This is a genomic window from Streptomyces sp. JLYT201 (assembly GCF_059448825.1).
Map to the genome: position 1 here is coordinate 4,004,884 of NZ_CM182551.1, position 449,365 is coordinate 4,454,248.

The 449,365-nt window shown below is 72.1% G+C and carries 406 protein-coding genes, 4 tRNA genes, 3 rRNA genes, 6 pseudogenes and 2 riboswitches (2 of these 421 running past the window's edge); of the genes and pseudogenes, 131 read left to right on the forward strand and 288 right to left on the reverse strand.

Annotation, left to right across the window (positions count from 1 at the left end):
* The 4 genes in view from AC5WAM_RS16095 to AC5WAM_RS16110 are tightly spaced (each overlapping or abutting the next) and all read right to left on the reverse strand, a layout consistent with a single transcriptional unit that may run on beyond the window.
* Window positions 1-442 carry the beginning of a YihY/virulence factor BrkB family protein gene (locus AC5WAM_RS16095; RefSeq protein ID WP_495522972.1) on the reverse strand. The gene continues 491 nt to the left of window position 1, outside the view, so only the first 442 of its 933 coding nucleotides appear in the window; its start codon is at window positions 440-442; the stop codon falls past the left edge of the window.
* Window positions 430-927, reverse strand: coding sequence for a GtrA family protein (locus tag AC5WAM_RS16100; protein WP_366789248.1), 498 nt, complete (start codon window positions 925-927; stop codon window positions 430-432). The genes AC5WAM_RS16095 and AC5WAM_RS16100 overlap by 13 nt, the downstream gene beginning before the upstream one ends.
* Complete coding sequence (locus AC5WAM_RS16105; protein WP_495522973.1) at window positions 924-1,868, reverse strand: decaprenyl-phosphate phosphoribosyltransferase; 945 nt, start codon at window positions 1,866-1,868, stop codon at window positions 924-926. The genes AC5WAM_RS16100 and AC5WAM_RS16105 overlap by 4 nt, the downstream gene beginning before the upstream one ends.
* A complete protein-coding gene (locus AC5WAM_RS16110) occupies window positions 1,861-2,397 on the reverse strand; it encodes a phosphatase PAP2 family protein (protein WP_495522974.1) in 537 nt (178 codons plus the stop codon). Before AC5WAM_RS16110 ends, AC5WAM_RS16105 begins: the two co-directional genes overlap by 8 nt.
* Window positions 2,398-2,540: 143 nt before the next feature.
* Between AC5WAM_RS16110 and dprE1 the strand changes: the two genes are divergently transcribed.
* Together dprE1 and dprE2 are read left to right on the forward strand one after the other, a co-directional pair.
* Window positions 2,541-4,022: a decaprenylphosphoryl-beta-D-ribose oxidase gene (dprE1, locus tag AC5WAM_RS16115; RefSeq protein WP_495522975.1), complete on the forward strand. Its 1,482-nt coding sequence runs from the start codon at window positions 2,541-2,543 to the stop codon at window positions 4,020-4,022.
* 155 nt (window positions 4,023-4,177) lie between these two features.
* A complete protein-coding gene (dprE2, locus tag AC5WAM_RS16120; RefSeq protein WP_495522976.1) occupies window positions 4,178-4,933 on the forward strand; it encodes a decaprenylphospho-beta-D-erythro-pentofuranosid-2-ulose 2-reductase in 756 nt (251 codons plus the stop codon).
* A gap of 54 nt (window positions 4,934-4,987) precedes the next feature.
* Here dprE2 and AC5WAM_RS16125 read toward each other — a convergent pair whose 3' ends face one another.
* From AC5WAM_RS16125 to glyA, 3 genes are all read right to left on the reverse strand, one after another.
* A complete protein-coding gene (locus AC5WAM_RS16125) occupies window positions 4,988-5,560 on the reverse strand; it encodes a 2'-5' RNA ligase family protein (RefSeq protein ID WP_366789243.1) in 573 nt (190 codons plus the stop codon).
* A 90-nt stretch (window positions 5,561-5,650) separates the two neighbouring features.
* Window positions 5,651-6,688 carry a tryptophan--tRNA ligase gene (trpS, locus tag AC5WAM_RS16130; RefSeq protein WP_495522977.1) on the reverse strand — a complete coding sequence of 346 codons (1,038 nt, stop codon included), beginning with the start codon at window positions 6,686-6,688 and terminating at the stop codon, window positions 5,651-5,653.
* Window positions 6,689-7,088: 400 nt separating this feature from the next.
* Window positions 7,089-8,381 carry a serine hydroxymethyltransferase gene (gene glyA / locus AC5WAM_RS16135; RefSeq protein ID WP_495522978.1) on the reverse strand — a complete coding sequence of 431 codons (1,293 nt, stop codon included), beginning with the start codon at window positions 8,379-8,381 and terminating at the stop codon, window positions 7,089-7,091.
* A gap of 42 nt (window positions 8,382-8,423) precedes the next feature.
* Window positions 8,424-8,514: riboswitch (ZMP/ZTP riboswitch) on the reverse strand.
* A 172-nt stretch (window positions 8,515-8,686) separates the two neighbouring features.
* On the opposite strand from glyA, the gene rocD reads away from it, so the two are divergent.
* The 5 genes from rocD to AC5WAM_RS16160 all read left to right on the forward strand — a co-directional run bounded on the left by rocD (window position 8,687) and on the right by AC5WAM_RS16160 (window position 13,974).
* On the forward strand, window positions 8,687-9,889 hold the full coding sequence (gene rocD / locus AC5WAM_RS16140) for an ornithine--oxo-acid transaminase (RefSeq protein ID WP_495522979.1): 1,203 nt from the start codon (window positions 8,687-8,689) through the stop codon (window positions 9,887-9,889).
* A gap of 176 nt (window positions 9,890-10,065) precedes the next feature.
* Complete coding sequence (locus AC5WAM_RS16145) at window positions 10,066-10,974, forward strand: polysaccharide deacetylase family protein (protein WP_366789240.1); 909 nt, start codon at window positions 10,066-10,068, stop codon at window positions 10,972-10,974.
* A 297-nt stretch (window positions 10,975-11,271) separates the two neighbouring features.
* Window positions 11,272-11,718: a hypothetical protein gene (locus AC5WAM_RS16150; protein ID WP_366789239.1), complete on the forward strand. Its 447-nt coding sequence runs from the start codon at window positions 11,272-11,274 to the stop codon at window positions 11,716-11,718.
* Between the two features lie 140 nt (window positions 11,719-11,858).
* Complete coding sequence (locus AC5WAM_RS16155) at window positions 11,859-12,206, forward strand: hypothetical protein (RefSeq protein ID WP_495522980.1); 348 nt, start codon at window positions 11,859-11,861, stop codon at window positions 12,204-12,206.
* Window positions 12,207-12,390: 184 nt separating this feature from the next.
* Window positions 12,391-13,974 (forward strand): alpha/beta hydrolase, encoded by a 1,584-nt coding sequence (locus AC5WAM_RS16160; RefSeq protein WP_495522981.1) that lies wholly within the window; start codon window positions 12,391-12,393, stop codon window positions 13,972-13,974.
* On the opposite strand, the gene AC5WAM_RS16165 is transcribed toward AC5WAM_RS16160, so the two are convergent.
* The 3 genes from AC5WAM_RS16165 to AC5WAM_RS16175 form a co-directional block, all read right to left on the reverse strand.
* Window positions 13,971-14,594: a hypothetical protein gene (locus tag AC5WAM_RS16165; protein WP_495522982.1), complete on the reverse strand. Its 624-nt coding sequence runs from the start codon at window positions 14,592-14,594 to the stop codon at window positions 13,971-13,973. The genes AC5WAM_RS16160 and AC5WAM_RS16165 overlap by 4 nt on opposite strands.
* Window positions 14,595-14,673: 79 nt before the next feature.
* Window positions 14,674-15,702, reverse strand: coding sequence for a glutathionylspermidine synthase family protein (locus tag AC5WAM_RS16170; protein WP_495522983.1), 1,029 nt, complete (start codon window positions 15,700-15,702; stop codon window positions 14,674-14,676).
* Window positions 15,703-15,717: 15 nt separating this feature from the next.
* Window positions 15,718-15,870 (reverse strand): hypothetical protein, encoded by a 153-nt coding sequence (locus AC5WAM_RS16175; RefSeq protein ID WP_495522984.1) that lies wholly within the window; start codon window positions 15,868-15,870, stop codon window positions 15,718-15,720.
* A 147-nt stretch (window positions 15,871-16,017) separates the two neighbouring features.
* On the opposite strand from AC5WAM_RS16175, the gene AC5WAM_RS16180 reads away from it, so the two are divergent.
* Entirely contained in the window at window positions 16,018-16,839 is an 822-nt protein-coding gene (locus AC5WAM_RS16180; protein WP_366789330.1) for a DMT family protein, read from the forward strand.
* Between the two features lie 81 nt (window positions 16,840-16,920).
* On the opposite strand, the gene AC5WAM_RS16185 is transcribed toward AC5WAM_RS16180, so the two are convergent.
* Complete coding sequence (locus tag AC5WAM_RS16185; protein WP_366789233.1) at window positions 16,921-17,394, reverse strand: RrF2 family transcriptional regulator; 474 nt, start codon at window positions 17,392-17,394, stop codon at window positions 16,921-16,923.
* A gap of 117 nt (window positions 17,395-17,511) precedes the next feature.
* Between AC5WAM_RS16185 and AC5WAM_RS16190 the strand changes: the two genes are divergently transcribed.
* A complete protein-coding gene (locus AC5WAM_RS16190) occupies window positions 17,512-18,255 on the forward strand; it encodes an SDR family oxidoreductase (protein WP_495522985.1) in 744 nt (247 codons plus the stop codon).
* A gap of 46 nt (window positions 18,256-18,301) precedes the next feature.
* Here the strand turns inward: AC5WAM_RS16190 and pdxR are convergent, their stop codons facing one another.
* On the reverse strand, window positions 18,302-19,747 hold the full coding sequence (gene pdxR / locus AC5WAM_RS16195; RefSeq protein ID WP_495522986.1) for a MocR-like pyridoxine biosynthesis transcription factor PdxR: 1,446 nt from the start codon (window positions 19,745-19,747) through the stop codon (window positions 18,302-18,304).
* A gap of 46 nt (window positions 19,748-19,793) precedes the next feature.
* Here pdxR and AC5WAM_RS16200 point away from each other — a divergent pair, with 46 nt between their 5' ends.
* Both AC5WAM_RS16200 and AC5WAM_RS16205 read left to right on the forward strand, forming a co-directional pair.
* On the forward strand, window positions 19,794-20,366 hold the full coding sequence (locus AC5WAM_RS16200) for a carboxymuconolactone decarboxylase family protein (RefSeq protein WP_495522987.1): 573 nt from the start codon (window positions 19,794-19,796) through the stop codon (window positions 20,364-20,366).
* A 64-nt stretch (window positions 20,367-20,430) separates the two neighbouring features.
* Window positions 20,431-21,168 carry an isocitrate lyase/PEP mutase family protein gene (locus tag AC5WAM_RS16205; RefSeq protein ID WP_366789230.1) on the forward strand — a complete coding sequence of 246 codons (738 nt, stop codon included), beginning with the start codon at window positions 20,431-20,433 and terminating at the stop codon, window positions 21,166-21,168.
* A gap of 115 nt (window positions 21,169-21,283) precedes the next feature.
* On the opposite strand, the gene AC5WAM_RS16210 is transcribed toward AC5WAM_RS16205, so the two are convergent.
* The 5 genes from AC5WAM_RS16210 to AC5WAM_RS16230 all read right to left on the reverse strand — a co-directional run bounded on the left by AC5WAM_RS16210 (window position 21,284) and on the right by AC5WAM_RS16230 (window position 28,688).
* Window positions 21,284-22,252, reverse strand: coding sequence for an ABC transporter substrate-binding protein (locus AC5WAM_RS16210; protein WP_495522988.1), 969 nt, complete (start codon window positions 22,250-22,252; stop codon window positions 21,284-21,286).
* Window position 22,253: 1 nt separating this feature from the next.
* Window positions 22,254-24,221 (reverse strand): ABC transporter permease, encoded by a 1,968-nt coding sequence (locus tag AC5WAM_RS16215; protein ID WP_495522989.1) that lies wholly within the window; start codon window positions 24,219-24,221, stop codon window positions 22,254-22,256.
* Window positions 24,221-25,381, reverse strand: a complete 1,161-nt coding sequence (locus tag AC5WAM_RS16220) for a quaternary amine ABC transporter ATP-binding protein (RefSeq protein WP_495522990.1) — start codon at window positions 25,379-25,381, stop codon at window positions 24,221-24,223. The genes AC5WAM_RS16215 and AC5WAM_RS16220 overlap by 1 nt, the downstream gene beginning before the upstream one ends.
* 133 nt (window positions 25,382-25,514) lie before the next feature.
* Window positions 25,515-27,071, reverse strand: coding sequence for a GMC family oxidoreductase (locus tag AC5WAM_RS16225; protein ID WP_495522991.1), 1,557 nt, complete (start codon window positions 27,069-27,071; stop codon window positions 25,515-25,517).
* Window positions 27,072-27,185: 114 nt separating this feature from the next.
* Window positions 27,186-28,688 carry an aldehyde dehydrogenase family protein gene (locus tag AC5WAM_RS16230; RefSeq protein ID WP_366789225.1) on the reverse strand — a complete coding sequence of 501 codons (1,503 nt, stop codon included), beginning with the start codon at window positions 28,686-28,688 and terminating at the stop codon, window positions 27,186-27,188.
* A gap of 213 nt (window positions 28,689-28,901) precedes the next feature.
* Here AC5WAM_RS16230 and AC5WAM_RS16235 point away from each other — a divergent pair, with 213 nt between their 5' ends.
* Complete coding sequence (locus AC5WAM_RS16235) at window positions 28,902-29,666, forward strand: LolA-like protein (RefSeq protein ID WP_366789224.1); 765 nt, start codon at window positions 28,902-28,904, stop codon at window positions 29,664-29,666.
* Between the two features lie 52 nt (window positions 29,667-29,718).
* Here the strand turns inward: AC5WAM_RS16235 and AC5WAM_RS16240 are convergent, their stop codons facing one another.
* Together AC5WAM_RS16240 and AC5WAM_RS16245 are read right to left on the reverse strand one after the other, a co-directional pair.
* Complete coding sequence (locus AC5WAM_RS16240; protein WP_495522992.1) at window positions 29,719-30,258, reverse strand: hypothetical protein; 540 nt, start codon at window positions 30,256-30,258, stop codon at window positions 29,719-29,721.
* A gap of 3 nt (window positions 30,259-30,261) precedes the next feature.
* Complete coding sequence (locus tag AC5WAM_RS16245) at window positions 30,262-30,507, reverse strand: helix-turn-helix transcriptional regulator (protein WP_366789222.1); 246 nt, start codon at window positions 30,505-30,507, stop codon at window positions 30,262-30,264.
* A gap of 331 nt (window positions 30,508-30,838) precedes the next feature.
* On the opposite strand from AC5WAM_RS16245, the gene AC5WAM_RS16250 reads away from it, so the two are divergent.
* Window positions 30,839-31,333 carry a hypothetical protein gene (locus AC5WAM_RS16250; protein ID WP_366789221.1) on the forward strand — a complete coding sequence of 165 codons (495 nt, stop codon included), beginning with the start codon at window positions 30,839-30,841 and terminating at the stop codon, window positions 31,331-31,333.
* A gap of 59 nt (window positions 31,334-31,392) precedes the next feature.
* Here the strand turns inward: AC5WAM_RS16250 and AC5WAM_RS16255 are convergent, their stop codons facing one another.
* A complete protein-coding gene (locus AC5WAM_RS16255; RefSeq protein WP_366789220.1) occupies window positions 31,393-31,764 on the reverse strand; it encodes a hypothetical protein in 372 nt (123 codons plus the stop codon).
* 97 nt (window positions 31,765-31,861) lie between these two features.
* Window positions 31,862-32,818, reverse strand: coding sequence for a LysR family transcriptional regulator (locus AC5WAM_RS16260; protein WP_495522993.1), 957 nt, complete (start codon window positions 32,816-32,818; stop codon window positions 31,862-31,864).
* A 92-nt stretch (window positions 32,819-32,910) separates the two neighbouring features.
* On the opposite strand from AC5WAM_RS16260, the gene AC5WAM_RS16265 reads away from it, so the two are divergent.
* Complete coding sequence (locus AC5WAM_RS16265) at window positions 32,911-34,314, forward strand: MFS transporter (protein ID WP_495522994.1); 1,404 nt, start codon at window positions 32,911-32,913, stop codon at window positions 34,312-34,314.
* Window positions 34,315-34,327: 13 nt separating this feature from the next.
* Here AC5WAM_RS16265 and AC5WAM_RS16270 read toward each other — a convergent pair whose 3' ends face one another.
* The 5 genes from AC5WAM_RS16270 to AC5WAM_RS16290 all read right to left on the reverse strand — a co-directional run bounded on the left by AC5WAM_RS16270 (window position 34,328) and on the right by AC5WAM_RS16290 (window position 40,085).
* Window positions 34,328-35,095, reverse strand: a complete 768-nt coding sequence (locus AC5WAM_RS16270) for a serine/threonine kinase C-terminal domain-containing protein (protein WP_495522995.1) — start codon at window positions 35,093-35,095, stop codon at window positions 34,328-34,330.
* 3 nt (window positions 35,096-35,098) lie between these two features.
* Window positions 35,099-35,494, reverse strand: a complete 396-nt coding sequence (locus AC5WAM_RS16275; RefSeq protein ID WP_495522996.1) for a hypothetical protein — start codon at window positions 35,492-35,494, stop codon at window positions 35,099-35,101.
* Window positions 35,491-37,395, reverse strand: coding sequence for an AbeC-like domain-containing protein (locus tag AC5WAM_RS16280; protein ID WP_495522997.1), 1,905 nt, complete (start codon window positions 37,393-37,395; stop codon window positions 35,491-35,493). The genes AC5WAM_RS16275 and AC5WAM_RS16280 overlap by 4 nt, the downstream gene beginning before the upstream one ends.
* A gap of 217 nt (window positions 37,396-37,612) precedes the next feature.
* Window positions 37,613-38,602 (reverse strand): malate dehydrogenase, encoded by a 990-nt coding sequence (locus AC5WAM_RS16285; RefSeq protein WP_366789215.1) that lies wholly within the window; start codon window positions 38,600-38,602, stop codon window positions 37,613-37,615.
* A gap of 385 nt (window positions 38,603-38,987) precedes the next feature.
* Complete coding sequence (locus AC5WAM_RS16290; protein ID WP_495522998.1) at window positions 38,988-40,085, reverse strand: DUF1152 domain-containing protein; 1,098 nt, start codon at window positions 40,083-40,085, stop codon at window positions 38,988-38,990.
* 80 nt (window positions 40,086-40,165) lie between these two features.
* Here AC5WAM_RS16290 and AC5WAM_RS16295 point away from each other — a divergent pair, with 80 nt between their 5' ends.
* Together AC5WAM_RS16295 and AC5WAM_RS16300 are read left to right on the forward strand one after the other, a co-directional pair.
* Entirely contained in the window at window positions 40,166-40,906 is a 741-nt protein-coding gene (locus AC5WAM_RS16295; RefSeq protein ID WP_495522999.1) for a GntR family transcriptional regulator, read from the forward strand.
* A 98-nt stretch (window positions 40,907-41,004) separates the two neighbouring features.
* Window positions 41,005-41,448 (forward strand): ATP-binding protein, encoded by a 444-nt coding sequence (locus tag AC5WAM_RS16300; RefSeq protein WP_495523000.1) that lies wholly within the window; start codon window positions 41,005-41,007, stop codon window positions 41,446-41,448.
* A 1,044-nt stretch (window positions 41,449-42,492) separates the two neighbouring features.
* Here AC5WAM_RS16300 and AC5WAM_RS16305 read toward each other — a convergent pair.
* On the reverse strand, window positions 42,493-43,794 hold the full coding sequence (locus AC5WAM_RS16305) for a helix-turn-helix domain-containing protein (RefSeq protein ID WP_366789214.1): 1,302 nt from the start codon (window positions 43,792-43,794) through the stop codon (window positions 42,493-42,495).
* Window positions 43,795-44,180: 386 nt separating this feature from the next.
* Between AC5WAM_RS16305 and AC5WAM_RS16310 the strand changes: the two genes are divergently transcribed.
* On the forward strand, window positions 44,181-44,741 hold the full coding sequence (locus AC5WAM_RS16310) for a peptidoglycan-binding domain-containing protein (RefSeq protein ID WP_495523001.1): 561 nt from the start codon (window positions 44,181-44,183) through the stop codon (window positions 44,739-44,741).
* A gap of 299 nt (window positions 44,742-45,040) precedes the next feature.
* On the opposite strand, the pseudogene AC5WAM_RS16315 reads toward AC5WAM_RS16310, so the two are convergent.
* The 3 genes and pseudogenes from AC5WAM_RS16315 to AC5WAM_RS16325 form a co-directional block, all read right to left on the reverse strand.
* Window positions 45,041-45,329: pseudogene (locus AC5WAM_RS16315) on the reverse strand (helix-turn-helix domain-containing protein); the annotation flags it as partial.
* A 331-nt stretch (window positions 45,330-45,660) separates the two neighbouring features.
* Window positions 45,661-46,572, reverse strand: coding sequence for a helix-turn-helix domain-containing protein (locus tag AC5WAM_RS16320; protein ID WP_495523002.1), 912 nt, complete (start codon window positions 46,570-46,572; stop codon window positions 45,661-45,663).
* Window positions 46,569-47,375, reverse strand: a complete 807-nt coding sequence (locus tag AC5WAM_RS16325) for a peptidoglycan-binding protein (protein WP_495523003.1) — start codon at window positions 47,373-47,375, stop codon at window positions 46,569-46,571. The genes AC5WAM_RS16320 and AC5WAM_RS16325 overlap by 4 nt, the downstream gene beginning before the upstream one ends.
* Before the next feature lie 296 nt (window positions 47,376-47,671).
* Between AC5WAM_RS16325 and AC5WAM_RS16330 the strand changes: the two genes are divergently transcribed.
* Entirely contained in the window at window positions 47,672-48,064 is a 393-nt protein-coding gene (locus tag AC5WAM_RS16330; protein ID WP_495523004.1) for an alpha-amylase inhibitor, read from the forward strand.
* 76 nt (window positions 48,065-48,140) lie between these two features.
* Here AC5WAM_RS16330 and AC5WAM_RS16335 read toward each other — a convergent pair whose 3' ends face one another.
* The 4 genes from AC5WAM_RS16335 to AC5WAM_RS16350 all read right to left on the reverse strand — a co-directional run bounded on the left by AC5WAM_RS16335 (window position 48,141) and on the right by AC5WAM_RS16350 (window position 51,850).
* A complete protein-coding gene (locus AC5WAM_RS16335) occupies window positions 48,141-48,833 on the reverse strand; it encodes a response regulator (protein ID WP_172385269.1) in 693 nt (230 codons plus the stop codon).
* The gene (locus tag AC5WAM_RS16340; protein WP_495523005.1) at window positions 48,830-49,990 is read right to left on the reverse strand and encodes a sensor histidine kinase; all 1,161 of its coding nucleotides are present in this window, start codon (window positions 49,988-49,990) and stop codon (window positions 48,830-48,832) included. The genes AC5WAM_RS16335 and AC5WAM_RS16340 overlap by 4 nt, the downstream gene beginning before the upstream one ends.
* A 455-nt stretch (window positions 49,991-50,445) precedes the next feature.
* Window positions 50,446-50,976, reverse strand: a complete 531-nt coding sequence (locus AC5WAM_RS16345; protein WP_366789208.1) for a DUF3017 domain-containing protein — start codon at window positions 50,974-50,976, stop codon at window positions 50,446-50,448.
* 16 nt (window positions 50,977-50,992) lie between these two features.
* Window positions 50,993-51,850, reverse strand: coding sequence for a bifunctional methylenetetrahydrofolate dehydrogenase/methenyltetrahydrofolate cyclohydrolase (locus AC5WAM_RS16350; RefSeq protein WP_172385272.1), 858 nt, complete (start codon window positions 51,848-51,850; stop codon window positions 50,993-50,995).
* A 248-nt stretch (window positions 51,851-52,098) separates the two neighbouring features.
* Between AC5WAM_RS16350 and AC5WAM_RS16355 the strand changes: the two genes are divergently transcribed.
* Window positions 52,099-52,731, forward strand: coding sequence for an RDD family protein (locus tag AC5WAM_RS16355; protein WP_366789206.1), 633 nt, complete (start codon window positions 52,099-52,101; stop codon window positions 52,729-52,731).
* A gap of 85 nt (window positions 52,732-52,816) precedes the next feature.
* On the opposite strand, the gene purH is transcribed toward AC5WAM_RS16355, so the two are convergent.
* Window positions 52,817-54,412 carry a bifunctional phosphoribosylaminoimidazolecarboxamide formyltransferase/IMP cyclohydrolase gene (gene purH, locus AC5WAM_RS16360; RefSeq protein WP_495523006.1) on the reverse strand — a complete coding sequence of 532 codons (1,596 nt, stop codon included), beginning with the start codon at window positions 54,410-54,412 and terminating at the stop codon, window positions 52,817-52,819.
* Window positions 54,409-55,083 (reverse strand): phosphoribosylglycinamide formyltransferase, encoded by a 675-nt coding sequence (gene purN, locus AC5WAM_RS16365; protein ID WP_366789204.1) that lies wholly within the window; start codon window positions 55,081-55,083, stop codon window positions 54,409-54,411. The genes purH and purN overlap by 4 nt, the downstream gene beginning before the upstream one ends.
* A 233-nt stretch (window positions 55,084-55,316) precedes the next feature.
* Here purN and AC5WAM_RS16370 point away from each other — a divergent pair, with 233 nt between their 5' ends.
* A complete protein-coding gene (locus tag AC5WAM_RS16370) occupies window positions 55,317-56,168 on the forward strand; it encodes a hypothetical protein (protein ID WP_495523007.1) in 852 nt (283 codons plus the stop codon).
* A gap of 1,135 nt (window positions 56,169-57,303) precedes the next feature.
* On the opposite strand, the gene AC5WAM_RS16375 is transcribed toward AC5WAM_RS16370, so the two are convergent.
* Window positions 57,304-59,208, reverse strand: a complete 1,905-nt coding sequence (locus tag AC5WAM_RS16375) for a cell division protein PerM (RefSeq protein WP_495523008.1) — start codon at window positions 59,206-59,208, stop codon at window positions 57,304-57,306.
* Between the two features lie 107 nt (window positions 59,209-59,315).
* Between AC5WAM_RS16375 and AC5WAM_RS16380 the strand changes: the two genes are divergently transcribed.
* Window positions 59,316-60,446, forward strand: coding sequence for a helix-turn-helix domain-containing protein (locus tag AC5WAM_RS16380; RefSeq protein ID WP_495523009.1), 1,131 nt, complete (start codon window positions 59,316-59,318; stop codon window positions 60,444-60,446).
* Between the two features lie 69 nt (window positions 60,447-60,515).
* On the opposite strand, the gene sucD is transcribed toward AC5WAM_RS16380, so the two are convergent.
* The 5 genes from sucD to AC5WAM_RS16405 form a co-directional block, all read right to left on the reverse strand.
* Complete coding sequence (sucD, locus tag AC5WAM_RS16385; protein WP_138961382.1) at window positions 60,516-61,400, reverse strand: succinate--CoA ligase subunit alpha; 885 nt, start codon at window positions 61,398-61,400, stop codon at window positions 60,516-60,518.
* A 21-nt stretch (window positions 61,401-61,421) separates the two neighbouring features.
* Window positions 61,422-62,600 (reverse strand): ADP-forming succinate--CoA ligase subunit beta, encoded by a 1,179-nt coding sequence (gene sucC, locus AC5WAM_RS16390; protein ID WP_138961381.1) that lies wholly within the window; start codon window positions 62,598-62,600, stop codon window positions 61,422-61,424.
* A 431-nt stretch (window positions 62,601-63,031) separates the two neighbouring features.
* Complete coding sequence (locus AC5WAM_RS16395) at window positions 63,032-64,237, reverse strand: VWA domain-containing protein (protein WP_495523597.1); 1,206 nt, start codon at window positions 64,235-64,237, stop codon at window positions 63,032-63,034.
* Between the two features lie 259 nt (window positions 64,238-64,496).
* On the reverse strand, window positions 64,497-67,052 hold the full coding sequence (locus AC5WAM_RS16400; protein WP_495523010.1) for a DUF5682 family protein: 2,556 nt from the start codon (window positions 67,050-67,052) through the stop codon (window positions 64,497-64,499).
* Window positions 67,049-68,212: an ATP-binding protein gene (locus AC5WAM_RS16405; protein ID WP_366789200.1), complete on the reverse strand. Its 1,164-nt coding sequence runs from the start codon at window positions 68,210-68,212 to the stop codon at window positions 67,049-67,051. Before AC5WAM_RS16405 ends, AC5WAM_RS16400 begins: the two co-directional genes overlap by 4 nt.
* 202 nt (window positions 68,213-68,414) lie before the next feature.
* On the opposite strand from AC5WAM_RS16405, the gene AC5WAM_RS16410 reads away from it, so the two are divergent.
* Together AC5WAM_RS16410 and AC5WAM_RS16415 are read left to right on the forward strand one after the other, a co-directional pair.
* Window positions 68,415-69,860, forward strand: a complete 1,446-nt coding sequence (locus AC5WAM_RS16410; RefSeq protein WP_495523011.1) for an SWIM zinc finger family protein — start codon at window positions 68,415-68,417, stop codon at window positions 69,858-69,860.
* Between the two features lie 38 nt (window positions 69,861-69,898).
* On the forward strand, window positions 69,899-71,635 hold the full coding sequence (locus AC5WAM_RS16415; protein ID WP_495523012.1) for a DUF5691 domain-containing protein: 1,737 nt from the start codon (window positions 69,899-69,901) through the stop codon (window positions 71,633-71,635).
* Between the two features lie 152 nt (window positions 71,636-71,787).
* Here the strand turns inward: AC5WAM_RS16415 and icmB are convergent, their stop codons facing one another.
* Window positions 71,788-72,204 (reverse strand): coenzyme B12-dependent isobutyryl CoA mutase small subunit, encoded by a 417-nt coding sequence (gene icmB / locus AC5WAM_RS16420; RefSeq protein ID WP_138961378.1) that lies wholly within the window; start codon window positions 72,202-72,204, stop codon window positions 71,788-71,790.
* Window positions 72,205-72,594: 390 nt separating this feature from the next.
* On the opposite strand from icmB, the gene AC5WAM_RS16425 reads away from it, so the two are divergent.
* Complete coding sequence (locus AC5WAM_RS16425) at window positions 72,595-73,446, forward strand: esterase/lipase family protein (protein ID WP_495523013.1); 852 nt, start codon at window positions 72,595-72,597, stop codon at window positions 73,444-73,446.
* 222 nt (window positions 73,447-73,668) lie between these two features.
* The gene (locus tag AC5WAM_RS16430; protein WP_495523014.1) at window positions 73,669-75,231 is read left to right on the forward strand and encodes a M23 family metallopeptidase; all 1,563 of its coding nucleotides are present in this window, start codon (window positions 73,669-73,671) and stop codon (window positions 75,229-75,231) included.
* 62 nt (window positions 75,232-75,293) lie between these two features.
* On the opposite strand, the gene pcrA is transcribed toward AC5WAM_RS16430, so the two are convergent.
* On the reverse strand, window positions 75,294-77,756 hold the full coding sequence (gene pcrA, locus AC5WAM_RS16435; protein ID WP_495523015.1) for a DNA helicase PcrA: 2,463 nt from the start codon (window positions 77,754-77,756) through the stop codon (window positions 75,294-75,296).
* Window positions 77,757-78,049: 293 nt separating this feature from the next.
* Window positions 78,050-78,205, forward strand: a riboswitch (cyclic di-AMP (ydaO/yuaA leader).
* Between the two features lie 8 nt (window positions 78,206-78,213).
* Here pcrA and AC5WAM_RS16440 point away from each other — a divergent pair.
* The gene (locus AC5WAM_RS16440) at window positions 78,214-79,506 is read left to right on the forward strand and encodes a C40 family peptidase (RefSeq protein ID WP_495523016.1); all 1,293 of its coding nucleotides are present in this window, start codon (window positions 78,214-78,216) and stop codon (window positions 79,504-79,506) included.
* Between the two features lie 92 nt (window positions 79,507-79,598).
* Here AC5WAM_RS16440 and AC5WAM_RS16445 read toward each other — a convergent pair whose 3' ends face one another.
* A complete protein-coding gene (locus AC5WAM_RS16445; RefSeq protein ID WP_366789193.1) occupies window positions 79,599-79,952 on the reverse strand; it encodes a hypothetical protein in 354 nt (117 codons plus the stop codon).
* A 342-nt stretch (window positions 79,953-80,294) separates the two neighbouring features.
* Here AC5WAM_RS16445 and AC5WAM_RS16450 point away from each other — a divergent pair, with 342 nt between their 5' ends.
* Window positions 80,295-81,410: a C40 family peptidase gene (locus AC5WAM_RS16450; protein WP_495523017.1), complete on the forward strand. Its 1,116-nt coding sequence runs from the start codon at window positions 80,295-80,297 to the stop codon at window positions 81,408-81,410.
* A gap of 133 nt (window positions 81,411-81,543) precedes the next feature.
* Here AC5WAM_RS16450 and AC5WAM_RS16455 read toward each other — a convergent pair whose 3' ends face one another.
* Together AC5WAM_RS16455 and AC5WAM_RS16460 are read right to left on the reverse strand one after the other, a co-directional pair.
* On the reverse strand, window positions 81,544-82,278 hold the full coding sequence (locus AC5WAM_RS16455) for a LuxR C-terminal-related transcriptional regulator (protein ID WP_366789191.1): 735 nt from the start codon (window positions 82,276-82,278) through the stop codon (window positions 81,544-81,546).
* On the reverse strand, window positions 82,275-83,561 hold the full coding sequence (locus AC5WAM_RS16460) for a PspC domain-containing protein (RefSeq protein ID WP_242721310.1): 1,287 nt from the start codon (window positions 83,559-83,561) through the stop codon (window positions 82,275-82,277). Before AC5WAM_RS16460 ends, AC5WAM_RS16455 begins: the two co-directional genes overlap by 4 nt.
* A gap of 216 nt (window positions 83,562-83,777) precedes the next feature.
* Here AC5WAM_RS16460 and AC5WAM_RS16465 point away from each other — a divergent pair, with 216 nt between their 5' ends.
* Entirely contained in the window at window positions 83,778-85,106 is a 1,329-nt protein-coding gene (locus tag AC5WAM_RS16465; protein WP_495523018.1) for a PspC domain-containing protein, read from the forward strand.
* The gene (locus AC5WAM_RS16470) at window positions 85,093-85,368 is read left to right on the forward strand and encodes a hypothetical protein (protein WP_495523019.1); all 276 of its coding nucleotides are present in this window, start codon (window positions 85,093-85,095) and stop codon (window positions 85,366-85,368) included. Before AC5WAM_RS16465 ends, AC5WAM_RS16470 begins: the two co-directional genes overlap by 14 nt.
* Here the strand turns inward: AC5WAM_RS16470 and AC5WAM_RS16475 are convergent.
* The 3 genes from AC5WAM_RS16475 to AC5WAM_RS16485 all read right to left on the reverse strand — a co-directional run bounded on the left by AC5WAM_RS16475 (window position 85,365) and on the right by AC5WAM_RS16485 (window position 88,387).
* Window positions 85,365-85,892, reverse strand: coding sequence for a DoxX family protein (locus AC5WAM_RS16475; protein ID WP_495523020.1), 528 nt, complete (start codon window positions 85,890-85,892; stop codon window positions 85,365-85,367). The two genes, AC5WAM_RS16470 and AC5WAM_RS16475, sit on opposite strands and share 4 nt — an antisense overlap.
* 223 nt (window positions 85,893-86,115) lie before the next feature.
* Window positions 86,116-87,381, reverse strand: a complete 1,266-nt coding sequence (locus tag AC5WAM_RS16480; protein ID WP_366789187.1) for a hypothetical protein — start codon at window positions 87,379-87,381, stop codon at window positions 86,116-86,118.
* Window positions 87,382-87,601: 220 nt separating this feature from the next.
* The gene (locus AC5WAM_RS16485) at window positions 87,602-88,387 is read right to left on the reverse strand and encodes a class II aldolase/adducin family protein (protein ID WP_495523021.1); all 786 of its coding nucleotides are present in this window, start codon (window positions 88,385-88,387) and stop codon (window positions 87,602-87,604) included.
* Between the two features lie 163 nt (window positions 88,388-88,550).
* On the opposite strand from AC5WAM_RS16485, the gene AC5WAM_RS16490 reads away from it, so the two are divergent.
* Entirely contained in the window at window positions 88,551-89,039 is a 489-nt protein-coding gene (locus AC5WAM_RS16490; protein ID WP_495523022.1) for a pyridoxamine 5'-phosphate oxidase family protein, read from the forward strand.
* 113 nt (window positions 89,040-89,152) lie between these two features.
* Here the strand turns inward: AC5WAM_RS16490 and guaA are convergent, their stop codons facing one another.
* Window positions 89,153-90,742 carry a glutamine-hydrolyzing GMP synthase gene (guaA, locus tag AC5WAM_RS16495; protein WP_366789184.1) on the reverse strand — a complete coding sequence of 530 codons (1,590 nt, stop codon included), beginning with the start codon at window positions 90,740-90,742 and terminating at the stop codon, window positions 89,153-89,155.
* Window positions 90,743-91,387: 645 nt separating this feature from the next.
* Between guaA and AC5WAM_RS16500 the strand changes: the two genes are divergently transcribed.
* A complete protein-coding gene (locus tag AC5WAM_RS16500; RefSeq protein WP_138961362.1) occupies window positions 91,388-91,693 on the forward strand; it encodes a chorismate mutase in 306 nt (101 codons plus the stop codon).
* Between the two features lie 747 nt (window positions 91,694-92,440).
* On the opposite strand, the gene AC5WAM_RS16505 is transcribed toward AC5WAM_RS16500, so the two are convergent.
* Window positions 92,441-93,313 (reverse strand): hypothetical protein, encoded by an 873-nt coding sequence (locus AC5WAM_RS16505; protein ID WP_495523023.1) that lies wholly within the window; start codon window positions 93,311-93,313, stop codon window positions 92,441-92,443.
* 200 nt (window positions 93,314-93,513) lie between these two features.
* Entirely contained in the window at window positions 93,514-93,900 is a 387-nt protein-coding gene (locus tag AC5WAM_RS16510) for a hypothetical protein (protein WP_366789181.1), read from the reverse strand.
* A 279-nt stretch (window positions 93,901-94,179) separates the two neighbouring features.
* Here AC5WAM_RS16510 and AC5WAM_RS16515 point away from each other — a divergent pair, with 279 nt between their 5' ends.
* Window positions 94,180-95,370 carry an LPXTG cell wall anchor domain-containing protein gene (locus AC5WAM_RS16515; protein ID WP_495523024.1) on the forward strand — a complete coding sequence of 397 codons (1,191 nt, stop codon included), beginning with the start codon at window positions 94,180-94,182 and terminating at the stop codon, window positions 95,368-95,370.
* 160 nt (window positions 95,371-95,530) lie between these two features.
* On the opposite strand, the gene AC5WAM_RS16520 is transcribed toward AC5WAM_RS16515, so the two are convergent.
* The 8 genes from AC5WAM_RS16520 to AC5WAM_RS16555 all read right to left on the reverse strand — a co-directional run bounded on the left by AC5WAM_RS16520 (window position 95,531) and on the right by AC5WAM_RS16555 (window position 112,004).
* On the reverse strand, window positions 95,531-97,366 hold the full coding sequence (locus tag AC5WAM_RS16520) for a GMC family oxidoreductase N-terminal domain-containing protein (protein WP_495523025.1): 1,836 nt from the start codon (window positions 97,364-97,366) through the stop codon (window positions 95,531-95,533).
* 73 nt (window positions 97,367-97,439) lie between these two features.
* Window positions 97,440-99,056, reverse strand: coding sequence for a succinic semialdehyde dehydrogenase (locus AC5WAM_RS16525; RefSeq protein WP_495523026.1), 1,617 nt, complete (start codon window positions 99,054-99,056; stop codon window positions 97,440-97,442).
* 177 nt (window positions 99,057-99,233) lie between these two features.
* Window positions 99,234-100,958: a serine/threonine-protein kinase gene (locus tag AC5WAM_RS16530; RefSeq protein WP_495523027.1), complete on the reverse strand. Its 1,725-nt coding sequence runs from the start codon at window positions 100,956-100,958 to the stop codon at window positions 99,234-99,236.
* A gap of 102 nt (window positions 100,959-101,060) precedes the next feature.
* Window positions 101,061-102,731: a serine/threonine-protein kinase gene (locus AC5WAM_RS16535; protein ID WP_495523028.1), complete on the reverse strand. Its 1,671-nt coding sequence runs from the start codon at window positions 102,729-102,731 to the stop codon at window positions 101,061-101,063.
* Window positions 102,732-102,896: 165 nt separating this feature from the next.
* Window positions 102,897-104,471 carry a serine/threonine-protein kinase gene (locus tag AC5WAM_RS16540; RefSeq protein ID WP_495523598.1) on the reverse strand — a complete coding sequence of 525 codons (1,575 nt, stop codon included), beginning with the start codon at window positions 104,469-104,471 and terminating at the stop codon, window positions 102,897-102,899.
* Window positions 104,472-104,820: 349 nt separating this feature from the next.
* Window positions 104,821-107,568 (reverse strand): serine/threonine kinase C-terminal domain-containing protein, encoded by a 2,748-nt coding sequence (locus tag AC5WAM_RS16545; RefSeq protein ID WP_495523029.1) that lies wholly within the window; start codon window positions 107,566-107,568, stop codon window positions 104,821-104,823.
* 268 nt (window positions 107,569-107,836) lie between these two features.
* A complete protein-coding gene (locus tag AC5WAM_RS16550; protein WP_495523030.1) occupies window positions 107,837-110,068 on the reverse strand; it encodes a serine/threonine-protein kinase in 2,232 nt (743 codons plus the stop codon).
* Between the two features lie 229 nt (window positions 110,069-110,297).
* Window positions 110,298-112,004 (reverse strand): glycerol-3-phosphate dehydrogenase/oxidase, encoded by a 1,707-nt coding sequence (locus tag AC5WAM_RS16555; RefSeq protein ID WP_366789173.1) that lies wholly within the window; start codon window positions 112,002-112,004, stop codon window positions 110,298-110,300.
* A 228-nt stretch (window positions 112,005-112,232) separates the two neighbouring features.
* Here AC5WAM_RS16555 and AC5WAM_RS16560 point away from each other — a divergent pair, with 228 nt between their 5' ends.
* Window positions 112,233-113,486, forward strand: a complete 1,254-nt coding sequence (locus AC5WAM_RS16560) for a nucleotide sugar dehydrogenase (protein WP_138961352.1) — start codon at window positions 112,233-112,235, stop codon at window positions 113,484-113,486.
* Between the two features lie 103 nt (window positions 113,487-113,589).
* Entirely contained in the window at window positions 113,590-114,225 is a 636-nt protein-coding gene (locus AC5WAM_RS16565; RefSeq protein WP_495523031.1) for a hypothetical protein, read from the forward strand.
* 79 nt (window positions 114,226-114,304) lie between these two features.
* On the opposite strand, the gene AC5WAM_RS16570 is transcribed toward AC5WAM_RS16565, so the two are convergent.
* The 4 genes from AC5WAM_RS16570 to AC5WAM_RS16585 form a co-directional block, all read right to left on the reverse strand.
* The gene (locus AC5WAM_RS16570) at window positions 114,305-115,429 is read right to left on the reverse strand and encodes a GuaB3 family IMP dehydrogenase-related protein (protein WP_030681695.1); all 1,125 of its coding nucleotides are present in this window, start codon (window positions 115,427-115,429) and stop codon (window positions 114,305-114,307) included.
* A 72-nt stretch (window positions 115,430-115,501) separates the two neighbouring features.
* Window positions 115,502-117,010 (reverse strand): IMP dehydrogenase, encoded by a 1,509-nt coding sequence (gene guaB / locus AC5WAM_RS16575; protein WP_366789171.1) that lies wholly within the window; start codon window positions 117,008-117,010, stop codon window positions 115,502-115,504.
* A 323-nt stretch (window positions 117,011-117,333) separates the two neighbouring features.
* The gene (locus AC5WAM_RS16580; protein WP_366789170.1) at window positions 117,334-117,909 is read right to left on the reverse strand and encodes a sigma-70 family RNA polymerase sigma factor; all 576 of its coding nucleotides are present in this window, start codon (window positions 117,907-117,909) and stop codon (window positions 117,334-117,336) included.
* Between the two features lie 268 nt (window positions 117,910-118,177).
* A complete protein-coding gene (locus AC5WAM_RS16585) occupies window positions 118,178-118,789 on the reverse strand; it encodes a response regulator transcription factor (protein WP_003948568.1) in 612 nt (203 codons plus the stop codon).
* A gap of 378 nt (window positions 118,790-119,167) precedes the next feature.
* On the opposite strand from AC5WAM_RS16585, the gene AC5WAM_RS16590 reads away from it, so the two are divergent.
* Entirely contained in the window at window positions 119,168-119,494 is a 327-nt protein-coding gene (locus tag AC5WAM_RS16590) for a WhiB family transcriptional regulator (RefSeq protein ID WP_138961348.1), read from the forward strand.
* A gap of 122 nt (window positions 119,495-119,616) precedes the next feature.
* Here the strand turns inward: AC5WAM_RS16590 and AC5WAM_RS16595 are convergent, their stop codons facing one another.
* On the reverse strand, window positions 119,617-120,513 hold the full coding sequence (locus AC5WAM_RS16595; protein WP_366789167.1) for a LysR family transcriptional regulator: 897 nt from the start codon (window positions 120,511-120,513) through the stop codon (window positions 119,617-119,619).
* A 79-nt stretch (window positions 120,514-120,592) separates the two neighbouring features.
* Between AC5WAM_RS16595 and AC5WAM_RS16600 the strand changes: the two genes are divergently transcribed.
* Together AC5WAM_RS16600 and AC5WAM_RS16605 are read left to right on the forward strand one after the other, a co-directional pair.
* Window positions 120,593-121,261, forward strand: a complete 669-nt coding sequence (locus tag AC5WAM_RS16600) for an MOSC domain-containing protein (protein WP_366789166.1) — start codon at window positions 120,593-120,595, stop codon at window positions 121,259-121,261.
* 80 nt (window positions 121,262-121,341) lie between these two features.
* On the forward strand, window positions 121,342-122,115 hold the full coding sequence (locus tag AC5WAM_RS16605; protein WP_366789165.1) for an SDR family NAD(P)-dependent oxidoreductase: 774 nt from the start codon (window positions 121,342-121,344) through the stop codon (window positions 122,113-122,115).
* Window positions 122,116-122,324: 209 nt separating this feature from the next.
* On the opposite strand, the gene groL is transcribed toward AC5WAM_RS16605, so the two are convergent.
* From groL to AC5WAM_RS16620, 3 genes are all read right to left on the reverse strand, one after another.
* Window positions 122,325-123,953 carry a chaperonin GroEL gene (groL, locus tag AC5WAM_RS16610; RefSeq protein ID WP_366789164.1) on the reverse strand — a complete coding sequence of 543 codons (1,629 nt, stop codon included), beginning with the start codon at window positions 123,951-123,953 and terminating at the stop codon, window positions 122,325-122,327.
* A 129-nt stretch (window positions 123,954-124,082) separates the two neighbouring features.
* Window positions 124,083-124,391, reverse strand: a complete 309-nt coding sequence (gene groES / locus AC5WAM_RS16615) for a co-chaperone GroES (RefSeq protein WP_004955293.1) — start codon at window positions 124,389-124,391, stop codon at window positions 124,083-124,085.
* Between the two features lie 522 nt (window positions 124,392-124,913).
* Window positions 124,914-125,855: a polysaccharide deacetylase family protein gene (locus tag AC5WAM_RS16620; protein WP_495523032.1), complete on the reverse strand. Its 942-nt coding sequence runs from the start codon at window positions 125,853-125,855 to the stop codon at window positions 124,914-124,916.
* Between the two features lie 90 nt (window positions 125,856-125,945).
* On the opposite strand from AC5WAM_RS16620, the gene AC5WAM_RS16625 reads away from it, so the two are divergent.
* Window positions 125,946-127,151, forward strand: coding sequence for a class I SAM-dependent methyltransferase (locus AC5WAM_RS16625; protein ID WP_366789161.1), 1,206 nt, complete (start codon window positions 125,946-125,948; stop codon window positions 127,149-127,151).
* A 16-nt stretch (window positions 127,152-127,167) separates the two neighbouring features.
* Here the strand turns inward: AC5WAM_RS16625 and AC5WAM_RS16630 are convergent, their stop codons facing one another.
* From AC5WAM_RS16630 to tsaB, 4 genes are read right to left on the reverse strand one after another with little or no spacing between them, the layout of a single operon-like run.
* The gene (locus AC5WAM_RS16630; RefSeq protein WP_366789160.1) at window positions 127,168-127,422 is read right to left on the reverse strand and encodes a hypothetical protein; all 255 of its coding nucleotides are present in this window, start codon (window positions 127,420-127,422) and stop codon (window positions 127,168-127,170) included.
* Entirely contained in the window at window positions 127,419-128,534 is a 1,116-nt protein-coding gene (gene tsaD, locus AC5WAM_RS16635; protein WP_495523033.1) for a tRNA (adenosine(37)-N6)-threonylcarbamoyltransferase complex transferase subunit TsaD, read from the reverse strand. The genes AC5WAM_RS16630 and tsaD overlap by 4 nt, the downstream gene beginning before the upstream one ends.
* Window positions 128,527-129,078 (reverse strand): ribosomal protein S18-alanine N-acetyltransferase, encoded by a 552-nt coding sequence (rimI, locus tag AC5WAM_RS16640; RefSeq protein WP_366789324.1) that lies wholly within the window; start codon window positions 129,076-129,078, stop codon window positions 128,527-128,529. The genes tsaD and rimI overlap by 8 nt, the downstream gene beginning before the upstream one ends.
* 35 nt (window positions 129,079-129,113) lie before the next feature.
* Window positions 129,114-129,770, reverse strand: a complete 657-nt coding sequence (gene tsaB, locus AC5WAM_RS16645; RefSeq protein WP_366789158.1) for a tRNA (adenosine(37)-N6)-threonylcarbamoyltransferase complex dimerization subunit type 1 TsaB — start codon at window positions 129,768-129,770, stop codon at window positions 129,114-129,116.
* Window positions 129,771-129,872: 102 nt separating this feature from the next.
* Here tsaB and AC5WAM_RS16650 point away from each other — a divergent pair, with 102 nt between their 5' ends.
* Window positions 129,873-130,421, forward strand: coding sequence for a hypothetical protein (locus AC5WAM_RS16650; protein ID WP_366789157.1), 549 nt, complete (start codon window positions 129,873-129,875; stop codon window positions 130,419-130,421).
* Between the two features lie 5 nt (window positions 130,422-130,426).
* Here AC5WAM_RS16650 and AC5WAM_RS16655 read toward each other — a convergent pair whose 3' ends face one another.
* The 6 genes and pseudogenes from AC5WAM_RS16655 to AC5WAM_RS16680 all read right to left on the reverse strand — a co-directional run bounded on the left by AC5WAM_RS16655 (window position 130,427) and on the right by AC5WAM_RS16680 (window position 136,136).
* Entirely contained in the window at window positions 130,427-130,606 is a 180-nt protein-coding gene (locus tag AC5WAM_RS16655) for a hypothetical protein (protein WP_138961337.1), read from the reverse strand.
* A 343-nt stretch (window positions 130,607-130,949) separates the two neighbouring features.
* A complete protein-coding gene (tsaE, locus tag AC5WAM_RS16660) occupies window positions 130,950-131,465 on the reverse strand; it encodes a tRNA (adenosine(37)-N6)-threonylcarbamoyltransferase complex ATPase subunit type 1 TsaE (RefSeq protein ID WP_366789156.1) in 516 nt (171 codons plus the stop codon).
* A pseudogene (locus AC5WAM_RS16665) lies at window positions 131,443-132,683 on the reverse strand (alpha/beta fold hydrolase); the annotation flags it as partial. The gene tsaE and the pseudogene AC5WAM_RS16665, both read right to left, overlap by 23 nt.
* Before the next feature lie 13 nt (window positions 132,684-132,696).
* Window positions 132,697-133,854 (reverse strand): alanine racemase, encoded by a 1,158-nt coding sequence (gene alr / locus AC5WAM_RS16670; protein WP_366789154.1) that lies wholly within the window; start codon window positions 133,852-133,854, stop codon window positions 132,697-132,699.
* A gap of 355 nt (window positions 133,855-134,209) precedes the next feature.
* Window positions 134,210-135,697: an NAD(P)H-hydrate dehydratase gene (locus AC5WAM_RS16675; protein WP_495523034.1), complete on the reverse strand. Its 1,488-nt coding sequence runs from the start codon at window positions 135,695-135,697 to the stop codon at window positions 134,210-134,212.
* 70 nt (window positions 135,698-135,767) lie between these two features.
* Window positions 135,768-136,136: a holo-ACP synthase gene (locus tag AC5WAM_RS16680; RefSeq protein ID WP_495523035.1), complete on the reverse strand. Its 369-nt coding sequence runs from the start codon at window positions 136,134-136,136 to the stop codon at window positions 135,768-135,770.
* Between the two features lie 93 nt (window positions 136,137-136,229).
* Here AC5WAM_RS16680 and coaA point away from each other — a divergent pair, with 93 nt between their 5' ends.
* The gene (gene coaA, locus AC5WAM_RS16685) at window positions 136,230-137,228 is read left to right on the forward strand and encodes a type I pantothenate kinase (RefSeq protein ID WP_495523036.1); all 999 of its coding nucleotides are present in this window, start codon (window positions 136,230-136,232) and stop codon (window positions 137,226-137,228) included.
* A gap of 55 nt (window positions 137,229-137,283) precedes the next feature.
* Window positions 137,284-138,234 (forward strand): DUF389 domain-containing protein, encoded by a 951-nt coding sequence (locus tag AC5WAM_RS16690; protein ID WP_495523037.1) that lies wholly within the window; start codon window positions 137,284-137,286, stop codon window positions 138,232-138,234.
* A 10-nt stretch (window positions 138,235-138,244) separates the two neighbouring features.
* On the opposite strand, the gene glmM is transcribed toward AC5WAM_RS16690, so the two are convergent.
* The 4 genes from glmM to AC5WAM_RS16710 all read right to left on the reverse strand — a co-directional run bounded on the left by glmM (window position 138,245) and on the right by AC5WAM_RS16710 (window position 142,169).
* Window positions 138,245-139,603 (reverse strand): phosphoglucosamine mutase, encoded by a 1,359-nt coding sequence (gene glmM / locus AC5WAM_RS16695; RefSeq protein WP_366789151.1) that lies wholly within the window; start codon window positions 139,601-139,603, stop codon window positions 138,245-138,247.
* Window positions 139,604-139,731: 128 nt separating this feature from the next.
* Window positions 139,732-140,247: a 30S ribosomal protein S9 gene (rpsI, locus tag AC5WAM_RS16700; RefSeq protein ID WP_138961328.1), complete on the reverse strand. Its 516-nt coding sequence runs from the start codon at window positions 140,245-140,247 to the stop codon at window positions 139,732-139,734.
* Between the two features lie 41 nt (window positions 140,248-140,288).
* Window positions 140,289-140,732 (reverse strand): 50S ribosomal protein L13, encoded by a 444-nt coding sequence (rplM, locus tag AC5WAM_RS16705; protein ID WP_172384587.1) that lies wholly within the window; start codon window positions 140,730-140,732, stop codon window positions 140,289-140,291.
* A gap of 210 nt (window positions 140,733-140,942) precedes the next feature.
* Complete coding sequence (locus AC5WAM_RS16710; protein WP_495523038.1) at window positions 140,943-142,169, reverse strand: glycosyltransferase 87 family protein; 1,227 nt, start codon at window positions 142,167-142,169, stop codon at window positions 140,943-140,945.
* Window positions 142,170-142,243: 74 nt separating this feature from the next.
* Between AC5WAM_RS16710 and AC5WAM_RS16715 the strand changes: the two genes are divergently transcribed.
* The gene (locus AC5WAM_RS16715; RefSeq protein ID WP_366789149.1) at window positions 142,244-143,092 is read left to right on the forward strand and encodes a hypothetical protein; all 849 of its coding nucleotides are present in this window, start codon (window positions 142,244-142,246) and stop codon (window positions 143,090-143,092) included.
* A gap of 21 nt (window positions 143,093-143,113) precedes the next feature.
* Here the strand turns inward: AC5WAM_RS16715 and truA are convergent, their stop codons facing one another.
* From truA to AC5WAM_RS16955, 48 genes are all read right to left on the reverse strand, one after another.
* Window positions 143,114-143,968: a tRNA pseudouridine(38-40) synthase TruA gene (gene truA, locus AC5WAM_RS16720; protein WP_366789148.1), complete on the reverse strand. Its 855-nt coding sequence runs from the start codon at window positions 143,966-143,968 to the stop codon at window positions 143,114-143,116.
* 136 nt (window positions 143,969-144,104) lie between these two features.
* On the reverse strand, window positions 144,105-144,593 hold the full coding sequence (rplQ, locus tag AC5WAM_RS16725; RefSeq protein WP_138961324.1) for a 50S ribosomal protein L17: 489 nt from the start codon (window positions 144,591-144,593) through the stop codon (window positions 144,105-144,107).
* 137 nt (window positions 144,594-144,730) lie between these two features.
* Window positions 144,731-145,753 (reverse strand): DNA-directed RNA polymerase subunit alpha, encoded by a 1,023-nt coding sequence (locus AC5WAM_RS16730; protein ID WP_016645160.1) that lies wholly within the window; start codon window positions 145,751-145,753, stop codon window positions 144,731-144,733.
* Window positions 145,754-145,931: 178 nt separating this feature from the next.
* Window positions 145,932-146,336: a 30S ribosomal protein S11 gene (gene rpsK / locus AC5WAM_RS16735; protein WP_003948617.1), complete on the reverse strand. Its 405-nt coding sequence runs from the start codon at window positions 146,334-146,336 to the stop codon at window positions 145,932-145,934.
* A gap of 65 nt (window positions 146,337-146,401) precedes the next feature.
* A complete protein-coding gene (gene rpsM, locus AC5WAM_RS16740; protein WP_138961323.1) occupies window positions 146,402-146,782 on the reverse strand; it encodes a 30S ribosomal protein S13 in 381 nt (126 codons plus the stop codon).
* Window positions 146,783-146,972: 190 nt separating this feature from the next.
* Window positions 146,973-147,086: a 50S ribosomal protein L36 gene (rpmJ, locus tag AC5WAM_RS16745; protein ID WP_003948619.1), complete on the reverse strand. Its 114-nt coding sequence runs from the start codon at window positions 147,084-147,086 to the stop codon at window positions 146,973-146,975.
* Window positions 147,087-147,145: 59 nt separating this feature from the next.
* Entirely contained in the window at window positions 147,146-147,367 is a 222-nt protein-coding gene (gene infA, locus AC5WAM_RS16750) for a translation initiation factor IF-1 (RefSeq protein ID WP_003948620.1), read from the reverse strand.
* Between the two features lie 218 nt (window positions 147,368-147,585).
* Window positions 147,586-148,422, reverse strand: coding sequence for a type I methionyl aminopeptidase (gene map, locus AC5WAM_RS16755; RefSeq protein WP_366789147.1), 837 nt, complete (start codon window positions 148,420-148,422; stop codon window positions 147,586-147,588).
* Window positions 148,423-148,573: 151 nt separating this feature from the next.
* Window positions 148,574-149,230: an adenylate kinase gene (locus AC5WAM_RS16760; RefSeq protein ID WP_366789145.1), complete on the reverse strand. Its 657-nt coding sequence runs from the start codon at window positions 149,228-149,230 to the stop codon at window positions 148,574-148,576.
* Window positions 149,230-150,543 carry a preprotein translocase subunit SecY gene (gene secY / locus AC5WAM_RS16765; protein ID WP_138961320.1) on the reverse strand — a complete coding sequence of 438 codons (1,314 nt, stop codon included), beginning with the start codon at window positions 150,541-150,543 and terminating at the stop codon, window positions 149,230-149,232. Before secY ends, AC5WAM_RS16760 begins: the two co-directional genes overlap by 1 nt.
* A gap of 248 nt (window positions 150,544-150,791) precedes the next feature.
* Complete coding sequence (gene rplO, locus AC5WAM_RS16770; protein ID WP_366789144.1) at window positions 150,792-151,247, reverse strand: 50S ribosomal protein L15; 456 nt, start codon at window positions 151,245-151,247, stop codon at window positions 150,792-150,794.
* Between the two features lie 2 nt (window positions 151,248-151,249).
* On the reverse strand, window positions 151,250-151,429 hold the full coding sequence (rpmD, locus tag AC5WAM_RS16775) for a 50S ribosomal protein L30 (RefSeq protein WP_052580766.1): 180 nt from the start codon (window positions 151,427-151,429) through the stop codon (window positions 151,250-151,252).
* Window positions 151,429-152,034 (reverse strand): 30S ribosomal protein S5, encoded by a 606-nt coding sequence (rpsE, locus tag AC5WAM_RS16780; protein ID WP_030685449.1) that lies wholly within the window; start codon window positions 152,032-152,034, stop codon window positions 151,429-151,431. Before rpsE ends, rpmD begins: the two co-directional genes overlap by 1 nt.
* A 40-nt stretch (window positions 152,035-152,074) precedes the next feature.
* The gene (rplR, locus tag AC5WAM_RS16785) at window positions 152,075-152,458 is read right to left on the reverse strand and encodes a 50S ribosomal protein L18 (RefSeq protein ID WP_138961318.1); all 384 of its coding nucleotides are present in this window, start codon (window positions 152,456-152,458) and stop codon (window positions 152,075-152,077) included.
* 3 nt (window positions 152,459-152,461) lie between these two features.
* Window positions 152,462-153,001: a 50S ribosomal protein L6 gene (gene rplF, locus AC5WAM_RS16790; RefSeq protein ID WP_138961317.1), complete on the reverse strand. Its 540-nt coding sequence runs from the start codon at window positions 152,999-153,001 to the stop codon at window positions 152,462-152,464.
* Window positions 153,002-153,025: 24 nt separating this feature from the next.
* On the reverse strand, window positions 153,026-153,424 hold the full coding sequence (rpsH, locus tag AC5WAM_RS16795; RefSeq protein WP_018528360.1) for a 30S ribosomal protein S8: 399 nt from the start codon (window positions 153,422-153,424) through the stop codon (window positions 153,026-153,028).
* A gap of 212 nt (window positions 153,425-153,636) precedes the next feature.
* Window positions 153,637-153,822, reverse strand: a complete 186-nt coding sequence (locus AC5WAM_RS16800; protein WP_003948630.1) for a type Z 30S ribosomal protein S14 — start codon at window positions 153,820-153,822, stop codon at window positions 153,637-153,639.
* Between the two features lie 5 nt (window positions 153,823-153,827).
* A complete protein-coding gene (gene rplE / locus AC5WAM_RS16805; protein ID WP_138961315.1) occupies window positions 153,828-154,385 on the reverse strand; it encodes a 50S ribosomal protein L5 in 558 nt (185 codons plus the stop codon).
* A complete protein-coding gene (rplX, locus tag AC5WAM_RS16810; RefSeq protein ID WP_018543913.1) occupies window positions 154,385-154,708 on the reverse strand; it encodes a 50S ribosomal protein L24 in 324 nt (107 codons plus the stop codon). The genes rplE and rplX overlap by 1 nt, the downstream gene beginning before the upstream one ends.
* A gap of 2 nt (window positions 154,709-154,710) precedes the next feature.
* Window positions 154,711-155,079 (reverse strand): 50S ribosomal protein L14, encoded by a 369-nt coding sequence (gene rplN / locus AC5WAM_RS16815; RefSeq protein ID WP_003974257.1) that lies wholly within the window; start codon window positions 155,077-155,079, stop codon window positions 154,711-154,713.
* Between the two features lie 109 nt (window positions 155,080-155,188).
* Entirely contained in the window at window positions 155,189-155,476 is a 288-nt protein-coding gene (gene rpsQ, locus AC5WAM_RS16820; RefSeq protein ID WP_016434628.1) for a 30S ribosomal protein S17, read from the reverse strand.
* On the reverse strand, window positions 155,476-155,700 hold the full coding sequence (rpmC, locus tag AC5WAM_RS16825; RefSeq protein WP_010036720.1) for a 50S ribosomal protein L29: 225 nt from the start codon (window positions 155,698-155,700) through the stop codon (window positions 155,476-155,478). The genes rpsQ and rpmC overlap by 1 nt, the downstream gene beginning before the upstream one ends.
* Window positions 155,700-156,119, reverse strand: coding sequence for a 50S ribosomal protein L16 (rplP, locus tag AC5WAM_RS16830; RefSeq protein WP_366789142.1), 420 nt, complete (start codon window positions 156,117-156,119; stop codon window positions 155,700-155,702). The genes rpmC and rplP overlap by 1 nt, the downstream gene beginning before the upstream one ends.
* A 5-nt stretch (window positions 156,120-156,124) precedes the next feature.
* A complete protein-coding gene (gene rpsC / locus AC5WAM_RS16835) occupies window positions 156,125-156,964 on the reverse strand; it encodes a 30S ribosomal protein S3 (RefSeq protein WP_030567260.1) in 840 nt (279 codons plus the stop codon).
* Complete coding sequence (gene rplV / locus AC5WAM_RS16840) at window positions 156,964-157,311, reverse strand: 50S ribosomal protein L22 (protein ID WP_030685471.1); 348 nt, start codon at window positions 157,309-157,311, stop codon at window positions 156,964-156,966. The genes rpsC and rplV overlap by 1 nt, the downstream gene beginning before the upstream one ends.
* A 42-nt stretch (window positions 157,312-157,353) precedes the next feature.
* The gene (gene rpsS, locus AC5WAM_RS16845; RefSeq protein ID WP_003948639.1) at window positions 157,354-157,635 is read right to left on the reverse strand and encodes a 30S ribosomal protein S19; all 282 of its coding nucleotides are present in this window, start codon (window positions 157,633-157,635) and stop codon (window positions 157,354-157,356) included.
* A gap of 12 nt (window positions 157,636-157,647) precedes the next feature.
* Window positions 157,648-158,484 carry a 50S ribosomal protein L2 gene (gene rplB, locus AC5WAM_RS16850; RefSeq protein ID WP_138961314.1) on the reverse strand — a complete coding sequence of 279 codons (837 nt, stop codon included), beginning with the start codon at window positions 158,482-158,484 and terminating at the stop codon, window positions 157,648-157,650.
* A 38-nt stretch (window positions 158,485-158,522) separates the two neighbouring features.
* Window positions 158,523-158,939, reverse strand: a complete 417-nt coding sequence (gene rplW / locus AC5WAM_RS16855) for a 50S ribosomal protein L23 (protein WP_030685476.1) — start codon at window positions 158,937-158,939, stop codon at window positions 158,523-158,525.
* The gene (rplD, locus tag AC5WAM_RS16860; protein ID WP_030685479.1) at window positions 158,939-159,589 is read right to left on the reverse strand and encodes a 50S ribosomal protein L4; all 651 of its coding nucleotides are present in this window, start codon (window positions 159,587-159,589) and stop codon (window positions 158,939-158,941) included. Before rplD ends, rplW begins: the two co-directional genes overlap by 1 nt.
* Before the next feature lie 8 nt (window positions 159,590-159,597).
* A complete protein-coding gene (rplC, locus tag AC5WAM_RS16865) occupies window positions 159,598-160,242 on the reverse strand; it encodes a 50S ribosomal protein L3 (protein WP_138961312.1) in 645 nt (214 codons plus the stop codon).
* Between the two features lie 14 nt (window positions 160,243-160,256).
* A complete protein-coding gene (gene rpsJ, locus AC5WAM_RS16870) occupies window positions 160,257-160,565 on the reverse strand; it encodes a 30S ribosomal protein S10 (protein ID WP_003948644.1) in 309 nt (102 codons plus the stop codon).
* Window positions 160,566-161,077: 512 nt separating this feature from the next.
* The gene (gene tuf, locus AC5WAM_RS16875; protein WP_366789141.1) at window positions 161,078-162,271 is read right to left on the reverse strand and encodes an elongation factor Tu; all 1,194 of its coding nucleotides are present in this window, start codon (window positions 162,269-162,271) and stop codon (window positions 161,078-161,080) included.
* A gap of 149 nt (window positions 162,272-162,420) precedes the next feature.
* Window positions 162,421-164,547 carry an elongation factor G gene (fusA, locus tag AC5WAM_RS16880; RefSeq protein ID WP_030685487.1) on the reverse strand — a complete coding sequence of 709 codons (2,127 nt, stop codon included), beginning with the start codon at window positions 164,545-164,547 and terminating at the stop codon, window positions 162,421-162,423.
* Window positions 164,548-164,586: 39 nt separating this feature from the next.
* Entirely contained in the window at window positions 164,587-165,057 is a 471-nt protein-coding gene (gene rpsG, locus AC5WAM_RS16885) for a 30S ribosomal protein S7 (protein WP_003974303.1), read from the reverse strand.
* 2 nt (window positions 165,058-165,059) lie between these two features.
* Window positions 165,060-165,431, reverse strand: a complete 372-nt coding sequence (rpsL, locus tag AC5WAM_RS16890) for a 30S ribosomal protein S12 (protein WP_003948652.1) — start codon at window positions 165,429-165,431, stop codon at window positions 165,060-165,062.
* A 332-nt stretch (window positions 165,432-165,763) separates the two neighbouring features.
* A complete protein-coding gene (locus tag AC5WAM_RS16895; protein WP_366789140.1) occupies window positions 165,764-166,270 on the reverse strand; it encodes a DUF1707 and DUF4190 domain-containing protein in 507 nt (168 codons plus the stop codon).
* A gap of 119 nt (window positions 166,271-166,389) precedes the next feature.
* Window positions 166,390-170,289, reverse strand: coding sequence for a DNA-directed RNA polymerase subunit beta' (locus AC5WAM_RS16900; RefSeq protein WP_366789139.1), 3,900 nt, complete (start codon window positions 170,287-170,289; stop codon window positions 166,390-166,392).
* Window positions 170,290-170,383: 94 nt separating this feature from the next.
* Entirely contained in the window at window positions 170,384-173,869 is a 3,486-nt protein-coding gene (rpoB, locus tag AC5WAM_RS16905; RefSeq protein WP_366789138.1) for a DNA-directed RNA polymerase subunit beta, read from the reverse strand.
* 605 nt (window positions 173,870-174,474) lie between these two features.
* On the reverse strand, window positions 174,475-174,864 hold the full coding sequence (gene rplL, locus AC5WAM_RS16910) for a 50S ribosomal protein L7/L12 (protein WP_172384593.1): 390 nt from the start codon (window positions 174,862-174,864) through the stop codon (window positions 174,475-174,477).
* 111 nt (window positions 174,865-174,975) lie between these two features.
* Window positions 174,976-175,503, reverse strand: coding sequence for a 50S ribosomal protein L10 (gene rplJ / locus AC5WAM_RS16915; RefSeq protein WP_030685499.1), 528 nt, complete (start codon window positions 175,501-175,503; stop codon window positions 174,976-174,978).
* Between the two features lie 311 nt (window positions 175,504-175,814).
* Window positions 175,815-176,678: an SCO4651 family lipoprotein gene (locus AC5WAM_RS16920; RefSeq protein WP_366789137.1), complete on the reverse strand. Its 864-nt coding sequence runs from the start codon at window positions 176,676-176,678 to the stop codon at window positions 175,815-175,817.
* A gap of 125 nt (window positions 176,679-176,803) precedes the next feature.
* On the reverse strand, window positions 176,804-177,706 hold the full coding sequence (locus AC5WAM_RS16925) for an SCO4651 family lipoprotein (RefSeq protein ID WP_366789136.1): 903 nt from the start codon (window positions 177,704-177,706) through the stop codon (window positions 176,804-176,806).
* Window positions 177,707-177,934: 228 nt separating this feature from the next.
* Window positions 177,935-178,657, reverse strand: a complete 723-nt coding sequence (gene rplA / locus AC5WAM_RS16930) for a 50S ribosomal protein L1 (RefSeq protein WP_366789135.1) — start codon at window positions 178,655-178,657, stop codon at window positions 177,935-177,937.
* A gap of 80 nt (window positions 178,658-178,737) precedes the next feature.
* Complete coding sequence (gene rplK / locus AC5WAM_RS16935) at window positions 178,738-179,172, reverse strand: 50S ribosomal protein L11 (protein ID WP_016645192.1); 435 nt, start codon at window positions 179,170-179,172, stop codon at window positions 178,738-178,740.
* 272 nt (window positions 179,173-179,444) lie between these two features.
* Window positions 179,445-179,972 carry a hypothetical protein gene (locus AC5WAM_RS16940; protein WP_495523039.1) on the reverse strand — a complete coding sequence of 176 codons (528 nt, stop codon included), beginning with the start codon at window positions 179,970-179,972 and terminating at the stop codon, window positions 179,445-179,447.
* A gap of 285 nt (window positions 179,973-180,257) precedes the next feature.
* Window positions 180,258-181,163, reverse strand: a complete 906-nt coding sequence (nusG, locus tag AC5WAM_RS16945) for a transcription termination/antitermination protein NusG (RefSeq protein WP_495523040.1) — start codon at window positions 181,161-181,163, stop codon at window positions 180,258-180,260.
* A 77-nt stretch (window positions 181,164-181,240) separates the two neighbouring features.
* The gene (gene secE / locus AC5WAM_RS16950) at window positions 181,241-181,525 is read right to left on the reverse strand and encodes a preprotein translocase subunit SecE (protein WP_242721128.1); all 285 of its coding nucleotides are present in this window, start codon (window positions 181,523-181,525) and stop codon (window positions 181,241-181,243) included.
* A gap of 107 nt (window positions 181,526-181,632) precedes the next feature.
* Window positions 181,633-181,705: transfer RNA gene (locus AC5WAM_RS16955), tRNA-Trp, on the reverse strand.
* A 329-nt stretch (window positions 181,706-182,034) separates the two neighbouring features.
* Between AC5WAM_RS16955 and AC5WAM_RS16960 the strand changes: the two genes are divergently transcribed.
* Both AC5WAM_RS16960 and AC5WAM_RS16965 read left to right on the forward strand, forming a co-directional pair.
* Complete coding sequence (locus AC5WAM_RS16960) at window positions 182,035-183,261, forward strand: pyridoxal phosphate-dependent aminotransferase (RefSeq protein WP_495523041.1); 1,227 nt, start codon at window positions 182,035-182,037, stop codon at window positions 183,259-183,261.
* 129 nt (window positions 183,262-183,390) lie between these two features.
* Entirely contained in the window at window positions 183,391-184,410 is a 1,020-nt protein-coding gene (locus tag AC5WAM_RS16965) for an adenosine deaminase (RefSeq protein ID WP_495523042.1), read from the forward strand.
* Here AC5WAM_RS16965 and AC5WAM_RS16970 read toward each other — a convergent pair.
* Window positions 184,400-185,011, reverse strand: coding sequence for a TetR/AcrR family transcriptional regulator (locus AC5WAM_RS16970; protein WP_366789130.1), 612 nt, complete (start codon window positions 185,009-185,011; stop codon window positions 184,400-184,402). The genes AC5WAM_RS16965 and AC5WAM_RS16970 overlap by 11 nt on opposite strands.
* 83 nt (window positions 185,012-185,094) lie before the next feature.
* On the opposite strand from AC5WAM_RS16970, the gene AC5WAM_RS16975 reads away from it, so the two are divergent.
* Window positions 185,095-185,733: an NAD(P)-dependent oxidoreductase gene (locus AC5WAM_RS16975; RefSeq protein WP_495523043.1), complete on the forward strand. Its 639-nt coding sequence runs from the start codon at window positions 185,095-185,097 to the stop codon at window positions 185,731-185,733.
* Window positions 185,734-185,772: 39 nt separating this feature from the next.
* Here AC5WAM_RS16975 and AC5WAM_RS16980 read toward each other — a convergent pair whose 3' ends face one another.
* From AC5WAM_RS16980 to AC5WAM_RS17015, 8 genes are all read right to left on the reverse strand, one after another.
* A complete protein-coding gene (locus AC5WAM_RS16980) occupies window positions 185,773-186,828 on the reverse strand; it encodes a UDP-N-acetylmuramate dehydrogenase (RefSeq protein WP_366789128.1) in 1,056 nt (351 codons plus the stop codon).
* 119 nt (window positions 186,829-186,947) lie between these two features.
* Complete coding sequence (locus tag AC5WAM_RS16985; protein WP_495523044.1) at window positions 186,948-188,387, reverse strand: MFS transporter; 1,440 nt, start codon at window positions 188,385-188,387, stop codon at window positions 186,948-186,950.
* 142 nt (window positions 188,388-188,529) lie between these two features.
* Window positions 188,530-189,150, reverse strand: a complete 621-nt coding sequence (locus AC5WAM_RS16990; RefSeq protein WP_495523045.1) for a TetR/AcrR family transcriptional regulator — start codon at window positions 189,148-189,150, stop codon at window positions 188,530-188,532.
* Window positions 189,151-189,506: 356 nt separating this feature from the next.
* Complete coding sequence (locus AC5WAM_RS16995) at window positions 189,507-189,935, reverse strand: MaoC family dehydratase (RefSeq protein WP_138961296.1); 429 nt, start codon at window positions 189,933-189,935, stop codon at window positions 189,507-189,509.
* A 4-nt stretch (window positions 189,936-189,939) separates the two neighbouring features.
* The gene (locus AC5WAM_RS17000; protein ID WP_138961295.1) at window positions 189,940-190,398 is read right to left on the reverse strand and encodes a MaoC family dehydratase N-terminal domain-containing protein; all 459 of its coding nucleotides are present in this window, start codon (window positions 190,396-190,398) and stop codon (window positions 189,940-189,942) included.
* Between the two features lie 243 nt (window positions 190,399-190,641).
* Window positions 190,642-190,806 (reverse strand): 50S ribosomal protein L33, encoded by a 165-nt coding sequence (gene rpmG, locus AC5WAM_RS17005; RefSeq protein ID WP_003956487.1) that lies wholly within the window; start codon window positions 190,804-190,806, stop codon window positions 190,642-190,644.
* 88 nt (window positions 190,807-190,894) lie between these two features.
* Window positions 190,895-190,967 (reverse strand) — tRNA-Met (locus AC5WAM_RS17010).
* A gap of 47 nt (window positions 190,968-191,014) precedes the next feature.
* Window positions 191,015-191,087, reverse strand: a tRNA-Thr gene (locus AC5WAM_RS17015).
* A gap of 456 nt (window positions 191,088-191,543) precedes the next feature.
* Between AC5WAM_RS17015 and AC5WAM_RS17020 the strand changes: the two genes are divergently transcribed.
* Both AC5WAM_RS17020 and AC5WAM_RS17025 read left to right on the forward strand, forming a co-directional pair.
* Complete coding sequence (locus tag AC5WAM_RS17020) at window positions 191,544-192,776, forward strand: amidohydrolase family protein (RefSeq protein ID WP_495523046.1); 1,233 nt, start codon at window positions 191,544-191,546, stop codon at window positions 192,774-192,776.
* A 79-nt stretch (window positions 192,777-192,855) separates the two neighbouring features.
* Window positions 192,856-193,512, forward strand: coding sequence for an SDR family oxidoreductase (locus AC5WAM_RS17025; protein WP_366789124.1), 657 nt, complete (start codon window positions 192,856-192,858; stop codon window positions 193,510-193,512).
* Window positions 193,513-193,540: 28 nt separating this feature from the next.
* Here AC5WAM_RS17025 and AC5WAM_RS17030 read toward each other — a convergent pair whose 3' ends face one another.
* Together AC5WAM_RS17030 and AC5WAM_RS17035 are read right to left on the reverse strand one after the other, a co-directional pair.
* Window positions 193,541-193,762, reverse strand: coding sequence for a hypothetical protein (locus AC5WAM_RS17030; protein ID WP_138961292.1), 222 nt, complete (start codon window positions 193,760-193,762; stop codon window positions 193,541-193,543).
* 297 nt (window positions 193,763-194,059) lie between these two features.
* Window positions 194,060-194,141 (reverse strand) — tRNA-Tyr (locus AC5WAM_RS17035).
* 196 nt (window positions 194,142-194,337) lie between these two features.
* Between AC5WAM_RS17035 and AC5WAM_RS17040 the strand changes: the two genes are divergently transcribed.
* Window positions 194,338-194,826 (forward strand): YajQ family cyclic di-GMP-binding protein, encoded by a 489-nt coding sequence (locus tag AC5WAM_RS17040; protein WP_495523047.1) that lies wholly within the window; start codon window positions 194,338-194,340, stop codon window positions 194,824-194,826.
* Between the two features lie 28 nt (window positions 194,827-194,854).
* On the opposite strand, the gene AC5WAM_RS17045 is transcribed toward AC5WAM_RS17040, so the two are convergent.
* Complete coding sequence (locus AC5WAM_RS17045) at window positions 194,855-196,177, reverse strand: tyrosine-type recombinase/integrase (RefSeq protein WP_495523048.1); 1,323 nt, start codon at window positions 196,175-196,177, stop codon at window positions 194,855-194,857.
* Window positions 196,170-197,042 carry a helix-turn-helix domain-containing protein gene (locus AC5WAM_RS17050; protein ID WP_495523049.1) on the reverse strand — a complete coding sequence of 291 codons (873 nt, stop codon included), beginning with the start codon at window positions 197,040-197,042 and terminating at the stop codon, window positions 196,170-196,172. The genes AC5WAM_RS17045 and AC5WAM_RS17050 overlap by 8 nt, the downstream gene beginning before the upstream one ends.
* 94 nt (window positions 197,043-197,136) lie before the next feature.
* Here AC5WAM_RS17050 and AC5WAM_RS17055 point away from each other — a divergent pair, with 94 nt between their 5' ends.
* Genes AC5WAM_RS17055 through AC5WAM_RS17065 form a run of 3 tightly spaced genes read left to right on the forward strand, consistent with a single transcriptional unit; the run spans window position 197,137 to window position 199,984 of the window.
* Window positions 197,137-197,358, forward strand: a complete 222-nt coding sequence (locus AC5WAM_RS17055; protein ID WP_229862224.1) for a helix-turn-helix transcriptional regulator — start codon at window positions 197,137-197,139, stop codon at window positions 197,356-197,358.
* 14 nt (window positions 197,359-197,372) lie between these two features.
* Entirely contained in the window at window positions 197,373-198,416 is a 1,044-nt protein-coding gene (locus tag AC5WAM_RS17060) for a bifunctional DNA primase/polymerase (protein ID WP_495523050.1), read from the forward strand.
* On the forward strand, window positions 198,413-199,984 hold the full coding sequence (locus AC5WAM_RS17065) for an AICE element replication initiation protein (protein ID WP_495523051.1): 1,572 nt from the start codon (window positions 198,413-198,415) through the stop codon (window positions 199,982-199,984). The genes AC5WAM_RS17060 and AC5WAM_RS17065 overlap by 4 nt, the downstream gene beginning before the upstream one ends.
* A 452-nt stretch (window positions 199,985-200,436) precedes the next feature.
* Here AC5WAM_RS17065 and AC5WAM_RS17070 read toward each other — a convergent pair whose 3' ends face one another.
* The 5 genes from AC5WAM_RS17070 to AC5WAM_RS17090 all read right to left on the reverse strand — a co-directional run bounded on the left by AC5WAM_RS17070 (window position 200,437) and on the right by AC5WAM_RS17090 (window position 204,598).
* Window positions 200,437-201,243, reverse strand: coding sequence for a phosphotransferase family protein (locus AC5WAM_RS17070; RefSeq protein WP_495523052.1), 807 nt, complete (start codon window positions 201,241-201,243; stop codon window positions 200,437-200,439).
* A 101-nt stretch (window positions 201,244-201,344) separates the two neighbouring features.
* Window positions 201,345-201,815, reverse strand: coding sequence for a glycine-rich domain-containing protein (locus AC5WAM_RS17075; RefSeq protein WP_495523053.1), 471 nt, complete (start codon window positions 201,813-201,815; stop codon window positions 201,345-201,347).
* A 323-nt stretch (window positions 201,816-202,138) separates the two neighbouring features.
* Window positions 202,139-202,579, reverse strand: a complete 441-nt coding sequence (locus AC5WAM_RS17080) for a hypothetical protein (RefSeq protein WP_495523054.1) — start codon at window positions 202,577-202,579, stop codon at window positions 202,139-202,141.
* Window positions 202,580-202,635: 56 nt separating this feature from the next.
* Window positions 202,636-203,865, reverse strand: a complete 1,230-nt coding sequence (locus AC5WAM_RS17085) for a helix-turn-helix domain-containing protein (RefSeq protein ID WP_495523055.1) — start codon at window positions 203,863-203,865, stop codon at window positions 202,636-202,638.
* Between the two features lie 466 nt (window positions 203,866-204,331).
* A complete protein-coding gene (locus AC5WAM_RS17090) occupies window positions 204,332-204,598 on the reverse strand; it encodes a GlsB/YeaQ/YmgE family stress response membrane protein (RefSeq protein WP_242721098.1) in 267 nt (88 codons plus the stop codon).
* Window positions 204,599-204,696: 98 nt separating this feature from the next.
* Here AC5WAM_RS17090 and AC5WAM_RS17095 point away from each other — a divergent pair, with 98 nt between their 5' ends.
* Window positions 204,697-205,971: an APC family permease gene (locus AC5WAM_RS17095; protein ID WP_495523056.1), complete on the forward strand. Its 1,275-nt coding sequence runs from the start codon at window positions 204,697-204,699 to the stop codon at window positions 205,969-205,971.
* A 371-nt stretch (window positions 205,972-206,342) separates the two neighbouring features.
* On the opposite strand, the gene AC5WAM_RS17100 is transcribed toward AC5WAM_RS17095, so the two are convergent.
* From AC5WAM_RS17100 to AC5WAM_RS17155, 12 genes are all read right to left on the reverse strand, one after another.
* Complete coding sequence (locus tag AC5WAM_RS17100; protein ID WP_138961289.1) at window positions 206,343-206,780, reverse strand: YccF domain-containing protein; 438 nt, start codon at window positions 206,778-206,780, stop codon at window positions 206,343-206,345.
* Window positions 206,777-207,640 carry a zinc metalloprotease HtpX gene (htpX, locus tag AC5WAM_RS17105; protein ID WP_366789120.1) on the reverse strand — a complete coding sequence of 288 codons (864 nt, stop codon included), beginning with the start codon at window positions 207,638-207,640 and terminating at the stop codon, window positions 206,777-206,779. The genes AC5WAM_RS17100 and htpX overlap by 4 nt, the downstream gene beginning before the upstream one ends.
* 182 nt (window positions 207,641-207,822) lie before the next feature.
* Entirely contained in the window at window positions 207,823-209,391 is a 1,569-nt protein-coding gene (locus AC5WAM_RS17110) for an NADH-quinone oxidoreductase subunit N (RefSeq protein WP_495523057.1), read from the reverse strand.
* Complete coding sequence (locus AC5WAM_RS17115) at window positions 209,388-211,043, reverse strand: NADH-quinone oxidoreductase subunit M (RefSeq protein WP_495523058.1); 1,656 nt, start codon at window positions 211,041-211,043, stop codon at window positions 209,388-209,390. The genes AC5WAM_RS17110 and AC5WAM_RS17115 overlap by 4 nt, the downstream gene beginning before the upstream one ends.
* A gap of 6 nt (window positions 211,044-211,049) precedes the next feature.
* The gene (locus AC5WAM_RS17120; RefSeq protein ID WP_495523059.1) at window positions 211,050-213,044 is read right to left on the reverse strand and encodes an NADH-quinone oxidoreductase subunit 5 family protein; all 1,995 of its coding nucleotides are present in this window, start codon (window positions 213,042-213,044) and stop codon (window positions 211,050-211,052) included.
* The gene (gene nuoK, locus AC5WAM_RS17125; RefSeq protein WP_366789117.1) at window positions 213,041-213,475 is read right to left on the reverse strand and encodes an NADH-quinone oxidoreductase subunit NuoK; all 435 of its coding nucleotides are present in this window, start codon (window positions 213,473-213,475) and stop codon (window positions 213,041-213,043) included. Before nuoK (AC5WAM_RS17125) ends, AC5WAM_RS17120 begins: the two co-directional genes overlap by 4 nt.
* Window positions 213,475-214,113 carry an NADH-quinone oxidoreductase subunit J family protein gene (locus tag AC5WAM_RS17130; RefSeq protein WP_495523060.1) on the reverse strand — a complete coding sequence of 213 codons (639 nt, stop codon included), beginning with the start codon at window positions 214,111-214,113 and terminating at the stop codon, window positions 213,475-213,477. The genes nuoK (AC5WAM_RS17125) and AC5WAM_RS17130 overlap by 1 nt, the downstream gene beginning before the upstream one ends.
* On the reverse strand, window positions 214,110-214,676 hold the full coding sequence (locus tag AC5WAM_RS17135; RefSeq protein WP_366789115.1) for a NuoI/complex I 23 kDa subunit family protein: 567 nt from the start codon (window positions 214,674-214,676) through the stop codon (window positions 214,110-214,112). The genes AC5WAM_RS17130 and AC5WAM_RS17135 overlap by 4 nt, the downstream gene beginning before the upstream one ends.
* A gap of 56 nt (window positions 214,677-214,732) precedes the next feature.
* Complete coding sequence (locus AC5WAM_RS17140; protein WP_495523061.1) at window positions 214,733-215,701, reverse strand: complex I subunit 1/NuoH family protein; 969 nt, start codon at window positions 215,699-215,701, stop codon at window positions 214,733-214,735.
* Entirely contained in the window at window positions 215,698-216,936 is a 1,239-nt protein-coding gene (locus tag AC5WAM_RS17145; RefSeq protein WP_495523062.1) for an NADH-quinone oxidoreductase subunit C, read from the reverse strand. The genes AC5WAM_RS17140 and AC5WAM_RS17145 overlap by 4 nt, the downstream gene beginning before the upstream one ends.
* A complete protein-coding gene (locus tag AC5WAM_RS17150) occupies window positions 216,933-217,625 on the reverse strand; it encodes an NADH-quinone oxidoreductase subunit B (protein ID WP_495523063.1) in 693 nt (230 codons plus the stop codon). Before AC5WAM_RS17150 ends, AC5WAM_RS17145 begins: the two co-directional genes overlap by 4 nt.
* The gene (locus AC5WAM_RS17155; protein ID WP_030684951.1) at window positions 217,616-218,008 is read right to left on the reverse strand and encodes an NADH-quinone oxidoreductase subunit A; all 393 of its coding nucleotides are present in this window, start codon (window positions 218,006-218,008) and stop codon (window positions 217,616-217,618) included. Before AC5WAM_RS17155 ends, AC5WAM_RS17150 begins: the two co-directional genes overlap by 10 nt.
* Window positions 218,009-218,256: 248 nt before the next feature.
* Here AC5WAM_RS17155 and AC5WAM_RS17160 point away from each other — a divergent pair, with 248 nt between their 5' ends.
* From AC5WAM_RS17160 to AC5WAM_RS17180, 5 genes are all read left to right on the forward strand, one after another.
* The gene (locus AC5WAM_RS17160; protein ID WP_366789111.1) at window positions 218,257-219,438 is read left to right on the forward strand and encodes a sensor histidine kinase; all 1,182 of its coding nucleotides are present in this window, start codon (window positions 218,257-218,259) and stop codon (window positions 219,436-219,438) included.
* Window positions 219,439-219,655: 217 nt separating this feature from the next.
* Entirely contained in the window at window positions 219,656-221,047 is a 1,392-nt protein-coding gene (locus tag AC5WAM_RS17165; RefSeq protein ID WP_495523064.1) for a sensor histidine kinase, read from the forward strand.
* A gap of 327 nt (window positions 221,048-221,374) precedes the next feature.
* The gene (locus tag AC5WAM_RS17170) at window positions 221,375-222,082 is read left to right on the forward strand and encodes a response regulator transcription factor (RefSeq protein ID WP_216677688.1); all 708 of its coding nucleotides are present in this window, start codon (window positions 221,375-221,377) and stop codon (window positions 222,080-222,082) included.
* Between the two features lie 392 nt (window positions 222,083-222,474).
* Window positions 222,475-224,406 carry a 2-oxoacid:acceptor oxidoreductase subunit alpha gene (locus AC5WAM_RS17175; protein ID WP_366789109.1) on the forward strand — a complete coding sequence of 644 codons (1,932 nt, stop codon included), beginning with the start codon at window positions 222,475-222,477 and terminating at the stop codon, window positions 224,404-224,406.
* Window positions 224,399-225,481, forward strand: coding sequence for a 2-oxoacid:ferredoxin oxidoreductase subunit beta (locus AC5WAM_RS17180; protein ID WP_366789108.1), 1,083 nt, complete (start codon window positions 224,399-224,401; stop codon window positions 225,479-225,481). The genes AC5WAM_RS17175 and AC5WAM_RS17180 overlap by 8 nt, the downstream gene beginning before the upstream one ends.
* Window positions 225,482-225,555: 74 nt before the next feature.
* Here the strand turns inward: AC5WAM_RS17180 and AC5WAM_RS17185 are convergent, their stop codons facing one another.
* Complete coding sequence (locus AC5WAM_RS17185) at window positions 225,556-225,942, reverse strand: winged helix-turn-helix transcriptional regulator (protein ID WP_495523065.1); 387 nt, start codon at window positions 225,940-225,942, stop codon at window positions 225,556-225,558.
* 102 nt (window positions 225,943-226,044) lie between these two features.
* Between AC5WAM_RS17185 and AC5WAM_RS17190 the strand changes: the two genes are divergently transcribed.
* Both AC5WAM_RS17190 and rarD read left to right on the forward strand, forming a co-directional pair.
* Window positions 226,045-226,905 (forward strand): SDR family oxidoreductase, encoded by an 861-nt coding sequence (locus AC5WAM_RS17190; protein ID WP_495523066.1) that lies wholly within the window; start codon window positions 226,045-226,047, stop codon window positions 226,903-226,905.
* Between the two features lie 263 nt (window positions 226,906-227,168).
* Window positions 227,169-228,089 carry an EamA family transporter RarD gene (gene rarD, locus AC5WAM_RS17195; RefSeq protein WP_366789322.1) on the forward strand — a complete coding sequence of 307 codons (921 nt, stop codon included), beginning with the start codon at window positions 227,169-227,171 and terminating at the stop codon, window positions 228,087-228,089.
* Here the strand turns inward: rarD and AC5WAM_RS17200 are convergent.
* A complete protein-coding gene (locus AC5WAM_RS17200; protein WP_495523067.1) occupies window positions 228,043-228,909 on the reverse strand; it encodes an NmrA family NAD(P)-binding protein in 867 nt (288 codons plus the stop codon). The genes rarD and AC5WAM_RS17200 overlap by 47 nt on opposite strands.
* Window positions 228,910-229,010: 101 nt before the next feature.
* Between AC5WAM_RS17200 and AC5WAM_RS17205 the strand changes: the two genes are divergently transcribed.
* Complete coding sequence (locus AC5WAM_RS17205; RefSeq protein ID WP_495523068.1) at window positions 229,011-229,871, forward strand: AraC family transcriptional regulator; 861 nt, start codon at window positions 229,011-229,013, stop codon at window positions 229,869-229,871.
* Here the strand turns inward: AC5WAM_RS17205 and AC5WAM_RS17210 are convergent.
* Window positions 229,808-231,274 carry an MFS transporter gene (locus AC5WAM_RS17210; RefSeq protein ID WP_495523069.1) on the reverse strand — a complete coding sequence of 489 codons (1,467 nt, stop codon included), beginning with the start codon at window positions 231,272-231,274 and terminating at the stop codon, window positions 229,808-229,810. The two genes, AC5WAM_RS17205 and AC5WAM_RS17210, sit on opposite strands and share 64 nt — an antisense overlap.
* 89 nt (window positions 231,275-231,363) lie before the next feature.
* On the opposite strand from AC5WAM_RS17210, the gene AC5WAM_RS17215 reads away from it, so the two are divergent.
* Window positions 231,364-231,861 carry a winged helix-turn-helix transcriptional regulator gene (locus tag AC5WAM_RS17215; protein WP_495523070.1) on the forward strand — a complete coding sequence of 166 codons (498 nt, stop codon included), beginning with the start codon at window positions 231,364-231,366 and terminating at the stop codon, window positions 231,859-231,861.
* A 12-nt stretch (window positions 231,862-231,873) separates the two neighbouring features.
* Here the strand turns inward: AC5WAM_RS17215 and AC5WAM_RS17220 are convergent, their stop codons facing one another.
* Window positions 231,874-232,260: a cupin domain-containing protein gene (locus AC5WAM_RS17220; protein WP_366789102.1), complete on the reverse strand. Its 387-nt coding sequence runs from the start codon at window positions 232,258-232,260 to the stop codon at window positions 231,874-231,876.
* Between the two features lie 345 nt (window positions 232,261-232,605).
* On the opposite strand from AC5WAM_RS17220, the gene AC5WAM_RS17225 reads away from it, so the two are divergent.
* The gene (locus AC5WAM_RS17225; protein WP_366789101.1) at window positions 232,606-233,568 is read left to right on the forward strand and encodes a helix-turn-helix domain-containing protein; all 963 of its coding nucleotides are present in this window, start codon (window positions 232,606-232,608) and stop codon (window positions 233,566-233,568) included.
* A 685-nt stretch (window positions 233,569-234,253) separates the two neighbouring features.
* Here AC5WAM_RS17225 and AC5WAM_RS17230 read toward each other — a convergent pair.
* Entirely contained in the window at window positions 234,254-235,141 is an 888-nt protein-coding gene (locus AC5WAM_RS17230; protein ID WP_366789100.1) for a TIGR03619 family F420-dependent LLM class oxidoreductase, read from the reverse strand.
* A 147-nt stretch (window positions 235,142-235,288) separates the two neighbouring features.
* Between AC5WAM_RS17230 and AC5WAM_RS17235 the strand changes: the two genes are divergently transcribed.
* The 4 genes from AC5WAM_RS17235 to AC5WAM_RS17250 all read left to right on the forward strand — a co-directional run bounded on the left by AC5WAM_RS17235 (window position 235,289) and on the right by AC5WAM_RS17250 (window position 239,395).
* A complete protein-coding gene (locus tag AC5WAM_RS17235; RefSeq protein WP_495523071.1) occupies window positions 235,289-235,999 on the forward strand; it encodes a hemerythrin domain-containing protein in 711 nt (236 codons plus the stop codon).
* A gap of 95 nt (window positions 236,000-236,094) precedes the next feature.
* On the forward strand, window positions 236,095-237,540 hold the full coding sequence (locus AC5WAM_RS17240) for a hypothetical protein (protein ID WP_495523072.1): 1,446 nt from the start codon (window positions 236,095-236,097) through the stop codon (window positions 237,538-237,540).
* A 209-nt stretch (window positions 237,541-237,749) separates the two neighbouring features.
* Window positions 237,750-238,703, forward strand: a complete 954-nt coding sequence (locus AC5WAM_RS17245) for a M28 family metallopeptidase (protein WP_366789097.1) — start codon at window positions 237,750-237,752, stop codon at window positions 238,701-238,703.
* 95 nt (window positions 238,704-238,798) lie between these two features.
* Window positions 238,799-239,395 (forward strand): flavodoxin family protein, encoded by a 597-nt coding sequence (locus tag AC5WAM_RS17250; protein ID WP_366789096.1) that lies wholly within the window; start codon window positions 238,799-238,801, stop codon window positions 239,393-239,395.
* Here AC5WAM_RS17250 and AC5WAM_RS17255 read toward each other — a convergent pair.
* The 7 genes from AC5WAM_RS17255 to AC5WAM_RS17285 form a co-directional block, all read right to left on the reverse strand.
* Entirely contained in the window at window positions 239,374-239,532 is a 159-nt protein-coding gene (locus AC5WAM_RS17255; protein ID WP_495523073.1) for a hypothetical protein, read from the reverse strand. The two genes, AC5WAM_RS17250 and AC5WAM_RS17255, sit on opposite strands and share 22 nt — an antisense overlap.
* Complete coding sequence (locus AC5WAM_RS17260; protein ID WP_495523074.1) at window positions 239,496-240,461, reverse strand: ABC transporter permease; 966 nt, start codon at window positions 240,459-240,461, stop codon at window positions 239,496-239,498. The genes AC5WAM_RS17255 and AC5WAM_RS17260 overlap by 37 nt, the downstream gene beginning before the upstream one ends.
* Before the next feature lie 19 nt (window positions 240,462-240,480).
* Window positions 240,481-241,413 (reverse strand): ABC transporter ATP-binding protein, encoded by a 933-nt coding sequence (locus AC5WAM_RS17265; protein ID WP_242721022.1) that lies wholly within the window; start codon window positions 241,411-241,413, stop codon window positions 240,481-240,483.
* 413 nt (window positions 241,414-241,826) lie between these two features.
* Window positions 241,827-243,032 (reverse strand): LolA family protein, encoded by a 1,206-nt coding sequence (locus AC5WAM_RS17270; RefSeq protein WP_495523075.1) that lies wholly within the window; start codon window positions 243,030-243,032, stop codon window positions 241,827-241,829.
* Between the two features lie 343 nt (window positions 243,033-243,375).
* Complete coding sequence (locus tag AC5WAM_RS17275; RefSeq protein WP_495523076.1) at window positions 243,376-244,341, reverse strand: CHRD domain-containing protein; 966 nt, start codon at window positions 244,339-244,341, stop codon at window positions 243,376-243,378.
* Between the two features lie 150 nt (window positions 244,342-244,491).
* Window positions 244,492-245,502 carry a polyprenyl synthetase family protein gene (locus tag AC5WAM_RS17280; protein WP_138961261.1) on the reverse strand — a complete coding sequence of 337 codons (1,011 nt, stop codon included), beginning with the start codon at window positions 245,500-245,502 and terminating at the stop codon, window positions 244,492-244,494.
* 363 nt (window positions 245,503-245,865) lie between these two features.
* Window positions 245,866-246,711 carry an HAD family hydrolase gene (locus AC5WAM_RS17285; protein ID WP_495523077.1) on the reverse strand — a complete coding sequence of 282 codons (846 nt, stop codon included), beginning with the start codon at window positions 246,709-246,711 and terminating at the stop codon, window positions 245,866-245,868.
* Window positions 246,712-247,188: 477 nt separating this feature from the next.
* On the opposite strand from AC5WAM_RS17285, the gene AC5WAM_RS17290 reads away from it, so the two are divergent.
* Complete coding sequence (locus AC5WAM_RS17290) at window positions 247,189-247,443, forward strand: hypothetical protein (RefSeq protein ID WP_495523078.1); 255 nt, start codon at window positions 247,189-247,191, stop codon at window positions 247,441-247,443.
* A 94-nt stretch (window positions 247,444-247,537) separates the two neighbouring features.
* Here the strand turns inward: AC5WAM_RS17290 and AC5WAM_RS17295 are convergent, their stop codons facing one another.
* Both AC5WAM_RS17295 and AC5WAM_RS17300 read right to left on the reverse strand, forming a co-directional pair.
* Window positions 247,538-248,740: an FAD-dependent oxidoreductase gene (locus AC5WAM_RS17295; RefSeq protein ID WP_366789088.1), complete on the reverse strand. Its 1,203-nt coding sequence runs from the start codon at window positions 248,738-248,740 to the stop codon at window positions 247,538-247,540.
* A gap of 211 nt (window positions 248,741-248,951) precedes the next feature.
* A complete protein-coding gene (locus tag AC5WAM_RS17300; RefSeq protein WP_495523079.1) occupies window positions 248,952-250,253 on the reverse strand; it encodes a carboxylate--amine ligase in 1,302 nt (433 codons plus the stop codon).
* Window positions 250,254-250,444: 191 nt separating this feature from the next.
* Between AC5WAM_RS17300 and fahA the strand changes: the two genes are divergently transcribed.
* A complete protein-coding gene (gene fahA, locus AC5WAM_RS17305) occupies window positions 250,445-251,764 on the forward strand; it encodes a fumarylacetoacetase (RefSeq protein ID WP_495523080.1) in 1,320 nt (439 codons plus the stop codon).
* 42 nt (window positions 251,765-251,806) lie between these two features.
* Here fahA and recQ read toward each other — a convergent pair whose 3' ends face one another.
* Window positions 251,807-253,663 carry a DNA helicase RecQ gene (recQ, locus tag AC5WAM_RS17310; protein WP_495523081.1) on the reverse strand — a complete coding sequence of 619 codons (1,857 nt, stop codon included), beginning with the start codon at window positions 253,661-253,663 and terminating at the stop codon, window positions 251,807-251,809.
* Window positions 253,664-253,925: 262 nt separating this feature from the next.
* Between recQ and AC5WAM_RS17315 the strand changes: the two genes are divergently transcribed.
* A complete protein-coding gene (locus AC5WAM_RS17315) occupies window positions 253,926-254,474 on the forward strand; it encodes a hypothetical protein (protein WP_495523082.1) in 549 nt (182 codons plus the stop codon).
* A 70-nt stretch (window positions 254,475-254,544) separates the two neighbouring features.
* On the opposite strand, the gene nuoN is transcribed toward AC5WAM_RS17315, so the two are convergent.
* The 14 genes from nuoN to AC5WAM_RS17385 all read right to left on the reverse strand — a co-directional run bounded on the left by nuoN (window position 254,545) and on the right by AC5WAM_RS17385 (window position 270,713).
* Window positions 254,545-256,194, reverse strand: coding sequence for an NADH-quinone oxidoreductase subunit NuoN (gene nuoN / locus AC5WAM_RS17320; RefSeq protein WP_366789083.1), 1,650 nt, complete (start codon window positions 256,192-256,194; stop codon window positions 254,545-254,547).
* A complete protein-coding gene (locus AC5WAM_RS17325) occupies window positions 256,191-257,762 on the reverse strand; it encodes an NADH-quinone oxidoreductase subunit M (RefSeq protein WP_495523083.1) in 1,572 nt (523 codons plus the stop codon). The genes nuoN and AC5WAM_RS17325 overlap by 4 nt, the downstream gene beginning before the upstream one ends.
* A gap of 5 nt (window positions 257,763-257,767) precedes the next feature.
* Window positions 257,768-259,714, reverse strand: a complete 1,947-nt coding sequence (gene nuoL, locus AC5WAM_RS17330; protein ID WP_366789081.1) for an NADH-quinone oxidoreductase subunit L — start codon at window positions 259,712-259,714, stop codon at window positions 257,768-257,770.
* A 14-nt stretch (window positions 259,715-259,728) separates the two neighbouring features.
* Window positions 259,729-260,028, reverse strand: a complete 300-nt coding sequence (gene nuoK / locus AC5WAM_RS17335; RefSeq protein ID WP_030678055.1) for an NADH-quinone oxidoreductase subunit NuoK — start codon at window positions 260,026-260,028, stop codon at window positions 259,729-259,731.
* Window positions 260,025-260,891, reverse strand: coding sequence for an NADH-quinone oxidoreductase subunit J (locus tag AC5WAM_RS17340; protein WP_366789080.1), 867 nt, complete (start codon window positions 260,889-260,891; stop codon window positions 260,025-260,027). The genes nuoK (AC5WAM_RS17335) and AC5WAM_RS17340 overlap by 4 nt, the downstream gene beginning before the upstream one ends.
* Window positions 260,888-261,568, reverse strand: a complete 681-nt coding sequence (gene nuoI, locus AC5WAM_RS17345; protein ID WP_249401868.1) for an NADH-quinone oxidoreductase subunit NuoI — start codon at window positions 261,566-261,568, stop codon at window positions 260,888-260,890. The genes AC5WAM_RS17340 and nuoI overlap by 4 nt, the downstream gene beginning before the upstream one ends.
* Complete coding sequence (nuoH, locus tag AC5WAM_RS17350; RefSeq protein WP_495523599.1) at window positions 261,561-262,919, reverse strand: NADH-quinone oxidoreductase subunit NuoH; 1,359 nt, start codon at window positions 262,917-262,919, stop codon at window positions 261,561-261,563. The genes nuoI and nuoH overlap by 8 nt, the downstream gene beginning before the upstream one ends.
* Window positions 262,920-262,924: 5 nt before the next feature.
* On the reverse strand, window positions 262,925-265,438 hold the full coding sequence (locus AC5WAM_RS17355) for an NADH-quinone oxidoreductase subunit G (protein WP_366789079.1): 2,514 nt from the start codon (window positions 265,436-265,438) through the stop codon (window positions 262,925-262,927).
* On the reverse strand, window positions 265,435-266,796 hold the full coding sequence (nuoF, locus tag AC5WAM_RS17360) for an NADH-quinone oxidoreductase subunit NuoF (protein ID WP_366789078.1): 1,362 nt from the start codon (window positions 266,794-266,796) through the stop codon (window positions 265,435-265,437). Before nuoF ends, AC5WAM_RS17355 begins: the two co-directional genes overlap by 4 nt.
* The gene (nuoE, locus tag AC5WAM_RS17365) at window positions 266,793-267,623 is read right to left on the reverse strand and encodes an NADH-quinone oxidoreductase subunit NuoE (protein WP_495523084.1); all 831 of its coding nucleotides are present in this window, start codon (window positions 267,621-267,623) and stop codon (window positions 266,793-266,795) included. Before nuoE ends, nuoF begins: the two co-directional genes overlap by 4 nt.
* Window positions 267,624-267,649: 26 nt before the next feature.
* Window positions 267,650-268,987 (reverse strand): NADH-quinone oxidoreductase subunit D, encoded by a 1,338-nt coding sequence (locus AC5WAM_RS17370; protein WP_366789076.1) that lies wholly within the window; start codon window positions 268,985-268,987, stop codon window positions 267,650-267,652.
* Window positions 268,987-269,736, reverse strand: coding sequence for an NADH-quinone oxidoreductase subunit C (locus AC5WAM_RS17375; RefSeq protein ID WP_366789075.1), 750 nt, complete (start codon window positions 269,734-269,736; stop codon window positions 268,987-268,989). The genes AC5WAM_RS17370 and AC5WAM_RS17375 overlap by 1 nt, the downstream gene beginning before the upstream one ends.
* The gene (locus AC5WAM_RS17380) at window positions 269,733-270,287 is read right to left on the reverse strand and encodes a NuoB/complex I 20 kDa subunit family protein (protein WP_030678080.1); all 555 of its coding nucleotides are present in this window, start codon (window positions 270,285-270,287) and stop codon (window positions 269,733-269,735) included. Before AC5WAM_RS17380 ends, AC5WAM_RS17375 begins: the two co-directional genes overlap by 4 nt.
* Before the next feature lie 66 nt (window positions 270,288-270,353).
* Window positions 270,354-270,713 (reverse strand): NADH-quinone oxidoreductase subunit A, encoded by a 360-nt coding sequence (locus AC5WAM_RS17385; protein ID WP_138961244.1) that lies wholly within the window; start codon window positions 270,711-270,713, stop codon window positions 270,354-270,356.
* A gap of 963 nt (window positions 270,714-271,676) precedes the next feature.
* Between AC5WAM_RS17385 and AC5WAM_RS17390 the strand changes: the two genes are divergently transcribed.
* Complete coding sequence (locus AC5WAM_RS17390; protein ID WP_366789074.1) at window positions 271,677-272,528, forward strand: C40 family peptidase; 852 nt, start codon at window positions 271,677-271,679, stop codon at window positions 272,526-272,528.
* 128 nt (window positions 272,529-272,656) lie between these two features.
* Here AC5WAM_RS17390 and AC5WAM_RS17395 read toward each other — a convergent pair whose 3' ends face one another.
* Window positions 272,657-273,949, reverse strand: coding sequence for a geranylgeranyl reductase family protein (locus tag AC5WAM_RS17395; protein WP_495523085.1), 1,293 nt, complete (start codon window positions 273,947-273,949; stop codon window positions 272,657-272,659).
* A 97-nt stretch (window positions 273,950-274,046) separates the two neighbouring features.
* On the opposite strand from AC5WAM_RS17395, the gene AC5WAM_RS17400 reads away from it, so the two are divergent.
* Both AC5WAM_RS17400 and AC5WAM_RS17405 read left to right on the forward strand, forming a co-directional pair.
* Entirely contained in the window at window positions 274,047-274,592 is a 546-nt protein-coding gene (locus AC5WAM_RS17400; RefSeq protein WP_366789072.1) for a GNAT family N-acetyltransferase, read from the forward strand.
* A gap of 88 nt (window positions 274,593-274,680) precedes the next feature.
* Window positions 274,681-275,031 (forward strand): PASTA domain-containing protein, encoded by a 351-nt coding sequence (locus AC5WAM_RS17405; protein WP_495523086.1) that lies wholly within the window; start codon window positions 274,681-274,683, stop codon window positions 275,029-275,031.
* Window positions 275,032-275,157: 126 nt separating this feature from the next.
* Here the strand turns inward: AC5WAM_RS17405 and AC5WAM_RS17410 are convergent, their stop codons facing one another.
* The 16 genes and pseudogenes from AC5WAM_RS17410 to AC5WAM_RS17485 form a co-directional block, all read right to left on the reverse strand.
* Window positions 275,158-277,449, reverse strand: a complete 2,292-nt coding sequence (locus tag AC5WAM_RS17410; protein ID WP_495523600.1) for a serine/threonine kinase C-terminal domain-containing protein — start codon at window positions 277,447-277,449, stop codon at window positions 275,158-275,160.
* A gap of 192 nt (window positions 277,450-277,641) precedes the next feature.
* A pseudogene (locus tag AC5WAM_RS17415) lies at window positions 277,642-277,710 on the reverse strand (zinc-ribbon domain-containing protein); the annotation flags it as partial.
* Between the two features lie 174 nt (window positions 277,711-277,884).
* Entirely contained in the window at window positions 277,885-278,580 is a 696-nt protein-coding gene (locus tag AC5WAM_RS17420) for a demethylmenaquinone methyltransferase (RefSeq protein WP_242720913.1), read from the reverse strand.
* A gap of 171 nt (window positions 278,581-278,751) precedes the next feature.
* The gene (locus AC5WAM_RS17425; RefSeq protein WP_495523087.1) at window positions 278,752-279,291 is read right to left on the reverse strand and encodes an imidazolonepropionase-like domain-containing protein; all 540 of its coding nucleotides are present in this window, start codon (window positions 279,289-279,291) and stop codon (window positions 278,752-278,754) included.
* 17 nt (window positions 279,292-279,308) lie between these two features.
* Complete coding sequence (gene mqnC / locus AC5WAM_RS17430; RefSeq protein ID WP_366789069.1) at window positions 279,309-280,523, reverse strand: cyclic dehypoxanthinyl futalosine synthase; 1,215 nt, start codon at window positions 280,521-280,523, stop codon at window positions 279,309-279,311.
* 94 nt (window positions 280,524-280,617) lie between these two features.
* On the reverse strand, window positions 280,618-281,373 hold the full coding sequence (locus AC5WAM_RS17435; protein WP_366789068.1) for a prepilin peptidase: 756 nt from the start codon (window positions 281,371-281,373) through the stop codon (window positions 280,618-280,620).
* Complete coding sequence (locus tag AC5WAM_RS17440) at window positions 281,343-284,372, reverse strand: BTAD domain-containing putative transcriptional regulator (RefSeq protein ID WP_495523088.1); 3,030 nt, start codon at window positions 284,370-284,372, stop codon at window positions 281,343-281,345. The genes AC5WAM_RS17435 and AC5WAM_RS17440 overlap by 31 nt, the downstream gene beginning before the upstream one ends.
* 391 nt (window positions 284,373-284,763) lie before the next feature.
* Window positions 284,764-285,243 carry a TadE/TadG family type IV pilus assembly protein gene (locus AC5WAM_RS17445; protein ID WP_366789065.1) on the reverse strand — a complete coding sequence of 160 codons (480 nt, stop codon included), beginning with the start codon at window positions 285,241-285,243 and terminating at the stop codon, window positions 284,764-284,766.
* A complete protein-coding gene (locus AC5WAM_RS17450) occupies window positions 285,240-285,728 on the reverse strand; it encodes a TadE/TadG family type IV pilus assembly protein (protein WP_495523089.1) in 489 nt (162 codons plus the stop codon). Before AC5WAM_RS17450 ends, AC5WAM_RS17445 begins: the two co-directional genes overlap by 4 nt.
* Window positions 285,725-286,159, reverse strand: a complete 435-nt coding sequence (locus AC5WAM_RS17455; RefSeq protein ID WP_366789063.1) for a TadE family protein — start codon at window positions 286,157-286,159, stop codon at window positions 285,725-285,727. The genes AC5WAM_RS17450 and AC5WAM_RS17455 overlap by 4 nt, the downstream gene beginning before the upstream one ends.
* Window positions 286,160-286,227: 68 nt before the next feature.
* Window positions 286,228-286,479, reverse strand: a complete 252-nt coding sequence (locus tag AC5WAM_RS17460; protein WP_366789062.1) for a hypothetical protein — start codon at window positions 286,477-286,479, stop codon at window positions 286,228-286,230.
* A 76-nt stretch (window positions 286,480-286,555) separates the two neighbouring features.
* Window positions 286,556-287,485 carry a type II secretion system F family protein gene (locus AC5WAM_RS17465; protein ID WP_366789061.1) on the reverse strand — a complete coding sequence of 310 codons (930 nt, stop codon included), beginning with the start codon at window positions 287,483-287,485 and terminating at the stop codon, window positions 286,556-286,558.
* Window positions 287,482-288,477: a type II secretion system F family protein gene (locus tag AC5WAM_RS17470; RefSeq protein ID WP_495523090.1), complete on the reverse strand. Its 996-nt coding sequence runs from the start codon at window positions 288,475-288,477 to the stop codon at window positions 287,482-287,484. Before AC5WAM_RS17470 ends, AC5WAM_RS17465 begins: the two co-directional genes overlap by 4 nt.
* 4 nt (window positions 288,478-288,481) lie before the next feature.
* Window positions 288,482-289,789: a TadA family conjugal transfer-associated ATPase gene (locus AC5WAM_RS17475; protein WP_366789059.1), complete on the reverse strand. Its 1,308-nt coding sequence runs from the start codon at window positions 289,787-289,789 to the stop codon at window positions 288,482-288,484.
* Window positions 289,786-290,619: a hypothetical protein gene (locus AC5WAM_RS17480; protein ID WP_495523091.1), complete on the reverse strand. Its 834-nt coding sequence runs from the start codon at window positions 290,617-290,619 to the stop codon at window positions 289,786-289,788. Before AC5WAM_RS17480 ends, AC5WAM_RS17475 begins: the two co-directional genes overlap by 4 nt.
* A gap of 19 nt (window positions 290,620-290,638) precedes the next feature.
* The gene (locus AC5WAM_RS17485) at window positions 290,639-291,370 is read right to left on the reverse strand and encodes a hypothetical protein (RefSeq protein WP_172385760.1); all 732 of its coding nucleotides are present in this window, start codon (window positions 291,368-291,370) and stop codon (window positions 290,639-290,641) included.
* A gap of 656 nt (window positions 291,371-292,026) precedes the next feature.
* On the opposite strand from AC5WAM_RS17485, the gene AC5WAM_RS17490 reads away from it, so the two are divergent.
* Window positions 292,027-292,920, forward strand: coding sequence for a S1 family peptidase (locus tag AC5WAM_RS17490; RefSeq protein WP_366789057.1), 894 nt, complete (start codon window positions 292,027-292,029; stop codon window positions 292,918-292,920).
* Between the two features lie 176 nt (window positions 292,921-293,096).
* Here the strand turns inward: AC5WAM_RS17490 and AC5WAM_RS17495 are convergent, their stop codons facing one another.
* Window positions 293,097-293,618 carry a DinB family protein gene (locus AC5WAM_RS17495; RefSeq protein WP_366789056.1) on the reverse strand — a complete coding sequence of 174 codons (522 nt, stop codon included), beginning with the start codon at window positions 293,616-293,618 and terminating at the stop codon, window positions 293,097-293,099.
* 297 nt (window positions 293,619-293,915) lie between these two features.
* Here AC5WAM_RS17495 and AC5WAM_RS17500 point away from each other — a divergent pair, with 297 nt between their 5' ends.
* The 11 genes from AC5WAM_RS17500 (at window position 293,916) to AC5WAM_RS17550 (ending at window position 302,773) form a co-directional block, all read left to right on the forward strand.
* A complete protein-coding gene (locus tag AC5WAM_RS17500) occupies window positions 293,916-294,626 on the forward strand; it encodes a hypothetical protein (RefSeq protein WP_366789055.1) in 711 nt (236 codons plus the stop codon).
* Window positions 294,623-295,666, forward strand: a complete 1,044-nt coding sequence (locus AC5WAM_RS17505) for a hypothetical protein (RefSeq protein WP_495523092.1) — start codon at window positions 294,623-294,625, stop codon at window positions 295,664-295,666. Before AC5WAM_RS17500 ends, AC5WAM_RS17505 begins: the two co-directional genes overlap by 4 nt.
* Before the next feature lie 187 nt (window positions 295,667-295,853).
* A complete protein-coding gene (locus AC5WAM_RS17510) occupies window positions 295,854-296,162 on the forward strand; it encodes a hypothetical protein (RefSeq protein ID WP_495523093.1) in 309 nt (102 codons plus the stop codon).
* 1 nt (window position 296,163) lies between these two features.
* Window positions 296,164-297,420, forward strand: coding sequence for an enoyl-CoA hydratase/isomerase family protein (locus AC5WAM_RS17515; RefSeq protein WP_495523094.1), 1,257 nt, complete (start codon window positions 296,164-296,166; stop codon window positions 297,418-297,420).
* Between the two features lie 43 nt (window positions 297,421-297,463).
* A complete protein-coding gene (locus AC5WAM_RS17520) occupies window positions 297,464-298,351 on the forward strand; it encodes a hypothetical protein (RefSeq protein WP_495523095.1) in 888 nt (295 codons plus the stop codon).
* Window positions 298,348-299,010: a hypothetical protein gene (locus tag AC5WAM_RS17525; RefSeq protein ID WP_495523096.1), complete on the forward strand. Its 663-nt coding sequence runs from the start codon at window positions 298,348-298,350 to the stop codon at window positions 299,008-299,010. The genes AC5WAM_RS17520 and AC5WAM_RS17525 overlap by 4 nt, the downstream gene beginning before the upstream one ends.
* Window positions 299,011-299,261: 251 nt before the next feature.
* A complete protein-coding gene (locus tag AC5WAM_RS17530; protein ID WP_138961220.1) occupies window positions 299,262-299,582 on the forward strand; it encodes a hypothetical protein in 321 nt (106 codons plus the stop codon).
* Window positions 299,579-300,790: a putative T7SS-secreted protein gene (locus tag AC5WAM_RS17535; RefSeq protein ID WP_366789049.1), complete on the forward strand. Its 1,212-nt coding sequence runs from the start codon at window positions 299,579-299,581 to the stop codon at window positions 300,788-300,790. Before AC5WAM_RS17530 ends, AC5WAM_RS17535 begins: the two co-directional genes overlap by 4 nt.
* Before the next feature lie 2 nt (window positions 300,791-300,792).
* Window positions 300,793-301,452 (forward strand): hypothetical protein, encoded by a 660-nt coding sequence (locus AC5WAM_RS17540; RefSeq protein WP_495523097.1) that lies wholly within the window; start codon window positions 300,793-300,795, stop codon window positions 301,450-301,452.
* An 8-nt stretch (window positions 301,453-301,460) separates the two neighbouring features.
* Window positions 301,461-302,177 carry a hypothetical protein gene (locus AC5WAM_RS17545; protein WP_495523098.1) on the forward strand — a complete coding sequence of 239 codons (717 nt, stop codon included), beginning with the start codon at window positions 301,461-301,463 and terminating at the stop codon, window positions 302,175-302,177.
* Window positions 302,174-302,773 (forward strand): hypothetical protein, encoded by a 600-nt coding sequence (locus AC5WAM_RS17550; protein ID WP_495523099.1) that lies wholly within the window; start codon window positions 302,174-302,176, stop codon window positions 302,771-302,773. Before AC5WAM_RS17545 ends, AC5WAM_RS17550 begins: the two co-directional genes overlap by 4 nt.
* Before the next feature lie 96 nt (window positions 302,774-302,869).
* On the opposite strand, the gene AC5WAM_RS17555 is transcribed toward AC5WAM_RS17550, so the two are convergent.
* Entirely contained in the window at window positions 302,870-303,169 is a 300-nt protein-coding gene (locus tag AC5WAM_RS17555) for a WXG100 family type VII secretion target (protein WP_138961218.1), read from the reverse strand.
* A gap of 362 nt (window positions 303,170-303,531) precedes the next feature.
* Here AC5WAM_RS17555 and AC5WAM_RS17560 point away from each other — a divergent pair, with 362 nt between their 5' ends.
* Entirely contained in the window at window positions 303,532-308,121 is a 4,590-nt protein-coding gene (locus AC5WAM_RS17560) for an FtsK/SpoIIIE domain-containing protein (RefSeq protein WP_495523100.1), read from the forward strand.
* Between the two features lie 149 nt (window positions 308,122-308,270).
* Here AC5WAM_RS17560 and AC5WAM_RS17565 read toward each other — a convergent pair whose 3' ends face one another.
* Window positions 308,271-309,971, reverse strand: a complete 1,701-nt coding sequence (locus AC5WAM_RS17565) for a protein kinase domain-containing protein (protein ID WP_495523101.1) — start codon at window positions 309,969-309,971, stop codon at window positions 308,271-308,273.
* Window positions 309,972-310,116: 145 nt separating this feature from the next.
* Here AC5WAM_RS17565 and AC5WAM_RS17570 point away from each other — a divergent pair, with 145 nt between their 5' ends.
* Window positions 310,117-311,124, forward strand: coding sequence for an alpha/beta hydrolase (locus AC5WAM_RS17570; protein WP_495523102.1), 1,008 nt, complete (start codon window positions 310,117-310,119; stop codon window positions 311,122-311,124).
* Window positions 311,125-311,142: 18 nt separating this feature from the next.
* Here AC5WAM_RS17570 and AC5WAM_RS17575 read toward each other — a convergent pair whose 3' ends face one another.
* On the reverse strand, window positions 311,143-311,997 hold the full coding sequence (locus tag AC5WAM_RS17575) for a menaquinone biosynthetic enzyme MqnA/MqnD family protein (protein WP_242729058.1): 855 nt from the start codon (window positions 311,995-311,997) through the stop codon (window positions 311,143-311,145).
* Window positions 311,998-312,641: 644 nt separating this feature from the next.
* Between AC5WAM_RS17575 and AC5WAM_RS17580 the strand changes: the two genes are divergently transcribed.
* Window positions 312,642-312,845, forward strand: coding sequence for a cold-shock protein (locus tag AC5WAM_RS17580; protein ID WP_016645643.1), 204 nt, complete (start codon window positions 312,642-312,644; stop codon window positions 312,843-312,845).
* A gap of 629 nt (window positions 312,846-313,474) precedes the next feature.
* On the opposite strand, the gene AC5WAM_RS17585 is transcribed toward AC5WAM_RS17580, so the two are convergent.
* The 6 genes from AC5WAM_RS17585 to AC5WAM_RS17610 are packed head-to-tail and all read right to left on the reverse strand — an operon-like array spanning window position 313,475 to window position 319,977.
* Window positions 313,475-314,302: an ABC transporter ATP-binding protein gene (locus tag AC5WAM_RS17585; protein WP_495523103.1), complete on the reverse strand. Its 828-nt coding sequence runs from the start codon at window positions 314,300-314,302 to the stop codon at window positions 313,475-313,477.
* The gene (locus AC5WAM_RS17590; protein ID WP_495523104.1) at window positions 314,299-315,246 is read right to left on the reverse strand and encodes an ABC transporter ATP-binding protein; all 948 of its coding nucleotides are present in this window, start codon (window positions 315,244-315,246) and stop codon (window positions 314,299-314,301) included. Before AC5WAM_RS17590 ends, AC5WAM_RS17585 begins: the two co-directional genes overlap by 4 nt.
* On the reverse strand, window positions 315,246-316,094 hold the full coding sequence (locus AC5WAM_RS17595; protein ID WP_366789040.1) for an ABC transporter permease: 849 nt from the start codon (window positions 316,092-316,094) through the stop codon (window positions 315,246-315,248). Before AC5WAM_RS17595 ends, AC5WAM_RS17590 begins: the two co-directional genes overlap by 1 nt.
* Entirely contained in the window at window positions 316,091-317,050 is a 960-nt protein-coding gene (locus AC5WAM_RS17600) for an ABC transporter permease (protein ID WP_495523105.1), read from the reverse strand. The genes AC5WAM_RS17595 and AC5WAM_RS17600 overlap by 4 nt, the downstream gene beginning before the upstream one ends.
* Window positions 317,051-317,056: 6 nt before the next feature.
* Window positions 317,057-318,748, reverse strand: coding sequence for an ABC transporter substrate-binding protein (locus AC5WAM_RS17605; protein WP_366789039.1), 1,692 nt, complete (start codon window positions 318,746-318,748; stop codon window positions 317,057-317,059).
* Window positions 318,745-319,977 (reverse strand): C45 family autoproteolytic acyltransferase/hydrolase, encoded by a 1,233-nt coding sequence (locus tag AC5WAM_RS17610; RefSeq protein WP_495523106.1) that lies wholly within the window; start codon window positions 319,975-319,977, stop codon window positions 318,745-318,747. The genes AC5WAM_RS17605 and AC5WAM_RS17610 overlap by 4 nt, the downstream gene beginning before the upstream one ends.
* A 91-nt stretch (window positions 319,978-320,068) precedes the next feature.
* Here AC5WAM_RS17610 and AC5WAM_RS17615 point away from each other — a divergent pair, with 91 nt between their 5' ends.
* A complete protein-coding gene (locus AC5WAM_RS17615) occupies window positions 320,069-321,127 on the forward strand; it encodes a MurR/RpiR family transcriptional regulator (protein WP_495523107.1) in 1,059 nt (352 codons plus the stop codon).
* 26 nt (window positions 321,128-321,153) lie between these two features.
* On the opposite strand, the gene AC5WAM_RS17620 is transcribed toward AC5WAM_RS17615, so the two are convergent.
* Window positions 321,154-321,669: a helix-turn-helix domain-containing protein gene (locus tag AC5WAM_RS17620; protein WP_253916950.1), complete on the reverse strand. Its 516-nt coding sequence runs from the start codon at window positions 321,667-321,669 to the stop codon at window positions 321,154-321,156.
* 280 nt (window positions 321,670-321,949) lie between these two features.
* On the opposite strand from AC5WAM_RS17620, the gene AC5WAM_RS17625 reads away from it, so the two are divergent.
* Both AC5WAM_RS17625 and AC5WAM_RS17630 read left to right on the forward strand, forming a co-directional pair.
* Entirely contained in the window at window positions 321,950-322,684 is a 735-nt protein-coding gene (locus AC5WAM_RS17625) for an AzlC family ABC transporter permease (protein WP_495523108.1), read from the forward strand.
* Window positions 322,681-322,995 carry an AzlD domain-containing protein gene (locus AC5WAM_RS17630; protein WP_495523109.1) on the forward strand — a complete coding sequence of 105 codons (315 nt, stop codon included), beginning with the start codon at window positions 322,681-322,683 and terminating at the stop codon, window positions 322,993-322,995. Before AC5WAM_RS17625 ends, AC5WAM_RS17630 begins: the two co-directional genes overlap by 4 nt.
* Window positions 322,996-323,117: 122 nt before the next feature.
* Here the strand turns inward: AC5WAM_RS17630 and AC5WAM_RS17635 are convergent, their stop codons facing one another.
* The gene (locus AC5WAM_RS17635) at window positions 323,118-324,884 is read right to left on the reverse strand and encodes an AMP-dependent synthetase/ligase (protein ID WP_495523110.1); all 1,767 of its coding nucleotides are present in this window, start codon (window positions 324,882-324,884) and stop codon (window positions 323,118-323,120) included.
* Between the two features lie 166 nt (window positions 324,885-325,050).
* Between AC5WAM_RS17635 and AC5WAM_RS17640 the strand changes: the two genes are divergently transcribed.
* The gene (locus AC5WAM_RS17640) at window positions 325,051-326,100 is read left to right on the forward strand and encodes an AraC family transcriptional regulator (protein ID WP_366791019.1); all 1,050 of its coding nucleotides are present in this window, start codon (window positions 325,051-325,053) and stop codon (window positions 326,098-326,100) included.
* Between the two features lie 136 nt (window positions 326,101-326,236).
* Window positions 326,237-327,409 (forward strand): lipase family protein, encoded by a 1,173-nt coding sequence (locus AC5WAM_RS17645; protein WP_495523111.1) that lies wholly within the window; start codon window positions 326,237-326,239, stop codon window positions 327,407-327,409.
* An 83-nt stretch (window positions 327,410-327,492) separates the two neighbouring features.
* On the opposite strand, the gene AC5WAM_RS17650 is transcribed toward AC5WAM_RS17645, so the two are convergent.
* Window positions 327,493-328,908, reverse strand: a complete 1,416-nt coding sequence (locus AC5WAM_RS17650) for an MFS transporter (protein WP_495523112.1) — start codon at window positions 328,906-328,908, stop codon at window positions 327,493-327,495.
* 174 nt (window positions 328,909-329,082) lie between these two features.
* On the opposite strand from AC5WAM_RS17650, the gene AC5WAM_RS17655 reads away from it, so the two are divergent.
* Window positions 329,083-329,952, forward strand: coding sequence for a helix-turn-helix transcriptional regulator (locus AC5WAM_RS17655; RefSeq protein ID WP_366791016.1), 870 nt, complete (start codon window positions 329,083-329,085; stop codon window positions 329,950-329,952).
* An 87-nt stretch (window positions 329,953-330,039) separates the two neighbouring features.
* Here AC5WAM_RS17655 and AC5WAM_RS17660 read toward each other — a convergent pair whose 3' ends face one another.
* The gene (locus AC5WAM_RS17660) at window positions 330,040-331,563 is read right to left on the reverse strand and encodes an alpha/beta hydrolase (RefSeq protein ID WP_366791015.1); all 1,524 of its coding nucleotides are present in this window, start codon (window positions 331,561-331,563) and stop codon (window positions 330,040-330,042) included.
* 385 nt (window positions 331,564-331,948) lie between these two features.
* On the opposite strand from AC5WAM_RS17660, the gene AC5WAM_RS17665 reads away from it, so the two are divergent.
* On the forward strand, window positions 331,949-333,271 hold the full coding sequence (locus AC5WAM_RS17665) for a 3-oxoacyl-ACP reductase (protein ID WP_495523113.1): 1,323 nt from the start codon (window positions 331,949-331,951) through the stop codon (window positions 333,269-333,271).
* 146 nt (window positions 333,272-333,417) lie between these two features.
* Window positions 333,418-334,248: a MaoC family dehydratase gene (locus AC5WAM_RS17670; protein ID WP_495523114.1), complete on the forward strand. Its 831-nt coding sequence runs from the start codon at window positions 333,418-333,420 to the stop codon at window positions 334,246-334,248.
* Here AC5WAM_RS17670 and AC5WAM_RS17675 read toward each other — a convergent pair.
* Both AC5WAM_RS17675 and AC5WAM_RS17680 read right to left on the reverse strand, forming a co-directional pair.
* Complete coding sequence (locus AC5WAM_RS17675) at window positions 334,234-334,851, reverse strand: TetR/AcrR family transcriptional regulator (RefSeq protein WP_495523601.1); 618 nt, start codon at window positions 334,849-334,851, stop codon at window positions 334,234-334,236. The two genes, AC5WAM_RS17670 and AC5WAM_RS17675, sit on opposite strands and share 15 nt — an antisense overlap.
* Before the next feature lie 170 nt (window positions 334,852-335,021).
* A pseudogene (locus tag AC5WAM_RS17680) lies at window positions 335,022-335,171 on the reverse strand (dicarboxylate/amino acid:cation symporter); the annotation flags it as partial.
* Window positions 335,172-335,227: 56 nt separating this feature from the next.
* Between AC5WAM_RS17680 and AC5WAM_RS17685 the strand changes: the two are divergent.
* Window positions 335,228-336,673 carry a recombinase family protein gene (locus AC5WAM_RS17685; protein WP_495523115.1) on the forward strand — a complete coding sequence of 482 codons (1,446 nt, stop codon included), beginning with the start codon at window positions 335,228-335,230 and terminating at the stop codon, window positions 336,671-336,673.
* On the opposite strand, the gene AC5WAM_RS17690 is transcribed toward AC5WAM_RS17685, so the two are convergent.
* From AC5WAM_RS17690 to AC5WAM_RS17710, 5 genes are all read right to left on the reverse strand, one after another.
* Entirely contained in the window at window positions 336,633-336,806 is a 174-nt protein-coding gene (locus AC5WAM_RS17690; protein ID WP_495523116.1) for a hypothetical protein, read from the reverse strand. The two genes, AC5WAM_RS17685 and AC5WAM_RS17690, sit on opposite strands and share 41 nt — an antisense overlap.
* A complete protein-coding gene (locus AC5WAM_RS17695) occupies window positions 336,796-338,160 on the reverse strand; it encodes a replication initiator (RefSeq protein ID WP_495523602.1) in 1,365 nt (454 codons plus the stop codon). Before AC5WAM_RS17695 ends, AC5WAM_RS17690 begins: the two co-directional genes overlap by 11 nt.
* A 289-nt stretch (window positions 338,161-338,449) precedes the next feature.
* Window positions 338,450-338,647, reverse strand: a complete 198-nt coding sequence (locus AC5WAM_RS17700; RefSeq protein ID WP_495519805.1) for a hypothetical protein — start codon at window positions 338,645-338,647, stop codon at window positions 338,450-338,452.
* The gene (locus AC5WAM_RS17705; RefSeq protein WP_495523117.1) at window positions 338,644-339,945 is read right to left on the reverse strand and encodes an FtsK/SpoIIIE domain-containing protein; all 1,302 of its coding nucleotides are present in this window, start codon (window positions 339,943-339,945) and stop codon (window positions 338,644-338,646) included. The genes AC5WAM_RS17700 and AC5WAM_RS17705 overlap by 4 nt, the downstream gene beginning before the upstream one ends.
* Window positions 339,945-340,310: an SCO3933 family regulatory protein gene (locus AC5WAM_RS17710; protein WP_495523118.1), complete on the reverse strand. Its 366-nt coding sequence runs from the start codon at window positions 340,308-340,310 to the stop codon at window positions 339,945-339,947. The genes AC5WAM_RS17705 and AC5WAM_RS17710 overlap by 1 nt, the downstream gene beginning before the upstream one ends.
* Before the next feature lie 205 nt (window positions 340,311-340,515).
* Here AC5WAM_RS17710 and AC5WAM_RS17715 point away from each other — a divergent pair, with 205 nt between their 5' ends.
* Window positions 340,516-341,295, forward strand: coding sequence for a GntR family transcriptional regulator (locus tag AC5WAM_RS17715; RefSeq protein WP_495523119.1), 780 nt, complete (start codon window positions 340,516-340,518; stop codon window positions 341,293-341,295).
* 398 nt (window positions 341,296-341,693) lie between these two features.
* Here AC5WAM_RS17715 and AC5WAM_RS17720 read toward each other — a convergent pair whose 3' ends face one another.
* Both AC5WAM_RS17720 and AC5WAM_RS17725 read right to left on the reverse strand, forming a co-directional pair.
* Entirely contained in the window at window positions 341,694-341,999 is a 306-nt protein-coding gene (locus tag AC5WAM_RS17720) for a hypothetical protein (protein WP_495523603.1), read from the reverse strand.
* A 315-nt stretch (window positions 342,000-342,314) separates the two neighbouring features.
* Entirely contained in the window at window positions 342,315-342,815 is a 501-nt protein-coding gene (locus AC5WAM_RS17725) for an ATP-binding protein (RefSeq protein WP_495523120.1), read from the reverse strand.
* 249 nt (window positions 342,816-343,064) lie between these two features.
* Between AC5WAM_RS17725 and AC5WAM_RS17730 the strand changes: the two genes are divergently transcribed.
* Window positions 343,065-344,435: an NsdA family TPR-like regulatory protein gene (locus AC5WAM_RS17730; protein ID WP_495523121.1), complete on the forward strand. Its 1,371-nt coding sequence runs from the start codon at window positions 343,065-343,067 to the stop codon at window positions 344,433-344,435.
* Between the two features lie 513 nt (window positions 344,436-344,948).
* On the opposite strand, the gene AC5WAM_RS17735 is transcribed toward AC5WAM_RS17730, so the two are convergent.
* The 5 genes from AC5WAM_RS17735 to AC5WAM_RS17755 all read right to left on the reverse strand — a co-directional run bounded on the left by AC5WAM_RS17735 (window position 344,949) and on the right by AC5WAM_RS17755 (window position 349,862).
* Complete coding sequence (locus AC5WAM_RS17735; protein ID WP_495523122.1) at window positions 344,949-345,866, reverse strand: aminoglycoside phosphotransferase family protein; 918 nt, start codon at window positions 345,864-345,866, stop codon at window positions 344,949-344,951.
* A gap of 190 nt (window positions 345,867-346,056) precedes the next feature.
* A complete protein-coding gene (locus AC5WAM_RS17740; RefSeq protein ID WP_495523123.1) occupies window positions 346,057-347,388 on the reverse strand; it encodes a dicarboxylate/amino acid:cation symporter in 1,332 nt (443 codons plus the stop codon).
* Between the two features lie 353 nt (window positions 347,389-347,741).
* Entirely contained in the window at window positions 347,742-348,032 is a 291-nt protein-coding gene (locus AC5WAM_RS17745) for a DUF4229 domain-containing protein (protein WP_138961198.1), read from the reverse strand.
* A 106-nt stretch (window positions 348,033-348,138) separates the two neighbouring features.
* The gene (mqnE, locus tag AC5WAM_RS17750) at window positions 348,139-349,302 is read right to left on the reverse strand and encodes an aminofutalosine synthase MqnE (RefSeq protein WP_366791011.1); all 1,164 of its coding nucleotides are present in this window, start codon (window positions 349,300-349,302) and stop codon (window positions 348,139-348,141) included.
* Window positions 349,303-349,406: 104 nt separating this feature from the next.
* On the reverse strand, window positions 349,407-349,862 hold the full coding sequence (locus AC5WAM_RS17755) for an Lrp/AsnC family transcriptional regulator (protein WP_138961196.1): 456 nt from the start codon (window positions 349,860-349,862) through the stop codon (window positions 349,407-349,409).
* 139 nt (window positions 349,863-350,001) lie between these two features.
* On the opposite strand from AC5WAM_RS17755, the gene AC5WAM_RS17760 reads away from it, so the two are divergent.
* Window positions 350,002-350,133 (forward strand): hypothetical protein, encoded by a 132-nt coding sequence (locus AC5WAM_RS17760; protein ID WP_269078153.1) that lies wholly within the window; start codon window positions 350,002-350,004, stop codon window positions 350,131-350,133.
* 31 nt (window positions 350,134-350,164) lie between these two features.
* On the opposite strand, the gene AC5WAM_RS17765 is transcribed toward AC5WAM_RS17760, so the two are convergent.
* From AC5WAM_RS17765 to AC5WAM_RS17775, 3 genes are read right to left on the reverse strand one after another with little or no spacing between them, the layout of a single operon-like run.
* Window positions 350,165-350,839, reverse strand: a complete 675-nt coding sequence (locus AC5WAM_RS17765) for a UbiX family flavin prenyltransferase (RefSeq protein ID WP_495523124.1) — start codon at window positions 350,837-350,839, stop codon at window positions 350,165-350,167.
* Between the two features lie 35 nt (window positions 350,840-350,874).
* Window positions 350,875-351,777 (reverse strand): menaquinone biosynthesis prenyltransferase MqnP, encoded by a 903-nt coding sequence (gene mqnP / locus AC5WAM_RS17770; RefSeq protein ID WP_495523125.1) that lies wholly within the window; start codon window positions 351,775-351,777, stop codon window positions 350,875-350,877.
* Window positions 351,774-353,225 (reverse strand): menaquinone biosynthesis decarboxylase, encoded by a 1,452-nt coding sequence (locus AC5WAM_RS17775; protein WP_138961193.1) that lies wholly within the window; start codon window positions 353,223-353,225, stop codon window positions 351,774-351,776. The genes mqnP and AC5WAM_RS17775 overlap by 4 nt, the downstream gene beginning before the upstream one ends.
* A gap of 88 nt (window positions 353,226-353,313) precedes the next feature.
* On the opposite strand from AC5WAM_RS17775, the gene AC5WAM_RS17780 reads away from it, so the two are divergent.
* A complete protein-coding gene (locus AC5WAM_RS17780; RefSeq protein ID WP_366791008.1) occupies window positions 353,314-353,610 on the forward strand; it encodes a PLD nuclease N-terminal domain-containing protein in 297 nt (98 codons plus the stop codon).
* A 224-nt stretch (window positions 353,611-353,834) separates the two neighbouring features.
* Window positions 353,835-354,740 (forward strand): isopenicillin N synthase family dioxygenase, encoded by a 906-nt coding sequence (locus AC5WAM_RS17785; protein ID WP_495523126.1) that lies wholly within the window; start codon window positions 353,835-353,837, stop codon window positions 354,738-354,740.
* A gap of 20 nt (window positions 354,741-354,760) precedes the next feature.
* Here the strand turns inward: AC5WAM_RS17785 and AC5WAM_RS17790 are convergent, their stop codons facing one another.
* On the reverse strand, window positions 354,761-355,087 hold the full coding sequence (locus AC5WAM_RS17790) for an ArsR/SmtB family transcription factor (RefSeq protein WP_366791006.1): 327 nt from the start codon (window positions 355,085-355,087) through the stop codon (window positions 354,761-354,763).
* Between the two features lie 110 nt (window positions 355,088-355,197).
* Between AC5WAM_RS17790 and AC5WAM_RS17795 the strand changes: the two genes are divergently transcribed.
* Window positions 355,198-356,175, forward strand: a complete 978-nt coding sequence (locus AC5WAM_RS17795) for a quinone oxidoreductase family protein (RefSeq protein WP_366791005.1) — start codon at window positions 355,198-355,200, stop codon at window positions 356,173-356,175.
* On the opposite strand, the gene AC5WAM_RS17800 is transcribed toward AC5WAM_RS17795, so the two are convergent.
* The 10 genes and pseudogenes from AC5WAM_RS17800 to hemL form a co-directional block, all read right to left on the reverse strand.
* Window positions 356,172-356,681, reverse strand: a complete 510-nt coding sequence (locus AC5WAM_RS17800; protein ID WP_495523127.1) for an SRPBCC domain-containing protein — start codon at window positions 356,679-356,681, stop codon at window positions 356,172-356,174. The genes AC5WAM_RS17795 and AC5WAM_RS17800 overlap by 4 nt on opposite strands.
* 44 nt (window positions 356,682-356,725) lie before the next feature.
* A complete protein-coding gene (locus AC5WAM_RS17805) occupies window positions 356,726-357,679 on the reverse strand; it encodes a CU044_5270 family protein (RefSeq protein WP_495523128.1) in 954 nt (317 codons plus the stop codon).
* On the reverse strand, window positions 357,676-358,305 hold the full coding sequence (locus AC5WAM_RS17810) for an RNA polymerase sigma factor (protein WP_495523129.1): 630 nt from the start codon (window positions 358,303-358,305) through the stop codon (window positions 357,676-357,678). Before AC5WAM_RS17810 ends, AC5WAM_RS17805 begins: the two co-directional genes overlap by 4 nt.
* 85 nt (window positions 358,306-358,390) lie before the next feature.
* Complete coding sequence (ccsB, locus tag AC5WAM_RS17815) at window positions 358,391-359,512, reverse strand: c-type cytochrome biogenesis protein CcsB (protein WP_366791003.1); 1,122 nt, start codon at window positions 359,510-359,512, stop codon at window positions 358,391-358,393.
* A gap of 293 nt (window positions 359,513-359,805) precedes the next feature.
* A pseudogene (gene resB / locus AC5WAM_RS17820) lies at window positions 359,806-361,569 on the reverse strand (cytochrome c biogenesis protein ResB); the annotation flags it as partial.
* A gap of 3 nt (window positions 361,570-361,572) precedes the next feature.
* The gene (locus AC5WAM_RS17825; protein WP_138966923.1) at window positions 361,573-362,295 is read right to left on the reverse strand and encodes a cytochrome c biogenesis CcdA family protein; all 723 of its coding nucleotides are present in this window, start codon (window positions 362,293-362,295) and stop codon (window positions 361,573-361,575) included.
* 65 nt (window positions 362,296-362,360) lie between these two features.
* The gene (locus AC5WAM_RS17830; protein ID WP_495523130.1) at window positions 362,361-363,008 is read right to left on the reverse strand and encodes a TlpA family protein disulfide reductase; all 648 of its coding nucleotides are present in this window, start codon (window positions 363,006-363,008) and stop codon (window positions 362,361-362,363) included.
* A 102-nt stretch (window positions 363,009-363,110) separates the two neighbouring features.
* The gene (locus tag AC5WAM_RS17835; RefSeq protein WP_495523131.1) at window positions 363,111-364,448 is read right to left on the reverse strand and encodes a polysaccharide deacetylase family protein; all 1,338 of its coding nucleotides are present in this window, start codon (window positions 364,446-364,448) and stop codon (window positions 363,111-363,113) included.
* 337 nt (window positions 364,449-364,785) lie between these two features.
* Entirely contained in the window at window positions 364,786-365,433 is a 648-nt protein-coding gene (locus AC5WAM_RS17840; protein WP_242729048.1) for a histidine phosphatase family protein, read from the reverse strand.
* A gap of 32 nt (window positions 365,434-365,465) precedes the next feature.
* Window positions 365,466-366,791, reverse strand: coding sequence for a glutamate-1-semialdehyde 2,1-aminomutase (gene hemL / locus AC5WAM_RS17845; RefSeq protein WP_138961182.1), 1,326 nt, complete (start codon window positions 366,789-366,791; stop codon window positions 365,466-365,468).
* Between the two features lie 209 nt (window positions 366,792-367,000).
* Here hemL and AC5WAM_RS17850 point away from each other — a divergent pair, with 209 nt between their 5' ends.
* The 5 genes from AC5WAM_RS17850 (at window position 367,001) to fxsT (ending at window position 376,416) form a co-directional block, all read left to right on the forward strand.
* Window positions 367,001-367,597 (forward strand): hypothetical protein, encoded by a 597-nt coding sequence (locus AC5WAM_RS17850; RefSeq protein ID WP_366790998.1) that lies wholly within the window; start codon window positions 367,001-367,003, stop codon window positions 367,595-367,597.
* Window positions 367,598-367,757: 160 nt separating this feature from the next.
* Window positions 367,758-368,798, forward strand: coding sequence for an effector-associated domain 2-containing protein (locus tag AC5WAM_RS17855; RefSeq protein ID WP_495523132.1), 1,041 nt, complete (start codon window positions 367,758-367,760; stop codon window positions 368,796-368,798).
* Entirely contained in the window at window positions 368,795-370,414 is a 1,620-nt protein-coding gene (locus tag AC5WAM_RS17860; RefSeq protein ID WP_495523133.1) for a VMAP-C domain-containing protein, read from the forward strand. Before AC5WAM_RS17855 ends, AC5WAM_RS17860 begins: the two co-directional genes overlap by 4 nt.
* Window positions 370,415-370,420: 6 nt before the next feature.
* Complete coding sequence (locus AC5WAM_RS17865) at window positions 370,421-371,776, forward strand: AAA family ATPase (RefSeq protein ID WP_495523134.1); 1,356 nt, start codon at window positions 370,421-370,423, stop codon at window positions 371,774-371,776.
* Window positions 371,773-376,416: an FxSxx-COOH system tetratricopeptide repeat protein gene (gene fxsT, locus AC5WAM_RS17870; RefSeq protein ID WP_495523135.1), complete on the forward strand. Its 4,644-nt coding sequence runs from the start codon at window positions 371,773-371,775 to the stop codon at window positions 376,414-376,416. Before AC5WAM_RS17865 ends, fxsT begins: the two co-directional genes overlap by 4 nt.
* A gap of 42 nt (window positions 376,417-376,458) precedes the next feature.
* Here the strand turns inward: fxsT and AC5WAM_RS17875 are convergent, their stop codons facing one another.
* The gene (locus tag AC5WAM_RS17875) at window positions 376,459-378,348 is read right to left on the reverse strand and encodes an HEXXH motif domain-containing protein (RefSeq protein WP_495523136.1); all 1,890 of its coding nucleotides are present in this window, start codon (window positions 378,346-378,348) and stop codon (window positions 376,459-376,461) included.
* A complete protein-coding gene (locus tag AC5WAM_RS17880) occupies window positions 378,345-378,563 on the reverse strand; it encodes a hypothetical protein (RefSeq protein WP_366790992.1) in 219 nt (72 codons plus the stop codon). The genes AC5WAM_RS17875 and AC5WAM_RS17880 overlap by 4 nt, the downstream gene beginning before the upstream one ends.
* A 140-nt stretch (window positions 378,564-378,703) precedes the next feature.
* Between AC5WAM_RS17880 and AC5WAM_RS17885 the strand changes: the two genes are divergently transcribed.
* From AC5WAM_RS17885 to AC5WAM_RS17900, 4 genes are all read left to right on the forward strand, one after another.
* Window positions 378,704-379,255, forward strand: coding sequence for a GNAT family N-acetyltransferase (locus AC5WAM_RS17885; RefSeq protein WP_495523137.1), 552 nt, complete (start codon window positions 378,704-378,706; stop codon window positions 379,253-379,255).
* Window positions 379,256-379,453: 198 nt separating this feature from the next.
* Entirely contained in the window at window positions 379,454-379,789 is a 336-nt protein-coding gene (locus AC5WAM_RS17890) for a YnfA family protein (protein WP_495523604.1), read from the forward strand.
* 73 nt (window positions 379,790-379,862) lie between these two features.
* The gene (locus AC5WAM_RS17895) at window positions 379,863-380,651 is read left to right on the forward strand and encodes an SDR family NAD(P)-dependent oxidoreductase (protein WP_495523138.1); all 789 of its coding nucleotides are present in this window, start codon (window positions 379,863-379,865) and stop codon (window positions 380,649-380,651) included.
* Complete coding sequence (locus AC5WAM_RS17900; protein ID WP_138961172.1) at window positions 380,648-380,857, forward strand: hypothetical protein; 210 nt, start codon at window positions 380,648-380,650, stop codon at window positions 380,855-380,857. The genes AC5WAM_RS17895 and AC5WAM_RS17900 overlap by 4 nt, the downstream gene beginning before the upstream one ends.
* Window positions 380,858-380,879: 22 nt before the next feature.
* Here the strand turns inward: AC5WAM_RS17900 and AC5WAM_RS17905 are convergent, their stop codons facing one another.
* Window positions 380,880-382,073, reverse strand: coding sequence for an RtcB family protein (locus tag AC5WAM_RS17905; protein WP_495523139.1), 1,194 nt, complete (start codon window positions 382,071-382,073; stop codon window positions 380,880-380,882).
* Window positions 382,074-382,265: 192 nt separating this feature from the next.
* On the opposite strand from AC5WAM_RS17905, the gene AC5WAM_RS17910 reads away from it, so the two are divergent.
* Window positions 382,266-383,222, forward strand: a complete 957-nt coding sequence (locus AC5WAM_RS17910; protein WP_495523140.1) for a DUF3558 domain-containing protein — start codon at window positions 382,266-382,268, stop codon at window positions 383,220-383,222.
* Between the two features lie 136 nt (window positions 383,223-383,358).
* Window positions 383,359-384,270, forward strand: coding sequence for a DUF3558 domain-containing protein (locus AC5WAM_RS17915; RefSeq protein ID WP_495523141.1), 912 nt, complete (start codon window positions 383,359-383,361; stop codon window positions 384,268-384,270).
* An 86-nt stretch (window positions 384,271-384,356) separates the two neighbouring features.
* On the opposite strand, the gene AC5WAM_RS17920 is transcribed toward AC5WAM_RS17915, so the two are convergent.
* Complete coding sequence (locus AC5WAM_RS17920; RefSeq protein WP_495523142.1) at window positions 384,357-385,280, reverse strand: trypsin-like serine peptidase; 924 nt, start codon at window positions 385,278-385,280, stop codon at window positions 384,357-384,359.
* Between the two features lie 226 nt (window positions 385,281-385,506).
* Here AC5WAM_RS17920 and AC5WAM_RS17925 point away from each other — a divergent pair, with 226 nt between their 5' ends.
* A complete protein-coding gene (locus AC5WAM_RS17925) occupies window positions 385,507-387,069 on the forward strand; it encodes a DUF2637 domain-containing protein (protein WP_495523143.1) in 1,563 nt (520 codons plus the stop codon).
* A 321-nt stretch (window positions 387,070-387,390) separates the two neighbouring features.
* Here the strand turns inward: AC5WAM_RS17925 and lysS are convergent, their stop codons facing one another.
* Window positions 387,391-389,157 (reverse strand): lysine--tRNA ligase, encoded by a 1,767-nt coding sequence (gene lysS, locus AC5WAM_RS17930; protein WP_366791128.1) that lies wholly within the window; start codon window positions 389,155-389,157, stop codon window positions 387,391-387,393.
* A gap of 225 nt (window positions 389,158-389,382) precedes the next feature.
* Here lysS and argS point away from each other — a divergent pair, with 225 nt between their 5' ends.
* Entirely contained in the window at window positions 389,383-391,140 is a 1,758-nt protein-coding gene (gene argS, locus AC5WAM_RS17935; RefSeq protein ID WP_495523144.1) for an arginine--tRNA ligase, read from the forward strand.
* Window positions 391,141-391,192: 52 nt separating this feature from the next.
* Here the strand turns inward: argS and AC5WAM_RS17940 are convergent, their stop codons facing one another.
* Both AC5WAM_RS17940 and AC5WAM_RS17945 read right to left on the reverse strand, forming a co-directional pair.
* Window positions 391,193-392,401, reverse strand: coding sequence for an aminotransferase-like domain-containing protein (locus AC5WAM_RS17940; protein ID WP_495523145.1), 1,209 nt, complete (start codon window positions 392,399-392,401; stop codon window positions 391,193-391,195).
* A gap of 149 nt (window positions 392,402-392,550) precedes the next feature.
* Window positions 392,551-394,044, reverse strand: a complete 1,494-nt coding sequence (locus AC5WAM_RS17945) for a helix-turn-helix domain-containing protein (protein ID WP_495523146.1) — start codon at window positions 394,042-394,044, stop codon at window positions 392,551-392,553.
* Between the two features lie 206 nt (window positions 394,045-394,250).
* Between AC5WAM_RS17945 and AC5WAM_RS17950 the strand changes: the two genes are divergently transcribed.
* The 3 genes from AC5WAM_RS17950 (at window position 394,251) to AC5WAM_RS17960 (ending at window position 396,707) form a co-directional block, all read left to right on the forward strand.
* Window positions 394,251-394,976, forward strand: a complete 726-nt coding sequence (locus AC5WAM_RS17950) for a DUF4232 domain-containing protein (protein WP_495523147.1) — start codon at window positions 394,251-394,253, stop codon at window positions 394,974-394,976.
* A 91-nt stretch (window positions 394,977-395,067) separates the two neighbouring features.
* Window positions 395,068-395,601: a DUF4232 domain-containing protein gene (locus AC5WAM_RS17955; RefSeq protein WP_495523148.1), complete on the forward strand. Its 534-nt coding sequence runs from the start codon at window positions 395,068-395,070 to the stop codon at window positions 395,599-395,601.
* A gap of 215 nt (window positions 395,602-395,816) precedes the next feature.
* On the forward strand, window positions 395,817-396,707 hold the full coding sequence (locus AC5WAM_RS17960) for an NAD(P)-dependent oxidoreductase (protein ID WP_366790977.1): 891 nt from the start codon (window positions 395,817-395,819) through the stop codon (window positions 396,705-396,707).
* 40 nt (window positions 396,708-396,747) lie between these two features.
* On the opposite strand, the gene AC5WAM_RS17965 is transcribed toward AC5WAM_RS17960, so the two are convergent.
* From AC5WAM_RS17965 to AC5WAM_RS17995, 7 genes are all read right to left on the reverse strand, one after another.
* Entirely contained in the window at window positions 396,748-397,710 is a 963-nt protein-coding gene (locus AC5WAM_RS17965) for a zinc-binding dehydrogenase (protein WP_366790976.1), read from the reverse strand.
* A 92-nt stretch (window positions 397,711-397,802) separates the two neighbouring features.
* Window positions 397,803-398,792: a porphobilinogen synthase gene (gene hemB / locus AC5WAM_RS17970; RefSeq protein WP_242720691.1), complete on the reverse strand. Its 990-nt coding sequence runs from the start codon at window positions 398,790-398,792 to the stop codon at window positions 397,803-397,805.
* A 140-nt stretch (window positions 398,793-398,932) separates the two neighbouring features.
* Window positions 398,933-400,603, reverse strand: a complete 1,671-nt coding sequence (locus AC5WAM_RS17975; RefSeq protein ID WP_366790975.1) for a bifunctional uroporphyrinogen-III C-methyltransferase/uroporphyrinogen-III synthase — start codon at window positions 400,601-400,603, stop codon at window positions 398,933-398,935.
* Window positions 400,600-401,559, reverse strand: coding sequence for a hydroxymethylbilane synthase (gene hemC, locus AC5WAM_RS17980; RefSeq protein ID WP_366790974.1), 960 nt, complete (start codon window positions 401,557-401,559; stop codon window positions 400,600-400,602). The genes AC5WAM_RS17975 and hemC overlap by 4 nt, the downstream gene beginning before the upstream one ends.
* Window positions 401,556-403,286 carry a glutamyl-tRNA reductase gene (locus AC5WAM_RS17985; RefSeq protein WP_495523149.1) on the reverse strand — a complete coding sequence of 577 codons (1,731 nt, stop codon included), beginning with the start codon at window positions 403,284-403,286 and terminating at the stop codon, window positions 401,556-401,558. The genes hemC and AC5WAM_RS17985 overlap by 4 nt, the downstream gene beginning before the upstream one ends.
* On the reverse strand, window positions 403,283-404,038 hold the full coding sequence (locus AC5WAM_RS17990) for a redox-sensing transcriptional repressor Rex (RefSeq protein ID WP_366790972.1): 756 nt from the start codon (window positions 404,036-404,038) through the stop codon (window positions 403,283-403,285). The genes AC5WAM_RS17985 and AC5WAM_RS17990 overlap by 4 nt, the downstream gene beginning before the upstream one ends.
* 451 nt (window positions 404,039-404,489) lie before the next feature.
* The gene (locus AC5WAM_RS17995; RefSeq protein ID WP_495523150.1) at window positions 404,490-404,789 is read right to left on the reverse strand and encodes a glutaredoxin family protein; all 300 of its coding nucleotides are present in this window, start codon (window positions 404,787-404,789) and stop codon (window positions 404,490-404,492) included.
* 130 nt (window positions 404,790-404,919) lie between these two features.
* On the opposite strand from AC5WAM_RS17995, the gene AC5WAM_RS18000 reads away from it, so the two are divergent.
* The 3 genes from AC5WAM_RS18000 to AC5WAM_RS18010 all read left to right on the forward strand — a co-directional run bounded on the left by AC5WAM_RS18000 (window position 404,920) and on the right by AC5WAM_RS18010 (window position 408,819).
* Window positions 404,920-405,858 carry an HAD family hydrolase gene (locus tag AC5WAM_RS18000; protein WP_366790970.1) on the forward strand — a complete coding sequence of 313 codons (939 nt, stop codon included), beginning with the start codon at window positions 404,920-404,922 and terminating at the stop codon, window positions 405,856-405,858.
* Between the two features lie 611 nt (window positions 405,859-406,469).
* Entirely contained in the window at window positions 406,470-407,240 is a 771-nt protein-coding gene (locus tag AC5WAM_RS18005) for an ECF subfamily RNA polymerase sigma factor, BldN family (RefSeq protein ID WP_138961157.1), read from the forward strand.
* Between the two features lie 346 nt (window positions 407,241-407,586).
* On the forward strand, window positions 407,587-408,819 hold the full coding sequence (locus AC5WAM_RS18010; protein ID WP_366790969.1) for a DUF5667 domain-containing protein: 1,233 nt from the start codon (window positions 407,587-407,589) through the stop codon (window positions 408,817-408,819).
* Between the two features lie 128 nt (window positions 408,820-408,947).
* On the opposite strand, the gene AC5WAM_RS18015 is transcribed toward AC5WAM_RS18010, so the two are convergent.
* The 11 genes from AC5WAM_RS18015 to AC5WAM_RS18065 all read right to left on the reverse strand — a co-directional run bounded on the left by AC5WAM_RS18015 (window position 408,948) and on the right by AC5WAM_RS18065 (window position 421,572).
* Window positions 408,948-410,120 (reverse strand): lysophospholipid acyltransferase family protein, encoded by a 1,173-nt coding sequence (locus tag AC5WAM_RS18015; RefSeq protein WP_495523151.1) that lies wholly within the window; start codon window positions 410,118-410,120, stop codon window positions 408,948-408,950.
* Window positions 410,121-410,134: 14 nt separating this feature from the next.
* Window positions 410,135-411,238 (reverse strand): NAD-dependent epimerase/dehydratase family protein, encoded by a 1,104-nt coding sequence (locus AC5WAM_RS18020; protein WP_138961154.1) that lies wholly within the window; start codon window positions 411,236-411,238, stop codon window positions 410,135-410,137.
* Between the two features lie 348 nt (window positions 411,239-411,586).
* Window positions 411,587-411,685 carry a 30S ribosomal protein bS22 gene (locus AC5WAM_RS18025; RefSeq protein ID WP_003948845.1) on the reverse strand — a complete coding sequence of 33 codons (99 nt, stop codon included), beginning with the start codon at window positions 411,683-411,685 and terminating at the stop codon, window positions 411,587-411,589.
* Window positions 411,686-411,817: 132 nt separating this feature from the next.
* On the reverse strand, window positions 411,818-412,027 hold the full coding sequence (locus AC5WAM_RS18030) for a helix-turn-helix domain-containing protein (RefSeq protein ID WP_157164103.1): 210 nt from the start codon (window positions 412,025-412,027) through the stop codon (window positions 411,818-411,820).
* Between the two features lie 129 nt (window positions 412,028-412,156).
* Window positions 412,157-412,972, reverse strand: a complete 816-nt coding sequence (locus AC5WAM_RS18035; protein ID WP_242720672.1) for a phosphatase — start codon at window positions 412,970-412,972, stop codon at window positions 412,157-412,159.
* Between the two features lie 291 nt (window positions 412,973-413,263).
* Entirely contained in the window at window positions 413,264-414,436 is a 1,173-nt protein-coding gene (locus AC5WAM_RS18040) for an acetoin utilization protein AcuC (RefSeq protein ID WP_366790966.1), read from the reverse strand.
* A complete protein-coding gene (locus tag AC5WAM_RS18045; protein ID WP_495523152.1) occupies window positions 414,387-415,643 on the reverse strand; it encodes an MFS transporter in 1,257 nt (418 codons plus the stop codon). The genes AC5WAM_RS18040 and AC5WAM_RS18045 overlap by 50 nt, the downstream gene beginning before the upstream one ends.
* Before the next feature lie 43 nt (window positions 415,644-415,686).
* The gene (locus AC5WAM_RS18050; protein ID WP_495523153.1) at window positions 415,687-416,343 is read right to left on the reverse strand and encodes an HAD family hydrolase; all 657 of its coding nucleotides are present in this window, start codon (window positions 416,341-416,343) and stop codon (window positions 415,687-415,689) included.
* Between the two features lie 62 nt (window positions 416,344-416,405).
* A 5S ribosomal RNA gene (rrf, locus tag AC5WAM_RS18055) occupies window positions 416,406-416,522 on the reverse strand.
* Window positions 416,523-416,611: 89 nt separating this feature from the next.
* Window positions 416,612-419,734: ribosomal RNA gene (locus AC5WAM_RS18060) — 23S ribosomal RNA — on the reverse strand.
* A 312-nt stretch (window positions 419,735-420,046) separates the two neighbouring features.
* A 16S ribosomal RNA gene (locus AC5WAM_RS18065) occupies window positions 420,047-421,572 on the reverse strand.
* Together the 16S, 23S and 5S rRNA genes form the textbook arrangement of a ribosomal RNA operon.
* Window positions 421,573-422,442: 870 nt before the next feature.
* Here AC5WAM_RS18065 and trpS (AC5WAM_RS18070) point away from each other — a divergent pair.
* The gene (gene trpS / locus AC5WAM_RS18070; RefSeq protein ID WP_495523154.1) at window positions 422,443-423,480 is read left to right on the forward strand and encodes a tryptophan--tRNA ligase; all 1,038 of its coding nucleotides are present in this window, start codon (window positions 422,443-422,445) and stop codon (window positions 423,478-423,480) included.
* On the opposite strand, the gene AC5WAM_RS18075 is transcribed toward trpS (AC5WAM_RS18070), so the two are convergent.
* A complete protein-coding gene (locus AC5WAM_RS18075) occupies window positions 423,408-424,406 on the reverse strand; it encodes a GlxA family transcriptional regulator (RefSeq protein WP_495523605.1) in 999 nt (332 codons plus the stop codon). The genes trpS (AC5WAM_RS18070) and AC5WAM_RS18075 overlap by 73 nt on opposite strands.
* Window positions 424,407-424,567: 161 nt before the next feature.
* Between AC5WAM_RS18075 and AC5WAM_RS18080 the strand changes: the two genes are divergently transcribed.
* Complete coding sequence (locus AC5WAM_RS18080; protein ID WP_366796288.1) at window positions 424,568-425,185, forward strand: cysteine hydrolase family protein; 618 nt, start codon at window positions 424,568-424,570, stop codon at window positions 425,183-425,185.
* A 93-nt stretch (window positions 425,186-425,278) separates the two neighbouring features.
* On the opposite strand, the gene proC is transcribed toward AC5WAM_RS18080, so the two are convergent.
* The 4 genes from proC to AC5WAM_RS18100 all read right to left on the reverse strand — a co-directional run bounded on the left by proC (window position 425,279) and on the right by AC5WAM_RS18100 (window position 428,788).
* The gene (gene proC / locus AC5WAM_RS18085; protein ID WP_366796289.1) at window positions 425,279-426,106 is read right to left on the reverse strand and encodes a pyrroline-5-carboxylate reductase; all 828 of its coding nucleotides are present in this window, start codon (window positions 426,104-426,106) and stop codon (window positions 425,279-425,281) included.
* 101 nt (window positions 426,107-426,207) lie between these two features.
* Window positions 426,208-426,945, reverse strand: a complete 738-nt coding sequence (locus AC5WAM_RS18090) for an ABC transporter permease (RefSeq protein ID WP_138961146.1) — start codon at window positions 426,943-426,945, stop codon at window positions 426,208-426,210.
* Between the two features lie 256 nt (window positions 426,946-427,201).
* Complete coding sequence (locus AC5WAM_RS18095; RefSeq protein ID WP_495523155.1) at window positions 427,202-428,050, reverse strand: ABC transporter ATP-binding protein; 849 nt, start codon at window positions 428,048-428,050, stop codon at window positions 427,202-427,204.
* 231 nt (window positions 428,051-428,281) lie between these two features.
* On the reverse strand, window positions 428,282-428,788 hold the full coding sequence (locus AC5WAM_RS18100) for an EamA/RhaT family transporter (protein WP_495523156.1): 507 nt from the start codon (window positions 428,786-428,788) through the stop codon (window positions 428,282-428,284).
* A 172-nt stretch (window positions 428,789-428,960) separates the two neighbouring features.
* Here AC5WAM_RS18100 and AC5WAM_RS18105 point away from each other — a divergent pair, with 172 nt between their 5' ends.
* Window positions 428,961-431,192: a protein kinase domain-containing protein gene (locus tag AC5WAM_RS18105; RefSeq protein ID WP_495523157.1), complete on the forward strand. Its 2,232-nt coding sequence runs from the start codon at window positions 428,961-428,963 to the stop codon at window positions 431,190-431,192.
* A 146-nt stretch (window positions 431,193-431,338) separates the two neighbouring features.
* Here AC5WAM_RS18105 and AC5WAM_RS18110 read toward each other — a convergent pair whose 3' ends face one another.
* The 5 genes from AC5WAM_RS18110 to AC5WAM_RS18130 form a co-directional block, all read right to left on the reverse strand.
* Window positions 431,339-431,656 (reverse strand): SH3 domain-containing protein, encoded by a 318-nt coding sequence (locus tag AC5WAM_RS18110; protein WP_171075826.1) that lies wholly within the window; start codon window positions 431,654-431,656, stop codon window positions 431,339-431,341.
* A gap of 162 nt (window positions 431,657-431,818) precedes the next feature.
* Window positions 431,819-433,672 (reverse strand): dihydroxy-acid dehydratase, encoded by a 1,854-nt coding sequence (gene ilvD, locus AC5WAM_RS18115; RefSeq protein WP_366794203.1) that lies wholly within the window; start codon window positions 433,670-433,672, stop codon window positions 431,819-431,821.
* Between the two features lie 251 nt (window positions 433,673-433,923).
* The gene (locus AC5WAM_RS18120; RefSeq protein WP_138961141.1) at window positions 433,924-434,556 is read right to left on the reverse strand and encodes a TetR/AcrR family transcriptional regulator; all 633 of its coding nucleotides are present in this window, start codon (window positions 434,554-434,556) and stop codon (window positions 433,924-433,926) included.
* Entirely contained in the window at window positions 434,553-435,377 is an 825-nt protein-coding gene (locus AC5WAM_RS18125; protein ID WP_366794204.1) for a sugar phosphate isomerase/epimerase family protein, read from the reverse strand. The genes AC5WAM_RS18120 and AC5WAM_RS18125 overlap by 4 nt, the downstream gene beginning before the upstream one ends.
* 636 nt (window positions 435,378-436,013) lie before the next feature.
* A complete protein-coding gene (locus AC5WAM_RS18130; RefSeq protein WP_366794205.1) occupies window positions 436,014-436,946 on the reverse strand; it encodes a Ppx/GppA family phosphatase in 933 nt (310 codons plus the stop codon).
* 296 nt (window positions 436,947-437,242) lie between these two features.
* Here AC5WAM_RS18130 and AC5WAM_RS18135 point away from each other — a divergent pair, with 296 nt between their 5' ends.
* Window positions 437,243-438,037: a DUF3109 family protein gene (locus AC5WAM_RS18135; RefSeq protein WP_495523606.1), complete on the forward strand. Its 795-nt coding sequence runs from the start codon at window positions 437,243-437,245 to the stop codon at window positions 438,035-438,037.
* A gap of 9 nt (window positions 438,038-438,046) precedes the next feature.
* On the opposite strand, the gene AC5WAM_RS18140 is transcribed toward AC5WAM_RS18135, so the two are convergent.
* The gene (locus AC5WAM_RS18140) at window positions 438,047-439,753 is read right to left on the reverse strand and encodes a BACON domain-containing protein (protein WP_495523158.1); all 1,707 of its coding nucleotides are present in this window, start codon (window positions 439,751-439,753) and stop codon (window positions 438,047-438,049) included.
* Between the two features lie 350 nt (window positions 439,754-440,103).
* On the opposite strand from AC5WAM_RS18140, the gene radA reads away from it, so the two are divergent.
* Together radA and disA are read left to right on the forward strand one after the other, a co-directional pair.
* A complete protein-coding gene (gene radA / locus AC5WAM_RS18145) occupies window positions 440,104-441,513 on the forward strand; it encodes a DNA repair protein RadA (RefSeq protein ID WP_366794207.1) in 1,410 nt (469 codons plus the stop codon).
* A 90-nt stretch (window positions 441,514-441,603) separates the two neighbouring features.
* Entirely contained in the window at window positions 441,604-442,728 is a 1,125-nt protein-coding gene (gene disA / locus AC5WAM_RS18150) for a DNA integrity scanning diadenylate cyclase DisA (protein ID WP_138961136.1), read from the forward strand.
* Between the two features lie 82 nt (window positions 442,729-442,810).
* On the opposite strand, the gene AC5WAM_RS18155 is transcribed toward disA, so the two are convergent.
* Complete coding sequence (locus tag AC5WAM_RS18155) at window positions 442,811-443,635, reverse strand: hypothetical protein (protein WP_495523159.1); 825 nt, start codon at window positions 443,633-443,635, stop codon at window positions 442,811-442,813.
* A gap of 229 nt (window positions 443,636-443,864) precedes the next feature.
* Here AC5WAM_RS18155 and AC5WAM_RS18160 point away from each other — a divergent pair.
* A pseudogene (locus tag AC5WAM_RS18160) lies at window positions 443,865-444,494 on the forward strand (phosphatase PAP2 family protein); the annotation flags it as partial.
* A gap of 473 nt (window positions 444,495-444,967) precedes the next feature.
* Here AC5WAM_RS18160 and AC5WAM_RS18165 read toward each other — a convergent pair.
* Both AC5WAM_RS18165 and AC5WAM_RS18170 read right to left on the reverse strand, forming a co-directional pair.
* On the reverse strand, window positions 444,968-445,654 hold the full coding sequence (locus AC5WAM_RS18165) for a response regulator transcription factor (protein ID WP_495523160.1): 687 nt from the start codon (window positions 445,652-445,654) through the stop codon (window positions 444,968-444,970).
* Window positions 445,651-447,222, reverse strand: coding sequence for a sensor histidine kinase (locus AC5WAM_RS18170; RefSeq protein WP_495523161.1), 1,572 nt, complete (start codon window positions 447,220-447,222; stop codon window positions 445,651-445,653). The genes AC5WAM_RS18165 and AC5WAM_RS18170 overlap by 4 nt, the downstream gene beginning before the upstream one ends.
* 386 nt (window positions 447,223-447,608) lie before the next feature.
* Between AC5WAM_RS18170 and AC5WAM_RS18175 the strand changes: the two genes are divergently transcribed.
* The 3 genes from AC5WAM_RS18175 to AC5WAM_RS18185 all read left to right on the forward strand — a co-directional run.
* Window positions 447,609-448,541 (forward strand): HhH-GPD family protein, encoded by a 933-nt coding sequence (locus AC5WAM_RS18175; RefSeq protein ID WP_138961133.1) that lies wholly within the window; start codon window positions 447,609-447,611, stop codon window positions 448,539-448,541.
* Window positions 448,542-448,797: 256 nt separating this feature from the next.
* Window positions 448,798-449,337, forward strand: a complete 540-nt coding sequence (locus AC5WAM_RS18180; RefSeq protein ID WP_138961132.1) for a SigE family RNA polymerase sigma factor — start codon at window positions 448,798-448,800, stop codon at window positions 449,335-449,337.
* A protein-coding gene (locus AC5WAM_RS18185) for a hypothetical protein (RefSeq protein ID WP_495523162.1) crosses the window boundary here: on the forward strand, window positions 449,325-449,365 show its beginning. 646 nt of this gene lie beyond the right edge of the window; only the first 41 of its 687 coding nucleotides appear in the window; the start codon lies at window positions 449,325-449,327; the stop codon falls past the right edge of the window. The genes AC5WAM_RS18180 and AC5WAM_RS18185 overlap by 13 nt, the downstream gene beginning before the upstream one ends.

Genomic DNA, 449,365 nt, shown 5'->3' on the forward strand with positions numbered 1-449,365 from the left:
CGGCGAGCACGCCCAGGTCCTTGAGCTTGCGCAGGAACGGGTTCTCGCCGGTGTCGTCGAGCAGCCAGACCGTCCGCAGGCACTCCCTTATCGAGCCGACCCAGCCGACGCCGGTGAACAGCAGCAGGGCGCCCGCGACGAGGCCGACGGTGCCCGCGTTGGCGACGAGCGCCTCCAGGTCGAGCTGGTCGGAGATGCCGGGGACCTGCTCGGCGATCTTGTCCTCGATCTTCTGCGTCTGCTTCGCGGTGAGGGTGGCGGCGGCGATGGCCGCCGCCACCGTGATCAGCGGGAAGAGCGCGACGAAGCTGATGAAGGTCATGGCGGCGGCGAGCCTGCTCCAGTGGACCTCGTCGAGCCGTTCGTAGGAGCGCCACGCGTGGGTGCGCGTCAGCCGGTCGACGTACGGCCCGATGCCGGGCAGCTTCTTCAGCCAGTCCATGTCCTCTGCCCCGTTCCTGGTGCGGTCTGTGCGGCCCGCGCGGTCCCCGTGTCCTGCGGGATCCGTGCGGCCTGTGAGCGGAATACCAACGTCCGGGTACCCCAAAACCGCAGGACAGTGGCCAGTGCCATGCCGATTCCCGCACCGGATACCGTGTCCGCCCGGCGCGAGGTCAATCCGAGGCCGTAGTGGGAGACGGCGATGCACAGGAGCTGGACGAGGGCGCCCGCGACGTTGACGGCGCAGAAGACGGCGTACTGGCGGAGCCGCGAGGCCCCGTCGTCGGCCCGGCGGTAGGTGCCGAGGGCGTTGCCCGCGTAGGCGACCGTGCACCCGGCGACGAACGACAGGGCCTTCGCGGTCAGCGGGTCGAGCCCGGCGGGCCCGCGCAGCCACAGGAACAGACCGAGGTCGGCGGCGTACGCGCAGAGCCCGGCGGCGGCGAAGCCGAGCAGCTCGCGCGCCGCGGGGCGCCCGCGCCTCACCAGTCCGCGACCGCGAGCCCGTACATGGCGAGCCAGCCGAGCCCGATGACGGCGAGCGCGCGGTCGTGCAGGACGACGTCCTCGGGCTCGCCCGCCGTGCCCCGGTCGGCGAACACGGCGTAGCGCAGGATCGCGAGGATGAAGGCGACCATGGACAGCTGCCGCCACGGCAGCACGCCGGTGCCCGCGGTGCCGCTCTCCATGGCCCACAGGCAGTACGCGAGCACGGCGACACCGGCCGCGAGCTGCCAGACGAACCGCAGGTAGCCGGTGGTGTACTCGGTGAGGAGCGCCCGGGTCGCGCCCGCCCGGCCCGCCATCTGCACCGCCTCGGAGTACCGCTTGGCGGAGACCATGAAGAGCGCGCCGAAGCCGGTCGTGATCAGGAACCAGCGCGACAGCGGAATCCCGAGCGCGACCCCGCCGATCATCGCCCGCATCAGGAAGCCGGTGGTGACGACGGCGAGGTCGACGACGAGCACGTGCTTGAGGCTGACGCAGTACGCGAGTTGCATCACCACGTACGCGGCGAGCAGACAGGCCGTGAGCGGCGTGCACAGCGCGGCGGCCGCGAGCGGCGCGGCCACGGCGAGTGCCCCGCCCGTGGCGTACGCGACGGGCACCGGGACCGCCCCGGCCGCGACCGGTCGGCGGCACTTGGTGGGGTGGGCGCGGTCGGCGTCGGCGTCACGGGCGTCGTTGATCAGGTAGACGGCCGCCGCGGCCGCCGTGAACAGGGCGAAGACCAGCGCGAGTTGGCCGAGCGCATGGCGCGAGAACAGCTCGCCCGCGGCCGCCGGGGCCGCGACGACCAGGACGTTCTTGATCCACTGGCGGGGCCGCGCGGTCTTCAGGAGCCCGAGCGGCAGGCCGCCGGGGCCGGGCTTCGGGGCCTGCGGGGAGCGGGGCGGGACGAGCAGGGCGGTGGTGCGGTCAGCCATCGTGACGGCCTCCGATCGGGCGCGGGGCACGGGTTTCGCGCAGCCAGGGGGCGCCGGCGTACGCGGTGGCCGCGCCGAGGGCGGCGCCCACCGCCACGTCCGACGGGTAGTGCACGCCGACGACGAGCCGGGAGACGCACATCGCGGCGGCGAGCGGCGGCAGCAGCCGGGCGCCCGTGGGCCGCAGCGCGCCGTACGCCACCGCGGCCGCGACCGCCGACGTGGCGTGCGAGCTGGGGAAGGAGTGCCGCCCCGCGGTCCGTACGAGCGGGGTGACGTGCGCGGGCCGTGGACGCCGGACGAGCCGCTTCACCCCCATGCTGGCCAGGTGCGCGACGGCGGTGAGCGCGGTGGCGCGCAGCCAGGCGGGGCGCCGCTCGCGGTCGAGCGCGGCCCCGGTCAGGCCCAGGGCGAGCCACAGTGCGCCGTGCTCACCGGTGTGGGACAGGGCGCGGGCGGCGGCCGCCACGCGCGGATCGCTCCCGCGGGCGCGCAGGGCCGAGAGCAGCCGGTGGTCCATGTCGTCCATACGGACAGGCAACACCCCTCGAATTGCAGGATTGTTGGGTGACACTCTTTTAATCGCCCATTCCGGTGAGACTAAGGACGATTTAGGAAGAACAGTCCCTCATAGGGAGCAAGCGGAACATATACGGGCGATACGGTCGCGCCATGCCTGCCGTGCCCGCCGCCGCGCCCGCCGTGCCCGCTTCCTCCGCTCCGCCTGCCTCTGCTGCCGTGCCCGCCGTGCCCGCCGTGCCCGGCGGGTCCGTCGCGTCCGGCGGGTCCGTCGCGTCCGATGGGTCCGCCGCGCTCGCCGTGCCCCTGTCCGGCTGGGGCCGCACCGCTCCCACGGCCGCCCGGCTGGTGCGCCCCCGCTCCCGCGAGGAGGCCGTGGCCGCGCTGCACGCCTGCGCGGAACGCGGCGGCATCGCGCGCGGGCTCGGCCGCGCCTACGGGGACGCCGCGCAGAACGCGGGCGGCGCCGTGCTCGACATGACGGGCCTGGACCGGGTGCACACCATCGACGCCGACACGGGCACCGTCGTGTGCGACGCGGGCGTCTCGCTGCACCGTCTGATGGAGGTCCTGCTGCCGCTCGGCTGGTTCGTGCCGGTGACGCCCGGCACCCGCTACGTCACGGTCGGCGGGGCGATCGGCGCCGACATCCACGGCAAGAACCACCACGTCTCGGGCTCGTTCTCCCGCCACGTGCGCTCCTTCGACCTGCTCACGGCCGACGGCACGGTCCGCGCGGTGAAGCCCGGCAGCAAGCTCTTCAACGCCACGGCGGGCGGCATGGGCCTGACCGGTGTCATCCTCAAGGCGAAGCTGCGCTGTCTGCCGGTGGAGACCTCCTTCATGTCCGTGGACACCGAACGGGCCACGGACCTGGACGACTTGATGGCCCGCCTCACCGCGACCGACCACCGCTACCGGTACTCCGTGGCGTGGATCGACCTCCTCGCGCGCGGCGCCGCGACGGGCCGCGCCGTCCTCACGCGCGGCGACCACGCCCCTTTGGACGCCCTTCCCGAGCGCGCCCGCAGGGACCCGCTGGCCTTCCGGCCGCGGCGGCTTCCCGCCGCCCCCGCCTTCCTGCCCGAGGGCCTCCTGCACCGCACCACCGTCGGCCTCTTCAACGAGCTCTGGTACCGCAAGGCGCCGCGCTCCCGCACCGCCGAGATCCAGCGCGTCTCGTCCTTCTTCCACCCCCTGGACGGCGTCCCCCACTGGAACCGCGTGTACGGCAAGGGCGGCTTCCTCCAGTACCAGTTCGTCGTCGGCCACGGCCAGGAGGAGACGCTGCGGCGCATCGTGCGGCGCATCGCCCGGCACCGCTGCCCGTCCTTCCTCGCCGTGCTCAAACGCTTCGGCGACGCCGACCCCGGCTGGCTCTCCTTCCCCGTGCCGGGCTGGACCCTGGCCCTGGACATCCCGGCGCACCTGCCCGGCCTCGCCCGGCTCCTGGACGGACTGGACGAGGAGGTCGTCGCCGCGGGCGGCCGCGTCTACCTGGCCAAGGACTCCCGCATGCGCCCCGAGGTGCTCACGGCGATGTACCCCCAACTCCCCGCCTTCCGCGCCCTGCGCGCGGAACTGGACCCACGGAACGTCTTCCGCTCGGACCTGTCCCGCCGCCTGGACCTCTAGCCGTACCGGGGATCTTTCAGCCCGTCCGGCGATTGAGGACGAGGCGCGAAGCGCCGATAACGGGGTCCAGGGGCGGAGCCCCTGGTATCGGGAAGGGGCGGGCCTGGGGCGCACCCGCGCGGGCCCACCCGCACGCACCCCACTCAAGGAGAGCCATGAAAGACGCCTTCGGCACCCCCCAGTCCCTCCTGGTCCTCGGCGGCACCTCGGAGATCGCCCAGGCCACGGCCCACCGCCTGGTGACCCGCCGCACCCGCGACATCTGGCTGGCGGGCCGCCCGTCGCCCACCCTGGAGCGCTCCGCGCAGGCCCTGCGCGACCGGGGCGCCGACACCAGGACCGTGCCCTTCGACGCCCTGGACCCCGAGTCCCACGAGACCGCCCTCGGCAAGGTCTTCGCGGAGGGCGACGTCGACATGGTCCTGCTGGCCTTCGGCACGCTCGGCGACCAGGCCCGCGACGAGGCCGACCCGGTCGCCGCGGCCCGCGTGGCCCAGACGAACTACACCGGCGCGGTCTCCGCCGGCCTGGTCTGCGCCCGCGCCCTCCAGGCCCAGGGCCACGGCTCGCTCGTCGTGCTCTCCTCCGTCGCGGCCGAGCGCGCCCGCCGCTCGAACTTCATCTACGGCTCCAGCAAGGCGGGCCTCGACGCCTTCGCCCAGGGCCTGGGTGACGCGTTGCACGGCACCGGCGTGCACGTGATGGTCGTGCGCCCCGGCTTCGTGCGGTCGAGGATGACGGCGGGCCTGGCGGAGGCCCCCCTCGCGACGACGCCCCAGGCCGTGGCCGTGGCCATCGAGGCGGGCCTGCGCCGCCGCGCGGAGACGGTGTGGGTGCCCGGGAAGCTGCGCCTGGTGATGTCGGCCCTGCGGCACGTGCCGCGGCCGGTGTTCCGCCGCCTGCCGGTGTGACCGGCGCGGCCGGGGCCACGGTGCGGCCGGAGTGGCCGGTGCGGGCGCGGTGGGTCAGTGGGCGGGCAGGGTGTCCCGGGCCGCGGCCTGCGGCGGCACCGTGGACCCGCCGAAGGTGAACTCGCGCAGCTTGCGCCACACCCCGTCGGCCCCCTGCTCGTACAGCGCGAAGCCGGTGCACGGCCACTGGGCCTCGTAGTCGGCGAGTTCCTCGTACGCCCGGTCCATGGCCTCTTCGGCGATGCCGTGCGCCACGGTGACGTGCGGGTGGTACGGGAACTGCAGTTCGCGCGCGAGCGGCCCGGACGCGGCGCGGACCCGCTCCTGGAGCCAGGAGCAGGCGGAGCCGCCCTCCACGACCTGGACGAAGACGACGGGCGAGAGGGGCCGGAACGTGCCGGTGCCGGAGAGCCGCATCGGGAACGGCCTGCCCGCCGCCGCCACCGACACGAGGTGGTGCTCCACCGCGGGCAGCGCCGCGGCGGCCACCTCGGTGGGCGGCAGCAGCGTGACGTGCGTGGGGATGCCGTGCGCGGCGGGGTCACCGAAGCCCGCACGCAGCTCCTGGAGCTGGCTGCCGTGTGGCTCCGGGACCGCGATCGACACACCGATCGTTACGGTCCCCACGTCGTACTCCTGTCGTCGTGTGGTGGGCAGGGGGGTGCCGCCGTGCCGTGGAACGGCGGCCGTGCTGCTCGGCCTGCGCTCGGGTGGAGCTCAGTGCTTGGCGGGCAGGAAGCCCACCTTGTCGTACGCCTGGGCGAGGGTCTCCGCCGCGACGGCGCGCGCCTTCTCCGCTCCCTTGGCCAGGATCGAGTCGAGCGTCTCCGGGTCGTCCAGGAACGCCTGGGTCCGGTCCCGGAAGGGGGTGACGAACTCGACCATGGCCTCGGCGAGGTCGGTCTTGAGCGCACCGTAGCCCTTGCCGGCGTACTTCTGCTCCAGTTCCGGGATACCGGTACCGGTGAGCGTGGAGTAAATGGTGAGGAGGTTGCTGACGCCCGGCTTCTGCTCCGTGTCGTACCTGATCACCGTGTCGGTGTCGGTGACCGCGCTCTTGACCTTCTTCGCGGTGGCCTTCGGCTCGTCGAGGAGGTTGATCAGGCCCTTCGGGGTGGACGCCGACTTGCTCATCTTGATCGCCGGGTCCTGCAGGTCGTAGATCTTCGCCGTCTCCTTGAGGATGTACGGCTTGGGGACCGTGAAGGTCGCGCCGAAGCGGCCGTTGAAGCGCTCGGCCAGGTCGCGAGTGAGCTCGATGTGCTGGCGCTGGTCCTCGCCGACCGGGACCTCGTGGGCCTGGTAGAGCAGGATGTCCGCGACCTGGAGGACCGGGTACGTGAACAGGCCGACGGAGGCCCGGTCCGCGCCCTGCCTGGCCGACTTGTCCTTGAACTGCGTCATGCGGGAGGCCTCGCCGAAGCCCGTCAGGCAGTTCATGACCCAGGCGAGCTGGGCGTGCTCGGGCACGTGGCTCTGCACGAACAGGGTGCAGCGCTCCGGGTCGAGACCGGCGGCGAGCAGCTGGGCGGCGGCGAGCCGGGTGTTCGCGCGCAGCTCGGCCGGGTCCTGCGGGACGGTGATCGCGTGCAGGTCCACGACCATGTAGAACGCGTCGTGGGACTCCTGGAGGGCCACCCACTGGCGCACGGCGCCCAGGTAGTTGCCGAGGTGGAACGAGCCTGCGGTGGGCTGGATCCCGGAGAGCACACGGGGTCGGTCACCGGCGGCGGGTCGGGGACTTTCAGAGGCCATGCCCAGCATTCTCTCAGGTGCCGCCCGTTGGTCGGGAACTGGTACGTGGCGGGCCGGCCCTCTCGGTACGCTGAGTGCGGCCGCACCAGGCTGGACCGGAGGGCGCCATGCCGTACGAAGAGGTCTATGAGGTCCTGTTCACCGAGTCCGCGGCCCGTGACCGCGACCGGCTCGCCCCCGTGCGTCGCGCCTCGTTCGACTAGGCCGTCGCCCTCCTCGCCCGCGACCCGTACACCGAGCGCTCCCGGCCGGTCGGCCCCGGCGAGCAGGACCGTGAGATCCGCCTCACGTCACAGATCGTGGCCGCGTACATGGTCTCGCGCGGCCGTCTGCTCCTGGTCGTGCTGCGGATCTTCGACGACTCCGACATCCTGCTCGTCGAGGACTGACCGGGCGGGCGTCAGCCGGTCGGCAGCCCCGGCGCGGGGAACGCGGACATCAGCTCGGCCACCTCGCCGCGGATCTTCGCCAGCGCGTCCTCGTCCCCGGTCCGCGCCGCCCGCACGCCTCGGTCCACCCACTCCGCGACGGCCGCCATGTGCTCGACGCCGAGCCCGCGGGACGTCAGGGAGGGGGTCCCGATCCGCACCCCGGAGGGGTCGAAGGGCTTCCGGGTGTCGAAGGGCACCGTGTTGTAGTTGACGACGATCCCGGCCCGGTCGAGGGCCTTCGCCGCGACCTTGCCCGGCACGTCCTTGGGCGTGAGGTCCATCAGGATCAGATGGTTGTCCGTACCGCCGGAGACGAGGTCGAAGCCGCGGGCGAGCAGTGCGTCGGCGAGGGCCTCGGCGTTGGCGACGACGGCGTGGGCGTAGTCGCGGAAGGACGGCTGCGCGGCCTCGTGCAGGGCGACGGCGATCGCGGCGGTGGTCTGGTTGTGGGGCCCGCCCTGGAGCCCGGGGAAGACGGCCTTGTCGATGGCCTTGGCGTGCTCCTCGCGGGCGAGCAGCATCGCCCCGCGCGGCCCGCGCAGCGTCTTGTGCGTGGTCGTGGAGACCACGTCGGCGTGCGGGACGGGCGAGGGGTGGGCGCCGCCCGCGACGAGCCCGGCGATGTGCGCGATGTCGGCGACGAGCACGGCCCCGGCCTCGCGGGCGATCTCGGCGAAGGCGGCGAAGTCGATGGTGCGGGGCAGCGCGGTGCCGCCGCAGAAGATCAGCTTGGGCCGTTCCTTGAGGGCGAGGTCGCGGACGGCGTCGAGGTCGATGCGCCCGGTGTCCTCGCGGACGCCGTACTGCACCCCGCGGAACCAGCGGCCGGTGGCGGAGACGCCCCAGCCGTGGGTGAGGTGGCCACCCATCGGCAGGGCCATGCCCATGACGGTGTCGCCGGGCTCGGCGAAGGCGAGGTAGACGGCGAGGTTGGCCGGGGAGCCGGAGTAGGGCTGGACGTTGGCGTGCTCGGCGGAGAAGACGGCCTTGGCGCGGGCGACGGCGAGGCGCTCGACCTGGTCGATGTTCTGCTGGCCCTCGTAGTAGCGGCGGCCGGGATAGCCCTCGCTGTACTTGTTCTGGAGGACCGTGCCGGAGGCTTCGAGGACGGCGGCGGAGACGTAGTTCTCGCTGGGGATGAGGCGCAGGGTGTCGGCCTGGAGCTGTTCCTCGGCGGTGACGAGGGCGGCGAGCTCGGGGTCGGCGGCGGTGAGCGCGGGGTGCTGCGACGCGGGAGAAGGGGAAGGAGAAGGGTGACTCATGGCGTCCTCCGGGGCGAGCGGTGTTGGTGTCCGGTCGTGGTCCCGGGGTGCCCAGGCGGGCGGCACCTCGAAGGTTCTGCCTCGCGCGGCTTCCTCAGGGTCGCTTCCCTGTGCGCCAGTCGCCGCGCTGTGGAAACCAGCGTAACGGTCAGGCCACCGTGTCAGGGTTCGCTCCCGGAGCGAGCGACGATAGGTATTGGGCCACGAACCCGCTCTGTCCCCTACGACAACGCGAGAGCCTCCTTGCGCCGTTAGTAGCCGTAGGAATCGCACGACGACGTGCGAACGTGAGAAACGGAGACCCCGTGACTGCTACGGAAGACCTCATCGCCTCGGCCGAAGCGCACAGCGCGCACAATTACCACCCCCTGCCCGTCGTCGTCGCGTCGGCGCAGGGCGCGTGGATGACGGACGTCGAGGGCCGCCGGTACCTCGACATGCTCGCCGGCTATTCGGCACTCAACTTCGGCCACGGCAATCCGCGTCTCATCGAGGCCGCCAAGGAGCAGCTGGGGCGGGTGACACTGACGTCACGCGCGTTCCACCACGACCGTTTCGCGGAGTTCTGCGCCCGGCTCGCCCGGCTGTGCGGCAAGGAGATGGTGCTGCCGATGAACACGGGCGCGGAGGCCGTGGAGACGGCGGTGAAGACCGCGCGGAAGTGGGGCTACCGCGTCAAGGGCGTGCCCGAGGGCCGCGCCCGGATCGTGGTGGCGGCGAACAACTTCCACGGCCGGACGACGACGATCGTCAGCTTCTCCACGGACCCCGAGGCCCGGGCGGACTACGGCCCGTACACGCCGGGCTTCGACATCGTGCCGTTCGGTGATCTGGGGGCGCTGCGGGACGCCGTCACCGAGGACACGGTGGCGGTGCTCATCGAGCCGGTCCAGGGCGAGGCGGGCGTGCTCGTGCCGCCGCCCGGCTATCTCCCGGGCGTGCGGGAGCTGACGCGCGAGCGCGGGGTGCTGTTCGTCGCGGACGAGATCCAGTCGGGGCTCGGCCGCACGGGGCGGACGTTCGCGTGCGAGCACGAGGACGTGGTGCCGGACGTGTATCTGCTGGGCAAGGCGCTGGGCGGCGGTGTGGTGCCGGTGTCGGCGGTGGTGGCGGACGCGGACGTGCTCGGGGTGTTCCGGCCGGGTGAGCACGGCTCGACGTTCGGCGGCAATCCGCTGGCGTGCGCGGTGGCTCTGGAGGTCGTCGCGATGCTGGAGACGGGCGAGTTCCAGCAGCGGGCGACGGAGCTCGGCGAGCATCTGCACGCGGAGCTCGGGCTGCTCGCGGGCTCCGGGAAGGTGGTGGAGGTGCGCGGGCGCGGCCTGTGGGCGGGTGTCGACATCGACCCGTCGCACGGCACGGGCCGGGAGATCTCCGAGAAGCTGATGGAGCGCGGTGTCCTGGTGAAGGACACCCACGGCTCGACGATCCGGATCGCTCCCCCGCTGGTGATCAGCAAGGAGGACCTGGACTGGGGGCTCGACCAGCTCAGGGCGGTGCTGGGCTAGTCGCCGACGGTGGGGGGTGGTTCCGCCGCCCCCCACCGCCGTGACCGGCGTCACATCCAAGATCGCCTTGACCTTCACACCAGTGTGAGGGTTCGACCATGGGGTCACGCAGGCGGGAGGGAAACCCCGCAGGCGGCGGCCACAGGCCGCTCGGGCCACTTCAGAGGGTGATTGTGATGGACAACGAACTCTACGACTACAGCCCCATCGTCGAGCGCGAGCCGCTCCACTGGCCGGAAGGCAAGCGCGTCGCCTTCTACATCGGCCTGAACGTGGAGCACTTCGAGATCGGCAAGCCCTCCACGAGCGTCTACCCGGGCACTGCGGACCTCACCCCCGACCCGCTCAACCACGGCTGGCGCGACTACGGGGCGCGGGTGGGCTTCTGGCGCACCCTGGAGACCCTGGACCGGCACGGGGTGCGCGCCAGCGTCCTGCTCAACTCCGACGTCGGCGACCGCTACCCGCAGATCGTCAAGGCGGGCCGGGAGCGGGACTGGGCGTGGCTCGCGCACGGCAAGACCAACTCGGTCCTGCACACGGGCCTGACGGAGGACGAGGAGCGCGCGTCCCTCAAGGACATCGTCGAGACGATCGAGCGGACCACGGGGACGCGGCCGCGCGGCTGGATGGGCCCCGGCCTGACCGAGACCCACAACACCCCGCGGCTGCTCAAGGAGCTGGGCCTCGACTACGTACTGGACTGGACGGCCGACGACCAGCCGTTCCCCCTGAACGAGCCGGGCGTGCTGAGCGTGCCGTACACGGTGGAGCTGAACGACATCGGCCTGTTCGTCAGCAAGAACACGCCGGGCCCGGACTTCGTACAGATGCTGAAGGACCAGGTGGACCAGCTGTACGCGGAGGCGGAGGCCACGGACAGCGGGCGCGTCATGCCGCTGGCCCTGCACCCCTTCGTCATCGGTCAGGCGTTCCGCGCCAAGTACCTGGACCAGGCACTTGAGTACATCGTGAACCACCCCGGGGTGTGGGTGACGACGTCGGACGAGATCGCGGAGCACTACCGCTCGACGCGGACCGACAGCGCGAACAGCACGAACGGCACGGACAGCAAGGGCGCGTGACGGTACGCGGAAAGGGGCAGGGGGCAGGGGGCAGCAACGGGGCGTAGGGCCGGGGCAGTGCGACGGTCATCAGGGCGGCTGGGGACTTCCCGGCCGCCCTGACCCGTTTCGCCCCCGCATTGGCCGGATGGCAGTCATAGGCAATCTTTTCGCAATGAAGACCGATTGGTCCGAGCCGTCTTGAGCTTGGCGATATCTGGTGGTGTGTCAAAACCAGGTGTGCGGTGAGGGTGGGACCCGCCCCCGACGGCGTCCCGCCTCGCGGGGAAGCGGACTGCGAGAGAGGAAGTGCTGACCATGCCTCCGATCCCGATCAAGCCCGGCATCTACAAGATCCACGCCCACATCATCGGCCCGTCGGCCCTGGTGACGGCGACGGAGCACGCCGTCGACCACGGCGCCCCCGTCATCACCGACCGGCTCAACCCCCTGCCGATCGAGCAGGAGTGGCTCATCGAGCCCGCCGAGCCGGTACCGGGCGCGCCCTATGTGGTCCGCCTCGCGCAGCACGTGGATGCGGGCCTGGTGACCGCCGACGACAGGCTCTACGTCAACGCCGTGTCGCGCGAACAGCTGGCGAGGTTCACGTTCGAGACGGTCATCGGCGGCGTCAAGATCCTCTCCGACAAGGGCCTGGCCCTGCGCGCCAACCACCGCGGCGCGCAGATCACGCTGGTGGAGCCGAAACCGGAGTTCCAGGAGACGTGGACGCTGGAGTTCGTGAGCCCGGCCTTCGAGGAGTAGCACCCGGGGCGTACGAGGGCGCCGCCCGCGCGTGGTCGTGCGCGCGGGCGGCGCGTGCCGGGCCTTCCCGCTCCGCCCTCCCGGCCACCCAGGGACGTACGCCCTGGTCGCACCCGCCCCTCACGCGGAACCGTTGCCCCATGACCACCCCACGCATTGAGGCGCCGCGCCGCCGCCTGGGCCGGACGGCCCTGGTCTCGGGCGCCGCGCTCGCGCTGTTCGCCGCGCTGCCCATGAGCAGCGCCCACGCCGACGCCAGCGGCACGTTCTACTACGAGTCGGCCACGGCGGGAAGCCAGCAGATCGTCGACCCACCCCTCCACCAGTGCCTGACCCTCTTCCACGCGACCGGCGCGTCGAACCAGACCAACGCCACCGCCACGGTCTACTTCGACGGCAACTGCGCGAACGAGTGGGGCAGCCTCCAGCCCGGCCAGTACTCCAACAACTTCGGCGCCAAGCTGTACAGCGTCAGGTTCGGCAGCTAGCGCCCCCCGGATCCCCACACGACGGCGGGGCCTCCCCTTCCGGGCCCCGCCGTTTCCTCCGGCGGGCAGCCGGGTCGGAGCGCGGTTCTGCGCGCCGCCGAAGGCGGAGGTAGACCTTCCCCTACCTCCACCCCGGGTGCCCGCCGGAGTGTCCTCGGGGCGGGGCGCTTCTAGCGTCGGTCCCATGGACGACAACGCGCGGCGCGTGCCGCACCAAAAGGCCCGACGGGCGCGGCGCGCCGGGGTGTTCGGCGTCGCGGCGGCGACCCTCGCCCTCGCCGCACCGGCGGGCGCCTCGCCGGGGCCGGGCCCCGGCGGCCTCGACCGCTACTACCAGCAGCGGCTCCACTGGGGCAGCTGTGCCCGAGGGCCCGATGACGCGCGAGGGCGGGAGCTGGACGAGGCCGGGGCGCGGTGTGCCGGTGTCGCCGTGCCGCTCGACTACGCGAAGCCCGAGGGCCGGAGCATCCGCGTCGCGATCTCACGGCTGGCAGCGACCGACAGCCGTCACCGGATCGGCACGCTGCTGCTCAACAACGGCGGGCCCGGCGGGCCCACGCTCGACGCGCCGCCCGCCATCCGCAAGGCCATGAAGGAGACCGGCGCGCGCTACGACCTCATCGGCATGGACCCGCGCTTCGTCGGCCGCAGCACTCCGCTGGACTGCGGCTGGCCGGTCAGCACCGCCGTCTCCGCCGCCGGCAGGGACCGCGCGGGCTTCGAGCGCCAGGTCGCCCGGCAGAGGGACCTGGCCGACCGGTGCCGTGCCACCGACGCCGCCGTGCTGCCGCACGTCAGCACGCGCAACACCGCCCGCGACATGGACGTCATCAGGGGCGCCCTCGGGGAGGCGAAGCTGTCGTACCTCGGGTACTCGTACGGCACGTACCTCGGCACCGTCTACACGCAGATGTTCCCCGGCCGCTACGACCGCGTGGTCCTGGACGGCGCCCTCGACACCCCGCGCTACCAGCCCCGGATCCTCAGGGGCGCCGAGCCCGAGAACGAGCGGGCCCTCGCCGGCTGGGCCGCCTGGGCGGCGCGGCGGCACGGTACGTACGGTCTCGGCCGCACCCGCGCCCAGGTGCTCGCCGCCGTCGACCGGATCGTCGCGAGGTCCGCGCGCGGGCTGACGCTCGGCACCGGGGCGGAGGTCTTCCGCATCGACGACTCCCACGTGCCGTTCCTGCTCGTGGAGGGCCTCGCGGACGACTCCGGCACGGCCCGCGCGGCGCTCGGCGAGACGGTGTCCGCGCTCGCCGGGGCCGCCGCGGGCAGGCCCGTCCGGCTGCCGGAGCGCCTCGCCGCCCTGCTGCGGTACGCGACCACCGGTGTGGACTCCGCCACGGGCAGCGTGCAGACCGCGATCCTCTGCGGCGACGTGGCCGCCCCGCGCGACCCGGAGAGCTACTGGCGCGACATCCAGCGCAGCCGCGCCCGGCATCCGCTGCTCGCCCCGCTGACCCGCAACATCAGCCCGTGCGCCTTCTGGGACCGCCCGCGCGAGCGGCCCACGCGGGTGCTGCGCGACGCCCCGGCGCTGATCGTGGCCGCCACCGGCGACCCCCGCACCCCGTACAAGGGCAGCGTGGCCCTGCGGCACCGCCTGCCCGGCTCCAGGCTGCTCACCCTGAAGGGCGCGGGCCGCCACGGGCTGTACGCCGAGTACGGCAACACCTGTGTGGACGACCACGTCAACGCCTATCTGGCGACGGGCGAGCTGCCCGCCGAGGACCGCGTCTGCCGCGCGCGGACCCGACCGGACTAGCGGAGCGCCCACTTGAGGGGCTCCTTGTAGAAGCCCTGCGAGTAGGTCACCGACTTGACCGTGGCGTCGGCCGGGATCAGATAGGGCTCGCACACCGTGCGCTCCTCGCCCTTCTTCCAGACGTCCTCGCGGCCGAGTTCCCGCTTGCCGTCGTTGCCCACGCAGTCCTCGGGCTGGCTGGAGAGGGCGCCGATGAGGATGAACCTGGTGGCCGGGCTGCCGTCGGCGGTCTCGGCGCTGACGTTGCCCATCACCATCGGCTGCTTCACCGGGGACCCGCCGACCAGCTTCGCCTTGACGTAGATCCAGGCGACCTTCTTGCCCTTGTACTTCTTCTCGTCGTCCAGCTCCTTGAGGTCCGCGGGCTTGCCGACGGTGACCTTCGTGGGCGTGATCGAGAACTTGCCGGTCTTGTCGTACCGGGTGATCTCCTGCACGGGGCCCGCCTGGCCGACCTTCAGGTCCTTCGGTGTCTCACCGGCCCGCGCGCCGGACTTGCCGTCCTTGCCCCGGTCGGAGTCGTCCGAGCCGCCGCACGCGGTCAGGGTGACGGCGGTGGCGGCCGCGACGGCCACGAGGCCGAGGCGCCGACGGTACTGGGGTGCTCGCTGAGTGCTCATGTGCTGTGCTTTCTGCTCTGTGCTGATGAGGGGGATGAAGGGGGCGTGAGGGGCGTGACGGGTGTGAGGGGCATCGGGGTCAGAGGATGACGTGCGGCACGAAGCGCGTGCGCTCGCCCGCGGCCCGGTCCGGCGACTCGCGGATGCCGAGGCCCGCCGCCTCGTTCCGCACGACCCAGGCGTCGAGCACGACGCGGTCGCCGCCGGCGTCCCCGGCCTGCTCGCGGGGGCCGTCCAGGTGGGCGGGCAGCAGGTTCGGGTGGCCCGGGTACAGCTCCCAGAGGACCGCGAGGAGCTCCTTGCGGGACAGGAGCATCTTCCACACGGGCTCGATCCACCGCGTGCTGCCCGTGCCGCCGCCGTTGTCGAGGGTCTCCAGTACGTACGGGGCGAAGCGGTCCGTCGTCAGCCACTCCCAGGGGTAGAGCTTGAAGCAGGAGCGGATGAAGCGCAGGCGCGTGTCGACGAAGCGGCGCGAGAGGCGGTCCAGGGCGATGTCCTGCACGGAGACGGACTCCGTGGCGAGCCCCGCCCGCTCGGCCGTCTCCCGCAGGTACGCGACCGTCCGCAGGTCCGCGCCGGACCCGTCGCCCGCCGCGTGCGCGAAGTGGACGGGGCTGTCGCGCGGGAGCAGCCGGGCCTGCTCGCGCCAGGCGTCGACGAGCCGCTCGTGCAGGGAGTTCCACTGGTCCGCGCCCGGGAACCGGTCCCGCACCCAGTGCCGCTGCGGGAGCGCCGCCTCGACCAGGGAGGTGGGCGTGTCCGCGTGGTACTCCAGGAGCCTGGCCGGGCCCGAGCCGTCGTAGCGCAGGTCGAACCGGCCGTACAGGGACGGCAGTTCGGCCCTGCGGTGCCAGGCCTCCGTCACCAGGGCGGCCAGGCGCGGGTCCGTGATGCCGAGGTCGGCGAGGCGGTCGTGCTCGACCAGGTGCCCGGCCGCCGCCAGGCACATGGCGTGCAGCTCCTCGACCGCCTCCGCCAGGGCCTCGACCTCGGGCCGGGAGAAGACGTAGTACGCGGACTCATCCCCGTGCGGCGGGCCGGTGCGGCCCCGGCCCTCGACGGCCCGGTGCCGTCCGGGGCGGGGGGCGATGGTGCGGCGTTCCACGGTGGCCGGGCCCGCTCAGGCGCGGCCGCCGCCCGAGCGGCCGAGGCCGTCCCGGGCGGCGGACCCGCGGTGGCTGACGGTGTGGCGGCCGGGGCGCACCGGCATCCGCACCGCTATCCGCTCCTGCGGCGGGGCTTGCGGCAGGGCTCGCGGCGTGCCTGGTGGCATGACGGACTGCATGGCTGACGGACACTCCCCCGTGTCGGTATGCGAAACGGCGGTCAGCCTAGAGAGCCGCTGCTCCGCGCCCTCAACCGGGCTCCCGCCTGCGCACCCGCAAACCCCCTCCCCTACAGTCACTTCGTGACTCTTGGGATGATTTGCGCGCTCGGTTCGGCGGTCTGCTTCGGCATGGCCTCGGTGTTGCAGGCGGTCGCGGCGCGCTCGACCGCGCCCGGGACGGGGTCCGGCGTCGATCCCGCGCTGCTGCTGCGCGCCGTGCGGCAGTGGCGGTACGTGGCCGGACTCGCCCTGGACGGGGTCGGGTTCCTGCTCCAGATCGTGGCCCTGCGGTCCGTGCCCATCTACGCGGTGGGCGCCGCGCTCGCCGCCTCCCTCGCCGTGACGGCCGTGACCGCGGCGCGGCTCCTCGGGGTGCGGCTCAGCGGTACGGAGTGGGGCGCGATCGGCGTGGTCTGCGCGGGGCTCGCCCTGCTCGGCCTCGCGTCCGGCGAGGAGGGCGACAAGGGCGGGTCCACGGGGCTGCGGTTCGCGATGCTGGGCGTCGCCCTGGCCGTGCTCCTGCTCGGGGCCGTGGCCGGACGCCTTCCGGACCGGGCGCGGGCGGTGGCCCTCGGCCTCGGGGCGGGCTGCGGCTTCGGCGTGGTCGAGGTGACCGTGCGCCTCATCGACGACGTCTCGCCGGGGGCGCTCGTCGCCAACCCCGCCGCGTACGCGCTGCTGATCGGCGGCGGCGCCGCGTTCCTCCTCCTCACCTCCGCCCTCCAGCGCGGCTCGGTCACCGCCGCCACGGCGGGCATGGTCATCGGTGAGACCATCGGCCCCGCCCTGGTGGGCGTGGTCTGGCTCGGCGACCGCACCCGCGAGGGACTCGGCTGGCTGGCCGTCCTCGGCTTCGCGGTGGCGGTGGCGGGAGCCCTGGCCCTGGCCCGCTTCGGCGAGGCCCCGACCGACTGAGACCCGCCCCCCGGGAACAGGGGCGCGCAGACGGGGGCGGGGCGCGGAGACAGGGGACGCGGAGACAGGAGCGCGGAGCCGCTACCCCGCGCCCACGAGGAGACGCCGGGTGCGCTCCGGGGCCCACTCCGGGAGTTCGGTGAGGAGGTCGGCCAGGGTGACCGCGGCGAGGCTGGTGCGCCAGGCGGTGTGGGCCGTGGCCATCTTCGCCGCGATGGGGCAGACGGCGCGGCAGTCCTCGGCGGGCAGCGCGCCCCGGCCCCGCTGGCGGATCTCCCGGCACTCGTAGGGGGACGCCGCGCCGTCCACCGCCTCGACGATGTCGAGCAGCGTGATGTCCGCGACCGGGCGGGCCAGCCGGAAGCCGCCCCTGGGGCCCGTCGTCGCGGCCAGGACACCGGCCTTGACCAGCGGCTGGAGCTGCTTGGCGAGATAGGCCTGCGGCACGTCGAAGTACCCCGCGAGCTGTCCGGCCGACGCGGTGGCGCCCGGCTCCAGCTGCGCCAGCGACGTGGCGCAGTGCAACACCCACTCCGTACTCACAGGCAGCTTCATGCCGTCGAGTCTATCCCGGACATCCGGGATCCGGGATATTGCGGATACATTTAGTCCGAGATACGGTTCGGGTACCGAACGAGGCACCAAGGGACACACGGACCAGGGGAGATCGTCATGCGCATCGCCGTCGCCGGAGCCACCGGGAGCATCGGGGCCCGCACCGTCGCCGTACTGGAGAAGGCGGGCCACGACGTCGTGCGCGTCAGCCGCTCGCTGGGCGTGGACCTGACCACCGGCGAGGGGCTCGACGCCGCCCTCGTCGGGGTGGACACGGTCGTGGACACCACCAACTGCACCGCCAGTGACCCCGCGGAGACCGTCGCGTACTTCGGCACCACCACGCGGACCCTGCTCGCCGCCGAGGAGAAGGCCGGGGTCAAGCACCACGTCCTGCTGTCCATCGCGGGCATGGACCGCGTGGAGGGCAACGCGCACTACGTGGGCAAGCGCGAGCAGGAGCGCCTGGTCGCCGCGGGCCCGGTGCCGTGGAGCATCGTCCCGGCCACGCAGTTCCACGACTTCGCCGCCATGGTCGCGGCCTGGACCGAGCAGGACGGCGTCGCCACCGTCGCGCCGCTGCTCCTCCAGCCGGTCGCGCCCGACGACGTGGCGAGCGTCCTCGCCGAGGTCGCGGCCGGCGCACCCCTGGGCCGGCATCAGGACGTGGCCGGGCCCGACCCGCAGGACATGGTCGACATGGCCCGGCGCACGCTCCAGGCCCAGGGCCGCACGGTGAAGCTGGTCCCGACCTGGTCGGGCCTCTTCGGCCCGGACATGGCGGGCGACGTCCTGCTGCCCGGCGCCGACGCCCGCATCATGCCCACCACCTTCGAGGAGTGGCTGGCCACGCAGGGCTAGTCCGCGGCGCCCCGGGCCCGGCGCACGGCCGGGCCCCGGCCCGCGGTCACGGCAGCGAGCGGCACAGTGCGTCGAGGGCCTCGGCCCAGGTGTGGTCGGCGGGCGTGCCGTAGCCGACCACCAGCGCGTCCCGGCGGTCCGCTTCCGCCCCGGGGTGCCGGAAGCGGGACAGGCCCTGGACCGCGAGCCGCTGCCAGCTCGCGGACTGCACCACCACCTGCTCGGTGCCGGGCGGCAGTTGGAGCACCGCGTGCAGGCCCGCCGCGATGCCGGTGACGCGGACGTCGGGCGCGCGCTCGGCCAGGGCGGCCACCAGCTGGTCGCGGCGGCGCCGGTAGCGAAGCCGCACCGAGCGCACATGGCGGTCGTACGCCCCGGACGTCAGGAACTCCGCGAGCGTCAGCTGGTCGATGGCGCCGCCCGACGCCCCCGCCCGGTCCTTCAGCTCGGCCACCTCCGAGGCCAGCGCGGCCGGGAGCACCATCCACGCGATCCGCAGGCCCGGCGCGAGGGACTTGCTGGCCGTGCCCAGGTACACCACCCGGTCGGGGTCGAGGCCCTGGAGCGCGCCGACCGCCTGCCGGTCGTAGCGGAACTCGCCGTCGTAGTCGTCCTCCAGGATCAGCCCGTCCGACCGCCGCGCCCACTGCACGGCCCGCGCCCGCCGGTCGGGGTGCAGCGGTACGCCGACGGGGAACTGGTGGGCGGGCGTCAGCAGGACCGCCCGGTGCGCGGCCAACCCGTCGGTGCGCGTGCCGAGTTCGTCGAGCCCGAGCGGCCGGGTCGCGAGGCCCGTCCGCTCAAGGCGGTCCCAGTGCAGATCGAGACCGTACGACTCGACCGCGATCTCCCGCAGGCCGCGCGCGCCGAGCAGTTCGCCGAGCAGCGTCAGGCCGTGCACGAAGCCGGGCACGACGACGATCCGGTCCGGTTCGGCGTGTACGCCCCGGGCCCGGGAGAGATACGCGGCGAGGGCCGTGCGCAGCTCGATCCTGCCGCGCGGATCGCCGTAGCCGAGCGCGTCGTTCGGAGCCGCGGCAAGGGCGCGCCGCGCCGCCTTCAGCCACTCCCCGCGCGGGAAGGACGCGACGTCCGGCCTGCCCGGCGTCAGGTCGTGGACCGGGGCGCCACCGCTGCGGGGCGGGCGCGCGGGCGCCACCGGGCGCGGCACGTCACGGGCGGCGACCCGGGTGCCCGAGCCCTGCCGGGCGGTCAGCCAGCCCTCCGCGACGAGGTCCGCGTACGCGTCGGCGACCGTGTTGCGCGCGACGCCGAGGTCGGCGGCGAGCGTACGGGACGACGGCAGGCGCGTGCCCGGCGCGAGACGGCCGCCGCGGACCGCCTCGCGCAGCGCGTCGGTGAGGCTGCGGCGCACCCCGGAGCGGGAGCCCTTGCCGGGTGCGTCGAGATGGAGGTCCACGCTCCAGCCGCCGTGGGGGCCCGAGGGGCCGGAGGTGTCCGCTTCGCCGGAAGTGGCCCAAGATTTCTCCATGGGAATGGACCATACCGGTGGGCAAATCGCCTCGTAGGTTCGAGCCATGACGCACCCGACGCAGACCGCCACCGCCCCGCACGCGCACACCACCGCGCACGCCCACGCCGCCGCGCCCGCCCACGACGAGCGGCTGCCCGAGCACACGCCCCGCCTCAACATGGCCGAGCTGGCTCCGGAGGCGTACAAGGCCATGATCCGGTTCGCCGCGGCCGCCAAGCGCGGGGTCGACCCGGTCCTCTTCGAGCTCATACAGATCCGGGCCTCGCAGCTCAACCACTGCGCGTTCTGCCTCGACATGCACACCAAGGACGCCCTCGCGGCCGGTGAGAGCGTCGAGCGGATCGTGCAGCTGTCCACCTGGGAGGAGTCCAAGCACTTCTACACGGCCCGGGAGATCGCCGCCATCGAGCTGACGGAGGCCGTGACCGTCCTCACCGACGGCTTCGTCCCCGACGCGGTGTACGAGCGCGCCGCGCGCCACTTCGACGACACGGAGCTGGCCCACCTCATCGCCGCGATCACCCTGATCAACGGCTGGAACCGGTTCGCCGTGACCACGCGCATGGTGCCCGGGCACTACACGCCCGGGTCCACCGCGCACCGGCCCGCCGAGTAGCACCGGCAGCACGTCGCGCGCGCGGCGCGCGTCCCCGCAAGCCCCGAGAGGATGAGCACCACCCATGAGCAAGCGCACTGCCGAGGCGTTCGGCGCCCTGCACCACGGACGGGCGCCGGGCGACCCGCTCGTCCTGCCCGGGCCGTGGGACGCGGCCAGCGCCCGCGTCTTCGAGGAGGCCGGGTTCCCCGCGCTCGCCACGCCCAGCGCGGGCGTCGCCGCCGCCCTCGGCCACGCCGACGGGTCCGTGCCGCCGCACGAGATGTTCGAGGCGGTCGCGCGGGTGGCGCGGGCCGTGTCCGTGCCGGTCAGCGCGGACGTCGAGGACGGGTACGGGCTGCCCGCGCGCCAGCTGGTGGAGCGGCTGCTCGGCGCCGGAGCCGTCGGCTGCAACCTGGAGGACTCCTGGGGCCGCGAAGGCGCGCCGCCCGGCACCCTCAAGGACCCCGGGGAGCAGGCGGACTACCTCGCGGCGGTGCGGGAGGCGGCCGGGCGCGAGCTGTTCGTCAACGCGCGCGTCGACACGTACGTGCGCGGGGGTGCGGACTTCGAGGAGACCGTGGCTCGGGCGCGGCTCTATGTCGAGGCCGGGGCGGACTGCGTCTACGTCATCAAGGCGCCCGTGGAGGTGCTGCCCGCGCTGCGCGCCGCGATCGGGGCTCCGCTGAACGTGATCGGGCTGCCCGGTGGGCCCTCTCCGCGGGAGCTGGGGCGGCTCGGCGCGACGCGGGTCACCTTCGGGCCGGGGCTGCACCAGCAGGCCATGGGGGCCCTGCGCGACCTCGCGAAGCAGCTGCTCTAGCCCACGCGGGGCGCCCCAGGCCCGCCCCTTCCCGAACAAGGGGGCTCCGCCCCCTTGGACCCCCGTTTGCCGGCGTTTGAGGAGCCGGGGGTCTGGGGGCGGAGCCCCCAGGTCACTACCCGCGGGGGAGCCACCCGCGCCACTTGGACTCGTTATCCGCGAGCCAGCGCTCCGCCGCGTCCTCGGGGGACATCTTCTTGTCGGCGATCATCAGGGAGACCTCGTTCTGGTCGGCCTCCGTCCACTTGAAGCGCTTCAGGAAGGCCGCCGCGTCGCCGCCGTTCTTGGCGAAGTCCGCGTTGAAGTACTTCTGGAGCGGCGTGTGCGGGTAGGCACACTTGATCCTCGCGGGGTCGGCGTCGCAGCCCTCCTTGTACGCGGGCAGCTTGACCTCCGTCATCGGCACCTTCTCGAACAGCCACTGGGGCTTGTACCAGTAGGTGAGGAAGGGCTTCTGCTGCTTGGCGAACTGTTCGATCTGGGTGATCTGGGCCGCCTCGGAGCCCGCGAAGACGACCTTGTAGTCCAGGTCGAGGTTCTCCACGAGGGCCTTGTCGTTGGTGACGTAGGACGGGGAGCCGTCCATGAGCTGGCCCTTGCCGCCGGACTCCGGGGTGCGGAAGTCCTTCGCGTACTTGTTGAGGTTCTTCCAGTCGGTGACGTCGGGGTGCTTCTTCGCGAAGTACGTGGGGACGTACCAGCCGATGTGACCGGTCACGCCGACGTCGCCGCCGGGGACGATGGTCTTCTTGTCCTTGATGTAGCGCTGTTCCTGGTCCGGGTGGCCCCAGTCCTCCAGGATCGCGTCGACGCGGCCCTGGCTGAGCGCGTCCCAGGCCGGGATCTCGTCGATCTGGACCTTGTCGACGCGGTAGCCGAGCTCGTGCTTGAGCAGGTACTCGGCGACGGCGACGTCGGCCTGCGCGCCCACCCAGGACTGCACGGACAGCGTCACGGTCTTGGCGCCCGCCGCGTTGGCGTACGGGGAGGCCTGCTTGCTCATGTCGGCCTTGCCGCAGCCGGAGAGGGCGAGCAGGGCCGCCCCCGCACCGGCCGCGGCGATGACGCGGGTACGCGTCCGCATGTCAGGCTCCCTTCTTCGCGCGGCGTTCCGTCGGCTGCGTGACCCGGTCGAGCATCAGGCCGAGGCAGACGATGGCGATGCCGCCGACCAGGCCGGTCGCCAGGTCGCCGCGGGCGAGACCGGCGAGGACGTCGTAGCCGAGCGCGCCACCGCCGACCAGGCCGCCGATGACGACGACGGCGAGGACAAGCACGACGCCCTGGTTGAGGGCGAGCAGCAGCGCCGGGCGGGCGAGCGGCAGCTGGACCTGGCGCAGGACCTGCCAGTTGGTGGCGCCGAGGGACTTCGCGGACTCCATCGCGGCGGGGCTGACCTGCCGCAGGCCCTGCGTGGTGATGCGCACGACGGCGGGCAGCGCGTACACGACGGCGGCGAAGACCGCCGGGGCGCGGCCGACGCCGAAGAGCGCGACGACCGGGATCAGGTACACGAACTGCGGCATCGTCTGGAAGACGTCGAGGACGGGCCGCAGCAGGCGTTCCAGGCGTCGGCTGCGGGAGGCCGCCACGCCGATCGCGAAGCCGAGGACCAGGGTCACGGCGACGCCCGCGAGGACCTGCGAGAGCGTGTCGAGGGAGGCGTTCCACACGTCGAGCACGCCGATCGCCGCCATCGCGAGGACGGCCGTGAGCGCGGTCTGCCAGGTGCCGATCACCCAGGCGAGGGCCGCGACGACGAGCAGCAGCGACCACCAGGGCATGCCCTGGAGTCCGTCGCGCACGGGGTCGAGCACGTACGTGGTGAAGTGCGCGGCCCAGTCGGCGGTGCCGCCCACCACGGGCACGCCCGTGTAGAGGTGGTCGACCATCCAGTCCTTGGCGGTGTTGACCGGCTCGGCGATCTGCACGACCCAGCTCGTCGGCCACTCCAGGCGGTCGGCGAAGCGGGCGGCGAGCGCGCAGGCGAGGGTCACGGCGGCGGCCAGGGACCAGCCGCGCCAGCCGCGCAGCGCCGAGGTGTCCTCGGTCTGGGCGCCGAGGCGTTCGCCCGCGGCACCGGTGACGCGGTCCAGGACGACGGCGAGCAGCACGATGGGGATGCCCGCGGCGAGCGCCTGGCCGACGTCGACGGAGGCGAGCGCCTGGTAGACGCGGTCACCGAGGCCGCCCGCGCCGATCACGGACGCGATGACGGCCATGGAGAGCGCCATCATGATCGTCTGGTTGAGGCCGAGCAGGAGCTCCTTGCGGGCCAGCGGAAGGCGGGCGGAGAGCAGCCGCTGGCGGCCGGTCGCGCCGAGCGAGGCCACGGCCTCCATCACGCCGCCGTCGGCGCCGCGCAGGCCGAGCGCCGTGAGGCGGGCCATCGGCGGGGCCGCGTAGACGACCGTCGCGAAGACGGCGGCGGGCACGCCGATCCCGAAGACCAGGACGACCGGGAGGAGGTAGGCGAAGGCCGGGAGCACCTGCATGGTGTCGAGGACCGGCCGCATCATGCGGAAGACCCGGTCGTTCAGCCCGGCGGCGAGGCCGAGCAGCGCGCCGAGGAGCACGGACGCCAGGACCGCGACGGTCATCAGGGCGAGCGTCTGCATCGTCGGCACCCACATGCCGAGCAGGCCGCACACGCCGAACGCGGCGGCGGCCACCGCGGCGAGCCGCACGCCCGCCACGCGCCAGGCGATGACCCCCGCGGCGGCGGTGACGCCCGCCCAGCCCGCGGCGAGCAGCACCAGGTAGACGCCGCGCACGGACAGCACGACGGCGTTGGAGACGTGGCCGAGGAAGTAGACGAACAGCGGGTGGCTGTCGCGGTTGTCGATGATCCAGTCGCTGGCCCTGCCGAGCGGCTCGGACAGGTCGACGGTGAGCGCGTCCGGCCAGGCGCCGGAGGCCCACTTGGCGCTGACGATCGGCACGGTGACCGCCGCCGCGAGGGCGAGCAGCAGGAGCTTGTGCACGGCACGGTGCCGGAGCAGGGCGCCGAGTCCGGTATCTCGTACGGGCGTGGACGCGGTGGCGGATGCCATCAGGCGCTCACCTCGCCCGGTACGGCGTCCGCGGGCGCGGCGGGCACGGCCTTCGGGGCGGCGGGCGCGGCCTTGGGGGCCGTCGTGGTCCGCACGCCCGCGACCACGCCGAGCAGGTGCTCCTGGTCGACGACGCCGAGGCAGCGCCCGTCGTCCATCACGCGGGCCGGGAAGCCGGAGCGGGCCACGGCCTCGATGGCCTCGGACACGGTGGCGTCGGGCGCGACCGCCGGGCCGCGCTCGTCCCGGTCGGACGCCGGGTCGAGGGGCCGCATGGCGCTGCGGACGGTGATGACCTGCTCGCGCGGCACGTCCCGGACGAAGTCGCGGACGTAGTCGTCGGCCGGGGAGCCGACGATCTCCTCGGGCGTGCCGAGCTGGACGACGCGGCCGTCGCGCATCAGGGCGATGCGGTCGCCGAGCTTGAGTGCCTCGCTGAGGTCGTGGGTGATGAAGACCATCGTGCGGCCCTCCTCGCGGTGCAGGCGCACGACCTCCTCCTGCATGTCGCGGCGGATCAGCGGGTCGAGGGCGCTGAACGGCTCGTCGAAGAGCAGGACCTCGGGGTCGGCGGCGAGCGCGCGGGCCAGGCCGACGCGCTGCTGCTGGCCGCCGGAGAGCTGGCCGGGCTTGCGCGCCTCCAGGCCTTCGAGGCCCACCTTGGCGACGACCTCGGCGGCCCGCCCGCGCCGCTCGGCCTTGCCGACGCCCTGGATCTCCAGGCCGTAGGCGACGTTGTCGAGGACGGTGCGGTGCGGGAGCAGGCCGAAGTGCTGGAAGACCATGGACGCGCGGTGGCGGCGCAGTTCGCGCAGGCGCGCCTTGTCCATGGCGAGGACGTCCTCGCCGTCGATGGCGACGGAGCCGGAGGTGGGCTCGATGAGGCGGGTCAGACAGCGCACGAGGGTGGACTTGCCGGAGCCCGACAGGCCCATGACGACGAAGACCTCGCCCTTGTTGACCTCGAAGGACACGTCCCGCACGGCGGCGGTGCAGCCGGTGCGCTCGCGCAGCTCGGCGGGGTCGAGGGCGGTCAGCTCCGGATCGCCGGGGACCCGCTCGCACTTCGGCCCGAAGACCTTCCACAGGTTCCGGACGGCGAAGACGGGGCTGTCCGCCGCGGCGGGCTCGGTCGTGGTCGTGGTGGCGGTTTCGCTCATCGGGTCTCACCTCGGCGCGTGGCGACGGCCGCGGTCACGGGCGTCTCGACGGTCACAGGCGTCGTGGCGGCAGGGCGCCCACCCGCGGTCACGGTCTTCGCTGTGCTCCCCGCCAGGGGTATCGCGGCTTCACTCATCGGCCGTCACCCCCGAGGAGCTCGGCACATTTCTCCCCGACCATGAGCACTCCGATCATCGGGTTCACGGCGGGCATCGTCGGGAAGACGGATGCGTCCGCGATACGGATTCCGGACAGGCCCCGGATCTGCAACTCCGGGTCCACCACGGCGAGTTCATCAGTGGAAGCACCCATTCGGCAGGTTCCCGCCGGATGGTAGACGGTGTGCGCGGCCTTGCGGACCAGCTCGCTGATCTCGGCGTCGTCGGTGATGTGCGGGCCGGGGAAGACCTCCCGCTTGAGCCACTTCTTGAACGGCTCGGCCTCGGCGACCTTGCGGGCCAGCTTGATGCCGTCGACGAGCGTCCGCCCGTCGTAGTCGTCCTCGTCCTCGAAGTACTTGAAGTCGAGGGCGGGCTTGACCTCCGGGTCCGCCGACGTCAGGTAGAGACGGCCGCGGGCACGGGACTTGGGGATGTTCGGCGTCATCGACACGCCGTGCTCGGGGCGTTCGTAGCCGAGGCGCTCCGGGTTGTCCGTGAACGGGATCTGGTAGAAGTGGAACATCAGGTCCGGGCCCTTGTGGGCCGGGTCCCGCTTCACGAACAGGCCCGCGTCGGAGTCCATCGCGGAGTTGCCCGGGATCGGTCCTTCGGTCTCCCAGACGATGACCGACTCGGGGTGGTCGATGAGGTTCTCGCCGACGCCCGGCAGGTCGTGCACGACCGGGATGCCGAGGGCCTCCAGGTCCTTCTTGGGGCCGATGCCCGAGTGCATCAGCAGCCGCGGCGTGTCCACGGCACCCGCGCAGACGAGCACCTCGCGGCGGGCGGTGAGCAGCTTCTCCGCGCCGTCCTTGGTGCGGACGTGCACACCGCGCGCGGTCTTCCCGTCAAGCTCCAGCTTGTACGCCCAGGTCTCCAGGAACAGGTGGAGGTTCGGGCGGTCACCGGCCTCCATGTGCGGGTGGAGGTAGGCGACGGACGCCGAGGAGCGCTTGTTGTTCTCCGGGTGGTACGCCAGGTCGAAGAAGCCGACGCCCTCGTCGAAGGGCCGGTCGTTGAAGCCGACGACCTCGGGGACGTCCAGGGCTTCCTTGACGGCCTCGATCCAGTCGCTGGCGATCTGGTTCTGGTCCTTCTTGGCGACGCGCACGACGTTGTTGCGCAGCCTGCCGAAGTAGGGGTCCATGGCCCGGGCGTTCCAGCCGGTGGCCCCGGCCTCCTCCCACTCGTCCCAGTCGGACGGCAGCGGCTTGAAGGAGATCAGCGTGTTGTGCGAGGAGCAGCCGCCGAGGACCTTGGCGCGGCTGTGCAGGATGTGTGAGTTGCCGCGCGGCTGCTCGGTGGTCGTGTACTCGTAGTCGAGCTCGCCGCCGAGCAGGCCGAGCCACTTGCGCAGCGTCAGGACGTCCTCGCGGTCGATGTCGCTCGGGCCGCCCTCGATCACCGCGACGGTGACGTCGGGGTTCTCGGTGAGCCGGGATGCGATCACCGAGCCCGCGGTGCCGCCGCCGACGATCACGTAGTCGAACTCGGCCGGGGCCTGGGGGTTTTCAGACGTTCCAGTCATGGGGGTACTGCTCCTCGTCGCTGCCAAGGTGCTTGCGCGTAAGGGGGATGGCGTACGTACGGGCCGGGGGGCGGGGCCCGGGCCGCGGGGGTCGCGGGCGCGGGCCCCGGGGCCTCAGCCCTTGAACCAGCGGACCGGCGCGGGCGCCAGGTTCTCGTAGACGTGCTTGGCCTCGCGGTACTCGGCGAGTCCGGCCGGGCCGAGCTCGCGGCCGACGCCGCTCTTGCCGAAGCCGCCCCACTCCGCCTGCGGCAGGTAGGGGTGGAAGTCGTTGATCCAGATGGTGCCGTGGCGCATCCGCCGGGCCATGCGCCGGGCGCGGCCGGAGTCGGTGGTCCACACGGCGCCCGCGAGGCCGTACTCGGTGTCGTTGGCGAGGGCCAGGGCCTCGTCCTCGGTGCGGAAGGTCTCCACGGTCAGGACCGGGCCGAAGACCTCCTCGCGCACGACCTTCATCTCGCGGTGGCACCGGTCGAGCACGGTCGGCTCGTAGAAGTAGCCGGTGGCGGGCCGGGTGTCGCTCGGCTCGGGGCGCTTGCCGCCGCAGCGCAGGGCGGCGCCCTCGGCCAGGGCGGAGGCCACGTACGCCTCGGTCTTCTCGCGCTGTTCCTTGGAGACGAGCGGGCCGACCTCGACGCCGTCCTCGGTGCCGCGGCCCAGCTTGATCTTCTCGGCGCGGCGGGCGAGTTCGGCCACGAAGCGCTCGCGCACGGACTCCTCGACGATGAGCCGGCCGCCCGCCGAGCAGACCTGGCCGCTGTGGATGAACGCGGCGTTGAGCGCCTGGTCGACGGCCGTGTCGAAGCCCTCGTCGGTGGCGCAGGCGTCGGCGAAGACGACGTTGGGGTTCTTGCCGCCGAGTTCGAGGGCGACCTTCTTCACGCCGAGGGCCGCGGCCTGGGCGACCTTGGTGCCGGAGACGAGCCCGCCGGTGAAGGACACCAGGTCCACGTCGGGGTGGTCGGCGAGCCGGGCGCCGACGGTGTGGCCGGGCCCGGTGACGATGTTGGCGACGCCCTCGGGGAGGCCGGCCTCGACGAGCAGCTCGATGAGCGCGACCGTCGTGAGGGGCGTGATCTCGCTGGGCTTGATGACGAAGGTGTTCCCGGCCGCGAGGGCGGGCGCGATCTTCCAACTGGCCTGGAGCAGCGGGTAGTTCCAGGGCGTGATCATCGAGCAGACGCCGATGGGCTCGTGCACGACGACGCTGTGGACGTCGTCGGACCCGGCGTCGACGACGCGGCCCGCGCCCTCGCCGATCACGAGGTCGGCGAAGTACCGGAAGGCGTCGGCCACGCAGTCGACGTCGACGCGGCCCTCCTCCAGGGTCTTGCCCGCGTCCCGGCTCTCCAGGAGCCCGATCTCCTCGCGGTCGCGGACCAGCAGGTCGGCGACGCGGCGCAGGAGCGCGGCGCGCTCGGCGACGGGCGTGCCCGGCCAGGGGCCCTCGTCGAAGGCCCGGCGGGCGGCGGCGATCGCGGCGTCCGCGTCCTCGGCGCCGCCCTCGGCGATGAGGGCGAAGGGCTTGGCGTCCGCCGGGTCGATGATCTCGCGCGTTGCGCCGTTCGCGGCCGCGCGCCATTCGCCGCCGACGTGGATGGTCTGTTGTGCGGACACGTCCCTGTTGCCTTCCGTTCCTGGCACTTTCCTGCCTTGCGCCCCACCTGGTCACTCGTGGTAGCCGGGTGCACCTGCCCTGGCCCCGGGAAAGCATGCGCATTCGATGGCCGAAAGTGCGCTGTGTCACTGCGTATGCGGGTACGCGAGGGGAAACGTACGCTCGAAGCACGTTCTGTCACCGGAGGTGACTCTATGAGGCGAATGTCTCTTATGTCAGCACGGACCGCTACCGGGGTCTGTGCGGCGGCGGCCCTGGCACTGCTCGTCCCGGCATGTTCGTCGGACGACGACAAGAAGGACAAGACCTCGGACCTCAGCGCCCGGGAAATCTCGGACAAGGCGAAGCAGGAGCTGCTGGACGCCAAGTCGGTGCACCTCACGCTGGCGGAGAAGAGCACCGACGCCGAGAAGGACGAACCGGCGGCGATGGACCTGACGCTCGACCGCGACGGCAACTGCACGGGCAAGCTGACCTTCGCCGCGGGCGGCGGCTCCGCCGACCTGGTCAAGCGGGGCGACAAGGTGTGGATGAGGCCCGACAGCGCGTTCTGGCGCCACCAGGTGCCGGGCGGCGACGGCGCGGCCGCCGCCGAGCTGTTCAAGAACCGCTACATCCACGGCAGCACGAGCGACCCGCTGCTCAAGGGCCTGTCCGAGGTCTGCGACCTCAAGAAGCTCCAGAAGACGGTCGACGAGGACTCCGACGACGACACGGACAAGCTGAAGAAGGGCGACGTCACCACGGTCGACGGCACCAAGGTCGTGCCGCTCACGTCCACCGAGGACGGCAAGAAGAAGACGCTGTACGTGGCGTCCGAGGGAAAGCCCTATCTGATCCGCGCCACGGAGAAGGGCGACGGCGAGGACAAGACAACCACGCTGAGTGACTACGGCGAGCCCGTGCCCACGAAGACGCCCTCCGCCGACGAGTCCGTGGACATCGCCAAGCTCCAGGACCAGCTCCGGCGGACGTGAGGCCGAGGCCGACCGGTCCGCCGCCCCCGGGGCGCACCCCGGGGGGGCACGCTCAGGCGGCGGCCGGAGCCGCGAAGTCGTCGGCCTCGTCGGCGGGCTCGTCCCGGGCCGTCAGGCCCGCCACCCACAGCGGCATCAGCCAGTGCGCGACGAAGGCGCAGAGGGTCACCTGGAACACCAGCGCCTTCACGTCCGCCCCGGCGAACCCGGCGACGCCCGTGCCGGCCGCGGCCGCGAGCAGCAGCCAGGTCATGACCTGGTGGGCGCGGGCCCGCACCCGGTCGCGCTCGGCGCGCTGGCGCTCGTCGAGGGCGCGCGGGCGCAGCTCAAGGAGGCCGCGCGTGGCGCCGTTGATGATCCCGGTGGCGACGCACCAGGGCAGCAGCAGGCCGAGCATCACCCACACCGCCCAGGCCGACTCGCCGACGACCGTGCCGAGCCAGGCGGCGACGGCGGCCACGGACAGCGCGATGTGCGCGCCGACGACGGCGCGCCGCCGCCCGGCCGTGCGGTACAGCGGCTCCCCCTCGGTGCGGTTCATCAGGGCCCGCATCCGCCGGTCGTACGAGGTCAACTGCTCCTGCTGTGCCATGACTTACCGGTCCCTCCCGTACAGCTCGTCCGTGAGCGGGCGAAAAGGCTCCAAGGAGAACAGCGCCTCGACCGGCAGCCCGAAGTACCGCGCGATCTTCAGGGCGAGGTCGAGGCTCGGGTTGTACTGCCCGCGCTCGATGTAGCCGATGGTCTGGTAGTGGACGCCCACGGCCTCGGCCAGGCTCTGGCGCGACACCTTCCGCTCGGCGCGCACCACGGCCAACCTGTTGTGGACTTGCTCGCTCATGTATAAGAAGTACTACATCCAGCAGTAGGTGGGCAACAGCGGACGGCCGCTTTCCGGACGGGGGCCCGAAGATCACGCCGTGCTACGAGCCCCCGGCGCGAATCGTCCGGAAGCCGGATTGACGCCCCGCGGCGCACGCCGGAGCCCGCCCTCGACCTCGTACGCGCGCGGGCGTGGGGCGGATGAAACGCGAACCATGTCTTGTATCGCCTCCCTCACCCCCTCTCTCCGGTTTGTCGTGATGTGCGGCTACCCAGAAGGCCCGGCCGGTACGAGGGTGACGACCAGGCACCCAGAGCGAAGCCAAGCCCGAGAGAAAGGTGAGACAGGGATGTCAACGTTCGCGCCCGTCGGTCTCGGCGGCATCGGCACCGCGCCGCAGCAGCACGGGCAGTCGCAGTTCCCGCAGCAGCAGGGCCAGGGGCAGGGCCAGTCCCAACTGCCGCCCCAGCTGCAGCAGCAGCTCCAGCAGTTCGGCCAGCAGCAGCCCTTCCAGGGCCTGCTCCAGCAGATGGGCCAGCAGCCCGGAACGCAGCCGCAGACCCAGTTCCAGGTCGGCTACGCGCAGGCCGTACGCGCCCCCGTCGTCCCGTTCCCTGGCTATGAGAGGGCCCTGGTCCTGCTGGTCGACGGCCGCCCCGTGCAGCTGCTCGACCCGAGCGAGTTCGCGATCCAGTCCATCGTCTTCGCGATCCAGACCGGCCAGGCCGTCCGCGTCGCCTACGACGACCGGATGCTGGTCCGCGGCGTGGAGATCGAGGTGCCCAGGGGCGCCATCCAGCAGCACCCGCAGCAGATCCAGCAGTCACAGCAACCGCAGTTCTAGCAGGCCCCACCCCCTCCGCGTGGAACCCCGACCCGGGCCGCCCCCCAGCGGCCCGGGTCTCAGCCGTCGCCCTGGCGCAGCCACACCAGGACGGAGACGACGAACAGCGCGGCCGTGAACGCCTTCACGGTCAGCCAGGTCAGCACGCAGCCCGCCGCCGCGAGGCCCACGCGCACCCCGCGCGCCTCCCGCGTCCGCGGCGTGAACCAGCTCCCGAAGACCAGCAGGAAGCCCGGCGTGTAGGTCAACGCGAGCCAGAAGAAGGGCAGTTCGGTGCCCCTGAGCCGCAGGAACGCACACAGCAGCGCGAGCGCCGTGGCTGCGGTCGGGCCGAGCCACCACCACTCGTCCCGCTCCGGGGTCCGGACGGCGTACCACGGCCGCTCCGGCGCCCGGACGGCGTACCACCGCGTGTCCTGGGTCTGTCGCATGCGTCGAGTCCACCGCACGCACGGGGGCCGGGACAGAGCACGCGTACTCAGACCACGTACTCAGACCGCCCGCGCGGGCGCGTACGGACGCGGCCGCTCAGTCGCGGCGCACCAGCTCGCGCACGCAGCCGCGCAGCCACGCGTGGGCCGGGTCGGCGTCGTGGCGCGGGTGCCAGGCCATGGCGAGGCGCAGCGGCGGCAGCTCCAGGGGGATCGGAAAGCCGACGAGGCCGAGCTCCTCGGCCAGCGGCCGCATCCAGCCGGTGATGAGCCCCACCAGGTCCGTGCGCAACAGGATGAACAGCGACGCGGTGTACGTGCCCACGTTGCCGACCACCCGGCGCCGCAGGCCCAGTTCGGCGAGGGCCGTGTCCAGCGGGCCCGTCATCCGGCCCTTGCGGGACACCGTGAGGTGGTCCGCCGCGGCGAACCGGCCGGGCGTCAACTCGCCGTCGAGGAGCGGATGCCCGGGCCTGACCAGGCCCTTCATCGTGTCCTCCAGGAAGTGTTCGATCCGCACCTCGGGCGCCACCGTGTCGATCACGCCGACTTCCAGGTCCGCGACGCCCTCGCGCAGCACGGGCGCGTCCAGATGGCTCTCCGGCAGGAAGCGGAGCCGCACCCCGGGCGCCTCGGCGGCGGCGCGGGCGAAGAGCGCCGGGGCGTAGGTCGCGGCCAGCGAGTCCTGGCCCACGATCGTCAGCGTCCGCTCGACCGTGCGCAGGTCCTGGGCGCCGGGCCCGGCGAACACCGCGCGGGCCCGCTCCACCACCGCGCCGACCTCCGCCCGCACCGCGAGCGCGTACGGCGTGGGCACCAGGTGCCGTCCCGCCCGCACCAGGACCGGGTCGCCGAGCGCCTTGCGGACGCGGCCGAGCGTACGGCTCATCGCGGGCTCGGAGAGGTGCAGCCGCCGGGCGGCGCCGCGCACGCTGCCCTCGTCGAGCAGCGCGTCGAGGGCGATCAGCAGATTGAGGTCGACGTCGGGGCGGGACGGCACACCGGCACCGGTCCGGTGCGGCGGCGCGGGCTCACCGGATTGCGTCACACGCAATCACTCCTTGCAGAGATTGCACTGGAAAGCAGATACGGGGCGAGCCTACGGTGACGGTGCATCCCCCACCACACCGCTCCCGAGGAGGAGCCTTGCCTTCCCCTGCCCTCAGCGAAGCGCCGGCCGAGGCCGCGCCGACGCCGCGTCCGGCCGCCCTCAAGGCCACCACCCTCGTCGTCCTGTGCGCCTGCGTCCTCGTGGCCCAGAGCATGGTCGCGGCCATCAACCTGCTGCTCCCCCAGCTCACCTCGTCGTCGCTGCGGCCCGACGCGAGCGAACTGCTCTGGACCGTCGACGCCTACACGATCGTCTTCGCGGGCCTGCTGATCCCGGCGGGCGCGCTCGGCGACCGCTACGGCCGCAAGGGCGCCCTCCTCACCGGGCTCGGTCTGTTCGGCGCGGGCGCCACGGTGAGCGCGCTCGCCACCACGCCCGCCCTCCTCATCGCCGGACGCGGCGTCTCCGGCGCCGGGGCCGCGCTGATCATGCCCGCGACCCTGTCGATCCTGATGCGCGTCGCGACGCCGCGGGAGAAGCCGCGCGTCCTCGCGTCCTGGGCGCTCTCGGCGGGCCTCGGGGGCCTCGCGGGCAACGTCGGCGGCGGCCTCATCGGGGAACACCTCTCGTGGCGCGCCCTGTTCTGGGTCATGCTCCCGCTCGGCGCGCTGCTCGCCCTCGCGGTGGCCCGTACGACACCGCGCACCCCCGTCGCCCAGGAGGCACCGGCCCTCGACCCGCTCGGCACGCTGCTGCTCATCGCCGGTCTGGTCGCGGTCCTCTTCGGCATCATCGAAAGCCCGCTGTACGGCTGGACGTCGGCCCGCATCCTGTCCGCCTTCGCGGTGGGCGCGGCCCTGATCGCCGCCTTCGCCGGGCACGCGCTGCGCTCGCGGGCGCCGCTGTTCGACCCGCGCGTCTTCCGCTCCCCGCGGCTGCGCGCGGCGACCCTCGGCACGGCCGCCGGCTTCTTCGGCCTCTTCTCGCTCTTCTTCGTCAACTCCCAGTACCTGCAGTACGTGAAGGGGTACGGGGCCGCGCGGGCGGGCTTCGCCATCGTGCCACTGACCGTCGGCATGGTGCTCGTCCCCCGGCTCGCGGCGCGCTGGTCCGGCGTGCCGCGCCCCGTCGTCGGCGGGGGCCTGTTCCTCATCGGCGCGGGCCTGCTCGCCACGTCGACGGCCGACGCCTCGACCCCGTACGCCCTGTACGCCTGCTGGCTCCTCGTCATCTCGGCGGGCACCGGCCTGTGCATGCCCGCCCTGACCCTGGGCGTCGTCGCCTCCCTGCCCCCGCACCAGGCGGGCCTCGGCTCCGGCCTCAGCACGTCGTCGCGGGAGATCGGCGCGGCACTCGGCGTGGCCGTCACGGGCACGGTCCTCGCCCACCACGGCGGCGACTTCGCCGGCGGCATGGAGGCCGCGCTGCGGGTGGTGGGCGTGGCCGTGGTCGTCGTCGCCGCGGTGGTCACCCCGGGCATCGGCCGTACGCGCGACTAGGGCCGCGCGGCCGTCAGTCGGGGTCCACGCAGACCGAGCCCGGCGGGCAGAACCAGGCCCGGGCGTTGCTGACGAGCTGCCGCACCTGCGCCCGGTCCGTCGCGGCGGACCCGTACCCCACCAGCGCGTACAGCTTGCCGTCGGCGGCCATGAAGCGGTCGTCCACGACGTACCACGGCTCGACGGCGGGCTCGTCGTCGATGTGGCCCGTGACGTAGGTGAGCCGCTGCCCCTCGGTGATGGGCTCCAGGGACAGCTTCCGGAACGCGGAGGACTTCGGCACCTTGGTGTCGTCCAGGAAGTCCCGGAACGACGCCTCCGGGGTCGGCTCGCTCACCTCGTACACCTGGAGCCGCTGCGTACTGCCGAAGTTGCGGTAGTTGACGACGCCTATGCCGCCCTGCCCGGGCGCCGCGGTGCGGCTCCAGCCGATCAGCACGGCCACCCGGAAGCCCCGGGCGTCGGTCACGGTCTCGTAGCCGCGCGGCAGGGATCCGGCCGCCGTGGACGGGCCGTCCGACGGCGAGGGCTGCGACGGCGTGTCGCCCGTGTCCGCGCTGGTGGCCGAGGACAGCGGCGCGAGCAGGGACGCCGTCGGCTCCGGCTCGTCCTTCCAGCCGAGCGCCCACGTGCCGAAGGCGAGCCCGCACACCGCGAGCACCGTGACGGCCCCGCGCCAGGCGGTCCGCTGGCGCGCAGCGTCCCGGTCGTGGAGCGCCACGGCCTGCCGCTCCTGCTCGTGCCCCACCCACTCCTGGCGGTCCTCGTCGAAGACGCGCACGTCTCAGCCCGGAAGCTGGGGCAGCTGGGCGAGCGCCTGGAGCACCGCCGTCACGGACGCGGCCGTCGTGGCGGCGGGCGCGTACTCCGCCAGGCGGGCGCGCACCCGGGCGAGCGGCCCGGCGCCGGAGCGGCCCGTGCGGGCGATCTCGCCCTCCACATCGGCCAGTTCGGCGTCGAGGACCTCGTCGTCGGCCGCCCGCTCGCTGCGCTCCAGGTCGCGGCGCAGCCGCCGTACGGACGTGAGGAGGTCCGCGTACTGCGGACTCGCCACGACCGTGGTGTAGTTGGTGGACTCGGCGGTGCCGTGGTCGCCGAAGGACTGCGAGCCGCCGCTGATCGTGTTGATGTGGACCGTCGCCCCGCCGCCTGTGCTCGCGGGTTTCGTGTCGTCGCTCATACCGTGGTCTTCTCCGTGTGGGTGGCTTGGCCGTGGGTGCCGGTGGCGAGGGCGCCGCCGGACATCTCGTTGATGTAGACGCCGCTGTTGTTGATCTGCGTGATGTTCTGCTCAAGGCGGTCGGTGCGGTAGCCGCTGGCCTGGAGCGCGTCGCGGACGCCTTCGCCGATGCGGTCCTGGAGGGTCTTCGTGTACCGGGCGACGTCCATCTCCTGGAACAGGGACAGCTCGTCGGTGGCGGCGAGTTCGCGCAGGGAGACCAGCGGGGCGTCCGGGGGCGCGGTGCGCACGGGCAGGAGCCGGGCGCCGACGACGCGCAGGAACCGTACGGCGCGCGCCGCCGCCGTCACCGGGGGCCGCGCCCCGGCGTGCCGCCGCCCGCCCTTGCCCACCGGGGCCGGCGCGTCGGGCCCGGCGCCCGGCCCGGTCCCGGCCGCGCACCAGTGCCGGGCCGCCGCGCCGAGCGACGACAGCGCCCGCAGCGCGCCGATGCCGAGCGCCACGCCGAACGCGGGCCCGTCCACGCAGGCCCGCAGGGCGTCCCGCAGCGGCCCCTCCGGCTCGCCCGCCGCGACCGCGTCGGCCGCGCGGAACTCCGGCAGGACCGGGCCCAGGACGTGCGGCACCACCTCAAGGACGAGCATGCCGCCCTGCGTGTGCACCCGGACCAGGAGCGAGACGACGACCTGCTCGTTCCAGGAGCCGACGCGCAGCCGCAGGAAGTGCCGCCGGGCCTCGCCGCCCTCGCCCACCGACTCGGCGAGGTGCCGCCGCACCGCGTTCGCGTCGTACACCCGCGCGGTCTCGTCGCCGTTGCCCGTGTACAGCTCCTCGTCGCGGCCCGCGCCCGACGGCAGGTACACGAACTCCTTGATCTCCAGGTCCCGCAGCCGGTCCTTGCTCGTCTCGCCCGCGGACCTGCGCAGCCCCTTGAGCCGGGGCTCGATCATGGCGATGACGTCCCGGGCGGTCAGCGGCCCGCGGGGGCGCTGCGACGGTACGCCGCCGTTCGCGCCCGTGCGGTCGTCGGGCTTCAGCTCCAGGACGACCGACCACGGCTTGCGGGGCTTTCCCGCGCCCACGAAGGGGCGGTTGACGTCGTAGAGAGTCAGCGGGGCCGCCTGCTCCCTGAGCACGCACTCGGCGATCCCCGCGTACCGCACGGGGAGTTCGGGCTGGTCGGTCTCGGCGAAGACCTGCCGGGCCAGCTGGGTGCGCAGCACGCGCTTGGCGCGGAACTGATGGCGCCACACCACGACCGTGACGAGCAGCGGGAAGATCACCGGATACGGCGTGTCGGTGATCACGCCGAACGCCGCGATCCAGTACGTGAGGGCGAACACCCAGGCGGCGACGGTCACCAGCCAGCCGAACCGCGACCGCAGCCAGGCGAGCACCGCGGGCAGCCGCACCGGTCGCAGCGGCTGCCCGGCGCCCGTGTCCCGGCCGGAGACGATCCGCCCGCACCACAGCAGGAGCACGACCGCCCCGTACCAGAGGGCCCAGCCGCCGGGCAGCAGGCCCGTGGCCTCGGCCCCGGATCCCGCCGCGCCGTCGCCGTTGAAGGCGAGCAGCAGGGTGTCGCCGAGGGAGAGGCCCGCGTCGCCGCCCACGGCCCGGTCGTTCGCCGCGTCCCAGGCCATCACCGTGTCGGTGGCCAGGAACCCCACCCACACGGCGAACAGCAGGGCCGCGCTGACGACCTCCTCGCGCCGGGCGCGCAGCGCGTGCGCGAGCACCGGGATGACGTCGGTGCCGAGCGGCGGTGCGACCGGGCGCTCGGCGTGCCCGACGAGCTCGCCGATGACGCGCCGTCGGAAGTCCGCGTTCTGGCGCGCTCCGACGCTCAGCAGGCGGGTGGATTCGGTGTACTGGTGCTCGCGTGGCGTGTCCCCTCGCATGGCGCGAAACCGTAGTGGCCGGGCGGCGGGGCTGTCCGGGAAACCGGCGCACGCCCCTCAAAACAGTGAAGGAAGGGACGGTTGCGCTCCGTGGAACGGCGAACGCCCCCGGGGGCCGTGGTGCACGGCCGCCGGGGGCGGGATGTCGCGTCGGTTCCGCCGGGCCTGTGGCTCGGCCGGGACCGCTGAGCCTGACGGCTCGGCTGGGCCCGGTGGCTCAGATCAGGCCGAGGGCGCGGACCGCCTCGCGCTCCTCCGCCAGCTCCTGGACGGAGGCGTCGATGCGGGCGCGGGAGAACTCGTTGATCTCCAGGCCCTGGACGATCTCGTACTTTCCGTCCTTGGTGGTGACGGGGAAGGAGGAGATGATCCCCTCCGGAACGCCGTACGAGCCGTCGGACGGAATGCCCATGGAGGTCCAGTCACCGGCGGCGGTGCCGTTCACCCAGGTGTGGACGTGGTCGATCGCGGCGTTCGCGGCCGAGGCGGCCGAGGACGCGCCGCGGGCCTCGATGATCGCGGCGCCGCGCTTGGCGACGGTCGGGATGAAGGTGTCGGCCAGCCACTGCTCGTCGCCCACGACCTCGGCGGCGTTCTTGCCCGCGATCTCCGCGTGGAAGATGTCCGGGTACTGGGTCGCCGAGTGGTTGCCCCAGATGGTGAGGCGCTTGATGTCGGAGACGGCCGCGCCGGTCTTCTTCGCGAGCTGCGAGATCGCGCGGTTGTGGTCGAGCCGGGTCATCGCGGTGAAGCGCTCCGCCGGGACGTCCGGGGCGGCGGCCTGCGCGATGAGCGCGTTGGTGTTGGCCGGGTTGCCCACGACGAGGACCTTGATGTCGTCCGCGGCGTGGTCGTTGATGGCCTTGCCCTGCGGCTTGAAGATGCCGCCGTTGGCCTCCAGGAGGTCACCGCGCTCCATGCCCTTCGTGCGCGGGCGGGCGCCGACGAGCAGGGCGACGTTGGCACCGTCGAAGGCCACGTTCGGGTCGTCGCTGATCTCGATCGAGTTCAGCAGCGGGAAGGCGCAGTCGTCGAGCTCCATCGCGGTGCCCTCGGCGGCCTTCAGGGCCGGAGTGATCTCCAGCAGGCGCAGGTTGACCGGCACGTCCGCGCCGAGCAGGTGGCCGGACGCGATGCGGAACAGCAGCGCGTAGCCGATCTGGCCGGCCGCGCCGGTGACGGTGACATTCACGGGAGTGCGGGTCATGGCGATCTCCGTAAGACAGCTGGCGGTGGGGGTCCCTGCCCCATGTGCTGGATCCCCACCGACGCCCTCGATGATCGATCTCTTGGCATCAAGAGAGATCCGCGGTCAGGCTATCGCGCCGGTTCTCGCCGGGGGCGCCAGGGCGGTGTGGCTCACCCCACATGGTGGGGTCGGGGCTTTGGCGGGGCTCGACCGGGGCCTTGGCCGGGCTGGGCGGGGCCTCCTGGCCGACCTGGAGGTACTTATCGTCAGCCTGACATGTTGGGCGGGTGTGCGGTGCAGCTTCGGCACAGGCCGGAGTGGCCCTTCCTACGGGAGCGGCGGCCTCGGTAAGGGGCCCTGCACAGGTCGTACGCCCTTCTCCCCCTCCTGTGGGTCCTGCGACTCACCTGCGCTGAAGCTTCCACACAGTTGCAGGGAGGTGGCTGGTGCGCGGGGCGTTGAGTCGGGCGAGGTGCTGGAGTGCTGCACCGGTGAGGCCCAGCGCCTCGGCGAGGCGGCGGACGGTTGTGTGTGTGGCCCCTCGGGTGAGGGCGGCTTGTTCGAAGCCCTTGATCTGAGCCGGAAGATCGTGCGGTGCGGCGGGGGCCTGCATCTGCCGGCTCAGGCGTTGCGCCTTGGTTCGTTCGTAGTCGATCTCGGAGGCGCCGCAGACAGCGCGGCAGCGCTCCTCCACTGCGTCGAGCGTGGTCGTGTCGGCGATGGCCTGGGCGAGGCGGTTGTGGGAGAACGCGGCTGCCAGGTCGACCTGGTGGATGGTGGGGCCTTCGGCGGTGAGGGGGACGGGGAGTCCGGCGTCGCGGACCTCGCAGAGGCCTCGGGCGCCCAGTGCCGTGGCGGCGAGGAGTGCTGTTGCTTCGGAGGGGTGCCAGTTCAGGACTGAGGTGATGGCTTGGGCGTGTTCGGGTGTGAAGGTGGTGAGCAGGGGGCCGAGGCGGGGGCGGAGGGTGTCTGCGGGGAGTTCGCCGTCCAGGCCTGGGCCGGCGACCAGGAGGCGGATGTGGGCGGCCGCCTGGGCGCTGGCGCAGGCGGCGAGGGTGAGGGCGTCGGCCAGGGGGCTGCGCAGGGTGGATTCGTCGCCGTGGGCCAGGATGTCGCCGCCGACGTCCAGGAGGTCGATGGTCTGCGGGGTGAAGTGGGTGGTCAGTTCGTCGAGTTGGCGGGCGATGCCTTCCGCCCCGGCGTAGGGGTCGATGAGGGCGAAGGTGTGCGGGAGTTCGGCGGCCAGGCGCGGAAGGGTGGCCGCGTGCGGCGGCTTCAGGGTCGCGGCGCCGGGGACTGCCCACACGTGTGGGGTGAGTTGGTGCAGGCCGGTGAAGTCGGCCGGGGCACGGGGGCCCGGGACGGGGTCGATGATCAGGCGGTCCCAGGAGTAGGTGAGGATCAAGGCCGGTTCGTCGTCGGCCGCGTACAGGGCGGCGTGGAGCATCGCTGCCGCCACCGCGTCGCCACCGCCTCCGGCCGCCACGATGAGTCGCTTCACGGCAGCAGCGTAGAGGGGCCACTCCCTCCCGCCCACCTATAGTGGCCCGTGGCCTTAGCCAGTTGACGAGGGGATGTCGCGTGCCCGAGATCGCTGAAGCGCTGCCCAAGTACCTGCAGATCGCGCAGTACATCCGCGATCGGATCCTGCGCGGTGATCTGCAGCCCGGTGACGAGGTGCCATCGGAGCGGCAGTTGGCCGCGGACTGGAACGTCTCCCGGCCGACGTCGGCCCGCGCGCTGGAGGCGCTGCGGCATCAAGGGCTGGTCGAGAAGCGGCAGGGTTCGGGGACCTACGTACGTGCTCAGCAGGTGCACCGGCGCGCCCGCGAGCGGTACGGGCGGGCCCGCCAGACCGGGCGGATCTACGGTCCGGGCGAGTACGCGGTCATCGCCTGCGCCGGGTACGCCGACGCGCCGGACCACGTGGCCGAGGCCCTCGAACTGGGCAAGGACCGCCGGGCGATCCAGCGGCGCAGAGTGACCAACTCCGGTGAGCAGCCAGTCGAGGTGTCCACGTCGTGGTTCCCGGCCGAGCTGGGGCGCCGCGCGCCCAAGCTCCTGGAGCCGGAGCGGATCCGCCAGGGCACGGTCCTGTACGTCGAGGAAGCGACCGGCCGCCGTGGCAGCTACGGCGAGGACCGGGTCTGCGCCCGCCTGGCCGACCCGGAGGAGGCAGCCGAGCTGAGGCTCGAACTGCCCGCAGCCGTCCTCGTCGTACATCACGTCGTGTACGACCTCCAGGACCGGCCGCTGGAGTTCGCCGAGGCCGTCTATCCGCCAGGACGCTGGGCGTTCGAGCAGGGTTACCCGTTGGGCTGAGTCGGGGGCGCAGCTTCGGCCGAACCGCTTGCCGTCAGAAGTGGCCAATGCCACTATCCGGTAAGTGGCTAAGTCCACTTACCGGAAGGGGAAGCGCAATGACGCGCACCTACGGCACCTCCCACGACGGCCCCACCCCCGAGCCCCTCGGCGGCATGACCCTCCACCCCGTCCCGGAGTCGGTGGGCCACGCACGCCGCTGGTTCCGCAAGTTCACCGCCCCACACCAGCTCACGTGCTCCGTGGACGACTGCTTACTCATGGTCTCGGAGCTGGTCACCAACGCCATCCTCTACGGGAAGGCCGACGAGCCCTGGCACGTACGCATCCACTGGTACCGCGTGGGCCAAGCCCTGCGCGTCGAGGTCCACAATCCCGGCTGCCCCGCCCACGTCCGCCTGCGCACACCCGAAGCCACCGAAGCCCACGGCCGCGGACTCCTCCTCATCGACGGGCTCGCCGACGAGTGGTGGGCCGGTCCGAGCCGGCACGGCGGGACACTCGTCGCGTTCGTCATGCACCGCGCCTTCAATCCCGGCTAAGGAGCTGCCCCTCGCCGTGCCCCCTGCCGGGTTCGGACTCGCGCCCTTGGCCGGGCGCGGCTGGGGCCCCTGGCCAGGGTCGGCTCGCGCCCCTGGCTGGAGTCGGCCGCCTTGCCGGATCTCCCTGGCCGGGGCCGACTGTCTTGGCCCGGTGGCCGGGTGGGGTCCAGCGGGGATTCCGACCGGCCTCGCTGCGGTGCTTCCGGCGGGCGGCATGTTGCCCTTGGGCGGGGGCGCCCGTGCGGTGGGCTGAGGGGTGGCGGCCGCCACCTCGGGAGAGGGGGGGTGGCGGCCGCCGTGGGGGTGTGACCACTCCCGTGGGGGTACGGTGCGCCTTCCCGGTGCGGGGGCCTGCATTCCCCTTCGGGCTCCTTCAATTTCCGGCTGCCGCGGCGGGGGCTCTCCCACCCGCCCACCCGGCACTCCCCGGCCTTGCCGGGCCGGGCCCCGACGCGGAGCGCTACCGCCCCGTGGGCCCGTACCGCCGCTACCGCGACGGGCTTTCCCACCCGCCCACCCGAAACTCCCCAGCCCTGCCAGGCCCGGCCCCGACGCGAAGCGCCACCGCCCGGTGGGTGCTTCCGCCGCTACCGCGGCGGGCTTCCCCACCCACCCACCCGAAACTCCCCCGCTTCGCCAGCCGAGGCCCCAGGCACCGCGCCCCCAGCCCCAACACCCCGGCGGGGGCGGGCGGCGGGCCCACCCCCGGCAACACGCCACCCGGCTCCGCCAAGCCCACCTACGCACCCTGCCTCACCCGGCGGGGGCGGGCGGCGGGCCCACCCCACACCACCCAACTCCGACAGCACCCCTGTGGGCAATCGTCCCGCAGGGCGGGACGGGTGGGCACAGCCCCAGGCACCGAGCAACCGATCAACAAAGGCCAGCTACAGCAAAGCCAAACCCCAGCCAGGGCCACAGGGCTGAGCCCCGCCAGGCGAGGGCAGGCGGGCGGGACCAACCCCGCGGCGCGACGCCGGGGCGCAAGGCCAGGCTCTGCCGGGAGGCGCCGCCCGGCCCAAGCCCCCGTTCAGCCAGCAGCAGCTACCGCGTGCAGGCCCGCTCCCCCGAAGCAAGCGTCGCGCAGGCCTTGGCCTGCGTACCCGACTTGACCGCCACCATGGGCGTGTACGCGTCCACGTCCGCGGCCCCGGCCACCGTCCCGCTCTGCCGCCCCGCGGCCCCCGCGTCCGCCCCCTTGATCTGCACCTTGTCCCCGGGCTTCGCCTGGGTGATCCGCGCCCACGCGGCCCCGCAGGTCTTGCTGTAACGCACCTCGACGAGGGTCTTCGTGCCGACGGTCACCCGGGCCGTCGTCCTGGCGAACTCGCCGCCGCAGCCCATGTTCTCGGGGTCCTTGCCCGCGCACGCGGCCCCGCTGCACTCGACCCCGGCGGGCAGGTCGGCCGTGGCCGTCGTGGGGGTCGGGGACGGCTTGGCCTGGTCGTCGTCCTTGTCGCCCCTGCCGACGCCGGTGAGGAACGCGGCCGCTCCTATGACGACGAGCGCGCCGACGACGCCCGCGAGGAACATCGTCAGCTTCCGCTTGCGCCGCTGACCGTCGGGCGACTTCCCGTCGGGGCCCGCGGGGGCCGTGGTCACGCCCCGCGCCCCGCCGCCGTACGACGTGGCGGCCGAGGCGTGCGCGGAGGCGGCCGCCGTGGGGGGTGTCGCCGAGGCCTCGTACGAGGACGGGGCGGAGGACGGCGACGAGGCGGACGCGGAGGGAGCGGGGTACGCGACGGAAGCCGCGGACGCGGAAGGCGCAGACGGCACGGAAGACGCGGACGGCGCAGAAGGCGCCGAAGAGGCAGCGGGCGCCGACGACACGGCGGGGCCTGCGCCCGCCCCGGGCTGCGCCGCCGTCCGGGCCCCGTACCGCGCGCTCTCCTGGCGCGGCGGCACCGTCGGGGACACCCCGGCGGGGCCCGCCACACCGGTGACCGCGCCGACGCCGCCCCGGGACTTGCCGGAGCCGCCCTTGCCCTTGGGCGGGTCGGGCGTGCCGAGCTCACCGAGGGCCGCGCGGGCCTGGGAGATGCGGATGGCCTGCATCGTCATGTCGTGCCGCATCTCGGAACGGCTCCAGGCGCGCTCCGCGAGCTCCCACAGGGTGACGAGGTGCACGGCGGGCGTGCCGGTGACTTCGGCGAGCGCGACGACGGCGCCCTTGGGGGCGAGCAGCCGCCCGTTCAGATAGCGCTCCCAGGACGTCTTGCTGTAGCCGGTCCTGTCCGCGACGGCGGCAATGCTGAGCCCGCTGTTGTCGACGAGTCTGCGCAGCTGGCTCGCGAACTCCCTGACCTGTGGGTCGAGGTCGTCCGGCAGCGCTTTCCAACGAGGCATCGCTCCCCCAATCCCCCCGTGCGTGCAAGTACTCCACGCATCGTGCTCCCTGGCCCAGTGCCCCGTACCAGCCCCGAACGCTCCGGATCTGGACTACCCAGAGAGATGCGCCAAGCCAGGATGACAGTTCCCGGATTGGGGGCGCACGGGAGCATATGGGCCAGATGCGCCCCGTCGCACGCTCCGCGGTCGACGCACAGTGTCCCATCGACATCCCGTTGCACGATGCGGAACCCCAGGTCCCGAGCCGGGACGTCCCGGAACCGTCCCGGATGCGCCACTTGACCCTTTTGCAGAGCGCCTCCGTAACGAAGGATCGAACGCGGCACATCCGTGCCGGACCCGGCCGAAACAGGCCGAACCAGAACACACCACGGGGGACTTCCATGCACCGCACCACGACCACCGGCGGCCGGAGGGCCCGGCGGCTGCTCACCGCCGCCGTCACCGCGGCCGCGGGCGCCGGCGTCGCGCTCGCCACCACCGCCCCGCTCGCCACCGCCGCCGCGCCGCGCGTCATCGACGGCAGCGGTTACGCGTACAACGACTGGGGCGACGAGGGCACCCTGTCCATCGACAGCCACAGCACCAACAGCGACGCCACCGCCCTGTGGCAGACCGTCCTGTACGCGGACGGCGCCAAGTGGCGCGACAGCAACGGCGAGCTGCGCACCTTCAGGAAGTCGGACATCACCGGACACTTCGAGGAGCGCACCGAGTCCGCGACCCGCTGGTGGCAGAAGCACGAGGACCTGGAGGACGTCGACGGCGTCGTCGGCAAGGAGACGTTCGGCGACGCCGACAACTCCCTGTCCGGGCCGGAGCCGGACGGCACCGTCCTGTTCATGGGCTACCGGCACACCGTCGCCTTCAAGCGCCTCCAGGGGACGTACTACGTGAAGGTCCACGGCGAGTGGCGGAAGGCCGCGTACAAGTCGTTCGACTGATGCCCACGGCGGCCGCCCGGGCCCCGCGGGCCCGGGACTCCCCCGGCCGTCGCGGTCCTCGCCCCGGGCGGCCGTCAGCTGCGAGACGACCCACAGCAGGGTCACGAGCAGCAGCACGGCCACGGCGAGGGCGGAGCAGGCCACCAGGCGCCAGGAGGGCGCCGCCGCGCGCCGCACGGGGACCGGCACCCGGGCAGCCGACGACTCCGGCGCCGGTGACGGTGACGGTGACGGTGACGGTGACGACGCTGGCGCCAGTGCCGGAGCCGGAGCCTTCCGTTCCGTGCCGGGCGCGAGGGCCGCGCCGTCGCGCGGCCACCTCCGCACCGCGAGGTCCCGGGCCGCGAGCAGCCGGGCGGCGTCCGCGCCCGCGACCCGGCACAGGGCGAGCACGGCCTGCCGGGGCGGGGGCTGGCGGGCGTTGAGGTAACGCTGCCAGGAGGACTTGCTGTATGAGGTCCGCTCGCCGAGCCCGACGAGGCTCAGCCCCGTGCGGTCCTTGAGCAGCCGCAGCCGCTCCACGAAGTCCTTCACCTCCGACGGCAGTTCGTCCGGCAGCGGCTGCCAGGCGCTCGCGCGCGCACCCATCGTCCATCCCTCCTCGCGCGCCCTGGTTCTCCGATATCCGGTTTGTCACGTGACGGGGGAACAGCCCTGTTTGGTTCCTGCGTCGCGGGCCTTGTCGCCCAGGTCGTCGCGCAGCCGTTGCGGGCCCCGCACACCGTTGCGGAATGGTCACTTCCGTGCCACAGGGAACCGGCCTCCCTTGAAGCGAAGATGGCGTGTCCACGACGCTTGAGGCACACGGCGAGCGCGCATCCCGCTCCCGGACGTACGGCGGCGCCCGTCCTCCCACGGGGGAGAGGACGGGCGCCGTCCTGCGTCACAGGAATGGCTCTGAGCTGGGACTCCTTGGCGCTCAGCCGGAGAAGCAGGTCTTCTTCGCGGTGCTCGCGAACGTCACGCACACCCTCGTCGACGCCGGGTCGGCGCCCTTGAGCGCCGTCATGGACGTGGCCAGATACCGATGGGTGTCCCCGGCCTTGTCCGCCCGCAGCTCCTTCGCCCGCGCGCCCGGCAGCGAGACCACCACGCGGTCCCCCGGAAGGAGTCCGGTCGCCCGCGCCCACACCGCGTTGCACGCCTTGCCCACGCGCAGTTCGACCCGGCGCCCCGGGGCGAAGGAGCGGGTGGCGAGCGACACCACCTGCCCCGGGCCGCCGCAGCCCATCCGCTGCGGCTGCTCGCCCTCACAGGCCGCGCCGACGCAGCGCGGCTCGTACGGGCCGGGCGCGGCCCCGGTCTCCACATGGGCGCCCCGGTCGCGGTCGCCCGTGGCGGCGAGCCCCGCCGTCACGCCGCCCGCGGCCACCGCGACGGCGGCGATCCCGAGCGCGAGCGCGGTCCAGCGGCGCCGCCCGCCCTCGGCCCCGCCCGCCGCGGCTCCGGCCGGACTGGCAGGTCCCGCCGGCCCGAGGAGCGTGCCGGGGCCGTCCGCCGCCCGCCCTTCGGCGCGCCGGTCCCCCTCGCCCGCCTCGTCCCCCCGCGCCGACCGCCCGCTCCACGCCGCGTCCGCGAGGTCCCACAGCGCGAGCAGGCGCCCCGGCGGTTCGTCGGCGAGCGCGCACAGCGCGACGACGGCCTTGCGCGGCACGGGCTTCTTGCCGTTGAGGTACCGCTCCCAGGACGACTTGCTGTACGCGGTCCTGCGGCCGAGGGCCTCCAGGCTCAGCCCCGTGCGCTCCCGCAGCTCCCGCAGGGCCTCGGCCAGCGGCAGACACGCGGGCGGCGGCGCCGACGGCGGCCCGCCCCGTTCCCCGCGCCCCTTCACTTGCGCAGCGCTCCCCAGGTGTCCGGGCCGACGATCCCGTCGGCCACCAGGTCCCGCGCGCGCTGGAAGCGCTTGACGGCGGCCTTCGTCCCGTCGCCGTACGCCCCGTCGACCTTCCCGGCGCCGAAGCCGTGTGCCCGCAGCAGGCACTGCGCCTCGACGACCTCCCAGCCGCTGCTCCCCCGGTCGAGGATCGCGGTGGCCGTCGTCGCGTACCCGGCGTACCGCACGCCGTCGGCGCGGCCGTCCTCGCACGCGTACGTCCGCTTCTGCGCGTACGAGAACACGCCGCGCCCCGTGTCGCCCTCGCCCCCCGTGAACGCCCGCCCGGCGAGCAGGCCGCCCGTGAACGCGACGGCCACCGCGAGCGCCAGGGCGGCGAGCGCGGACCGCAGCCGCACGGTGCGGCCCGCGGACGGTGCGGCCGCAGGCGGTCCGGGCGGGCCGACCGGTCCGGGCGGCTCACTCGCACGTGTCACCGACCCGGTAGCGGCCGCGGGCTCCGCCGCCTCGGCCCCGCCGTCCCGCGGCTCCCCGGGCCCCTCCGCCGCCCGTGCCACCTCGTGCAGGACGAGCAGCCGGGTCGGATCCGCGCCGCACACCTGCGCCAGCTCCTCGACCGCCACCCGCGGCACGGGCTTCTTGCCGTTCAGATACCGCTCCCACGAGGAGCCGCTGTACGACGTCTTGGCGCCGAGCGACGCCAGGCTGAGCCCACTGTGGTCCTTCAACCGCCGTAACTGCACGAGGAGCTGGCGCTCCTCCTCGCCCAGCTGCGCGGGCAGCTCTTTCCAACGCGGCATGGTGTCCCCCGGACGCGTCGCAAGGTTCCCCGGGCGCATCGCCCCTTGTGTGACGAAAGACGCCGGATGCACCAATTCCGGTTCCCCGGCGGCCTTCTCACACGTCCGAACAAGCCACTTCCGCCGCGTCCCATGTCCCACGCCCGCGCCCACGGCCGGAGCTCCCCCGCAGCTCAGCGGGTGGGACATCCCAAGGACACCCACCGGGACCAGCCGCTCTGGCTGTTGACCGATTCCGCTCGGCACAGTCGAGAACGCCGCATCTCGCGGCACCGCATCCACGGGGGAGAACACCCATGACCAGCACCTCACACATGCCGTCCGACACCCCGGACACCGGCTGGGGCCGCAGGGCCCGCGGCCGCTTTCGAGCCGCCGCCTTCGGCCTCGCCGCGAGCGCCCTCCTGGGCGGCGGCCTCGCCCTCGGCCCGGACGCGGCCGCCGCGCCCGACCGGGGCCCGGCCGCCGTCGTCCGGTCCGAGGCCGCGCCGCAGGGCACCGCGCCCGCCTGCGTCCAGCGGTCCGTCACCGGGCGCTCCGCCACCGCCACCAACAACTGCGGCCGCGTCATGCGCGTGAAGATCGTCGTCAAGCACGGCCCCGACTCGCGCTGCCGCTCGCTCAAGCACCGCGCCTGGGTGCGCCACAGCTGGCCCTTCGGCTCCTACGACAAGACCGTGACCTGCTGAACGGCCGGTCCCCCAGCAGCGGTCCGCCCTCCCGGGGGAGAGGGCGGGCCGCCCCGCCCCCGCGCGGTCCGGCGGGTCAGAGGTCCTGGTCGCCCGGGGTGACCAGGCCCGACTCATAGGCCATCACGACGGCCTGGGCCCTGCTGTCGATGTCCAGCTTGTTCATCGTGCGGTTCAGATGCGTCTTGACGGTCGCCTCGCTGATGTACAGGCGGTCCGCTATGTCGGCGTTCGACAGGCCGCGCGCTATCAGCCTGAGCACCTCCAGCTCCCGGCCCGTCAGGGACTCCAGGCCCGGCGGCGACTCGGCACCCGCCAGCGGGGTGCTCCCGGGCCGGGAGGCGAACGCCTCCACCAGACGGCGCGTGACGCTCGGCGCGAACAGCGCGTCGCCGCTGCCGACCGCCGCCACCGCGGCGAGCAGCCGCTCCGGCCCCGAGTCCTTGAGCAGGAACCCGGACGCGCCCGCGCGCAGCGCCCCGTACACGTACTCGTCGAGGTCGAAGGTGGTCAGGACCAGGACGCGCGGCGCCGGGTCGGGGGCCGCGGCCAGGATGCGCTCGGTGGCCGTGATGCCGTTCATGCCGGGCATCCGGATGTCCATGAGGATCACGTCGGGCCGGGTCGCCGCGGCCAGCTCCACGGCCTCCGCGCCGTCGCCCGCCTCCCCGACGACCTCGATGCCGGAAGCGGCCCGCAGCACACCGACGAGCCCGGCACGGATGAGGAACTGGTCGTCCACGACAAGCACCCTGATGTGTGGGGTCATTCGGTGGCGTCGTCTCCCGGCGGCGCGGCCCGCGCGGACGTGGGCAGAGTAAGCCTGACGGCGAACCCCCCGGTGCTGCGCGGCCCTATGCTGATCGTTCCGCCGTAGAGCTTGGCCCGCTCACGCATGCCGATCAAGCCATGTCCCCGCCCTCTTCCCACTCTGGCCGGAATCACCCCCTCTCCGTCGTCGGTGACCGAGACCTCGATGTGGTCGTGGTGATAGTGCAGTTCGACGACGGCGCTCGCCTGCCGCGCGTGCTTCAGGACGTTCGTGAGCGCCTCCTGCACCACCCGGTACGCGCACAGCTCCACGCCGGGCGCGATGGGCCGGGGCGTCCCGACGACCCGGAACTCCACGGGCACGCCGCCCGCCCTGACCCGCTCCGTCATCTCCCCGAGGCGGGCGAGCCCCGGCATCGGGGCGTCCGGCGCCTCCTCGCCGTCCTCCTGCGCCCGCAGCACCCGCAGCATGCGCCGCATCTCCTCCAGCGCCTCGGCGCTGGTGCCGGATATGGTGCCGAGCGCGGAGCGCGCCGTCTTCGCGTCGGAGTCGAAGACGAACTTCGCGAGGCCAGCCTGCACGGAGATCACCGACATGTGGTGGGCGACCACGTCGTGCAGCTCCCGCGCGATGCGGCCGCGCTCCTCCACCACGGCGTGGCGGGCCTTCTCCTGGTGCTCGGCGCGCGTCCTGCGGGCGAGCTCGGCGGAGCGGCGCGCCAGATAGCCCATGCGCCACACCATGCCGTTGAAGCAGATGCACTGGGCCACCACGGAAGGGATGAAGGAGTCGTCCATGGTCAGCAGGGAGCCGAAGGCCCACAGGGCGGCGAGCAGGACCGCGAGCACACCGGAGACGCGCGTCGGCCGCAGCAGGGAGACCGTGTAGAGGCACAGCAGCGGCCCGAAGGACGTCACGACGGGCCAGTAGCCCTCGATGATGTAGACGACCCAGACGCAGTACGTCACCAGGCAGACCGTGATCGGCGCCTTGGAGCGGGCCAGCGTCGGCAGGATGACGAGCACCCCGAGCCCGTAGCCCCGCGCGTCGAGCGGAGTGAACCCTATGCCGTTCGCGCTCGGTCCGATCAGCACCAGCGCCACGACCTGCCCGAGCGCGAGCAGGAGGTCGGCGGTGAACGGGCGGAGTCGCATCGCCGCAGCGTAACGCGCGTCTCGCGAAGCCACGTCAACCCGTCGCCGTACCGCGGAAGTTGTAGCTGACGGGCAGCTGCGCCCTGCGGCGTAGCCGAACGTCAACCTGGGACAGGACGACGCGGAGCACCCGCCGCCCGTAGTTTCTTGCCTCAGCACCACCGCCCGAGTCGCCCAGACGACACGGCGCGCACGGGGGAAGGAGGCGCGGACCTGCTGGCGGGGGGAACCAGCGGGCAGGTCCGCACCTCACCACAGCACACCACGGCAGCAGCCACAACGGCAGCGACACAGACCACTGAGGTCGAGGCTTCGTGCGCGGGGGCGCGCACGGGGGAACGGGCCCTCGGCCGCGAGCACCACCCTGCCCCACGGCCGACGGCCCGTACTCTCCTGGCGAGTACGGGCCGTTGGTGTGTCCGCGGCCGCGCGGCCGGAGCGCCGCGCGCGCCCGGCTAGCTGCTGATCGTGAAGTGCAGCGTGTCGTCCAGGAACGGGATGACCAGCCACGGGTCGGGCTGCGCCATCATCGCGAGCAGCACGATGGCGAGGCCGAGGACCCCGTACGTCACCATGTCGGTGAACCGCGAGCGCACCGCCAGCATGCCGACGCCCGGCAGCGTCCAGCGCATCACGGCGCCCGCGAGCAGCCCGAGCCCGACCAGTATCGTCCCCACCCGGAAGACGTCGAACGCGGTCAGGAGCAGCCCGAGGGCGACCACCGACACGACCACGAGCAGCGGCCACTGCCGCGCGGGCGCGGGCGCGTCCCCCGGCGCGGCCCGGCCGCCGCCCTCGGGCCGCGCGGTGTCCCGGGTGAACAGCGGGAAGCGCCGCGACGACTTGCGCGGCACCCCGTCGGGCCCGGGGGCGCTCACGGCGCCCTTGGCGGTGGGCTCCTCCGAAGGCTCCCCCGCGACTCCCGCGGCCCCGGCCCCCGGCGGCTCGGTTCCGGTCCCGGTCCCGTCCTTGGCGTCAGCACTCATGGCGGCCACTCCCGGCTCAGCCCGCGGCACCGCGCTCGGCGGCCTCGACCACGTTCACCAGGAGCTGGGCGCGCGTCATCGGGCCCACGCCGCCCGGGTTGGGCGACAGCCAGCCGGCGACCTCGGCGACGCCGGGGTGCACATCGCCGACGATCTTCCCGCTCTCGTCCCGGGACACGCCGACGTCGAGCACGGCCGCGCCGGGCTTCACGTCCTCCGGCTTGACCAGGTGCGGCACGCCCGCGGCGGCCACGATGATGTCGGCCCGGCGCAGGTGCGAGGCCAGGTCGCGGGTGCCGGTGTGGCACTGCGTCACCGTGGCGTTCTCCGACTTGCGGGTCAGGAGCAGCGGCATCGGCCGGCCGATGGTGACGCCGCGGCCGACGACCACGACCTCCGCGCCCTTGATCTCCACGTCGTGCTGACGCAGCAGCCGGATGATCCCGTACGGCGTGCACGGCAGCGGCGCCGGCTCGTTCAGGACGAGGCGGCCCAGGTTCGTGGGGTGCAGTCCGTCCGCGTCCTTGGCCGGGTCCATCAGCTCCAGGACGCGGTTCTCGTCGATGCCCTTGGGCAGCGGGAGCTGCACGATGTAGCCGGTGCACGCCGGGTCCTCGTTCAGCTCCCGGACCACCGCCTCGATCTCCTCCTGCGAGGCGGTCGCGGGCAGTTCGCGCTGGATGGAGGCGATGCCCACCTGCGCGCAGTCGCGGTGCTTGCCCGCGACGTACTTCTGGCTGCCGGGGTCCTCGCCGACGAGGATGGTGCCGAGTCCGGGCGTGACGCCCTTTTCCTTCAGGGCCGCCACACGGGCGGCCAGTTCGGACTTGATCGCTGCTGCGGTGGCCTTGCCATCGAGAATCTGGGCGGTCATGCTCCCATCCTCCCGGATGAGCACGCCCGCGTACCAATCCGGGGCACCCGGACGCCGCCGCGTTCGCAGTCGCATTGCACTCGCACAACGCTCGGCGAACGCGGCTGGACAAACAAGCGGGCGCTGAAGAACGATGAGCAGCACAGTGCCGCGGCCGGTGTCGGGGGGACCGACGCATCTGTGAACGTTCCTCCGTGCGTGCCGTGACGTCCCCGCACTCCCCGCTCCGACCGGAGGAACACCCCAGCATGAGCACGCCGCCGCCCAACCCCTACGGCCAGCAGCCCCAGCAGCCCGGCTACGGCCCCGGATACGGCTACCCGCAGCAGACCCCCCAGGGCGTCCCGCCGCAGCAGGGCGGCTACCCCGGGCAGCACTACGCCCCGTACCCGCAGCCCCAGCCCGGCCAGGCGCCGTACGGCGCCTACCCGCAGCAGGCGGGGTACGGCATGGGGCCCGACGGCCGCCCGGAGCTGGCGCACTGGGGCCTGCGCGTGGGCGCGACCCTGCTGGACGGCCTGATCACGATCGTGCCGCTGTACCTGATCGTGGGGCTCACCGTCGGCATCGGCGGCGAGGACATGACCGCGGGCGCCTCCCTCATCGCGGTGGCCGCCCTCGCCTACACGATCTTCATGGGCTTCTACCAGATCCACCTCGAGGGCAAGACCGGCCAGACGATCGGCAAGCGCGTCGTCGGCATCCGCGTCCTGCGCGAGACCGACGGCAGCTTCCTCGGCTTCGGCATGGCCTTCGTCCGCAAGCTCGCGCACTTCCTCGACAGCATCCCCTGCTACATCGGCTACCTGTGGCCGCTGTGGGACGACAAGAAGCAGTGCTTCGCCGACAAGGTGTGCAGCACGGTCGTCATCAAGGGCTGATCCGGAACGCGTACGGCGCGGGCGCCGCACCCCTTCCGAGGGGGTGCGGCGCCCGCGCCGTTCGTGCTCCGCCGCCGGCCGCGGCTCAGTGGAAGAAGTGCCGCGTGCCCGTGAAGTACATCGTCACGCCGGCCTTCTTCGCCGCCTCGACCACCAGCTCGTCGCGGACCGAACCGCCCGGCTGGACCACGGCCTTGACGCCCGCGGCCGTCAGGACCTCCAGACCGTCGGGGAAGGGGAAGAAGGCGTCGGACGCGGCGTACGCGCCCCGGGCGCGCTCCTCGCCCGCGCGCTCGACCGCGAGCTTCGCGGAGTCGACGCGGTTGACCTGGCCCATGCCGACGCCGACGGAGGCGCCGTCCTTGGCGAGCAGGATCGCGTTGGACTTCACCGCCCGGCAGGCGCGCCAGGCGAAGGCGAGCTCGGCCAGCTCGCCCGGGGACAGCGCGTCCCCGGTCGCGAGGGTCCAGCTCGCGGGGTTGTCGCCGTCGGCCTGGAGGCGGTCGGTGACCTGGAGCAGCGCGCCGCCGTCGATCGGCTTGACCTCGACGGGCGCGGCGGGCGCCTGCGGGGCGCGCAGGACGCGGATGTTCTTCTTCTTGGTCAGGGCCTCGAGCGCGCCGTCCTCGTAGTCCGGCGCCACGATGACCTCGGTGAAGATGTCGGCGACCTGCTCCGCCATCTCCTTGGTCACCGGCCGGTTGACGGCGATGACGCCGCCGAACGCGGACAGCGGGTCGCAGGCGTGCGCCTTGCGGTGCGCCTCGGCGACGTTGCCGCCGATCGCGATGCCGCACGGGTTGGCGTGCTTGATGATCGCCACGCACGGGTCGTCGTGGTCGTACGCGGCCCGGCGCGCGGCGTCGGTGTCCGTGTAGTTGTTGTACGACATCTCCTTGCCGTGCAGCTGCTCCGCCTCGGCGAGGCCGCCGCGGCCGTCCGTGTACAGGGCGGCGTTCTGGTGCGGGTTCTCGCCGTAGCGCAGCTGGTTCTTCAGGTCGAAGGCGGCGCCCACGAAGGCCGGGAAGCGCTCGCCCGCGCCCTCCTCCGTCTCCAGGAACCAGTTGGCGACCGCGATGTCGTACGCGGCGGTGTGCTGGAACGCCTCGGCGGCGAGCGCGCGGCGCGTCGCGAAGTCGAAGCCGCCCGCGCGGACCGCGGCGAGCAGGTCGCCGTACCGGGAGGGGCTCGTCACCACGGCGACCGACGGGTGGTTCTTGGCGGCGGCGCGGACCATCGAGGGGCCGCCGATGTCGATCTGCTCGACGCACTCATCGACGCTCGCGCCGGAGGCCACGGTCTCGCGGAACGGGTAGAGGTTCACCACGACCAGGCCGAACGGCTCCACGCCCAGCTCCTGGAGCTGCTTGCGGTGCGCCTCCAGGCGCAGGTCGGCGAGGATGCCCGCGTGCACGCGCGGGTGCAGCGTCTTGACCCGGCCGTCCAGGCACTCGGGGAAGCCCGTCAGCTCCTCGACCTTGGTGACGGGCACGCCGGCGGCGGCGATCCGCGCGGCGGTCGACCCGGTCGACACCAGCTCGACGCCGGCCTCGTGCAGGCCGCGCGCGAGGCCTTCCAGGCCGGTCTTGTCGTACACGCTGATCAGCGCGCGGCGGATGGGCCGCTGATCGGCCCCCGCGGTGCTGGGGGGTGTCTGGGGCGTCGTACCTTCGGCGGTCACGGGATAACTACCTTTCGTCCCTCGATGCTGTAGCCGTCGCGGGCGAGGCGTCCCACGACGTCGACGAGCAGGCTTCGCTCGATGTCCTTGATGCGCTCGTGCAGAGCGCTCTCGTCGTCCTCGTCCCTGACCTCCACCACGCCCTGCGCGATGATCGGGCCGGTGTCGACGCCGTCGTCGACGAAGTGGACGGTGCAGCCGGTGACCTTGGCGCCGTACGCGAGCGCGTCGCGGACGCCGTGGGCCCCCGGAAAACTGGGCAGCAGCGCGGGGTGGGTGTTCACCGTGCGCCCGCCGAAGCGGGCCAGGAACTCCTTGCCCACGATCTTCATGAAACCGGCGGAGATCACCAGGTCCGGCGCGTACGCGGCCGTCGCCTCGGCGAGCGCGGCGTCCCAGGCCTCCCGGGTCCCGTGGTCCTTCACCCGGCACACGAACGTCGGCAGGCCCGCGCGCTCGGCGCGCTCCAGACCCGCGATGCCGGTGCGGTCGGCGCCCACGGCCACGACCTCGGCGCCGTAGGCGTCCGCTCCGTGCTCCGCGATGGCGTCGAGCAGTGCCTGGAGATTCGTACCTGATCCGGAGACCAGCACGACGAGGCGCTTGGCCTTGGCCACGACGGGGCCCTTTCTCGGGAGTGCTCTTTGTACGGTCGTACGAAGGCTTCGCATCCCCCGATACGGGGAACTCTACGAAGCGGCCGACCGTCAGCAACGATACCGGCACACCCGGCGGCCCCTCACGGGACGGGGGCGCGGCCGGAAGGTAGCGTCTGTGGGGGCAGCCGCCCGAACGCCGAGTTGCCTAGCTCCACCACCGAGTTGCCCGGCTCCGCACAGCCGGGCCGCAGAGCACCGCCAGCGCTCTGTGCCAGAGCTCTATACAAGGGGAAGACGCACACCTGATGCCGGACCGCAGCCTCCGCCTCACGCCACCCTTCGCGTCCGCGTACGGACCGACGCACGACGGGCGCCACGGCTCGACACCCGGCCCGGGTGCGGTGCTGCTCCGGGAGGGGCGGCCCGGCCCCTCGTCCTCGGCGCCGGAGGAGGAGCGCGACGGCCGGGGCTCCGGCGGGCAGGGCTCCGCGCAGGAGGACAACCCGTTCGCGCCGCCGCCCGAGGGCGCGCCCGAGCAGCCCTGGCGCCCCCGGCGTCCGGGCGGCTCCGGCTCCGGCTCCGGCTCCGGCTCCGACGAGCAGGGCTCCGGCGGCCAGGGCGGCTCCCCCTGGGGCAGCCAGTGGAGCGACCAGCAGCCCGGCCGCTCCTCCGGCGGCTTCGGCGACCGGCCGCGCGGCCAGGGCCAGGACGGCTCCGGCGGGCAGAACGGCCAGGGCCTGCGCTGGGACCCGACCGACCCCGCCCAGCGTCGCGCGCGCTACGCGCTGCTCTCCGGCATGTGGGCCTTCTTCTTCGCCCTCTTCGGCTGGGACTACGTGGCGCTGCTGCTCGGCGCGCTCGGCATGTACTGGGCCATCAGCGCGCTGCGGGCCAAGCCGCGGCGCCCCGACCCGACCGCCGCGGCCGCGCCCGAGCCGCAGGGCCGCGGGTCGTCGCGGCCCCAGACCACGGCGGCGATCAGCGGCCTGGTGACGGCGTCGCTGGCGCTGGTCATGGTCCTCGCGACGTTCGGGGCGCAGCTGATCTACCGGGACTACTACACCTGTCGGGACGACGCGCTCACCGGGGCCTCGCAGCAGGCCTGCGAAGACCTCCTCCCGAAGCAACTCCGCCCCCTCCTCACCGACCGCGACTAACCCCGGCCCTCGCCCCGGCCCTCACCCTCAGCCCGGCCCTCGCCTCAGCCCCACCTGCCCCTCGGCCTGACCCTCGCCTCAGCCCGGCCTCCGCCACCCGGCCCTCAGCCCGGCTCCGCCCTCAGCCCGGCCTCCGCTCGCCGCCCTCAGCCCGGCCCTCGCCGCAGCCCCGCCCTCGCCTCAGCCCCGCCCGCCCCTCAACCCGGCCCTCGCCTCAGTCCGGCCTCCGCTCGCCGCCCTCAGCCCGGCTTCCCTCAGCCCTCAGCCTGGCCTGCGCCCGCCCCGGCTCCCGCCAGGCCCTCGCTCCGGCCTGCCTCCGGCCCTGCCCACCTCCAGGACCGGCCCCGACGCGTGGAGGCCCTGCGCTTGCGGGCCGGGGCCCGGCGCTGCCGCGGCGGGGGCTCTCCCACCCGCCCACCCGGCGCTCCCCGGCCTTGCCGGGCCGAACCCCGACGCGGAGCGCTGCCGCCCCGTGGGCCCGTACCGCCGCTACCGCGACGGGCTTCCCCACCGCCCGCCCAGCACTCCCCGGCCTCGCCCGGCCCGGCCCGGCCCCGACGCGAAGCGCCACCGCCCGGTGGGTGCTTCCGCCGCTACCGCGACGGACTTCCCCACCCACCCACCCGAAACTCCCCCGCTTCGCCAGCCGAGGCCCCGAGCACCGTGCCCCGAACCCAACACCCCGGCGGGGGCGGGCGGCGGGCCCACCCCACACCACATCAACTCCGCCCAGCCCAAGGCCCACCCCGACAGCACCCCTGTGGGCAATCGTCCCGCAGGGCGGGACGGGCGGGCACAGCCCCAGGCACCGAGCAACCGATCAACAAAGGCCAGCTACAGCAAAGCCAAACCCCAGCCAGGGCCACAGGGCTGAGCCCCGCCGGGCGAGGGCGAGCGGGTGGGACCGAGCCGGTGGGCGCGCAGAGGACCCGGGCGCCGGGGCCGCGGGCGAGCGGCCCACACCGAGGAGAGGCCACACCGGGCACAGCCAACCATTCAGCAGGGCCCGCCCCCTGACGGCACGGAACAGACCAGGCCAGGCGAAACCGAACCCGACGCGGACCGCAGGCCTGAGCCCCGCCAGGCAGGGGCGGGCGGGTGGGACCGGCCCCGCGGCGCGGCGCCAGCCCCCGGCTCAGGTTCCCGTTCCGGTTCCACTTCCGCCCGGAGCCCCCTCATCCCGCTCCGGCAGGAAGTCGTACGGCTCGAAGAGCGACGGCACCCCCGGAGGCTCCTCCGCCAAGGGCTCAAAGGGCTCCAGTGGCTCAGGAAGCTCGAAGGATCCGGAAGACACGGAAGCCTCCGAACCGGACGGCTCAGCCCCGGAGAACTCGACCGCGGAGAGCCCAGAAACGGAATCCCCAGGCAAGGAAGGCCCCGCCGAGGAGCCCCCAGGGGCCGAAGGCCCAGAAGGAAAGGCCCCAGGAAGGGAAGTCCCGGGACGGGAGGTCCCTGGGAGGGAGGCCCCGGGCAGCGAACTCCCAGGGAGCGAAGCCCCGGGCAGCGAGGCCCCCGGCTGGAAAGCTCCTGGCAGCAAGGGCCCCGGCTGGGAAGCCCCCGGCAGCGGGGCCCCAGGCTGGGAAGCCCCCGGCAGTGAGACCCCCGGCTCAGAGGGCGCGGAGGGCGCGGCCCGGCGGGGCCAAGGGCGGAGGCGGCCCGCCAGGCGAGCGGCCCACCCGGCCCGAGGCCCCCGTACCCACCCGGCCCGAGGCCCCCGCACCCGCCCAGCCCGAGGCTCCCGCACCCGCCACCCCCGCACCCCCAACGCAACCGGCACCCCCACCACCCCCACCCAAGCGCCCGCCGCAACCCCCGTGAGCCACCCCACAGGCCCGAACTCCGCAAGCCCCCCCACCCCCATCGCGCCCCCGGCCGCCCCCGCCAGGACTCCGCAGGCGCCCCCGCACCCCACCGCCGCCCCCAGCACCACGAGCACCGTCCGCCCCGCGGGCCACGCCTCCTCCCGCTCCCCGTACGCCGGGGCCGCCGCCCCCGCCACGAACCACCCCACCGCGCCCCCGGCCACCACCGGCACCGCCCCCGCCGCCCAGGTGAACGGCGACCCGCCCCCGGCCCCCGGCACCGCCGCGAGCAGCGGGAACTCCGGCAGCAGCGGCGCCGCCCCCGCACCCAGGGGCCCGACCACGGTCCCCGTACCGAGCACGAACCCGGGCCCGAGCCCGTACGCCGCGCCCCACACCGCCGCGTTCGGCAGCAGCGCGAGTGCGAGCAGGAGCACCGCGAACCGCCCCGACCACACCCCGGTCAGCTCGAGGAACGACTCCCGCACCAGCGGGCCGTGCAGCACGAGCGACACCCCGACGAGCAGCGCGCCCCCGCCCACGAGCAACACCGTCCCGGCCGCCGCGGCCCGGCAGGCAGCCCGCACCCGGTCCCGTACGAAGAGGCGCCGGACCCCGGCGGGAAGCCGCTCCCCCGCGCGCGTCACCACCCCGGGCAGCGGCCCCCGCGGCCGCCCGTGCGCCGTCCACACACCCGAGCCCGCCGCCGCCACCGCGAGCACCGGCACGTGCCACACCGCGCTCGGCCACGACGGCCGCAGCTCACCGCCCGCCGCGTACAGCGTCGCCGCGAGCCCCACCAGGAGGTAGCCCGCGACCACGCCCCACCACGCCGCCCGCACTCCCATCGCACGCCCCTGCGGGTCCGCCGCGTCCCGCGCGGCCCGGTGCAGCAGCCAGCACGGCAGGGCGAGCAGCAGCAGCGGGGTCACGCCGACCGGCGCGGGCGCCCCGGACAGGGTCTCGGTGCGGATCAGCTCCGTGCCGTGCGCGAGCAGCCACAGCGACGCGGCGACGTGCAGCGCCCCGTCGGGCCCGCTGTCCGGGTACGGCGAGCTGATCCACAGGACCATCACCAGGACCGCGAACGCGCCGAGGCCGAGCCCCGCCGCGATCGCCCCGCCCAGCACCCCCGTGGCGAGCCCTGACGAACCGTCATGCGTCCGCCCCGTCACGGCGGACGCGTTCGGCTGTTCCTGCGGCGGCGGCCAGGAGCCGGAGTCGGTGAGGTGGGTCACCCCGCCATGCTCCCAACGACACGCGCTTTCACGGCGTAACAGGCGAATACCGGATGTGTCGCCCAAGATACGTTTATGTTCTTTTTCGTACGGCGGGACGGCGAGCCATGACCCAGAGCCCGGCCTCCCCCAAGCTCGCGGCCTCGCCCGAGCAGGGGGGACCCCCTTCGCTGCCGCCCCCCGAGGAACGCCGCAGGCTGCGCGAGACGAAGCCGCTGAGCCAGGCCCAGCTCGCCGCCCTCGTGGGCGTCACCCGCGAGACCGTCCGCTCCTGGGAGTCCGGCCGCACCGAGCCGCGCGGCAGCAGACGCGCGGCCTACGCGAAGCTCCTGGAATCCCTCGCGGAAGCGGCGGCCCCGCCCCCCGACGCCCCGACTCCCGATGCCCCGGCCCCCGCTCCGCCCCTCGACGAGCAGGCCGAACCCGCGCCCCCGGCCACCGCCGAAGAGGCCTTCGACGCCCTCTGCGCCCGTACGGCCCCGGCCCTGCTCCGCCAGACCTACGCCCTCACCGGCCACCGCGCCCTCGCCACCGAGTCCGTGGAGCGCGCCTTCCAGCTCGCCTGGCAGCGCTGGCCCGAGGTCGCCGTGGACCGCGACCCGGCGGGCTGGGTCCGCGCGGCCGCCCACGAGTACGCGCTGTCCCCCTGGCACCGCTTCCGCCCCGGCCTGCGGCACCCGGACACGCCGCCCGCCGACGCGTCCGACCGCGCCGTCCTCGACGCCCTGCTCGGCCTGCCGCCCGCGCAGCGCCGCACCCTGATGCTCTACGACGGCGTCGGGCTCGACCTGCCCGAGACCGCCGCCGAGACGGAGGCCAGCACCCCGACCGCGGCGGGCCGGCTGCTCAGCGCCCGCGGGACGGTGGCCGCGCACCTGCCCGGCCTCGACCTCGCCGACCGGCCCGAGGACCTGGCCGAGCGGCTGACCGCGCTGGGCGGCGCGGAGCGCCTCGTCGTCCCGCGCCCCGCCCGCGTCCGTACCGCGAGCGAACGCCGCGCCCGGCTGTGGACCCGCGCCGCCATCGCCTTCACCGCGCTGATCGTCACCGCCACCGCCCTGACCCTGCGCACGGCCCCCACCCGCTACGAGCCGCCCGTGCCCTCCGGCAAGGCCATCAGCGGCGTCCCGCCGCGCATGGGCCCGGGCCCGCTGACCCCCGAGGACGAGACCCTCAAGCAGAAGCTGCGGTCGGCGCCCCACCCCGGCCCGGAGCGCCTCACCCCGGAGGCGTCCTAGCCCCGGGAGCACAGAAGCGGGCCCGCACCCCCGTCAGGGGTGCGGGCCCGCTTCTGTGGACCGTGGAGGTCAGCCGGCCAGGATCGCCCGGGCCAGCTTCGCCGTCTCGGTGGGGGTCTTGCCGACCTTCACCCCGGCGGCCTCGAGGGCCTCCTTCTTCGCGGCGGCCGTGCCGGAGGAGCCGGAGACGATGGCGCCGGCGTGGCCCATCGTCTTGCCCTCGGGCGCGGTGAAGCCCGCGACGTAGCCGACGACCGGCTTGGTCACGTTGGCCTTGATGTAGTCCGCCGCGCGCTCCTCGGCGTCGCCGCCGATCTCACCGATCATCACGATCAGGTCGGTGTCGGGGTCGGCCTCGAACGCGGCCAGGGCGTCGATGTGCGTCGTACCGATGACCGGGTCGCCACCGATGCCGACGGCCGACGAGAAGCCGATGTCCCGCAGCTCGTACATCATCTGGTACGTGAGCGTGCCGGACTTCGAGACCAGGCCGATGCGGCCCGGCTTCGTGATGTCGCCCGGGATGATGCCCGCGTTCGACTGGCCGGGGGTGATCAGACCCGGGCAGTTCGGGCCGATGAGCCGCGTCTTGTTGCCCTTCTCCACGGCGTACGCGTAGAACGCGGCGGAGTCGTGGACGGCGATGCCCTCGGTGATGACGACCGCGAGCGGGATCTCGGCGTCGATGGCCTCGACGACGGCGGCCTTGGCGAAGGCCGGCGGCACGAAGAGGACGGAGACGTTGGCGCCCGTCTTCTCCATCGCCTCGGCGACGGTGCCGAAGACCGGGATCTCGGTGCCGTCGATGTCGACCGTGGTGCCCGCCTTGCGCGGGTTCACGCCGCCGACGACGTTCGTGCCGTCACCCAGCATGAGCTTGGTGTGCTTCATGCCCGTGGCACCGGTCATGCCCTGGACGATGACCTTGGAGTCCTTGTTGAGGAAGATAGCCATGGCTGTTTGGTCCCTCGTCCCTTACTTCGCAGCCGCGAGCTCGGCGGCCTTGTCGGCCGCGCCGTCCATGGTGTCCACGCGCTGCACCAGCGGGTGGTTGGCGTCGGAGAGGATCTTGCGACCCAGCTCGGCGTTGTTGCCGTCGAGGCGGACGACGAGCGGCTTCTCGACCTTCTCGCCCTTCTCCTCGAGGAGCGCGAGCGCCTGGACGATGCCGTTGGCGACCTCGTCACAGGCGGTGATGCCGCCGAAGACGTTGACGAAGACGGACTTGACGGCCGGGTCGCCGAGGATGATCTCCAGGCCGTTCGCCATCACCTGGGCGGAGGCGCCGCCACCGATGTCCAGGAAGTTGGCGGGCTTGACGCCGCCGTGGTTCTCACCGGCGTAGGCGACGACGTCGAGGGTCGACATGACCAGACCCGCGCCGTTGCCGATGATGCCGACCTCGCCGTCGAGCTTGACGTAGTTGAGGTCCTTGGCCTTGGCGGCAGCCTCGAGCGGGTCGGCTGCCTCCTTGTCCTCAAGGGCCTCGTGCTCCGGCTGGCGGAAGTCGGCGTTGGCGTCCAGGGACACCTTGCCGTCCAGGGCCAGGATGTCGCCGGAGGCGACCTTGGCCAGCGGGTTGACCTCGACGAGGAGGGCGTCCTCCTTGACGAAGGTGTCCCACAGCGTCACCAGGACGTCGGCGACCTTGTCCGCGACCTCGGCCGGGAACTTGGCGGCCTCGACGATCTCCCGCGCCTTCTCCGGGGTCACGCCCTTGTTGGCGTCGATCGGGGTCTTGGCGACGGCCTCCGGGCGGGTGGCCGCCACCTCCTCGATGTCCATGCCGCCCTCGACGGAGGCGATGGAGAGGAAGGTGCGGTTGGTGCGGTCCAGGAGGAAGGAGACGTAGTACTCCTCCACGATCTCCGGGGCCGTCTCGGCGATCATCACCTTGTGGACCGTGTGGCCCTTGATGTCCATGCCGAGGATGTCCGTGGCGCGAGCGACGGCCTCGTCCGGCGTCGCCGCCAGCTTCACGCCGCCGGCCTTGCCGCGGCCGCCCACCTTCACCTGCGCCTTCACTACCGACTTGCCGCCAAGGCGCTCAGTCGCCGCGCGCGCCGCCTCAGGCGTGTCGATGACTTCACCGGCCAGCACCGGTACACCGTGCTTGGCGAAGAGGTCCCTCGCCTGGTACTCGAACAGGTCCACGCGCGTCCGTCCCTTTTCAGTGATCTCGCGCCGCTGTCGCTAGCGGCTTCAGTCTCTGCGTGCTCTGCGTGGGCGTGCCGCGAAGGGCAACGTGACTGCGCTGTCACAAGGGAGGCGTAGCCGAAGAGTCCGGTACGCGGCATGTCCGTCTCGCAGGTTATCGCCGTGGGACGTGCGTCCCTAAATCGCAGATCACATTTGCGCGGTGATGACGGTCACAGATCGTGCCCGGCGTGGTAGGCGGGCGGGCCGCGAGCGGCCCCTCGGCGCGGCCCCTCACGGCCTCCGGGCCCGGGCGGGCCCCGCCGGTGACGCTCCCGACGGACCCCGCCCGTTCGCTCCCGCGACCAGCCGCCGCACGGCGCGCCGCCCTCGCGAGGGCCCGGACACCGCCGCTCGCCGTCCCGCCCGCGAACAGCCGCACGACCCCGTTACCGACGAGTACTGCTCCGGTCCGGTACGGGCAGCGGTCGGCGCTCGATCGCCGCGGCCATCACGTCGGGGAAGTGGTCGGGGGTGCAGGCGAACGCCGGCGCGCCGAGGGCGGCGAGCGCGGCCGCGTGGTCGTGGTCGTACGCGGGCGCCCCCTCGTCGGACAGCGCGAGCAGCGTCACGAACTGCACGCCGGAGGCCTTCATGGCCGCGACCCGCTTCAGCATCTCGTTCCGTATCCCGCCCTCGTACAGGTCCGAGATCAGGACCACGACCGTGTCGGCCGGGCGGGCTATCCGGGACTGGCAGTACGCGAGCGCCCGGTTGATGTCGGTGCCGCCGCCGAGCTGGGTGCCGAAGAGCACCTCCACGGGGTCGTCGAGCTGGTCCGTCAGATCGACCACGCTGGTGTCGAACACCACGAGCCGCGTGCTGATCGACCGCATGGACGCGAGGACCGCGCCGAACACCGAGGCGTAGACGACGGACGCCGCCATCGAACCCGACTGGTCGATGCAGAGGATGACGTCCTTCTTCACCGCCTGTGAGGCCCGCCCGTACCCGACGAGCCGCTCGGGGACCACGGTCCTGTACTCGGGCAGGTAGTTCTTGAGGTTGGCCGCGATGGTGCGGTTCCAGTCGATGTCGTGATGGCGCGGCCTGCGCACCCGCGCGCTGCGGTCGAGCGCGCCGGTGAGCGTGGCCCGGGCACGGGTGGCGAGCCGCTTCTCCAGGTCCTCGACGACCTTCCGCACGACCGCTCGCGCGGTGGCCTTCGTCTCCTCCGGCATCGCGTGGTTCAGCGAGAGCAGCGTGCCGACCAGATGGACGTCCGCGTCCACCGCCTCCAGCATCTCCGGCTCCAGGAGCAGCGCGGACAGGCCGAGGCGGTCGATCGCGTCGCGCTGCATGACCTGCACGACGGACGACGGGAAGTACGTCCGGATGTCACCGAGCCAGCGCGCCACCGCGGGCGCCGACGCCCCGAGCCCCGCCGAACGCCCCTGCCCCCGGTCCTTCTTCCGTCCCCCGCCCCCGTACAACGACGACAGCGCCCCGTCCATCGCGACGTCCCGCCCCGCCAACGCACACCCCGTCCCGTCCGCCCCACCCCCGCCCAGCACAAGCCGCCACCGCCGCAACCGCTCACCCTCCGTACCACCGCCCACGCCCTCACCACCGCCCGTTTCCTCCGTGGCTTCCATGACGTCCATGCCCTCCGTGGCCTCAGCGTCATCCGTGGCCCGCACGACTTCCGCGCCACCTGCTCGCGCCGTGTCCTCCGCGCCATCCGCGACCTGCACGGCCGCCACCTCGCCCGCGCTCTCCATGACCTCCATCGCTTCCGTGCCTTTCACGCCGTCCACGCCCTCCGTGGCCTCCTCGACCGCCGCGCCACTCGTGACTTCCACAGGCCCAGCGCCCCCCGCGGCCCCCGCGGGGGCGTGGCCTCCGCAGGGGTCATCAGGCCGCCCCCACAAGGCCGTTGTCCCGTACGGCCGTGGCGCGGCCGCTGCCGGAGCCGCTGCCTCGGCCGTCGCCCCGGCCGCCGCCCCAGCCCGTGTCACCGTCACCGTCGTCCGCGCTTGCGTACACGTCGCCACCGCCCTTGAGTCGATCGTCCGCGTCCCCGAACCCGTCTCCACCCAGCCCCAACAGCAGCCCCACCACCGGCAGGACCGCGTCAGCCCGCTCCCGGTCCAGCTCCTGGGCGAACCCGGGCACCCCGGCGGCGGCCGCCGCGGAAGTGCCCCGGCCGGGCCCCCGCCGCACCAGCTCGCCCAGCGTGCGCCGCACCCCCTCCTCGTACGCGGAGAAGGTCCGCCGCAGCAGCGGCAGGACGTCGACGAATGCCTCGGCCGACACTCCCGTGAGCCACTGGTCGACGAGCCCGAGCAGCCGCTCGTCGTGCACGAGCAGCATTCCGCCGCCCGCGCCCCCGCCGACGAAGCCCTCGATCCACGCGGCCGCCTCACCGGGCTCGCTCCCCCGGGACAGGGCGAGTCCCATCAACCGCGCGGCCTCCCCCTCCGGCAGCGCCCCGTCATCCATCAACAACCGAGCACACCGCCCCCGGACGACCCCCACGACCCGCTCCCCACCAGCGAGCCCCCGCAACACCCCAAGCCACCGCGCACGCACACCGGCCCCCGCCGGGGGCGCCTCAGCTCCCGCTGTGGGCGGCCGGGCCCCCGGGCCGGAAGGGCGGGCGCGGCCTCCGCCGCCCGGCACCGCGTCCGCGGGGCCCGGCTCAGGCGCGGCCGAAGCCGCCAGCGACCCCAGCAGCCCCACGGCCCCGTGCACCGCGTCCACGCGCCCCCGCATCCCCTCGGCCGCCTCCGCGTCGAGCCCCACACAGGCCGACGGCAGCCCCACGCACACCCGCTCCACGAGCCCGAGGGCCACCTCTCCCAGCGCCCCGGTGTCCGTGCCCCGCACGTCCCCGTACCGCAGCGACCGCACCAGCGCGGGCAACGCCTCCGCCAGGTGCCCCACGTCCGCGTCCAGGGCCGCCCGGTCGGCGAGCACGCGCATCGCCACCGGCAGGGCCGACGGCAGCTCGGCCAGCAGGCACCGCTCCGCCAGAGCGGTGACGTCGGCGAGGGTCTCCGCGCCCACCGCGTCCGCCTCCGCCTTGGCGGTCGCGGCGCCCGCCACGGTCGTGCCCCACACCCCCGCCTCGGCGACCCGCACCGACAGCTCCGGCTCCCACCGCAGCCGCCAGGTCTCCCGGAACGTCCCGGTGCTGCCGCGCGACCGCACCGGCTCGCCCCAGTCGACGCCGAGCAGCCGCAGCCGGTGCAGCAGCCTGCTGCGCGCCGCGTCGGTCTCCTTGCGCAGGTCGAGCTCCACCTCCCGCTCCAGCGCCTCCGGCCTGAGCCGCAGCTTGCGCTGGAGGCGGCTGAGGTCCCGCTGCAGGGGCACGGCCGGGGCGGACTCCGGCACCTCGCCGAGCACGTCGCCGACGACGAGCCGGTCGTGCACCAGGGCGAGCGGCACGTCCGAGCCGTCGCACATCACGGCCCGTACCGCGTCGGTCGTCTCGGCGAGCCCGGCCAGCGGCCGCCCGCGCATCGCGGCGAGCGTGCCGGCGAGCCGCACCGCCTCGATGACGTGGGCGGACGACACGATCCTGCCCTCTTCCCTGAGCAGTCCCGCGACCTTGGTCAGCCAGCGCTCGACGGGCCGGTCGGGCGCGCCGAACAGATGGCCGTACCAGCCGGGCGAGTCGATGCCCGCGCCGTACCCGCTCCTGCGGGCCAGGCGGCGGTGCGTCCAGGGCACCCACGTCATGTCGACCTTGACCTTCGGCAGGCCCTTGAGCAGCGCCCGGTCCGCGGCCACGGTCGTCCGGTGCCGCAGCGCGGGCACATGCCACGCCCCGCAGACCACGGCGACGCCCTCCGCCCCGAACTCCCGCTGTGCCGACCGCACTTGCAGCCGCATGTACGCCTCGCGCAGCAGGTCCCGGGGCTCGCCGCCGCTGCCCGGTGTCTCGCGCAGCGCCCCCATGGCCTCGCCGAGCGCCTCGAACGGAGCGAACGGGTCGGCGCCAGCACCGCGGTGCTCGACGACGTCCTCCCACCAGCGCTCCGGGTCGTCGTACCCCGCGGCGTCGGCGAGCGTGCCGAGGGGGTCCCCCCTGCCGGGAACCGGCCCGCCCGGCTCCTCATCGCGGTGCGCGAGCGTGTGGGCGGCCGGGAGGTCCATGAACCGCACCGGCACTTCCCGCCGCACGGCCCACTGGATCGCCACCCACTCCGGCGAGAACTCCGCGAGCGGCCAGAACGCCGACCGGCCCGGCTCGTCCACCACGTGCGCGAGCAGTGCCACCGGCGGCCGCATGTCCTCGTCCGCGGCCAGCCGTACGAGGTCGTCGGCCTCCGGCGGGCCCTCGATCAGGACCACGCCCGGCGCCGCCGCGTCGAGCGCGGCCCCCACCGCGCGCGCGGAGCCGGGGCCGTGGTGCCGCACCCCGAGCAGCAGCGGCCCGCCGGCCCGTGCCGTGGCGGTGCTCACGCGCTCACCTCGCGGCACGCGCGGTAGAAGTCCTTCCACCCGTCGCGCTCGCGCACGACCGCTTCCAGGTACTCCTGCCAGACCACCGCGTCCGCCGCCGGGTCCCGTACGACCGCGCCGAGGATGCCCGCGGCGACGTCACCGGGGCGCAGCACGCCGTCTCCGAAGTGCGCGGCGAGCGCGAGGCCGTTGGTGACCACGGAGATCGCCTCGGCCGTCGAGAGCGTGCCGCTCGGCGACTTCACCTTCGTACGGCCGTCCGCCGTGACGCCGTCGCGCAGCTCGCGGAAGACGGTGACGACGCGGCGGATCTCGTCGATGCCGTCGGGCGCGGCGGGCAGGTCGAGGGAGCGCCCGATCTGGTCGACGCGGCGCGCGACGATGTCGACCTCGGCGTCGGCGCTCTCCGGCAGCGGAAGCACCACCGTGTTGAAGCGGCGTCGCAGCGCGCTGGACAGGTCGTTGACCCCGCGGTCGCGGTCGTTCGCCGTGGCGATCAGGTTGAAGCCGCGGACGGCCTGCACCTCCTCGCCCAACTCCGGTATGGGCAGGGTCTTCTCCGACAGGATCGTGATCAGCGTGTCCTGGACGTCCGCGGGGATGCGGGTCAGCTCCTCGACCCGGGCCGTCATGCCCTCGGCCATGGCGCGCATGACGGGGCTGGGCACGAGCGCGTCGCGGCTGGGGCCGTGGGCGAGCAGCCGGGCGTAGTTCCACCCGTAGCGAATGGCTTCCTCGGGCGTGCCCGCCGTGCCCTGCACCAGGAGCGTCGAGTCGCCGCTGACCGCCGCGGCGAGGTGCTCGGACACCCAGGTCTTCGCGGTGCCGGGCACGCCGAGCAGCAGCAGGGCGCGGTCGGTGGCGAGCGTGGTGACGGCGACCTCGACGATGCGGCGCGGGCCCACGTACTTGGGCGTGATGACGGTTCCGTCCGGCAGCGTGCCGCCCTGCAGATACGTGGCCACGGCCCAGGGCGAGAGCCGCCAGCGGGCCGGGCGCGGCCGGTCGTCCTGCGCGGCGAGCGCCGCGAGTTCGGCGGCGAAGGCGTCCTCGGCGTGCGGCCGCAGCTCCTGCGTCGCACGCTCCCCGCCGCCCTCCGCGGGCCTCGCGGGCGTGGCGGACGTGGCGCGTCCGCCGGTCGGTTCCACGGAAACGGTCATGGTGGTCCCCCCTCGAGCTCGGGCATGCGCGAGCCACCCGAAGCGCGCATGCGTCGGCAACGACGCGGCCTCGCCGACGGCTCGGCCGCGATGTGGTTCCACGGTGCACCACGCCACTGACAATCGACCCCCGCACGCCTGTGACCTGCACGGTTGTCGCCATCGCGGCTGATTGTCAGTGGCGGGACCTACCGTCGACGACATGACTCAGCAGGGGGTGCGCTGGACGGCGGACCAGGTGCTGGCACTGGCACCTGACGCATCGTCACGCAAGGCGGGAAGCAGGCTCGGCGGCGCCGGGCCGTGGTCGCAGACGGGCAGTTCGGGCGAGGGGGCGGTGTGGGGACTGTGCAAGGGCAGCGGCAGCAAGCCGTACCGGACGGTGATAGACGTGGCGGACGCGGCGGGCCCCGCGTACAAGTGCAGCTGCCCGAGCCGCAAGTTCCCCTGCAAGCACGCGCTCGGCCTGCTGCTGCTCTGGGCGGGCCCGGGCGGCACGGCGAGCCCTGAGAGCTCGGCGGACGCGGTGCAGGACGGCGCCCCGCCGCCGGACTGGGCGCGGCAGTGGCTGGACTCGCGGCGCGCGAGAGCGGAGACGAAGCGGAGTCCGAGCGCGGCGCCGGAGCGGACGGCCGCCGACCCGGAGGCGGCGCGCAAGCGGGCGGAGCGCCGGGCCGAGCGCGTGACGGCGGGCGCGACCGAGCTGGAGCGCCGCCTGGCCGACCTGCTGCGCGGCGGCCTGGCCACCGCCGAGCAGTCGGGGTACGGCCTGTGGGAGGAGACGGCCGCCCGCATGGTCGACGCCCAGGCCCCGGGACTGGCCGCGCGGGTGCGGGAGTTGGGTGCCATACCCTCCTCCGGATCCGGCTGGCCCGCCCGGCTCCTGGAGGAGTGCGCCCTGCTGCACCTGCTGGCCTCGGGCTGGCTGCACCGCGACCGGCTGCCCGCCCCGCTGGCGGCCACGGTCCGCTCCCGCGTCGGCCTGCCCGCGCCGGCCCGGGGCGCGCCGGTCCGGGACGTGTGGCAGGTCCTCGCGCAGTACGACACGGCGGACAGCAAGCTCACCACGCGCCGCGTGTGGGTGTACGGCGAGCGGTCCGGGCGCACGGCCCTGCTCCTGTCGTACGGGGCTGCGGGCCGCGCCCCCGCCCTCAGCCTGCCGGTCGGCCTGGCCCTGGACGCCGAGCTGGTTCCGTACGCGGCCGATCCGGCGGCACAGGGGCTCCGCGCCGACCTGGGCGAGCAGTTCAGCGCCCCGGCCCCCGCCACGGGCCGCCCGCCGGGCCTGACCCCGGCAGCGGCGACGGCCCGCTACGGCGAGGCGCTGCGCGACGACCCATGGGTGGACGCGTGGCCGACGACCCTGGCCCGGGTGATACCGGTCCCGGCCCACGCCTCTGCCTCCGACTCCAGCACCGGCTTTGGCTCCGGCTCCGGCTCCGGCTCCGGTGCGGAATGGCAACTGGCCGACGCGGACGGCGACTCGGCCCTGCCCATCTCCCCGTCCGCCGCGTCCCGCTCCGGCCTCTGGCGCCTGGTCGCCCTCTCCGGAGGCGCCCCGCTCACCGTCTTCGGCGAATGCGGCCACCAGGGCTTCACCCCGCTGGCGGCCTGGGCGGACGGCTCGACGGAGACCGTACGGCTGTGAACGGAGACCGTACGGCTGTGACAGGAGAGGGAGCGAAGATGACGACACCCGCCACGCGCGCGCGGACGACGCGCGCGCCCCGTACGGAGCCGACCGCCCCGCGACCCCCCGCACCCGCGGCGGAGACCCGGCCCGGCTCCTCCCGCCCGCAGACACCGGCCGACCCGCTCCCCGCCCGAGCGGCGGCGGCCTTCACCCGCATCCCTTGGGAAGAGCTCGTCACGACGGCGCTCCTGGGCACGGACCGGCGCACCCCGCCCCTGGACGCGCCCGGCAAGGAGGCCCCCGTCGCCCTCCTGGACGCGGCGGCCGTCCAGACGGTGCACCGCAGGGCGGGCCTGCGCCCCGCGCCCGCCGCCGCGCGCCCCGAGCCCGCTCCCGAGGACCCCCGGCCCGTCGTGCCGCCCGCGGCCCGGCGCCGCCTCGCGAGCCTGCTCGCCGACCATCCGACGGCGGGCGGCGGCCGCCGGGGCACCGCGCCCGACCTGATGGAACTGCTGCCCCAGTGGCTGACCCTGGCCATCGACCGAGGTTTCGCCGCCCCGCCGGAGCTGCTGCCCGCGCTGTTGACGGCGGCCCGCGGCCGCACCGACCTGCGCCCCCAGGCCCTGGCCTTCGCGGGCCCGCGCGCCCGGTGGCTCGCGGGGCTCAACCCGGACTGGAAGTTCGCGCTGCGCGCCGCCCCGCACCGCGCCGCGGCCACCGGCGCACAAGGCCGGGCGGAAATCGAACGCCGCTGGCAGGAGGGCCTGTTCGCGGAGCGCGTCGCACTCCTCACCACCCTCCGGGACCACGACCCCACCGCCGCGCGCGAGCTCCTGGCCGACACCTGGACCACGGAGCGGGCCGAGGACCGGCTGATGTTCCTCGACTCGCTGCGCACGGGCCTGGGCCCGGCCGACGAGCCGTTCCTGGAGCAGGCCCTAGCCGACCGCAGCCGCAACGTCCGCGCGACGGCCGCCGAGCTCCTGTCCGCCCTGCCGGCCTCGGCGCTCGCCGCCCGCATGGCCGACCGCGCCTCCTCCTGCGTGGCGCTCGACCGCACCGCGAGCACCCCGACGCTCACCGTGGAGGCCCCGCACGAGTGCGACGCGGGCATGGAGCGCGACGGGGTCGCCCCCAAACCGCCCGCGGGCCGGGGCGAGCGCTCCTGGTGGCTCGGCCAGCTGGTGGAGGCCGCACCCCTCGCGACCTGGCAGCACAGACTCGGCGGCCGCGCCCCGGCCGACATCGTGGCGCTCCCCGTCGCGGACGACTGGCGCGGCGAGCTGCACGCCGCGTGGTGCCGGGCCGCCGTCCGCCAGCGCGACGCGATCTGGTCACGGGCGCTGCTGGGCGCCCCGTCGGCGCCCGACGCGGCGGGCCCGGGCGCGGTGTCCCTGGCGGAGCGCGCCAAGCTCCTGGCCGCCCTGCCCGCGCCCGAGCGGGCCACGTGGGTGGCGGGCTTCATCGACGCGCACGGCCTGTCCGAGGCCTTCCAACTGCTCGGCGGGTGCGCCGTGCCCTGGGCCCCCGACCTCGGCCGCGCGGTGGTGGACGCGCTGAACATCGCGCGCGACGCGGGCAGTTACCCCTGGAGCTTCAGCGGCGTCATGGGGCTGGCGGAGCGCTGCCTCGACCCGGCCGAGGCCGTGCGGCTCGACGCCCTCACCGCCGTGCCGGACGAGCGCGAGGACGCCGCGCCCGGCGCCGGAGGCTACTGGTCGGAGGCCTTCCAGCGTCTGGTCACCACCCTGCGCCTGCGCGCGGAGATGCGGGAGGAACTCACCCCTTGAAGCACGTCCCCACCCGGCCCGGGGCCCGGGAAGCCCGGCCCAGAGGAGCCGCCCGGCCCAGGGAAGCCCGGCCCAGGGAAGCCCGGCCCGAAGAAGCCGCCCGGCCCGGAGAGGCCCTCAGGGCCCGGCCCCACGGAGCGCCGCGCGCCGGTCTACGCCTCGGTGGGCTGCCGCACGTTCGCCCGGACCCACTCCACGATCGCCGTGGTCGTCGCCCCGGGCGTGAAGATCTCCGCGACGCCCATCTCCTTGAGCGGCGGGATGTCCTCCTCGGGGATGATGCCGCCGCCGAAGACCTGGATGTCCGCCGCGTCGCGTTCCTTCAGGAGCTCGATGACGCGGGCGAACAGCGTCATGTGCGCCCCGGACAGGATGGACAGGCCGATCGCGTCGGCGTCCTCCTGGATGGCCGTGTCGACGACCTGCTCGGGCGTCTGGTGCAGGCCGGTGTAGATGACCTCCATGCCGGCGTCGCGCAGCGCCCGCGCGATCACCTTGGCCCCGCGATCGTGGCCGTCGAGGCCCGGCTTGGCGACCACCACGCGGATCGGACCGGCTCCCACACCCATCACTGCCTCCATGTACCGACGTCCATGTACGGAAATACCGCTGTCCCAGCACGGATACCCCGCGCCGCACCGGCCGGGTAGGTGAACGAACGTTATCTCCAGCATCCCGCAGCACGCAGTTTCGTGGTGGAGAGGGAGGGGGAAATCACACGGTGGGACACGTTCGCTGCGCGCCGTCCCCGTTTCACGGGGCGAGAGCCGGGGGCCGCGCGAGGGGAGCCGCCGCGAGGCCGCCGCCGCGCCCCCGTGCCGTCAGCCGCACGGCACGGGGGCGGCGGGGCTTCGTCCGTGGTGCGACGCATCGTGGTTCGTCATGCCTCGGTCACGGCTTCCCATGAGAGGCACACGGGGGACAAGGGTGTCTGCCCATGTGCCGACCGGGAGGTCGACATGACGGTCACCAGGATCCACCCCTTTCGCCTCTGCGCCGCGCTGCTGCCCGCGCGCCTGGCGGGACTCCCCTTCGCCCTGCTGAAGGCGACAGCCCTGGAGCTCGCGATCCTCGCCGGGCACCTGCTGCTGTACCCCTCGGGCATCGTCCAGGAGCGGCGCCCGGCGCCGCAGCCACCGCCGCCCGACGCCCCGCGGCTGCCGGACCGCGACAAACCCCCGGTCCTGCTCCTGCACGGCTTCATCGACAACCGCTCCGTCTTCGTCCTGCTGCGCCGCAGCCTCGCCCAGCACGGCAGGCAGCACCTCGAATCCCTCAACTACTCGCCGCTGACCTGCGACATCCGCCAGGCCGCCGAGCTGCTCGGCCGCCACGTGGCGGAGATCTGCGAGCGCACGGGACACGAGCGCGTGGACATCGTCGGCCACAGCCTCGGCGGCCTCATCGCCCGCTACTACACGCAGCGGCTCGGCGGCGACGCCCGCGTCCGCACGCTGGTCACGCTCGGCACCCCGCACACGGGCACCCGCGTCGTGCCGCTCGCGGACGCGCACCCGATCGTCCGCCAGATGCGGCCGGGCTCGGACGTCATCGAGGAGCTGCGGGAGCCCGCGCCGGGCTGCCGTACGCAGTTCGTGAGCTTCTGGAGCGAGCTGGACCAGGTGATGGACCCGGTCGAGACGGCCTGCGTCGACCACCCCGACCTGAGCGCGCAGAACGTCCGCGTCTCCGGCATCGGGCACCTCGCCCTGCCGGTGCACCCCGCCGTCGCCTCGGCGATCCGGCAGGCGCTCGACCTCGCGGCCCCGGCCGCCGACACCCCGGCGTCGACCGACGGACTGACGGCCTGACGGTCCCAGAGCCGCACGCCGCGAAGGCCCCTGACCTCGAATGACCTCGAACATTCCTCGAACGCAAGGCCAAGCCTGTGCCCACAGTCCGCCGAAAGGCGGCCGAATGCCCGTTTCCTGCGAACGCGGAACCTGCCGAAGATTGTCGCGCCCGCATACCGCCGGGTACAGTCGCGGCACTGCGCTGCCAGCCCCCATGCTGTCGAGGCGAAAGAGAAGTTGGTGAACGACCGTCACCCGCCGGGGACCCCCACTCCGGCCCCGGCACCCGACGCCGACTACGCTCCCTACGGTTCCTACGACCAGAGCGCGCAGCACGTCGGCTACGGGTACGACGGCTACGCCACCGGCACCTTCGCCGCCACCGGGTTCAACGCCCCAGGTGGCTATGACGGCACGGGCGTCTTCGACACTTCCGGCTCCGGATTCGCGGTCGGCGGAGGCTTCCCCTCCGACCCGCTCTTCGGCGAGCTCCCCGGCCAGGCCTACGACACCGGCCAGTGGGCCACCACGGGCCGCCAGCCCCTGGGTCACGACGGGTTCAGCGCCCCGCAGGGCCTCTCCCCGTACGACACGGGCAGCCACGACACCACGGGCATGTGGGACACCGGCGGGTATCAGCAGCTCGCGGACATCCCGTCACAGCCGGGCCCCGACGCCACCGCCACCTGGGACGTCGGCACCTGGGCCGACGCCCAGCAGACCGGCCAGTGGGCCACCCAGGTCTTCGACACCGGCGCGTACGACGCCACCGCCTGGAACGCGGACGGCGGCCACGAGCCGTACGGCGCGACACCCGAGACGTACGGCGCCGAGGCCACGGACGGGACCGCCGCGGCAGCCCCCGACGCGGGCGACGCCTACGAGAACGGCGACTCCCTGTCCGACGGGTACGGCCAACCGGCCACCGGCGAGCACGAGTTCACGGCCGACGACACGCCCGGCGACGCACCCGGCGGCATCGAAGCGGATGCGAACCTCGGCGAGCACGCCCCCGCCGAGCGCCCTCGCTCCGCGCGCGCCGCCGCCCCGCGCACCCGCACCCGGTCGCGCCGCTCCCCCGCCAAGCGTTCCGCGCTGCTCACCGTCGCCGTGCCGTCGGCATGTGTGATGGGCGTCGCGGGAGTGGCCGCCGCCTCGGTGGGCGGCCTCAGCGGAGGCGACGACGACACCAAGGAGACGCGGGCGGCCTCCGCCCCGGACACCGCGTCCGTGCAGCCGTCCGCCGCGAACAACAAGCTCGACACCCAGCTGGCCAACCTCTCGGCCGACGCGGGCGACTTCGCCGACCGCGCGAGCCGTACGCAGGAACGTATTGACCTCAAGGCCGCCAAGGACGCCGCGCACAGGAAGGCGGTCGCCGAGGCCGCGCGCAAGGAGCGGCTGCGCCCGAAGTTCGCGCTCCCCGTCGCCCAGCACGGCCTGAGCGCGTACTACGGCCAGGCGGGCATCAACTGGATGTCGCAGCACTCCGGCATCGACTTCCCGGTGTCGTACGGCACGCCCGTGATGGCCGCGACCGACGGAGTCGTCTCCACGAAGTGGAACAGCGCCTACGGAAACATGGCGATCGTGACCGCCAAGGACGGCACGGAGACGTGGTACTGCCACCTCTCCACGCACAAGATCTCCAACGGCCCCGTGAAGGCGGGCGACACCATCGCCTTCTCCGGGAACTCCGGCAACTCCACCGGCCCCCATCTGCACTTCGAGGTGCGCCCCGGCGGCGGCTCGGCGATAGACCCCCTGCCGTGGCTGCGCAGCCACGGCCTGGACCCGACGTAGGCGGACGCGAGCACCGCCGCCCTCTTCGTGGAGGCGGCCGGGACCCCTCCACGAAGAGTCGCTCAGAGCTTCTCGACCGGCGCGTACCGCAGCAGCAGGCGCTTCGGCTTCTCCCCGCCGAAGTCCACCGTCGCCTCGGCGTTCGCCCCACTGCCCTTCACACCGACCACCGTGCCGAGGCCGAACTGGTCGTGCGTGACGCGGTCGCCCACGGCGAGCGAGACCACCGGCTTCTCCGCCGCCCGGCGCGTGGCAAAGCCCTGCGCGCCCCCCGCGCGCGAGCGCGACGACGACAGCGAGGACGCCACTCCCCCGGCGGGCCCCGACGAGGCGGGTGCGCCGACGGAACCCGTCCGCTTCCACTCCAGGTGAGCCGCCGGGATCTCCTCCAGGAAGCGCGACGGCGGGTTGTACGAAGGCTGGCCCCAGGCGCTGCGCATCGAGGACCGCGTGAGGTAGAGCCGCTCCCGCGCGCGCGTGATGCCGACGTACGCGAGGCGGCGCTCCTCCTCCAGCTCCTTGGTCTGGCCGAGGGCGCGCATGTGCGGGAACACGCCGTCCTCCATGCCCGTCAGGAACACGACGGGGAATTCGAGGCCCTTGGCGGTGTGCAGCGTCATCAGCGTGATGACGCCCGAGCCGTCGTCCTCCTCGTCGGGGATCTGGTCGGAGTCGGCGACGAGCGCCACCCGCTCCAGGAAGTCGGACAGCGACCCCGCTTCGCCCTCCTGGCGCTCCTGCTCGAACTCCAGGGCCACGGCGGCCAGTTCCTGGAGGTTCTCGATGCGCGTCTCGTCCTGCGGGTCCGTGGAGGACTGCAACTCGGCCAGGTACCCGGTCCGTTCGAGCACAGCCTCCAGGACGACCGCCGGGCCCGCGCCCGACTCGACGACGGTGCGCAGCTCCTCCATGAGGGCGTTGAACCGCTTGACGGCGTTCACCGAGCGGGCCGCCATGCCGTACGCCTCGTCCACGCGGCGCAGGGCCTGCGGGAAGGAGATCTTCTCGCGCTGCGCGAGCGCGTCGATCATGGCTTCGGCGCGGTCGCCGATGCCGCGCTTCGGCACGTTCAGAATGCGGCGCATCGGTACGCCGTCCTCCGGGTTGGCGAGGACCCGCAGGTAGGCCAGGACGTCGCGGACTTCCTTGCGCTCGTAGAAGCGGACGCCGCCGACGACCTTGTAGGGCAGGCCGACGCGGATGAAGATCTCTTCGAAGACACGCGACTGCGCGTTCGTCCGGTAGAAGATCGCCACGTCGCCGGCCTTCGCGTCGCCCGCGTCCGTGAGGCGGTCGATCTCGTCGGCGACGAACTGCGCCTCGTCGTGCTCGGTGTCGGCGACGTAGCCGGTGATGCCGGCGCCCGCGCCCGCGTTCGTCCACAGGTTCTTGGGGCGGCGGCTCTCGTTGCGCTCGATGACCGCGTTGGCGGCGCTGAGGATCGTCTGCGTGGAGCGGTAGTTCTGCTCCAGGAGGATCGTGGTGGCGTCCGCGTAGTCCTCCTCGAACTGGAGGATGTTGCGGATCGTGGCGCCGCGGAAGGCGTAGATGGACTGGTCGGCGTCACCGACCACGCACAGCTCGCCGGGCGCCTCGCCTTCCTCGCCCTCCGCCGGAGCGGGGCCGACCAGCTCGCGCACCAGCGCGTACTGCGCGTGGTTCGTGTCCTGGTACTCGTCGACCATGACGTGCCGGAAGCGGCGGCGGTAGTGCTCGGCGACGTCCGGGAAGGCGCGCAGGAGGTGCACCGTCGTCATGATCAGGTCGTCGAAGTCCAGGGCGTTGGCCTCGCGGAGGCGCGACTGGTACATCGCGTACGCCTGGGCGAGGGTCTTCTCGAAGCCGTCGGCGGCCTGGGCGGCGAAGTCCTCCTCGTCGATCAGCTCGTTCTTCAGGTTCGAGATCTTGGCGCTGAAGGACTTCGGCGGGAACTTCTTCGGATCCAGGTCCAGGTCCCGGCAGACCAGGGCCATCAGGCGCTTGGAGTCCGCGGCGTCGTAGATCGAGAACGAGGACGTGAAGCCCAGCTTCTTGTACTCGCGGCGCAGGATGCGCACGCACGCGCTGTGGAACGTCGACACCCACATCGCGCCCGCGCGCGGGCCGACGAGCTGCTCGACGCGCTCCTTCATCTCGCCCGCGGCCTTGTTCGTGAACGTGATCGCGAGGATCTGGCCGGGGTGCACCCCGCGCTCGGCGAGCAGGTACGCGATGCGGTGGGTCAGTACGCGGGTCTTGCCGGAGCCCGCGCCCGCGACGATGAGCAGGGGGGATCCCGCGTGCACGACGGCCGCGCGCTGATTCTCGTTCAGCCCGTCGAGGAGCGCCGCCGGGTCGAGGGCCGGACGGGGGGCGCCGTCCCGGTAGTACCCGTCCCGGGGTGCGGGCGCGTCGAACTTCCCGTCGAACAGGTCGTCCGGAATCGGCTCCGGAGCGCTGTCCTCGGGCGGCGGCGGGGGCTCCTCCTCAGCGCCCTGCGAGGGCTTGAGGTCCGCCAGGAAGCTGTCGTCAAAGAGGCTGCTCATCGCCTCCCGAGTCTAGGCGGCCCCACTGACAAACCACCCCGGGTTCCGGCCACCACCGCGGCCGCCCGGCGCCGTCCACGGGGTGCCACCGGACGGTCACGCCGGGCCACGCCGCAGGTGAGCCGCGTCGCGGCGGCGCCGGGGAGGGCACGGGGGTGCGGAAAGTCACGAAAACGTATCGGGCATATCGAACATCAATCTTCCCCCGCGCCACAGGAGTTGGCTAGCGTGCTCCGCGGGCCGCACGTCCCCCCAAACCGGCGAACCACGCCGGGCCGCGCGGCCTCCGCCGAGTCCGACGCGCGCCGATCCCGACGTGTCCGGAGCCGGGGACCCACCATGATCCTGGGGTGAATCCGTCCCGCTGCGCCTCGCACGGGCCGGTAGGGCAGCCCTTCCGAACCGCCCGAACCCGACAGCTAACCCGGTAGGCGGTCCACGGAAGGAGTCGCCTCCCTTGGCGTCGCACCGCAAGCCGCGCACCCGCTCCCCCCTGGCACGCAGCGCCCCCGCACTCGGCATCACGACGGCCGCGCTGACCTCCGTAGCGCTCTTGTCACAGAGCGCGAACGCGGCACCGTCCGCCCCCGCGAAGCCCACCAGGCCCGCCGAACCGAGTCTCGAAGAGGTGCAGAAGAAGGTCGACGACCTCTACCACCAGGCGGGCGTGGCCACCCAGAAGTACAACTCGGCCAAGGAACGCACCGACAAGCAGCGCAAGCACGTCGACAAGCTCCTGGACGACGTCGCCGAGCGCACGGACGACCTGAACGAGGCCCGTCGGCAGCTCGGCTCCTTCGCGGCCGCCCAGTACCGCACCGGCGCCGTCTCCGAGACCGCCGCCCTGATGCTCGCCGACGACCCGAAGGGCTTCTTCGACCAGAACCACCTCGCGGACCGGCTCACCCACCGCCAGAAGAAGGCCGTCGACGACTACCAGACCCAGCAGGTGGCGGCCACCAAGCAGCGCGCGAAGGCCGCGAAGAGCCTGAAGACGCTCAGTGACTCCCGTGACGAGCTGAAGGCGAGCAAGCGGACCGTCCAGAGCAAGCTCGGCGAGGCCCGCACCCTCCTGTCGAAGCTGACCGCCGAGGAGAAGGCGCGGCTCGCCGCGATCGAGAAGCGGAAGGAGGAGGCGGCTCGGCGCAAGGCCGCCGAGCTGGCGCGCGAGCAGGCGGAGGAGGAGCGCAAGCGGAAGGCCGAGGAGGCCCGGAAGGAGCGGGAGCAGGGCTCCGGCGGCGGCTCGGGGACGGGAGCCGGGTCGGGCGCCGACACCGGGTCCGGCACCGGCACCGGCACCGGCACCGGCTCGGGATCGGGCACGGGATCCGACTCTGATTCCGGTTCGGGTTCCGGTTCTGGTTCGGGTTCGGGTTCCGGGAACACGGACGGCGGGTACGCCGCGAAGGCCGAGAAGGTGATCGGCTTCGCCGAGAAGCAGATCGGCAAGCCCTACGTATGGGGCGCCACGGGCCCCGGCTCCTACGACTGCTCCGGGCTCACGCAGGCCGCGTGGAAGACCGCCGGAATCTCGCTGCCCCGCACCACCTGGGACCAGGTGAAGGTCGGCACGACGGTGTCCACGTCCAGCGCCAAACGCGGTGACCTGGTCTTCTTCTACGACGACATCAGCCACGTAGGGATCTACATAGGCAACGGCAAGATGATCCACGCCCCCAAGCCGGGCGCGAACGTACGCGTCGAGTCGATCTACTACATGCCGATCCACAGCGTGGTCCGGCCCGCCTGACCCGTCTCCGTAGGAGGGCGACACGTTTTCGGCCCTCTCCGTAGAGGTGTCGCTCTTCTACGGAGAGGGCCGAAAACGTGGGCAGCGGGCGGTTACGTCCACAGGACGGCGATGAAGATGTTCGCCGTCGTCAGCGCGCCGACCGCGCCGAACATCGCCTTGTCGACCTTCTCCTCGTCGCGCTTCAGGTACACGAGCCCGAGGATCACGACGAGGACCGCCATCTTGATGCCGATCTTGAGGTTGTTGACCTCGTTGTCGTCGGCCTGGTTCAGGCCGACCAGGGCCACGCCCGTGATCAGCATGGTGAGCGCGCCGTGCAGCATCGGGGGGCTGAAGCGGGCCGTGCCGTCACCCATCGCCTTCATCTGGGTCAGGAAGCCGCCCAGGAGCGAGGCGATGCCGATGATGTGCAGGCCGACGAAGAGATGGATGAGTACGTCCATGGGGCGGAGCCTAACCGGGCCCGTATCACCCCCCTCCAGGCAGGTGGACCACAAACACCACATCGGTCACAGGAACGGGTGAAGCGGGCGCCGACCGGCCGCCGGAGCGGTCGCGCCCGGTCACGAGCGGGCCGCGGGCGCCACTTCCGCACAACAGGTCACGACCCGGTGACGGCGAGGTTTAGCGTCCATGACCGGTGACCGGCTCCCCACCGTCGTCCGGACCAGGGACGGCAGCCGGACATCACCGCCGAGAAGTCCGGCGGCGCCCCGTTCCCCCTGTGCGCGGCGCCGCCGGACCCGTACCCGGACCTGGCCACTGTGGAAGGACGTGAAGCCTCCGTGGCACAGCACCGCAAGCCGAAGCAGCGCTCGCTCAGCGGCCATACGGCCCGTACCGCCGCCACTCTCGCCCTCGCGTCGGCCGCCACGGCGACCGCCTTCGAGGGCACCGGGCACGCCGAACCACGGCTCTCCCTCGGCGAGGTGCGAGCCAAGGTCGACCGGCTCTACCGCGAGGCCGAGGTCGCCACCGAGAAGTACAACGGCGCCAAGGAGAAGGCCGACCGGGCCGAGGAGACCCTGCGGGACCTGCGCGACGAGGCCGCCCGCAAGACGGAGCGGCTCAACTCGGCGCGCCAGGGCCTGGGCTCACTGGCCACCGCCCAGTACCGCGCCGGAGCCGTCGACCCGTCCGTCCAGCTCGCGCTCTCCGCCGACCCGGACGCCTTCCTCGACCGGGCCACCCGCGCCGACCACGCGGGTCGGCGCCAGGCCGCCGAGGTCGCCGACGTACGGCGCCAGGTCAGGGAGCTCGACCAGCTCCACACCGAGGCGGACGACACGCTCGGGGACCTCAAGTCCCGCCAGGCGGAGCTGAGGAAGCACAAGAAGACCGTGACCGGGAAGCTCGGCGAGGCCAAGCGGCTGCTCGCCCGGCTGACCGCCGACGAACGAACGCGCCTCGCCCGCGCCGAGCGCGCCGAGCGCGGTGAAGGCGGCCACGGCACAGCGGGCTCCGACGGCCCCGACGGCCCCGACAGCTCCGGCCGGGCCTCCCGGGACGACGCGCGCGGCGCGGCCCCGGCGGGCGCCGTGAAGGCTCCCGACTCCCGCGCCGCGAAGGCCGTCTCGTACGCCTACAAGGCGCTCGGCAGCCCCTACGTCTGGGGCGCCACGGGCCCGAACGCCTTCGACTGCTCCGGCCTCACCCAGGCCGCCTACCGCGCGGCGGGCGTCTCGCTGCCGCGCACGACCTACGCCCAGATCGACGCGGGCCGCCGCGTCGGACGCTCCGAACTCCGGCCGGGCGACCTGGTGTTCTTCTACTCCGGCATCAGCCACGTCGGCCTCTACGTGGGCAACGGCCAGATGATCCACGCCCCCAACCCCAGCGCTCCGGTCCGGCTGGCCCCCATCGACCAGATGCCGTTCGCGGGGGCCACACGGGTGGCGTGAGGGCCGCACGGAAGCAGGACGGGCGGGAGAAGCCACCGGACGGTCGCGGGGCGGGCAGAGCGTCGGCACGGGACGGGCGAGACGCCGGGGCAGGGCGGGCGAGACGCCAGGGCGGGGCGGGGCCGGGGGCCCGTCAGACGAGCCGTCGGGCCGTCGCCCACCTCGTCAGCTCGTGCCGGTTCGACAGCTGGAGCTTCCTCAGGACCGCCGACACATGCGACTCGACCGTCTTCACGGAGATGTACAGCTGCTTGGCGATCTCCTTGTACGCGTACCCGCGCGCGATGAGGCGCAGGACCTCGCGCTCGCGCTGGGTGAGGCGGTCCAGGTCCTCGTCTACCGGCGCCGCGTCCGTCGAGGCGAAGGCGTCCAGGACGAACCCGGCGAGGCGCGGCGAGAACACCGCGTCGCCCTCCTGCACCCGGAAGATCGAGTCGACCAGGTCGGTGCCGGTGATGGTCTTGGTGACATAGCCGCGGGCGCCGCCCCGGATGACGCCGATGACGTCCTCGGCTGCGTCCGAGACGGAGAGCGCGAGGAACCGCACCGGGTTCTCCGCGTCCGCCATCAACGGCGCGCAGCGGCGCAGGACTTCCACCCCTCCGCCGCCCGGCAGGTGCACGTCGAGCAGCACGACCTCGGGCCGGGTCGCCGTGATCACGGTGACCGCCTGGTCGACGTCCGCGGCCTCGCCGATGACCTCGACGCCCGTGCGCTCGGTCTGGCCGATCTCCGCCTGCACTCCCGTGCGGAACATCCGGTGGTCGTCGACCAGGACGACCTTCACCCGCCGTGCGGCGCCGGTCCCGGCCTCCGCTGCCCCGGCGGCCGGATCCACGGGCCCGCTCGCTTCGGTCGCGTCGCTCATGTCGCCGCCGTCCTCTCCATCTCCAGCTCGACTTCCGTGCCGCCGCCCGGCACCGTGCGCAGCCGCGCCGTACCGCCGTTGCGCTGCATGCGGCCGATGATCGATTCTCGTACGCCCATGCGGTCGTCCGGTACCGCGTCCAGGTCGAAGCCCGGGCCGCGGTCGCGGACGGACACGAAGACCGTCTCCCCCTCGACCTCGGCGAAGACCTGCACCGCGCCGCCCTCGCCACCGTACTTGGCGGCGTTCACCATCGCTTCTCTCGCGGCCTGCATCTGTGCCGTCAGGCGCTCGTCGAGCGGGCAGTCGCCGACGACGACGACCTCGATGGGGACGCCGTGCTTGTCCTCGACCTCCGCGGCGTTGCGCCGGACCGCCTCGGCGAGGGTGTCGGGCTCCTCCGCCTCCTCCTTGCCGGTGCCCTCCGGCTTGTACAGCCAGGCGCGCAGGTCGCGCTCCTGGGCGCGGGCGAGGCGGCGGACCTCGCCGGGACTGTCCGCGTTGCGCTGGATGAGCGTCAGGGTGTGGAGCACCGAGTCGTGCACGTGGGCGGCGACCTCGGCGCGCTCCTGGGCGCGGATGCGCATCAGCCGCTCCTCGGAGAGGTCCTGCGTCATCCGCACGAGATAGGGGCCCGCGAGCAGCGCTATGCCGACGAGCACGGCGAGCGCCGCCTGCAGGGCCGCGCCCAGGTCGGACGCGGAGCCGCGCAGCACGAAGATGCCGGACACGCCGACGCCGACGAGGAGCACACCGGCCGCGGTCCGGGCGATCGTCAGGGTGCGGCGCTTGCGGCCGACCTCCATCCAACGGGCCCGCCGGGCGTTGTCCGCCTGGCGCCAGACGAGGGCGACACCGGCGGCGACGAGCAGGGTCGGCCAGAGGTACGCCTTCGTCGGGCCGCCGAGGTCCACGCTGCCGACGAAGACCATGGCGACGGCGAGCATCGCGAGGAGCGCGACGATCTGGCCCTTGTCCGGCTTGCGGGCGACGAGTCTGCGGCGGCCGTCCGCTGCCGTCTCCGTGGTGACCACGGCGGCGCGCTGGGCGCCGACGCCGCCGACGCCGAGCGGGACGAAGAACCAGAACGCCGCGTAGAGCAGGGCACCGAGGCCGTTCGCCGTGAAGAGTCCGATGAAGATGAGCCGGACCCAGATGACGGGCAGGCCGAGGTGGCCCGCGAGGCCGCGCGCGACCCCGCCGAGCAGGCGGCCCTCACCGCTGCGATAGAGCTTCCGCAGCGGCCGCTCGTCTTCGATGGGTACAGCTGCGGCGTCTGGCATGCCACCGATGGTCACACGGGGGCGGGGCCGGGGGCATCAGGGTCGATCCCCGAGACTCCCCTGATCTCGGGGCCGGTCACGGGGCCGAGGCGGGGCGGTCTCCGGGCGTGGGGCCGGCGTCAGGGGTGCGGCTCCGGGGTCGTCAGGGGCGATATCAGGGTTCGGCCAGGGTTGTCCCGACTGCCGCGGGCGGGGCGGGGCCGTCACCATGGACTCATGACAGATCAGCAGCCCGCGCCGGGTCCACAGGCCCCGCCGCGCGATCATCCGTCCGCGACGGCCGAGGTGCCGGGCGGTCCGGAGGTCGCGCGCGAGCGGAAGTTCCGCCGCGACCCCCGGCACCGCAAGCTGGGCGGCGTGTGCGCGGGCCTCGGCCGGCACTGCGACATGGACCCGGTGATCTTCCGCATCGGCCTGGCCGTGCTCGCGGTCACCAGCGGTCTCGGCCTGGTCTTCTACGGCTTCGCCTGGCTGCTCATCCCTTACGAGGGAGAGGAGGAGAACGAGGCGCGACGGCTGCTGACCGCCCGCGTGGACGGCCACGCCCTGACCGCCGTCCTCTTCGCCCTCGTCGGCTGCGGCGTGTTCCTGACCTTGATCGGCAACAGCGGGGCGCTGACCTTCGCGGCCGTCCTCGGCGTCCTCCTCGCGGGCGCGGGGTACTGGTCGCGCCAGCGCGGCACCCCGGACCCCGACCCCGCGGCCGCCCAGGCCGTCGCGGACGCCCCGCCGGAGACGAAGGCGCCGCCCGTCACCGGGGCCCCGTCATGGTGGCGCACCCCCGTCGGCGAGGAGGGCCCGCCGAAGTACTTCTGGGGCCCCGAGCCGGTCGCGGTGGAGTATCAGCCGCCCCCGGGGCACACCTCGGCGTGGGGCGCGCCTCCCTTGGACAAGGAGCCGCCGGGGCGCCGCGGGCCGCGCTGGATCGGTGGCTGGGTGTTTCTGGCCGCCCTGCTCGCGGCCGGCCTCGGCACGAGCCTGACCTGGGAGGACCAGCCGCTCGTCACCAGCCTGGAGACCGGGTTCGCCTGTGCGCTCGGCGTGCTCGGCCTCGGCATCGCGATCAGCTCGTTCCTGGGGCGCACGGGTGCGGGCTCCCTCGTGCTCGCGGTGATCACCGCCGCGCTCGTCGCCACCTCCGCGGCCCTGCCGAAGAACATCACGGCGGACTGGATACGCAAGGACTGGACCCCGGCCACGGCCTCGGACATCCGCCCTCGGTACGAACTGGGGACGGGCGTCGCCACCCTGGACCTGAGCCGGGTCGACCTCCGCAAGGACCAGACGGTGCGCACGCGGGCGGAGGTGGGCGCCGGAAAGCTGAAGGTGATCGTGCCCGAGGACGCCAAGGTGGACGTGAGGATCGAGGTGGGTGTCGGAGACATCCAGCTGCCGAGCGACGACAGCCAGGACGTGGACATCGCCCCCGGCAAGCAGAAGACGGTGACGTTGGACCCGCCCGCGGGCGTCAAGGGCGAAGGCACGCTCGACCTGCGGCTCGAGGTCGGCGTCGGACAGGCGGAGGTGGCACGTGCTGCGTCATGAGTTCCAGCCGGGCCGGCTGGTCGCGGGCTTCTTCGTGACGCTCGCCGGGCTCGTCTACGCGGGCGACGCGGGCGGTCTGTGGGACACGCCCTGGTTCGTGATCATCCCGATCGTGACGGGAGGTCTGTGCCTCGCGGGCGCCACGGCGACCGTGGCCCACGGCATACGCAAGGGCCGCCGGGCCCGCGCCCCAGGCCGCGAGGACGGGACGCGTGCCATGGGACCGGGCGAGACGCACCCGAGCGGGTCGGGCCGGGGCTAGCGCAGCCGTAGACCGGAGGCGTCGCGGCGCCGGGCGATCCAGGCGTCGACGGAGAGGAAGGACGCCCCGGCGAGCACGAGAGGCAGCCAGGCCATCAGATAGGCGAGGTCGTTGCCGTAGTAGTAGGGCTCGGCGGACCAGCTCATGGTCAGCCAGAGGCTGAGCGAGATCAGCGCGCCGCCGAGCGCGGCGATCCGGGCGAGCAGGCCGATCAGGGTGCCGATGCCGACGGCCAGTTCGCCGAGGGCGATGGCGTAGCCGAAGCCGACGGGGCTCTTCAGGGCGAGGTCGACGAGTTCGGGGAGGGCGGAGATGTCGCGGATGTTGTGCATCTGCTCGCCGATCGAGCCGGGGCCGCTCTCCTGCATGAAGGCGCTGTCGGTGAGCTTGTCCAGGCCCGCGTAGATGAAGGTGACACCGAGGAAGATCCTCAACGGGAGCAGGGCGTAGCGGGTGGCGGTGTCCCGCCAGCCGGTCCGCCGGGCATAGCCGGTGTGGGTGTCCGTGCGCATGCCGTGAACCATGGCTGTCCGCCGCCTCTCCCGTTGAGCCGTCAACTGACGATACGTAGGAAAGGGAGCCGCCGCTCAGTGGCGTGCGGCGGATCGCGCGAGGTGTGCCCGGAAACCACGAGGGGTTGGCGGTTCCGGGCACGCGGGAGGGGGAGCACATGCGTCCATTCGGCGCGGTGCGGGCTGCCGGGCGGTGGGTCGCGCGGTCCGTGCGGAAGCGGGTGCGGCGGGGCGGTCAGTCCGTCACGTCGATGGTGCAGCGGTTGGTCTCGACACCCGCCGCCGTGATCACTTGGACGTCGACGCGGCCGGGTTCGACGTCGACGGGCACGGGCACGGTCAGGACGGTGTCGGACGGGTTGGTGAAGCCCCCGGCGACCGGCACGAGCGGCACGTGGACGTGGACCGCGCCGATGCGGACGGCCATCCGGGCGAGACGGTCCGCGTTCTGCGCGCCGGGGGGCACGAAGCCCGCGCCGCGGATCTCGATGTCGTCGCCGGTGCGGATCGGCGCGTCCAGATCGCCCGCCTCCCGGGCCCGGACGACGGACAGGATCACGGGTCGGCCGCCCTCGGAGTACTTGCCCGCCACGTATGTGGCGGCCGATACGAGCACGAGGAGGGCGAGCCCCCACGGCAGGTCGGGCAGCTGCTCGGGGCGGCGGGCCAGCCGGACGGCGACGAAGACGACGGCGGCGGTGCTGACGAGGAGGTACTGGGCGTCCGCGAAGTGGCCGCGGCCCGAGTCGTCGGTGAGGAGATCGGCGGCCCTGGGCCGGTCGGCGCGCACCTTCTGCAGCTTCTGCGCGAGGACCCTGAGGCCCACGACCCGCCGCACGAGCACGGCGACGGCGCAGACGACGGCGAGGACGGTCACCAGACCGGCGACGCGGTCGAGTTGGAGGCCGTCGATGAGGGCGTCGCGCTCGTCGTCACCGGTGGCCGCGGCGAGTTCACCCGCGAGGACGAGCACGGCGAAGACGACGAGCAACACCCAGGAGGCGGCGACGGCACGCGAGGTGGACAGACGGTTGTCCTCACCGATGACGGGCGCGAGCACGCCGCCGCGCGCGCGGTGCAGATACGCGGCACCGGACAGCAGGAAGGCCACGGCGAGCGCCGCGAGCAGTCCGGCCGTGCGCGTGTCCGTCCAGCCGCTGCCGACGGCCGTGAGCGCCTGGACGAGCAGCAGCGCGACGACGCCCGTCCAGACGGCGACGAGGGTGTACCGCCACAGCCGGGTGAGCCAGGCCGCGCCCTCGGCGCGCCCGCGTTCGGCGACGGCCCTTGCGGACTGGGTCAGCTCGTCCGACACCCACTGGCGGGACGCGCCCGCCGAGTGCACGACGGCCGCGGGCACCCCGTGCCCGGCCGCCAACTCGTCGCGCTTGGCGAGGAACGCGGCCACGGCGCGCCGGTGCCCCTCGCGTGCGCCGTGCGGGCAGTCGCCGCACGTGCAGCCACCCCCGTGCGTACTCTGCCTGACTTCCTGCACCGCCACCGCGTACCCCGCCTTCCCCGCCCTCGGCCGAGGCCGTGATCGAACTCGTGACCGGCTCTGCCGCCGCCCACGCGCTCGCGAACTACCTTGCAATGACTGGGAATTGTGCCGTACGGACGCCTGTGCGCGTTCCGCGGGTCAGGTCAGCGGGGGTGGTCGGAGGTCACGCGTGTTGACGTGGGGTCCGGTCGGGCCCGGCCGGGCGGTGGCTGCGGCGGGTTCAGGCGAGCAGATCGGGTTCGGAGCGGCTGATGTCCTGCCACAGGGACTGGTAGTTGATCCAGGCCACGAGGTCGCCGCCGAGCTGCTCCCGGGTCCGTACGGCCTCCTCGTGGGCGATGGGCACCGGGCGGCCCGCGGCCCGGGCGGCGAGCTGGACCTGGCTGCACCGTTCCATGGAGATGAACCACCAGGCGGCGGCGTCGACGGAGCCGCCCACGGTGAGCAGGCCGTGATTGCGCAGGATGAGTGCCTTGTGGTCTCCGAGGGCGGCGGCGACGCGGCGGCATTCGACGGCGTCCACGGCGACGCCCGTGTAGGTGCCATAGAGGGCATGGCTCTCGTAGAAGGCGCAGGACTCCTGGGTGATCGGCTCCAGGAGTTCACCGAGGGCGGCGAGGGCACGGCCGTGGACGGAGTGGCAGTGCGCGACGGCGACGGCGTCGGGCCGGGCCCTGTGGACCTCGGCGTGGACGGCGAACGCGGCCTGGTTGACGTGGTGACGCCCTTCCACGACCTGCCCCGCCGCGTTGGCGAGGACCAGGTCGCTGACGGTGATGTGCTTGAAGGGCATGCCGAAGGGGTTCACCCAGAAGCAGTCCGGGTGTTCGGGGTCACGCGCGGTGATGTGGCCGGAGACGCCGTCCTCGTAGCCGAGGCGGCCGAAGACGCGCAGGGCACCGGCGAGCCGTTCCTTGCGGTGGCGCCGTTCGTCCTCCGGCCTGTCGTGCACCGGGGGCATGGCGAACTGGAGCCGCTCGACGGGTATGGGTGTGGGCGCCCGCATCTGTCCTCCGTTCCTGGTCGTACGGAGCGGAAGTTACCGCCGGTCAGCGAAGGGCGACAGGGGCCTTCTGTGAAGAGAGTCTGGAGCCGGGTGTGCCGGACGGTAGCGCGGCGGCCGGGAAAAGGAGACAGAAGCTGTCTGGTATCGGTGTCAGGCTGTCGGTATGACAGACAGGACAGACAACTGGAAGGCCTTCGCGACCGCGGAACCCGAGCTGGCCCGCACGGTCGAGGAGCGGTTCGGGGCGTTCACGCACCACATCCTGGCGACGCTGCGCAAGGACGGGTCGCCGCGTACGTCGGGACTGGAAGTCAGGTTCCTGAACGGCGAGTTGTGGCTCGGGATGATGCCGGGTTCGCTCAAGGCGCTCGACCTGCGGCGCGATCCGCGGTGCACGCTCCAGGCGAACCCGGGGTCGGGCACGGAGATGGGCGGCGGGGACGTGCGGATCTCCGGCCGGGCGGTGGAGGTGCGGGACCCGGAGACCGTGAAGCGGTACGCGGACGAGGTGCGGCCGCCGGACCCGTCGGCGTTCCACCTGTTCCGGGTGGAGCTGACGGAGGTCGTGCGGACGGCCATCGAGGACGAGAAGTACCTGGCCGTGCAGCTGTGGAAGCCGGGGCAGCCGGTGCGCACGACACGGCGGACGTGAGAACGCCGGTGCCGCCGTCCCCGGCGGGGGCGGCGGCACCGGCGTTCAGGCGTGGGCGCGCGGGCGGGCCGTGCGGCCCGGACCGGCCGTGGGGCGGGGCCCCGACGGTCGGGTCACTCCCACTCGATGGTGCCCGGCGGCTTGCTGGTCACGTCGAGGACGACGCGGTTGACGTCGGCGACCTCGTTCGTGATGCGGGTCGAGATGCGGGCGAGCACGTCGTACGGCAGGCGGGACCAGTCGGCCGTCATCGCGTCCTCGGAGGAGACGGGGCGCAGCACGATCGGGTGGCCGTAGGTGCGGCCGTCGCCCTGGACGCCCACGGAGCGGACGTCGGCGAGGAGCACCACGGGGCACTGCCAGATCTCGCGGTCGAGACCGGCGGCGGTGAGCTCCTCGCGGGCGATGGCGTCGGCCTCGCGCAGCAGGTCGAGGCGGTCCTTGGTGACCTCGCCGACGATGCGGATGCCGAGGCCGGGGCCCGGGAAGGGCTGGCGCTGGACGATCTCGTCGGGCAGGCCGAGCTCCTGGCCGACCATGCGCACCTCGTCCTTGAAGAGCTGGCGCAGCGGCTCGACGAGCTCGAACTCCAGGTCCTCGGGGAGGCCGCCCACGTTGTGGTGAGACTTGATGTTGGCGGTGCCGGTGCCGCCGCCGGACTCGACGATGTCCGGGTAGAGCGTGCCCTGGACGAGGAAGGCGACCTCTTCGCCGTCGGCGGCGCCCTCGGCGATGATGTCGGCCTGCGCCTGCTCGAAGACGCGGATGAACTCACGGCCGATGATCTTGCGCTTGGTCTCCGGGTCGGAGACGCCGGCGAGGGCGGTGAGGAACCGCTCCTGGGCGTCGACGACCTTCAGCTGCACGCCGGTGGCGGCCACGAAGTCCTTCTCGACCTGCTCGGTCTCGCCCTTGCGCATCAGGCCGTGGTCGACGTACACGCAGGTCAGCTGGGAGCCGATGGCCTTCTGCACCAGGGCGGCGGCCACGGCGGAGTCGACGCCGCCGGACAGGCCGCAGATGGCGCGCTTGGTGCCGACCTGGGCGCGGATGGCGGCGACCTGCTCGTCGATGACGCTGCCGGTGGTCCAGGTCGGCTTCAGGCCCGCGCCGCGGTAGAGGAAGTGCTCCAGGACCTGCTGGCCGTGCGTGGAGTGCATGACCTCCGGGTGGTACTGGACGCCGTAGAGCTTCTTCTCGTCGTTCTCGAAGGCGGCGACGGGGACGACGTCCGTGGAGGCGGTGACGGCGAAGCCCTCGGGGGCGGCGCTGCACGCGTCGCCGTGCGACATCCACACGGACTGCTCGGCCGGAGTGCCCTCGAAGAGGGTGGAGCCGGGCTTGGAGACGCTGAGCGGGGTGCGGCCGTACTCACGGGCACCGGTGTTGTCGACGGTGCCGCCGAGGGTGGTGGCCATCAGCTGGAAGCCGTAGCACATGCCGAAGACGGGGACGCCCGCCTCGAACAGGGCGCGGTCGACCGAGGGGGCCTCCTCCGCGTACACCGAAGACGGGCCGCCGGAGAGGATGATCGCCGCAGGGTTCTTGGCGAGCATCTCGGAGACCGGCATGGTGCTCGGCACGATCTCGCTGTAGACCCGGGCTTCGCGGACGCGGCGGGCGATGAGCTGGGCGTACTGCGCTCCGAAGTCGACGACCAGGACGGTGTCGGGAGCGGCGGCAGCGGGAGTCGCTGAGGACACGGCGGCGGCCTTCCGGCGTTGAGCGTGCGCAGGAGGTTCGTGAGCGGAAGGGTGCACGAGGGGTGCGCGCGCGGTTGGAGCTGGGGTTCGTTTTGTCGATTCTAACGGGCCCGGCCGTGGCGCCTTCGTCGTATCCGACGGACGACGGGCCCGCGGCCCCGGTGGCGGGGCCCCTCCGCGGCAGCCCCCGGCCCCGCTCCGGGACCCGCTCCACCCCGGCACGGGGTCCGCTGGAGGCCGGGCCGAGGGCTGCCGCGGCAAGGGAGAGGGCGGGCAGCGGGCGCGGCGGCGGGGCCCGCCCTGCGCCCACCCGTTCCGCCCTCCTGGGCCGTCCTCCTGGGCGGAGGGGCCGCCCCCGGGAGAGCAGGAGTGCCGTGGCCGAGCGGGCGTCTCAGCATGCGAGCCAGCTCACACCCGGTTTGACCCGCCGCGCACGCCTGGGGGCATACTGGCTCCGTGAACAAGCACCTCGGCTTCCTCTTTACCTATGGCAACCGGCCCGCCGGCTGCCATGGTCGAGCTGCTTGATCTCCTGACAAGCGACTTCCCAGGCGCCCCGGGCCGAAAGGCCCGGGGCGTCCTGTCGTTTCCGGGCCTTTCGCCCCGGGGCACCCCCGCCAGACCACTCCAGCGAGGAGCCCCGCCATGACCGCCACCACGCAGCAGCCCACCACCCCCGCCGAGCGGACGGGAGCCCGTACGCCCGAAGCCGCCGAGCTGATCGGCGGCGCCCGCGAACGGATCGACGCGCTCGATGACCGGATCATTGGTCTGGTCCAGGAGCGGATGGCGGTCTCCGCGGTGATCCAGGAGGCCCGCATCAGTTCGGGCGGGCGGCGGGTGAACCTCTCGCGCGAGATGGAGATCCTCGCCCACTACCGGGACGCGCTCGGCAAGCCCGGCACCGCGCTCGCGATGACGCTTCTGGAGCTGTGCCGCGGCCGCGTCTGAGACCACGCGGCACCGCACGGCCGCCATGCCACAGCCCCACCGCGGCCCGCCGCGGCCCACCACAGCCGCGCCGCAAGGGCCACCGCGGCCCACCGCAAGGGGTGTCCGGCGCGGGCACGTGCGCACGCGGAACCGCTGCGCCACGGACCTGAGTTCGGACGCCTTCTCACCCGTACGGCGCGTGACCGGTTCCCGACGGGCTTCGTTGGTCCCGGTGTCCGTGCCAGCCAGGGGCGGGCGGCCCGAAAGAACCACGCGTGGCTCCTCCGCTGGGGCGATGAGGCGTACGGATCGTTCGTACGCCGTGGGACCTCGCCCCAGAGATGTGACCGGACGGCAGGGGACAGCAGCCCGGTCACCCAGGGAACGGTCGGCTCCGGGGACGCCCGGAGCCGACCGGCCTCCAGCTCTCCCGCCCAGGTGTTCCCCTAGGGCACAAGTGGATGTAGTCGAAACGGTTGCGCAGAGAACCGGCCATCCTCCACGATGCGTAGAGGGAGAGCGGGCAGCCGCCCCTTGCAGAACTTCATTGCCATTGGTCTAAACCAGCCGTGCGCCGCTTGCGCGCCGGGTCGGCCACCGGCACACGAACCAGCGGCGTACTCCCCCCGGCGCCGCCCCGAAGCACCGACGCTGCCCTGACGTCGGTGCTGACAGCCAAGGGCCCCGCGGATCCGTCCCGCGGGGCCCTTCGCTCGTTCGGCGGGTGGCGTCGCCGGGGAAGCCCGAGGACGCCACCCGCGTCCGCTACTTCACCTTGGCCAGTTGCGCGTCCATGACCGCCGCCGGAACCTTCGGCTGGGCGTCCGCCCTGTCCGCCGTCGGCCGGTCGGGCCCGCCGTCCTCCCGGCTCTCGTCGTCGCGCGCCACGCTCTGGGGGTCGTACAGGCTCGACGCGGCGAAGGACACGAGCGTGGATCCCTTGCGCACGACGGTGACCGTCCAGCGCTTCACGAACTCGCCCTGACGGACGCCGAGGCGGTAGCCGACGGCCTCGTCGCCCTTGTCCGGCGCGGTCAGCGCCTTGACGCCCGAGTAGCGCAGGTCGCCGGTGCGGAAGGTCGCGCACTTCTCGGCCTTGGTCGCCGCGCGCAGATCCGCGAGGGCCCGCTCGGCCGCGCCCTCGTCGTCGTACGCGTACAGCTCGACGTCCGTCGTCGACAGGTCGCGGGTGCTCTTGCCGGTGACCGTGCGGCCGACGTGCCCCTTCGCCCCAGGCGGCGTGGCGGACGTCAGGAGGTCCGCCAGCGGGGCGCAGGCGGCCGGGGAGGCCGCCGCACCGGCCCATGCGGCCTCCAGCTTGTTCGGCTTGCGCGGCGTCACGTCGTGGCCGCGGACGTCGCCCTTGGCCAGGGAGGCGGCCGTCAGCTTCGCCGGCGCGCCGCCACCGCCCGAGGAGCCGTCCGACGCACCGCTCGACGAGCCGGCCGACCCACCGTCTCCGTCAGCCGCGCCGGTCCCGCCCGACTCGCCGCCACCCGACCCCTTCGGCTTCGCCTGCTCCGTCGACGACTTGGCCCCGTCGCGGCCGCCGCCGTCACCGCCGCCGCACGCCGCGGTCAGGCCCAGCGTCGCCACGACCGAGGCGGCCACCACCACACGCGACACAGCTGACTTCACGTTCCCCCACTTTCACCCTTGCTCGCCCCCGCGGGCTTGCGGACCCATCGCCCCCGCGGACTCGTCTCGCCCCCGCGGAGCCCTGCCCGTCCCCACGGAGCCTTGCGTGCGGAGTCACCCGCACCCCTTCTACGACCGAAGATCGCCGCGGGCGGTTCCACGGATCGGCATCGAATTGCAAACGGTCAGCCGAGCCAGGGTCAGAACCGGTACGGGCTCAGGAGCAGGATCGCGAGGATCATGAAGCCCGCGACGATCACCACGCTGCGGACCTGGCGCCACCGTCCGGAACCGGCACCGCCGCGGCCCGGTCCCACGGGCGCGGACCGCCAGCCGTCCGGGCGCCAGGGCTCCGCGGCCGCCTCCTTGCGCTTGCGGCGCTTGCGCCCCACCGTGCCCTCGGCCTGCTGCCGGGCCGCCTCGGCGTCCAGTTTGCGCAGCCGCTCGGCCACCATGCGCGCCCGCGCCGACGGCTCCTTGGGCGCCGACGCGCGGATCTCGCGCTCACTGTCCTCCGCGAACCTCCGCCACACCTCGTCGGGTATGGGCGCCTCGTCATCGGGCTCGCGCGGCGACTGTACGGACACTGTGCCCCCTCCCCCGCCCGTTGCCCGGCGGCAGGTTCCATCTCGCTTGCAAACGGGGGAAGTTCTATGCCACCCCATGAGGGCCGCACAAGCCCGAGCTCTTCACATCCTCCAGAGATGTGACCCAAAGCACATAAAGTTTCCGTGAGTTCGGATGCAACCATTCACAGGAAACACAAGTCATGCATGCGTAACTACGGCCACTTCCGTGCCCCGGCGCGGAGGCCCCAGCTTCGTGCCACGCGGGACGCGCGGTACGCCGGACTCACCGAGGTCTTCATGAAGCTCCGCCGTGCCCTGGCCACCGCGGCCGCGACTGCCGCGCTCGCCCCGCTCGCGCTGCTCTCGGCCCCGGCCGCGCTCGCGACCGAGGGCGATGCCGTGACGCCGGGCACGAGCGTGAGCGAGACCCCGGAGACCTCCGGCACGCCCGCACCGGGAACGCAGGAGCCGACGGAGAAGCCCGGCGAGCCCGGTGACCCCGACGACGGCGCCGGGCCGGACGGCCCGGGCGACAAGCCCGGTGAGCCCGGCGGCAAGCCCGGCGACGCCCAGAAGCCCGGCGAGAAGCCGGGCACCGGCGAAGAGCCGGGTGACGAGCCTGGTGAAAAGCCCGGCGACGAGCCCGGCGAGGACCCCGGCGGCAAGCCCGGTGACGGCGCCACCAAGCCCGGCGGCGATGAGGGCGACAAGCCCCCGTCCCGGGGCAAGGACCACGAGAAGGACCCCGCGCCGGAGCCCTGCGAGGTCGACGACGAGACCGGCGACGACCTCGAGAGCCGCCTCGAACTGAGCCTCCAAGGCCTGCCCCGCAAGATCGCCGCGGGCAGCGGCTGGCACGCGTTCACGCTGACCGCCGCCAACTCCAGCGACGACGAGCTCGGCGAGGTCAACTGGCTCGCGGCCGTGGACAACTTCTCCAACAGCGAGCACGAGCGGAACTGGCTGAGCACGTACGCGCGCATCCAGTACCTCGACCCGGCGGCCGGTGGCTGGAAGTCGATCGTCGACGAGGTCTCGGACGGCAGCTACTTCGGGAAGACCACGCTCGGCGCCCACGAGCAGATCGAGCTCAAACTCCGCCTCGACATCAGCGCCAAGGCCCCGGCGGGCCCGGGCTACGCGCTCGGCCTCGGCGGCTACACGGACGCCGAACTCGACTGCACGCACAGCTCGTTCGACTTCTTCGAGTTCACGGTCCTGAAGCCGGGCAGCGACATCGACTACCCGGGCGAGGCCATCGAGCTGCCGGACCGGCCCGCCCCGCGCCCCGCCCCCAAGCCGCAGGGCGGCGCCAAGCCCATCAAGCACACCACCGTCACGACGACCCCGAGGCCCAGCGGCAGCCTCGCCGCGACCGGGTCGAGCTCCGCGCTGCCGACCATCGGCATCGTCGGCGGCGTCGCCGTCGTCGCGGGTGCGGGCGCCGTGTTCGTCGTGCGCCGCCGTGGTAACTCGGACGCCGCATAGCGCGCTCCACGCGCGCGTGTGACCACGAGGCCACCTCAAGACGCGAAGGACCTGCACTCGGAGGGGGGTGCAGGTCCTTTCGCTGTCCGGACTCCGAAAGTAGCCGTCGGGAGCCCTGAGGCCCCCTGGACATCGCGGGAGCCCTGAAACCCGGTCGCCCCTAAGGCGCCGCGGATCCTCCCTTGGGCGGCACCACCGGCACCCCGAGGAACGGCAGCCGCAGCGCCCCGAACGCGTCCGCCGGGACCGCCGGGGACTTCGGCTCGACCGGCGCGAGACGCACGTACGCCGCGCCCTGCGCGGGGCGCGGATCGGTGCCGCCCTTGTTCGGCCAGAACGACATGGCGCGCTCCGCCTGCGCGGTGATCGTCAGCGACGGGTTCACGCCGAGGTTCGCGGACACCGCCGAGCCGTCGACCACGGAGATCCCCGGGTGCCCGTACAGCCGGTGGTAGGGGTCGATGACACCTGTCCGGGGGGAGTCGCCGATCGGGCAGCCGCCCAGGAAGTGCGCGGTGAGCGGGGTGCCCATCAGCTCGCCGACGTTCGAGCCGGGGAAGCCGTTGATCTCCTGGGCGATGAGGGTCGCGGCGCGCGTGGCCTCCGGGATCTGGTCCGGGTTGGGCGCGCCGTGGCCCTGCCGGGCCGTCAGCAGGCCCTTGCCGAGGCCCTTCTCCTTGCGGTACGTGGTCAGCGAGTTGTCCAGGGTCTGCATGACCAGGCCGATGATGGTCCGCTCCGACCAGCGGCGGTTCGACAGGGAGCGCAGCGTGAGCACCGGGTGCCGGGCGGAGTTGGCGAGCCAGCCCGCGACCCGCGCCTTGCCGCCCTTGGCGGTGTACGGCACCTGGAGCAGGGTCAGGCTGCCCATGGCGTTGGACTTCTTGCCGTAGCGGACGGGCTCGATGTGGGTGGTGCCGTTCGGATGGATGGACGAGGTGATGGCCACGCCCCGGCTGAAGTCCACCCGCCCGCCCGGGGCGCCCCCGTGGCGCTTGCGGTAGCGGCGGTCGGAGGTCTGCGCGCCCACCAGGGCCTCCGAGTTGGTGCGGGTCAGCTCGCCGAGGCGGCCGGAGACGCGCGGCAGCAGATGGCTGTCCTTCATGCGGTGCAGCAGCGTCTGGGTGCCGTAGGTGCCCGCGGCCAGGACCACGTGGCGGGCCCGGAACGTGTGGCCCTTGCCCTTGCGCTTGTTGTCGGTGGGCAGCGTGGCCACGGCGTAGCCACCGCGCGAGTCCTCGGTGAGGGTGACGACGGTCGTCATGGGGTGGATGACCGCGCCGGCCTTCTCGGCGAGGTACAGGTAGTTCTCGGTGAGCGTGTTCTTCGCGCCGTGGCGGCAGCCCGTCATGCACTCGCCGCACTCGGTGCAGGCCCGGCGCGCGGGGCCCGCGCCGCCGAAGTACGGGTCGGGAACTTCCCCGCCGGGCCCGGCCGTTGACTCACCGGTGGCGTCCCGCCCGTCACCGAAGAAGACACCGACCGGTGCCATGTGGAAGCTGTCGCCCACCCCCATGGCCTCGGCGGCTGCCTTGAGATGGACGTCGGAAGGAGTCGTCGTCGGATTGAGCCGCACCCCGAGCATGCGCTCGGCCTGCTCGTAGTACGGACGCAGCTCGTCCTGCCAGTCCGTGATGTCCTTCCACTGCGGATCGTCGAAGAACGCCGCAGGCGGCACGTAGAGCGTGTTCGCGTAGTTCAGCGATCCGCCGCCCACGCCCGCGCCCGCCAGGACCATCACGTTGCCGAGCAGATGGATGCGTTGGATGCCGTACAGGCCGAGGGCCGGGGCCCAGAGGTAGTTCTTCAGGTCCCAGGAGTTCTTCGGCAGCGTGGCGCGGGTGAAGCGGCGGCCCGCTTCCAGGACGCCGACGCGGTAGCCCTTCTCGGTGAGCCTCAGCGCGGCCACGGAGCCTCCGAAGCCGGAGCCTATGACGATGACGTCGTAGTCGTGGCCCGCGCCGTCCTCGCTCTGGACGGAGTTCTCCTGCGGCATTGGGGTCTCCTCGCATCTGCGGGCTCGTCGTGGCTGGTCGCGCAGTTCCCCGCGCCCCTTCGGGGCGCTCCCGTCAACGCAGCCGCAAGGCCTTCATCACCTTCAGGCTCCTCGTCATGAACGCCGCGTACTTCTCGTCGTCCATGCCGAAGGACGGTGCGAGCGGGATGAGGCGCTGGTGGGCCACGGTCTGTGCCTCGGTGTACTTGAGGATGCCCTCGGAGCCGTGGCGGCGGCCGAGGCCCGAGTCCTTCATGCCGCCCATCGGCGACTGCACGCTGCCGTAGGCGGGCGCGAAGCCCTCGTTGACGTTGACGGTGCCGGTGCGCAGGCGGGCGGCGACGGCGCGGCCGCGCTTGCCGTCCTTCGTCCACACCGAGGAGTTCAGGCCGTAGGGCGTCGCGTTGGCGAGCTCCACCACCTCGTTCTCGTCGGTGAAGCGGTAGATCGAGACGACCGGGCCGAAGGTCTCCTCCGTGCACACGGCCATCGGCGCCTCGACGCCGTCGAGGATGGTGGGCTCGTAGAAGTACGGGCCTATGTCGGGCCGGGCCGTGCCGCCCGCGACGAGGGTGGCGCCCTTGGCGACGGCCTCGTCGACGTGCCGCCGGGTGGTCTCCAGCTGCCGCTCGCCGGCCAGCGAGCCCATCTCGGCGCCGTACGCGAGCGAGCGCCCGAGCCGCATCGCCCTGGTGCGCGCGGCGAACCGCTCGACGAAGGCGTCCGCGACCGACTCGTGGACGTACAACCGCTCGATGGAGATGCACAGTTGGCCCGCGGAGGAGAAGCAGGCGCGGACCGCGCCCGCGGCGGCCTTGTCCAGGTCGGCGTCGTGCAGGACCAGCATGGCGTTCTTGCCGCCGAGTTCGAGGGAGACGCCGACCAGCCGGGCGGCGGCGCCCGTGGCGACCTCGCGCCCGGTGCGCGTCGAGCCGGTGAAGGAGACGTAGTCGGCGTGCTTGACGATTTCGGGGCCCACGACGGGACCGTCGCCGAGCACGACCTGGAACGCCTCGGCGGGCAGACCCGCCTCGACGATGAGGTCCCGGGCCCACAGCGCGGTCAGCGCGGTCTCCGTGTCCGGCTTCATGACCAGCGCGTTGCCCGCGACGAGCGCGGGCAGGGCGTCACCGATGGACAGCTCCAGGGGGTAGTTCCAGGGCGCGATCTGGCCGACGACGCCGCGCGGCTGGCGCAGCTCGGTGACCTTCGTCAGGGCCGGTACGACACCGGTGTGGCGCTTGGGGTTCAGATAGGCGGGCGCGCGGCGGCCGTAGTGGCGGGCCGCGACGACGACGGCCTGGATCTCCTCGTGCGCGTGCAGCCGTGCCTTGCCGGTCTCCAGCTGGATCAGGTCGAGCGCCTCGCCCTGGCGCTGGAGCAGCAGGTCGTGGAAGCGCAGGAGCACCGCGGCGCGCCGGCGCACGGGCGTGCGCGCCCAGGCGATCTGCGCGGTACGGGCCCGCTCGAAGGCGGTGGCGACGTCCTCGGGCGTGGACTCGGGCAGCTCGGCGAGCCGCTCGCCGGTGAACGGCGTGTGGTTGGCCGTGCGGCCCGAGCCGAGCACATCGCGGGTGAGCTGGGCGACCAGTCCGGGCGTGACCACGTCGGCGGCGGTGCGGGCGCCGCGCGGGGCCTGGGCGATCGGGTTCGTACCGAGGGGTGCCGCGGGGGCCTGCGAGTCCGTCATGACGGTGAGCGTATGCCTGGGCGGACGCTTTGGGTACCCATGGGTAACGAGCTTTCACCGGTCTCGCACGCGGGCCCAACGGCCGCCTGACACCGCGCCAGTGGCTGCTGGCAGCAAAGACGCTGATCAGCGCGTTAGTCCACGCCGGTCATGCCCTTGCGCGCGCTCAACACCCCATCAGGGCTTGCTGATCTTCAGGTCCTCGATGGCCTTCCGCGCCACCTCACGGCCGCGCTCGGTGAAGTCGCTCTTGGCCGGGTAGTCGATCCACAGCTTGTACATGTCCCCGGACTTGGTCCGGTAGTAGAAGATCGTGGCCTCGCGCGGGTACTCCGTCTCGCTCTCCTTGTTCGTGTACGGAATGAGGTTCTCCGCGGACTGGCTGCCCTGGTACTCGCTCTGCGTGGTCTTCCTGCCCGGCCGCAGCTCGTCCGGGCTCAGCGACGAGCCGAGCACCGAACTGCCCTGGTCCAGGTCCTTCATGTCCTCGTACGCCTCGGCCATGGAGGTGCCTGCGATGTAGTTGAGGTCGTCCTCGGACTTCTTGTCCAGGGTCAGCGTCACCGAGATCTGGCCGCTGGAGTCCCGGAACGAGACCCAGTGCTCCTTCGGTGGCGCGTCGTCGCCGGGCACCCATCTGCCGTACCCCTCGGGTGCCGAGACGGTGGCGCCGAGCTTCTTCTCGGCGTGCTCCTGCCACGGCCCGGCGTCCGACGAGCCGTCGCCGAACGGGTTCACCGCGACGAGCACGCCCGCCACCACCGCCGCGGCCACCGCGGCGCCGGTCACCACGAGCGCCTTGCGGCTGAGGAAGACGCCCTTGCCGCGCGGCCCGCTCTGGTCGCCCGCGACCGTGACCACCTGCGTCGGCGGGGGCTGCGGCGGCCGCACGGCCTCCTCCAGGAGCGCCCGCACCCGCCCCGCGTTCGGGCGGTGCGCAGGGTCCTTGTGCAGCAGGCCGTTGATGGCGTCGGCGAGCGGCCCCTGCGCGGAGGCGGGCGCCGCGGGCGTGGCGTTCAGAACGGACTGCAGGGTCGCGGGCGTGTTGTTGCGGCGGAACGGCGACACGCCCTCCGTCGCCGCGTACAGGACGACGCCGAGCGACCACAGGTCGGACGCCGGGCCGGGGCGCTGGCCGAGGACGCGCTCGGGGGCGATGAACTCGGGCGAGCCGACGAAGCCGCCGGTGTCCGTCAGATTCGTCTCGCCCTCGATCTGGGCGATGCCGAAGTCGGTGAGGACGACGCGGTCGTGGTCGCCGAGCAGCACGTTGTCCGGCTTCACGTCGCGGTGCAGGATGCCCGCCGCGTGCGCCGCCTCCAGGGCACCGAGCACTTCGAGGCCGACGCGCGCCGCCTCCCGCGCGCCGAGGGTGCCCTCGCGCAGCGCGGCGCCGAGCGAGCGCCCCCGTACGAACTCCATGACGATCCACGGCTGGTCGTCCTCGACGACGACGTCGTGGACGTTCACGACCGCCGGGTGGTCGAGGCGGGCGGCGGCGCGGGCCTCGCGGCGCATCCGCTCGAAGGCGTTGGCGCGCTCGCGGTCGGGCAGGTGGTCGGGCAGGCGCGGCTCCTTGACGGCCACCTCGCGGTCGACGGTCTCGTCCTTGGCGCGCCAGACCGTGCCCATGCCGCCGTGCCCGAGCTTGGAGAGCAGCCGGTAGCGGCCGCCCACGAGCCGCCCCGCGCCCGGGTCGGACCGGGTGGGCCGCGCGGACGGCGCCTGCGGTACGGACGGCGTCCGCCCGCCGTGCGGCGCCTGCCGGCCCGGAACGACCTGCGCCGGTTCCGCGTACGGACGGGGGTGCGGCGTCCCGCCCGGCTCGGGGGGCCGTGGTGGCTGCAGCCCGTAACTGGTGGTGTCCTGCGGGCCCTGCCCGGCTCCCCCGTCGTTGCTCATGGACCCATGACTACCTTGCCTGACGTGTCTGATTCCAGCCGGGGTCCCTACTTGTGACCGGGGTGATGCACGGCCCGGGAACTCACGCCCCCGCCGGGCCCGTCAGCGGCGTACGAACGTGTCGACCGCGGTGTCGAAGTACCGCCGCCCCCGCCCGGATTCGGGCAGCGGAGCCGACACCCACACGTCGTACATCCGCCCGCCCTCCTCCCAGCACAGGTCGTAGGTGCGGAGCGGGCCGTCCCGGGTGAACTGCCACAGCGCGGCGGGGCGGCCGTTGCGGGTGGTCTCGGTGACCTGCCCGTCGCTGTAGCCGGGGACGCGCTCGGAGCCCGCCGCGTGCGCGCGGCGCTGGACCGCGGACGGGCCGCCGGGCACCGGGGCCGCGGCCTCGATGCCGACGCGGAAGGCGCCGTCCGGGGAGGTGTAGTAGGTGCGCGGCCCGGCCGTGGTGCGCCGGTAGCCCGTGGGCACGGCGAGCGTGAAGCCGCGCGGGTCCTTCGCGAGGCGGTAGCCGCGCGGGGCGTCGGGCGTGGAGGGCCGCACGGAGTCCGGCGTCTTGGTGACCGTGGAGGTGGCCGTGGGCCGGGGAGCGCCGGTGGCCGCGGTGCCGGGCCCGTCCCGCGTGGCCGACGTGGCCGGATTTCCCCCCTCCCCTTCGCCGTCGCGGCCGAGCAGGAGCGCGGCGGCCGAGACCGCGCCGCCCGCCACGGCGGCGACCAGGACGGCGGCGATGAGCATGGTGCGGCCCTGCCGCCGGTTCAGCCGCTGCCGGGCGGCGGGTCCGGGCCCGTAGGGGTCCGCCGGCAGCGGCAGCAGCACCGCGGCCCTGGTCCGCTGGTATCGGGGCAGGTCACGAGGGGCGGACGGATGGCGGCCCGGCCATAACGCGGCGGGCAGCAGACCGGAGCCCGACCGGTCCCCGTCGAGCCTCGGCATCGTGCCGGTCACGACGTACGTCCGCAGCAGCCGCTCCGCCGAGGCCGCGTCGAGCCGTCGCTCCGGGTCGCGTTCGAGCAGCCCGAGGACGACGGGCGCGAGCGGCGCCGCGGCGGGCGGCGGGCGTATCTCGTCGAAGACGACGGCGTGCAGCACCCCGCCGATCGAGTCGCGGCGGAACGGCGACTCGCCGGTGACCGCCGCGACGAGCAGCGCCCCGAGCGACCACAGGTCGGACGCGGGCCCGGTGCGCTCGCCGGACATCCGCTCGGGCGCGGTGTACTCCGGCGAGCCGACGAACGACCCGCTCTCGGTGAGCGTCGTAGCCCCGCTGACCTGCGCGATCCCGAAGTCCGTGAGGACGACGCGGCCGGTGGCCTCCTCGATGAGCACGTTCGCGGGCTTCAGGTCGCGGTGCAGGATCCCGGCGGCGTGCGCGGTGCGCAGCGCGCCGAGCAGATCGAGGCCGACCCGGGCCGCCGCGTGCGGGGCGAGCGGCCCCGAGCGGGCGATGCGCCGCGCGAGCGACACGCCGTCGACGTACTCCATGACGAGGTACGCGTGACCGTCCTGGACCACCACGTCGTGCACGACCACGATGTGCGGATGGCTCAGCCGCGCCACCGCGCGCGCCTCGTGCAGGGTGCGCTCGCGCTGCCGGGCGGCCTCGTCCTCGGAGAGGGTCTCGTCGACCGCGAGTTCCTTGACGGCGACCCGGCGGCCGAGGAGCTGGTCACTGGCCCGCCACACGACACCCATGCCGCCCCGGCCGAGCCGCGCTTCGATGCGGTAACGACCGGCGATCACACGGGTGCTGTCACCCAGGCTCCCCATGCGGCCATCATGCCCCAGAGGTGTGGCCGTCGATCCGGACCACCGCAGGTGGGGCCGGAGACCGGCCAGTTCAGGCCGCCCGCGCGGGGCCAGTCGCGCGGTACCGCTTCAGGCCGCCAGGGCGGGGTCAGTCGCGCAGCCCCGCTTCAGGCCGTCGGCGCGGGCTCAGTCGCGCCAGCCGCGCAGCACCGCGTCGAACTGCTCCCGCGTGGTGTCCCAGCTCGCCTCGGGACCCGACATGTAGATCATGTACTCGACACCGTCACCGTTGATGTACCCCTGCTCGATGGCGTGCCGGGGGCCCTTGGTGGTGTCACTCGAACCCGCCGTCCAGCGGAACTCCCACAGCGCGCCGGGGTGGTCGCGGAAGTTGTTGGAGTTCAGGTGCAGGCGCTGGTAGTTCGGCAGCTTGAGCTGCCGCTCCAGGTCGATCTGGTGGGCGTAGGGGCTGTCGAAGTCCGGGCTGCGGTCGATGGCGATGCGCACGAAGTGGCGGCCGTTGTCCGGCGTGTAGTCGATCTGGTTGCCGTCGACGCGTCGCGACCAGCCCTTGGGCAGCATCAGGCTGAAGCCCTCGGCGTCGCGCACCCGCTCCCAGTCGGCGGGGATGCCGCCGACGATCCGGTCGCCGTCCTTGCCGTCCTTGCCGTCCTTGGTTCCCGTCCCCTCGCTGGCCTCGGCGCGGGCGCGGTCGCCGTTGTCACCGCCGAACTGCAGGTATCCGAACACCGCGCCGCCGCCGAGCAGCGCCGCCGCGGCGACCAGCGCGAGCCGTCTGACCCAGCGGCCCCTGCCGGGCGCCGCGGGGGGTGTGAAGGGCGTGGGGGTCGCGGGGGCAGTCTGCGGCGCGGTCGCGGGCTGGGCCACGGGCGGCGGCGGCAGCTGGTTGGTCCGCGTCGGTACGTACGCCTGCGCGGTGCTGGGCCTGCGCCCCTCCGCGGCCTCGGCGAGCATCTGCTCCGCCTCGTCCGCGCTCGGCCGCGCGGTCGGGTCCTTGCGCAGCAGCGCGTCGATGACCGGGCCGAGGGCTCCGGCGTGCGCGGCCGCCGCGGGCTCCTCCGTCACCACGGCTTGCATGGTGCCGAGCGGCGAGGTGCGGCGGAACGGCGAGTTGCCCTCCACCGCCGTGTACAGCGTGGCGCCGAGCGCCCACAGGTCGGCCGCGGGGCCGGGGTTGGCGCCGCTGACCCGCTCGGGCGCCAGATAGTCGACGGAGCCCACCACTTCGCCGGTGCGCGTGATGGTCTTGTCGCCCTCGATCGCCGCGATGCCGAAGTCGGTGAGCAGCACCCGGCCGTCGTCCGACAGCAGGACGTTGCCCGGTTTGATGTCGCGGTGCAGGACCCCGGCGGTGTGCGCGGCCCGCAGGGCGCGCAGCACCCACAGGCCGATGCGGGCGACCTCGCGCGCCTCGACGCGGCCCCGCTCCTTGACCGCGTCGGCGAGCGAGCAGCCCTCGACGAGTTCCATCACGATCCACGGCCGGTCGTCGTACTCGAGTACGTCGTGGACGGTGACGACGGCGGAGTGGTTGATCTGCGCCTGGGCCCGCGCCTCCGTCTGGGTGCGCGTCAGCAGGACCGCGCGGTCGGCCTCCTGCACCCACTGGGCGGCCGTCAGCTCCTTGACGGCGACGGCCCGGTGCAGCACCTCGTCCCGCGCGCGCCATACCCGCCCCATGCCACCGCTGCCGATGGACTCACCCAGCCGGTAGCGGCCGGCGAGGAGCAGGCCCTGCATCTGATTCACGTTCCCCCGCAGTTGGTCTTGACAGGGCCCAGGTTCTGACAGAGCCAAGGGTAAGGAGGCGTGGGAAGGCAGGGAACGGGAGGGGGTGGCCGGAAGCCGCACTGTGACGGATGCGGCCCCGGTTCTTCGCCGTTCCACCGTGAATCCCCGCATTACCCCCGCGTACGGAGGGGGTACTTCCAGTTCTGCCCGGCGCCGACGAAGACGTGGGCTGGGGCGGTTCGGTTCTGTCCGCCGTCGGTCCACCGTCAGTCCGTCGTCGATGCGGTGCGGTCCGGCGCGCTTCCGGCGCGGGTTCCGGCGCGGTCGTGCACCCTCTGGCCGCCGACTCCGGGGAACGTCAGCCCGTGGCCTGGTACGACTTCGACGCCTGCTCGTACAGCCGGTCCACCTCGTCCCGTTCGGCCTCCGGGCCGCGCACCTGCACCACGTGGTACTTGCCGTCCACGATCAGCGCCAGATTGCGCACGAAGACCTCCGTGCCGTCCGACCCCTGCCAGGTGAACTGGCCCTCCGCCATGGCGCGGCCGCCCACGTCGACCCGGCGCATCCCACTGGACGTGGCCCAGGAGGAGTCCCGGAACGGCTGGAGCTCGCGCTCGTCCTCCTTCTGGTACTTCATCGGGTCCGTGCCGTAGTCCCCGGTGCTGTCCCGGCCCGGGACGACGAGGAGCTCGAACCTGCCGTGGGTGTAGAGCACTTGCTCCCGGCCGTTCATCGCCTGGCGCTGCCAGCCACTGGCCACGGCGACGCGGAAGCCCTCCGTGTCCTTGCGCAGCGTGAAGCCGGGCGCCAGGTCGGGCGCGGTGGTCTGCGGCTGCTGCGAGCCGGGCGTCTTCTCGCCGTCGGGCGTCTTCCCCGGCTTGCCGCCCTGGCCCTCGCCCTTGTCGTCGGTGTCGCCGCCTCGGCCCGGCTTGCCGTTGCCCGCGGGGCGGTCGTCCGGGGCGGTGCTGGACTCACCCGCGTTGCCCGTGCGCCCCGCGCCCTCGTTCTCATCGGCCTTGGGCATGAACAGCATCGCGTACGTGACCGCCGCCACGAGCCCCGCGAGGATCACCAGGAGCAGCACCCGGCCGAGTGAACGCGGCCCCTGTGCGGGACGCGGCTCCCGCTCCGGGCGGGGTGCCCGCACCGGCTTGGTGTCCCGGGTGTGCTCCCGGCCGCGCTTGTGACGGCCGTGGCCGGTGCCCGTGGCGACCGGCGCGGGCGGGCGCCGCTTGCGCACGACCTCGCCGCGGTGGCGCACGACGGGCAGCCTGCCGCCGTCGTACGGCGGTGCCGGGACCACGTGCGTGCCCGCGTCCGGCTCCGGCGCCGATCGCACCAGGGAGCGCAGCCAGCCGCTCAGCTCCTCGAAGTCGATGCGCTCGGTCGGGTCCTGACGCAGCAGCGACTCCACGACCGGCCGCAGCGGCCCGCACTCCTCGGCGAACGCGGGCGGCTCCGCGCACACCATCTGCACCAGCTCGGCGGTGCTCTCCTCCGGGTAGGGCGCATGGCCCTGGACGGCGCGGAAGAGCAGCGCGCCGAGCGCCCACAGGTCGGTTGCGGGGCCGATGGGCGCGGCGAGCTGCCAGTTCTCGTGCACGGGACCGGCCTGCTCGGGGGCCCAGCGCTCGGTGACCGCGCCCACGACCGTCATCCGCGCGTGCCGGGCCCGCTCGGCGGCGAGCGCGGTGGCGGGGCCGCGCCGGGGGCGCCGCTCGGCCGCGGGGTCGTCCCAACGGCCGCTGAGCGCACGGCCGTCCGGCTCGGAGCCCTCGTACTCGGCGGCCTCCTGGGCCTCCTCCGCCGAGGCGCCGTACCTGTCGTGCCCGTCGTGCCCGTCGTAGGCGTCGCGCGGGTCGTACGTGTCGCGCGTGTCGTACCTGTCGTACGCGTCGTCGTCCAGCGGGGCCTGCCGCTGCGGCGGCGCGGACCGCTTGGCCAGGCTCGGGGCCAGGGCGTCGCCCTGCGCGGGCACTCCGGCCCGGGGCACGGCGCCGTGCCACTGCTTGCGCCCGCCGCCGTTCCAGCTCTCCCGCGCGCCGTTGCCGTGGGCCTCGCGAGCTCCGCGCACTCCGTACGGGTCCGCGATCCGGCCGCTGGCGCCACCGGTGTCGGCCTCGCTGACCTGGGCCGCCGCCCGGGCCGCGCCCGCGCGGTACGCGGCGATCGCACCGGCGCGCGCCGCCCGCAGGTCGGATGCGTAGTCGGGCCCGGTCCGGGCGTCCGGCTCGGGGGCGGACTCGGTCTCGTACGCGGCGCCCGGCTCGTACGCGTCGGGTGCATACGCGTCGGAGCCGTCGGGCCCGTCGGACTCGTAGGTCTCGTACGGCGGGTCGGGCTCGTACGCGGGCTCCGGGACCGCCGCCACGCCGCGGGCCTCTCCGTCCGCGAGGGCGCCCGCGGGCTCCGTGAAGCCGGAGAAGTCCTCGCCCTCGGGCCGCGGGTCGTACCCGCACAGGGCCTCCTCCGCCGCGCCCGCCGCGAGCCCCGTGAGAAGCACGCGCCCGTCGTCGCAGACGAGCACCGTGCGCGCGGTGATGTTCCGGTGGACCCAGCCGTGCGCGTGCAGCACGCGCAGCGCGGTCACGACGTCGGCCGCGACCTCCGCCGCGCGGAACGGATTCAGGGGCTTGTCGGCGAGCAGCGCCGCGAGCGGCCGGGCCGCCACCAGTTCACTGACTATCCACAGCGAGCCGTCCTCCGCGAACACGTCGAAGACCTGGTCCAGACGCGGATGGTCGGGGATGCGCGCGGCGGCCTGCGCGGCCTCTATGGCCCGGCGCACCGCGGGGTCGCTGGGCCTGCGCGTGGCCCGCGCGCCGGGGCGCCTGGGGGTCCGCGCGCCCCGCGCGCCGGAGCCCGCGCTCCTGAAGCCCTCGGGCAGCCCGCCGGGCAGGACGTCGCTCAGGTCGCCGTCGCCGTAGCCCTCGTCGCCGACCACTTCCGCCTCGACGACCTCCGGCAAGGGGACCTGCCTGACCAGGACTTCCTGGCCGCTGTAGGTGTCGAAGGCGCGGGTCTCGGCGAACTCGTACTCATCGGCCGGCGGCAGCGGCAGGCGGTAGCGGTCGGCGAGCACCCGTCCCGCATAGTCGTCCACGATGCCTCCCCCAACCGCCCGGTGGTCAATTCCGTTCGTTTTACGGCTCGTTGCGCTTGCTTACCCTCCGCAAGCACTCACGATACGTCTCCAGGCCGGACCGTATTGACGGGATGCCAGATCTCACCGGATCGTCAACCACCGGTTCCGGCTCTTCTCGGGGCCCGTTCGCGGATCATCCGCGGGGCCACCTCCCGGGTCTTCGCCCGGCCCGCTCCTCGAACCACTCCTAGGATCCCCCTCAGATCCCCCTCAGATCACTCCCGCGTCACTTCTTGGGCTCGAACGTGCGCGTGAACGTCCGCCAGGTGTCCCGGCGCTGGTCATCGTCCCAGCGGTCGGCCTTCGACGTGTACATCAGTCCGTAGCCGAGACCGCCGTTGACCACGAAGCCGCGGTCGACCGAGCGGTACTTGGTGCCGCCGTCGACGTAGGTGAACTCCCAGTCGGCCGTGAGCCAGCCGCGGAAGTCCACCTTCTCTATTCGGATCCGCTTGTACGCCGCCCGGCGCATGCCCGACTCCTGGTTCTTCCAGTCGGCCACCGGGTCGTCCTTGGGCGTGGTGGTCCAGCCGACGAGCAGCCGCTGGTCGTCCGGCCCCGTGAAGCGCGCGCCCGCGCGGTCCGTGCTCTTGAAGGACCAGCCCTTGGGCAGGCCGATCGAGAAGCCCTGCGGGTGCTTGTGCGTCGTCTCGGCGCCGTCGCCCCTGCCCTTGCCCTTCTCCTTGCCGTCCCCGCCGATGGGCGCGCCCTGGCCCGCGCCGTCGTCCTTGCCGGAGTCCTGGCCATCGCCCCGGTCGCCCTCGCCCCGGTCGCCCTTGCCGGAACCGGACCCGCCGGACTTCTCGTCGTCCGCGTCCTTGCCCTTGCCCTCGCCGCCCGCGCTCGCGCCGCTGGAGGCGGAGGTGCCGGAGCCCTTGCCGCCCTTGTCGCCCTCGTCGCCGTTGAGCGCGAAGGCGAGCACCGTGCCGAGCACGGCGAGCACGACGACCACCGCGATGATCACCAGCGTGCGCCGGGGCACCACGTCCGTGAGCGGCGCCCGGGCGGGCGGTCTGGGCGGTGTGCCGGGCGGCGTCCCGGGCTGGGCGGGCACATGGGCGCCGTGCGGGGAACCGCCCCCCGCGGCGGCGGAGTTCATCCCGGCGCCGACACCGGCACCGGAGCCGACACCGGAACCAGCACCGGCGCCGAGGCCGGTGGCCGTGCCCGCGCCGGAGCCCACCGCGGTGGCACGCGTCGCCGCCGGGCCGGTCGTGGGCCGTACCGGAACACCCGCGCCGGTGCTCGTGCCCGCCGTACGGTTCCCCGAAGCGATCGCTCCGGCCGCCGGGGTTGCGGGCGGGGCTCCGGCAGGGGAACCCGTCGCGGGCGCGCCGCTGCCCGTGCCCCGGTCCGTGGCGGAACCGCCGAGCGCCGTGGCACTACCACCGGCCGCCGCGGCTCCCGCGCTCCGGGACGTCGCCGCCGCGGCCGCCTTCTTGCGCACCGAACGGAACGCGCCCTTCAGCCGCTCCGCCGCCTCCTCGCCCTTACGGCCGCCGGAGGTCCCGGGACCCTGTGCGGGCACCGGAGGCACCGGCGGCAGGGGTACGACCTTCGTGGCGTCCGCCGGGTCCTCGGGGCGCCTGTCGGCCGCGCCGTCCGGGGAGTTGATCACTTCCTGGAGCAGGGCCCGCGCGCTCGCGTCGTCGAGCCGCTGCTCGGGGTCCTTGGCGAGCAGGCCGTAGATGACCTTCTCCAGCAGCGGACCGGCGTTCTCCGGAGGGTCGACCGCCTCCGTCATGACGGCGGTGAGCGTGGCGATGGCCGAGCCCTTGTCGTACGGCGGCACGCCCTCCACCGCCGCGTAGATCAACCCGCCGAGCGACCACATGTCGGCCGCTGGGCCGGGCTTGTGGCCGCGCGCCCGCTCCGGCGAGATGTACGAGGGAGCGCCGACGAGCATGCCCGTCGAGGTGATGGACGGGTCGCCCTCGACCTGGGCGATGCCGAAGTCGGTGAGGACCACCCGGCCGTCCTCGGCGATGAGGACGTTGGACGGCTTCACGTCGCGGTGCAGGATGCCCTCGCGGTGCGCGGAGCGCAGCACGTCGAGCACGGCGAGCCCGACCTCGGCCGCGCGCCGCGGCGTGAGCAGCCCGTCCTCGCGGACGGCCTCGGCGAGGGACTTGCCCTCGACGAGCTCCATCACGATCCACGGCCGGTCGTCCTCGTCGACCACGTCATAGACCGTCACCGCGCCGGTGTTGCGGATCCGGGCGATCGCCTTGGCCTCGCGGAGGGTGCGGGTGATGAGGCGCCGCTTCTCCTCGTCGTCGATGCTGGAAGGGAAGCGCAGCTCCTTCACGGCGACCGTGCGGCCCAGCGTCTCGTCCTTCGCCCGCCAGACCGTGCCCATGCCGCCCCGGCCGAGCACGTCACCGAGCCGGTACCGGCCCGCGAGGAGACGCGCGCTCTGATCCTGACGGGCCCCGCCCGTCTGCTCCGCCTCCGACATGCGTCCCCTCAGCTACCCGCACAACCCGCCCTGACAGAGCCTTCATTGTCCCTCACCCGAGGACCGGTCAACGCCGCGGGTCGGATGTCCCACATGGTGGACTTCGTCGCCTCGCGAACCCCTGCGCACCACCCCAAACCCCCCTGCTCATACCCTCCTTGGCCACCCCGCTCCGGTCAAACCGCCCGATCTCTGGCGTGTCCTTCCTTGACAACCCCGCACTCGGCCTCTAAAGGGGCACGATGTCCGGCGCCCCGAGGCGGGCCGCGTCCGCCGTCAGGTCGTCGGGCTGGCGCTGGGACTCGCGCTCGGCCTCCACCCGCTTCTCGTAGTGCTGGACCTCGCGCTCGACTTGGTCCTTGTCCCAGCCGAGCACGGGCGCCATCAGCTCGGCGCACTCGCGGGCGCTGCGCGTGCCCCGGTCGAAGGTCTCGATGGAGATGCGGGTGCGGCGGGTCAGCACGTCGTCCAGGTGCCGGGCGCCCTCGTGCGAGGCCGCGTAGACGACTTCGGCGCGCAGATAGTCCTCGGCCGCGTGCAGCGGGGCGCCGAGCGAGGCGTCGCCCTCGATCAGCTCGATGACCTCTTCGGCCAGCGAGCCGTAGCGGTTCAACAGGTGCTCGACGCGCACCACGTGCAGGCCGGTGCGCGCGGCGATGCCCGCGCGGGCGTTCCACAGCGCGCGATAGCCCTCGGCGCCGACCAGGGGGATGTCCTCGGTGACGCACTCCGCGACGCGCTGGTCCAGGCCGTGCACCGCCTCGTCCACGGCGTCCTTGGCCATGACGCGGTACGTCGTGTACTTGCCGCCCGCCACCACGACCAGGCCGGGCGCGGGGTGCGCGACCGTGTGCTCCCGGGAGAGCTTGCTCGTGGCGTCCGACTCCCCGGCGAGCAGCGGGCGCAGGCCCGCGTACACCCCCTGGACGTCGTCGCGGGAGAGGGGGACCGCGAGGACCGAGTTCACATGCTCCAGGAGGTAGTCGATGTCCGCGCTGGAGGCCGCAGGGTGGGCCTTGTCCAGGTCCCAGTCCGTGTCGGTGGTGCCGACGATCCAGTGCCTGCCCCAGGGGATGACGAACAGGACGCTCTTCTCCGTGCGCAGGATCAGACCCGACGTCGAATTGATCCGGTCCTTCGGTACGACCAAATGGATGCCCTTGGACGCCCGGACGTGGAACTGGCCGCGCTCGCCGACCATCGCCTGGGTGTCGTCGGTCCACACCCCGGTGGCGTTGACGATCTGCTTCGCGCGGATCTCGTACTCCCCGCCCGCCTCGACGTCCTGGACGCGGGCGCCGACGACCCGCTCGCCCTCGCGGAGGAAGCCGGTCACCCGCGCGCGGTTGGCCGTCCGGGCGCCATAGGCCGCCGCGGTGCGCACGAGGGTGGCCACATAGCGGGCGTCGTCCATCTGCGCGTCGTAGTACTGGAGGGCCCCGACGAGGGCGTCCCGCTTCAGACAGGGGGCCACGCGCAGGGCGTGACGCCGGGTCAGGTGGCGGTGCATGGGCAGGCCCCGGCCGTGGCCGCGCGCCATCGACATCGCGTCGTACAGCGCGACGCCCGATCCGGCGTACAGCCGCTCCCAGCCCTGGTGCTGGAGGGGATACAGGAACGGCACCGGCTTCACCAGGTGCGGGGCGAGGCGCTCCAGCAGCAGGCCGCGCTCCTTCAGGGCCTCTCTGACCAGCGCGAAGTCCAGCATCTCCAGATAGCGCAAGCCACCGTGGATGAGCTTGCTCGACCGGCTCGACGTGCCCGACGCCCAGTCCCTGGCCTCCACCAGGCCCGTGCTCAGGCCGCGCGTCACGGCGTCGAGCGCGGTGCCCGCGCCCACCACACCGCCGCCCACGACGAGAATGTCCAGCTCGCGCTCGGCCATGCCCGCGAGTGACTCGGCACGCTCCGCCGGCCCCAGAGTCGCTGTCCTCACCGCTGCCTCCCGTGGTCGTCGGGTGTGGTCGCGCTCACATCATGCCCAGATTCTTGTCGCGCTCGCCGAGTTCAGCCACCGCCTGTGGACAACACTCCGACGACGGGCGGGGCCCAATGCCGCAAATCGGTCATATTTACTCCTAGTCTGACATTGCGCTGGCCCATCTTGTCCACAGGGCTTGCGCCCTCGTCCCGCTCCGGCTATTGGGAAGGACGGCTCACCGCCATGCCAGCAGACCTCGCCGTCATCGGCCTCGGCCACCTCGGCCTGCCCCTGGCCCAGGCCGCCGCCCACAGCGGCATCGCCACCATCGGCTACGACCCCGCCCGCGCACCCGAGCTCGCGAGCGGCCGCCTTCCCGGCGACGGCGCGGAGGGCACCCTCACCGCCGCCGACGTCCGCCGCATGCTCGCGGGCGGCTTCCGCCCGACCACCGACCCGGCCGAGCTCGGCCGGGTCCGCACCGCCGTCATCTGCGCGCCCACGCCGCAGGCGGCCGACCGCACGCTCGACCTCGGCCCGGTGGCCGAGGCCGCCCGCGCCCTGGCCGCACGCCTGCGCCCGCACACCACGGTCATCCTCGAATCGCCCGCCTACCCGGGAACCACGGAGGAATTCCTCCGCCCCCTCCTCGAAGAGGGCTCGGGCCTGCGCGCCGGACGCGACTTCCACCTGGCCTACTCCCCCGGCCGCCTCGACCCCGGCAGCCGCACCCACGGCTACGCCGGCACCCCCAAGGTCATCGGCGGCCTCACCCCCGCCTGCACCGAGTCCGCGGCCGCCTTCTACGGCCGCCTCACCGACAAGGTCGTACGCGCGCGTGGGCCACGGGAAGCCGAAACCGTGCACCTCCTGGAGACCAACTACCGCCACGTGAACATGGCATTGGTCAACGAGATGGCCGTGCTCTGCCACGACCTCGGGATCGACCTCTGGGACGTCATCCGCTGTGCCGAGACCAAGCCGTTCGGCTTCCAGGCCTTCCGCCCCGGCCCCGGCGTCGGCGGCCACGGCGCGCCCCTGGAAGTGCCGGGCCCGGCCCACGGGGCCCGCCCCCTGCGCATGGTCGAGCTCGCCCAGCAGGTCAACGACCGCATGCCCGGCTACGTCATCCAGCGCGCCGCGACCCTGCTCAACGAACACGGCAAGTCCGCCCGCGGCGCGCGCGTGCTGCTGCTCGGCGTCACGTACAAGCCGGACGTCGCCGACCAGCAGGGCGCTCCCGCCCAGGAGATCGCGGTCCGTCTCATGCAGCTCGGCGCCGCCGTCAGCTACCACGACCCGTACGTGGCCCACTGGAACGTTCTCGGCCATCCCGTCCCGCGCGCGGACAGCCTCTACGAAGCGGCCGCCGACGCCGATCTGACGATCCTGCTCCAGCAGCACCGCACCTACGACCTCCAGGGCCTGGCCGTGAAGGCCCAACTCCTGCTCGACACCCGGGGCGCGACCCCGGCGGGCGCCGCCCACCGCCTCTGACCCCTCGTCCGACCCCCTGGGGCATGCCCGCCGCTGCTGCTACCGTGCGGATCCAGCCATTTACCGCACACCAGTGCACCCATATGTCCCAGGGGGAAACCACATGACGCAGCCCACGCCTCCAGGCCAGCCCGGCTACCCGTACGGCCAGGGCGGAGCCGATCCGTACGGCCAGGGCGGCGCTCAGCAACCGTACGGCCAGCCGGGTTACGGCTACCCCCAGCAGCCGCAGCAGCCCTACGGCCAGCCGCAGCCCCAGCAGCCGTACGCCCCGTTCCCGCAGCAGCAGAACGGCTTCCAGCCCCCGTACACGGTGCCCGCGCCGCCCGCCCCCGCCCGGGGCAACGCGGGCCTCGGCATCGTCGTCGCCGTCGTGACCGCCCTCGTCGCGGCCGGGGTCTACGGAGCCGTCATCGGCGCCACGGAGCACGAGATCGGCTGGGCCGCCGTGGGCGTCGGCTTCGTCGTGGGCCTCGCCACGGGCAAGGTCGGCGGCCGCAACCCCGCCCTCGCGGTGATCTCGGCCGCCCTGTCCCTCGGCGCCGTCTACCTGGGCCAGCTGGTCGGCGAGGCGATGATCGCCGCGGACAAGACGTCGTTCACCTTCTCGGAGATCTTCATCGACCACTTCGACCTCCTCCAGGAGGCGTGGAAGAAGGATGCCGACGCGATGACGTTCGTGTTCTTCGCGATAGCCGCGGTGGCCGCCTTCGGCGGTGCCAAGCGCGCCGCGCAGTAGAGCGCACGCACACGCGCAGGGGCCCGGCCCGCCTGATGGCGGGCCGGGCCCCTGCGCGCTGCTCAAGCGCGGTGCGACGTCACCGCTTGTGCTGGGAGTCCGCCACCGTCACCTCGACGCGCTGGAACTCCTTGAGCTCGCTGTAGCCCGTCGTGGCCATGGCGCGGCGCAGGGCGCCGAAGAAGTTCATCGAGCCGTCCGGGATGTGCGACGGGCCCGTGAGGATCTCCTCAGTGGTGCCGACGGTGCCCAGGTCGACCTTCTTGCCGCGCGGCACGTCCTCGTGGACGGCCTCCATGCCCCAGTGGTGGCCCTTGCCCGGCGCGTCCGTGGCACGGGCGAGCGGGGAGCCCATCATCACGGCGTCCGCGCCGCAGGCGATGGCCTTGGGCAGGTCGCCCGACCAGCCCACGCCGCCGTCCGCGATGACGTGCACGTAGCGGCCGCCGGACTCGTCCATGTAGTCGCGGCGGGCGGCGGCGACGTCGGCCACGGCGGTGGCCATCGGGACCTGGATGCCCAGGACGTTGCGCGTGGTGTGGGCGGCGCCGCCGCCGAAGCCGACGAGGACACCGGCCGCGCCGGTGCGCATCAGGTGCAGGGCGGCCGTGTACGTGGCGCAGCCGCCGACGATGACCGGGACGTCCAGCTCGTAGATGAACTGCTTCAGGTTCAGCGGCTCGGCGGCGCCGGAGACGTGCTCGGCCGAGACCGTCGTACCGCGGATCACGAAGATGTCCACGCCCGCGTCCACGACGGCCTTGGAGAACTGCGCGGTGCGCTGCGGGGAGAGCGCGGCGGCGGTGACGACGCCCGCGTCGCGGACCTCCTTGATGCGCTGCCCGATCAGCTCTTCCTTGATGGGGGCGGCGTAGATCTCCTGGAGGCGGCGGGTGGCGGCCTCGGCGGGCAGCTCACCGATCTCGTCGAGCAGCGGCTGCGGGTCCTCGTACCGCGTCCACAGGCCTTCCAGGTTCAGCACGCCGAGGCCGCCGAGCTCGCCGATGCGGATGGCGGTCGACGGCGACACCACGGAGTCCATGGGGGCCGCGAGGAAGGGCAGCTCGAAGCGGTAGGCGTCGATCTGCCAGGCGATCGAGACCTCCTTCGGGTCGCGGGTGCGCCGACTCGGTACGACGGCGATGTCGTCGAAGGCGTACGCCCGGCGGCCGCGCTTGCCGCGCCCGATCTCGATCTCAGTCACGTGTGTGGCCCTTCAGCTTTCCTACGGCACTCCGTATGCCGTTCCAGTATCCCCGACACGCGCGCGTGGCCGCTACTTGTTGCGGCTGTAGTTCGGTGCCTCGACGGTCATCTGGATGTCGTGCGGGTGGCTCTCCTTGAGGCCCGCCGACGTGATCCGCACGAAGCGGCCGTTGGCCTGGAGCTCGGGCACCGTACGGCCGCCCACGTAGAACATCGACTGGCGCAGACCGCCCACCAGCTGGTGCACGACCGCGGACAGCGGGCCGCGGTAGGGAACCTGGCCCTCGATGCCCTCGGGCACCAGCTTCTCGTCGGAGGCGACGCCCTCCTGGAAGTACCGGTCCTTGGAGAAGGAGCGCTGGTCACCACGGGACTGCATGGCGCCGAGGGAGCCCATGCCGCGGTACGACTTGAACTGCTTGCCGTTGATGAAGAGCAGCTCGCCCGGGGACTCCTCGCAGCCCGCGAGCAGCGAGCCGAGCATGACCGTGTCCGCGCCGGCGACGAGCGCCTTGGCGATGTCTCCGGAGTACTGCAGGCCGCCGTCGCCGATGACCGGGACACCGGCCTCCTTGGCGGCGAGCGACGCTTCGTAGATGGCCGTTACCTGCGGTACGCCGATGCCGGCGACGACGCGGGTCGTGCAGATGGAGCCCGGGCCGACGCCGACCTTGATGCCGTCGACACCGGCGTCGATGAGGGCCTTCGCGCCGTCACGGGTGGCGATGTTGCCGCCGATGACGTCGACGCCGCTGGAGTTCGACTTGATCTTGGCGACCATGTCGCCGACCAGGCGGGAGTGGCCGTGCGCGGTGTCGACGACGATGAAGTCGACACCCGCCTCGATCAGCGCCTGGGCGCGGTCGAAGGCGTCACCGGCGACGCCGACGGCGGCACCGACGATCAGGCGGCCCTCGGCGTCCTTCGCGGCGTTCGGGTACTTCTCGGCCTTCACGAAGTCCTTGACCGTGATGAGGCCCTTGAGGACGCCGCTGTCGTCGACCAGCGGCAGCTTCTCGATCTTGTGGCGGCGCAGCAGCTCCATGGCGTCCACGCCCGAGATGCCGACCTTGCCGGTGACCAGGGGCATCGGCGTCATGACCTCGCGCACCTGACGGGAGCGGTCCGCCTCGAAGGCCATGTCGCGGTTGGTGACGATGCCGAGCAGCTTGCCCGCGCCGTCGGTCACCGGGACGCCGCTGATGCGGAACTTGGCGCAGATCGCGTCGGCCTCGGCGAGCGTGGCGTCCGGGTGCACGGTGATGGGGTCCGTCACCATGCCGGACTCGGAGCGCTTGACCAGGTCGACCTGGTTCGCCTGGTCGGCGATCGACAGGTTCCGGTGCAGTACGCCGACGCCGCCCTGGCGGGCCATGGCGATGGCCATGCGGGACTCGGTGACCTTGTCCATCGCGGCCGAGAGCAGCGGGACGTTCACCCGGACGTTCTTCGAGACGTGCGAGGCGGTGTCGATGTCACCGGGCGCCATGTCCGACGCGCCCGGCAGCAGCAGCACGTCGTCGTAGGTCAGCCCGAGTGTCGCGAATTTCTCGGGCACTCCGTCGACGTTTGCAGTCATGACACCTTCCCCAAATGGCCTTGATCGGTGCGGATGTCCATGCTAACGGGAAGCGTGGCTCTCTCATTCCACAGTTCCGGGTGCCCTACGGCTTCGTAGGTTCACACAGAGTCTCCGCGGGGCCCTCGTCGGCCGGGTCGTGCCCGGTACGGCCGGAGTGCGCCGCTTCGCGACGGGCCGTCGCGGCGGAAAAGAGATCCTGGCCACAGGGGCCGGAATGAAGTGGGGGTCCGCGGCTCGGGAGGAACCGGAACGGGGCGCGAACCGCCGCCCGGGAGGAACCGGAACGGGGCGCGATCCGCCGCCCCGGCGCGGGGCGGGCCCTACTGCTCGGCCAGGGCTCGCAGACGGCTCAGCGCCCGGTGCTGCGCCACCCGGACCGCGCCGGGCGACATGCCCAGCATCTGCCCGGTCTCCTCGGCCGTGAGGCCGACGGCGATGCGCAACAGCAGCAGCTCGCGCTGGTTCTCGGGGAGGTTCGCCAGGAGCTTCTTGGCCCATTCCGCGTCGCTGCTGAGCAGCGCGCGCTCCTCGGGCCCGAGGGAGTCGTCGGGCCGCTCGGGCATCTCGTCCGAGGGCACGGCGGTCGATCCGGGGTGGCGCATCGCCGCCCGCTGGAGGTCCGCGACCTTGTGCGCGGCGATGGCGAAGACGAAGGCCTCGAAGGGCCGCCCGGTGTCGCGGTAGCGCGGCAGGGCGAGCAGGACCGCGACGCAGACCTCCTGCGCGAGGTCCTCCACGAAGTGGCGGGCGTCACCCGGGAGTCGGGAGAGCCGGGTGCGGCAGTAGCGGATGGCGAGGGGGTGCACATGGGCCAGGAGGTCGTGCGTGGCCTGCTCGTCACCCTCGACAGCGCGAAGGACGAGGGCACCGATCACCGTCGTCTTGTCCTCGCGCATCGGTCCATGGTGCCTCGGCGCTGACTGATCTGTGGCACCGCGTCCATAGTTGTGCACCGAAGCGTTATGAGCAGGTGCGCCGAAACTCATCTCCCGCACCCTCCCCTTGCGCTCGGCCGACTCGTCCCCAAGGAACTCCACACCTTCAAGGATGCGGCATCGGCGACGAAGCGCCACAAGCCGCTCCCGCGGCGGGCGACTGCGGGCACCCATGGCCCCGCCCGCCGCACGGCGGGCGGGGATCGCCATGCCCCCCGCGACAACCCGTCTAGCGAACCAGGCCCCAGCGGAAGCCGAGCGCCACCGCGTGCGCCCGGTCCGAGGCGCCGAGCTTCTTGAAGAGGCGCCTGGCGTGCGTCTTCACCGTGTCCTCGGAGAGGAAGAGCTCGCGCCCGATCTCCGCGTTGGACCGGCCGTGGCTCATGCCCTCCAGGACCTGGATCTCCCGCGCGGTGAGCGTGGGCGCGGCCCCCATCTCGGCCGACCTCAGCCGCCGCGGCGCGAGCCGCCAGGTCGGGTCGGCGAGGGCCTGGGTGACGGTCGCGCGCAGCTCGGCGCGCGAGGCGTCCTTGTGCAGATAGCCGCGGGCGCCCGCGGCGACCGCGAGCGCGACCCCGTCCAGGTCCTCGGCGACGGTGAGCATGATGATGCGCGCCCCGGGGTCGGCGGAGAGCAGCCGCCGCACGGTCTCGACGCCGCCCAGTCCGGGCATGCGTACGTCCATCAGGATCAGGTCCGAGCGGTCGGCGCCCCAGCGGCGGAGGACTTCCTCGCCGTTGGCCGCTGTCGTCACGCGCTCCACGCCGGGCACGGTCGCGACCGCGCGGCGCAGCGCCTCTCGGGCGAGCGGGGAGTCGTCGCAGACGAGGACGGATGTCATGGCCGTCCTCCGCAGCTGATGCGCGTCACCTTGAGCCTCCAGGCTGGTACAAGTCGTCACCTGTGCGGTTGACGCTCTCGGACACCTGCCCGAGCGCTTGTTGTTTCAACCGCCTCCGCACTCTCAACGATGGTCACTCGAAAGAGTTACGGGTCGGACTGCCGCCTTCGGCACTCTACGTGAGGGCGCGGACACGGCACAGGCGGCATGAAACCGCACATACCCGGTTGAGGGCTATGCCCCATTTAGCGGCTTTTCTTCCCTTTTCCCGGTGTCTGTGGCTAGATTCGCAATGAGTCATATTTTCATCTCCTTAGACAGTAGATGTACGGTCATGGGCACCGTATCCGCGTCACGACGGCTACCAGGAGACACGCAATGGCAGATTTCTCCCGCCTCCCCGGACCGAACGCAGATCTGTGGGACTGGCAGCTCCTCGCGGCCTGCCGCGGGGTGGACAGCTCGCTCTTCTTCCACCCGGAGGGCGAGCGCGGCGCGGCACGGAGCGCGCGCGAGAACTCGGCCAAAGAGGTCTGCATGCGCTGCCCGGTGCGCGCGGAGTGCGCCGCACACGCGCTCGCCGTACGGGAGCCGTACGGCGTGTGGGGCGGCCTCACCGAGGACGAACGGGAAGAGCTGATGGGGCGCGCGCGCAACCGGCTGGTCGCGGCGTCGGCCGGGGGCGGAGGCGCCGCTTCCCCCTGACACCGTGCGGGCCCGGCACAGCGAAGGAACGTTTCCTCTCCCCCGTGCGCGGGCCGGGCGCAGGCTGAGCGCCCGGCGTGTCACCGGGCGCTCGGCGGCGCGCTCAGCGCTCGGTGGCACGCTCAGCGCTCGGCGGCGCGGGCCAGTCGGTCGAGGGTGGCCGCGACCGCCGGCACCTGGGCCAGGTCCGGCAGCGTGAGCGCGACGATCTCCCGGCGCACGGCGGGCTCCACCACCACCGCGCGGGCTCCCTTGGGACGCACCGACTCCAGGGCGAGCTCGGGCAGGACCGCGACGCCGAGGCCCGCGCCGACCAGGCCGATCACCGCCGGGTAGTCGTCGGTCGCGAAGTCGATGCGGGGCTCGAAGCCCGCGCCGCGGCAGACCTCGACGAGCTGGCGGCGGCAGCGCGGGCAGCCCGCGATCCACGACTCGTCGGCCAGCTCGCCGATGGTGACGGCGTCCGCCTTCGCCAGGCGGTGCCCCTCCGGGACCAGGCCGACGAGCCGGTCGGCGAGCAGGGGCCGTACGACGAGGTCGTCCCACTCCTCGGCGGCGCCCGCCCCCTCGTACCGGAAGGCGAGGGCCACGTCGCAGTCGCCCTCACGGAGCATCTCCACCGAGCGCGGCGGCTCGGCCTCCTCCAGGGAGACGCGGGTGCCGGGGTGGGCGGCGCGCAGGGCGGCGAGTGCGCCGGGGACGAGCGTGGAGGAGCCGCTGGGGAAGGAGACGAGCCGGACCCGGCCCGCGCGCAGGCCCGCGATCGCGGCGACCTCCTCCTCGGCCGCGGTCAGCCCGGCGAGGATGCCCGCGGCATGCCTGACCAGGGCCTCGCCCGCCTGCGTGAGGCGCATCTCGCGGCCCGTACGGATGAGCAGCGGGGTGCCCGTGGACGCCTCCAGGGCCTTCATCTGCTGGCTCACGGCGGGCTGGGTGCAGCCGAGCTCGCGGGCCGCGGCCGAGAAGGAGCCGGTGGCGGCCACGGCGCGCAGGACACGGAGATGACGGGCCTCGATCATGCATCGAGCATAAGCGACCCTTGGGAGGAACGCACAATATTGTGTAGCTGCTTTGAGCACGCTCCCTTAGCCTGACCGCATGAAGCTTCTCTCCGTGAATGTGGGCCGTCTGAAGTCCGTCCCGTACACCAGCGCCCCCAGCAGCCTCACCGGGATCGACAAACAGCCCGTGGACGAGCCCGTTCGGGTGACGGCGCCCGGCCCCAAGGGCACCGGCGGCAGCGGACTCGCGGGCGACTCGATCGGCGAACTGCGCCACCACGGCGGGAACGACCAGGCGGTGTACGCCTTCGCGCGCGAGGACCTCGACACCTGGGGGCGCCGGCTCGGCCGCGAGCTCCCCAACGGCGTGTTCGGCGAGAACCTCACCACGACCGGCGTCGACGTGAACGGCGCGCTGATCGGGGAGCGTTGGCGCGTCGGCGCGGACCTGCTCCTGGAGGTCACCTCGTCCCGCATCCCGTGCCGTACGTTCCAGGGCCACTTGGGTGAGCAGGCCTGGGTGCGGCGGTTCACCGAGGCGTTGCTGCCCGGCGCGTATCTGCGGGTGCTCGAACCGGGCGTGATCCAGGCGGGCGACACGGTCGAGATCGCGCACCGCCCTGACCACGACGTCACCGTCGCGCTGCAGTTCAGGGCGGTGACCTCGGAGCGCTCGCTGCTGCCGAGGCTGCTCGCGGCCGGGGACGCGCTGCACCCCGAGGCGACGGAGAAGGCCCTCAAGTACGTGGAGAAGCACGGCGGTTGACGCGCGCCGGGGCGCCCGCGCCGGCCCGGTGAGCGGGGCACGTGGCGCGGGGGCGCCCGTGGCCTCACTAGCCTTGGTCCATGACTACGGCTCTCATCACGGGTGCGACCTCGGGCATCGGTGCCGCCTTCGCACGGCGCCTGGCCACCGACGGCCACAACCTCGTCCTGGTGGCACGTGACACGAAGCGGCTGCGGGAGCAGGCGACCGAGTTGCACGACCGGCACGGGAACGAGGTGGAGGTACTGACGGCGGACCTCTCCACGGACGACGGGATCGCGGCCGTCGAACAGCGGCTCGCGAACCGGCGCGACCCGGTCGACCTGCTCGTCAACAACGCGGGCTTCGCCAACAAGGGCCGCTATCTGGAAGTCCCCATGGCCGACGAGCTGACGATGCTGAAGGTGCACTGCGAGGCGGTGCTCCGGCTGACGTCGGCGGCGGTCGAGGTGATGCGGGAGCGAGGGCGCGGGGGCGTGGTGAACGTGGCGTCGGTGGCCGCCTTCGTGCCGCGCGGCACCTACGGGGCGTCGAAGGCGTGGATCGCGCAGTTCACCCAGGGCGCGGCGCGGGACCTCGCCGGATCCGGGGTGCGGCTGATGGCCCTGTGCCCCGGCTTCGTGCGCACCGAGTTCCACGAGCGGGCGGGCATGGGCACGGACAACATCCCCAAGTGGCTCTGGCTGGACGTGGACAAGCTCGTCGCCACCGCCCTCACCGACCTGGCCCGCGGCAAGTCCCTCTCCGTGCCGGACCCCCGCTACAAGGCGATGATGGGCGTGGTGAAGGTGACGCCGCGCGCCCTGCTCGGCGGGGTGACGTCGAGGACCGGCCGCAAGTACGGGCCGCGGTAGCGGGCGCCTCCGAAGGGGCGCGGGGCTGTATACGTTTGCGGCTTCGCCGCGTGGGCGCGAGCAGCCACCGACACCCCGCGGCCGACGGGACGGCGCACCCCGGCAGACGCACAGCCGCACGGCAGGGCGGACAGCGCGAAGGCCCGGTATCCCGCGACGGGATACCGGGCCTTCGTCGGTCCTGGCCGACCGCTCGGCTCAGGTCATGCTCAGTGGGAGTGACCGTGGCCGTGGCCGTGACCGGCGTCGGCCTCTTCCTCGGCCGGCTTCTCGACGACCAGGGTCTCGGTCGTGAGCAGCAGGGAGGCGATGGAGGCCGCGTTCTCCAGGGCGGAGCGCGTGACCTTCACGGGGTCGATGACGCCGGCCTTGACCAGGTCGACGTACTCGCCGGTCGCGGCGTTGAAGCCCTGGCCCTTCTCCAGCTCCGCCACCTTGGTGGTGATGACGTAGCCCTCGAGGCCGGCGTTCTCGGCGATCCAGCGCAGCGGCTCGACGACGGCGCCACGGACGACGGCGACACCGGTGGCCTCGTCGCCCTCCTTGCCGAGGCCGCCCTCGAGCACCTTGGCGGCGTGGACGAGCGCGGAGCCACCACCGGAGACGATGCCCTCCTCGACCGCGGCGCGGGTCGCGGAGATGGCGTCCTCCAGACGGTGCTTCTTCTCCTTCAGCTCCACCTCGGTGGCGGCGCCGACCTTGATCACGCACACGCCGCCGGCCAGCTTCGCGAGGCGCTCCTGGAGCTTCTCGCGGTCCCAGTCGGAGTCGGTGGTCTCGATCTCGGCCTTGATCTGGGCGACGCGGGCCTCGACGTCACCGGCGTTGCCGCCGCCGTCGACGATGGTGGTGTCGTCCTTGGTGATCGTCACGCGGCGGGCGGTGCCGAGCACGTCGAGACCGACCTGGTCGAGCTTGAGGCCGACCTCTTCGGCGATGACGGTGCCGCCGGTGAGGGTGGCCATGTCGCCGAGCATCGCCTTGCGGCGGTCGCCGAAGCCGGGGGCCTTCACCGCGACGGCGTTGAAGGTGCCGCGGATCTTGTTCACGACGAGGGTGGAGAGGGCCTCGCCCTCGACGTCCTCGGCGATGATCAGGAGCGGCTTCGAGGAGCCGGCCTGGATGACCTTCTCCAGGAGCGGCAGCAGGTCCTGGATGGAGGCGATCTTGCCCTGGTGGATGAGGATGTACGGGTCCTCGAGGACGGCCTCCATGCGCTCCTGGTCCGTCACGAAGTACGGCGACAGGTAGCCCTTGTCGAAGGCCATGCCCTCGGTGAAGTCCAGCTCGAGACCGAAGGTGTTGGACTCCTCGACGGTGATGACACCGTCCTTGCCGACCTTGTCCATCGCCTCGGCGATGAGCTCGCCGACCTGCTGGTCCTGGGCGGAGAGCCCGGCCACGGCGGCGATGTCGGACTTGTCGTCGATCGGCCGCGCGGTGGCGAGCAGTTCGTCGGAGACGGCCTTGACGGCGGCGTCGATGCCCTTCTTCAGGGCGGCCGGGGAGGCACCGGCGGCAACGTTGCGCAGGCCTTCCTTGACCAGGGCCTGGGCGAGCACGGTGGCGGTGGTGGTGCCGTCGCCAGCGATGTCGTTGGTCTTGGTCGCCACCTCCTTCACCAGCTGGGCGCCGAGGTTCTCGTACGGGTCCTCGACCTCGACCTCACGGGCGATGGTGACGCCGTCGTTGGTGATGGTCGGGGCGCCGAACTTCTTGTCGATGACGACGTTGCGGCCGCGGGGGCCGATCGTCACCTTGACGGTGTCGGCAAGCTTGTTGACGCCGCGCTCAAGGGCGCGACGGGCGTCCTCGTCGAACTTCAGGATCTTCGCCATGGGAGCGATTCAGCCCTCTCGGAAACTCGGGTGAACGAACTGCGCCCCTCGCCGCCCGGCAATCAGCGGGGTGACCAGGGGCGCAGCGCGAAACAAATCTGCTGGGTGAAGCAGGTGACTAGCGCTCGATCACTTCTCGATGATCGCGAGCACGTCGCGGGCGGAGAGCACCAGGTACTCGTCGCCGTTGTACTTCACCTCGGTGCCGCCGTACTTGCTGTAGAGCACGACGTCGCCGACCTTCACGTCGAGCGGCAGGCGCTCGCCGTTCTCGAAGCGGCCCGGGCCCACGGCGAGGACGGCGCCCTCCTGGGGCTTCTCCTTCGCGGTGTCCGGAATAACCAGGCCAGAGGCCGTGGTCTGCTCGGCGTCGAGCGGCTGGACCACGATGCGGTCCTCGAGCGGCTTGATGGCAACCTTGGAGCTGGCGGTCGTCACGATCCGACCTCCCCCTTCGGAGATCTCGCGGGGTTAACTGATCTAGAGGTGGCGACCAGGTCGATCCGTCGTCGCGGGTGCCGGACCTGCCCGTCGCTTCTGGCACTCTCCAGGTGGGAGTGCCAGGCCCGAGACTAGGACGGCGATTAGCACTCGGTCAAGCGGAGTGCCAATCGACTGCCGCCGGCTTGGCAGGTTTCCCCCTCTTCGAGGGGCGGGCGAGGGGCTAGCGCGGGGCTCCGGGCGGGGCCTCCTTCGGGCAACGTTTCGCGTGCGGGGTGGGTTCCGCGCGGGGCGCGGGGGCGCTGGGGCTCCGCCCGGAGGGGGGCCTCTCCGCCTGGGGCCCTGCCAACGGCTGCTCGGCACCGGGGGCCGTGCCCCGTTCCGCCGTGCGGAACGATTGCCCACAGCGAGGAGACATGCGTTCGGCCGCTTTTCGACCCAGGCGTTCGATCGGGTCCACCGACTGGGCGCAGCCCGTCAGCAGGAGGAGCAGGAGGGTCACCGCGGTGGCGGCGCGCCTCACAGGTAGTCCTCCAGGCGGGCCACCGCGTACCCCCTGTCGGTGACCGTCTTCAGGACCGTGCGGACCATGTCGGGCATCGTGCCCTTCCAGTCCTCGCGGCCCCGGAAGTGCGTGAGGATGATGTCGCCGGGGTGCAGGTCCTTGTCCCATTCGCGCCACTCCATGTGGTCGGCGAAGCCCTCGGACGCCCACAGCGGCACCGCCTTGACGCCGCAGGACTTGGCGGCGCGCAGGGTGTCGCGGTTGTAGTTGCCGTACGGCGGCCGGAAGAGCTCGGGGCGCTTGCCGTACCGCCGCTCGATGACGTCCTGCATGCCGCAGATCTCGTGCCGCTGGGCCTCGTACGACAGGCCGGGCAGATAGCGGTGGTTGAGGGTGTGGTTGTTCAGCGCGACGCCGTGGTCCCGCATCCGCTTGAAGTAGCCGTAGTCCTCCTTGACCAGGTAGTCGCTGAGGAACGCGGTGTACGGGATCTTCAGGTCGCTCATCATCCGCAGGAAGGCCGGATCCTTCTCGGCGCCGTCGTCGACGGTCAGGAAGACGACCTTGTCCTTGGTCGGCACCGTGGTGAACACCGGCGGCAGCTCCGCCTGCCCCCGCACCTCGAAGCCCTTGCGCGTGGCGGGACGCGCCTTGGCGGCGGGCGCGGCGGGCGCCGTGAGCGGGACCTCGGCGAGCCCCCAGCGCTTCGCGGCGGCGGCCCGCGCGGCCTGGCTCGCGCGCAGCCGCTGGGCGTACTCGCGCAGGGCCTGGGCGGGCGGGGCGAGGCGCGGCTGCTGGCCGTGGGCGGCGGGCGCCCCGTGCTCGCGCCCCGCACCGGCGTCCGGGTCCGACACGCAGCCGGAGGCGACCGCGCCGACGCCGAGCGCGGCAAGGACGAGCAGCGCCCGGCCCCTCACCGTTCGTACCCATTCTCCATTTTGTCGTACTAGTCGCATGGCGCCGGATCCTCGCAGTTCAGAGCCCTGCCAAGGGCTCGACACCGCCGCCGGACGCGCACCTTCCACCGACTGGCCCACAATGGGCCGGTGAACGCTCCGCACGATCCGCAGCCCTCCACGACGGCCTTCGCCGCGCTCCTCACCGCCGAGGGCACCGCCCTCCTCGACGCCGTACGGGATGTCGAACCGGCCGCGGAGCTCGCAGTCGCGACCCGGCTGCGCCGCGACCACCCCGCCGACCTGGTCTCGGCGGCGCTCGCCCAGGCGCGGCTGCGACAGCGGGCGGTGGCGAAGTTCGGCGCCGGGGACGCCGCGCGGATGTTCTTCACGCCGAACGGCGTCGAGCAGTCCACGCGCACGTCCGTCGCGACGTACCGGGCGGAGCGGTTCAAGGAGCTCGGTGTGCGGCGGATCGCCGATCTGTGCGGCGGCATCGGCGGCGACGCGCTCGCGCTCGCGCGCGCCGGGATCGAGGTCCTCGCCGTCGACCGCGACCCGCTGACCTGCGCGGTCGCCCGTGCGAACGCCGCCGCCCTCGGCCTGGAGGACCTCATCGAGGTCCGCGAGGCGGATGTCACGGAGGTGGACACGGCCGGGTACGACGCGGTCTTCGTGGACCCCGCGCGGCGCGGCGGGCGCGGCCGGATCTTTGACCCTGAGGCGTACTCGCCCCCGCTGTCCTGGGCGGTGGCGGCCGCGCGGAAGGCCCCGCGCGCGGCCCTGAAGATCGCCCCCGGCATCCCGCACGAGGCGGTGCCCGAGGAGGCGGAGGCCGAGTGGATCTCGGACGGCGGGGACGTGAAGGAGGCGGTGCTGTGGTTCGGCACGGACGCGCCCGGCTCGCACCGGGCGACCCTCCTGCCCTCACGCGCCACTTTGTGCGCGGGGCGCGCGACCATGCTTCCGGACCCGGATGTGCGCCCCGTCGGCCGCTATCTGTACGAGCCGGACGGCGCCGTCATCCGCGCCCACCTCGTCGCGGAGGTCGCCGCGCGGGTCGAGGGCGGGCTCGTCGACGAGACGATCGCCTACGTCACCTCCGACGTGGCCCGTACGACGCCGTACGCCAGCGCGTACGAGATCACGGATCAGCTGCCGTTCAACGTGAAGAAGCTCAAAGCGCTGCTGCGGGAGCGTGAAGTCGGCGTGCTCACGGTCAAGAAGCGGGGCTCGGCCGTGGAGCCGGAGGAGCTCCGCCGCAAGGTGAAGCCCCGGGGCCCCCGCTCCGCCACGGTCTTCCTCACCCGGGTCGCGGGCGCGCCCACCATGCTCGTGGGGCACCCGGCCCCCTGACCCCGCCCAGGGGCCGCTAGGAGTCGACGGGCTCGAAGCGCCAGCGGTGCGGCGGGCGGGCCACCAGGTCCCCGGGCGGCGCGGGCAGCTCCGGCAGCTCGGCGTCGTACGCGGCGTCCCACCAGGTGATGACGAGGACGCGGTCCTGGGGCGCGCGGAAGGTCTCCCGGCGCACCGGCGCGACCGCCAGGTCCTGGGCGCGCGCCCAGGCGAGCAGCTCGGGCCCGCGCCCCTCGGCGGCGCGGGCCTCCCACATCAGCGCGACGCTCATGAGTAGAGGTTGTCCTTGCTGACCTCGTGCACGTGGTCGTGATCGTGGGTGTGGGCGTGCGCGCCCGGCACGTGCGGCTCGGTCACCGGCAGGGAGGAGTCCGCCGAGAGCCCGAGGTCGGACGGCTGCCTGCCCCGTGCCACCATCTCCGCGCCGAGCGCGGCGACCATCGCGCCGTTGTCCGTGCACAGCTTGGGCCGCGGCACCCGCAGCCGGATGCCCGCGCGCTCGCACCGCTCTTCGGCGAGCGCCCGCAGCCGGGTGTTGGCCGCCACGCCGCCGCCGATCATGAGGTGGTCGACGCCCTCGTCCTTGCAGGCCCTGACGGCCTTGCGGGTGAGCACGTCGACGACCGCCTCCTGGAAGGACGCGGACACGTCCCGCACCGGCACGTCCTCGCCCGCGGCCCGCTTGGCCTCGATCCAGCGCGCCACGGCCGTCTTCAGGCCGGAGAAGGAGAAGTCGTACGCGGGGTCGCGCGGGCCGGTCAGACCGCGCGGGAAGGCGATCGCCTCGGGGTCGCCCTCGCGGGCGTACCGGTCGATGACGGGGCCGCCGGGGAAGCCGAGGTTCAGCACCCGCGCGATCTTGTCGAAGGCCTCGCCCGCCGCGTCGTCGATGGTGGCGCCGAGGGGCCGGACGTCGGAGGTGATGTCCGTGGACAGCAGCAGCGAGGAGTGCCCGCCGGACACGAGGAGCGCCATCGTCGGCTCGGGCAGCGCGCCGTGCTCCAGCTGGTCCACGCAGATGTGCGAGGCCAGGTGGTTCACGCCGTACAGCGGCTTGCCGAGCGCGTACGCGTACGCCTTCGCGGCCGAGACGCCGACGAGCAGCGCGCCCGCGAGGCCGGGCCCCGCGGTGACGGCGATCCCGTCGAGGTCGGAGGCGGCGACGCCAGCGTCCTTCAGGGCGCGCTGGATCGTCGGGACCATCGCCTCCAGGTGCGCGCGCGAGGCGACCTCGGGCACGACGCCGCCGAAGCGCGCGTGCTCGTCGACGCTGGAGGCGACGGCGTCGGCGAGCAGCGTGGTGCCGCGCACGATGCCGACGCCGGTCTCGTCGCAGGAGGTCTCGATGCCGAGGACGAGGGGCTCGTCGCGGAGGTCAGCCATGGATCTCGGTTCCTTGTACGCCGTTCACGGGGCCGTCGGCCCGGCCGTTCGGGGAGGGGTGCGGGGTCTGCGGCAGGGCGGAGGGGTCCGAGAGGCGCATCACCAGCGCGTCCACGTTCCCCGGCTGGTAGTAGCCGCGGCGGAAGCCGATCGGCTCGAACCCGAAGCGCTCGTACAGCTTCTGCGCCCGGGTGTTGTCCACGCGCACCTCGAGCATCACCTCGGTGGCCTCGAAGGCGGTCGCGTGCCGCAGGAGTTCGGTGAGCAGCCGCGCGCCGAGCCCGGTGCCCCACTGGTCCCGGGCCACGGCGATGGTCTGCACGTCGGCGGCCAGCGCGTCGCCGCCGTCGGAGTCGGTGCCCGCCACCGCGAGCCCGCCGTAGCCGACCAGGCGCGCGCCGTCGTACGCCACCAGATAGCGGCGCGTCGAGCCCGGTCCGCGCGCGTGCGCGAGCTCGGACCAGAACATGCCGCGCGACCAGGCGTCCTCCGGGAAGAGCTCCTTCTCGAGGGCGAGGACGGGATCGATGTCCCACCAGCGCATCTCGCGCAGCACGGCGGCGTGGGTCGTCACGGTGGTCACTGGGGGGTGACCACCTTGTAGTTCTTGGGCACCTGCGCGTCCGGGCGGCGCAGGTACAGCGGGCGCGGCTCCAGGAGCTCCTCGCCCGCGGCCAGCCTCTCGGCGGCGAGCGCGGCCAGGGCCGCGGCCGCCACGTGCTCGGGCCCGCGGGCGTCGGGGAAGGTCTCCGGGTAGAGCGCGGCGCCCGCGCCGACGGCCGGAAGTCCGGCGACCTGCTCGGCGATGTCGGCGGGCCGGTCCACGGCGGGCCCCGCGACGCGCGTGCGCGGGTCCTCGTACCGGGCCCAGTAGACCTCCTTGCGGCGCGCGTCCGTGGCCACGACGAAGGGGCCGTCCTCGATCCCGGAGGCGTACGCCAGACCGTCGAGCGTGCACACCCCGTACACGGGCACGCCGAGCGCGAGGCCGAAGGTGTCGGCCGTCATCAGACCCACCCGCAGACCGGTGTACGGACCGGGGCCCACCCCGGTGACGACGGCGGTGACCGCGTCGAGTCTCACGCCCGCGTCGGCGAGGACGCGGTCGACGGCGGGCAGCAGCAGCTCACCGTGACGGCGCGCGTCGACCTGACTCGACTCGGCGACGACGGAGGTGCCGTCGTGCAGCGCGACGGTGACGGCGGGGGTTGCGGTATCCAGAGCGAGCAAGAGCACGCGAACAGCCTACGGCTCCGAGGCCCCGCGCACGGCCGCACCGGCCAGGGGTGCGCCTGCTGCTACCGTCACTCCATAGCCGTACGTAGGGAAGGTGGCTCAGTGTCCAGGACCAGCTCGGGATTCGTGGCCGGGCTCACCGCCGCCGCCCTCGCCGTGGTCGGATTCCTCGCCTACCAGGCCTCCGCGAGCGCGCCGGACGATCTGAACGCGCGGCCGGACAAGTCCCCCACGACCCCCACGAAGTCCCCCAAGGGCAAGGGCGGCTCGCTGGCCCTTCCGGACCGCTCGGGCACCGGCAAGCGGGTCGTGTACTCGCTGGAGGGCGACCGGGTCTGGCTGGTCGGCGACTCCGGCAAGGCGAAGCGCACGTACAAGGTCACGCCGAGCACCGTCGACCCCGAGCCCGGCACCTACGAGGTCACCTCGCGCCAGGGCCAGGTCACCGGTTCGGACGGCAGGCAGATCGAGCACGTCGTGCGCTTCACGACGGTCGACGGCATAACGGTCGGGTTCAGCGCGGCGCTCAACGGCTCCACGGAGAAGCCGGACCCGGCGAAGAAGACCGGCGGCATCCGCTCCTCCCGCGAGGACGGCAACGCGATGTGGGACTTCGCGACCATCGAGACGACGGTCGTCGTCGTCAAGTGACCCCGTTACGCGGCGTCGCGCCGCGGTTCGTCCACGGGGGCTTCCTGGGGCACAGGGGCGGCCGGAGGCGTGGAGACGGCGCTCGCGGCGGCGCACGACGCGAGCAGCTCGCGCATCGAGCAACTGGACGGCTGTGCCGTCAGCCCCTGCGGCCGGGGCTGTACGTCTCGTTCTGAAGCCGGCATGGACGCCTCCTGGGGCTTCGGGAGCAGACGTGGTTAGGTAGACCTAACCAGTACCGGTATCCATGTGAACACGCCCGGCACCCGCCACGCAACATCTTACCGACGCCTTGTCGGAAAATGTGGACGGCAACAATCCCCGGCCGGGCGGCATGGACGAACGACCGGGGCGGCGAGAACGAACCGAGCGGCCGGAGAACGACTCAGACGGCCCGGGGGGGGGTACGAACGGCCCGGAGAGACGCCCCCGGACGGCCAGGCAGGACGCCCCCAGACGGCCGAGCGGAACACAGCCTCGCGGGACGTCCCCAGACGGCCGGGCGGGACACGGCCGGGCGGGAAGGCCTCAGACGGCCAGGACGCTCAGATCGGCGTCCTGCCAGCGCGCCCCGATCCCGTGCACGGCGATCTCGCGTCCCTCGTCCGTGGTGTCTCCCACGGCCCGGTGGATGACCAGGTGCAGCCGGTCGTCCGACAGCTCCTCGACCTTGCCGTCGCCCCACTCGACGACGACCACGGAGTCGGGGAGGGACACGTCCAGGTCCAGGTCCTCCATCTCGTCGAGCCCGCCGCCCAGGCGGTACGCGTCGACGTGCACCAGGGCGGGGCCGTCGCCGAGCGGCGGGTGGACGCGGGCGATGACGAACGTCGGGGAGGTGACGGCACCGCGCACGCCGAGGCCCTCGCCGAGGCCGCGCGTCAGTGTCGTCTTGCCCGCGCCGAGCTCGCCGGTGAGCATGACGAGATCACCCGGGCGCAGGATCTTGGCCAGGCGGCGGCCCAACTCGCCCATCTGCTCCGGGGAGTTGACGGTGATCTTCAGGGTGGCGGCGGGGACGGCCGGGCTGTGCGGTGCTTCCATGGGCCCCACGGTAACCGGTCAGCCGGTGCCGACCGCGCCCGTCCGGGCCAGCAGGTCCGCCAGGCGGTCGGTGACCACCTCCGGGTGCTCCAGCATGACCAGGTGACCGGCGTCCGGCACCAGGACGAGCTCCGCGTCCGGCAGCAGATCGGCCATCACCTCGCTGTGCTCGCTCGGCGTGACCAGGTCCTTGTCCCCGGCGAGCACGAGCACGGGCAGCTCGGCGAAGTGCTTGAGGGCGTCCGCCTTGTCGTGCTCGGTGAACGCCGGGTAGAACTCCGCGACCACGTCGATCGGCGTGGACTCGATCATCCGCTCCGCGAACCGCGCGACCGCCGGGTCGACGTCCTTCGACGAGAACGAGTACCGCTTGATGATGCCCGCGAACAGGTCGGACGTGGCCCGCCGCCCGCGCTCCACCAGCTCGGCCTGCGAGCCGAGGGCCCGCAGGACGCCGGGCAGCACGCGCCGCACGGCGTTCACCCCCGCCACCGGGAGCCCGAAGTTGACTTCCCCGAGCCCGCCGGCGGACGTACCGACGAGTGCGACGCCGACCACGCGCTCGCGGATCAGCTCCGGGAACTGGTCGGCGAGGGCCATCGTCGTCATGCCGCCCATGGAGTGCCCGACGAGGACCAGCGGCCCCTCGGGCGCGGCCGCGTCGATGACGGCCTTCAGGTCCCGGCCGAGCCGGTCGATGGTGACCGGCTCGCGGTCGCGCAGCCGGGCCGCGCCGCGCCCCGAGCGCCCGTGGCTGCGCTGGTCCCAGTACACGGCCCGGACGACGCCCCGCAGGGCGGCGCGCTGGAAGTGCCAGGAGTCCTGGCTGAGGCAGTAGCCGTGGCTGAACACGACGGTGACGGGAGCGGGCGCCCGCCGCCCGAACAGCCGGCGCCGCCGAGCGGCCTGGGGACCCTCCGCACCCACCTCGTCGACTTCGAAGGCGAGCTCCGTGCCGTCGTCGGCGTACGCCTTGCCGGGCGTGCCGCGCAGTGAGCCGTACGGCCCCGAGGCGTCGAGGGCGAGGCGGGCCTTCTTGCGCATGCCGCGCCCGACCGTGAGCCGCTCGATGGCGACCCCGGCCGCGGCGCCCGCCGCGATGACTCCTATGGCGGCGCCCGCGACCCCGGCCCGCCGCCACGTCGTCACCGCGCCGCCCGGCCGTCCCGCCACCGCCTCGACCACCTCGGCGGCCGCCCCCGCGCTGCCCTCGCCCACGTGCCGCTCCTCTTCAGTCGCCGGTGCCCGGCCGCTCGTTCACATAGACGCGCGGGACGCGCGCGCCGATGCGCGTCACGATCTCGTACGCGATGGTGCCCGCGGCCCGCGCCCAGTCCTCGGCAGTGGGCTCCCCGCGGTCGCCGGGCCCGAAGAGCACCGCCTCCGCGCCGACCTCGGGCTCGTCGCCGCCGAGGTCCACCACGAACTGGTCCATGGCGATGCGTCCGGCGACGGTCCGCCACTTGCCGCCGACGAGCACCGGACCCGTGCCGGAGGCGTGCCGCGGGATGCCGTCCCCGTAGCCCGCGGGCACCAGGCCCAGGGTCGTCTCGCCCGCCGTGGTGTAGAGGTGCCCGTAGCTCACCCCGTGCCCCGCCGGGGCGCGCTTCACATGGGCCAGGGCCGCGGCGACCGTCATCACCGGACGCAGCCCGAAGTCCTCGGGCGTCCCGATCTCGGGGCTGGGCGAGACCCCGTACATGGCGATGCCGGGCCGCACCAGGTCGAAGTGCGTCTCGGGCAGGGTGAGCGTGGCCGGGGAGTTGGCTATGTGCCGCACCTCGGGGCGGAGTCCCGCCTCCTCGGCGTACCCGACCATGGCGCGGAACGTGTCCAGCTGCGGCGCGATCGACGGATGCCCCGGCTCGTCGGCGCAGGCGAAGTGCGACCACAGGCCCGTGACCTTCACCAGGCCCTCGGCCTCCGCGCGCAGGGCCTCGCCCACGAGCTCCGGCCAGTCGTCGGGCATGCACCCGTTGCGCCCGAGACCGGTGTCGGCCTTGAGCTGCACCCGGGCCGTACGCCCGGCGGCCCGCGCGGCGGCGACGACCTCGGCCAGGGCCTGCACCCGGCTCACCGACACGTCGATGTCCGCCTCGACGGCCTCCCGCCAGGGCGACCCCGGCGTCCACAGCCAGCACATCAAGCGCCCGCCGACACCCGCGGCCCGCAGCGCGAGCGCCTCCTCCGGCGTGGCGGTGCCGACCCAGTCGGCCCCCGCGTCCAACGCGGCCTTGGCGCACGGCACCATTCCGTGCCCGTACCCGTCCGCCTTCACGACGGCCATGAACGCGGCCCCGGGCGCGTGGGCACGAAGCGCCCGCACGTTGGCCCGAAGGGCAGCGAGGTCGATCTCAGCGCGCACACGCGGCAGTGCAGTATCAGTCATCGTCGAACAGTCTCTCAGAGCGGCGGAGAAGGACGACGGCACGGGATCCCACCGAGCAAGCCACCACGCACGGAAAGCCGCCGACGCACGCAGGGAGGGAGGGAGCGCCCGGTCCACCGGCGGAAAGCCGCCGACGAAACGTGAGGGGACGCACCGGTATGTCCGCCCGGAGCACCCCGAGTACACCGCGTCGGGCGGGGAAGCCGTCCCGCGCAGATGACGGCGAGGACGGACATACCGGGGCGGCCCCGCCCCACCACGGCCGGACGGCACACCCCGACGCGCCCGCGGCCGGACGGCACACCCCCGAGAACGGACGGACGGACGACACACCCCAGAAAGGCGGCGCCCCGCGCTAGCCCCGCCGCACATCCCGCCAGGCCGCAGGAACGGCCTCCGCCACGTCCTGCGCGCCCACCGGCGCCCCCTCCGCCGCGAACCGCCCCGCGAGCCCGTGCAGAAACGCCCCCACGGCCCCCGCGTCCCGAGCCCCGAGCCCCGCCGCGAGCAGCGCCCCGGCCAGCCCCGACAGCACGTCCCCGCTCCCCGCGGTGGCCAGCCACCCGGTGCCCGTCGGATTGACCCGTACGACGCCCCCGCCGGCCCCGGCGACCAGCGTCGTGGACCCCTTGAGCAGCACCGTGGCCCCGTACCGCCCGGCCAGCTCCCGCACCGCGTCGAGCCGGGCCGCCTCGACCTCCGCCCGCCCCACCCCGAGCAGCGCGGCCGCCTCCCCCGCGTGCGGCGTGAGCAGCGTCGGCGCGCCCCGCTTCCGCACGGCCGAGGCGTCCGCGAGCCGCAGCCCGTCCGCGTCGATGAGCACGGGCACCTCCGCGGCGACCACGTCCCGCAGCCGCTCCCCCGCGTCCCCGTGCCCGTCCCCGAGCCCCGGCCCCACCACCCAGGCCTGCACGCGCCCGGCCCGGGGCACCGGCCCGGCCGACACCAGCGTCTCGGGGAAGCGGGCGATGACGGCGTCCGCGGCGGGCCCCACGTACCGCACGGCCCCGGCGCCCCCGCGCAGCGCTCCGGCGACGGTGAGGACGGCCGCGCCCGGGTAGCGGGCGGACCCGGCGACGACCCCGAGGACCCCGCGCCGGTACTTGTCGCTCTCGGCCCCCGGCACCGGAAGAAGCCGCTCCACATCGGCGTACTGCAAGGCCTCCACCGCGGGCGCGTACGCGGAGAGTTCACCGCCGAGCCCGATGTCCACGAGCCGCAGGGCCCCGGCGTACTCCCGGGCGGGATCGACGAGGAGCCCCGGCTTGTACGCCCCGAACGTCACGGTCGCGTCCGCGCGCACGGCCGGGCCGCGCACTTCGCCGGTGTCGGCGTCGACCCCGCTCGGCAGGTCGACGGCCACGACCAGGGCCCCGGACTCCTCGGCGGCACGGGCGAGTTCGGCGGCGCCGGGCCGCAGGCCGCCCTTGCCGCCGATGCCCACGATCCCGTCGACGACGAGATCGGCACCCGAGAGGGAAGCGAACGCGGCGTCGGCCGCGGCACCAGAGCCGGAACCGGCCCCCGAGCCGTCGACGACCCGCCCCCCGGCCCCCCGCAACGCCGCGAGCCCGCCCGCATGGGCCCGCTCGGGCGAGAGCAGCACGGCCGTCACCCCGGCCCCGCGCCGAGCGAGCCGCGCCCCGGCGTAGAGCGCGTCACCGCCGTTGTCGCCGCTGCCGACCAGGAGCGCGACACGCGCCCCGTACACCTTCCCGAGCAACTGCCCGCAGGCCACAGCGAGCCCCGCCGCGGCCCGCTGCATCAACGCCCCTTCGGGAACCCGCGCCATCAGCGCGCGCTCGGCCGACCGTACGTCCTCCACGCGATACGCAGTACGCATCCACCAAGTCTCGCGCACACCGCGCACACCGGCAGCACCGCGGAACGAGGGCGGCGGAGCGCGGCCCGGGCTACCCCTCGGCGACGACGACCGCGGAGGCCACCCCCGCGTCATGGCTCAGGGAGACGTGCCACCCGCGCACCCCCAGGGCCTCGGCCCGCGCGGCCACGGTCCCGGAGACCCGAAGCCGGGGCTGCCCGGACTCCTCCACGTACACCTCGGCGTCGGTCCAGCGCAGCCCGGGCGGCGCACCCAGGGCCTTGGCCAAAGCCTCCTTGGCGGCGAACCGGGCGGCGAGCGAGGCGACGCCGCGCCGCTCCCCGCCGGACAGATACAACTCCCGCTCCACGAAGAGCCGTTCCCGCATCCCCGGCGTCCGCTCCAGGGAGGCCGCGAACCGATCGATCTCGGCCACGTCGATGCCCACACCAATAATCACGGCGGCAGCTAATCACGGCGCCCCGGCGCCGGAGCCGCACGGGGGTGACACACCCCACCCGCACGGACGTTCAAACTGCCGTAACAATGGACTGTGATCTCTTTGGTCTCCTCGCCGCCACGGGGCGCCAACCGGCACAAGCCGGAGGCGACCCCTTACGTCGACCTCACCCGTTCCGAGTGGAGCGCGCTGCGCGAAAAGACGCCGCTGCCCCTGACCGCCGCCGAGCTGGAGAAGCTGCGCGGCCTCGGCGACGTCATCGACCTCGATGAGGTGCGGGACATCTACCTCCCGCTCTCCCGCCTCCTCAACCTCTACGTGGGCGCCACCGACGGCCTGCGCGGAGCGCTCAACACCTTCCTGGGCGACACCGGTGAGAAGGGCTCCCAGTCGGGCACGCCCTTCGTCATAGGGGTCGCGGGCTCCGTCGCCGTGGGCAAGTCGACGGTGGCGCGGCTGCTCCAGGCCCTGCTCTCGCGCTGGCCCGAGCACCCGCGCGTGGAGCTGGTGACCACGGACGGCTTCCTGCTGCCCACCAAGGAGCTCCAGGCGCGCGGCCTGATGTCGCGCAAGGGCTTCCCCGAGTCGTACGACCGCAGGGCGCTGACCCGCTTCGTCGCCGACATCAAGGCGGGCAAGGACGAGGTGACGGCGCCGGTCTACTCCCACCTGATCTACGACATCGTGCCCGGCCGGCGCCTGACGGTCCGCCGCCCGGACATCCTCATCGTCGAGGGGCTGAACGTGCTCCAGCCCGCCCTGCCCGGCAAGGACGGCCGCACCCGCGTGGGCCTGGCCGACTACTTCGACTTCAGCGTGTACGTCGACGCCCGCGCCGAGGACATCGAGCGCTGGTACCTGAACCGGTTCCGCAAGCTGCGCGAGACGGCCTTCCAGAACCCGTCGTCGTACTTCCGGAAGTACACCCAGGTCTCCGAGGAGGAGGCCCTCGACTACGCCCGCACCACCTGGCGGACCATCAACAAGCCGAACCTGGTGGAGAACGTGGCGCCCACGCGCGGCCGCGCCACGCTCATCATCCGCAAGGGCCCCGACCACAAGGTGCGACGGCTCAGCCTGCGCAAGCTCTGAACCGGCCCGCGCCCACTCTGAAGGGGACGCGTCAGCGGGGCGTTAAGGTGCGGGCATGCTCCATCTGCGCCTGATCACCCCGGCGGACCGGACGGACGCCGTGGTGCGTCTGATCGAGAAGACGCCCGGCACGACCCACCTCGCCGTCGTGCCGGGCGCGGCCCGCAACCCGTCGGGTGACATCGTGATGTGCGACGTGGCCCGGGAGGCGGGCGACGAACTGCTCGGCGGCCTGCGCGCCCTGGAGATCGACAAGCACGGCTCGATCGCCCTGGAGAACATCGACCTGTCGCTGTCCCTGCGCGCCGACAAGGCGGAGGACGAGGCGCCGGGCGAGGGCGCGGACGCGGTCCTGTGGGAGCACCTGGCGGACGCCACGCACGAGGAGTCCACGCTCTCCGTCACGTACGTCGCCTTCATCACGCTCGCCACGATGATCGCCGCCTGCGGCGTCGTCCTCGACAACGCGATCCTCATCGTGGGCGCGATGGCGGTGGGCCCGGAGTTCGGCCCGCTCGCGGGCTTCTGCACGGCGCTCGTGCAGCGCGCCCCGCGCCTGGTGCTGCGCTCCCTGATCGCGCTGATCGCGGGCTTCGCGATCGCCATGGCGGTCACGGTGGCCTTCAGCTTCTTCATGGACGCGGTCGATCTCTTCGACCGGGCGGCGCTGGAGGCCAAGCGCCCCAACACCAACTTCATCTACCGGCCCGACTGGTTCTCCTTCGTCGTGGCCGTCCTCGCGGGCGCGGCGGGCACCCTCTCGCTGACGTCGGCGAAGTCGGGCGCGCTCGTGGGCGTCGCCATCTCGGTGACGACGGTCCCGGCGGCGGCGAACGCCGCGGTGGCCTTCAGCTACGACGAGTACCGCCAGGCCTGGGGCTCCACCGAGCAGCTCCTGCTCAATCTGCTCGGCATCGTCCTCGCCGGTACGTTCACGCTGCTCGCCCAGAAGCTGCTCTGGGCCCGGCAGCGCGAACGCACCGCGAAGAAGTTCGGCCTTCCCTAGCCGGCCTTCCCTAGCCGAGCGCGGACTTCACCACGTCCGCGAGGCGCCCGGCCACCGAGCGGGCCTGCTCGATGTCGGCGGCCTCCACCATCACGCGCACCAGCGGCTCGGTGCCGGAGGGGCGCAGCAGCACCCGGCCGGTCTCGCCGAGCTCGCGCTCGGCGTCGGCGACCGCGGTGGCCAGCTCCGTCGAGGTCCCCACCCGGGCCCGGTCCACGTCCGGCACGTTGATGAGGACCTGCGGCAGGCGCTCCATGACGGCGGCCAGGTCCTTGAGGCTGCGGCCGGTCTCGGCGACGCGGGCCGCGAGCAGCAGGCCGGTGAGGGTGCCGTCGCCGGTGGTGGCGTGGTCCAGGGCGATGACGTGCCCGGACTGCTCGCCGCCGAGCGCGTAGCCGCTGGCCTTCATCTCCTCCAGGACGTACCGGTCGCCGACGGCGGTCTGGACGAACTTCAGGCCCTCGCGCTCCATGGCGAGCTTGAAGCCCAGGTTCGACATGACCGTGGCGACAACGGTGTCGCGGCGCAGCACCCCGCGCTCGCGCATGCCGAGCGCGAGCACGGCGAGGATCTGGTCGCCGTCGACCTCGGCGCCCGTGTGGTCCACGGCGAGGCAGCGGTCGGCGTCGCCGTCGTGCGCGATGCCCAGGTCGGCGCCGTGCTCGACGACGGCAGCCCGGAGCAGCTCCAGATGGGTCGAGCCGCAGCCCTCGTTGATGTTCAGGCCGTCGGGGGACGCGCCGATGGTGACGATCTCGGCGCCCGCGCGCGCGAAGGCCTCCGGGGAGACCCGGGCGGCGGCGCCGTGCGCCTCGTCCAGGACGATCCGCAGCCCGTCGAGGCGGTTCGGCAGCACGCCGATCAGATGCGCCACGTACTGGTCGAGCCCCTGGTCGTACGAGGTGACCCGGCCGACCCCGGCACCGGTGGGCCGCTCCCAGGGAGCGCCGGTGCGGTGCTCCTCGTAGACGGACTCGATGCGGTCCTCCAGGTCGTCGGCCAGCTTGTGGCCGCCGCGCGCGAAGAACTTGATGCCGTTGTCGGGCATGGCGTTGTGGCTGGCGGACAGCATCACGCCGAGGTCGGCGCCGAGCGCGGCGGTGAGATGGGCCACCGCGGGGGTGGGCAGCACACCGACGCGCAGGACGTCCACGCCCGCGCTCGCCAGGCCCGCGACGACCGCGGCCTCCAGGAACTCCCCGGACGCGCGCGGGTCACGCCCCACCACCGCTGTCGGGCGATGGCCCTCGAAGGTGCCCGCTTCGGCGAGCACGTGCGCCGCGGCGACCGAGAGACCGAGCGCGAGCTCCGCCGTCAGATCGGCGTTGGCGACACCGCGCACACCGTCCGTGCCGAAGAGTCGTCCCACTGCTGTCCTCCGAACATTCCGACATTCCGAGCGTCCACCCCGGATCGACGGGGCGCTGATAAACGAAACGCCCCGGCAGCACACAGGGTGCCGCCGAGGCGTTCGTGAGTACTAGCAGGCAGCGATGTTTAGCGCTTGCTGTACTGCGGGGCCTTGCGGGCCTTCTTGAGACCGGCCTTCTTGCGCTCGACCGCACGGTCGTCGCGCTTGAGGAAGCCGGCCTTCTTGAGGGCGCCGCGGTTGTTGTCCACGTCGGCCTCGTTCAGGGCACGGGCCACGCCGAGGCGCAGGGCGCCGGCCTGACCGGAGACACCGCCACCCGCGATGCGGGCGACGACGTCGTAGCGGCCCTCGAGCTCGAGGACCTTGAACGGCTCGTTGACTTCCTGCTGGTGCACCTTGTTGGGGAAGTAGTCCTCAAGGGTGCGACCGTTGATCTTCCACTTGCCGGTGCCCGGGACGATCCGGACGCGGGCGATCGCGTTCTTGCGACGGCCCAGGCCGGCGGCCGGCTGCGGGTCGCCGAAGCGCGCGGCGTTCGACTCCGAGGTGTACTCGCCCTCGACGGGCGCCTCGGACTCGGTGGTGTAGTGCTCGATGTCGACAGTCTCGTCGATCGGCTGCTCGGCGGTGGTCTCGGCCACGATGCTCCTCAGATTCTTTCAGGCTTAGGGGGTGGCCGGACTTACTGCGCGACCTGGGTGATCTCGAACGGCTGCGGCTGCTGCGCGCCGTGCGGGTGCTGGTCACCCTTGTAGACCTTCAGCTTCGAGAGCATCTGACGGCCCAGCGAGTTCTTCGGGAGCATGCCCTTGACGGCCTTCTCGACGGCCTTCTCGGGGTTCTTCTCGAGCAGCTCGTCGTAGCGCACCGAACGGAGGCCGCCCGGGTAGCCGGAGTGGCGGTACGCCATCTTCTGGGTCTTCTTGTTGCCGGACAGGTGCACCTTGTCGGCGTTGATGATGATGACGAAGTCACCGGTGTCAACGTGGGGCGCGTAGATCGGCTTGTGCTTGCCGCGCAGGAGAGAGGCGGCGGTGGTCGCCAGACGTCCCAGGACGATGTCCTGGGCGTCGATGACGTGCCACTGACGGGTCACGTCGCCGGGCTTGGGGCTGTACGTACGCACTTCGTAGCCTTCGCTTCTTCAGTGGATGGGGTCCAGACACACGGCACCCAGGAAGCGATCATGCAGCTGGGGCTCACAATGCCGGGGACGCTGCCCGTATGCGAGCCACTGGTAACTGCTCCAGGGAACCTACGTATGGGCCCTTTCGCGTGAGAACGAGGAAGCCAATACGTATCAGTCCCCGAGACTACCCGCGCCGCCCCGTATGGGTCAAAACGCGGCCCTGGATGCCGGCACCGGCGACTCCACCGCCTCGGGCGGTCCTGCCGGTCCTGCGTCATCCACAGTAACCGCCCTCGGCCGCAGACAGCACCGCGCGACCGCGAAGGCCAGCACACAGAGCGTGACGCAATCCTTGAAGGCCCGCCGCACCCCCGGTTCAAGACCCACCCACGCGAACCCGGGCACCTGCGGCACGAGGGCCACCCAGAACCCGGCCCCCCGCACCACGGCCCCCGCCTCCCCCGCCCCCGCGAGCAGCAGCGGCACCACGACCAGCAGATAGTGGTCGTACGAGGGCCGGGACACCAGGAACGCCGCCAGCATCAGGGCCACGGCCGTCTCCACCACCCGCCCGGCCCCCGCGTCCCCGCGCGCCCACCGCCGCCACGCACACGCCACCCCCACCACGGCCCCGAGCCCCGCCACCAGCGAAGCCGCGGCACCCGGCACCCCCAGGCGCGGAAGCACGGCCGCGGGCGAGGCCTCGTAGAGCCGTACGAAGCTGTCGCCGCCGCGCAGGAGGAAGGGGAGCGTACGGGTGAGGAAGCCCGCCGGGTCGGGCAGCAGGAGCGCCGCGGCGGCGGAGACCGCGACCGGCACCCCCACGGCGATCCCCAGCTCCCGCCACCGCCGCGCGAAGACGAAGAGGAGCAGCACCGGCACCAGGAGCGGCTTCACGGCCACCGCGACCCCGAGCACCGCCCCCGCCCGCCCCCACCGGCCCCGGCACACGCACAGCAGCGCCAGCGGCAGCGCGGCCGCCGACGCCACGGTCCAGTTCCCGAGCTCCACCAGGTGTCCGAAGGGCGCGAAGCCCAGGGCGAGGCCGAGCAGGCCGAAGACCGCGAGGCGGCTCCTGAACGGCACCCCGTGGATACGCAGCGCGGCCGCCCAGCCGCCCGCGAGGGCCCCCACCACCCCCAGCGGCACGAGGAACCGCACCACCCCCTGCGGAAGGACGGCCTGCGGCGCCGCCGCGAGCACGGCCCCCGGGAGGTACAGGAAGTGCCGGTCCGCGTACGGAGAGCGCCCCTCCAGCCAGGCCCCGGCCGCCCGCACCACGATCCCGTTGTCCATGCCGCCGTCCGGCACGCGGCAGGCGACGCGCAGCACGAGCGCGCCGAGGACCACCCCGAGCACCGCCCACGCCTGCCATGCGGCGGGCCGCAGCCACCACCCCGTACCACCGGAAACATCACATTTGCCCGCGTTCATGCGGCTCAGGCTAGGGCGAGAACCCGCCCCGGCCCCGGCTCAACATCCCCACCGCCCCGTCTAAGATGCCGCGCATGAGCTTTGGGCAAGGGGGACCTCAGTGGGGTCCGGGGGGCTCACCGACCCCGGACTGGGCGGCACTGGCCGAAGCGTCCGAGAAGCGCGCCCGCCGCCGCAAATGGCTCCTCCTGGGCGGCGGTGCCCTCGCCACCGTCGGCGTCGCCACGGCCGTGGCCGTCGCCGTCGTCTCCGCGAACGGCGACGACGCCGCAGCCTCCAACAAGCCCGCGAGCGAGCTGCCCTCGTCCCCGGACATCCCCGGCGCCTCCTCGGCACCGGAGCCGTCCTTCGAGGCGACCACTCCCCCGCCCCCGCCGGACCCGAAGGACTACATCTCCGACGCGGACAAGGACAAGGCGCCCCTGAGCGCCGCGATCCTCTTCCCCGGCACGAAGCTGACCTCCGGCGACAAGGTCTACAAGAAGGGCGCCACCGCCGACACCAAGCACTGCGCCTCGGTGACCCAGCCGGTCCTCGGCCGGATCCTCACCACGAACAAGTGCACCCGGCTGATGCGCGTCACCTACGCCCGCCGCGGCATCGCCGTCACCGTCGGCGTGGCCGTCTTCGACACCGAGGCCCGGGCCGCCAAGGTCAAGAAGCAGGCCGACGAGGGCCTGGTCACCTCGCTGCCCGGCAAGGGCATCGCCACGTTCTGCCGCACGGCCGTCTGCCGCGGCACGTACAACGCGTACGGCCGCTACGCGTACTTCACGACGACCGGCTTCCTCGGCGGCAAGGACGTCACGGAGAAGGACCGCAAGGCGTACGAGGTCGGCGACGACCTCGCCCGCTTCGCGTTCAACCAGATCAACCGCCGGGGCGAGGCGCAGGCGTCGGCCGCCGCCAACAACCCCGAGTAGAACGAACGCTCTATCCAGAGCTCAGCAACAACCCGCCGACGGCAGCGACCGCTTGTTCCGCGCCTCCGCGCTGCGCGCCGCGAGCAGCTCGTCCGCCGGATAGCCGACCTCTTCGAGCGTGAGCCCGTGCGGCCGCACCACGTGCACCGCCGAATCCCGCACCCCGGCCGCGAGCACCTTGCCCGGCCAGTCCGGCGGCCGGTGCCCGTCCCCCACGAACAGCATGGCCCCCACCAGGGACCGCACCATGTTGTGGCAGAAGGCGTCCGCCCGCACGGTCGCTTCGAGGATCCCGTCGGGGCGCCGCTCCCAGCGCAGCTCCTGGAGCGTGCGGATGGTCGTCGCGCCCTCGCGCCGCTTGCAGTACGCGGCGAAGTCGTGCTCGCCGACGAGCGCCTGCGCGGCCTCGTTCATCGCGTCCAGGTCCAGCGTCCAGTCGTGCCACAGGACGTGGCCGCGCAGCAGCGGATCGACGCCGCCGGGGTGATCGGTCACGCGGTACGCGTACCGCCGCCAGATCGCCGAGAACCGCGCGTTGAACCCGGCCGGGGCCTTCTCCGCCCGCCAGATCCGCACGTCGTGCGGCAGCCGTCCGGCGAGCCGCCGCAGCAGCTTCTCGCGGTGCTCGGCCCACAGGCTCTCCGGCAGGTCGACGTGCGCGACCTGGCCGCGCGCGTGCACCCCGCTGTCGGTCCGCCCCGCCACGGTCAGCTCGTACGTCTCGCTCGACCGCGTGACCGTGCGCAGCGCGTCCTCGATCTCGCCCTGGACGGTCCGCTGGCCTTCGCGCTGCTTCGCCCACCCGGAAAAGTCCCGGCCGTCGTACGACAGGTCAAGCCGCACCCGGACGAACCCGGGCTTCACTTCCTCACTCACACCGCAATCCTCTCAGGCACACGAAAGCGGGCCCGCCCCGAAGGGGACGGGCCCGCGGCGCCCTGAAGGGGCGCGGGGAACTGCGCGACCAGCCACGACGGGGCCGCAGCCGACGACGCGCAGTACCCGAGAACGCTTACGCGTCCTTCGACTCCTCGGCAGCCTCTTCGCCCTTGGTCGTGTCGACCTTGGCGTCAGAAACCTCGGCGTCCTTAGCGGCGCGCTTCGTGGCCGCCTCGGCCTCACCGGTGGCCTGCTGGGCCACGGTCAGGGCCTCCACCAGCTCGATGACGGCCATGGGCGCGTTGTCGCCACGGCGGTTACCGATCTTGGTGATACGGGTGTAGCCACCCGGGCGGTTCTCGTAGCGCGGGCCGATCTCGGCGAAGAGCGTGTGGACGACGCTCTTGTCCGTGATGACCTGGAGCACCTGACGGCGGTTGTGAAGGTCGCCCTTCTTCGCCTTGGTGACCAGACGCTCCGCGAACGGGCGCAGGCGGCGGGCCTTCGCCTCGGTCGTGGTGATGCGGCCGTGCTCGAAGAGATCCTTGGCGAGGTTCGCCAGCATCAGCTTCTCGTGCGCGGCGCTGCCGCCCAGACGGGCACCCTTGGTGGGCTTCGGCATGGTGTTTCTCCTAGTGATCTGCCCCGGCCGTATCAGGTACCGGGGTCAGCGGCACCCGCGCCCCGTAAGGGGCGCGGGGAACTGCGCGAGCAACCACAACGCGCGCGCAGCCGAAATCAGACCGTCGGGCCCGAGCGCTAGTACTGCTCGGTCTCGACGAACCCGGCGTCCGCGTCGTCGTCGGCGCCGAAGGCGTCGGCCGCGGCGGTCGGGTCGAATCCGGGCGGGCTGTCCTTGAGGGCCAGACCCATCCCGTTGAGCTTCATCTTGACCTCGTCGATGGACTTCGCACCGAAGTTGCGGATGTCCAGGAGGTCGGCCTCGGAGCGGGCGACGAGCTCACCCACGGAGTGGATGCCCTCACGCTTGAGGCAGTTGTAGGAGCGGACCGTGAGCTCCAGCTCCTCGATCGGCAGCGCCAGGTCGGCGGCGAGCGCGGCGTCCGTCGGGGACGGACCCATGTCGATGCCCTCGGCGTCGATGTTGAGCTCGCGGGCCAGACCGAACAGCTCGACCAGGGTCTTGCCGGCGGACGCCATGGCGTCGCGCGGGCGCATGGCCTGCTTGGTCTCGACGTCGACGATCAGCTTGTCGAAGTCGGTGCGCTGCTCGACTCGGGTGGCCTCGACCTTGTAGGTCACCTTGAGGACCGGCGAGTAGATGGAGTCGACCGGGATGCGGCCGATCTCCTGGCCGACCTGCTTGTTCTGCACGGCGGAGACGTAGCCGCGACCGCGCTCGACGGTCAGCTCCATCTCCAGCTTGCCCTTGCCGTTGAGCGTGGCGAGGACGAGGTCGGGGTTGTGCACCTCGACACCGGCCGGCGGCGCGATGTCGGCGGCGGTGACCAGACCCGGGCCCTGCTTGCGCAGGTACATCACGACCGGCTCGTCGTGCTCCGAGGAGACGACCAGCTGCTTGATGTTGAGGATGAGGTCGGTGACGTCCTCCTTGACGCCCGGCACGGTGGTGAACTCGTGCAGGACACCGTCGATGCGGATGGACGTGACCGCCGCACCCGGGATCGAGGAGAGGAGCGTACGACGCAGGGAGTTGCCGAGGGTGTAACCGAAGCCCGGCTCCAGCGGCTCGATGACGAACCGGGAACGGAACTCGTCGACGACCTCTTCGGTCAACGAGGGACGCTGAGCGATCAGCATGAAGCGATTCCTTCAGTCAGGGGCACCCACTATTTGATGCCCTGAGTAGTACAAGGGTACGGGCGGTACGGCCCGAAAGAGCCGTACCGCCCGAAAACCTCAAGTCAAGCGACGTATGAACGTCAGACGCGACGGCGCGGGTCACCTCCGCTCGCGCGGAGAGCGCCGTCACACAGCGTCAGACGCGACGGCGCTTGGGCGGACGGCAGCCGTTGTGCGGGGTCGGCGTGACGTCCTGGATCGAACCGACCTCGAGGCCCGTGGCCTGGAGGGAGCGGATCGCGGTCTCGCGGCCGGAGCCCGGACCCTTCACGAAGACGTCGACCTTGCGCATGCCGTGCTCCTGCGCGCGACGCGCGGCCGACTCGGCGGCCATCTGCGCGGCGAACGGGGTGGACTTGCGCGAGCCCTTGAAGCCGACGTGGCCGGCGGAGGCCCAGGAGATCACGTTGCCGGTCGGGTCCGTGATGGACACGATCGTGTTGTTGAACGTGCTCTTGATGTGCGCGTGGCCGTGAGCGACGTTCTTCTTTTCCTTGCGGCGCACCTTCTTGGCAGCGCCCTGACGACCCTTGGGGGGCATCTTTAACTCCTACGGGAGGTGGTCGGTCCTGCAGCGTCAGCTGTCGATAGACCGCTGAGCGAGGACTACTTCTTGCCCGGCTTCTTCTTACCGGCGATGGCGCGACGCGGGCCCTTGCGGGTGCGAGCGTTGGTGCTGGTGCGCTGACCGCGGACGGGCAGGCCACGACGGTGGCGCAGACCCTGGTAGCAGCCGATCTCGACCTTGCGGCGGATGTCGGCCTGGATCTCGCGACGGAGGTCACCCTCGGTCTTGACGTTCTGGTCCACGTACTCGCGGATCTTGACGAGGTCTTCCTCGGTCAGGTCGCGAACACGGGTGTTGCGGTCGACACCAGTGGCGTCCAGCGTCTGCTGGGACAGCGTCCGGCCGATGCCGAACACGTAGGTGAGGGCGACCTCGATGCGCTTGTCGCGCGGGAGGTCAACACCTTCAACGCGTGCCATTCATGGCTCCTGTGAATCTACGGAGGTCTTCAGCAGAACCGCTCCCAGCCGCCGTATGAGGTACGTACTGGGTCCCCGGCCTCCGACCGGGGGTGTCGCCCTCCATTACCTGATGGACCTAGAGAGGGACGGGTCCTGCATATGTGCTGTTACGTGCGTCGCGCGAAAATCTGCGAGTGCAGTAGGTGCGTCAGCCCTGGCGCTGCTTGTGGCGCGGGTTGTCGCAAATGATCATGACCCGGCCGTGACGGCGGATCACCCTGCACTTGTCGCAGATCTTCTTGACGCTCGGCTTGACCTTCATGGGTGTGAGGTTCTCCGGGTCAGTGCCACCACCCCGCCGGAGCGGGATACAGGCAAGATCTACTTGTACCGGTAGACGATCCGGCCACGCGTCAGGTCGTACGGAGACAACTCCACCACGACCCGGTCGTCAGGGAGGATGCGGATGTAGTGCATGCGCATCTTGCCGCTGATGTGTGCCAGGACCTGGTGGCCGTTCTGGAGCTCGACCTTGAACATGGCGTTCGGCAGAGACTCGACGACAGTGCCCTCGATCTCGATGGCACCTTGCTTCTTGGCCACGCTTCGCCCTTCGAATCGACTACCTTGATCGACTCTCTGCGGAGACGCAGACATGCGGATGCACGAGAGCCGACGCGTCAGTCTACGTCAGTGCACCCGGAAAGACGAATCGAGAAAGAATGCCCGCCCGGGAAGATCCTTAAGCGGCACCGCGGCAGCCCTCACCCACTGTGCCCAGAGGCCGCACACACGTGGACCGGGCCGCGGCGCGGCAGGGTCTAGCCCAGCGGGTCGGGCGCGGCGGTGACGCCGTACTCGGCGAGCTTCGCCTTGCCGCCGTCGGGCGCGGTGAGGACCAGCGGCCCCTGCTCGGTCAGCGCGACCGAGTGCTCCCAGTGCGAGGACCAGGTGCCGTCCGTGGTGATGACCGTCCAGTCGTCCGACAGGGTCTCGGTCTTCGGCGTGCCGAGCGACACCATCGGCTCGATCGCGAGGCAGAACCCGGGCACCAGCTTGGGCCCGCGCCCGCGGCGCCGCTCCACGTAGTTCAGCACGTGCGGGTCCATGTGCATCTCGGTGCCGATGCCGTGGCCGCCGTAGTCCTCGATGATCCCGTACTTGCCGGACGCGGGCCGCGGCTGGCGGCGGATGTACGTCTCGATGGCGCGGGAGACGTCGACGAGGCGGTTGCCCGGCTTCATGGCCGCGATGCCCGCCCACATCGACTCCTCGGTCACCCGGGACAGCTCGACCAGCTCCGGAGCGTGACCGCCGCCCACGAACGCGGTGAACGCGGCGTCGCCGTGCCAGCCGTCCACGATCGCGCCCGCGTCGATGGAGATGATGTCGCCGTCTTCGAGAACGACCTCGTCGCTCGGGATGCCGTGCACGACGACCTCGTTCTTCGAGGTGCAGATGGTCGCGGGGAAGCCGCCGTACCCGAGGAAGTTCGACTTGGCACCGTGCTCGGCGATCACCTTGCGCGCCACGTCGTCCAGGTCCTTGGTGGTGGCGCCCGGCACGGCCGCCGCCCGCGTGGCCTGGTGGATGGCGGCGACGACAAGTCCCGCCGCGCGCATCTTGGCGATCTGCTCGGGAGTCTTGATCTGCACCATGTCCGGGCCTGAGCCTTTCTGAACCTACGACTACGACGTACGACATACGAGGAGCACTCACCACGATACGGCCGTGGGAGTGCCCCTCGCGCCCCGCCCACGGCTGGGCCGCGGCACCCGCCCGGGGTGCCGCGGCCCAGTCACATCCGTGTCAGGCGCTCTCGCTCTGGAGGGCGGACATCGCGCGCTGCGTGACCTCGTCCACCTTGCCGAGGGCCGAGATCGTGACGACCAGGCCCTGGGCCTTGTAGTGGTCGATGATCGGCTCGGTCTCGCGGTGGTAGACGTCGAGCCGCTTGCGCACGGTCTCTTCCTTGTCGTCGCCGCGCTGGTAGAGCTCGCCGCCGCAGACGTCGCAGACGTCCTGCTGCTTCGGCGGGCTGTACGTCACGTGGAAGACGTGGCTGGAGTCGTTGCGGCAGATGCGGCGGCCCGCGATGCGCTTGACCACCTCGTCCTCGGGGACCTCCAGGTCGAGGACCGCGTCCAGCTTCTGGCCGTCGGCCTTGAGGGCCTCGTCCAGGGCCTCGGCCTGCGACACGTTGCGCGGGAAGCCGTCGAGCAGGAAGCCGTTCTCCGCGTCGGGCTGCGCCATGCGGTCCTTGGCCATGCCGATGGTCACCTCGTCGGGGACGAGGTTGCCGGCGTCCATGTAGGACTTGGCCAGCTTGCCGAGCTCCGTCTGCTGGCTGATGTTGGCGCGGAAGAGGTCGCCCGTGGAGATGTGCGGGATCGACAGGTTCTTGGCAAGGAACGCGGCCTGCGTTCCCTTGCCGGCACCGGGCGGCCCGACGAGGACGATTCGCATCAGCGGAGGAACCCTTCGTAGTTGCGCTGCTGGAGCTGGCTCTCGATCTGCTTCACGGTCTCCAGGCCCACACCCACGATGATGAGGATGCTCGTTCCACCGAAGGGGAAGTTCTGGTTGGCCCCGAAGCCCACCAACGCCATCGTTGGCACAAGAGCGATCAGACCCAGATACAGCGAGCCCGGCCAGGTGATCCGGTTGAGTACGTAGCTCAGGTACTCAGCGGTCGGTCGGCCAGCCCGGATGCCCGGGATGAAGCCACCATACTTCTTCATGTTGTCCGCGACTTCCTCCGGGTTGAAGGAGATCGCCACGTAGAAGAAGGCGAAGAAGACGATCAGGACGAAGTAGGTGACGATGTAAATCGGGTGGTCACCCTTGGTCAGGTTCTGCTCGATCCACGTCTTCCAGCTGGACTGGCCGCCGGCGAACTGGGCCACGAGCGCCGGAATGTAGAGCAGCGACGAGGCGAAGATCACAGGGATGATGCCCGCCTGGTTGACCTTCAGCGGGATGTACGTCGACGTGCCGCCGTAGGACCTGCGGCCGATCATGCGCTTCGCGTACTGCACCGGGATGCGGCGCTGCGCCTGCTCCACGAAGACCACCAGGCCGACCATGAACAGGCCGACGAGGATGACGGTGCCGAACTCGATCCAGCCGCCGGCCAGGTCGCCCTGCTTCTTGATGCCCCAGAGGGCGGCCGGGAAGGTCGCGGCGATCGAGATGAACATCAGGATCGACATGCCGTTGCCGATGCCGCGGTCGGTGATGAGCTCACCGAGCCACATGACGGTGGCCGTACCGGCGGTCATGGTGATGACCATCGTGATGGTGACGAAGATCGACTGGTCGGGAACGATCTCCGAGGCGACCGGGCAGCCCTGGAACAGGGTGCCGGTGCGGGCGGTGGCCACCAGGCCGGTGCCCTGCAGGATGGCCAGCGCGATGGTCAGGTAGCGGGTGTACTGCGTGATCTTGGCCGTGCCCGCCTGGCCCTCTTTCTTGAGGGCTTCCAGACGCGGGATCACCACGGTCAACAGCTGCAGGATGATGCTCGCCGTGATGTACGGCATGATGCCGAGCGCGAAGATCGTGATCTGCAGGAGCGCGCCGCCACTGAACATGTTGACCAGACCGAACAGGCCCTGGTTGGCATTGGCCGCGTCGATACAGGTCTGGACGTTCTTGTAGTCGATGCCCGGGATCGGGATGTGCGTCCCGAGCCGGTAGATCACGATGATGCCGAGCGTGAAGAGCAGCTTCTTGCGCAGGTCGGGCGTCTTGAACGCCCGGGCGAACGCGGTGAGCACGGTGCCTCCTGCGACCCCCGCGCTACTGCGTCAGAGGTGACGGTGGTGTGTCCGACGGATAAGTACGTGTGTGTCTAACTGAAAGCCAAGAACCGCCCGGCCGGTCGCGAGGACAGACCGCGCGGAAAGTAACAGTGCACGCCACCTTACCGGCGACCGTGCCCCCCTTGGAACGACCAACCGGGGATGCCCCTTTTGTGGGGCATCCCCGGTCGGGATCGCTCAAGTCATCGAGACGCCTGAAAACTTCAGACGAGCTCGGTGACGGTACCGCCGGCGGCGGTGATCTTCTCCTTGGCGGAGCCGGAGACGGCGTCAACCGTCACCTGCAGCGCCACGGAGACCTCGCCCTGGCCGAGGACCTTGACAAGGCTGTTCTTGCGAACGGCGCCCTTGGCGACCAGGTCGGCCACCGTGACCTCGCCACCCTCGGGGTAGAGGGCGGTGAGCTTGTCCAGGTTGACGACCTGGTACTCGGTCTTGAACGGGTTCTTGAAGCCCTTCAGCTTCGGGAGACGCATGTGGAGGGGCATCTGGCCACCCTCGAAGCGCTCCGGAACCTGGTAACGGGCCTTCGTGCCCTTGGTACCACGACCGGCCGTCTTACCCTTCGACGCCTCACCACGACCGACACGGGTCTTGGCGGTCTTGGCGCCGGGAGCCGGACGGAGGTTGTGGATCTTCAGCGGGTTGTTCTCCGCCATGATCAGACCTCCTCAACCGTCACGAGGTGGCGGACGGTGTGCACCATGCCGCGGAACTCGGGGCGGTCCTCCTTGACGACCTGCGTGTTGATGCCCTTGAGACCAAGGGAACGCAGAGTGTCACGGTGGTTCTGCTTGCTGCCGATGTACGACTTCACCTGCGTGATCTTGAGCTGCGCCATTACGCACCAGCCCCGGCACGCGCACGCAGCAGAGCGGCGGGAGCGACGTCCTCGAGCGGCAGACCACGGCGGGCCGCGATCTCCTCGGGACGCTGCAGACCCTTGAGGGCCGCCACGGTCGCGTGCACGATGTTGATCGCGTTGTCGGAGCCCAGGGACTTCGACAGGATGTCGTGAACACCGGCGCACTCGAGCACGGCACGCACGGGACCACCGGCGATAACACCGGTACCCGGCGAAGCCGGCTTGAGCAGGACGATGCCCGCGGCCTTTTCACCCTGAATCGGGTGCGGGATGGTACCGGCGATACGCGGGACCTTGAAGAAGTGCTTCTTGGCCTCCTCAACGCCCTTGGCGATGGCGGCCGGCACCTCCTTGGCCTTGCCGTAACCGACACCCACGGTGCCGTCGCCATCGCCCACCACGACCAGCGCGGTGAAGCTGAAGCGACGACCACCCTTCACAACCTTGGCGACGCGGTTGATCGCGACAACGCGCTCAACGTACGCGGTCTTCTCGGCGGCAGCTGCGCCGCCGTCACGGCCCTTCCGGTCCCGCCGCTCGCCGCCACCGGCACCGCTGCCGCGGCGCTGGGGTCCAGCCATTGGATTTACCTCTCTCTTTTCCGCTAGCTACGCAGCGAGCTCAGAACTTGAGCCCGGCCTCGCGGGCGGCGTCGGCCAGGGCCGCGATGCGACCCGCGTACCGGTTACCGCCACGGTCGAACACGACAGCCTCGACACCGGCGGCCTTGGCACGCTCGGCGACCAGGGCGCCGACCTTGCCGGCCTGCGCCGACTTGTCGTCCGAGCCACCACGGATGGACGCGTCCAGGGTCGACGCCGACGCCAGGGTGTGACCCTGGATGTCGTCGATGACCTGGGCCACGATGTGGCGGTTGGAGCGCGTCACGACCAGGCGCGGACGCTCAGCCGTACCCGAGATGTGCTTACGGATCCGGATGTGACGACGCTTGATGGCAGCACGCTTGTAAGCGTCGCCCTTAGCAATCTTGACACCGTATGCCATGGCTTACTTACCCGCCTTTCCGACCTTGCGGCGGATGACTTCGCCCTCGTACTTGACGCCCTTGGCCTTGTACGGGTCAGGCTTGCGCAGCTTGCGGATGTTGGCCGCAACCTCGCCGACCTTCTGCTTGTCGATGCCCTCGACCGAGAACTTGGTCGGCGACTCGACCTTGAACGAGATGCCCTCGGGCGCCTCGATCAGGATCGGGTGGCTGTAGCCGAGCGAGAACTCCAGGTTGGAGCCCTTCGCCAGGACGCGGTAACCGACACCGCTGATCTCGAGCTTCTTCACGTAACCCTGGGTCACACCGGTGATCATGTTCGCCACCAGCGTGCGGGACAGGCCGTGCAGGGCCTTGTTCTGACGCTCGTCGTTCGGGCGGGTGACGTTCAGAACGCCGTCCTCACCCTTAGCGATCTCGATCGGCGACACGACGGTGTGGCTCAGGGTGCCCTTGGGACCCTTCACCTGGACCGTCTGGCCGTCGATGGTGACGTCCACGCCGGCGGGAACCGTGATGGGGAGCTTGCCAATACGCGACATAGCTGTTTCCTCCGTTCCCTTCCGCTACCAGACGTAGGCGAGGACTTCCCCACCCACGCCCTTCTTGCCCGCCTGCTGGCCGGTGAGCAGACCGTGCGACGTGGAGATGATGGCCACGCCCAGGCCGCCGAGCACCTTCGGCAGGTTGGTGGACTTCGCGTAAACACGCAGACCAGGCTTCGAGATCCGCTTGATGCCCGCGATGGAGCGCTCACGGTTCGGCCCGAACTTGAGCTCGAGAACGAGGTTCTTGCCGACCTCGGCGTCCTCGACCTTCCAGCCCGTGATGAAACCCTCCTGCTGGAGGATCTCCGCGATGTGCGACTTGATCTTGCTGTGCGGCATCGCCACGGTGTCGTGGTATGCCGAGTTCGCGTTCCGCAGACGCGTAAGCATGTCTGCGATCGGATCAGTCATGGTCATGAATTGGCCTTCGGCCTCTCTCGCCGGGGTTTCCTGTCTGCGCCATCCCTCTCCCCACTCATGGGCGGGACGGGTGCGGCGCGGGGACCTACGGCGTAGTAAGTCGTACGAGGGCGGCAGGGCGCCCAACCACACAAGCCTAAGGCATGCGCGGCCGGGCCCCCACCGACCTCATTGCTTACCGAGAGACTCCGGTCATCCCAACTGGGGGATTACCAGGAGCTCTTGGTCACGCCCGGCAGCTCGCCACGGTGAGCCATCTCACGAAGGCACACGCGGCACAGGCCGAACTTGCGGTACACGGAGTGCGGGCGGCCGCAGCGCTGGCAGCGGGTGTAGCCACGCACACCGAACTTGGGCTTGCGAGCAGCCTTAGCGATCAGAGCCTTCTTCGCCATCTCGCTCACGCCTCCTTGAACGGGAAGCCGAGGTGACGAAGGAGCGCGCGGCCCTCAGCGTCGTTGGTCGCCGTGGTCACCACGGTGATGTCCATACCCCGGACACGGTCGATCTTGTCCTGGTCGATCTCGTGGAACATGACCTGCTCCGTGAGACCGAAGGTGTAGTTGCCACGGCCGTCGAACTGCTTGGGGGACAGACCACGGAAGTCGCGGATACGCGGCAGCGCGAGCGACAGGGTGCGGTCCAGGAACTCCCACATGCGGTCGCCACGGAGGGTGACGTGGGCACCGATCGGCTGACCCTCACGCAGCTTGAACTGCGCGATGGACTTGCGGGCCTTGGTGATGGCCGGCTTCTGACCGGTGATCGTGGTCAGGTCACGGACGGCACCGTCCATGAGCTTGGAGTCACGGGCGGCGTCGCCGACACCCATGTTGACCACGATCTTCACGAGGCCGGGGATCTGCATGACGTTCTCGTACGAGAACTCCTCCTGCAGCTTGCCCTTGATCTCCTCGCGGTACTTCGTCTTGAGGCGCGGAGTGGTGGTGGTCGTCATCAGATGTCCTCACCCGTCCGCTTGGCAACGCGGATCTTGTTGCCCTCGTCGTCGAAGCGGTAGCCGACGCGCGTGACGACCTTGTTGCCGTCCTTCTCAACGACCAGCTGGACGTTGGAGACGTGGATCGGCGCCTCGGTCGTGACGATGCCACCGGCCTGGGAGCCGGAGGCCGTGGGGCCGGCCTTCGTGTGCTTCTTGACCCGGTTGACACCCTCGACCAGGACGCGCTCGTCGCGCGGGTAAGCGGCAATGACCTTGCCCTGCTTGCCCTTGTCCTTGCCGGTGATGACCTGGACCAGGTCGCCCTTCTTGATCTTCATGCTTACAGCACCTCCGGCGCGAGCGAGATGATCTTCATGAACTTCTTCTCGCGCAGCTCACGGCCCACCGGGCCGAAGATACGGGTGCCGCGAGGGTCGCCGTCGTTCTTCAGAATGACGGCGGCGTTCTCGTCGAAGCGGATGTACGAGCCGTCCGGACGGCGGCGCTCCTTGACGGTGCGAACGATGACCGCCTTGACGACGTCACCCTTCTTCACGTTGCCACCGGGGATCGCGTCCTTGACGGTGGCGACGATGACGTCACCGATGCCCGCGTAGCGGCGACCCGAGCCACCGAGAACACGGATGGTGAGGATTTCCTTCGCACCCGTGTTGTCGGCGACGCGAAGTCGCGACTCCTGCTGGATCACGTCTATCTCCTGTTTGTCTGCCGGTTCCCGGCAGGGGCCTCGTCCCTAGCGGGAGTGGGGCCCCTGCCGAGCCTGGCGGAACTGAACCTGAAGGAAACCCTTCAGGTAATTACTTGGCCTTCTCGAGGATCTCGACGACGCGCCAGCGCTTCGTCGCGGACAGCGGCCGGGTCTCCGCGAGGAGGACACGGTCGCCGACGCCCGCGGCGTTCTGCTCGTCGTGCGCCTTGAGCTTGTTCGTACGGCGGATGACCTTGCCGTACAGCGCGTGCTTGACGCGGTCCTCGACTGCGACGACGACGGTCTTGTCCATCTTGTCGCTGACGACCAGACCCTCGCGGGTCTTGCGGAAGCCGCGCGCGGCCTTCGTCTCTTCAGTCACGTTGCTCTCGCTCATCAGGCGCTCTCCACCGTCTCGATGCCCAGCTCGCGCTCACGCATCAGGGTGTAGATCCGCGCGATGTCCTTACGGACGGCCTTGAGCCGACCGTGGTTCTCGAGCTGACCCGTCGCCGCCTGGAAGCGGAGGTTGAACAGCTCTTCCTTGGCCTCGCGGAGCTTGTTCAGGAGCTCCTCGTTGCCCAGCTCGCGCAGCTCGGACGCCTTGGTACCGGCCGACATCACGCTTCACCTGCCTCGCGCTTGACGATCCGGCACTTCATCGGCAGCTTGTGGGCCGCACGGGTCAGCGCCTCACGGGCGATCTTCTCGTTGGGGTACGACAGCTCGAACATGACGCGTCCGGGCTTGACGTTGGCGATCCACCACTCCGGCGAACCCTTACCGGAACCCATGCGGGTCTCGGCAGGCTTCTTGGTGAGGGGACGGTCCGGGTAGATGTTGATCCAGACCTTGCCGCCACGCTTGATGTGGCGGGTCATCGCGATACGCGCGGCCTCGATCTGACGGTTGGTGACGTACGCCGGGCCCAGGGCCTGGATGCCGTACTCACCGAACGCAACCTGCGTGCCACCCTTGCTCATGCCCGAGCGCTTGGGGTGGTGCTGCTTGCGGTGCTTGACCCTACGGGGGATCAGCATGTCGGTCAGGCCTCCGTTCCGGTGCTCTCAGCAGCCGGAGCGGCAGCGGCGGGAGCCTCGGCCTTGGGGGCCTCGGCAGCCGGCGCGGACTGCTGCTGCGGCTTGCGGCCGCGGCCGCCACGCTCGCCACCACGGCCACCGCGGGCCGGGCGGTCGTTGCCACCACGGGCCGGGCGGTTGCCGGCGCGGGCAGCGGCGTTCTCGGCGCGGACCTCGGCGATGTTCTTGACGTCGCCCTTGTAGATCCAGACCTTCACGCCGATGCGGCCGAAGGTCGTCTTGGCCTCGAAGAAGCCGTAGTCCACGTTGGCGCGGAGCGTGTGCAGGGGCACACGGCCCTCGCGGTAGAACTCCGAACGGGACATCTCGGCACCGCCGAGACGACCGCCACACTGGATCTTGATGCCCTTGGCGCCCGCCTTCATCGCCGACTGCATGCTCTTGCGCATGGCACGGCGGAAGGAGACGCGGGAGGACAGCTGCTCGGCAACGGCCTGGGCCACGAGCTGAGCGTCCGTCTCGGGGTTCTTGACCTCGAGGATGTTCAGCTGGACCTGCTTGCCCGTGAGCTTCTCGAGGTCACCGCGGATGCGGTCGGCCTCGGCGCCACGGCGGCCGATGACGATGCCGGGACGAGCGGTGTGGATGTCCACACGCACGCGGTCACGGGTGCGCTCGATCTCCACCTTCGAGATGCCGGCGCGCTCCATGCCGGACGTCATCATCCGACGGATGGCGACGTCTTCCTTGACGTAGTCCTTGTACAGCTTGTCGGCGTACCAACGCGACTTGAAGTCGGTCGTGACACCGAGCCGGAACCCGTGCGGGTTTACCTTCTGGCCCATTACCGGGTTCCTTCCTTGCTGCTGACGACCACGGTGATGTGGCTGGTCCGCTTACGGATCCGGTAGGCACGGCCCTGGGCACGCGGACGGAACCGCTTCAGGGTCGGGCCCTCGTCCACGTACGCCTCGCTGATGTACAGCGACGAGGCGTCCGTGTGGTCGTAGTTGTGCGCGGCGTTGGCGATGGCGCTGTCCAGCACCTTGCCGACCGGCACGCTGGCGGCCTGCGGGGCGAAACGCAGGACCGCCTGAGCCTCCGTGGCATCCATGCCACGGATGAGGTCCACCACGCGGCGGGCCTTCATGGGCGTGACGCGGATGTACCGCGCCTGGGCCCTGGCTTCCATGGTTGTCCCTTCGGTGTTAGTCATAGTCGATTCCACCCCGCCTTAGCGGCGCTTCGACTTCCGGTCGTCCTTGACGTGACCCCGGAAGGTGCGCGTCGGCGAGAACTCGCCGAGCTTGTGGCCGACCATCGACTCGGTGACGAACACCGGGATGTGGGTCTTGCCGTTGTGCACCGCGATCGTGTGGCCGAGCATGGCCGGGACGATCATCGAGCGGCGGGACCAGGTCTTGATGACGTTCTTGGTGCCGGCTTCGTTCTGGACATCCACCTTCTTGATCAGGTGGTCGTCGACGAAGGGCCCCTTCTTCAGGCTACGAGGCATCTCAACCCGTCCTTAGCGCTTCTTGTTCGTCTTGCGGCGGCGGACGATGTACTTGTTCGACGCCTTCTTGGGCGAACGAGTACGGCCTTCCTTCTTGCCCCAGGGCGAGACCGGGTGACGACCACCGGAGGTCTTGCCCTCACCACCACCGTGCGGGTGGTCAACCGGGTTCATCACGACACCGCGAACGGTGGGACGGACGCCCAGCCAGCGCTTGCGGCCGGCCTTGCCCCAGTTGATGTTCGACTGCTCGGCGTTGCCGACCTCACCGATGGTGGCGCGGCAGCGGACGTCGACCAGACGGATCTCGCCCGACGGCATGCGCAGGTGGGCCATCGAGCCCTCCTTCGCGAGCAGCTGCACCGAGGCACCCGCGGAGCGGGCGAACTTGGCGCCGCCGCCCGGACGGAGCTCGATCGCGTGGATCGTGGTACCGACCGGGATGTTGCGCAGGGCAAGGTTGTTGCCGGGCTTGATGTCGGCGCCAGGGCCGTTCTCCACCCGGTCACCCTGCGCCAGGTTGCGCGGAGCGATGATGTAGCGCTTCTCGCCGTCTGCGTAGTGCAGCAGGGCGATGCGCGCGGTGCGGTTCGGGTCGTACTCGATGTGCGCGACCTTGGCCGGCACGCCGTCCTTGTCGTGACGACGGAAGTCGATCACACGGTAGGCGCGCTTGTGTCCGCCACCCTGGTGGCGAACGGTCACACGACCGGCGTTGTTACGGCCGCCCTTGCTGTGCAGGGGGCGGACCAGCGACTTCTCCGGCGTGGACCGCGTGACCTCGACGAAGTCGGCGACGGAGGAGCCACGGCGGCCCGGCGTCGTCGGCTTGTACTTGCGGATTCCCATTTCTCAGTCCTCGTCCGATATTCGGACCAGGGTCTCCGTTAGGAGGCCTGGCCGAAGATGTCGATACGGTCGCCCTCAGCAAGGGTCACGATCGCGCGCTTGGAGTCGGCACGCTTGCCGAAGCCCGTACGAGTGCGCTTGCGCTTGCCCTGGCGGTTGAGCGTGTTGACGCCGGTGACCTTGACCGAGAAGACCGCCTCGACGGCCTGCTTGATCTGGGTCTTGTTGGCGCCGGGCGCGACGACGAAGGTGTACTTGCCCTCGTCGAGCAGCGCGTAGCTCTTCTCCGAGACGACCGGCTTGAGGAGCACGTCACGGGGGTCCGTGAAGCTCTTGCTCAGCGGCGTCTCGACGGTGTTCTTGCCCTCGGTGGCGTGGCGCTTCGCCTTGGCGACGCGCGCGGCCTTGGCGGCCTTGGCGGCCTTCGAGGCGATAGCGGGGTGACGGATAGCCATCAGGCCTCGCTCCCTTCGGTGTCATTGGCCTTCGGGCCCGACACGAAGGACTCGAACGCGGCCTGGGTGAAGACCACGTCGTCCGAGACGAGAACGTCGTACGTGTTCAGCTGGCCCGGCTCCAGGATGTGGACCTGGGGCAGGTTGCGGGCGGACAGCACAGCCTTCTCGTTCTCGCGCTCGACGACCAGGAGCACGTTCTTGCGCTCGCTGATCTTGCCGAGGAGAGCCTTGACGGCCTTCGTGGAGATGTCGCCCTCGACCACGTCGGAGACGACGTGGATGCGGCTGTTGCGGGCCCGGTCGGTGAGGGCACCGCGCAGGGCGGCGGCCTTCATCTTCTTCGGGGTCCGCTGCGAGTAGTCACGCGGCACGGGACCGTGCACGACGCCACCACCGGCGAACTGCGGCGCGCGGGTCGAACCCTGGCGGGCGCGGCCGGTGCCCTTCTGGCGGTACGGCTTCTTGCCGCCACCACGGACCTCGCCGCGCGTCTTGGTCTTGTGCGTGCCCTGGCGGGCAGCGGCCAGCTGCGCGACAACGACCTGGTGGATCAGCGGGATGCTGACCTTCGCGTCGAAGATCTCCGCGGGGAGCTCGACGGTACCGGCCTTGTCGCCTGCCGGCGAAAGGATCTCAACAGTGCTCATCGGTTACCTCAGGCCCCCTTGGCCGCGGTGCGGACCAGGACGAGGCCGCCGTTCGGACCGGGAACCGCGCCCTTGATGAGCAGCAGACCCTTCTCCGCGTCAACGGCGTGGACGGTCAGGTTCTGGGTGGTGACCCGCTCGTTGCCCATGCGGCCCGCCATGCGGAGGCCCTTGAACACGCGGCCCGGGGTGGCGCAGCCACCGATGGAGCCGGGCGAGCGGTGCTTGCGCTGGGTGCCGTGGCTGGAGCCGAGGCCACCGAAGTTGTGGCGCTTCATGACACCGGCGAAGCCCTTGCCCTTGCTCTTGCCGGTCACGTCGACCTTGACGCCCGACTCGAAGGTCTCGGCGGTGAGCTCCTGGCCGAGGGTGTACTCGGACGCGTCCGAGGTACGGATCTCGACGAGGTGGCGACGGGGGGTCACGTCGGCCTTGGCGAAGTGGCCCTTGAGGGGCTTGTTCACCTTGCGCGGGTCGATCTCGCCGAAGGCGATCTGGACCGACTCGTAGCCGTCGCTGTCATTCGTACGGACCTGGGTAACAACGCAGGGCCCGGCCTTGACCACGGTCACGGGGACGACACGGTTGTTCTCGTCCCAGACCTGGGTCATGCCGAGCTTCTCGCCCAGGATGCCCTTGATCTGCTTGGTCATCTCTTCCGTGCCTCTCAGAGCTTGATCTCGATGTCAACGCCGGCCGGAAGGTCCAGGCGCATCAGCGAGTCAACGGTCTTGGGCGTCGGGTCGAGGATGTCGATCAGGCGCTTGTGCGTGCGCATCTCGAAGTGCTCGCGCGAGTCCTTGTACTTGTGCGGCGACTTGATGACGCAGTACACGTTCTTCTCAGTGGGCAGCGGCACCGGGCCCGCGACCGACGCACCAGTACGCGTCACCGTCTCGACGATCTTCTTCGCCGAGGAGTCGATGACCTCGTGGTCGTAGGCCTTGAGCCGGATGCGGATCTTCTGTCCCGCCATGGCTACTTAGTAGTCCTTCGTCTCGAACGCTCTGGCCCCCGGAAGGCCCGTTTTTCTACTTCCTCCGACCCACGCGGTCGGGCGTGTCGCAGTCCCGCTCACACAGATCTCCCGAAGGATTTCCCTGCTAGGGGCTGCGGCCCTGCATGACCGCGGGTCCGGGGGAAGAAACCCACCGGGCGCCTGGCCGAGCCACCGCACCGCACTTCCCGAAAGATTCCCGTACGTCCGCCACAGCGCTGCCTTACGACAGATGGGGCGACGAGTACTGTGGGACTCGCTTTCAGTCCTCCCGGCGGGAGGCGCACAGCATCGGCACTCAACCGAGCAACCTGAACAGTGTGCCACACCTGGGACGACGAAGGCCAATCGAGCTGATTGTCAAGCGGCACGGCCGCCCGCGGCGCGCCCCGGAACGGCAAAAGGCCCCGCCCGCCGTAATGGCGAGCGGGGCCTCTTGCTGCGCTCAGTTCAGAGCAGCCGGGTCACCCCGACCAGCAAGCAAGCGGAGCTTACTTGTTGATCTTGACGACCTGGCCGGCGCCGACGGTCCGGCCACCCTCACGGATGGCGAACTTCAGGCCCTCTTCCATGGCGACGGGCTGGATGAGCTCCACCTTCATCTCGGTGTTGTCACCCGGCATGACCATCTCGGTGCCCTCGGGGAGGGTCACGACGCCGGTCACGTCCGTCGTACGGAAGTAGAACTGCGGGCGGTAGTTGTTGAAGAACGGGGTGTGACGGCCACCCTCGTCCTTCGACAGGATGTACGCCTGCGCCTCGAACTCGGTGTGCGGGGTGACCGAGCCCGGCTTGATGATGACCTGGCCGCGCTCGACGTCCTCGCGCTTGATGCCGCGGAGCAGCAGACCGACGTTCTCACCGGCCTGGCCCTCGTCGAGCAGCTTGCGGAACATCTCGATGCCGGTGACCGTGGTGGTGGTCTTCTCGGTCTTGATGCCGATGATGTCGACGGTCTCGTTGACCTTGAGGACACCACGCTCGATACGACCGGTGACGACGGTGCCACGACCGGTGATCGTGAAGACGTCCTCGATCGGCATCAGGAACGGCTTGTCGACGTCACGCTCGGGCTGCGGGATGGCCTCGTCGACGGCCTTCATCAGGTCGAGGACGGACTTGCCCCACTCGGCGTCGCCCTCGAGCGCCTTGAGCGCCGAGACCTTGACGACCGGGACGTCGTCGCCCGGGAACTCGTACTCGGAGAGGAGCTCACGGACCTCGAGCTCGACGAGCTCCAGGATCTCCTCGTCGTCCACCATGTCGGCCTTGTTCAGGGCGACGACGATGTACGGAACGCCGACCTGGCGGGCCAGGAGCACGTGCTCCTTGGTCTGCGGCATCGGGCCGTCGGTGGCGGCGACCACGAGGATGGCGCCGTCCATCTGCGCGGCACCCGTGATCATGTTCTTGATGTAGTCCGCGTGACCGGGGCAGTCGACGTGGGCGTAGTGACGCGTCTCCGTCTGGTACTCGACGTGCGCGATGGAGATGGTGATACCGCGCTGGCGCTCCTCGGGAGCCTTGTCGATCTGGTCGAAGGCCGAGGCCTCGTTCAGGTCGGGGTACGCGTCGTGCAGCACCTTGGTAATGGCGGCCGTGAGGGTCGTCTTACCGTGGTCAATGTGACCGATGGTGCCGATGTTGACGTGCGGCTTAGTCCGCTCGAACTTCGCCTTCGCCACTGGGGTCCTCCTGTGGAGTGGTTCTGTACGCCTTACTTCATCGGCGCCAGGTGATCTTTGCTGGGGTGCCGACCGCCGGGGCATTCCTCACGGATCGCGGGGTTTGCCCCGGCCGACGGTGTCAAGCCTAAAGCGTGTGCTCGGGTGAGCTACTCGCCCTTGGCCTTCGCGATGATCTCCTCGGCGACGTTCCGCGGAACCTCGGCGTAGGAGTCGAACTGCATCGAGTAGCTTGCGCGACCCGACGTCTTGCTGCGGAGGTCTCCGACGTAGCCGAACATCTCCGACAGCGGAACCAGGCCCTTGACGACCCGGGCGCCACTGCGCTCCTCCATGGCCTGGATCTGGCCACGGCGGGAGTTGATGTCGCCGATGACGTCGCCCATGTAGTCCTCGGGCGTGGTGACCTCGACGGCCATCATCGGCTCGAGCAGCACGGGCTTGGCCTGCCGCGCGGCCTCCTTGAAGGCCTGCGAACCGGCGATCTTGAAGGCGAGCTCGGAGGAGTCGACCTCGTGGTAGGCACCGTCGAGCAGCGTGACGCGGACGCCCGTCATCTCGTAGCCCGCCAGGATGCCGAACTGCATGGCCTCCTGCGCACCCGCGTCCACCGACGGGATGTACTCCCGCGGGATGCGGCCACCGGTGACCTTGTTCACGAACTCGTACGAGGCGTCGCCGTCGACGATGGGCTCGATCGCGATCTGCACCTTGGCGAACTGACCGGTACCACCGGTCTGCTTCTTGTGGGTGTAGTCCACGCGCTCGACGGCCCGACGGATCGTCTCGCGGTACGCGACCTGCGGCTTGCCGACGTTCGCCTCGACGCGGAACTCGCGCTTCATGCGGTCGACGAGCACCTCGAGGTGAAGCTCGCCCATACCACCGATGATGGTCTGGCCGGTCTCCTCGTCCGAGTGGACCTGGAAGGAGGGGTCCTCCTCCGAGAGGCGCTGGATGGCGACACCCAGCTTCTCCTGGTCGCCCTTGGACTTCGGCTCGATGGCGACCTGGATGACCGGCGCCGGGAAGTCCATGGACTCCAGGATGACCGGGGCCTTGTCGTCACAGAGCGTCTCGCCCGTGGTGGTCTGCTTCAGACCCATGACGGCGACGATGTCACCGGCGCCCACCGACTCGATCTCCTCACGCTTGTTCGCGTGCATGCGGTAGATCTTGCCGATGCGCTCCTTCTTGCCCTTGACGGAGTTCAGCACGGCGGTGCCGGAGTCAAGGCGACCGGAGTAGATCCGGACGAAGGTGAGCTTGCCGAGGTGCGGGTCGCTCGCGATCTTGAACGCGAGGGCCGCGAGCGGCTCGTCGTCGGACGGCTTGCGCTTGACGATCTCCTCCGGGTCCTTGGTGCCGTGGCCCTCGATGGCCTCGACGTCCAGGGGGGAGGGGAGGTAGCGCACGACCGCGTCGAGCAGGGGCTGGACGCCCTTGTTCTTGAACGCGGTGCCGCAGAACACGGGGGTGACGGTGGTGTCGCCGCCCTTGCCCGAGGCGATGGTGATGCGACGGATCGCCGCGTACAGCTGCTCCTCGGTGGGCTCCTGGCCCTCGAGGTACAGCTCCATCATCTGCTCGTCGTTCTCGGCGACGGCCTCGAGGAGCTTGCCGCGCCACTCGTCGGCGGCCTCGGTGTGCGTGGCCGGGATGTCGACGATGTCGTAGGCCTCGCCCATCTTGGTCTCGGCGGACCAGACGAAGGCCTTCATCGTGACGAGGTCGACGACGCCCTTGAAGTCAGCCTCCGCGCCGATGGGCAGCTGCATGACGATCGGGGTCGCACCGAGGCGGTCGACGATCATGTCGACGCAGCGGTGGAACTCGGCACCCGTACGGTCGAGCTTGTTGACGAAGCAGATGCGCGGGACGCCGTAGCGGTCCGCCTGACGCCACACGGTCTCGGACTGGGGCTCGACACCGGCGACGCCGTCGAACACCGTCACGGCACCGTCGAGCACGCGCAGGGAGCGCTCCACCTCGACGGTGAAGTCGACGTGCCCGGGGGTGTCGATGATGTTGATCGTGTGGTCGACGTCGTTCAGCGGCCAGTGACAGGTGGTCGCAGCAGAGGTGATCGTGATGCCACGCTCCTGCTCCTGCTCCATCCAGTCCATCGTGGCGGCACCGTCGTGGACCTCACCGATCTTGTACGAGACACCGGTGTAGAACAGGATCCGCTCGGTGGTCGTCGTCTTGCCCGCGTCGATGTGAGCCATGATGCCGATGTTGCGCACCTTGGCCAGGTCAAGTGAAGTGGTAGCCATATCGGCTCAGTCTTCTCTCGGTCTCGATGGGGGTAGCGACTACCAGCGGTAGTGCGCGAAGGCCTTGTTGGACTCGGCCATCTTGTGGGTGTCCTCGCGCTTCTTCACAGCGGCGCCCAGGCCGTTGGAGGCGTCGAGGAGCTCGTTGAGCAGACGCTCGGTCATGGTCTTCTCGCGACGGGCGCGGGAGTAGCCCACCAGCCAGCGCAGGGCCAGCGTGTTGGCGCGACCGGGCTTGACCTCGATCGGCACCTGGTAGGTCGCACCACCGACGCGGCGGGACTTGACCTCGAGGGTCGGCTTGATGTTCTCCAGCGCGCGCTTCAGCGTGATGACCGGGTCGTTGCCGGTCTTCTCACGCAGACCCTCCATGGCGCCGTAGACGATGCGCTCGGCGGTGGAGCGCTTGCCGTTCAGCAGCACCTTGTTGATGAGGGAGGTCACCAGAGGAGAGCCGTACACCGGGTCGATGATGACCGGGCGCTTCGGGGCGGGGCCCTTACGAGGCATTCTTACTTCTCCTTCTTGGCGCCGTAGCGGCTGCGGGCCTGCTTGCGGTTCTTGACACCCTGGGTGTCGAGGGAGCCGCGGATGATCTTGTAGCGAACACCCGGCAGGTCCTTCACACGGCCGCCGCGCACGAGCACGATGGAGTGCTCCTGCAGGTTGTGTCCCTCACCCGGGATGTAGGCCGTGACCTCGATACCGGAGGTCAGACGCACACGCGCGACCTTCCGGAGCGCCGAGTTCGGCTTCTTCGGGGTGGTCGTGAACACACGCGTGCAGACGCCACGGCGCTGGGGCGAACCCTCGAGTGCGGGCGTCTTGTTCTTCTCGACCTTGTCCTGCCGGCCCTTCCGGACCAGCTGCTGGATCGTAGGCACTACTTCTCCGGTTTCTGTGTGCCGAATAGTAAAGCTAACCTGGAACGTTGCCGACCCACGCGGTCGGGTGTGTCGAATGCTGCAGACCCCCGCTAAAAGCGAGAAGGGCGCAGATTGCGGTGGCCGGATCAGACTCACGATGCGGTTGAAGACACGCGCGCGAGCCCAGGCACACCCCAGGCACAAGGTCTGAGCGTACCTACCTCATTGGCTGCGGTCAAAACAAATACCCCGCACCCCGGACACGCCGGGCGCCTCGGGCGCCGTGAGCCGGTCATCGGCCTTCGGCCTCGTCCTCAGGCGCCGGACGGGCCGGACGGGCGCCCGTCGGCTCACTTGGCCGCCGCTACGACCAGGAGCAGGAGCAGGGCCCACCCGGCGATCCACACCCAGCCCAGGGCCAGGCCCGCCACCGCCTGGCCGTCGCCGCTCTCGTGGCTGCGACGGATCTCACCGCGGGCGATGTGGCCGAGAACGACCGCGGGCAGCGCCGAGGCGCCGAAGGTGAAGAACGTCGCGATCCCGCACACCAGGGCAGCGGTGGCCTTGCCGTTCGTGGGCGGGGCCGCCATGAACGTGTGCGGCACCGCGGGCGGGGCCTGGGGGAAGCCCGAGGGGCCCTGCGGCAGGTCGGCGACCAGGAGGCCGAGCTCCCCCACCGTACGCGCCTGGTAGGCCCGCTCGACGCGGCGCTCGTACTCGTCCTGCTGGAGGCGGCCCTCGGCGAAGCCCGCGCGCAGCACGTCGACCGCGCGCTCCCGGTCGGAGTGGCCCGCCAGCATCGACGGCTGCCCCTGCTGTCCCGGCCACGGCGCCGGCTGCCCCCACGGACTGGTCACGATACGCACGCTCCCCCACACGATGTGTGTCCTCCATCATGCGGCAAAGCGCCGCAGGGCGGCCACCCGGCTCTCGTCGGGTGACCGCCCTGCGGTGTGTCTCGCTCTGGAGGCGAGGACTACTGGTTGTAGGGACCGTAGTCGTAGTCCTCCAGCGGAACGGCCTGGCCGGAGCCCGTGCCGAACGGCGAGTAGTCGATGTCGTCGTAGCCGACGGCCGAGTACATCGCGGCCTTGGCCTCCTCGGTCGGCTCGACCCGGATGTTGCGGTAGCGGGACAGACCCGTACCGGCCGGGATGAGCTTACCGATGATGACGTTCTCCTTGAGGCCGATGAGGCTGTCGGACTTGGCGTTGATCGCCGCATCCGTCAGGACTCGGGTCGTCTCCTGGAAGGAGGCGGCCGACAGCCAGGACTCCGTCGCCAGCGAGGCCTTGGTGATACCCATCAGCTGCGGACGGCCGGAGGCGGGGTGACCGCCCTCGGTGACCACACGACGGTTCTCGGTCTCGAACTTCGAGCGCTCGACGAGCTCGCCCGGCAGCAGCTCCGCGTCGCCGGACTCGATGATCGTCACGCGGCGCAGCATCTGCCGGATGATGATCTCGATGTGCTTGTCGTGGATCGACACGCCCTGCGAGTTGTAGACCTTCTGGACTTCGCCGACCAGGTGGACCTGGACCGCGCGCTGGCCGAGGATGCGCAGCACGTCGTGCGGGTTGGTGGCACCCACGGTGAGCTTCTGGCCCACCTCGACGTGGTCGCCCTCGCCCACGAGCAGACGGGCACGCTTCGAGATCGGGAACGCCGTCTCGTCGCTGCCGTCGTCCGGGGTGACGACGAGCTTCTTGGTCTTCTCGGTCTCCTCGATGCGGACGCGGCCCGCGGCCTCGGAGATCGGGGCGACACCCTTCGGCGTACGGGCCTCGAAGAGCTCGACGACACGGGGCAGACCCTGGGTGATGTCGTCACCGGCCACACCACCGGTGTGGAAGGTACGCATCGTCAGCTGGGTACCGGGCTCACCGATGGACTGGGCGGCGATGATGCCGACCGCCTCACCGATGTCGACCAGCTTGCCGGTGGCCAGCGAACGGCCGTAGCAGAAGGCACAGGTGCCGACCGCGGACTCACAGGTCAGGACCGAGCGGGTCTTGACCTCCTCGACGCCGTTGGCGACCAGGGCGTCGATCAGGACGTCACCCAGGTCGACGTTGGCCGGCGCGATGACCTTGCCGTCGATGACGACGTCCTCGGCCAGCATGCGGGCGTACACGGACGTCTCGACGTTCTCCGTCTTGCGGAGCACGCCGTCCTCGCCACGGACCGCGATCTTCAGCTTCAGGCCGCGCTCGGTGCCGCAGTCCTCCTCGCGAATGATGACGTCCTGGGAGACGTCGACCAGACGACGGGTGAGGTAACCGGAGTCGGCGGTACGCAGAGCGGTGTCCGCCAGACCCTTACGGGCACCGTGGGTCGAGATGAAGTACTCGAGCACGGAGAGGCCCTCGCGGAACGAGGCCTTGATGGGACGCGGGATGGTCTCGTTCTTCGCGTTCGACACCAGACCACGCATACCGGCGATCTGCCGCATCTGCATCATGTTTCCTCGGGCACCCGAGTCAACCATCATGAAGATGGGGTTGGTCTTGGGGAAGTTCGCGTTCATCGCCTCGGCGACCTCGTTGGTCGCCTTGGTCCAGATCGCGATGAGCTCCTGCGTGCGCTCTTCCTTGGTGATCAGACCGCGCTCGTACTGCTTCTGGACCTTCTCGTCCTGGGCCTCGTAGCCCGCGACGATCTCCTTCTTCGCCTCAGGCACGACGACGTCGGAGATGGCCACGGTGACGCCGGAACGGGTCGCCCAGTAGAAGCCGGCCGCCTTCAGGTTGTCGAGCGTCGCCGCCACGATGACCTTGGGGTAGCGCTCGGCGAGGTCGTTGACGATCTCGGAGAGCTGCTTCTTGCCGACCTCGTAGTCGACGAACGGGTAGTCCTCGGGCAGCAGCTCGTTGAAGAGCGCGCGGCCCAGGGTCGTCCGCAGCCGGAAGCTGTCGCCCTGCTGGTACTCCTGCTCGCCCTCTTCGGCGACCGGCGGGGTCCAGCCGCGCGGCGGGATGGTGCCGACCGGGAAGCGGATGTCGACCTTCGACTGGAGCGAGAGCTCGCCCGCGTCGAACGCCATGATCGCCTCGGCGGTGGAGCCGAACGCGCGCTCCTCGCCCTTGACCCCGCGGCCCTCGCCGTCGGTGGTGAGGAAGAACAGACCCAGGACCATGTCCTGCGTCGGCATCGTCACCGGCCGGCCGTCGGCGGGCTTGAGGATGTTGTTCGAGGACAGCATCAGGATGCGGGCCTCGGCCTGCGCCTCCGCGGAGAGCGGCAGGTGCACGGCCATCTGGTCACCGTCGAAGTCCGCGTTGAACGCGGTGCAGACGAGCGGGTGGATCTGGATGGCCTTGCCCTCGACCAGCTGCGGCTCGAAGGCCTGGATGCCGAGGCGGTGCAGCGTCGGCGCACGGTTCAGCAGGACCGGGTGCTCGGCGATGACCTCTTCGAGGACGTCGTACACGACCGTGCGGCCGCGCTCGACCATCCGCTTGGCGCTCTTGATGTTCTGCGCGTGGTTCAGGTCGACCAGGCGCTTCATCACGAACGGCTTGAAGAGCTCCAGGGCCATGGCCTTGGGCAGACCGCACTGGTGCAGCTTCAGCTGCGGACCGACGACGATCACGGAACGCGCGGAGTAGTCCACGCGCTTGCCGAGGAGGTTCTGACGGAAGCGACCCTGCTTGCCCTTCAGCATGTCGCTGAGGGACTTCAGGGGACGGTTGCCGGGACCGGTGACCGGGCGACCGCGGCGGCCGTTGTCGAACAGCGCGTCGACGGCCTCCTGGAGCATGCGCTTCTCGTTGTTCACGATGATCTCGGGCGCACCGAGATCGAGAAGGCGCTTCAGGCGGTTGTTGCGGTTGATCACGCGGCGGTACAGGTCGTTCAGGTCGGAGGTCGCGAAGCGGCCACCGTCCAGCTGCACCATCGGACGCAGGTCCGGCGGGATGACCGGGACGCAGTCGAGGACCATGCCCTTGGGGCTGTTGGAGGTCTGCAGGAAGGCAGACACGACCTTCAGCCGCTTCAGCGCACGGGTCTTCTTCTGGCCCTTGCCGGTGCGGATGATCTCGCGGAGGCGCTCGGCCTCCTCGTCGAGGTCGAAGGACTCCAGGCGCTTCTGCAGCGCCGCGGCACCCATCGAGCCGTCGAAGTACGTGCCGAAGCGGTCACGCAGCTCGCGGTAGAGCAGCTCGTCGCCCTCGAGGTCCTGGACCTTGAGGTTCTTGAAGCGCGACCAGACCTCGTCCAGACGGTCGATCTCGCGCTGCGCGCGGTCGCGCAGCTGCTTCATCTCGCGCTCGGCGCCCTCGCGCACCTTGCGGCGCACGTCGGCCTTGGCGCCCTCGGCCTCGAGCTCGGCCAGGTCGGTCTCGAGCTTCTTGGCGCGGGCCTCGAGGTCGGCGTCGCGGCGGTTCTCGATCTGCTGACGCTCCACGGAGACGTGCGCCTCCAGGGAGGGCAGGTCGCGCGTGCGGCGCTCCTCGTCCACAAACGTGATCATGTACGCGGCGAAGTAGATGACCTTCTCGAGGTCCTTCGGCGCGAGGTCGAGCAGGTAGCCCAGACGCGACGGGACACCCTTGAAGTACCAGATGTGCGTGACGGGCGCGGCCAGCTCGATGTGGCCCATCCGCTCACGACGCACCTTGGCGCGAGTGACCTCGACGCCGCAGCGCTCGCAGATGATGCCCTTGAAGCGGACACGCTTGTACTTGCCGCAGTAGCACTCCCAGTCCCGGGTCGGACCGAAGATCTTCTCGCAGAAGAGTCCGTCCTTCTCGGGCTTGAGGGTGCGGTAGTTGATGGTCTCGGGCTTCTTGACCTCGCCGTGGCTCCACTGACGGATGTCGTCCGCGGTGGCCAGGCCGATCCGGAGCTCGTCGAAGAAGTTGACGTCGAGCACTATGCGTCAATCCCTCTCAGGGTCGTGTCTCAATCAATGGTCTGTCGGGGTCCGGGGGCCCGCCACCCCGGTGTCAGGGGTGGCGGGGGACCCGTCAGACCTCTTCGACGCTGCTCGGCTCGCGCCGGGACAGGTCGATACCGAGCTCCTCCGCGGCGCGGAAGACGTCCTCGTCCGTGTCGCGCATCTCGATGGACATGCCGTCCGAGGACAGCACCTCCACGTTGAGGCACAGGGACTGCATTTCCTTGATGAGCACCTTGAAGGACTCGGGAATGCCGGGTTCGGGAATGTTCTCGCCCTTGACGATGGCCTCGTAGACCTTCACGCGACCGGTGACGTCGTCGGACTTGATCGTCAGCAGCTCCTGGAGGGCGTACGCGGCGCCGTAAGCCTCCAGCGCCCACACCTCCATCTCACCGAAGCGCTGACCACCGAACTGAGCCTTACCACCCAGCGGCTGCTGGGTGATCATGGAGTACGGACCGGTCGAGCGGGCGTGCAGCTTGTCGTCGACCAGGTGGTGCAGCTTGAGGATGTACATGTACCCGACCGAGATCGGGTCCGGGAACGGCTCGCCGGAGCGGCCGTCGAACAGGCGCGCCTTGCCGGACGGGAGCACCATGCGCTCGCCGTCGCGGTTCGGGATGGTGTGCTGGAGCAGACCGGCCAGCTCGTCCTCGCGGGCGCCGTCGAAGACCGGCGTGGCGACGTTGGTGCCCGGGGCGACCGAGTCGGCGCCGATCGCCTGGAGCCGCTCCGCCCACTCGTCGGCGAGGCCGGAGACGTCCCAGCCGCGGCTGGCGAGCCAGCCGAGGTGGATCTCCAGGACCTGTCCCGGGTTCATTCGGGACGGCACACCCAGCGGGTTGAGGATGATGTCGACCGGAGTTCCGTCCTCGAGGAACGGCATGTCCTCGATCGGAAGGATCTTCGAGATGACACCCTTGTTGCCGTGACGGCCGGCGAGCTTGTCACCGTCGGTGATCTTGCGCTTCTGGGCCACGTAGACGCGGACCAGCTGGTTCACGCCCGGCGGGAGCTCGTCGCCCTCTTCGCGGTCGAAGACGCGGACGCCGATGACCTTGCCGATCTCACCGTGCGGCACCTTCAGGGAGGTGTCACGGACCTCGCGGGCCTTCTCACCGAAGATCGCGCGGAGCAGGCGCTCCTCCGGCGTCAGCTCGGTCTCGCCCTTGGGCGTGACCTTGCCGACGAGGATGTCACCGGCGACGACCTCGGCACCGATGCGGATGATGCCGCGCTCGTCGAGGTCGGCGAGGACCTCCTCGGAGACGTTCGGGATGTCCCGGGTGATCTCCTCGGGGCCCAGCTTGGTGTCACGGGCGTCGACCTCGTGCTCCTCGATGTGGATCGAGGAGAGGACGTCGTCCTGCACGAGGCGCTGCGACAGGATGATCGCGTCCTCGTAGTTGTGGCCCTCCCACGGCATGAAGGCCACGAGCAGGTTCTTGCCCAGGGCCATCTCGCCTTCCTGGGTGGCGGGACCGTCGGCGAGGACCTGGCCCTCGATGACGCGCGCGCCTTCCTCGACGATGACCTTCTGGTTCACCGAGGTGCCCTGGTTCGAGCGGGAGAACTTCGCGACGCGGTACGTGGTGTACGTGCCGTCGTCGTTCGTGACGGTGATGTAGTCCGCGGAGACCTCCTGGACCACACCCGCCTTCTCGGCCTTGATGACGTCACCGGCGTCGACGGCGCAGCGGTACTCCATGCCCGTACCGACGAGGGGGGCCTCGGCGGTGATCAGCGGCACGGCCTGGCGCATCATGTTCGCGCCCATGAGCGCGCGGTTGGCGTCGTCGTGCTCGAGGAAGGGGATCATCGCGGTCGCGACCGACACCATCTGGCGCGGCGAGACGTCCATGTAGTCCACGTCCGTCGGCGCGACGTAGTCGACCTCGCCGCCGCGGCGGCGGACCAGGACGCGGGCCTCGGCGAACCGGAGCTCGTCGGTCAGCGGCGCGTTGGCCTGGGCGATGACGAATCGGTCCTCTTCGTCAGCGGTCAGGTAGTCGACCTCGTCGGTGACCTGGCCCTCGACGACCTTGCGGTACGGCGTCTCGATGAAGCCGAACGGGTTGATGCGGCCGTACGAGGCGAGCGAACCGATCAGACCGATGTTCGGGCCTTCGGGCGTCTCGATCGGGCACATGCGGCCGTAGTGCGAGGGGTGCACGTCACGGACCTCGAAGCCCGCCCGCTCACGGGAGAGACCACCCGGGCCGAGCGAGTTCAGACGCCGCTTGTGGGTGATGCCCGACAGCGGGTTGTTCTGGTCCATGAACTGGGACAGCTGGCTGGTGCCGAAGAACTCCTTGATGGAGGCGACGACCGGCCGGATGTTGATCAGGGTCTGCGGCGTGATCGCCTCGACGTCCTGGGTGGTCATGCGCTCGCGCACGACGCGCTCCATACGGGCGAGACCCGTACGGACCTGGTTCTGGATCAGCTCGCCGACGTTGCGGATGCGGCGGTTGCCGAAGTGGTCGATGTCGTCGGTCTCGACGACGATGGACGCACCGCTGTCGCCCACGGTCTCGGTCTCACCGGCGTGCAGCTTCACCAGGTACTTGATCGAGGCGATGATGTCCTCGACCGTGAGGACGCCGGCCTCGAGCGGGGCGTCCGCGCCCAGCTTCTTGTTCACCTTGTAGCGGCCGACCTTCGCGAGGTCGTAGCGCTTCGGGTTGAAGTACAGGTTCTCGAGCAGCGTCTGCGCGGCCTCGCGGGTCGGCGGCTCGCCCGGACGGAGCTTGCGGTAGATGTCGAGCAGCGCGTCGTCCTGGCCCTGGGTGTGGTCCTTCTCCAGGGTGGCGCGCATGGACTCGTACTCGCCGAACTCCTCGAGGATCTGCTCGGTCGTCCAGCCGAGGGCCTTGAGCAGCACGGTGATCGACTGCTTGCGCTTGCGGTCGATGCGCACGCCGACCATGTCGCGCTTGTCGATCTCCATCTCCAGCCAGGCACCCCGGGACGGGATGATCTTGACCGAGAAGATGTCCTTGTCGGACGTCTTGTCGATGGAGGAGTCGAAGTAGACGCCGGGCGAACGGACGAGCTGCGACACCACGACACGCTCGGTGCCGTTGATGACGAAGGTGCCCTTGTTCGTCATGAGCGGGAAGTCGCCCATGAAGACCGTCTGGGACTTGATCTCGCCGGTCTCGTTGTTGGTGAACTCAGCGGTGACGAAGAGCGGGGCGGCGAAGGTGAAGTCGCGCTCCTTGCACTCGTCGATGGAGTTCTTCGGGGGCTCGAAGCGGTGGTCCCGGAACGTCAGGGACATCGACCCGGAGAAGTCCTCGATCGGGGAGATCTCCTCGAAGATCTCCTCCAGACCGGACTTGGTGGGGACGTCCTGTCCGGACTCCAGAGCCGCCTCGACACGAGCCTTCCACGCGTCGTTGCCGAGCAGCCAGTCGAAGCTCTCGGTTTGCAGCGCAAGAAGGTTCGGAACCTCGAGGGGCTCCTTGATCTTTGCAAAGGAGATGCGCAGCGGGGCGGTGCTGGCGCCGTTGTTCGTATTCGCGGTCGAGGCAGTGCGCGAGGCGGCCAAGAGGGGGTCCTTCCGAGGGCTCGGACTCACTACGCGCGTACCGGTCCCAGCCTTGGCACGGAGGAGAGACGGTCCCGAAGTGGCCAAAAGGCCAGGTCAGAGCGGTTTCAACCCACGATGCTCACGGATGGGCATGCCCCTGGTGACGGGCAGGAGGCAGCTAACAGGCAGCGCAAAGGGTCAGTGTAGCCACCTGGCCCACTGATGTCCAGTGCGGGTTTCTGAAGACCCTCTGTGTTCTCAACACCTGCGGCAAGCCACGTCCTCAACGCACATCGATACTGCCCTCTTCGCCGCCGATCCATGCCTCGGATGCGGATCCTTGTGACGACGCGTCCTGAGAATTGCGCGCTGCGTGCGGTTCGTCAAGGCCCCCCTCCCCTGACAGGCTCCGATTCAGGAACGTTCGGAGTCCGCTCGGAGGCACAACGAAGATCACCATACTCGCCGGTGCCGACAGTGCAAGGCAGCCGTCACGGGAACGCCGAAGGGCGACCACCCAACTGGGTGATCGCCCTTCAGTGTGTGCGCGTTACAGCGCGGGAGCCGTGTGGTCCCTCACAGGACCACGAGGCTCGAGGAGTCGCGTACGACCCCGTGAGGTGTTACTTGACCTCGACGGAGGCGCCGGCGCCCTTGAGGGCCTCGGCGGCCTTCTCCGCGGCGTCCTTGGCGACCTTCTCGAGGACCGGCTTCGGGGTGCCGTCGACGAGGTCCTTGGCCTCCTTCAGGCCCAGGGAGGTCAGCTCACGCACGACCTTGATGACCTGGATCTTCTTGTCGCCGGCGCCGGTGAGGATGACGTCGAACTCGTCCTTCTCCTCCTCGGCAGCGGCGGCGGCGCCACCAGCGGCACCACCGGCGACGACGACCGGCGCGGCAGCGGCGGCGGTGACGTCGAACTTCTCCTCGAAGGCCTTCACGAACTCGGAGAGCTCGATGAGGGTCATCTCCTCGAACTGCGCGAGCAGCTCGTCCTGGGTGAGCTTCGCCATGATGGCGGTCCTTCCACTAATTCGGCAGGTGCCGGATGTACTGGTGTGGCGGGCGTACGTCTGGCCCGCTGTGACCGTCGCCGTCAGGCGGCGGTCAATGTGCGAGCCGAGTTACTCGGCACCGCCCTGCTCGTCCTGCTTGGCACGGAGCGCGTCCACGGTGCGGACGAGCTTCGACGGCAGCGCCTGGAAGACAGAGGCAGCCTGAGACTGCTTGCCCTTGAAGGCACCGGCCAGCTTGGAGAGCAGAACCTCGCGGGACTCGAGGTCCGCAAGCTTCTTGATGTCGTCGGCGGACAGCGCCTTGCCGTCCAGAACGCCACCCTTGATGACAAGAGCGGGGTTCTCCTTGGCGAAGTCACGCAGACCCTTCGCCGCCTCGACCGGGTCACCGGTCACGAAGGCGACAGCGGTCGAGCCCTTGAGGTGCTCGTCCAGCTGAATCCCGGCCTCGTTGGCCGCGATCTTGGTCAGCGTGTTCTTCACCACACGGTACTGAGCGTTGTCGCCGAGAGAACGACGGAGCTGCTTGAGCTGCGCCACGCTCAGTCCGGTGTAAGAAGTCACAACAGCAGCGTTGGAGTCGCGCAGCTTCTGCGTGATCTCCTCGACGGCTGCGACCTTGTCGGACGTCGCCATGAGCCTCGGCCTCCTTCCGGGGTGATGATCCTCGACTGACCCTTCTCGATCAGCCGTGTCGCCGGACCGCCTGAATCAGGCACAAGGAAGGGGCTCTGCACAAAACGAAACGCCCCGGCGCAGGCGCACGGGGCGTGAGCTCGACCGGACACGAACGCGTCCAGGAGCACTTCCTCGGTCACCTGCGCGGGTCGTCCGCAGTTCAGCGGATCCTTCGGCCGCCGCGCACTCTCACGAGCACACGACAACGACCAGCGGTCTTTGGCTTCTCCGGAAGGCTACGCGAACGGGGCCGCGTCAGGCAAATCGGGTCAGCCCTTGCCGCCCGCGTCCTTCATCATCTGGGCGAGGTCCATGACCTGGCTCTTCGGCGGCGCCGTGACCGTGACGGGCTTGTTCACGTCGAAGAACGTGATCGTCATGTCGAACTTGCCCTTGTCGCCCTTGCCCTGGGTGCGGAACTGCTTCGCCCGGTCGTCCCCGTCGATCCACATGTCCATCGAGAGCTTCTCGATGCCCATGGACTCGAACTTCTCGATGTTCTTCGTCCGGCTCGCCCGCGTCTTCGCGTCCTCGTCCTTCAGGTCCGCGCGCAGGTCGGCCAGGGTGACCGTGCCCTGGTAGCGGGTGGTCTCGACACCGTCGACCGACTCCTCACCGACCTTCTTGACGTCCTTGGAGCCGGTCAGGAAGGCGGCCTCCTGGGCCGGGTTCTTCTCGGCCTGGCTGGACATGGAGGACCCCGCGGGCTTGCCCGCGCCCTGCTTCTCCATGGCCTTGGCGTCGAACTTCATCCAGCTCTTGCCGTCCGTCTCGGCGGTGGGCTTGCCGCCGCCGAGGTACAGGCCGCCGTCGACGAGCCGGATCTCGGCCTTCTGACCCCCCTGGTCGAGCGAGGTCATCTTCATCCGCATGGCGAGCGGCTCCGCCGTCATCGACGCCTCGGCCTTCACGCGCCCGTCGCCGGGCACCTGGCCCTTCATGCGGAAGCTGAACGACTTGAGCCGCTCGCTGTTCTTCGCGGCCTTCTTGACGGCCGCGGCGGGCGAGAGGTCGTCCCCCGCGCCGTCCGACTTCTTCTCCGTGCCGCAGCCCACCGCACCACCGGCGAGCAGCAGGGCCGCCACGGCGGCCCCCGCCGCCCTCTTGCGACCCTTACGTACGGAAACGATCATTACCCCACCCCTAGGAACATTTGATCCATTTATTGCGGTGGGCTGAGGTTACCTGACGGACGCGCGCGGAGGCTCGGGGATATCTTCCGAGGTCAGACCGAGATCGGGCCGCTATCGGACCGAGATCAGGTGGTGGGCTGACGGTTCATCAGGTCCTTGAAGTCGGCGGTGTCGGCCGCGGGCGGCTCCTCGGCGGAGACCGCGGTGCCGTAGTCGCTGTAGTACGCGGTCGCGGCCAGCTCGCCGGTCTTCATCTGGCCCTTTTCGACCTTCTTGACCAGCAGGTTCTCGTCGTTGACCCAGATGTCGACGGTCTCGGTGGTGACGCCCGCCTGCTCCAGCTGCTTCTTCATGTCGGAGAGCTGGGAGGCGCTGAGGCCGGAGGACTTCTCCGCGAGCTCGGCGACGTCGACGGTGCCCGAGTAGTGCGTGGTGTTCACGCCCCGGACCTTCTCCTCGCCGACCTTCTTCACGTCACCGGAGGCGAGCAGCATCTTCACCGACTGGTGCGGCGTGCTGTTCTGCATCGCGTCCTTCATGTACGCGCCCGAGCCGCCGCCGACCCGCTCCAGGTCGTCGTACGCGTACTTCACCCAGTGCTTGCCGTCGGCCTGCGCGGCGAAGCGGTCGCCCATCTTCGCGTAGTACGCGTCAGGCAGATAGCGCGCCTCCATCGAGGTGCTGCCCGTCTGGCGCATCGTTTCCGCGAGCTGGCCGCCGGTGTACGTGATCGTCATGTTGCCGGTGAGGCCGTCCTCCCAGCCGAGGACGCCGCTGGCCTTCATGGACATCACGGAGCCCATGGTGGTCTCGGACTCCACCTTGGCCGAGTCCGCCTTGTCGGTGGACTTCTCGATGGTGCGCAGGGCGGCTATCGGACTGGCGCCGAGGCCGCCGCCCCCGCCCTTCTTGGAGGAACCCTCGGAGTCGCTGTCCGAGCCGTTCGACGAGCCACAGGCGGTGATGCCGGTCAGTGCCGTCGCGGCCGCGATCGCCAGCGCCACGCGGCGCGCTGTCGTGCCGTTCATGTCGTCCCACCCCTTGCGTCCATGGAGAGCCAGCACGCTAGCGCGGCCCGCCCCCCGGCGTCCTCCGTACGTAGTGGACATCACGTACGGCGAAGTCACTTGCGGAGAAAGCTCGTTCACTGGAAAACCCGTTCCCCCAGCGTCTACCCGTACAACGGGACGGGTCCCGCACCACGAATGGTTGCGGGACCCGTCGGATACGCGCCAGACGCGCGGCTGCCGTCAGTGTCAGACGGCGGCCGGGTCCTCCTCGACGAGGAGGTTGCGGGTGCGGTTGGAGTCGACCGGAATGCCGGGGCCCATCGTGGTGGTGATGGCGGCCTTCTTGATGTAGCGACCCTTGGCGGCCGACGGCTTCAGACGGAGGATCTCCTCCAGGGCCGCGGCGTAGTTCTCCACCAGCTTGGTGTCGTCGAAGGACACCTTGCCGATGATGAAGTGCAGGTTCGAGTGCTTGTCGACGCGGAACTCGATCTTGCCGCCCTTGATGTCGTTGACAGCCTTGACGACATCGGGGGTCACGGTGCCGGTCTTCGGGTTCGGCATCAGACCACGCGGACCGAGCACGCGGCCGAGGCGGCCGACCTTGCCCATGAGGTCCGGCGTGGCGACGACGGCGTCGAAGTCCAGGCGGCCCTTGGAGACCTCGTCGATGAGCTCGTCGGCGCCGACGATGTCGGCCCCGGCGGCTTCCGCGGCCGCAGCACGGTCACCGGTCGCGAAGACCAGGACCCGGGCGGTCTTACCGGTGCCGTGCGGGAGGTTCACGGTGCCGCGGACCATCTGGTCGGCCTTGCGCGGGTCGACACCCAGACGGAAGGCGACCTCGACGGTGCCGTCGAACTTGGTCGTGGAGGTCTCCTTGGCGAGACGGACGGCCTCGAGCGGGGCGTACAGCTTCTCCCGGTCGATCTTGGCGTCCGCAGCGCGGAGAGTCTTGCTGCGCTTCACTTCGTACTCCTGAGGTTCAGGTTTGGAGTTCGTGGTCCGGGCCAGCGCTGGCCCTGCCACTCAAGGTCAAACGGGGAGGATCAGCCCTCGACCGTGATGCCCATGGAACGGGCGGTGCCAGCGATGATCTTCGACGCGGCGTCCAGGTCGTTCGCGTTGAGGTCGGGCATCTTGGTGGTGGCGATCTCGCGGACCTGCGCCTCGGTGATCTTGGCGACCTTGGTCTTGTGCGGCTCGCCGGAGCCCTTCTCCACGCCCGCGGCCTTGAGGATCATCTTCGCGGCCGGCGGGGTCTTGGTGATGAAGGTGAAGGAGCGGTCTTCGTAGACCGTGATCTCCACCGGGATCACCCAGCCACGCTGCGACTCGGTCGCGGCGTTGTAGGCCTTGCAGAACTCCATGATGTTCACGCCGTGCTGGCCCAGCGCGGGGCCGACAGGCGGGGCCGGGTTGGCGGCGCCGGCCTGGATCTGGAGCTTGATCAGCCCCGTGACCTTCTTCTTCTTGGGAGGCATTGCTCTCTCCGGGTCCTAGTGAGAGTGTTGAGCAGCCCCCTCCGACATGATCCAGCGGCGTTCCGCGACGACCGTCACACGATCGTCTGGATCATTTGGATGGAGGCATACCGCCCTACGATAACGGGTAACGCCCCGGGGCCCAAACCGGCCCCCGAGCAGGCCCGTGGGCCCGCCCCCGTGTGACGGGCCCACGGACGTATCGGTGGCCCCGCTCGACGAGGGCCGGGAGGGCGGCCCCCGCCGAGCGAGCATGGGGAGCGCGGCTCGGCTCAGCAGCGCTTGGACGTCAGCGCCTGGCCCGGCAGCGGGTCGCCGGGGGCGCGCAGCTGGCCGATCGCCGCGGTGCACTCGGCGGCGGTGGCGGCGGGCAGCGACCAGAACTCCGCGCTGTTGGTGCCGTTCCACCAGTCCTGGCCGAGGATCTCGTCCCGGGAGTAGCTGTAGACGCCGGTGCTGACGTCGTAGTCCTTGGTCTTGTCGCGGAAGCTCTTCCACACCCACACGTAGCCGTAGTTCTTCTTGCACGAGGGCGAGTAGAACTGCTTGACCGATGCCGCGTGCGCGCCGCCCCGGTCGATGTAGGCGGTGGTCCCGATCTGGTACGCGTCGGCACAGACCCCCGCGGCCTGTGCCTTGGCGCTCCTCGGGTTGCCGTCGGCGGAGGGCGCCGTCGACTGGGGCGCGGCCCCGCGGGCGCCGGGTGCGGGGGCGGGGCCGGTGCCGGCGAGCGCGGAGCCGCCGCCGAGCAGGACGAAGGCACAGGCAGAGGCGGCGATCGCGGTCTTGCGAGCTCTCATGAGGTGTCCCCTTGCTCGTGGTGAGTGAGCCCATCCGGCCATACCGCAGCAGAGCACCACAAATCGCCGCGCCAGGGTCGCAGGGATCCCGTTGGGCGTGGGTGGTGCGTCGTGGAGAGCGGCGGGAGGCCGGAAGGTTCCGTCTACCAGGTCAGACAGCCCGAGCCGCCCGATGGTTGTGGTGCGGACCACATGTGTTCGGGCCGGGTTCGTGCCGGGGCATGCGACAGGGCCCCCGCCCGGCGGAAATCCGCTGGTCGGGGGCCCTGTGGGAAGAGCTTGGCGTCAGTTCTTCTGGATCTGGTCGAAGCTGAGCTCGACCGGGGTCTCGCGGCCGAAGATCTCGACGAGGCCCTTGACCTTCTTCGAGTCGGCGTTGATCTCGTTGATCGTGGCCTGGAGGGTGGCGAAGGGGCCGTCGGTGACGGTGACCGAGTCGCCGACCTCGAAGTCCAGGACCTGGACCTCGACCTTGCGCTGCGGGGCGGGCTTGCCCTCGGCCTCGGCGGCCTCGCGGGCGGCCTTCTCCTCGGCCTCCGGGGCGAGCATCTTGACGATCTCGTCCAGGGTCAGCGGGTACGGGTCGTAGGCGTTGCCCACGAAGCCGGTGACGCCGGGGGTGTTCCGGACGACGCCCCAGGACTCGTTCGTCAGGTCCATGCGGACCAGGACGTAGCCGGGGAGCTTGTTCTGGCGGATCGTCTTGCGGTCGCCGTTCTTGATCTGGACGACCTCTTCCTGGGGCACCTCGGCCTGGAAGATGTAGTCCTCGACGTTCAGCGAGACGGCGCGCTGCTCGAGGTTGGTCTTCACGCGGTTCTCGTAACCGGCGTAGGTGTGGATGACGTACCACTCGCCGGGCAGGCCGCGCAGCTCGTCACGGAGGGCGGCGACGGGGTCGACCGGCTCGGCGGGCTCCGCCTCCTCGGCCTCGGCGTCGTCCTCGACGGACTCGGCGGCAGCGGCGTCCTCGTCGAGCTCGGCGACGGCGGCGGCGTCCTCGTCGGTCTCCGCGACGGCCTCGGCCTCGTCGTCCTCGTGCACAGCGGCCTCTTCGGCAGCCTCACCGGCGGCGGCGTCGGCAGCCTCGACCTCGTCCGGGTCCACGGCGTCCGCCGCCTCGACGATGTCGATCTGGTCCTCCACGGACTCCGCCGACTCGATGGCGTCGTTCAGGTTCGGGTCAGACACGGTGGCTGCTTCTTCCTGGATGCATGGGGGTGGAACACGCGAAAGGGGCGCCTGGTGCGGCGCCCTTCGCTTTCGGCCTAGCCGAAGACGTACTTGATGAGGTGGCTGAAGCCGTAGTCAATCACGGTCACCAGACCGATCATGATGACGACGAAGACGATCACGACGGTGGTGTACGTCGTGAGCTGGTTCCGGGTGGGCCAGACGACCTTGCGGAGCTCGGCGACGATCTGGCGGTAGAAGAGCGCGAGACGGCCCAGGGGGCCCTTCTTGCCGCGCTTGCCGCCCTTGCGGCTCTTCTTGGACTCCGGCGCCTCGTCCTGGGCATCAGGCATGTCGATGGAGCCCACGGCGTCCGTCACTCGTCCTCACCTGATTCCGGGTCGTGGCCGTGCCGCGCCCGGTTGAGCCGCACGGCGGTGCAATGCAGTACGTACATGCGCACACATCCTGGCGAAGGAGTGTGTAGCAGGGCCGGAGGGACTTGAACCCCCAACCGCTGGTTTTGGAGACCAGTGCTCTACCAATTGAGCTACGACCCTTTGGCTTCCCCCAACCTACCGCATCCGACCAGGTGCACGGAGTGCGGTGGAAGGAGCGGCCGGTGAGGGCCAACGACGAGTGAGTGTACGTGGTCCGGAGCGCCCCGTCGAACAGCTGGGGTTCCGCCGGTCGTTCCGGGGGCGCTCGCGGGTCCGGCGGGCGCCCCTGCGAGCGGCCGGACCAGGGGCGGGCCGGGGCCGGGGGCGAGGGGGACCCGGGGCCGGGGGCGGGGTGGCGCGGACGCCGGGAGCGGGGTGGGGCGGAGGCCCGGCGGGCCGTCCGGCAAACCCGTGTGCCCGGGCCCCTCGGGGTCTGGAACGATGGGCGCATGAGCGCTGTCACTCCACCCACCGAGCGCCGGGTCTCCGCCCGAGTCGGCGCGATCTCCGAGTCCGCGACCCTCGCCGTCGACGCCAAGGCCAAGGCCCTCAAGGCCGCCGGGCGCCCGGTGATCGGTTTCGGCGCGGGCGAGCCCGACTTCCCGACCCCGGACTACATCGTCGAGGCGGCCGTCGAGGCCTGCAAGAACCCGAAGTACCACCGGTACACCCCGGCGGGCGGCCTGCCCGAGCTGAAGGCCGCGATCGCCGCGAAGACGCTGCGCGACTCCGGCTACGAGCCCGAGGCCGCCCAGATCCTCGTCACCAACGGCGGCAAGCAGGCCATCTACGAGGCCTTCGCCGCGATCCTCGACCCGGGCGACGAGGTCATCGTCCCGGCGCCGTACTGGACGACGTACCCGGAGTCGATCCGTCTCGCGGGCGGCGTCCCGGTCGACGTCGTCGCCGACGAGACCACCGGCTACCGCGTCTCGGTCGAGCAGCTGGAGGCCGCGCGCACGGAGAAGACCAAGGTCGTCCTCTTCGTGTCGCCGTCGAACCCGACGGGCGCGGTCTACAGCCGCGAGGACGCGGAGGCCATCGGCCGCTGGGCGCACGAGCACGGCCTGTGGGTGATGACCGACGAGATCTACGAGCACCTGGTCTACGGGGACGCGGAGTTCACGTCCCTGCCCGCGCTCCTGCCCGAGCTGCGCGACAAGTGCATCGTGGTGAACGGCGTCGCGAAGACGTACGCGATGACCGGCTGGCGCGTGGGGTGGATCATCGGCCCGAAGGACGTGGTGAAGGCCGCGACGAACCTCCAGTCGCACGCCACCTCCAACGTCTCCAACGTCGCGCAGGCCGCCGCCATCGCCGCGGTCTCCGGCGATCTGACCGCCGTCGCGAAGATGCGCGAGGCCTTCGACCGCCGCCGCAAGACGATCGTGCGGATGCTGAACGAGATCGACGGCGTGGTCTGCCCCGAGCCCGAGGGCGCCTTCTACGCGTACCCGTCGGTGAAGGGCCTCATCGGCAAGGAGATCCGCGGCAAGCGCCCGCAGGACTCCGTCGAGCTGGCCGCGCTGATCCTGGACGAGGTCGAGGTCGCGGTCGTCCCGGGCGAGGCCTTCGGCACGCCGGGCTATCTGCGCCTGTCGTACGCCCTCGGTGACGAGGACCTCGTCGAGGGCGTCTCGCGGATCCAGAAGCTCCTCGCGGAGGCGCGGGACTGACCCCCGCCGCCCCGAAGGAACGGGCCCTGCGCGTCACGTGACGCGCAGGGCCCGTTCCTTCGTTCGGTGACGTACCTCATGGGAAGAAGCGGCTACCGGGACCGGGGGTGCGTACGGCAAGATCCTGGAATGGAGCGTGTACGAGACGTCAGCGAGCTGCCCAAAGCCCATCTGCACCTGCACTTCACCGGGTCGATGCGGCCCTCCACCCTCCTGGAGCTCGCCGACAAGTACGGCGTCCACCTGCCCGCCGCGCTGACCGGCGGGACCCCGCCGAAGCTGCGCGCCACCGACGAGCGCGGCTGGTTCCGCTTCCAGCGGCTCTACGACATCGCGCGGTCCTGTCTGCGCGAGCCCGAGGACATCCAGCGGCTGGTGCGGGAGGCCGCGCAGGAGGACCTCAAGGACGGTTCCGGCTGGCTGGAGATCCAGGTCGACCCGACGTCGTACGCGCCCCGGCTCGGCGGGCTCATCCCGGCCCTGGAAGTCATCCTGGACGCCGTCGACAGCGCCTCGCGCGAGACCGGCCTGGGGATGCGCGTCCTGGTCGCCGCGAACCGCATGAAGCACCCGCTGGACGCGCGCACGCTGGCCCGGCTCGCGGTCCGGTACGCCGACCGCGGCATCGTCGGCTTCGGCCTGTCCAACGACGAGCGGCGCGGCATGGCCCGGGACTTCGACCGGGCCTTCGCGATCGCGCGGGAGGGCGGCCTGCTCGCGGCCCCGCACGGCGGTGAGCTGACGGGCCCCGCCTCGGTGCGCGACTGCCTCGACGACCTGCACGCGCGGCGCATCGGCCACGGCGTGCGCGCGGCCGAGGACCCGCGGCTCCTGAAGAAGCTCGCGGAGCGCGGGGTGACCTGCGAGGTGTGCCCGGCGTCGAACGTGGCCCTCGGCGTCTACGAGAAGCCCGAGGACGTGCCGCTGCGCACGCTGTTCGACGCCGGGGTGCCCATGGCGCTCGGGGCCGACGACCCGCTCCTGTTCGGCTCGCGGCTCGCCGCGCAGTACGAGATCGCGCGGCGCCACCACGGCTTCGACGACGCCGAGCTCGCCGAGCTCGCGCGCCAGTCGGTGCGCGGCTCGGCCGCCCCCGCCGACGTGCAGAAGAAGCTGCTGGCCGGGATCGACGGGTGGATCAGCGGCTGACGCCGGCCAGGAGCGTGCGGGCGAGCCCCGCGGCGAAGGCGTCGACGGACCGCGGGGGCCGCTTGCCGACCGTGGCGTCGTAGGCGAAGGCGCGCTGGGCGCAGGCGCCCAGGAGCAGTGAGGCCGCGGCGAAGGTGTCGGCGCCGGGGTCGATGCGGCCCGCGTCGCGCTCGGCGCGCAGATAGGCGTCCAGGGCCTCGATGGGCATGTGGGGGCCCATGCCGCGCTCGCGCATGGCGTCGTCGTGGCGGCGCTTGAGTTTGGTCTCCGCGTACAGGGAGGCGGCGACCGGGAAGCTCTGTGCGTAGAACTCGCAGGCCAGGACGGCGATCTCGGTGAGGTTCTGCTCGACGGTGCGCTCCCCCGGCTCCTCGATGAGGCGGCGCAGGAGCGGTCCGAGGCGCGGCAGCCGCTCCTGGAGGACGCCGACGAACAGGTCCTCCTTGCTCGTGAAGTGCTTGTAGAGCGCGGCTTCGGAGCAGCCCGCGGCCTTCGCGATCTCCTTGGTGGTGGCCCGGGCGAGACCGAGCGTGACCATGAGTTCGTGGGCCGCGTCGAGGATGCGTTCGCGCGTGGGCCGCTGGGGTGCCTGCCGTTCCATGAACCGTCCAAACGGGCTTGACGACGGGGTGAGTGCGTACTCACCCTAGTGGTGAGTGAATACTTACCCACCTGGAGGGCGCGATGAGGATCACGGTGTTCGGAGCGAGCGGGGGCATCGGCGGGGAGATCGTCCGGCAGGGCCTCGCGGCGGGGCACGAGGTCACGGCGGTGGTGCGCGACCCGGCGCGCCTGACGGCGACCGGGGAGCGCCTGGAGGTGGTCAGGGCCGACCTCACGGACGCGGAGGAGCTGCGCGGGGCCGTGGCGGGGCGGGACGCGGTGCTCTCCGGTCTGGGGGCGCGCGGACGTGAGGACGCGCGCGCGGGCATCGCGACGCGCCTCACCGTGTCGGTGCTGCGCGCCATGGAGGCGGAGGGCGTGCGCCGTCTGCTGGTGGTGAGCGCGGCGCCGCTGGCCCCGGTGGCGGAGCGCGAGCCGCTCGCCGACCGCGCCATGATGGCCGTGGTCAGCAGGGTGCTCAAGCCGGTGTACGAGGATCTGCGCGTCCTGGAGGACGAGCTGGCGCGCAGCGCGACGGACTGGACGTCCGTCCGCCCGCCGCGGCTCCTCGACAAGCCGCTGACGGGCGTCTACCGCACGGCGGTCGGGCGCAATCCGCGCAGCGCCCGGCAGATCGGCAGGGCCGACGTGGCGCACGCCATGCTGACGATGATCGACGACCCGGCGACGGTGAAGCAGGGCGTGGGCGTGGCGTACTGAACGCGCCCGGCGGGGCCTGCGACCTCCTTGGGGGCGGCGCTACAGGCTGACGCCCACCGTCACCGGCTCGTTGACGAGCGTGACTCCGAAGGCGTCCCGTACGCCCGCGACGACCTCGCGCGCCAGGTCGAGCAGGTCCTGCGTGGTGGCGCCGCCGCGGTTGGTGAGGGCCAGCGTGTGCTTGGTGGAGATGCGGGCGGGGCCCTGGCCGTAGCCCTTGGGGAAGCCGGCCTTGTCGATGAGCCAGGCGGCGGAGGTCTTCACGTGGCCGTCGCCCGCGGGGAAGGCGGGCGGGGCGACGTCCGGGCCGAGCCGGTCGGCCACGCGCGCGTGGAAGGCGGCGAACTCCGCGTCGGTGAGGATCGGGTTGGTGAAGAACGACCCGGCCGACCAGCTGTCGTGGTCCTCGGCGTCGAGCACCATGCCTTTACCCGCGCGCAGCTTCAGGACGGTCTCGCGGGCGACGGCCGCCGGGACGCGGTCGCCGACCTCGACGCCGAGCGTGCGGGCCGTCTCCGCGTACCGGATCGGGGCGCTCATGCCGTCCGCGTCCTCCAGCGCGAAGCGCACGCGCAGGACCACATAGCGCTCGGGGTCGGCCTTGAAGCGGCTGTGGCGGTACGAGAACACGCACTCCTCGTTCGAGAGGGTGACCGTCTCATCGGTCCTGCGGTCGTAGGCGACCACTTCGGTGATGGTCTGGGAGACCTCCTGGCCGTACGCGCCCACGTTCTGGATGGGGGTCGCGCCCGCGGAGCCGGGGATCCCGGCGAGGCACTCGACGCCCGCGAGGCCGGCCGCGACGGTCCGCTCCACGGCGTCCGTCCACACCTCGCCCGCCGCGAGCTCCAGCGCGGTGCCGTCGAGCGCGAAGCCGGTGGTGGCGATGCGCAGCGCGGTCCCGGCGAAGCCCTTGTCGCCGATGACCAGGTTGCTGCCGCCGCCGATGAGCAGCAGCGGCGTACCGGATGCGTCGGCCTCGCGGACGGCGGCGACCACCTCGGCGTCGGTCGTCGCGGTGATCAGCCGGTCGGCGGGGCCGCCGAGCCGGAAGGTGGTCAGCGGGGCGAGGGGGGCGTCGTCAAGTACCTGCACGCACACCAGGGTATGCGGGCCCGCTCCCCCGCCCGGGCGCCGGGCCTCCGGGGCGCCGGGCGGGCAAGGGCGAACCCACCCGCCCGGGACGGGCGGGTGGGTCGCTGGGCGCGAGGGCCTCACGCGCCGACCGGCACCCGGTCCTCCGTCGCCGGAGCGGCGGCGGAACCGTCGGCCTGTCCGGCCCGCCGGCCCGGCAGCAGCGCCGCGGCGGCGGCCGCCAGGGCGACGATTCCGGCGCCGACCCACAGCGCGGGCTCGAGGCCGTCCACGAACGCCCGCGGCGACTCGTACCCGCCCTGCGCGGAGAAGACCGAGGCGAGGACGGCGATGCCGAGCGCGCCGCCCACCTCGCGCAGCGCGTTGTTCGCTCCGGAGGCGATGCCCTGCTCGGCGGGGCGGACGCTGGACATGACCAGGCTCGCGGCCGGGGCGAAGTACAGGGCCATGCCGATCCCGCTGATGATCAGGGCGGGCAGCTGGGCGGCGTACGACACGTCCGGGGAGACGATCATGGCGAACCAGGCGAGGCCCACGGCCTGGAACGCGAGGCCCGCGGTGACGACCGGGCGGCCGCCGATGCGGTCGGAGAGGTACCCGGCGATGGGCGCGACGATCATCGGCATGCCGGTCCAGGGCAGCATCCGCAGCCCCGCCTCGGTCGGCGAGTAGCCGAGGACGCCCTGGAGGAACTGGCTGAGCAGGAAGATCGAGCCGAACATCCCGACGAACATCAGCAGGCTGGCGGCGTTGATAGCGGAGAAGGCACGGTTGCGGAACAGCCGCATGGGCAGCATCGGGGCAGCGTTGTGGATGCCGTGGTGCACGAACCCGGCGAGCAGCGCGCCGCCCGCGATCAGGCCGGTCAGGACGGGCGCGCTGGTCCAGCCGTCGACGTTGCCGCGGATCAGGGCGTAGACGATGCCGAAGAGACCGCCGCTGGCGAGCAGGGTGCCGGGGGCGTCGAGCCGGGCGCCGGTGCCGTAGGACTCGGTGAGGCGGAGGCGGGCGAGCGGCAGCAGGGCGATGCCCAGCGGAACGTTCAGCCAGAAGATCCACTGCCAGGACACGTGTTCGGTCAGGGCGCCGCCGATGAGCGGCCCGCTGGCGACCGCGAGGCCGTTGACGGCCCCCCAGATCCCGTACGCCATGCCGCGCTTGGCCGCGGGCACGGCGGCCGTGAGCAGGGTGAGGGTGAGCGGCATCATGATGGCCGCGCCGACGCCCTGCACCGCGCGGGCCGCGATCAGCTCCTCCAGGCCGGGCGCGAGGGCGGCGGCCGCGGAGGCCGCGGTGAAGACGGCGAGGCCCGCCCCGAAGAGCTTGCGGCGCCCGAACCGGTCCCCCAGGGCCGCGCCGAACATCAGGAGCACGGCGAAGGTGAGGGTGTAGGCGCTCACCGTCCACTCCAGGTCCTCGAGGCCGCCGCCGAGGTCCTCCCGGATGGAGGGCAGCGCGGTCGTGACGACGAGGTTGTCCAGGGCCGCCATGAACCCGGCGACGCTGGTGATGACGAGGGCCCACACGACTCCCCCGCGCGGTGCTGCTTGCTGTGACATCGCTCCCCCAGACACTGTTTGTGCAGACACTTTGTGCAGACGCTGCTCTGGCAGACACTGCTTTGGTTAGTAATTGATGACTAACTTCCGTGGGCAGAAGAATGCCCGGGCACCGGGCGATTCCACCGGGGCCGGACGCCCTCTACGGGGACTGCCCCGCGCCTCGCGCCGCCTCGGGCCCCTTCACGAGCTGGGGCCTCTTCGCCCCCTCCGGAGGGCGCGCCGAGGCGTAGAACCCCTCCCACACCCGGTGCTCAGGCGGAAAACCCATGGCCGACAGGGCGTTGAGCAGCATCCCGTAGGCCAGGAAAGTCGTCGTTTCGTCCACGTCGGCGCCGAGCGGCAGGTGCACGGTCTCCCAGAGCTCCATCCAGCCGGCACGCACCATCTCGCCGAACTCGTAGTCCCCGGCCGCCTCGGCGGCGGCCACGGCCACGTACGTCTGGAGCTGCATGTGCAGCTTGTCGGGGTCCTCCATGATGAGGCCGTGGTACGCCTGCGCCATGGAGTGCAGGGCCTCTTCGCCTTCGAGCCCCTCACTCGCGGTCTCGAACACCTTCCGGACCTCCTCGCAGCAGCGCGCCGACGCCGCGAGGAAGATCGCCTTCTTGCCGGGGAAGAGGCGGAAGAGATACGGCTGCGAGACCCCGACGCGCTTGGCGATCGCCTCGGTGGACGTCCCGTGATACCCGCCTCGGGCGAACTCGCTCATCGCCGCCCGGATGACGCTCTCGCGTCGCTCCTCCGCGCTCATCCTGACCATGCGAGTAAGTTAGTACTCAATCACTAACTACGTCAAGGGGGTTGGGTGAGGGGCTCCGGAGGGGCTGGGGGCTGAGGGGTCTTGAGGCTGAGGGTGCCTGGGGTACCTGGGCGGCCTGGGAGGGGCCTGGGAGCCTTCCGAGTGGAACCTCGCCCTTGCGTGGAGCGTTGGTCAGGCCGGGGGGCCGCAACGCGTAAGGGGCGCCCCGCAATGGAGAACGCCCCTTACTTCGCCTACTTCGTCGCCCTGCCCTCGTGACCTCGCGACCTGGTGGCCTCGCGGCCCGGTGGCTCGCGGTCCCGTGGCTCACGGCCCCGTGGCTCGCGGTCGCGGGCGGCCTCCTCGGGCCTCGAACCTCAGGCCAGCCGCACGACCGCGCGCGACATCCCGAGGACCTTCTGCCCGGCGCTGGTCGCCAGCAGGTCCACGCGGACCTTGTTGTCGTCGAGCTTGGCCGCGACCTTGGCGCTGACCTCGATCGTCGCGCCCTCGTCGTCGTTCGGGACCACGACGGGCTTGGTGAAGCGCACGCCGTACTCGACGACGGCGGCCGGGTCGCCGGTCCAGTCCGTCACGACGCGGATGGCCTCGGCCATGGTGAACATGCCGTGCGCGATGACGTCCGGCAGGCCGACCTCCACCGCGAACTTCTCGTTCCAGTGGATGGGGTTGAAGTCCCCGGAAGCGCCCGCGTACCGCACCAGCGTGGCGCGCGTCACGGGGAAGGTCTGGGCCGGCAGCTCCGTGCCGACCTCGACGTCGTCGTATGCGATCTTCTCTGCCATCGCCTTACGCCTCCTCGGTCCCGGCCGCGCGCGCGACGAGCTTGGTCCACGCGGTCACGACGTGCTCGCCCGCCTCGTCGTGGACCTCGCCGCGGATGTCCAGGATGTCGTTGCCCGCCATCGACTTGATCGCCTCGATGGTCGAGGTGACGGTGAGCCGGTCGCCCGCGTACACGGGGCGCGTGTACGCGAACTTCTGGTCGCCGTGCACGACGCGGCTGTAGTCGAGCCCCAGCTGCGGGTCCTCAATGACCTGGCCCGCGGCCTTGAACGTGATCGCGAACACAAAGGTCGGCGGGGCGATGACATCCCGGTGGCCGAGCGCCTTGGCGGCCTCCGGGTCGGCGTACGCCGGGTTGGCGTCGCCCACCGCGACCGCGAACTCGCGGATCTTCTCGCGGCCGACCTCGTACGGGTCGGTGGGCGGGTAGGTCCGCCCGACGAAGGACTGGTCGAGCGCCATGGCTCGGCACCTCCTGCAGCTGGGTTCCAATGAGCTCGGATTCTCGCGAGCCCGGTGCCGCCGGTGGCGCGCCCGCACGGAGCCGCAGACCGGGATACGGACTGGGCGAGAGATCGAGCAAGAGACGCTACCGGCGATCCGTAAAGACTGGGTCCACCAGATCTCTTCTGGATCTACTGGATCTACAAACGACTAGAGGCCGCCCCCGAAACAACGGGGACGGCCTCTAGTTCCAGCCTGTGTTTATCGCGTCTCGCGGTGCGCGGTGTGCGAGTTGCAACGCGGGCAGTGCTTCTTCATCTCAAGACGGTCCGGGTTGTTACGCCGGTTCTTCTTGGTGATGTAGTTCCGCTCCTTGCACTCCACGCAGGCCAGCGTGATCTTCGGGCGGACGTCGGTGGCAGCCACGTGAGTGCTCCTATGACGGACGGATGGACGGATGAACGCATAAAGAGTAGCCGATCGAAGGACCGACCCCGCAATCGGCTACTGTGTGTAGCGGTGACCGGACTTGAACCGGTGACACAGCGATTATGAGCCGCTTGCTCTACCGACTGAGCTACACCGCTGCGATGTGATGCAGCTCCTCGCCGAGGCGAGGAACCCTTCACATCAGAGCCCCAAAACGGAATCGAACCGTTGACCTTCTCCTTACCATGGAGACGCTCTACCGACTGAGCTATTGGGGCGAGCGATGAAGACATTACACGCTCGGCAGCCGTTCGCCCAAATCCGTTTCGCGAGGCCCGTCCGGGGTCATGCCAGGCGCCCCGATCGGCCCGTCCCGCACGCGTCGCAGCGCCTCGCGAGCCATCACCGCGCACGCGCGCCACACCGGTACGGGCACTCCCTGGCGCCACATCGGCACGTGGGCCCACCGACGCCGCACCGGCACACCTGAGCGCGCCCGCACCACGGCGGTACGACTCGGCACGGCGGCCGCACGGCTCCGCACCACGGCCGTACGACTCCGCACGACGGCCGTACGGCTCCGCACGACAGCGGTACGACACCCGCACCACAGCGGTACGACTATTGCGCTCCTCCGCGAAGCGGGGCCGCCGCCGTCCTAGGCTCGCCTCACGCTGCGTGATCTTGCGCGCCTCGAAGCCGCGTCCGCGCCGCCACCGAGCCCCAGGAGCGCGATGCCCGACAGTCAGCCGCAGCAGCCCCACTCCGCCGAGCCCGACGCCACGTCCGGGGCCCTGCTGCTCTGTGGCGCGCGGCTCGTGGACGGCAGGGCGGTGGACGTCCGGGTCGGCGCCGGGCGCATCGAGGCCGTCGGCACGGCGGGCAGCCTCAGCGCGCACGGCGCGCGCGTGGACCTGAGCGGCTTCCTGCTGCTGCCTGCCGCCGCCGAGCCGCACGCCCATGGCGACACGGCACTGTCCGCGCTCCGCGAGGGGCCTGTGTCGTGCGACGCGCAGGACGTCCAACGTCGTACCACCGAGGCGGCGTTGTTGCAGCTCGGGCACGGGGCGACGGCGCTGCGCGCGCACGTACGCGTGGGGGACGTGCAGGGGTTGGGCTCCCTGGAGGCGGTGCTCCAGGCGCGCCGGTCGCTGCGCGGGCTCGTCGACCTGTCCGTCGTCGCGGTGCCGCGGCTCCTGACGGGCGCGGCCGGGGCCGACGGGCTCGCGATGCTGCGGGACGCGGTGCGGATGGGGGCCTCCGTAGTGGGCGGTTGCCCGGATCTGGACCCCGATCCGACGGGGTACGCGGAGGCGGTGCTCGACCTCGCGGCGGAGTACGGCCGCCCTGTCGACCTGCACACGGACGGCGGCGACCCGGTGCGCCTCGGCCGGCTCGCCGCCGTGGCGGGGGGCCTGCGGCCCGGTGTGGCGGTCGGCCCCTGCGGCGGCTTGGGGCGGCTGCCCTCCGACGTGGCGGCGCGCGCGGCGGAGCAACTCGCGGCGGCCGGGGTGACGGTGGTGTGCCTGCCGCAGGGCGGCTGCGCGACGCTGCCGGGCGGTGTCGGCACGCCTCCGGTACGCCTGCTGCGGGCCGCCGGGGTGCGGGTGGCGGCGGGCAGCGGCGCGCTGCGCGACGTCGCGAACCCCGTGGGCCGCGGGGATCCGCTGGAGGCGGCGTACCTCCTGGCCTCGCGCGGCGGGCTGCGCCCCGATGAGGCGTACGCCGCGGTGAGTTCGGCCGCCCGTGCGGCCATGGGCCTGCCGCCGGTCAGGATCGAGGCGGGCTTCCCCGCCGAACTCCTCGCCGTGCGCGGCGACAGCCTCGAAGGCGCGCTGTCCTTGGCGTACAGCCGTGTGGTGGTGCATCGGGGGCGCGTGGTGGCACGGACGAGCGCGGTGCGCGAGTACTGCGACTCCGCGGCCGCGGTGGCGCTCGGTCTGCCGCGGCAGGGGCGGGGGGCGTGACGGCGTACGCCTGCGGGGACTGGGGCGTCGCGGGTGCTGTCCGAGGCCGAGCGGGCGGATCTGCCGTACCGTCGGAGGCATGCGCATTGTCATCGCTGGAGGCCATGGACAGATCGCCCTGCGTCTGGAGCGGCTGCTCGCCGCGCGCGGGGACGAAGCCGTTGGAATCATCCGCAATTCGGCGCACGAGTCGGACCTGCGGGACGCCGGTGCCGAGCCGGTGCTGTGCGACCTGGAGTCGGCGTCCGTCGAGGAGGTCGCGGGGCATCTGGAGGGCGCGGACGCGGTGGTGTTCGCCGCGGGCGCGGGCCCCGGAAGCGGCGCCGCCCGGAAGGACTCCGTGGACCGCGCGGCCGCCGTCCTGTTCGCGGACGCGGCGGAGCGGGCCGGTGTGCGGCGGTACGTGGTGGTGTCGTCGATGGGCGCGGACCCGCAGCACGCGGGGGACGAGATCTTCGACGCGTATCTGCGCGCCAAGGGCGAGGCCGACGCGGCCGTACGCGGCCGTGCGGCCCTCGACTGGACGATCCTGCGCCCGGGGATGCTCACGGACGACGCGGGCACGGGCCTCGTGCGCCTGGAGGCGTCGACGGGGCGCGGTCCCGTCCCTCGCGACGACGTGGCCGCGGTGCTCGCCGAGCTCCTGGAGACCCCGGCGACGGCGGGCCTGACCCTCGAACTGGTCAGCGGTTCCGTGCCGGTGTCGGTGGCGGTGAAGTCGGTCGCCGGGAACTGACCCGCACGCCGCCGAGCGCGGCCGGGGCTCAGAACAGGGGCAACTGCCCGGGAAATTCAGGCACTACGTAGCCGTCGAGCGCGGGCTGCGCGGCACCGATCTGGGCGTGCCGACGCGAGCCGGGGCACGAGACCAGGTCCTCCCCGCCGCGCGGCCCCGGCGGATCGTGCCGGGCGAACCGCCCGCCGACGACGGCGATTTCACGCCGACACTCCGGGCAGTGCCTGCGACGCGCTGAACTGGACGACATGTCACCAGTGTGCCCACGGCGCCCGCGTGCGTCGCGCACCCGCTTCCGCGTCGGCGCCACTCCGCCCGCGAAGGGGCAGCCGCTCCGGCGGCCGGGCCTCCCCCGCACGCCCCGGGGGCCTCGGCTAGCGGCACCGTGCGACCAGAGCACGGGCACGACCGGAACAATGTGAGGCAGATCACCCATTTTCGGTCTGCTTCTCGATGGGTGCAAGTGATCGCTGGATGCCCCTTCAGGGAAACGCAAAGACCCTCTCCGACCTGCGTAAACGTAGGTCGGAGAGGGTCTCTCTCAGCGTGGCGGCGCCAGGATTCGAACCTGGGAAGGCTGAGCCGGCAGATTTACAGTCTGCTCCCTTTGGCCGCTCGGGCACACCGCCGGGGTTGCTGCCTGGCCCCGCTCTCGCGGTGCTCCGTGGCAACGACGTAAACGATACCTGATGCCCAGGGGTGCTTCGCCACCCGATTGATCGGCACCCGGCGCGGGGGCAGTGGCTAGGCTTTGCGGATGCGGTCGGCGACTGAAGGCCGTGTACCCGCTGAGTACGCAGATACCGATACAAGGAGCCACAGGACATGGCCGACTCCAGTTTCGACATCGTCTCGAAGGTCGAGCGGCAGGAGGTCGACAACGCCCTCAACCAGACCGCCAAGGAGATCTCGCAGCGCTACGACTTCAAGGGCACGGGCGCCTCGATCTCGTGGTCCGGCGAGAAGATCCTGATGGAGGCGAACGGCGAGGACCGCGTGAAGGCGATCCTCGACGTGTTCCAGTCCAAGCTGATCAAGCGGGGCATCTCGCTGAAGTCGCTGGACGCGGGCGAGCCGCAGCTGTCCGGCAAGGAGTACAAGATCTTCGCGTCGATCGAGGAGGGCATCTCCCAGGACAACGCGAAGACGGTGGCGAAGATCATCCGCGACGAGGGCCCCAAGGGCATCAAGGCACAGGTGCAGGGCGAGGAGCTGCGCGTCAGCTCGAAGAGCCGTGACGACCTCCAGGCCGTGATCGCCCTCCTGAAGGGCAAGGACTTCGACTTCGCGCTGCAGTTCGTGAACTACCGGTAATCAACCGGTCTGACCTGCACGAACGCCGCTAGGCGGACTTCACAGGGCACAACGGGGGCACATCGCCGAGGACAGCCTCGACGGCGGCCCGCGTTGTGTCCTCGTCGTCTGGCCACAGGTGCGTGTACGTGTCGAGCGTGATCGACGGCTTGGAGTGGCCGAGGCGCTTCTGGACCGTCTTGACGTTCTCGCGGTGCTTGATCAGGAGCGAGGCGTAGAAGTGACGCAGGTCGTGCAGGCTGGCGCCCTTCGGGATGTCCACTCGGGCGGGTTCGCCGCCCTCGGGCTTGCCGCTGCGGACCCATGCCGCGTGCGCGGTGTCGTACGCCTCGGCCAGTGCCTTGTTCGCGTCGCGGTGCGACCTCCCCCAGACCTGCGACCAGGCCCCGCGACGTACCACCTCGCGGTACTGGTTCACGAACAGCAGGCGCGCCGTACGCTCGCGCGGCTTGCGGGGGTCGGTCCGGTCCTCGATCTCCACCTCGGGCGCGGGGAACTGCTCAAGGTGCGCGGCGAGCGCGTCCACCGCCGCCTTGGTGAGCGGCACCGTGCGGTAGCTCTCGTGCGTCTTGGGCTCGCCGAGGTACGGCACGCCGTCGTCGGGGTCGATGAGCTGCTGACGCACCTTCACTTCACGGCGCAGGAAGTCGACGCAGTCGACCTCTAGGCCGAACAGCTCCCCTTGGCGGAGCCCGGAGGACGCAGCGAGCAGGTACAGGGCGCGGAACCTCGGCGCCGCAGCGTCTATGAGCGCCCGCACCGCTCGCTCGTGCAGCGGCAGCACCTCGGGCTTCCGCTGGCGCGGTAACCGGATGCCGTCGCAGGGGTTGCTCGCGATGATCCGGTCCCGGACCGCCGTCCGCAGCGGCGTGATCAGGTAGGCGTACGTAACTTCCAGGGTCGACGGCGCGAGTACCTGCGCACGGTCCTTGATCCACGCCTGTACGTCCGACGCGCGGATGCTCGCGACGGGTCGGTCCCCGAAGGTCGGGTACACGTGGTTGCGCAGCCCTCGCTCGACGCGTGACGCCGTGGTGGAGCGGTGCACGGCCGAGGTGCGCCACCGCTCGGCAACGGCCCGGAAGCTCTCCTTGCCCGCTGCGGGGTCGACGTACAGCCCGCGGTCGAGGTCTGCCTTCACTGTGGCCGCGCGGGTCTCCGCGTCGGCCTTCTTGTCGAAGTTCTCCTTGCGCTGCTTCCCGCTCGCGTCACGCCAACGGACTTGCCAGCGCTTCCCCTGGCCGTGCTCGCCGCTCGGGATGAGCTTGCGCGTCTTGCTGGTGTGCTCGGCGCAGGGCTTGTCGTCCTTGCCCGCGCGGGACTTGTGCCATCTGTCGTAGACCTCAGCCATCCGTTTCCTTCCCCTGTCTCATCACCTTCAAGGGCCCGAGGTCCGCGGGGTCGAGCTGCTTCGACTCGCCGCGCCGCTCCTCGTACGCCCTCACGACGGGTTCCAGCTCGGCCAGGAGCGCACGGGTGATGTGGCCGCGCGCGGACTGGAGGGCCCGCTTCTCTTCTGGCAGTTCGCCGCGCTCGCGCAGGCGGGCCTCGCGCTCTGCGGCGAGGCCGTGTCCCCAGGTCTCGCGTGCGGCGTACGCGACGTAGTGCGGGGTGGTGCCGAGGCGCTTGGCTGCTTTGGTCTCGGCCTCATCCGGCTTGCCCTGGACGACGTGGCTGCCGGTGGCGCCTGTCGGCCAGGGGTCGCGCTCGGCCCGAGCCGCCGACCACTGGGCCACGCTCCGTACGACCTCGTCCCCGTCCAGGTCACTCCATCCCTTGAGGTGCCAGCCGCCCGGCGCACGCAGCGCGCGCGGGTGCGGGATGTAGTCGCCGCCGAGCACGCGGCGCAGCTCCCGCCCGTAGACGCGGACCTTGGGCGTGAGCCAGACGGTCTCCTCTTCCCGGATCACGTCGGCCAGCCGGACCCGGTAGACGAGGGGAAGCATCATCAACTCGGCAGCGGAGAGTGCCCGCTTGCCCTGCTCGATCTGCCGCACCGTGGGCCGGTGCCACGACAGGCCGTAGTGCCGCGCGTCCTGCGCGACGTCTTCCGCCGTGCGCTTCTGCTCCTCTCGCACCTCCTGCAACCGCTGCCCAAGCACCTCCCCGAACGGGCGTGCTTCCTCCAACTCCCGCGCCCAACGCTTCTGCGCGTCGTCGCCATCGGCCTCGGAGCCCTTGGTGAGGTCTCGCTCGTTGCCATCGCTTGCCGTCATGGAGCGCAACGATACCTTTCGCTGGACAGCAGTGCCAGGGATCACTAAATTTCGAGGGAACGAAATTCGTCCGCTTCAAATCGAAGGAGTGTCCTTGTCCAGCGCCCGCCTCCCCCAGCACCCCCAACCGGCTCGCCGGAAGCTCGCCACCGCCCGCGAACTCGCCGAGTACTGCGGCGTGCCGCTCGCCACCGTCTACCAGTGGAGCCACCGAGGGGGCGGCCCCCGCATGATCAAGGTCGGCCGCCACCTGCGCGCCAGATGGGAAGACGTCGAGCGGTGGCTCGACGAGCAGACCATCGACGGCGCCGCATGAGGGGCGGTGAACACGTGTCTCCGACCCCCAACCCGCTGGACGTCGCCCTGTGGCTGGCCTCGCAGGGCTACGCCGTGCACCCGCTCGCCCCAGGCGGGAAGAAGCCCGTACGCGGCTGCGACCGCTGCTCACGCGGCGACTCCGACCGCCCCAACCCCGCCTACGTCGAGCACGACAAGCACGCCTGCCCCTGCCACTCCGAGGGCCGCCCCTGCCACGGAGTGCTCGCCGCGACCACCGACGCCGACCGCATCACCGCCTGGTGGGCGAGCACGCCCGCCGCCGGGGTTGGCGTGGCCGCCGGGCCGTCGGGCCTGGTGATCCTCGACGTCGACTGTCACGGCAACGACGTGCCCACCGACCCCGAGCACTTACTGCCCGGGGTCGAGCTGCCCGCCGACATCGCCCCGGGCAGCGTCGCCGACGGCCGCGACGTCCTCGCCCTACTCGTCGAGGCACGCCGCGCCACGCTGCCCGGCTGCGCCCCGGAAACGCTGACTGTGCGCACGCCCTCGGGTGGACTGCACTACTGGTTCCGTGCGCCCGCCGGGACGCAGTGGCGTCCGCAGGCGGGGGCGCTCGGCTGGCAGCTCGACGTGCGCGCCGGGTCGTCGTACGCCGTCGCCCCGGGCACGGTCACCCGCGCTGGCGCGTACACCGCACTCGGGGACTGCCGCACGGCCGCCGATCTGCCTGTGTGGCTCGCCCGCGACCTCGACCGCACCGGGCACCGCGTACGCCCCCAACGGCCCCGCGTGGCCCTGCCCTGGCGCCCGCGTCGCACGGGCAGCGGGTACGTGGCCGCCGCCGTCGAGGACGAGCTGCGTGCCGTCGCCGAGGCACAGCCCGGTACCCGCAACAGCACCCTGAACCGCGCCGCGTTCGCCCTCGGCACCCTGTGCGGGGCGGGCCGCCTCGACCTCGACCGGGTCGCCGATGTCCTCGCCGAGGCTGCTCGGCACGTCGGGCTGCCCGAGCGCGAGGCCGCCGCTGCGATCCGCTCGGGACTGACCGCAGGCGAACGTCACCCGCGCACGCCTACCGGAGCCGCCGCGTGACCGAAGCCCTCGCGTTCGACCCAACGGCCGCCGCACGCAACCTCGTCCCGTTCCCCCGACAGGAAGCCGACGCGGAGCCGCAGCGTGCCCCGAAGCAGGAACGCCAGCCCCCGCAGGCCGAAGCCCTGCGCGTGCTCGGGCAGAACCGCTTCCGCTACCTGCACCACAACGGCGCCCCCTACGCCGTGCCGTACGACGGCCCGCCCGTCGCCGTGCCGCTGCGCGCCACCGCCCACAGCGGCACGGGCAGCCTGCGCCAACACCTCATCTGCGCCTACGTGTCCGAGTGCGACCGCACCCCCTCGCAGTCCGCGCTCGCCGACGCCCTCGCGGCCCTCGACGCGCTTGCCGGCCACGCCCCCCAAGTCGAGCTGCCCCTGCGCGTCGCTGCCGACCCCGACGACCCCGACGTGACGTGGCTCGACCTCGGCCGCCCCGACGGCGAGTCGGTGTGCCTCACCCCAGGCGGATGGGCGCTCGCTCACCCCGACCCCGAGACCGGGCCCGTATGGCGACGCACCAAGCTCGTGCGCCCCCTGCCGCGCCCGGACCGGGCCCCGGGCGGCTGGCGCGCGGGCATGGAGGAGTTCGCCGCGCTGCTGCCCTTCACCGCCGAGACGCTGCCGCTGGCCGTCGGCTGGCTGCTTGCCGCCCTGCGCCCGAGCATCCCGCGCCCCATCGCCTACCTCACCGGCGAGCAGGGCACGGGCAAGAGCACGTCGGGGCAGATGCTCGCCGGAGTCATCGAGGGCGCCCGCGCCCCGCTGCGCCAGGCGCCAGACAACCTGCGCGATCTGGGGCCGACCACCGCCGCCGAATGGGTCCTCGCCCTCGACAACCTCTCGGGCATGCCCGCGTGGCTGTCGGATGCCTTGTGCCGCATCGTCACGGGCGACGCGCAGGTGACGCGCGCCCTGTACACGGACGACGACGTGAACGTTCTGACGTACCAGCGGCCCGTTCTGCTGACCGGTATCGACCTCGGCGCCCTACGCAACGACCTCGCCGAGCGCATGCTGCCGCTCGAACTCCAACCCATCCCCCGCCACAAGCGGCGCACCGCAGCTGCCCTGTGGGCCTCGTACGAGCAGGCGCACCCCCGCATCCTCGGCGCCCTGCTCGACCTCGCCGCCGCCGTCTGGGCCGACCTCCCGCACGCCGCCGCCGAGTTGACCGAACGCCCCCGCCTCGCCGACTTTGCCGAGCTGCTGCACGCCCTCGACCGCGTCACCGGCTGGCACAGCCTCGACGCCTTCAACGGCTCGCAGGACGCCCTCAACGACGCCGTCCTCGACAGCCATCCGGTCGCCACCGCCCTGCGCGAGTGGACCACCTCGTACTCGTTTCCGCACCAGGGCTGGCAAGGAACCATGGCCGAACTGCACCACACCCTCAGCCGCGACGGCCGCGGCCTGGTCGACGGCTGGCCCAAGACCCCCGGCGTCCTCAGCGCCCGCATCCGCCAGGTCGCCCCTGCGCTGCGTGCCCGCGGTATTCACGTGGCTCGCGTCTCGGCCAGCAACAAGCACGGCAAGGTCTGGGCCGTCACCTGCGCCCCGCCGACGTGACCCGCCACCCGCCACCCAACGCGCCCCGGAACGGCACCCGCCGACCGGGGCGCCACTATGCCCGGGGGACGCACGGGGGACGTCCCGAGGACGACAGGGGACGCACCCCGCCGCCTGCCGCTTCCCCCACAGCGGCCCGCTTCACCGCAGGCACGCGCGCCTCACGTGCCGTGGGGGACGCGGGGGACGCTTCCCAACCCCTTCCCCTCTGTCTTCACCGGAGAAGGAAGGAGAGGGGCAGAGGGGAAGCCGGGAACAGCGTCCCCCGCGTCCCCGCCGTCCCCCGGCTACGCGAGGCGCGACCGGTCGCTCTCGCGCGCGGGCGCGCGAGCACTGCGGCCCGCTGGCAGCGGAACCGGTTCCGCCCCGCCCCGCGCGCGTGAAGGACGTACCGCCGCCGCGCGACCGGTCGCACCCCACCCACGCGCGCGCGAGGAACGGCGCCCGCCCCCTCATGCCCTAATCGGCCCGCGGTGGGAGGCCCACACCCGAGCCACTGCCGTGAGCGCGGCTCTGTGCGGAAGCGGGTCTGCGCGTTCCATGCTTTGCCACGCGGCAAGCACGGTGCGTGCGAACGTCCCGACGTCGGATGGGTCGGCATGTCGGTACGCAGGCACCTGCCGGGCGACGGTCTCGGCCTGCTCAGGGGTATGTCCGGCGGAGATGAGCCGCAAGACGGCGAACGCCGTGTCGGCCCACGCTGGAGCAGGACAAGCGAGGGCCCAATCCAACAGGCGCAGTCGGCCGTCGACGGTGACCAGCATGTTCAGTGGGGACATGTCCGTGTGCCCCAGGAAGCGCCCTTGCAGCCCGGCCGGAACGCCGTCGGGCAGGAACTCGACCCACCGCGTGTGAAGCGGCCTCTTCCGCAGGGCTTCGGGCCATGGCACCTCGGACACGGCGGCGAGCGTACGGACAAGCGAGCTGACGTCGGGCGAACCAGGCGAGAGGTCCGGGTGTCGGCCGTCGACGTACTCGTATCCGACGAGCAGCCACCCGGCTGCCTCGACCTCCCAGAGCACCCGGGGCGCGAGCGGGGCGTGCCGCGTCACCTGCGCCTCGTGCCGGTACACCCACGCCGACGGGTCGTCGAGCAGCGTGCCCTTCACGAACAGTCGTCCAGCGCGGGTGTGCACCGTGCAGGCGAGGCGGGACATCACCCCGTGGCTGGCCGTCTCGGCCCGCTCGACCTGTCCCGTATGGCTCTCGACGGCACGCCGTGCAGCGGGCGGCAGGTCATGCCATGAGATGCGGTCCACCCCGCGTTCCCTCCTCGGGCACGTCGGACAAACGGAGACCGGCCCCCGGTCCGGCCACAGAGTGGCACAGACCGGAGACCGGCGCGGGGATCTACCGAGCGTCAGACCGTCTTCGGGCTGTTCGGGCTGTCGCTGCAACTCGCGTGGCACTGCGAGCACTCAGCGAGTTTCAGCTCGGGCCAGAACTCCATGTCGATTTCGTACCCGGCGAACGTGATCGCGTCCACGGTGCGCTCGCGCAGGGCCATGCCGCCGCCGTGCTCGTCCTTGTCGAGGAAGCCCGGTTGGTGGTGCACGAACTTGCCGAACGCCTGCTCGCAGAAGTCCTGATACGCCTTGGTGTGAAGCAAGAAGGCGTGCCAGAAGTCGTCCACCAGGGGCGAGGGACTGAGCGGCCTGTCGGCGTGGGCGCTCGCCGCGACGAACGCGAGCATCTGCCCAACCCCGCGGTCAGCCTTCTCCTCGGTCAGTTCGGGGAACCTGCCGCGCATGTTGGCGACAAGGGTCGCCCGCAGATCAGCGCTGATCAGCCTCCGCGCGTCGATCGTGGCGCGCTCTTGGATGGTGGTCACGTTCCTTGCCTCCTTGGGTTGGTGGTGCAACGGACGTGGGTGGTACGCCTCCCCGGCCGTGCGCTGCGGCGCCATCCGGGGAAGCCCCCGCCCGCCGCGGGGCTGTCCGGTCACTCGGCGGGCGGGGAGTCCTTGTCGTCAGACGGACGGAGAGTCGGGCATGGAGAGCGCGGGTCCTGCCGCGTCGTGGCCGTCGAGGCTGTCGCTGATGAGGAAGCCAAGGCAGGAGAACCCTGCGGCCATTCCCAGGGCCCACAGCCACCCCAGGACACGCCCCAAGGGGTCAGCGCGAAGCGGTACGCGTGCGGACGCACGGTGCGCAGTCACTGCTCGGCCCCGTGCTTCCCGTTGCGCTGATCGATGAGGCGCCCGACCTGGTAGGCGCAAACCTCCATCTGATCAGGGGTGAGGATGAGCGTGGCCTCGCTTGCTCCGCCATCCTCGTAGTGAACCTGAACGGGCAGGGAGCCTTGTTGTGCACGCGAGTCGTAGACCGCATCGCGCCGTATCGGCGTGACGTGGGTGACCCGGGCGGGGACGGGGCGCAGGGTCGTGCCGTCGGCGGGGGCGGACCAGTCGTTGCCACCGCCGGGCGGGCGCAGGTGGTAGGTGCGCCGTTCCTCGTCGGGCAGGGCGACGACGACGCCGATCCGTCCGTCGCGGGCAGTGTCCCGGGCAAGGTCGCCGAGTCGAGGCAGGAAGGGGGCCGCTGCGCCTAACTCCCCACCCTGGGAAGGGAGATGAGGTGTTGGTCGTGGCGTCATGCCCCTGACGCTAGGAGCGCGTCAGGGGCTCAATATGAGGGCGAGGAATACGACCCTCATCCGTCCAGGTGGAAGCGGTCGGACATGCGGCGCAGCTTCTCGCGCGTGGCGGCGCGCTCGGCGTACACGATGCTCCGGAGCGTCGAGCGGGCAATGGGGTGGTTGCGTACAAGCTGCGGCGCGATCCGCTCGGCGGTCTCCAACTCGGCGAGCGCCGTGTCCCGGTTGCCGTCCCACAGCCACGCCCGGGCAAGGTCCATGTGGTGGTGCCCCTGGCGGGAGTTGGGCAGAGCCGCGACCAGCTCAGGGCTGGTGCGGCGGTTTATGGCGAGCGCCTTGGCCTGCTCCCCTGTCTCCAGGGCCACGCTGATCGCGTGAATCTGCACGTTGCCGGGCGAGAAGGTGACCGAGTGGCGGTCGTAGACCGGTGGCCCCTGGTAGTCGCGCATGCGGTCGGCGGCAGCGCGCGCGTGGCTGATGCGGTCGTCGGCCTCGGACGGCCGTCCCGCCCGCGCTGCCGATACGGCGGCTCGGAGCTGGAGCGAGCCCCACATGCGCAGGGCGAGCGGGCCGCCCCGGTCGTAGTCCTCCTGGAGGCTGGCGAGTGCCTTGTCGGACAGGGCGAGGGAGTCGGCCCAGTCTGCCGTTGCCCACATGTCCCAGACCCGCATCCAGTCGGCGAGCGAGGGCATGACGGGGTCGCCGGAGAGGCGAGCGGACCACGCGGCGCGCTCGGCGGCCATGGCGATCAGTTCGGCGTGGCCGAGGGCGTGCGCGGCAGTGTGGACGAACTTGCAGGCGACCGCGTAGACCGCGTACGCCTCTTCGCGCTCGTGCCCCGTGGTGGCCTCGGCGAGCGCGCGGGCCTCGCGCAGCAAGTCGGGCAGGACACGCAGGATCGCGACGTTGGCCGCAGCGTCCCGCAGGCGGTGCAAGCGGGTCATGTCCCGCCACAGCTCGCTCGACGGTCGAGGCGTGCCGTCGAATACGGGGGCAAGGTCATAGCGGCGCAGCTCCCGCATGATCGATGCCGCGGCCACCTGCCACTGGTTCTCGGCGGGACTGCTCGTGTACGGCCGCCCGATCAGGTCGTTGGGATGGACGTGCAACTCGGCGGCGATGGCGTTGAGGAGTCCCACGCGATCGAGTTCGATCTGCCCGCGCTCCATCTTGGATACCCATCCCTGGGTCTTCCCCAGTGCGGCGGCGAGGTCCGCCTGCGGCATCCCCAGGCGCAGGCGCGCCCGGCGTACGCGACGGCCGATCTCCTCGGCTTCCTCCAGCATCAGCGCACCCTCCAGACTGCGGCGGGCCCCATGCGCTCATGCCGTCGGCAGGGCGTTGGGGCACCATCCGTTCGGGCCTGTCCCTCAGCAAGGTACCCATGCCCGTGGCGGGGCGAGGAAGTACCCGTATCCCGGTCTCGCACTGCGGAACGCGGAGCACGCAGGATCGCGCCCCGAGGGCACACCCAGGGCACAAGGCCGAGAAAGGGCCCGGAAAGCGGCGGCAACTACTGGAGGTAGTTTCCGCAGCTCACGGGCCCTTTCGGGGCAAGCTCGCAGGTCAGACGATCACCCGGGAAGTTCGTGAACTACCGGTAGGTGGTCCAGCACGCGGTCGAGTCGTCCGCACGCCGTGGGACATGAGGGGGCGGGCACCCGGATCGGGTGCCCGCCCTTGCTGCTGGCTGCGGTCTGTGTGGGGAACGCGTAGGAGCCTCGTGGGGACGTCCGTGGCCGTCCGGCGGAGTCAGCGCCGGGAGTGGCCGAAGAGGATGCGGTAGGCGATGAGCAGGACGAGCGAGCCGCCGATGGCCGCCGTCCAGGTCGCGCCGTCGAAGAAGTGCTCGGCTATGGGCCGGTCGAGGAAGCGCGCGGAGATCCAGCCGCCCACGAAGGCGCCCGCGATGCCGATCACCGTTGTGCCGACGAAGCCGCCCGGGTCGCGGCCCGGGAGCAGGATCTTGGCGGTGGCACCGGCGAGGAGGCCCAGAATGATCCAGCTGATGACACCCATGCGGTGACCTGACCTTTCGTGCCTTTTCGTGCGTTGTTGTCCTGTGGGACGTCACCAGGGGCGGTGGCGGTTCCCTCGGGTCGCTAGGGTGCGGGCCCATGACAGGGCGGACGGGACGGCGGGGGCCTGGCGAGGCCGGTGAGCTGCGGCGGACCCTCGGGGTCCGCGACGCCGTGGTGATCGGGCTCGGCGCGATGGTGGGGGCCGGGATCTTCGCGATCCTCGGGCCCGCGGCCGACGCGGCCGGGTCGGGGCTGCTGATCGCGCTCGCGGTCGCCGCCGTGGTCGCGTACTGCAATGCCGTGGCCTCGGCCCGGCTCGCGGCGCGCTACCCCGAGTCCGGCGGGACGTACGTGTACGGGCGGGAGCGGCTCGGGGAGTTCTGGGGCTATCTGGCGGGCTGGGCGTTCGTCGTCGGCAAGACGGCCTCCTGCGCGGCCATGGCGCTGACGGTGGGGGCGTACGCGTGGCCCGGGCAGGCGCACGCCGTCGCAGTGGCCGCCGTGGTGGCCCTGACGGCTGTGAACTACCTGGGCGTGCGGAAGTCGCTGTGGCTGACCCGGGTGATCGTGGCCGGGGTGCTCGCGGTTCTCGTACTCGTCGTCGCGGTCTGTCTGGGCTCCGCGGAGGCCGAGGCGGGCCGCGTGGACGTGGGGCTCTCCGGCAGCGGCTTCGGCGGGGTCCTGGAGGGGGCGGGGCTGCTGTTCTTCGCCTTCGCCGGGTACGCGCGCGTGGCGACGCTGGGCGAGGAGGTACGCGATCCGGCGCGCACGATTCCGCGCGCGGTTCCGCTGGCCCTCGGCATCGCGCTCGCGGTGTACGCGTGCGTGGCCGTGGCGGTGCTCGCCGTGCTGGGGACGGGCGGGCTCGCGGAGGCTTCGGCTCCGCTGACGGACGCCGTACGGGCCGCGGGGGCGCCGGGCCTGGTGCCTGTGGTGCGGGTGGGGGCGGCCGTGGCGGCGCTCGGGTCGTTGCTGGCGCTGATCCTGGGCGTGTCGCGGACGACGCTGGCCATGGCGCGCGACCGCCATCTGCCGGGGGCGCTCGCCGCCGTGCACCCGCGCTTCCAGGTGCCGCACCGGGCGGAGCTCGCCGTGGGCGCGGTGGTGGCCCTGCTGGCCGCGACGGCGGACGTGCGCGGCGCGGTGGGCTTCTCGTCGTTCGGGGTGCTCGTGTACTACGCGATCGCCAACGCGTCGGCGTGGACGTTGAGTCGGGCGCCCCTCGCGCGCGTGGGGCCGGTGGTGGGCGCCACGGGGTGTGTGGTGCTGGCGTTCGCGCTGCCGGGGGTTTCGGTGGTGGCGGGTGCGGGGGTGGTGGCGGTGGGGGCCGTGGCCTACGGGGTGCGGCGGCGGATCGGGGGGCGGGGCTGACGTGGCGCCGGGGGCAGGTCCGGCGGGGCGTCAGTTCCCGGCGGGGGCAGGCGATCCTCTCCCGGCGGGGGGCCAGGCGGTCCTCGGCCGGGGCGGACGGCCCCCGGTTGGTGGTCGCAGCCGGTCCCCCGGCTGTGGGGCGCTTCCCTCGGCCATGGGGGCGCGGCCTCGTCCGTGAGTGAGCCCCTGCTGCCAGGGTGCGCCGCGCTGGGGGCTGCCGGTGCGCCGCGCTCGGGAAGGTACCGCAGGGCCTGGGCCCGGGCGCGCCTTCGCCGCCGGGCCTGGGCGCCTTCACCGCCGGGGCGCTGCCCCGTCCTCGCGAGCCCTCGGCCGGAACTACGCCTCTTCGAAGCGGTCCTCGCCGAAGCGGGTCACCACCCCTGGTTCTGCGGGTGTCCGGCGGGTGCCGGGCGTACCGACGCCGCGCCGAACGGCTCGTCCGTAGGCACGATTTCGCGGCCCAGGGGCATCAGGGAGATCGGGATCATCTTGAAGTTGGCGAGGCCCAGCGGGATGCCGATGATCGTGAGGCACAGCAGGACGCCGGTGATGATGTGGCCGATGGTCAGCCACCAGCCCGCGAGGATCAGCCACACCACGTTGCCGATCAGGGACGGGGCGCCCGCGTCGGACCGCTCGACGGCCTTGCGGCCGAAGGGCCACAGGGCGAAGAGGCCGATGCGGAAGGCGGCGAGGCCGAGCGGGATGCCGATGATCGTGATGCACAGGACCACGCCGGCGACCAGGTAGGCGAAGCACATCCACAGGCCGCACAGGACGAGCCAGATGAGGTTCAGGATTACTTTCATCGCGGGCGACCTGCCATCTTTTCGAGCCGGGCGATGCGCTCCGCCATCGGCGGGTGGGTGGAGAACATCTTCGACATACCCTGGCCCGGCCGGAACGGGTTCGCGATCATCATGTGACTCGCCGTTTCCAGCCGCGGCTCGGGAGGGAGCGGCAACTGCTTCGTACCGGCGTCGAGTTTACGCAAAGCGCTCGCGAGGGCCAGGGGGTCGCCGGTGAGCTGAGCGCCGGACGCGTCGGCCTCGTACTCCCTGGAGCGGCTGATGGCGAGCTGGATGATGGAGGCCGCCAGCGGGCCGAGCAGCATGATCAGGAGCATGCCGAAGATGCCGGGGCCCTCGTTGTCGTTCGACCGGCCGACGGGAATCAGCCAGGCGAAATTGACCAGAAACATGATGACCGAGGCGAGGGCGCCGGCGACCGAGGAGATCAGGATGTCCCGGTTGTAGACATGGCTCAGCTCGTGGCCGATGACGCCGCGCAGCTCGCGCTGGTCGAGGATGCGCAGGATGCCCTCCGTGCAGCAGACGGCGGCGTTGCGCGGATTGCGGCCCGTCGCGAAGGCGTTCGGCGCCTCGGTGGGCGAGATGTACAGCCGGGGCATGGGCTGGCGGGCCTGGGTGGAGAGCTCGCGCACCATGCGGTACAGCTCGGGGGCCTCGAATTCGCTGACCGGGCGGGCGCGCATGGCGCGCAGGGCCAGCTTGTCGCTGTTCCAGTACGCGTACGCGTTCGTCCCGATGGCTACGAAGAGCGCGACGATCAGGCCCGTACGCCCGAAGAAACTGCCGATGACGAGGATGAGTGCCGACAGTCCCCCGAGGAGTACGGCGGTTTTCAGCCCGTTGGTTCGGCGGTGCACGGTACGCCCTCCTGGTGGTGCGCGGGGGAACCCTCTGCTTGCTGGTCTTCCACTGTTCAGTGGACCCTCCCTTCCTGGTCAACGCCAGGCGGGAGGAGCTAGTTCCCTTGTGCGCGCCGGAGCCGCTGTGGGCCGCCCGGGTGACGCGGTCGTCTTCGGGGCGGAGCGGCTTCAGGAAGGCGTCAGAACGGGCTGGTCCCGGTGAACCTCAGGACGAGCTGGGGCGCTCCGGAGAGGGCGATTCCGAGCACCGCGGTCGCGGCGATGGCCGCGGTGAGCGGGGCGGGGACGCGGTGCCTGGCGGGCTCGCCCTCGGGGGCGCGGAACAGCAGCGCCGTCCACTGGAGGTAGTAGTACAGGGCGATCACCACGTTGACGGCCATGATCACGGCGAGCCAGCCGAGGCCCGCGTCGACGGCCGCCGAGAAGACGGTGACCTTCGCGAAGAGGCCGATGATGCCGGGGGGCAGGCCCGCGAGGCAGAGCAGGAAGAAGGCCAGGGTGAGGGCGGACAGCGGGCTCTTGGCGTACAGGCCCCGGTAGTCGCTGACCCGGTTCTTGCGCCGGGTGCGGCCGACGAGCGCGGCGACGGCGAAGGCCCCCAGGTTCACGACGGCGTACATCAGGGCGTAGGCGACGGTGGCGCCGACGGCGTCCGTGGGGGCGTCCTCGCCGCGCCCGTTGTCGAATCCGGCCGACGCGATGGGGACCAGGAGGTAGCCCGCCTGGGCGACCGACGACCAGGCGAGCAGCCGGACCGCGCTGTACGCGCGCGTGGCCTGCTGTCTGAGGGCGGCGACGTTGCCCGCCGTCATGGTGAGCGCGGCCAGTGCGGCGATGGCCGGGCCCCACACGTCGTCGTACGACCGGAAGCCGACGACGGTGACGAGGATGAGCCCGGTGAAGCCGACCGCCTTGCCGACGACCGAGAGGTACGCGGCGACGGGCAGGGGCGCGCCTACGTAGGCGTCGGGTACCCAGAAGTGGAACGGGACGGCCGCCACCTTGAAGGCGAATCCGACGAGGGTCAGCACGACACCGGCCTGGGCGAGCGTCTCCAGCTGCCCGTCGACCTGCCCGAGCTCCTCGTCCAGCTCGGTGAGGTAGAGGGTGCCCGTGGCCGCGTACACGAAGCTGACGCCCAGGAGGGTCACCGCGGTGGCGACCACCGAGGAGAGGAAGAACTTCAGGGCGGCCTCGGAGGACCGCTTGTCCCCGCGCTTGAGGCCGACCAGGGCGAAGGCGGGCAGGGAGGCGACTTCGAGGGCGACGACGAGCGTGGCCAGGTCGCGGGAGGCGGGCAGCAGGACGGCGCCCGCGACCGACGACAGGAGCAGGAACCAGAACTCCCCTTCGGGGAGCTCCCTCTTGGCGGCCCGCGCGTCCTTGAGGGTGCTCAGGGACAGCAGACCGGCGAGCAGTGCCCCGCCGAGGACGAGGAGCTGGATGGCGAGGGTGAACTCGTCGACCGTGTAGCTGCACACGGTGCCGCCCGTGCCGACCACGCAGAAGGTGTCGCGGTGGTGGGAGTCGGCGATCGGCAGCATGGAGAGCGCGGCGGCGGCCAGGCCCGCGAGGGAGATCCAGCCGAGGAGCGCCTTGCGGTGCTCCCCTACGAAGAGGTCGATCACGAGCACGGCGAGCGCGACGACGGCCGTGATGGTGGGCGGCAGGATCGCGGGCCAGTCGACGCTCTGGACGACGCCGGCCGCGCTCTCGACGAAGGCGCTGTCGGTGGGGGCCACGGTCACGACTTTCCTCCCGCGAGGAGCTGCTGCACGGCCGGGTCGGTGAGGCCGAGGAGGGCCGCGGGCCAGAGACCGGCGAGGACGGTGAGGGCGACGAGCGGGGTCCAGGCGGCGAACTCGTAGGCGTGGACGTCGGCGAGCCGGGGCGCGTCCGCTCCGGCGGCCGGGCCCATGCACACGCGGCGGACGACGATGAGCATGTACGCGGCCGTCAGGAGGGTGCCGAAGGCGGCGACCGCCATGAACGTGAGGTACGCCGGGCGGCTGAGGCCGTCGGCGGGCTTGAACGCGCCGAACAGCGCGAGCATCTCGCCCCAGAACCCGGCGAGGCCCGGCAGCCCGAGCGAGGCGACGGCCCCGAAGGCGAGCAGGCCGCCGAGGCGCGGGGCCTTGCCGTAGAGGGCGGCGCCGGACGGGAAGGGATCCGGCGCGGCGGAGCCGCTCGCTGAGGGGCGGTGGTCGGGCGACGGGCGGGTGAGGGCGTCGAGGTCGCTGGTGCCGGTGCGGTCCTTGAGGGCGCCGACGAGGAAGAACAGCAGGCCGGTGATCAGGCCGTGGGCGATGTTCGCGAACAGGGCGCCGTTCACGCCGGTCGGGCTCATCGTGGAGATGCCGAGCAGCACGAAGCCCATGTGGCCGACGGACGAGTACGCGATGAGGCGCTTGAGGTCGCCCTTCGCGCCGGGCCGCGCGAGCGCGAGGCAGGCGAGCGAGCCGTAGATGATCCCGACGACGGCGAACACGGCGAGGTAGGGCGCGAAGGTCCGCATGCCGTCCGGCGCGATCGGCAGCAGGATCCGGACGAACCCGTACGTACCCATCTTCAGCAGGACACCGGCCAGCAGGACCGAGCCGACGGTCGGGGCGGCGGTGTGGGCGTCCGGCAGCCAGCTGTGCAGCGGCCACATCGGCGTCTTGACCGCGAGCCCGATCCCGATCGCCAGAACGGCGATGACCTGCACGGACTTGGTGAGCCCGGGGTGATTGTCAGTGGCGAGTGCCACCATGTCGAACGTGCCGGACCTGAGACCGATGAGGAGGAGGCCGAGCAGCATCACGACGGAGCCGAGCAGCGTGTACAGGATGAACTTCCAGGCGGCCTGAGCGCGTTGGGCCCCGCCCCAGCGGGCGATGAGGAAGTACATCGGGATGAGGACCATCTCGAACGCGAGGAAGAACAGCAGCAGGTCGAGGACGGCGAAGGTCGCGAGGGTGCCGGACTCGAGCACGAGCACCAGCGCCACGAACGCCTTGGGTGACGGGTCCTCGGCCCGCGGCGTCGGCTGCTGATGCTGCTGCTTGAAGTAGCTGTACAGAGCGCAGAGGAAGGTCAGCAGCGCGGTCAGGACCAGAAGGGGGAGGGAGATGCCGTCGATGCCGAGGTGGATGCGCACGTCGAGCGCGGGGATCCAGCTGATGTCGGTCGTGGCCTGCATCTTCGACGGGTGGTCGTGGTCGAAGCCGAGGGCGAGGACGATCGCGGCGAGCAGGACCGCGCCGGTCACGGTCACGCCGTGGCGCAGCACGGCCTGGTCGGGCGACTTCCCCTTCAGCCCGGGCGGCGCCGGGAGGAGGGCGGCCACGGCGCCGACGAGCGGACCGACCACGATCAACGCGAGAAGGAACTGCATCACGGACTCACTGATACCGATCACTGCTGCTCACGCTCCGGCGGTGGCGACGAGGACGGCGGCGACCGCCAGGACGACGGTGCCCGCGAGCAGCGCGCTCAGATAGGTCTGCACGTTGCCCGTCTGCGCGCGCCGGACGGCCGCGCCGAGCAGGCGGGGGGCGGCGCCCGCACCGCGGACGTACGTGTCGATGACCTCGCGGTCGAGGAAGCGGACGAGGCGGGCGCCCGCCCGCACGGGACGGACGAACAGGGCGGCGTAGACGGCGTCCAGGTGGAAGCCGACGGCGGCGTGGCGGTGCAGCGGGCCGAGCAGCAGACGGCCGGGGTCCGCCGGGTCGGGGGCGCTCGCGACGTCGCCGTACGCGGGGGCGTGGGTGGCGATGGCCTCCGCCTCGACCTCGCCCCCGTCGGCCTCGGGGTGGACGGCGACGGCGCCGATCGGCACGCGGGCCGCGAGGGCCGTGGTGTGCCGCCAGGCGCCGTAGGTGACGAGGGCGCCGACCAGGGCGAGGCCGGTGCCGAGGACGGAGGTGGTGAGCTTCGGGGCGAGCGCGTGGCCGTCGAACCAGTCCGGCAGGGTGCCGACGGCGAGGCCGAAGGCGAGTGAGGGGACGGCGAGCACCCAGAGCACGGCGGTCATCGTGACGGGCTGACGGCCGTGGTCGGGGGCTTCCGCTCCCTGCCCGTTGAAGGCGAGCAGCCACAGGCGGGCGGCGTAGGCGGCGGTGAGGAGGGCGCTGAGCAGGCCTGCGACGAGGACGATCCAGCCCGCCGCTCCGGGGACGGCGTCGGCGTGCCCGGTGGCCGCGTGCTCGGCCGCGCCGAGCACCGCCTCCTTGGAGAAGAAACCGCTGAACGGCGGGATCGAGGCGAGCGCGAGGAGCGCCACGGTCATCGTCCAGTAGGCGTCGGGGACGCGGGCGCGCAGGTTCCGCATGCGGGACATCGCGGCCAGGGAGTTGGTGCCCGCCGCGTGGATGACCACGCCGGCGGCGAGGAAGAGGAGCGCCTTGAAGGCGCCGTGGGACAGGAGGTGGAAGACGGCGGCACCTCGGTCGCCGACGGCGAGCGCGCCGGTCATGTAGCCGAGCTGACCGATCGTCGAGTACGCGAGGACGCGCTTGATGTCGTCCTGGGCGAGCGCGGCCAGGGCGGAACCGGCCATGGTGACGGCGGCCATGACGGCGAGGACGACCAGGGCAGCCGAGGAGGCGGCGAAGACGGGAAGGAGCCGGGCGACGAAGTAGACACCGGCGGCGACCATCGTCGCGGCGTGGATCAGCGCGGAGACGGGGGTCGGGCCCGCCATCGCGTCGGGCAGCCAGGTGTGCAGCGGGAACTGCGCGGACTTGCCCGCCACGCCCGCGAGCAGCAGCAGGGCGATCAGCGTCGGGTGGTCGAGGCCGCCGTCCGCGACCGTCGCGAGGACGGTGGTGATCCGGAACGAGCCGGCGTCGACGGCGAGCGCGAACAGGCCGATCAGGAAGGGGACGTCACCGAGCTTGGTGACCAGGAAGGCCTTCAGGGAGGCGGCGCGGGCCTCGGGGGTCTCCCAGTAGTGGCCGACGAGGAAGTACGAGCAGATGCCCATGACCTCCCAGCCGACCAGGAGCACCATCAGGTCGCCGGAGTAGACGACGAGCAGCATCGCGGAGGTGAACAGCGACACGAGGGCGGCGTACGAGGGGTAGCGCGGGTCGTCGCGCAGATAGCCCGTCGAGTAGATCTGCACGCAGGAGGCGACGACGCCGACGAGGACGGCGACGAGCGCGGCGAAGCCGTCGATGTGCAGGGCGAGGTCGATCGGCACCGAGCCGGTGGGCGTGAGCTGGGTGGCCGCGTCCACGGCGGAGTCGCCGCCCTGGCGGGCGGCCACGACGGCGGCGAGGACCAGCGACGTCAGGGTGGGCAGCACCGCGAGGGGCCGCACCAGGCCGGGGACGGTGCGGCCGAGCAGCAGGCCCGCGGCGGCGCCGAGGAACGGCAGGAGGGGGACGAGGACGGCGAGGGTGGTCGTGGTCACGCGGTGGCCTCGGCCTTCTGCGACTGCTGAGACGTCTGGGACTGCTGGGCCGCCTCGTCGGGGGCGGGCCCGGGCTCGTCGAGGGCGGCGCCGTCCGGGTCGTCGCCGTCGTCGTCGCCGTCGGGGTGTTCGGCGGTGTCGCGGAGGTCGTCGACGGCGGAGGTGCCCCGGTTGCGGTAGACGGCCAGGACGATCGCGAGGCCGATGCCGATCTCGGCGGCGGCGATGGCGATGGTGAAGAGCGTCAGGGCCTGGCCGGAGTGGAGCGTGTCGCGCAGCCAGACGTCGAAGGCGACGAGGTTGAGGTTGACGGCGTTGAGCATGAGCTCGACGGACATCAGGACCAGGATCGCGTTGCGGCGGGCGAGCACGCCGTACAGGCCGACGCAGAAGAGGAGGACGGCGAGGACGGCGGGATAGGCGAGGTGCATCAGCGGGTCCTCTCCTGCTGGGCCGTCGCGCCCTTCGGGGGCTGCGGGCCGCTCCGGCTCTTCGGGCCCCTCGGGGGCTTGCCGCCGGGGTCCTCCTTGGACTTGCGGGACAGCACGATCGCGCCGACGAGCGCGGCGAGGAGCAGCACGGACAGCGCCTCGAAGGGCAGCACCCAGTTCCGGAAGAGGAAGGCGCCGGTCACCTCGGTGGAGCCCTGCGGGGCGCCGTCCAGGTCGATCCACTGCGTGCGGAACGCGTCCACGACGACCCACACCAGGGCGGTGGCGGCGGCGAGGGCCACGGCGAGCGCGACCCAGCGGTTGCCGGAGTCGGCGTCCGGGGAGCGGCCGATGGGGGCCCTGGTGAGCATCAGGCCGAAGAGGAGGAGGACCACGACGGAACCGACGTAGATGAGGACCTGCACCCAGGCGATGAACTCGGCGCTCAGGAGCAGGTACTCGACGGCGAGCCCGCCGAGCGCCACGACCAGCCAGAGCGCGGCGTGCACGAGCTGTTTGGTGGTGACGGTGACGATCGCGGCGCCGAGGGTGACGAGGCCGACGAGGAGGAAGGCGACCTCGACGCCGGTCGGGGACAGGAAGCCGTGCGGGGCCGCGGCGGCGACGTGGAGGTTCACGCGTCCCCCTCGGGCTCGGTGGCCTGCTGTTCGGCGGCGGCCCGCTCGGCGGCGAGCTTGTCGGCGGCCTTGCGGGCGGCGGCCAGTTCCTTGGGTTCCTCGGCGGCGGGGTCGAGGGCGGGCGGGGCCGGGACGGTCCACATCCACTCGCGGAGCTTGTCGCGCTCGTGGGTGAGCTCGCGGATGTCGGTCTCGGCGTACTCGAACTCCGGGGACCAGAACAACGCGTCGAAGGGGCAGACCTCGATGCAGATGCCGCAGTACATGCAGAGGGAGAAGTCGATGGCGAAGCGGTCGAGGACGTTGCGGCTGCGCTCGCGGCCGCCGGGCGCGGCGGCCGGGACCGTCTCCTTGTGGGAGTCGATGTAGATGCACCAGTCGGGGCACTCGCGGGCGCAGAGCATGCAGACCGTGCAGTTCTCCTCGAACAGGCCGATGACGCCGCGGGTGCGGGGCGCCAGGTCGGGCTGGACGTCGGGGTACTGCTCGGTGACGGACTTCCGCGTCATCGTGCGGAGGGTGACGGCGAGGCCCTTGGCCAGGCCGGATCCGGGGACGGACATGCGGGGCCGCCCGGAGGGCGTCGTTGAGGGGCGGTGGTCGGGTGACGGGCGGGCCATTAGTCGATCGCCACCTTCACGATTCCGGTGAGCGCGATCTGCGCCAGGGCGAGCGGGACGAGGAGGGTCCAGGAGAGCTTCTGGAGCTGGTCCTCGCGGAGCCGGGGGTAGGTGACGCGCAGCCAGATGACGACGAAGGCGAGGAGGCCGGTCTTCAGGAGGGTCCACACCCAGCCGAGGCCGTCGGCGCCCCCGGGGCCGTGCCAGCCGCCGAGGAAGAGGACGGTGGTGAGGCCGCACAGGACGACGATCCCGGCATACTCGGCGAGGAGGAACAGCGCGAAGCGCAGTCCGGTGTACTCGGTGTACGCGCCGAAGATGATCTCGGAGTCGGCGACCGGCATGTCGAAGGGCGGGCGCTGGAGTTCGGCGAGCCCGGCCACGAAGAAGACCACGGCGCCGACGATCTGCCAGGGCAGCCACCACCACTCGAAGGCGTTGAGGATGCCGGGCAGCGAGACCGTGCCCGCGGCCATCGCGACGGAGGCGGCGGCGAGCAGCATCGGCAGTTCGTACGCCAGCAGCTGGGCCGCGGTGCGCAGGCCGCCGAGCAGGGAGAACTTGTTGGCCGAGGCCCAGCCCGCCATCAGCGAGCCCAGGACGCCGACGCCCATCACGGCGAGGACGAAGAAGATGCCCGCGTCGACGACCTGGCCGACGGCGCCCTCCTGTGGGCCGATGGGGATGGCGACGAGGACCAGGAGGTAGGGCAGCAGGGCGACGGCCGGGGCGAGCTGGAAGATGCGGCGGTCCGCGTCGGCGGGGACGACGTCTTCCTTCTGCGCGAACTTCACGCCGTCGGCGACGAGCTGGGCCCAGCCGTGGAAGCCGCCCGCGTACATGGGGCCGAGGCGGCCCTGCATGTGGGCCATCACCTTGTGCTCGGTCTGGCCGACGATCAGGGGCAGGGCGAGGAAGGCGACGAAGACGACGAGGAGTCGCAGGGTGACGTCGAGGGCGTCGTTCACTGCGTGCCTCCTTCGGTGCCGGTGTCCGGGGCGGTCCCGGTGTCCCGGGTGACCCCTGTGTCTCGGGCGGTCCCTGTCTCCCGGGCGTTGCCGGTTTCCCCGTTGCCTCCGGTGGTCCCGGAGTCCTCTTCGTTCGCCGTGTTCTCTGTGGTCTCTGCGTTCTCTGTGGTCCCTGCCGGTGCCCGGGTCTCTGCCGGGGCCGGGGGCTCCGCCGGTGCCGGGGGCTCTGCCGGGGCCGGAGGCTCCTCCGGGGCCGTACGAGGTTTCCGCTCGGGTTCCCGCTTCGGTGTGTCGAAGGCCGGGCGGGCGTGGTGCCACGGGGCGTCGGAGGCGCGCGGCGCGGGCTGCGGCTTGTCCGGGGGCTGGGCGGCCGGGGCGGGGGCCTCGGAGGCAGGGGCCTCGGGGGGCTGGGCCGCGTCCGCCGGAGCGGGGGTCTGCGCAGCCGTGCGCTGCGACGCCGACCCCTGGCTCACGCTGCGCGCGCGGCGCGGCGGCCGGGCGGGTGCGGGGGCCTGGTCGGCGGCCGGGGCGCCGGTCGCCGGAGCGTCGGCGGCCGGCGCGGGGCTCTGGCTGGCCGAACCCGCGCTCGCCGTCCGCGTGCGCCGTGCGGGGCGCTCCCCCGCGGTCGCGGCACGGCCCGCGCCGCGTGCGGGGCGCGCCGGGGCGGCGGGCAGCTGGCCCTTCAGCGGGCCCCACTCGTTCGGGTCGGGGACGCCGGGCGGGAGCATCTGGCGCCGCTTGGGGCCGCCGTGCTCGGACTCCCCCGGTTCCTTCGCGCCGGGCCACGCCTTGGCCACGCGGGCCGCGAGCACGAAGTCCTTGCGCAGGGGGTGGCCTTCGAAGTTCTCCGGAAGCAGGAGCGGGGCCAGGTGCGGATGGCCCTCGAAGCGGACGCCGAACATCTCGTGGGTCTCGCGCTCGTGCCAGGCAGCGCCCGCGTAGACGTCGACCGCGGAGGGCAGGACGGGCGCCTCGTGCGGAACCGTCGTACGGACGAGGAGGCGCCGCACCGGGGACAGCGCCACCACGTGGCAGCTCACGCGGAAGCCGGTGCCGGGTTCGTCGACGGCGCTGAGCCAGTCGAAGTACGTGCAGCCGAGGGTGGACCGGGCGGTCCGCAGGGCTTCGGGCCAGGACGCGGACGGCACGTCCACGGTCAGGAGGTCGTACGACTCCTCGGCGGTCGCCTCCGCGCCGAACAGTTCCTCCACGGGGGCGGACAGCCAGCCGGTCATCTGCCGTCCTCCCCCGCCGAGGGCGCGGACTGCGCGGAGGGCCCGGACTGCGCGGAGGGCGCGGAGGGCGCCGGGGGCTCGGAAGGGGCCGGGGGCGCCGGCGGAGCCACCGGGCCGCTGCGCAGCGCGGCCGTGGACGGGCGCGCCCCGTTCGCGGCGTACCGCTCGCCGAGGGACTCCCGGGCGATCTTCTCCTGGAGCTTGAGGATGCCCTGGAGCAGCGCCTCGGGCCGGGGCGGGCAGCCGGGGACGTACACGTCGACCGGGATGATCTGGTCGACGCCCTTGGTGACGGAGTACGAGTCCCAGTACGGGCCGCCGCAGTTGGAGCAGGCGCCGAAGGAGATGACGTACTTGGGCTCCGGCATCTGCTCGTACAGGCGCTTCACGGCGGGCGCCATCTTGTCCGTGACCGTGCCGGAGACGACCATCAGGTCGGCCTGGCGCGGGCCCGGTGCGAACGGGATGACGCCGAGCCGGATGAAGTCGTGGCGGGCCATGGAGGCCGCGATGAACTCGATGGCGCAGCAGGCGAGCCCGAAGTTGAAGACCCACAGGCTGTAGCGGCGGCCCCAGTTCAGGACCACCTTCATCGGCTCGGGGGCGAGCCGGGACAGGACGCCCAGCTTCTTCGGCTCCGGGAGGAGCACGGGCTCGGCCGGCCCCGCGGGCTCCTGGTTCACGTCCATGTGAGGACGCCCTTCTTGTAGGCGTACAGCAGTCCCACGGCGAGGAAGCCGAGGAAGATGAACATCTCGACGAGGGTCGTCGCGCCGTAGCCGGACTCGGCGAAGACCGTCGCCCACGGGAAGAGGAAGATCGAGTCGACGGCGAAGATCACGTAGAGGAAGGCGTACACGTAGTAGCGCACCTGGGTGTGCGCCCAGCCCTCGCCGACCGGGTCCACGCCGCACTCGTACGTGAGGAGCTTCTCGGGGGTCGGCACCACGGGCCGCAGCAGCCGTCCGGCGCCGAAGGCGACGGCGACGAACAGCACGCCGACCACGGCGAGCAGTCCGACGACGGAGTACGACTCGTAGTAGCTCGCCGCGACGTACGTCGTCCCTGGCACGTCAGCCCCTCGCTCCCTGCACTCCGTGACTCGCCCTGTTCGACGATCTGTACGCACGGGAGTCTAGGGCCTGCTAAAGGCGAGGTAAGCAGACCGTCACGGAACGTCCGTCCGCGGGTCCGTCATCGGCCGGATCCGCCGGATCGGTCCGCCGGATGCACCACGGCGATCTGGTGGGGTTATCCAGAGTCCCGTTCGGCGGCCCCCCTCATGGCGCGGGCGGCCACACGCCGGGCACTCTTGCTCATATGACCCCACGTTCCACGTCTTCGCAGGCCACACCGGAGCCACTGCCGCCTGCCCGGTTCGCGTACGACGCGCACACCTGGAAGGAGATCCTGCACCTCCTGCTGAATCTCCCGGCGGGCCTGGTCGGTTTCACGTATGTGGTGACGGCGTGCTTCATCGGCGGATTCCTGTCGTTCACGGTCATCGGTCTGCCGCTGCTCGCGCTCGCGCTGTACGGGGCGCGGCTCTTCGGCAAGTTCGAGCGGGCGCGGGCCCGGACGCTGCTCGGCGTGCACATCGACGAGCCGAGCCCCATGCCGCTGAAGTCGAAGCGCGGCGGCGGGGTCCTCGCCTGGCTGTGGTCGACGCTGAAGGACCCGGTGGGCTGGCGGGCCGTGCTGTACGGGTTCATACGCCTGCCGTGGGGCATCGCGACGTTCACGCTGGTGCTGTGCGGCCTGTTCCTGCTCTGGCCGGTGCTGCCGTTCGTGGTGCGGGCGCTCGCCAACGCCGACCGGGCGATGGCCCGCGGACTGCTCTCGCCGTCGGACGAGCTGGAGCGGCGCATCGCGGAGCTGGAGTCGGACCGCGGTGTGGTCGTGGACACCGCGGCGGCGGACCTGCGGCGCATCGAGCGGGACCTGCACGACGGCGCGCAGGCCCGGCTCGTCGCGCTCGCCATGGGGCTCGGCCTCGCCAAGGAGAAGCTCCTGGAGGACCCGGACGCGGCGGCGGCCATGGTCGACGAGGCGCACGGCGAGGTGAAGCTCGCCCTCCAGGAGCTGCGCGACCTGGCCCGGGGCATCCACCCCGCGGTCCTCACCGACCGCGGCCTCAGCGCGGCGCTGTCCTCGGTGGCCGCCCGGTGCACGGTGCCGGTGAAGGTGACGGCCGATCTGCCCGCGCGCCCGGCGGCGGCGATCGAGGGCATCGCGTACTTCACGGTCTCCGAGCTCTTGCAGAACGTGTCCAAGCACAGCGGCGCCCGCACCGCGGGCGTCGAGGTGTGGCGCTCGGACCAGCGGCTGCTCATCCAGGTGCGCGACGACGGGCGCGGCGGGGCCAGCCTGGACGGCGGCACGGGCATGGCGGGCCTCTCCGAGCGGCTCGGCGCGGTCGACGGCCTGTTCATCATCGACTCGCCGCAGGGCGGCCCGACGACGATCACGGCGGAGCTGCCGTGGCGTGACCGGACGGAGTGAGGCGGGCGCGGCGCGGGAACCGCACCGGAGCGCGCCCTTCCGCCGACGGGGCCCACATCCCCCCGGAGGGTAGGGAAAACCCCCGGCCGAAGAGGCCGACGTGCTCCATGGTCCACCGCACGCCCCGGAGCGCACTCTGGGAGTACGACAAGAGGGAGCCCGCGCCGGTCACGGAGGGCCGGGAACCGCGCGGGACGAAGAGAAACGGACGGCAGCGATGGCCACGGACTACGGACAGGGGTACGGACGCCTCATGAGGAGCGACCTCGACGGCCGCTGGGCCGAGGACCACGGGGGCGACAGGGGCGACGGGGCTCGGACGGCCCGCCACCACCGCCTGCCGGTCTGGCTGCGGGCGCCCTTCGAGGGGCGCACCCTGCGGGAGTTCGTGTACGTGCTGCTCTCGATGCCCCTCAGCGTCATCGGCTTCTCCTTCGCGGTGACGACGCTCACGCTCGGCGTGGGCCTGCTGATCACGTTCATCGGCGTCCCCGTCCTCGCCCTGGCGCTGACCGCCTGCCGCGGCTTCGGGTCGCTGGAGCGGGCGCGGGCGCGGGCGCTGCTCGGCGTCGACGTGAAGGACCCGCACCCGCTCCAGCCGCGCGGCTCGGGGCCGCTGGCGTGGATGGGTGCCGTCCTGAAGAGCGGCGTCTCCTGGCGGCACGCGGTGTACGCCGTCATCCACATGCCGTGGGCGATCTTCGCCTTCGTGGTGGCGCTGGTCCTCTGGACGTACGGCTGGGCGATGCTCACGTACCCGCTGTGGTTCTGGATCTTCCCGGCGTACGTGGGCCAGGGCGGCATCCAGCTCTACGGTGACGCCACGCACCACATCTATCTGGACAACCCCTTCGAGATCGGGCTCACCGCGCTCACCGGTCTGCTGATCACGCTGGCCACGCCCTGGATCATCCGTGCCCTGACCACCGTCGACCGCGTCCTGGTCTTCGGGCTCCTCGGCCCCTCCCGCCTGGTGTCGCGCGTCGCGGAGCTGGAGTCGGACCGCGGTGTGGTCGTGGACACCGCGGCGGCGGACCTGCGGCGCATCGAGCGGGACCTGCACGACGGCGCGCAGGCCCGGCTCGTCGCCCTGGCCATGGACCTCGGCCTGGCCAAGGAGAAGCTCGCGGAGGACCCGGAGGCGGCGGCCCGGATGGTCGACGAGGCGCACGGCGAGGTGAAGGTGGCCCTCCAGGAGCTGCGCGACCTCGCGCGGGGCATCCACCCCGCCGTGCTCACCGACCGGGGGCTCGACGCGGCCCTGTCCTCCCTCGCCGCGCGGTGCACCGTGCCGGTGGACGTGGAGGTCGACCTGCCCGCGCGGCCCGCCGCGGCGATCGAGGGCATCGCGTACTTCACGGTCTCCGAGCTCCTGCAGAACATCAGCAAGCACAGCGGGGCCTCGCGGGCGTCCGTGGACGTGTGGCGGGCGGCGGACCGGCTGATGCTCCAGGTGACCGACGACGGGCGGGGCGGGGCCGACGTGGAAGCGGGGTCCGGGCTCGCGGGGCTCGCTGAGCGGTTGGACGCGGTGGACGGGATCCTCGTGGTGGAGTCCCCCGTCGGCGGCCCGACCCTGGTGACGGCGGAGCTCCCCTGGCGGGGCTAGCCCCCGGCCCCGGGCGCCATTCGGCGCGCCCCGAGCCTCGGCCCCGGGCCCCATCCGGCGCGCACCCCGAGCCCCGACCGGCGCACCCGCCCCACCCGCGCGCCCCGGCGGCCTGACCGGCGCGCCCCGGGCCTCGGCCTCCCCCGGGCCCCGGTGCCCCCCGGACCGGCGCGCCCCCGCGCCCCGCGCCTCCCCCTCGCACACCGGAGCGGCCGGAAAGCCACGCCCCGGACGGGCTTGATCTGCCCGTTCGGGGCGTGCGGCTGTTCGGACGTGGCCGGAGTCGGTCCCATGAGGGTCCGGATGCTGGGATGCTGGGGTCTGTCAATGGGGTGGGGACAGGCTGTGGGGGGCCGGAACATCGTGGAGGACAAGGTGCGGGTGGTCATCGCCGAGGATTCAGTGCTGCTCAGGGAGGGGCTGACCCGGCTGCTGACCGACCGCGGACACGACGTGGTCGCGGGCGTGGGGGACGCGGACGCGCTGATCAAGACGATCACGGAGCTCGCGGCCCAGGACGAGCTGCCGGACGTCGTGGTCGCGGACGTGCGGATGCCGCCGACGCACACGGACGAAGGGGTGCGCGCGGCCGTGAAGCTGCGCAAGAGCCATCCGGGTCTCGGCGTGCTCGTGCTGTCCCAGTACGTGGAGGAGCAGTACGCGACGGAGCTGCTCGCGGGGTCGAGCCGGGGCGTGGGCTATCTGCTCAAGGACCGGGTCGCGGAGGTCCGCGAGTTCGTGGACGCGGTGGTGCGGGTGGCACAGGGCGGGACCGCGCTCGACCCGGAGGTCGTGGCGCAGCTGCTCGGGCGCAGCCGCAAGCAGGACGTCCTCGCGGGGCTCACCCCGCGCGAGCGGGAGGTCCTGGGCCTGATGGCCGAGGGGCGGACCAACTCGGCGATCGCGCGTCAGCTGGTCGTCAGCGACGGGGCCGTGGAAAAGCACGTCAGCAATATCTTCTTGAAGCTCGGACTTTCCCAGAGCGACGGCGATCACCGAAGGGTGCTTGCCGTGCTCACATATCTGAATTCCTAATTCCGTATTTCCGGTGTCCTTCCGGAAACGTCCGGCCCCATTCCGGGGCGTTCGGGATTCACCATCCACCCACCGCACTGACATCGTGTCAGGGGTGCCGGACGAGGTACTCCGACCAGGGCGGGGACGTCCCGGCAGCGGGACAGCGCCCAGCACAGGAGGGCGCCGGTCCTAGATCCGGCGCCCTAGAACCAAAGGATGAGCGGAGAGCGTCTTCATGAGAGGCCGGGGGGCGAGGCAGAACGTGATAAATCAGGGCATCAAGCTGTCTCAAAGGTGCGTCCACCATGCGAGCGGCCCCAGGAAGGTACCCCTTACAGACGTAGGGTGGGCAGCGGGAGGGCAGGGCTGCCTGCGATCCCGCACAGTCGCCTCGAGGGAGGTCCAGTTCAGTGACCAGCCAGGTCAGTAGCCCGGCCGAGCAGGCCGACGAAGCCGTAGTCGGGGAACAGCGCAGGCCCGCGGGCGAGAAGGACGTACGCCGTCTCGACCGAGTGATCATTCGTTTCGCGGGTGACTCCGGTGACGGCATGCAGCTCACCGGTGACCGGTTCACCTCCGAAACGGCGTCCTTCGGCAACGACCTGTCGACGCTGCCGAACTTCCCCGCCGAAATCCGTGCCCCCGCCGGCACGCTGCCGGGCGTCTCCAGCTTCCAGCTGCACTTCGCCGATCACGACATCCTCACCCCGGGCGACGCGCCGAACGTATTGGTCGCGATGAACCCGGCCGCCCTCAAGGCGAACATCGGTGACGTGCCGCGCGGCGCCGAGATCATCGTCAACACGGATGAATTCACCAAGCGGGCCATGCAGAAGGTGGGGTACGAGACCTCACCGCTGGAGGACGGCTCGCTCGACGGGTTCCAGGTCCACCCGGTGCCGCTGACCACGCTGACGGTCGAGGCGCTGAAGGACTTCGACCTGTCCCGCAAGGACGCGGGCCGCAGCAAGAACATGTTCGCGCTCGGCCTGCTCTCGTGGATGTACCACCGGCCGACCGAGGGGACCGAGCGGTTCCTGCGGACGAAGTTCGCCAAGAAGCCGGACATCGCGGAGGCGAACATCACCGCGTTCCGCGCGGGCTGGAACTTCGGCGAGACGACCGAGGACTTCGCGGTCTCCTACGAGGTGGCGCCCGCGGCGACCGCGTTCCCGCCGGGCACCTACCGGAACATCTCCGGCAACCTCGCCCTCGCCTACGGCCTGATCGCCGCCTCACGCCAGGCCGACCTGCCGCTGTATCTGGGCTCGTACCCGATCACGCCCGCCTCGGACATCCTGCACGAGCTGAGCAAGCACAAGAACTTCGGCGTGCGCACCTTCCAGGCCGAGGACGAGATCGCGGGCATCGGCGCCGCCCTCGGCGCTGCTTTCGGCGGCTCGCTCGCGGTGACCACGACGTCGGGGCCCGGCGTGGCCCTGAAGTCGGAGACGATCGGCCTCGCGGTGAGCCTGGAGCTGCCGCTCGTGGTCGTGGACATCCAGCGCGGCGGGCCCTCCACCGGCCTGCCCACCAAGACCGAGCAGGCCGACCTGCTCCAGGCGATGTACGGCCGCAACGGCGAGGCGCCGGTGCCGGTGGTCGCCCCGCGCACCCCGGCGGACTGCTTCGACGCCGCCCTGGAGGCGGCCCGGATCGCGCTGACGTACCGCACGCCCGTCTTCCTGCTGAGCGACGGCTACCTGGCCAACGGCTCCGAGCCGTGGCGCATCCCGGAGTCGGACGAACTGCCGGACCTGCGCGTGCAGTTCGCCTCCGGGCCGAACCACACCCTGGCGGACGGCACCGACGTCTTCTGGCCGTTTAAGCGGGACCCGAAGACCCTCGCCCGGCCGTGGGCGATCCCCGGCACTCCGGGCCTTGAGCACCGCATCGGCGGCATCGAGAAGCAGGACGGCACGGGCAACATCTCGTACGACCCGGCCAACCACGACTTCATGGTCCGCACCCGCCAGGCCAAGGTCGACGGCATCGCCGTGCCGGACCTCGAGGTCGACGACGCGACCGGCGACGCGAGACTCCTGGTCCTCGGCTGGGGGTCCACGTACGGGCCGATCACCGCCGCCGTGCGCCGGCTGCGCGCCGCGGGGCAGAGCGTCGCGCAGGCCCATCTGCGCCACCTCAACCCCTTCCCGCGGAACCTGGGCGACGTCCTGAAGCGTTACGACAAGGTGGTGATCCCCGAGATGAACCTCGGCCAGCTCGCCACACTGATCCGCGCCGAGTACCTCGTGGACGCGGTCTCCTACAACCAGGTCAACGGAATGCCGTTCAAGGCCGAGCAGCTCGCCACGGCTCTCAAGGAGGCCATCGATGGCTGACACCACGATCGAGGGGCCCACCGGCTCCGAGACGCTGCTGAAGCTCGTGCCCAAGGCCGAGGCCAAGCAGTCGATGAAGGACTTCAAGTCCGACCAGGAAGTGCGCTGGTGTCCCGGCTGCGGAGACTACGCGGTCCTGGCGGCCGTCCAGGGCTTCATGCCCGAGCTCGGCCTGGCCAAGGAGAACATCGTCTTCGTCTCCGGCATCGGGTGCAGCTCCCGCTTCCCGTACTACATGAACACGTACGGGATGCACTCCATCCACGGCCGCGCCCCCGCCATCGCCACGGGCCTGGCCTCCTCGCGGCGCGACCTGAGCGTCTGGGTCGTCACCGGTGACGGCGACGCCCTGTCCATCGGCGGCAACCACCTGATCCACGCCCTGCGGCGCAATGTGAACCTGAAGATCCTGCTGTTCAACAACAGGATCTACGGCCTCACCAAGGGCCAGTACTCCCCCACCTCCGAGGTCGGGAAGATCACCAAGTCGACGCCGATGGGCTCGCTCGACGCGCCCTTCAACCCGGTGTCCCTCGCGATCGGCGCCGAGGCCTCCTTCGTCGCCCGCACGGTGGACTCCGACCGCAAGCACCTGACCGAGGTCCTCCGCCAGGCCGCCGACCACCCGGGCACGGCCCTCGTGGAGATCTACCAGAACTGCAACATCTTCAACGACGGCGCCTTCGAGGTCCTCAAGGACAAGCAGCAGGCCGAGGAGGCCGTGATCCGCCTGGAGCACGGCGCGCCGATCCGCTTCGGCACCGACGGGTCCAAGGGCGTCGTGCGCGACCCGGCCACCGGCGACCTCAAGGTCGTCCCCGTGACCGCGGAGAACGAGAGCGACGTCCTCGTCCACGACGCCCGCGCCGCGTCCCCGACCACGGCCTTCGCGCTCTCGCGCCTGGCCGACCCGGACACGCTGCACCACACCCCGATCGGCGTGTTCCGGAGCGTGCAGCGGCCGGTGTACGACACGCTCATGGCCGACCAGCTCGACACGGCCGTCGAGCAGCACGGCAAGGGCGACCTCGCAGCGCTGCTCGCCGGCGGCGACACCTGGACGGTCGTCGGCTAGCCGCCACCGCCCGCGTACGGAGAGGCCCGGTCCTGAAAGGTCAGGACCGGGCCTCTCCGCATGCGCGCCGCGCGTCAGGCGCGGGCCGCGTCGTACCGCTCGCGCGCCTTCAGTACGTCGTCCATGCGCCGGTCCGTCCAGGCGGCGAGGGCCCTGACCTGCTCGGCGGCCTCGCGCCCCAGGCCGGTGAGGGAGTAGTCGACGTGCGGCGGGATGACCGGCCTGGCCTCGCGGAGCACCAGGCCGTCCCGCTCCAGGGTCTGGAGGGTCTGGGCCAGCATCTTCTCGCTGACGGTCCTGCCGGTCCTGCTGACCTCGCGGCGCAGCTCGCTGAAGCGGTACGAGCGCTCGGCGAGCGCGATCAGGACGAGGACGCCCCAGCGGCTCGTGACGTGCTCCAGGACGAGGCGGTGGGGGCACAGCTGCTCGGCGTCCGGCGTCCCACTATTGCTTACGGCCATGCCAGTACCTTACTTCAAAGTGGGTACTTACGGATGGTTAGTGCCCTAGCTAGGGTGAGTGCCATACCTCATCCCAACGGTACGTACAGGGAGCAATCACCCATGAGCATCGTCGTCACCGGAGCCACCGGACACCTCGGCCGCCTCGTCGTCGAAGGGCTGCTCGACGCGGGCGTGCCCGCCGACCGGGTCGTGGCCGTCGTACGGAACAAGGAGAAGGCCGCCGACCTCGCCGCGCGCGGCGTCGAGCTGCGGATCGCGGACTACAACGCGCCCGAGACCCTCGCGGGCGCCTTCGCGGCGGGCGACAAGGTCCTGCTCGTGTCCGGCAGCGAGATCGGGCGCCGGGTGCCGCAGCACCGGGCCGTCATCGACGCGGCGCGGGCCGCCGGGGTCGCGCACCTGGTGTACACGGGCGTCCTCGGCGGGCCCGACGCCGACTTCGACCTCGCCGCCGAGCACAAGGAGACCGAGCGGGCGGTGCTCGCGTCGGGCCTGCCGCACACGTTCCTGCGCAACGGCTGGTACCACGAGAACTACACCGAGCACCTCGCCCCCGTCCTGGAGCACGGGGCCGTCGTCGGCAGCGCCGGACCCTCGGGCCGCGTCGCCTCCGCCGCCCGCGCCGACTACGCCGCCGCGGCCGTCGCCGTCCTGACCGGCGAGGGCCACGAGGGGCGCGCGTACGAGCTGAGCGGCGACGTGGCGTGGAGCTTCCCCGAGTACGCGGCGGAGGTCGCGAAGGCCTCCGGCAAGGCCGTGTCCTACGCCGAGGTGTCGCCCGCGGAGCACCTGGCGGTGCTGGTGGGGGCGGGGCTGCCGGAGCCGGTGGCGGCGGTGCTGGTGGATGTGGACGCGGCGATTCGCCGGGGGCGGCTCGCGGGGACGAGCGGGGACCTTGCCCGGCTGATCGGGCGGCCCACGACTCCGCTTGCCTCGGCTGTTGCTGCCGCCCTGGCCTGACCGTCTCGTTTGCGGGTGCGGGCCGACGGGCGGGCTGTGCCCACCCGTTCCGCCCCTGGGCGGACCAGCTGCCCACAGCGGGGGGGAGGCAGGCGGGGGCCTGTCATGACCGTATGGCGATACGGGCATGACAGGCGGCGGCCGTGGGCGCTACCTTCGGAAGGCAGCGTGGGGCTGCCGGGTACGGAGGAGGAACTGTGGGACCTGCGCAGGCGAAGGGGGAAGCCCGCACAGGCCTCCTGAACGGCATCGCCGCCTACGGCATGTGGGGCCTCGTGCCCCTCTTCTGGCCGCTCCTCAAGCCCGCGGGCGCGGGCGAGATCCTGGCCCACCGCATGGCCTGGTCCCTCGTGGTCGTCGCCGTCGCGCTGCTCTTCGTACGCCGCTGGGCCTGGGCCGGTGAACTGCTGCGCCAGCCCCGCAAACTGGGCCTCGTCGCCGTCGCCGCGTCCGTCATCACCGTCAACTGGGGCATCTACATCTGGGCCGTGAACACCGGCCACGTCGTCGAGGCCTCCCTCGGCTACTTCATCAACCCCCTGGTCACCATCGCGATCGGCGTCCTGCTGCTCGGCGAGCGGCTGCGGCCCGTGCAGTGGGCCGCCGTCGCCGTGGGCCTGGCCGCCGTGCTCGTCCTCGCCATCGGCTACGGCAGGCCGCCGTGGATCTCGCTGTGCCTGGCCTTCACCTTCGCGACGTACGGCCTGGTGAAGAAGAAGGTCAACCTCGGCGGTCTGGAGTCCCTGGCCGCCGAGACCGCCGTGCAGTTCCTGCCCGCCGTCGCCTATCTGGTGTGGCTCGGCACCCAGGGCGACCTCGTGTTCGGCACGGAGGGCGCCGGGCACGCCGCGCTGCTCGCCGCGACCGGCGTGGTGACGGCGGCGCCGCTGGTCTGCTTCGGCGCCGCCGCGATCCGCGTGCCGCTGTCCACGCTGGGGCTGCTGCAGTACCTGGCGCCCGTGTTCCAGTTCCTGCTCGGCATCCTGTACTTCCACGAGGAGATGCCGCCGGAGCGGTGGGCCGGGTTCGCCCTGGTGTGGCTGGCGCTCGCGCTGCTGACCTTCGACGCGTTCCGCTTCGCGCGGCGCAACGCGGCCCGGGTGGCCGCCGCGCGGCAGGCCGTCCCGGCTCCCGCCGTCAGGCCCACGCACCCCGCGCCGCCGCCGACTTCACGTACGCGCTGAAGTCCCTCGGCGCCCGGCCGAGTACGTCCTGGACTCCCGTCGCGAGCGGCGAGAGGTGGCCCTCGGCCGTGAAGGTGAAGATGGCGGCCAGTTCGCGCGCCAGCGCCTCGGGGACCTCCGCCGCGCGGAGCTCCCCGAGGAACTGCTCCTCCGTGACCGCCTCGAAGCGCATCGGGCGGCCCGACGCCGCCGCGATCTCCGCGACCGCCTCGGCGTAGGTGAGGGCGCGCGGGCCCGAGAGCTCGTACACGCGGCCGGAGTGGCCCTCCTCGGTGAGCAGCGCGGCCGCGACCTCCGCGATGTCCTCGACGTCGACGAACGGCTCGGCCACAGCGCCGACCGGCAGGGCGAGGCGGCCCGCGAGCAGCGGCGCGTGGGCGAAGTCCTCGTCGAAGTTCTGCGCGAAGTTGTTGGCGCGGATCACCGTCCAGTCGACGTCCGTCTCGCGCACCACGCGGTCCGCCCGCGCCATGCCCGCGAGGAAGGACTCGCCGGACACCTCGATGCCGCGCCCGGACAGGACCACGAAGCGGCGCACGCCCGCCGCCACGGCCTGGGCCACGAAGTCGGCGACGGGCTCCGGCTCCTCCGGCGCGACCAAGTAGAGGGCGGACACGCCGTCCAACGCCGCCGCCCAGGTAGAGCGTTCGTTCCAGTCGAAACGGGTCTCGCCGGAGCGGGAAGCCGCGCGCACGGCGTGGCCCGCCGCGCGCAGCCGGGGCACGAGCCTGCGCCCGGTCTTGCCGGTGGCGCCGAGCACGAGGATCAGGTCGTCGGTACGCGGTGCCTTCTGGGGTGTCTGCTGGGGTGTCGTCGTCATGCGTCCAGCCAACCCCGGTGCCGCTCCCGGTGACATGGGCGTCCGTCTCGGCCCCATAGGCATCCGTCTTACCGGCCCGGACGGCCGTCTACGGTGGGGGCATGGACGCTCTGGGGGATCTGCTGCGCGGCATCCGCGCGGACGGCGCGCTGTTCGCTCGTACGGTGCTGCGCGGGGCGTGGGAGCCGGAGCGGACGGAGCCCGCCGCGCTGACCCTGGCCATGGTGTGGCGCGGGCAGGCACACGTCACGAGCCCGGGCGGGACGCGCACCCTGGGCCCGGGCTGCGCCGCCGTGCGCACCTCGGGCCCCTTCGGCATCACCGCCGCGGGCGACGCGGAGACGGAGCTGGTCACCGGCACCTACCAGTGGGACGGCAGCGGCGGGCGGCGGCTGCTCAGCGCGCTGCCGCCGGTGCTCGTGGTGCCCGGCGGCGAGGAGTGCCTGACGATCATCGGCCTGATCGCGGACGAGGTCGCGGCCGACCGGGCGGGACGCCAGTACGTGATGGACCGGATGCTCGACTGGCTGCTCGCCTGCACCCTGCGGGAGTGGTTCGACCTGCCCGAGTCCTGCCCGCCCGCCTGGTACCGGGCGCTGGGCGACGACGTGGTCGGCCCGGCCCTGCGCGCCATGCACGAGGAGCCGGGCCGGGCCTGGACGGTGGCGGCGCTCGCCGCGCGCGCCCGGGTCTCACGCGCGGCCTTCGCCCGCCACTTCACCGATCTCGTCGGGCAGCCGCCGATGGCGTACCTCACCGAGTGGCGCATGAGGCTGGCCGCCGAGCTGCTCGCCGAGCCGGGTGCGACGGTGGCGTCCGTGGCCGGACGGGTCGGGTACGCCGACGGGTTCGGCTTCAGCGACGCCTTCAAGCGGATCCGGGGCATCACCCCGAGCGGTCACCGCGCCTCGCTGGTCACGGGCAGGGCGGCGGCCGGCTCGGCGCTGCGGGCCGTCGGCTGACGCGGCCGCCCGCCGCGCACCACCCCGGCCAGGGCGACGGCCACGCCCACCAGGGCGAGGGCCACCGGCACCACGAGGGCCGCGCGGAAGGCGTCGAGCGAGTGCCCGGCCCCGGCCGTGCCGCCGTGGCCCCCGGCGACGAGCCCGTACACCGCCGTCACGCCCGAGACCCCGATCGCCGCCCCGAACTGCGTGGCGGTGTGCAGGATTCCGCCCGCGAGGCCCTGCTCCCGCGCGGCGACGCCGTCGGTCGCCGCGATCATCAGCGGCCCGTACGCGAGGGCGAAGGCCGTGCCCGCGATGAGCAGCGTCGGGAACATCGCCGCGTACGTCCAGTCCCTGCCGACCGGCAGGAACAGCGCGTACGCGAGGGCCGCGAGCAGGAAGCCGCCGAGGATCACGCGGGCGTGGCCGTAGCGGTTCACCAGGCGGGGCGTGAGGGTCGGGGCGAGCACCACGTCGCAGCCCATCACGACGAGGGCGATCGCCGTCTGCCACGACGACCAGCCGCGCAGCTCCTGCAAGTACAGCGTGAGCACGAACTGGAAGCCCATGAAGGCGCCGAGGAACAGCAGCGCGCCGAGCCCGGCCCGCACCACCGTGCCGGTGCGGAAGATGCCGAGGCGCACGAGCGGCACGGCCGCGCGGCGCTCGATGCCGACGAACGCCGCGCCGAGCAGCAGCCCGCCGAGGGCCGCGCCGAGCGTCAACGGCCAGCCGTCGAGGCCGTGTTCGAGCCGTACGACGCCGTAGGCGAGCAGCAGCATGGCGCCGGCGGCCGCCGCCGCGCCCGGCAGGTCGAAGCCGCCCGAGCGCAGGGTCGCCGACGCCTTCGCCGCGGGCGCGTCGGCCGCGGGCACGAGCCGGACGGCGGCGGCGAGGATCGCGGCGGCGAGGACGACCGGGGCGAAGAACACCCACTGCCAGCCGAGTTCGGTGAGCAGCCCGCCGATGACCAGGCCGAGCGAGAAGCCGCCCGCCGAGGTGCCCGCGAACACGAGCAGCGCCTTGTTGCGCTCGGGGCCCTCCGCGTACGAGGTGGTGATGATGGACATCGCGGCGGGCGTCATGAACGCGGCGGCCACGCCGGTCACGAACCGGGCCACGATCAGCATCCAGCCCTCGGTCGCGAGACCGCCGAGCCCGGAGAAGACCAGGAAGACGCCGAGCCAGGTCAGGAACATCCGCCGCCTGCCGAGCAGGTCGGCCGCGCGGCCGCCGAGCAGCGTGAAGCCCGCGTAGCCGAGGACGTACGAGCTGATCACCCAGGCCGCGGTGGCCGTCGACAGGTCCAGGTCGGACCTGATCGTGGGGATCGCGATCGCGAGCATCGCGATGTCGGCGCCCTCCAGGAAGATCGTGCCGCAGAGGACGAGCAGCAGTGCCCACGCGCGGGCGCCCATGGTGACTCCTCGATTCAACCCGTTGGTTACCCAACTGATGGCCGGTTCCTTCTTGTAACCAAGGCCAGCGTGCGGCAGCATCGACGGGCATGGAAGAAGGCACTTTGAAGTCACCGAGTAACTCCGGGAGCACCGTGCCTCACGACGCCGCCCGGGAGTACGGGAACGGGCTGGACTACGGGGACGCCGACCCCTTCCAGTGGGACACCCGCGAGGACTGCCAGGTGCGGCAGATCCTCGACCGGATCGCCGACAAGTGGTCACTCCTGGTGATCGCGCTCCTCGACCGGCGCCGCCTGCGCTTCACCGAGCTGCGGCGCGAGATCGACGGCATCAGCCAGCGGATGCTCACCGTCACCCTGCGTCAGCTGGAGCGCGACGGCCTCGTGCAGCGCACGGTCCACCCGGTGGTGCCGCCCCGCGTCGAGTACGAGCTGACGCCGCTGGGCGGCACCCTGCACCACACCATCCAGTCCCTCGTCACCTGGACCGAGGAGCACCAGAACGAGATCGCGGCGGCGCGGTCGTCGTACGACGCGCGGGCGGCGGACGCCGGGGCCGGGGGCGGCGCCGAAGCCGGGGCCTGAGGTGCTGGAGGGCTAGACGTCGAGGGCGTGGCCCGTGGTCACGTCCACGTGGCCGGGGACCTCGTCGTGGCGGTCCCCGACCGTCAGCGTGCCCGTGGGCTCGAAGAGCAGGATCCGGGTGCCGGGGCGCGCGGTCGGCTTGTGCTCGGTGCCGCGCGGGACGGTGAAGACCGAGCCCTTCGGCAGGGTCACCGTGCGCTCCCCCGCGGGCTCGCGCAGGGCGATGTCCAACTCCCCCTCCAGGACGAGGAAGAACTCGTCGGTGTCATCGTGCACGTGCCACACGTGCTCGCCCTCGACCTTGGTGACGCGTACGTCGTAGTCGTTGACGTGCGTGACGATACGGGGGCTCCAGTGCTCGTCGAAGGAGTCGAGTGCCTCGTCGAGAGCAATCGGCATACGCCTCTGAACTGCGGTTTCCATGGTCATGAGGCCATCGTGAACCTTGGCCCGCGCGGCCACGAGTGCTAGAAATCGCATATGGCGCAAGAAAACTCGCAGGGGCCCGGGGGCGGGCCGGGGCCTGGGGGCGGGGGCGGGCGGGCCGAGGGCGAAGCCGGGCGGCCGGGGGCCGGGGCCGGACGGCCTGGAGCCGGAGGCGGGCGACCCGGGGGCGAGGCTGGACGGCCCGAGGCCGAAACCGGGCGACCCGGGGCCGAGGCCAGGCGGCCGGGGCCCGGAGGCGGGCGACCCGGGGGCGAGGCCGGGTGGTCGGCAGCCGGAGCCGGGCGGGCCGGGGGCCGTGTGGGGCGGGGGCATCGGGTTGTTGTCATCGTCGACGAGAACTCCAATCCCTTCGAACTCGGCTGCGTCACCGAGGTCTTCGGGCTCCAGCGGCCCGAACTCGGCCGCGAGCGGCCCGCCCTGTACGACTTCGCGCTGTGCTCGCCCGAGCCGCGCACCCTCATGCGCGACGGCTTCTTCACCCTCACCGGGGTGGCCGGGATCGAGGCCGCCGACACCGCCGACACGCTGATCGTCCCCAACCGGCCCGACACCGAGGTGCCGCGCCGCCCCGCCGTCCTGGACGCCGTACGGCGCGCGCACGCGCGCGGGGCCCGGCTCGTCGGCTTCTGCAGCGGCGCGTTCACGCTCGCCGAGGCCGGGGTCCTCGACGGACGCCGCGCCACCGCGCACTGGCAGTGGGCCGACGACTTCCGGGCCCGCTTCCCCGCCGTCCGGCTCGAACCCGACGTCCTCTTCGTCGACGACGGCGACATCCTCACCGCCGCGGGCAGCGCCGCCGCGCTCGACCTCGGCCTGCACATCGTGCGCCGCGACTTCGGCGCGGAGGTCGCCGTGTCCGTGTCCCGGCGGCTCGTCTTCGCCGCCCACCGCGACGGCGGACAGCGGCAGTTCGTGGAACGGCCCGTCCCCGACGTCCCCGACGAGTCCCTCGCGCCGCTCCTCGCCTGGGCCCAGGAACGGCTCGACGAACCCCTCACCGTGGGCGGGCTCGCCGCGCGGGCCGCCGTCAGCCCCGCCACGCTGCACCGGCGGTTCCGGGCGCAGTTGGGTACGACGCCGCTGGCCTGGCTGAACGGGGAGCGGGTCGGGCTCGCGTGCCGGCTCATCGAGCGCGGGGAGGAACGGCTCGACGTGGTGGCCCGGCGCAGTGGGCTCGGGTCCGCGGCCAACCTCCGGGCGCGGCTGCGGCGGGCCACGGGGCTCAGCCCCTCCGCGTACCGCCGCCGCTTCGGCCCCTGACGGGTAGGTTCCCCTCCCCTTGGCGCGGCCCGCCTTCGCCGGGCGGGCCGCTACGCGGGGCCCCGCGTCCCCCGCCGCTACCGCGGCGGGTTTCCTCCCACCCACCCACCCGTTGCACCTGGCTTCGCCAGACCGGCCCCGACGCGGAGCGCCGCGGGTGCGTGACCGCCCGACACGGCCCCTGCCCGGGCGGGGGCGGGGGGCGGGACTACGCCGCGCGGGGCGCGGGGCCGGGGCGGAGGCAGAGCCTCAACGGGCCCGGGCGGGGGCGGGGGGCGGGACCACGCCGCGCGGAGGCGCAAGGCCGGGTGCGGGCAGGCCCTCGCCCGCGCCCCGGTGGGGACGGTGGGGCCACCAGGGCCGATGCGAGGGCCGAGCCCTCTCCCGTGCCCGGGCGGGGGCGGTGGGCGGGTCCGCGCCGCGCGGGGCGTAGGGCCGGGGTGGAGGCAAAGCCTCACCCTGCCCGGGCGGGGGCGGGGGGTGTGGGTCCACGCCGCGCGGGGCGAAGCCGCGGCGCACCCCAACACAGCAGGGCCCCAGCACGGGCGCGGGCCGAAGCGAAGGCACGGCGCACCCCAGCGCAGCGGGGCCCCAGCGCAGGCGCGGACCCCGCCGAAGGCCCAGCCCAGCCCCTGCGGAGCAGGGTCAGCCCCCGTGGAGCGGGGTCAGCCCCTGCGCAGCGGGGTCAGCCCCTGTGGAGCAGGGCCAGTACTCGGGCGCCCAGTTCCAGCGCCGCCCCCGGCTCCCGTACGCACTGCTGCAAGTCCACAAAACACCCGTCCACCCCGGCCCCCCGGACCCCGCGCAGCACCTCCGCGATCTCCTCCGCCGAAGCCCCCGGCTTCGGGTTGTGGCGGATCTCGCGGCGCAGCGCGTCGGGGTCGCGCCCGGCGGCCTCCGCGGCGGCGCGGGCGATGGACCACAGGCCCGCCAGCGCCTCGGGCGGCAGCGTGACGCCGACCCAGCCCGCGGCGCGGCGGCCGACGCGCGTCATCGCGGCGGGGCTGAAGCCGCCCAGGTACACCGGCGGGCCGGCCTGCTGGACGGGCCGCAGGCCGACGTAGGAGCGGGGGATCCGCCAGTGCGGCCCCTCGTGCTCGAAGGTCTCCTCGGTCCAGATGCCCTCCAGGACGTCCAGGATCTCGTCGAGGCGCGCCCCGCGCTTGCCGAAGTCCGCGTTCACGGCCGTGTACTCGTCGCGCAGCCAGCCGATGCCGAGCCCCGCGTCGAGGCGGCCCCCGCTGACGCGGTCGAGGGTGGTCAGGGTGCGGGCGAGCAGCAGCGGCGGGTACCAGGGGGCGTTGAGGGTGCTGGTGCCGAGCCGGACCCGGGTGGTCGCCGCGGCGGCGACGGTGAGGACCGTCAGGGGGTCCATGAAGGTCTTGTACTCCGGTGGGTACGGGTTGTCCGGGGTGTGCCCGGGGTACAGATCGCTGGGCGCGACCGGCGTGAGCGAGCGGTCCCCGACCCACAGCGAGTCGAACCCGGCGGCCTCCGCGTCCCTGGCGAACGGCGCGATGGACTCTTCCCGGGCGTGGGTGCCGTACTGCGGCAGGGCGATACCTATGTGCATGGGCCCATCCTGCGTGCGGGGACGGCCCCGGACCGCGTAGCTCCACGTGTGAGCCGCGCCACCCGCACGCGGCGCGGACCGGGCCGCAGGACCGGCCGTTTAACGGCCGTTGACCGGTTCTGTACCTGCCCCCTCCACAGTCTCTCCATGACCAACCACACCCTGGCCCCCGCACCCGACCTGACCGGCATCCGCCTCGCCCACCGCGCGATCACCGGCGACGTCGAGCGCTTGGCCGCGCTGGTCGAGGGCATCGCCACGTCCGGCCGCCCGGTGACCGGCGCGTGGGCCCAGTCCATCGCCGCGTACGTGCACCGCTACAACGTCGGCGTGCGGCACCACCACGACAACGAGGACGCCGTCCTGTGGCCGGTGATCGCCGCCGCCGTCGAACAGGCCCTGACGGACGGCTCCTTCGTGGAGGGCCTCTCCCCCGAGGGCGTCGCCGACCTCGCCTCGCTCACCGAGGACCACACCGCCCTCGACCCGCTCCAGGACGCCTGCGACTGGGCGGCCACCCTGTTCGGCGAGGCCCCCGCGCGGCACGCCCGCCGTCTCGCCGACGCGCTCGCCGCGCAGCACGCGGCCCTCGTACGGCACATCGCGGCTGAGGGGCGGGAGCTGTTCCCGGTCATCACGCGGCACGTCACCGCCGAGGACTACGCCGCCGCCGAGGCCAGGATCCGCGCGGCCACCCCCGTCGACCACGCGCCGTGGCTGCGGGCCTGGCTGATGTCGTGGGCCACGGCCGACGACCTGCGCGTGCTCGCCCCGCCCGGCGGGGAGTCGCCCGTGGCCGACACGGTGTTCCGGGCCTACGCCGAGCACGAGGTGGAGGTCTTCGGCCCGGCCTCCTGACGGCCCGGCGAAGGGGCCGCGTTCACGACAGCGCGTGCCACGCCCGGCAGCAGGCGTACTCCCGTCGTCATGCCCGTGTTCCTTACGGTTGTCGGGTGGCGCTCGACTTGCGGAACCAGGAAGCGCGACGCTCCGTGCGTCGCGACCGCGAACAGCGCGCTCACCGGCTTCTGCTCGCCGTCTGCGCGTTGTTCGCCCTCACCTCGCTCGCCCTCGTGCCGCTCGGTCTGCGGCTCGGCTGGGACGAGCTCGTCTACGCGAGCCGCTTCGGACCGTTCGCGGGCCCGGGCGCCGGGGTGCCCTTCAGCGCGCCCCGCACCCGGGGCGTGCCGCTGCTCCTCGCGCCCGTCGCCACCTGGAGCGACTCGGCCGTGCTGCTGCGCGCCTGGCTGACGCTCCTGGCGAGCGCCGCGCTCTACCTCGGCTTCCGCCCCTGGGTGCGGGCCGCGCCGGACCGCCCCGAGGCCGCTCCGGTGGCCGCCGGCCTGTACGGCAGCCTGTGGATCGCCCTGTTCTACGCGAACGCCGCGATGCCGAACCACTACACCGCCATGGGCGCCACCGGCGCCGTCGGGCTCTTCCTGCACCGCCGCCCCACGGCCCGCACCTGCGCGGGCGTCGCGGGCGGCCTCGCCCTCGCCACCCTGATGCGGCCCAACGACGGGGCCGCCGTCGCCGGGCCGCTGCTGCTCGCCACGGCCCTGGTGCCGAGGTGGCGCTCGGGCGCCCGCGCCGCCGCGGTCCTCACCGGCTTCGCGGCGGGCTTCCTGCCCTGGGCGATCGAGGCGTACGTTCGCTTCGGTGGCGTACGCGAACGGCTCAGCTCCGCGAGCGAGGTGCAGGGCGGCCTTCGGCTCACCGACTCCGCGCTGCATCTGTTCACCGCCGTCGACGGGCCGCTGCTCTGCCGCCCGTGCTCCGGCGACGGGGTGCGCCCGACCGCCCTGGGGTGGTGGCTGCTGCTCGCCGTCCTGGTGCCGCTCGGCCTGTGGTCGGTGCGCGGGCTGTGGCGCACGGCCGCCGGGGGGCTGCTGGCCGTGGCCGTCGCGGTCTCGGCCGCGCTGCCGTACGTGCTGGTGGTGCCGTACACCGCGCCGAGGTTCCTGCTGCCCGCGCACGCGCTGCTCGCCGTGCCCGCCGCATTCGGGGTGCTCGCGGCGGTCCGTGCGGCGCGGCGCGCGCGGCTGCGGAAGGCGGCGGTGGGCGCCCTCGCCCTGGTCCTCGCGGCCCATCTGACCGCGCAGCTCACCCTGGTCTCCTCCACCTACCGCGTCCAGGAGTCCGCCAGGCGCGACTGGGTGCGGGTCGCCGCCGTCCTGCACGAGCGGGGCGTACGCGCGCCCTGTCTGCTGGGCGGCAACACGTCGGTGATTCCGCTTGCCTATGCCGCGGGCTGCGAGCCCTCGCCCCGCGGCGCCGGGCGACACCCCAACGCCCTGGTCATGCGGGGCGCACCGCCTCCGGCATGGGCCCGGTCCTGGACCCGGGCTCCGGTTCCGGATACCTATGCGCCGGGCTGGGTCGTGTACGTACGGCCCTGAGGCGGCCGCCCTGCCGCACCCCGCGCGGATCCCCCCACACGCGTACGAAGAGCGCACGGTATGCGGAACTACGCGTCCGGATCCCGCTCTTGACGTGAACTCAACACGCCTCCACCATCGGGCACTCCGGGCTCATTCGACGTTCAACTCGGGATGTGAGCCCCGGGAATCCACCCGGAATTCACCACACAGAAGCCGGAGCCCCCCACATGAGACTCTCCGCTCCCGGACGCACCGCGACCGCGGCCGCCATCGCCGTCGCCGCGCTCCTGACGACCAGCGCGATATCCACCGCGGCCACCGGGACGACGGCGCCGACGCGTGCCGCCGCCCCCGACATCCCCGTGGCCAACGTCAAGGCGCACCTCTCGCAGCTGCAGTCCATCGCCTCGGCCAACGGCGGCAACCGCGCGCACGGCAGCGCGGGCTACAAGGCCTCGATCGACTACATCAAGGGCAAGCTGGACGCCGCCGGATACACCACGACCGTCCAGCAGTTCACGTCCAGCGGCCGGACCGGCTACAACCTGATCGCCGACTGGCCCGGCGGCGACCCCAACCAGGTCATCATGTCGGGCTCCCACCTCGACAGCGTCAGCCGCGGCGCGGGCATCAACGACAACGGCTCGGGCTCGTCGGCCGTCCTGGAGACGGCGCTCGCCGTGTCCCGTGAGCAGTACAAGCCCACCAAGCACCTGCGGTTCGCCTGGTGGGGCGCGGAGGAGCTGGGCCTCGTCGGCTCCTCGTACCACGTGCGGAACCTGCCCGCCGCGGAGCGCACGAAGATCAAGGGCTATCTGAACTTCGACATGATCGGCTCGCCGAACCCCGGCTACTTCGTCTACGACGACGACCCCACCATCGAGCGGACCTTCAAGACCTACTACTCGGGCCTGAACATCAGCACCGAGCCGGAGCGCGAGGGCGACGGCCGCTCCGACCACACCCCGTTCAAGAACGCGGGCGTCCCGGTCGGCGGCATCTTCACCGGTGCGAGCACCGCCAAGACCTCGGCCCAGGCCCAGAAGTGGGGCGGCACCGCGGGCCAGGCCTTCGACCGCTGCTACCACTCGTCGTGCGACACCTCGGCGAACATCAACAACACGGCGCTCGACCGCAACAGCGACGCGATCGCGTACGCGGTCTGGGGCCTGTCGCAGTAACGGCCGGGGCAGCGGGCGATCACCCTGGACGGAGATCCTTGCGCGTGCATATAGTGCACGCGCAAGGATCCACCGAGCACCGCCCAGGGAGCGTCATGACCCGGAAATTCCTGTTCGTCCTCGGCAGCGCCCGCTCCGACGGCAACACCGAGATCCTGGCCCGCAAGGCCGCCGAGCAGCTTCCCCCGGACGTCGAGCAGCGCTGGCTCAGCCTGGCCGACCACCAGGTCCCCGACCTGGAGGACCTGCGCCACCACCCGTCGTTCGGCCGCGCCCGCCCGCTGCCCGTCGGCGACAACGAGGCGCTGCTCCTGGAGGCCACCCTCGACGCCACGGACATCGTCATCGTGTCGCCGCTGTACTGGTACTCGGTCTCGGCCTCCGTCAAGCGTTACCTCGACTACTGGGACGCCTGGCTGGAGGTCCCGGAGCTCGGCTTCCAGGAGGCCATGAAGAGCCGCACCCTGTGGGGCGTGACGGCGCTCGCGCACCGCGAACAGGAGGTGGCGGAGCCGCTGATCGGCACGCTGCGCTACTCGGCGGCGTACTTCCCGATGCGCTTCGGCGGCGTCCTGCTCGGCAACGGCACCCGGCCCGGGCAGGTGCTCGACGACACCGAGGCGCTGACCCGCGCCAAGACGTTCTTCGCCCAGGAGCCGCCGCTCGCGCGCTATCCGTACGACACCGAGTGACCGGCGGCCGCCCGCTCAGCTCCCGTCGGCTCGATGCCCGCCCGCTCGACGCCCGCCCGCTCGACGCCCGTCTGCTCGGCGGCCGTCAGCTCGGCGGCCGTCAGCTCGCGATGTCCTTCGCCCCGAACCGCGCCCACGCCGCCGAGCCGAACACGCCCGCGTACAGCGCCTGGAGGCCCAGGTTCCGCACCAGGTCGTCCCAGTAGACCGGGTCGCGCACGAGGTCGGCGAAGGACAGCCAGTAGTGCGGGAACAAGTACGGGTGGACCGCGTGCAGCTGCGGGATCTGGTCGACGATCTGGACGGTGATGAGCAGGCCCACCGTCGTCGCCATCGCGGCGATGCCGCTGCTCGTCAGCGTCGACACGAAGAGCCCGAGCGCCGCCACGCCGATCAGTGAGGCGGCGACGACGAGCGCGATGAGCAGCGCGCGCAGCAGTCCGTCGGCGAAGCTGATGCGCGTCCCGGAGATCGTCGTGACCTCGCCGAGCGGGAACAACAAGGCACCGACCGCGAGCGCCGACGCGGCCACGACCAGGGTCGCGACCACGCAGAAGACCAGCGTGGTCGCGTACTTGGCGAGCAGCAGCCGGGTGCGGCCCGCGGGCGCCACCAGGAGATAGCGCAGCGTGCCCGCGCTGGCCTCGCCCGCGATCGCGTCGCCCGCGACGACGCCGACCGCCATCGGCAGGAAGAACGGCAGCGTCGCGGCGAGCGCCGTGAAGACCAGGAACAGACCGTTGTTGGTGACCTGCGCGATGAACGCGGGGCCCTCGCCGTCCGGGCCGCCCGCGCTCACCGAACCGCCGTCGCTGGTCTCGATCTTCACGGCGATGCCCACGAGGATCGGCACGGCGGCCAGGACGGCGAGCAGCGCGAGCGTGCGCCAGCGCCGGAACGTCACGGACAGCTCGCTGCGGAACAGACCGAGGCTCCACAGGAGGCTCGGCGTGCGGGGCGCGCCGCCGACCGCCCTCTCCGCGGAGCGCTTCTCCGCAGAGAGCTTCTCCGCGGAGCCCTTGTCCGTCACGCCCGTCCCGTCTTTCACGCCCGCCTCGTCCGTCATGCCGGTCCCTGGTGTCACTTCAGCCCGCGACATCGAACCCCTCTCCCGTCAGCGCCACGAACGCGTCCTCCAGGGAGGCCCGTTCGACGCCGAAGCCGCGGACGCGGACGCCCGCCCCGACCAGTGCGGCGGTCACGTCGGCGAGGTCGGGCACGCGGTCCGGGCCCGGCGGCTCGCCCGTCACGCGGTCCTCCTCGACGACGACGTCCGCGACGCCCTGCTCCTTCAGGACCCGGGCGGCGTCGGCGGTGTCCGGCGTCGTCACGACGAGCCGCCCCCGCGCGCCCGCGGCGAGCTCGGCCACCGGGCCCTGGGTGATCAGCCGGCCCTGCGCCATCACCGCGGCGTGCGTGCACACCTGCTCGATCTCGTCGAGCAGGTGGGAGGAGAGGAAGACCGTCGTGCCGTCGGACGCCAGCTCCCGCACCAGGGAGCGGATCTCCCGCATGCCCTGCGGGTCGAGGCCGTTCGTCGGCTCGTCGAGCACGAGCAGCTCGCGCGGCTGGAGCAGCGCCGTGGCCAGGCCCAGGCGCTGCTTCATCCCGAGCGAGTACGCCTTGGCCTTCTTGCCCGCGGCGGCGGTCAGGCCGACCCGGTCGAGCGCGGCCTCGGCGCGGGCGCGGCGGGTGCGGGGGTCGGCCGTCGGATCGGCGGCGTCGTACCGGCGGAGGTTCTCGCGGCCGGAGAGGAAGCCGTAGAGGGCGGGGCCCTCGATGAGCGCGCCCACGCGCGGGAGCACGGTGCGCTGTGCGCGCGGCATGGGGCGGCCGAGCACCGACGCCCGGCCGGACGTCGGTTCGATCAGGCCCATCAGCATGCGGATGGTGGTGGTCTTGCCCGAGCCGTTGGGCCCGAGGAAGCCGAAGACGCTGCCGCGGGGCACGACGAGGCTCAGCCGGTCCACGGCGACGTGTTTGCCGTACCGCTTCGTCAGCGCGGAGGTCTCGATCACGCTGTCTCCGCGCGCACGGCCTCCGCGCGCGCCGTCTCCGGGTGCGCGGCCTTCGTGTGCAGCGTCTCCGCGTGCGCGGCCCTCGTGTGCGCCGTCCTCACGTGCGCGGCCCTCGCGTGCGCCGTCTCCGCGTGCGCCGTCCTCACGTGCGCGGCCCTCGCGTGCGCCGTCTCCGCGTGCGCCGTCCTCACGTGCGCGGCCCTCGCGTGCGCCGTCTCCGCGTGCGCCGTCCTCGCGTGCGCTGCCGCGCGGGTCCCCGTCGGTGCTCGGCACCCGTTCCTCCTGTCGTCCGGCCGGCGGCCGGTGGTGGTGCTGGTCCCGCCGTCGCCGGTAGGGGCCGGGGCCGAGCGCCGTCGCGGCGGACCGGGGGTGTGCCCCGGTCCGCCGCCCGGTCGCCCGTCGGCGGCCCCGCGCTAGCGGTTCGCCGCCTCGACAAGGGCGTCCTTCGTCACCGCGCCCACGTACACCTTGCCGTCGTCGGTGACCAGGGCGTTGATCAGCCGGGTCTTGAAGACCGTGCCCGAGCCGAACTTGCCGCTGACCTTGTCCCCGAGGGAGTCAAGGAACCGCTGGGCGTCCGCCGGTACGTCGGCGGAGCCGGACGTGGGCAGGCCCTGGCCGCCGGGCAGTTCCAGCTCGGCGACGGACGTCCAGCCCTCGCCGATCACGTTGACCGCGGGCTCCGCGCCCTTGAAGCCGCCGGACCCGTGCCGGGCGGACCCGCCGTCCTCCTCGGTGACCTTCGTGCCCTTCGCGGGCTTGAAGTCGAAGGTGGACGCGGACGGCTCGGCGAAGTCGACCTTCGTGAAGCCGACGTCGACGACCGCCGCGCCGCCGCTCGCCGGGGTGAGCGTGAACTTCAGCGGCGTACCCGTCTTCGCGTCGACCGCGATGGTGATCTGGCCGACCGTGGTGCCCGCGTCCTTCGGCTTGAGCACCAGGCGGTACGCGTCGCGGCCCGCGACCTTCGCGCTGCCGTCGACCTTCACCGACGTCGTCTTGCCGGCCGCCTTCAGGGCCTGGCGCGCGAACTCCTCGGGCGTGGCCGGGACGTCCTTCGGCAGGTCGCCCTTCTCGCCGGACCCGTGACCGGACTTGCCGGTGTCCTTGGTGTGGTACGCCTCGTTCGTCGCGCTGTCGTACGCCCATACGTCGTCGCCGTTGTGGATCACGCTGTACTCGGCGGCGTCGTCCAGGACGGAGACCTTCTGCTTGTCGGGACCGTCCGCCGCGACGCGCAGCGTGTGCGAGCCGGACGCCAGCTCCAGCAGCTTGGCCGCCGGGTCGGCGGCCGAGCCCTTGTCGTCCTCGCCGCCACCGCCGCCCGGCGCGAAGGCGCCGGCGCCGCCGCCGAACGACGGCAGGCCCAGATCCGTGTTGATCTTCACGGTGCCGGACAGCTGCTCGGTGTCCGACGAGGCGATCTTCTCGATGAGTTCCTGTGCGGTCAGCTCGGGCAGGTCCGGGTCGCCGCCGGACGCGAGCGCCGGGACCAGCCCGATGGTCGCCGCCGCCACCCCCGCCACGGCGACCGGGACGAGGTAGCGCGCCGCCTTGCGGCGGCCCGCGCTCAGCTCCTCGGCGTCGGTCGTGCCCTGCTCCGGTTCGTACGGTGCCATTGTGTGCCTTACCTCCGTGGTCGGCGGCGGCTTTCCGTTTCGTACACGCGCTCGTCCACCCCGCGCCGCCATTCTCACCCGAATTGGTCAGGAGTGGTGGTCAGTGTTCGCTTTCGACTGTCTCCATCCGACCAAATCGGCCAGCGGGAAGCGTCAGACCCCGGGAGCAACTCCGCGTACTGCTACGGGATGACAAAAGGGGGCGGCGCCTCCCCCGTCCCGTAAGGGGTGGCGCCGCCCCTGAGGTGACGACCGGCCCGCCGGGGGTCTGCCGGGTCGGTCATCCGCACAGTGGCTCGGTGGGCCGCGCGCGCCGCCGCAGCGGGCGCGCGGGCCTGTTCGGTCAGCGCTGGACGAACACGTAGTCCGCCGCGTACGGCACGGAGGCGATCGCGCCGGGCCTGCACGCGCCCGCGGGCTGGACGCCGCCCACCGTGTTCAGGCGCAGGATCTCGGCGGTGTGCGCGAGGAGTCCGGTGTGCCGCCCGGCCTGCTCGGCCCTGAGGTCGAGCTCGGGGATGTTCTTCGCGCCGTTCGGCGTCTTGGAGATCAGCTTGCCGGTGACGGCGCTGCGGTCCGGCGCCCGCCAGCGCGGCGTACCGGAGTTCGGGGCGACGAAGTCGTGTGCGATCCGGCCGCCGAGCGTCGCGCGCACGTCGCGCTGCGCGAAGGCGTACGTCCCGTCCGGGCGCTTGGCGCACTGGTAGATCTGCTCGCCCTTGACGACCGAGGCCTGGAAGCCGCGGGCGGTCCCGACGGTGACCTGGTGGAGCTGGCCGCGCACGGCTCCGCCGGGGAACTGGGCGGTGTGCAGGTTGGCGTAGAAGGCCGTCGGCTTCGTCTTCAGGCGCTTGAGCAGGGCCGCGTCGTGCACCGTGACCGTGCCGGTGACCCGCCGGTGCTCGGCGCGCGCCAGGAGCCCGGTGAAGTCGACCTTGACGCCGCCGTTCGTCCCCTTCCCGCCCTCGTGGATGTGGAGCGCGGTGGGCCGGGCCGTGCCGCGCCACGTGGCGGTGACGGTGACCTTGTCGCCCTTGATCCGTACGAACTGGAGGGCGGCGCCGTCCTTGTCGCCGACGGCGGGGCCGCCGGGCACGGGCACCTCGTTGGCGCCGTTCAGGCTCGCCACGAGGAGGGCGGCACCGGTGCTGGTGCCGGTACCGGTGACTTCCGCGGTCGGTACCGTCGCGGCTGTCGCGGTTGTCGCCGGAAGCACGGCCGCGGCCAGGGCGCCCGCGGTGGCCACCGCGATCCCGGAGGCGAGCAGTGCCCGACGGCGGTTCTTCGCAGATGTGGTGAGAGCGCCCATGGTGTGAAATCTCCCCGTTCCGTAGCCAACGCCCCCTGCGTCGGCTTCTGGGCATGAGTACGGAACGGATCTGAGCCTGGACTCAATCCAGGCTCAGCATTTCCCTGTGACGCGCGCCACACCTTCACGTGTGGAGCCGGGCGCCCGGGATCACCCCGCCCGGTGCACCACCAGGTCGCAGAGCTCGACGAGGGCGGCCTTGGCGTCCCCCTCCGCCAGCGGCGCCAGCGTGGCGCGCGCCTCCTCCGCGTACCGCACGGTGTCCCGTCGCGCCTGCTCAAGGGCGGGATGGGCCCGCAGCAGCGAGAGCGCCTCGGCGTGCCGGGCGTCGTCCGTGAGGTCGGAGTCGAGCAGCTCGCTGAGCGCGATGTCCTCCGCGAGCCCGAGCCGCTCCACCCGCTCGCGCAGCCGCAGCACCGGCAGGGTGGGAATGCCCTCGCGCAGGTCCGTGCCGGGCGTCTTGCCGGACTCGGTGGAGTCGGACGCGATGTCGAGCACGTCGTCGGCGAGCTGGAAGGCGACCCCGAGGCGCTCCCCGTACTGCGTCAGGACGTCCACGACCGTCTCGTCCGCGCCGGACATCATCGCGCCGAAGCGGCCCGCCACGGCGATCAGCGAGCCGGTCTTGCCACCGATGACGTCCAGGTAGTGCTCGACCGGGTCGCGTCCGTCGCGCGGCCCCGCCGTCTCCAGGATCTGCCCGGTGACGAGGCGCTCGAAGGCCTCGGCCTGGATGCGTACGGCCTCGGGGCCGAGGTCGGCCAGGATGTGCGAGGCGCGCGCGAAGAGGAAGTCGCCGGTGAGGACGGCCACGGAGTTGCCCCAGCGCTGGTTGGCGCTGGGCACGCCACGACGCACATCGGCCTCGTCCATCACGTCGTCGTGGTAGAGCGTCGCGAGGTGCGTGAGCTCCACGACCACGGCGGACGGCACGATGCCGGGCGCGTAGGGGTCGCCGAACTGGGCCGCCAGCATCACCAGGAGTGGCCGAAAACGTTTGCCCCCCGCGCGGACGAGGTGCTGTGCCGCCTCGGTGATGAACGGCACTTCGCTCTTGGTGGCCTCGAGCAGGCCCTCCTCGACAGCCGCCAATCCTGCCTGGACATCGGCTTCGAGAGCCTGGTCCCGCACGCTCAGCCCGAAGGGCCCGACGACGGTCACGAGGGGTTCTCCTGTCTGCTGACGATCACAAGTCGATCACTCGGTCGATCACTCGTCGATGACACGGTTTGTCGATGTGTCGCTGCCATCACTCAAGTCAGCGTATCCGGTCGCCTTTCGATCACAGCGAGCACCTGCCCGACCAGAGGGGGCCAGCCTGCCCGATAGACATGAAATGACCGCTTTGCCGCCCGACGGGCGATGCGCCCCACATGCCGAGCACCCTCCGCACGGCCGTGCCGCCGCCCGGCGGCACGGCCCGCGAGGGCCGCGCCCCGCGCCCGGGACCGCGCCGCGGAGCGGCCCGCGCCGCCGGGCCACGCTGAGTGATCCGACAGGCACACGGCACCCTGCCGGGTGCCCTCACGTGCGATGTCCGCCACCCACCGCTTTCCGGCCATCGGCGCACAGCATCCGCTCCAGGACCACGGCGATCCCGTCCTCCTCGTTGGAGAGCGTCAATTCGTCCGCCACCGCCTTCAGTTCGTGGTGGGCGTTGGCCATCGCCACGCCGTGGGCCGCCCAGGCGAACATCGGGATGTCGTTCGGCATGTCACCGAACGCGATCGTGTCGGCCGCCCGCAGGCCGAGGCGCTCCGCCGCGAGGGCGAGCCCGGTCGCCTTGGTGACCCCGCAGGGCTGGAGTTCCACCGTGCCGGGCCCGGACATCGTCACCGTGGCGAGCGAGCCCACGACCCCCCGGGCGACCTGGGCCAACTCGTCGTCCGCCAGCGTCGGGTGCCGCAGGAGCACCTTGCTGATCGGCTCCTCCCAGAGCACGTCACGGCCGGGCACCCGCATCGCGGGCAGCGTCGGGTGCGGCATCTCGTACCCGGGCTCGATCAGGGTCAGGCCCTCGGCCCCGTCCTGGTCGACCGCCGCGAAGACCTGGCCGACCTCCGCCTCGATCTTGCCGAGCGCCACCTCCGCGAGCTCCCGGTCCAGGGTGACCGACCACACCATGCGGTCGGCCCCGGCGTCGTACAGCTGCGCGCCCTGCCCGCACACGGCGAGCCCGTCGTACCCGAGGTCGTCGAAGAGCGGGCGCACGCGGGGCGCGGGGCGTCCGGTGACGACGAGGTGCCGCGCTCCGCCCTCGCTCGCGGCGGCCAGCGCCCGGCGGGAGCGGTCGGAGACCGTGTCGTCGCCGCGCAGCAGCGTTCCGTCCAGGTCGGTAGCGATGAGGGAATATGCGAGGGGAGCGGCCATGATCCGAAGAATACGGATCTGAGCCCGGCCGGTAAGCCGTGTGGCAGGACCTGTGACGCTTTGGGTGCGCCCGGCGCACTCCCGGCATGCACCAGGTCGTGCGGCCAACGCCCCCTGCCCGTACGCGCCGGGGGCGCAGAAGCGCGCCGGGCGTGACCGCCCGCTCCCGGTTCACCGGAACGAGGCGGGCCGTGCGGCGGCCGCGGCGACGGGGGTGCCGGTTCGCCCCGCGGCCCGCCGTCCGTCCCGGGCGCCCCGGGCCGCCGCCGGACGCCCGTGCGCACACCCGCGCGCCCTGCCCTCGAACTCCCCTGTGAACGCGAGGGCTTCGCCGCGCCCCGTGAGCACTCCTCCCGAACTCGCGCAGGTGACGGAACCTCTCGGCGCCCGGCCACGTCACAGGACGAGACCGGCACGGCCCGAGATGCACCGGCACGGCCGAGAAGCACCGGCACGACCCGAGAAGCAAGGAACGACATGTCCCTCCCGCAGCACCGCAAGCTCGCCCTCGCCACCGCGACCGCCCTCGCCCTGCTCACCGCGGGCCTCGCCTGGCAGGCCTCGGCCGATGACGGCGGTGGGCGCCCGGCCTCGCCCGGGGCGGGGGCGACGTCGGACACCGTGCGCAGCGAGCGCGTCGAGCACGGTCCTGGCGCGGCCGAGGACTACTGGACGCCGGAGCGCATGCGCGCCGCCGAGCCCGCCCCGATGCCGGTGGTTCCTGGCGAGTGATCGGCAGCGCCCGGAAGGGGCGCGGGGAACTGCGCGACCAGCCACGGGGGCCCCGCGGACAACAGCGGCCCAGCACCGCGCCCAAGCCCGGCGCTCAGCCGTACGCGGCAGCCAGATGCCGGGCCAGGCGCGGTGACGCGAACTCCGTGCCGCACACGAACCGCATCACGGGCCCGTACGACGACCCGGCCAGCATGCCCGTGAAGTACAGGCCCGGGACCGAGGAGGCATAGCCCTCGCCGAGCCTGGGCGTGCCGCGGCTGACCGCCATGCGGGCGCGCAGGCCGTGCCCGAGGAAGCTGAGGGCGGCGAGGTCGACGCGGTAGCCCGTGGCGGCGATGACGTGGTCGGCGGTGAGCTCCCGCGTCCGGCCGCCGAGCGACTCCACGGTGAGGAGGGGACGGCCGTCGTGGATCTCGGCCCGCACCACGCGCCGTATCTCCCGGGCGTCGACCCGCTCCTGGAACCGCTCGCGCAGCCACCAGGCGCCGAGCGGACCGAGGACCCGGCGGACGAGGAAGTGCCGGGCGTGCGGCGGGAGATGGCGGTACAGCTCGGCGTGGTAGCTCAGCGCGTACAGCGACCAGGCGCGGCCGAAGGGCGACTCCGGGCGCAGCCTGGGCTGCTGCCAGGGGGGCGCGCCGAAGCCGATGGCACCCCTGCCGCGGGCCACGAGCCGGACCCGGGCGCCCGCCTCGGCGGCGAGCACGGCCGTCTCCAGGGCGGACTGGCCCGCGCCGACGACGAGCAGGTCGGTGTCCGCGTACCGCGACAGGTCGTGGTGCTGGGAGCTGTGCGAGTAGGGGCTCGCGGGCGAGGGCCCGTCGGGCACGGCGGCGGCCAGGGCGGGCGGGAGCTGTGCGAGGCCCGTCAGTCCGCTGGCGACGACGACCGCGGGGGCCGTGAACTGCTCCCCCGAGTCGAGCTTGAGCTCGAAGCCGCCGCGCTCGCCGCGTTCGACGGACACCACCCGCACCCGCTCCAGGCCGGGCACGAGCTTCTCCTGGAACCACTGTCCGTACCGGACGAACGTGTCGGCCGGGATGATGTCCTCGTCCGTGACCAGGCGCGGGATGCCCGCCGCCGCGCAGTAGTCGGTGAGGGTGTGGCCGGGCTGCGGGGCGTCGATGTTCGACGCCGCCGGGGTCGACTTCAGGAGCATTCCCGCGGGCATGTGGGAACGCCAGCTGACCATGGGGTCGCCGAAGACGCGGACGCGGACGCCGCGCGCGCGGAGATGTGCTGCGGTGGACAGGCCGTAGGGGCCTGCCCCGATGACTGCTACTGGTTGCTTCACGAAGTCCCTCCCCAGGACACCGCGTGCACCGTGCCGTCGCACGGCACACCGTCTTACTTCGCGGATCTTCCGCTTGTCCCCCGTTGCTGCTTCTCCCGTCACGACGCCTGCCGTGACGGCGTCCCCCGTTGCTGCGTCCCCCATGACGGCGTTCCCCCGGACACCGCGTCCCCCGTCACCGCTGCCGTGCCCCTGGTCGGGCGGGCGGCGGTCATCTCGCGGTCGTGCCGCTCCGTGGGCCGGTGGCGGGCCTGCTGCCGCGTCGGCCGGTCCGCCACAGCTGATAGAGGTGGATCGCGCCCGGCCGGATGAAGCGCGCCAGCATCGTGAAGAACGGCTTCATGTCGTCGGCGGCGAGCCAGGCGAGTTCCGTACCGCTGGCCCGGGCGGGGGCGTGCGGCGTGACGTATCCACTGCGGCGGTAGGCGATGAGGGCGGGCAGGTCGATGTTCTCCACCACATAGCGGTGGCCGGCGCGCTGGTCGCCCTCCGGGACCTCGCGGCCCGTCAGGTGCAAATGCATGGCCCGCACGACGTCGATGCCCGTCTCGCTTTCGAAGAGACGGAACTGGGCGCCCATGCGGGGGTTGAAGTCGAGCAGTTTGTACTGACCGTCGCGGCGGTCGAAGCGCAGGTCCAGGTCGATGATTCCGGTGAAGCCGATCTCTTTGATGAAACGCGCGGCGAGGTCGGCGAGTTCCGGATTGTCGACGACGTACGCGTGGGCCGTCATGCCCGCGTGCGGCGGCCAGGAGCGGACCTTCACCCCGGTGAACAGCGCGAGGGGCGAGGAGTTGTCGTCGAAATAGGCGTGCACCACCCAGTCCTCGGCATCCTCGCGCGGCAGATACTCCTGGAGGATCACCCCGGGCCGCTCGCCCCAGTCCCGGGCCAGCTCGCGCAGGCCCTGCGCGGTGTCGATGCGGGTGGTGCCGTTCACCGCGGGCCGTTCGCGGCGCTGGAACGCCTCGCGGTTCTTCGCGACCACCGGGAAGGCCGCCGTCGCCGCGAACTTCTCGATGTCGTCCTGGCTCTGCGGGCACGCCGACGCGGGCGAGCTGAGGCCGTGCTCCACGCACAGCTCGTGCAGGCCCTCCTTGCTGGCGAGGCGGCGCGGCAGGGCGGCGTCGACGCGCGGGAAGAGGAAGCCCCCGAAGTCCGCTTCGGCCAGCTCCCGCTGGTGCTCGGCGATGAGCACGGCCGCTTCCTCGTCGGTCGGTATGAGCACCGCGGGCCTGCCGATGCGCCGTCCGATGCGCAGCAGCCCGTCGATCAGATAGCCCGGGTCCTCCACCCCGGTGGTCCGCCAGGGGAAGGCGCCGGTGAGATAGCGGGACGCGGCGGCGGGCGTGTGCCGGTCCTCCGTGATCGCGTACATCGGTACGCCGACGCGGCCGAGGCTCCGGATCGCCCCCACGCCGCCGTGGTGCAGTGGATAGTCGCCGAACTTCACGATGAGTCCGGGTACTTCGCGGTCGGGTGTACACGGCACACCACCGCTGGAATTGGTCACGGGTCCCCCCACGCGTCCCCTTCGCACCGACCCGGACCCAGCCCGTCCGCGTCCCCCCGAGGAACCTAAGCCGGAACTGAACCCTCCATGCGTGGTTTATCCGGACATTGCTAACTCTTTAGGCACTGCCCGAATACAGGGCTTCCACGTAACGTGTGGGGCACCCAGATTGGAAAGCGAGGCAGGAACGCATGTCCGAGCAGAATCCGCTCGACCTCCCCGAGGGCGACCCCTTCGGCCCGCACAATCTTCCGTACGGTGTCTTCTCCCCGGCCGGATCCGCCGACCCCGGGTCCGGTTCCGCTTCCGGCTCCGCGCCTGGGTCGGCGCCCGTCACCGAGGGCCGTCGCGTCGGTGTCCGGCTCGGCTCCCACGTCCTCGACGCGGGCGCCGCCGCGGCCGCCCTCGGCTCGGCCCATGTGTCCCTGCTCGCCCAGCCCACGCTGAACCCGCTGCTCGCCGCGGGCCGCCGGACGTGGAGCGACGTCCGCCGGGACCTGACCTCCTGGGTGACGGACCCCGCGCACCGCGACGCGATCCTGCCGCTGCTCCACCCCCTCTCCGACGTCACCCTGCACCTGCCCTTCGACGTCGCCGACTACGTGGACTTCTACGCCTCCGAGCACCACGCGTCGAACCTGGGCCGCATGTTCCGCCCCGACGCGCCGGCCCCGCTCACCCCCAACTGGAAGCACCTGCCCATCGGCTACCACGGCCGCTCGGGCACCGTCGTGGTCTCCGGCACGGAGGTGATCCGCCCCGCCGGGCAGCGCAAGACGCCCGCCGACGCCGCCCCGGTCTTCGGCCCGTCCGCCAAGCTCGACATCGAGGCGGAGGTCGGCTTCGTCGTCGGCAAGCCCTCCACGCTCGGCACGCCGGTGCCCCTTGCCGACTTCCGCGAGCACGTCTTCGGCCTGTGCCTCCTCAACGACTGGTCGGCCCGTGACATCCAGGCCTGGGAGTACGTGCCGCTCGGCCCGTTCCTCGGCAAGTCCTTCGCCACCTCCGTCTCGGCGTGGGTCACGCCGCTCGAAGCCCTGGACGCGGCGCGGGTCGCCCCGCCGGAGCGCACCGAGCCGCTCCTGCCGTACCTGGACGACACGGCCGACGCGGCCGACGCCACCGACGCGGCCGGGTCCGCGTCCGACGGGCCCGGCGGCTACGACCTGCGCATCACCGTCACCCTGAACGGCGAGGTCATCTCCAACCCGCCCTTCTCCACCGTCTACTGGACCGCCGCCCAGCAGCTCGCCCATATGACGGTCAACGGCGCCTCCCTGCGCACCGGTGACCTCTACGGCTCCGGCACCGTCAGCGGGCCCTCGCCCGACCAGTTCGGCTCCCTGATCGAGCTCACCTGGAACGGCCGCGACCCCCTCGAACTCCCCTCCGGCAAGCGGACGTTCCTGGAGGACGGCGACGTGGTGACCCTCTCGGCCTGGGCACCGGGTCCGGGCGGCACCCGGGTGGGCCTGGGAGAGGTGACGGGCCGGGTGGCCCCGCCGCGCTGACGCGGCTCCCCGGCGCGAGGGCCGGGGCGCCGCCCGCGAGGGCTACGCCCCGGCCTCCGCCAGGACCTCGAGCACCCCTTCCCCATACGTCGCCAGTTTCTTCTCGCCGACCCCGCTGATCCCGCCGAGGTCCGCGACGGACGCGGGCCGCGCGGCCGCGATCTCCCGCAGCGTCGCGTCGTGGAAGATCACATACGCGGGCACGCCCTGCTCCCGCGCCTGCGCCGCCCGCCAGGCCCGCAGCGCCTCGAAGACCGGCACGGCCTCCTCCGGCAGCTCGGCCACGGCCGCCGCGGCCTTGGCCTTGCGCTCCCCGCGCTGCGCGGACCGCGCCGACCCCGCGGGCTTCTTCGGCTCCTTGCGCAGCGGCACCTCCCGCTGCCGGCCGAGGACGGCGGCGCTCTCCTCGGTGAGCACGAGCGTGCCGTACTCCCCCTCGACGGCGAGGAGGCCCTGCGCCAGCAACTGCCGCACCACACCCCGCCACTCGGCCTCGCTCAGCTCCTCACCGATGCCGAAGACGGACAGCTGGTCGTGGTCGAACTGGATGACCTTGGCGGTCTTGCGGCCGAGCAGGATGTCGACGATCTGGCCCGTGCCGAACTTCTGGCCGCGCTCCCGCTTCAGGCGCACCACGGCGGAGAGGACCTTCTGCGCGGCGACCGTGCCGTCCCAGGTCTCCGGGGGTGTCAGACACGTGTCGCAGTTCCCGCAGCCGGTGGCCGCCGGGTCCTGGCCGAAGTACCGCAGGAGCTGGGCGCGGCGGCAGGAGGCCGCCTCGCACAGCGCCAGCATGGCGTCCAGATGGGCCGCCGAGCGGCGCCGGAACGCCTCGTCGCCCTCGCCGGACTGGATGAGCTTGCGCTGCTGCACGACGTCCTGGAGGCCGTACGCCATCCAGGCCGTCGAGGGGAGGCCGTCGCGGCCCGCCCGGCCCGTTTCCTGGTAGTACCCCTCCACCGACTTGGGCAGGTCGAGGTGGGCGACGAAGCGGACGTCCGGCTTGTCGATGCCCATGCCGAAGGCGATCGTGGCGACCACGACCAGGCCGTCCTCGCGCAGGAAGCGCGACTGGTGCCGGGCGCGGGTGCCGCTGTCCAGGCCCGCGTGGTACGGCACCGCCTCGACTCCGTGGGCGCTGAGGAAGTCGGCGATCTGCTCGACCGACTTGCGCGAGAGGCAGTAGACGATGCCCGCGTCGCCGTCGTGCTCCTCCTTCAGGAAGGTGAGGAGCTGCTTCTTCGGGTCGGACTTCGGCACGATCCGGTACTGGATGTTCGGCCGGTCGAAGCTGGCGACGAAGTGCTTGGCGTCCGGCATGGCCAGGCGCTCGGTGATCTCGCGGTGCGTGGCGTCCGTCGCCGTGGCCGTCAGCGCGATGCGCGGGACGTCCGGCCAGCGCTCGCCGAGGACGGAGAGGGCCAGGTAGTCCGGCCGGAAGTCGTGGCCCCACTGGGCCACGCAGTGCGCCTCGTCGATCGCGAAGACGGAGATCTTCGCCCGGGAGAGCAGATTGAGCGTGGAGTCCAGGCGCAGCCGCTCCGGTGCCAGATACAGCACGTCCAGCTCGCCCGAGAGCAGCTCGGCCTCGACGAGGCGGCGCTCGTCGAAGTCCTGCGTCGAGTTCATGAACCCGGCGCGCACGCCGAGGGCCCGCAGCGCGTCGACCTGGTCCTGCATGAGGGCGATCAGCGGCGACACCACGACGCCCGTACCCGGTCTGACCAGGGCCGGGATCTGATAGCACAGGGACTTTCCGCCGCCGGTCGGCATGAGGACGACCGCGTCGCCGCCCGCCACCACGTGCTCGATGATCGCTTCTTGCTCGCCCCGGAAAGCGTCGTACCCGAACACCCGGTGGAGCGTCCGCAGCGCGTCGCTCTCCACCACCTCTGTCATGCCGACCCCACTGCTCCCGCTCATCGCCGTGCCCCCGCCTGTCGCACCTCGACCACTGCCTCCACGATAGGCGCCCGCGCCGACACCCCGGGAAGTTATCCACAGGCCGGTCGGGCGCCTTCTCGGTCAGTCCAATGGCCCAGGCGTTCTGGCCGCCGCATCCGCCCCGGGTGATCCTGCTCCTTGTGGCGGCTCGGGGGCTGAGCCCGCCCCAGGTCATGGCGCGCCCGCCGCGCGCCTCGCCCTTCCGAGGAGCCCCTCCATGCGTCTGCCCCGTACCGCCCAGGCCGCCCTCTCGTTGGCTGCGGTCTCCTGCCTGGCCCTGTCCGCGGCGCCCGCGCGAGCGGCCGCGCCGACGCCTCCGCCGCCCCCGCAGCAGGCCGCCTTCGCCAAGGTCTACGCCGCGACCGCCAAGTACGCGTACGAGCCGCTCGCGATCAAGGCGGGCTTCGCCCGCACCGACGAGTGCGTCGCCGACCCGGACCTCGGCGGGATGGGTTACCACTACGTCAACCCGGCGAACTTCGGCTCCGTCGATCCGGCGAAGCCCGCCGCGCTGCTCTACGAGGAGACGGCCGACGGCAAGCGCAAGCTCATAGCCGTCGAGTGGATCGTCATCGACGCCGACCAGGACAAGAGCACCGACGACGACCGCCCGGTCCTGTTCGGGCGGCCCTTCGACGGGCCGATGGACGGGCACGTCCCCGGCATGCCGATCCACTACGACCTGCACGCCTGGCTCTACAAGGACAACCCGAGCGGCAGGCTCTCCCCCTGGAACCCGGACGTCCGCTGCCCCGCGCAGCCCTGACGGCGCACGCGAAGGGCCCCGGCCTCCCGAAGGAGGGCCGGGGCCCCGCGCGCGCCGGCGGACGACCGGGTCAGCGCACGAACACGCCCGCCTGGTTCGCCAGGTCCAGGAAGTACTGCGGCGCCACACCGAGCACCAGCGTCACGGCGACGCCGATGCCGATGGCCGCCGTCGTCAGCGGTGACGGCACGGCGACCGACGGGCCGTCCGCCTTGGGCTCGCTGAAGAACATCAGCACGATCACCCGGATGTAGAAGAACGCCGCGATCGCCGACGAGATCACACCGACCACCACGAGCGCGCCCGCGCCGCCCTCGGCCGCCGCCTTGAACACGGCGAACTTCCCGGAGAACCCGGAGGTCAGCGGGATGCCCGCGAAGGCGAGCAGGAACACCGCGAAGACCGCGGCGACCAGCGGCGAGCGGCGCCCGAGCCCCGCCCACTTCGACAGGTGCGTCGCCTCGCCGCCCGCGTCCCGCACCAGCGTCACGACGGCGAACGCCCCGATGGTCACGAACGAGTACGCGCCCAGGTAGAAGAGCACCGACGAGACGCCCTCCTCCGTGGTGGCGATGACGCCGGCGAGGATGAAGCCCGCGTGGGCGATCGACGAGTAGGCGAGGAGCCGCTTGATGTCGGTCTGCGTGATCGCGACGATCGCGCCGCCCAGCATCGTGATGATCGCGACGCCCCACATCACCGGCCGCCAGTCCCAGCGCAGGCCCGGAAGGACCACGTACAGCAGCCGCAGGAGCGCGCCGAACGCGGCGACCTTCGTGGCCGCCGCCATGAAGCCGGTGACCGGTGTGGGCGCGCCCTGGTAGACGTCCGGCGTCCACATGTGGAACGGCACCGCGCCCACCTTGAACAGCAGGCCCATGAGGATCATCGCGGCGCCGATCAGGAGCAGCGCGTCGTTGCCCATGGTGTTCGCGAGGGCCGGGTCGACCGTCTTGACCGTGCCGTCGACGACGTCGGCGATGGTGCCGTACGACACCGAGCCCGCGTAGCCGTAGATCAGCGCGATGCCGAAGAGGGTGAACGCGGACGCGAAGGCGCCGAGCAGGAAGTACTTCACGGCCGCTTCCTGCGACATGAGGCGCTTGCGGCGGGCGAGCGCGCACAGCAGGTAGAGCGGGAGCGAGAAGACCTCCAGGGCGACGAACAACGTCAGGAGGTCGTTCGCCGCAGGGAAGACGAGCATGCCGCCGATCGCGAAGAGGGCGAGCGGGAACACCTCCGTGGTGGTGAACCCGGCCTTCACCGCGGCCTGTTCGCCCGCGCCGCCGGGCACGGCTCCGGCCTGGGCCACGAAGGAGTCGACGCGGTTGCCGTGCGCCTCCGGGTCGAGGCGCCGCTCCGCGAAGGTGAAGATCGCGACCAGGCCCGCGAGGAGAATGGTGCCCTGGAGGAACAGCGCGGGCCCGTCGACCGCGATGGCTCCCATCGCGGCGATGCGCGCCTTCGTGGTGCCGTACCCGCCGGAGGCGAGCGCGACGACCGCGGCGAAGGCGGCGGCGAGCGCCACGACCGACACGAACAGCTGGGCGTAGTAACGGGACTTGCGCGGCACGAAGGCTTCGATGAGCACTCCGATGACGGCGGCACCGATGACGATGAGCGTCGGCGCGAGCTGGCCGTACTCGATCTTCGGCGCGTCGATCTTGTCGATCGGCTCGGCCGCCACTGTCCACAGGCTGTGGACGGCTGTCGCACTCACTTGGCGGCCTCCACCTCGGGCTCGGGATCTTTCTTCTGTACGTCGGACATGGTGTGCTCCACCGCCGGGTTCACCAGGTCGGCCACCGGCTTCGGGTACACCCCGAGGCCGATGAGGAGCACGATCAGCGGGGCCACCACGACCAGCTCACGGACCCGCAGGTCGGGCATCTTCGCCAGCTCGGGCTTCACCGGGCCCGTCATCGTCCGCTGGTAGAGGACGAGGGTGTAGAGCGCGGCGAGCACGATGCCGAGCGTCGCGATGATCCCGACCGCCGGATAGCGCGCGAACGCGCCGACCAGGACCAGGAACTCGCTGACGAACGGCGCGAGCCCCGGCAGCGAGAGCGTGGCGAGACCGCCGACCAGGAAGGTGCCCGCGAGCACCGGGGCGACCTTCTGCACCCCTCCGTAGTCCGCGATCAGACGCGAGCCGCGGCGCGAGATCAGGAAGCCCGCGACCAGCATCAGGGCGGCCGTCGACAGGCCGTGGTTGACCATGTAGAGCGTCGCGCCGGACTGCCCCTGGGAGGTCATCGCGAAGATGCCGAGGACGATGAACCCGAAGTGCGAGATCGACGCGTAGGCCACCAGGCGCTTGATGTCGCGCTGGCCGACGGCGAGCAGCGCGCCGTAGATGATGCTGATCAGGGCGAGGACCAGGATGACCGGCGTCGCCCACTTCGAGGCCTCCGGGAACAGCTGGAGGCAGAAGCGCAGCATCGCGAACGTGCCGACCTTGTCGACCACCGCCGTGATCAGCACGGCGACCGGGGCGGTGGCCTCTCCCATCGCGTTCGGCAGCCAGGTGTGCAGCGGCCACAGCGGGGCCTTCACCGCGAAGGCGAAGAAGAAGCCGAGGAAGAGCAGTCGCTCGGTGTTGGTCGCCATGTCCAGCGAGCCGTCGGCCCGGGCGGCGGCGATCTCCTGGACGGAGAAGTTGCCCGCGACCACATGGAGACCGATCACGGCGGCGAGCATGATCAGACCGCCGACCAGGTTGTAGAGCAGGAACTTCACGGCCGCGTACGAGCGCTGCGCCGAGGCGTTCTCGTCGCTGCCCGCGTGGGCGCGGTCCCCGAAGCCGCCGATGAGGAAGTACATCGGGATGAGCATGGCTTCGAAGAAGATGTAGAACAGGAAGACGTCGGTGGCCTCGAAGGAGATGATCACCATCGCCTCGACGGCGAGGATGAGGGCGAAGAAGCCCTGAGTCGGGCGCCAGCGCGACGACTTGGTCTCGAGGGGATCGGCGTCGTGCCAGCCCGCCAGGATGATGAAGGGCAGCAGCAGGGCGGTCAGCGCGATCAAGGAGACCGCGATGCCGTCCACGCCCAGCTCGTACCGCACCCCGAAGTCCTTGATCCAGGAGTGCGACTCGGTCAGTTGGTACCGGTCGCCGTCCGGGTCGAACCGGACGGCCGCCGTGATGGCGAGGGCGAGCGTCGCCAGCGAGAAGAGCAGCGCGAGCCATTTGGCGGCGGTGCGCCGGGCGGCCGGGACGGCCGCCGTGGCGATCGCGCCCACTGCGGGCACCACGGCCGTCGCTGTCAGCAGAGGAAAGGACATCGGTATCAGACCGCCCTCATCAGCAGCGTCGCGGCGATGAGGACCGCCGCGCCGCCGAACATCGAGACCGCGTAGCTACGGGCGTAGCCGTTCTGGAGCCTGCGCAGGCGCCCGGAGAGCCCGCCGACCGAGGCCGCCGTGCCGTTGACCACGCCGTCGACCAGGGTGTGGTCGACGTACACCAGGGAGCGCGTGAGGTGCTCGCCGCCGCGCACCAGGACCACGTGGTTGAAGTCGTCCTGGAGCAGGTCGCGGCGGGCCGCGCGGGTGAGCAGGGAGCCGCGCGGGGCGACCACCGGGACCGGCCTGCGCCCGTACTGCGCCCAGGCCAGGGCCACGCCGACGACCAGGACGGCCACGGTGGCGCCGGTGACCGTGGCGGCGCTCAGCGGGGAGTCGCCGTGGTCGTGGTGCGTGACCGGCTCCAGCCAGTTCAGGAAGCGGTCGCCGATGCTGAAGAAGCCGCCGGCGAACACCGACCCGAAGGCCAGCAGGATCATCGGGATCGTCATGGTCTTCGGGGACTCGTGCGGGTGCGGCTCGGCGTGCTCGCCCTGCGTCTGTGCGGCGGGCTCCGCACTCGGCTCCTTCGGGGAGGCCGTCTTCCGGTGGCGCCAGCGCTCCTCGCCGAAGAAGGTCAGGAGCATCACGCGCGTCATGTAGTACGCCGTGATGGCCGCGCCGAGCAGGGCCACCGAGCCGAGGATCCAGCCCTCCGTGCCGCCCTTGGCGAACGCCGCCTCGATGATCTTGTCCTTGGAGAAGAAGCCGGAGAGACCCGGGAAGCCGATGATCGCGAGGTAGCCGAGCCCGAAGGTCACGAACGTCACCGGCATGTACTTCCTGAGGCCGCCGTACTTCCGCATGTCCACCTCGTCGTTCATGCCGTGCATGACCGAACCGGCGCCGAGGAAGAGCCCGGCCTTGAAGAAGCCGTGCGTCACCAGGTGCATGATCGCGAAGACGTAGCCGATCGGGCCGAGGCCCGCGGCCAGGATCATGTAGCCGATCTGCGACATCGTGGACCCGGCGAGGGCCTTCTTGATGTCGTCCTTCGCGCAACCGACGATCGCACCGAAGATCAGCGTGACCGCGCCGACCACCGCGACGGCCAGCTGCGCGTCCGGCGCGGCGTTGAAGATCTCCCCGGAGCGCACGATCAGATACACGCCCGCGGTGACCATCGTCGCCGCGTGGATCAGGGCGGAGACCGGGGTCGGGCCCTCCATCGCGTCCCCGAGCCAGGACTGCAGCGGCACCTGTGCGGACTTGCCGCACGCCGCGAGCAGCAGCATCAGGCCGATCGCCGTGAGCTTGCCCTCGCCCGTCTGGTCCGTGGACTCCAGGACGGGCCCGAAGGCGAACGTCCCGAAGGTGGTGAACATCAGCATGATCGCGATCGAGAGACCCATGTCGCCGACGCGGTTGACCAGGAAGGCCTTCTTCGCCGCGGTGGCCGCGCTGGGCTTGTGCTGCCAGAACCCGATCAGGAGGTACGAGGCGAGGCCGACGCCCTCCCAGCCGACGTACAGGAGCAGGTAGTTGTCGGCGAGGACGAGGAGCAGCATCGCCGCGAGGAACAGGTTCAGATAGCCGAAGAAGCGGCGGCGGCGCTCGTCGTGCTCCATGTACCCGACCGAGTACAGATGGATCAGCGTGCCGACGCTGGTGATCAGCAGGACGAACGTCATCGACAGCTGGTCGAGCTGGAAGGCGACGTCGGCCTTGAAGCCCTCGACCGGGATCCAGCTGAACAGGTGCTGGTGCAGGCCGCGGTCCTCCGCGTCCTTGCCGAGCATGTCGGTGAAGAGCACCGCGGCGAAGACGAAGGAGACGGCCGAGAGCAAGGTGCCGAGCCAGTGGCCGACGCGGTCGAGCAGGCGCCCGCCGCACAGCAGGACGGCCGCTCCGAGCAGAGGCGCCGCGACGAGCAGCGCAATCAGTTTCTCCACGATTCAGCGACCCCTTACAGCTTCATCAGACTGGCGTCATCGACCGAGGCCGAGTGGCGGGAGCGGAACAGCGACACGATGATCGCGAGCCCGACCACGACCTCGGCCGCGGCGACGACCATCGTGAAGAAGGCGATGATCTGGCCGTCGAGATTGCCGTGCAGCCGGGAGAACGCGACGAACGCCAGGTTGCAGGCGTTGAGCATCAGCTCGATGCACATGAAGACCACGATCACGTTCCGCCTGATCAGGACGCCGGTGGCGCCGATGGCGAACAACAGGGCCGCCAGATAGAGGTAGTTGACCGGATTCACTTCGACGCCTCCTCGGTCTGCTCGGCCCGCTCGCCGCCCGCGCCGCGCCCGGGATCCGTGCGGCGCAGGTCGGGCCGTTCGAGGCGGTCGGTGGAGCGCTGCTCCAGGGCCCGCAGGTCCTCCAGGGCCTCACTGGAGACGTCGCGGATCTGACCGCGCTCCCGGAGCGTCTTGTTGACCGTGAGCTCCGAGGGCGTGCCGTCGGGCAGCAGGCCCGCGATGTCCACGGCGTTGTGCCGGGCGTAGACGCCCGGGGCCGGGAGCGGCGGCAGGTGCTTGCCCGCGCGCACCCGCTCCTCGGCGAGCTCGCGCTGGGTCTTGGCGCGCTCGGTGCGCTCGCGGTGGGTGAGCACCATCGCGCCGACGGTCGCCGTGATCAGCAGGGCGCCGGTGATCTCGAAGGCGAAGACGTACTTCGTGAAGATGAGGGCGGCGAGGCCCTCCACGTTGCCGCCCTCATTGGCCTTGCCCAGGCCGTTGAAGTCCTTCACCGAGGCGTTGCCGATGCCCGCGAACAGCAGGACCGCGAAGCCGACGCCGCACAGGGCGGCCAGCCAGCGCTGCCCCTTGATGGTCTCCTTCAGGGAGTCCGCGGCGGTGACGCCGACGAGCATCACGACGAACAGGAAGAGCATCATGATCGCGCCGGTGTAGACGACGATCTGGACGATGCCCAGGAAGTACGCGCCGTTGGCCAGGTAGAAGACCGCCAGGATGATCATGGTCCCGGCCAGGCAGAGGGCGCTGTGCACCGCCCTCTTCATGAGGATCGTGCTCAGCGCGCCGATCACGGCGACCGTGCCGAGCACCCAGAACTGGAAGGCCTCGCCCGTGGAGGTGGTGTAGGCCGCGACGGAGGTCACGCGTCCACCCCCTCGGCCCGGGGCTCCGGCTCCCGCTCGCCCTTGGAGACGGCGACCTGGCGCTCCGTGCCGGGCGCGGCCCGCGTCACCAGACCGCGGTAGTAGTCCCCCTCGTCCGTGCCGGGGTAGATCGCGTGGGGCGCTTCGACCATGCCCTCGTCGAGGCCCGCGAGGAGCTGCTCCTTGGTGAAGATCAGGTTCTGGCGGCTGCTGTCGGCGAGTTCGAACTCGTTCGTCATCGTCAGCGCGCGCGTGGGGCACGCCTCGATGCACAGGCCGCAGAAGATGCAGCGGGCGTAGTTGATCTGGTAGACGCGGCCGTAGCGCTCGCCCGGGGAGTAGCGCTCCTCCTCGGTGTTGTCCGCGCCCTCCACATAGATGGCGTCCGCCGGGCAGGCCCAGGCGCACAGCTCGCAGCCGACGCACTTCTCCAGGCCGTCCGGATGGCGGTTGAGCTGGTGCCTGCCGTGGAAGCGGGGAGCGGTGGTCTTCTGCTGCTCCGGATACTGCTCGGTCAGCCGCTTCTTGAACATGGCCTTGAAGGTCACGGCGAAGCCCGCGACGGGGTTCTGGAACCCCTGATCCGACTGGTTCGCCTGCGCTGCTTCCTGGCCCCCCGGCCGCTCGGGCGGCTGCCCGCGCCGCGGCCGGTCCGGCGTGTTCGACTGCTCAGCCATCGGACGCCTCCTTTCCGTCACTTTGAGTATCCGGGCCACCACTGAAAATCAACTCCCGCTCATGGCGCGGGCGGCGGCGCGGCACGGGCGGCAGGGTCTGGCCGGGCAGCGGCGGCACCGGGAAGCCGCCCGCCATCGGGTCGAAGGCGCCGGCCTCGGCGGGCTCGGCGGCGACCGCGGCCTCCTTCTCGCGCTTGTCCCGGAACAGGTCGACCAGGACGGAGAGCAGGAGCAGCGCGATGACTCCGCCCCCTACGTAGAGGGCGATCTCGCTGAAGTCGTAGTCCTCGTTGCGCAGCGCGCGGACGGTGGCGACGAGCATCAGCCACACCACCGACACCGGGATGAGGACCTTCCAGCCGAGCTTCATCAGCTGGTCGTAGCGGACGCGGGGCAGCGTGCCGCGCAGCCAGATGAAGAAGAACAGCAGCAGCTGCACCTTGAGCGTGAACCAGGCCATCGGCCACCAGCCGTGGTTGGCGCCCTCCCAGAAGCCGCTGATGGGCCAGGGAGCCCGCCAGCCGCCGAGGAAGAGCGTCGCGGACACGGCCGAGACGGTGATCATGTTGATGTACTCGGCGAGCATGAAGATCGCGAACTTGATGGACGAGTACTCGGTGTTGAAGCCGCCGACGAGGTCGCCCTCGGACTCCGGCATGTCGAACGGCGCGCGGTTGGTCTCGCCGACCATCGTCACGATGTAGATCAGGAACGACACCGGCAGGAGCACCACGTACCAGCGCTCCTGCTGCGCCTCCACGATCGCCGACGTGGACATCGACCCGGAGTACAGGAAGACCGACGCGAACGCGGCGCCCATCGCGATCTCGTACGAGATCATCTGCGCGCACGAGCGCAGACCGCCCAGGAGCGGATAGGTGGAGCCGGAGCTCCAGCCCGCGAGCACGATGCCGTAGATGCCGACCGAGGCGACCGCGAGGATGTAGAGCATCGCGATCGGCAGGTCGGTGAGCTGCATCGTGGTGCGGTGCCCGAAGATCGAGACCTCGTTGCCCGCGGGCCCGAAGGGGATCACCGCGATCGCCATGAAGGCGGGGATGGCCGCGACCACCGGCGCCAGGATGTAGACCACCTTGTCGGCGCGCTTGACGATCAGGTCTTCCTTGAGCATCAGCTTGATGCCGTCCGCGAGGGACTGCAGGAAGCCCCAGGGGCCGTTGCGGTTGGGGCCGATGCGCAGCTGCATCCAGGCCACGACCTTGCGTTCCCACACGATGGCGAAGAGCACGGACACCACGAGGAACGCGAAGCAGAAGACCGCCTTGACGGCGACCAGCCACCACGGGTCGCGGCCGAACATGGAGAGGTCTTCGGCGGCGAGCTGGGTCATGGGGCTCACGACTGCACCTCCTGGGCGCCCTGGGCGGGCTCGACGCGGACAGCGGGGCCGATCCTGACCAGCGCGCCCGGCCGCGCCCCCGTGTCGGAGGCGACGCCGCCGCCCACGGAGTTCAGCGGCAGCCACACCACGCGGTCGGGCATCTCCGTGACCGCGAGGGGGAGTTCGACCCGGCCCGCGGTGCCGGTGACGGCGAGCGTGTCGCCGTCCTTGACACCGGCCTCGGCCGCGGTGGCCGCCGAGAGCCGGGCCACCGCCGCGTGCCGCGTCCCGGCGAGCGCGTCGTCGCCCTCCTGGAGGCGGCCCCGGTCGAGCAGGAGCCGGTGCCCGGCGAGCACGGCCTCCCCCGCGGCGGGCCGCGGCAGCTGGACCGCGGTCTCCAGGGGTTCGGTCGCGCGCGGCCCGTCCCAGCCGCCGAGCCGGTCGAGCTCGCGCCGGACGGTCAGCAGGTCGGGCAGGCCGAGGTGCACGTCGCCCGCGTCGGCCAGCATGTGCAGGACACGCGCGTCGGTGGGTGCCAGGCGGCGCGTCATCTGGTCCGGCTTGAGCGCGGCCTCGAAAAGCCGGGCCCTGCCTTCCCAGTTGAGGAAGGTGCCCGGCTTCTCGGCGACGGCGGCCACCGGGAGGACCACGTCGGCGCGCTCGGTCACCTCGCTCGGCCGCTGCTCCAGCGACACCAGGAAGCCGACCGCGTCGAGCGCCTCACGCGCGCGTGGCGGATCGGGCAGGTCGGCGACCTCGACGCCGCCCACCAGGAGGGCGCTCAGCTCGCCGGTCGCGGCGGCCTCGACGATCTGGCCGGTGTCGCGGCCGTAGCGGTGCGGGAGTTCGGCCACGCCCCAGGCGGCCGCGACCTCGTCCCGCGCGCGCGGGTCGGTGGCCGGGCGGCCTCCCGGAAGCAGCGACGGCACCGCGCCGGCCTCGACGGCACCGCGCTCGCCCGCGCGGCGCGGGATCCACACCAGGGCCGCGCCGGTCGCGGACGCGGCCCGCACGGCGGCGGTGAGCGCCCCCGGCACGGCCGCGAGCCGCTCCCCCACGACGATGACCGCGCCCTCGGCGCGCAGTGCCTCGGCGGCCTTCTCGCCGTCGTCCTCCAGGCCGACCCCGGCGGCGAGCGCGTCCAGCCACTCGGTCTCCGTGCCGGGCGCCGCGGCGAGGAGCGTGCCACCCGCCTTCTCCAGGCCCCGCGTGGCGTGCGTGGCGACGGCGTACGTGCGCTGGCCGTGCTTGCGCCAGGCCTTGCGCAGCCGCAGGAAGACACCGGGCGCCTCCTCCTCGGCCTCGATGCCGACGAGCAGCACGGCGGGCGCCTTCTCCAGCGTGGTGTACGTGACACCGGTGCCGTCGAGGTCCCGGCCGCGCCCGGCGACACGTGCCGCCAGGAAGTCGGCCTCCTCGCTGGAGTGCACCCGCGCGCGGAAGTCGATGTCGTTCGTGTCGAGCGCCACGCGCGCGTACTTGCTGTACGCGTAGGCGTCCTCCACGGTGAGGCGACCGCCGGTCAGGACGCCGGCCCGCCCGCGCGCCGCGGCCAGGCCGCGTGCGGCCGCCGCCAACGCCTCGGGCCAGCTGGCCGGTTCGAGCTCGCCCGAGGACGCGCTGCGCACCAGCGGCGTGGTCAGCCGGTCGGGCTTCTGCGCGTACCGGAAGCCGAACCGGCCCTTGTCGCAGATCCACTCCTCGTTGACCTCGGGGTCGTCCTGGGCGAGCCGCCGCATGACCTTGCCGCGCCGGTGGTCGGTGCGGGTCGCGCAGCCGCCCGCGCAGTGCTCGCACACCGACGGCGACGACACCAGGTCGAAGGGGCGCGACCGGAAGCGGTAGGCGTGCGAGGTGAGCGCTCCCACCGGGCAGATCTGGATGGTGTTCCCGGAGAAGTACGACTCGAAGGGGTCGCCCTCCCCGGTGCCCACCTGCTGGAGCGCGCCCCGCTCGACCAGCTCGATCATGGGGTCGCCCGCGATCTGGTTCGAGAAGCGGGTGCAGCGGGCGCACAGCACGCACCGCTCGCGGTCGAGCAGCACCTGGGTGGAGATCGGCACCGGCTTCTCGTAGGTGCGCTTGCTGCCCTCGAAGCGGGACTCGGCGTTGCCGTGCGACATGGCCTGGTTCTGCAGCGGGCACTCGCCGCCCTTGTCGCAGACCGGGCAGTCCAGGGGATGGTTGATGAGCAGCAGTTCCATCACGCCGTGCTGGGCCTTCTCGGCGACCGGCGACGTCAGCTGCGACTTGACGACCATGCCGTCGGTGCAGGTGATCGTGCAGGACGCCATCGGCTTGCGCTGGCCCTCGACCTCGACGATGCACTGGCGGCAGGCGCCCGCGGGGTCGAGCAGCGGGTGGTCGCAGAAGCGCGGGATCTCGATGCCGAGGAGCTCGGCGGCCCGGATGACCAGGGTCCCCTTGGGGACGCTGATCTCGATGCCGTCGATCGTCAGCGTGACCAGGTCTTCCGGCGGCACCGCCGCCTCTCCGCCCCCGGAGGGAGCGCTAGTGGTCACTGTCATGCGTTCACCTCCGTGCTCTCCAGGGGCCGGTCGGCCCAGAGCGTCGACTTGGCGGGGTCGAAGGGGCAGCCCCTGCCGGTGATGTGCTCCTCGTACTCCGCGCGGAAGTACTGGAGCGAGGAGAAGATCGGCGAGGCGGCGCCGTCGCCCAGGGCGCAGAAGGACTTGCCGTTGATGTTGTCGGCGATGTCGTTCAGCTTGTCGAGGTCGGCCATCACGCCCTTGCCCGCCTCGATGTCGCGCAGCAACTGGACGAGCCAGTACGTCCCTTCGCGGCAGGGCGTGCACTTGCCGCAGGACTCGTGGGCGTAGAACTCGGTCCAGCGCGTCACCGCGCGGACGACGCACGTGGTCTCGTCGAAGCACTGCAGCGCCTTGGTGCCGAGCATGGACCCGGCGGCGCTGACGCCCTCGTAGTCGAGCGGGACGTCGAGGTGCTCGTCGGTGAACATCGGCGTCGAAGAGCCGCCCGGAGTCCAGAACTTGAGGCGGTGCCCGGGCCGCATGCCGCCGCTCATGTCGAGCAGCTGGCGCAGCGTGATGCCGAGGGGTCCCTCGTACTGGCCGGGCGAGGCGACGTGCCCGCTGAGGGAGTACAGCGTGAAGCCGGGTGACTTCTCGCTGCCCATCGAGGTGAACCAGTCCTTGCCGCGCTGCAGGATCGCGGGAACCGATGCGATGGACTCGACGTTGTTGACAACAGTGGGGCACGCGTAGAGGCCCGCGACCGCAGGGAAGGGGGGACGCAGTCGCGGCTGGCCACGGCGGCCTTCGAGCGAGTCGAGCAGCGCGGTCTCCTCACCGCAGATGTACGCGCCCGCGCCCGCGTGCACGGTGAGTTCGAGGTCGAGTCCGCTGCCCAGGACGTTCTTGCCGAGGTAGCCCGCCGCGTACGCCTCGCGCACGGCCTCGTGCAGCCGCCGCAGTACGGGGACGACCTCACCACGCAGATAGATGAAGGCATGCGACGAACGGATCGCGTAGCAGGCGATCACGATGCCCTCGATGAGGGAATGCGGGTTCGCGAAGAGGAGCGGGATGTCCTTGCAGGTCCCGGGCTCCGACTCGTCGGCGTTGACAACTAGATAGTGCGGCTTGCCGTCGCCCTGCGGAATGAACTGCCACTTCATCCCGGTGGGGAAGCCCGCGCCGCCGCGGCCGCGGAGCCCGGAGGCCTTCACATAGGCGATGAGGTCGTCCGGCTCCATCGCGAGGGCCTTGCGCAGGCCCTCGTAGCCTTCGTGGCGCCGGTAGACGTCAAGGGTCCAGGACTTCTCCTGGTCCCAGAAGGCCGAGAGGACCGGGGCGAGCAGCTTCTCCGGGCTGGTCTCGTTGATCTCGGCGGCCAAGGTCATCACTCTCCCTCCTCACGGCCCTCGCCGACCGGGCCCGCGGGGTGCGAGGGGTCGGATGCCGAGGTCCTCTGCGGCGCGTCGTGCGAGCTCAGGTGGTCGCTGGGCGACGGGTCGTGCGGCTGTGCGCCCTCCGGCCTGCCCGTGCGCGGATGGACCACGCGCGCGGGGGGCACCTCGCCCTTGGCCAGGCGAAGGCCGATCAGCGAGGCCGGGCCCGCGCCGCCGGTGGCCTCGACGGCTCCGGGGCGCTCGTCGGGGAAGCCCGCGAGGATGCGGGCCGTCTCCTTGAAGGTGCACAGCGGGGCGCCGCGGGTCGGCTCGGCCTGGACGCCCGCGCGCAGGTCGTCGACGAGGCGCTTGGCGCTCTGCGGGGTCTGGTTGTCGAAGAACTCCCAGTTGACCATCACGACGGGCGCGAAGTCGCAGGCGGCGTTGCACTCGATGTGTTCGAGCGTCACCTTGCCGTCCTCGGTGGTCCCGCCGTTGCCGACGCCCAGGTGCTCCTGGAGGGCCTCGAAGATGGCGTCGCCACCCATGACGGCGCACAGCGTGTTGGTGCACACGCCGACCTGGTAGTCACCGGACGGCTTGCGCCGGTACATGGTGTAGAAGGTCGCGACGGCCGTGACCTCGGCGGTGGTCAGGTCGAGCACCTCCGCGCAGAACCGCATCCCGGTGCGTGTCACGTACCCCTCTTCCGACTGCACGAGGTGCAGCAGCGGCAGCAGGGCGGAGCGGGAGTCCGGATAGCGGGCGATGACCTCCTTGGCGTCCGCTTCGAGCCGGGCCCGTACGTCGGCCGGGTAGTCGGGGGCGGGGAGTCGGGGCATCCCCAGGCTCGTCGGCGATGCGTCTGTCACCGGTCGACGCCTCCCATCACGGGGTCGATGGACGCGACGGCGACGATGACGTCGGCGACCTGGCCGCCCTCGCACATCGCCGCCATGGCCTGCAGGTTGGTGAAGGACGGATCGCGGAAGTGCACCCGGTAGGGGCGGGTGCCGCCGTCGGAGACGACGTGCACGCCGAGTTCGCCCTTGGGCGACTCCACAGCGGTGTAGACCTGGCCGGGCGGCACCCGGAAGCCCTCCGTCACCAGCTTGAAGTGGTGGATCAGGGCCTCCATGGAGGTGCCCATGATCTTCTTGATGTGGTCGAGCGAGTTGCCGAGGCCGTCGGGGCCGAGCGAGAGCTGGGCGGGCCAGGCGATCTTCTTGTCGGCGACCATGACCGGGCCGGGCCGCAGCCGGTCCAGGCACTGCTCGATGATCCGCAGCGACTGGCGCATCTCCTCCAGGCGGATGAGGAAGCGCCCGTAGGAGTCGCACGTGTCGGCGGTCGGGACCTCGAAGTCGTAGGTCTCGTAGCCGCAGTACGGCTGGCTCTTGCGCAGGTCGTGCGGGAGCCCGGCGGAGCGCAGGATGGGGCCGGTGGCGCCGAGGGCCATGCAGCCGGTCAGATCGAGGTAGCCGACGTCCTGCATGCGGGCCTTGAAGATGGGGTTCCCGGTGGCGAGCTTGTCGTACTCGGGGAGGTTCTTCTTCATCTTCTTCACGAACTCGCGGATCTGGTCCACCGCGCCGGGCGGCAGGTCCTGGGCGAGTCCGCCGGGCCGGATGTACGCGTGGTTCATGCGCAGGCCGGTGATCAGCTCGTAGATGTCGAGGATGAGCTCACGATCGCGGAAGCCGTAGATCATGATCGTGGTGGCGCCCAGCTCCATGCCACCGGTGGCGATGCACACCAGGTGCGAGGACATCCGGTTCAGCTCCATCAGGAGCACGCGGATGAGGGTGGCGCGGTCGGGGATCTGGTCCTCGATGCCGAGGAGCTTCTCGACGCCCAGGCAGTACGCCGCCTCGTTGAAGAACGGCGTCAGATAGTCCATGCGCGTGACGAACGTGGTGCCCTGGGTCCAGGTGCGGTACTCGAGGTTCTTCTCGATGCCCGTGTGGAGGTAGCCGATGCCGCAGCGGGCCTCGGAGACCGTCTCGCCCTCGATCTCCAGGATGAGCCGGAGCACGCCGTGCGTGGAGGGGTGCTGCGGGCCCATGTTCACGACGATGCGCTCGTCGTCGGCCTCGACGGCGGACTTGGCGACCTCGTCCCAGTCGCCACCGGTGACCGTGTAGACGGTGCCCTCGGTGGTCTCGCGCGCGGAGGCGGAGGAAGCGGATGCAGAAGGAGTGCTCATCAGCTGTACGACCTCCGCTGGTCCGGAGCCGGGATCTGGGCGCCCTTGTACTCGACGGGAATGCCTCCGAGCGGGTAGTCCTTCCGCTGCGGGAAGCCCTGCCAGTCGTCCGGCATCATGATGCGCGTGAGCGCGGGGTGGCCGTCGAAGACGAGGCCGAAGAAGTCATAGGTCTCGCGCTCGTGCCAGTCGTTCGTCGGGTAGACCGCGACGAGGGACGGCACGTGCGGATCGGCGTCCGGGGCGCTGACCTCCAGGCGGAGCAGCCGGTTGTGGGTGAGCGAGCGCAGGTGGTAGACGGCGTGCAGCTCGCGGCCCTTGTCGCCGGGGAAGTGCACGCCGGACACGCCGGTGCACAGCTCGAAGCGCAGCGCCGGGTCGTCCCGCAGGGTCCGGGCGACGCGGACGAGGTGCTCGCGCGCGATGTGGAAGGTGAGCTCGCCGCGGTCGACGACCGTCTTCTCGATGGCGTTCTCGGGGACGAGGCCCTGTTCCTCCAGGGCGCCTTCGAGTTCGTCGGCCACCTCGTCGAACCAGCCGCCGTAGGGCCGGTTGGCCGCGCCCGGGAGCCGGATGGAGCGGATCAGGCCGCCGTAGCCGGAGGTGTCGCCGCCGTTGTTCGCGCCGAACATGCCGCGCTGGACGCGGACCTCCTCGCCGCGCTCGCCGCGCTGGCCGGGGAGGTTGGAGGCGCTGAGGTCCTTCTCGGGGTTGACCCCGTTGCTCGCGCTGTCGTGGGCGTCGGTCACCGCAGCAGCCCCTTCATCTCGATGGTGGGGAGGGCCTTGAGGGCCGCTTCCTCCGCCTCGCGGGCCGCTTCCTCCGCGTTCACACCGAGCTTGGTGTTCTGGATCTTGTGGTGCAGCTTGAGGATCGCGTCCAACAGCATCTCGGGCCGGGGCGGGCAGCCGGGCAGATAGATGTCGACCGGGACGACATGATCAACGCCCTGGACAATCGCGTAGTTGTTGAACATTCCGCCAGAAGACGCGCAAACCCCCATGGAGATCACCCACTTGGGGTTGGGCATCTGGTCATAGACCTGTCGCAGGACGGGCGCCATCTTCTGGCTCACGCGCCCGGCCACGATCATCAGGTCCGCCTGCCGCGGCGAGCCGCGGAAGACCTCCATGCCGAAGCGCGCCAGGTCGTAGCGCCCGGCGCCGGTCGTCATCATCTCGATGGCGCAGCACGCGAGGCCGAACGTGGCGGGAAAGACGGATGCCTTGCGCACCCACCCGGCGGCCTGCTCGACGGTGGTCAGCAGGAATCCGCTCGGCAGTTTCTCTTCGAGTCCCATGCTCAGTGGCTCCTCTGTCCCCTTCCGGGGCTCAGTCCCATATCGGGGGTCAGTCCCTTGCCGGGGTCAGTCCCATTCCAGGCCGCCGCGCCGCCATACGTACGCGTACGCGACGAAGACGGTGAGCACGAAGAGCAGCATCTCCACGAGCCCGAAAATCCCCAGGGCGTCGAAGCTCACGGCCCAGGGGTAGAGAAAGACGATCTCGATGTCGAAGACGATGAAGAGCATCGCCGTCAGGTAGTACTTGATGGGAAAGCGCCCGCCGCCGGCCGGCGTGGGGGTCGGCTCGATTCCGCACTCGTAGGCCTCGAGCTTCGCGCGGTTGTAGCGCTTGGGGCCGACAAGCGTGGCCATGACCACGGAGAAAATCGCAAAGCCTGCCCCGAGGGCTCCCAGTACGAGGATGGGCGCATACGCGTTCACCGCTCCTCGCTCCTCTCAGTCGGCACTGACTGCTGGCGGTTGCGTCGGACCCGCTCGCCGCCCCGCCCGTATGCGATCCCCGGGCCTTCGGAGCTCCCCGAAGATCGCTTACATGTGAAGCAGGTCACAAGCCCAACTGCCCCGCATCTTATGCCCGCCGGTCTGTGATCTGCGACACGGGGTACGGCAACGGCTTTGTGATCTCCACCACCTGACGAAGGATCATGAAGTCGGATGAGCGGTGATCTTCGTACGCGAAGCACCTGAGTGATCACCAGAGGTGACATCTTGACGCGTCCGGGCAGGTCGGGGCGGTGTTGCATTATCAAGAGGTGTCCACTACAGGCAAATTGGCGCTGGACGTGATCACTTGATAGAGGGGCGCGTTCACACTTTGGCGGCAGGCGTGTGGACGGCAGTGGACGCGTTCGCGCGGAGGCGTCGGGAGGGGTGGGCGACTCCGCCGTGTGCACACGTTCACGAGGCCCCTCGTCGAAGTGGGGCATTCCGTCCGTCATGTGCTCATTCCACCGGCCGGTCGCGCGCTCCACCGCCGAAGTCGGGGGGCGTCGGGCGCGCGCCGCCCGCAGGGAGTCGATGGAGGAGGGGCGGAAGGAGTACGAAGGGGCCCGGCGGGAACCCGCGAGATACCCGGGAGATATCGGCCAGATCTCAGCCAGGTCTCAGGCGACACTCATGGGCCCCAGAACGTGACCTGCGCCACACTCGAACCCCGGGTCGAACAACCGGGCTTGGCCAACGGCCTGAACACGTGTTAGACCACGGGCAATTCGGACGTAACTCGGAAAACCCATGATCACAGGCGTGATCACCACTGTCCGCATTGCCCTTTACGGCGTCAATAAGATGCGACACGCCCGGGATTCACGCCCGCGCGGGGCAACTGTGGCGCAGCACACGTTTCTTGAAGGGAACCCCTACTCCTTGATAGCGGTTGTTCCCATGTCCCACACCGCTCACATACCCAGCCACCGGAAGCCCCGTCGCAGCGCGTCGAAGATGGCTCTGCGCGCCGGAGTTGCCGGTGGCGTCCTCAGCACCCTGGCCGTGGCCGGCGCCGCCGGTACGGCGAACGCCGCCGAGCCGGTGACCGAGACGATCGAGCTGCCCACCCTCACCGCCGATCTGTCCGCCCAGATCGCGCAGTCCGCGGACGCCACCCAGCAGACCGCCGACAGCTACGAGGCGCGTGCGCAGCAGGAAGCCGCCGCCGTCAAGGCCGCCAAGCAGGCCAGCAAGGACCAGAAGGCCGCTGAGAAGAAGGCGGAGGCCGAGAAGAAGGCCAAGGCCGCGGCCGAGGCCGAGCGCGAGAAGGAGGCCAAGGAGCGCGCTGCGCGGGCCACCGAGCGCACGCAGCTCAGCACCAACTCCGCCCCCGCGGGCGGCTCCGGCGGCGGCTCCTCCGCCTCCGACTCCTCGAAGGTCTCCGCGCCCTCCGGCGGCAGCGTGGCGACCGTCATCAGCTTCCTCAAGGCCCAGCTGGGCGACGCGTATGTGATGGGCGCCTCCGGCCCCAACGCGTGGGACTGCTCCAGCCTCGTGCAGGCCGCCTTCAAGCAGGTCAACGTGGACCTGCCGCGCGTCTCGCAGGCGCAGTCGACCGCGGGCACCCCGGTCTCGCTCTCCAACATCCAGCCGGGCGACATCCTGTACTGGGGCGGCGCGGGCTCCGCGTACCACGTCGGTGTCTACATCGGCAACGGCCAGTACCTGGACGCCGCGAACCCGAGCAAGGGCGTCGTGATCCAGGACCTGTCGGGCTACCCGGCCTCCGGAGCCGTACGAGTGCTCTGAGCTTGAACGCACGAAAGGGCCGCCGCTCCTGTCAGGAGCGGCGGCCCTTTCGTGCGTTCGACTACGGCGCCGTCGTGGCTGGTCGTGCCCGCGCGGCGGAGCCGCGAACCGGCATCGCCCCGCGCCCCTCAGGCCTTGGGAGCCACCCGGCTCAGGCCGTTGATGATGCGGTCCATCGCGTCGCCGCCCGTCGGGTCCGTCAGGTTGGCGAGCATCTTGAGGGTGAACCTCATCAGCATCGGGTGCGTGAGGCCGCGCTGGGCGGCGATCTGCATGACCTTCGGGTTGCCGATGAGCTTCACGAAGGCGCGGCCGAGCGTGTAGTAGCCGCCGTAGGTGTCCTTGAGGACCTTCGGGTAGCGCTGGAGGGCCAGTTCGCGCTGGGCGGGCGTGGCGCGGGCGACGGCCTGCACGATGACGTCGGCGGCGATCTGCCCGGACTCCATGGCGTAGGCGATGCCCTCGCCGTTGAACGGGTTGACGAGACCGCCCGCGTCACCGGCGAGCAGCAGGCCGCGAGTGTAGTGCGGCTGGCGGTTGAAGGCCATCGGCAGGGCTGCGCCGCGGATCGGGCCCGTCATGTTCTCCGGGGTGTAGCCCCAGTCCTCGGGCATGGAGGCGCACCAGGCCTTGAGGATCTCTCGCCAGTCGAGCTCCTTGAAGGCGGCGGAGGTGTTCAGGACGCCGAGGCCGACGTTCGACGTGCCGTCGCCCATGCCGAAGATCCAGCCGTAGCCGGGGAGCAGCCGGTCCTGGGCGCCGCGGCGGTCCCACAGCTCAAGCCAGGACTCCAGGTAGTCGTCGTCGTGGCGCGGCGAGGTGAAGTACGTGCGCACCGCGACGCCCATCGGGCGGTCCTCGCGGCGGTGCAGGCCCATCGCGAGGGACAGACGCGTGGAGTTGCCGTCGGCGGCGACCACCAGCGGCGCGTGGAAGGTGACCGGCGTCTTGTCCTCGCCGAGCTTGGCCTCCACGCCGGTGATGCGGCCGGTGCGGTCGTCGACGATGGGGGCGCCCACATTGCACCGCTCGTACAGGCGCGCGCCCGCCTTCTGGGCCTGGCGGGCGAGCTGCTCGTCGAAGTCGTCGCGCTTCCGGACCAGCCCGTAGTCGGGGTAAGAGGCGAGATCCGGCCAATCCAGCTGGAGGCGCACACCGCCCCCGATGATGCGGAGGCCTTTGTTCCGCAGCCAGCCGGCCTCTTCGGAGATGTCGATGCCCATGGACACCAACTGCTTCGTGGCGCGCGGAGTCAGGCCGTCGCCGCAGACCTTCTCCCTCGGGAACGCGGTCTTCTCCAGGAGCAGCACGTCGAGCCCGGCCTTCGCCAGGTAGTAGGCGGTGGTCGAACCGGCCGGACCGGCGCCGACGACGATGACGTCCGCGGAGTTGGCGGTGGTGTCGGAGAGCGGCTCGGTCACGGCGGGTTCTCCCCAAGGCTCGAAATCAGTGTGCCGACCGGCACGGGATAGGGGCAGTCTATGAGGCGGTACTGATCAATCACCCGAAGGGCCACTTGTGAGCGACGTGAGCGAGCTGGACGACGCCCCCCACCGGACCCGCACCGCCCCCGCCGTCGGTCTGCGCGTGCCGACCCACGAGGACGCCTTCGTCTGGCACCGGCTCTTCGACGACCCGCAGGTCATGGAGTACGTGGGCGGCGGTGTGTCCAGCGAGCTCTCCGTGTACGAGGAGCTGACCGCGCGCCAGCGCCGCCACGACGCGGAACTGGGCTTCTGCCTGTGGACGTTGCTGGACCCGGACGGCGAGCCCGTCGGCCTCGCCGGGGCCCAGCCGTGGCCGCGGGAGTGGGGGCCCACGGGCGAGATCGAGATCGGCTGGCGGATCGCCCGCCGGGCGTGGGGGAACGGCTACGCGACGGCGGCGGCCCGCGCGGCCCTGGACCGGCTGCGGGCGGCGGGCGTGCCGTCGGTGGTCGCCGTGATCGACGTGCGCAACGAACGGTCCATGGCGGTGGCCGCGCGCCTCGGCATGGAGCGCCAGGAGACGTACGACGTGCCCGGCGCGAACCGCCGGGCCTGCTGCTACCGCGTGGGGTTGTAGTCCGGCCCGGCCGGGCTACCCTTCCCCTACCGCCGGGGCCTCCCCTACCGCTGGGGGTTCGCGCCCCTGCCGCTGAGGGGTGACGCCTGTGCCGAGGACTCCGGGGGACGCCGGGCCGCTGGAAGTGCGCGTGCCGCGCTTCGTGGGCCTGATGGCGATGGACGCGCGCAAGAGGGCCGTCGAGCGCGGCGTGCGCCTGGTGGCGGGCGACCGTTCCGAACTCGACGACGTGGTCCTCGAGTACGTCGTGCGCCAGTACCCGCTGCCGGAGGTCGAGGTTCCGCGGGGTGCCGTCGTGACCGTGTGGTTCGACCTCGGCCCCGATGAGGGCGAGGGCGGCGCCGGGGTGCGCGAGCCGCGGCTGCCCGGCCCGTCGGACGACGGCCTCCAGCGGGAACTGGCCGAGCCGGGGCAGCCGGAGGTCGGCGTCGGGGGCTGAGGCGTCGGAGGCTGAGGCGTCGGGAGCTGAGGCGGGGGGCCGAGGTCTCCGGGGGTCCGGCCCGGCCGGCGCCGCGGCCGTGCGGGCCGCCGCCGGGCCCGGCCGCCCGAGGTCGGCCCGCTGCCGTCAGCCCGTGGTCCGCCAGGTGTCGAGCGCCGTCCGGTGCGTCCGCGTGCCGCGCGCCGTCGACCACACCTTCGCGCGCCAGGACAGCTGGATCGCGTACTCGGTGCCGTCGGCGGTGACGTAGCTCTGGTCGATCGCGTGGATCTTGCGCCCCGACTTGTCGGTGTACGTGTACTCCCACACCGCGCCCGCGCGCCCCTGGAAGGTGTTGTCCTCCAGGCGGATGCGCCGGTAGTCGGACTTGTCGGGGTCCTTCTCTGCGTGCTCCTCCATGTTCGTGAGGTTCTCGTACGAGGTGTAGCCCGCGTCCGGGATCACGCCGACGAGGAAGTTCTCCGCCCCGCTCGCGCCCGCGTACGTGGACTGCGTGGGGTTGTCCCCGGCCCGGCTGCTCCAGCCCTCGGGTGCCGCGAACGAGAACCCCTTCGGATCGGCGACGCGCTCGGAGCCCGGCGGCACCGCGGCGTCTCCCGCCGCCTCGCCGCCGCCGCTCTCCCCGTCCGAGGGCCGCGCGGGTTCGGTCGGCGGGGCCTGGCTCGGCTCGTCGGTGCGGCTGACGGCCGGGCCGTCGTTCTTGCCGTCGTCGTCGGAGCCGGTGCCGGTCCCGGCGGCGTCCTGGCCCGCCTTGTCGGATGTGCCCGCGTCGTCGGACGTGCTCTGGTTCTCCTGCCAGACGACGATGCCCGCCGTCGTGCCGCCGCCGACGAGGAGGGCGACGGCCAGCGTGAGCGCCCAGACCCCGGCGCGGCCGCGCTGCCGCGCCGGGGCGGGCGGCGACGCCAGGACGCCCTGGGTGGGGGCCGCGCTGGGGTCGTACGGGCCGGGGACGGCGTACGCCGCGGGCGCGCCGGGGCCCGCCGCGCCGGGCGGCGGCAGCTGCCCCGGCGGCATCCCCGGCGGAACCGGTGGTACCCCGCTGCCGCGCGTGGTGAACACCGCCGCCACGAGCACCGCTCCGGCCACCCACAGCAGCCCGAACAGCAAGAGGTCCGGCATGCTCACGCCCGCGTCGAACGAGCCGCTCGACGTCTCGCCGCCGAGCCCGCGCTGCCGGGCGGAGGTCTCCACGCCGACGCCGCCGACGGCGGCGAGCAGCAGGATCAGTCCGAAGGAGAGCCCCGCGGCCAGGATCTGCTCGCCGCGGCGGGCGCAGCGGCGCGCGCCCACGAACGCGATCACGAGGGCGCACACCAGGCCGAGCGCCAACGCGCCCACGACCGCTCCGGAGTTGACCAGGTCGCCGAGTTTCGACAGGCCGAACGACTCGCTCTCGCCGCTGTCGCCGTAGCCGCCGGACCGCGAGCCCCTGCTCGCCTCGGACTTCAGGGGCGCGCCCCAGCCGAGGCCGAGCGCGTGCAGACCGAGGTTCGGCAGGAGCATCAGGGCGACGAGGTGGGGCGAGACCCGGTCGTCCGAGACGTCGGAGCCCGGCACCTCGGAGTCGCCGTTGAAGGCGTCGATCTGCGTGACGCTGAGGTACGCCGTGACGGAGCTGAGGACGAGCACGAGAGCGAGGGCGCGCAGGGATGCGCCCAGGGCGCGGGTGAAGAACTGCGCGCCGGGGCGGGTGGCGAGCCAGGGGGCCGCGCCGTCGCGGTGCAGCACGGCGGCCGAGACCCCGAGGGCGAGCGCGAGCGCGCCGAGCATCGCGAGGAGCGGCCCGGACGACACCTCGACGCGCTGGATCTCGGGCTGCCCGAAGAGGGCGAGCACCAGGACGCCGAGCGCGGTGAGCAGCCCGACGCGGACGGCCGCTTCGAGGCCCGCCGTGCTCCCCGGCAGGCTCTGCCCGCGCAGCCGGAGGCGGTTCCTGAGGATGCGCGCGCCGATGACGAGCCCGCCGATGAACAGAGCCGTCACCGTGAGCGGCACCAGGTGCACGCCGAAGGTGCCCTCGACCACCCGCTCCGATGCCGAGCCGTCGAAGCCGGTCCCCTCCTCGGTGCCCGAGAACTCCAGGCGTCCGCCCACCGCCTGGAGGACGAAGGCGAGGGCGATCCGCAGCCGGTCGGCGAAGCCGACGACTTCCTCGTCGCCCTGTCCGTACGTCGGCACGGCGCACACGAGCGCGGAGAGCAGCAGCGCCGCGAGCGGCCACAGCGCGGCCTGTACGGATCCGGCCCAGTCACCGCGCGCGGTCCGCCCGAGGAAGGCGCCGACGGGCGTGGGCGCGGCGGGGGCCGGGGCGTACGCGGGCGCGACGGGGTGCGGGAGCGCCGCTGGGGCCGGGGCCGCCATGGGGGCCGGGGCCGCCATGGGGGCCGGGGCCGCCACGGGGGTGGGTGGGGCCATCGGGGCTGCCGGGGCGGGCGGTGTCGGTGGGGTCGGTGGTGCTGTCGGGGGCGGTGTGGCCACCGGGGCAGGGGGAACCACCAGCGTCTCGGGGTGACTTGGGGCTGCCGCGGGGGCGGCGGGGGCGCTCTCAGGGGCGTCCTGGGGCGCGGCGTCCGAGGCCTCCCCCGTCGGCTCCGGGAGGCGTTCGCGCCCGCACTTCATGCAGAAACGGGCCTCGTCCGGGGATGGCGCCCCGCAGTGCGGGCAATACGACGACATCGGAACGCTCCGTCTTGAGGAGATCGTCAGGGGGACGGGTCGGTGAGCGCCGACCGTTATGCTCCGGCCACGTGGAGTGGCCGGTACATATCAACTGACACATCTTCCCCGGCGTGTGGTTCCCGTCAACCGCCGCGTCCGAAAGGACCGTTCGACCGTTATCGAGGCCGCCGTTCAGCCCTTCTTGAAACCCCGGTGGAGCGCCACCACGCCACCCGTCAGGTTCCGGTACGCCACCTTGGACCAGCCCGCGTCGGCCAGGCGCGCCGCGAGCTGCGGCTGGTTCGGCCAGGAGCGGATGGACTCGGCGAGGTAGACGTACGCGTCCGGGTTCGAGCACACCGTGCGGGCGACCGGCGGCAGCGCGCGCATCAGGTACTCGATGTAGACCGTACGGAAGGGGCCCCACGTCGGCTCGGAGAACTCGCAGATCACCACGCGCCCGCCGGGCCGGGTCACGCGGAACATCTCGCGCAGCGCGGCGTCGGTGTCCTGCACGTTGCGCAGGCCGAAGGAGATGGTGACGGCGTCGAAGGTGTCGTCCTTGAACGGCAGCTTCGTGGCGTCCCCCGCGGTGAACGGCATCCACGGGTGGCGCTGCTTGCCGACCCGCAGCATGCCGAGCGAGAAGTCGCAGGGCACCACGTACGCGCCCGCCTGCGCGAAGGGCTGCGAGGACGTGGCCGTCCCGGCGGCGAGGTCGAGGATCTTCTGCGCGGGCCGCGCGTCGACGGCCCTGGCGACCTCCTTGCGCCACAGCCGGGCCTGGCCGAGCGAGATCACGTCGTTCGTGAGGTCGTACCGTTCCGCGACGTCGTCGAACATCGAGGCGACTTCGTGCGGCTGCTTGTCCAGGGATGCGCGGGTCACCCGGCCTATTGTGTCAGGCCGGTCTTCTCCCTCGGCCGGGGGTCTCTTCGCCTGCGTCGCGCCTGCGGCGGGCTGGGCGCCCTCGCGTCTGCCCTCTTCCCTCGTCCGGCGGGTGCGGCGTCACCGTGGTTGCTCGCGCAGTTCCCCGCGCCCCTTTCGGGGGCGCACCCCTCAACGGCGGCGGAACAGGAGGCGGCCCTCGATGGCTGTCGCCACGCAGGTTCCGCCCTCGGTGAAGATCGCGAAGTCCGCGGAGGCCGCCGGGGCCAACGGCGCTTCGGGCGGGGCGGCCGTGACGACCTTGATGCCTGAACGGGTGACGGCCGTGCGGACCGAAGGGTGGGTGAAGGGGCCCGCCAGGGTGGTGGTGCCGGTGGCCAGGAGGCGCTGGAGGCCGCGGCGGGCGCTGTGGCCCCAGCGGGTGTCCGTCATGCCGAGCCGGTCCAGGGCCGCCCCGGTCAGCGGGTCCGTGCCGAGCTCGTCGGCCTCGCGCGGGTCGGGCCAGTACGCGGATTCCAGGAGGGCCGCGGCGTCGGGCTCGTAGCGGCCGGGGGTCAGGACGCCGTCCCAGCGCCGGACCCGGGCGTGCCCGTACGCCGCGTACAGCTCCGCGTACGGGCCGACGGCCGCGATCCGGGCGCCGTCGACGACGACGGCGTCCGCCCCATCGGGAGCGGGCCGGACCGCGGCCACCTGGTGCAGTGTCAGCAACTGGCCCTCACGCGGCCCTAGTTGGAGGTGAGGAGCTTCAGCTCCGGGTGGGCCGTGCCGCCCTCGATGGCGGTGGAGGAGATGTGCGAGGCGACGCGCTCGTCGACCGGGTCGTTCGCCGGGTCGTCGTGCACGACCAGGTGCTCGTACGTCGTGGCGCGCTGCGCGGGCACACGGTCGGCGGAGCGGATCATGTCGATCATCTCGCGCAGGTTGGAGCGGTGCTTGGCGCCCGCGGAGGAGACCACGTTCTCCTCCAGCATCACCGAGCCGAGGTCGTCCGCGCCGTAGTGCAGCGTGAGCTGACCGGCCTCCTTGCCGGTGGTCAGCCAGGAGCCCTGGATGTGCGCCACGTTGTCCAGGAAGATCCGCGCGATCGCGATCATGCGGACGTACTCGAAGATCGAGGCCTGGGTGCGGCCCTTGAGGTGGTTGTTCTCCGGCTGGTACGTGTACGGGATGAAGGCCCGGAAGCCGCCCGTCCGGTCCTGTACGTCGCGGATCATGCGCAGGTGCTCGATGCGCTCGGCGTTCGTCTCGCCGGTGCCCATGAGCATCGTGGAGGTGGACTCCACGCCCAGCCTGTGGGCGGTCTCCATGATCTCCAGCCAGCGCTCGCCGGACTCCTTCAGCGGGGCGATGGCCTTGCGCGGCCGCTCCGGGAGCAGCTCGGCGCCCGCGCCCGCGAAGGAGTCGAGCCCGGCGGCGTTGATCCGCTGGATGGCCTCCTCGACGGAGACCTTCGAGATCCGGGCCATGTGCTCGACCTCGCTCGCCCCCAGGCTGTGGATGACGAGCTGCGGGAACTCCTTCTTGATGGCCGCGAAGTGCTTCTCGTAGTACTCCACGCCGAAGTCCGGGTGGTGGCCGCCCTGGAACATGATCTGCGTGCCGCCGAGCTCCACGGTCTCCGCGCAGCGGCGCAGGATGTCGTCGAGGTCCCGGGTCCAGCCCTTCTTGGTGTCCTTCGGGGCGGCGTAGAACGCGCAGAACTTGCACGCCGTCACGCAGACGTTCGTGTAGTTGATGTTCCGCTCGATGATGTACGTCGCGATGTGCTCGGTGCCCGCGTACCGGCGGCGGCGCACGGCGTCGGCGGCCGCGCCGAGCGCGTGCAGCGGAGCGTCCCGGTACAGGGCGAGCGCCTCTTCGGCACTGATCCGTCCGCCCGCCGCGGCACGGTCGAGGACGGCTGTGACATCAGAGGACGTGAGGTCGGCCTTCTCGGTCACCGGGGCGTCCCTTCCGTAAGGGGGTTGGACAGATCGCTCTTCAGCGTACGCCAGGGCTCCGGGGCCCCGGCGTCCGGTGGGCCGCGCCCCGGCGTCAGGCCGCGTACGCGCCGAGCAGGACGCCCGCGAGCCCCCCGGCCAGCAGGAACGGGCCGAAGGCTATCGCCGTCCTGCGCCCCGCCCCGCGCACCACGACGAGCCAGCCGCCGTACAGCGCGGCGCACACGAACCCGGTGAACGTGCCGAGCACCAGCGCGCCCCAGCCGTACCAGCCCAGGACCGCGCCGAGCGCGAGCGCGAGCTTCACGTCGCCGAACGCCATCCCGTTCGGATTGATCAGGAACAGCACGAAATAGCCGCCGCTGAGCATGAGCGCGCCGAGGACCGCCTGCGTCCAGTCGCCGCCGTGTCCGGGCAGCGCGGCCGCCACGCCGAGGAGCGCGAGCGCGGCCGCGGCGAGCGGCAGCGTCAGCACGTCCGGCAGACGCATGACGGCACGGTCGACGCAGGCGAGGACGAGGGCGGGCGGCACGCACAGCAGCCACACCACGAGCTCTGGGCGCGGGCCCGTCGCCAGGCCGAGCAGGGCGCACACCACCGCCGCGACGACGGCGAGGGCGGGGGCACCGGGGCCGTACCGCTCCCCGTCGGAGCAGCGGCCCGGGCCCAGCCAGCCCCGCACCTCGTGCGCGCCGCTCGGGCAGCGGTCGCGCCAGGGCTCACCGGCCGGGGCCGAGAAGCGGTACACCGCGCGCGGCAGCGCGAGCCCTGCCAGGGCGCCCCACAGGGCACCGCCGAGCACGAGCAGCAGCTCCACGGTCACCCCACCGCCGTCAGTCCGTCGCGCCACGCCGGGAGCACCTCGTCGAGCAGCGCCTCCGTGCGCGGCGGCAGACCGCGCGCGCCGCTGCGGGCGACCAGGTCGGCGGCCAGGGCCCGGAGCCGGTCCTGGTCGCCCGTGGCGTGCGTGGCCCGCAGCAGTTCGTTCCACAGGCGCTCGTCGGCGGGGGCCGAGGCGCGGGCGGCGGTCAGCGCCTCGATGGCCTGCTCGGCCCGGCCCTTCTCCAGGTGGAACTCGCTGAGGGCGAGCCCGATGTCCGCGACGAGCAGCGGCAGCTGCGCGTCGACGATCTCGTGCGTCAGCCAGCCGTAGCGCCCCTGGGGGCGGTCCGCGAGCAGCGGGCCGCGGACCAGGACGAGCGCGTCCGTGAGCAGGCGGCCGCGCACCGCGCGGTTGGCCGCCCCGCGCCCCTGCGTCGCCTCGTGGTACAGCGAGCGCAGCACGTCCAGGTCACAGACCACGGACGGGGCGAGCGTGAGCCGGCCCGACGCGTCGGCGCGCAGCCGGGGCGTGCCGTCCGGGTCGCTGCCGAGCCACGCGCGGATCCGGTCGACGAGCGCGTCCCGCACGTCCTCGGTCACGCCGCGCGGCCACAGCGCGGAGGCGAGCACGCGCGGGTGCACCCCTTCGCGGTGGAGCAGCAGCAGCGCGAGCGCCTCGTGCAGCAGCGGGCTGCGCTCGCCGTCGGGCGTCTCCAGGCCGATGATCTCGTACGTCCCGACCAGGCGCGCGTACACCGCGGGGCGGCCCTGCTCGCTGACGTCGACGAGGAAGGGGGGCGCGGCCGCGCCGCCGGTGGAGTCGTCGTCGCCGTCCCCGCCGTCGGGGTCTGCCGCGGTGAACAGCTCGACCACCGCCTGCTGGAGCGCGTCCGGCAGCTGCTGGGCCGCAAGCTCCAGGCCGAGCAGCGGGGCCAGGAGCCTGCCGTCGCCGGTGATCTCCATCTCCCAGGCGGCACCGGGCAGTTCGCCGGAGTCCGTGCCGACGAGATAGCCGATGCCGAGGCGGCCGGCGTCGGCGGCGAGCTCGGCCAGCTCGACCGCCTCGTCCGCGGTGGGCCCGGCCGCGAGCAGCACCAGGTGCGGCGCCCAGCGGGTGTGCCGGGCGGGGCCGGTGCGGCCGGTGAGGACCGAGTCGTGCCCGGCGGCGCCGAGCGCGCCGCGCCGCTGCCGCGTTTCGGCCTTCATGGTCTCGATGAGCGCTTCGACGCCCTCCAGGTGCCGCAGCCTGTTCGGCGCGAGCGGGGTGAGGTCCCGGCCGAAGCCGACGAGCGTGATCGTCATGCGGTCCGACCAGCCGTTGGTGGCCAGCTCGGCGGCGACGGAGGCGAACACGGCGGCCCGGTCGGCGGCGGCGCCGTTCAGCGAGACGATGCCCGGCACCGCTTCCAGGTTGAGCAGCAGGCGCGAGTCGTCCATCGTGCCGAGGCAGACCAGGCCGGGGTAGGGCGCCGCCGCGTCCACGTCCTCGTACGCCTCGGCGTCGGCGCGGGTCAGCATCCAGAACGTCTGGTCCTGCCCCAACTGCCAGGGCGCGGGCGGCCGTCCCGCGGGCTGGGCGAGCTGGAGGTGCAGATCGCCGTGGCTCAGCCAGGCCGCGTACACCGTCGGCAGGGGGCGGGACTCCGCGGTGAGCGCGGCGGCCAGGCCGCGCAGGGCGCGGTCCAGGAGCCGCACGCCCTCGGGGTCGGCGCCGACGAGCAGCGCGTCCTGCGCGTCGGCCGCGGTGCCGGTCGGCGTGGGCGGCTCCATGCCGCGGCGCCCGCCGACAGCTCCCATCGCCGACTGCCACAGGGCGTGCCGACGGCGCCTGCCGAGCGCGCCGAGCAGCCCGGCGGCGAGCAGCGGCGCCCCGACGAGGGCCTCGGGCAGCCCGAAGGAGAAGCCGTCGGACGCGGCCTCGGTGCCCCGCCCGGGCGCGGCGGGCGCGGCCGGTTCGCCATTGCCCCGGGCGTCACCCCGGCCGCCGTTCCGCTCCTCGCCGCCGCCCGGGCGCTGCTCGGGGATCGTGATGTGCGCCGTGTCCCGGTCGACGGATCCGCCGCCCTCGCGGTCGCCGCCCTGCTGTGCGCCGCCGCCCCTGTGCCCGTCCCCGGTCTTCGCGTAGTCGGAGATCTGCTCGCGGACCTTCTCGGGCACCTTGGGCGCCTCGACGGGCATCTCGACGAGCTCGCCGCCGTGGGCGTCGGCGGGCATCTCCATGATCCAGCCGGGCCGGATCAGGCTGGCCTCGGAGAGGCGGGAGCCGTCGGGCTGCTCGCGGTCCTTGTTGAGCTGGTAGATCTCCTTGTACCTGCGGCCGTCGCCCAGGTGCCGCTCCGCTATCTCCCACAGCGAGTCGTGGTGGCGGCCCTCGGGCGGCTGGATGCGGTAGAACTTCGTGTCGCCGTCCCTGGCGGTGCCCGCGCGGTCGGCGGCCCGCGCGGCCTGCTCCGCGACCGCGTCCGCCGCGGCCGCCGCGCCCCGCTGCTCCTGCGCGAAGAGCCCCGGCGTCCGCTGGGCCGCCGCGGCGGCGGGCCTCTCGTTCCCCTCGGGGGACTGCCCGAACTGCGAGAGCCCCGGCGCGAAGCCGGCCGCCGTGGCGCCGATGAGCAGCAGCGCGGCGACCAACTGCCGCGCGAGCACCTGGCTCGGCCCCGCGCCCGGCACCCGCCCCGGCATCCCGACCCCGGAGAGGGCGGCCTTCGCCTCGACGAGCACGCAGGCGGTGAACTGGGCCCAGGCCAGCCACACGACCACCGTCAGCACCTTGACGAACGTGCCGACCGTGACTTCCTGCTGGAGCCAGTCGAGGGACGGCGCCCCGTCCGGCAGCGGCCAGCCCACGAAGTACGCGAGCGCGCCGGGCACGCCGACGAGCAGCACGGCGAGGGCGACGAAGGCGAGGAACGCCTTGACGAAGTCCCCGGCCGAACGCCGACGCGCCGGCAGCGGCTGCGGCGTCCTGTTCCGCGGCGCCGCCGCGCTGTCCGGCGAGCCGTTCGAGGAGCGGGTGTTGCGTCGCGCCATGGCGGGTGTCCTGGTCCTCGTCCTGTAGATACCTGTGGTGTCTGGATGGTGGAGTGTCGGGATGGCGTGGTGCCTGGATGCCGGTGAGGTCGGATGCCTGAGGTGACGGATGCCTGGGTGTCGGATGCCGGTGAGGCCGGAGTCCTGCGGTGTCGGATGCCTGGGTGTCGGATGCCTGCGGTGTCGGATGAACGTACTGCTGGCCGTATGAACGCGATCGTACGGAAGGCGTCTCCGGCCGGGAGCGCCCTGTGGACAACTCCCGGTCTGTGGACAACTTCCGCAGAGCCGCGCCCCCGGCGCACCGCCTCCTCCGCACCGCGCCTCCTCCGCACCGCCCCCCGCCGAGCCGGACCCCACCGAGCCGCGCCCCCGCCACGCCGAACCCGCCTCACCCCACTTGGTTCTCCGCCGTCGCCCGCCCGTGCACCACGACGTCCCCGCCGTAGAACAGGCCGGTGAAGACCGGGCTGTACGTCATCTGGACCTCGACCTCCACCTGCCGGGCGTCGGCGCTCACGCAGTGGGTGGCCGCCACGTCCGCGCCGCGCAGGCCCATCTCCTGGGCGAACTTCCGTACGCGGGCACCGCAGTTCTCGTAGCGGATGGGTGCCTCCTCGCCCGCGTACAGCCCCTCCCTGTCGATGTCCTGCGCCGCGTAGCGCGCCGCCTGCTCCGCGATGTCCGCGGCACGCTCCCGCTTCGAGATGGACATGCCGCCGTCGATCACGAACGCGGCCAGGGTCAGGAAGACGAGTGCGAAGACGATGACCGCGCCCGCGCCCGACCCCCGGTCGTCCAGGCGGGCGCGGCGGGCATCGAGCCAGGGCCTGGTCCGTGCCGCGTCCGCGCGTGCCGCTCCCGTCCTCATGTCCCGGCCCTCCGCAGCGGATCGAGCGGCGAGCTGAACGTGGACTTCAGCGTGGTCGGCACGTCGAGGCCGAGCATCCCGAGACCCCGCACCCGGCAGCTCACTTCGACCGTGAAGAGGGAGTCGGGGCGGAACCCCGCGCTCTTCTGCACGACGTTCACGGGGCCGGAGCAGACGTCCTCCAGGTTCGCCGCCGCGGCCCTGCGCGCCTCGGTCATCGCCGTGCCCAGGTCCTTCTGGATGGAGCCCGCGCGGGCCGCGTCGCGCGCCGCCCCGTCGACGGCGCCGCGCCCGTCCACGAGCTGCCCGAAGGCCACCAGGACGAGGACGAACAGGATCATCACGGGCGCGAGGATGACGACTTCGACCGTGGAGAGGCCGCCGTCCCCGGACCGGTGCGCGGCCGGTGGCCAGGACCGGCCCACGAGCCGGGCCGCACCCGGAAGGCGCCGTCGGAGTCGGCGGCCTGGTTCGGGCCGTCTCATCCGTCCTCCTCCACGAACCGCTCCACCGGGCCCGCCGACCGCGCGTGCACGGTCAGGTCGAGGCCCGGGAACACCGACGGCACCTTGGCGGTGATCTCCACGCCGACGGTGTTCTGTTCGGGCCGGATCGTCTTGACGTCGGGGCCGAGCACCAGCTCGGGCCCCAGCTGGCTGATGTAGTCCTCGACGACGTCGTTCGCCTCGCCGCGCCAGCCGCCCGGGTTCTCGTCGGCCGTGGCCCGGGCCTTGCGCGCGCCCGCCTGGGCCGCGGCCTGGGCGACGTGGTCCGCGAAGAAGTACAGCGCGAACTGCACCGTCGCGAAGATCATGAAGAACAGCACCGGGGTGAGCAGCACGAACTCGATCGCGGTCATGCCGGACTCGCCGCGGGTGGAGGCGGCCTCCACGCGACGGCGTACGCATCCGGGCATCCGGTCGCGGTGCGGCGCGGCTGCGCCCCGGCCCCCGTGGCCCCACATGGTCGTAGGTGTTCCGGCGCTCAGCAGGTCTTGCCCGCGTCGGCGCCCTCGATGCAGTCGCCGACCTTGTCGGCACCGCCCTTGAGGGCGTTGTTGATGATCGCGGCGACCACGCCGACGATCGCCACGACGACCGCCGAGATGATCACCCACTCGACCGCCGACGCGCCCCGGTCCAGCTCGCCGGAGCGCGCGCGGCGCACCCGGGTGTGCAGGAAGGTCACGAGGAAGTCGACCGCGGGGATGCCGGTGCTGACGTTCCGTCCGTTCATGGTGAGGTGTCCTCTCGGGAAGCAGGATGGGGGGCTCGTAGGGACCCGCCCGTGGAGTGGGGCCGGAGGGTGGGGTTCAGACCTGGAACACGCGCATCGCCGCCGGGAAGATGAGGAAGACCAGGAACCCCGCGCACAGCAGCAGCTGGGCCACCAGCATCGACTGGGACTTCTCGCCCGCGCTGCCCTCGATCTCGGCGAGTTCGCGGTGCCGCATCGTCTCGGCGCGGGAGGCGAGCGACTCGCGCACCTTCGCGCCGTCGTCGGCCACGAGCGCCAGGGACGCGGAGAGGTCCTTGAGCTCCTCGACGCCCAGTTCCTCGCCGAGCGAACCGAGCGCCTGCCACTGGCTGATGCCGGTGATGCGGGCGTCCGCCAGGGCGTTCCTGATGCGCTGGGTCGCCCATCCGTCGGAGACCTCGGCGGCGGCCATGAGCGCCTCGGGCAGGCCGCGGCCGCCCGCCAGGCTCATGGACACCAGGTCCAGATAGGCGCCGATCACGCGGCGCAGGTCGCGGCGCTTCTCCTGCGCGTCCCGCCGCACCTCCAGGTCCGGCAGGAAGAAGAAGAGCACCCCGAACATCAGGGCCAGCCAGACCGGGATGACCGGGCCGCTGCCGAAGCCGAGCGTCCAGACGACGGCGAAGAGGAAGGGGCCGAAGAACACGCCCGCCACCGCGAGCAGCACCTTCGTCGCGAGGAACCTCTCCCAGCCGCGGTCGAGCACCGCGAGGTCGGCCCGCAGGGAGCGCAGTTCCCAGCCCTGCTGGACGTAGAACGCGGCGACCCGGGCGCCCACCCGCGCGCGCAGCGTGCCGAAGCGCCCCGTGGCGTCCGCGTCCGCCGTGCGGTGCGCGGACTCGTACGCGGCGCCGCGCGCCCGCATCGCGTCGATCCGGGCGACCGTGGCGACGGCGCTGCGTCTGCTCGGCAGCAGCGCCCGGACCAGGGCGAAGACGCCGAGGCCGAGGGTGGCGCCGATGAGGATCGGCCAGGTCAGGCTCATCGGCGTACCCCCTCGGTGGGCGTGTTCGGGTGCGGCGGCAGCGTCTGGGGCCCGCCCGGGGCGCCCTCGCCGCCCGCGGTCCGGGGGCGCACGAAGCGCACGCCCGGCTCGTCGCGGACGAGGAACCGGTCCGGCGTCTCGACCGTCGACAGCTTGCGCAGCCACCAGAAGCCGAGCGCGAACAGGCCGCACACGCAGGCGAGGACGAGCTGGCCGACGGCCGTGCCGTACGGCGAGACGAACTCGCGGTTGAAGATCGAAAGGCCCAGGACGAAGGCGATCGAGACGGCGACGACGATCTGTACGGAGCGGCGCGTGGACGCGCGCTGCGCCATCACGCGCTGGCGCATGTCGACCTCCTCGCGCGCCGACTTGGCGAGCGCGCCGAGGACCTGGCGCAGACCGGGGCCGCGCAGGCGGGCGTTGAGGATCAGCACGGCGACGATGATGTCGGCGGAGGCGTCGTCGATCTCGTCGGCGAGCACCTGGAGGGCGTCCGGCAGCGGCGTCCGCGCGCGCAACCGGTCCACGAGCGCGTCCAGATGCGGCCTGAGCACCGGCGCTGCGGCCCGCGCGGAGGCCGGAATGGCCTGCTCCAGGCCGACGGCGCCCGCGATGGTGTCGCGCAGCGACTCGGTCCAGGCGGCGAGCGCCTCGACCCGCTTCATCTGCGCCCGCTCCTCGGCGGCCCCGCCGAACAGCTTGTCCCAGAAGAAGACGAGGACGCCGGAGGCGATGCCCGCGACCGCCCACCGGGTGAGCAGCAGCACGACGAGGCCGACGCCGACCGCGAGCGAGCCGCGCCGACCGGCGAACCGGACGAGCTCGCTCATCCGCCGGCTGGCCCGCTGCCGCTCGTGCTCCGGCTTGGCGGGCAGCCCGCGCAGCGCGACGGCCAGCAGGGCGAGCCCGCCGCCGACGGCGACGCCGCACGCGAGGCCGTACAGCACGTTCAGCGAGAACAGGCCGCCCGAGGATCCCAGCGCGTTCATGTGCTCACCCCCATGGGCCCGCGGGCCGGTAGCCGTACGCGACGAGGTCGTCCAGGCACGCGATCGGGGCGTGGGCGAGGACGCGGCCGTCCGGGGCCTGGGCGAACACCTCGCTGGACAGCACCCGGCCGTCGACGCCGTTGACCTCGCGGACGGAGGTCACCGCGCGCTGCAGCTTGCCGCCGGTCCGGTAGGCGTTGCGCCGCTGGATGAAGACGACGAAGTTCACCGCGCCCGCGACGAGCATCTGGCTCGCCTCGATCGGCAGCCGCTCGGTGGCCTGGAGCGCGTACGTGGAGATCCTGTTGAAGACCTCGCTGGAGCTGTTGGCGTGGATCGTGGACAGTGAGCCGTCGTTGCCCTGCGACATGGCGTTGAGCATGGTGACGATCTCGTCGCCGAGGACCTCGCCGACGATGACGCGCGAGGGGTTCATGCGCAGCGAGCGCCGCACCAGCTCGGCCATGCCGATGGCGCCCTGGCCCTCGGAGTTGGGCAGGCGCTCCTCGAAGGCCACGACGTTCGGGTGCAGATCGGCGAAGGTGTCGAGGCCCAGCTCCAGGGCGCGTTCGACGGTGATGAGGCGCTCGTGCGGCGGGATCTCGTTGGCGAGGGCGCGCAGGAGCGTGGTCTTCCCGGCGTTGGTGGCGCCCGCGATCATGATGTTCTTGCGCGCCCGCACGGCACAGGCCAGGAAGTGCGCGACGTCGGGCGTGAGCGTGCCGTTGCCGACGAGGTCGGACAGGAACACCTTGCCCATGCGGGCGCGGCGGATGGACAGGGCGGGCCGCCGGGCCACGTCCATGACGGCCGAGAGCCTCGACCCGTCGGGAAGGCGCAGGTCGAGCTGGGGGTTGGCCGAGTCGAAGGGGCGCGACGACAGGCCGGAGTAGGCGCCGAGCACCTGGATGAGCTCGATCAGTTCCTCGTCGGTCTCGGCGACCGGCTCCGCGGTGACCTCGCGCCCGTCGGCGTATCCGACGAAGACCTGGTCGCAGCCGTTGATGTCGATGTTCTCGACCTCGGGGTCGTCGAGCAGCGGCTGGAGCCGGCCGACGCCGAAGAGCGCGGCGTGCACGGCGGCCGCGTACTGCTCCTCGGTCTCCGCGTCCAGGGGGGTGCGCCCGGCGTTGATCTCCGTGCGGGCGTGCTCCTCCAGTATCTGCGCGATGACGGCGCGGGCGTACTGCCGCTCGTCCTCGTTCGACATCGGTGTGACGCCGGAGACCTGGTCGAGGCGGCGCTGTTCGGCGATGCGGTCGCCCGCGTCCTGCCGGAACCGCTTGACCAGCTGGTGGTCGACCGCGCTCACCGCCCGGCCCCCGCTGTGGCGGCGGGGCCCGACCAGGCGGCGCCGTAGCTCTGGTGGAGGTCGGCGGCCACCTTGCGCGCGGAGCGGATGAGCATCGACTTGTCGAGCCGCCCGCGTCGGCGTCCGGCCAGCTGGTCGGCGCCCGCGGGGTCGTCGGCGAGCGTGCCAACGACGCGGGCGCCGGTCTGCCCCGCCACCAGCATGTCGTTGACCTGGTGGACGAGCTTGGCGGAGTGCGCGGGGTCGGCGACGAGGACGACGCCGATGAGCGGCGTCGCGAGCGGGGCGGCCCCGCGCGGCCCGCCGTGCAGCCTGGCGGCCAGGGCGGCGGCGCGGTCCCGTACACGGGCGAGCGACTCCGGCTCCGCGCGCGCCACCAGGAGCACGAGCGCGGCCTGCGGGAACATCTCGACCACCGGGCTGTCGCCGCTGATCCGGCCGCAGTCGGCGATGACGTCGGCGGGCGCCTGCGGCGAGTCGGCGAGCTGGGCGAAGGCCCGGCCGAGCGTCGGCCAGATCCCGGCGAGCCCGGCGGCCTGCTCGGCGATGCCGAGGCCCACGAGGACGTCGAGGCCGCCCGAGAGCGGCTGGGTGTGGTCCCACAGCTGGTCGGGGACGAGGCCGCGGCGCGCGGTCGCGGCGATCGACAGCATGCCGGTGTTCGGGTTGAGGGGCCCGCCGTGCGCGGCGGCGCTGCGGTAGACCAGGTCGCCGCCCGCGGGATCGGTCTCCGCGACGAGCACGCGCCGCGGCCAGACGGCGGCGAGCGCGACGGACGCGGTGGTGACGCCGGGCGACCCCTTGTCGGCGGCGAGGGCGATGAGAGCCATGGGTGGTCTTCTCGCCCTTCTAGTTCTCGGCGGTGCCGGCGCGGCCGGGCACGACGACCAGGGAGACCTCGCCCGCGGACGCGGCGGCGGTGAGGGACGCGGCGTCGTCGGCGTCCACGAGGAGGGTGACGCTGAGGTTTCCCGTGCTGATGGTCGAGTCGTTCTTGCTGGCGACCGTGTTCACGCGCGCGTCGGCGACGATCGGCGTGCTGCCGCCCGCGCCGCCGCGCTCCGTGCCCTTGCCGCCGGAGCCATTGGCGGTCACGCGGTACGCGGCGACGGTGTCGCCCTGCTTCAGGGTCGAGGGGTACTGCCCCTCCTTGAGCGAGAGGCCGACCGTGGACTTGCCCGACGGGACGCCGCCGTCCACGGCGAACATCTGGCCCACGGCGACGGAGCCCGCCGGGATGGTGCTCTTGGCCTTGTAGTCCTCGAGCGTCTTGCGCTGGGACCACTTCACGTACTTGATGCCGGTGTCCTCGGCGACCAGGACGGGCGAGATGTTCACGCCCTCCTTCGGGGACTCCCCGGCGGGGATCTCCTTGGTGACCTTCACGACCTCGATCCGGTCACCGGCGCGCAGCACGAGCACGGTGGCGCCGAGCGCGCCCACGAGGATCAGCAGGACCGCCAGCGCGGCCAGCGCCGGTTTGCGCTCGCGAGGTGCGGTGGGAAGTCGCTCGCCGACCCCGGCCTGAGCCGATACGCCGGTACGGTTTCCGCCCGCCCCCGTACGCTCTTGGATCTTCACGCAACCGCTCCCCGTACACCCAAGAAAAAACCGTCATTTGGACACCATCGAGGCACTTCGGCCCCACCTCGGCCGGGGTTCCCTTGGTCCGTCAGCCACAGGTGCCGCGTCAAGCCACCGCACCGTATCAGCAGCACATAAGCCCCTCAAGGCGCGTTTTGCATCGCGAAGCTCATGCGATCCGTCGTTATTCACGCGCAATACGAGGTGCGCGGTTCCCCTTTTGGGACCACGTCTTGCAACACCCCCAGATGTGCACATGCGAACCAAACCCCCACCTTGGGGGCGGGAGTTCGCGTCGGGGCGGCAGGGGCGTCCCGCGAACCGTCAGCCGCACGGGGGACGCGGTGCACCAGGACGACGGTTCCCCTGATGCGCGCGGGAATCCCGTTCCCTGGGTCGGGGATGTCAGAAGTGTCCGCATTGGGGCGGGTGTTGCACGCGAAGCCGCTGGTCGGAGAGTGAACCACGGGTGTCCGTACGACATCTGACACATCGGCGCGCGGCTTCCGGGCGCCGATCTGCCGGAGGGGCGCGCGGCTTCCGTGCACCGGTCCGCCAGGTGGGCGCGCGACTTCCGGGCGCCGATGCTCCACGGCTCAACAGGTCAATAGTTCAACGGTTCCATAGTTCAACGAAAGAGAAATTCGACCCCCATGAGACTTTCCTTTCCCTCCCGCGCCTCCCGGACCTCCGGCCCGAAGCGCGCCGCGGCCGCCGGTCTCGCCGGTGCCGCCGCCCTCGCGATGGTCGCCACCGGCGCCCCCGCCGCCCACGCCATCGTCGGCGGCACCGAGGTCTCCAACGACGCGTACCCGTTCATGGTCGCCGTCCTCGACAAGGGCCCCGGCCCCGTCAAGGACCGCCAGTTCTGCGGCGGCAGCCTGATCGCGCCGGACACCGTGATGACGGCCGCGCACTGCCTGGTCGACGACTCCCGCAAGCCGGTCAAGCCGAAGAGCATCCAGACGGCCGTCGGCCGCACGGTCCTCTCCAACTCCCGGCAGGGCCAGATACGCGACGTGGCCAAGGGCGGCATCCTCGTCCACCCCCGCTACCTCCAGGGCAAGGACGCCTACGACGTGGCGTTCATCCAGCTCAGCAAGCCCGTGCGCGGCATCAGCGCGGTCAAGCTCCCCACCCAGGGCACCGACTCCCTGCTGCGCCCCGGCCAGAAGGCCACCGTGGCGGGCTGGGGCAACACGGACACCGAGCTGACGCACCAGCCGGACCGGCTGCGCCAGGTCCGCGTGCCGATCCTGTCGCACGCCGAGTGCAAGACGAGCTACGGCGAGTACGACACCAAGCTCAACTTCTGCGCCGGGGTCGAGGGCAAGGACTCCTGCCAGGGCGACAGCGGCGGCCCCATCTTCCGCAAGGTCCCCGGCCGCGAGGCGCCCATCCTGATCGGCGTGGTCTCGTACGGCGAGGGCTGCGGCGACCAGGGCGCCCCCGGCGTCTACACGTCGACGAGCTCGGCGAAGCTGTGGAAGACGCTGGGTGACTCGGCCGAGGCCAAGCGCGTCAAGCGCAGCCTGCACCGCGGCTAATCCGACGCCGCGCCGCTGACACGGCGTGCCGGTGCCCTTGCGGCAGGGGGCACCGGCACGCCGTATCGTTTCGGCTCGCTTCGGGACCGGGCCGCCGGACCGCCGGGGCCGAAGGGGGCTGGGGCTGTGGGCAGCCGGGCCGAGGGCGCCGGGGCCGGGGGCGCCGGGGGCGGAGGCTACTCCCCCGTGACCCCGTCGATCCGCTCCCGCAGCAGATCGGCCTGCCCGTTGTGCCGGGCGTACTCCTCGATCATGTGGATCAGGATGTGCCGCAGCGAGTACGCCGTGCCCTCGCGCTCGCCGGTGACCTCCAGGGAGGTCGCGGCCGCCACCGTCGCCCGGGAGCGGTCGCACTCCGCGCGCCAGACGCGGAACGCCTCGTCAGGGTCGGCGACGTCGACGTCCCACGCCGCGGATCCGTCGTCCACGGGCCCCGTCCAGTGCGGCTTGTCCGGCTCCCCCAGGAACACGCACCGGAACCAGCCGCGCTCGACCTCGGCGAGGTGCCGCACCAGGCCGAGCAGGCTCAACGAAGAGGGGGGAACGGCCCACCGCCGGAGCCGGTCCGGGGTCAGGCCCGCGCACTTGAGGGCGAGGGTCTCGCGCTGGTAGTCGAGGAAGGCACTGAGCATCGCGCGTTCGTCGGCGACACCGGGCGGCTCAGTCCGGGCATCTGTGTGACCGTCATCACTGGGCATCGCCCCATCATGCCGAGTCCGCACCGACCCCACCAGAGCCCGCGCACGCCCCCGTGCCCCGGGTCCCGCCCGGCCCGACCGCACGCCCGCGAAGCTGGTCAGGGCCGGGTCGAGGATCTCGTACGCGGTCTGCGTCGAGCCACCGCAGAAGGGCCCGTCGAGCCGGCGGAACCCGGGGCCGGGGAGCCGGGGCGGAATTGCGTCGGAGGACGCTGCAATTCCGCCCGCTTTCTCTGCATTGCGCCCCGCTGTAGGACAGTTCACTCTGGCGAAACCACACGCCCCACCGTTAGCGTCATGCCCCCTGACAGCACGTCCGCCTCATTCGGGGAGAAGACCGTGAAGCGCCGCACTGTGCCCCTCGCCACCGCATTCGCCGTCACCGCGGCTCTGCTCCTGACGGCTTGCGGCGGGGACGAAAGCTCCGACGGCGCCAAGGACGGCGGGAAAATCGCAGGGGCGGACGAGGGCGGCGGCAAGAAGAAGGACGCGCCGTCGCCGACCGCGCCCCAGGACGGCCCCGCCGACCGCCCCGCGGCCGATCTCCCGGCCGACGTGAAGAACGTCTTCGAGAGCTGGAAGACCGGCGATCCGGTCAAGGACGCCGCGCTCGCCGACGCGCGGCGGCGCATCGACGCGACCGACGCGGCCATCGTCGACGGCGCGACCGCATCCGAGGCCATTCCCTTCTACTACAAGGGAGAAGCCCTCGTCGGAGCCGCCGAGTGGATCTCCGGATTCAAGAAGGACGGCCTGTCCATTACCGGCACCACGCGCTATTACGCACCCCAGGTCACACCCCACGGAAAAGCCGCCGTCGGCATTCAGTACTGCGCCGACGAAAGCAAGGCGTACACCAAGAGCCGAAAGACCGGAAAGACCGACAAGACGCCTGTCACCGACAAGTCGTACGTGCTCTACAACACCCGTCTCGACAAGAACAAGCAAGGCGTCTGGCAGACCACGATGCTCAGCTCGCAGAGAGGGAACGCGAAGTGCACGCCATGATCACACGCAGGTCGTGGGCGGTGGCCGGGCTGACGGCCGCCGCCACGCTGCTGCTGGTGCCGGGCCCCGCGCACGCGGACAAGTCCCCCGGCAGCGGCTCCCAGGGGAACGCCGACTCGGGCGGGGGCCGCGAGGGGCAGGACATCGTGTCCGTCATCCGCTTCTCGGGCGCGACGCGCGGCGGCGGGGGCGGGGGCGGCGGCGCCCTCAAGCCCGTCGGCGACTGGTCGCCGCCCGCCTGCTGGTACGAGCCGCGCACCGCCGAGCAGTTCCGCGACCAGGTCGAGCGGAACTACGAGAGCACCGTGAACTTCCCCGGTCAGCACAGCTACGCGAAGGCCGCCGTCGCACAGTTCCGCACCAAGTACAAGGACGGCGAGTACAAGAACTACAACCTCAAGGAGAAGGACAAGGGCAATTGGTGGGTGGCCGTGCGCGACCCGGACCGATGGCTGGAGGACGCGGCGCAGAAGTGCGACAAGGATCCCTTCTGGGTCGAGAACGGCGACCCGCCGCCGGTGGCGAACGCCCTCACCCCCGAGCTCCTCGCCGAGCTCGCCTACAACCGCCTTCGCCTTCCCGACACGAAGGTCAGCCTCGCGCCCGAGGACACCACCAAGGTCAACCTGCCCACGTGGGCGTGGCTGGACGAGGCCGAGTTCAAGCCGGTGTCCGTCACGGCCTCCGTCGACGTGCCCGGCCTCGACCTGCGGGCCACCACCACGGCCCGGCCCGACGCCCTGCGGCTCGACCCCGGCACGCCCGACGCGCGCACGCACCCCGCGTCCGGCGAGTGCGCGCCCCACGGCGACGGCTCCATCGGCACGCCCTACCGCAAGGGCAGGGCCGACGAGACCCCGCCGTGCGGCCTCACCTATCTGCGCTCCTCCGGCAAGGGGACGTTCAAGCTCCAGGCCACGATCACCTGGAAGGTCAGCTGGACGGGGACGGGCAACGCGGGTCCCAACGGGCTGCCGAGCGGCTCGTTCGGGTCGGATCAGCCGGTGGCGGTGGAGGAGGTCCAGTCGGTCAACCGCTGAGGCGGCGGGGGCGCGTGCTGCCACGGAACGGAATCCCGGCGCCCTTCCGGCCCCGGACATACCCTGCCCCTCCCCCTAGTTGACGTACGTGGACTCCAACTGCCGCCGTGCGTGCCGATGTTCACTTCAGCGAATCCGCTGATAACGTCGGATGCTCCACACCGGCTGAAGGGGCCCGCAGCGAAGCATGAGCGACATACGCCTGGACGGCACGGTCTTCGAGGACCTGAGGAAGACCTTCACCACGATCAGCGACCGGATGGACGCGGCCCGCCGCGTCCTCCACGGCACCGACGCGACGGCCGTCGGCGCGGGGCGGCTCGTCGAGGAGGTCCGCGACTTCGCCGACGAGTGGGGTTACGGCATCAAACAGCTCCGCAAGCACACCGGCGGCGCGGTCAGGATGATCGACAAGATCGACGAGGAGTTCGGCAAGCTGGACCTGGCGCTCGCCGCGTCCCTGAAGTCCGCCCGGTCGCCGCGGCGGGACCGCTGACGTGTCCGGCAGACGCCCCGCCTTCCCGCACATCGGCTGGGACCCGACGCCCGGCGACGTCCAGGACACCCGCGACCTCGCCCGGAAGCTCGGCGGCCTGGCCCGTGAACTCGGCACGTCCGTACGGGAGCTGGAGCGCATCGAGTGCGGTGCCTGGAAGGGCGAAGCCGCGCGCGCGTTCGTCGAGTACGTCGGCGCGGACGTGGCCCCGCTCATCCGCAAGAGCCACGAGTCCTTCAGCAAGGCCTCGCGGGCGCTGTACCGGTGGGCCCGGGAGCTCCAGGAGTTCCAGGACGAGGCCGACCGCCTCGAGAAGGCCGCCGGGGACAAGCTGGAGGCCCGCGGCAAGGCCGAGGCGCGGGCCGACGGCAAGGGCAGCAAGGCCCTGGCCGAGGCCTCCGGCGACGTCACCCCCGTCACCGGCCAGGTCCACGACCTGGAGGACCGCTACGCGCGCGCCGCCGACGCCATCGCCCGGGAACTCGACAAGGCCGGCGACATCGCCCCCGACGAGCCCGGCTTCTGGGACCGGCTCACCAAGGGGCTCGCGGACGCGTGGGACGCCACGGGGAAGTGGCTGAAGGACCACGCGGACACCGTCAAGCTGATCGGGGACCTGCTGAGTGACCTCAGCGGTGTGCTGGGCATGCTCGCCATCATCACCGCGCCCTTCGAACCGGTGGGCGCCATCTTCGCGACGGCCGCGGTGCTGACGAGCGGGCTCGCGCTGGTGACTCACCTCACGGCCAAAGCCGCGGGTGCAGAGGTGAACTGGCTGTCCATCGGGTTCGACGCCCTGGGGACGATCCCCGGAGTCGGCGCCTTCACCAAGGGCGTCAAGGTGGCCAGCCGCACACAGGCGACGGCACGTGCCGCACAGCTCGGCCGGGGTTTCCACAGCGAGGAGACCGTCGGACGGAACATCGTGGGCATGGGTGACAACGTCATCGGTGGGATGACACGCACCATCCGAGGGCGGCAGATCACGATCGGCGGCCTCAAGCTCGGGGCTGTGGTCAAGACCGAGGGTGGCCTCATGAACCGGATGAACCTGCTGACCGAGCAGACGATCCGCGGCGGGCAGCTGATCGGCACCAAGGGAATTCCGGGTCTACGGAACATCGACTCCATGAGCACCTTGGGCAGGGGCATCGACGCCGGGATCAAGATCGGCCTCAAGGCGGTTCCCCTGTCCCTTCACACCCAAGAGCTGATGAACCCCGGTGACCGGCTTGAGGAATCAGCGAAGGCACACTGAGAGGACAGCTGCTGTGGACTGGCAACTGCCGCACGGAGAATCCGTGCACACCCGGCACGACATCGCCTTCGCCACGGGGGTGGCCCCGAAGGTCGCCGGGCTGCGTTCTTTCCGGGGCCCCGACGGGCAGGACATCGAAGCGGAGCTGACCGGCGCCGGATGGCCGCCCGGCCCCGGCTTCCAGCGCCGGAACAAGGGCGAGCAGTCCGGCGTCCGAGTCCTGGACGTCGTCCTGCTCGGGGTCCCGCGGCTCATCAACGCGATCTCGAATGCCGCTGGTCCCGGCGGCTCCCTGGTGAAGGAGCCCAAGGGCCTGGGGCAGTCGCAGGAACCGCATCTTGAAGTGGACGACTTTCCCGTGGTGTACGCCGGTCCGGACGCTGTGGCGCGCACTCTTCCCTGGCAACTCGACCCCGCACGGCGGCCGAAGGGGTACCGCACCGACCTTTTGCTGACCGACCGGCGTCTGGTGATTCTCGGCCTCCCCGCCGGAAGTGATCCGACTTCGGCGCAGGAGCTGTGGAGCCTGCCCCGGAGCAGGGTGGCCGGTGCCGAACTGATGACGTTCTCCCAAGGGCCGTCCGATGTCCGGCTGCGTTTCACCGACGAGTCCTGGACCCGCTGGCGCGTCCGTGATGCTGCCCGGCTCGTGAGTCATGTCCGCGGAGAGAGAAGACCTGTCACGCGTGATCGCCTCACGCCTCAACAGCGTTCACGGGTCGCCGAATTGATGGCCCACCCGCCCCTTGAAGCGGGACGGTCCCTCGGCAAGGTGCACCCCGTCGAGGAGGAACCACAACTGGAACTTCTTTCCGGCGGAGTCGTCGCCGTCCACCTCCAGGTTCCGCTCTCGAACGGCGGCCGCATCCCGCTCACCGAACATCTGGACCCCTGCGGCTCCGACGTAGTTCCGGAGGGAGAGAATCCATGACCTCGGCATCGCGGCCGACGGGCGAGGAACTCGCTCCGGTCCTACTTCCCCCGCTGACCTTCGTGGTGCCGGACGGATTCCACGACGTTCCCGTCGACGCCTCAGCAGACGAACGCCACTCCTCCACCGCCGCGTTCGTACGCGGCCTCTATCCGGCGGGGGATGCCGAACTCCTGGAGTCGGCCACCCCGTACTACGAGCGGATCGCCACGCTGCTGTCGACCGCCGGGCTGCTCTACTCCGGCCTGGGAATCTTCGGTCTGGGTGCGGAGGGGGTGGCCCACTGCTCCTTGTCGGTGGCCGTCTGCGCATCGCGGCACGACGATACGGAGACGGCCGCTCAAGGAATGCTGGCCGTGCTCTCCGGCGACCCCCTGAATGACGCACGCTGGCTCGATCTGCCGTGCGGTCCGGCCATTTCGTGCGTATCGATGCGCGAACTCTCCGTGGACGCCGAGCAGACGACGGCGTCCGAGGAACAGCCGAAGATCATAACGGGGCAGATCCAGGTATACCTGCCCTTCCCCACCGGTCCCTACATGGCGGTCTTCACCCTCAGCACCGCGTCCATGCAGTGTTGGGGAGAGTTCTGCGACATGCTCACCGCAATCCTCCAGACGGTCTCGTTCACCGATCCCGACGCCCCCGACCACGCCTGAGCGACGCGCCAGCGGCTTCCCCGGACGTCGGCGGAATTGTCCGTCTCCCTCCCCCAGAACGAAACAAATTGGCGACAGCCCTGTCCGCTTGGGGTGGCTAAGTCAGGGCATATGGCGCCCTGTTGCCGGTGGTGTGTCTGGCGAGATCTCGATGGTCGCCGTTACCTTATTCCCTCTTGTCCGGGCCCTCGTAGCACCGCTCGGTGCGGAGGTCCGTCAGGCGTACGGGACGAGCAGGCACGGGGGAACCGATGAGTGACAGGACGAGGGCGGATCTCGGGATGATCCGGGACTGCTCGGACGCGTTGTTCCGGATTCACCGGGAGTTCAAGGAGAACAGCAACCCGGCCGACGAGTACGGCGACGCGCTCGGCAGCAAGAAGCTCCGGGACGTCTTCGACGACTTCTCCGGCACGTGGAAGAAGACGCGGAAGAAGCTGATGGCGGACATCGAGAAGCTCGCCAAGTTCACCGACTCCGCGGCCGACACGTACGACAAGGTCGACCACGAGCTGGCCGAGGCCCTCCGCAACGCCCGCAAGGAAGCCAAGGAAGCCAAGGGGAAGAAGTGACGCGCCCGACCGACTGGGAGCCGCTGCACGACGGCGACCCCGTTCCCGGTGATCCGTACGAGGTCGCGCGGCTCGGCAAGGAGCTGCGGAACATGGCCGACGAGATAGACAAGCAGGCCCGCAACATCAAGGCCCTCTCGTCGGTGGAGAGCTGGGACAGCGACGCCGGGCGCGCCTTCCACGAGATCGCGGACGGCACGTCGGGCCGGCTGAAGCGTTCCTTCGAGCGGTACGACGAGGCCGCGAAGGCCCTGGGCACGAAGGTCGTCGAGGGCGACACCGAGTCCAAGGAGTACGCCAGCGAGCTGTACCGCGCGCAGAAGGTGGCCGACAAGGCCCTGGAGAAGTACCGCGCGGCGCGGTCCGACCAGCAGACCGCGGTCGGCGACCTGGACAAGTACAAGGGCACCGTGCCGAGCAAGGACGACATCGGGGACCGCACGCGCCTGGAGAAGCAGCGCGACGAGGCGATGAGCGTCATCCGTGACTGCCACGGCGAGATCGCGCGCGCGAAGAGCATCCGCGACGACGCCGCGAGCGCGGCCGCCAAGCACATCAAGAACATCATCCACCACGACGGCGTCCGCGACCCGGGCGGCTTCATGAACTGGCTGGCCGACTGGGCCGACCGGTTCTCGAACCTGTCGGCGATCTTCGCGATCCTGGCGGTGATCTGTACGTTCGTGCCGCCGCTGCAAGTGCTCGCCCCGGTCTTCGCCGCCCTGTCCGTGGTGTGCAGCGCGGCGGCGCTCGCGGGGCACGCGTACGACATGTTCAAGCGGGGCGGGAAGCTCAACCTCCTGAAACTGGGCCTGGACGTGCTCGGCGTCATGCCGGGCCTCGGCGCCCTGAAGGGGTTCAGCGCGCTCAAGGGCCTCAAGGGCCTGGCGAAGCTGCGCGGGGTGCGCTTCAGCGGTCTGGGCGCGCTCAAGGGCGTGGGGTTCAAGTTCAACAACGGCATCGCCGTGAACCTCACCAACAAGATCCTCACCAAGGCGAAGCAGCTGCCCATCGCGGGCGAGAAGATCACCGCGGGCATCAAGACGGCCGGGTTCGGCAGCGCCCTGTACAAGATCTTCACCGGCAAGGACGGCGCCCGCACCGGCGACCCGGGCGACCCGGTGAAGCCGGCGAACCTGCCGCGGCCCTCGCCGCGCCCGGCGCCCACGCCCTCGCCGACGCCGTTCCGCACCGCGATGGCGCAGTAGCCGTGTCCGCGCCCTTCGACGAGCGGCCCCTGGGGCCCGGCGAGTACCGGGCCCGGGGGGACCTCGTCCGGTCGCTGGTCCCGGGCGCCGTGCTCGCCGCGGTGCCCGCGGCGCGCGCGGCCGCCGAGGCCGAGGGGCACCGGCTGCGGTTCGACTTCCTCGACGACGCGGCGGTCCTGGAGCTGCTGCGCCTTCGCCACCTCGACGAGGCGGCGCTGCACCGGGCCGGAGTGCGCCTCGGCGTCCCGACCGCGCTCGCCGCCTTCGCGCTGTTCGCGGGCTGGGGCGCGTACGTGCAGCACTGGGAGCCGGGCCGGGACCAGTACCTGTACTACGGCCTGTGCGGCGCGGCCTGCGTCCTCGTCGTCGTCCTGTACGCCGTCACGCTGACCCGGCACTGGGGCAGCCGCCCGCGCCGGCGGGTGCGGGCGCGGGCCGCCGCGTACCGCAGGATCGCGCACCTCGCCCGCGACGGCGGGGCCCGGCTGCCGGACGCGTACCCGCACTACGGCCCGTATCCCTTCGCGGCCCGCTTCCACCCCGAAGCCGAAGACGAAGCCGCCGACGGCGCCGACGACGGCGCCGCGGACGACGACCTGGACATGCCCACAGACCGGCGCGGAGATCCGCCCGGCGCGCCCGATGGGAAAGGCCCCCGATGAGTTCCGTGGTGTCCGAGACGACCGGGGTCGCGACCGCGGCCGGCGGCGAGCTGTTCCACGTCCGGTGGATCATGCCGGAAGGGTTCTTCGAACTCCCCACGGAGGCCGAGGACATCGACGAGCTCGCCGACAAGCTCATCGACCTGGCCCGGGAGATCCAGCCCAGGTCCACGCCAGAGATGCAGTACCTGTGGGCCGCGATGGTCGGGTCCACGTACGACGAACTGGTCGACGCCGGGGTGCAGTACGCCGGGTTCGTCGTCACCGAGGTCGACGACGTCCGCTGCACGGCCAACGTGTCCGTCGCGCTCGCCGACCTGCCGGACGAGGCCCGCTTCAGCCCGGTGGAGGGCACCGCGCGGGCGCTGCGCGCGCTCGGCCGGGGCGAGGTGGAGGAGCTGTCCCTGCCGTGCGGGCCCGGCGTGTCCTGGATCGGCTCGCGGCGGGCCGCCGTCGACGGGTCGCTCACGCCGTCCGGCGAGGAGGAGCCGTTCTGGACGTCCTTCATCAACGTCCAGGTGCCGCTGTCCAACGGCACCGCCGTGGTCCTGGAGATGTCCACGCCGACGATGGAGGGCTGGGACGTCTTCTCCAGCATGTTCGCGGGCGTCTGCCGGAGCCTGCAGCTCTTCGACGCCGCCGGGAACCCGGTGGACAGCAAGGGCCGACCCGTCGAGATAGCCGACATGGCCGACCTGGCCGACACAGGAGAGAGCGCGGAGTGACTGCCACGGATCCGCGGACGGAGCGCGTCGGAGCGGACGCACCGGAGCAGGTCGGGGCCGACGTACCGCCGGAGGACTACCGGCTGCTCGTCCCCCGCGACTGGTTCCGCATCGACCTCACGCTCGACCGCTGGCGGCCCCAGCTCAAGACGTTCGCCGACCGGCAGGCGGCCCGGCGCGGCATGTCCGCGCAGGCCGCGCGGGGGCTGTGGGCCACCCTGCGCAACACCGCGGAGAGCGGGGCGGCCCAGGGCGCCATCGAGCTGTTCCTGCGCTCGGAGATCAGCGACACGGGCGCGACCCCGGCCACGCTGCTCGTGTCCCTGCTGCCGATGTCCGGCGCGCTGTACGTCACCCCGCAGGAGCTGGCGCGGGGCGTCACCGAGCACCGGGGCGCGGGCACGGAGGTGTCCGTGACGCGGCTTCCCGCGGGCGAGACGGTCCGCGTGACGACGGCGACGACGCTGGACCTGTACGTCAACATGCCCGGAAGGGCGGGGTATTTGCTGCTCGCCTTCTCCGTGCCGCTGAGCGGTGTCGAGAGCTCCCTGGGCGGCCTGTGCGAGGCGATCGCGTCGTCGCTGCGCTGGGTCTGAGGCCGAAGGGACGGGCGGCCGGACAAAGGGGGCGGGGCGAGGGGAAGTTGTCCCTCGCCCCGCCCCTGCCGCTGCTGCCGTCGCCGGGCCCGGGGGCTAGCCCCGCGCGGCCTTGCCCAGCTCGTCGTCGATCTGCTCGAACTTGTCCGCGGCGGTCGTCAGGTAGTCGCCCATGCCGTCGAGGCCGTCGAGCATGTCCTTGGCGCCGCGCACGAACTCGTCGAAGTTCTCGTCGAACGCCTTCGAGGAGCTCTTGGTGACGTAGCCCGTCTCGACGAGGTTCGCGATGTACTTGCGGAGGCCGTCGAGCTTCTCCTTGAGCTTGTCCTTCTCCTTGACGACGTGCTTGGCCGCATCCCGCATGTCCTGGTATGTGACATCAAGGTCCTTGGACATGAAGCCCACTCCCTCCAACGCGCCGCAGGGCCAGCCCCCGTGGCTCCACTGATTGGTGCGAATCGCACCTGAAACGGCGCGAATCACGCTGTCGGCACGGCAGTTGCGCCCGAACGCACCCGGTGCGCCCCTCCGCCAGTGCGCCAGCAGCTTACGGGTGTGGTCATGGAGGGAATACCCCCGTTGAGTCACAGCTCTGCTATGAGCGCGTGCCGGGGTGGAAGTGCGGCGACTGCCGGGCGTTGCCGGTGGAAAGCGTGTGCCGACAACCCGTTGCCCCCGGCCGGGAGTGAGCGGTTATCGTCGCTTCCACTGTGGGCCGTGGTCCGGAAGCGGTCACGGGGGGCCGTGGGAGGACGAGCGTGCGTCTGACACTGACCGTCGTCGATCCGATCGGCGGCGGCTCCGCCGACGTCGTGCTCGACGCCGATCCCGACTCCTCCGTCAGGGACATAGCCGCCGAACTGGCCCGTACGGCGGGCCGGAGCGGCGCCCGGGTCATCCCCCTCGGCCAGCACCAGCCGACGCCCGACGGCGCGCCGGTGCTCTACGTCGACGGGTACGCCGTCGACCCCGGCGCCACGGTCGTCACCTCGCCGCTGCGCGAAGGCGCCGTCGTCAGCCTCCACGACCCCGCGGGCTGCGTGCCCGGCGAGCCGACCGGCCTGGTCGAGCTGCGCGTGGCGGGCGGCCCGGCCGCGGGCGCCGTGCACCGGCTCGGCATCGGCCGGTACGACATCGGCAGCGGCCCGGCGGCGTACGTGCGCGTCGACGACCCCGAACTCGCCGCCCGCGCCCTGACGTTGTCGGTCGCCACGGACGGCACCTGCCAGGTGGCCGTGCACGGCAGCGAGGAGCAGAGGGCCGAAGTCACTCTCGACGGAGTGAAGTTCACCGACGCCGAGGACGGCGCCTGGCCCCTCGGCGCGCAGATCGCCGCCGGAAACACCCTGTTCGAGCTCGTGCGGTACGCGCCGCCCGACGCGGCCCTCAAGTGGTCCGAGGACGGCGCGGGCCTCGACTACAACCGGCCGCCGCGGCTGCGCCCGCCCGAGCGGCAGACCACGTTCCGCCTGCCGTCCCCGCCACGCGACTTCGAGGCCCGGCCGCTGCCGTGGCTGATGGCCCTGTTCCCGCTGGTCGGCGCCGTGATCGCGGCGATGATCTTCAACCGCTGGTACTACCTCGTCATCGCCGGGCTGAGCCCGATCATGCTGTTCGGCAACTACTTCCTGGACAAGAAGCACGGCCGCAAGTCCCACGCCAAGCAGGTCAAGGAGTACAAGGAGACCAAGGCGCGGATCGAGAAGGACGCGCAGGACGCCCTGGTCGCCGAGCGGCTCGACCGGCGCCACGCGGTCCCCGACCCGGCGACCGTCCTCACCCTCGGCACCGGCCCGCGCACCCGTCTGTGGGAGCGGCGCCGCACCGACGCCGACCATCTGCTGCTGCGCTTCGGCACCGGCACGCTGCCGTCCGACGTCGTCCTCGACGACCCGGAGCAGGACGAGCACAAGCGCCAGGTCACCTGGACCATCGAGGACGCCCCGGTGGCCCTCGGCCTGAAGCAGCTCGGCGTCATCGGCCTGGCCGGGCCCGGCGACTCGGCGGCGGCCCTCGGCCGCTGGGCGGTGGCGCAGACCGCCGCGCTGCACAGCCCGATGGACGTCCAGTTCTACGTCCTGACCGAGAACTCCGCCCGGGAGTCCTGGGACTGGCTGCGCTGGCTGCCGCACGCCCGCCCCGGCAGCGGCCAGGACGTCAACGTGCTGATCGGCACGGACGCCGAGACCGTCGGCGCCCGCGTCGGCGAGCTGACGCAGGTCCTCGACGCCCGCGAGAAGGTCAAGCAGGAGACGCGGGGCCAGACCGGCGGGTTCACCGACCCGGACATCGTCGTCGTCTGGGACGGCTCGCGGCGCCTCCGCTCGCTGCCCGGCGTCGTCCGGATCCTGCGCGACGGCCCGGCCGTGGGCGTCTACGCGCTCTGCCTCGACACCGAGCAGCGGTTCCTGCCCGGCGAGTGCCAGGCCTTCGTCGTGGCCGAGCCCCGGGCGCGGGAGCTCGCGGACCCGGCCGCCGGGGCCGCGCCCGTGGCGGGCGGCATCCCGCCCCGGCCCGCCACCGCCCCGGCGGGCGGCGGCTTCCCCTCCTTCCACGCCTGGCACACCGCGGATGCCGAGGCCGACCGGGCGGGGACCGCCGACGAGCTGCGGCTGCGCGTCGAGCAGACCGGCACCCGGCGCCTGCTCGACGTACGCCCCGACTTCGTCTCGCCCGCCTGGTGCCTGCGCCTCGCGCGCGCCGTGTCGCCGCTGCGCGACATCAGCGGCGAGACCGAGGACTCGGCGCTGCCCGGCGCCAGCCGGCTGCTCGACGTGCTCCAGCTGGAGCCGCCGTCCCGTGAGGCCATCACCGCCCGCTGGCAGTCCGGCGGACAGTCCACGACGGCCGTCATCGGCGAGTCGTACGACGGTCCGTTCGGCATCGACCTGCGCAAGGACGGGCCGCACGGCCTGATCGCGGGCACCACCGGATCCGGCAAGTCGGAGCTCCTGCAGACCATCGTGGCCGCGCTCGCCGTGGCCAACACGCCAGAGAACATGACGTTCGTCCTCGTCGACTACAAGGGCGGCTCCGCGTTCAAGGACTGTGTGCAGCTGCCGCACACCGTCGGCATGGTCACCGACCTCGACGCGCACCTCGTCGAACGCGCCCTGGAGTCGCTCGGCGCCGAGCTGAAGCGGCGCGAGCACATCCTCGCCGACGCCGACGCCAAGGACATCGAGGACTACCAGGACCTGGTGCGCCGCGACCCCACGCGCGCGCCGGTGCCCCGGCTCCTCATCGTCATCGACGAGTTCGCCTCCATGGTCCGTGACCTGCCCGACTTCGTCACCGGCCTGGTCAACATCGCCCAGCGGGGCCGCTCCCTCGGCATCCACCTGCTCCTCGCCACGCAGCGGCCGAGCGGCGTCGTGTCGCCCGAGATCCGCGCCAACACCAATCTGCGCATCGCCCTGCGCGTCACCGACGGCGGCGAGTCGTCGGACGTCATCGACGCGCCCGACGCCGGGCACATCTCCAAGAACACGCCCGGCCGCGCCTACGTCCGCCTCGGCCACGCGTCCCTGGTGCCCTTCCAGTCCGGTCGCGTCGGCGGCCGTCGCCCCGGCGCCGCGGACCCGCAGGCGCTCGCGCCCTGGGCCGACGAACTCACCTGGCCGGGTCTAGGGCGCGCCACGGCCGCCCGGCCCGCGGCCCGGGCCCGCGAGGACGCGGAGATCACCGACCTGAAGGTCCTCGTCGACGCGGTCCGCGAGGCCACCGCGGCCCTCGCCATCCCCGCCCAGCACAGCCCCTGGCTGCCCGCCCTCGACGAGACGCTGCTGCTCGACGCCATCGCGTCGCCGCCCGCCCCCGCCGGTGCGCTGTCGCCCGCTCCGTACGGCGTCGAGGACCTGCCCGCCGACCAGGCGCGCCGCCCCGTCGTAGTGGACTTCGCGACCTTCGGGCACCTGATGATCGGCGGCGCCCCGCGCAGCGGCCGCTCCCAGGTGCTCCGCACGATCGCGGGCTCCCTCGCGCGCACGCACTCGTGCGCCGACGTCCACCTGTACGGCATCGACTGCGGCAACGGCGCGCTCAACGCGCTGACCCGGCTGCCGCACTGCGGCGCCGTCGTCAGCCGCAACCAGACCGAGCGCGTGGTCCGCCTCGTCAACCGGCTCAAGGGCGAACTCGGCCGCCGCCAGGACCTCCTAGCCGAGAAGGGCTACGCCGACATCGGCGAGCAGCGGGCCGGTGCCGCGGCCGACGAGCGCCTGCCGCACCTCGTGGTCCTCCTCGACCGCTGGGAGGGCTGGCTGCCCACGCTCGGCGAGATCGACCACGGCAGCCTGACCGACGAGGTCACCGCGCTGCTGCGGGAGGGCGCGAGCGTGGGCATCCACCTGGTCCTCACCGGCGACCGGCAGCTCCTCGTCGGCCGCGTCTCGTCCCTCACCGAGGACAAGTACGGCCTGCGGCTGGCCGACCGCTCCGACTTCTCCCTGCTCGGCATCCCCTCCCGCAAGGTGCCCGAGGAGATCCCCCCGGGCCGCGCCTTCCGCAACGAGAGCGGTACGGAGACGCAGTTCGCCCTGCTCTGCGAGGACGCCACCGGGCAGGGCCAGGCCGCCGCGCTGGCCGCCATCGGCGAGGCCGCCGCGGTCCGCGACGCCGACGTGCCGCGTCGGCTGCGCCCGTTCCGCGTCGACACGCTGCCCGGCCGGATCTCCTTCGACGAGGCCTGGGAGCTGCGGGACCCCGAGGCCTCGCGCTCGAAGCTGTGGGCCCTGATCGGCGTCGGCGGCGACGAACTCACGGGCCACGGGCCCGATCTGGCCGAGGGCGTGCCCGCCTTCGTCATCGCGGGCCCCGCCAAGTCCGGCCGCTCCACCGTCCTGATGAACGCCGCCCGCTCCTTCCTCGCGCAGGGCGTACGCCTCGTCGTCGCCGCGCCCCGCCAGTCCCCGCTGCGCGGGCTCGACGGCACCGAGGGCGTCCTGAAGGTCTTCACCGGCGACGACATCGACGAGGACGACCTGGAGGAGGCCATCGACTCGGCGACCCTCCGGTCGCCGATCGCCGTCCTCGTCGACGACGGCGAGATCCTGGAGGACTGCGACGCCGCGAGCCAGTTCAAGCGGATCATCCAGCGAGGGGCCGACGAGGGCCTCGCCCTCGTGCTCGCCGGGGACGAGGAGGACGTGTGCAGCGGCTTCTCCGGGTGGCAGGTCGACGCGAAGAAGGGGCGGCGGGGCATCCTGCTCTCCCCGCAGGACTCGTCCAGCGGCGACCTCATCGGCGTCCGCGTCTCCCGCAGCGTGGTCGGCGGCCCCGTGACCCCCGGCAAGGGCCTCCTCCACCTGGGCACGGGCGAAGCGGCGACGGTGACGACTCCGTTGTAACAGGGGCCAGTTCCAGCCCGTCCGGCGTTTGAGGACGAGGCGCGAAGCGCCAAAAAGGGGCAGGGGCACGGGGGCGGCAGCCCCCGGTTCGGGAAGGGGCGCCCGCGTGCGGAGCGCGCTCATGGGCACAGCGGGGCGCCCCGCGAGGGTCAGCCCCGGACGCGCCGCAGCCGCGCCTCCGGGTCACCCGCCTTGGGATCCTCGGAGGTGTACTGGAGCTCCGTGCCCACGGGCCGCAGCCACACCGTGTGGGCGGTCTGCGAGCACCCCCCGCCGTTGGACTTCGCCCCGACCGCCTTCGCGGTCAGCTGCTTCTCCGTGGCCGACGTGAGCGTGAGGACGTCGACGCACGTACCGCCGATGAGGTCCGTCTGCGTCACCGTGCCGACCCGCTCCCCCGCCTTCGCCACCTGCCCGATGGTCACGTCGAAGGTGCCCAGGGCGACGAGGCCGTCCTGCGCGGCGGCCTTGCCGCGCCACTTGCCCAGATAGCTCTTGGGTACGAGGCCGTCGGCGGCGGGGGCGTCACCGGTGGCGGCGGGCGGCCGCTTCCCGGCGCTGCCGTCGCCGTCGCCGCCCGCGCCGGAACCGGGCAGCACGTCGAAGAGGAACACCGAGCCCACAAGGACCGCCGCGAGCGCCCCGGCCACGGCGAGGGCCACCGTGCAACTCACCCTCCGCCCACGGCCGTCCGGCGTCCCGGGCGCGGTCGTTGCCGCGACGGAGAGGGAGACCTTGCCGGGCGGGGTCGCGGCGGGCGGAGCCGCGGCGGGCGAGGACGGCACCGGGGACGGTCGCGCGTCGGCGGGGCCGCCGCGCGGAAGCGGAGCCGAAGACACCGCCGCTCCCGCCCCACCCGCCCCGTACGACGCGTCCGGCGGCCCGAACACCCCCACCGCGGGTCCCGCGAACGACACCGGCCCCGACGCCGCCGCACCCCCGGCGCCGTCCTCCTCGGCCTCCAGGTCGAGCAGCCGTACCGCGCTACGGCTCACGCGCTCCACCAGCGGACCCGGCAGCCAGCCCGCGGCCACCAGCGGGGCCGCCCCCTCGGGGGCGAGGCGGCGGGCGACCTCGGCCGGGGCGGGCCGCGCCGCCGCGTCCTTGGCCAGGCAGGCCGCGGCCAGATCCCGCAACTCGCCATCCAGAGAACCCAGTTCGGGCTCCTCGTGGACGACCTTGTAGAGCAGCGCAGCCGACGTGTCGCCGGCGAAGGGCGGCTCGCCCGTCGCCGCGTACACGAGTGAGGCGCCGAGCGAGAAGACGTCCGCCGCGCCCGTGGCGCCCTTGCCGAGGATCTGCTCCGGCGCCATGTAGCCGGGGGAGCCGATGGACACGCCGGTGGACGTGAGCGAGGCCGTGCCGTCCGTCGCGCGGGCGATGCCGAAGTCGATCAGACGCGGGCCGTCCAGGGTCAGCAGGACGTTGGAGGGCTTCACGTCGCGGTGGACGAGGCCGAGGGCGTGGACGTGCGCGAGCGCCTCCGCGAGGCCCGCGCCGAGGACGCGCGCGGAGTGCACGGGCAGCGGGCCCGCGTCCCGCACGGCCTCCGTCAGGGACGGGCCCGCCGCGTATCCGGTCGCGACCCAGGGCAGCGCGGCCTCGGGGTCGGCGTCCAGGACCGGGGCCGTCCACTGGCCGCCGACCCGCCGGGCCGCGTCGACCTCGCGGCGGAAGCGGGCGCGGAACTCCTCGTCGAGGGCGAAGTGCGGATGCACGACCTTCACCGCGACCGTGCGGCCGCCCGCGCTGCGGCCCACGTAGACACGGCCCATGCCGCCGGAGCCCAGCCGGCCGAGCAGTCGATAGGGCCCGACGGCCGCGGGTTCGTCCGGTTCGAGCGGGTGCATCGCGAAGGCCTCCCCCTGGTGCGCCGTACGCGGACCACTGCCACGGATCAGCCTACGACCCGGGGAACCCGCGCCCGGGTTTCTCCCTCTACCCAGAAGGAATTGACCGTATTGCCGTCCTTGTCCCCAGGTTCGTCGAGGTCGTATGAACATCCGCCGCACCACCGTCGCCCTGACCGCCGCGCTCGCCGCCGCCGCTGCCCTCCTCACCGGCTGCTCGTCCGACGGGGGCGAGCCCATGCGCTTCGACAGCGCCTCCGCCCCGGCCCCCGCCAAGGGCCACGGGAGCGAGCACGCGGGCATCCGGCTCCCCACCGGGCCCCGCGCCTCCTTCACCACCGAGAGCACCCTCGACGACGGCACCAAGATCGGCGTCACCACGCTGCACGGCAAGAAGTCGGGCTTCACCGGAAAGGTCTGGGTCTGGGCGCCGAAACAGTACTTCGACCCGAAGTACTCCCGCAGCGGCTTTCCCGTACTCATCGCGCTGCCCGGCGGCCCCGGTTACCCCAATAACTACTGGATGGGCACGGACCTGAAGCTGGAGAGCTCCATCGCCAAGTGGTCGCGGGAGGGAAAGAGCCAGCCGTTCATCGTGGTGATGCCCGTGCTCAATCCCGACGACAAGTTCTATTACGACGGCAGTGACATACCGGGCCAGCCGAAAATGGGCACCTGGATGACCGAGGACGTACCGGATTTCGTCAAGGCGAATTTCCGCACCTTCACGTCCCGCGACGGGTGGGGCTTCATGGGGTCCTCCTCGGGCGGTTTCGTGGGCCTGAAGTCCGTCCTGAAGCACCCGGAGAAGTTCAGGGCCGTGATCGCGTCGGGCCCGGACACCGTGCCGGACTCGCCGCTCTGGCGCGGACACGAGCCGCAGCGGCTCGCCAACGACCCGGGGCGCCTGGCCGAGCGCCTCATCCGGCGCGGCGGACCCGAGGTCGACATCGCCTTCCAGGTCGGCACCGCGGAGTCCGGGCAGCCGAACCTGCGGGCGTTCATGCAGAAGTACGGCAAGGGGCCGGTCAAGACCCGGCTCAACGTCATCCAGGGCGGCACCCACAGCGCCCGCTCGTACGTCCCCGCCATGGACGACGGGCCGATCCAGTGGATCAGCAGGAAGATGAAGGGCCCGGTCCCCAACGGCTGAGGTCCGGGCCCGGCGCGGCTACGGCCGCAGCAGCTCCACCTTCACGTCCCCGGGGAAGCCCGTCGTCGGCCCCACCCGGCGCGCGAACTCCGTGACGCCCTCCAGCTGCGCGCCGCCGAAGCGGAAGTCGAGCGTCGTGAAGTACCGCTCCAGGACGCCCGCGTCGAAGGACTCCCAGCGCGAGGCCTGCTCCGCGACCTTCGCGACCTCCTCCAGGGACAGGTCACGGGAGGCCAGGAACGCCTTGTGCACCTCGCGGACCACCTCGGGCTCGCGCGCGAGGTAGTCGCGGCGTGCCGCCCACACCGCGAAGACGAACGGCAGGCCCGTCCAGTCCTTCCACATCTGCCCGAGGTCGTGCACCTCCAGGCCGAGCTTGGGGGCGTCGATCAGGTTCGCGCGCAGCGCCGCGTCCCCGATCAGGACGGCCGCGTCCGCCTCCTGCATCATCAGGCCGAGGTCGGGCGGGCAGGTGTAGTACTCGGGGCGCACGCCGTGGCGCTCGGCGAGCAGCAGCTGCGCCAGGCGCACGGAGGTGCGCGAGGTGGAGCCGAGCGCCACCCGCGCCCCGTCCAGGCGGTCGAGCGGCACCTGCGAGACGATCACGCACGACATGACCGGGCCGTCGCAGCCCACGGCCAGGTCGGGGAAGGCCACCAGGTCGTCGGCGTTGCGCAGGAACTCGACCAGGGTGACGGGGCCGACGTCGAGGTCGCCGCGCACGAGCTGCTCGCTGAGCTTCTCCGGGGTGTCCTTGGTGAGCTCGAAGTCGAGGAGGGTGCCGGTCCGCGCGAGGCCCCAGTACAGGGGCATGCAGTTCAGGAACTGGATGTGGCCGACGCGCGGCCGGGCGGTGCGGCGGGAGCTGGGGATGGGGTACCCCCTGCCCGAGCGCGACCGAGGGCTTGGGGAGGGGTCGGCGTCGACCGCCCCGCCCGAGGTGTCAGCGGGAGAATTGTCCACATCCGTGAGGCTAGCCCTCGTGCACCACGGAGCGAGCGCCGGGTCCCGCGGGGGCCGGGGCCGCGCTTCTCCGCGCCCCGCCCCGCGCCGTCGCCGGGGCCCGACCGGGGGGCGCTCCGAGGGCCGCCCCGGCGCCCTCTCCGGGTCCACCCCGGGGGCCTGCCCCGCGCCCGTCCGGGGTCTGCCCTGGGGGCCACCCGGCCTCCTTCCAGGGGGCCCGCCCGGCGCTCGGCCGAGGGGCTGCCCGACGCCCTGCTGTAGGCCCGCACTGGGGGCTCACCTCGCGCTTTCGCCGCGGCTCCCGCCAAGGCCTCGACGGGCCCGTGTCAACCCGGCGCGAGGGGCCGTCAAACCTCCGAGTGACGTGATCTTGATCCCTATTGCTTCCGGGTGCCTGCGTGCTAAGCTCGCCGCAAGTTGCAGTTTGGTTTCCCTTGCAGTACAGAGCCTGCGGAGCATGTAACCCGCAGGCTCTCGTCGTTTTCAGACTTTTGCAGTTGTTTCAACAATCGCAGGTTCTGGAGCAGGGCAACCCTTTGGCCCAAGGAGGGCTTATGGCTACCGGAACCGTGAAGTGGTTCAACGCCGAAAAGGGCTTTGGATTCATCGCCCAGGAAGGCGGCGGCCCCGACGTCTTCGTTCACTACTCCGCGATCAACGCCAGCGGTTTCCGTTCCCTCGAGGAGAACCAGGCCGTGACCTTCGACGTCACGCAGGGCCCGAAGGGCCCGCAGGCGGAGAACGTCACCCCTGCCTAGGGGCGGCTTGAACCTCCCGTAAGGGTGGCTTGATCCAACGGAAGCAGTACCCAAGGGGCCCCGCGCCCTCGCTTCGGCGAGGCACCGGGGCCCCTGCCTTTTTCTGGCGGGGGCGCCTTGGGCCGGGGGCTCCCTCGGGCAGGGTGGGCCTCCTCCCGGCGCGGGCCCATCGGCCTGCGGCCTCGTCCTCAAACGCCGGACGGGCTGAATCCTCCCTGCGGCGCCGTCGTCGCTGCCCAACGCGCTGACGCGCTTGTCCTCAAACGCCGGACGGGCTGGATCTTCTCTGCACGGGCTGAATGTTCTCTGCGGCGCCATCGCCGTTCATCGCGCTGACGCGCTCGTCCTCGAACGCCGGACGGGCTGAGGGGGGGCGGCCGGTGTGCGCTGGATCTCGTCTGCGGGCCCCCCGGAGGGCGGCGGCTGCTGAGGCTCCGCGCCGGATCCCGCCTGCGGGCTGCCCCGCCGGATCCCGGTACGGACCCGCACAGGACCTCCGGGCGCGACCGGCGACCATCTCAGCCCGTCCGGCGTTTGAGGACGAGGCGCGAAGCGCCGACAAGGGCAGGGGCCCGGGGGCGGCAGCCCCCGGTTCGGGAAGGGGCGGGCCTGGGGCGCCCCGCGAGGGATCAGCCCGTGGCCAGGGCCTCCCGCGTACGGGCCACCGCCGCCGGGTCCCAGTTCTCCCCGGGCACACTGGCCAGGAGCAGCCGCGTGTAGGCGTGCTCCGGGTCCGCGAGGACCCGGCCCGTCGGCCCCTGCTCCACCACCTCGCCCCGCCGCATCACCAGCACCTCGTCCGTCACGTGCCGCACCACCGCCAGGTCATGGCTGACGAAGACGAGCGCCACCCCCGTCTCCTCCCGGATCTCCCGCAGGAGCTGGAGGATCTGCGCCTGGATCGACACGTCGAGCGCGGCGACGGCCTCGTCGAGCACCAGGACCCGGGGGTCGACCGCCAGCGCCCGGGCGATCGCGAGGCGCTGGCGCTGCCCGCCGGACAGGTCCCGGGGCCGCGCGTCCGCCTCGCGCGCGCCCAGACCGACGCGGTCCAGGAGGTCGCGGGCGGCCGCCCCGCCCTTCTCGTCCTTGCCGTGCAGGCGCAGTGCCGTACGGAGGCACTGGGTGGCGGTGAGCCTCGGGTCCAGGGAGACGTACGGGTCCTGGAAGACCATCTGGATCTCCCTGGCCCTGGCGAGACGGCCCCGGGAGGTGCGCGGGGTGCGGGGCTCGCGGCGGCGGCCCGCCACGGTGATCTCCCCCCGGTCCGGGGGGACGAGGCCCACCAGCATGCGGGCCACGGTCGTCTTGCCGGAGCCCGATTCGCCGACGATGCCGAGGGAACCGCCCTCGGGAACCGTGAAGCCCACGTCGTGCGCGGCCCGGTGGCTGCCGCCGCCGGGCAGGGGGTAGGTCTTGCTCAGCCCGGTGGCCCGGAGCAGGGCGGTCTTCGTCACTGCTGCACCTCGATCTCGGCAGGGGAGCCCGCGGCGAGGCAGGCGGACGTGCCCCCGTCGGGCAGGGGCACCGGCTTCGGGGCCCACGTCCCGCACTCCGGCCGCGCCTGACCGCACCGCTCCACGAACGCGCACCCGTCGAACACGTCCGCGAGGGACGGCGGACGGCCCGGGATCGGGCGCAGCGGAGCCTCCAGGGCGTCCAGGGTCGGGGAGCAGGACAGCAGGCCGCGGGTGTAGGGGTGGGAGGGGGAGCTGAACAGGGACTTCGCCGTGCGCTCCTCCACCACCCGGCCCGCGTACATCACGTACACGCGGTCGCTGTACGCCGCCGCCAGGTGCAGGTCGTGGGTGATGAACAGCAGGCCCAGGCCGTGCTCGGCGCGCAGGGTGCGCAGCAGGGCGAGGATGTCGGCCTGGGTGGTGACGTCCAGGGCGCTGGTGGCCTCGTCGGCCAGGAGGAGGCGGGGGCGGGCGGCGAGGGCGCCCGCGATGACGACCCGCTGGAGCATGCCGCCGGACAGCTCGTGCGGGCGCTGGCGCACGCGGCGCTCGGGGTCGGGCAGGCCGACGGAGGCGAGCAGCGCGACGGCCTCGGCGCGGGTGGCGCCCCGCTCGGTGAGGAAGTCACCGACGCGGCGCACCGGGTTGAGGGCCGCGCGCGGGTCCTGGTGGACCAGGGCGACCGACCCCGCGCGGTGGGCGCGCAGCCTCTCGCCGGTCAGGGTGAGGACCTCGGTGCCGTCGAAGCGCACAGAACCGGAGCTGCCCGCCCCGTCCGGCAGCAGGCCGAGGGCCGTCCGCGCGGTCGTCGACTTGCCCGAGCCGGACTCGCCGACCAGGGCCACCACCTCGCCCTCGGCGACCCGCAGGGACACGGAGTCCAGGAGCGGGCGGGCGGCGCCCGGCACGGTCACGGTCACGTCGTCGATGTCGAGCAGCATCACTGCCTCCCCAGGCGGTCGGCGGCCCAGACGCCGACGACGTTGAAACAGACCACGACCAGGGCGATCGCAGTGCCGGGCACCAGGGCGGGGAGCATCGCGCCCTGGACGATCGCCGCCTGCCCCTCCTGCACCATCAGGCCCCAGTCGCAGGACGGGGGCTGGGCGCCGAAGCCCAGGTAGGAGAGGGTCGCCAGGGACATCAGGGCCTCGCCGAAGAGGACCACGAGATAGCCGAGGACGGACCGGCCCAGGTTCGGTATCAGATGGCGGGCGCAGATGCGGGCGCCGCCCATGCCCTGCACGCGGTACGCGTCGACGTACGGCTTGCGGGCCTCGGACAGGGCCAGGGAGCGGGTGTACTTGGCGATGGTCGGTGTGAAGGCCAGGCCGAGGGCGAGGACGGACGTCGTCGTGCCGGTGCCGAAGACGGCGATGATCAGGACGGTGAACAGCAGGCCCGGGAAGGCGTACATCACGTCCGTGAGGCGGGAGACGAGCGTGTCCACCCAGCCGCCGCGCCAGGCGGCGAGCACCCCGAGCGTGACGCCGAGCACCCCGGCGACGGCGAGCAGCAGGAGCGGCGCGACCAGGCTGGTCCGCGCGCCGTACAGGGCGCGGGAGAGCAGGTCCTGGCCGGAGGAGTCGGTGCCGAGGAGGTGCTCGCGGCCGGTGCCCACCAGGGAGGAGGACAGGTCGATGGCGTCCGGGGCGTAGGGCGCGAGGAGGGGGGCGAGGGCGGCCGCGAGGACGACGAGGCCGAGGAGCCCGCCCGCGATCAGGACGCCGACCGGGCGCCGCGGCCCGGCCGCCTTCACGGCGTTCGTACCGCCGAGGGTCAGGGTCATGAGCGCACCTCCTTCACGCGCGGGTCGAGCAGCGGGTGGACGGCGTCCACGGCCGTGGTGACGACGATGTAGCCGGTGACCATCAGGAGCAGGACGGCCTGCGCCACGGGGAAGTCATGGGTGTTGATGGCGCCGACGAGCAGGGAGCCGATGCCGCTGAGGCCGAAGGCGGTCTCGACGACGACGGTGCCGGCGAGCATGCCCGCCATGACCAGGCCGCACATGGTGACGATGGGCCCCAGTGCGTTGCGCAGGACGTGGCGGCGGACTATCTCCCGCTCGGGCACGCCGGACGCGCGGGCCGCCGCCACGTGGTCGGAGGCCGCCGCGTCCACCATCGCCTGCCGGGTCACGCGGCTGACCAGGGCGAGCGCGCCGAGCGCCAACGACAGGGCGGGCAGCGTGAGGTGGTGCACGGTGCCGAGGAAGCCCTCGCCGCTGCCGGTCACCGGGAACCAGCCGAGCCGGACGCCGAAGAACGACGCCAGGGCGATCGCCGCGACGAACGACGGCACCGACGCGGCGAGCGTGGTGACCCCGACCACCGCCGAGTCCACCCAGGTGGACCGCTTCACGGCGGCGAGGACTCCGGCGCCCACGCCGAGGACGACGAACAGGGCGGTGGCGTACAGGACGAGTTGGAGCGTCGTCGGGAAGCGGGCCGCCACCAGGTCGGACACCTGGTCGCTGTACTTGAACGACCGGCCGAGGTCGAGGTGCAGGCAGTCCCACAGCCAGCGGCCGTACTGGGCGGCCAGCGGCTCGTCCAGGTGGTACTCGGCGCGCACCTGGGCCAGGCGCTCGGGGGTCAGCTTGTCGCGGCCGCCCGCGAGGAAGACGGCGGGGTCGCCGGGCGCGGCGTACACGGCGGCGAAGATGACGAACGACGCGGCGAGGAGCGTGGCGAGCACGCCCGCGAGGCGCCGTACGAGACGGACGGCGATGCCCTTTCCCATGGCGGCCTAGCCTTTCCGCGCGCCCAGCCGGGCGGCCCACGGGTAGTAGAGGTACGACTGGGAGGAGGGCGGTCCGGTCAGCCGGTCGCTGAGGACGAGCGCCGTCGGCACCTGGGCGACGGGGATCCACACGGCGGCGTCGACGAACCGCCGCTGCGCCTCGGTCGTGAGCCGGGCGCGCTCGGTGTCGTCGAGCGTGGCGAGGGCCTTGTGGACGAGGCGGTCGTACGCCGGGTCCTTGAAGCCGACCCAGTTGTTGGAGGAGTCGGACAGGCCGTTGTCGTAGAAGCCCATGGGGTCGGCCTTGGAGATGTACCAGTCGCCGACGAGGACGTCGATGCCGTCGCGGGCCTGGGGGTCGCTGTAGAACTCCTCGAACTGCGCGGGCGGCACGGTCTTGATCTGCGCCCGCACCCCGATCCGCTGGAGCGCGGCGCGGGTGGCGTTGGCGACGACGGTGCGGCCCTGGCTGCTGTCGGTGCCGATGACGACGGGGTCGTCGGGGGCGCCTGCCTCCTTGACCAGCTTCTTGGCCTCGGCGAGGTCGTCGGCGGTCGGGGTCGCGGGGGCGGCGGCGCCCAGCTTCTTCTGGGCGGCGGCGAACCGGGGCCGCTCATAGCCCCAGGCCCCCGCGCCGACGGGGGCGGCCCAGGGCTGCACGAGGCCGCCGTAGCCGGAGTTGGCGATGCCCTTGCGGTCCAGGGAGAGGGACAGGGCGCGGCGGATCGCGGGGTCCTTGAGGCCGCCGCGCGCGGTGGGGATGAGCACGAGCGAGGCGGTGGAGGGGCCGTAGTACTGCCGCAGGTTCTTGGCGCGGCGCAGGGCCGCGGCCGTGTTCGGCGACTCGGCGTACGTGCCGTCGGCCGCGCCCGTCCGCAGGGCGTTGACCAGGGCGCTGTCGGAGGCCCAGCGGAAGACGACGCGGCGGGTCAGGGGCTTGGTGCCCCAATAGTCCTCGTCCGCCTCGATGGTGAGGGAGTCGCCGGACTTCCACTCCTTGAGGCGGTAGGGGCCCGAGCAGGCGTCGGCCTGGCCGGGGGTGCCGAACTCCTTGCCCGCGGCGGTGACTCGGCGGGGGTTCCACACGATGCCCGCGTCTCCGGCGAGGGCCTTGGTGAACAGGGCGTCGGGCTCCTTGAAGCGGATCGTCAGCTCGCGGGGGCCCGTCCTGCGCATCGAGGACACGTTCCCGAACTCGTCCGACTGCTCCATGTCCTTCGCGGCGTGCCGCTTGAGGCTCCACAGGACGTCGGCGGCGGTGAGCCTGGAGCCGTCGTGGAAGGTGACGCCGTCGCGGACGGTCAGGACGAGCGTGCGGTCGTCCGGCGTGCGGGCCTTCTCGGCGAGGAACGGCTCGACGCTCATGTCGGGCTGGAGCTGATACAGCCGCTCGCAGATGTTGGTGAGGACGACGCGGCCCGCGCTGCCGCCCTGGCGGTCCAGGTCGAGGGAGTCGGGCTCGTCCTCCAGGAGCCAGTCGGCGCGGTCGAGGCGGCCCTGCGCGGGCGGGGTGGTGGCGCGCAGGGTCAGCTCGGCGGCGTCGGCGGGGGCGCCGCCGAGGGCGTTGGTGTCCGCCCCGGCGCAGCCCGCCGCGAGCAGGGACACCGCGGCGAGCCCGGCGGCGGCGCGCGCGGCCCGCCGCGGCGCGGCCTGGGCCGGGCCCGTCGGGCTCGATGGTCGCGTCGGTGGGTGCGTCATCTGGCGTCTCCGAACGGGCCGTCGTACAGGTTCCAGGGAAGGTGCTGGTAGTCGCGGTCGCAGGGGGTGCCCGCCGTGACGCGGTAGTCGCCGGTGGTGAGGTCGACGCAGGAGGAGACGAGCGTGGCCCAGCGCCGCAGCTCGGGGCGGCGCGGGTCCGGGTGGGTGCACAGGGACTCGGGGTGCCCCAGGTGGTCGGACATCGCCTGCTTGATGATCTTGATCGACTCGTCGGGTCCCGTGGCGTCGCGCAGCGCGGCCAGGCCCTCCTCCGCGCGCGGGACGCGGACCAGGGAATCCGGGGACAGGGGGCGGTAGCCGGGGGCCAGGGCGGCGGGCACACCTGCCTGGTAGTGGTTGCCGTGCACGAGCAGGCCGTCCTTCGGATACATCCAGCCGTGGCCCGCGGGGGTCGTCTCCAGGTCGATGGCGAAGCCTTCGCGGCAGGTCAGCAGCGCGTTCGATGCGATGTGGGCGCGGGTGCGGCAGAGCACGTCCACGGCGTCGGTGACGGCGTGCTGGTCGAGCACGCTGCGGCGCACCACGGTCTGCGGCAGGCCCACCGCGTCGCTGAAGCGCCCGCCCAGGCCGTTCGCATTGAGCGCGATGCCCGCCGAATTGGCTCCCTGGCGGCCGATCTGGCCCGCCTCGACCTGCATGATCAGGGTGGGCCTCGGGGGCTGCACGACGCGCAGCATCACCACGGTGTCGGCCACTCCGGCGCGCCAGTCCCAGTTCTGCCCCGCGTACACATGGCCGTCGCCGCTGGCCGGGCCGTACGCCGCGAAGGAGGTGCAGCCGTCGGCGGCTTCGGCGGAGGCGTCAGCCGCGGTGGAGGCGTCAGCCGCGGCTTCGGCGGCCGCGCCCGCCGCCCCCTCGGGGGCCGCCATCCGCTTGAAGGATCTGTCGTAGATCACCTCACCGCGCGCGTTCAACGCGAGGACGTCGAGGAGGTCCACCCCCGCGCCCTCCGCTATGCCCGCCATCTCCTCCTCCAGATGCGGCGCGTACTCCCGGACGGGCTTGAGCCAGCGGGCGGCGCGGGCGGTCACCTGGTCCCAGGTCAGCCCCGCGGACTGGCCGAACGCGGCCGCGTAGTACCCGAGGGCCGCGTGCAGTTGGGGGCGGACGGCCTCGCCGTACTGCCGGCCGCGCTCGGTCGGCGTGCCGGAGATCTCGACCACGGGGAGGACCCGGTCGGATCGGTCGGAGGTGGTGCGCGGGGCCATTCTTCTCCTGTAACGTCGGTTACGAAAGGCTCGATGCTTGGAACGTGCCATCCAGCATGTAACGTCCATCACACGGGAGTCAAGACCTGTAATGAAGATTTCAGAGCCGCCGGAGGGCGGAGCGGCGGACGGGCCGGACAGAACGGCGGGCACGGCGGACGGGACCGGCACCCCGGGCGGACCGCCGACGGCATCGATGGACGCAACGACGGATGCATCTACGGACGCATCTACGGGCGGACCGGCAGGCGGGCCCACCGACGGGCCGGACGACGCGGGCGGTGCCGCGCGGCTGCGCACCGCCGTGCGCGGGCAGTGGGAGACCCTGTCCGCCTCCGAGCGCGCCGTCGCCCAGTACCTGGCGAGCGTGCCCGCCGAGTCCCTCCTCTTCGCCTCCGCCCAGGAGCTCGGCTCGGCCAGCGGGACCAGCAACGCCACCGTGGTCCGCGCCCTCCAGCGCCTCGGCTACGCGGGCCTGCCCGCGCTCAAGCGCGACCTCGCCACGGACTTCACGGCGGCGGTCGCCCCCGAGGTGCGGCTCGCCAAGCGCATCGCGCACGTCGGCCGGGACCTCGGCGGCATCTGGGACGAGGTCTTCGACGAGGCGCAGGAGCGCATCGAGCACGCCCGCCGCCTCACCCCCGACGACGCGCTGCGCACGGCCGTCGGCGTCCTCGCCGACGCGGGCGAGATCCACGCGTACGGAGTCGCCGCGTCCGAGCTGGCCGCCCGCCATCTGGCCCTCACCCTGGGCCGCGTCGGCCGGCGCGCGCGATACGTCGGCGCGACCGGCTTCGCGCTCGCCGACCACCTGCTCGCGCTGCGCCAGGGCGACGCCGTGGTGATCTTCCAGCCGGGCCGGGACCTGGCGGAGCTCTCCGTCCTCATCGAGCGGGCGCGGGCGGTGGGGGCGCGGGTCCTGCTGGTCACGGACGAGCTCGCCGAGCGGTACGGAGGGCGCGTGGATGCGGTGCTCACCGCCCCGCACACGCCCACGGGCATCACCACCGAGGCGTTGACCGCCCTGGTCGTGGCGGACGTCCTGCTCCTCGCGCTGACCACGCTCGACGAGGCGAGGGCCGTGGACACGTCCCACCAGCTGACGGCCCTGCGCGAGCAGCTCCTTGCACCCCGGCCGCGCAGGGGATAGCGCCCCGCCCGGACCCCGGGCCCGCCCTACACGTGCTGCATGACCAGCACGAACGTCGTCCCCGGCACCAGCGCTTCGTACGCGTGCGGCACATCGCCCCGGTACGCCATGTAGTCGCCGGGCAGCAGCTCCACCGGCTCGTCGCGGGGGCCCGCAAGGAGGCGGCCGGTGGAGACGATCAGGTGCTCCACGGTGCCGGGGTTGTGCGGGTCGGACTCGCGCGCCGGGCCGGGCTCCATGGCGCCGTGGTAGATGTCGCGGCGCAGGCCGGACGGGCCCCTGGAGAGCAGCGTGCCCGCGTACGAGGAGCGCTCCGCGTGCATGGTCGGGCCCTCCCCCGCACGGATCACGGTGACGGCGGGGGCGGGCGACTCCATGAGCGCGCTGAACGGCACGCCGAGCGCCACGGCGAGCGCCCAGACCGTCTCGATGCCCGGGTTGCCGGTTGCCGCCTCCAGCTGGGACAGCGTGGACTTGGCGATTCCGGCGCGCTTGGCCAGCTCGGAGAGGGAGAGCCCGGCGCGTGCGCGCTCCCTACGCAGAGCCTGCGCGACCCATTCGCGCGGGGCGCGAGGGGCGTGAGGCGCCTGCGGGGTGCGTGGGGCCTCCGCGCGGCCTGCGGCACCTTCCGCCCTGCCCGCACCGCCCGCACCGCCTGCGCCACCCGCACCGCCTGCGCCACCTGCGCCGTCTGCGCCACCTGCGCCGTCTGCGCCTTCCGCGTTGCGATCCGTCCTCACCGTTACGACTCCCGACTGTTCGGCATGCCAGTCCATTCGTTCGCCTTGACGAACATGATCCCTCTGGACCATCCTACGGCGCATGCGTTCGACACAGCGAACAGATGACCCGACAGAACGAACAGCCGGGTTCGTCCGCTTCTCCGACCTGCCCTCCGACGTGCTCCGCGACATCGCCCTCGTCCTGCTCGCCGACCTCGTCGTCGGCGTGTCCTTCGGCGCGATCGCCGTCGCGGGCGGCCTGCCGGTGTGGGTGCCCGTCACCATGTCGCTGCTCGTGTACGCGGGCTCCGCCCAGTTCAGCGCGGTCGCCGTGCTCACCTCGGGCGGCGGCGCGGCGGCCGCCGCCGCGACCGGGCTGCTGCTCAACACCCGCACCGCGGCCTTCAGCCTGGCCGTGGCCGACAGCCTGGGCCGCTCCTGGGCGGCGCGGCTCGTGGGCGCGCACCTGGTCACCGACGAGACGGCGGCGTTCGTCCTGGCCCAGCCCGACGCGCGGCGGCGCAGGGCCGCGTTCTGGATATCCGGGCTCGGCCTGTTCGTCGCGTGGAACGCGAGCGTGCTCGCGGGCGCCCTCGCCGGCTCCGCGCTCGGCGACACCGCCCGGTTCGGGCTCGACGCGGCCTTCCCCGCCGTGCTGGTGGCCCTCGTCCTGCCCGTCCTGCGCGCCGCCGACGGCGGCGCGCGCCGGGCCGCCGCCCTCGGCGCGGTGCTCGCCGTGGCGGCGGCTCCGGTGCTGCCCGCGGGCCTGCCCGTGCTGCTCGCGCTCCTCGGCCTGCTCGCGACGGGCCGCCGTCCCGCCGGAGGTGCGGCATGAACGCCCAGCTCGTCTGCGTCCTGGCCCTGGCCGCCGGAACCTATGCCTTCCGGCTCGCCGGGCCGCTGCTCCACGGCCGGGTCGAACTGCCCGCACGGGTCCAGGAGTTGCTGGCGGTCGCGGCCACCGTGATCCTCGTCGCGCTCCTCGCGACCGGTACCTTCACCGAGGGGCACGCCTTCGCGGGCTGGTCGCGCCCGGCGGGCGTGCTCGTCGGGGTGGCGCTCGCCTGGCGCCGCGCGCCGTTCGTGATGGTGGTCGTGGGAGCGGCGGGCGCCACGGCCCTGCTGCGCCTCGCGGGCCTGTCGTAGACCGCCGGACGGCGCCCACCGCGCCTCGCCGGTCCGGCACAGGCAGCTCCGGCACAGGCAGCTCTCGCCGCGCCCCGCCGGTCCCGTACGGGCCGTCCCCGCCGGTCCCGCACAGGCCCCCGCTACCCCTCGCCGCCCCGCCGCAGCCCGCCGTACAGCTCCTCCACGACCGGCCCGTACCGCTCCGCCACCGCCCGCCGCCGCACCTTCAGGCTCGGCGTCAGGAGCCCCGACTCCACCGTGAAGTCCTCCTCCAGGACGGCGAAGCCGCGGATCCGCGCCGGGCGCGACACCCGCGCGTTGGCCTCGTCGACCGCCTCCTTGACCAGGGCGCGGACCGTCGGGTCGGCCGCGAGCGGCTCGGTGAGGGTGACGCCCGCGCGCCCCGCCCACCCCGTGACCTCCTCCGCGTCGAGCGTGATCAGCGCGACGGGGTAGGGCCGCCGGTCGCCGACGAGGACCGCGCGGGAGACGAACCGCGAGGCCTGGACGGCGAGTTCGGTCAGCGAAGGCGTCAGGTTCTTGCCGCCCGAGGTGATGATGAGGTCCTTCTTGCGCCCGGTGAGGGTGAGATAGCCGTCCTCGTCGAGGGCGCCCAGGTCGCCGGTGTGCAGCCAGCCGTCGGCGTCGAGGGCCGCGCGGGTCGCGGCCGGGTCGCCGTGGTAGCCGGGGAACACGTTGGGCCCGCGCGCGAGGACCTCCCCGTCGTCCGCGATCCGCACCTCGCAGCCCGCGATGGGCCGCCCCACCGTGCCGTACTTGACCGCGCCGGGGTGGTTCAGGCTGATGACGCCGCCGGACTCGGTCATCCCGTACCCCTCGAAGACCTGGATGCCGCAGGCCCGCAGGAAGTCCAGGACGTGCGGGGCGATCGGCGCGCCGCCGGTGAGGGCCCAGCGCACCCGGCCCCCGAGCGCCTGTCTGACCGGCGCGAACAGCGCCTCGTCCGCGGCCTCGTACGCCTCCTGGAGCTCCGGCGGCAGCGCCCCGTCCGCCGCGAGGACGCCGACGCGCACCGCCTCCGCGAAGCGCTCGCGACCGCCCTCCCGGGACTCCGCGAGGGAGAGGACCGTCGAGTACACCTTCTCGAACAGGCGCGGCACCGACGGCAGATGCGTCGGCCGGGCCTCGGCCAGCTCGGCGACGACGTCCTCGATCCGGCCGCCGAAGTACACGACCGTGCCGCCCTCGATGAGGGTCGTGACCTCGATGAGCTGCGCGAGCAGGTGCGCGAGCGGCAGATACAGGTACGTCGCGTCGCCGGGGCCGCCCTCGATGAGCGGCAGCGAGGCGTCCTGCACGGCCCCGAGGTTGCCGAGGGTGAGGACACAGCCCTTGGGCGGTCCGGTGGTGCCGGAGGTGTAGATGACGGTCGCGGGGTCCGCGGGGCCGCGGCCGCCCGCCCGGTCGAGCAGCGCCTCGTCCGTGACCGTGCCGGCGTCCGCGTACGCCCGCGGGTCCGTCATCGACACGAGCCCGCGCAGCCCCGGCAGTTCGCCGCGCAGCCGCTCCACCTCGGCGACGCGGTCCGCGTCCTCGCACAGCACCACCGAGGCACCGGAGTCCCCGAGGACCCAGGCCAGTTCCTCGGCGCCCGCCGTCGGATACACGGGCACGAGGACCGCGCCCGCCGCGAGCACGCCGAGGTGCGCGTACGTCCACTCGGGGCGGGTCTCGGCGAGCACCGCGACCCGGTCGCCGGGCGCCACGCCCATGCCGACGAGCGCCCGGCCCACCCGCCGCGCCTCGGCGCGCAGTTCCTCGTACGACACCTCCCGCCACTGCCCCGCGCGCTTGAACCGCAGGGCGGGCAGCGTGCCGTGGCGGTCCGCAGCCCACTCCGCGAGCACGGACAGGGTCGGGGGCCGGAGCGTCGGCTGATCCGTCATGCGTCGACGCTAGGGAAGCGGACCGGCCGCGCGGCATGACGCGAAACGTCACCACGGCTGACCCGGGCGCTCACCACCGCGCGCCCCCGCCGTGAATCGGCCAACCCCGCGCACGCCGGCGGGCACACCCTTCTTGAGCAGGTGCCCTGCGGCTAACGTCATGGTCATGGCGAGGCGGACGATCACCGTGCACCACGTGCGGGCCGTGCTGCGCGGCGTGGAGCGGCGCGGCATCGACACCGTGCCCCTGCTCCAGACCGCCCAGATCCCGCCCCTGCTGCTCGGCGACGACCGGGCCCGGATCACCGCGCCCCAGTTCGCCCGGCTCTTCCGGGAGCTGTACCGCACGACGCACGACGAGTTCCTCGGCCTCGGCTCCTCACCCAGCAGGCCCGGCACCTTCGCGATGATGTGCTACGCCGCGCTCGGCTGCCGCGACCTGGGCGCGGCCATGGAGCGCGGGGTCACCTTCTACGGGCTCTTCCCCGGCGGCCCCGACCTCGTCCTCACCCGCACCCCGGACGCCGCCGTCTTCACCGTGCGCAACGACCTGGAGCAGGACTTCTTCCTCGCCGAGTGCCTCGTCATCATCTGGCACCGGCTGTGCAGCTGGCTGATCGGCCGCCGCATCCCGCTGCGCTGGGCCGACTTCGGGCATCCGCCGCCCCCGCACAAGGACGAGTACGAGCTGCTCTTCGGCTGCCCCGTGCGCTTCGGCGCCGAGCGCACCGGCGCCGGACTCGCCCCGCACTGGCTGAACGCGCCGCTCGTGCGCGACGAGGACGCCCTCGCGGCGATGCTGCGCCGCGCCCCCTTCGACCTGCTCTCGCGGCGCGACTACGGCACCACGGTCGCCGAGCAGGTGCGCAGGACCCTCGCCACCGCGCTGCGCGCCTCGCCGCGCCTGCCCTCGCTCGGCGAGATCGCGGCGCGCCTCGCGCTCAGCCCGTCGACGCTGCGCCGCCGCCTCGCGCAGGAGTCCACGTCGTACCAGGAGCTGAAGGACGCGGTGCGGCGGGACGCGGCGATCGCCGGGCTCGCGGAGGGCCGGGAGCCGATCGCGGACCTCGCGGCGCGGCTCGGCTTCTCCGAGGACACGGCGTTCCACCGGGCGTTCCGGCGGTGGACGGGGACGACGCCGGGCGCGTACCGGTACGCGTACCGCGACGGACGCGGCCCGGCGTACGGCGATGGTCCCGGCGGTCAACGAAGCTGAGCGTTCGCGTCAGCCCCGTACTTACTCACAAGTCACTACGGTCGTCGGCATCGGACCACCCGAACGACGAAGCCCCCGCACCACTCGGCACGACCCAGCCCCCACGCACAGTCGGGAGAGCCGCATGCACCCACGTATGTCCTTGAGATGGCTGGCGGTGACGGCGGCGGCGGGCCTGGCCGCCGCGACGCTCGCCACCACCCCCGCCCACGCGGACGACACCGGCGCCCCCGGGGGCGCGGCCGCCCCCGGCGACATCGTCAAGACCGAGCCCAGCGCCTTCCACCCGCTGCCCGGCCAGCCCACGAACACCAGGGCCTGGAAGATCCACTACCGCTCGACGACGGCGAAGGGCGAGCCGAACACGGTCTCCGGCACGGTCATCGTCCCGCAGGACGGGCGCCCGGGGCCCCGCCCGCTGATCACGTACGCCGTCGGCACGGTCGGCGTCGGCGACCAGTGCGCGCCGAGCGCGGGCTTCCCGCGCGGCACCGCCCTCGAAGCCAACCTCATCCAGCAGCTCACCCTGCGCGGCTGGGCCGTCGTCGTCACCGACTACGAGGGCCTCGGCACGCCCGGCGACCACACGTACACGGTCGGCCGCTCCGCGGGCCACGCCGTGCTCGACGCGGCCCGGGCCGCGATCCGGCTGCCCGAGGCGGGCCTCGCGGGCGTGTCGGCGGATTCCCCGGTCGGCATCATGGGCTACTCCCAGGGCGGCCAGGCCACTTCCTGGGCGGCGGAGCTGCACGGCAGTTACGCCCCCGAGCTGAAGGTGAAGGGCACGGCGACCGGCGGCGTGCCCGGCGACCTGCGGAAGGTGGCCGCCTTCAACGACGGCTCGTACGGCGCGGGCCTGATCTTCATGGCGGCGATCGGCCAGAACGCGGCGTTCCCCGAGCTGGACCTGGAGTCGTACCTCAACCCGCTCGGCACGTCCCTCATCGGCGCGCTGCGCACCAGCTGCGTGGCGGACGGCTCGGTCCTCGGCGCCTTCAAGAAGATCAGCGACGTGACCACCGAGAACCCCCTGGAGCAGCCCGACTGGCGCCAGCGCCTGCGCGAGTCCCAGGTCGGCACGCGCGCTCCCGACGCGCCGGTGTACCTCTACCACGCGCTCGCCGACGAACTGATCCCGTACGGGGTCGGCAAGCAGGTCCGCGAGGACTGGTGCGCGCAGGGCGCGCGGGTCGAGTGGCACACGATCCCGCTCGGCGAACACGTCAGCGGCGTCATCACCCAGTCCCCCCTGGCGGCCCAGTGGCTGGCCGACCGCTTCGCCGGCAGGCCCGCCCCCGGCAACTGCTAGCCCCGCCCCTCCGGCACACGGGCCGCGCGGGCCCGGACCCCGCCCGCGCGGCACCCTCGCGACGGCGCGCGGGCGGCGGGGCCTCAGCGCGCGCCGCCCCTCGGCAGCCGCCACACCGAGAGCGCCGCCGTGCCCAGCAGCACCAGGCCCACCACCACGAGCCCCTGCCGCATGCCGCTCAGCGAGAAGCCGCCGCCGCTGCCGATGAGCGCCCCGAACAGCGCCACCGAGAGCGCGCCGCCCGTCTGCCGCAGCGAGTTGAGCAGGCCGGAGGCCGTGCCCGCGCGGTGGCCGGGGACCGTGTCCATCAGCAGGGCCGTCAGCGCGGGCACGGCGAGCGCGCCGCCGATGCCGGTCGGTACGAGCAGGACGAGGACCAGCCACATCGGGGTGTCCGCCGCGAGCGGAAGCAGCGCGAACATGGCCGCGGCCAGGATCAGTTGTCCGGTCACGATCACCGGGCGGCGGCCCACCCGCTCCGCGACCCGGGGCGAGACGAGGTTCGTCGAGGTGATGAGCACCGCGAGCGGCACGAACGTCAGGCCCGCCGCCACCGCCGACATGCCCCGCAGCTGCTGGAGGTACAGGCCGAGCAGGAACACCACCCCGTAGAAGCCCGCGTTGACCGCGAAGCCGACCGCCAGCGACGCGCTGACCTCGCCCTTGCGCAGCAGGGACAGCGGCACCATGGGCGCCGGGTGGCGCCGTTCGGCGGCGCGGAAGGCGAAGGCCGCGGCCACCGCGAGCCCCGCAGCGAGCAGCACCGAGGGGCTGGTCGGCCCCGCGTGCCCGCCCTCGATGACGGCGTACGCGAGCGCGCCGAGGCCGAGCACGGCCGTGAGCTGGCCGGGCACGTCCAGCGGCGCCGGGCGGCGCGGCGACGGCGCGGTGCGGGCGAGCAGCGCCAGGATCAGGGCGCCCAGCGGCAGGTTGAGCAGGAAGACGGCACGCCAGCCGACCGTCTGGGTCAGGACGCCGCCGAGCACCGGGCCCGCGGCCATCGCGGCGGAGCCGCCCACCGTCCACAGCGCGATGGCGCGGGCGCGGCGCTTCGGGTCGTCGTACGCCTGCCGGATCAACGCGAGCGAGGCGGGCATCACGACGGCGGCCGCGGCCCCCTGCGCGACCCGGGCGGCGATCAGCGCGCCGATGCCGGGCGCGAGGGCGCAGGCCAGCGAGGCGAGCGTGAACAGGGCGGCGCCCCAGGCGTAGGCGCGCCGCGCCCCGGCCCGGTCGGCGAGCGCCCCCGCGGAGATCATCAGCGCCGCGAACATCAGCGTGTACGCGTCCACGACCCACTGCAGGCCCGTCATGCCGCCGTGCAGGGAGGAGCCGATGTCCGGCAGGGCGATGTTGACGGCGGAGACGTCGACGGTGATGACGGTGAAGCCGAGGAGGGAGGCGAGGAGGGCGATGGCGGCTCGGGGGGCTGATGGGGCTGGTGGCGCTGGTGAGGCCGTGGGGGCGAGCGGTGCGTGGAGCGTTGCGGTGGCGGCCATGGGGAGGGTCCTCTCTCGGGGCCGGCGCGGAGCGGTGAAGGCCCGGCGCGGAGCGGCGGTGGCAGGAACAGCCTCCGCCCCGGCCGCCGCCCCCGGCAGACCGCCGTGTTCCTGGCCCTGACACGGCCCCCCACCGGCCTCCCGCCGCGCCCCGGGGCCGGGGACAATGAACGTATGAACAGCAACGGCGGGACCGAGCTCGGCCGCTATCTGCGGGCGCGCCGCGCCCAGGTCCGCCCCGAGGACGCGGGGCTCCCCGCGGGGACGGGCATCCGGCGGACGCCGGGTCTGCGCCGCGAGGAGCTGGCGACCCTCGCCGGGGTGAGCGTCGACTACTACACGCGCCTGGAGCGCGGCCGCGAGTCCAACCCGTCACCGGCCGTGGTCGACGCCCTGGCACGCGCCCTGCGCCTGCGCGGCGACGCCCACGAGCGGCTGCACGAGCTGGCGGAGCTGGCCTCGGGCCGCCTCTCCGAACCGCGTCCCACCGACGAGTTCACCGTCCGCGAATCCGTGCACCGGATGCTGGAGGCGCTGCGCCCGCTGCCCGCGTACGTGGTGAGCCCGCACAGCGACATGCTCGCCGCGAACGCGCCGGGCCGCCGCCTCCTGCCGGGCCTGTGGGACTGGCCCGCGCAGGAGCGCAACCTCGTGCGCTACCTCTTCCTGCACCCCGTGGGCCGCACCCTCTACGTACCGTGGGAGGAGACGGTCGCCCTGTCCATCGCGCATCTGCGCGCGGTCGGCGGCCGCGACCCGGACTCGCCGCGCCTGACCGCCCTCGTGGGCGAGCTGATGCTCAAGTCCCCCGACTTCGCCCGCCTCTGGGACCGCTACGAGGTCTGCGAGCGCGGCGGCGGCGTCAAGTCCTTCGCGCACCCCAAGGCCGGCCCGATGACCCTCACGTACGAGGTCATGTCCCTGGCCCGCACCGGCGGCCAGCGCCTGGTCACCTACCAGGCCGAGCCGGGCACGCCCGACGAGGCGGCGCTCCTTCGCCTGGACTCCGCGGCCCGCACGACGGCCCCGCCGAGGACGCGCTAGGGCCGGGCCCGCGGGAGGTCACTCCGGCGGGAGGTCACTCCGGCGGGAGGTCACGGCGGGGGCACGGCGGGAGGCCACGGCTGGAGGTCACTCCCGCCACTCCACCGAGCACGAACTCCCGTTCTTCGGCAGCTCCTTGTACAGCAGGAACCCGTCCACCTTCGCCTTCACGCACTTGGAGCCGAAGTACCCGGTGTGCCCGTCGCCCTTGTTGTCGAGCACGACCGCGGCGGAGCCGAGCCGCTCCGCGGTCTCCACCGTCCAGCGGTACGGCGTCGCCGGGTCGCCCCGCGTCCCGACGAGCAGCAGCTTCGGCGTGTCGACGTCCCGTACGTCCTTACGGATGTACGAGGTGCCCGCGGGCCAGCCGAAGCACATCAGGACGAGCGCCAGGTTGTGCTCGCCGAAGACCGGCGAGGCCTCCTTGAACTCCCGCTGGAGCCGCCCGATCTCCTTCTCCACCTGGTGCGCGTCCGGCCGGTCGGGGTCGTCGGCGCAGTTCACCGCGGCGAGCGCGGCGCTCTCGTTGTCCTGCGGCACGTCCTGGCGCCCCATGCCCCCGGCGCCGCCGACGCGCAGCAGCGCCCGCGGGTCGCCGTCGGCGAGCAGCGCGCCGAGCGCCTGCGACAGGGCGGGCCAGGCCTGTCGGCTGTACAGGGCGGAGCCGATCACGCTCACCACGTCCTGCCCGGTGAACTTCTCGCCGTCCGTGGAGCGCAGCGGCATGGCGTCGAGGTCCTCGATGACCTTCACCATGGTCTCCCGGGCCCGGCGCGAGTCGTTGCCGAACACGCACCCGGCGTTCTTCGTGCACCACAGCAGGAAGTTGTCGAGCGCGGTCTGCTGTCCCTCGGCGGACACGAGCCCCTGCTCGTCGACGGGCTCCGTCAGCGTGTCCACGCCGTCGAGCACCATGCGCCCGACCTTCTTCGGGAACTGCGCCGCGTACACCGCGCCGAGCCGCGTCCCGTACGAGAAGCCCAGGTAGTTGAGCTTCTTGTCGCCGAGGGCCGCGCGCATGACGTCCATGTCGCGCGAGACGTTCACGGTGCCGATGTGTTCGAGGACGGGGCCCGACTCCTTGGCGCAGCGCTCGGCGGTCCTGCGCAGCTGCTCCAGGACGGCCGCCGCGTCGTCGGGGTTGTCGAGCCCCTCGGGCTCCGGTTCGTCACCGCAGCTCACGGGCTCGCTCAGACCCACCCCGCGCGGGTCGAAGCCCACCACGTCATAGCGCTTGCCGAGGTCCCCGAAGCCCTTCAGATCGGCCCCGAGCCCGGCCACTCCGGGGCCGCCGGGGCCGCCGAAGTTCACCAGGAGCGAGCCGCGCTTCTTGCCGCTCGCCTTCACCTTCAGCATGGCCAGGTCGACGGTGCCGGAGCCCGGCCGCGCGTAGTCGAGCGGCACGGTGAGCGTGCCGCAGCGGACGTCCCCGTTCTCTGTGACCGTCTCCGGGAGGTTCTGCTTCTCCGGCGTGCAGGCGGCCCACTTGACCTTCTGGGCGTAGAAGCGCTTGAGGTCCGGCCGTGGGGGCGCGGCCCCGGTCGTGGTGGCGGGCAGGGCCGTGAGGGCCAGGGCGAGGGCGGTGACGCCCGTGAGCGCCGGTATGCGCACGGCGGCCTCCAAGAGGTGCGGTCCCCTTCCGCAAGGCTAGGCGCCCCGGCCGCACCCCGCCCCTCCAGCACGGCTACGCCCCGTGATCGCCCCTGCTCAGGGTGGATGCAGGAGGGCGGCCATCCCCGCCCTGGCTGCGATCCCGGCCGGGATGCGGCCCGGCCCCGGCCGCGGCTGCCGCCAGGATTCGGCCCGGCCCTCGCCACCGCCCCCGCCGGGATTCGGCGGTATCCCTCGACCAGCTCCTGACCCTTGAGTAACCTTACCGAAGGGTAAATTGCAGCAGCCGCACGCCCCTTGAGAAGCGCCCCTCGGGAAGCGCCCCTCGGGAAGCGGGCGGACACCTGCTCGCCCCGCCGAGACCGACCGAGCTGGGAGCTGGGCCATGGCCGACCGCTATCTGACGTTCACCCGCACCGCCCCCGGCCGCTTCCTCACCCGCAGGCTCGGCCTGCCCCGGCCCGTGCCGCTGCGCCGCTGGTCGCCCGAACACCCCACGCTCCAAGGCCCGTTGCTGCACCTCACGGCGGGTGACGTACCGCTGCCCGGCCTGCACGAGGCGCTCACCCGCACCGGACTGCCGCCGCACACCGGGCCGTTGGGCACCCGGCGCCCCGCCGCCGTCGTCCTGGACGCGACCGGAGTCGCCACCGTCACCGCCCTCGTGGACGTGCACGCCACGCTGCACCCCGTGGTGCGGTCGCTCGCGGACTGCGGCCGCGTCGTCGTCCTCGGCGCGCCGCCCTCCCCCGCCGACCACCACCAGGCCGCCGCGCAGCAGGCCCTCGACGGGTTCGTCCGCTCCCTCGCGAAGGAGCTCGGCCGGGGCGGCACCGCGACGCTCGTCCGCACCACCTCCGCGCCCGCCACCGAGCCCACCCTGCGCTTCCTGCTCTCCCCCAAGTCCGCGTACGTCAACGGCCAGACCATCGAGGTCGACCGGAGCGCCCACGACGAGGGCGCGCCCGAACTCCTCGATCCCGCGCGTCCGTTGGCGGGCCGCACCGCACTCGTCACCGGCGCGGCCCGCGGCATAGGCGAGGCGGTCGCCCAGGTCCTGGCCCGCGACGGCGCCCACGTCGTCGCCCTCGACGTGCCCGCCGCGCGCACCGGTCTCGTACGCGTCGCCGAGCGCGTCGGCGGCACCCCGCTGACCCTCGACATCACCGCCGACGACGCGGGCGAGCGGATCGCCGCCGCCCTGCCCGACGGCCTCGACGTCCTCGTCCACAACGCGGGCATCACCCGGGACCGGCGCCTCGCCAACATGGCCGCCGACCGCTGGAGTTCGGTCCTCGACGTCAATCTGGGCAGCGTCCTGCGCACCACGGACTTCCTCCTGAAGTCCGGCACGCTGCGGCGCGGCGGCAGCGTCGTCGCCACCGCGTCCATCGCGGGGCTCGCGGGCAACGCCGGGCAGACCAACTACGCCGCCAGCAAGGCGGGCGTCACCGGCCTGGTCCGGTCCCTCGCGCCCCGGGCCCTCGCCGAACACGGCATCGCCGTCAACGCGGTGGCCCCCGGCTTCATCGAGACCCGCATGACCGCGGCCGTGCCCCTCCTCATCCGCGAGGCCGGACGCCGCATGAACTCCCTCGCGCAGGCAGGGCAGCCCGTCGACGTCGCCGAAACAGTGGCGTGGCTGGCCCAGGGCGGAGTCAACGGCCAGGTCATACGCGTCTGCGGCCAGAGCCTCCTGGGCGCGTGACGCCACCGCCGCGCCCCAGCCGCGCCCTCCCCGCGCCGCCTCGGCCGCACGAGGCCCCCCCGGCGGCTGCGCGGCTGTGGGCCATCGCCCCGCACCGCCCCAAGGTGCCGAGCAACCGTCGAGCCCGCCCCCGCGAAAGGCCCCCCATGCCCCCGGCCCCACTCCCCCTCACCCTCCTCAAGGGCGCCCTCCTCTCCCCCTTCAAGCGCCCGGGCACCGGGCATCCCGGCCCGCCGGGCCTGCGGGGCCGCGCCCGGATCTCGCCCGCCCGCGTGGACGCGTACCGCCGGGTCTGCGGGTTCGCCCCCGCCGGGGACACCGTCCCCCTGCCCTACCCCCACGTCCTCGCGTTCCCCCTCACCACCCGCCTCCTGGCCGCCCGGGCCTTCCCGCTGCCCCTGCTCGGCCTGGTGCACACCTCCGTCGAGGTCGTACAGCGCGGAGTCCTCCGGCTCACGGACGACCTCGACTTCACGGCGTACGTGGAGAAGCTGACGCCGCACCGCCGCGGCACGGAGGCCACCCTCGCCGTGGAGGCGGCCGTCGACGGGACGGCCGTCTGGGAGTCCCGCAGCACCTACCTCGCCCGCCACCGCACCACCACGGCGGCGCCCGTGCGGAGCCCCGGCGAGGAGCCCCCGCTGCCCGCCGGCCCGCGGTGGCGGCTCGCGGCCGGTCTGGGCCGCCGCTACGGCGCCGTCTCCGGCGACCGCAACCCCATCCACCTGCACCCGCTCACGGCCCGCCCCTTCGGCTTCCCGCGTGCGATCGCCCACGGCATGTGGACGTTCGCCCGCTGCCTGGCGGAGTACGGGCTCGACGACACCGGGCCGGTCCGCGTGACCGCCGAGTTCCGGGCCCCCGTACTGCTGCCCGCGACCGTCACGTACGGCCGCCGGGGGCAGGACTTCGAGCTGCGCGACAGCGCGGGGCGCCCGCACCTGCGCGGCCGGGTGGAGCCGCTAGCGGGGCGGTGACCAGGAACGCCCCTCCATCAGGCCCCCGAGCCCCGCCCAGGCGAAGTCCATGAGCGTGGCCGCGGCCTCCTTGGCGGCGACGGACGGCTCCGCGTTGGCCCACCCGGCGAGCGACTCCGCGGCCCCGACCAGGGCGTACGCGAGCCCCGCGACCTCGCGGTCGGGCAGCGACGGATCCCGGTGCGCGGCCCGCGCCGCCGCGCCGATGAGCGCGGTCACGAAGGAGACGATCTCCGCGCGCAGCGCGTTCACCTCGGCGGCGAACGGCTCACCGACCGTGCGCGCCTGGCTGTGCAGCACCGCCCAGGCGTCCGGGTGGCGCGCGGTGTGCTCGAAGAACGCCCGCAGGCCGTCCCAGAGCTGCTGGTCCGCGGGCGCCTCGGGGCTCACGGCCGAGCGCACGGCCCGGACGAGCGCGGCGGCCTCCCGCCGGATGCAGGCGGTGAACAGGTCTTCCTTGGAGTTCAGATACAGATACACCAGAGGCTTGGAGACCCCCGCCGACTCCGCTATCTCGTCCATGGACGCGGCCCGGTACCCCCGCTGCCCGAAGGTGGCCACCGCCGCGTCGAGCATCTGCCGCTCCCGCACGGCCCGCGGCATCCGCTTGCGCCGCCGCTCCCCGGCCTCGCCCCCGCCCCTCACGGCACCCGCCCTTCCCCGCCGACCGTCCACGGATCAGCGTACGACCCGCCCCCGGCACTCCTGCGTACGGCCGTGCCCCGCACCGGAGTTCCGGGTGCGGGGCACGGCCGTACGGGGCGGACGCCCGCCTACGCGGCGGCGGGCAGCGGCCCGTCGTCCAGCGGGTCGTCGAGCGGCGAGGCCGACGCGTGCTCGTACGCCTCGCGGTCGAGGATGTTCTCGCGGGCCGCGACCACGACGGGGACCAGGGCCTGGCCCGCGACGTTCGTAACCGTACGTTGTGTATGTACGTTCATCAGTGCGCAGGTACGTCGTCCGCTACCAGAGGTGGGACATGGCCAAGCCGAAGCGCGTGGGGATCTACGTCCGGATCAGCAAGGACCGCAAAGGTCAGGAACTCGGCATCCAGCGCCAGGAGAAGGCGTGCCGCGAGCTGTGCGAACGCATGGGATGGGGTGTCTTCAAGGTCTACCCGGAGAACGACATCTCGGCGTCGACCACGAGCAAGAAGCGTCGTCCTCAGTACGCAGACATGATGCGGGACGCCCGTGAAGGAATCATCGACGGCATCGTCGTGTACTCGATCGACCGTCTCACGCGCCGGATCAGCGAGTTGACCAGCTTCCTGGAGGAGCAGAAGGAGCAAGGGTTCGCGTTCGCCACAACGGAGGGCGAGGACACGCAGACCGCGAACGGCCGGATGATCCTGACCATCAAGGGCGCGGTGGCCCAGCAGGAGACCGAGCGCATGTCGGAGCGCGTGAACAACTCGCTTCTCCAACGCCGGGAGCAGGGCAAGCCACACGCAGGCGGGAAGCGCCAGTTCGGCTTCAAGGCCGACACGCACTTCCAGGAGATCGACGAGGAGGAGAAGCGGCTCATCGTCGCCGGATACGAGATGCTCATGAGCAGGTCCCCCAAGACGCCCGGTGACGTGGCGCGCCTCTGGAACGCGGAGGGGTCGAGGACACCGCAGGGCGGCGCGTGGACGCTGAACGCCGTGAAGCGGGTATTCCGCGCCGAGCGGACCGGCGGGATCATCACCTACAAGGGCCGCGACATAGGTGACAGTGTCTACGGCGCTCCGCTCACCCGCGAGCAGTGGGAGAACATCCAGGCTGTTCTGGACGGCCGCGCCACACCGGCCGCACAGGGCCAGGGCAAGCGCAAACACGTGTACTCCGGCTTCCTTCGGTGCGCGTACTGCCAGTCGAAACTGCGCGTCCAGTGGGCGACCATCCAAGGCCGTACGTTCCGCCGGGCGTTCTGCCACTCGGGCCAGCGGAGGGGCGACGGGCAGGGGCTTGGCTGCGGAAAGGTGAGCCGCAAGTACGAGTGGATCGAGGAGCGCCTGAACGAAGTCGTGGAGGCCGCATTGGCGAAGCGGAAGCCACAGCAGCCGCCAGCGCCGACCGAAGATCTCAGCGGCGAGATCAGCCTGTTGGAAGACCGCATCCGAGCGATGCGCAGCCGGTGGAAGGCAGGCCAGATGGAAGACGAGGACTACTTCGACTCTCTGGCCCACCTCCGCGACGAACTCCAGACGCTGCGCACGCGCGAGGCCGCGACGGTCGTACGGCAGTCCCGCGCCGAGATCGATGTCTGGGCCGTTTGGCGGGACGACAGCATCGAGAACATCGAGCGACGCCGGGCAATAGTCGCCAGTGTGATCGACAAAGTCGAGGTCTTCACGGTCGGGCGTGGCCGACGGAAGCCACCCGAGATCAGCTCAATCGAGATCACGCCGGTCGGCGCAGCGGAGCCGGGCTCTGCGGACTGACGGTCTCGACGTGGTCGGTTCGGTATCCGTCGACAAGGGCCGACAGGCGGACGTCGTAGTCCTCGGGCGGGACCCAGCGGTCGAGGACTTCGGCGATCCAGTCCGGCAGAGGTTGCGAGGGGTCACCTTTCATAGGCGCCTCGCTGTTCCACACGATCCGCCCGCGCCAGAGCCAGATCCTCAGCGATTCCGGCGGCGATGAGGGCGGCGCCGGGGGTGTGGCCGGAGTCGAGGTAGCGCCAGTGCGCGTCGGTGGTGGTGCCGGGTGGCTCGTCGAGGGTGGCGCCCTGGTGTTGCGCGCGCTCGGCGCGTAGGGCTGCGTAGGTGGTGGAGTAGGCGCGGGATTTGGTGAGGGTGTGGCCGCGGTAGCCGAGGGTGTGGGTCCAGGCGCGCAGCCGTAGCGGCTTGTACTCGGGCAGTCCGCCGAGGCGCCAGCAGGTGCGCATGAGGGTGCGGACGTGGGCGGTGGCCGGGGCGTGGGTGATGTCGTCCCAGGTGGTGAGCCTGTGGTCGGTGCCGGCTCCGGTCTCGCTGGCGCCCTTGGAGACGTACTTGGCGATGTAGGCGGCCACCGCGTCGTCGTCGGGGCCGTGGCCGTGGCCGTCGGAGTGGAGGGGGCGGGTGTCGAGTTGGGTGCCCCAGCGCAGGGCGAGTTCGCCGACGGCGGGGCTGTAGGGGGTGTGGACGACGACGCGGCTCGCGGCGGCGTGCACGGTGTCGGCGAGGAGATCTGTGGTGGCCCAGGGCGGGGGTTCGTCGCGGGGTCCGGCGGGGCCGTCGAGGCGGATGACGGCGTGGAGGTGGATGGCGGCGCGACGCTGGTACTCGGCGACGCGGGCGAACGACAGGCGCGCATGCTGAGAGAAGCGCGACTGTACGAGGCCGACGGCCGAGGCGAGGCGGCGGCGTACGTCGATGACGAAGCGGTCCCAGAGCAGGCCTGCGTGGGCGTGCCAGAGGGCGTGGGCGGTGTAGTCGTAGCAGTCGGCGCACAGCGGCTGGCCGACTAGGGGAGATTCCGGAGCGTGGGCGGCGCCGCAGCCGAGGGGGCGACCGTGTGCGCATAAGCCGCCGTCGCGTCGGGGGCGACAGCGTTCCGCAGCCCGGTGGACCGGCCCGAAGGACGGTGCGGTGAGGGTGGCGAAGAGCCGGGGCCGGTCGCGGACGGTGGTGGGGATGTTCTTGCCGCCGAGGATGCCTGCGCGGACGAGGTGGTAGGTGTCGCCTGCGTGGAGGCGGGAGCAGGGGGCGCAGACGGTGGCGCGTCGGTTGCGGCAGCGGACCAGGAGGCGTTCGCCGGGTTCGTCGCGGGTGTCGTAGTGGCGGAGCACCTGGCCGGTCGTGGCCTCGTACGTGGTGGTCGTGCCGGACAGGTGGATGGGGTGGGTGCAGCCGCCGGTGGCGGTGATCTGGTCCAGCCAGCGGGCGAACTGCGGGTCTTGGGCGATGCGGATGGCGTCGCGGTCTGCTTCGGGGAGTTGGCGCAGGCGCGCCGCGCGGTCGAGGACGGCGCGCCTGCCAGCCGAGGTGGACTCGGGGGTGATGGTGGTGACCTTCCGGGGTGGGCCGCCGCAGCGGCACGGATGGGGGTGGGTGGCGCGGTGTGGTCCATGGGCTTCGCTCCTTGGTTGTGGTGGTCGGTTAGGTCAGCGGATGACGCCTGCGCCCCGGCAGTAGCGGCAGCGGTGGCGGTGGCCGGTCCAGGTGGGGCGGGTGCCTTCGCCCTTGCAGTGGGGGCACTTCACGCGGCTCATGGGCATGACGAGTCCTTCCGGATCAGTGCTGGGAGAAGCCGTTGGTGAGCCAGGTGATGAGTTCGTGGACGCTCAGGGCCACGGGGGTCTGGCCGAGGTAGACCCCGAGCAGGACGGCGCAGATGGCGTGGTGGACACGCATGTCCCGGGAGCGGACGAGGAAGACGGTGATGACGCCGAAGATCAGCGAGAGGGAGAGGGCAGTGCCTTCGGTGATCACGAGGTGCCTCCCTGGACTGCGGCCAGAGCGTGATCCAGCGCCGGGAGGAACGGGGTCAGTCCGGCGTGTCTGTCAGCGATGCTGCGGGCTTCCTCGGTGGTGGTCAGGTGGGAGCGGGCGCGGCTCCAGCCGCCGTCAGGGCCGGTGCACACGGCCACGCCCTTCTCTTCCGGGGTGATCGACTGTGCAACGGTCACGGCGTCCTTGTTCAGGTCGCCCAGGGCCATTTCGGCGGTGCCGGGGTCGTGGACGCGGTGACAGATGCGGCCGCCGAGCTGGGCGCGCAGGGCGGTCACGCCGGAGCCGAGGTCGGAGCCGACGCGCTGCCCGGCAACGACCAGGTGCATCCCGAGCGCGGCCCCCAGTTGGGCCAGGCGCAGCAGCAGGGTCGAGCATTGCTCGGTCTCCGCCCGGCTTTCGCGGGTGCCGTCGGAGAGGTAGAGCTCCGCCAGCTCGTCGACGATCACGACGACGGGGACCGGCCGGAGTTTGTCGGGCAGTTCCCAGATCGAGCGGACGCCCGCGGCGCGGCACTCGTCCATGCGGTCGCGCATTTCGATGGCGAGGGCGCCGAGGACGGCCACGGCCTCGCGCCTGCACGTCGTCAGCGCCGACAGGCGGCGGGCGAACAGGCCCAGTTCCATGCCGCCCTTGCAGTCGATCCCGACCAGCGCGACGTCCTGCGGGGCAAGTTCGGTGATCAGCCGGGCAAGGAGTGTCGACTTGCCCGAGCGGGTGGCCCCGGCGATCAGCCAGTGCGGGACCAGCCGCAGGTCCATCACCCACGCCCCGCCGCTCTCCAGCACACCCACGACAGCCGCGAGATGCGAAGCCGGGGCAGAGGCCAGACCGGGGTGTTCCAGAGGGTCGCTGGCCGTCGCCGCCAGGACCACCAGACCGCGCTCCGGGGAGGTGACGCGGACCGCGTGCATCTTCCAGGCATGGGCGAAGGCGTCCGCCGCCTTCAGATACGGCGCCGGGGTCTGCCCCGCGTGCAGCCGCACCGCCACCCGCAGGCCCATGCGATGGGCGCGGGGCAAGGAGATGCGCGGGGCCACCGGCCGCAGCGGATCACCCTTGACCACCAGGTCCCCGAGCAGCCCGCGGGCCGGGTGCTTGGAGACGGCCAGGTCGTTGAGGATGGCGACCCGGCGCCAGGTGCACAGCACCCGGCACGCCGCGACGGGGTAGCCGGTGAGATACCAGTGCCAGTGCGGGCGCAGCCGCCGCACATGGTCGCCGATGACCAGCAGCCAGGCCAGCACGGCTAACGCGAGGGCGAGCAGGACGGCATCCATCAGGCACCACCGCCCGTCTTCTCGGTCCGGGGCATCTGGGGTGCGGTGGTGCCGGGCATGGGCGTGATCGCCTCCGCGCGGAAGCTGACGCCGTGGCGGTCGCCCATCGCCCAGGCGAACGCCGTCAGTCCGGTGAGCTTGACGATCTGCCCTTCCTCCAGGCCCTTGGGCTCGCCGGAGACGGCGATCTCGATCACCGAGATGCGGCGCCCGTCCTGGCGGACGATGACGGCCACGGTGTAGACGGTGTTGCCGTCGCGGTCCTTCTTGACCTCTCCGGTCTCGGAGTTGCTGATCTTCGCTTCGGGCGTGATGGCGCACCGCAGTACGCCGAGCCGCGCCGTGTCCACGGGTATGGACTGCATTGCGTGGGCCTCCTTGGCCACTTGAAGCGCGTCAGAAACTCTTCCTGACGTCACTTGTCCTTACGAGTGATGAGCATGGAGCTCTTCCCGGTCGGGGGGCAACTACTTATGCTGACGAGTGATGTCGCGCGTGCGACGTGACGATGACTGAGAAGCCGATGACCTAGACGCCGATGCTCTAGACGCCGATGACGAAGGTGCCCAGATGACGGAGATCCACCGCCCCGGAGCGCTCTACCAGCAGGTCGCCGCCGCCATCCGCGAAGCGATCCTCTCCGGCGAGTTCGCCCCCGACAGCCTGCTCCCGTCCGAGGCCCAGCTCATGACCCGCTACCAGGTCTCCCGCCCCACCGTCCGCAACGCCATCGCCGCCCTGCGAGCAGAAGGCCTGATCGACGTACGGCACGGCAAGGGCAGCTTCGTCCGCTCCAACGGCCAACCCGCCCTGACCATGGAGCGCCGCATCACCCAGACCCGGGGAGGCGGCTTCACGCTGCCCGACGGGACCGAGTGGGACGAGGCCGAGACGCCGAGCGCGTACCGGTCGCACACCACGAAGGAGACCGGCCCACTCCTCCAACTCGACGAAGAGGAAGCCCTCTTCTGCTGCGACCGCCTGCTCACCGACCCCGCAACCGGCACCCGCGCCATGCACCGGACGTCGATCCCCTTCGAGGTCGCCGACGCCATCCCGGACCTGGCCGAGAGCCCGGATCAGCAGCCGGTTGCGATCTACGGTCTGCTCGCCGAGGCCGGGCACAAGCTGACCTGGTCCGAGACGGTGCGCGCCCGCATGCCCTTGCCCGACGAGCGCACGGCCCTGAAGCTCCCGGACGCGACACCGCTGCTGCACCTGGCCCGCATCACCCACGGCACCGACGACCGCCCGTTGCTCCTCGAAGAGCTTCACGTGGGCGCGGACCGTGCCGAACTCGCCTACCGGATCACCGCCGACAAGCAGCCCGTACACCGCGCCCGCGCCTGAGGGCAGCGCACCTGTCGAAACTTCCTTCACTTCCTCAAGGGCGCGCCTGCGGCGCGCCGGGGCGCCCGTGCGCCCCGGCCGGGCATGCGGCGTGCCCGCCGGTCCCGGCCGGACGCCCAGCGCCCCACACCACGGCCCGCACAGCGAAGCAGCGCGTCGACCCGCAGCCGCAGACCAAGACAGACGTGGCTGGGGGTCGGCAGTCTGAGGCTTTAGGCAGCCACTTTGGCGCGAGCCTCGAAGATCATGGCCCCACATCGGGCACTTGCGGGCAGGCCAGGAGCCAGCCCGATCCGCGGGCGAGCGTAAGGGGCCATGATCACTCGCGCCAAAGCAGCTCCCGCCCAAAGCCCCAGCCCGCCGACGTGCCCACGCCCGCCACCCACGGGAACCACCCGTCATGCCGCACCACCGCCACCGTGCCCGGCCGACTCCAGGAGCCCGGCGAGCCGCTCCACGACACCCGGGGCACCCGCCAGCCGCACGAGCCCGCGGCCGTCCTGATCAGCCGAGGCAACGCACCGCACCTCCGACAGCTCGAAGCCCGCACCGAGAAGCGCACGATTCAACCGGTCGGCCACCTCACGCGCCGCACGCCAGCCCGCCAGGTAGTCGACACCCTGAACCCACATGCCGAAGTCCCCGCCCGCAACGCCCAGACCCTCGCCCAGCCAGTCCTCACCCGACCCAGCCACTTTGCCCACCTTCACCTTGATCGAGGTAACGGATCGTCAACTCACTTGCACCAAGGTCGAGATGCAGCACAGCGACCCCGGTACCATCGGGCACCGGGGGCCGCTGAGTCCCCAGCCGGGCCACCCTTCGCTTTCCACGGCAGACGGGGTGGCCCGGTCTCGGTATGAGGTTGTGAAGCGCGGCCCCTTCCCAGGAGGGGAACTCCGGAGTCATCCAAGGAGCCGCGCCCCTTGCGGCCGAGAGGTCAGCTCAGGCCGCACCCCCGGCTCGTCGCCAACACTCCCGATCGCGTGGGAGCGCCCAGGCGGGCGACGAGCCGGAGCTCATTCCGTGTGTTCGTCGGTGTCGAAGCGGCACCACACGGTCTTGCCGCCCGGCTCCTCCGGCGACCACCAGACCGAGTCTGCGAGCCGTTGCACGATCATCAGCCCGCGCCCACGCTCCGGCAGCAACGCTTCCGGGAAGTCGCCCGCGAGCTCAGGCGACAGTCGATCGCCCACCGGGAGGTCCGGCGGAGCGGAGTCCTCATCGGTTACGCCGATGCACAGCAGTCCCGGCCAGGTCATCACCGAGATGTCGATACGCCGCCTGGCACCGGGCCGCGCCAGGCAGTCGTCCGGCACGGCATGCTGCACGACGTTGCTGACGAGTTCGGAGACAACGAGCCGGGCATCATCGCTGATTCGCCCAAGTCCCCAGTCCTGGAGGGACCCTCGAACCATTTCCCGTGCGGCGCGAACCGCGTCCCGGGAATCCGCAGAGAGCGTCAGCGCCCGGTGATGACCAGCCGACGAATCGGCAGCATCAGCTCGCCGGACTGCCACGCTTGGAGTGTTCGCTCTGCGTTTACTCGGACGAGCTCCCATCACGTCCCCTCCTGACTGCCGACGGGCGGCGTACCCGGTCGTTCCGTGCCGAACAGTGAACGACAGGAGCCGACGAGTCGGGAGCGTTCACAGGGGGGTTCGCGTGAACACCGGCAAAGGCAAAGGGGGTTCACCAATGAACCCCCCGAGCCCTGTGAGCTGTGACACCATGAACACTCGCCGTCATTCTCGGGTTGGCAGGGGAGCATGGACCGAGATCCGAACGCGCACCTCATCTCCCTGATGGAAGAGGCCGGAGTCTCGAACAAGGGCCTCGCGAAGCGCATGTGCGACCGGGCGAAGCAACGCGGCACACCTCTCGGAACCACCCACGTGTCCGTCCAGCGCTGGCGGGACGGCGCAGGCATCAAACCGCAGACGGCAGCGATCATGGCGGACGTGCTCAGCGCCAAGCTGAGTCGCCGCGTCACGCCGGGCGATCTTGGATTCTTCGGCGAGCCGGCCCCGCCCGCATCGCAGCCGATCGGCTACCCGGCCACCGTGCCCGACGTACTGGCCACGCTCGACACCCTCGCCCAGGAGCGCGCCGAGAGTTCCGCACCCAGCCGCCTGGCCGTCGCGGACGCCGACATCGACTCGGCGGTCCTGTCCTGGATGATCGCCCGCCCCGACGGCATCCAACCCGACAGGCCCGTGCACCAGCGCATCGGCATGCGCGACGTACGCGCCATCCGGGATGCGGCGAGCACGTTCATGCAGCTCGACTTCAAGTACGGCGGAGGCCACGGTCACCGGGCGCTGCGGCACTACTTCCGCCACGAGGTCCTGCCGCTGCTCAGCGCCAGCTACAGCGAGAGGGTCGGCACCGCGTTGTACAGCGCAGCCTCCGAGGTCGCCCAGTTGCTCGCGTGGACCGCGTACGACGCTGGAAACCACCGACTCGCACACCGGTACCTCACGTCGACCCTGCGGCTGTCCCAGGTCAACGGCGACCGCATGTTCGGCGCCCGCATCCTGACCAACCTCAGCCATCAGGCGAACTACCTCGGCAACCACGCCCAAGCGATCCAACTCGCTCGCGCGTCAGTCGAAGGCGGCAAGGGCCAGTCGACCCCACGAGCCCTGGCGATCTTCTCCGCCCACGAGGCCCGCGCCCTCGCCAACGCCGGTGACGCCCGCGGCGCAGGCCGCGCCATGAACGAAGCCGAGCGCTACTTCGAGCGCGCCGACACAGCCGAAGACCCCGACTGGCTCCACTACGTCGACGCCGCAGAGATCCAGGGCGAAATCTGCCACTGCCTACGCGACCTCAAACAGTGCCGCGAGGCCTTGGACCACGCCCAACGCGCCGTCGACAGCACAGACCCGCAGTACGCCCGCACTCTGGGGTTCTGCCGCATGGTGCTGGCCCAAAGTCATTTACTGAGCGGCGAGTTGGAGGCAGCAGTCACGACAGCGAGCCTGGCAGTCGACGCAGGCGACACCCTCCAGTCCGCCCGCTTCCAGCGGTACGTCACAGACTTCCAGGCAGAGGTCAGCAGGCACGCCGCAATCCCAGCCGTGGCAGCATTCAACGAAAAGGTTCGCGACGCCCTCGCCCGTTTGGACGATGAATGAACCACCACAGGCACGCCAAGCACGAATCCTCAGCCGAGCCGAACAGCGAAGAATTTGCAGGTGGCTTCACCGCGATAGCCCAGCGCTGAGCCGCCCTTATCCATTTCATGCGAGATCGTGGGACTTTCTACCAAATGACCACACTGCCGGTCTCTCAAGAAGTAAGCAAAAACTCCTCGACTGCCTGGCAAATCCCCAGGTCACGACCTGTGGTCCCCGCGCGCGGGGGTGGTCCCGGACGCCGAGTGAAGAAGATTCACGGAGCGTGGTGGTCCCCGCGCGTGCGGGGGTGGTCCCGACCCCACGAACGTGTGGGCCATCTACCGCTAGTGGTCCCCGCGCGTGCGGGGGTGGTCCCTCAGCGGGCCGGGGGTCTTGTTCCTCACCGCTGGGTGGTCCCCGCGCGTGCGGGGGTCCCATCGCAAGGCTCAGTCCATCCACAGGCAGGCCGTAGCCGGGGCCACACGCACCCCACGTTCCTTCAACAGCGGATTCCGCCAGGCCTCCTCGTACCTACCAAGGCCGCCAATCCCGAGGCCCATCGTCATCCCGCAGGGCCGCGATCCGGCGCCGGTACTCGTCCGCCACCCGCTCGCTCACCCGCACGTTCTGCATGAGCCACGTCGTCATGTTGAACTCCTGCAGCCCGCGGAGCGTCCCGTAGCCCTCCCAGTCGTACAGGTCCCGCCCGTACGCGCCCACGAAGTCGGCGTACTGCTCGTCGGTCTGCCAGCCGAGGCTGTGGTGTTCCACAGACGTGACCATGAGGTCCCACTCCGGGTGGTCGTAGCAGAAGACTTCGAAGTCGATGAGGATCACGCGGCCTTGGACGTCCACCATGAGGTTCTGGACGTGGGCGTCCCCATGCACGGGCCCCTTCGACGTCTCGAACTTCAGCTCGGCGCACTTGTCCTGGAGCTCCCGTGCCCGCTTCCGCAAGAAGGCCTTGTCGTCGTCCGGGATCACGGCCTTGTCGAGCCGTACGTCCGACTTGTCGAACGGCTCGTACGACGGCAGGTGAAGGCCCTCCGGCACGGTCAGGGAGTGCAGGTCCCGCAGAACGCCGCCCAACTCCCCGTACGTGGCCTTGCGGTCCGCCTCCACGATCAGGTGCCAGAACGTCACGGGGTGGCCGTCGATCACGAGCGGCTGCTCCAGGTCCTCGACGGCTCGCGTCGCGGGGAACCCCTCGCCCGTCAGCCAGCGCGAGACCGCGACCTCGTTGCGCGCCTTGGTCAGCCACTCCGGCCCGCGCGCGACACGGACGATCACCGGTGCCGCGGCCAGCCGGAAGAGCGCGTTCTCTCCGATACGGATCAGCTTCGCGTCTCTGTCGTCAAGGCCCGCCGTCCGGCACGCGGCCGTCATGACCCGCGTCGCCTCCCCCTCCGTGAACCCCGTCTCCGACCCTTGAGCAGCGTCAGCCGCCATGCCCGAACCAGCTCCCCTAGTCGCGCGCGATCAACCGGCGCACGCCCACGGGTGACCAACCCGACGCACGCCAGACACGCCATCGACCGTACAGACCAGATCGCTTCGCCACGAGAGGGGGCCAGGACGACAAGAACGAGCCCCACGCCAGAGTGTCGGCGTGAGGCTCGTTGTGGGGTGCCTAGGAACGTCAGGCGGCGGCAGGCGCCGTCTCTGGCCCGTCGATGGGCGACGCCGACACCGCGTTGTACGCCTCGCGGTCGAGGATGTTCTCCCGCGCGGCCACAATCAACGGCGCTACGACTTGCCCGGCGACGTTGGTGGCGGTGCGCATCATGTCGAGGACCGGGTCGATGGCGAGGAGCAGGCCGACGCCCTCCATGGGCAGGCCGAGCGTGGACAGGGTCAGGGTCAGCATGACCGTGGCGCCCGTGAGGCCGGCGGTGGCGGCGGAGCCCACGACGGACACGAAGGCGATCAGCAGGTACTCCTTGATGCCCATGTTCACGTCGAAGATCTGCGCGACGAAGATCGCGGCGATCGCCGGGTAGATCGCGGCGCAGCCGTCCATCTTGGTGGTGGCGCCGAACGGCACCGCGAAGGACGTGTACTCCTTCGGCACGCCGAGGCGCTCGGTGACCTTCTGCGTGACCGGCATCGTGCCGACCGAGGAGCGGGAGACGAAGGCCAGCTGGATGGCGGGCCAGGCGCCCTTGAAGAACTGGAGCGGGTTGACCTTGGCGACGAACGCGAGCAGCAGCGGGTAGACGCCGAACATCACCAGGGCGCAGCCGATGTAGATGTCCGCGGTGAACGTGGCGTACTTGCTGATCAGGTTCCAGCCGTAGTCGGCGATGGCGAAGCCGATGAGGCCGACGGTGCCGATCGGGGAGAGCTTGATGACCCACCACAGGGCCTTCTGGAGCAGCGCGAGGACGGACTCGCTGAGGTCCAGGAGGGGCTTGGCCCTCTCGTCGCCGATCTTGAGGATGGCGATGCCCGCGACGGCGGCCATGAAGACGATCTGCAGGACGTTCAGCTCGGTGAACGGCGTGATGACGTCGGTCGGGATGATGCCGGTGAGGAAGTCGATCCAGGAGCCCTGGTGCTCGGGCTTGGCGCCGTCCTTCGGGGTCAGGCCCGTGCCCGCGCCGGGGTTGGTGACCAGGCCGATGACGAGGCCGATGACGACCGCGATCAGCGACGTGATCATGAACCAGAGGAGGGTCCGGGTCGCCAGGCGCGCGGCGTTGTTGACCTTCCGCAGATTGGTGATCGAGATCAGGATGGCGAAGAACACCAGCGGGGCGACGGCCAGCTTGAGCAGGCCGATGAAGGTGTCGCCGACCTTGGAGAGGGTGGTGACGAGCCAGCCGATGTCCTGGCTGCGGGCGAGCCAGCCGAGCAGGACGCCGAGGACGAGGCCGCCGAGGATCTGGGCCCAGAAGGGCACCTTGAGGAACCTGGGTATCCGGAAACCGGATCGGGGCTCGTCGGCGGGGGACGCGGAATTCGCGGACACGGACACACTCCGGGTAATGACGGGGGACGTGAGGAGCGGCGGCCCGAAGGGGTCACGGGCGCCGCTGCAGTGCAGATGTCGAAGTCGTTCAGATGACGCGACAGGCCGCGGACATGCAGCGGCAGAGATCGACATGCAGGCGCGCCACGAGCGGGACGCTCATGGCGTTGCGGTGCGCGGCTGCTGTCTTCATGTCGAACACGTTAACACTTGAACTTTGAGTACATCAAAGCCCTTGTTTGAGGTAGGAGGGGTCCCAAGGGTCCCAGAAACGGCAGAACCCCGGTAGCGGAGCGGCGTGCTCCGGTACCGGGGTTCGCTGTGTGGCGCGTGCGGTGTGACGAACCTGACGACTACTGCGCGGTGCGGGCGGCGTCGTCGGCGCCGTCCTCCTGGGTGCGGTTGCGCTCCAGGTTGGCCTTGACGTTGTCGACCTTCGCGACGACCTTCTCCGAGGCCCGGTCGCGCTCCTTGCGCAGGAGGACGAAGCTGATGGGCGCGGAGACCACCAGGGAGAGCAGCGCCACCCACAGGAGGTTGGAGCCGCCGAGCCCGCGCGGCACGATGCCGGAGTAGACGAGGCCCCAGACGACCAAGAAGCAGCCCGCGAAGACCCCGAGGCGCATCAGCGTGTAGCGGAGCATGTCAATCCACTCTTCCGTTCCGACTGAGGCCCGAGCATCCCGAATCAGCCCGAGCCGGACGAGCCCCTCCAGTGAAGCACGGCGATGCGCCCCCGCAGGAGGCGGGTCAGAACCGCATCGGCTGCGGCGACTCGCGCAGCTCCCGGTCGGGCCCTGCGAACTCGCGGATGATCTCGTAGCGCGTGTTGCGCTCCACCGGGCGGAACCCGGCCTCGCGGATCAGGTCGAGCAGGTCGTCGCGGGTCAGCTTGTTGGGCGTGCCGAAGTTGTCCGCGTCGTGGGTGATCTTGTACTCGACGACGGAGCCGTCCATGTCGTCCGCGCCGTGCTGGAGCGCGAGCTGCGCGGTGGCGAGGCCGTGCATGACCCAGAAGACCTTGACGTGCGGCACGTTGTCGAAGAGCAGCCGGGAGACGGCGAAGGTCTTGAGGGCCTCGATGCCGGAGGCCATCTTCGTGCGGGCCTGGAGCCGGTTGCGGACCTTGCCGTCCTGCACGTCCACGAAGTCGTGCTGGTAGCGCAGCGGGATGAAGACCTGGAAGCCGCCGGTCTCGTCCTGGAGCTCACGCAGCCGCAGCACGTGGTCGACGCGGTGCCGGGGCTCCTCGATGTGCCCGTACAGCATCGTCGCGGGGGTCTTCAGCCCCTTCTCGTGCGCCAGGCGGTGGATGCGGGACCAGTCCTCCCAGTGGGTCCTGTGGTCCACGATGTGCTGGCGGACCTCCCAGTCGAAGATCTCGGCGCCGCCGCCGGTCAGCGACTCCAGACCGGCGTCGATCAGCTCGTCGAGGATCTCGGAGGCGGACAGGCCGGAGATGGTCTCGAAGTGGTGGATCTCGGTGGCCGTGAAGGCCTTCAGGGAGACGTTCGGCAGCGCGGCCTTCAGCTCCCGCAGCGAGCGCGGGTAGTAGCGCCAGGGGAGGTTCGGGTGCAGGCCGTTGACGATGTGCAGCTCGGTGAGGTTGTCGGCCTCCATCGCCTTGGCGAGCCGGACGGCCTCCTCGATGCGCATCGTGTACGCGTCCTTCTCGCCCGGCTTGCGCTGGAAGGAGCAGTACGCACAGGAGGCCGTGCACACGTTGGTCATGTTGAGGTGCCGGTTGACGTTGAAGTGCACCACGTCGCCGTTCTTGCGGGTGCGCACCTCGTGGGCGAGACCGCCGAGCCAGGCCAGGTCGTCGGACTCGTACAGGGCGATGCCGTCCTCGCGGGACAGCCGCTCCCCGGAGCGGACCTTCTGCTCAAGGTCGCGCTTGAGCCCTGCGTCCATGTGCCGTACCTCTAACTTTCCGACGACCGACGACCTGTGACAGACCCGCCAACGGTACTCCCCCGCCCTCGGGACGGGAGGCGCCCCCTCACGGCGCCGCGCGCCTAGACCTCTTCCGGGAGCTCCCCGACCCGGTTCTCCCACTTGGTGGAGAGGACGATCGTCGTCCGCGTCCGCGAGACGCCCTTGGTGCCGCTGAGGCGGCGGATGGTCTTCTCCAGGCCGTCCACGTCGTTGGCGCGGACCTTGAGCATGTACGAGTCGTCGCCCGCGATGAACCAGCAGTCCTCGATCTCGTGCAGGTCGCGCAGGCGCCGGGCGACGTCCTCGTGGTCGGCGGCGTCGGACAGCGAGATGCCGATCAGCGCGGTGACGCCGAGGCCGAGGGACGCGGAGTCGACCGTCGCGCGGTAGCCGGTGATGACGCCGGCCGCCTCCAGGCGGTTGATGCGGTCGGTGACGCTGGGCCCGGAGAGACCGACGAGGCGCCCGAGCTCGGCGTAGGAGGCACGGCCGTTCTCGCGCAGAGCCTGGATGAGCTGCCTGTCCACGGCATCCATAGGTCGAAGCCTTTCATTATTTAGCGTTTTCGCGAGTCTACGTGTAGAATCTAAGGCGTAACAGGGTCCAGACCCTGCGAATCTTCCGGATGTTCAGCCGATCAACGACGATCCTTCGAATTCTTCAGGAGTGTTCCCCGTGTACACGATCGAGATGGCCTACGCCCGTATGCGCGAGCTTCAGGACCTGGCCAACCGCTCGCGTGCCCACCAGTCCGTCACGGCGGCCCGCAAGGCCGCCAAGAAGTCGCGGGGCGCGAAGAAGCGCTAGCCCCGCCCCGGAGCGTTCCCTTCCGGGGCGCTCAGGCCTCACGGGAGCCGCCTCCTAGCTCCCCTTTCCAGCGGCGGTACAGCTGGTGCGGCACCCCTGCCGCGTCCAGCGTCCGCCCCGCGACGAAGTCCACCAGATCCTGGATGTGCGTCGCCCCCGCGTAGAACGCCGGGGAGGCGGGCAGCACGATCGCGCCCGCCTCGTCCAGGCTCACCAGGTGCCGCAGCGTCTGCCCGTTCAACGGGGTCTCCCGTACGCAGACCACGAGCCGCCGCCCCTCCTTGAGCGTCACGCTCGCCGCGCGCTGCAACAGGTCCTTCGAGAGCCCCAGCGCCACCCCGGCCACGCACGCCGTGGACGCGGGCACGATCAGCATCCCCTTCGTCGCGTACGAACCCGACGACGGTCCCGCCGCCAGGTCACCGGCCGGCCAGTAGCGCACGCCCCGCGTGTCCACCCCGAACGTGCCCGGCTTGCCGTCCGCGCCCCGCGCCAGCCACTCCTGAAGGTCCTCGCGCCAGTGCGCGTCCCGGAACGAGATGCCGGTCTCGTCGAGCAGCGTCAGGCGCGAGGCCCGCGAGACCACCAGGTCCACGCTCTCCCCGGCCGCGAGCAGCGCCCGCAGGACCGCCGCGGCGTACGGGGTGCCGGAAGCGCCCGACACCCCCACGACCCAGGGCCTACGCTCCGTATCTCCCGCGTTCACGCCCCGCAGCCTATCCACGGGCCCGCCGCCTCCCGTCATACCGTGAGCCCGCGCACCAGCAGGTCGAGCAGCGCGCACACGAACAGCGCGATGCCGATGAAGCCGTTGACCTGGAAGAAGGCGCGGTTGAGACGGGACAGGTCGTGCGGTCGCACGATGGAGTGCTCGTACAGGAACGCACCCGCGACGATGAGCAGGCCGAGCCAGAAGAACGCGCCCGCGCCGGTGGCCAGGGCGTACCAGACGAACAGCGCCGTCGTGACGGCGTGGCAGCCGCGCGCGCCCCAGATGGCGGCCGGGATGCCGAACCGCGCGGGCACCGACATCACGCCGACCTCCCGGTCGGTCTCCACGTCCTGGCAGGCGTAGATCAGGTCGAAGCCGCCGATCCACACGCCCACCGCGAGGCCCAGGATCGCCGCGGTCCAGGACCACTCGCCGCTGATCGCGAGCCAGGCGCCGACGGGCCCGATGGCCTGCGCGAGACCGAGGATGGCCTGCGGGAAGTTGGTGAACCGCTTGCCGTACGGATAGACCACCATCGGGATCACGGCGACCGGCGCGAGCGCCAGGCACAGCGGGTTGAGCAGCGCGGCGGAGCCCAGGAAGACCACGACGGCGATGAGCGCGCCGGTCCACGCGGACTTCACCGTGACGGCGCCGGTGACCAGCTCGCGGTGGGCGGTGCGCGGGTTACGGGCGTCGATCTCGCGGTCGATGATGCGGTTCGCGGCCATCGCGAAGGTGCGCAGCCCCACCATGCAGATGGTGACCAGGAGCAGCCGCCCCCAGTGGATGTTCTTGTCCCACTCGTACATCGCCGTCAGGGAGGCGATGTAGGCGAAGGGCAGCGCGAACACCGAGTGCTCGATCATGACGAGCCGCAGGAAGGCCTTCGTACGTCCCGGCTGCGGCAGCGCGGCGGAAGCGGAGCTCACAGGCCGTACTCCCGCCAGCGACGGTCCACCAGCGCCGCGGTGTCCGGGTCCGACTCGACCATGTCCGGCCAGCCCCCGTCGCGCGTGTAGCCCTCCTCGGGCCACTTCTTCGTCGCGTCGATGCCCGCCTTGCCGCCCCAGAACTGCTGGTAGGAGGCGTGGTCGAGATGGTCGACCGGTCCTTCGACGACGGTCAGGTCACGGGCGTAGTCGGTGTTGCCGAGCGCCCGCCACGACACCTCGTGGAGGTCGTGCACGTCGCAGTCGGAGTCCACGACCACGATCAGCTTGGTCAGGGACATCATGTGCGCGCCCCAGATGGCGTGCATGACCTTCTGCGCGTGCTTGGGGTACTTCTTGTCGATCGAGACGATCGCGCAGTTGTGGAAGCCGCCCGACTCCGGCAGGTGGTAGTCCACGATGTCCGGCACGATGATCTTCAACAGCGGCAGGAAGAACCGCTCGGTGGCCCGGCCGAGCGGGCCGTCCTCGGTCGGCGGGCGCCCCACCACGATCGACTGGAGCAGCGGCCGCTTGCGCATCGTCACGCAGTCGATCGTCAGCGCGGGGAACGGCTCCTGCGGCGTGTAGAAGCCGGTGTGGTCGCCGAAGGGCCCCTCGGGGAGCATCTCGCCCGGCTCCAGCCAGCCCTCGATGACGACCTCGGCCTGCGCGGGCACCTGGAGCGGCACGGTCTTGCAGTCGACCATCTCGATCCGCTTGCCCTGGAGGAAGCCCGCGAAGAGGTACTCGTCGATGTCGCCGGGCAGCGGCGCGGTGGACGCGTACGTCACGGCGGGCGGGCATCCGAAGGCGATGGCGACCGGGAGGCGCTCGCCCCGCCGCGCCGCCACCTGGTAGTGGTTGCGGCTGTCCTTGTGGATCTGCCAGTGCATGCCGATGGTGCGCCGGTCGTGGCGCTGGAGCCGGTAGAGCCCGAGGTTGCGGACGCCGCTCTCCGGGTCCTTCGTGTGGGTGAGCCCCAGGTTGAAGAAGGACCCGCCGTCCTTGGGCCAGGTGAACAGGGCCGGGAGCCGGTCCAGGTCCACGTCGTCGCCCCGGAGCACGACCTCCTGGACCGGCGCGTCCTTGACCTTCTTCGGCGGCACGTGCGTCATCGCGCCGAGCTTCCCGAAGGCCTCGCGCACACCGACGAAGCCCTGCGGCAGCTCCGGCCTGAGCAGCCCGCCGATCTTCTCGCTGATCTCGCCGTACGACTTCAGGCCGAGGGCCTTCAGGAGGCGCCGGTCGGTCCCGAACACGTTCATCGCGAGGGGCATGTCACTGCCCTTGACGTTCTCGAAGAGGAGCGCCGGGCCGCCGGACTTCTGGACGCGGTCGACGATCTCGCCGACCTCCAGATACGGGTCGACCTCGGCCTTGATCCGCTTCAGATCGCCCTCGCGCTCCAGTGCCCTCAGCAGAGAGCGGAGATCGTCATAAGCCATGCGGTCAAGTATCGGTCACCGGCTACCCTGGCCCCGTCACCGGGTACGCCCGGCGCCCGCACTCCGCTCTCTGGGGGATCTCCGACACATGCTCAGGTATCTGCCGTTCCTGCTGGTCCTGGCCGTGTGGATCTACGCCTTCATCGATGTGCTCAACACGCCCGAGAAGGAAGTGCGCCATCTGCCGAAGGTGGTGTGGGTCATCATCGTGCTCCTCTTCGGCGAGGTGCTCCTCGGCCCGATCGCCTGGTTCGTCACCGGCAAGAAACGCCACCCCGCCGCGGGTGGCCCCCGTAGGTCCGGTGGCTGGGTCGCCCCCGACGACAACCCGGAGTTCTTGAAGAACCTGAACAAGGACCTGGACGACAAACGCGACGAGGCCTGAGCGCCCTTGCCGGGGGCTTCCTCCCCGATCCCGCCCCTTCCCGCTTCCTGGGGGCTCCGCCCCCAGACCCCCGCTCCTCAAACGCCGGAGGGGCTACTTGTAGCCCCTCCGGCGTTTGAGGACGAGGCGCGGAGCGCCGATAAGGCGGGGGTCCAGGGGGCGGCAGCCCCCTGGTTTCGGGAAAGGGGCGGGACTGGGGCGTCCCACGCGGGCAACATCCCCCCATGACGATCCCCACCGTCGACCTGCGCACCTGGCGCACCGAGCCCAACGCCACCACAGCCGTCGACGAAGCCCTCCGCACCGCGGGCTTCCTCCTGGTCACCGGCCACGGAGTGGCCGAGGAACTACGGGCCGAGATCCGCGCGCAGGCCCGCGCCTTCTTCCGCCTCCCGCCCACCACCAAGCAGCGGTACGCCGTGCGGGTCGGCGCCCGCGGCTGGCTGGGCCCCGGCGCGGAGGCCAACAGCTACGCGGAGGGCACCCCGTCCCCGCCGGACCTGAAGGAGTCGCTGTCCTTCGCCGCCGACGAGCCGACCGGCGACCCGGCCGTCGACACGGAGTGGTTCGCGCCCAACACCTGGCCCGCCGAGACCCCGGGCCTGCGCACCCCCGTGGAGACGTACCTGTCGCTGATGCGCGCGCTCTCCGACCAGCTCCTCGCGCTGCTCGCGGCCGCGCTCGGCGAGCCCGAGGACTTCTTCACCCGGCACACCGGCCACCCCACCTGGGGTTTCAACATCAACTGGTATCCGGGCCGGGACACGGTCGGCACCCCCGAGCCGGGCCAGTTCCGCATCGGCCCGCACACCGACTTCGGCACGGTCACCGTCCTTGACCGGCAGGCGGGCCGGGGCGGGCTCCAGGTGTTCACGGACGCCGACGGCTGGCAGGACGCGCCCTGGGACCCGGCGGCGTTCACGATCAACATCGGCGATCTGATGGCGCGCTGGACCGGCGGCCGCTGGCGCTCCGGCCGCCACCGCGTCCTGCCGCCCCCGGCCGAGGCGCCCGCAGAGGAGCTGATGTCGCTGGTGTACTTCTACGAGTGCGACCCGGGCACGGACGTGCGCGGCATCGACTCGCACACCTATCTGCGCGCCCAGCTGGACGCGATCGCCTCCGACTGAGGCCCGGCGGCGGGGCCGGGTCAGTCCCCGCGCAGCACCAGGGCGAGCAGCCCCGGGAAGCGCGCGTCGAACTCCTCGCGCCGCAGCCGGTTCACCCGCCGCGGGCCCTCGTCGCGCTGCTCGACGACGCCCGCGGCCCGCAGCGTCGCGAAGTGGTGGCTCAGCGCGGCCTTGCCGACGGGCACGTCGAAGCTGCCGCAGGCCCGCGACCAGTCCGGCGAGCCCGCGAGCTCCCGTACCAGACCCATCCGCACGGGGTCGGCGAGCGCGGCGAGGGCCTCCTGCACGGTGACATCCTCCAGGCGCGCGTGCACGGGTGCCGCGCGGTGGCTGGTGCGTGGGGCCACGGGCCCGCCTCCTCGTTCCGTGAGGGTCAGGGACTTGCCGAGTGTTCGATGAAAACCATACAGTCCCGAGTGTTCAATGCAGATCGAACACCAAGCACCGGGAGACACCCATGCGCGCAGTCCAGCTCCGCGAGTTCGGCGGGCCCGAGGTCCTTGAGGCCGTCGAGACCGACGCCCCCGAGCCCGGCCCCGGCCAGGTCGCCGTCGACGTCGCGTACACCGGCGTGAACTTCGCCGACCTCAAGGCCCGCGCCGAGGGCTACCGCGTGCCGGGCCTGCCCTTCGTCCCCGGCCTGGAGGTGGCGGGGCGGGTGCGCGCGGTGGGCGCGGGCGTCGAGGGCGTCGAGGCGGGCCAGGAGGTCGCCGCGCTCACCGCGGGCGGCGCCTACGCCGAGGTGGCCGTCGCCGACGCCGCCACCGTCTTCCCGGTCCCCGCGGGCGTCGACCTGCGGACGGCCGCCACGCTGCCCACCGTGCTGCCCACCGCCCACGCCCTGCTGCACGAGGTCGGCCGGCTGCGCGCGGGCGAGACCGTGCTCGTGCAGGGCGCGGCGGGCGGGGTCGGCACCGTCGTCGGCCAGCTGGCGAAGGCCGCGGGGGCCACGGTGTTCGGCGTGGTGTCGAGCGCGGCCAAGGCGGAGTACGCGGGCCGGTACGGCTACGACGAGGTGTTCGTCGACAGCGGGGCCGGTTTCGCCGCCGCGGCCCGCGCGGCCACCGGCGGGCGCGGCGTCGACCTCGCCCTCGACCCGGTCGGCGGCGACGCCTTCCGCGCGGGCCTCGACGCGCTCGCCACCTTCGGCCGCCTGGTGTCGTACGGCAACGCGAGCTCGGCCGAGCCGTGGCGCGTGGGCCAGGCCGAGCTGTTCCCGGGCACGCGGTCCGTGGCGGGCTTCTCCATCCTGACCCTGGCCAAGGAGGACCCGCGGGCGCTGCGCGCGATCGCCGAGCGCGCCTTCGAGGCGGTCGCCGACGGCACGGTCACGCTGCCCGTCACCGCCGAGTTCGCGCTCGCGGAGGCCGCGCGGGCCCACGAGCTGATGGGCGGCCGCACCACGACGGGCAAGCTGCTGCTGCGCGTGGGCTAGGCGTAGGTCTCGCGCAGCTCGCGCCACCGGTCCAGGTTCCACGTCGACCAGTCCTTCGGCCGTCCGTCGAGCGCGTCCGCCAGGAACTCGAAGTGGTCGTGCCATCCGGCGAGGCAGTCGAGCCGGAAGGCGTCGTCGCCGGTGAACTCGTTGGTGAAGCGCAGCGTCGTGCCCGCGTCCCCGGCGGGCTCCAGATGGAACCGGCAGCGCCCGTGCAGGTCGATCGTGTACTCGGCGACGACGTCCGGGTCCCAGGCGGTGATGTGCCCGGAGTGGACCGCGGCGGCCGGGGTCTCGTTGTTGAGCCAGCGCAGGCTCACGGCGCCGCCGAGGCGCGGTTCGAACACCTCGGCGGCGGCGAGCCACCCCGGAAGTCCCTCCGGAGTGGCCACCGCCCTCCACACCTCCGCCACCGGATGCGGCAGGCGCAGCACCCAGTGGAGCGTGTGCGTGTCCCCTTCGGTCCGGCTCGTCCCCCGCTCGATGATTCCGCTGACATCGCTCATGGGGTCAAGCCTCACGCACACGGTCCCCCGGGTCACGCACCCCGCTAGGGGCGTTCGCCCGCCTTGTCGACGACCGCGCGCTCCAGGACGGCGGTGTGGGCGGTCACCGTGCCCTTCTTGAAGCCGGTCGGCAGGTCCTCGACCGCCACCTGGCGCTCGCCGAGGAACCGCTTGCTCTTCCTGTCGAAGATCAGCTCCTGCCGCTCGCCGTCGTCCACGCGGGCGATCGCCACGCCGTGCCGACCGGCCGCGTCCACCGCGTCGTCGATCAGCTCGACGCCGGGGATCTTCGTCGCGGCGAGGAAGAGGGCGGCCGCCTGCTTCGGCGGCACCAGACCGCCGCAGAGTTCGCTGACGTACACGAAGGCGTTCTGGTCGTCGCTCTCGCCCCCGGTCGCCACCCGGTACAGCCAGTCCTTCATGTTGACCGGATCGGTCGGCAGCTTCTCCAGGCTGCGGTAGTTCGTGGAGCCCTCCACCAGGGGCAGGTCCGGCGGCATCCGCTCGTGGTCGCGCTTCCTGAAGGGGACGTGCGACATCCCCGTGTGCTTGCCGTCGACCGACGCCCAGCCCTCCGCCAGGTGCAGGGGCTCCAGGCGGGCCTTCACGCCGCCGCCCGTCTGCATGTACCTCTCCTTCACCTTGGTGTACACGAACTGGTCGTCCCGCAGCCCCTTTGGCCCGGGCTGCCGCTTCGCTGCCTCCGCGATCTCCTTCAGCATCGCCACCGTCTCCTTCGACGGCGGCCCCGCCTGTGCCGGCTCCCCTCCGAAGGGCTGGGCGACCACCAGGCCCGCGGCGACCGCGGCGGCCACCGCGCCCGCGATCAGCGAGGGCCGCAGCCAGCCCCTGCCCTTGGTGTTCCACCCAGTGTCGGTACCGGCGTTCTCCTGCCGTATCTCGCTCAACAGATGCTCCTTCAGACGCAGGTGACGGCCCCGCGGAAGGTCCCGCTCCGGTGGGGACGGGAAGTCAGCGCTGTCTTCGGGTGACTTCATCGGACGCTCTCCTCGATAGGCCCGACCGCTGAGCCGCGGTCACCTTTCACCTGTTCGCGCCCTTCAGGCGGTTCCATGCTTTTCGCGAGTTTCTTCCGGGCCCGGGAGAGGCGGGACCGCACCGTCCCGACCGGTATCCCGAGCGCGCGCGCCGCCGCCTCGTAGCCGAGCCCCGACCACACGCACAGCGCGAGGACCTCGCGCTCGGCGCGGCGCAGTCCGGCGAGTGCCCGCGTGACGAGCGCGAGCCGCTCCGCGTCGTCCACGCGCGCGGCGACCTCGTCGGCGATGTCGGCGACGGCCTCGGCGCGCGGCAGCCGAGCCACGGCGGCGGCGTGGCGGCGGGTCGCGCGCCGCTGGTTGCGGCTGACGTTCGTGGCGATGCCGAGCAGCCACGGCCGCAGCGAGCCGCCGTCCGCATCGACCTTGCCGCGCAGCCGCCACGCCTCCAGGAAGGTCAGGGACACGAGGTCCTCGGCCGTCGACCAGTCGCCGGTCAGGCGGTAGGCGTGGTTGTAGACGGAGCGGGCGTAGGCGTCGAAGAGCTCTCCGAACGCGTCGGGGTCGGAGCCCCTGATCCGTACGCGTAACCGCCGTCGCTCCGCCGCGCGTTCCCCCTCATTCATCTCCACGCCCTGTTGTCTGTCCGTACGGCGAAGGCCGGTTCCCATGACCTGGGTCACGGGAACCGGCCTTCGGGGCCGTGCGGGATCAGACCCCGGCGTAGGAGTGCTTGCCGCTGACGAAGATGTTCACGCCGTAGTAGTTGAACAGCCAGCAGCCGAAGGCGATGAGCGCCAGGTAGGCGGCCTTGCGGCCCTTCCAGCCCGCGGTGGCGCGCGCGTGCAGATAGCAGGCGTACGCGACCCAGGTGATGAAGGACCAGACCTCCTTGGGGTCCCAGCCCCAGTAGCGGCCCCAGGCGTCGCCCGCCCAGATCGCGCCCGCGATGATCGTGAACGTCCACAGCGGGAAGATCGCGGCGTTCATGCGGTACGTGAACTTGTCGAGCGAGGCCGACGCAGGCAGCCGCTCCATGACGGAGGTCGCGAACCGGCCGGGCGTGCCGCCGCTCTGCAGCTTGGCCTCGTAGCTGTCCTTGAACAGGTACGCCGCCGTGGACACCGCGCCGACGTAGAAGGCGGCGCCGCAGAAGATCGCGGTGGAGACGTGGATCCACAGCCAGTACGAGTGCAGCGCGGGAACCAGCTGGTCGCTGTCGGTGTACAGGACGGTGACGGCCAGGCCCAGGTCGAGCAGGACCGTGGTGATCAGCGGCAGACCGATCCAGCGGACGTTCTTCTTCAGGGCGAGCAGCGCCAGGAAGACACCGATCGCGACCGTGGAGAAGGTGATGTTGAACTCGTACATGTTGCCCCACGGCGCGCGCCGCACCGAGAGCGCGCGGGTGAGGACACCACCGGCCTCGACGAGGAAGCCGAGAGCGATCATGGAGACGGCGATGCGGCCGTAGAGGTCGCCCTGCTCGTCACCGGCGGCGGCACCCGGGCCGTCCGGCACGTCGCGGCTGCCCGCGGCGGCGCGGGTGACGACCTTGGGCGCGGCCTCGGTCCGCTCCAGGGTGGCCGTGCCGCCCTTGGCCCGCACCGTGACGGCGGGTGCGGCGGCCTTGGCGGCGGCCGCCTCGGCCCCGCCGCTCGCGGTGAGCGCGGCGGCGGTGCGGGCGACCTTGCTGCGGCTGCCGAACAGCCACTCCGCCATGAGCGCGAAGAAGGCGAGGAGGTAGACGGCCATCGCGGAGTAGATCAGCACATTGCTGATGTGCGCGAGGTTCTCGTTGGTTTCGGCGGCGAGGGTGGTGGCGAGCGTCACTTCTCAGCCCCTTCGGCAGGAACAGCGGGGGTGGGGTGGGGGTCGTCGGTGTCCGGGGTGTCCTTGCCCGGGGTGTCCTTGTCCGGGGTGTCCTTGTCCGGGGTGTCGGGGGCCGGGGTTTCTTCGGTGTCCGAGGTTGCTTCGGTGTCCGAGGTCTCGTCGGTGTCCGGGGTCTCGGGGGCTGGGGTCTCGGGGGCCGCGGTCTCTTCGGTGTCCGAGGCTTCTTCGGCGCCCGGGCCGCCCGCGTCCTTGCCGGACGGCACGTCGTTAACGGACGGCATGTCCTTGCCGGATGGTGCGGCGGCCTCAGCGGCCTCAGCGGTGTCCGCCGCGTCGGCGGCGTCCGCGGTGTCGGCCGTGTCCGCCGCGTCGGCGGTATCGGCGGCCTCCGGTTCCGGCGCGCTCGGTGCCTGCTCGTGCAGCCTCTCCGCGAGGGCGGCCAGCTCCTCGGGCACCTTGGCGGACTCGCTGCGGCCGAGGCCCGCCATCTCGACGACCGTGACGCCGTCGGCACCCCGCACCGCCCGGACCCAGACGCGGCGGCGCTGGATGAACAGCGAACCGGCGAGGCCCGCGATCGCGGCGATCGCGCCGCCCAGCGCCCAGCCGCTGCCCGGCTCCTGGGAGATCTGGAAGGTCGCCCACTGCTTGAGCTCCTTCTCGAAGGTGATCGACCCGGCGCCGTTCGGCAGCTTCATGGTCTCGCCGATCTTGAGCCGCTTCTTCAGCAGCTCGCCCTTGGCGTCCTTGAACTTCTGCATCTTGCGCGTGTCCAGCTGGTACACGTTCTGCGGGATGCCGGAGTCCACGCCGAGGCTGCCGTGGTACGCGGAGAGCGCGAGCCGCGGATTGAAGGGCGCGGGGAACTGGGAGAACATCTGGCCGTTGCCCTCGCCCGCGAACGTCGGCACGAAGAAGGCGTTGAAGCCGAGCTGCTCCTTCTTGCCGTTCTTGTCGCGGTAGCCGTCGAGGACCTTGATGGCGCCGGTGGCCGTGCCCATGGAGTCGATGGGCAGCAGCGGCACGGAGACGCGGGAGACGACCTTGCCCCGGCCGTCGCGGACGGTGACCGTGGGCGCGTAGCCGTGGCCGATCAGATAGACCTTCGTGCCGCCCACCTCAAGGGGCTTGTTGACCTCGATGGCCTTCTGCTTCTCCGGCCCGTCGGCGCCCTCGGTGTAGCTCACGTGCGCCTTGTAGGTGCGGGCCGTGCCGCGCTGGGGTCCCGACGTCTCGTACGTGCCCTCGAAGCTGCGCAGCCTGAAGCTGAACGGCTCCAGTTCGTCGGTGCTGAACAGGCTGCCGGACTTGAAGTCGTCGTACTGCGTGAGCGTGTTGGAGAAGCCGTCGCCCTCCATGATCAGCTTGCCGCCCTCGGACTTGAAGAGCTGTCCGGCGGCGAAGGCGAGCAGGAGCACGATCAGGGCGATGTGGAAGGCCAGGTTCCCGGCCTCGCGCAGATAGCCCTTCTCGGCGGCGACGGCCCCGCCCACCTGGTGGGAGCGGAAGCGCCGCTGCTTGAGCAGCGCGAGCGCGGCCTCGTTGACCTGCTCGGGCGAGGCGTCGGTGCGCCAGGTGGTGTACGCGGGCAGCCGGGTGAGCCGCTTGGGCGCGGCCGGCGGGCGGCCGCGGAGCTGGCCGACGAACTGCCAGGTGCGCGGCACGATGCAGCCGATGAGCGAGACGAAGAGCAGGATGTAGATCGCGGAGAACCACACCGAGCTGTAGACGTGGAACAGGCCGAGCTTCTCGTAGATCGGCGCGAGCGTGGTGTGGGTGTCCTTGAAGTCCTGGACCTTGAGCTCGTCGGTGCCCTGCTGCGGGATGAGCGAGCCGGGGATCGCGCCGAGCGACAGCAGGAGCAGCAGGAGCAGCGCGACCCGCATGGAGGTGAGCTGCCGCCAGATCCACCGGAACCAGCCGATGACGCCGAGCGCGGGCAGGTTCGGGCCGCCGCCGGTGACCTCGTCGAGGGGAGCGGTGGACAGCTGCGCGCCGGCCGCCCCGAGCTCGTCCTGGGCGGCGGACGCGTCCCGGGTGGTCGTGGTCTTGCTCATGGATCAGATCCCCACCGAGTAGCTGTTCGACCAGACCTGCATCTGCTGCATGACGCTGTCCCAGACGCCGGTCAGCATCAGCAGCCCGGTCACGATCATCATGCCGCCGCCGATCCGCATCACCCAGGCATAGTGCCGCTTCACCCAGCCGAACGCGCCGAGCGCCTTGCGGAACGCGACGGCCGCGAGGATGAACGGGATGCCGAGGCCCAGGCAGTACGCGACGCCGAGGAGCGCGCCGCGCTGCGGGTCGGCGCCCTCGAAGGACAGGACGTTGACGGCCGCGAGCGTCGGGCCGATGCACGGCGTCCACCCTACGGCGAACAGGGCGCCCAGTATCGGGGCCCCGACGAGCCCGGTGGCGGGCCGCTTGTGGAAGCGGAACTCGCGCTGGGTGAGCCAGGGCATGAGGCCCATGAAGAAGAGCCCGAGCAGGAGCATCACCACGCCGAGCACGTTCGTGACGGTGCTCTGGTGCTCCTTCAGGGTCTGCCCGAGCGCCCCGACGAACATCCCGGCGGGCACGAAGATCGCGGTGAAGCCGAGCACGAAGAGCCCGGCCCCCGCGACCATCCGGCCCCGCTTGGCCTCCTCCAGGTCCTGCCCGGTCACACCGGTCACGTACGAGAGGTAGCCCGGCACCAGCGGCAGGACGCACGGGGAGAAGAACGAGACGAGGCCGCCGAGCACCGCGACGGGGATCGCGAGCAGCAGCGCTCCGCTCATGACGGTCTGGTTCGGCCCGGACGCGGCGAGCGTGTGGGCGGCGGCGATGGCGGTCGACACGTCGGTCACTTCTCCGCGACCACGGGGTCGATCATCTTGCGCAGCTTCTCCTCGCTGAGGGGCTGCTGCGAACGCGCCGCGATCTTCCCGTCCTTGTCGATGACGAGGGTGGAGGGGATGAAGTTCGGGTTGAGCGTGCCCCGCGGGAAGCGCAGCATCAGCTTGCCCATCGGGTCGTACAGGCTCGGGTACGGCACGCCCTTGTCCTTCTCGAAGGCGATGGCCGGGCCCTTCTCGGGGTCGCGGGCGTTGATGCCCACGAACTCCACGCCCTTGGCCTTGGTCTCCTTGGCGACCTTCGCGAAGCTCGGCGCCTCGGCGCGGCACGGCGGGCACCAGGAGCCCCAGACGTTGACGACGAGGACCTTGCCCTTGTAGTCGCCGAGGCTGAGCTCGTCGCCGTCGAGGGTCTTCCCGTCGAGGTCCGGCGCGTCGTGCCGGTCGGCCTTCTTCACGGTGGAGATGCCGTCGGAGCCGACGACGAAGTTCGTGTTGCCGGAACCACCCGAGGTGCCGCCGGAACTGCAGGCCGTCAGGGTGAGCGCGGCGGCCGCCGCGGCCGCCGCCAGCGCCGACGCGCGACTGCGACGGCGGCCGGCACGGCGGTCGAGACTGCGGTTCTGGCTGCGGGGGGCGCGGCAGGCGGCACTCATGTGAAAAGTTTCGCATGCCCGATTCGGGGATCTTCGACGCCCCCCGCGGTAGCGGAAAGTCCCATTTCAGACAGGGTTTCCGCGTGTTTTCCAGCCGGTGTTTCAGGCGGCGTCGCCGGTGTCCTTCTCGGCGTCCTTGCGGCTGCCGCCGGAGCCCGCGTCGGACAGGAAGCTCTTCCAGCCGCCGGTGGGCTTCTGACCGACCTCCAGGCTGCGCAGCTTGGCGAGCACCTCGGGCTTCTGCACGTCGAGCCAGTCCACGAACTGCCGGAAGGAGACCAGGCGTACGTCCTTCTTCCCGGCGATGCCCTTGATCGCGGCCTCGACGGCGTCCATGTAGATGCCGCCGTTCCACTCCTCGAAGTGGTTGCCGATGAAGAAGGGGGCGCGGTTGGACTCGTAGGCGCGCTTGAAGCCCGCGAGGTAGGCCTCGGTGGCCTGCTTGCGCCAGCCCGGGTAGTTGGCCGGCGGGGCCTTCGTGGAGTTCTTCGACTGGTTGGCGAGGATGTTGTAGTCCATCGACAGGACCTCGAAGGAGTGCCCCGGGAACGGGATCTGCTGCAGCGGCAGGTCCCAGATGCCCAGCTTCTTCTCGGGCCACTTCTGGCGGCCGCCGGGCGAGGACGCGTCGTAGCGCCAGCCGAGCTTCTTGGCGGTCGGCAGCAGGTTGTTCTGGCCGAGCAGGCACGGCGTGCGGCCGCCGACCAGCTCCTTCTCGTAGTCGAACGGCAGCGACGGCAGATCCGTCCAGCCCGTGTTCGTCCGCCACTTCTTCACGAAGGACTTGGCCTGGTCGATCTCGCTCTGCCACTGGGCGGGCGTCCAGTTGCCCACGGTGCCGGTGCCCGCGCAGAAGTGGCCGTTGAAGTGCGTGCCGATCTCGTGGCCCTCCAGCCACGCCTGGCGGACGTACTTCAGGGTCTCCTTGATGTGGCCGTCCGTGAGGTAGCCGATGTCGGAGGCGCCGACGGCGTTGTTCGGCGGGCGGTAGAGCCGCTTCTTCGACTCGGGCAGCAGATAGAGCCCGGAGAGGAAGAACGTCATCCCCGCGTCGTGTTCCTTCGCGAGCTTCAGGAAGCGCGGGAACAGGCCGTTGCCGACCTCGCCCGCGCCGTCCCAGGAGAAGATCACGAACTGCGGCGGCGTCTCCCCCGGCTCCAGCGGGCGGGGCGCCTCCGGCTGATTGGGCTGCTTCCCGGTGAACGCCGTGGAGCCGTCACCGATCGGCTTGGCCGGGCGCTCCGGCTCGGCGCCGCCGCCCTTGCCCTTGTCGGCGGCGGCGGAGCCCGAGTCCCCGGAGCCGGAGCCGCAGGCGGTGAGCCCGAGGGCCGCCGCGGTGCCTATGCCCAGGCCTATCGCGCCCCGCCGGCTCAGCGCACCTCGGCTCGCGGCCGGTGCTCCGCCGCCCAGGTCCGTTTCCGTCCGGCTGTCGTCGCGCATTCCATCCCCATTCGTCGCGCCCTCGGTTGTGCAAAGGACAACCACTTAGAGGGCACGACGCCGGGACGGGTTCCGGCCAAGCCGGACCTATTCGGGGCCTATTACAGAGAACAGACATTCCACGCCATAGGGTGGCCACCCCATTACCCGCCGCGCACAGCAACCTCATAGCCCCCGCACAGCAGCGCCCCACGGGGAGCGCCCCGCACAGGAGCGCCCCGAAGGGGCGCGGGGAACTGCGCGCCCGGCCACGGACAACCCGCGCAAGACGGGCGGCAAGCGGCAGCGGTCGGCCCGGCCCCGCAGGGGCCGGCCCTGCTCAAGCCCAGCGCACCGGCTACGCCCCGAAGGCCTTGGCCTTCCCCTTCACCGGCTTGGCCCCTGCCAGGAGGTGCTTCGGCACGAGATCCCGCGCCGGCTCCGAGTACCCCACCGACACGATCTTGTCGCCGCGGTACGTGAACGACGTGAGCGAGGCCAGCGTGCACTGCCGCTTGCGCGGGTCGTGCCACAGCCGCCGCTTCTCCACGAAGCTGCGCACGATCCAGATCGGCAGCTGGTGGCTGACGCACACCGCCTCGTGCCCGCGCGCCGCGTCCCGCGCCGCGTCGAGCGCGCCCATCATCCGCACGACCTGCTCGACGTACGGCTCGCCCCAGGACGGCTTGAAGGGGTTGACCAGGTGCTTCCAGTTCTCCGGGTTCTTCAGGGCACCGTCGCCGACGCCGAAGGTCTTGCCCTCGAAGACGTTGCCGGCCTCGATGAGGCGCCCGTCCGTCGCGAGGTCGAGGCCGTGCGCCTTGGCGATCGGCGTGGCCGTCTCCTGCGCCCGGTCGAGCGGCGAGGCGACGACGTGCGTGACGTCCCGCGACGACAGGTGCTCGGCGACCCGGTCGGCCATCTGCCGCCCGAGCTCGGAGAGGTGGTAGTCGGGCAGCCGCCCGTACAGGATGCCGTCCGGGTTGTGCACCTCGCCGTGGCGCATCAGATGGACGACGGTCAGCTCATCGGCCCCGCTCACGCGCTGACCTCCTCGGCCTCGGCGGCGGCGCGCGCGGCCGCCGGAAGGGCCGCCGCGATCTTCTCGACCGCACGCTCGTCATGGGTGGTGGACACGAACCAGGACTCGAAGGCCGACGGCGGCAGATACACGCCCTGCGACAGCATCGAGTGGAAGAACGCGGTGAAGCGGAACGACTCCTGCGCCTTCGCGCCCTCGTAGTCGCGCACCTCGCGGTCCGTGAAGAACACGGAGAACATGTTGGAGGCGTTCTGCACGCGGTGCGCCACGCCCTCCTTGGTGAGCGCCTCGCTCACCAGGCCGCGGATCCGCTCGGAGACCGCGTCGACCTTCGCGTACGCGGCGTCGTCGAGCAGCCGCAGCTGCGCGAGGCCCGCGGCGGTCGCGACCGGGTTGCCGGAGAGCGTGCCCGCCTGGTAGACGGGGCCCGCCGGAGCGAGGTGCGCCATCACGTCGGCGCGGCCGCCGAACGCCGCCGCGGGGAAGCCGCCGCCCATGACCTTGCCGAAGGTCATCAGGTCGGGCACGACCCCGTCCACGCCGAACCAGCCGGCCCTGCTCGTCCGGAAGCCGGTCATGACCTCGTCGGAGATGAACAGGGCGCCGTTCTTCTCGCACGCGGCCTTCAGGCCCTCGTTGAAGCCGGGTCCCGGCGGCACCACGCCCATGTTGCCCGGCGAGGCCTCCGTGATCACACAGGCGATCTGGCCCGGGTGGTTGTGGAAGGCCTCGTGCACGGCCTCGATGTCGTTGTACGGCAGGACGATGGTGTCGCCCGCCTGGGCGCCCGTGACCCCGGGCGTGTCCGGCAGGCCGAGGGTCGCGACGCCGGACCCGGCCGCGGCGAGGAGCGCGTCCACATGGCCGTGGTAGCACCCGGCGAACTTGATCACCTTGGCGCGCCCGGTGAACCCGCGGGCGAGGCGGATGGCGGACATCGTCGCCTCGGTGCCGCTGGACACCAGACGGACCTGCTCGACGGGGGCGATCCGGGCCACGATCTCCTCGGCCAGGGCCACCTCGCCCTCACCCGGCGTGCCGAAGGACGTGCCGCGCGCGACGGCCTCCTGGACGGCCGCGGTCACCTCGGGGTGGGCGTGGCCGAGGATCATGGGCCCCCACGAACACACGAGGTCGACGTACTCGCGACCGTCGGCGTCCGTGAGGTACGGACCGGTACCGGACACCATGAAGCGGGGCGTACCACCCACCGCGCGGAAGGCGCGCACGGGCGAGTTCACACCGCCGGGCGTCACGGCCGCCGCACGGTCGAAAAGAGTCTGCGAAACTGGGGCGCTATACGGGAAGCTCACATGAACCATGGTGTCAGAGGGTCCGGACGGCGCGCCGGGGCCTCCTGCGCGCCGGCTTTCCGGCCGCACCGCCTTCCCTCGGGGCGGGTGGTGCGGAGATCCTGTGGACTGGTGTTTCACCCCACGTTTCGGCGGGTGACCGTGGGGGAGGTCACTGACACGATGATCGGGTTGCGCGGCAAGGCCCGCGCGCCCTGGAAAAGCAGTCGGGTGGAGATATGCAGCGCGGTGGTGGACTGGGCGAGGGGACCGACGGCCTGGGTCCCCGGCGTGCCCGGCGGGGCAAGCACCGGCGAGATGCGGAGGCGGCCCCGGCCCCCGAGCAGCGGGCGCCGGACAGGGCGAGGCGTGACCGTACGGGAAGCAGGAGCGGCGGGGTGGGGGTGACCTACAAGTACTTCGGGGCCCCGGACGGCGCGACCGCGGCCCGGGTACCGATCTCGATGCGGCCCGAGGAGCTCGGCGGCGACGAGCTGGGCATGGGCGGCATGTTCACGAAGATCAAGCCGGAGACGATGGCCGCGATGGTCCTCACCGGCATCGAGGGCATACCCCTGCACAAGGTCCCCCCGCTGGAACTGGTCGTCCTCCACCCCGACTACGCGGTCGTGAAGCTCCCCATGACGGTCGTCGACCCGCTGCGCGGCGTCGGCGAGGAGTCGGTCGGCGCCGCCGCCTTCATCTGGTCCACGGTCCCGGACCGCGGCGGCCCCCGCGACGCGTTCAACGTCTACCAACTCCTGCACGAGTGGCAGGACTTCAGCCACCGCCTGCACGACGCGGGACACCAGGCGTACTGCCTGGTCTGGCCGTGAACGTCCGGTTCCCTGGGTAGTCACCGGGGAACCGGCGGTTACGGACCCGGGACACTCCGGTGCGCGCAGCGCCGGTGCGCGGAGCGTGCGTCCTTCGTACGCTGGCTCCGTACCGGGAAGTGCGCGCCGTCGGATCCGTGCCGGGGGAAGGGGCGGGGCAGTGGCCGAGGGGGATGGGCAGAGCACGCCCGCGGCGGGGCGCGTGCGCGTCCTCACGCCGGCGGGCGACTTACGGGGCGCCGGCATCATGGTGGCTCCCTGCTACGTACTGACCTGCGCGCACGTGGTCGCGGGCGCCCTGCGCCGGACGAGCCTCGACGCTCCCGCCGAGGCGGTCCGCGTGGACGTCGGCGGCCACCCGGAGGTGCTGCCCGGCGAGGCCACGGTCGTGCCCGGCGGCTGGTTCCCCGGACCGGAGGACGGGGTCGGCGACCTCGCGGTCCTCACCACCACCTGGCGGCCGCCCCCCGACGTCGGCTTCGCGCGGCTCGGCCCCTGCGGCGAACCCGACCGGCGCGAGGTGAGCGTGTACGGCCACCCCGCCCGCGCGCCCGACGGGCTGTGGTCCAGAGCGAGCCTCGCGGGCCGCGGCGGGCCGCACCTGGGCTGGGTGCAGCTCGACGGGCTCGACTCCGCGAGCGCCTGGATCGAGCCGGGCTTCAGCGGCGCGGGCGTCTGGGACCCCGCCACGCGCAGGGTGGTCGGCATGCTCACGGCCGCGCTCGGCGACCGGCGCACCAGGGCGGCGTGGATGCTCCCCATGGAGGCGGTGGCCCGGCTGTGCCCCGCCCTCGCCCCCGCGGTCGACGGCGGCGGGAACGGCACCGCGGGCCCGGCGGAGCCCCCGGGCCACGGCACCGCGACGCAGCCGCGCGCCGAGCGCCCGCCGCCCCGACTCCCCACCGACCGCGACCAGTTCGCCCTCGCCGACGCCCTCCTTGCGGTGCACCTGGTCGAGGAGGACCGCGCGGCCACGCTGCGGCGGCTGCTTCCCCCGCACATCCGGCACGGCGTCCGGGACCACCCCAGACCGCGCCTCCAGGTCTTCCACGTCGTGCAGGCCTGCGTCGACCACCGCGACGGCAGGGAGGCGCTCGTGGCCGCGCTGCGCCTGCTTGACGAGTCGTCAGAACCGGCGCGGGCAGCGCTCGCACTGTTCGACGAGGTGTGGCCGCAGGCGCCGGGCGGCGATGCCCCGTGACGCAGTCCTGGGGCCCGCCCAAGATCGTGCTCGACGCCCTCGACGGCGTACCGGCCTTCGACGAGACGGCCACCCTTCGCGAGTGCACCCGCATGGTGGGCCGGGCCCTCGGCGCCACGGTCGCGGTGCCGGACAGCGCCCGGCGGCGGACGTACCTCTCCTCGCTCCTCATGGCGGTCCTTGAGTACGCCGACGGCCTCCAGGTCCTCGGCGGCGTCGTCGAACTCCTCGAAGGCAACACGCGCTACACCGAGCGCGTGCGGACCGCGATCGCCGTGGCGGAGGTGCCCTTGTTCCCGCCGGAGGACTGGTCCCGTCTGATGGAGGCGCTCGGCGGCCTCGAAGTGCTCGACATCGCGGGCGCGTACCAGGAGGTCATGCGGTACCGCGCGGACCCGCTGCCCGCCCACTGCACCGAGCCGTGGCTCGCCGTCGTGCACGCCGCGACGCTCAACGCCCGGCCCGGCGAACTGCCGCCCTGCGTCCTGCTCGTCGAGCACCTCGCCCGCTACGCCAAGGGCCAGCGTCAACAGGACCTGCTCGACTGGGCGATGGAGCACCGCGCCCGCCCCGAGCCGTACGACGACGGGCCCCCGCGGCCCGCCGCCCGCCGGGGCGAGCGGGGCCGGGGCCGCCCGCCGCGGGCCGAGAACGTGCCCGTCGTACCGGTCGAGAGCGGCGATCCCGCCCTGCCCGTGGCGGCGGGGGCGGAATCCGGCCTTCTTGGGCGCGGCGTCCGCGCGGCGGCCCCCACCCCCGCGCCCCCGGTGCGCGCCGTCGGCCAGGAGCCGGTGTGGGCGCCGAGCGCCTGTCTGCTGATCCGGCTGCGCCCCCTGCCCGACCCCGACCACGCGGACGAGCGGCTGCTCTCGTACTGGTGGCAGATCGAGGGGCCCGAGCCCTATCCGGTGCGCGGCGGGGATCTGCGCGTCGACGTGGCCGAGCTGCCCGAGCAGGTGAAGTCCCTGGTGGAGGAGGCGGAGACGGGCTGGGCCTACTTCTGCAAGGAGGACCTCACGCTGGAGTTCGTGCTGCCCAGGGAGCTGTTGGGGCTGCCGGTCGAGCGGTGGGCCAAGAAGGGCTTCCACGGCGCGGACGGCAGCCTCGGGGAGGACCACCCGGTGCTCCTGCGCAGCCTCGAAAGGATGGAGCGCACGGACACCCACGGCCGCTGGGCGCGCCGCTGGGACGCGCTCCTCACCGGCCGAGCGGGGCCCGTGCACTGGTTTCCCGACGACGGCCGCTCCCGGCTGCTCTCGGACCCCCGGCGCGTCATGGTGGTCCTCAGCGACCCGCCGGGCCGCGCCGGCGGAAGCGGTTCCGGTGTCGACGAGTTGGCCGAGTCGCTGCGCGCCGGGGTGCCCATCGTGGTGTGGGACAGACGGGGCGGCATAGATCCGGTGTTCCGCGGCGAGCTGGCCGACTTGGCCGCTCGCACAGGAATCCATCAACTACCCGATGCCGTCCGGTCGTTGCGCATAGAGGCAAAAGCCGGGGATGCTGCTGAGGGCGACTCTACGCTCGGTCGCCACGCAGCACTGCTCTGGGACGATCCGTACCGCCTTCCAGGAGGGGGCGGCGCCATGGCGGATTCTTCCGCACAGGGGGGAGGGTAGGACGCGATGCTTCCCGAGGACGGCGTGCCTCAAGGGATCCGCCCGGTCGGCGCGGCGGGCGCCGAGGACGTCCGGTCACAGGACAAGACTCCTGACACGGACACGGCGACACCCGCGGAGACGGCGGACCCGTCGGCCGCGGGCCCCGGCCCCGTCGAGGCCGGACCCGACCCCGGATCCGGCCCTTCCGGTGCCTCCGGTGCCTCCGACTCCCCCAACTCCCCTGCGCCTGCCGGACCTTCCGGTTCCGCCAGCCAGAACCGCTGGTGGATCTACCGGGGTTCGGGACAGCCCCTGTACGACACGACCCTGCGCGAGCTGCTGCCCGATCCACCGCCCTGGCGCCGGTTCACCGGCGGGCCCGTGGTGCCGCCGCCCCCCGCCGACGACGACGAGGTCGCGCGCAGGCTCGGCAGGCCGTCCGGGCGCTCCCCGGCCTCCGAGCAGCTGCGGCGCGAGGCCGACATGGTCAATGCTGCTTTGCTTCTGCGACGCCCGCTCCTCGTGACGGGCCGGCCCGGCACGGGCAAGAGCAGCCTCGCCTACCGCATCAGCCGCGAGCTGCGGCTCGGCCGGGTGCTGCGCTGGCACATCACCAGCAGGACGACCCTGCGCTCGGGCCTGTACGAGTACGACGCGATCGGCCGCGTCCAGGACTCCGCCGCACTGCGCGCGCTGCACACGGCGGAGGACTCCCCCGCCGCACCCCGGACGGCCGACGGCCCGGCGGCGGCGAGCGACGAGCAGCTCCCCGGGATCGGCGACTACGTCCAACTCGGCCCCTTGGGAACGGCGTTGCTCCCGTACGAGACGCCGCGCGTGCTGCTGATCGACGAGCTGGACAAGAGCGACCAGGACCTGGCCAACGACCTGCTGAGCGTCTTCGAAGAGGGCCAGTTCCCCATCTCCGAGCTGCTGCGGGCCCGGCGGCGCCATCCGCGCGTGACCGTCCTGACCGACGACCCGGAGGGCGCCGCGGAGATCACCGGCGGCGTCGTCCGCTGCCGCGCCTTCCCGATCGTGGTCATCACGTCCAACGGCGAACGCGAGTTCCCGCCCGCCTTCTTACGTCGCTGTTTGCGCCTGCATATGTCGGATCCGGATCGTACGCAGCTCGTCGACATGGTGACGGCACACCTCGCCGAAGGCGCGGCCACTCGCGCCGGGGACGGCGGCGACCTGATCGAGCGGTTCCTCCGGCGCAGCCGGGAGCGCGGCGGCCTCGCCATCGACCAGCTGCTGAACTCCGTGTACTTGACAACCTCGGGACGCCTACCCGCCGACGCGGGGGCGCTCGACGAACTGGTCGACGCCCTGTGGCACCGGCTCGACGGGGCGGGGGCGGAATCGAGGCCGGGATGACGGTCGCCGCCGCGGAGCCGCCGCCCGAGGCCGCACGGGAGTCCGCGCGCGCCGGGCAGGCCCCGGACACCCCGAATCCGGACGGACCCACGTGGACCGAGCTCGCGGACGCCGTGTACCTGGCCGCCTGCCGGGACGCGGCGCTGCCGGTGTTCCCGCCGCAGCAGGCGGCGCGCGGCACGATCGCGCCGGGGCGCCCCGCCCCTGCCGCCGCCGACGCGCCCGACGCCCCTGACGCCCCTGACGCCCCGGGCGAGCGCACGCACGAACACCCGCAGGAACGTCCCCAGGAACACCCCCGGCAGCGCCCGCAGGAGCGCGCCCAGCAACACCCCCAGGAGCAGCCGCGGGCCGCCCACGAGAAGGCTCCCCCCGTCGCCGCCGCCCCCGTCAGGCCGCTCGTCGGCCTGCGCGGCGGCTTCGGCGGCGCCCCGGGGGCCGAGCAGGCCGCCCGCGCCGAGGGCCCGCGGCTCGACTCCCTCGCCCTCGGCCGCGCCCTGCGCCCGCTGCGCCTGTTCTGGTCCTCGCCGTACGACACGGCCCTCGACGAGGAGGCCACCGCCGAGCAGGCCGCCGTGGACGGCCTGTGGACGCCGGTGTGCCGCTCGCTGCCGGAGCGGCGGCAGGACCTGCTGCTGCTCGTGGACGACGGCCCCTCGATGGCCCTGTGGCACCGCACGGCCCGCCAGATCGTCGCGCTGATGGAGCAGACGGCGGCGTTCCGCACGGTGCGGCGGCTGCGCTGGAGCCCGCACGGGGCCCCGCCCGCCGCCCTGTCCCCGAGCGCGCGCCAACTGGTCCTCGTCGTCACGGACGGCGGCCACGACGCCTGGCGCGACGGCAGCGCCGCCGCGTTCCTGCACCGCCTCGCGGGCACCTCCCCCACCGCCGTCCTGAACGTGCTGCCCCAGCACCTGTGGGACCTCACCCTGCCCACGGTCACGCCCACCCGGCTGCGCACCGCGTCCCCGGCCGAGCCCAACCGCCGCTACGACGCCGAGACCTGCTCCCCGGAAGCCGACGCCCTGGCGCCCCACGCCGTTCCCGAGCCGGGCCCCGCGGACGCCATCGCCGTCCCGGTCGTGGAGCTGCGGCCGGAGTCCCTCGGCCGTTGGGCCCGCCTGGTGGCCGCGGCCGACACCAGCCAGTGGCACCGCATCGCCGCGCTCCTGACGGCACCGGCCGGGGACCTGCGCGCGCAGGCGGTCGGCCCGGTGCCCGAGCGCCTCGCCAACGTGCTCCTGGACGGCCTCGACGCGACCGACGAGCCGCGCCGGGGCGCCGCGCCCGAGCCGTCGCCGGAGCGGGACCGCGCCGAGCGGGCGGCGGCCATGGTGCGCCGGTTCCGCGCCACCGCCTCGCCCGCCGCCTTCGCCCTGGCCAAGCGCCTGGCGGCGGTGCCCCTGAACCTGCCGGTCATGCGGCTGCTCCAACAGGCCCTGCCGGGCACCCGGTTCTGGAACCTGGCCGAGATCGTGCTGCTCGGCCTGGTGCGCCGCGGCGACGACAGCGCCGACGTCGAGGACGCGTACACCGTGTCGTACGACTTCGTGGAGGGCGTGCGCGAGGAGCTGCTCGCGCTCGGGCGGCGCGCCGACACCATCGGGGCGCTGCGGCAGGTCCAAGGGTTCCTGGGGCCCCGGCTCGAAGCGCTCTGGGAGGGCGGCGGCGCCCTGGTCGCGCCGGACGGCGACCCCGCGGACCCGCCGATCACGGACCGGACGCGCCCTTTCGTGGCCCATCTCTACACCGCGCTCTGCGCCCTTTCGGGGCCCTATCTCGCCCGCGCCAATCACCTGGGAAGGCTGTTGCAAAGCCATGCGGCAGGCCCGCGCGCCCTGACGGAAGCCGAAGCCTTTACATCAGGACATAAGCATTCATTACAGTACTCAAAGGCTGATAGCGGGTCAAACTTGAAAAAGAGCCATCAAACTGCGATACGGTACCGGCCGCAAGCCCCGGCGAACACCCCGGACCGCGAGGGCTTTTCGGCGCCGCCCCCATCCCGGGCCGCGTCCCCCACCGCCCCACCCCCCACTGCTCCCAGCCCCACCGCCACCACCCCACCCCCCACCCCCTCAGCTCCCCCTCGCTCCCTTTCTGGAGGCCCCGCCGTGTCTGCCGGTCTGCCGGTTGCCCCGGGCCCGCGCGGCCCGCACGACCCGCCCCGAATCTGGGGGAACGTACCGCAGCGGAACAGGAACTTCACCGGCCGCCAAACCCTGCTCGAACAACTGCAGGACCGCCTCGGCACCGGCGTCACCGCGGTGCTCCCCGAGGCACTGCACGGCATGGGCGGCGTGGGGAAGTCACAGATCGCCGTCGAATACGTGTACCGGCACAGCCGCGACTACCGGCTCATCTGGTGGGTGGCCTCCGAGCAGGAGAACCAGATCGTCCAGTCCCTCATCGAACTGGGCGAACAGATGGGGCTCCAGGCCGGCTCCGAGATCTCCGCGGTGCCGGCCGTCCTCGACGCGCTGCGCAGGGGCGAGCCCTACAGCGATTGGCTCCTGGTGTTCGACAACGCCGAAGACCCCAAAGAAGTACGCAAGTACTTCCCCAGTGACGGCCCCGGACGAATCCTCGTCACCTCCCGCAACGTCCAGTGGTCCAGCACCGCGAGTTCCCTGGAGGTCGACGTGTTCGCCCGCGAGGAGAGCGTCTCGCTGCTGCGCCGCCGCAGCCCCGAACTCCCCGACGAGGCCGTCAACCACCTCGCCGCCTCCCTCGGCGACCTCCCCCTGGCCGTCGAACAGGCCTCCGTCTGGCTGGCCGAGACGGGCATGCCCGTCCAGCAGTACCTGGAACTCTTCGAACGCAAATGGGCCGAGCTCCTCCAGTCCGACCCGCCGCCCGACTACGAGATGCCGGTCGCCGCCGCCTGGAACGTGTCCCTGGAACGCCTCCGCGAGGACCGCCCCGACGCCCTCCAACTCCTCCAGGTCTGCGCCTTCTTCGCCCCCGAACCCATCTCCTGGGACCTCTTCTCCGCCGTCCGCGGCATCTCCGTGCCCCAGGAACTCCAGGCCGCGCTCGACGACCCCGTCAAACTCGGCCGCGCCGTCCGCGAGATCGGCCGCTACGCCCTCGCCCGCATCGACCACCGCCAGTCGACCGTCCAGCTGCACCGCCTGGTCCAGCGCGTCCTCGTCGAGCAGATGAACCCCCAGGAGCGGGCCCAGATGCGGCACGCCGCCCACCAGCTCCTCTCCAACGCGGACCCCAGGAACCCCCAGCGCGCCACCTTCTGGCCGCGCTACTCCTCCCTCCTCACCCACCTGCGGGCCTCCAACGCCGTCGAATGCGAAGAGGGCTGGACCCGCCGCCTCGTCCTCAACGAGGTGTGGTTCCTACGGGCCAGGGGGGACTACGCCGCCGCCCTCAACCTCGGGGAGCGGGCGGCGGAGATCTGGCGCCAGCGACTCGGCGACGAGCACGAGGAAGTCCTCGGCATCGACCAGCAGATCGCCGAGACCCTGCGCGAGCAGAACCTCGACCTCGACCGCGCCTTCCACATGCAGGCCGAACTCGTCGAGCGCTACCGCAGGGTCCTCGGCGACGCCCACGAGAACACCCTCCAGGCCCAGAGCTTCATGGCGGGCAACCACCGCATCCGCGGCAACTTCTACGAAGCCCGCGAGATCGACCAGCGCGTCTACGAGACGAGCCTCGCGGAATTCGGCCCCGACGACCCCGCCACCCTCCTCACCGCCCACAACTACGCGGTGAGCCTGCGCCTCGCGGGCTCACCGGAGAAGGCCCGGGAGCTGGACCACGACACGTGGCAACGCCGCGTCGAGGTCCTCGGCGAGGACCACCTCTACACCCTGACCACCTACAACGCCTACCTGCTCGACCTCCAGGAAGTGGGCCGGTACGAGGAGTCCCTCGAAGGCTACGAACAACTCGCCGAGGACCTGCGCGAACAGCTCGGCGGCGACCACTGGTTCACCGTCCAGGTCGTCCGCAACCTGTGCGTGACCCGCCGCAAGAAGGGCGACCACGAAGGCGCGTACGAACTCTCCACCCCCTACATCTCCCTGGTGCGCAACCGCTTCGGGGAGCGCAGCCGCCAGTACCTGCAGATGGCCATCAGCCACGCCAACGACCTGCGCCAGGTCGGCAAGCTGCAAGAGGCCAGGCAGCTGACCGAACAGGCCCTGGAGGAGCACCGCGGGCTCTACGGCCGCGAACACCCGCACAGCCACGCCATGGCCATGAACCTCGCCGTGACCCTGCGCCTGCTCGGCGAGAACGACGGCGCCCTCGCCCTGGACCAGGAGATCGTCGACGGGCTGACCCGCACGCTCTCGGCCGAGCACCCGCGCACCCTGCTCGCCCGGATGAACCTGGCCAGCGACCACTTCGCACTCGGCCGCCCCGACCGGGCCTACGAGATCGACGCGGCCGTCGCCGAGGAGGCCGCCCGGCTGCGCGAACGGCACCCCGCGAACCTCGCCGTCCAGCTGAACCTCAGCCACGACCTCAAGGCCCTGGGCCGGACGGAGGAGAGCAGCCAGATCCTCGAAGAGGCACTGTCCACCTACCGGACCATCCTGGGCCCGTCCCACCCCGCGACCCGCGACGCCGAGAAGGGACTCAGGGCCAATGCGGACATCGACCTGATCTCGCTCTAGCCACGCCAGTCGCTGTCGTCGCCACCTGCTGTCGCCGCCGCTCTACCTGCTGTCGCCACTGGCGCCGCCGGGCACGGCGACAGCGCCGCGCAGCCACTCGGCGAGCTCCAACGGGCCCGGCGGCTCCACCCCTTCGGCCGCCACCGCCCGGCGCACCGCCGCCACGGCCTCCGGGCGGCCGAGCAACAGCTCCCCGGCCGCCGAGCGGCCCCGTTCCGCGAGCACCGCGCCGATCCACGCCTCCGCGTCACCCGGTTCGGCCGCGGCCCACGCCGCGTAACGGCGCGCGGCGCCCTCGGCGTCCCCGGCCACCGCCGCGCACTCGGCGCCGATCACCGCGTCCCCCGCCGCGTCGGCCTTTTCCCAGCAGCGGACGAACTCGTCCGGCGCCCCCAGGTAGAGCCGGACCACATGCCCGAAGGTGTCCGTACGGATCGCGTCCGGGCGCGGCCGCAGCCACGACCCCGGCAGCGGCGGAGCGGCCTCACCCGCCGCCCGCGCGGCAGCGGCCCGCCGCGCCACCGCCCCGTCGAACTCCAGGTGCCGCGCCCGCCACACCGCCCGCCGCAACGCGCAGTAGTGCGCGGCCAGCCGCGCGGGCTCGGCCATGACGTCCTCCTTCGCCCACCGCTCGGCCGCCCCCGCGATCTCCTCCACGAACAGCCGCCCTGCCGCGGTGAGTTCCGCGCCGGCCAACAGAACGGCGGCCACCTCCCGCACCTGGTCCCGGAACACGGCGAACTCGAAGTCGGCACGCCGCGCCTCGTCCCCCGTGACGAACTCCCGGTGCAGCCGCCAGAATCGCGTCACCCCCGCGAACGCGAACACCCCGTGCAACAGGCCGTGCACCGGCCGTGGATCGCTGCGCCAAGGCGCGTAGTGCAGCGGCCCCTGCCCGCCCCCGTCCGGCTCCCGCACCAGCGGTACGAGGCTGAGCAGCGCGTTCAACTGCTGATGGCGGGTCTCGTGCACCAGCGTGGCGGCCATCTGCGCCTCGTCGTACGGCAGCGAAAGGGTGACCGCACCGAAGGCGTCCGGCGAGGAGGAACTGGCCACCTGCCCCCGCGTGGACGCGGCGAAGGCCCGGGGCACCAGAACCCGCACCAGCGCCGCAAGGCGCACCGTGTCCGCCGGGGACTCCCGGGCCAGCAGGGCGCACGCACCGGCGACCCGCTCCCGCCACAGCCCGAACCGCCGCTCCGCCATCCGCGCCGGAGCCCGCGGGGACACCACGAAGTCGCGGTACGGCGTCACCGTGTCGAAGCAGAGCGCGGCCCCCGGCTCACCGGACCAGGGCGCCGCGTCCCACAGCACCGGAAGCGGATGCCACCCGGGCGCGGACTCCCCCAGGTCCCGGGGCAACCGCACCTCCCCGCCCTCCCCCCGAACGACGGCGTCGTGCGCGGCCACCCGGACCTCGGCCCCGCTCCACCTGCGCGCCGACAGCGGCCCCACGACGCCGGCACCGGGCACCCACACCACGCCCCGGTGGGCCGGCACGCCCACCACGGCGTCCCGCCCGGCACGCAGTGCCGCCGCCGCTGCCAGCGCGTACAACTGGCCGACATCCGCCCACAGCGGCGCCGCCGAAGAAGCGGCACCCCGCCCGACGCCGCGCAGCCGCCGCAGCAGCCGCATGGCCCAGGCCATCACCATGGGATCCGCGAGCACCGCGTCGACCGCGCCCGGGTCACTGCGCTGCACGGCCGCGAGCAGGCGCCAGGCCGACTCCGCCGACGCCACCGCGCCGACGCGGGGCGGCCGGGCCCGCGCCACACCGCTGTGGTCGACCAGCGACCTCAGCACGAGCAGCAGGTGGCTGCGCTGGGCGGAGCGCAGCAGCCGCAGCTCCGGAACCCGGGCGTCACCTGCGGCGATGGACCTCAACGACTCCTCGGGGAGCCGATACAGGTCCAACCGCCCGTCGGTCACCTCCGGCGCCTCGGCCGGTCCCCGCGCAGCAGTGTCATTTCCTCACTGTTCTGCTCGTCCAGCGTGCCGGCGAACACGCTCGCCCGGCGCGCGGCCCGGTGCAGTGCCCGCCGCAGCGCCGGATCGTCACCGGCGTGCAGCTCCGCCAAGGAGACCAAGGAGACCCCGGACAGATCGACCAAGTCGGAACAGAAGTCCTTCGCAGACTCCGCCATACCGTGGTTCCCCCTGACGTAACGGTTCCGCGACTCAGAATCCGCTTCCATGGTGGCTGCAATGGCACGCCAGCGGAAGACTGGCGCTGGTCATCCCGTGCCAGGGCGGCGTTGTCAGACCCTCCCCCTACCGTGAGGACATGGAGCGCACACCCACCACGGCACAGCCGCCACCGGTCCGCCTCGTCCCGTACGGCGAGGGTGACTTCGCGCAGCTCGTCCGGCACAACACCCCCGCGATGACGGAGCACTTGGGCGGCCCCGAGCCGGAGGAGAAGCTCCGCGACCGCCACCACAGATATCTGAACCTGGGCGGCACGGGCCGGATGTTCAAGATCGTGACGCCGGACGCGGAAGAGGCCGCGGGCCTCGTCGGGTACTGGGAGGCGATCCACGCCGGGCAGACGATCTGGGAGACGGGCTGGGGCGTCCTGCCGGCGTTCCAGGGCCGGGGCCTCGCCGTGACCGCCACCCTCCTGGCCGTCGAGGACGCCCGCGCGGCCGCCCGCCACGGCTCGCTGCACGCCTTCCCCGCCGCGACGAACGCCCCGTCCAACGCGGTCTGCCGCAAGGCGGGCTTCACCCTCGTGGGCGCGGGCGACTTCGAGTACCCCAAGGGCCGCTGGAGCCGGTGCAACGACTGGGCGCTGGACCTGAGGGGAGGCGCAGCGCGGGAGGCCGGGACCGGCTGACGCCGGGGGCGGGACGCGCGACACGGACGCGACGGACCGGCCCCCGCGGCAGCGCGGCAGCGGCAGCGGCAGCGAAACCGCAGAGACCGCACGGCAGCGCGACAGCGAAACCGCGGAGGCGGCACGGCGGCCCGACACAGCACCCTCGACCAGGGCCGCGGACCGGCCGTCGCCGTGGCCCGTGACACCCTGGGCGCCATGCTCGTCGCCCGCTCTGCCGCCCTCTTCTCCCTCGCCGCGCTCTTCGAGATCGGCGGCGCCTGGCTCGTCTGGCAAGGCGTGCGGGAGCACCGGGGCTGGGTGTGGATCGGCGCGGGCGTCCTCGCCCTCGGCCTCTACGGCTTCGTCGCGACGCTCCAGCCCGACGCCGAGTTCGGCCGCATCCTGGCGGCGTACGGCGGCGTCTTCGTGGCCGGGTCGCTCGCCTGGGGCGCGGTCGCGGACGGCTACCGGCCCGACCGGTGGGACGTCATCGGCGCCCTGGTGTGCCTCGCGGGCATGGCCCTGATCATGTACGCGCCGCGAGGCGAGTGAGGCACCCCGCCTATCCTGGCTGCCGGAGCGAGAGAACGCCCGTACGAGCCCCGCACCCGAGGGAGCAGCCCCCATGCCGTCCACGCCGCACGCCGACACCCCCCGCAAGCCCGGCATCGCCGTCGTCACCGGCGCCAGCGGCGGCATCGGCGCCGCGACGGCGCGCGGCCTCGCCGAGGCCGGATACCGCGTCGTCCTGACGGCCCGCCGCAAGGACCGCGTCGAGGCGCTCGCGGCGGAGCTGACGGCGGCGGGCCACAGCGCGACGGCGTACGGCCTCGACGTCACCGACCGCGCGGCCGTCGACACCTTCGCCACGGCCTTCCAGAAGATCGCCGTCCTGGTGAACAACGCGGGCGGCGCGCTCGGCGCCGACCCGGTCGCCACCGGCGACCCGGCCGACTGGCGGCAGATGTACGAGACGAACGTCATCGGCACCCTGAACGTCACCCAGGCCCTGCTGCCCGCCCTCACCGCGAGCGGCGACGGCACGGTGGTCGTCGTCTCCTCCACCGCGGGCCACGCCACGTACGAGGGCGGCGCGGGCTACGTGGCCGCCAAGCACGGCGCCCACGTCCTCGCCGAGACCCTCCGCCTGGAGATCGTCGGCACCCCCGTGCGCGTCATCGAGATCGCCCCCGGCATGGTCAGGACCGAGGGCTTCGCCCTCACCCGCTTCGGCGGCGACGCGGAGAAGGCCGCGAAGGTCTACGCGGGCGTGGCCGAGCCCCTGACCGCCGAGGACGTCGCCGACACGATCACCTGGGCGGTCACCCGCCCGCCGCACGTCAACGTCGACCTGCTGGTGGTCCGCCCCCGCGCCCAGGCCTCCAACACGAAGGTCCACCGGGAACAGCCGTGACCTACGCCGCCGACGACCCCGGCACCCCCGGCGGTTCCCCCGACTCCACGGACCCCCTCGACCGCCTCCGCTACGAGCAGGAGTCCCGCCGCCTGGCCGAGGAGAAGAAGAACGAACGCATGGTGTGGTGGTACCTCGCGTACTTCCTCTTCGGCATCCACATCGTGGCCTTCGTCATGATCTACGCGGTCTCCCACGCGAAGTAGCCCCGAACGCGGATGGGGGGTGTCAGCCCTTCACGCACACCACTTGCTTGAGCTTCGCCACGACGGCGACCAGGTCGGTCTGCTGGTCGATGACCTTCTCGATCGGCTTGTACGCGCCGGGGATCTCGTCCACGACGCCCGCGTCCTTGCGGCACTCCACGCCCCGCGTCTGCTCCTCCAGGTCCTGCGTGGAGAAGCGCTTCTTCGCGGCGTTCCGGCTCATCCTGCGGCCCGCGCCGTGCGAGGCCGAGTTGAACGACGCCTCGTTGCCGAGGCCCTTCACGATGTACGAGCCGGTGCCCATGGAACCCGGGATGATGCCGTAGTCGCCGGAGCCCGCGCGGATCGCGCCCTTGCGGGTGACGAGCAGGTCCATGCCGTCGTACCGCTCCTCCGCCACGTAGTTGTGGTGGCAGGAGATCTCCTGCTCGAACGTCGGCCTGGCCTTCTTGAACTCCTTGCGGACGACGTCCTTCAGGAGCGCCATCATGATCGCGCGGTTGTACTTCGCGTACTCCTGGGCCCAGAAGAGGTCGTTGCGGTACGCCGCCATCTGCGGGGTATCGGCGACGAAGACCGCCAGGTCGCGGTCCACCAGGCCCTGGTTGTGCGGCAGGTCGCGGGCCACGCCGATGTGGTGGTCGGCCAGCTCCTTGCCGATGTTGCGGGAGCCGGAGTGCAGCATCAACCAAACAGAACCCGACACATCCGTGCAAACTTCAACAAAGTGGTTCCCGCTTCCGAGCGTTCCCATCTGCTTGATGGCACGTTCCTGACGGAATTTGACCGTTTCAGCCACCCCCTCGAACCGCCCCCAGAACCCGTCCCACCCCGCCGTGGCGAAGCCGTGGAAGGCGCCCGGGTCGACCGGCGAGTCGTGCATCCCGCGGCCCACCGGAATGGCCTGCTCGATCTTCGAGCGGAGGCGGGACAGGTCACCGGGGAGGTCGTTCGCGGTGAGGGACGTGCGGACGGCGGACATGCCGCAGCCGATGTCGACGCCGACCGCCGCCGGGCACACCGCGTCCTTCATGGCGATCACGGAGCCGACCGTCGCCCCCTTGCCGAAGTGGACGTCCGGCATGACGGCCAGGCCCTTGATCCACGGCAGCGTGGCCACGTTCCGCAGCTGCTGCATCGCGACGTCCTCGACCGTGCCGGGGTCGGCCCACATCCGGATCGGCACCTGCGCGCCCGGAACCTCTACGTACGACATACCGTCCTCATTCCCCCGGAACCAAATCAAAAGCACTGGAGCGCAAATACCGGCGCCAAGGTCAACGAATGGGAAAACGGACCGGCGTCCACGGCAGCGCGTGCGATACACATTGTGTCCACCGGCCGCCCGCCGGCGGCAACCCAATAACCAGGCCGGACGGACCGGACAGGACCGAGAGGAGCCAGCACGGTGCAGCGGAGGAAGGTCTACGTACCGGGCGCCGCGGTCCTCCTCGTGGCACTGCTCGCCGGCTGCACCGGCGGCTCGGGCCACGACGACGGCGGCGACGGCAAGTCCGGTGACGCGAGCGGCTCGACGACGGCCGCCGAGCCCGGCAGGTACCGCACGCTGCCCGAGCCCTGCGGCGCGGTCGACAACTCGACGCTCGACGCGATGCTGCCCGGCATCGAGGAGATCGAGGACGCCGACCAGCGCGAGAAGGCCTACGGGGGCTCCCCCACGGTCACCTACGACACCGACCGCCGCGTGGGCTGCCGCTGGAAGGTCGAGTCGCCCGACGCCACGCACCACCTGCTCGTCGACTTCGAGCGCGTCGTCTCCTACGACGGGGCCGTGAGCGACGACGCCCGCGCGCAGGAGGTCTACCGGACGAAGCTCCGCGAGGCGGACCTCCCGGAGCCGTCGGCCTCGGGGTCCGAGGAGGAGTCCCCGTCCCCGTCCGGATCCGAAGGGTCGGACGAGTCCGACGAGCCCGGGGGGTCGAAGGGGTCGAAGGGGTCGAAGGATCCCGAGGCGTCCGAGGAGCCCACGGGGTCCGGGAAGCCCGAGGGATCCGCAGGGACCCAGGTCGCCGCCAGGGCGCAGGGCGGCGCGGCCGCCGAGGTCGGGAAGGGCGACGGGGCCGAGCCCGGGGACACCCTCGACCCCGAGGCCACCCCCGAGGGCCTGGAGTCCCGCTCCCTGGACGACCTGGGCGACGAGGCGTTCCTCGCGGACGTGCTCAGCACCGCCGCGTCGGCGAGCCGCCACCGGACCGTGACTGTGGTGTTCCGCACGTCGAACGTCGTCGTCACCGTCGAGTACGACGAGCAGCCCGCCCGCCGCACCGAGGTCCCGGACTCCAAGGAAATGCAGGACAACGCGCGCGAACTGGCCGAAAACCTCACCGACAGGTTCAACGGCTGACGGGTCCGGGAGGCCGGTCCGGGCTCCCGGGAAGCCGGGTCACCCGCGTCGCTCACCGCGTACGGTGGCCCAACGGACCCTGTGGGTCCCTGCGCACCCGGCACGGACGCCACGAGCGAACACGAGTGAAGGAACCATGCACCGACCCGCACAGCGACAGCGACAGCGACTCACCCGCGTTCTGGTGGGCGCGGCCGCCGCACCGGTGATCCTCTTCGCCGCCGCCTGCAGCGGCGACGACTCCGGCTCCGGCTCGGACGGCGGCAAGAAGGACTCCGCGGACAAGCCCTCCGCCTCGGCGTCGAAGGGCTCCGGCGGTGAGGCCGCGACCGTCGAGAAGGCCGCGTACGGCAAGCTTCCCGAGCCCTGCAGGACGCTCTCGAAGAAGACCCTCGGCGGCCTCGTGCCGTCCGCCAAGGACAAGGCGGGCAAGACGGGCACGTCGGACGACGTGTCGACGCGTGGCAACTGCACCTGGGAGAGCCTGGAGGACAACGGCGTCGACGGCTCCCAGTTCCGCTGGCTGCGGGTCTCCCTGAACCGCTTCGAGTCCGACCAGTCCCTGGGCAGCGGCGCCAAGCGCGCACAGGCCAACTTCGCCAAGCAGGTCGCGGACGCGCAGGCGGTCAAGGGCGCGAAGAGCGTGAAGACCACTCCGGTGCCGGGCACGGGCGACCAGGCGACGCTGGTCAGCTACGACGTGACCAAGGACAAGGAGACCTTCAAGCAGCAGACCCTGGTGACGCGCGTGGAGAACGCCGTCGTCACGGTCGACTACAACGGCGCGGGCCTCGCGGGCGACAAGCAGCCGAACGCCGCGGACCTCGGCAAGGCCACGCAGAAGGCCGCGAAGGAGGCCGCCGCGTCGGTCGTGGCGGCGAACAAGGCGGGCGGCCCGGCGACTTCGGACAAGCCGAAGGGCGACGCCAAGGGCGACACGAAGGACGGCGCGAAGGACAGCGCCGATGACGGCGCGAAGAGCGACGCCAAGGACAAGCCGAAGGCCGGTGACGGCAAGGGCTCGGCCCTCGACGGCGCCAAGCACTAGAGCGGGCCCGCCGGACGGGCGGACACGCGGGCAGACAGGCCCGGAAAAGCCCGGCCGCGGTGCGCGGCCGGGCTTCCGGTTCTTCGTCAGCGGCCCTGCGCCCGGTCGTAGACCTTCCGGGCCGTGGCCTTCCACACCTCTCCGTACATCTTGGTCGGGGTCAGCGAGTCCAGCGCGCTGTTGACCGAGATCAGGACGCCGCCCTTGCCCGTGGTGGCGTTGAATCCGGCCAGCCACGGGCCGCCGCTGGAACCGCCGCTCATGTCACAGGAGATGGCCTGCTGGCCGTGTTCCTTCTTGGCCGTACCGGTGCAGCGCAGGAGTTCCTCGCCGCGCTGCGGGCGGGTGGCGGGGTAGCCGAAGGCGGAGACGGTGCCGCCCACCGGGCGGTCGAAGGCGATGGCCTGGCCGCCCACGACGTCGGTGACCTTCCTGCCGTTCCTGTCGGCGTCGACGGTCAGCGCGGACATGTCGTTGACGGAGTCCTTCTCCCAGGTGCGCGGGGTCGCGGCCTGCCGGACGGCGAACGCGCCGTACGGCGTCCTGCCCTGGTGGTAGGCGGGGGCGAACACCATGGCGGTGTTGGTGTTGTACGGCGATGAGCCCCGGCGCACGCAGTGGGCCGCGGTCATCACGGCGGAGCGGTTGGCGCTCTTCACGGCCGTGGCGGTGCACCAGGTGTCGGCGCCGCCTGCGTTGACGAAGAAGAGCCGCCCGACGGTCTTCAGCGCGGGGCCCCGCCACGGCTTGGCCTTCGGGCCCGTCGGGCCGAGGTCCACGGACTTCCCGACGGCCTTCATCCGGGCGGGCGTCCAGTAGGCGAGGGCGTCCTTGCGCTCCTTGGCGGTGTACTTCAGGACGGAGACCGGGTCGGCCGCCGCGGCCGCGCCCTGCCCCGCCAGGGCCGTCGCCGAGGCCGGGACGGCGAGGACGAGGGCCGTACCTGCGACGGCGAGCGCCGTGGCCCGGCGCCGGAAGGTGCGGATTCCGGCGGTGGCGGTCTCGGTCATGGCGGGGGTCTCCTCGGCTGGTGCGGGCGGCGGACGGGGGCTTTCCGTCCGTACTGCAAGAGAGCGGAACTTCTCGTTCGGTTGGTGCTGTTGACGACCTGTGACACGCGGTCCGGACGGTGTGCCGACGCCCGGGCCAGCGGTACCGGCTCACGCTCGGCCGCACACATGTGCCACGCTGTCGCTCGCAACAGCCGGAATAGGGAGGGGTTCGCGGGTGGCCGCGATGCAGCTGACACGCATGCACCGGATACTCATCGGGGTCGTCGTCTTCGGTGCGCTCGTCATCGCCGGTATCGGCTTCGCCGGTTCGTACGCGGCCGTGCGCGAGCTCGCCGAGAAGAAGGGCTTCGGCACCTTCTCGGTGGTGTTCCCCATCGGCATCGACGCGGGCATCTGTGTGCTCCTCGCGCTCGACCTGCTCCTCACCTGGATCCGCATTCCGTTTCCGCTGCTCCGCCAGACGGCGTGGCTCCTGACGGCGGCGACGATCGCGTTCAACGGCGCGGCGGCGTGGCCGGATCCGCTGGGCGTGGGCATGCACGCCGTGATCCCGGTGCTGTTCGTGGTGGCGGTGGAGGCCGCGCGGCACGCGGTCGGGCGGATCGCGGACATCACGGCCGACAAGCACATGGAGGGCGTGCGCCTGACGCGCTGGCTGCTCTCCCCGCTGCCCACGTTCCTGCTCTGGCGCCGGATGAAGCTGTGGGAGCTGCGCAGTTACGACCAGGTCATCAAGCTGGAGCAGGAGCGGCTCGTCTACCAGGCGCGGCTGCGCTCCCGCTTCGGGCGGCGCTGGCGCACCAAGGCTCCGGTGGAGTCGCTGATGCCGCTGCGGCTCGCCCGTTACGGTGTGCCGCTGGCGGAGACCGCTCCGGCGGGGCTGGCCGCGGCGGGCATCGAGCCGGCGCTGCTGCCGCCCGTGCCCGCGCCCGCCGTCGTGCCCGTGGTCGCGCCGGCCGCCCAGCAGCCGGAGCTGACCCCGGCGCCCGGCCCGGCGGCGGCCGCCCCCGAACCGGAGCGGCCCGAGCGGCCCGAGCAGCCCGTGGACCTCCACAAGCCCCAGCGGCCTCAGCAGCCCATGGAGGTCGAACAGGTCGAGCAGGTCGAGCAGGTCGAGCAGGTCGAGCAGGCTGAGCAGGTCGAGGATCAGCGGGCGCCCGGGCAGCACGGCAGCCCGTGGTTCGCGGCGCCGCAGCAGCAGCGCGCCCAGGGCGAGGCGCCGCTCCCGTACGACCCGGAGGGCCCGTACGAGGAGTGGTACGACGAGCAGGCGGCGTACGAGGAGCAGCAGGCGTACGAAGAGCGGCAGGCGTACGAGGCCTACGAGACGTTCGAGGACGCGCGGCCGTACGCGCAGCAGGTTCCGGTCGCCGCTCCGGAGCCGGCGGAGGCTGCGGACCCGCCCGGGTTCCGCGTCCCGTCGGGGCCCGGCCGCACCCGCCCGCTGGCGAACGGCCAGCTGATCCCGAACCCGCGCGCCGAGCGGTCCCCCGAGGAGCCGCAGCCCGAGGCGGAACCGGAGCCGCTGCCCGAGCCCGTCGAGGGCGGTCCGGGCCTGCCGGACGACATGACGCGCGAGGAGGCGTACTTCAACGCCTTCCGCAAGTACGTGAGCGAGATGGGGGACTATCCGAACGCCCGGCAGTTCAGCCTGTACCTGATGGACCTGTACGGCATCACGGGCCAGGCCGGCGGCCCCCTCGCGGAGAGCACGCTCCGCCCCTACCTGCGCGGCTTCCGGGACCGCTACCAGCAGGACCTGGACGCCGAGGAACACATCGCCTGACCGAGCGCGGCTGAACGGGTTCCCTCTCCCACCCACCCACCCGCAACACCCGGCTTCCCCCGCCCGCCCCCGACGCCCCGCGCCACGGCCAGGTGGGTCGCCCCCACGCCGAACCCCGGGCGGGGACGGGTGGTGGGACCGCCCCGCGCACGCGGCGCCGCCCCGCCCTCTCCGCTGTGGGCAATCGTCCCGCAGGGCGGGACGGGTGGGCACAGCCGCAGCTGCCGAGCAACCGTGTCGCCTGGGCCCGGGCGTTACGGCTCGGCGGGGGCCACAGCGCTCGCGCGCGGCGCGGCCCCCGTGCAAGGCCCAGGGGCCAGGTCAGGCTCCGAGGAGCTTGCGCACCCGCTCCGCCCCGACCGCGAGCAGCAGCGTGGGCAGCCGCGGCCCGGTCTCCCGGGTGACCAGGAGGCGGTACAGGAGCGCGAAGAAGGTGCGCTGCGCCACCTTGATCTCCGGCGGCAGCTCCTTGGCCGTGGCGTCGGCCGAGAACCCGGCCCGCACCTTCGGCACGCCGTACACGAGGTGCGTCAGACCGTCCAGGGACCAGTGCGAGTCCAGGCCCTCCAGGAGGAGCCGCAGCGATGCGCGGGCCTCGTCGTCCAGGGAGGACAGGAGCTCCGCGTCCGGCTCGGACCGCACGATGGTGCGGGCGTCGGCGGGGACCTGCGTGGTGATCCAGTTCTCGGCGCGGTCGAGCCGGGGCCGGACCTCGTCGAGGGAGGCGAGCGGCTCCGACGGGTCGAGGTCGCTCAGGATCCGCAGGGTCTGGTCCTCGGCCCCGGCGGTGATGTCGGCGACGGAGGCCAGCGTGCGGTAGGGCAGCGGGCGCGGGGTCCGCGGCAGCTCGCCCGCGGCGGTGCGCACGGCGCGGGCGTGCGCGGCGGCGTCGGCGGGCAGCGCGCTGCCGTCGGCGACCTTGGCCTCCAGCTTGTCCCACTCGTCGTAGAGCCGCTGGATCTCCTGGTCGAAGGCGATCTTGAAGGACTGGTTGGGCTTGCGGCGCGCGTACAGCCAGCGGAGCAGCGGCGCTTCCATGATCTTCAGCGCGTCGGCGGGCGTGGGCACGCCGCCGCGGGAGGAGGACATCTTGGCCATGCCGCTGATGCCGACGAAGGCGTACATGGGGCCGATGGGCTGCACGCCGTCGAAGATCTGCCGGACGATCTGGCCGCCGACGACGAACGAGGAGCCGGGGGACGAGTGGTCCACGCCGCTCGGCTCGAAGACCACGCCCTCGTAGGCCCAGCGCATGGGCCAGTCGACCTTCCAGACGAGCTTGCCGCGGTTGAACTCGCTCAGCAGGACGGTCTCGTCGAAGCCGCACGCGGTGCAGACGTAGGCCAGCTCGGTGGTGGCGTCGTCGTAGGAGGTGACGGTGGTGAGGTCCTTCTCGCAGCGGCCGCAGTACGGCTTGTACGGGAAGTACCCGGCGGAGCCGCCGCTGCCGTCGTCCTCGCCCGCGGCGCCGGAGCCCTCCGCGGCCTCGAGCTCGGCCTCGTCGACGGGCTTCTGGGCCTGCTTCTTGCCCTTGGCGGGGTCCTTCTTGGTGCGGTACTGGTCGAGGATCGCGTCGATGTCGGCGCGGTGCTTCATCGCGTGCAGGATCTGCTCGCGGTACGTCCCCGAGGTGTACTGCTCGGTCTGGCTGATCCCGTCGAACTCGACGCCCAGTTCGCGCAGGGAGGCGATCATCGCGGACTTGAAGTGCTCGGCCCAGTTCGGGTGCGCGGATCCGGCGGGGGCGGGCACCGAGGTCAGCGGCTTGCCGATGTGCTCGGCCCAGGACTCGTCGACGCCGGGGACACCGGCCGGGACCTTGCGGTAGCGGTCGTAGTCGTCCCAGGAGATCAGGTGGCGCACCGTGTGGCCGCGGCGGCGGATCTCGTCGGCGACCAGGTGCGGGGTCATGACCTCGCGCAGGTTGCCCAGGTGGATGGGGCCGGAGGGGGACAGGCCCGAGGCCACCACGATCGCCGGTGCGGCGGTGGCGGATTTCGCGCCCGCGGCACGACGCTCCGACTCGGCGATGACCTCGTCCGCGTAGCGGGAGACCCAGTCGGTGGTATCGGTGCTCTGAGCCACGATCGGCGCCCTTCTTTTCCTGCCTCGATGCCGGTACGTACGGGCGTACCGCTGGACCGCACCATTCTCCCAGGTCGCCCCGCAAGCGCGAAAACGCCTTTCCGTTCCGCCCGCCACCTGCGGTGGAGCGCCGGTGTGCGGGCCCGTCGCGACCGCGAAATCCGCTGGACGCCCCGTGGGATACTGACCAGGTCTACCCACACCCTCGAGGAGAACGGCACCCACTCCATGGCCTCGGTCCAGTCCCTCACCGCCTCCGTCCACCAGCGCCTCGCGGACGCCCTCTCGGCAGCCCTGCCGGAGGCCGCCCCCGCCGACCCGCTGCTGCGACGCAGTGACAGGGCCGACTTCCAGGCCAACGGGATCCTCGCGCTCGCCAAGAAGCAGAAGGCCAACCCGCGTGACCTGGCGACGCGGGTCGTCGAGTCGATCGACGCCCCGGAGCTCCTGAAGGACGTCGAGGTCTCCGGTCCCGGCTTCCTGAACATCACGGTCACGGACCGGGCGATCACCGAGACGCTCGCGGCCCGCGCGGCCGACGGCGACCGCCTCGGCGTGCCCGTGAAGGCCGAGCCGGGCACCACGGTCGTCGACTACGCCCAGCCGAACGTGGCGAAGGAGATGCACGTCGGCCACCTGCGCTCGGCGGTCATCGGTGACGCGCTGCGCGGCATGCTCGACTTCACCGGCGAGCGGACGGTCGGCCGGCACCACATCGGCGACTGGGGCACCCAGTTCGGCATGCTCATCCAGTACCTGATCGAGAACCCGGGCGAGCTTGCCGGGGAGACCGACACGGACGGCCAGCAGGCCATGTCGAACCTGAACCGGGTCTACAAGGCCTCGCGCGCGGTCTTCGACGCCGACGAGGACTTCAAGGAGCGGGCCCGCAAGCGGGTCGTCGCCCTCCAGTCAGGCGACAAGGAGACCCTGGAGCTGTGGCAGCGGTTCGTGGACGAGTCGAAGGTCTACTTCTACTCGGTCTTCGAGAAGCTGGACATGCGGATCCGCGACGAGGAGATCGTCGGGGAGTCCGCGTACAACGACATGATGGCCGAGACGGCCCGCATGCTGGAGGAGTCGGGCGTCGCCGTCCGCTCCGAGGGCGCGCTCGTCGTCTTCTTCGACGACATCAAGGGCAAGGACGACAAGCCGGTCCCGCTGATCGTGCAGAAGGCCGACGGCGGCTTCGGCTACGCGGCCTCCGACCTGTCGGCGATCCGCGACCGCGTCTTCGGCCTGCACGCGACGACGCTCCTGTACGTGGTGGACGTGCGCCAGTCCCTGCACTTCCGGATGGTCTTCGAGACGGCCCGGCGGGCCGGGTGGCTGAACGACGACGTCACCGCGCACAACATGGGCTACGGCACGGTGCTCGGCGCGGACGGCAAGCCGTTCAAGACGCGTGAGGGCGAGACCGTGCGGCTTGAGGACCTCCTCGACGAGGCGGTGCAGCGCGCCGCCGAGGTCGTGCGCGAGAAGGCGCAGGACCTCACCGAGGACGAGATCCAGGAGCGGGCCGCGCAGGTCGGCATCGGCGCGGTGAAGTACGCGGACCTGTCCACGTCGCCGAGCCGCGACTACAAGTTCGACCTGGACCAGATGGTCTCGCTCAACGGCGACACCTCCGTCTACCTCCAGTACGCGTACGCCCGCATCCAGTCGATCCTGCGCAAGGCGGGCGAGACCCGGCCGGCCGCGCACCCCGAGCTGGAGCTGTCCCCGGCGGAGCGCGCCCTCGGCCTGCACCTGGACGCGTTCGGCGACACGGTCTTCGAGGCCGCCGCCGAGTACGCCCCGCACAAGCTGGCGGCCTACCTCTACCAGCTGGCGTCCCTGTACACGACGTTCTACGACAAGTGCCCGGTCCTGAAGGCGGACACCCCGGCCCAGGTCGAGAACCGCCTGTTCCTCTGCGACCTGACGGCCCGCACCCTCCACCAGGGCATGGCCCTCCTGGGCATCAGGACGCCTGAGCGGCTCTGATCCCGTCGCGGAACGCGGGGGCTCCGGTGCCGGGGCCCCCGCGTTCCGCCGCTCAGCCGACGAGTCCCGTGCGGAGTCTGCGCAGGCCCTCGGTGATCTCGTCCGGGGTCTGGGTGACGAAGCACAGGCGGAGGGTGGCGGGGTCCGGGGTGCCCGCGTAGAAGGGGGCTCCGGGGACGTAGGCCACGTCGTGGGTGATCACCTCGCGGAGGCGGGCCGTCGCGTCGTGGCCGGAGGGCAGGCGGGCCCACAGGAACATGCCGCCCTCGGGGCGGTTCCACGTGGATCCTTCGGGGAGGGCTGCCGCCAGGCCCGCGAGCATCGCGTCCCGCCGCTCGCGGTAGGCCCCGGCGACCTTCGCCACGTGCGCGTCCAGGTCGTAGCGCTCCAAGTACCAGGCGGCGGCGAGCTGGTTGACGGTGGGCGTGTGCAGATCGGCGGCCTGCTTGGCGATGGCGCAGGCGCGCCGCAGCGCGGCGGGGGCCCGCAGCCAGCCGAGCCGGAGGCCGGGCGCCATCACCTTCGAGAAGCTGCCGAGCAGCGCGGTCCGGTCCTCGGCCCCGGCGTGGGCGGCGATCCACGGCAGGCGCTCGCCCTCGAAGCGCAGCTCCCCGTAGGGGTCGTCCTCGACGATCCAGAGGCCGCGCCGGCCGGCCACGGCGGCGACGGCGGCGCGCCGCCCGGCGGACATGGTGCGCCCGGTCGGGTTCTGGAACGTGGGCACGGTGTACAGGAGTTTCGGCCGGTGCTCGGCGATCAGGGACTCCAGGGCGCCGGGGTCGATGCCCTCCTCGTCGCCGGGCACGGCGACGACGCGCGCGCCCGCGAAGGCGAACACCTGGAGTGCCGCGAGGTAGCAGGGGTTCTCGACGAGCACGGTGTCCCCGGGCTCGACGAGCGCCGTGGCGAGCAGCGAGAGGGCCTGCTGGGAGCCGGTGGTGACGAGGACGTCGTCGGCGTCGGTGGCGAGCCCGCCGTCGGTGTACCGCCCGGCTATGCGGGCGCGCAGCGCGGGCTCCCCCTCGGTCGTCGAGTACTGGAGGGCCTGCCCGGGCCGCGCGGTGAGGACGGCCTGGTAGGCGGCGGCGACGCCCTCGCTGTCGAAGAACTCGGGCGCGGGCAGGCCGCCCGCGAAGTTGATGACCTCAGGGCGTGCGGTGACCGCGAGGATGTCCCGTACGGGCGAGCCGCCGACGGCGGCGGCGCGGGCGGCGAGGGCCGGAACGGGGGCGGTGCTGGGCGCGGGTGCGGTGGCGGTCATCGGCTGCTCCTTCGGTTGCCGAGCAGCCTAGGCTGATCAGTGGCCCTTACAGGAGTCGTTTCTCGCGATGCGGACGCGCACGCCCCGGGCGGGCCCCGGGCGCGCCCGGGGCCCGCCTGCCCGGCTCCGCCCGCCCGGCCCCGCCGCCGCTAGCTGCCCTCCCAGTCGTACCCGTCCTCCCCGTTGGGGCGGCGCCACGCCTTCACCCACTCCTTGTTGTCGAGGGTGTAGCCGTAGATGCGGTTCTTCGGGGCGCCGCTCGTGCGGAACGGCTTGCCCTCGTCGTCGATGACGACCGTCCCGTGCCGGGAGCCGCTGGACCACTCCAGCTCCAGGTACCAGCGCACGTAGCGGGTCCTGCTGGTGGCGAAGACGTAGAAGGTCTCGGGGTCGTTCTCGCTGACCTTGTACGGGAATGCGTCGCCCTGGGAGACGAGGGCGGCCCGTCCCCTGTCGAGCTGTACGTCGAAGGAGTGCTTGGGGATGCCGCTGCCGCAGCCCACTCCGAGGTAGCCCATGAGGTACATGTTCCGGGCGAGCGGTTCGCTCTTGCCGACGACGCGGACGTTCAGGGACTCCAGGACGACGGTCTCCTTGCCGGTCCCCTGGACGGTGAACTTCACGTCGTGCTGCTCGGCAGCGACCCCGTCGAACGCGGACACCCAGCCCGGGGCGTCCTGCGAGGTGGGCGGCGCGGGCAGCCGGCCCGGTGCGCGGCTGATGAGGTACGGGCGTCCGCAGTCGGACTGCCAGTACTGGGGGTTGGTGGACACGGTGATGGGGGCGCGGGCCGAGGAGCTCGTGGGCGCCGTGCCCCCGGCGCCGGAAGCACGGCCCTCGCTGCCTTCCCCGCCGTCCTCGGGGCCGCCCTTCGGGCCGCCGCCGTCCTTCTTGTCCGCGTCCTTCTCGGGGGGCTTGGCCGAGGAGGTGACGGAGGGCTTGCCGGACGGCTCCTTCTTGTCCGGCGTGCCGAACGGCGAACGCTCGGCCCCGGCGCCGGGGCCCTTGTCCGCGGCGGCGTTCTTGCCGTCGCCGCCGGAGCTGCCGGACGCCGAGTGCACGGCGAGGGCGGTGCCGCCGAGGGCGAGCACGACGCCGACGGCGGCGAGGGCGACGAGCCGCTGCCGCTTGCCGCGCGGGATGCGGAGCGTCTTGCGGGGGTGCGGCCGAGGGGGCGGCAGGGGGTGGCGCCGCAGTTCGATCTCCGGTTCCGGCTCCCGGCCGGGGCCCGGTTCGGGTTCCGGTTCCGGTTCCCGTACGGCTTCCGGTTCCGGCCGGGGCGCGGGTGTGCCGGCGACGCTCGCGGGCTCCGGCTCCGGCCCGGAAGCGGGCTCGGGATCCGGTACGGGCTCGGCATCCGGTACGGCCCGGGTGGCCGTCTCGGCCGCCGGCTCCGCCTTACGCCCGCGCGTCGCGTCGGCGACGATCCACCTGCGGTGGACCTCCACCAGCTCCTCCGGAGTGGCCCTGCACAGCCGGGCGAGGCGCTCCACCGGGGCGAACTCCGTGGGCACGGCGGTGCCGTTCACATAGCGGTGGAGCGTCGACGTGCTGACGTGCAGTCTCTTGGCGAGGGCTCCGTAGCTGAGCCCGGACCGCCCCTTCAGTTCTCGCAACAGCTCCGCGAGATCGCCCGCCCCCACGTGTTCTCCTTCCCGTGCCGCCGTTCCAGGCGACACCTATTCCCCCAGCTCAGGGCCGGTACGAACATTCCAGCGTCCCGAACACCGCGGTACGGCTAACGGCTGGGACGAAACCCCGCACAAGCTGTCGGTCATCCAAGCACGCCGCTCGTCACGGCCCGGCCGAGCGGCACGCGTCTACCCCGTCACACGAGAAGAGACCAGCCATGCGTGCGCCCGCCCGACGTCCCCGTACCCGCTTGCTCGCCGCCGCGACGATCGCGGTCGCCGCGCTCTCGCTGACGGCGTGCGACGACGAAGACGGCACTCGGGACGAGGGCGCCGCGAAGTCCACGCAGTCGTCCACGGACCGTTCGTCACAGGAGTCCGACGCCGCACGGCAGCCCGAGAAGTCGGACGACGTTTCAGAGGGCAACGGTTCCGGCGGGAGCGGCGGAAGCAAGGGCTCCGGCGGCTCCTCCGGGAGCGGCAAGGGCTCGTCCGGGGCGTCGGGCGGCACGGATTCCGACCCGTACGACCCGGCGAACCGGGTGCCCTGTTCCGCCGCCAACACCTCGATCACCGCGACCCCGGTGCAGCGGCCCCTCAACTACATGCTCATCACGGTCACCAACACCGGCTCCACGATGTGCGACCTGAAGGGCTACCCGCGGCTCAAGTTCGAGAACGCGCAGTCCGTGCCGCCGGTCATGGAGAACACCAAGCCGCAGGCCGTCACCTCGCTCAAGCCGGGTGCCAAGGGCTACGCCGGGGCGATCCTGTCCGCCGGGGACGGCAGCGGCGGCGAGGGCCACACCGCGCAGAGCCTGGAGGTCGGCTTCGAGGGCAGCGACCGGATGGCCGAGGCCGCGCTCCAGGCGAAGGGCGTCCACGTGGACGACAAGCTGCGCGTCACGTACTGGCTGACCAGCTCGACCGACGCGCTCAACTGACCACCCGCGTCCGGCCGCCCGGCCGGACCGCACCCGGCGGCCGCTACCACCGCCGTGACCGAACCACACGAGAAAAGAGACGGATCCGACCATGCGCACGAACCGCCGCACCACGGCCGCCCTCGTCACCCTCACCGCCGCGCTCTCCCTGAGCACCCTCGCCGGGACGGCGGCGACGGCCGCCGCGCCCGCCAAGGCCGCCGCGCCGGTCGCCTGCTCCGCCGCCACCACCAAGGTCACGGTCAAGGAGGTCCAGCGCCCGATCAACCACCTGCTCCTGACCGCCAAGAACACGGGCACCAAGACCTGCTACGCGTACAACGCCCCGTTCCTGCGCTTCGACGAGGCGCAGGCCCCCACCCGCGTCCTCCGGGACAGCGTCCCGCAGGCGGTCGTCACGCTGAAGCCGGGCCAGTCCGCGTACGCGGGCATCGGCACCTCGTCGCCGGAGGGCGAGGACGGCTACGACGCCAAGAAGCTCGGCGTCCTCTTCTCCAACCGCGCGGCGAACGGCAGCGTGGGCACCACGGCGCACCCGAAGCTCCCGGGCGGCAGCGTGTACGTGGACAGCTCCGCCTTCGTCACCTACTGGCAGTCGACGGCCGCGGACGCCCTCTCCTGGTAGCTCCCTACCGGTAGGGCCGCAGGACCCGTACGACTCGCCCCGGCCGCGCCCGCGCACCTCCCCCTGGTGCGCGGGCGCGGCACCTTCCCCGACCGGACCTCCACTGACCGAACCGTAAGTACGCACTAAAAAGTCGGTACTTGTCCGAAGGATCGTGGGACCGGAGGATCGAGGCATCACCTCGATCCCCCCCTTCCTTACTCCAAGGAGCCCCCATGTCCTCCGCGTCCTCAGCGTCCGCCAAGCCGTCCGTGTCCGTCCTGGGGCTCGGCAACATGGGCAGCGCCCTGGCGGCCGCCCTGCTCAAGGCGGGCCACCCCACCACGGTCTGGAACCGTACGGCCGCGAAGACGGGACCCCTCGCGGCCCAGGGCGCGACCCCCGCGGAGACGCCCCTGGCCGCGGTCGCCGCCAGTCCCCTGGTGATCGCCTGCCTCACGCTCAACGACCACGTCCGTGACGTCTTCGAGCCGCTCGCCGAGGAACTGCGCGGCAAGACCCTGGTGAACACCACGAACGGCACCCCGGCGCAGGCCCGCGAGCTCGCGGCCTGGGCGGCGAAGCACGACATCGCGTACGTCGACGCCGGGATCATGGCGATCCCTCCGATGATCGCGACGCCGGGCGCCTACATCCTCTACAGCGGCGACGAGAAGGCGTTCCAGGAGCACCGCGGGACACTGGCCGCGCTGGCCGACACCAAGTGGGTCGGCCAGGACGCGGGCCTGGCCGCGCTGTGGGACCTGTCGCTGCTCACCGGCATGTACGGGATGATCGTGGGCGTGGCGCAGGCGTTCGCCCTGACGGGCAGGGCGGGGGTGCCGCCGCAGGAGTTCGCGCCGCTCCTGGCCGACTGGATCACCGCCATGACGCGGGGCCTCGTGCCCGGCACCGCCGCCGCGCTGGAGTCCGGGCAGCACCTGACGGACGTCTCCAGCCTGGAGGTCAACCAGGCTGCGTTCCCGAACCTGCTCGCGGCGTTCGCGGAGGCGGGCGTCAGCGACGAGCTGTTCGCGGGCGTGCAGCCCCTGCTCGACCGCGCGGTCGAGCAGGGCCACGGCGCGGACGGCCTGTCCCGGCTCGCCGAACTCCTCCAGCGGGGCTAGGCGTTCGCCCTCAGGGCGCGAGCCTTCGGGGCGCGAGCCCTCAGGGCACGAGCACGACCTTGCCGGTGGTCTCCCGGCGTTCCAGGGCGGCGTGCACCTCGGCCGCGTGGGACAGCGGGAAGGACTGCACGGCGGGCACGAGGTCGCCGCGCGCGCCCGCGTCCAGGGCGCGGCGCTCGTAGCCGGGCCGGTCCCCGGGCCGGGCCAGGAGGTCGAGCAGCGCGTCGACGTGGGCGACCCGGTCGGACGCGGGGGTGAAGCCGACCTGTGAGGCGGCCCCGATGGACACGAACCGGCCACCGTCACCGATGAGTTCGAAGGCGGTGGCGGCCAGGGTGCCGCCGACCCCGTCCAGGACGACGGTCACCGGCCGGTCGGCGCCGAGCAGGCGGCGGACGGTGTCGTCCCAGCCGTCCTCGCGGTAGTCGACGGCCTCGGCGCCGAGCTTGCGCACGGCCTCGGCCTTGGCGGGGCCGCCCGCAGCGCCGACCACGGTGGCGCCCGCGGCGAGCGCGTGCTGGACGACGAGGCGGCCGACGCCCCCGGCCGCGGAGGTCACGAGGACCACGTCGTCGGCGGTGATCCCGGCGATGTCGAGCAGCCCCACGGCGGTGGCGCCGGTGACGACCATGGCGACGGCGTCCTGGAACCCGAGCCCCTCCGGCAGGGGGTAGACCTGTTCCACCCCGGCGACGGCCAGCTCGGCGTACCCGCCGGGCGCCCCGTAGGCGGTCACCACGGCCCGGCCGAGCCAGGAGGCGTCGACCCCGGGGCCGACCGCGTCGACGACCCCGGCGACCTCGCCGCCGAGGATCGCGGGCAGCTCGGGCAGCGGAGGCGCCAGGTCACTGGCGGCTCCCGCCCGCATCACGGTCTCGATGAAGTGGACCCCGGCCGCCCGTACGGCGATCCGGACCTGGCCGGGCCCCGGCTCGGGGTCCGGCACGGTCTCGTAGCGGAGGTTCTCCGCGGATCCGAATTCGCGCAGTACGACGGCGTGCATCTGTGGTCCTCCCGGGCGGGCGACGAACGACCTGACACACACCACTCTGGAACCTCAACTTACGTTGAGGTCAAGCGCGGCCGGGAGACGGCTCAGAGCTGCCGGGCCACCTCGGTCGCCCAGTAGGTGAGGATCAGATTGGCCCCGGCCCGCCGGATTCCGGTGAGCGACTCCATGATCGCCTTGTCCCGGTCGATCCAGCCGCGTTCGGCGGCGGCCTCGATCATCGCGTACTCACCGGAGATCTGGTACGCGGCCACGGGCACGTCCACGCGCTCGGCGACCTTGGCCAGAACGTCGAGGTAGGGCCCGGCGGGCTTCACCATCACCATGTCGGCGCCCTCCTCCAGGTCGAGCGCCAGCTCCCGCAGGGACTCGCGGAGGTTGGCCGGATCCTGCTGGTAGGTCTTGCGGTCGCCCTTCAGCGAGGACCCCACGGCCTCCCGGAAGGGGCCGTAGAACGCGGACGAGTACTTGGCGGTGTACGCGAGGACCGCCACGTCCTCGTGCCCGGTCTGGTCGAGGGCGTCCCGGATGACGCCGACCTGGCCGTCCATCATGCCGCTCGGCCCGACCACGTGCGCGCCCGCGTCGGCCTGCACCTGCGCCATCTCGGCGTACCGCTCCAGGGTGGCGTCGTTGTCCACGCGGCCCTCGCTGTCGAGGACTCCGCAGTGCCCGTGGTCCGTCGTCTCGTCCAGACAGAGGTCGGACATCACGATGAGGTCGTCGCCGACCTCGGCCCGCACGTCGCGGATCGCGACCTGGAGGATGCCCTCCGGGTCGGTGCCCGGCGTGCCCAGGGCGTCCTTCTTGGACTCCTCCGGCACCCCGAACAGCATGATCCCGGAGACGCCCGCCTCCAGCGCCTCGACGGCGGCCTTCTTCAGGGTGTCCCGCGTGTGCTGGACGACGCCCGGCATCGCGTCGATCGCCACGGGCTCGTCGATGCCCTCCCGCACGAAGGCGGGCAGGATCAGATCGGCCGGGTGCAGCCGCGTCTCGGCGACCATCCGCCGCATCGCGGGGGTGGTGCGCAGCCGCCGGGGCCGCGAGCCGGGAAACGAACCGTAGGTGCTCACTCTTGACTCCCTTCCGGCGGGCTGACCCAGCCCGTCCGGCGTCTCAGGACGAGGCCGAAGGCCGATGAACGGAGGTCCCGGAGGGCAGCGCCCTCCGGTCCGGGAAGGGGCGGGCCCGGGGCACGCCCCGCGAGGGCACCTTACGGCGCCGCGGCCCGCCGCCTCCGCGCTCCTGGCCGACGCTCGCTGGGCCTGGTCACCGGGTCCCCCGCCGCCAGCGCGGCCGCGCGGCGACGCTGGCCGAACTCCGCGAGCGCGGCGGCCAGCTGGTGCACGGACGGCTCGGGAGCCATCACGTCCACGCGCAGGCCGTGCTCCTCCGCGGTCTTCGCCGTGGCGGGACCGATGCAGGCGATGACGGTCACGTTGTGCGGCTTGCCGGCGATGCCGACCAGGTTGCGCACCGTGCTGCTGGACGTGAAGAGCACGGCGTCGAAGCCGCCGCCCTTGATGGCCTCACGGGTCTCCGCGGGCGGCGGCGAGGCCCGCACGGTCCGGTAGGCGGTGACGTCGTCGACCTCCCACCCGAGGTCGATGAGCCCGGCGACCAGCGTCTCCGTGGCGATGTCGGCCCGGGGCAGGAACACCCGGTCGATCGGGTCGAAGACGGGGTCGTACGGCGGCCAGTCCTCCAGGAGGCCCGCGGCGGACTGCTCGCCGCTGGGCACCAGGTCCGGCTTCACACCGAAGGCGATCAGCGCGGCCGCCGTCTGCTCGCCCACGGCCGCGACCTTGATGCCCGCGAAGGCACGGGCGTCGAGCCCGTACTCCTCGAACTTCTCGCGCACCGCCTTGACGGCGTTCACCGAGGTGAAGGCGATCCACTCGTAGCGCCCGGTCACGAGCCCCTTGACGGCCCGCTCCATCTGCTGGGGCGTGCGCGGCGGCTCGACGGCGATCGTCGGCACCTCGTGCGGCACCGCGCCGTACGAACGCAGCTGGTCGGAGAGCGACGCCGCCTGCTCCTTCGTGCGCGGCACGAGCACTCGCCACCCGAAGAGCGGCTTCGACTCGAACCACGACAGCTGGTCGCGCTGGGCGGCGGCGGAACGCTCACCGACCACGGCTATGACGGGCCGGCCCCCGTCCGGCGACGGGAGGACCTTCCCCTGCTTGAAGACCTGCGCGATGGTGCCGAGCGTCGCGGTCCAGGTGCGCTGGCGCGTCGTCGTACCGGCGACGGTCACCGTGATCGGCGTGTCGGGCTTGCGCCCGGCGGCCACCAGCTCACCGGCGGCCGCAGCCACCGAGTCCAGGGCCGTCGAGACCACCACGGTCCCGTCCGAGGCGCCGACCTCGCTCCAGCAGCGGTCGGACGCGGTGCGCGCGTCGACGAAGCGCACGTCGGTGCCCTGCGCGTCCCGCAGCGGCACCCCCGCGTAGGCGGGCACGCCCACCGCGGCCGCGATGCCCGGCACCACCTCGAAGGGGATGCCCTCGGCGGCGCAGGCGAGCATCTCGTCCGCGGCGTCCGTGTCCAGGCCGGGATCGCCGGTCACCGCACGCACGACCCGCCTGCCGCCCCGCGCCGCCTCCATGACAAGATTGGCCGCAGCCCGATCCGGTACAGCCGTCGGCGCCTGAGCGCCCTCTGACGTGCCGTCAGCGGTCTGCTGCAGGGGTGTGTCCACACCCCCTCGGGCATGCACACGTACGACATCGAGAACATCCGGCTCGGCGATCAGCACATCCGCTCGGGCCAGCGCCTCGACGGCGCGCAGAGTCAGCAGTCCCGGATCTCCGGGTCCGGCACCGAGAAAGGTGACGTGCCCGTGTGCGGGAAGGCCGGGAAGGTTCGAGGTGGGGCTCAAAGTGCTCGCTCCCCCATCAGACCGGCCGCGCCCTTGGCGAGCATCTCGGCGGCGAGTTCCCGCCCGAGCGCCATCGCCTGGTCTTCCGTCTCGGGCACGGGACCGGTGGTGGTCAGCTGCACCAGCGACGAGCCGTCGGTGGCACCGACGACGCCGCGCAGGCGCATTTCCTTGACAACCTGTCCGTCGGCCAGCAGGTCGGCCAGCGCTCCCACGGGTGCGCTGCAGCCGGCCTCCAGGGCGGCGAGCAGGGATCGCTCGGCGGTCACGGCGACCCGTGTGTACGGGTCGTCGAGCTCGGCGAGCGCGGCGACGAGGGCCGCGTTGGACGCGGCACACTCGATCGCCAGTGCCCCCTGGCCGGGGGCGGGCAGAACCATGTCGACCGACAGGAAGTCGGTCACCTCGTCGAGCCTGCCGACGCGGCTGAGTCCGGCGGCGGCGAGGACGACGGCGTCGAGCCGCCCGTCGTGCACGTATCCGATCCGGGAGTCGACGTTGCCGCGGATCGGCACGGTCTCGATGGTCAGACCGTGAGCGCGGGCGTACGCGTTGAGCTGCGCCATGCGGCGCGGCGAGCCGGTGCCCACCCGGGCGCCGTCGGGCAGCTGCGCGAAGGTCAGGCCGTCGCGCGCGATCAGCACGTCCCGCGGGTCCTCGCGCACCGGCAGCGCGGCGAGCGTGAACTCCTCGGGCTGCGCGGTCGGCAGGTCCTTCAGGGAGTGCACGGCGAAGTCGACCTCGCCGTCGCGCAGCGCGTCGCGCAGCGCGGTCGCGAACACACCGGTGCCGCCGATCTGCGCGAGGTGCTCGCGCGAGGTGTCGCCGTACGTGGTGATCTCGACCAGCTCGACGGGACGCCCCGTCAGCTGCCTGACCTCCTCGGCCACCTGGCCGGACTGGGCCATCGCCAGCTTGCTGCGCCTGGTCCCGAGCCTGAGGGCCCTCTCGGTCATGCCCGGCCTCGCTTCGGGTCGTCGTTCTGGTGGTGCTGGTCCTGCTGGCCCGCCTGCGCGCCGGGGGCGTCCCGCAGGTGGTCGGCCCGGGAGACGGCCGCGACCGTCTCCGGGTCCAGGTCGAAGAGGGTGCGCAGCGCGTCCGCGTACCCGGCGCCGCCGGGCTCGCTGGCCAGCTGCTTCACCCGCACCGTCGGCGCGTGCAGCAGCTTGTCCACGACGCGGCGCACGGTCTGCGTGATCTCGGCCCGCTCCTTGTCGCCGAGCCCCGGAAGGCGCCCGTCGAGCCGGGCGATCTCGCCGCTGACGACGTCGGCGGCCATGGTGCGCAGGGCGACCACGGTGGGCGTGATGTGCGCGGCCCGCTGGGCGGCGCCGAACGCGGCCACCTCGTCGGACACGATCGTGCGCACGGCGTCCACGTCGGCGGCCATCGGCGCGTCGGCGGAGGCCTCCGCGAGCGACTCGATGTCGACGAGCCGAACGCCCTCGACGCGGTGCACGGCCGCGTCGATGTCCCGCGGCATGGCCAGGTCGAGCAGCGCGAGCGCGACGGTGCGGGCGGGGGCGGCGACCTGCGCACGGGCCAGGGCCGTCGCGGTCCGCGCCGCGGCGCCGCCGCCGACGGAGGGGCTGTTGTCGACGAGCGCGCCGTGCTGCTCGTACGCGTGGGCGTCGCCGATGTGCGGCCCGGAGTCCGGGCCGTCGGTGCCGTCGGTGCCATCGAGGACGTCAGTGCCGTCAGGGCTCTCGGTGCCGTCGCCGGGCGTGACGAGGCAGGTGTCGTCCGCGCAGGCCCGGTCCGCGTCACCGGTGGCCGCGGGCGTGCCCGCCTGGCCGGGGAGCGTCACCGCGGGCGTGCCCGTCCGGCCGGAGACCGCCGCCGCGACATCGGCGCCCGTGAGCACGAGGCCCGTCGCGCCGGTACAGGAAACGGCCACGTCGGCACGTGTCAGCTCGGCCGCCACCGCGTCCATCCGGACCGCTCGGGCGCGCACGCCGGTGCCGCCCTCGGCCAGGCTGTTTGCATTTCGCTCTTCGAGCAGGAGCGCGAGCCGCTCGGCCCGCTCCAGGGTGCGGTTGGCGATCACGACCTCGTCGACGCCGGAGCGCGCGAGGGTCGCCGCCGCGAGGGACGACATGGAGCCCGCGCCGATCACCAGGGCGCGCTTGCCCTTGGCCCACGCCTCCACCGGCTCGCGCCCGGCGAGCTGCTCCAGGCCGAAGGTCACCAGGGACTGCCCGGCCCGGTCGATGCCGGTCTCGGAGTGCGCCCGCTTGCCGACGCGCAGGGCCTGCTGGAACAGGTCGTTGAGCAGCCGCCCCGCGGTGTGCAGGTCCTGCGCCCGCGCCAGGGCGTCCTTGATCTGGCCGAGGATCTGCCCCTCGCCCACGACCATCGAGTCGAGGCCGCACGCCACCGAGAACAGGTGGTGCACCGCCCGGTCCTCGTAGTGCACGTACAGATAAGGGGTGAGCTCTTCGAGACCCACGCCGCTGTGCCGGGCGAGCAGCGTCGACAGCTCGGCCACGCCCGCGTGGAACTTGTCCACGTCCGCGTACAGCTCGATGCGGTTGCAGGTGGCGAGCACGGCGGCCTCGGCCGCGGGCTCGGCGGCCACCGTGTCGTGCAGCAGCTTGGCCTGCGCGTCGACGGTGAGCGCGGCCCGCTCCAGGACGCTCACCGGAGCGCTCCGGTGGCTGAGGCCAACGACGAGGAGACTCATGCCGGCATCACCGCGGGGACGTCCCCGTCGGGTCCCTTCCGGTGCTCCTGGGAGGCGGCGGGCACGGCGGTGCCGTCGCCCGCCCCTTCCTCGCCGGCCTTGCGCTGCTCGTGGAAGGCGAGGATCTGCAACTCGATGGAGAGGTCGACCTTGCGCACGTCGACGCCGTCCGGGACGGTCAGGACGGTCGGCGCGAAGTTAAGGATGGAGGTGACGCCGGCGGCGACCAGACGGTCGCAGACCTGCTGGGCGGCGCCCGCGGGGGTCGCGATCACGCCGATCGAGACACCGTTGTCCGTGATGATCTTCTCGAGGTCGTCGGTGTGCTGCACCGGCATGCCCGCGACGGGCTTGCCCGCCATCGCCGGGTCGGCGTCAATGAGGGCGGCCACGCGGAACCCGCGCGAGGCGAACCCGCCGTAATTGGCCAGGGCGGCGCCGAGGTTACCGATGCCGACGATGACAACCGGCCAGTCCTGGGTCAGCCCGAGCTCGCGCGAGATCTGGTAGACGAGGTACTCGACGTCGTAGCCGACGCCCCGCGTTCCGTACGAACCGAGGTACGAGAAGTCCTTGCGCAGCTTCGCGGAGTTGACCCCCGCGGCGGCCGCGAGCTCCTCGGAGGAGACCGTGGGCACGGAGCGCTCCGACAGTGCGGTCAGCGCCCTCAGGTACAGCGGAAGCCTGGCGACGGTGGCCTCGGGGATCCCTCGGCTACGGGTCGCCGGTCGGTGAGTTCGGCCAGTTGCCACGGTGCTCCTGCGGGTAGAGCGGGGCTGCGGGCGGCCCCACGTCCCCAGACCGCCCCGTCGAATGCAGGCTATGTCTTTGTGAACGCGTGCACAAAGATGGTGTCCGATTTGCCCGCCCAACGTGACCGGGGTCACGCGCCCCTGGCGCACTTTCGTGGAACCGGCGCACGGCCAGGAACGACACTCACCTGACGGGGGCAAAGCCGCACACACTCCTCATGATCATCGCCCCCGAGACCTCACAACCGCACCCGATGCTAAACGACTTTCCGGACAGCTCAGGACGTCATAACCAGCCATCGGCGCGCACGGCCCCCGCCGCACCCGTGCTATGCGACCGGCCACCGCCCGCCCTTCCGTCCGCCGCTCCGCCGTGCGTTCCGTTACTCCGTACGTTCCGTTATTCCGTGCGTTCCGCTACTCCGTGCGTTCCGCTACTCCGTGCGTTCCGCTACTCCGTGAGCACTCGCCGCAGCCGCCCGGCGTCGACCTTCCAGAAGGTGTGCTGCTCCCCGTCCACGAGCACCACCGGAATCTGCTCCCAGTACTCCCGGTGCAGCACCTCGTCCTCGGTGATGTCCTTCTTCTCCCAGGCGACGCCGAGCTCGCCGCACACCTGCTCGACGACGGCCTCGGCGTCCTCGCACAGATGGCACCCGGGCTTGCCGACCAGCGTCACCAGCCGGTCCCCGGGTGCCTTCGCGGCGCTCCTGGCCGCCTGCTTCGCCGTCCTACGAAAAATCGGGCTCATGCCTCCAGCTTCCTACGCGCTCCCGCACCCCGGGCGCACCTCGCGCTGTGACCAGCGCGACACAGCGAGTTGACGGGTTCGCATCCTCACCTTCACGGGACAACCGAACAGAGTGGCTATGCTCGACGGCATGGCCGCTCTCGGTTGGCTCCACCCCCGTAGGCGCTCCGCCACCGCGCGCAGCGTCCTGGCAGGCGAGGCCTCGGCGGAGGCCGCTCGCAAGACCTCGCAGGAGCTGGAGGACCTCGCGCGGACCCCGGCGCCCGACGAGGCCGAGGGCCCCGAGTTCCCGGTGGCCGGCGACGACAAGGCCGCCGCCTTCTTCGACCTCGACAACACCGTGCTGCAGGGCGCCGCGCTCTTCTACTTCGGCCGCGGCCTGTACCAGCGCAAATTCTTCCAGCGCCGCGAGCTCACCCGGTTCGTCTGGCAGCAGGCCTGGTTCCGGCTCGCGGGCGAGGACCCCGAGCACCTCCAGGACGCCCGCGAGAGCGCCCTGTCCATCGTCAAGGGCCACCGCGTCGCCGAGCTGATCTCCATCGGCGAGGCCGTGTACGACGACTATCTGGCCGACCGCATCTGGGCCGGCACCCGCGCCCTCGCCCAGGCCCACCTCGACGCGGGCCAGAAGGTCTGGCTGGTCACCGCGGCGCCGGTGGAGATGGCCACGATCATCGCCCGCCGCCTCGGCCTGACCGGCGCCCTCGGCACGGTCGCCGAGTCCGTGAACGGCATCTATACGGGCAAGCTCGTCGGCGAGCCCCTGCACGGCCCCGCCAAGGCCGAGGCGGTGCGCGCCCTGGCCGCCGCCGAGGGCCTCGACCTGGCCCGCTGCGCCGCCTACAGCGACTCCCACAACGACATCCCGATGCTGTCCCTCGTCGGCCACCCCTACGCGATCAACCCCGACGCCAAGCTGCGCAAGCACGCCCGCGCCCGCGACTGGCGGCTGCGGGACTACCGCACGGGGCGCAAGGCCGCGAAGGTCGGCATCCCGGCCGCCGCCGGGGTCGGGGCGCTGGCCGGGGCCACGGCGGCGGCTGTGGCGCTGCACCGTCGCCGCCGGTGAGCCCTCGGGGCGCGTGAGCCGTTCCTCGGCGCTGCGCGCCTCGTCCTCAAGCGCCGGACCGGCTTCCCCGTCGCGCTGCGCGCTCGTCCTCAAACGCCGGACGGGCTTCCTTGTCGCGCCGCGCCTCTCGTCCCCGAGCGCCGGACCGGCTTCCCTGCCGCGCCGCGCCTCTCGTCGTTGAGCGCCGGACGGGCCTTTCGTCGCGCTGTGCCCCGAGCCTCGGGTGCCGGGCCGGCTTTCCTTCCGTGCCGCTCGATTGTGTGTGCGGCTCGGCCGGTCGCCACGTACCGTCACCTGTGCGAAAACGGCGGTAATCGTTCTCTCTTACCCGTCGGGCCTCCCGCCAGTCCCGTTCGTTCAACTCGGCCACAACACGCCCCCCGCTCAGCCGGAATGCGCGCCGTTTCGATCAACAAGCGTTCAATAACCGGTACTTGTCCGACCGCTGATCGGTATGAGAAGCGACGTAATCGATGATTTGAGCAACTGGGTGTAGCGCTGCCTGTACGAAGCGTTATTCTCCTCAGACGCATGACAGGACCTTGCACGTCGCTACGACGGGTGAACGGTCCCGCACTGCACGTGATGGAAGCTCTGCCTCTGGGAGTCCCGTGTACCCACACGTCGGGGTTGACGCCTCGGGCCTGGCTACGCTGCGCGCAACGGTCCTCGACCGCCTGCGCGGCTTCGTCCCCACCGCGTACGCCGTCCCCGCCTTCGCCGTCCCGGCACCCGCCGGGCCGTGCTACGCCTTGGCGGACGGCGGTGCCGCGGTCAGCAGACGGTCGCGCTCCGGCGCCGCCACCACCACCCGCCGCCCCGCCGCGGACAGTGACAGCGCCCGCATGATGGACCTCGTCGAACGCGCCCAGGCGGGCGAGGCCGACGCGTTCGGCCGCCTCTACGACCAGTACAGCGACACGGTCTACCGCTACATCTACTACCGCGTCGGCGGCAAGGCGACCGCGGAGGACCTCACCAGTGAGACCTTTCTGCGCGCCCTGCGCCGCATCGGCACCTTCACCTGGCAGGGCCGCGACTTCGGCGCCTGGCTGGTCACCATCGCCCGCAACCTCGTCGCGGACCACTTCAAGTCGAGCCGCTTCCGCCTCGAAGTGACCACCGGCGAAATGCTCGACGCCAACGAGGTCGAGCGCAGCCCCGAGGACTCCGTCCTCGAATCCCTGTCGAACGCCGCGCTCCTGGACGCGGTCCGGCGCCTCAACCCGCAGCAGCAGGAGTGCGTGACCCTGCGCTTCCTCCAGGGCCTCTCCGTCGCCGAGACCGCGCGCGTGATGGGCAAGAACGAAGGCGCGATCAAGACCCTCCAGTACCGAGCGGTCCGTACGCTCGCCCGACTCCTCCCGGACGACGCCCGCTGACCGGCCGCACCCCGGCCGCGACGCGGTCACCCAGCGGCCACCGACCCGGCCCGACCCTCGCCCCGACACCCTCGGCGACGGCCAACTCACCGTCCGTGGCGGCCAGATGGCCGTCGCGGCGCCTCCCCATTCTCCGGCGGTCCGATCATCCTCCGTCCGTAACCCAAGTGCCGCGACGCTCGTTGTGCGGGATGCAGGCTCCCTGTGGTCGCATCCTGACCTCCCCCGAGCTCCGAAAGAGCAGGGGGACGCTCCATTCGCTCACCCGATCGTGTGGAAGCGCTCAGGACCTGCAACCCTCAGGACCCCTGGGGAGTCGACGTCATGACGAGAGGAGGTGCCGCCAGTGATCGCGAACGTATCGGCCCACCGGCGGGCGAACGCCTTCGCCCAGGCCCTGGAGGAGCACTCCGGCCAGGACCCGGCGGCCGAGCAGCCCGAAGAACCCGCCGACCCCACGGTCGCCCGCACCGACACCGCGGCCCCCGGACCGGCCGAGCGCGACCGCCTGCTGGCGCTCGCCGACGGCCTGGCCCAGCTCCCCAGGCCGGAGCTGGATCCGGAGGTCAAGGTGGTGCAGCGGGCCCAGCTCGTGGCGGCCATGGAGGCCATGCTGGCGGAAGGCACCACGGGCGATACCGCCTCCGTGCCGCGCCAGCGCTCCCGCAAGGGCGCCCACCGCGCGCTGCGAAAGCTCAAGCCGCGCTCCCGCCTGTCCAAAGGCATCGCCGCCGGCGGACTCACCGTGGGCGTGGCCGCCGGGGCCTTCGGCGGCATCGCCGCCGCGAGCAACGACGCCCTGCCGGGCGACTCGCTCTACGGCCTCAAGCGCGGCATGGAAGACCTCAAGCTCGGCATGGCCGACAGCGACACCGACCGCGGCCAGATCTACCTCGACCAGGCCTCCACCAGGCTCAGCGAGGCCCGCCGCCTGATGGAGCGCACCCGCGCGGGCGAACTCGACCACGAGTCCCTCGGCGAGGTCCGCCGCGCCCTGTCCGGCATGCGCCACGACGCCTCCGAGGGCCACCGCCTGCTCCGCCAGGCCTACGAGCGCGACGGTTCCCTCGGCCCCATCCAGGCGCTCTCCTCCTTCGCCAAGGCCCACAGCGCCAGCTGGCGCGACCTGCGCGCCCAGCTCCCCGTCCAGCTCGGTGACGTGGGCGAAGAGGTCACCTCGGTCTTCGACGCCATAGAGCAGCAAGTCGACCCGCTGCGCTCCCTGCTCCCCCGCACCCCCGGAAAGCACCGCGCACCGGACGACCGCCCCCGCCAGGACGCCCCCGACACGCCCCGCAGGGAGCGCCCCTCCCCGCACGCCTCGGACGACTCCCAGCCCCACCGCGCCCCGGGCAGGCCACAGGCCCCCGCCCCCTCCCACAAGGAGAGCGACGGCCTCCTCCCCGGAGTCACGGACGGGCTGATCGAGCCCCCCAAGCCCCACACCCCGCCCCCCTCGCACAACACCTCCGAGAAGCCCCACAGCAGCCTCACTCCCGCGAAGCCGGAAGTGACGCTCCCGCCCCTCATCCCCGGCCTCCTCCCGGAACTGGGAATCGAGGACGAGGAACAGAAGTAACGCTCGACGCCTCCGCCCACTCGTTCCCGGAAAAGGGGATGCGAGTGGGCGGAGGCGTCTGCGCAAAGGGCCGGGGGCGACAGCCCCCTCTCGGACTCACAGGAACAGCGGCCCGGAAGAACGGCGGCTCAGAAGAACACCGACCTCCGCTGCACCAACAACTTGTACAGCGTGTGCTGAATCTGCTCCCGCACCTGATCCGTGAGGTTGAACATCAGCATCGGATCCTCGGCGGCCTCCGGCGGATACCCGTCCGTGGGAATCGGCTCACCGAACTGAATGGTCCACTTCGTCGGCAGCGGCACCATTCCCAAAGGACCCAGCCAGGGAAACGTAGGAGTCAGCGGAAAGTACGGAATGCCCAACACCCGGGCCACCGTCTTCGCGTTGCCCACCATCGGGTAGATCTCCTCCGCCCCCACGATGGAGCAGGGCACGATCGGCGACCCGGTCCGCAGCGCCGTGGACACGAAGCCGCCCCGCCCGAACCGCTGCAACTTGTACCGCTCCCCGAAGGGCTTCCCGATCCCCTTGAACCCCTCGGGCATCACCCCGACGAGCTCCCCCCGCTCCAGGAGCGCCCCCGCGTCCTCCGCGCAGGCCAGGGTATGCCCGGCCTTGCGCGCCAGCTCGTTCACCACCGGCAGCATGAACACCAAGTCGGCCGCGAGCAGCCGCAGATGCCGCTGCTGCGGATGGTGGTCGTGCACGGCGACCTGCATCATCAGGCCGTCCCACGGCAGCGTCCCCGAGTGGTTGGCGACGATCAGGGCCCCGCCGTCACCGGGCACGTTCTCGATGCCCTTGACCTCGACCCGGAAGTACTTGTCGTAGACCGGCCTGAGCAGCGACATCAGCACCTGGTCGGTGAGCTCCGCGTCGTACCCGAACTCGTCGACCTCGTAGTCCCCCGTGAGCCGCCGCCGCAGGAAGGCCAGGCCGCCGGCGATCCGCCGGTCCCAGCCGCCCCCGCCTCCTCCGCGCGGCTCGGGCACGGGGGGCGCCACCGCCTCCTGCTCCCCGGTGGAGGCGGACCCGGCGCGGGAGACCCCGGCGCGGGCCCGGCCGTCCCGCCGCGGCCGCCGCCCCGACGGCTCGGGGGCGGACCCGCCCGCGATCCCCGGCTCCGCCTCCTCGACCACCGGGACGTCACCGTCCCGCCCGGTGGGCACCGCCTTGACCTCGCGCACCTTCACCGCGTCGCCCTTGCGGCGCGACACGGTGGTCCGGCGGCGCGGCGGCCGCTGGCCGGCCCCACGCGACCGGTCGTCGTCGAACGGAATGACCTTGGCGTCCGCCATCGTTGACGATCTCCTCAGTTGGCGCTGTGGTGGGCACTGTCGTCGGCTTCGCGTCCGGCGCCCACGGGGGCGCCGCGCTCCGTACCGCCGCCCGCGAACGGCAGTGCCGCGACCCGGTCGACGGCCGCCGCGAGCGCGTCCGGAGGCAGCAGCCCGGGCCCCCGGCCGCGTACGAAGTCCGCGAAGGTCTCCGCGGTCGTGTACTTCGGCTTGAACCCCAGTGTCTCGCGCATCTGCCGTGTCGCCACGACCCGGCCGTGGGTGAGCAGCCGGATCTGCTCGCGCGAGAAGTCCGTGACGCCGAGCGTGCGCAGCGCGGTGCCCACCCAGGTGACGGCGGGCAGCAGCACCGGCAGCGTCGGACGGCCGAGACGGCGCGCGCACTGCGAGAGCAGCAGCAGACCGTCCCCCGCGATGTTGAAGGTGCCGCTGTTGAGGGTGGACCGCGCAGGTTCGTGCGAGGCGAGCCGCAGCACCTCGATCACGTCGTCCTCGTGGACGAACTGCAGGCGCGGGTCGTAGCCGAAGACCGTCGGCAGGACCGGCAGCGAGAAGTACTCGGCGAGCGGCGAGTCCGCGGCCGGGCCGAGGATGTTCGCGAACCGCAGGACGCACACCGCGACGTCCGGGCGGCGCCGCGCGAAGCCCCGCACATAGCCCTCGACCTCGACGGTGTCCTTGGCGAAGCCGCCGCTCGGCAGCGACTTGGGCGGCGTGGTCTCGGTGAAGACCGCCGGGTCGCGCGGCGCCGAGCCGTACACGTTCGTACTCGACTTCACCACCAGGCGCTTGACCGTCGGCGACTTCTGGCAGGCGCCGAGCAGCTGCATGGTGCCGATGACGTTGGTCTCCTTGACCGAGCCGCGGCTGCCGCCGGCGAGCGCGGTGCCCGTGACGTCCATGTGCACGACCGTGTCCACGGCGTGCTCGGCGAGCACCCGGGTGATCGTCGGCTGCCGGATGTCGGCCTGTACGAAGTCGGCGCCGCCCAGATGGTGCTCGGGCGGGATCGCGTCCACGGCGACCACCCGCTCGACCTCGGGGTCGCGCTGAACGCGCCGGACGAACCTGCCGCCTAGCTGCCGGGCCACCCCGGTCACGAGCACGACCTTGCCCAAGATCAGCGCCGCCTTTCCCCAGCCCCGCGTTGCCTCGGTTGTTGCGGACCGCGTACCGCGCTTCGGCCTCTTCAGACCTCGCGGTGCGTCGGGCCTCGCGTTACGTGCGTGGCCAACGCTAGCGGGTCGATGTTGCGCTGTGATGACTGCGAGCTGCGTGAAGTGACGACGGCCACACGACTTCGTAGAGATCAAGCCGTTCGCCCGCCTTTGAACAGTTGAACCCCATATGAGAGCGCCCTCAACGATTCCGGGGTCGTTCCGAGGGCCCCGGAACGCACCGAAGCCCTCCCGTCGGACGACGGGAGGGCTTCAGTACGTGCGCTGGCTCGCTCGCTCAGCTGCCGCTTACTTCTTGTTGCGGCGCTGAACGCGCGTGCGCTTCAGCAGCTTGCGGTGCTTCTTCTTGGCCATCCGCTTACGCCGCTTCTTGATAACAGAGCCCACGACTACCCTCGCTCACTTCTCGGATCACCCCCGCGTCAGCGGGGATATCGGTGCGGGGCGTCTGGGCCCACACGACCTACGTCGGCCTAGCCTACCCGCCCGTTCGCCGAGCCTGTAATCGAGAGCTGTCGCTCAGGCTGTCTCCACCCCCACGTATGAGTCGCGAAGGTACTCGTGAACCGCGTTCTCGGGCACCCGGAAGGACCTTCCGACCCGGATTGCGGGCAGATGACCGCTGTGCACCAGCCGGTACACGGTCATCTTCGAGACTCGCATCACCGCGGCGACCTCCGCCACGGTCAGGAACGCAACCTCGCTGAGAGGCCTCTGGTCAGCAGCCATGACACACCTGAACCTTCCGCACATGACGCGCACCGGCTTCCCCTTCCGGTGACTCCTCGTCGCTGTGCGCTCACTCCCCAGAGTAGGGGCGGGTGATGCGAGTGGGGAAGAGGAGCTGCCATCGGCCGTTTACTGTGACAGACACGCTCGATTGAGTACATAGCGAGTAAGCGGTCGGTAGTAATCAGACCGCACAGCGTCATCAAGCGGAACGACGACGGACACTCGCCCCTCCGCCTCTCCGACGAACAGGGCAGGATCGTCCGTATCCGCCAGACCGATCGCCTCAAACCCCAGCTGACCTGCTCCGCAGACCCATCCGTGGTCCCCGATGACCAGCTCGGGCAGGGGGCCACCGGACTCCGCCTGGACCCCGAGAGCCCGTCGAACCGGCAAGGGCGAATGGCTGTGTGCGCCGGTCTCACTCCCGGTGGGACGCACGCCGGGTTCGCGCACCAGCGCGACACCTTGTACGTAGTCAAGGTTGTACGTGCGTAGGCCGAACCGGGTCGTTATGTCGACACGGCAACCCTGCGCGGGAGTGAGGATCTGGCAGCCCGCCGCCGACAGGGCATCGGCCAACGCGGCGTAGAAGCCAAGGAGTCGGTGCGGGTGCCCCGTCCCGAGCAGCACGGGAACCCTCCTGCGGGCCGCCTCCCGAAGCCGCTCGGCGAACGCGTCGAGAGCCGCCAACGTCCGCTCGGGGTCGATGACATCGGCCCCCGTAGTGTGCCTCGGATCGCCGGACACCCCGCACTTGTCGGCCATGAGCCGCAGCAAGTCGCCGGTGCCCCAGGTCCATTCGGGATCGAGCCCGAGCAGTATCCGCGGGTCCCGGGCGGCGAAGAGCCGGTAGCTCCGCAGGCTCTCCTCCCGCGACGTGGCCACGGGCCCGGCGAGCCGGGCCGCCAGCAGATGCGCGCGCAACGCTCCGGTGCTCAACACGCCCCGATGCTGCCGCAGCCGTCCCGCCCCCACCCCGAAAACACCGAAAACACCGCACAGTTGGGCTAACAGTCCTACGCTCGGGCACTCCGGCGGCGCCCTCCGGCCCGTCCGCCGGGTGAGGACGAGACGCGGAGCGCCGGTCGCGGGGTCCGGGCCCTGGTCAGGGAAGGGGTGCCCCGCGCGCGGGGCACGCTGACGGACACGACACGGACACACGGCCCTGGCTGACACACAGCTCTGCCGGGCGCACAGTCCTGCCGGGCACAGCGGGGAGCACCCGTGAGGGCCTCAGGCGAGCAGCCCCCGCAGCGGAAACACCGCTCGCCGAGCCGCCAACACGGCCTGATCCACACGGTCGGCGGGGTCGTACCCCTCGTCCCACCCCCGCCACCGCACCGGCCACCGCCCGTCCGTCATCCGCCCGGGCGCGAGAACCCGCGCCCGCGCGAACACCTCCCGCCCCCACTCCTCCGGCACACCCGCCGACGGGTCGACCTCCTGCCCCGCCACCACGCCCACCAGGTGCGTCCAGGACCGCGGCACCACGTCCACCACCGCGTACCCGCCCCCGCCGAGGGCCACCCAGCGCCCTTCCGCGTACTCATGAGCCAGGTCATGACAGGCGACCTGCACCGCCCGCTGCGCGTCCAGCGACACCGCCAGGTGCGCCAACGGGTCCTCGAAGTGCGTATCGGCGCCGTGCTGCGTCACCAGGACCTGCGGGCGGAACTCCGCGAGCAGCTCCGGCACCACGGCGTGGAACGCCCGCACCCAGCCCTCGTCCCCGGTGCCCGCGGGCAGCGCCACGTTCACCGCACTGCCCGGCGCCGCCTCGCCTCCCGTCTCCTCCGGCCACCCGGTCTGCGGGAACAACGTCCGGGGGTGCTCGTGCAGGGAGATCGTCAGGACCCGTGGGTCGTCCCAGAACGCGGCCTGCACCCCGTCTCCGTGGTGCACGTCCACATCCACATAGGCGACGCGCTCGGCCCCCAGCTCCAGGAGGCGCGCGATGGCCAGCGCGGCGTCGTTGTACACGCAGAAGCCCGATGCCGCGCCCGGCATGGCGTGGTGCAGCCCGCCCGCGAAGTTCACCGCGTGCAGCGCCTGGCCGTGCCAGACCGCCTCGGCGGCACCGACCGACTGCCCGGCGATCAACGCGGACACGTCATGCATCCCGGCGAACGCGGGCACGTCCATCGTGCCCAGTCCGTACTCCTCCCGCGCCGAAGCGGGGTCGGCTGAGGCGGCCTTCACCGCCGCCACATAGTCCTCGCGGTGGACGAGGCCCAGCGTCGACTCACCGGCACGCTTCGCCGCGACGACGTCCAGCTCCCGGTCGAGCCCGAAGGCACCGATCAGGCTCCTGGTCAGCGCGAGCCGGACCGGGTCCATGGGGTGCTCTGGACCGAAGTCATAGCCCGTTACCGCCTCGTCCCACATCAGCTGTGCGCGCCCGCTCATGTCCGTCACCGTATCGGTCCGGTCCGGGGGCGAACGACCGGGCGTACCGCAGGATCACGAGCACCAACACCAAGGGAACGACCATCGCGCCGCGGTAGTTCCACCCGTCCCCCAGCGCCCCCACCAGCGGCGAACCGACCAGGAACCCCACATAGTTGAAGATGTTGAGCCGCGCGACGGCCGCGTCCGAGGCTCCGGGGAACAGCCGCCCCGCCGCCGCGAAGGTCTGCGGCACGATCACGCACAACCCGAGTCCCAGCAGCGTGAACCCACCGATCCCCACCCAGGCCCCGGGAGCCACAGCCACCACACCGAACCCGGCCGCGCCCAGCACCGCTCCGGCCCGCACCACGGCCACCGCCCCGAAGCGCCGCACCCCCAGGTCCCCAACTCCCCGCCCCACCAGGGCCGTCACCATGTACACGTTGTACGGGACCGTCGACAGCTGCTCCGAACTGCCCAGCACGTCCTGGAGGTACTTGGCACCCCAGTTGGAGACCGTCGAGTCCCCGATGTACACGAACGCCATCACCAGGCACAGCGGCAACAGCGTCCGAAAAACGACCACGCCGTCCTCGGCGTTCCGGCCACCGTCCGCGCCTTCCGGCCCCTCCGGGGTGCCTTCCGTCCCGTCGCCCCCGCGGCCGCGCGCGTCGTCGACGTACCACCGGCTCCCCAGGAACGCGGCGGGCAGCAGCACCACGACCACCGGCAGGTACAGCACGAACAGCGACAGGTCCCAGTGCGCGCCGGCCCACGCCAGGGAGGCCCCCACGATGCCGCCCAGGCTGTACGCGGCGTGGAAGCCGAGCATGATGCTGCGCCCGTAGGCCCGCTGGAGGCTCACCCCGAGCATGTTCATCGAGGCGTCGAGCGCCCCCACCGCGACCCCGAAGGCCGCGAGGGCCACGGCGATCTCCCACATCGCGTCGCCCGCTCCCGCGCCGAGCAGCGCGAGCAGCACCGCGGGCTGCGACCACCGCATGACCCGGCTGGGCCGCACTCGACTCACCAGCCGCTCGGCCCCCACGCTTCCCGCGCCGGCCAGGATGGGCACAGCCGCCAGGAAGACCGGCAGCAGCCCGTCGGATATCCCGTACTGGTCCTGTAGCGCCGGTATCCGCGTCACCAGGAGCGCGAACGCGACGCCCTGCGCCAGGAAGCCGAACGCGAGCGAGGTCCTGCCCCGCCGCAGCGTCTCCGTCATGACGGCGAAGCGTAGGCCCGGGCGCTACCGCTGGGTAGATAGATCACCCATCAACTTCGGTGAGAAGGCTGGTCAGCTCTCTCAGGTCCGCGAAGAGCCGGGTGGCTCCGGTCAGCCGCTCTGCCGGGGTCATGCCCGTGAAGCCGTAGACGTCCATCCCGGCCGCCCTCGCGGCCTGTACCCCGAGAGGGCTGTCCTCCACCACGACGCACCGCTCGGGCGCGACCCCCATCCGCTCGGCGGCGTACAGGAAGAGGTCCGGCGCCGGCTTGCCCCGCCCCACGTCCTGCGAGCTGAAGACGCGCTCCTTCCCGAACCACTTGTCGAGCCCGGTCTTCCGGTGCCCGACCCGAATGCGCTCATGGCTCCCGGAGGAAGCGAGACAGTAGGCGACTCCGTCGGCGGTCAGCTTCTCCAGCACTTCGAAGGCCCCGGCCATGGGTTCCAGTTCCCGTTCGAAGGCTGCGAAGACCTTGCTGTGGAAGATGTCGTCGAAGTCTTCCGGCAGCCGCTGCCCCGACCGCTGGAGAACGGTGTCGTGTACGCGGTGGAGCGCGGCGCCCATGTAGTCGCGCAGCGAGTCCTCGTAAGTGGTGGGGTGCCCGAGCTGGGTGAGATATCCGGCGAGGATCGTATTGGAGAGCGGTTCACTGTCCACCAGGACACCGTCGTTGTCGAAGATGACAAGGTCATAGCGCATGGTTCGACCCTAAACGCAGAAAACCCCCGTGCCGAATGGCACGGGGGTCTCCTTCACAATTTGTTCGGCGGCGTCCTACTCTCCCACAGGGTCCCCCCTGCAGTACCATCGGCGCTGTAAGGCTTAGCTTCCGGGTTCGGAATGTAACCGGGCGTTTCCCTCACGCTATGACCACCGAAACACTATGAAACTGTGAACTACCGCACCACACCCTACGGGCATGGGGTTGTTCGTGGTTTCAGAACCAACACAGTGAACGCGAGCAACTGAGGACAAGCCCTCGGCCTATTAGTACCAGTCAACTCCACCCGTTACCAGGCTTCCATATCTGGCCTATCAACCCAGTCGTCTACTGGGAGCCTTACCCCATCAAGTGGGTGGGAATACTCATCTCGAAGCAGGCTTCCCGCTTAGATGCTTTCAGCGGTTATCCCTCCCGAACGTAGCCAACCAGCCATGCCCTTGGCAGAACAACTGGCACACCAGAGGTTCGTCCGTCCCGGTCCTCTCGTACTAGGGACAGCCCTTCTCAATATTCCTACGCGCACAGCGGATAGGGACCGAACTGTCTCACGACGTTCTAAACCCAGCTCGCGTACCGCTTTAATGGGCGAACAGCCCAACCCTTGGGACCGACTCCAGCCCCAGGATGCGACGAGCCGACATCGAGGTGCCAAACCATCCCGTCGATATGGACTCTTGGGGAAGATCAGCCTGTTATCCCCGGGGTACCTTTTATCCGTTGAGCGACGGCGCTTCCACAAGCCACCGCCGGATCACTAGTCCCGACTTTCGTCCCTGCTCGACCCGTCAGTCTCACAGTCAAGCTCCCTTGTGCACTTACACTCAACACCTGATTACCAACCAGGCTGAGGGAACCTTTGGGCGCCTCCGTTACCCTTTGGGAGGCAACCGCCCCAGTTAAACTACCCATCAGACACTGTCCCTGATCCGGATCACGGACCCAGGTTAGACATCCAGCACGACCAGAGTGGTATTTCAACGGCGACTCCCCCGATACTGGCGTACCGGGTTCACAGTCTCCCACCTATCCTACACAAGCCGAACCGAACACCAATATCAAACTGTAGTAAAGGTCCCGGGGTCTTTCCGTCCTGCTGCGCGAAACGAGCATCTTTACTCGTAGTGCAATTTCACCGGGCCTATGGTTGAGACAGTCGAGAAGTCGTTACGCCATTCGTGCAGGTCGGAACTTACCCGACAAGGAATTTCGCTACCTTAGGATGGTTATAGTTACCACCGCCGTTTACTGGCGCTTAAGTTCTCAGCTTCGCCACCCCGAAGAGTGACTAACCGGTCCCCTTAACGTTCCAGCACCGGGCAGGCGTCAGTCCGTATACATCGCCTTACGGCTTCGCACGGACCTGTGTTTTTAGTAAACAGTCGCTTCTCGCTGGTCTCTGCGGCCACCCCCAGCTCTGGCAGCAAGTGCCGTCACCGGGTGTGGCCCCCCTTCTCCCGAAGTTACGGGGGCATTTTGCCGAGTTCCTTAACCATAGTTCACCCGAACGCCTCGGTATTCTCTACCTGACCACCTGAGTCGGTTTAGGGTACGGGCCGCCATGAAACTCGCTAGAGGCTTTTCTCGACAGCATAGGATCATCCACTTCACCACAATCGGCTCGGCATCAGGTCTCAGACTTAATGTCAGGCGGATTTGCCTACCTGACGTCCTACACCCTTACCCCGGGACAACCACCGCCCGGGCTGGACTACCTTCCTGCGTCACCCCATCGCTTACCTACTACCACCTTGGATCGGCGGCTCCACCACTCCCCTTTGCCCGAAGGCTCCAGGGCGGCTTCACGGCCTTAGCATTAATGGGCTCGATATTGGGCGTTTCAAAGCGGGTACCGGAATATCAACCGGTTATCCATCGACTACGCCTGTCGGCCTCGCCTTAGGTCCCGACTTACCCTGGGCAGATCAGCTTGACCCAGGAACCCTTAGTCAATCGGCGCACACGTTTCTCACGTATGTATCGCTACTCATGCCTGCATTCTCACTCGTGAACCGTCCACCACTGCCTTCCGGCGCAGCTTCACCCGGCACACGACGCTCCCCTACCCATCCCAGCGGGCGTTGGCCCTCATGCTGGAATGACACGACTTCGGCGGTACGCTTGAGCCCCGCTACATTGTCGGCGCGGAATCACTAGACCAGTGAGCTATTACGCACTCTTTCAAGGGTGGCTGCTTCTAAGCCAACCTCCTGGTTGTCTCTGCGACTCCACATCCTTTCCCACTTAGCGTACGCTTAGGGGCCTTAGTCGATGCTCTGGGCTGTTTCCCTCTCGACCATGGAGCTTATCCCCCACAGTCTCACTGCCGCGCTCTCACTTACCGGCATTCGGAGTTTGGCTAAGGTCAGTAACCCGGTAGGGCCCATCGCCTATCCAGTGCTCTACCTCCGGCAAGAAACACACGACGCTGCACCTAAATGCATTTCGGGGAGAACCAGCTATCACGGAGTTTGATTGGCCTTTCACCCCTAACCACAGGTCATCCCCCAGGTTTTCAACCCTGGTGGGTTCGGCCCTCCACGAAGTCTTACCTCCGCTTCAGCCTGCCCATGGCTAGATCACTCCGCTTCGGGTCTTGGGCGCGCTACTGGGTCGCCCTATTCGGACTCGCTTTCGCTACGGCTTCCCCACACGGGTTAACCTCGCAACACACCGCAAACTCGCAGGCTCATTCTTCAAAAGGCACGCAGTCACGACGCAAGGAGCAAGCTCCTTGCGCGACGCTCCCACGGCTTGTAGGCACACGGTTTCAGGTACTATTTCACTCCGCTCCCGCGGTACTTTTCACCATTCCCTCACGGTACTATCCGCTATCGGTCACCAGGGAATATTTAGGCTTAACGGGTGGTCCCGCCAGATTCACACGGGATTTCTCGGGCCCCGTGCTACTTGGGTGTCTCTCAAACGAGCCGCTGACGTTTCGACTACGGGGGTCTTACCCTCTACGCCGGACCTTTCGCATGTCCTTCGCCTACATCAACGGTTTCTGACTCGTCTCACAGCCGGCAGACTGTGAAAGAGAGATCCCACAACCCCCCAAGCGCAACCCCTGCCGGGTCTCACACGCTTGAGGTTTGGCCTCATCCAGTTTCGCTCGCCACTACTCCCGGAATCACGGTTGTTTTCTCTTCCTGCGGGTACTGAGATGTTTCACTTCCCCGCGTTCCCTCCACACCGCCTATATATTCAGCGGTGGGTGACAGCCCATGACGACTGCCGGGTTTCCCCATTCGGAAACCCCCGGATCAAAGCCTGGTTGACGACTCCCCGGGGACTATCGTGGCCTCCCACGTCCTTCATCGGTTCCTGGTGCCAAGGCATCCACCGTGCGCCCTTAAAAACTTGGCCACAGATGCTCGCGTTCACTGTGCAGTTCTCAAACAACGACCAACCACCCGTCACAACCCGCCGAAGCAGATCTTTACCGGGGTCGGCATTGAGGTTCGGAAAGCAAGTTCCGTACCCTCAGATACCCAACAGCGTGCCCGACACCCTCGCCCCTCCTCGTTCCGTTCCACGCCGAAGCAGTACTGGGAAGAGAAGCAGGTCAAGTGTGCCGAGTAGTCAACGTTCCACCCATGAGCAACCAGCATCAGACATTCGCTGATGTACTGGCCTCTGGACTGTCAGCCAGGCTGGCAGCCAAGAAGTGCTCCTTAGAAAGGAGGTGATCCAGCCGCACCTTCCGGTACGGCTACCTTGTTACGACTTCGTCCCAATCGCCAGTCCCACCTTCGACAGCTCCCTCCCACAAGGGGTTGGGCCACCGGCTTCGGGTGTTACCGACTTTCGTGACGTGACGGGCGGTGTGTACAAGGCCCGGGAACGTATTCACCGCAGCAATGCTGATCTGCGATTACTAGCGACTCCGACTTCATGGGGTCGAGTTGCAGACCCCAATCCGAACTGAGACCGGCTTTTTGAGATTCGCTCCACCTCGCGGTATCGCAGCTCATTGTACCGGCCATTGTAGCACGTGTGCAGCCCAAGACATAAGGGGCATGATGACTTGACGTCGTCCCCACCTTCCTCCGAGTTGACCCCGGCGGTCTCCCGTGAGTCCCCAGCACCACAAGGGCCTGCTGGCAACACGGGACAAGGGTTGCGCTCGTTGCGGGACTTAACCCAACATCTCACGACACGAGCTGACGACAGCCATGCACCACCTGTACACCGACCACAAGGGGGCGACCATCTCTGGCCGTTTCCGGTGTATGTCAAGCCTTGGTAAGGTTCTTCGCGTTGCGTCGAATTAAGCCACATGCTCCGCCGCTTGTGCGGGCCCCCGTCAATTCCTTTGAGTTTTAGCCTTGCGGCCGTACTCCCCAGGCGGGGCACTTAATGCGTTAGCTGCGGCACGGACGACGTGGAATGTCGCCCACACCTAGTGCCCACCGTTTACGGCGTGGACTACCAGGGTATCTAATCCTGTTCGCTCCCCACGCTTTCGCTCCTCAGCGTCAGTATCGGCCCAGAGATCCGCCTTCGCCACCGGTGTTCCTCCTGATATCTGCGCATTTCACCGCTACACCAGGAATTCCGATCTCCCCTACCGAACTCTAGCCTGCCCGTATCGACTGCAGACCCGGGGTTAAGCCCCGGGCTTTCACAACCGACGTGACAAGCCGCCTACGAGCTCTTTACGCCCAATAATTCCGGACAACGCTCGCGCCCTACGTATTACCGCGGCTGCTGGCACGTAGTTAGCCGGCGCTTCTTCTGCAGGTACCGTCACTTTCGCTTCTTCCCTGCTGAAAGAGGTTTACAACCCGAAGGCCGTCATCCCTCACGCGGCGTCGCTGCATCAGGCTTTCGCCCATTGTGCAATATTCCCCACTGCTGCCTCCCGTAGGAGTCTGGGCCGTGTCTCAGTCCCAGTGTGGCCGGTCGCCCTCTCAGGCCGGCTACCCGTCGTCGCCTTGGTGAGCCGTTACCTCACCAACTAGCTGATAGGCCGCGGGCTCATCCTGCACCGCCGGAGCTTTCCACACGAAGATCATGCGATCCCGTGTCATATCCGGTATTAGACCCCGTTTCCAGGGCTTGTCCCAGAGTGCAGGGCAGATTGCCCACGTGTTACTCACCCGTTCGCCACTAATCCACCCCGAAGGGCTTCATCGTTCGACTTGCATGTGTTAAGCACGCCGCCAGCGTTCGTCCTGAGCCAGGATCAAACTCTCCGTGAATGTGTACCCGTAATCGGGTGCAACACCACGAGAGCGGAACAACCAGGAGGAATAATCCCGGTCGTTCACAGCGTCCTCGCTGTGCGCCTCCCACACATCGGCGGGAGGACTTTTTCAAAGGAACCTCGCCGCCGGAACTGATGTCCGGCAGACGGGGTATCAACATATCTGGCGTTGACTTTTGGCACGCTGTTGAGTTCTCAAGGAACGGACGCTTCCTTTGTACTCACCCTCTCGGGCTTTCCTCCGGGCGCTTCCCTTCGGTATTTCGTGTTTCCGACTCTATCAGATCTTTCCGGCTTCCCGGTCCGTTCCGATTTCCTCGGTGCTTTCCGGCCTCTCGGCCTTCCGGCGGTGTCGACTCTATCAGATCCTTTCGGGCCCGATTCCCAGTCAACTTGGGCTGTCTTCCCGGCTGTTGGGCCGTTCCGACGAGTGAGACTTTAGCGGAATCTCGGCTCCCGACCTAATCGGGGGCGTTCCTTCGAACACCGATTCCTCATTTCGCAAAAGCACATGGAAACGAGCCGACGACGGACCCTTCGCGAACACGAAGAGGCTGCGCGTCGATCATTTGATGGTTCTTGCGGAATGGCCGCCCGGGGACCGACCTGGGGTCGGCGCTCACGTCGGGCAACTCGGAGAACACTACGTTCCGGGTCTGGGGGTGTCAACTCTGGGCCCCGGGGCGCTACGGTGGAGCCGTGACTACGCACGCGTGCACCCAACTGTGGTGGGCCGCCTGACGGCGGCCGTACTCACGCGTGTACTCAACGGCCGCCGCCTCGGCGGCCGTTCGCGTATCTCCCTCCGGAGGACCTGAGCCCGGCCGCCGCGGCGACGGCCCCGTTCTGGAGGTGGAGAGCAGTCATGACGCGGATCTTCAGTGGGGTCAAGCCCACCGGACACCTGACGCTGGGGAACTATCTGGGAGCCGTCCGGCGCTGGGCCGAAGTGGATCAGTACCGCGCGGAGGCGTTGTTCTGCGTGGTGGATCTGCACGCGCTGACCGTGGAACACGATCCCGGCCGGGTGCGCAGGCTCAGTCGGCAGGCGGCGACGCTGCTGCTCGCCGCGGGGATCGACCCCGAGCGGTGCACCGTCTTCGTACAGAGCCACGTGGACGAGCACGCACGGCTCTCGTATCTGCTCGAGTGCGTCGCGACCGACGGCGAGATGCGCCGGATGATCCAGTACAAGGAGAAGGCGGCCGTCGAACGGGCCCGGGGCGGGAGCGTGCGCCTGTCGCTCCTTACGTATCCCGTGCTGATGGCGGCGGACATCCTGGCGTACGGGGCCCATGAGGTGCCGGTGGGGGACGACCAGACGCAGCACGTCGAGCTGACGCGGGATCTCGCGGTGCGGTTCAACCAGCGGTACGGGCACGCGTTCGTCGTGCCGCGGGCGACGCCGCCGCAGGTGGCGGCGCGGGTCATGGACCTCCAGGACCCGACGTCGAAGATGGGCAAGTCCCACGAGTCCGGCGCCGGCATCGTCTATCTGCTGGACGAGCCGGACGTGGTGCGGAAGAAGGTCATGCGCGCCGTGACGGACAGCGGCAGCGGGGTCGCGTACGACCGCGAGGCCCGGCCGGGGGTGGCGAACCTGCTGGAGATCCTGGCCTCCTGCACGGGTGGGAGCCCGGAGGAGCTGAGCGGCGCGTACGAGTCGTACGGGACGTTGAAGAAGGACACCGCGGACGCGGTGGTGGAACTGCTGCGGCCGGTGCGGGAGCGGCACAAGGAACTGGTTGCGGACACGGCGTATGTAGAGGAGGTGCTGCGGGCCGGGGCGGAGCGGGCCAGGGGGATGGCACGGCCGACGGTCGATGCCGCCTATCGGGCGATCGGGCTGCTGCCCCCCGCGGCCGAGGTGCCCGCGGCGGTGCCGGTGAACGAGGCGCGGTAGGCGCGTGGGCTGGTGGCGAGGCGCGATGCGAAGTGCTGCCGCATCGTGACCTCGCTGCCGAAGCCCGCGCGGCGGGCGACCTCGGGCATGGGCAGGTCGGTGCGTTCCAGGAGCTTCTGCGCGGCGGCGACGCGTTGGTCGAGGAGCCAGCGCAGGGGGGTGGTGCCGGTCGCCGCGGTGAAGTGGCGGGCGAAGGAGCGCGCCGACATGCCCGCCCGAGCGGCCAGGTCGGCGACGGTGAGCGGCTCGTGGAGGTGACGCAGGGCGTACTCGCGGACGGCGGCCAGGGCGTCGGCGTCGCGGTCGGCGCGGGGGGTGGGGTGCTCGATGAACTGCGCCTGACCGCCGGTGCGGAAGGGGGCGGTGACCATCGAGCGGGCGATCGTCGCGGCGGTCTCGGAGCCGTGTGCCCTGCGGACCAGGTGCAGGCACAGGTCGATTCCGGCGGCGGTGCCCGCGGCGGTCCAGATGTTGCCGTCCTCGATGAAGAGAGCGTCGGGCACGACGTCGACAAGGGGGTGATGGGCGCGCAGCAGCTCGACGAGGTGCCAGTGGGTGATGGCCCGGCGGCCGTCGAGCAGGCCCGCCTGGGCGAGCGTGAAGGCGCCGCCGCAGAGGGCCGCGACGGGGATGCCGCGGGCGTGGGCGCGGCGCAGGGCTTCGAGGATCGGAGGTGGTGCGGGGGTCAGGTGGTCGTCGAGGCCGGGGACGACGATCAGGTCGTGCTCGGTCAGGCGGGTCAGCCAGGTGAGGGTGCGGTCGGGGGTGAGGCTGAGGCCGCCGCGCATGGGGACGGGCCCGGCTTCGGCGGCGACGCGGCGGAGGTCGAAGGGGGGTACGCCGCGATCGCTGCGGTCGGCGCCCCAGACCTCGGTGATCACGGAGACGTCGAAGGCGCGGATGCCGGGAAACGCGAGCAGGGCGATGCGCTGCGGGGTGCCGCGCTGGGGGCGCGGGGACGCCGGGGGCGTAGGCGCCGGGGTGGCGGGTGGCGGCTCGGCGGCGGTGGGCACGCTGGCAGTAAACCATCGATCGGTGGCTTCTGTACCTCTGGGGCGGCGGGCTCCGGAGCGGCAGCATCGAGGGCATGGAGATCGCAGAGAACGCAGCACTGATCGTGGTGGACGTACAGCGGGGCTTCGAGGAGGTGGAGTACTGGGGACAGCGGAACAATCCGGAGGCGGACGCCAACATCGCCGCGCTGATCGGGGCCTGGCAGGAGACGGGGCGGCCGGTCGTGTTCGTACGGCACGACTCGGCGAAGCCGGACTCGCCGCTGCGGCCGGGGTACGCGGGCAACGACTTCAAGGAGTACGTCGAGGAGCGGCGGGGGAAGGGGACCGGTGGTGAGCTCCTGGTGACGAAGAGCGTGAACTCGGCCTTCTACGGGACGCCGGATCTGGACGCCTGGCTCAGGGCGGCGGGGATCTCGCAGTTCGTGGTGACCGGGATCCAGACCAACATGTGCGCGGAGACGACGGCGCGGATGGGCGGGAACCTCGGGTACGACGTGCTGTTCGCGCTGGACGCGACCCACACCTTCGACCTGGAGGGGCCCTTCGGCTGGCGGCTCGGGGCGGAGGAGATCGCGCGGGCGACGGCGGTGTCCCTGCACGGGGGCGGGTTCGCGGAAGTGGTGACGACGGAGAACCTGATTGCCGGAGTATCCGGCCCGGCCGGGGTCTCCAGCCCGGCCGGCGTTTGAGGACGAGGCCGAAGGCCGATGGCGGGCGGGCCCGGGGGGCATCCCCCGGACCCGGGGCCGGGGCCGGGCGCCCGGCGGGAGAGGGCCCGACTGTCAGCCGCTGCCGGAGGCAAGCTCGCGGCTGCGGTCGCGGGCGGCCTCAAGGGCGGCGATGAGCGCGGCGCGTACCCCGTGGTTCTCCAGCTCGCGGATGGCGTTGATCGTGGTGCCGGCGGGCGAGGTCACGGCCTCGCGGAGCTTCACCGGGTGCTCGCCGCTGTCGCGGAGCATCACGGCGGCGCCGATCGCGGCCTGCACGATCAGGTCGTGGGCCTTGTCGCGGGGCAGGCCGAGGAGGATGCCCGCGTCGGTCATGGCCTCGACCAGGAAGTAGAAGTACGCGGGACCGGAGCCGGACAGGGCCGTGCAGGCGTCCTGCTGGGTCTCGGGGACGCGGAGGGTCTTGCCGACGGCGCCGAAGATGTTCTCGGCGTGGGTGAGGTGTCCGGCGGTGGCGTGGGTGCCGCCCGAGATGACGGACATGCCCTCGTCGACGAGGACGGGGGTGTTGGGCATGACGCGGATGACGGGGGTGCCGGTGGTCAGGCGCTCCTCGATGAAGGAGGTGGTGATGCCGGCGGCGGCGCTGATGACGAGGCGGTCGGCGGCGACGTGGGGGGCGAGTTCGTCGAGCAGCCTGGCCATGTCCTGCGGCTTGCAGGCGAGGATCAGGGTGTCGGCGCGCTTGGCGGCCTCGGCGTTGGTGAGGGCCTCGACGCCGTAGCGGGTGCGGAGCTCCTCGGCGCGCTCCTGGCGGCGGGTGGTGACCAGGAGCTCCGCGGGCGCCCAGCCACTGCGGATCATGCCGCTGAGCAGGGCTTCGCCGATCTTTCCGGTGCCGAGGACCGCGACGGTCTGGCTCGGCTTGCGCGTCTGGCTCATGTGCGAGGGCCTCTCCCGGGGTGCGTCGTCCGGGTCATCCTCGCATCGGGCGGGGTGGGGCGCGGCGGGGCGTCCGGTGGGCGGACGGTCGCGGTCCGTGGTCAGGCCGTGCGGCGGCGCAGGGTGGCGGCGCCCAGGGCGAGGACGAGGACGGCGCAGGCGGCGACGATGACGGCGTCGCGGACGAAGGTGCCGGTGATGTCGGGGTGGCGCAGGACCTCGTTCATGCCGTCGACGGCGTACGACATGGGCAGGGCGTCGGAGAGGGCTTCGAGGACGGGCTGCATCTTGTCGCGGGGCGTGAACAGGCCGCAGAGGAGGAGCTGGGGGAAGATCACCGCCGGCATGAACTGGACGGCCTGGAACTCGGAGGCGGCGAAGGCCGAGACGAACAGGCCGAGCGCGGTGCCGAGCAGGGCGTCCAGGAGGGCGACCAGGAGCAGCAGCCAGGCGGAGCCGGTGACGTCGAGGCCGAGGCCCCACAGGGCGAGGCCGGTGGCGAGGGCGGACTGGATGATCGCCAGGGTGCCGAAGGCGAGGGCGTAGCCCGCGATCAGGTCGCCTTTGGCGAGGGGCATGGCGAGGAGGCGTTCCAGGGTGCCGGAGGTGCGTTCGCGCAGGGTGGCGATGGAGGTCACCAGGAACATCGTGATGAGCGGGAAGATCCCGAGCAGGGAGGCGCCGATGGAGTCGAAGGTGCGGGGGCTGCCGTCGAAGACGTAGCGCAGGAGCAGCAGCATCACGCAGGGGACGAGGACGAGCAGCGCGATGGAGCGCGGGTCGTGGCGGAGCTGACGCAGGACGCGGGCGGCGGTGGCGAGGGTGCGATGGATGTTCATCGTGGTCTCCGGTGGTGCCTGGGTCGGTGATGTGCGGGGTGGCTGGGGCCGCGGGCTTTTGGGGTGGTCGGGGGCCTTTGGGCTGCCGGGAGCTCCTGAGGCAGCAGGAGGGCCAGGGGCATCAGGGGCACTCAGGGTGCTGCCGGGGCAGGCGGGGAGCACCGGGCGTTTGGGGTGGCTGGGGCTCCTGGGCGCCGAGGGCTCATGAGGTGTGCCGGGGCTCCTGGGGCCGCCGGGGGGGCTTCTGGGGTGGGGGTCAGGGGAGCTGTGGCTCCCGGGTGTCGTGGGCTTGGGCTGCGGTGGGTTCGTCGGGGGTCCGCGCGGCGTTCGCCTTGTCGACGAGGTGGAGGAAGGCCTCCTCGACGGTGCCGGTGCCGGTGCGTTCGCGCAGGGCGTCGGGGGTGTCGTCGGCGAGGATCTCGCCCTCGCGCATGAGGAGCAGGCGGTGGCAGCGTTCCGCCTCGTCCATGACGTGGGAGGAGACGAGGATCGTGGTGCCGCGCTCGTCGGAGAGGGTGTGGAAGAGGTTCCACAGGTCGCGGCGGAGGACGGGGTCGAGGCCGACGGTGGGCTCGTCGAGGACGAGGAGTTCGGGGGCGCCGAGGAGGGCGACCGCGAGGGAGACGCGGTTGCGCTGCCCGCCGGAGAGGTTGCCCGCCAGGGCGTCGGCGTGGCTGGTGAGGTCCACGTCGGCGATGGCGCGGGTGACGTCCTCGCGGCGGCGGGCGGCGGCGGGGCCGCGGCCCGGGGTGAGGACGGCGGCGAAGTACTCCAGGTTCTGGCGGACGGTGAGGTCCTCGTAGACGGAGGGGTCCTGGGTGACGTAGCCGATGCGGGAGCGCAGGGCGGGGGTGCCCGCGGGGTGGTCCAGGACGTCCAGGGTGCCGGTGACCTTGGCCTGGGTGCCGACGACGGCGCGCATCAGCGTGGACTTGCCGCAGCCGGAGGGGCCGAGCAGGCCGGTGATCTGGCCGCGCGGGACGGTGAAGGTCAGGTCGCGCAGGACGGTGCGGTGGCCGCGGACCGCCTTGAGGGCGTGGGCGTGGACGGCGGCCGGGGCGGTGGCGCGGGCCGGGGCGCGGGGCGGGGTCGCAATATTCATCATGCGATGAATATTGCTCCTGGGGGCCCCTCTCGTCAAGGTGTCGGCCGGGGGTGCGCCCTCGCGAGTGGGCCCTCGCGGGTGCGCCCCAGGCCCGCCCCTACCCGAAACCAGGGGGCTCCGCCCCCGGACCCCCCGCTATCGGCGCTCCGCGCCTCGTCCTCAAACGCCGGACGGGCTGGACGGCTGCCACGTGCGGCAGCCGTCCAGCCCGTCCGGGGGTGGGGTCGGTCGTTACTTCTGGCGGCGCTTGCGCTTGGCGGGGTTGCCCGCCCGGCGCTTCGTACGGCGCTCGTACTGGTCGCGCGCCGTCTCGTACTCCTCGCGATGCAGCCGCTCGCCCGGGGCCTCCTTCAGGGAGCGGAAGAAGTAGGCGAGGAGGGAGCCGATGAAGCCGATGGTCATCAGGCTGCGCATGGACGCCACCGACTGCGGGTCGTGGCGCTTGGAGAACCCGTCCCACGTGCGCCGGAACGCGATCGCGCTGCAGATGGCGAACATGACCACGACCAGCACGTTCACGAAGGCGCCCACGTCCGCGATCTCCAGGCCCTGGTACGCGAAGCGCAGCACCAGGCAGCCCGCGGCCGCCGCCACCAGGGAGCCGGCCGCGACGCCGACGCGGCGCGCGGCGTAGCCGTCGGTGTGCTCCAGCCACGTCGTACCGAAGAAGCGGATGGGCTCGGGGCGGGGGCCCGCCGGAGTGCCCTCGGTCTGTTCGGTACGTCGTTCGTCGCTCACGCCCTCGATTATCGCCCGGCGGCCCATCCCCGTGCCGCGGCGGCGCGAGCGGTCGGGAGCGGTCGGGAGCGGGGCCAAGGGCGGGCCGCCTTGCCCCACCTCCGGGACCGGCCGCTAATTTGTGCGGGCAGGCAGTTGTACGGGGGACGACCGGTACCGGGAGGTCGAAGAGGTGTCGCTCCGCTCAGGGGACCCTGAGGAGATCGGTGGCTATCCACTGGAGTCGCGGCTCGGCTCCGGTGGCATGGGCACGGTCTTCCTCGCGCGTACGGCGTCGGGGCGGCCGGTCGCGATCAAGCTGATCCACCAGCAGTTCGCGGGCGACGAGGAGTTCCGCATCCGGTTCCGGCAGGAGGTCTCCGCGGCCCGCCGGGTCAGCGGCGCGTTCACCGCGGCCGTGGTCGACGCCGATCCCGAGGCAGAGCAGCCGTGGATGGCCACCGCGTACATAGAGGGCCCCACGCTCGCCCAGCGCATCGCCCAGCGCGGTCCCATCGTCGGCATGGAGCTGCGTACGCTCGCCATCGGGCTCGCGGAGGCGCTGCGGGACATCCACCGCGCCGACGTGGTGCACCGCGATCTGAAGCCGTCGAACGTCGTGCTGTCCGCCGAGGGGCCGCGGGTCATCGACTTCGGCATCTCGCGCGCCGCCGACCAGCAGACGCTGACGATGACGGGGCGGGTCATCGGCACTCCCCCGTTCATGTCGCCGGAGCAGCTCCAGACGCCGCGCGGTGTCGGCCCTTCGTCGGACGTCTTCTCGCTCGGCACGCTGCTGGTGTACGCGGCGACGGGGCAGGGGCCGTTCGACGCGGACAGCCCGTACATGACCGCGTACCAAGTCGTGCACGAGGCTCCGACCCTCGACGACGTCCCGGGCGCGCTGCGTACGGCCGTCGAGCCCTGCCTCGCCAAGGACCCCGCCGTCCGGCCCACCATCGACGAGCTGCTCGTCCGGCTGCGGGACCTGCCGGTGGACCTCGGGACGGCGGCCGGGGACGGCGGAAGCCGCACGCGGGACACGGACACGCAGCACCATCTGTCGGACACCTCGGGCGCCGCGAGCGCCGCTGACGGCCCGGGCGCCTCCGACGGCTCGGGTGCCGTGCCCGCGCGTGGTCTCGGCGGGCGGCTGCGCCGCCGCTGGCGGCCCGTGCTCGCCGCCGTGGTGGGCGTCGCCGTGATCGCCGGCTGTGTCGCGCTGCTCAGGCCGGGCGCGGACGGCCCCCGGGGCGAGGGTCCCGACGACAGCGGACGCACCATGGCGGTGGTCGGTTCGCCGCTCCCCCACGGCTTCAAGGCCTGGCGGCAGACGGTGCCGCCGGGCGGGGCGAAGCTCACGGACGAGCTGCGCTGCGTGCCGCGGGGCGACTCGGCGTACTGCGGGGGCGGCGGTGTCATCGCCACCCGGATCCGCGTCGCCGACGGCCACCGGATGTGGACGGCGCACCACCCGGGCGTCCCCATGCAGAACACGTATCTGGTCGGCGTGTCCGGGAACACGGTCCTCGGCTACCGGCTGCTCCCCGACAACTCGGGCCCCGGCGAGGTCGTGGCCCTCGACGCGGCCCGGGGCAAGGAGCTGTGGTCGGCCCGGTTCGGCAGCAAGTCGATGGCCGTGACGGGCCGTTCCGCCGACGCCGAGGTGATCGGCTCCACCGTGGTCATGCTCAACGCGGCCCGTACCCACGTCGAGGGCCGCGCGGTCCGCTCCGGGAAGGTGCTGTGGAGGACCCCGGTCCCGGCGGGCGCCGTCTGCGCGCCGCTCACCGCCGGAGGCGGGGCCCACGTGATGTGCGCTCCCGCCGCCGAGGTGGAGGCCACCGCGATCCGGCACGCCACGGTGCGCGGCCTCGATCCCGCGTCCGGGGCCTTCGGCAGGCCCGTCGCCCTCCGGGGGCCGCTCCAGGTGCTCGGCGCGCACGACGGACGGCTCGTCCTGGCCAAGGAGCGGGTGGGCGAGATCGGCGTCGTCGAGTACGAGGCGGTCGTCCGCGTGGACGTGGCGCGGGGCAAGGCCACGACGGCCCGGCTGCCGAAGCGCTACGGCGGCTCCCCGAGCCTGGCCGCCGGGACGGTGTACTTCACCGAGCAGAACGGCGAGGTCAGCGCGGTCGACGCGGTGACCGGCAAGCTTCGGTGGACCCGGCAGGCGGGCGTGGAGGGGGCGTCAGGTCCGGTCGCCGGGCCCGGGGCGCTGTACTTCAGCTCGGCCAGCGGCCGCGTCGCCGCGCTCGCGCCGCGCGACGGCAGGCGCCTGTGGACGGCTGACCCCAAGGCCAACGGTTCCGCGGCGGTGGGCATGAGCCCGCGCGTCGCCCTCGCGGGCCGCGCGGCGATCGTGACCGGGGCCGGGAACCTGGTGTACGCGTTCGACACGGCGAAGCCGCCGAAGTCCGGGTGAACCCCGGGCCCGGCGGCCCCTCGTAGCGGAAGCGGAAGCGGCACCGGCCGGCGGCACCGGGCCCGGTCGCCGACGTCGGTCAGCGGCCTCAGGCCCGGTCAGCAGCCCCGGGCCCGGCGGCGGCACAGCTCGGCGTGCGGCGCCCGTCAGCAGCGCGGCGCCACGTAGCCGTTGCTGCCCGTGCGCACATAGGTGTCGGAGACATAGCGTCCGCTGCCGATGCGGTCCCAGATCTTCGACGTCCCGGTGGGGCCGGTCACCGTCTCGCCGGGCTTCTGGCAGCCGATGGTGACGAAGGTGCCCGCGGAGAGGCGGCCGACCTTGTCGTAGGCGGTGCCGGGGCCCGAGCGGACGTTGACGTCCTCGACGATCGCGTACCGCCGGGCCGTCGCCGCCTCTATCGTCAGTGCCGCCCCGTCCGCCACATCCGCGGTCGCGGGCATCGTCAGTTCTTCGCTGCTCATGGTGATCCCCCGTGTGTCCCCGTGTTCCACGTGAAACGGGCGGCGCGGGCCGCCCATGGCATGTACTCCACACCATAGACGCGCCCGCGCGCCACGCCAGTTGCAGGACAAACAGGGACAGTCGGCCCGTGAACGGCGGGCCGGATCCGCCGCGGCGGGGCGTCAGCCCAGCCGCGACACGTCGCGCACCGCGCCCTTGTCCGCGCTCGTCGCCATCGCCGCGTACGCCCGCAGGGCCGCGGAGACCTTGCGCTCGCGGGACTTGGGCGCGTACGTGCCGCCGAGGGCCGCGCGGCGGCGGGCCAGCTCGGCGTCGTCGACCAGGAGCTCGATCGAGCGGCCCGGGATGTCGATGCGGATGCGGTCGCCGTCCTCGACGAGGGCGATGGTGCCGCCGGACGCGGCCTCCGGCGACGCGTGGCCGATGGACAGGCCCGACGTACCGCCGGAGAAGCGGCCGTCGGTGACCAGGGCACAGGCCTTGCCGAGGCCGCGGCCCTTGAGGAAGGAGGTGGGGTAGAGCATCTCCTGCATGCCGGGGCCGCCCTTGGGGCCCTCGTAGCGGATGACGACGACGTCGCCCTCCTTGACCTGCTTGTTCAGGATCTTCTCCACGGCCTCCTCCTGCGACTCGCAGACGACGGCCGGGCCCTCGAAGGTCCAGATGGACTCGTCGACGCCCGCGGTCTTCACGACGGCGCCGTCGACGGCCAGGTTCCCCTTGAGGACGGCGAGGCCGCCGTCCTGGGAGTAGGCGTGGGCGACGTCGCGGATGCAGCCGTTCGCGGCGTCCGTGTCGAGGGTCTCCCAGCGCTCGGACTGCGAGAAGGCCTCGGCGGAGCGCTTGCAGCCGGGGGCCGCGTGCCACAGCTCCAGGGCCTCGGGGGCCGCGGAGCCGCCGCGCACGTCCCAGGCGTCGAGCCACTGCTTGATGGAGGGCGAGTGGACCGTGTGCACGTCCTCGTTGAGAAGGCCGCCGCGGTACAGCTCGCCGAGGATCGCGGGGATGCCGCCCGCGCGGTGCACGTCCTCCATGTAGTACGTGCCTTGCGGCGCCACGTTCGGGGCGACCTTCGCCAGGCAGGGGACGCGGCGCGAGACGGCGTCGATGTCGGTCAGGTCGTAGCCGACCTCGGCCTCCTGGGCGGCGGCCAGGAGGTGCAGGATCGTGTTGGTGGAGCCGCCCATGGCGATGTCGAGGGCCATGGCGTTCTCGAAGGCGGCGTGGGTCGCGATGTTGCGCGGCAGGACGGAGGCGTCGTCCCCGTCGTAGTAGCGCTTGGTGATCTCGACGACCGTCGCGCCCGCCCGCTCGTACAGGGCCCTGCGGGCGGTGTGGGTGGCGAGCACCGAGCCGTTGCCCGGCAGGGACAGGCCGATGGCCTCGGTCAGGCAGTTCATCGAGTTGGCCGTGAACATGCCGGAACAGGAGCCGCAGGTCGGGCAGGCGTTCTCCTCGATGCGGAGGATGTCCTCGTCGGAGACGTTCTCGTTCGAGGCGTCGACCATCGCGTCGATCAGGTCGAGCTTGCGGACGGTGCCGTTGACCAGGGTGGCCTTGCCCGCCTCCATGGGGCCGCCGGAGACGAAGACCGTCGGGATGTTCAGGCGCAGGGCGGCCATCAGCATGCCGGGCGTGATCTTGTCGCAGTTCGAGATGCAGATCAGGGCGTCGGCGCAGTGGGCCTCCACCATGTACTCGACGGAGTCGGCGATCAGGTCGCGGGAGGGCAGGCTGTAGAGCATGCCCCCGTGGCCCATCGCGATGCCGTCGTCCACGGCGATCGTGTTGAACTCTCGCGGGATGCCGCCCGCCTCCCGGACGGCCTCGCTGACGATGCGGCCGACCGGCGCCAGGTGGGTGTGGCCGGGCACGAACTCGGTGAAGGAGTTGGCGACGGCGATGATCGGCTTGCGGCCGATGTCCGCGCCCGGTACCCCGGAGGCCCGCATCAGGGCGCGGGCGCCCGCCATGTTGCGTCCGTGGGTGACTGTGCGGGACCTCAGCTCGGGCATCGTCGCTCGCTCCTTCAGGGGCAGATCTCGATACGGCCATCGATACAGCTGTCGATACGACTGCCGGTACAGCTCTCGGTGCAGCTGTCGGTACAGCTCTCGACACGGCCGAGCGTACGCCGATGATCCAAGATCCGGACAGGGTGTCCGGATGGCGGGACGACCGTCTCACGCTCCCCGCCGCGGATCCGCGGCGGAGCTACGGCGGAACTACGGCAAATCCGCGGCGGACACGCGGCGGATCCGAGCCGTCAGGCGGGTCCCGGGAAGCCCGTCAGATGCCCCTGGACCACCGGTGCCACCCGCGCCACCAGCTCCTCCAGGTCCGCCGATGCCAGCGGCTCCACCTGGATGACGTAGCGGAGCATCGCGACGCCCACGAGCTGGGCCGCCGCCAGTTCGGCGCGCAGCTCCGCGTCGGGCAGGTCGAGGGTGCCGGCGATGCGGGACAGGAGCTGGGTGGAGACCAGGCGGCGGAAGACCGCGGCGGCCGTCTCGTTGTTGACTGCCGAGCGGACGATCGCGAGCAGCGGCGTGCGGGTGGCCGGGTCCTCCCAGACACCGAGGACGAAGCGGGTCAGACGCTCGCCCACCGCGTCGAGCGGGCCGTCCTGGATCGCTGCCGGGGCCTGGAGCGCGGGCGCGAAGGAGACCTCGACGGCCGCCGCGAAGAGCTGCTCCTTCGTGCCGAAGTAGTGGTGCACGAGGGCGGAGTCGACGCCCGCCGCCTTGGCGATGGCGCGTACGGAGGTCTTCTCGTAGCCGTGCGCGGAGAACTGGTCGCGGGCCGCGTCCAGGATCGTCTCGCGGGTGGCGGGCCCGCGCTCGGTCTGGGTGCGCGAGGGGCGGCCCCGGCGCCGGGGCGCGGCGGCGCTCGCCGTCACGGGCGCGGCACCTTCGCCGACGACGCCAGGTGCAGCCGGGTGAAGGCCAGGGCCTCGGCGAGGTCGGCCTCGCGCTCGGCGCTGGACATGGCGCGGCGGGTGTTGACCTCGATGACCACGTGGCCGTCGAAGCCGGAGGTGGCGAGGCGCTCCAGGAGCGCGGCGCAGGGCTGGGTGCCGCGGCCGGGCACGAGGTGCTCGTCCTTCGCGGAGCCCCGGCCGTCGGCGAGGTGGACGTGGCCGAGCCGGTCGCCCATGCGGTCGACCATCTGCAGGGCGTCCGTACGGGCGGTGGCGGTGTGGCTGAGGTCTATCGTGAAGTGGCGGTAGTCGTCCTTGGTGACGTCCCAGTCGGGGGCGTACGCGAGCATCTCGCGGTCACGGTAGCGCCAGGGGTACATGTTCTCCACGGCGAAGCGCACGTCCGTCTCCTCGGCCATCCGCCAGATCCCCTGGACGAAGTCCCGGGCGTAGCCGCGCTGCCAGCGGAAGGGCGGATGCACGACGACCGTCGACGCGTCCAGCTTCTCGGCGGCGGCCCGGGCCCGCTGGAGCTTCACCCAGGGGTCGGTGGACCAGACGCGCTGGGTGATCAGGAGGCAGGGCGCGTGCACCGCGAGGATGGGGATCCGGTGGTAGTCGCTGAGGCGGCGCAGGGCTTCGATGTCCTGGCTGACGGGATCGGTCCACACCATGACCTCGACGCCGTCGTAGCCGAGGCGCGCCGCGATCTCGAAGGCCGTCGCCGTCGACTCCGGATAGACCGAGGCGGTCGACAGGGCGACCTTCGCGTCCGGGATGCGCACGACTGGTTCCACCACGGGGAACAGCGTACGGGGCCCTGCGAGGGAGCGGGGAGGTGGTGTCCGGCCCCGGCCCCGCCCCGGGCCCAGGGGCCGCCGCCCCCGCCCTTCCTCGGCGCTCTGGACGGGCCGGATGCTCCCTGCGGCGCCGTCGCCGCCGCCCAGCGCGCTGACGCGCTCGTCCTCAAACGCCGGACGGGCTGGATGTTCTCCGAACGGGCTGGATGTTCTCTGCGGCGCTGTTGCCGTTCATCGCGCTGGCGCGCTCGTCCTCAAACGCCGGACGGGCTGAGGGGGGCGGCCGGTGGGCGCTGGAACTTGTCTGCGGGTGGCCCCGCCGGAGGGCATCTGTGAGGCGCCGCGCCGGTTCTGGGCTGCGGGCCCGTAGCGGGCGCGCCGGATACCGGCTGCGGGCTGCGGGCCGCCGCGTCGGATCCCGGTACGGGCCCGCACCGCGCCCCGGGACGCCCCCGCACAGGGCGTCCGACCTGCACAGGACGTCCGGCCTGCACAGGACATCCGGCCGCAACCGGCGACCACCTCAGCCCGTCCGGCGTTTGAGGACGAGGCGCGGAGCGCCGATAAGGGCGGGGGCACGGGGGCGGCAGCCCCCGGTTCGGGAAGGGGCGGGTCTGGGGCGCCACCCGCGAGGAATCAGCGCGCGGGCATGTGGTCCAGCCGCCGCAGGATCACACCCTCCCGCAGGGCCCAGGGGCAGATCTCCACGGACTCGACCCCGAAGAGATCCATCGCGCCCTCCGCGACCAGCGCACCCGCGAGCAACTGCCCGGCCCGCCCCTCGGACACCCCGGGAAGCTCGGACCGCTCCCCCGCGGTCATCGCGGCCAGCTGCGGAACCCAGTCCTCCAGAGACTTCCGCTTCAGCTCGCGCTGCACGTAGAGCCCCTCCGTGGACCGCGCCGCACCGCCCAGCCTGGCGAGCTGCTTGAAGGTCTTGGAGGTGGCCACGACGTGGTCGGGACTGCCGAGGCGGCTGAACTCCCCCACGGTCCGCGCGATCTGCGCCCGCACGTGCCGCCGCAGGGCCCGGACGTCCTCCGGCTCCGGCGGGTCCTCCGGCAGCCACGCGGCGGTGAGCCGCCCGGCACCGAGCGGCAGGCTGACCGCGGCGTCGGGCTCCTCGTCCATGCCGTACGCGATCTCCAGGGAGCCGCCGCCGATGTCGAGGACGAGCAGCTTGCCCGCGGACCAGCCGAACCAGCGGCGGACGGCGAGGAAGGTGAGCCGGGCCTCCTCCTCGCCGGTGAGGACCTGGAGGTCGACGCCGGTCTCGGCGCGCACGCGGGCGAGGACGTCGTCGGCGTTGGTGGCCTCGCGGACGGCGGAGGTCGCGAACGGCAGCAGGTCCTCGACGCCCTTGTCCTCGGCGGCCTGGAGGGCGTCACGCACCGTGGCGATGAGCTGATCGACGCCTTCGGGGCCGATCGCGCCCGCCGGGTCGAGCAGTTGGGCAAGGCGCAGGTCGGCCTTGTGGGAGTGCGCGGGCAGCGGTCGTGCGCCGGGGTGGGCGTCCACCACCAGCAGATGCACCGTGTTCGAACCCACGTCGAGGACACCGAGTCTCATATACGGAACGCTACTGCGCTCGCGGCTTTCGCTGGTCCCGGGGCGGGTGTGAGCACGCATACCCTGGAGGCGTGCCAAAGACGAAAAAGGCGAAGGCCGACAAAACGAAGTCCGCGCGCTCATCGGAGCCCTCGGACCTGTCGGCGCCGCTCGTGCGCGGCGGCGCGGACGGCAAGACGAGCGAGGCAGACAGGGCAGACGGGGCGGCCGGGGAAGCGAAGGGCGAGAAGGCCGCCAAGGCGGGCAAGAAGGGCAAGGCCGGTAAGGCCGGTAAGGCAGGCCGCGCCGACAAGGCCGTGCGGAAGCTCCGCAGGGCGGCCGACGGCGCCGTGCCCGCCGACGACGAGAAGGGCCTCGACTTCCCCCGGGCCTGGGTGGAGTTCCCCGATCCGGCGGACGAGGAGCAGGTCTTCCGCTGCGACCTGACCTGGCTGACGTCCCGCTGGACCTGCGTCTTCGGCAGCGGCTGCCAGGGCATCCAGGCGGGCCGCGCCGACGACGGCTGCTGCACGCTCGGCGCGCACTTCTCCGACGAGGACGACGAGAAGCGGGTCGCCACCTTCGTGGAGCGGCTGACGCCCGACATCTGGCAGCACCACGACGTGGGCCGGGAGACCGGCTGGGTGTCGCAGGACGAGGACGGCGAGCGCCAGACGCGGCCGTACAACGGCTCGTGCATCTTCCAGAACCGCCCCGGCTTCGCGGGCGGCGCGGGCTGCTCGCTGCACATCCTGGCGCTCAAGGAGGGCCGGGAGCCGCTGGAGACCAAGCCGGACGTGTGCTGGCAGCTGCCGGTGCGGCGGACCTACGACTGGATCGAGCGGCCGGACGACACCAAGGTGCTCCAGGTGTCCATCGGCGAGTACGACCGCAGGGGCTGGGGACCGGGCGGCCACGACCTGCACTGGTGGTGCACCTCGGCGACCTCGGCGCACGGGGCGGGCGATCCCGTGTACGTCTCCTACCGGCCGGAGCTGATCGAGCTGATGGGCAAGGCGGGCTACGACCGGCTCGTGGAGCTGTGCGAGGCGCGCCTCGCCTCGCAGCTGCCGCTGCTGGCTCCGCATCCGGCCGACCCGCCGCGCGCCTAGAGGGACCGCTCAGCCCGGGCTGCCGCCGTCGCTCGGCGGGGGCGTGGAGCCGGGGTCCGAGGGGCTCGGCGTGGGGTCGGTGGGCGCCGGGTCCGTGGGGGTCGGGTCGGGGTCGGGCGGGGTCGGGGTCGGGTCGCCGTCCCCGCTGGGGGTGGGTGTCGGGTCCGGGTCGGCGGGGCCCGGGCGGGTCGGCGTCGGGCGGGGGCCGGGGCGGCTGGGCCGGGAAGTGCCGTACCCCTCGATGGAGATGACGGCTCCCGAGGGTGCGATCGTGACGCGCGCGCTCCAGTGGCCGGGCGGCTCGCGGTCGTCGTCGACGTACACCCGGATGGTGAACGAATCGCCCGGCGCGAGCGTTCCCGACGCGTGGCTCAGGAGGAGCCAGGGCGCTCCGGTGCTCGCGGACCAGCGCACCGGCGAACTCCCGGACGCGGTCAGCGTGATGAGGGTGACGCCGCCGTTGGACCGGGCCTGGACGCCGATGCGGCCCGCGCCCGGTGCGGCGGGGGCTCCGGGGCTGATGACCTCCACGGAGACGCCGGGGCCGCCGCGCCCGCCGGCGAAGCGGGGGTCGGGGGTGGTCCTGGCGTTGCCCGCGTTCTCGTAGCTGTCGCGGCCGCGGGAGCCGTCGCGGCCGCCGTCGTCGGCCTCGGAGGCGCTGGACGCGCGGCCGTCGGTGCCCTCGCCGGTGAGGGGGGCGCCCCGGTAGGCGGCCCACAGGGCGAGGACGGGGGCGGCCACGACGGTGGCGACGACCGTGGTCGTGACGGCACGCGCGCGAAAGCGCTCCCGGCGGGCCGCGTGGTCCTTGGGGTCCATGGGGAAGCCGCGCCGGTCGAAGCGGGGCCCGCCGCGGTTCCTGCGGGGGGCGCGCGGGGCGTGGGCCATGGCGTGGTGCAGGGCCGCGCGCGGGGCTTCGATCAGGGGCAGCGCGGCCGGGGTGACGGCCGTGCCGGGCCAGGCTCCGGTGCCGGCGCGCTCGGCGGTGCGGCGGCAGCGCGGACAGTCGTCGACGTGCCGGACGAGCTCGCGGCGCAGGGCGGTGCCGAGGAGGACCTGGTTGTCACCGGTGAGGCGGGCGACGATGGGGCAGGTGCCGGTCTCGACGACGGCGAGCGCGGCGCGGGTGCGCTCCACCTCGCAGGCGGCGGACGCGAGCAGTTCGCGCGCCGCCGTGAGGTCAAGGCCGAGGACGGCGGCGACCTCCTTGGGCGCGAGCTGGTGGCGGACGGCGAGCTCCAGGGCCTCGCGCTGCTCGGGCGTCGTACCGGCGGCCTCGGGCCAGGCCAGCTGGGCGAGCTCACGGCGGCGGGCGCGCTCGGCCTCGTCCGCGGGCGGCGCCTCCGGGGCGTGCGGGGGCGCGGGCGGGGTCTTGCCCGCCCCGGCCGCGTGCGCTCCTTGGCGGCCGCCCTTGCGGGCCTCGGCGAGGGCGCGCAGACACATCCAGCGGGCGAGCGCGTACAGCCACGCGCGCGTGTCGCCGTCCGGCCGGGCCCCGCGGCGCTCGGCGAGCGCGAGGGCGTCGCCGAGGGCGATGGTGGCGGTGTCGTGGTCGCAGAGGACGGACAGGCAGTACGTGAACAGGCCGTCCAGGAACGGTTCGTAGGGCGCGGCGGGCGCCTGCGGGACCGTGCGGGGCACCACGCGGCTGCGGGGGCCCGCGTAGGCACGGTGCGCGCCGGTGGTGTGCGTGGGGACTTCCGGACTGCTGCTCATCACCCGTGCGAAGTTAGGCGCATGATGCCGGGGGCTTCCTCCCCCTTGAGCACATTTAATCCTTACGGGTGAACAGATCCCTCAAAAGGGGACAGGAAGCCACGATTCCGTTGTCTGTTCGAGCCATGCCGCCTCGGAGGGGCCTGATTGTGGGCCCTGGCGGGCCGGGGTGGCCCCCGGTGGCGTGGCCTGGCGGGGGCCCGGCGGGACGCACGGGCCGCACAGGGCACAAGGGCCGCGCAGGACGCGCGGCACACACAGGACGCGCGGGACGGACCGGTGGGCCCCGGGGCACGGGAACGGGCCGGGCCCGGCGGCGTTGTCAGTGGCTGCCGCTACGGTTTCGTCCCATGGCTGCCCGTACGAAAACCGCCAAGGACCGTCCGTCCTACCGCTGCACCGAATGCGGCTGGCAGACGGCCAAATGGCTCGGCCGCTGCCCCGAGTGCCAGGCCTGGGGCACGATCGAGGAGTACGGCGCGCCCGCGGTGCGCACCACCACGCCCGGCCGCGTCACCACCTCCGCGCTGCCCATCGGCCAGGTCGACGGCCGCCAGGCCACCGCGCGCTCCACCGGCGTCCCCGAGCTCGACCGCGTCCTCGGCGGCGGCCTGGTGCCCGGCGCCGTGGTGCTGCTCGCGGGCGAGCCCGGCGTCGGCAAGTCCACGCTGCTGCTCGACGTCGCGGCGAAGGCGGCCACGGACGGCCACCGCACGCTCTATGTGACCGGCGAGGAGTCGGCCGGCCAGGTCCGGCTGCGCGCCGACCGCATCGGCGCGCTCGCCGACGACCTGTATCTGGCGGCGGAGACCGACCTGGCCGCGGTCCTCGGCCACTTGGACGCGGTGAAGCCCTCGCTGCTGATCCTGGACTCGGTGCAGACGGTCGCGTCCCCGGAGATCGACGGCGCGCCCGGCGGCATGGCGCAGGTCCGCGAGGTCGCCGGGGCCCTCATCCGCGCCTCCAAGGAGCGCGGCATGTCCACGCTCCTGGTCGGCCACGTCACCAAGGACGGCGCGATCGCGGGCCCCCGCCTCCTGGAGCACCTCGTGGACGTGGTGCTCCACTTCGAGGGCGACCGGCACGCGCGCCTGCGCCTGGTCCGCGGCGTCAAGAACAGATACGGGGCGACGGACGAGGTCGGCTGCTTCGAGCTGCACGACGAGGGCATCGTCGGCCTCGCCGACCCCAGCGGCCTGTTCCTCACCCGCCGCGCCGAGCCCGTGCCCGGCACCTGTCTGACGGTGACCCTGGAGGGCCGCCGCCCGCTGGTCGCCGAGGTCCAGGCGCTCACCGTGGACTCCCAGATCCCCTCGCCGCGCCGCACCACGTCGGGCCTGGAGACGTCCCGGGTGTCGATGATGCTGGCCGTCCTGGAGCAGCGCGGCCGCATCAGCGCCCTCGGCAAGCGCGACATCTACAGCGCGACGGTCGGCGGCGTGAAGCTGTCCGAGCCCGCCGCCGACCTCGCCGTGGCGCTCGCGCTGGCCTCCGCAGCCAGCGACACCCCGCTGCCGAAGAATCTGGTCGCGATCGGTGAGGTGGGCCTCGCGGGCGAGGTCAGACGGGTCACCGGGGTGCAGCGCAGACTGGCCGAGGCGCACCGCCTGGGCTTCACGCACGCGCTCGTACCGGCCGACCCCGGGAAGGTCCCGGCCGGTATGAAGGTCACCGAAGTCGCCGACATGGGCGACGCGCTGCGCGTCCTTCCGAGATCGCGTCGCCGAGAGGCCCCACGGGAGGAGGAGGACCGCCGGTAGACTTTGCCCTGGTCTCGCCCGTCCGTGCGAACGCATGCGTGCGGCAGAGGGTCGGCCGAGCCTCGGACAACCTGCGACCGGAGGAGTGCAGTGGCAGCCAACGACCGGGCAGCGGTTCCCGGGAAGCCCGGTGGCGGCTCCGGTGCCGACGGGCTGATGCGCGCCTCCCTGAGCGCGGTCGCGCCGGGCACGGCCCTGCGGGACGGCCTGGAGCGCATTCTGCGGGGCAACACGGGCGGGCTCATCGTCCTCGGCTCCGACAAGACAGTCGAGTCGATGTGCACGGGCGGATTCGTCCTGGACGTCGAGTTCACCGCGACGCGCCTGCGCGAGCTGTGCAAGCTCGACGGCGGCATCGTGCTCTCCTCGGACCTGTCGAAGATCCTGCGGGCGGGCGTCCAGCTGGTGCCGGACCCGACGATCCCCACGGAGGAGACCGGCACCCGGCACCGCACGGCGGACCGCGTGAGCAAGCAGGTCGGCTTCCCCGTCGTGTCCGTGTCCCAGTCGATGCGCCTGGTCGCACTGTACGTGGACGGGCAGCGCCGGGTCCTGGAGGACTCGGCGGCGATCCTGTCCCGTGCCAACCAGGCCCTCGCCACCCTGGAGCGCTACAAGCTCCGCCTCGACGAGGTCGCGGGCACGCTCTCCGCCCTGGAGATCGAGGACCTGGTGACCGTGCGGGACGTCACCGCCGTCGCGCAGCGCCTCGAAATGGTGCGCCGCATCGCCACCGAGATCGCCGAGTACGTGGTGGAGCTGGGCACCGACGGCCGCCTCCTCGCCCTCCAGCTCGACGAGTTGATCGCGGGCGTGGAGCCCGAGCGCGAGCTCGTCGTCCGGGACTACGTCCCCGAACCCACGGCCAAGCGTTCGCGCACCGTCGACGAGGCACTGGCCGAGCTGGACTCCCTGACCCACGCCGAGCTCCTGGAACTGTCCACCGTGGCCCGCGCGTTGGGCTACACGGGCTCGCCCGAGACCCTCGACTCCGCCGTCTCGCCGCGCGGCTTCCGCCTCCTGGCGAAGGTGCCCCGGCTGCCCGGCGCCATCATCGAGCGCCTGGTGGAGCACTTCGGCGGCCTCCAGAAGCTGCTGGCCGCGAGCGTCGACGACCTCCAGACCGTGGACGGCGTCGGCGAGGCCCGGGCCCGCAGCGTACGCGAGGGCCTCTCGCGGCTCGCGGAGTCGTCGATCCTCGAGCGGTACGTCTAGCCTCCGGCGGGCCACGGGCGCCGGGGCCTGACCCCGGCACCCCTTTCGTCGCTCCGCGACGGGGCTCGCCCCGGCCGGCCGGTCAGTCGGCGGTCAGGACGAAGGACGCGCGGTCCGAGCCGAGGGCCTCGGACTTGGCCTCCACCAGATAGGTGTCGGGCTTCGCCGTCCCCGGCGGGGGCGTGGCGCACTGGGGCGCGCTGGCCTTCAGGTCCCACTCGACGACGTGCGAGACCCGGCCGCCGCCGGGAACCCGGAACAGCAGGCTCGTACCGCCCGCGGCGGGGCAGTCGTCGGACGACCAGATCTCGTCGCCCGAGCCGGACTGAGTGATCGTCAGGACCGCGCCCTTGGCGCCGAGATCGACCTTGCAGGCCTTGCTGCCGGTGTTCACCGCGGTCAGTTCGAGCTTCGGCCTCTGCCCGGCCTCGTACTCGTTCCGCAGGCTGCGCAGCTTCAACTTCACGGCGCCCGGCGCGCAGTTGGGGAGCGTCGAGCCCGCCGGGAGCCGGCTGCCGGAGCCGCCGCCGCCCTTCGCGCCGTCGTCGGAGCCGGAACCGGCGCCGCCGGAGCCCTCGCCCGAGCCGCCGCCGGAGCCGGAGTCCCCGCCGCCGCCCGAACCGCCGGAACCGCCGGAACCACCGGAGCCGCCGGAGCCCTCCGACTCGTCCCGGCCGCCCGGGTGTTCGCTGATCGCGGGGCCCGAGCCGGAGGGACCCGGCGTGATGGACGTCGCGGGGCCGTTGCCCGACGGCCCGTCAGCACCGGTCTTCCCGCCGCCCCCGCCCGAGGCGAGGGCCCAGATGACGAGGAGCAAGAGGAGTCCGAGCACGGACAGCAGAACGGCCCTCCGGCGCCAGTAGATGGAGGAGGGAAGCGGCCCGATCGGATTGCGCAGAGATCCCACGCCCAAACCTTACGAGAGAACGGCGCGTTCTCTGGCCCCACCCGCCGCCCAGGGCCACAACTTTTGCGGATCATCATCACGGTTCCGGCCACGCGCACTGCCCCGCACCCGCCCCGCACCCGGCCTGCCGTCCCGCTCGCGCCCCGTTCCCTCCCTGTCTTTCGTCAGGTCGGATATCGGTCCATCGCTGGATGTGACGATTCGAGATCCCTACGTACGGTCCGTAATCATGGACACCATGGATTCCTCCGGCCTTTACCGCGACATCACCGAGTTCGCCCATGACACCCCCGGCTGGGTGCAGCACATCGCCGAGGTGTGGACGGAACTGGGCCTGCTGCTCTTCGGCGCGCTGTTCGTCGTCGCCTGGTGGCGGGCCCGGCGCGGGGACTCGCGCGCGTTCGCGGTGGCGGTCCTGGCCCCCCTGGGCACGGCGCTCGCGTATGTGATCAGCGAGGCGGCGAAGTCCGTGGTGGACGAGGAACGGCCGTGCCGGGCCGTGAAGGGCGCGCTCACGCCGCTCGTCGAGTGCCCTCCGCATGGCGACTGGTCCTTCCCCAGCAACCACTCCACCATCGCGGGCGCCGCCGCCGTCGGCCTCGCGCTCGCCTGGCCGCGCATCGCCGCCTTCACGCTGCCGATGGCGGTCCTCATGGCCTTCTCGCGGGTCTTCGTCGGCGTGCACTACCCGCACGACGTGGCGGTCGGCCTGGTGCTCGGCGCGGTCGTCGCGTTCCTCGTGGTGCGGCTCGCCACGCGCCCCGTGGCGCGGGTCGCCGAGACGATGCGGGGGTCTCGCGCGGCGCTCGTCATCTGGTTCGCGGGCCCCGGCCCGGCCACGGCGCACGCGTCGGGGCCGTCGGCCGCCCCCGCTCCCGCGTACGCGGCGTCCACGTCGTACGACACGCCCTCGCCCTACGGCGCTTCGCCGGCGTACGACGCGTCGCCGACGTACGCGCCCTACTCGCCGTACGCCGACGGCGCACAGGCGACGCCGCACGCGGCAGCGCACTCCGACGCCACCCACGCCCCGTACGGTGACAGCACGCACGCCCCGTACGGCAACGCGACGCCGTACCCGTACGGCAACGGCAACGGCACGCAAGCCCCGTACGACCCGCAGGCCCCCTACGGCACGCAGGCCTCCTACGGAGAAGCGGCGTACCCGGCGCAGAGCGAGGGCCCCTACGTGCCGCGCCCCCAGCAGAGCGACTACCAGCACGGCGGCTACCAGCACGGCGGCTACTACCAGGGCGACCACCAGCAGCCGCCGACGCACCGCCCTTGAGACACCTCCCCCGACGCTCCGGCCCCGTGGCCGGATCAGCCGGATCAGCCGGGGGCGCCCGGGGCGGTCCGCGCGCCGTCGTCCGCGACGAGCCCCGCCTCGTACGCGACGATCGCCGCCTGGACGCGGTTCTTGACCTCCAGGCGGTCGAGGACCGCGCTCACGTACGCCTTGACCGTGCCCTCCACGAGGTGCAGGCGTGCGGCGATCTCCGGGTTGGACAGGCCCGCCCCCACCAGGCCCAGGACCTCGCGCTCGCGCGGGGTCAGCGCGGCCACGCGCGTGCGGGCGGCCGACTCGCGGCCGATGCGCCGCCCGCCGAGCCCGTCGATGACGTACCGGGCCACCTTCGGCGACAGGAACGCGGCGCCGCCCGCCACCGCCCGCACGCCCGCGATGAGTTCGTGCGGGTCCCCCGACTTCAGCAGGAAGCCGGTGGCGCCGCCGCCGAGCGCGCGGGCGACGTACGCGTCCTCGGAGAACGTCGTCAGCATCGCGACCGCCGTGCCCGGCAGCGTCCGTACGATCTCCTCGCCCGCGGCGAGGCCGTCGAGACGGGGCATGCGGATGTCGAGGAGCGCCACGTCGGGGCGGTGCGCCTGGGCCAGCTCGATCGCCTCCCGGCCGTCGGCGGCCTCGGCGACGACCTCGATGCCGTCGCCCGCGGTGAGGATGGCCCGCACTCCCGCGCGGATCATCGCCTCGTCGTCGGCGAGCAGGACCCGGATCACCGTCGTCCCCCGTCGCCGCCCGCGCCGGAGCCGCCGGACGCACCGGCCTTGGGGATCACTGTCTTGTCCACGAGCTTTCCGTTCTCGAAGCAGAGCCTGAAGTGTGCGGAGGAGGTGAAGAGTTGACCGCTGGAGCGGTAGTAGCGGCAGTCGGCGCCCGGGGGTGGCGGGCTCGGCGCCCGGTCCACGGGCGGGTCGCTCACGCCGTGCTCCGGCAGCACGGCCGCGACGTCGGCCTGCGCGGCGCCCACGCGCAGCGCCGCGAAGTCGTCGGGCCGCAGGACGGAGTGCGTCTTCGTGTACGCGTACCAGCCGAAGGTCCCGGCGATCAGCACGGCGCCGGTCGCGGCGGCGGCCCCGAAGGCGAGCACGGTGCGGCGCCGGGCGTGCGCGAGCGTCCCGGAGGGCAGCGGCACGGTGCCCGCGGGGGCGGGGGCCGCCACCGCGACGCCCGCGTCCGCCGGAATCACCGCGCGCACCCGGAAGCCCCCGGCGTGCGCCCCCGCGTCGAGGTCGCCGCCGAGCGCCGCCAGCCTGGTGTGCAGGTCCGCGAGGCCGGAGCCGCCGCCGGGGGGTGAACCGGGCTCCCGGGGCGGGCCGTTGGTGACCGTGATCGTCGTCCGGGCGTCCGCGCGGGTCGCCACGACGGTGACGGGGGCGCCGGGCGCGTACTTCGCCGCGTTGGTCAGGGCCTCCTGGACCACGCGGTAGGCGAGGCGCTCCGCCGGGCCCTGCTCCTCGGCGCCGTCCGCGACGTACCGCACCCGCAGGCCCGACTCGCCCGCGCGCGCGACCAGTTGCTCCACCGTCTCGCCGGGCGGCGCGAGCGGGGCGGGCTCGTCGCCCTCGTCCCGCAGTACGCCGATGATCTCGCGCAGCCGGTCCGTGGCGTCGGCGGCGGCGACGCGCAGGTCGCGGGCCGCCGCGCGATGGTGTTCCGGCAGGTCGGCGGCCAGCTGGAGGGCGCCCGCGCGCACCGCGATGAGGCTCAGCTCGTGGCCCAGCGAGTCGTGCATGTCCTGCGCGATGCGGGCCCGCTCCCGCAGCCGGGCCCGGTCGGCGACGATCCGCTGCTCGCGCTCCAACTGGTCGGCGCGGGCGAGCGCGGACGCGGTCAGGGCGCGGCTCTGCCGCAGGTAGCGGCCCGCGAGCCAGGGGAAGACCGCGCCGAACAGGAGCGTGGCCATGAGCACCAGCCACTCGACGACCGGGTCGACGTCGCGCACCACCACCTTGCCGGTGCCCGCCACCGCGACCGCCGCGAACGCCAGGAGCGCGGGCCTGGCCCGCGGGCCGTGCCTGCCGAGCAGGAACGCGAAGACGGCCAGGGCCATGCCGTACGAGACCGTGAACAGGGAGGGGGCGGTGGCCTCGCCGGGGGCCGCGGCGAGCAGGAACGCGAGGGTGGGGCGGCGGCGCCAGATCGCGGCGGCCGCGGCCAGGGCGGCGAGGCCGCCGAGCTGTTGCCAGGCCGTGCGGGGTTCGTTCAGGCCGATCGCGTCGGCCGTCGCCGCGGGGGTGGCCAGGGCCAGCCACAGCAGGGCGTCCACATGGCGTCGGGTTCTCACCCCCTTGACGCTACGTGCCCGCGGCCGCGCCTGTACCTGCCGATCGGCAGGTACTCCTCTCCCCCACCTACCCGCCCTTCCGCCATGGCCCGCGCCCGTCTCCGCGTCACCCTCCGCCGCCGTCACCGCACCGCGCTACCGCGCTCGTCCTCAAACGCCGGACGGGCTGGAGGGGGCTGGGCACGTCCGTCGACTGCCGCCGCCCCCGCCGGGATGGAGCCGGGGTCCGACAGGTGAAGGGCGGGCGGGGGAAAGAGCTGGCGTGCGGCGGTACGTGGGGTGGGGCTTGCCAGGAGGGGGCCCGGCGGAGGCTGCGGTTCGGCGCGCTGCACAGCGTGCCGTGCCGTTGGCCCGGGCCCCGGGCGCTCCGTGGCAGGATCGTGGGCATGCCGACCGCACTCGCCGCCGACCGAGCCGACAGCCGAGCCGCAGAGGGGCCCTCGTCCCACGGCCGGCTCCACTCCCCCGTCATCGCCTGGTTCGAGGCCCACGCGCGTGACCTGCCGTGGCGCCGTCCGGACGCCGGGCCCTGGGGGGTCATGGTCAGCGAGTTCATGCTCCAGCAGACGCCCGTCGCCCGGGTCCTGCCCGTGTACGAGCAGTGGGTCGCCCGCTGGCCGCGCCCGGCCGACCTGGCCAAGGAGGCTCCCGGTGAGGCCGTGCGCGCCTGGGGGCGGCTCGGCTATCCGCGCCGCGCGCTGCGCCTGCACGGCGCGGCCGTCGCCATAACGGAGCGCCACGGCGGGGACGTACCGACGCAGCACGCGCAGCTGCTCGCGCTGCCCGGCATCGGCGAGTACACGGCGGCGGCCGTCGCGTCCTTCGCGTACGGGCAGCGGCACGCCGTGCTCGACACGAACGTGCGGCGCGTGTTCGCGCGGGCCGTGACCGGCGTGCAGTACCCGCCGAACGCCACCACCGCCGCCGAGCGCAAGCTCGCCCGCGCGCTGCTGCCCGAGGACGAGGCGACCGCCGCGCGCTGGGCCGCCGCGTCCATGGAGCTCGGCGCGCTGGTGTGCACCGCCAAGAACGAGGACTGCGGGCGCTGCCCGATCGCCGCGCACTGCGCGTGGCTCACGGCGGGCAAGCCCGCGCACGAGGGCCCCGCGCGCCGCGGCCAGACGTACGCCGGTACGGACCGCCAGGTGCGCGGCAAGCTGCTCGCAGTGCTCCGCGAGGCCGTGACGCCGGTGCCGCAGTCGGCGCTCGACCGGGTGTGGGACGAGCCGGTGCAGCGGGCCCGCGCGCTGGACGGGCTCGTCGCCGACGGTCTGGTGGAGCCCCTGCCGGACGGGTTCTACCGGCTGCCGCTGACCTGAGAGCCGGTCGCTCCCGGGGCCGCCGCACGGCGTCCGTAACAAGTCCCCAGCGACAAATCGGGCAACCTCTCCCACATGGAGCTGCGGATTTACGTCTGGCCTACTTCTGTTACACAACCGACGTACAGCCGTGCGTCCGCCGCTGGCTGCTCCGCACAGCGCCGTGACAACGCCTCCGTAACTTCGTTCCCGTACCGCACAGGCAAGGGATCGCGGTCAGCGAACCGGGGACGAACGGGAACGGAGGCGGTTGGGAATGGCGCACGGCGAGGTGCTCGAGTTCGAAGAGTACGTCCGCACTCGGCAGGACGCCCTGCTGCGCAGCGCCCGACGGCTCGTCCCGGACCCCGTGGACGCCCAGGACCTGCTGCAGACGGCGCTCGTGCGGACCTACGGCCGCTGGGACGGCATAGCCGACAAGCGGCTCGCGGACGCCTATCTGCGCCGCGTCATGATCAACACGCGGACCGAGTGGTGGCGTGCCCGCAAGCTCGAAGAGGTGCCGACCGAGCAGCTGCCGGACGCCTCCGTGGACGACTCCACCGAGCAGCACGCGGACCGCGCCCTGCTCATGGACATCATGAAGGTGCTCGCCCCCAAGCAGCGCAGCGTCGTCGTGCTGCGACACTGGGAGCAGATGTCCACCGAGGAGACGGCCGCCGCGCTCGGCATGTCGGCCGGGACGGTCAAGAGCACGCTGCACCGGGCGCTCGCCCGGCTCCGCCAGGAGCTGGAGAGCCGCGACCTGGACGCCCGCGTGTTCGAACGTGAGGAGCGGGAGCGTTGCGCGGCCTGAGTGCCCGGGCCACCCGAACCGGCCGGAC

Excerpts from the sequence above, each read along its gene's own strand:
- AC5WAM_RS16105 (WP_495522973.1), bottom strand. The coding sequence starts at position 1,868 with ATGGCTGACCGCACCACCGCCCTGCTCGTCCCGCCCCGCTCCCCGCAG.
- AC5WAM_RS16110 (WP_495522974.1), bottom strand. The coding sequence starts at position 2,397 with ATGGACGACATGGACCACCGGCTGCTCTCGGCCCTGCGCGCCCGCGGG.
- dprE1 (WP_495522975.1), top strand. The coding sequence starts at position 2,541 with ATGCCTGCCGTGCCCGCCGCCGCGCCCGCCGTGCCCGCTTCCTCCGCT.
- dprE2 (WP_495522976.1), top strand. The coding sequence starts at position 4,178 with ATGAAAGACGCCTTCGGCACCCCCCAGTCCCTCCTGGTCCTCGGCGGC.
- trpS (WP_495522977.1), bottom strand. The coding sequence starts at position 6,688 with ATGGCCTCTGAAAGTCCCCGACCCGCCGCCGGTGACCGACCCCGTGTG.
- glyA (WP_495522978.1), bottom strand. The coding sequence starts at position 8,381 with ATGAGTCACCCTTCTCCTTCCCCTTCTCCCGCGTCGCAGCACCCCGCG.
- AC5WAM_RS16145 (WP_366789240.1), top strand. The coding sequence starts at position 10,066 with ATGGACAACGAACTCTACGACTACAGCCCCATCGTCGAGCGCGAGCCG.
- AC5WAM_RS16150 (WP_366789239.1), top strand. The coding sequence starts at position 11,272 with ATGCCTCCGATCCCGATCAAGCCCGGCATCTACAAGATCCACGCCCAC.
- AC5WAM_RS16155 (WP_495522980.1), top strand. The coding sequence starts at position 11,859 with ATGACCACCCCACGCATTGAGGCGCCGCGCCGCCGCCTGGGCCGGACG.
- AC5WAM_RS16160 (WP_495522981.1), top strand. The coding sequence starts at position 12,391 with ATGGACGACAACGCGCGGCGCGTGCCGCACCAAAAGGCCCGACGGGCG.
- AC5WAM_RS16165 (WP_495522982.1), bottom strand. The coding sequence starts at position 14,594 with ATGAGCACTCAGCGAGCACCCCAGTACCGTCGGCGCCTCGGCCTCGTG.
- AC5WAM_RS16175 (WP_495522984.1), bottom strand. The coding sequence starts at position 15,870 with ATGCCACCAGGCACGCCGCGAGCCCTGCCGCAAGCCCCGCCGCAGGAG.
- AC5WAM_RS16180 (WP_366789330.1), top strand. The coding sequence starts at position 16,018 with ATGATTTGCGCGCTCGGTTCGGCGGTCTGCTTCGGCATGGCCTCGGTG.
- AC5WAM_RS16185 (WP_366789233.1), bottom strand. The coding sequence starts at position 17,394 with ATGAAGCTGCCTGTGAGTACGGAGTGGGTGTTGCACTGCGCCACGTCG.
- AC5WAM_RS16190 (WP_495522985.1), top strand. The coding sequence starts at position 17,512 with ATGCGCATCGCCGTCGCCGGAGCCACCGGGAGCATCGGGGCCCGCACC.
- pdxR (WP_495522986.1), bottom strand. The coding sequence starts at position 19,747 with ATGGAGAAATCTTGGGCCACTTCCGGCGAAGCGGACACCTCCGGCCCC.
- AC5WAM_RS16200 (WP_495522987.1), top strand. The coding sequence starts at position 19,794 with ATGACGCACCCGACGCAGACCGCCACCGCCCCGCACGCGCACACCACC.
- AC5WAM_RS16205 (WP_366789230.1), top strand. The coding sequence starts at position 20,431 with ATGAGCAAGCGCACTGCCGAGGCGTTCGGCGCCCTGCACCACGGACGG.
- AC5WAM_RS16210 (WP_495522988.1), bottom strand. The coding sequence starts at position 22,252 with ATGCGGACGCGTACCCGCGTCATCGCCGCGGCCGGTGCGGGGGCGGCC.
- AC5WAM_RS16215 (WP_495522989.1), bottom strand. The coding sequence starts at position 24,221 with ATGGCATCCGCCACCGCGTCCACGCCCGTACGAGATACCGGACTCGGC.
- AC5WAM_RS16220 (WP_495522990.1), bottom strand. The coding sequence starts at position 25,381 with ATGAGCGAAACCGCCACCACGACCACGACCGAGCCCGCCGCGGCGGAC.
- AC5WAM_RS16225 (WP_495522991.1), bottom strand. The coding sequence starts at position 27,071 with ATGACTGGAACGTCTGAAAACCCCCAGGCCCCGGCCGAGTTCGACTAC.
- AC5WAM_RS16235 (WP_366789224.1), top strand. The coding sequence starts at position 28,902 with ATGTCAGCACGGACCGCTACCGGGGTCTGTGCGGCGGCGGCCCTGGCA.
- AC5WAM_RS16240 (WP_495522992.1), bottom strand. The coding sequence starts at position 30,258 with ATGGCACAGCAGGAGCAGTTGACCTCGTACGACCGGCGGATGCGGGCC.
- AC5WAM_RS16245 (WP_366789222.1), bottom strand. The coding sequence starts at position 30,507 with ATGAGCGAGCAAGTCCACAACAGGTTGGCCGTGGTGCGCGCCGAGCGG.
- AC5WAM_RS16250 (WP_366789221.1), top strand. The coding sequence starts at position 30,839 with ATGTCAACGTTCGCGCCCGTCGGTCTCGGCGGCATCGGCACCGCGCCG.
- AC5WAM_RS16255 (WP_366789220.1), bottom strand. The coding sequence starts at position 31,764 with ATGCGACAGACCCAGGACACGCGGTGGTACGCCGTCCGGGCGCCGGAG.
- AC5WAM_RS16275 (WP_495522996.1), bottom strand. The coding sequence starts at position 35,494 with ATGAGCGACGACACGAAACCCGCGAGCACAGGCGGCGGGGCGACGGTC.
- AC5WAM_RS16280 (WP_495522997.1), bottom strand. The coding sequence starts at position 37,395 with ATGCGAGGGGACACGCCACGCGAGCACCAGTACACCGAATCCACCCGC.
- AC5WAM_RS16285 (WP_366789215.1), bottom strand. The coding sequence starts at position 38,602 with ATGACCCGCACTCCCGTGAATGTCACCGTCACCGGCGCGGCCGGCCAG.
- AC5WAM_RS16300 (WP_495523000.1), top strand. The coding sequence starts at position 41,005 with ATGACGCGCACCTACGGCACCTCCCACGACGGCCCCACCCCCGAGCCC.
- AC5WAM_RS16305 (WP_366789214.1), bottom strand. The coding sequence starts at position 43,794 with ATGCCTCGTTGGAAAGCGCTGCCGGACGACCTCGACCCACAGGTCAGG.
- AC5WAM_RS16310 (WP_495523001.1), top strand. The coding sequence starts at position 44,181 with ATGCACCGCACCACGACCACCGGCGGCCGGAGGGCCCGGCGGCTGCTC.
- AC5WAM_RS16325 (WP_495523003.1), bottom strand. The coding sequence starts at position 47,375 with ATGCCGCGTTGGAAAGAGCTGCCCGCGCAGCTGGGCGAGGAGGAGCGC.
- AC5WAM_RS16330 (WP_495523004.1), top strand. The coding sequence starts at position 47,672 with ATGACCAGCACCTCACACATGCCGTCCGACACCCCGGACACCGGCTGG.
- AC5WAM_RS16335 (WP_172385269.1), bottom strand. The coding sequence starts at position 48,833 with ATGACCCCACACATCAGGGTGCTTGTCGTGGACGACCAGTTCCTCATC.
- AC5WAM_RS16340 (WP_495523005.1), bottom strand. The coding sequence starts at position 49,990 with ATGCGACTCCGCCCGTTCACCGCCGACCTCCTGCTCGCGCTCGGGCAG.
- AC5WAM_RS16345 (WP_366789208.1), bottom strand. The coding sequence starts at position 50,976 with ATGAGTGCTGACGCCAAGGACGGGACCGGGACCGGAACCGAGCCGCCG.
- AC5WAM_RS16350 (WP_172385272.1), bottom strand. The coding sequence starts at position 51,850 with ATGACCGCCCAGATTCTCGATGGCAAGGCCACCGCAGCAGCGATCAAG.
- AC5WAM_RS16355 (WP_366789206.1), top strand. The coding sequence starts at position 52,099 with ATGAGCACGCCGCCGCCCAACCCCTACGGCCAGCAGCCCCAGCAGCCC.
- purN (WP_366789204.1), bottom strand. The coding sequence starts at position 55,083 with ATGCGAAGCCTTCGTACGACCGTACAAAGAGCACTCCCGAGAAAGGGC.
- AC5WAM_RS16370 (WP_495523007.1), top strand. The coding sequence starts at position 55,317 with ATGCCGGACCGCAGCCTCCGCCTCACGCCACCCTTCGCGTCCGCGTAC.
- AC5WAM_RS16380 (WP_495523009.1), top strand. The coding sequence starts at position 59,316 with ATGACCCAGAGCCCGGCCTCCCCCAAGCTCGCGGCCTCGCCCGAGCAG.
- sucD (WP_138961382.1), bottom strand. The coding sequence starts at position 61,400 with ATGGCTATCTTCCTCAACAAGGACTCCAAGGTCATCGTCCAGGGCATG.
- AC5WAM_RS16395 (WP_495523597.1), bottom strand. The coding sequence starts at position 64,237 with ATGGAAGCCACGGAGGAAACGGGCGGTGGTGAGGGCGTGGGCGGTGGT.
- AC5WAM_RS16405 (WP_366789200.1), bottom strand. The coding sequence starts at position 68,212 with ATGACCGTTTCCGTGGAACCGACCGGCGGACGCGCCACGTCCGCCACG.
- AC5WAM_RS16410 (WP_495523011.1), top strand. The coding sequence starts at position 68,415 with ATGACTCAGCAGGGGGTGCGCTGGACGGCGGACCAGGTGCTGGCACTG.
- AC5WAM_RS16415 (WP_495523012.1), top strand. The coding sequence starts at position 69,899 with ATGACGACACCCGCCACGCGCGCGCGGACGACGCGCGCGCCCCGTACG.
- icmB (WP_138961378.1), bottom strand. The coding sequence starts at position 72,204 with ATGGGTGTGGGAGCCGGTCCGATCCGCGTGGTGGTCGCCAAGCCGGGC.
- AC5WAM_RS16425 (WP_495523013.1), top strand. The coding sequence starts at position 72,595 with ATGACGGTCACCAGGATCCACCCCTTTCGCCTCTGCGCCGCGCTGCTG.
- pcrA (WP_495523015.1), bottom strand. The coding sequence starts at position 77,756 with ATGAGCAGCCTCTTTGACGACAGCTTCCTGGCGGACCTCAAGCCCTCG.
- AC5WAM_RS16445 (WP_366789193.1), bottom strand. The coding sequence starts at position 79,952 with ATGGACGTACTCATCCATCTCTTCGTCGGCCTGCACATCATCGGCATC.
- AC5WAM_RS16455 (WP_366789191.1), bottom strand. The coding sequence starts at position 82,278 with ATGAGCGACGCGACCGAAGCGAGCGGGCCCGTGGATCCGGCCGCCGGG.
- AC5WAM_RS16460 (WP_242721310.1), bottom strand. The coding sequence starts at position 83,561 with ATGCCAGACGCCGCAGCTGTACCCATCGAAGACGAGCGGCCGCTGCGG.
- AC5WAM_RS16465 (WP_495523018.1), top strand. The coding sequence starts at position 83,778 with ATGACAGATCAGCAGCCCGCGCCGGGTCCACAGGCCCCGCCGCGCGAT.
- AC5WAM_RS16475 (WP_495523020.1), bottom strand. The coding sequence starts at position 85,892 with ATGGTTCACGGCATGCGCACGGACACCCACACCGGCTATGCCCGGCGG.
- AC5WAM_RS16485 (WP_495523021.1), bottom strand. The coding sequence starts at position 88,387 with ATGCGGGCGCCCACACCCATACCCGTCGAGCGGCTCCAGTTCGCCATG.
- AC5WAM_RS16490 (WP_495523022.1), top strand. The coding sequence starts at position 88,551 with ATGACAGACAGGACAGACAACTGGAAGGCCTTCGCGACCGCGGAACCC.
- AC5WAM_RS16500 (WP_138961362.1), top strand. The coding sequence starts at position 91,388 with ATGACCGCCACCACGCAGCAGCCCACCACCCCCGCCGAGCGGACGGGA.
- AC5WAM_RS16515 (WP_495523024.1), top strand. The coding sequence starts at position 94,180 with ATGAAGCTCCGCCGTGCCCTGGCCACCGCGGCCGCGACTGCCGCGCTC.
- AC5WAM_RS16520 (WP_495523025.1), bottom strand. The coding sequence starts at position 97,366 with ATGCCGCAGGAGAACTCCGTCCAGAGCGAGGACGGCGCGGGCCACGAC.
- AC5WAM_RS16525 (WP_495523026.1), bottom strand. The coding sequence starts at position 99,056 with ATGACGGACTCGCAGGCCCCCGCGGCACCCCTCGGTACGAACCCGATC.
- AC5WAM_RS16530 (WP_495523027.1), bottom strand. The coding sequence starts at position 100,958 with ATGAGCAACGACGGGGGAGCCGGGCAGGGCCCGCAGGACACCACCAGT.
- AC5WAM_RS16535 (WP_495523028.1), bottom strand. The coding sequence starts at position 102,731 with ATGGGGAGCCTGGGTGACAGCACCCGTGTGATCGCCGGTCGTTACCGC.
- AC5WAM_RS16540 (WP_495523598.1), bottom strand. The coding sequence starts at position 104,471 with ATGCAGGGCCTGCTCCTCGCCGGCCGCTACCGGCTGGGTGAGTCCATC.
- AC5WAM_RS16550 (WP_495523030.1), bottom strand. The coding sequence starts at position 110,068 with ATGTCGGAGGCGGAGCAGACGGGCGGGGCCCGTCAGGATCAGAGCGCG.
- AC5WAM_RS16560 (WP_138961352.1), top strand. The coding sequence starts at position 112,233 with ATGCCAGCAGACCTCGCCGTCATCGGCCTCGGCCACCTCGGCCTGCCC.
- AC5WAM_RS16565 (WP_495523031.1), top strand. The coding sequence starts at position 113,590 with ATGACGCAGCCCACGCCTCCAGGCCAGCCCGGCTACCCGTACGGCCAG.
- guaB (WP_366789171.1), bottom strand. The coding sequence starts at position 117,010 with ATGACTGCAAACGTCGACGGAGTGCCCGAGAAATTCGCGACACTCGGG.
- AC5WAM_RS16580 (WP_366789170.1), bottom strand. The coding sequence starts at position 117,909 with ATGCGCGAGGACAAGACGACGGTGATCGGTGCCCTCGTCCTTCGCGCT.
- AC5WAM_RS16585 (WP_003948568.1), bottom strand. The coding sequence starts at position 118,789 with ATGACATCCGTCCTCGTCTGCGACGACTCCCCGCTCGCCCGAGAGGCG.
- AC5WAM_RS16590 (WP_138961348.1), top strand. The coding sequence starts at position 119,168 with ATGGCAGATTTCTCCCGCCTCCCCGGACCGAACGCAGATCTGTGGGAC.
- AC5WAM_RS16595 (WP_366789167.1), bottom strand. The coding sequence starts at position 120,513 with ATGATCGAGGCCCGTCATCTCCGTGTCCTGCGCGCCGTGGCCGCCACC.
- AC5WAM_RS16600 (WP_366789166.1), top strand. The coding sequence starts at position 120,593 with ATGAAGCTTCTCTCCGTGAATGTGGGCCGTCTGAAGTCCGTCCCGTAC.
- AC5WAM_RS16605 (WP_366789165.1), top strand. The coding sequence starts at position 121,342 with ATGACTACGGCTCTCATCACGGGTGCGACCTCGGGCATCGGTGCCGCC.
- groL (WP_366789164.1), bottom strand. The coding sequence starts at position 123,953 with ATGGCGAAGATCCTGAAGTTCGACGAGGACGCCCGTCGCGCCCTTGAG.
- AC5WAM_RS16620 (WP_495523032.1), bottom strand. The coding sequence starts at position 125,855 with ATGCGACTAGTACGACAAAATGGAGAATGGGTACGAACGGTGAGGGGC.
- AC5WAM_RS16630 (WP_366789160.1), bottom strand. The coding sequence starts at position 127,422 with ATGAGCGTCGCGCTGATGTGGGAGGCCCGCGCCGCCGAGGGGCGCGGG.
- tsaD (WP_495523033.1), bottom strand. The coding sequence starts at position 128,534 with ATGGCTGACCTCCGCGACGAGCCCCTCGTCCTCGGCATCGAGACCTCC.
- rimI (WP_366789324.1), bottom strand. The coding sequence starts at position 129,078 with ATGCGCTGGTGGGACATCGATCCCGTCCTCGCCCTCGAGAAGGAGCTC.
- AC5WAM_RS16655 (WP_138961337.1), bottom strand. The coding sequence starts at position 130,606 with ATGCCGGCTTCAGAACGAGACGTACAGCCCCGGCCGCAGGGGCTGACG.
- tsaE (WP_366789156.1), bottom strand. The coding sequence starts at position 131,465 with ATGGAAGCACCGCACAGCCCGGCCGTCCCCGCCGCCACCCTGAAGATC.
- alr (WP_366789154.1), bottom strand. The coding sequence starts at position 133,854 with ATGACTGATACTGCACTGCCGCGTGTGCGCGCTGAGATCGACCTCGCT.
- AC5WAM_RS16675 (WP_495523034.1), bottom strand. The coding sequence starts at position 135,697 with ATGCGTACTGCGTATCGCGTGGAGGACGTACGGTCGGCCGAGCGCGCG.
- AC5WAM_RS16690 (WP_495523037.1), top strand. The coding sequence starts at position 137,284 with ATGCTCCATCTGCGCCTGATCACCCCGGCGGACCGGACGGACGCCGTG.
- AC5WAM_RS16710 (WP_495523038.1), bottom strand. The coding sequence starts at position 142,169 with ATGAACGCGGGCAAATGTGATGTTTCCGGTGGTACGGGGTGGTGGCTG.
- AC5WAM_RS16715 (WP_366789149.1), top strand. The coding sequence starts at position 142,244 with ATGAGCTTTGGGCAAGGGGGACCTCAGTGGGGTCCGGGGGGCTCACCG.
- rplQ (WP_138961324.1), bottom strand. The coding sequence starts at position 144,593 with ATGCCGAAGCCCACCAAGGGTGCCCGTCTGGGCGGCAGCGCCGCGCAC.
- AC5WAM_RS16730 (WP_016645160.1), bottom strand. The coding sequence starts at position 145,753 with ATGCTGATCGCTCAGCGTCCCTCGTTGACCGAAGAGGTCGTCGACGAG.
- rpsK (WP_003948617.1), bottom strand. The coding sequence starts at position 146,336 with ATGCCCCCCAAGGGTCGTCAGGGCGCTGCCAAGAAGGTGCGCCGCAAG.
- rpsM (WP_138961323.1), bottom strand. The coding sequence starts at position 146,782 with ATGGCACGCGTTGAAGGTGTTGACCTCCCGCGCGACAAGCGCATCGAG.
- rpmJ (WP_003948619.1), bottom strand. The coding sequence starts at position 147,086 with ATGAAGGTCAAGCCGAGCGTCAAGAAGATCTGCGACAAGTGCAGGGTG.
- map (WP_366789147.1), bottom strand. The coding sequence starts at position 148,422 with ATGGTGCAGATCAAGACTCCCGAGCAGATCGCCAAGATGCGCGCGGCG.
- AC5WAM_RS16760 (WP_366789145.1), bottom strand. The coding sequence starts at position 149,230 with ATGCGAATCGTCCTCGTCGGGCCGCCCGGTGCCGGCAAGGGAACGCAG.
- rplO (WP_366789144.1), bottom strand. The coding sequence starts at position 151,247 with ATGGCGGAGAACAACCCGCTGAAGATCCACAACCTCCGTCCGGCTCCC.
- rpmD (WP_052580766.1), bottom strand. The coding sequence starts at position 151,429 with ATGGCGCAGCTCAAGATCACGCAGGTGAAGTCGTACATCGGCAGCAAG.
- rpsE (WP_030685449.1), bottom strand. The coding sequence starts at position 152,034 with ATGGCTGGACCCCAGCGCCGCGGCAGCGGTGCCGGTGGCGGCGAGCGG.
- rplR (WP_138961318.1), bottom strand. The coding sequence starts at position 152,458 with ATGGCATACGGTGTCAAGATTGCTAAGGGCGACGCTTACAAGCGTGCT.
- rplF (WP_138961317.1), bottom strand. The coding sequence starts at position 153,001 with ATGTCGCGTATTGGCAAGCTCCCCATCACGGTTCCCGCCGGCGTGGAC.
- rpsH (WP_018528360.1), bottom strand. The coding sequence starts at position 153,424 with ATGACCATGACTGATCCGATCGCAGACATGCTTACGCGTCTGCGGAAC.
- AC5WAM_RS16800 (WP_003948630.1), bottom strand. The coding sequence starts at position 153,822 with ATGGCGAAGAAGGCTCTGATCGCTAAGGCTGCTCGCAAGCCCAAGTTC.
- rplE (WP_138961315.1), bottom strand. The coding sequence starts at position 154,385 with ATGACGACCACCACCACTCCGCGCCTCAAGACGAAGTACCGCGAGGAG.
- rplX (WP_018543913.1), bottom strand. The coding sequence starts at position 154,708 with ATGAAGATCAAGAAGGGCGACCTGGTCCAGGTCATCACCGGCAAGGAC.
- rpsQ (WP_016434628.1), bottom strand. The coding sequence starts at position 155,476 with ATGAGCGAGAGCAACGTGACTGAAGAGACGAAGGCCGCGCGCGGCTTC.
- rpmC (WP_010036720.1), bottom strand. The coding sequence starts at position 155,700 with ATGTCGGCCGGTACCAAGGCGTCCGAGCTGCGCGAGCTGGGCAACGAG.
- rplP (WP_366789142.1), bottom strand. The coding sequence starts at position 156,119 with ATGCTGATCCCCCGTAGGGTCAAGCACCGCAAGCAGCACCACCCCAAG.
- rpsC (WP_030567260.1), bottom strand. The coding sequence starts at position 156,964 with ATGGGCCAGAAGGTAAACCCGCACGGGTTCCGGCTCGGTGTCACGACC.
- rplV (WP_030685471.1), bottom strand. The coding sequence starts at position 157,311 with ATGGAAGCCAGGGCCCAGGCGCGGTACATCCGCGTCACGCCCATGAAG.
- rpsS (WP_003948639.1), bottom strand. The coding sequence starts at position 157,635 with ATGCCTCGTAGCCTGAAGAAGGGGCCCTTCGTCGACGACCACCTGATC.
- rplB (WP_138961314.1), bottom strand. The coding sequence starts at position 158,484 with ATGGGAATCCGCAAGTACAAGCCGACGACGCCGGGCCGCCGTGGCTCC.
- rplW (WP_030685476.1), bottom strand. The coding sequence starts at position 158,939 with ATGGCTATCCGTCACCCCGCTATCGCCTCGAAGGCCGCCAAGGCCGCC.
- rplD (WP_030685479.1), bottom strand. The coding sequence starts at position 159,589 with ATGAGCACTGTTGAGATCCTTTCGCCGGCAGGCGACAAGGCCGGTACC.
- rplC (WP_138961312.1), bottom strand. The coding sequence starts at position 160,242 with ATGACCAAGCAGATCAAGGGCATCCTGGGCGAGAAGCTCGGCATGACC.
- rpsJ (WP_003948644.1), bottom strand. The coding sequence starts at position 160,565 with ATGGCGGGACAGAAGATCCGCATCCGGCTCAAGGCCTACGACCACGAG.
- fusA (WP_030685487.1), bottom strand. The coding sequence starts at position 164,547 with ATGGCTACCACTTCACTTGACCTGGCCAAGGTGCGCAACATCGGCATC.
- rpsG (WP_003974303.1), bottom strand. The coding sequence starts at position 165,057 with ATGCCTCGTAAGGGCCCCGCCCCGAAGCGCCCGGTCATCATCGACCCG.
- rplL (WP_172384593.1), bottom strand. The coding sequence starts at position 174,864 with ATGGCGAAGCTCACCCAGGACGAGCTGCTCGCGCAGTTCGAGGAGATG.
- rplJ (WP_030685499.1), bottom strand. The coding sequence starts at position 175,503 with ATGGCGACGTCCGACAAGGTCGCAGCCGTCGAGGAGATCACGCAGAAG.
- AC5WAM_RS16920 (WP_366789137.1), bottom strand. The coding sequence starts at position 176,678 with ATGATCGTTTCCGTACGTAAGGGTCGCAAGAGGGCGGCGGGGGCCGCC.
- AC5WAM_RS16925 (WP_366789136.1), bottom strand. The coding sequence starts at position 177,706 with ATGAACGGCACGACAGCGCGCCGCGTGGCGCTGGCGATCGCGGCCGCG.
- rplK (WP_016645192.1), bottom strand. The coding sequence starts at position 179,172 with ATGCCTCCCAAGAAGAAGAAGGTCACGGGGCTGATCAAGCTCCAGATC.
- AC5WAM_RS16940 (WP_495523039.1), bottom strand. The coding sequence starts at position 179,972 with ATGAGAGCTCGCAAGACCGCGATCGCCGCCTCTGCCTGTGCCTTCGTC.
- AC5WAM_RS16960 (WP_495523041.1), top strand. The coding sequence starts at position 182,035 with ATGAGCGCTGTCACTCCACCCACCGAGCGCCGGGTCTCCGCCCGAGTC.
- AC5WAM_RS16965 (WP_495523042.1), top strand. The coding sequence starts at position 183,391 with ATGGAGCGTGTACGAGACGTCAGCGAGCTGCCCAAAGCCCATCTGCAC.
- AC5WAM_RS16970 (WP_366789130.1), bottom strand. The coding sequence starts at position 185,011 with ATGGAACGGCAGGCACCCCAGCGGCCCACGCGCGAACGCATCCTCGAC.
- AC5WAM_RS16975 (WP_495523043.1), top strand. The coding sequence starts at position 185,095 with ATGAGGATCACGGTGTTCGGAGCGAGCGGGGGCATCGGCGGGGAGATC.
- AC5WAM_RS16985 (WP_495523044.1), bottom strand. The coding sequence starts at position 188,387 with ATGTCACAGCAAGCAGCACCGCGCGGGGGAGTCGTGTGGGCCCTCGTC.
- AC5WAM_RS16990 (WP_495523045.1), bottom strand. The coding sequence starts at position 189,150 with ATGGTCAGGATGAGCGCGGAGGAGCGACGCGAGAGCGTCATCCGGGCG.
- AC5WAM_RS16995 (WP_138961296.1), bottom strand. The coding sequence starts at position 189,935 with ATGGCAGAGAAGATCGCATACGACGACGTCGAGGTCGGCACGGAGCTG.
- AC5WAM_RS17000 (WP_138961295.1), bottom strand. The coding sequence starts at position 190,398 with ATGGCGCTCGACCAGTCCTTCGTCGGGCGGACCTACCCGCCCACCGAC.
- AC5WAM_RS17020 (WP_495523046.1), top strand. The coding sequence starts at position 191,544 with ATGCCCGACAGTCAGCCGCAGCAGCCCCACTCCGCCGAGCCCGACGCC.
- AC5WAM_RS17025 (WP_366789124.1), top strand. The coding sequence starts at position 192,856 with ATGCGCATTGTCATCGCTGGAGGCCATGGACAGATCGCCCTGCGTCTG.
- AC5WAM_RS17030 (WP_138961292.1), bottom strand. The coding sequence starts at position 193,762 with ATGTCGTCCAGTTCAGCGCGTCGCAGGCACTGCCCGGAGTGTCGGCGT.
- AC5WAM_RS17040 (WP_495523047.1), top strand. The coding sequence starts at position 194,338 with ATGGCCGACTCCAGTTTCGACATCGTCTCGAAGGTCGAGCGGCAGGAG.
- AC5WAM_RS17045 (WP_495523048.1), bottom strand. The coding sequence starts at position 196,177 with ATGGCTGAGGTCTACGACAGATGGCACAAGTCCCGCGCGGGCAAGGAC.
- AC5WAM_RS17050 (WP_495523049.1), bottom strand. The coding sequence starts at position 197,042 with ATGACGGCAAGCGATGGCAACGAGCGAGACCTCACCAAGGGCTCCGAG.
- AC5WAM_RS17080 (WP_495523054.1), bottom strand. The coding sequence starts at position 202,579 with ATGACGCCACGACCAACACCTCATCTCCCTTCCCAGGGTGGGGAGTTA.
- AC5WAM_RS17085 (WP_495523055.1), bottom strand. The coding sequence starts at position 203,865 with ATGCTGGAGGAAGCCGAGGAGATCGGCCGTCGCGTACGCCGGGCGCGC.
- AC5WAM_RS17090 (WP_242721098.1), bottom strand. The coding sequence starts at position 204,598 with ATGGGTGTCATCAGCTGGATCATTCTGGGCCTCCTCGCCGGTGCCACC.
- AC5WAM_RS17095 (WP_495523056.1), top strand. The coding sequence starts at position 204,697 with ATGACAGGGCGGACGGGACGGCGGGGGCCTGGCGAGGCCGGTGAGCTG.
- AC5WAM_RS17100 (WP_138961289.1), bottom strand. The coding sequence starts at position 206,780 with ATGAAAGTAATCCTGAACCTCATCTGGCTCGTCCTGTGCGGCCTGTGG.
- nuoK (WP_366789117.1), bottom strand. The coding sequence starts at position 213,475 with ATGCACCTCGCCTATCCCGCCGTCCTCGCCGTCCTCCTCTTCTGCGTC.
- AC5WAM_RS17135 (WP_366789115.1), bottom strand. The coding sequence starts at position 214,676 with ATGTCCGTCCCCGGATCCGGCCTGGCCAAGGGCCTCGCCGTCACCCTC.
- AC5WAM_RS17145 (WP_495523062.1), bottom strand. The coding sequence starts at position 216,936 with ATGACCGGCTGGCTGTCCGCCCCCGTGGAGGAACTGTTCGGCGCGGAG.
- AC5WAM_RS17150 (WP_495523063.1), bottom strand. The coding sequence starts at position 217,625 with ATGGACGTGAACCAGGAGCCCGCGGGGCCGGCCGAGCCCGTGCTCCTC.
- AC5WAM_RS17160 (WP_366789111.1), top strand. The coding sequence starts at position 218,257 with ATGACCCCACGTTCCACGTCTTCGCAGGCCACACCGGAGCCACTGCCG.
- AC5WAM_RS17165 (WP_495523064.1), top strand. The coding sequence starts at position 219,656 with ATGGCCACGGACTACGGACAGGGGTACGGACGCCTCATGAGGAGCGAC.
- AC5WAM_RS17170 (WP_216677688.1), top strand. The coding sequence starts at position 221,375 with ATGGGGTGGGGACAGGCTGTGGGGGGCCGGAACATCGTGGAGGACAAG.
- AC5WAM_RS17180 (WP_366789108.1), top strand. The coding sequence starts at position 224,399 with ATGGCTGACACCACGATCGAGGGGCCCACCGGCTCCGAGACGCTGCTG.
- AC5WAM_RS17185 (WP_495523065.1), bottom strand. The coding sequence starts at position 225,942 with ATGGCCGTAAGCAATAGTGGGACGCCGGACGCCGAGCAGCTGTGCCCC.
- AC5WAM_RS17190 (WP_495523066.1), top strand. The coding sequence starts at position 226,045 with ATGAGCATCGTCGTCACCGGAGCCACCGGACACCTCGGCCGCCTCGTC.
- rarD (WP_366789322.1), top strand. The coding sequence starts at position 227,169 with ATGTGGGGCCTCGTGCCCCTCTTCTGGCCGCTCCTCAAGCCCGCGGGC.
- AC5WAM_RS17200 (WP_495523067.1), bottom strand. The coding sequence starts at position 228,909 with ATGACGACGACACCCCAGCAGACACCCCAGAAGGCACCGCGTACCGAC.
- AC5WAM_RS17205 (WP_495523068.1), top strand. The coding sequence starts at position 229,011 with ATGGACGCTCTGGGGGATCTGCTGCGCGGCATCCGCGCGGACGGCGCG.
- AC5WAM_RS17210 (WP_495523069.1), bottom strand. The coding sequence starts at position 231,274 with ATGGGCGCCCGCGCGTGGGCACTGCTGCTCGTCCTCTGCGGCACGATC.
- AC5WAM_RS17215 (WP_495523070.1), top strand. The coding sequence starts at position 231,364 with ATGGAAGAAGGCACTTTGAAGTCACCGAGTAACTCCGGGAGCACCGTG.
- AC5WAM_RS17220 (WP_366789102.1), bottom strand. The coding sequence starts at position 232,260 with ATGCCGATTGCTCTCGACGAGGCACTCGACTCCTTCGACGAGCACTGG.
- AC5WAM_RS17230 (WP_366789100.1), bottom strand. The coding sequence starts at position 235,141 with ATGCACATAGGTATCGCCCTGCCGCAGTACGGCACCCACGCCCGGGAA.
- AC5WAM_RS17235 (WP_495523071.1), top strand. The coding sequence starts at position 235,289 with ATGACCAACCACACCCTGGCCCCCGCACCCGACCTGACCGGCATCCGC.
- AC5WAM_RS17245 (WP_366789097.1), top strand. The coding sequence starts at position 237,750 with ATGAGACTCTCCGCTCCCGGACGCACCGCGACCGCGGCCGCCATCGCC.
- AC5WAM_RS17250 (WP_366789096.1), top strand. The coding sequence starts at position 238,799 with ATGACCCGGAAATTCCTGTTCGTCCTCGGCAGCGCCCGCTCCGACGGC.
- AC5WAM_RS17260 (WP_495523074.1), bottom strand. The coding sequence starts at position 240,461 with ATGACGGACGAGGCGGGCGTGAAAGACGGGACGGGCGTGACGGACAAG.
- AC5WAM_RS17270 (WP_495523075.1), bottom strand. The coding sequence starts at position 243,032 with ATGGCACCGTACGAACCGGAGCAGGGCACGACCGACGCCGAGGAGCTG.
- AC5WAM_RS17275 (WP_495523076.1), bottom strand. The coding sequence starts at position 244,341 with ATGGGCGCTCTCACCACATCTGCGAAGAACCGCCGTCGGGCACTGCTC.
- AC5WAM_RS17285 (WP_495523077.1), bottom strand. The coding sequence starts at position 246,711 with ATGGCCGCTCCCCTCGCATATTCCCTCATCGCTACCGACCTGGACGGA.
- AC5WAM_RS17290 (WP_495523078.1), top strand. The coding sequence starts at position 247,189 with ATGTCCCTCCCGCAGCACCGCAAGCTCGCCCTCGCCACCGCGACCGCC.
- fahA (WP_495523080.1), top strand. The coding sequence starts at position 250,445 with ATGTCCGAGCAGAATCCGCTCGACCTCCCCGAGGGCGACCCCTTCGGC.
- recQ (WP_495523081.1), bottom strand. The coding sequence starts at position 253,663 with ATGACAGAGGTGGTGGAGAGCGACGCGCTGCGGACGCTCCACCGGGTG.
- AC5WAM_RS17315 (WP_495523082.1), top strand. The coding sequence starts at position 253,926 with ATGCGTCTGCCCCGTACCGCCCAGGCCGCCCTCTCGTTGGCTGCGGTC.
- AC5WAM_RS17325 (WP_495523083.1), bottom strand. The coding sequence starts at position 257,762 with ATGTCCTTTCCTCTGCTGACAGCGACGGCCGTGGTGCCCGCAGTGGGC.
- nuoI (WP_249401868.1), bottom strand. The coding sequence starts at position 261,568 with ATGGCTGAGCAGTCGAACACGCCGGACCGGCCGCGGCGCGGGCAGCCG.
- nuoH (WP_495523599.1), bottom strand. The coding sequence starts at position 262,919 with ATGACCCAGCTCGCCGCCGAAGACCTCTCCATGTTCGGCCGCGACCCG.
- AC5WAM_RS17355 (WP_366789079.1), bottom strand. The coding sequence starts at position 265,438 with ATGACAGTGACCACTAGCGCTCCCTCCGGGGGCGGAGAGGCGGCGGTG.
- nuoE (WP_495523084.1), bottom strand. The coding sequence starts at position 267,623 with ATGCCCCGACTCCCCGCCCCCGACTACCCGGCCGACGTACGGGCCCGG.
- AC5WAM_RS17370 (WP_366789076.1), bottom strand. The coding sequence starts at position 268,987 with ATGAGCACTCCTTCTGCATCCGCTTCCTCCGCCTCCGCGCGCGAGACC.
- AC5WAM_RS17380 (WP_030678080.1), bottom strand. The coding sequence starts at position 270,287 with ATGGGACTCGAAGAGAAACTGCCGAGCGGATTCCTGCTGACCACCGTC.
- AC5WAM_RS17390 (WP_366789074.1), top strand. The coding sequence starts at position 271,677 with ATGTCCCACACCGCTCACATACCCAGCCACCGGAAGCCCCGTCGCAGC.
- AC5WAM_RS17410 (WP_495523600.1), bottom strand. The coding sequence starts at position 277,449 with ATGGCCCCACCCACCCCCGTGGCGGCCCCGGCCCCCATGGCGGCCCCG.
- AC5WAM_RS17440 (WP_495523088.1), bottom strand. The coding sequence starts at position 284,372 with ATGGCGCGACGCAACACCCGCTCCTCGAACGGCTCGCCGGACAGCGCG.
- AC5WAM_RS17445 (WP_366789065.1), bottom strand. The coding sequence starts at position 285,243 with ATGAGGACGGGAGCGGCACGCGCGGACGCGGCACGGACCAGGCCCTGG.
- AC5WAM_RS17450 (WP_495523089.1), bottom strand. The coding sequence starts at position 285,728 with ATGAGACGGCCCGAACCAGGCCGCCGACTCCGACGGCGCCTTCCGGGT.
- AC5WAM_RS17455 (WP_366789063.1), bottom strand. The coding sequence starts at position 286,159 with ATGCCCGGATGCGTACGCCGTCGCGTGGAGGCCGCCTCCACCCGCGGC.
- AC5WAM_RS17460 (WP_366789062.1), bottom strand. The coding sequence starts at position 286,479 with ATGAACGGACGGAACGTCAGCACCGGCATCCCCGCGGTCGACTTCCTC.
- AC5WAM_RS17465 (WP_366789061.1), bottom strand. The coding sequence starts at position 287,485 with ATGAGCCTGACCTGGCCGATCCTCATCGGCGCCACCCTCGGCCTCGGC.
- AC5WAM_RS17470 (WP_495523090.1), bottom strand. The coding sequence starts at position 288,477 with ATGAACGCGCTGGGATCCTCGGGCGGCCTGTTCTCGCTGAACGTGCTG.
- AC5WAM_RS17480 (WP_495523091.1), bottom strand. The coding sequence starts at position 290,619 with ATGGCTCTCATCGCCCTCGCCGCCGACAAGGGGTCGCCCGGCGTCACC.
- AC5WAM_RS17490 (WP_366789057.1), top strand. The coding sequence starts at position 292,027 with ATGAGACTTTCCTTTCCCTCCCGCGCCTCCCGGACCTCCGGCCCGAAG.
- AC5WAM_RS17495 (WP_366789056.1), bottom strand. The coding sequence starts at position 293,618 with ATGCCCAGTGATGACGGTCACACAGATGCCCGGACTGAGCCGCCCGGT.
- AC5WAM_RS17500 (WP_366789055.1), top strand. The coding sequence starts at position 293,916 with ATGCCCCCTGACAGCACGTCCGCCTCATTCGGGGAGAAGACCGTGAAG.
- AC5WAM_RS17505 (WP_495523092.1), top strand. The coding sequence starts at position 294,623 with ATGATCACACGCAGGTCGTGGGCGGTGGCCGGGCTGACGGCCGCCGCC.
- AC5WAM_RS17510 (WP_495523093.1), top strand. The coding sequence starts at position 295,854 with ATGAGCGACATACGCCTGGACGGCACGGTCTTCGAGGACCTGAGGAAG.
- AC5WAM_RS17525 (WP_495523096.1), top strand. The coding sequence starts at position 298,348 with ATGACCTCGGCATCGCGGCCGACGGGCGAGGAACTCGCTCCGGTCCTA.
- AC5WAM_RS17530 (WP_138961220.1), top strand. The coding sequence starts at position 299,262 with ATGAGTGACAGGACGAGGGCGGATCTCGGGATGATCCGGGACTGCTCG.
- AC5WAM_RS17555 (WP_138961218.1), bottom strand. The coding sequence starts at position 303,169 with ATGTCCAAGGACCTTGATGTCACATACCAGGACATGCGGGATGCGGCC.
- AC5WAM_RS17565 (WP_495523101.1), bottom strand. The coding sequence starts at position 309,971 with ATGCACCCGCTCGAACCGGACGAACCCGCGGCCGTCGGGCCCTATCGA.
- AC5WAM_RS17570 (WP_495523102.1), top strand. The coding sequence starts at position 310,117 with ATGAACATCCGCCGCACCACCGTCGCCCTGACCGCCGCGCTCGCCGCC.
- AC5WAM_RS17580 (WP_016645643.1), top strand. The coding sequence starts at position 312,642 with ATGGCTACCGGAACCGTGAAGTGGTTCAACGCCGAAAAGGGCTTTGGA.
- AC5WAM_RS17590 (WP_495523104.1), bottom strand. The coding sequence starts at position 315,246 with ATGCTGCTCGACATCGACGACGTGACCGTGACCGTGCCGGGCGCCGCC.
- AC5WAM_RS17595 (WP_366789040.1), bottom strand. The coding sequence starts at position 316,094 with ATGACCCTGACCCTCGGCGGTACGAACGCCGTGAAGGCGGCCGGGCCG.
- AC5WAM_RS17600 (WP_495523105.1), bottom strand. The coding sequence starts at position 317,050 with ATGGGAAAGGGCATCGCCGTCCGTCTCGTACGGCGCCTCGCGGGCGTG.
- AC5WAM_RS17605 (WP_366789039.1), bottom strand. The coding sequence starts at position 318,748 with ATGACGCACCCACCGACGCGACCATCGAGCCCGACGGGCCCGGCCCAG.
- AC5WAM_RS17610 (WP_495523106.1), bottom strand. The coding sequence starts at position 319,977 with ATGGCCCCGCGCACCACCTCCGACCGATCCGACCGGGTCCTCCCCGTG.
- AC5WAM_RS17615 (WP_495523107.1), top strand. The coding sequence starts at position 320,069 with ATGAAGATTTCAGAGCCGCCGGAGGGCGGAGCGGCGGACGGGCCGGAC.
- AC5WAM_RS17625 (WP_495523108.1), top strand. The coding sequence starts at position 321,950 with ATGCGTTCGACACAGCGAACAGATGACCCGACAGAACGAACAGCCGGG.
- AC5WAM_RS17630 (WP_495523109.1), top strand. The coding sequence starts at position 322,681 with ATGAACGCCCAGCTCGTCTGCGTCCTGGCCCTGGCCGCCGGAACCTAT.
- AC5WAM_RS17635 (WP_495523110.1), bottom strand. The coding sequence starts at position 324,884 with ATGACGGATCAGCCGACGCTCCGGCCCCCGACCCTGTCCGTGCTCGCG.
- AC5WAM_RS17640 (WP_366791019.1), top strand. The coding sequence starts at position 325,051 with ATGGCGAGGCGGACGATCACCGTGCACCACGTGCGGGCCGTGCTGCGC.
- AC5WAM_RS17645 (WP_495523111.1), top strand. The coding sequence starts at position 326,237 with ATGTCCTTGAGATGGCTGGCGGTGACGGCGGCGGCGGGCCTGGCCGCC.
- AC5WAM_RS17650 (WP_495523112.1), bottom strand. The coding sequence starts at position 328,908 with ATGGCCGCCACCGCAACGCTCCACGCACCGCTCGCCCCCACGGCCTCA.
- AC5WAM_RS17655 (WP_366791016.1), top strand. The coding sequence starts at position 329,083 with ATGAACAGCAACGGCGGGACCGAGCTCGGCCGCTATCTGCGGGCGCGC.
- AC5WAM_RS17665 (WP_495523113.1), top strand. The coding sequence starts at position 331,949 with ATGGCCGACCGCTATCTGACGTTCACCCGCACCGCCCCCGGCCGCTTC.
- AC5WAM_RS17670 (WP_495523114.1), top strand. The coding sequence starts at position 333,418 with ATGCCCCCGGCCCCACTCCCCCTCACCCTCCTCAAGGGCGCCCTCCTC.
- AC5WAM_RS17675 (WP_495523601.1), bottom strand. The coding sequence starts at position 334,851 with ATGCCGCGGGCCGTGCGGGAGCGGCAGATGCTCGACGCGGCGGTGGCC.
- AC5WAM_RS17685 (WP_495523115.1), top strand. The coding sequence starts at position 335,228 with ATGGCCAAGCCGAAGCGCGTGGGGATCTACGTCCGGATCAGCAAGGAC.
- AC5WAM_RS17690 (WP_495523116.1), bottom strand. The coding sequence starts at position 336,806 with ATGAAAGGTGACCCCTCGCAACCTCTGCCGGACTGGATCGCCGAAGTC.
- AC5WAM_RS17705 (WP_495523117.1), bottom strand. The coding sequence starts at position 339,945 with ATGGATGCCGTCCTGCTCGCCCTCGCGTTAGCCGTGCTGGCCTGGCTG.
- AC5WAM_RS17710 (WP_495523118.1), bottom strand. The coding sequence starts at position 340,310 with ATGCAGTCCATACCCGTGGACACGGCGCGGCTCGGCGTACTGCGGTGC.
- AC5WAM_RS17715 (WP_495523119.1), top strand. The coding sequence starts at position 340,516 with ATGACGGAGATCCACCGCCCCGGAGCGCTCTACCAGCAGGTCGCCGCC.
- AC5WAM_RS17730 (WP_495523121.1), top strand. The coding sequence starts at position 343,065 with ATGGACCGAGATCCGAACGCGCACCTCATCTCCCTGATGGAAGAGGCC.
- AC5WAM_RS17735 (WP_495523122.1), bottom strand. The coding sequence starts at position 345,866 with ATGGCGGCTGACGCTGCTCAAGGGTCGGAGACGGGGTTCACGGAGGGG.
- AC5WAM_RS17745 (WP_138961198.1), bottom strand. The coding sequence starts at position 348,032 with ATGCTCCGCTACACGCTGATGCGCCTCGGGGTCTTCGCGGGCTGCTTC.
- mqnE (WP_366791011.1), bottom strand. The coding sequence starts at position 349,302 with ATGGACGCAGGGCTCAAGCGCGACCTTGAGCAGAAGGTCCGCTCCGGG.
- AC5WAM_RS17755 (WP_138961196.1), bottom strand. The coding sequence starts at position 349,862 with ATGGATGCCGTGGACAGGCAGCTCATCCAGGCTCTGCGCGAGAACGGC.
- AC5WAM_RS17775 (WP_138961193.1), bottom strand. The coding sequence starts at position 353,225 with ATGGCTTATGACGATCTCCGCTCTCTGCTGAGGGCACTGGAGCGCGAG.
- AC5WAM_RS17780 (WP_366791008.1), top strand. The coding sequence starts at position 353,314 with ATGCTCAGGTATCTGCCGTTCCTGCTGGTCCTGGCCGTGTGGATCTAC.
- AC5WAM_RS17785 (WP_495523126.1), top strand. The coding sequence starts at position 353,835 with ATGACGATCCCCACCGTCGACCTGCGCACCTGGCGCACCGAGCCCAAC.
- AC5WAM_RS17795 (WP_366791005.1), top strand. The coding sequence starts at position 355,198 with ATGCGCGCAGTCCAGCTCCGCGAGTTCGGCGGGCCCGAGGTCCTTGAG.
- AC5WAM_RS17800 (WP_495523127.1), bottom strand. The coding sequence starts at position 356,681 with ATGAGCGATGTCAGCGGAATCATCGAGCGGGGGACGAGCCGGACCGAA.
- AC5WAM_RS17805 (WP_495523128.1), bottom strand. The coding sequence starts at position 357,679 with ATGAAGTCACCCGAAGACAGCGCTGACTTCCCGTCCCCACCGGAGCGG.
- AC5WAM_RS17810 (WP_495523129.1), bottom strand. The coding sequence starts at position 358,305 with ATGAATGAGGGGGAACGCGCGGCGGAGCGACGGCGGTTACGCGTACGG.
- AC5WAM_RS17825 (WP_138966923.1), bottom strand. The coding sequence starts at position 362,295 with ATGAGCGGAGCGCTGCTGCTCGCGATCCCCGTCGCGGTGCTCGGCGGC.
- AC5WAM_RS17830 (WP_495523130.1), bottom strand. The coding sequence starts at position 363,008 with ATGAGTGCCGCCTGCCGCGCCCCCCGCAGCCAGAACCGCAGTCTCGAC.
- AC5WAM_RS17835 (WP_495523131.1), bottom strand. The coding sequence starts at position 364,448 with ATGCGCGACGACAGCCGGACGGAAACGGACCTGGGCGGCGGAGCACCG.
- AC5WAM_RS17840 (WP_242729048.1), bottom strand. The coding sequence starts at position 365,433 with ATGCGCCACGGCGAGGTGCACAACCCGGACGGCATCCTGTACGGGCGG.
- hemL (WP_138961182.1), bottom strand. The coding sequence starts at position 366,791 with ATGGTTCATGTGAGCTTCCCGTATAGCGCCCCAGTTTCGCAGACTCTT.
- AC5WAM_RS17850 (WP_366790998.1), top strand. The coding sequence starts at position 367,001 with ATGCAGCGCGGTGGTGGACTGGGCGAGGGGACCGACGGCCTGGGTCCC.
- AC5WAM_RS17865 (WP_495523134.1), top strand. The coding sequence starts at position 370,421 with ATGCTTCCCGAGGACGGCGTGCCTCAAGGGATCCGCCCGGTCGGCGCG.
- fxsT (WP_495523135.1), top strand. The coding sequence starts at position 371,773 with ATGACGGTCGCCGCCGCGGAGCCGCCGCCCGAGGCCGCACGGGAGTCC.
- AC5WAM_RS17880 (WP_366790992.1), bottom strand. The coding sequence starts at position 378,563 with ATGGCGGAGTCTGCGAAGGACTTCTGTTCCGACTTGGTCGATCTGTCC.
- AC5WAM_RS17885 (WP_495523137.1), top strand. The coding sequence starts at position 378,704 with ATGGAGCGCACACCCACCACGGCACAGCCGCCACCGGTCCGCCTCGTC.
- AC5WAM_RS17890 (WP_495523604.1), top strand. The coding sequence starts at position 379,454 with ATGCTCGTCGCCCGCTCTGCCGCCCTCTTCTCCCTCGCCGCGCTCTTC.
- AC5WAM_RS17895 (WP_495523138.1), top strand. The coding sequence starts at position 379,863 with ATGCCGTCCACGCCGCACGCCGACACCCCCCGCAAGCCCGGCATCGCC.
- AC5WAM_RS17905 (WP_495523139.1), bottom strand. The coding sequence starts at position 382,073 with ATGTCGTACGTAGAGGTTCCGGGCGCGCAGGTGCCGATCCGGATGTGG.
- AC5WAM_RS17915 (WP_495523141.1), top strand. The coding sequence starts at position 383,359 with ATGCACCGACCCGCACAGCGACAGCGACAGCGACTCACCCGCGTTCTG.
- AC5WAM_RS17920 (WP_495523142.1), bottom strand. The coding sequence starts at position 385,280 with ATGACCGAGACCGCCACCGCCGGAATCCGCACCTTCCGGCGCCGGGCC.
- AC5WAM_RS17925 (WP_495523143.1), top strand. The coding sequence starts at position 385,507 with ATGCAGCTGACACGCATGCACCGGATACTCATCGGGGTCGTCGTCTTC.
- argS (WP_495523144.1), top strand. The coding sequence starts at position 389,383 with ATGGCCTCGGTCCAGTCCCTCACCGCCTCCGTCCACCAGCGCCTCGCG.
- AC5WAM_RS17940 (WP_495523145.1), bottom strand. The coding sequence starts at position 392,401 with ATGACCGCCACCGCACCCGCGCCCAGCACCGCCCCCGTTCCGGCCCTC.
- AC5WAM_RS17950 (WP_495523147.1), top strand. The coding sequence starts at position 394,251 with ATGCGTGCGCCCGCCCGACGTCCCCGTACCCGCTTGCTCGCCGCCGCG.
- AC5WAM_RS17955 (WP_495523148.1), top strand. The coding sequence starts at position 395,068 with ATGCGCACGAACCGCCGCACCACGGCCGCCCTCGTCACCCTCACCGCC.
- AC5WAM_RS17960 (WP_366790977.1), top strand. The coding sequence starts at position 395,817 with ATGTCCTCCGCGTCCTCAGCGTCCGCCAAGCCGTCCGTGTCCGTCCTG.
- AC5WAM_RS17965 (WP_366790976.1), bottom strand. The coding sequence starts at position 397,710 with ATGCACGCCGTCGTACTGCGCGAATTCGGATCCGCGGAGAACCTCCGC.
- hemC (WP_366790974.1), bottom strand. The coding sequence starts at position 401,559 with ATGACCGAGAGGGCCCTCAGGCTCGGGACCAGGCGCAGCAAGCTGGCG.
- AC5WAM_RS17985 (WP_495523149.1), bottom strand. The coding sequence starts at position 403,286 with ATGAGTCTCCTCGTCGTTGGCCTCAGCCACCGGAGCGCTCCGGTGAGC.
- AC5WAM_RS17995 (WP_495523150.1), bottom strand. The coding sequence starts at position 404,789 with ATGAGCCCGATTTTTCGTAGGACGGCGAAGCAGGCGGCCAGGAGCGCC.
- AC5WAM_RS18000 (WP_366790970.1), top strand. The coding sequence starts at position 404,920 with ATGGCCGCTCTCGGTTGGCTCCACCCCCGTAGGCGCTCCGCCACCGCG.
- AC5WAM_RS18015 (WP_495523151.1), bottom strand. The coding sequence starts at position 410,120 with ATGGCGGACGCCAAGGTCATTCCGTTCGACGACGACCGGTCGCGTGGG.
- AC5WAM_RS18030 (WP_157164103.1), bottom strand. The coding sequence starts at position 412,027 with ATGGCTGCTGACCAGAGGCCTCTCAGCGAGGTTGCGTTCCTGACCGTG.
- AC5WAM_RS18040 (WP_366790966.1), bottom strand. The coding sequence starts at position 414,436 with ATGAGCGGGCGCGCACAGCTGATGTGGGACGAGGCGGTAACGGGCTAT.
- AC5WAM_RS18045 (WP_495523152.1), bottom strand. The coding sequence starts at position 415,643 with ATGACGGAGACGCTGCGGCGGGGCAGGACCTCGCTCGCGTTCGGCTTC.
- AC5WAM_RS18050 (WP_495523153.1), bottom strand. The coding sequence starts at position 416,343 with ATGCGCTATGACCTTGTCATCTTCGACAACGACGGTGTCCTGGTGGAC.
- trpS (WP_495523154.1), top strand. The coding sequence starts at position 422,443 with ATGACGCGGATCTTCAGTGGGGTCAAGCCCACCGGACACCTGACGCTG.
- AC5WAM_RS18080 (WP_366796288.1), top strand. The coding sequence starts at position 424,568 with ATGGAGATCGCAGAGAACGCAGCACTGATCGTGGTGGACGTACAGCGG.
- proC (WP_366796289.1), bottom strand. The coding sequence starts at position 426,106 with ATGAGCCAGACGCGCAAGCCGAGCCAGACCGTCGCGGTCCTCGGCACC.
- AC5WAM_RS18090 (WP_138961146.1), bottom strand. The coding sequence starts at position 426,945 with ATGAACATCCATCGCACCCTCGCCACCGCCGCCCGCGTCCTGCGTCAG.
- AC5WAM_RS18095 (WP_495523155.1), bottom strand. The coding sequence starts at position 428,050 with ATGATGAATATTGCGACCCCGCCCCGCGCCCCGGCCCGCGCCACCGCC.
- AC5WAM_RS18110 (WP_171075826.1), bottom strand. The coding sequence starts at position 431,656 with ATGAGCAGCGAAGAACTGACGATGCCCGCGACCGCGGATGTGGCGGAC.
- ilvD (WP_366794203.1), bottom strand. The coding sequence starts at position 433,672 with ATGCCCGAGCTGAGGTCCCGCACAGTCACCCACGGACGCAACATGGCG.
- AC5WAM_RS18130 (WP_366794205.1), bottom strand. The coding sequence starts at position 436,946 with ATGAGACTCGGTGTCCTCGACGTGGGTTCGAACACGGTGCATCTGCTG.
- AC5WAM_RS18140 (WP_495523158.1), bottom strand. The coding sequence starts at position 439,753 with ATGAGCAGCAGTCCGGAAGTCCCCACGCACACCACCGGCGCGCACCGT.
- radA (WP_366794207.1), top strand. The coding sequence starts at position 440,104 with ATGGCTGCCCGTACGAAAACCGCCAAGGACCGTCCGTCCTACCGCTGC.
- AC5WAM_RS18175 (WP_138961133.1), top strand. The coding sequence starts at position 447,609 with ATGCCGACCGCACTCGCCGCCGACCGAGCCGACAGCCGAGCCGCAGAG.
- AC5WAM_RS18180 (WP_138961132.1), top strand. The coding sequence starts at position 448,798 with ATGGCGCACGGCGAGGTGCTCGAGTTCGAAGAGTACGTCCGCACTCGG.